The 336,203-nt window shown below is 70.9% G+C and carries 301 protein-coding genes, 8 tRNA genes and 6 pseudogenes; 169 read left to right on the forward strand and 146 right to left on the reverse strand.

Annotated elements, in window-relative coordinates; all coding sequences use genetic code 11:
• A partial coding sequence (gene wecB, locus ACFO0C_RS29485; RefSeq protein ID WP_378069982.1) for a non-hydrolyzing UDP-N-acetylglucosamine 2-epimerase occupies positions 1-1,181 on the forward strand: 1,181 nt, incomplete at its 5' end.
• Positions 1,178-1,903, forward strand: coding sequence for an HAD family hydrolase (locus tag ACFO0C_RS29490; RefSeq protein WP_378069983.1), 726 nt, complete (start codon positions 1,178-1,180; stop codon positions 1,901-1,903). The genes wecB and ACFO0C_RS29490, both read left to right, overlap by 4 nt.
• Positions 1,904-1,924: 21 nt before the next feature.
• On the opposite strand, the gene ACFO0C_RS29495 is transcribed toward ACFO0C_RS29490, so the two are convergent.
• Positions 1,925-2,755, reverse strand: coding sequence for a PaaX family transcriptional regulator (locus ACFO0C_RS29495; protein ID WP_378069984.1), 831 nt, complete (start codon positions 2,753-2,755; stop codon positions 1,925-1,927).
• A gap of 79 nt (positions 2,756-2,834) precedes the next feature.
• On the opposite strand from ACFO0C_RS29495, the gene ACFO0C_RS29500 reads away from it, so the two are divergent.
• The 5 genes from ACFO0C_RS29500 to ACFO0C_RS29520 are packed head-to-tail and all read left to right on the forward strand — an operon-like array spanning position 2,835 to position 7,267.
• Entirely contained in the window at positions 2,835-3,995 is a 1,161-nt protein-coding gene (locus ACFO0C_RS29500; protein WP_378069985.1) for an ABC transporter substrate-binding protein, read from the forward strand.
• Complete coding sequence (locus tag ACFO0C_RS29505) at positions 3,992-4,783, forward strand: ABC transporter ATP-binding protein (protein WP_378069986.1); 792 nt, start codon at positions 3,992-3,994, stop codon at positions 4,781-4,783. Before ACFO0C_RS29500 ends, ACFO0C_RS29505 begins: the two co-directional genes overlap by 4 nt.
• Complete coding sequence (locus ACFO0C_RS29510; protein ID WP_378069987.1) at positions 4,780-5,457, forward strand: ABC transporter ATP-binding protein; 678 nt, start codon at positions 4,780-4,782, stop codon at positions 5,455-5,457. Before ACFO0C_RS29505 ends, ACFO0C_RS29510 begins: the two co-directional genes overlap by 4 nt.
• Entirely contained in the window at positions 5,454-6,314 is an 861-nt protein-coding gene (locus tag ACFO0C_RS29515) for a branched-chain amino acid ABC transporter permease (RefSeq protein WP_378069988.1), read from the forward strand. The genes ACFO0C_RS29510 and ACFO0C_RS29515 overlap by 4 nt, the downstream gene beginning before the upstream one ends.
• Positions 6,311-7,267, forward strand: coding sequence for a branched-chain amino acid ABC transporter permease (locus ACFO0C_RS29520; protein WP_378069989.1), 957 nt, complete (start codon positions 6,311-6,313; stop codon positions 7,265-7,267). The genes ACFO0C_RS29515 and ACFO0C_RS29520 overlap by 4 nt, the downstream gene beginning before the upstream one ends.
• An 837-nt stretch (positions 7,268-8,104) precedes the next feature.
• On the opposite strand, the gene ACFO0C_RS29525 is transcribed toward ACFO0C_RS29520, so the two are convergent.
• Together ACFO0C_RS29525 and ACFO0C_RS29530 are read right to left on the reverse strand one after the other, a co-directional pair.
• A complete protein-coding gene (locus ACFO0C_RS29525) occupies positions 8,105-8,965 on the reverse strand; it encodes an alpha/beta fold hydrolase (protein ID WP_378069990.1) in 861 nt (286 codons plus the stop codon).
• A 48-nt stretch (positions 8,966-9,013) separates the two neighbouring features.
• A complete protein-coding gene (locus tag ACFO0C_RS29530) occupies positions 9,014-9,838 on the reverse strand; it encodes a rhamnogalacturonan acetylesterase (RefSeq protein ID WP_378069991.1) in 825 nt (274 codons plus the stop codon).
• A gap of 163 nt (positions 9,839-10,001) precedes the next feature.
• Between ACFO0C_RS29530 and ACFO0C_RS29535 the strand changes: the two genes are divergently transcribed.
• The 6 genes from ACFO0C_RS29535 (at position 10,002) to ACFO0C_RS29560 (ending at position 17,307) form a co-directional block, all read left to right on the forward strand.
• The gene (locus ACFO0C_RS29535) at positions 10,002-11,054 is read left to right on the forward strand and encodes a hypothetical protein (RefSeq protein WP_378069992.1); all 1,053 of its coding nucleotides are present in this window, start codon (positions 10,002-10,004) and stop codon (positions 11,052-11,054) included.
• A 704-nt stretch (positions 11,055-11,758) separates the two neighbouring features.
• Positions 11,759-13,303 (forward strand): hypothetical protein, encoded by a 1,545-nt coding sequence (locus ACFO0C_RS29540; protein WP_378069993.1) that lies wholly within the window; start codon positions 11,759-11,761, stop codon positions 13,301-13,303.
• Between the two features lie 61 nt (positions 13,304-13,364).
• Positions 13,365-14,693: a hypothetical protein gene (locus ACFO0C_RS29545; RefSeq protein ID WP_378069994.1), complete on the forward strand. Its 1,329-nt coding sequence runs from the start codon at positions 13,365-13,367 to the stop codon at positions 14,691-14,693.
• Positions 14,694-14,766: 73 nt separating this feature from the next.
• Complete coding sequence (locus tag ACFO0C_RS29550; RefSeq protein ID WP_378069995.1) at positions 14,767-15,315, forward strand: ArsR/SmtB family transcription factor; 549 nt, start codon at positions 14,767-14,769, stop codon at positions 15,313-15,315.
• A complete protein-coding gene (locus ACFO0C_RS29555) occupies positions 15,312-16,565 on the forward strand; it encodes an MFS transporter (protein WP_378069996.1) in 1,254 nt (417 codons plus the stop codon). Before ACFO0C_RS29550 ends, ACFO0C_RS29555 begins: the two co-directional genes overlap by 4 nt.
• 136 nt (positions 16,566-16,701) lie before the next feature.
• Complete coding sequence (locus ACFO0C_RS29560) at positions 16,702-17,307, forward strand: DUF4232 domain-containing protein (protein WP_378069997.1); 606 nt, start codon at positions 16,702-16,704, stop codon at positions 17,305-17,307.
• A gap of 67 nt (positions 17,308-17,374) precedes the next feature.
• Here ACFO0C_RS29560 and ACFO0C_RS29565 read toward each other — a convergent pair whose 3' ends face one another.
• Positions 17,375-17,881: a hypothetical protein gene (locus ACFO0C_RS29565; RefSeq protein ID WP_378069998.1), complete on the reverse strand. Its 507-nt coding sequence runs from the start codon at positions 17,879-17,881 to the stop codon at positions 17,375-17,377.
• Positions 17,882-18,008: 127 nt separating this feature from the next.
• On the opposite strand from ACFO0C_RS29565, the gene lexA reads away from it, so the two are divergent.
• Complete coding sequence (gene lexA, locus ACFO0C_RS29570; RefSeq protein ID WP_378069999.1) at positions 18,009-18,659, forward strand: transcriptional repressor LexA; 651 nt, start codon at positions 18,009-18,011, stop codon at positions 18,657-18,659.
• 134 nt (positions 18,660-18,793) lie between these two features.
• Here lexA and ACFO0C_RS29575 read toward each other — a convergent pair whose 3' ends face one another.
• Positions 18,794-19,699, reverse strand: a complete 906-nt coding sequence (locus ACFO0C_RS29575; protein WP_378070000.1) for a hypothetical protein — start codon at positions 19,697-19,699, stop codon at positions 18,794-18,796.
• 32 nt (positions 19,700-19,731) lie between these two features.
• A complete protein-coding gene (locus ACFO0C_RS29580; RefSeq protein WP_378070486.1) occupies positions 19,732-21,255 on the reverse strand; it encodes a diguanylate cyclase domain-containing protein in 1,524 nt (507 codons plus the stop codon).
• A gap of 185 nt (positions 21,256-21,440) precedes the next feature.
• On the opposite strand from ACFO0C_RS29580, the gene ACFO0C_RS29585 reads away from it, so the two are divergent.
• Positions 21,441-21,737, forward strand: a complete 297-nt coding sequence (locus ACFO0C_RS29585) for a hypothetical protein (RefSeq protein WP_378070001.1) — start codon at positions 21,441-21,443, stop codon at positions 21,735-21,737.
• Here ACFO0C_RS29585 and ACFO0C_RS29590 read toward each other — a convergent pair.
• Entirely contained in the window at positions 21,710-23,692 is a 1,983-nt protein-coding gene (locus ACFO0C_RS29590) for a putative bifunctional diguanylate cyclase/phosphodiesterase (protein ID WP_378070002.1), read from the reverse strand. The two genes, ACFO0C_RS29585 and ACFO0C_RS29590, sit on opposite strands and share 28 nt — an antisense overlap.
• Before the next feature lie 114 nt (positions 23,693-23,806).
• Between ACFO0C_RS29590 and ACFO0C_RS29595 the strand changes: the two genes are divergently transcribed.
• The 3 genes from ACFO0C_RS29595 (at position 23,807) to ACFO0C_RS29605 (ending at position 27,369) form a co-directional block, all read left to right on the forward strand.
• Positions 23,807-24,958, forward strand: a complete 1,152-nt coding sequence (locus tag ACFO0C_RS29595; RefSeq protein WP_378070003.1) for a branched-chain amino acid ABC transporter substrate-binding protein — start codon at positions 23,807-23,809, stop codon at positions 24,956-24,958.
• A 129-nt stretch (positions 24,959-25,087) separates the two neighbouring features.
• Positions 25,088-26,116: a pectinesterase family protein gene (locus tag ACFO0C_RS29600; protein WP_378070004.1), complete on the forward strand. Its 1,029-nt coding sequence runs from the start codon at positions 25,088-25,090 to the stop codon at positions 26,114-26,116.
• A gap of 71 nt (positions 26,117-26,187) precedes the next feature.
• Positions 26,188-27,369 carry a hypothetical protein gene (locus ACFO0C_RS29605; RefSeq protein ID WP_378070005.1) on the forward strand — a complete coding sequence of 394 codons (1,182 nt, stop codon included), beginning with the start codon at positions 26,188-26,190 and terminating at the stop codon, positions 27,367-27,369.
• Between the two features lie 38 nt (positions 27,370-27,407).
• On the opposite strand, the gene ACFO0C_RS29610 is transcribed toward ACFO0C_RS29605, so the two are convergent.
• The gene (locus ACFO0C_RS29610; RefSeq protein ID WP_378070006.1) at positions 27,408-28,064 is read right to left on the reverse strand and encodes a PaaI family thioesterase; all 657 of its coding nucleotides are present in this window, start codon (positions 28,062-28,064) and stop codon (positions 27,408-27,410) included.
• A gap of 110 nt (positions 28,065-28,174) precedes the next feature.
• Here ACFO0C_RS29610 and kstD point away from each other — a divergent pair, with 110 nt between their 5' ends.
• Positions 28,175-29,815 carry a 3-oxosteroid 1-dehydrogenase gene (gene kstD, locus ACFO0C_RS29615; protein WP_378070007.1) on the forward strand — a complete coding sequence of 547 codons (1,641 nt, stop codon included), beginning with the start codon at positions 28,175-28,177 and terminating at the stop codon, positions 29,813-29,815.
• Between the two features lie 28 nt (positions 29,816-29,843).
• Complete coding sequence (locus ACFO0C_RS29620) at positions 29,844-30,275, forward strand: type II toxin-antitoxin system Rv0910 family toxin (protein ID WP_378070008.1); 432 nt, start codon at positions 29,844-29,846, stop codon at positions 30,273-30,275.
• Between the two features lie 44 nt (positions 30,276-30,319).
• Here ACFO0C_RS29620 and kstR read toward each other — a convergent pair whose 3' ends face one another.
• On the reverse strand, positions 30,320-30,967 hold the full coding sequence (kstR, locus tag ACFO0C_RS29625) for a cholesterol catabolism transcriptional regulator KstR (protein ID WP_378070009.1): 648 nt from the start codon (positions 30,965-30,967) through the stop codon (positions 30,320-30,322).
• A 94-nt stretch (positions 30,968-31,061) separates the two neighbouring features.
• On the opposite strand from kstR, the gene ACFO0C_RS29630 reads away from it, so the two are divergent.
• The 6 genes and pseudogenes from ACFO0C_RS29630 to ACFO0C_RS29655 all read left to right on the forward strand — a co-directional run bounded on the left by ACFO0C_RS29630 (position 31,062) and on the right by ACFO0C_RS29655 (position 36,181).
• Positions 31,062-32,102 (forward strand): acyl-CoA dehydrogenase family protein, encoded by a 1,041-nt coding sequence (locus ACFO0C_RS29630; RefSeq protein WP_378070487.1) that lies wholly within the window; start codon positions 31,062-31,064, stop codon positions 32,100-32,102.
• Positions 32,087-33,229: an acyl-CoA dehydrogenase family protein gene (locus tag ACFO0C_RS29635; protein WP_378070010.1), complete on the forward strand. Its 1,143-nt coding sequence runs from the start codon at positions 32,087-32,089 to the stop codon at positions 33,227-33,229. Before ACFO0C_RS29630 ends, ACFO0C_RS29635 begins: the two co-directional genes overlap by 16 nt.
• 7 nt (positions 33,230-33,236) lie before the next feature.
• Positions 33,237-34,079, forward strand: a pseudogene (locus tag ACFO0C_RS29640) (bifunctional MaoC family dehydratase N-terminal/OB-fold nucleic acid binding domain-containing protein); the annotation flags it as partial.
• Positions 34,080-34,085: 6 nt separating this feature from the next.
• Complete coding sequence (locus ACFO0C_RS29645) at positions 34,086-34,481, forward strand: acyl dehydratase (protein WP_378070488.1); 396 nt, start codon at positions 34,086-34,088, stop codon at positions 34,479-34,481.
• A complete protein-coding gene (locus ACFO0C_RS29650) occupies positions 34,478-35,617 on the forward strand; it encodes a lipid-transfer protein (protein WP_378070011.1) in 1,140 nt (379 codons plus the stop codon). The genes ACFO0C_RS29645 and ACFO0C_RS29650 overlap by 4 nt, the downstream gene beginning before the upstream one ends.
• A gap of 3 nt (positions 35,618-35,620) precedes the next feature.
• Positions 35,621-36,181: a hypothetical protein gene (locus ACFO0C_RS29655; RefSeq protein ID WP_378070012.1), complete on the forward strand. Its 561-nt coding sequence runs from the start codon at positions 35,621-35,623 to the stop codon at positions 36,179-36,181.
• 6 nt (positions 36,182-36,187) lie between these two features.
• On the opposite strand, the gene ACFO0C_RS29660 is transcribed toward ACFO0C_RS29655, so the two are convergent.
• From ACFO0C_RS29660 to ACFO0C_RS29680, 5 genes are all read right to left on the reverse strand, one after another.
• Entirely contained in the window at positions 36,188-37,696 is a 1,509-nt protein-coding gene (locus tag ACFO0C_RS29660; RefSeq protein ID WP_378070013.1) for a flotillin family protein, read from the reverse strand.
• Positions 37,697-38,221 carry an NfeD family protein gene (locus tag ACFO0C_RS29665; protein ID WP_378070014.1) on the reverse strand — a complete coding sequence of 175 codons (525 nt, stop codon included), beginning with the start codon at positions 38,219-38,221 and terminating at the stop codon, positions 37,697-37,699.
• A gap of 75 nt (positions 38,222-38,296) precedes the next feature.
• A complete protein-coding gene (locus ACFO0C_RS29670; RefSeq protein WP_378070015.1) occupies positions 38,297-39,277 on the reverse strand; it encodes a glutamate ABC transporter substrate-binding protein in 981 nt (326 codons plus the stop codon).
• Between the two features lie 92 nt (positions 39,278-39,369).
• The gene (locus ACFO0C_RS29675; protein ID WP_378070016.1) at positions 39,370-40,674 is read right to left on the reverse strand and encodes a hypothetical protein; all 1,305 of its coding nucleotides are present in this window, start codon (positions 40,672-40,674) and stop codon (positions 39,370-39,372) included.
• A 90-nt stretch (positions 40,675-40,764) separates the two neighbouring features.
• The gene (locus ACFO0C_RS29680; RefSeq protein ID WP_378070017.1) at positions 40,765-42,339 is read right to left on the reverse strand and encodes an FAD-dependent oxidoreductase; all 1,575 of its coding nucleotides are present in this window, start codon (positions 42,337-42,339) and stop codon (positions 40,765-40,767) included.
• A 51-nt stretch (positions 42,340-42,390) separates the two neighbouring features.
• On the opposite strand from ACFO0C_RS29680, the pseudogene ACFO0C_RS29685 reads away from it, so the two are divergent.
• From ACFO0C_RS29685 to dmpG, 4 genes and pseudogenes are all read left to right on the forward strand, one after another.
• A pseudogene (locus tag ACFO0C_RS29685) lies at positions 42,391-44,067 on the forward strand (FAD-binding protein); the annotation flags it as partial.
• A gap of 488 nt (positions 44,068-44,555) precedes the next feature.
• Entirely contained in the window at positions 44,556-45,362 is an 807-nt protein-coding gene (locus tag ACFO0C_RS29690; RefSeq protein WP_378070018.1) for a 2-keto-4-pentenoate hydratase, read from the forward strand.
• Positions 45,359-46,237, forward strand: a complete 879-nt coding sequence (locus ACFO0C_RS29695) for an acetaldehyde dehydrogenase (acetylating) (protein ID WP_378070019.1) — start codon at positions 45,359-45,361, stop codon at positions 46,235-46,237. The genes ACFO0C_RS29690 and ACFO0C_RS29695 overlap by 4 nt, the downstream gene beginning before the upstream one ends.
• A complete protein-coding gene (gene dmpG, locus ACFO0C_RS29700; protein WP_378070020.1) occupies positions 46,215-47,219 on the forward strand; it encodes a 4-hydroxy-2-oxovalerate aldolase in 1,005 nt (334 codons plus the stop codon). Before ACFO0C_RS29695 ends, dmpG begins: the two co-directional genes overlap by 23 nt.
• Here dmpG and ACFO0C_RS29705 read toward each other — a convergent pair.
• From ACFO0C_RS29705 to ACFO0C_RS29720, 4 genes are all read right to left on the reverse strand, one after another.
• The gene (locus tag ACFO0C_RS29705; RefSeq protein ID WP_378070021.1) at positions 47,188-48,468 is read right to left on the reverse strand and encodes a hypothetical protein; all 1,281 of its coding nucleotides are present in this window, start codon (positions 48,466-48,468) and stop codon (positions 47,188-47,190) included. The two genes, dmpG and ACFO0C_RS29705, sit on opposite strands and share 32 nt — an antisense overlap.
• A 61-nt stretch (positions 48,469-48,529) precedes the next feature.
• Positions 48,530-49,453, reverse strand: coding sequence for a 2Fe-2S iron-sulfur cluster-binding protein (locus tag ACFO0C_RS29710; protein ID WP_378070022.1), 924 nt, complete (start codon positions 49,451-49,453; stop codon positions 48,530-48,532).
• Positions 49,453-49,674 carry a hypothetical protein gene (locus ACFO0C_RS29715; RefSeq protein ID WP_378070489.1) on the reverse strand — a complete coding sequence of 74 codons (222 nt, stop codon included), beginning with the start codon at positions 49,672-49,674 and terminating at the stop codon, positions 49,453-49,455. Before ACFO0C_RS29715 ends, ACFO0C_RS29710 begins: the two co-directional genes overlap by 1 nt.
• 161 nt (positions 49,675-49,835) lie before the next feature.
• On the reverse strand, positions 49,836-50,963 hold the full coding sequence (locus tag ACFO0C_RS29720; RefSeq protein WP_378070023.1) for a Rieske 2Fe-2S domain-containing protein: 1,128 nt from the start codon (positions 50,961-50,963) through the stop codon (positions 49,836-49,838).
• 81 nt (positions 50,964-51,044) lie between these two features.
• On the opposite strand from ACFO0C_RS29720, the gene hsaA reads away from it, so the two are divergent.
• The 5 genes from hsaA (at position 51,045) to ACFO0C_RS29745 (ending at position 55,719) form a co-directional block, all read left to right on the forward strand.
• Complete coding sequence (hsaA, locus tag ACFO0C_RS29725) at positions 51,045-52,211, forward strand: 3-hydroxy-9,10-secoandrosta-1,3,5(10)-triene-9,17-dione monooxygenase oxygenase subunit (protein ID WP_378070024.1); 1,167 nt, start codon at positions 51,045-51,047, stop codon at positions 52,209-52,211.
• Positions 52,212-52,302: 91 nt separating this feature from the next.
• The gene (hsaD, locus tag ACFO0C_RS29730) at positions 52,303-53,100 is read left to right on the forward strand and encodes a 4,5:9,10-diseco-3-hydroxy-5,9,17-trioxoandrosta-1(10),2-diene-4-oate hydrolase (RefSeq protein ID WP_378070025.1); all 798 of its coding nucleotides are present in this window, start codon (positions 52,303-52,305) and stop codon (positions 53,098-53,100) included.
• 62 nt (positions 53,101-53,162) lie between these two features.
• On the forward strand, positions 53,163-54,071 hold the full coding sequence (gene hsaC, locus ACFO0C_RS29735) for an iron-dependent extradiol dioxygenase HsaC (protein ID WP_378070026.1): 909 nt from the start codon (positions 53,163-53,165) through the stop codon (positions 54,069-54,071).
• 14 nt (positions 54,072-54,085) lie between these two features.
• Positions 54,086-54,634 (forward strand): 3-hydroxy-9,10-secoandrosta-1,3,5(10)-triene-9,17-dione monooxygenase reductase subunit, encoded by a 549-nt coding sequence (hsaB, locus tag ACFO0C_RS29740; protein WP_378070027.1) that lies wholly within the window; start codon positions 54,086-54,088, stop codon positions 54,632-54,634.
• A gap of 503 nt (positions 54,635-55,137) precedes the next feature.
• Entirely contained in the window at positions 55,138-55,719 is a 582-nt protein-coding gene (locus ACFO0C_RS29745) for a Uma2 family endonuclease (RefSeq protein WP_378070028.1), read from the forward strand.
• Between the two features lie 3 nt (positions 55,720-55,722).
• On the opposite strand, the gene ACFO0C_RS29750 is transcribed toward ACFO0C_RS29745, so the two are convergent.
• The 6 genes and pseudogenes from ACFO0C_RS29750 to ACFO0C_RS29775 all read right to left on the reverse strand — a co-directional run bounded on the left by ACFO0C_RS29750 (position 55,723) and on the right by ACFO0C_RS29775 (position 63,304).
• Positions 55,723-57,765 (reverse strand): serine/threonine-protein kinase, encoded by a 2,043-nt coding sequence (locus tag ACFO0C_RS29750; protein ID WP_378070029.1) that lies wholly within the window; start codon positions 57,763-57,765, stop codon positions 55,723-55,725.
• A 9-nt stretch (positions 57,766-57,774) separates the two neighbouring features.
• On the reverse strand, positions 57,775-58,725 hold the full coding sequence (locus ACFO0C_RS29755; protein ID WP_378070030.1) for an acyl-CoA dehydrogenase family protein: 951 nt from the start codon (positions 58,723-58,725) through the stop codon (positions 57,775-57,777).
• 193 nt (positions 58,726-58,918) lie between these two features.
• Positions 58,919-59,869 (reverse strand): annotated as a pseudogene (locus ACFO0C_RS29760) (acyl-CoA dehydrogenase family protein); the annotation flags it as partial.
• Complete coding sequence (locus ACFO0C_RS29765; RefSeq protein ID WP_378070031.1) at positions 59,866-60,978, reverse strand: acyl-CoA dehydrogenase family protein; 1,113 nt, start codon at positions 60,976-60,978, stop codon at positions 59,866-59,868. The pseudogene ACFO0C_RS29760 and the gene ACFO0C_RS29765, both read right to left, overlap by 4 nt.
• Positions 60,975-61,814, reverse strand: coding sequence for an enoyl-CoA hydratase (locus ACFO0C_RS29770; protein WP_378070032.1), 840 nt, complete (start codon positions 61,812-61,814; stop codon positions 60,975-60,977). The genes ACFO0C_RS29765 and ACFO0C_RS29770 overlap by 4 nt, the downstream gene beginning before the upstream one ends.
• A complete protein-coding gene (locus ACFO0C_RS29775; protein ID WP_378070033.1) occupies positions 61,811-63,304 on the reverse strand; it encodes a FadD3 family acyl-CoA ligase in 1,494 nt (497 codons plus the stop codon). The genes ACFO0C_RS29770 and ACFO0C_RS29775 overlap by 4 nt, the downstream gene beginning before the upstream one ends.
• Positions 63,305-63,346: 42 nt before the next feature.
• Between ACFO0C_RS29775 and ACFO0C_RS29780 the strand changes: the two genes are divergently transcribed.
• From ACFO0C_RS29780 to ACFO0C_RS29790, 3 genes are all read left to right on the forward strand, one after another.
• Positions 63,347-64,522, forward strand: coding sequence for an acyl-CoA dehydrogenase family protein (locus tag ACFO0C_RS29780; protein WP_378070034.1), 1,176 nt, complete (start codon positions 63,347-63,349; stop codon positions 64,520-64,522).
• Entirely contained in the window at positions 64,519-65,325 is an 807-nt protein-coding gene (locus ACFO0C_RS29785; RefSeq protein WP_378070035.1) for an SDR family oxidoreductase, read from the forward strand. The genes ACFO0C_RS29780 and ACFO0C_RS29785 overlap by 4 nt, the downstream gene beginning before the upstream one ends.
• A gap of 77 nt (positions 65,326-65,402) precedes the next feature.
• On the forward strand, positions 65,403-66,422 hold the full coding sequence (locus ACFO0C_RS29790; RefSeq protein ID WP_378070036.1) for a DUF3068 domain-containing protein: 1,020 nt from the start codon (positions 65,403-65,405) through the stop codon (positions 66,420-66,422).
• An 84-nt stretch (positions 66,423-66,506) separates the two neighbouring features.
• Here ACFO0C_RS29790 and ACFO0C_RS29795 read toward each other — a convergent pair whose 3' ends face one another.
• Both ACFO0C_RS29795 and ACFO0C_RS29800 read right to left on the reverse strand, forming a co-directional pair.
• On the reverse strand, positions 66,507-66,674 hold the full coding sequence (locus ACFO0C_RS29795; RefSeq protein WP_378070037.1) for a hypothetical protein: 168 nt from the start codon (positions 66,672-66,674) through the stop codon (positions 66,507-66,509).
• An 11-nt stretch (positions 66,675-66,685) separates the two neighbouring features.
• Complete coding sequence (locus ACFO0C_RS29800) at positions 66,686-67,786, reverse strand: steroid 3-ketoacyl-CoA thiolase (protein WP_378070038.1); 1,101 nt, start codon at positions 67,784-67,786, stop codon at positions 66,686-66,688.
• Positions 67,787-67,881: 95 nt separating this feature from the next.
• Between ACFO0C_RS29800 and ACFO0C_RS29805 the strand changes: the two genes are divergently transcribed.
• Positions 67,882-69,102 carry a cytochrome P450 gene (locus ACFO0C_RS29805; RefSeq protein ID WP_378070039.1) on the forward strand — a complete coding sequence of 407 codons (1,221 nt, stop codon included), beginning with the start codon at positions 67,882-67,884 and terminating at the stop codon, positions 69,100-69,102.
• 98 nt (positions 69,103-69,200) lie between these two features.
• On the opposite strand, the gene ACFO0C_RS29810 is transcribed toward ACFO0C_RS29805, so the two are convergent.
• Genes ACFO0C_RS29810 through ACFO0C_RS29820 form a run of 3 tightly spaced genes read right to left on the reverse strand, consistent with a single transcriptional unit; the run spans position 69,201 to position 71,484 of the window.
• Complete coding sequence (locus ACFO0C_RS29810; protein WP_378070040.1) at positions 69,201-69,773, reverse strand: HDIG domain-containing metalloprotein; 573 nt, start codon at positions 69,771-69,773, stop codon at positions 69,201-69,203.
• Positions 69,774-69,778: 5 nt separating this feature from the next.
• Positions 69,779-70,993, reverse strand: a complete 1,215-nt coding sequence (locus ACFO0C_RS29815; RefSeq protein ID WP_378070041.1) for an MFS transporter — start codon at positions 70,991-70,993, stop codon at positions 69,779-69,781.
• Positions 70,984-71,484, reverse strand: a complete 501-nt coding sequence (locus tag ACFO0C_RS29820) for a MarR family winged helix-turn-helix transcriptional regulator (RefSeq protein WP_378070042.1) — start codon at positions 71,482-71,484, stop codon at positions 70,984-70,986. Before ACFO0C_RS29820 ends, ACFO0C_RS29815 begins: the two co-directional genes overlap by 10 nt.
• Before the next feature lie 117 nt (positions 71,485-71,601).
• Here ACFO0C_RS29820 and ACFO0C_RS29825 point away from each other — a divergent pair, with 117 nt between their 5' ends.
• Entirely contained in the window at positions 71,602-72,015 is a 414-nt protein-coding gene (locus ACFO0C_RS29825; protein ID WP_378070043.1) for a hypothetical protein, read from the forward strand.
• A gap of 47 nt (positions 72,016-72,062) precedes the next feature.
• Here the strand turns inward: ACFO0C_RS29825 and ACFO0C_RS29830 are convergent, their stop codons facing one another.
• The 5 genes from ACFO0C_RS29830 to ACFO0C_RS29850 all read right to left on the reverse strand — a co-directional run bounded on the left by ACFO0C_RS29830 (position 72,063) and on the right by ACFO0C_RS29850 (position 78,730).
• Positions 72,063-73,874 carry a cellulose-binding protein gene (locus ACFO0C_RS29830; protein WP_378070044.1) on the reverse strand — a complete coding sequence of 604 codons (1,812 nt, stop codon included), beginning with the start codon at positions 73,872-73,874 and terminating at the stop codon, positions 72,063-72,065.
• 197 nt (positions 73,875-74,071) lie between these two features.
• Positions 74,072-75,646, reverse strand: a complete 1,575-nt coding sequence (locus tag ACFO0C_RS29835; RefSeq protein WP_378070045.1) for a GMC family oxidoreductase N-terminal domain-containing protein — start codon at positions 75,644-75,646, stop codon at positions 74,072-74,074.
• Positions 75,643-76,797: a thiolase domain-containing protein gene (locus ACFO0C_RS29840; protein ID WP_378070490.1), complete on the reverse strand. Its 1,155-nt coding sequence runs from the start codon at positions 76,795-76,797 to the stop codon at positions 75,643-75,645. Before ACFO0C_RS29840 ends, ACFO0C_RS29835 begins: the two co-directional genes overlap by 4 nt.
• 2 nt (positions 76,798-76,799) lie before the next feature.
• Positions 76,800-77,792: a lipid-transfer protein gene (locus ACFO0C_RS29845; protein WP_378070046.1), complete on the reverse strand. Its 993-nt coding sequence runs from the start codon at positions 77,790-77,792 to the stop codon at positions 76,800-76,802.
• Complete coding sequence (locus tag ACFO0C_RS29850; RefSeq protein ID WP_378070047.1) at positions 77,789-78,730, reverse strand: Zn-ribbon domain-containing OB-fold protein; 942 nt, start codon at positions 78,728-78,730, stop codon at positions 77,789-77,791. Before ACFO0C_RS29850 ends, ACFO0C_RS29845 begins: the two co-directional genes overlap by 4 nt.
• Before the next feature lie 90 nt (positions 78,731-78,820).
• Between ACFO0C_RS29850 and ACFO0C_RS29855 the strand changes: the two genes are divergently transcribed.
• Positions 78,821-80,368: an acyl-CoA synthetase gene (locus tag ACFO0C_RS29855; protein ID WP_378070048.1), complete on the forward strand. Its 1,548-nt coding sequence runs from the start codon at positions 78,821-78,823 to the stop codon at positions 80,366-80,368.
• A 69-nt stretch (positions 80,369-80,437) separates the two neighbouring features.
• A complete protein-coding gene (locus ACFO0C_RS29860; RefSeq protein WP_378070049.1) occupies positions 80,438-81,118 on the forward strand; it encodes a M23 family metallopeptidase in 681 nt (226 codons plus the stop codon).
• Between the two features lie 57 nt (positions 81,119-81,175).
• Here the strand turns inward: ACFO0C_RS29860 and ACFO0C_RS29865 are convergent.
• Positions 81,176-81,958 (reverse strand): annotated as a pseudogene (locus ACFO0C_RS29865) (crotonase/enoyl-CoA hydratase family protein); the annotation flags it as partial.
• 59 nt (positions 81,959-82,017) lie between these two features.
• Between ACFO0C_RS29865 and ACFO0C_RS29870 the strand changes: the two are divergent.
• Together ACFO0C_RS29870 and ACFO0C_RS29875 are read left to right on the forward strand one after the other, a co-directional pair.
• Positions 82,018-83,598: an acyl-CoA synthetase gene (locus ACFO0C_RS29870; protein WP_378070050.1), complete on the forward strand. Its 1,581-nt coding sequence runs from the start codon at positions 82,018-82,020 to the stop codon at positions 83,596-83,598.
• Positions 83,588-84,673, forward strand: coding sequence for an NAD(P)H-dependent flavin oxidoreductase (locus tag ACFO0C_RS29875; RefSeq protein WP_378070051.1), 1,086 nt, complete (start codon positions 83,588-83,590; stop codon positions 84,671-84,673). The genes ACFO0C_RS29870 and ACFO0C_RS29875 overlap by 11 nt, the downstream gene beginning before the upstream one ends.
• A gap of 69 nt (positions 84,674-84,742) precedes the next feature.
• On the opposite strand, the gene ACFO0C_RS29880 is transcribed toward ACFO0C_RS29875, so the two are convergent.
• Positions 84,743-85,315: a TIGR03086 family metal-binding protein gene (locus ACFO0C_RS29880; RefSeq protein ID WP_378070052.1), complete on the reverse strand. Its 573-nt coding sequence runs from the start codon at positions 85,313-85,315 to the stop codon at positions 84,743-84,745.
• A 95-nt stretch (positions 85,316-85,410) separates the two neighbouring features.
• Between ACFO0C_RS29880 and ACFO0C_RS29885 the strand changes: the two genes are divergently transcribed.
• Positions 85,411-85,980, forward strand: a complete 570-nt coding sequence (locus tag ACFO0C_RS29885) for a hypothetical protein (RefSeq protein ID WP_378070053.1) — start codon at positions 85,411-85,413, stop codon at positions 85,978-85,980.
• Here the strand turns inward: ACFO0C_RS29885 and ACFO0C_RS29890 are convergent.
• From ACFO0C_RS29890 to ACFO0C_RS29910, 5 genes are all read right to left on the reverse strand, one after another.
• Entirely contained in the window at positions 85,966-87,855 is a 1,890-nt protein-coding gene (locus ACFO0C_RS29890) for an ABC transporter ATP-binding protein (protein WP_378070054.1), read from the reverse strand. The genes ACFO0C_RS29885 and ACFO0C_RS29890 overlap by 15 nt on opposite strands.
• 441 nt (positions 87,856-88,296) lie before the next feature.
• The gene (locus ACFO0C_RS29895) at positions 88,297-89,274 is read right to left on the reverse strand and encodes a polysaccharide deacetylase family protein (protein WP_378070055.1); all 978 of its coding nucleotides are present in this window, start codon (positions 89,272-89,274) and stop codon (positions 88,297-88,299) included.
• Between the two features lie 334 nt (positions 89,275-89,608).
• The gene (locus ACFO0C_RS29900; protein ID WP_378070056.1) at positions 89,609-90,730 is read right to left on the reverse strand and encodes a sulfotransferase family protein; all 1,122 of its coding nucleotides are present in this window, start codon (positions 90,728-90,730) and stop codon (positions 89,609-89,611) included.
• Positions 90,727-91,488 (reverse strand): SDR family oxidoreductase, encoded by a 762-nt coding sequence (locus tag ACFO0C_RS29905; RefSeq protein WP_378070057.1) that lies wholly within the window; start codon positions 91,486-91,488, stop codon positions 90,727-90,729. The genes ACFO0C_RS29900 and ACFO0C_RS29905 overlap by 4 nt, the downstream gene beginning before the upstream one ends.
• Positions 91,489-91,492: 4 nt before the next feature.
• Positions 91,493-92,623, reverse strand: a complete 1,131-nt coding sequence (locus ACFO0C_RS29910) for a hypothetical protein (RefSeq protein WP_378070058.1) — start codon at positions 92,621-92,623, stop codon at positions 91,493-91,495.
• Between the two features lie 80 nt (positions 92,624-92,703).
• On the opposite strand from ACFO0C_RS29910, the gene ACFO0C_RS29915 reads away from it, so the two are divergent.
• Positions 92,704-93,675, forward strand: coding sequence for an alcohol dehydrogenase catalytic domain-containing protein (locus ACFO0C_RS29915; protein WP_378070059.1), 972 nt, complete (start codon positions 92,704-92,706; stop codon positions 93,673-93,675).
• 1 nt (position 93,676) lies between these two features.
• Here the strand turns inward: ACFO0C_RS29915 and ACFO0C_RS29920 are convergent, their stop codons facing one another.
• Positions 93,677-94,708, reverse strand: a complete 1,032-nt coding sequence (locus tag ACFO0C_RS29920) for a hypothetical protein (protein WP_378070060.1) — start codon at positions 94,706-94,708, stop codon at positions 93,677-93,679.
• Between the two features lie 97 nt (positions 94,709-94,805).
• Here ACFO0C_RS29920 and ACFO0C_RS29925 point away from each other — a divergent pair, with 97 nt between their 5' ends.
• On the forward strand, positions 94,806-96,263 hold the full coding sequence (locus tag ACFO0C_RS29925) for a diguanylate cyclase domain-containing protein (protein WP_378070061.1): 1,458 nt from the start codon (positions 94,806-94,808) through the stop codon (positions 96,261-96,263).
• A gap of 702 nt (positions 96,264-96,965) precedes the next feature.
• On the opposite strand, the gene ACFO0C_RS29930 is transcribed toward ACFO0C_RS29925, so the two are convergent.
• The gene (locus ACFO0C_RS29930) at positions 96,966-98,342 is read right to left on the reverse strand and encodes a GGDEF domain-containing protein (RefSeq protein WP_378070062.1); all 1,377 of its coding nucleotides are present in this window, start codon (positions 98,340-98,342) and stop codon (positions 96,966-96,968) included.
• On the opposite strand from ACFO0C_RS29930, the gene ACFO0C_RS29935 reads away from it, so the two are divergent.
• Together ACFO0C_RS29935 and ACFO0C_RS29940 are read left to right on the forward strand one after the other, a co-directional pair.
• Positions 98,313-98,531 carry a hypothetical protein gene (locus ACFO0C_RS29935; protein ID WP_378070063.1) on the forward strand — a complete coding sequence of 73 codons (219 nt, stop codon included), beginning with the start codon at positions 98,313-98,315 and terminating at the stop codon, positions 98,529-98,531. The two genes, ACFO0C_RS29930 and ACFO0C_RS29935, sit on opposite strands and share 30 nt — an antisense overlap.
• Before the next feature lie 93 nt (positions 98,532-98,624).
• The gene (locus ACFO0C_RS29940) at positions 98,625-100,139 is read left to right on the forward strand and encodes a S8 family serine peptidase (protein ID WP_378070064.1); all 1,515 of its coding nucleotides are present in this window, start codon (positions 98,625-98,627) and stop codon (positions 100,137-100,139) included.
• 133 nt (positions 100,140-100,272) lie between these two features.
• On the opposite strand, the gene ACFO0C_RS29945 is transcribed toward ACFO0C_RS29940, so the two are convergent.
• The 4 genes from ACFO0C_RS29945 to ACFO0C_RS29960 are packed head-to-tail and all read right to left on the reverse strand — an operon-like array spanning position 100,273 to position 103,583.
• Entirely contained in the window at positions 100,273-100,827 is a 555-nt protein-coding gene (locus tag ACFO0C_RS29945; RefSeq protein ID WP_378070065.1) for a hypothetical protein, read from the reverse strand.
• Positions 100,824-101,693, reverse strand: coding sequence for a TIGR03619 family F420-dependent LLM class oxidoreductase (locus ACFO0C_RS29950; protein ID WP_378070066.1), 870 nt, complete (start codon positions 101,691-101,693; stop codon positions 100,824-100,826). The genes ACFO0C_RS29945 and ACFO0C_RS29950 overlap by 4 nt, the downstream gene beginning before the upstream one ends.
• A complete protein-coding gene (locus ACFO0C_RS29955; RefSeq protein WP_378070067.1) occupies positions 101,690-102,439 on the reverse strand; it encodes an acyl-CoA dehydrogenase family protein in 750 nt (249 codons plus the stop codon). Before ACFO0C_RS29955 ends, ACFO0C_RS29950 begins: the two co-directional genes overlap by 4 nt.
• A 10-nt stretch (positions 102,440-102,449) precedes the next feature.
• Positions 102,450-103,583: an acyl-CoA dehydrogenase family protein gene (locus ACFO0C_RS29960; RefSeq protein WP_378070068.1), complete on the reverse strand. Its 1,134-nt coding sequence runs from the start codon at positions 103,581-103,583 to the stop codon at positions 102,450-102,452.
• Between the two features lie 63 nt (positions 103,584-103,646).
• Between ACFO0C_RS29960 and ACFO0C_RS29965 the strand changes: the two genes are divergently transcribed.
• The gene (locus ACFO0C_RS29965) at positions 103,647-104,840 is read left to right on the forward strand and encodes an acetyl-CoA C-acetyltransferase (protein ID WP_378070069.1); all 1,194 of its coding nucleotides are present in this window, start codon (positions 103,647-103,649) and stop codon (positions 104,838-104,840) included.
• On the opposite strand, the gene ACFO0C_RS29970 is transcribed toward ACFO0C_RS29965, so the two are convergent.
• From ACFO0C_RS29970 to ACFO0C_RS29985, 4 genes are all read right to left on the reverse strand, one after another.
• Positions 104,824-105,873: an NAD(P)H-dependent flavin oxidoreductase gene (locus ACFO0C_RS29970; protein ID WP_378070070.1), complete on the reverse strand. Its 1,050-nt coding sequence runs from the start codon at positions 105,871-105,873 to the stop codon at positions 104,824-104,826. The genes ACFO0C_RS29965 and ACFO0C_RS29970 overlap by 17 nt on opposite strands.
• Positions 105,870-106,562 carry a CoA-transferase subunit beta gene (locus tag ACFO0C_RS29975; RefSeq protein WP_378070071.1) on the reverse strand — a complete coding sequence of 231 codons (693 nt, stop codon included), beginning with the start codon at positions 106,560-106,562 and terminating at the stop codon, positions 105,870-105,872. Before ACFO0C_RS29975 ends, ACFO0C_RS29970 begins: the two co-directional genes overlap by 4 nt.
• A complete protein-coding gene (locus ACFO0C_RS29980) occupies positions 106,559-107,380 on the reverse strand; it encodes a CoA transferase subunit A (protein WP_378070072.1) in 822 nt (273 codons plus the stop codon). The genes ACFO0C_RS29975 and ACFO0C_RS29980 overlap by 4 nt, the downstream gene beginning before the upstream one ends.
• A gap of 63 nt (positions 107,381-107,443) precedes the next feature.
• Positions 107,444-108,181 (reverse strand): enoyl-CoA hydratase family protein, encoded by a 738-nt coding sequence (locus tag ACFO0C_RS29985; RefSeq protein WP_378070073.1) that lies wholly within the window; start codon positions 108,179-108,181, stop codon positions 107,444-107,446.
• Between the two features lie 49 nt (positions 108,182-108,230).
• On the opposite strand from ACFO0C_RS29985, the gene ACFO0C_RS29990 reads away from it, so the two are divergent.
• The 4 genes from ACFO0C_RS29990 (at position 108,231) to ACFO0C_RS30005 (ending at position 112,481) form a co-directional block, all read left to right on the forward strand.
• Positions 108,231-109,106, forward strand: coding sequence for an SDR family oxidoreductase (locus ACFO0C_RS29990; RefSeq protein WP_378070074.1), 876 nt, complete (start codon positions 108,231-108,233; stop codon positions 109,104-109,106).
• A gap of 33 nt (positions 109,107-109,139) precedes the next feature.
• On the forward strand, positions 109,140-110,648 hold the full coding sequence (locus ACFO0C_RS29995) for an aldehyde dehydrogenase family protein (protein WP_378070075.1): 1,509 nt from the start codon (positions 109,140-109,142) through the stop codon (positions 110,646-110,648).
• Between the two features lie 114 nt (positions 110,649-110,762).
• A complete protein-coding gene (locus ACFO0C_RS30000) occupies positions 110,763-111,791 on the forward strand; it encodes an MBL fold metallo-hydrolase (RefSeq protein WP_378070076.1) in 1,029 nt (342 codons plus the stop codon).
• A 126-nt stretch (positions 111,792-111,917) separates the two neighbouring features.
• A complete protein-coding gene (locus ACFO0C_RS30005) occupies positions 111,918-112,481 on the forward strand; it encodes a Uma2 family endonuclease (protein ID WP_378070077.1) in 564 nt (187 codons plus the stop codon).
• An 18-nt stretch (positions 112,482-112,499) separates the two neighbouring features.
• Here ACFO0C_RS30005 and ACFO0C_RS30010 read toward each other — a convergent pair whose 3' ends face one another.
• The 5 genes from ACFO0C_RS30010 to ACFO0C_RS30030 are packed head-to-tail and all read right to left on the reverse strand — an operon-like array spanning position 112,500 to position 115,898.
• Positions 112,500-113,099, reverse strand: a complete 600-nt coding sequence (locus ACFO0C_RS30010) for a TetR/AcrR family transcriptional regulator (RefSeq protein WP_378070078.1) — start codon at positions 113,097-113,099, stop codon at positions 112,500-112,502.
• Between the two features lie 58 nt (positions 113,100-113,157).
• Positions 113,158-113,610 carry a pyridoxamine 5'-phosphate oxidase family protein gene (locus ACFO0C_RS30015; RefSeq protein ID WP_378070079.1) on the reverse strand — a complete coding sequence of 151 codons (453 nt, stop codon included), beginning with the start codon at positions 113,608-113,610 and terminating at the stop codon, positions 113,158-113,160.
• Positions 113,607-114,518, reverse strand: a complete 912-nt coding sequence (locus tag ACFO0C_RS30020; RefSeq protein ID WP_378070080.1) for an SDR family NAD(P)-dependent oxidoreductase — start codon at positions 114,516-114,518, stop codon at positions 113,607-113,609. The genes ACFO0C_RS30015 and ACFO0C_RS30020 overlap by 4 nt, the downstream gene beginning before the upstream one ends.
• Position 114,519: 1 nt before the next feature.
• Complete coding sequence (locus tag ACFO0C_RS30025; RefSeq protein WP_378070081.1) at positions 114,520-115,281, reverse strand: glucose 1-dehydrogenase; 762 nt, start codon at positions 115,279-115,281, stop codon at positions 114,520-114,522.
• Positions 115,282-115,310: 29 nt separating this feature from the next.
• Positions 115,311-115,898 carry a TetR/AcrR family transcriptional regulator gene (locus ACFO0C_RS30030; RefSeq protein WP_378070082.1) on the reverse strand — a complete coding sequence of 196 codons (588 nt, stop codon included), beginning with the start codon at positions 115,896-115,898 and terminating at the stop codon, positions 115,311-115,313.
• A 90-nt stretch (positions 115,899-115,988) separates the two neighbouring features.
• On the opposite strand from ACFO0C_RS30030, the gene ACFO0C_RS30035 reads away from it, so the two are divergent.
• The 3 genes from ACFO0C_RS30035 to ACFO0C_RS30045 are packed head-to-tail and all read left to right on the forward strand — an operon-like array spanning position 115,989 to position 121,409.
• Positions 115,989-117,068: a Zn-dependent alcohol dehydrogenase gene (locus ACFO0C_RS30035; RefSeq protein ID WP_378070083.1), complete on the forward strand. Its 1,080-nt coding sequence runs from the start codon at positions 115,989-115,991 to the stop codon at positions 117,066-117,068.
• 2 nt (positions 117,069-117,070) lie between these two features.
• Positions 117,071-118,108: an LLM class F420-dependent oxidoreductase gene (locus tag ACFO0C_RS30040; protein WP_378070084.1), complete on the forward strand. Its 1,038-nt coding sequence runs from the start codon at positions 117,071-117,073 to the stop codon at positions 118,106-118,108.
• Positions 118,109-118,115: 7 nt separating this feature from the next.
• The gene (locus ACFO0C_RS30045) at positions 118,116-121,409 is read left to right on the forward strand and encodes an NACHT domain-containing protein (protein WP_378070085.1); all 3,294 of its coding nucleotides are present in this window, start codon (positions 118,116-118,118) and stop codon (positions 121,407-121,409) included.
• Between the two features lie 69 nt (positions 121,410-121,478).
• Here ACFO0C_RS30045 and ACFO0C_RS30050 read toward each other — a convergent pair whose 3' ends face one another.
• Together ACFO0C_RS30050 and ACFO0C_RS30055 are read right to left on the reverse strand one after the other, a co-directional pair.
• Positions 121,479-122,426, reverse strand: a complete 948-nt coding sequence (locus ACFO0C_RS30050) for a pectate lyase family protein (protein ID WP_378070086.1) — start codon at positions 122,424-122,426, stop codon at positions 121,479-121,481.
• Between the two features lie 246 nt (positions 122,427-122,672).
• Positions 122,673-124,151: a hypothetical protein gene (locus ACFO0C_RS30055; RefSeq protein ID WP_378070087.1), complete on the reverse strand. Its 1,479-nt coding sequence runs from the start codon at positions 124,149-124,151 to the stop codon at positions 122,673-122,675.
• Between the two features lie 211 nt (positions 124,152-124,362).
• On the opposite strand from ACFO0C_RS30055, the gene ACFO0C_RS30060 reads away from it, so the two are divergent.
• Together ACFO0C_RS30060 and ACFO0C_RS30065 are read left to right on the forward strand one after the other, a co-directional pair.
• The gene (locus ACFO0C_RS30060; protein ID WP_378070088.1) at positions 124,363-125,697 is read left to right on the forward strand and encodes a TrkH family potassium uptake protein; all 1,335 of its coding nucleotides are present in this window, start codon (positions 124,363-124,365) and stop codon (positions 125,695-125,697) included.
• Complete coding sequence (locus ACFO0C_RS30065; protein ID WP_378070089.1) at positions 125,690-126,361, forward strand: potassium channel family protein; 672 nt, start codon at positions 125,690-125,692, stop codon at positions 126,359-126,361. Before ACFO0C_RS30060 ends, ACFO0C_RS30065 begins: the two co-directional genes overlap by 8 nt.
• A gap of 2 nt (positions 126,362-126,363) precedes the next feature.
• On the opposite strand, the gene ACFO0C_RS30070 is transcribed toward ACFO0C_RS30065, so the two are convergent.
• The gene (locus ACFO0C_RS30070) at positions 126,364-126,966 is read right to left on the reverse strand and encodes a hypothetical protein (protein ID WP_378070090.1); all 603 of its coding nucleotides are present in this window, start codon (positions 126,964-126,966) and stop codon (positions 126,364-126,366) included.
• A gap of 97 nt (positions 126,967-127,063) precedes the next feature.
• Here ACFO0C_RS30070 and ACFO0C_RS30075 point away from each other — a divergent pair, with 97 nt between their 5' ends.
• Positions 127,064-130,414, forward strand: coding sequence for an AfsR/SARP family transcriptional regulator (locus tag ACFO0C_RS30075; protein WP_378070091.1), 3,351 nt, complete (start codon positions 127,064-127,066; stop codon positions 130,412-130,414).
• Here ACFO0C_RS30075 and ACFO0C_RS30080 read toward each other — a convergent pair.
• The 4 genes from ACFO0C_RS30080 to ACFO0C_RS30095 all read right to left on the reverse strand — a co-directional run bounded on the left by ACFO0C_RS30080 (position 130,400) and on the right by ACFO0C_RS30095 (position 137,132).
• Positions 130,400-131,206 carry an ABC transporter permease gene (locus ACFO0C_RS30080; protein WP_378070092.1) on the reverse strand — a complete coding sequence of 269 codons (807 nt, stop codon included), beginning with the start codon at positions 131,204-131,206 and terminating at the stop codon, positions 130,400-130,402. The genes ACFO0C_RS30075 and ACFO0C_RS30080 overlap by 15 nt on opposite strands.
• Positions 131,203-132,180 (reverse strand): ATP-binding cassette domain-containing protein, encoded by a 978-nt coding sequence (locus ACFO0C_RS30085; protein ID WP_378070093.1) that lies wholly within the window; start codon positions 132,178-132,180, stop codon positions 131,203-131,205. Before ACFO0C_RS30085 ends, ACFO0C_RS30080 begins: the two co-directional genes overlap by 4 nt.
• 72 nt (positions 132,181-132,252) lie before the next feature.
• Positions 132,253-135,564: a TIR domain-containing protein gene (locus tag ACFO0C_RS30090; protein ID WP_378070094.1), complete on the reverse strand. Its 3,312-nt coding sequence runs from the start codon at positions 135,562-135,564 to the stop codon at positions 132,253-132,255.
• A gap of 218 nt (positions 135,565-135,782) precedes the next feature.
• Positions 135,783-137,132 (reverse strand): cation:dicarboxylate symporter family transporter, encoded by a 1,350-nt coding sequence (locus ACFO0C_RS30095; protein WP_378070095.1) that lies wholly within the window; start codon positions 137,130-137,132, stop codon positions 135,783-135,785.
• 83 nt (positions 137,133-137,215) lie between these two features.
• Between ACFO0C_RS30095 and ACFO0C_RS30100 the strand changes: the two genes are divergently transcribed.
• From ACFO0C_RS30100 to ACFO0C_RS30110, 3 genes are read left to right on the forward strand one after another with little or no spacing between them, the layout of a single operon-like run.
• Positions 137,216-138,769: a sensor histidine kinase gene (locus ACFO0C_RS30100; protein ID WP_378070096.1), complete on the forward strand. Its 1,554-nt coding sequence runs from the start codon at positions 137,216-137,218 to the stop codon at positions 138,767-138,769.
• A complete protein-coding gene (locus ACFO0C_RS30105) occupies positions 138,766-139,476 on the forward strand; it encodes a response regulator (protein ID WP_378070097.1) in 711 nt (236 codons plus the stop codon). The genes ACFO0C_RS30100 and ACFO0C_RS30105 overlap by 4 nt, the downstream gene beginning before the upstream one ends.
• Entirely contained in the window at positions 139,473-140,888 is a 1,416-nt protein-coding gene (locus ACFO0C_RS30110; RefSeq protein WP_378070098.1) for a glucose-6-phosphate dehydrogenase, read from the forward strand. The genes ACFO0C_RS30105 and ACFO0C_RS30110 overlap by 4 nt, the downstream gene beginning before the upstream one ends.
• Here ACFO0C_RS30110 and ACFO0C_RS30115 read toward each other — a convergent pair.
• Complete coding sequence (locus ACFO0C_RS30115; protein WP_378070099.1) at positions 140,866-141,621, reverse strand: class I SAM-dependent methyltransferase; 756 nt, start codon at positions 141,619-141,621, stop codon at positions 140,866-140,868. The two genes, ACFO0C_RS30110 and ACFO0C_RS30115, sit on opposite strands and share 23 nt — an antisense overlap.
• Before the next feature lie 46 nt (positions 141,622-141,667).
• Here ACFO0C_RS30115 and ACFO0C_RS30120 point away from each other — a divergent pair, with 46 nt between their 5' ends.
• Positions 141,668-142,252, forward strand: a complete 585-nt coding sequence (locus tag ACFO0C_RS30120) for a TetR/AcrR family transcriptional regulator (RefSeq protein ID WP_378070100.1) — start codon at positions 141,668-141,670, stop codon at positions 142,250-142,252.
• On the opposite strand, the gene ACFO0C_RS30125 is transcribed toward ACFO0C_RS30120, so the two are convergent.
• Complete coding sequence (locus ACFO0C_RS30125) at positions 142,227-142,586, reverse strand: DUF2784 domain-containing protein (RefSeq protein ID WP_378070101.1); 360 nt, start codon at positions 142,584-142,586, stop codon at positions 142,227-142,229. The genes ACFO0C_RS30120 and ACFO0C_RS30125 overlap by 26 nt on opposite strands.
• A gap of 281 nt (positions 142,587-142,867) precedes the next feature.
• Between ACFO0C_RS30125 and ACFO0C_RS30130 the strand changes: the two genes are divergently transcribed.
• From ACFO0C_RS30130 to ACFO0C_RS30170, 9 genes are all read left to right on the forward strand, one after another.
• A tRNA-Arg gene (locus ACFO0C_RS30130) sits at positions 142,868-142,940 on the forward strand.
• A 9-nt stretch (positions 142,941-142,949) separates the two neighbouring features.
• Positions 142,950-143,022, forward strand: a tRNA-Leu gene (locus ACFO0C_RS30135).
• A 13-nt stretch (positions 143,023-143,035) separates the two neighbouring features.
• Positions 143,036-143,109, forward strand: a tRNA-Leu gene (locus tag ACFO0C_RS30140).
• A 5-nt stretch (positions 143,110-143,114) separates the two neighbouring features.
• Positions 143,115-143,187, forward strand: a tRNA-Ala gene (locus tag ACFO0C_RS30145).
• A 14-nt stretch (positions 143,188-143,201) separates the two neighbouring features.
• Positions 143,202-143,293, forward strand: a tRNA-Ser gene (locus ACFO0C_RS30150).
• A gap of 4 nt (positions 143,294-143,297) precedes the next feature.
• Positions 143,298-143,371 (forward strand) — tRNA-Met (locus tag ACFO0C_RS30155).
• Positions 143,372-143,383: 12 nt separating this feature from the next.
• Positions 143,384-143,458: transfer RNA gene (locus ACFO0C_RS30160), tRNA-Pro, on the forward strand.
• Between the two features lie 15 nt (positions 143,459-143,473).
• A tRNA-Lys gene (locus tag ACFO0C_RS30165) sits at positions 143,474-143,546 on the forward strand.
• Between the two features lie 207 nt (positions 143,547-143,753).
• Entirely contained in the window at positions 143,754-144,341 is a 588-nt protein-coding gene (locus ACFO0C_RS30170; RefSeq protein WP_378070102.1) for a dihydrofolate reductase family protein, read from the forward strand.
• Here the strand turns inward: ACFO0C_RS30170 and ACFO0C_RS30175 are convergent.
• Together ACFO0C_RS30175 and ACFO0C_RS30180 are read right to left on the reverse strand one after the other, a co-directional pair.
• Positions 144,319-144,885 (reverse strand): NUDIX domain-containing protein, encoded by a 567-nt coding sequence (locus tag ACFO0C_RS30175; RefSeq protein ID WP_378070103.1) that lies wholly within the window; start codon positions 144,883-144,885, stop codon positions 144,319-144,321. The genes ACFO0C_RS30170 and ACFO0C_RS30175 overlap by 23 nt on opposite strands.
• A 51-nt stretch (positions 144,886-144,936) precedes the next feature.
• Positions 144,937-146,517 carry an MFS transporter gene (locus ACFO0C_RS30180; RefSeq protein WP_378070104.1) on the reverse strand — a complete coding sequence of 527 codons (1,581 nt, stop codon included), beginning with the start codon at positions 146,515-146,517 and terminating at the stop codon, positions 144,937-144,939.
• A gap of 72 nt (positions 146,518-146,589) precedes the next feature.
• Here ACFO0C_RS30180 and ACFO0C_RS30185 point away from each other — a divergent pair, with 72 nt between their 5' ends.
• The gene (locus ACFO0C_RS30185; protein WP_378070105.1) at positions 146,590-147,441 is read left to right on the forward strand and encodes a GNAT family N-acetyltransferase; all 852 of its coding nucleotides are present in this window, start codon (positions 146,590-146,592) and stop codon (positions 147,439-147,441) included.
• A gap of 64 nt (positions 147,442-147,505) precedes the next feature.
• Here ACFO0C_RS30185 and ACFO0C_RS30190 read toward each other — a convergent pair whose 3' ends face one another.
• The gene (locus ACFO0C_RS30190; RefSeq protein ID WP_378070106.1) at positions 147,506-149,356 is read right to left on the reverse strand and encodes an elongation factor G; all 1,851 of its coding nucleotides are present in this window, start codon (positions 149,354-149,356) and stop codon (positions 147,506-147,508) included.
• A gap of 264 nt (positions 149,357-149,620) precedes the next feature.
• Between ACFO0C_RS30190 and ACFO0C_RS30195 the strand changes: the two genes are divergently transcribed.
• From ACFO0C_RS30195 to ACFO0C_RS30205, 3 genes are all read left to right on the forward strand, one after another.
• Entirely contained in the window at positions 149,621-150,208 is a 588-nt protein-coding gene (locus ACFO0C_RS30195; RefSeq protein WP_378070107.1) for a CPBP family intramembrane glutamic endopeptidase, read from the forward strand.
• 58 nt (positions 150,209-150,266) lie between these two features.
• A complete protein-coding gene (locus tag ACFO0C_RS30200; protein WP_378070108.1) occupies positions 150,267-151,841 on the forward strand; it encodes a DHA2 family efflux MFS transporter permease subunit in 1,575 nt (524 codons plus the stop codon).
• Positions 151,842-151,911: 70 nt separating this feature from the next.
• The gene (locus ACFO0C_RS30205) at positions 151,912-152,613 is read left to right on the forward strand and encodes a phosphotransferase (protein ID WP_378070109.1); all 702 of its coding nucleotides are present in this window, start codon (positions 151,912-151,914) and stop codon (positions 152,611-152,613) included.
• Positions 152,614-152,718: 105 nt separating this feature from the next.
• Here ACFO0C_RS30205 and ACFO0C_RS30210 read toward each other — a convergent pair whose 3' ends face one another.
• From ACFO0C_RS30210 to ACFO0C_RS30220, 3 genes are all read right to left on the reverse strand, one after another.
• The gene (locus ACFO0C_RS30210; protein WP_378070110.1) at positions 152,719-153,951 is read right to left on the reverse strand and encodes a vWA domain-containing protein; all 1,233 of its coding nucleotides are present in this window, start codon (positions 153,949-153,951) and stop codon (positions 152,719-152,721) included.
• A complete protein-coding gene (locus tag ACFO0C_RS30215; RefSeq protein ID WP_378070111.1) occupies positions 153,948-155,132 on the reverse strand; it encodes an AAA family ATPase in 1,185 nt (394 codons plus the stop codon). Before ACFO0C_RS30215 ends, ACFO0C_RS30210 begins: the two co-directional genes overlap by 4 nt.
• Before the next feature lie 392 nt (positions 155,133-155,524).
• A complete protein-coding gene (locus tag ACFO0C_RS30220; protein ID WP_378070502.1) occupies positions 155,525-155,923 on the reverse strand; it encodes a hypothetical protein in 399 nt (132 codons plus the stop codon).
• Positions 155,924-155,935: 12 nt separating this feature from the next.
• Here ACFO0C_RS30220 and ACFO0C_RS30225 point away from each other — a divergent pair, with 12 nt between their 5' ends.
• On the forward strand, positions 155,936-156,418 hold the full coding sequence (locus ACFO0C_RS30225) for a hypothetical protein (protein WP_378070503.1): 483 nt from the start codon (positions 155,936-155,938) through the stop codon (positions 156,416-156,418).
• Between the two features lie 483 nt (positions 156,419-156,901).
• Here the strand turns inward: ACFO0C_RS30225 and ACFO0C_RS30230 are convergent.
• Positions 156,902-157,435, reverse strand: a pseudogene (locus ACFO0C_RS30230) (hypothetical protein); the annotation flags it as partial.
• A 1,712-nt stretch (positions 157,436-159,147) separates the two neighbouring features.
• Here ACFO0C_RS30230 and ACFO0C_RS30235 point away from each other — a divergent pair.
• Together ACFO0C_RS30235 and ACFO0C_RS30240 are read left to right on the forward strand one after the other, a co-directional pair.
• A complete protein-coding gene (locus ACFO0C_RS30235; protein ID WP_378070112.1) occupies positions 159,148-159,753 on the forward strand; it encodes a response regulator transcription factor in 606 nt (201 codons plus the stop codon).
• Positions 159,754-159,784: 31 nt separating this feature from the next.
• On the forward strand, positions 159,785-160,408 hold the full coding sequence (locus ACFO0C_RS30240; protein WP_378070113.1) for a VanZ family protein: 624 nt from the start codon (positions 159,785-159,787) through the stop codon (positions 160,406-160,408).
• 289 nt (positions 160,409-160,697) lie between these two features.
• On the opposite strand, the pseudogene ACFO0C_RS30245 reads toward ACFO0C_RS30240, so the two are convergent.
• A pseudogene (locus ACFO0C_RS30245) lies at positions 160,698-161,468 on the reverse strand (glycosyltransferase); the annotation flags it as partial.
• Between the two features lie 400 nt (positions 161,469-161,868).
• On the opposite strand from ACFO0C_RS30245, the gene ACFO0C_RS30250 reads away from it, so the two are divergent.
• The 7 genes from ACFO0C_RS30250 to ACFO0C_RS30280 all read left to right on the forward strand — a co-directional run bounded on the left by ACFO0C_RS30250 (position 161,869) and on the right by ACFO0C_RS30280 (position 170,100).
• Positions 161,869-163,824, forward strand: a complete 1,956-nt coding sequence (locus ACFO0C_RS30250) for an SDR family NAD(P)-dependent oxidoreductase (protein ID WP_378070114.1) — start codon at positions 161,869-161,871, stop codon at positions 163,822-163,824.
• Between the two features lie 53 nt (positions 163,825-163,877).
• The gene (locus tag ACFO0C_RS30255) at positions 163,878-165,134 is read left to right on the forward strand and encodes a nucleotide sugar dehydrogenase (RefSeq protein WP_378070115.1); all 1,257 of its coding nucleotides are present in this window, start codon (positions 163,878-163,880) and stop codon (positions 165,132-165,134) included.
• Between the two features lie 14 nt (positions 165,135-165,148).
• Positions 165,149-165,808, forward strand: coding sequence for a sugar transferase (locus tag ACFO0C_RS30260; RefSeq protein ID WP_378070116.1), 660 nt, complete (start codon positions 165,149-165,151; stop codon positions 165,806-165,808).
• Positions 165,798-166,844: a hypothetical protein gene (locus ACFO0C_RS30265; protein ID WP_378070117.1), complete on the forward strand. Its 1,047-nt coding sequence runs from the start codon at positions 165,798-165,800 to the stop codon at positions 166,842-166,844. Before ACFO0C_RS30260 ends, ACFO0C_RS30265 begins: the two co-directional genes overlap by 11 nt.
• A 72-nt stretch (positions 166,845-166,916) precedes the next feature.
• On the forward strand, positions 166,917-168,131 hold the full coding sequence (locus tag ACFO0C_RS30270; RefSeq protein WP_378070118.1) for a hypothetical protein: 1,215 nt from the start codon (positions 166,917-166,919) through the stop codon (positions 168,129-168,131).
• 336 nt (positions 168,132-168,467) lie between these two features.
• Positions 168,468-169,220 carry a DUF6193 family natural product biosynthesis protein gene (locus ACFO0C_RS30275; protein ID WP_378070119.1) on the forward strand — a complete coding sequence of 251 codons (753 nt, stop codon included), beginning with the start codon at positions 168,468-168,470 and terminating at the stop codon, positions 169,218-169,220.
• A gap of 460 nt (positions 169,221-169,680) precedes the next feature.
• Positions 169,681-170,100, forward strand: coding sequence for a hypothetical protein (locus ACFO0C_RS30280; RefSeq protein WP_378070120.1), 420 nt, complete (start codon positions 169,681-169,683; stop codon positions 170,098-170,100).
• A gap of 977 nt (positions 170,101-171,077) precedes the next feature.
• Here the strand turns inward: ACFO0C_RS30280 and ACFO0C_RS30285 are convergent.
• Positions 171,078-171,878, reverse strand: coding sequence for a dioxygenase family protein (locus ACFO0C_RS30285; protein WP_378070121.1), 801 nt, complete (start codon positions 171,876-171,878; stop codon positions 171,078-171,080).
• Between the two features lie 161 nt (positions 171,879-172,039).
• Entirely contained in the window at positions 172,040-173,044 is a 1,005-nt protein-coding gene (locus tag ACFO0C_RS30290) for an oxidoreductase (protein WP_378070122.1), read from the reverse strand.
• 62 nt (positions 173,045-173,106) lie between these two features.
• Here ACFO0C_RS30290 and ACFO0C_RS30295 point away from each other — a divergent pair, with 62 nt between their 5' ends.
• On the forward strand, positions 173,107-173,445 hold the full coding sequence (locus ACFO0C_RS30295; protein ID WP_378070123.1) for a MerR family transcriptional regulator: 339 nt from the start codon (positions 173,107-173,109) through the stop codon (positions 173,443-173,445).
• On the opposite strand, the gene ACFO0C_RS30300 is transcribed toward ACFO0C_RS30295, so the two are convergent.
• Genes ACFO0C_RS30300 through ACFO0C_RS30345 form a run of 10 tightly spaced genes read right to left on the reverse strand, consistent with a single transcriptional unit; the run spans position 173,436 to position 185,002 of the window.
• Positions 173,436-174,461, reverse strand: coding sequence for a GNAT family N-acetyltransferase (locus ACFO0C_RS30300; protein ID WP_378070124.1), 1,026 nt, complete (start codon positions 174,459-174,461; stop codon positions 173,436-173,438). The genes ACFO0C_RS30295 and ACFO0C_RS30300 overlap by 10 nt on opposite strands.
• Before the next feature lie 21 nt (positions 174,462-174,482).
• Positions 174,483-175,715 (reverse strand): FAD-dependent monooxygenase, encoded by a 1,233-nt coding sequence (locus ACFO0C_RS30305; RefSeq protein ID WP_378070125.1) that lies wholly within the window; start codon positions 175,713-175,715, stop codon positions 174,483-174,485.
• 9 nt (positions 175,716-175,724) lie between these two features.
• A complete protein-coding gene (locus tag ACFO0C_RS30310) occupies positions 175,725-176,735 on the reverse strand; it encodes a GNAT family N-acetyltransferase (protein ID WP_378070126.1) in 1,011 nt (336 codons plus the stop codon).
• A gap of 21 nt (positions 176,736-176,756) precedes the next feature.
• Positions 176,757-177,890 (reverse strand): hypothetical protein, encoded by a 1,134-nt coding sequence (locus ACFO0C_RS30315; protein WP_378070127.1) that lies wholly within the window; start codon positions 177,888-177,890, stop codon positions 176,757-176,759.
• Positions 177,887-179,080: an O-antigen ligase family protein gene (locus tag ACFO0C_RS30320; protein ID WP_378070128.1), complete on the reverse strand. Its 1,194-nt coding sequence runs from the start codon at positions 179,078-179,080 to the stop codon at positions 177,887-177,889. The genes ACFO0C_RS30315 and ACFO0C_RS30320 overlap by 4 nt, the downstream gene beginning before the upstream one ends.
• Positions 179,077-180,342, reverse strand: a complete 1,266-nt coding sequence (locus ACFO0C_RS30325; RefSeq protein WP_378070129.1) for a lipopolysaccharide biosynthesis protein — start codon at positions 180,340-180,342, stop codon at positions 179,077-179,079. The genes ACFO0C_RS30320 and ACFO0C_RS30325 overlap by 4 nt, the downstream gene beginning before the upstream one ends.
• Positions 180,335-181,882, reverse strand: coding sequence for a polysaccharide biosynthesis tyrosine autokinase (locus ACFO0C_RS30330; RefSeq protein ID WP_378070130.1), 1,548 nt, complete (start codon positions 181,880-181,882; stop codon positions 180,335-180,337). The genes ACFO0C_RS30325 and ACFO0C_RS30330 overlap by 8 nt, the downstream gene beginning before the upstream one ends.
• A gap of 12 nt (positions 181,883-181,894) precedes the next feature.
• Positions 181,895-183,121, reverse strand: a complete 1,227-nt coding sequence (locus ACFO0C_RS30335) for a glycosyltransferase family 4 protein (RefSeq protein ID WP_378070131.1) — start codon at positions 183,119-183,121, stop codon at positions 181,895-181,897.
• A 5-nt stretch (positions 183,122-183,126) separates the two neighbouring features.
• Complete coding sequence (locus ACFO0C_RS30340; protein WP_378070132.1) at positions 183,127-184,245, reverse strand: DegT/DnrJ/EryC1/StrS family aminotransferase; 1,119 nt, start codon at positions 184,243-184,245, stop codon at positions 183,127-183,129.
• The gene (locus ACFO0C_RS30345; RefSeq protein WP_378070133.1) at positions 184,238-185,002 is read right to left on the reverse strand and encodes a polysaccharide deacetylase family protein; all 765 of its coding nucleotides are present in this window, start codon (positions 185,000-185,002) and stop codon (positions 184,238-184,240) included. The genes ACFO0C_RS30340 and ACFO0C_RS30345 overlap by 8 nt, the downstream gene beginning before the upstream one ends.
• Positions 185,003-185,231: 229 nt before the next feature.
• Here ACFO0C_RS30345 and ACFO0C_RS30350 point away from each other — a divergent pair, with 229 nt between their 5' ends.
• The 3 genes from ACFO0C_RS30350 (at position 185,232) to ACFO0C_RS30360 (ending at position 190,073) form a co-directional block, all read left to right on the forward strand.
• The gene (locus ACFO0C_RS30350; protein WP_378070134.1) at positions 185,232-186,239 is read left to right on the forward strand and encodes a lipid II:glycine glycyltransferase FemX; all 1,008 of its coding nucleotides are present in this window, start codon (positions 185,232-185,234) and stop codon (positions 186,237-186,239) included.
• 188 nt (positions 186,240-186,427) lie between these two features.
• Positions 186,428-189,202 (forward strand): S8 family serine peptidase, encoded by a 2,775-nt coding sequence (locus ACFO0C_RS30355; RefSeq protein ID WP_378070135.1) that lies wholly within the window; start codon positions 186,428-186,430, stop codon positions 189,200-189,202.
• 118 nt (positions 189,203-189,320) lie between these two features.
• Entirely contained in the window at positions 189,321-190,073 is a 753-nt protein-coding gene (locus ACFO0C_RS30360) for an ATP-binding protein (protein ID WP_378070136.1), read from the forward strand.
• On the opposite strand, the gene ACFO0C_RS30365 is transcribed toward ACFO0C_RS30360, so the two are convergent.
• The 3 genes from ACFO0C_RS30365 to ACFO0C_RS49055 are packed head-to-tail and all read right to left on the reverse strand — an operon-like array spanning position 190,063 to position 192,249.
• Positions 190,063-191,085 (reverse strand): LuxR C-terminal-related transcriptional regulator, encoded by a 1,023-nt coding sequence (locus ACFO0C_RS30365; RefSeq protein ID WP_378070137.1) that lies wholly within the window; start codon positions 191,083-191,085, stop codon positions 190,063-190,065. The two genes, ACFO0C_RS30360 and ACFO0C_RS30365, sit on opposite strands and share 11 nt — an antisense overlap.
• Before the next feature lie 58 nt (positions 191,086-191,143).
• On the reverse strand, positions 191,144-191,488 hold the full coding sequence (locus tag ACFO0C_RS30370) for an STAS domain-containing protein (protein WP_378070138.1): 345 nt from the start codon (positions 191,486-191,488) through the stop codon (positions 191,144-191,146).
• Between the two features lie 41 nt (positions 191,489-191,529).
• Complete coding sequence (locus ACFO0C_RS49055; RefSeq protein ID WP_449191346.1) at positions 191,530-192,249, reverse strand: DUF7134 domain-containing protein; 720 nt, start codon at positions 192,247-192,249, stop codon at positions 191,530-191,532.
• Positions 192,250-192,454: 205 nt separating this feature from the next.
• Here ACFO0C_RS49055 and ACFO0C_RS30380 point away from each other — a divergent pair, with 205 nt between their 5' ends.
• Positions 192,455-192,664 (forward strand): hypothetical protein, encoded by a 210-nt coding sequence (locus tag ACFO0C_RS30380; RefSeq protein ID WP_378070140.1) that lies wholly within the window; start codon positions 192,455-192,457, stop codon positions 192,662-192,664.
• 4 nt (positions 192,665-192,668) lie between these two features.
• Here ACFO0C_RS30380 and ACFO0C_RS30385 read toward each other — a convergent pair whose 3' ends face one another.
• Positions 192,669-193,331 carry an NADPH-dependent F420 reductase gene (locus ACFO0C_RS30385; RefSeq protein ID WP_378070141.1) on the reverse strand — a complete coding sequence of 221 codons (663 nt, stop codon included), beginning with the start codon at positions 193,329-193,331 and terminating at the stop codon, positions 192,669-192,671.
• 128 nt (positions 193,332-193,459) lie between these two features.
• Between ACFO0C_RS30385 and ACFO0C_RS30390 the strand changes: the two genes are divergently transcribed.
• Positions 193,460-193,684: a zinc-ribbon domain-containing protein gene (locus ACFO0C_RS30390; protein ID WP_378070142.1), complete on the forward strand. Its 225-nt coding sequence runs from the start codon at positions 193,460-193,462 to the stop codon at positions 193,682-193,684.
• Between the two features lie 22 nt (positions 193,685-193,706).
• Here the strand turns inward: ACFO0C_RS30390 and glpK (ACFO0C_RS30395) are convergent, their stop codons facing one another.
• Positions 193,707-195,203, reverse strand: a complete 1,497-nt coding sequence (glpK, locus tag ACFO0C_RS30395) for a glycerol kinase GlpK (RefSeq protein ID WP_378070143.1) — start codon at positions 195,201-195,203, stop codon at positions 193,707-193,709.
• Positions 195,200-195,952 (reverse strand): IclR family transcriptional regulator, encoded by a 753-nt coding sequence (locus ACFO0C_RS30400; protein WP_378070144.1) that lies wholly within the window; start codon positions 195,950-195,952, stop codon positions 195,200-195,202. The genes glpK (ACFO0C_RS30395) and ACFO0C_RS30400 overlap by 4 nt, the downstream gene beginning before the upstream one ends.
• A 121-nt stretch (positions 195,953-196,073) precedes the next feature.
• Here ACFO0C_RS30400 and ACFO0C_RS30405 point away from each other — a divergent pair, with 121 nt between their 5' ends.
• From ACFO0C_RS30405 to ACFO0C_RS30420, 4 genes are all read left to right on the forward strand, one after another.
• Positions 196,074-196,928, forward strand: coding sequence for an MIP/aquaporin family protein (locus ACFO0C_RS30405; RefSeq protein ID WP_378070145.1), 855 nt, complete (start codon positions 196,074-196,076; stop codon positions 196,926-196,928).
• Entirely contained in the window at positions 196,921-198,423 is a 1,503-nt protein-coding gene (gene glpK, locus ACFO0C_RS30410) for a glycerol kinase GlpK (protein WP_378070146.1), read from the forward strand. Before ACFO0C_RS30405 ends, glpK (ACFO0C_RS30410) begins: the two co-directional genes overlap by 8 nt.
• The gene (locus ACFO0C_RS30415) at positions 198,420-200,123 is read left to right on the forward strand and encodes a glycerol-3-phosphate dehydrogenase/oxidase (RefSeq protein ID WP_378070491.1); all 1,704 of its coding nucleotides are present in this window, start codon (positions 198,420-198,422) and stop codon (positions 200,121-200,123) included. The genes glpK (ACFO0C_RS30410) and ACFO0C_RS30415 overlap by 4 nt, the downstream gene beginning before the upstream one ends.
• A gap of 83 nt (positions 200,124-200,206) precedes the next feature.
• Positions 200,207-200,881 carry a hypothetical protein gene (locus tag ACFO0C_RS30420; protein WP_378070147.1) on the forward strand — a complete coding sequence of 225 codons (675 nt, stop codon included), beginning with the start codon at positions 200,207-200,209 and terminating at the stop codon, positions 200,879-200,881.
• A gap of 58 nt (positions 200,882-200,939) precedes the next feature.
• On the opposite strand, the gene ACFO0C_RS30425 is transcribed toward ACFO0C_RS30420, so the two are convergent.
• The 6 genes from ACFO0C_RS30425 to ACFO0C_RS30450 form a co-directional block, all read right to left on the reverse strand.
• Positions 200,940-201,275, reverse strand: coding sequence for a hypothetical protein (locus ACFO0C_RS30425; RefSeq protein WP_378070148.1), 336 nt, complete (start codon positions 201,273-201,275; stop codon positions 200,940-200,942).
• A 124-nt stretch (positions 201,276-201,399) separates the two neighbouring features.
• Positions 201,400-203,631, reverse strand: coding sequence for a carbohydrate-binding module family 20 domain-containing protein (locus ACFO0C_RS30430; protein ID WP_378070149.1), 2,232 nt, complete (start codon positions 203,629-203,631; stop codon positions 201,400-201,402).
• A gap of 164 nt (positions 203,632-203,795) precedes the next feature.
• Positions 203,796-204,644 carry a CDP-alcohol phosphatidyltransferase family protein gene (locus ACFO0C_RS30435; RefSeq protein WP_378070150.1) on the reverse strand — a complete coding sequence of 283 codons (849 nt, stop codon included), beginning with the start codon at positions 204,642-204,644 and terminating at the stop codon, positions 203,796-203,798.
• Between the two features lie 98 nt (positions 204,645-204,742).
• Positions 204,743-205,273, reverse strand: coding sequence for a hypothetical protein (locus ACFO0C_RS30440; RefSeq protein WP_378070151.1), 531 nt, complete (start codon positions 205,271-205,273; stop codon positions 204,743-204,745).
• Positions 205,270-205,962 (reverse strand): hypothetical protein, encoded by a 693-nt coding sequence (locus ACFO0C_RS30445; protein WP_378070152.1) that lies wholly within the window; start codon positions 205,960-205,962, stop codon positions 205,270-205,272. Before ACFO0C_RS30445 ends, ACFO0C_RS30440 begins: the two co-directional genes overlap by 4 nt.
• Positions 205,963-206,051: 89 nt before the next feature.
• Positions 206,052-206,750, reverse strand: a complete 699-nt coding sequence (locus ACFO0C_RS30450) for an ABC transporter ATP-binding protein (RefSeq protein WP_378070153.1) — start codon at positions 206,748-206,750, stop codon at positions 206,052-206,054.
• A gap of 297 nt (positions 206,751-207,047) precedes the next feature.
• Here ACFO0C_RS30450 and ACFO0C_RS30455 point away from each other — a divergent pair, with 297 nt between their 5' ends.
• On the forward strand, positions 207,048-207,896 hold the full coding sequence (locus ACFO0C_RS30455) for a sensor histidine kinase (RefSeq protein ID WP_378070154.1): 849 nt from the start codon (positions 207,048-207,050) through the stop codon (positions 207,894-207,896).
• Between the two features lie 11 nt (positions 207,897-207,907).
• On the opposite strand, the gene ACFO0C_RS30460 is transcribed toward ACFO0C_RS30455, so the two are convergent.
• Positions 207,908-208,102 carry a hypothetical protein gene (locus ACFO0C_RS30460; RefSeq protein WP_378070504.1) on the reverse strand — a complete coding sequence of 65 codons (195 nt, stop codon included), beginning with the start codon at positions 208,100-208,102 and terminating at the stop codon, positions 207,908-207,910.
• On the opposite strand from ACFO0C_RS30460, the gene ACFO0C_RS30465 reads away from it, so the two are divergent.
• Positions 208,070-208,690 carry a response regulator gene (locus ACFO0C_RS30465; RefSeq protein WP_378070492.1) on the forward strand — a complete coding sequence of 207 codons (621 nt, stop codon included), beginning with the start codon at positions 208,070-208,072 and terminating at the stop codon, positions 208,688-208,690. The genes ACFO0C_RS30460 and ACFO0C_RS30465 overlap by 33 nt on opposite strands.
• A 16-nt stretch (positions 208,691-208,706) precedes the next feature.
• Here the strand turns inward: ACFO0C_RS30465 and ACFO0C_RS30470 are convergent, their stop codons facing one another.
• Positions 208,707-209,342 carry a DUF4360 domain-containing protein gene (locus ACFO0C_RS30470; RefSeq protein ID WP_378070155.1) on the reverse strand — a complete coding sequence of 212 codons (636 nt, stop codon included), beginning with the start codon at positions 209,340-209,342 and terminating at the stop codon, positions 208,707-208,709.
• 282 nt (positions 209,343-209,624) lie between these two features.
• On the opposite strand from ACFO0C_RS30470, the gene ACFO0C_RS30475 reads away from it, so the two are divergent.
• The 4 genes from ACFO0C_RS30475 to tuf all read left to right on the forward strand — a co-directional run bounded on the left by ACFO0C_RS30475 (position 209,625) and on the right by tuf (position 213,381).
• Positions 209,625-209,972 (forward strand): nuclear transport factor 2 family protein, encoded by a 348-nt coding sequence (locus ACFO0C_RS30475; RefSeq protein ID WP_378070156.1) that lies wholly within the window; start codon positions 209,625-209,627, stop codon positions 209,970-209,972.
• An 89-nt stretch (positions 209,973-210,061) separates the two neighbouring features.
• Positions 210,062-210,745, forward strand: a complete 684-nt coding sequence (locus ACFO0C_RS30480) for a redoxin domain-containing protein (RefSeq protein WP_378070157.1) — start codon at positions 210,062-210,064, stop codon at positions 210,743-210,745.
• A 32-nt stretch (positions 210,746-210,777) separates the two neighbouring features.
• Positions 210,778-211,929, forward strand: coding sequence for an alpha/beta hydrolase-fold protein (locus ACFO0C_RS30485; RefSeq protein WP_378070158.1), 1,152 nt, complete (start codon positions 210,778-210,780; stop codon positions 211,927-211,929).
• A gap of 261 nt (positions 211,930-212,190) precedes the next feature.
• Positions 212,191-213,381, forward strand: a complete 1,191-nt coding sequence (tuf, locus tag ACFO0C_RS30490; protein ID WP_378070159.1) for an elongation factor Tu — start codon at positions 212,191-212,193, stop codon at positions 213,379-213,381.
• 31 nt (positions 213,382-213,412) lie between these two features.
• Here tuf and ACFO0C_RS30495 read toward each other — a convergent pair whose 3' ends face one another.
• Positions 213,413-213,889: a hypothetical protein gene (locus ACFO0C_RS30495; RefSeq protein ID WP_378070160.1), complete on the reverse strand. Its 477-nt coding sequence runs from the start codon at positions 213,887-213,889 to the stop codon at positions 213,413-213,415.
• 127 nt (positions 213,890-214,016) lie between these two features.
• Between ACFO0C_RS30495 and ACFO0C_RS30500 the strand changes: the two genes are divergently transcribed.
• Complete coding sequence (locus ACFO0C_RS30500; RefSeq protein ID WP_378070161.1) at positions 214,017-216,353, forward strand: ATP-binding protein; 2,337 nt, start codon at positions 214,017-214,019, stop codon at positions 216,351-216,353.
• A gap of 56 nt (positions 216,354-216,409) precedes the next feature.
• Here the strand turns inward: ACFO0C_RS30500 and ACFO0C_RS30505 are convergent, their stop codons facing one another.
• The 3 genes from ACFO0C_RS30505 to ACFO0C_RS30515 are packed head-to-tail and all read right to left on the reverse strand — an operon-like array spanning position 216,410 to position 219,799.
• Positions 216,410-218,614, reverse strand: coding sequence for a heavy metal translocating P-type ATPase (locus ACFO0C_RS30505; protein ID WP_378070162.1), 2,205 nt, complete (start codon positions 218,612-218,614; stop codon positions 216,410-216,412).
• 11 nt (positions 218,615-218,625) lie between these two features.
• Entirely contained in the window at positions 218,626-219,546 is a 921-nt protein-coding gene (locus tag ACFO0C_RS30510; protein ID WP_378070163.1) for a hypothetical protein, read from the reverse strand.
• A 40-nt stretch (positions 219,547-219,586) separates the two neighbouring features.
• Positions 219,587-219,799: a heavy-metal-associated domain-containing protein gene (locus ACFO0C_RS30515; protein ID WP_378070164.1), complete on the reverse strand. Its 213-nt coding sequence runs from the start codon at positions 219,797-219,799 to the stop codon at positions 219,587-219,589.
• Between the two features lie 84 nt (positions 219,800-219,883).
• Here ACFO0C_RS30515 and ACFO0C_RS30520 point away from each other — a divergent pair, with 84 nt between their 5' ends.
• From ACFO0C_RS30520 to ACFO0C_RS30530, 3 genes are read left to right on the forward strand one after another with little or no spacing between them, the layout of a single operon-like run.
• Positions 219,884-220,180: a metal-sensitive transcriptional regulator gene (locus tag ACFO0C_RS30520; RefSeq protein ID WP_106325209.1), complete on the forward strand. Its 297-nt coding sequence runs from the start codon at positions 219,884-219,886 to the stop codon at positions 220,178-220,180.
• 52 nt (positions 220,181-220,232) lie between these two features.
• On the forward strand, positions 220,233-221,081 hold the full coding sequence (locus tag ACFO0C_RS30525) for an alpha/beta fold hydrolase (RefSeq protein ID WP_378070165.1): 849 nt from the start codon (positions 220,233-220,235) through the stop codon (positions 221,079-221,081).
• Positions 221,078-222,007: an aminoglycoside phosphotransferase family protein gene (locus ACFO0C_RS30530; protein WP_378070166.1), complete on the forward strand. Its 930-nt coding sequence runs from the start codon at positions 221,078-221,080 to the stop codon at positions 222,005-222,007. The genes ACFO0C_RS30525 and ACFO0C_RS30530 overlap by 4 nt, the downstream gene beginning before the upstream one ends.
• Before the next feature lie 28 nt (positions 222,008-222,035).
• Here ACFO0C_RS30530 and ACFO0C_RS30535 read toward each other — a convergent pair whose 3' ends face one another.
• Complete coding sequence (locus ACFO0C_RS30535) at positions 222,036-225,119, reverse strand: NB-ARC domain-containing protein (RefSeq protein WP_378070167.1); 3,084 nt, start codon at positions 225,117-225,119, stop codon at positions 222,036-222,038.
• 144 nt (positions 225,120-225,263) lie between these two features.
• On the opposite strand from ACFO0C_RS30535, the gene ACFO0C_RS30540 reads away from it, so the two are divergent.
• Entirely contained in the window at positions 225,264-225,395 is a 132-nt protein-coding gene (locus tag ACFO0C_RS30540; RefSeq protein WP_378070168.1) for a hypothetical protein, read from the forward strand.
• Between the two features lie 4 nt (positions 225,396-225,399).
• Here ACFO0C_RS30540 and ACFO0C_RS30545 read toward each other — a convergent pair whose 3' ends face one another.
• Complete coding sequence (locus ACFO0C_RS30545) at positions 225,400-226,452, reverse strand: XdhC family protein (RefSeq protein WP_378070169.1); 1,053 nt, start codon at positions 226,450-226,452, stop codon at positions 225,400-225,402.
• A gap of 126 nt (positions 226,453-226,578) precedes the next feature.
• Here ACFO0C_RS30545 and ACFO0C_RS30550 point away from each other — a divergent pair, with 126 nt between their 5' ends.
• The 8 genes from ACFO0C_RS30550 to ACFO0C_RS30585 all read left to right on the forward strand — a co-directional run bounded on the left by ACFO0C_RS30550 (position 226,579) and on the right by ACFO0C_RS30585 (position 235,535).
• On the forward strand, positions 226,579-227,448 hold the full coding sequence (locus ACFO0C_RS30550) for an FAD binding domain-containing protein (protein ID WP_378070170.1): 870 nt from the start codon (positions 226,579-226,581) through the stop codon (positions 227,446-227,448).
• 2 nt (positions 227,449-227,450) lie between these two features.
• Complete coding sequence (locus ACFO0C_RS30555; protein WP_378070171.1) at positions 227,451-227,945, forward strand: (2Fe-2S)-binding protein; 495 nt, start codon at positions 227,451-227,453, stop codon at positions 227,943-227,945.
• Positions 227,942-230,344 (forward strand): aerobic carbon-monoxide dehydrogenase large subunit, encoded by a 2,403-nt coding sequence (locus ACFO0C_RS30560; RefSeq protein WP_378070172.1) that lies wholly within the window; start codon positions 227,942-227,944, stop codon positions 230,342-230,344. The genes ACFO0C_RS30555 and ACFO0C_RS30560 overlap by 4 nt, the downstream gene beginning before the upstream one ends.
• A 16-nt stretch (positions 230,345-230,360) precedes the next feature.
• Positions 230,361-231,446, forward strand: coding sequence for an XdhC family protein (locus ACFO0C_RS30565; RefSeq protein WP_378070173.1), 1,086 nt, complete (start codon positions 230,361-230,363; stop codon positions 231,444-231,446).
• Positions 231,447-231,619: 173 nt separating this feature from the next.
• Positions 231,620-232,192, forward strand: coding sequence for a nucleotidyltransferase family protein (locus tag ACFO0C_RS30570; protein WP_378070174.1), 573 nt, complete (start codon positions 231,620-231,622; stop codon positions 232,190-232,192).
• The gene (locus tag ACFO0C_RS30575) at positions 232,179-233,030 is read left to right on the forward strand and encodes an AAA family ATPase (protein ID WP_378070175.1); all 852 of its coding nucleotides are present in this window, start codon (positions 232,179-232,181) and stop codon (positions 233,028-233,030) included. Before ACFO0C_RS30570 ends, ACFO0C_RS30575 begins: the two co-directional genes overlap by 14 nt.
• Positions 233,027-234,307: an SRPBCC family protein gene (locus tag ACFO0C_RS30580; RefSeq protein WP_378070176.1), complete on the forward strand. Its 1,281-nt coding sequence runs from the start codon at positions 233,027-233,029 to the stop codon at positions 234,305-234,307. Before ACFO0C_RS30575 ends, ACFO0C_RS30580 begins: the two co-directional genes overlap by 4 nt.
• Positions 234,294-235,535, forward strand: a complete 1,242-nt coding sequence (locus ACFO0C_RS30585; RefSeq protein ID WP_378070177.1) for a vWA domain-containing protein — start codon at positions 234,294-234,296, stop codon at positions 235,533-235,535. The genes ACFO0C_RS30580 and ACFO0C_RS30585 overlap by 14 nt, the downstream gene beginning before the upstream one ends.
• Before the next feature lie 433 nt (positions 235,536-235,968).
• Here ACFO0C_RS30585 and ACFO0C_RS30590 read toward each other — a convergent pair whose 3' ends face one another.
• On the reverse strand, positions 235,969-237,084 hold the full coding sequence (locus ACFO0C_RS30590; protein ID WP_378070178.1) for an epoxide hydrolase family protein: 1,116 nt from the start codon (positions 237,082-237,084) through the stop codon (positions 235,969-235,971).
• Between the two features lie 117 nt (positions 237,085-237,201).
• Between ACFO0C_RS30590 and ACFO0C_RS30595 the strand changes: the two genes are divergently transcribed.
• A complete protein-coding gene (locus tag ACFO0C_RS30595) occupies positions 237,202-237,816 on the forward strand; it encodes a TetR/AcrR family transcriptional regulator (protein WP_378070179.1) in 615 nt (204 codons plus the stop codon).
• A gap of 4 nt (positions 237,817-237,820) precedes the next feature.
• On the opposite strand, the gene ACFO0C_RS30600 is transcribed toward ACFO0C_RS30595, so the two are convergent.
• On the reverse strand, positions 237,821-238,777 hold the full coding sequence (locus ACFO0C_RS30600) for a LysR family transcriptional regulator (RefSeq protein ID WP_378070180.1): 957 nt from the start codon (positions 238,775-238,777) through the stop codon (positions 237,821-237,823).
• 142 nt (positions 238,778-238,919) lie between these two features.
• Here ACFO0C_RS30600 and ACFO0C_RS30605 point away from each other — a divergent pair, with 142 nt between their 5' ends.
• On the forward strand, positions 238,920-239,687 hold the full coding sequence (locus ACFO0C_RS30605; protein WP_378070181.1) for an alpha/beta fold hydrolase: 768 nt from the start codon (positions 238,920-238,922) through the stop codon (positions 239,685-239,687).
• Between the two features lie 851 nt (positions 239,688-240,538).
• Here the strand turns inward: ACFO0C_RS30605 and ACFO0C_RS30615 are convergent.
• Positions 240,539-241,855 carry an MFS transporter gene (locus ACFO0C_RS30615; protein WP_378070182.1) on the reverse strand — a complete coding sequence of 439 codons (1,317 nt, stop codon included), beginning with the start codon at positions 241,853-241,855 and terminating at the stop codon, positions 240,539-240,541.
• 239 nt (positions 241,856-242,094) lie between these two features.
• Here ACFO0C_RS30615 and ACFO0C_RS30620 point away from each other — a divergent pair, with 239 nt between their 5' ends.
• The gene (locus ACFO0C_RS30620) at positions 242,095-242,787 is read left to right on the forward strand and encodes a GntR family transcriptional regulator (protein ID WP_378070183.1); all 693 of its coding nucleotides are present in this window, start codon (positions 242,095-242,097) and stop codon (positions 242,785-242,787) included.
• On the opposite strand, the gene ACFO0C_RS30625 is transcribed toward ACFO0C_RS30620, so the two are convergent.
• From ACFO0C_RS30625 to ACFO0C_RS30640, 4 genes are read right to left on the reverse strand one after another with little or no spacing between them, the layout of a single operon-like run.
• The gene (locus tag ACFO0C_RS30625; protein WP_378070184.1) at positions 242,784-243,731 is read right to left on the reverse strand and encodes a VOC family protein; all 948 of its coding nucleotides are present in this window, start codon (positions 243,729-243,731) and stop codon (positions 242,784-242,786) included. The two genes, ACFO0C_RS30620 and ACFO0C_RS30625, sit on opposite strands and share 4 nt — an antisense overlap.
• Positions 243,724-244,776 (reverse strand): 4-oxalomesaconate tautomerase, encoded by a 1,053-nt coding sequence (locus tag ACFO0C_RS30630; protein WP_378070185.1) that lies wholly within the window; start codon positions 244,774-244,776, stop codon positions 243,724-243,726. Before ACFO0C_RS30630 ends, ACFO0C_RS30625 begins: the two co-directional genes overlap by 8 nt.
• The gene (locus ACFO0C_RS30635) at positions 244,773-245,462 is read right to left on the reverse strand and encodes a 4-carboxy-4-hydroxy-2-oxoadipate aldolase/oxaloacetate decarboxylase (protein WP_378070186.1); all 690 of its coding nucleotides are present in this window, start codon (positions 245,460-245,462) and stop codon (positions 244,773-244,775) included. Before ACFO0C_RS30635 ends, ACFO0C_RS30630 begins: the two co-directional genes overlap by 4 nt.
• Positions 245,459-246,184, reverse strand: a complete 726-nt coding sequence (locus ACFO0C_RS30640; protein WP_378070187.1) for a PIG-L deacetylase family protein — start codon at positions 246,182-246,184, stop codon at positions 245,459-245,461. The genes ACFO0C_RS30635 and ACFO0C_RS30640 overlap by 4 nt, the downstream gene beginning before the upstream one ends.
• A 270-nt stretch (positions 246,185-246,454) precedes the next feature.
• Here ACFO0C_RS30640 and ACFO0C_RS30645 point away from each other — a divergent pair, with 270 nt between their 5' ends.
• Positions 246,455-247,345: an NAD(P)-dependent oxidoreductase gene (locus tag ACFO0C_RS30645; RefSeq protein WP_378070188.1), complete on the forward strand. Its 891-nt coding sequence runs from the start codon at positions 246,455-246,457 to the stop codon at positions 247,343-247,345.
• Between the two features lie 216 nt (positions 247,346-247,561).
• On the opposite strand, the gene ACFO0C_RS30650 is transcribed toward ACFO0C_RS30645, so the two are convergent.
• From ACFO0C_RS30650 to ACFO0C_RS30660, 3 genes are read right to left on the reverse strand one after another with little or no spacing between them, the layout of a single operon-like run.
• Positions 247,562-248,635 (reverse strand): amidoligase family protein, encoded by a 1,074-nt coding sequence (locus tag ACFO0C_RS30650; protein ID WP_378070189.1) that lies wholly within the window; start codon positions 248,633-248,635, stop codon positions 247,562-247,564.
• Positions 248,632-249,468 (reverse strand): hypothetical protein, encoded by an 837-nt coding sequence (locus ACFO0C_RS30655; protein ID WP_378070190.1) that lies wholly within the window; start codon positions 249,466-249,468, stop codon positions 248,632-248,634. Before ACFO0C_RS30655 ends, ACFO0C_RS30650 begins: the two co-directional genes overlap by 4 nt.
• A complete protein-coding gene (locus ACFO0C_RS30660) occupies positions 249,465-249,983 on the reverse strand; it encodes a SigE family RNA polymerase sigma factor (protein WP_378070191.1) in 519 nt (172 codons plus the stop codon). Before ACFO0C_RS30660 ends, ACFO0C_RS30655 begins: the two co-directional genes overlap by 4 nt.
• Before the next feature lie 215 nt (positions 249,984-250,198).
• Between ACFO0C_RS30660 and ACFO0C_RS30665 the strand changes: the two genes are divergently transcribed.
• Positions 250,199-250,885 (forward strand): PilZ domain-containing protein, encoded by a 687-nt coding sequence (locus ACFO0C_RS30665; protein WP_378070192.1) that lies wholly within the window; start codon positions 250,199-250,201, stop codon positions 250,883-250,885.
• An 86-nt stretch (positions 250,886-250,971) separates the two neighbouring features.
• Here ACFO0C_RS30665 and ACFO0C_RS30670 read toward each other — a convergent pair whose 3' ends face one another.
• On the reverse strand, positions 250,972-251,340 hold the full coding sequence (locus tag ACFO0C_RS30670) for a spore germination protein GerW family protein (RefSeq protein WP_378070193.1): 369 nt from the start codon (positions 251,338-251,340) through the stop codon (positions 250,972-250,974).
• Between the two features lie 136 nt (positions 251,341-251,476).
• Positions 251,477-252,538 carry a LacI family DNA-binding transcriptional regulator gene (locus ACFO0C_RS30675; protein WP_378070194.1) on the reverse strand — a complete coding sequence of 354 codons (1,062 nt, stop codon included), beginning with the start codon at positions 252,536-252,538 and terminating at the stop codon, positions 251,477-251,479.
• Between the two features lie 100 nt (positions 252,539-252,638).
• On the opposite strand from ACFO0C_RS30675, the gene ACFO0C_RS30680 reads away from it, so the two are divergent.
• The 4 genes from ACFO0C_RS30680 to ACFO0C_RS30695 are packed head-to-tail and all read left to right on the forward strand — an operon-like array spanning position 252,639 to position 257,717.
• Entirely contained in the window at positions 252,639-253,505 is an 867-nt protein-coding gene (locus ACFO0C_RS30680; RefSeq protein ID WP_378070195.1) for a carbohydrate ABC transporter permease, read from the forward strand.
• Positions 253,502-254,371, forward strand: coding sequence for a carbohydrate ABC transporter permease (locus ACFO0C_RS30685; RefSeq protein WP_378070196.1), 870 nt, complete (start codon positions 253,502-253,504; stop codon positions 254,369-254,371). The genes ACFO0C_RS30680 and ACFO0C_RS30685 overlap by 4 nt, the downstream gene beginning before the upstream one ends.
• Before the next feature lie 17 nt (positions 254,372-254,388).
• Positions 254,389-255,729, forward strand: a complete 1,341-nt coding sequence (locus ACFO0C_RS30690; RefSeq protein WP_378070197.1) for an ABC transporter substrate-binding protein — start codon at positions 254,389-254,391, stop codon at positions 255,727-255,729.
• Positions 255,726-257,717 (forward strand): beta-galactosidase, encoded by a 1,992-nt coding sequence (locus tag ACFO0C_RS30695; RefSeq protein ID WP_378070198.1) that lies wholly within the window; start codon positions 255,726-255,728, stop codon positions 257,715-257,717. Before ACFO0C_RS30690 ends, ACFO0C_RS30695 begins: the two co-directional genes overlap by 4 nt.
• A 51-nt stretch (positions 257,718-257,768) precedes the next feature.
• Here ACFO0C_RS30695 and ACFO0C_RS30700 read toward each other — a convergent pair whose 3' ends face one another.
• Positions 257,769-258,692, reverse strand: a complete 924-nt coding sequence (locus ACFO0C_RS30700) for an AbfB domain-containing protein (RefSeq protein WP_378070199.1) — start codon at positions 258,690-258,692, stop codon at positions 257,769-257,771.
• A gap of 170 nt (positions 258,693-258,862) precedes the next feature.
• Here ACFO0C_RS30700 and ACFO0C_RS30705 point away from each other — a divergent pair, with 170 nt between their 5' ends.
• Together ACFO0C_RS30705 and ACFO0C_RS30710 are read left to right on the forward strand one after the other, a co-directional pair.
• On the forward strand, positions 258,863-259,939 hold the full coding sequence (locus ACFO0C_RS30705; RefSeq protein ID WP_378070200.1) for a hypothetical protein: 1,077 nt from the start codon (positions 258,863-258,865) through the stop codon (positions 259,937-259,939).
• Entirely contained in the window at positions 259,936-260,550 is a 615-nt protein-coding gene (locus ACFO0C_RS30710) for a class I SAM-dependent methyltransferase (protein ID WP_378070201.1), read from the forward strand. The genes ACFO0C_RS30705 and ACFO0C_RS30710 overlap by 4 nt, the downstream gene beginning before the upstream one ends.
• Here ACFO0C_RS30710 and ACFO0C_RS30715 read toward each other — a convergent pair.
• On the reverse strand, positions 260,533-261,720 hold the full coding sequence (locus ACFO0C_RS30715) for a YncE family protein (protein WP_378070202.1): 1,188 nt from the start codon (positions 261,718-261,720) through the stop codon (positions 260,533-260,535). The two genes, ACFO0C_RS30710 and ACFO0C_RS30715, sit on opposite strands and share 18 nt — an antisense overlap.
• Positions 261,721-261,840: 120 nt before the next feature.
• Here ACFO0C_RS30715 and ACFO0C_RS30720 point away from each other — a divergent pair, with 120 nt between their 5' ends.
• From ACFO0C_RS30720 to ACFO0C_RS30730, 3 genes are read left to right on the forward strand one after another with little or no spacing between them, the layout of a single operon-like run.
• Positions 261,841-262,416, forward strand: coding sequence for an RNA polymerase sigma factor (locus ACFO0C_RS30720; protein WP_378070203.1), 576 nt, complete (start codon positions 261,841-261,843; stop codon positions 262,414-262,416).
• Positions 262,409-263,116, forward strand: a complete 708-nt coding sequence (locus ACFO0C_RS30725; RefSeq protein WP_378070204.1) for a hypothetical protein — start codon at positions 262,409-262,411, stop codon at positions 263,114-263,116. Before ACFO0C_RS30720 ends, ACFO0C_RS30725 begins: the two co-directional genes overlap by 8 nt.
• Positions 263,117-263,155: 39 nt before the next feature.
• Positions 263,156-264,157 carry a glycoside hydrolase family 6 protein gene (locus ACFO0C_RS30730; RefSeq protein WP_378070205.1) on the forward strand — a complete coding sequence of 334 codons (1,002 nt, stop codon included), beginning with the start codon at positions 263,156-263,158 and terminating at the stop codon, positions 264,155-264,157.
• A 21-nt stretch (positions 264,158-264,178) separates the two neighbouring features.
• On the opposite strand, the gene ACFO0C_RS30735 is transcribed toward ACFO0C_RS30730, so the two are convergent.
• The gene (locus ACFO0C_RS30735; RefSeq protein ID WP_378070206.1) at positions 264,179-266,128 is read right to left on the reverse strand and encodes a galactose oxidase-like domain-containing protein; all 1,950 of its coding nucleotides are present in this window, start codon (positions 266,126-266,128) and stop codon (positions 264,179-264,181) included.
• Complete coding sequence (locus ACFO0C_RS30740) at positions 266,125-267,864, reverse strand: glycosyltransferase family 2 protein (RefSeq protein ID WP_378070207.1); 1,740 nt, start codon at positions 267,862-267,864, stop codon at positions 266,125-266,127. Before ACFO0C_RS30740 ends, ACFO0C_RS30735 begins: the two co-directional genes overlap by 4 nt.
• Before the next feature lie 192 nt (positions 267,865-268,056).
• Here ACFO0C_RS30740 and ACFO0C_RS30745 point away from each other — a divergent pair, with 192 nt between their 5' ends.
• The 6 genes from ACFO0C_RS30745 (at position 268,057) to ACFO0C_RS30770 (ending at position 273,093) form a co-directional block, all read left to right on the forward strand.
• Positions 268,057-268,320: a hypothetical protein gene (locus ACFO0C_RS30745; RefSeq protein ID WP_378070208.1), complete on the forward strand. Its 264-nt coding sequence runs from the start codon at positions 268,057-268,059 to the stop codon at positions 268,318-268,320.
• A 135-nt stretch (positions 268,321-268,455) separates the two neighbouring features.
• On the forward strand, positions 268,456-269,421 hold the full coding sequence (locus ACFO0C_RS30750) for an alpha/beta hydrolase (protein WP_378070209.1): 966 nt from the start codon (positions 268,456-268,458) through the stop codon (positions 269,419-269,421).
• Between the two features lie 146 nt (positions 269,422-269,567).
• On the forward strand, positions 269,568-270,479 hold the full coding sequence (locus ACFO0C_RS30755; protein WP_449191347.1) for an ABC transporter ATP-binding protein: 912 nt from the start codon (positions 269,568-269,570) through the stop codon (positions 270,477-270,479).
• Between the two features lie 16 nt (positions 270,480-270,495).
• A complete protein-coding gene (locus ACFO0C_RS30760; protein WP_378070210.1) occupies positions 270,496-271,263 on the forward strand; it encodes an ABC transporter permease in 768 nt (255 codons plus the stop codon).
• 26 nt (positions 271,264-271,289) lie between these two features.
• On the forward strand, positions 271,290-272,414 hold the full coding sequence (locus ACFO0C_RS30765; protein WP_378070211.1) for a sensor histidine kinase: 1,125 nt from the start codon (positions 271,290-271,292) through the stop codon (positions 272,412-272,414).
• Between the two features lie 70 nt (positions 272,415-272,484).
• Positions 272,485-273,093, forward strand: coding sequence for a response regulator (locus ACFO0C_RS30770; protein WP_378070212.1), 609 nt, complete (start codon positions 272,485-272,487; stop codon positions 273,091-273,093).
• 29 nt (positions 273,094-273,122) lie between these two features.
• On the opposite strand, the gene ACFO0C_RS30775 is transcribed toward ACFO0C_RS30770, so the two are convergent.
• Positions 273,123-273,749, reverse strand: coding sequence for an isochorismatase family protein (locus ACFO0C_RS30775; protein ID WP_378070213.1), 627 nt, complete (start codon positions 273,747-273,749; stop codon positions 273,123-273,125).
• Between the two features lie 79 nt (positions 273,750-273,828).
• Positions 273,829-275,022, reverse strand: a complete 1,194-nt coding sequence (locus ACFO0C_RS30780; RefSeq protein WP_378070214.1) for a CaiB/BaiF CoA transferase family protein — start codon at positions 275,020-275,022, stop codon at positions 273,829-273,831.
• Positions 275,023-275,059: 37 nt separating this feature from the next.
• On the opposite strand from ACFO0C_RS30780, the gene ACFO0C_RS30785 reads away from it, so the two are divergent.
• The 3 genes from ACFO0C_RS30785 to ACFO0C_RS30795 are packed head-to-tail and all read left to right on the forward strand — an operon-like array spanning position 275,060 to position 278,371.
• On the forward strand, positions 275,060-275,971 hold the full coding sequence (locus ACFO0C_RS30785; protein ID WP_378070215.1) for a hydroxymethylglutaryl-CoA lyase: 912 nt from the start codon (positions 275,060-275,062) through the stop codon (positions 275,969-275,971).
• Positions 275,972-276,011: 40 nt separating this feature from the next.
• Positions 276,012-277,502: an AMP-binding protein gene (locus ACFO0C_RS30790; RefSeq protein ID WP_378070216.1), complete on the forward strand. Its 1,491-nt coding sequence runs from the start codon at positions 276,012-276,014 to the stop codon at positions 277,500-277,502.
• Positions 277,499-278,371, forward strand: a complete 873-nt coding sequence (locus tag ACFO0C_RS30795) for a DUF4437 domain-containing protein (RefSeq protein ID WP_378070217.1) — start codon at positions 277,499-277,501, stop codon at positions 278,369-278,371. The genes ACFO0C_RS30790 and ACFO0C_RS30795 overlap by 4 nt, the downstream gene beginning before the upstream one ends.
• Positions 278,372-278,493: 122 nt before the next feature.
• On the opposite strand, the gene ACFO0C_RS30800 is transcribed toward ACFO0C_RS30795, so the two are convergent.
• Complete coding sequence (locus ACFO0C_RS30800) at positions 278,494-280,068, reverse strand: methyl-accepting chemotaxis protein (protein ID WP_378070218.1); 1,575 nt, start codon at positions 280,066-280,068, stop codon at positions 278,494-278,496.
• 76 nt (positions 280,069-280,144) lie between these two features.
• Here ACFO0C_RS30800 and ACFO0C_RS30805 point away from each other — a divergent pair, with 76 nt between their 5' ends.
• Positions 280,145-282,109 carry an acyl-CoA dehydrogenase family protein gene (locus ACFO0C_RS30805; protein ID WP_378070219.1) on the forward strand — a complete coding sequence of 655 codons (1,965 nt, stop codon included), beginning with the start codon at positions 280,145-280,147 and terminating at the stop codon, positions 282,107-282,109.
• Positions 282,110-282,142: 33 nt separating this feature from the next.
• On the opposite strand, the gene ACFO0C_RS30810 is transcribed toward ACFO0C_RS30805, so the two are convergent.
• Positions 282,143-282,712, reverse strand: coding sequence for a hypothetical protein (locus ACFO0C_RS30810; protein WP_378070220.1), 570 nt, complete (start codon positions 282,710-282,712; stop codon positions 282,143-282,145).
• 85 nt (positions 282,713-282,797) lie between these two features.
• Here ACFO0C_RS30810 and ACFO0C_RS30815 point away from each other — a divergent pair, with 85 nt between their 5' ends.
• From ACFO0C_RS30815 to ACFO0C_RS30825, 3 genes are read left to right on the forward strand one after another with little or no spacing between them, the layout of a single operon-like run.
• Positions 282,798-283,922, forward strand: coding sequence for an NHL domain-containing protein (locus tag ACFO0C_RS30815; RefSeq protein WP_378070221.1), 1,125 nt, complete (start codon positions 282,798-282,800; stop codon positions 283,920-283,922).
• Between the two features lie 19 nt (positions 283,923-283,941).
• Positions 283,942-284,358 (forward strand): hypothetical protein, encoded by a 417-nt coding sequence (locus ACFO0C_RS30820; RefSeq protein WP_378070222.1) that lies wholly within the window; start codon positions 283,942-283,944, stop codon positions 284,356-284,358.
• A 17-nt stretch (positions 284,359-284,375) separates the two neighbouring features.
• On the forward strand, positions 284,376-285,425 hold the full coding sequence (locus tag ACFO0C_RS30825; RefSeq protein ID WP_378070223.1) for a hypothetical protein: 1,050 nt from the start codon (positions 284,376-284,378) through the stop codon (positions 285,423-285,425).
• 25 nt (positions 285,426-285,450) lie between these two features.
• On the opposite strand, the gene ACFO0C_RS30830 is transcribed toward ACFO0C_RS30825, so the two are convergent.
• Positions 285,451-286,884, reverse strand: coding sequence for a dihydroorotase (locus tag ACFO0C_RS30830; protein ID WP_378070224.1), 1,434 nt, complete (start codon positions 286,882-286,884; stop codon positions 285,451-285,453).
• Between the two features lie 80 nt (positions 286,885-286,964).
• Between ACFO0C_RS30830 and ACFO0C_RS30835 the strand changes: the two genes are divergently transcribed.
• The 10 genes from ACFO0C_RS30835 to ACFO0C_RS30880 all read left to right on the forward strand — a co-directional run bounded on the left by ACFO0C_RS30835 (position 286,965) and on the right by ACFO0C_RS30880 (position 300,053).
• Positions 286,965-288,155: a CaiB/BaiF CoA transferase family protein gene (locus ACFO0C_RS30835; RefSeq protein WP_378070225.1), complete on the forward strand. Its 1,191-nt coding sequence runs from the start codon at positions 286,965-286,967 to the stop codon at positions 288,153-288,155.
• A 3-nt stretch (positions 288,156-288,158) separates the two neighbouring features.
• Positions 288,159-289,010 (forward strand): cyclase family protein, encoded by an 852-nt coding sequence (locus ACFO0C_RS30840; protein WP_378070226.1) that lies wholly within the window; start codon positions 288,159-288,161, stop codon positions 289,008-289,010.
• Positions 289,003-290,385, forward strand: a complete 1,383-nt coding sequence (locus ACFO0C_RS30845; protein WP_378070227.1) for an MmgE/PrpD family protein — start codon at positions 289,003-289,005, stop codon at positions 290,383-290,385. Before ACFO0C_RS30840 ends, ACFO0C_RS30845 begins: the two co-directional genes overlap by 8 nt.
• A gap of 228 nt (positions 290,386-290,613) precedes the next feature.
• Positions 290,614-292,260 (forward strand): hypothetical protein, encoded by a 1,647-nt coding sequence (locus ACFO0C_RS30850; RefSeq protein ID WP_378070228.1) that lies wholly within the window; start codon positions 290,614-290,616, stop codon positions 292,258-292,260.
• A 78-nt stretch (positions 292,261-292,338) separates the two neighbouring features.
• The gene (locus ACFO0C_RS30855; RefSeq protein ID WP_378070229.1) at positions 292,339-293,310 is read left to right on the forward strand and encodes a WxL protein peptidoglycan domain-containing protein; all 972 of its coding nucleotides are present in this window, start codon (positions 292,339-292,341) and stop codon (positions 293,308-293,310) included.
• Positions 293,307-294,401, forward strand: coding sequence for a hypothetical protein (locus ACFO0C_RS30860; protein WP_378070230.1), 1,095 nt, complete (start codon positions 293,307-293,309; stop codon positions 294,399-294,401). The genes ACFO0C_RS30855 and ACFO0C_RS30860 overlap by 4 nt, the downstream gene beginning before the upstream one ends.
• Positions 294,398-295,744, forward strand: a complete 1,347-nt coding sequence (locus tag ACFO0C_RS30865; protein WP_378070231.1) for an ABC transporter substrate-binding protein — start codon at positions 294,398-294,400, stop codon at positions 295,742-295,744. Before ACFO0C_RS30860 ends, ACFO0C_RS30865 begins: the two co-directional genes overlap by 4 nt.
• A complete protein-coding gene (locus ACFO0C_RS30870; RefSeq protein WP_378070232.1) occupies positions 295,734-296,477 on the forward strand; it encodes an ABC transporter ATP-binding protein in 744 nt (247 codons plus the stop codon). Before ACFO0C_RS30865 ends, ACFO0C_RS30870 begins: the two co-directional genes overlap by 11 nt.
• Positions 296,474-299,395 carry an ABC transporter permease subunit gene (locus ACFO0C_RS30875; protein ID WP_378070233.1) on the forward strand — a complete coding sequence of 974 codons (2,922 nt, stop codon included), beginning with the start codon at positions 296,474-296,476 and terminating at the stop codon, positions 299,393-299,395. Before ACFO0C_RS30870 ends, ACFO0C_RS30875 begins: the two co-directional genes overlap by 4 nt.
• A gap of 16 nt (positions 299,396-299,411) precedes the next feature.
• Complete coding sequence (locus ACFO0C_RS30880) at positions 299,412-300,053, forward strand: neocarzinostatin apoprotein domain-containing protein (protein WP_378070234.1); 642 nt, start codon at positions 299,412-299,414, stop codon at positions 300,051-300,053.
• Positions 300,054-300,180: 127 nt separating this feature from the next.
• Here the strand turns inward: ACFO0C_RS30880 and ACFO0C_RS30885 are convergent, their stop codons facing one another.
• The 11 genes from ACFO0C_RS30885 to ACFO0C_RS30935 form a co-directional block, all read right to left on the reverse strand.
• Positions 300,181-300,918, reverse strand: a complete 738-nt coding sequence (locus tag ACFO0C_RS30885; RefSeq protein WP_378070235.1) for a hypothetical protein — start codon at positions 300,916-300,918, stop codon at positions 300,181-300,183.
• A 137-nt stretch (positions 300,919-301,055) separates the two neighbouring features.
• Positions 301,056-301,772, reverse strand: a complete 717-nt coding sequence (locus tag ACFO0C_RS30890) for a hypothetical protein (RefSeq protein ID WP_378070236.1) — start codon at positions 301,770-301,772, stop codon at positions 301,056-301,058.
• A 72-nt stretch (positions 301,773-301,844) separates the two neighbouring features.
• Entirely contained in the window at positions 301,845-302,588 is a 744-nt protein-coding gene (locus tag ACFO0C_RS30895; protein WP_378070237.1) for a maleate cis-trans isomerase family protein, read from the reverse strand.
• On the reverse strand, positions 302,585-303,226 hold the full coding sequence (locus ACFO0C_RS30900) for a hypothetical protein (RefSeq protein WP_378070238.1): 642 nt from the start codon (positions 303,224-303,226) through the stop codon (positions 302,585-302,587). The genes ACFO0C_RS30895 and ACFO0C_RS30900 overlap by 4 nt, the downstream gene beginning before the upstream one ends.
• On the reverse strand, positions 303,226-303,981 hold the full coding sequence (locus ACFO0C_RS30905) for an SDR family oxidoreductase (RefSeq protein ID WP_378070239.1): 756 nt from the start codon (positions 303,979-303,981) through the stop codon (positions 303,226-303,228). Before ACFO0C_RS30905 ends, ACFO0C_RS30900 begins: the two co-directional genes overlap by 1 nt.
• Complete coding sequence (locus ACFO0C_RS30910) at positions 303,978-304,898, reverse strand: hypothetical protein (protein ID WP_378070240.1); 921 nt, start codon at positions 304,896-304,898, stop codon at positions 303,978-303,980. Before ACFO0C_RS30910 ends, ACFO0C_RS30905 begins: the two co-directional genes overlap by 4 nt.
• Positions 304,891-305,577, reverse strand: a complete 687-nt coding sequence (locus ACFO0C_RS30915) for a hypothetical protein (RefSeq protein WP_378070241.1) — start codon at positions 305,575-305,577, stop codon at positions 304,891-304,893. Before ACFO0C_RS30915 ends, ACFO0C_RS30910 begins: the two co-directional genes overlap by 8 nt.
• Positions 305,574-306,770: an aromatic ring-hydroxylating dioxygenase subunit alpha gene (locus ACFO0C_RS30920; protein WP_378070242.1), complete on the reverse strand. Its 1,197-nt coding sequence runs from the start codon at positions 306,768-306,770 to the stop codon at positions 305,574-305,576. Before ACFO0C_RS30920 ends, ACFO0C_RS30915 begins: the two co-directional genes overlap by 4 nt.
• A gap of 5 nt (positions 306,771-306,775) precedes the next feature.
• Positions 306,776-307,735, reverse strand: a complete 960-nt coding sequence (locus ACFO0C_RS30925) for an alpha/beta hydrolase family protein (protein WP_378070243.1) — start codon at positions 307,733-307,735, stop codon at positions 306,776-306,778.
• Entirely contained in the window at positions 307,732-308,544 is an 813-nt protein-coding gene (locus ACFO0C_RS30930) for an oxidoreductase (RefSeq protein ID WP_378070244.1), read from the reverse strand. The genes ACFO0C_RS30925 and ACFO0C_RS30930 overlap by 4 nt, the downstream gene beginning before the upstream one ends.
• A gap of 53 nt (positions 308,545-308,597) precedes the next feature.
• A complete protein-coding gene (locus tag ACFO0C_RS30935; protein WP_378070245.1) occupies positions 308,598-310,175 on the reverse strand; it encodes a nitrilase-related carbon-nitrogen hydrolase in 1,578 nt (525 codons plus the stop codon).
• A 101-nt stretch (positions 310,176-310,276) separates the two neighbouring features.
• On the opposite strand from ACFO0C_RS30935, the gene ACFO0C_RS30940 reads away from it, so the two are divergent.
• Positions 310,277-310,561 carry a Dabb family protein gene (locus ACFO0C_RS30940; protein ID WP_378070246.1) on the forward strand — a complete coding sequence of 95 codons (285 nt, stop codon included), beginning with the start codon at positions 310,277-310,279 and terminating at the stop codon, positions 310,559-310,561.
• 47 nt (positions 310,562-310,608) lie between these two features.
• On the opposite strand, the gene ACFO0C_RS30945 is transcribed toward ACFO0C_RS30940, so the two are convergent.
• The 7 genes from ACFO0C_RS30945 to ACFO0C_RS30975 form a co-directional block, all read right to left on the reverse strand.
• Complete coding sequence (locus tag ACFO0C_RS30945) at positions 310,609-311,376, reverse strand: hypothetical protein (protein ID WP_378070247.1); 768 nt, start codon at positions 311,374-311,376, stop codon at positions 310,609-310,611.
• A 102-nt stretch (positions 311,377-311,478) separates the two neighbouring features.
• Positions 311,479-312,915: an aldehyde dehydrogenase family protein gene (locus ACFO0C_RS30950; RefSeq protein WP_378070248.1), complete on the reverse strand. Its 1,437-nt coding sequence runs from the start codon at positions 312,913-312,915 to the stop codon at positions 311,479-311,481.
• Between the two features lie 144 nt (positions 312,916-313,059).
• Complete coding sequence (locus ACFO0C_RS30955) at positions 313,060-314,214, reverse strand: FAD-dependent oxidoreductase (protein WP_378070249.1); 1,155 nt, start codon at positions 314,212-314,214, stop codon at positions 313,060-313,062.
• Positions 314,211-315,083 (reverse strand): isocitrate lyase/PEP mutase family protein, encoded by an 873-nt coding sequence (locus tag ACFO0C_RS30960; RefSeq protein ID WP_378070250.1) that lies wholly within the window; start codon positions 315,081-315,083, stop codon positions 314,211-314,213. The genes ACFO0C_RS30955 and ACFO0C_RS30960 overlap by 4 nt, the downstream gene beginning before the upstream one ends.
• The gene (locus ACFO0C_RS30965) at positions 315,080-316,510 is read right to left on the reverse strand and encodes an aldehyde dehydrogenase family protein (RefSeq protein WP_378070251.1); all 1,431 of its coding nucleotides are present in this window, start codon (positions 316,508-316,510) and stop codon (positions 315,080-315,082) included. The genes ACFO0C_RS30960 and ACFO0C_RS30965 overlap by 4 nt, the downstream gene beginning before the upstream one ends.
• Positions 316,507-317,793, reverse strand: a complete 1,287-nt coding sequence (locus ACFO0C_RS30970; RefSeq protein ID WP_378070252.1) for an acyl-CoA dehydrogenase family protein — start codon at positions 317,791-317,793, stop codon at positions 316,507-316,509. Before ACFO0C_RS30970 ends, ACFO0C_RS30965 begins: the two co-directional genes overlap by 4 nt.
• A gap of 4 nt (positions 317,794-317,797) precedes the next feature.
• On the reverse strand, positions 317,798-318,748 hold the full coding sequence (locus ACFO0C_RS30975) for a flavin reductase (protein WP_378070253.1): 951 nt from the start codon (positions 318,746-318,748) through the stop codon (positions 317,798-317,800).
• Between the two features lie 202 nt (positions 318,749-318,950).
• On the opposite strand from ACFO0C_RS30975, the gene ACFO0C_RS30980 reads away from it, so the two are divergent.
• A complete protein-coding gene (locus ACFO0C_RS30980; protein WP_378070254.1) occupies positions 318,951-319,766 on the forward strand; it encodes an IclR family transcriptional regulator in 816 nt (271 codons plus the stop codon).
• Here the strand turns inward: ACFO0C_RS30980 and ACFO0C_RS30985 are convergent.
• Positions 319,763-320,461, reverse strand: coding sequence for a hypothetical protein (locus tag ACFO0C_RS30985; RefSeq protein ID WP_378070255.1), 699 nt, complete (start codon positions 320,459-320,461; stop codon positions 319,763-319,765). The genes ACFO0C_RS30980 and ACFO0C_RS30985 overlap by 4 nt on opposite strands.
• Positions 320,462-320,514: 53 nt before the next feature.
• Here ACFO0C_RS30985 and ACFO0C_RS30990 point away from each other — a divergent pair, with 53 nt between their 5' ends.
• From ACFO0C_RS30990 to ACFO0C_RS31050, 13 genes are all read left to right on the forward strand, one after another.
• Positions 320,515-320,979 (forward strand): MaoC family dehydratase, encoded by a 465-nt coding sequence (locus ACFO0C_RS30990; protein WP_378070256.1) that lies wholly within the window; start codon positions 320,515-320,517, stop codon positions 320,977-320,979.
• Entirely contained in the window at positions 320,979-322,049 is a 1,071-nt protein-coding gene (locus ACFO0C_RS30995; RefSeq protein ID WP_378070257.1) for an LLM class flavin-dependent oxidoreductase, read from the forward strand. Before ACFO0C_RS30990 ends, ACFO0C_RS30995 begins: the two co-directional genes overlap by 1 nt.
• Positions 322,046-323,245, forward strand: coding sequence for a CaiB/BaiF CoA transferase family protein (locus ACFO0C_RS31000; RefSeq protein WP_378070258.1), 1,200 nt, complete (start codon positions 322,046-322,048; stop codon positions 323,243-323,245). Before ACFO0C_RS30995 ends, ACFO0C_RS31000 begins: the two co-directional genes overlap by 4 nt.
• A 125-nt stretch (positions 323,246-323,370) precedes the next feature.
• Positions 323,371-324,741, forward strand: a complete 1,371-nt coding sequence (locus tag ACFO0C_RS31005) for an MmgE/PrpD family protein (RefSeq protein WP_378070259.1) — start codon at positions 323,371-323,373, stop codon at positions 324,739-324,741.
• Positions 324,738-325,703, forward strand: coding sequence for a RidA family protein (locus ACFO0C_RS31010; protein ID WP_378070260.1), 966 nt, complete (start codon positions 324,738-324,740; stop codon positions 325,701-325,703). Before ACFO0C_RS31005 ends, ACFO0C_RS31010 begins: the two co-directional genes overlap by 4 nt.
• On the forward strand, positions 325,700-326,158 hold the full coding sequence (locus tag ACFO0C_RS31015; protein ID WP_378070261.1) for an FAS1-like dehydratase domain-containing protein: 459 nt from the start codon (positions 325,700-325,702) through the stop codon (positions 326,156-326,158). Before ACFO0C_RS31010 ends, ACFO0C_RS31015 begins: the two co-directional genes overlap by 4 nt.
• Positions 326,145-326,525 carry a MaoC/PaaZ C-terminal domain-containing protein gene (locus ACFO0C_RS31020; protein ID WP_378070262.1) on the forward strand — a complete coding sequence of 127 codons (381 nt, stop codon included), beginning with the start codon at positions 326,145-326,147 and terminating at the stop codon, positions 326,523-326,525. The genes ACFO0C_RS31015 and ACFO0C_RS31020 overlap by 14 nt, the downstream gene beginning before the upstream one ends.
• Positions 326,522-327,637 carry a thiolase C-terminal domain-containing protein gene (locus ACFO0C_RS31025; RefSeq protein ID WP_378070263.1) on the forward strand — a complete coding sequence of 372 codons (1,116 nt, stop codon included), beginning with the start codon at positions 326,522-326,524 and terminating at the stop codon, positions 327,635-327,637. Before ACFO0C_RS31020 ends, ACFO0C_RS31025 begins: the two co-directional genes overlap by 4 nt.
• Complete coding sequence (locus tag ACFO0C_RS31030) at positions 327,634-327,921, forward strand: Zn-ribbon domain-containing OB-fold protein (RefSeq protein ID WP_378070264.1); 288 nt, start codon at positions 327,634-327,636, stop codon at positions 327,919-327,921. The genes ACFO0C_RS31025 and ACFO0C_RS31030 overlap by 4 nt, the downstream gene beginning before the upstream one ends.
• Positions 327,922-327,923: 2 nt before the next feature.
• Positions 327,924-329,087: an acyl-CoA dehydrogenase family protein gene (locus tag ACFO0C_RS31035; RefSeq protein ID WP_378070265.1), complete on the forward strand. Its 1,164-nt coding sequence runs from the start codon at positions 327,924-327,926 to the stop codon at positions 329,085-329,087.
• Entirely contained in the window at positions 329,084-329,896 is an 813-nt protein-coding gene (locus tag ACFO0C_RS31040; protein ID WP_378070266.1) for an HpcH/HpaI aldolase/citrate lyase family protein, read from the forward strand. Before ACFO0C_RS31035 ends, ACFO0C_RS31040 begins: the two co-directional genes overlap by 4 nt.
• A 90-nt stretch (positions 329,897-329,986) precedes the next feature.
• Positions 329,987-333,259, forward strand: coding sequence for an NACHT domain-containing protein (locus tag ACFO0C_RS31045; protein WP_378070494.1), 3,273 nt, complete (start codon positions 329,987-329,989; stop codon positions 333,257-333,259).
• A gap of 14 nt (positions 333,260-333,273) precedes the next feature.
• Positions 333,274-333,906 (forward strand): DUF2461 domain-containing protein, encoded by a 633-nt coding sequence (locus tag ACFO0C_RS31050; protein WP_378070267.1) that lies wholly within the window; start codon positions 333,274-333,276, stop codon positions 333,904-333,906.
• Positions 333,907-334,103: 197 nt separating this feature from the next.
• Here ACFO0C_RS31050 and ACFO0C_RS31055 read toward each other — a convergent pair whose 3' ends face one another.
• Positions 334,104-334,997 (reverse strand): serine hydrolase domain-containing protein, encoded by an 894-nt coding sequence (locus tag ACFO0C_RS31055; RefSeq protein ID WP_378070268.1) that lies wholly within the window; start codon positions 334,995-334,997, stop codon positions 334,104-334,106.
• A gap of 250 nt (positions 334,998-335,247) precedes the next feature.
• Between ACFO0C_RS31055 and ACFO0C_RS31060 the strand changes: the two genes are divergently transcribed.
• A complete protein-coding gene (locus tag ACFO0C_RS31060) occupies positions 335,248-336,174 on the forward strand; it encodes a DUF3500 domain-containing protein (protein ID WP_378070269.1) in 927 nt (308 codons plus the stop codon).
• The last annotated feature ends 29 nt before the right edge of the window (positions 336,175-336,203 follow it).

Below are 336,203 nucleotides of genomic sequence, written 5' to 3' on the forward strand. Positions count from 1 at the left end.
CCGGCGACGTGCACGGCGGGTCGGTCGCCCGGCGCCGGGTGCTGGTGCCGTTCGGTACCCGGCCCGAGGTCATCAAACTCGCCCCGGTCGTCGACGCGCTGCGCACGGCCGGGCACCGGGTCACCGCGGTCGACACCGGCCAGCATCAGGACGCGGCGATGAGCGGCGACGTCCAGCGCAGCCTGGGACTCGAACCCGACGTGCGGCTGGCCCGGCCGGACGGCCTCGGCGGACTCGTGACAGCGGCCCTCGGCGTGGTCGCGGCACACCCGTCAGACCTGGTCATGGCACTCGGCGACACGCACACCGTGCCCGCCTGGGCGCTGGCCGCCCGCAACGCCGGGATCCCGTTCGCCCATCTGGAGGCGGGGCTGCGCAGCTTCAACCCGCGCAGCGCCGAGGAGGTCAACCGGCGGGTGGCGGCGGCCACCGCCCAGCTCCACTTCGCACCGACGGAACGGGCCGCCTCGTTCCTGCGCGACGAAGGCGTACCCGGCGAGCGGATCTTCGTGGTCGGCAACCCCGTCGTCGACACCCTCCGGATCCGGGGCGTGTCACCCGTACCCCCGGAGGCCCGTCGTGGGGTCCTGGTGACCGCCCACCGTGCGTCGAACGTCGACGCCGCCGACCGTCTCGCCCGCCTGGTCGACGTGGTCGGCCGGCTCGCCGCGATCGGGCCGGTCCGCTTCCCGGTCCACCCACGCACCCGCGCCCGCCTGATCGAATTCGGTCTCGCTGATCGCCTGGCCGCCCTGCCCGGCGTGACCTGCGAAGACCCGCTGCCCTACGACGACCTGCTGACCGCCCTGGCCCACGCCCGCGTCGTGGTGACCGATTCCGGCGGGCTCCAGGAGGAGGCCGCCTACCTGGGCGTCCCGGTCGTGGTGCTGCGCCGCTCGACCCCACGCTGGGAGGGCGTCGAAGCTGGGACCGCCATCCTCACCGGCCTGACCAGCGATGCCGAGACCGACCGGGCGGTGGCCGCCGCCCATTTCCTGGCCACGCCATCCGAGCTCGCCCGGGTCGCCACGCTGCCCTGCCCCTACGGAGACGGTCGGACCGGCTCCCGGGTAGCCGCCATCCTGACCGATCCTGCCCTCGACGAACTCTTGACTCTCGACGAGCCTGACTACACCGACGGCACCCTGCCCTGGACGAACCCGCTCGTCGCCGCCGCATGAACACCGACCGCACGGAGATCGACCGCATGGACCTGATCGAGAAGCCGCCGCTGGCTGTCGTCATCGACCTCGACGACACCCTGTTCCCGCAGTGCAGCTACCTCTACGGCGCATCCCGGGCGGTCGGCCGGGCCGGTGCCGGGGCCGGACTCGACCAGGTCCGGCTGAGCCGCGCGGTCCGCCGCCAGCTGGTGGCCGGTTCCGATCGGGGCGGCACGATCGACCGTGCGCTGGCGGCCTACGGCATCGCCCCCGATCCGGCCGCCGACCTGATCCCGGTGCTGGTGGCGGCGTTCACCACCTACCGGCCGCGCCGGCTGCCGTGCTATCCGGGCGCGGTGGAGGCGCTGATCGCGATCAGTTCCCGCTTCCCGGTGGCATGCCTGACCGACGGCAACCCGGACATCCAGCGGGCCAAACTGGCCGCGACCGGTCTCACCGAGGCCTTCACCACGATCGTCATCACCGACGAACTAGGCGGCCGCACGCTGCGCAAACCCCACCCCGAGGGCCTGCGCCAGGCCGCCGAGACGCTCGGCGTCCACCCGTCCGACCTGGTGATGATCGGCGACCGCCCGGCCAAGGACATGGCGGTCGCCGCGGCCCTGGGCGCCCGCTCCATCCGAGTCCGAACCGGCGAGTACGCCGACGCCCCCGACGACCCGGCCCCGACAGCACACGCCCCCGACCTCCCCGCAGCCGCCGCCCTCCTCGGCCTCTGATCAGTCCCGGACATCGGTCGTTCATTGTGGGGTGCTGGGGCGCGTCGGCCGTACCTCATCGGGTTGTAGATCCAGGAAGGTCGCGGCCAGCGAGTGCGCCGGCGACAGTGAGGCGGCCTCCAGATCGCGGAAGAGGCCCTGCGCCCGCGCCGCGGGCCAGTCGGCCGGCAGGTGTTCGACCGGCAGGCGTGGGTCGCGGCGGATCGCGTCGAGCCATTCGGCGATCAGGCTCAGGCGTGCCGCGAGCGGGTCGCGGAACGGTGACGTGCCCTCCCAGCGGCCGAGAAAACCCTGGTAGCGGAGGGCGAGCGCGTCCAGATCGTAGGCGTCGCGCACCATCGCGCCGATGTCCGTGAGTTCGGCGGCCCGGGCGTGGAAGACACGGGCGTGGGCCGACAGTCCGAGCCCGGTGACTATCGACTGGGCCGGCCGGGTGCCAGGCGCGATCCACAGCCCGCCCTGTAGTGGCCCGAACCCGGACCATGCCAGCTGGGACCGCAGATCGTGCCGCTGGCGCTGCCATGACTCGGGCAGGGAGAAGCAGAGCAGGGTCCACGTCCCGTCCCAGTCGTCGTTGACGGCACCGGTCTCCCAGATGCGGGACCGTCCGTCGTGGAGGATTGCCGCGGTCCGGTCGGTGAGCCCGAAATACATCTTCCGGCCGTGCCGCTGCCGGCGCAGCAGGCCCCGGTTGACCATGCGGGACAGCGTGGACCGGGTGGCGTGGGAGGAGACGCCGAGCCGTCCGAGCACGTCGATGGCGCTGCCGGAGAACACGCACACGCCCCGGTCCAGGACGAAGTCGCCGAGGAGCATGAGCATCAGGGTCTGCGGGGGGACAAGAGGCGGCATGCGCTAGATGTTAGGCACTTTCTTGACGGCCGTCGAAGACAGAGCCTAACTTCGATGAACCTCACCGAGGAGGTTCCTCATGCGCAGACTCGGGCCGCTCCTCCTGGCCCTCGCCCTCGTCCTGACCGCCTGCGGCAACGAGACAGCCGACGGTGACGACCCGATCCGGGTCGGCCAGATCGTCTCGCTCACCGGCAACTACTCACCGCTCGGCACCGAGAACCAGAAGTCCGTGGCCCTGGCCGTGGAGAAGATCAACGCCGCCGGAGGCATCGGGGGCCGGCGGATCGAACTGTCCGTCCGCGACGACAAGAGCCTGCCCGACCAGGCGGTTCTGGCGTTCAACGAGCTGAAGGACGACTCCGACGCCATCATCGGGTCGCCGTTCAGCAACTCGGCGCTCGCCACGATCCCGCTCGTGGACCGGGAGGAGATCCCGTACGTCTCCCTCACCCCGGCCGACGAGCAGGTCAACCCCGTCCACCCGTATGTCTTCGTCGTCCCCGCGCTCGCCGGCACCTACGCCGAGGCCGCCCTGCAGTACTTCCAGAGCACGAAGATCACCAGAGTCGCCCTGGCCTACGACACCAAGAGCAGCTACGCCGTCGCCGGGGCCAAGGGCTTGCAGGCCAAGGCCGCACAGTACGGCGTGACGGTGAACCCGATCGAGGAGTTCCAGACCACCGCCACCGAGTTCGGCGCCGTCCTCACCCACGTCCGCTCCTCGGACGCGCAGGCCCTGATGGTCTGGGCCACCGGGGCACCGGCGGTCGCGCTCACCAAGCAGTACGCCGCCTCCGGCCTCACCGTCCCACTGGTCCTGACCGGCGCCCAGGCCAGCAAGCTGTTCCTGGAGCCGGCAGGCCCGGCCGCCGAGGGCGCGGTCATCGCGAGCTCGGTCGGCGTCATCGGCGAGTACCTCCCGGCCGGTGAGCTGAAAACCGCCGTCGATGAGTTGACCAGCGCGTTCACCGCGAAATACGGCTACCCGCCACCGCAGTTCGCGCAGGACGGCTACAGCGGTGTCAAACTCCTGGCCGCCGCGATCTCCAAGGCCGGCGGCACCGACCGGGCGAAGGTCCGCGACGCGCTCGAAGGCCTCACCCTGACCACCCCGAACGGCACCTACACCTACTCCGCGACCGACCACTCCGGCCTGACCACCGACTTCATCGCGATCACCACGGTCGAGGGCGGGAAGTTCACACCCACCGACTTCACCAAGGGCCGGCTGAAGTGACCGTCGAACTGGCCGTCGACACCGTCTCCCGCGCGTTCGGCGGCGTCTACGCCGTCCGCGACGTGAGCCTGACGGTGCCCCGGGGCGAGCTGCGCGCCGTGATCGGACCCAACGGCGCCGGCAAGTCCACACTGTTCGCCCTGATCGGCGGCCAGCTCGCGGTCGACGGCGGCACGGTGGCACTCGACGGCATCCGCGTCGAGCGCCTCCCCGCCCACCGGCGGGGGATCGGCGTCGTCTTCCAGTCGGCCCGCATCTTCCACGGCATGACCGCCGCCGAGAACGTCATGGTCGGCGCACACGCCGTCACCCGCGCCGGGTTCCTCGCCGCCGCCCTGCGCCTGCCACGCCACCACCGCGACGAACGCCGCATCCGCGAACGTGCCCTGACCTGCCTGGACCGCACCGGCATCGCCGACTGGGCCGACCGGCCCGCCGAGGAACTCCCACTCGGCCAGCAACGATCCCTCCAACTGGCCCGCGCCCTCTGCGGCGACCCCCGCCTGCTCCTGCTCGACGAACCGGCCTCCGGCCTCCGCGCCGCCGAACGCGAACACCTCGCCACCCTGATCACCGGCCTCCGCGCCGAAGGCCTCACGATCCTGCTGGTCGAGCACGACGTCGCCTTCGTCATGCGCCTCGCCGACCGGATCACCGTCCTCGACCTCGGCCGCGTCATCGCCGACGGCACCCCGGCCGAGGTGAGGGCAAACCCCGAGGTCAAAACCGCATATTTGGGGGTACGGCCGGACGACCTCGCCGAACACGCAAAAGGCGTCGTCGAATGACCGGTGCTGTCGACATCGGCAACCTGACCGTCCGGTATGCGGGCGCCACCGCCCTCGACGACGTCAGCCTGTCCGTCGCCGAGAACGAGATGACCGCCCTGATCGGCGCCAACGGTGCCGGCAAGTCGACACTGGTCAAAGCCCTCGCCGGCCTGATCCGCCCCGACCAGGGGACGATCACCGTGCGGGGCCGGCTCGCGCACGTGCCGGAGGGCCGCGAGATGTTCCCGGACATGACCGTCGACGACAACCTGCGCCTCGGCGGCTGGCGCACCCGCAACCGGAACACGGCACCCGTCTACGACCTGCTCCCCGACCTGGCCGCCATCCGCTCCCGCAGGGCCGGCAGCCTCTCCGGCGGCCAGCAGCAGATGGTCGCGATCGGCCGGGCCCTGATGGCCGACCCGGACGTGCTGGTCATCGACGAACTGAGCCTCGGCCTGGCCCCGATGATCGTCACCGCCCTGGTCGACCACTTACGCACCCTGCACGCCACCCGGGAACTGGCCGTTCTCCTGATCGAGCAGAACGCCCGGCTCGCCCTCGACCTGTGCCACCACGCCTACGTCCTGGAGTCCGGCCGGATCGCCCTGCACGGTCCCGCCGCCGCCCTGGCCCGGGACCCCCGGGTGACCGCCGCCTACCTGGGCGGCCACGTGACGGTGAACCCGTGAGCGACCTCATCGGATACCTGCTGACCGGCCTCGGCATCGGATCGGGTTTCGCGCTCGTCGCCAGCGGGCTAGTCGCCATCTACCGGGTGACCCGGGTCGTCAACTTCGCGCAGGGCGGGTTCGCGGTCCTCGCCGCCCTGCTCACGTCCACCCTGCTCGGCGCGGGACTCCCGCACGGCGTGGCCGAGCTCGGTGGCGTGGCCCTCGGCGCGCTCGCCGGACTGATCGTCGGCGTGGTGGCGATCGGCCGCCCCGGCACCAGCCCCGGAACCTCGCTGATCGTCACTCTCGGGCTGGGCGTTCTGGCGTACGCCATCGAGGTCTTGATCTGGGGCGACCAGCCCCGCTCCTTCCCGGGCGTGCCCGGGGTGGCCGAGGTCGGAGACGCCCGCATTCCCGCCCACTACCTGCTGATCATCGCCGTGACCGGCCCCGTCTTCGCGCTGATGGCCTGGTTCTTCGCCCGCACCGACCTGGGCCGGGCCCTGACCGCGTGCGCCTCCAACCGGTACGCCGCCCGGGTCGTCGGCATCGACGTCCGCCGGATGGGCCTGCTCGCGTTCGCCATCGGCGGCGCCCTCGGCGGGCTGGCCGGCGTCCTCACCACCCCGGTCCAGCAGGTCACGTTCGACAGCGACGTCACCCTGATCGTCAACGGCTTCGCCGCGGCCGTCCTCGGCGGCCTCACCCGCCCGATGATCGCCCTGGCCGGTGGCCTGCTGCTCGGTGTCACCCAGACGGTCGTCGCGGGTTACGGCGGCGGCGCCTACCAGATGGAGGTCGCCCTGGTGCTGATGCTCACCGTCATGATCATCCAGGCGGCCCGCACCGGCCCGGTCCCGGACGTGGCCCGATGAACCGCTACCGCTGGCTGCTCCTCGGGGTCGCGGCCGGCACGCTGGCCCTGCCACCGCTCCTGCCGGAACGCCATCTCGCGACGTTCGTGCTGCTCCTGCTGGCGGCCACGGTCACCGTCGGCGTCTCTCTCCTGATGGGGTACGCGGGACAGGTCTCCCTCGGACAGGCGTCCTTCTACGCGATCGGCGCGTACGCGGCGGCACTGCCCGCGGTCCACGGCGTGCCACCGCTGCTCGGACTGGCCCTGGCACCGCTGGCCGCGGCCGTCGCGGCGGTGCTCCTCGGCGCCCCGCTGCTGCGGCTGCGCGGTCACCATCTCGCGTTCGCGACACTGGCCGTCCAGCTGATCCTGCTGTCGTTGCTGGCACAGGCCGACTGGGCGGGCGGCGCCATCGGGCTCCAGGGCATTCCACGGCTCACGATCCTCGGCGTCGAGTTCCGCGATCTCGGTTACGCGTACGCCGCCTGGCTCGTCCTGGCCCTCGCCCTGCTGATCGCGCGCAACGTCGTCGACTCCCGCCCCGGCCGCGCCCTCCGAGCCGCCGCGACCAGCGAGACAGCGGCCGCGGCCAGCGGCGTCGCGGTCGGCCGGCACCGCCTGGCCGTCTTCACCCTGTCCGCCGCGATGGCCGGCCTGGCCGGTGGCGTGTACGCCTTCTACCTGGGCTATCTGTCCCCGGGTTCGTTCCCGGTGCTGCTGTCCATCGAGTTCGTGGTGATGGCCGTGGTCGGCGGCCTGGGCACGATCGCGGGCCCGGTCGTCGGCGCCACCGTGATCATCCTGCTGGTCCAGCTCCTGAACACCCTCGGCACACAGCCCGGGATGCCGGACTACGCCCCGAGCGTCCTCTCCTACGCCGTCTACGCCCTGCTCCTGATCATCTGCGTCCTGTACCTGCCCCGAGGCCTCGTCCCCGCCCTCCGCTCCCGCACACCACCCCACCCCCGCTGAACCCTGCCCGCCCCACCCGCGCCGCCGCCCCACCCGCGCCGCCGCCCCACCCGCGCCGCCGCCCCACCCGCGCCGCCGCCCCACCCGCGCCGCCGTCCCGCAGCGCCGCCGTCCCGCCGCCCTGCCCGCTCCGCTGTCCTGCCGTCCCGCGTGCGCTGGCGTGCCCGGCTCGCGATCCGCCGGAGAGTTCCGGTCCGGACGCAGCCAGGAGGCCATGCCTCATCACTTCGCGCGGCAACCGCCAGCGTCGCTGCCAGCCCGGCCGATCTTGACCGCTTGACCACCGGAGGCGGTGGCAAATCGGTCAAGATTCGAGCGGTCGGGGTCAATGCGCGGACCTTCCTGTCCGCGCTTTCCGGGCCGTCGTTTTCGGCCCGCGTTCCTTACGCGCCGCCACTTCTCGGGCCCGCGTTCCTTCTGGGCCGCCGCTTCTCAGGTTCCCGGTCCTTTCGGACCGGCGCTTCTTCGCGCCCTTTTCTTTCCGGCCGCCACTCCTTCCGGCCTCCACTCCTTGCCGCCGCAGCGGCGATGGGAGCACACAGAACGAGAGCGTGCGACCTGAACATCGCGATGGCGACGATGAACGAGCACGATGAGCCGATCGTGGACGCTCGTCCTCGTCATAACGGCGACAAAAGTCCACGATCGACGAACCTGTGCGCTCATCCACGCTCCCGCGAGGAGCAGCCGACCCACGTTGCGCCGACCACCGCGACGGCAACAGGGCGGCGGGGTGACCGTGCCTGCCGGCCCTGACGCCGAAAGATCTCCAGCACACCTCGCCCCGCCGGCTTCGAGCTCTGCCGACGTCGAGGCCACGGCGGCCGCGTCCCGGGGTCAGCCCTCCAGAACCTGGCGGAGCATGGCGGCGAACGGGCCGGGATCGCCGTGCTGGCCGTACTCGCCGCCCAGGAACCCCGCGTGGTTGCTGGGAAAGACGACGGGCGAGAGGCCCAGCCGCTCAGCGACACCCCGTCCGCTGCGATGGGCCAGCTCATCCTCCGACTCAGCCCCGACCGCGACGACGATCCGGGTGGGTGCGGCCCGCAGCGCGTCGAAGTCGGGCTCGTAGAGGCAGCAGGTCACCAGGTTCTGCCCGAGCAGTGGGTCGTTGCGGGAGCCGTCGTCCTCCCCGGGCAGGCCGAACGACGCCGGGTCCGGACCGGGTTCATCGGCGAAACCGGACGGGACCGGCCCTTTCAACGAGACGATCTGGATGAACTTGACCATCGCCGGCCCGAGACCGGACCGCTCGTACAGACTGCGGATGCCGTGCACCGCGGCCTCGGCCTCCTTGTGGTCGGGCGTGAACCGGACCGCCGGCGGCTCGTGGGCGACGAGCGTCCGGACCAGCCCGGGGTGGGCCGCGACCAGGGCGAGCGAGTTGACCGCTCCGCCGCTGCTGGCGAACAGATCGACCGGTCCACCGACCGCTTCGATGACCTGGCGTATATCGTCGGCGTGCTGCTCGGGAGTGCTCTCGAGGGCCGGGTCGGTGCGCTCGCTGCGCCCCGTACCCCGTGGGTCGTAGGTGATCACCGCCCGGTCGCCGAAGTGGCCGGCCAGGGTGACGAAGCCCCTCGCATCCATCGGCGAGCCGATCAGCATCAGGGGCGGCTCGCCGGACGGCGTCGACGGCTGGCGCACGTCATAGGTGATGACGGCGCCGGAAGCGTCCAGGGCGTGGGTCGCGGTCATGCTGCGACCCTAACCCGGGGCGCGGGGCCCGGCGGGCCCCGCGCGGTTTCAGCTCTCCGCCGGGCGGGTCGCCGGCCAGGTCAGAACATCATCGGGGATCGAGGTACGCCGCAGCGCGCGCCCGTTCCGGCCCGGGATGGCCCGGCCGTGCGCGACCACGAGCCGCGCCACCTCGATCGCCCCGTGCGCCTGGAAGTGCGTGTTGTCCTGCACCCCGTCCGGATAGTTGGGGGACTCCCCGGCGTCCAGCCACAGGAACTCGTCCTTGGTAGCCTCCGGCCCGAGCGCACCCCACCGCTCGAACGACAGCGCGGTCAGGTCGACCAGCGGCGTCCGGGTCTCCTCGGCGAGGGCCCGCATCGAGTCCGGGTACTCGCCGTGCGACAGATAGGGCGTGCCGTCCGCGGTGAACCGTCGCCGCTCGACCGGCGTGACGAGGACCGGCCGCGCCTTGGCGGCACGAGCCCCGTCCAGGTAGAGCCGCAGATAGTCCTGGAAGGTGGTCCACGGCAGGGTCCCGCGGGCCGGGTCGGTGGTCTTCTCGTCGTTGTGGCCGAAGGAAACGAGTAGCACGTCTCCGGGCCGGATCGCGGCGAGGATCCGGTCGAGGCGGCCCAGGTCGGCGAAGCTCTTGGAGCTCGCTCCGGACAGCGCTTCGTTGACCACCCGGACGTGGCGGTGGAGGAAGACATGGAGGGCCTGCCCCCAGCCGGCCCGGGGATGGTCGGCGACCGCGTAGGTGGCGGCGGTCGAGTCCCCGGCGACGAAGACGGTGGGCCGGGGCCCGGCCAGGGCGGGGTCGGCGAGGGTGAGTGCGCCCGCGATCGTGCCGCCGACACCCGCGCGGAGCAACGTTCTCCGTTGAATCTGCATGACGACACATTGAATCAAGCAACATCGATGCAGGCAAGCGCTTTCCTGCTGGTGAAACCCGATCAATCGGATGTCGATGGAGAGTGTGCACGATGGAGTCCGGGTCATGTCGTACCCGCGTTGTAAGTTACGGTCGCCGGTACCGAGCAGAGGAGTGGTTATCGTGACGACATCCGTGGACCGGGTGCAGCCCACCGAGGCCGCGGCGCCGTTCACCGCCCGCGAGCGCTGGGTGCTGCTGATCGCGAGTGCCTGGCTCGTCATCGGGTTGCAGCTCGATGCCTATGCCCACGCCACCACGCCCGAGCTGGAGACCTTCTGGACCCCGTGGCACGGCGTGCTCTACTCCGGTATCGCCGCCTCCGGGTTCACCCTGCTCTGGATCATGCGGTCCCGGCTGCCCGGCATCCCCACCTATCGCTCGGTGCTCGCCCTGCCCAACGCCCTGCGCCTCCCGCTGGCGGGCATGGCGTTCCTGCTGGTCGGCGGCGGCGTCGACACGCTGTGGCACAACATCTGGGGCATCGAGCGCGACATGGAGATCTTCGTCAGTCCCAGCCACGAGTTCATCATCCTCGGCATGGCCCTGGTCGCCATGGGCCCGACGTTGATGCTGGCCGCCGACCCGGGCGACCGTCTCACCGTCGGCGGCGGCTTCCTGGTCGGCATCTCCACCCTGTTCGCGGTCCTGCCGGTGCACATCTACTCTCTGCACGCCTCGGCGATCGGTTTCCGCCACCTGGGCAGCGGCCGAGAGCCGGTCCCGATCTTCTCGCCCGACGCGCAGCTGGTCCACGGCTACGTCTTCAGCACGATCCTGCTGCTCCTGCCGTTCATCGTGATCGGCCGCCGATGGCCCCTGCCACTGGGCCTGCCGTCCACCCTGGTCGCGATCATCGCCGTGCTGATGCACCTGATGTTCGACTCCCAGGACGAGTGGTGGCCGGCCTTGACGCTGGCCGCGGCCGCCTTCGCCATCGAAGCGTTGTGGCGCCTGCTCACCCCGCTGCTGACGATTCCAAGCAACGGTCGCTGGCTCCTGTTCGGCCTGCTCACACCCCCGTTCGCCTGGGGCGCGGTCCTGATGGTCGGCAAGATCCAGGAGGGCAGCACAGGCTTCAACATCCACATGGTGACAGGCTTGCTGACCTTGACCGCCATGACCGGCGCCGCCACGGTGCTGGTCGCCCGCAGCGTCCAGCACCTCCCCAGGTGACCAACCCGTCCTCGCCCCCTTTCGCCGTGCCGACCACCCTGACTCCGTCAGCACCTGCCCAGGTGACCGGCCCTTTAGCGAACGCTCTCGCCGTGCCGACCTCCCCGACTTCATCACCATCACCAACCGCGGCGATTCCGGCGGGCCCGCTGTTCCCGGCCGCCGCGATGGTCTCTCCGGCCGTCTCGTTTCCGGCGGGCTCGGTGTTTCCGACGGCCGCGGTCGGCCATGCGGGTTCGAAGGTTCCGGCGGTTTCGGTGGTCTCACTGGCTGATCCCGCGGACCGCGGTGATCTCACGGACCGCGGTGATCTCATGGACCGCGGTGATCTCACGGACCGCGGTGATCTCACGGACTGCGGTGATCCCACCGACCACGGCGATTCCGGCGTGCCCGATGATTCCCGCCGTCGCGATGGGCCCAGCAATTTCAGCCGCTCCGCTGGCCGTCGCGGGTCCGGCGGCCGGAGTGGCCCCGGTGGTTTGGGCGGCCGGAGTGGCCGCGGTGCTTCAGGCAGCGGTAGTGTGCCCGGCGGTTTCGGTAGTTGCGGCGGCGACGGTGGCGCGGGCAGCGGAGGCGGTTTCGGTGAATCCGGTGGCCGTGCCGGCTCTGATGGCGTCGGTGGTTTCGTTGACTTCGATGAGATCGGCGCTCCGGTGATCTCGGCGGCCGTTTCCCGCTGGGCCGTGCGGCTTGTGTCGGCGTTGCTCACGATAGCCGCGACGCTCGCCGTCACCGGCGGCCCGGCGGCGGCGCACGCGGGCGGGCTGACGGCCACCGACGCGCGGGGGCGGGTCGTCTCGGTGACACCCGCGGTTCCCGGACTGGAGATCACCGCGATCGAGTCCGGCGCACGGTTGCGGCTGCGCAACGGCACTCCCGACCCGGTGACGATCAAACCCGGCGGCGGTACGGCCACCCCCTCCACGATCCCCCCAGGCGCCGAGTTGACCTGGATCGACGAACGCTCCACCCCGGACGGCCGGTCGGTGGCCGCGGGCGAGACGGTCGAGTGGACCGTTCCCCTGGATATGGGCGGGACCGAGGTGGTCGTGACCGGAGTCCTGGTCGGCGAGCAGAGCCCGACGGCCGCAATCTGGTGGCTGGCCTCCGTCCTGACCGGCGCGACGATCATCCTGCTGGCCCGCCGCACCCGCCGGGCAGACCGCCTGCTGGCCACCGCCGGAACCCTCGCCGCCACCGCCTCGATCATCCACGTGACCGGTTCCACCCTGGCCGTCGAGTCGGCCCCGCCGGCCGGCACGTTCCTGAACGCGGCCGGCATCAACCTCCTCGCCTGGCCCTTGATCATCGGCGGTGCGGTGACCACGTTCCGGGGCCGGGCGGCAGGTGTCCTGGCCGTGTGTGGGGGAGCGGCCCTGACCGCGGTCTTCGTCCTGCCCGACGTCACATCGTTCCACCGGGCGGTCCTCCCGTTCGAGGGGCCGGCCGCACTCGAACGCATCCTGGTAGTCCTGGCCCTCGGCCTGGGCATCGGAGTAGCGGTGGCCGGCGCCGGAGTCCTCCGAGACCTGGCACAGAAGGCCACTCCCGACACACCCACAACCGCCGACACACCCACAACCACCGACACCCCCGCGGCTGACCCCGCCACCAGCGCCGACGCCCGATCCGCCGGGGAACCCAGCAACACCGTCGCCCACACCCAGCCACCCGTCGCCCGCACGCTTCCCTGTGCCGAGCCGCCTGTCGCCCGCGCGGTGCCCGGCGCCGAGCCAGTCGCGGACCGCGTGGTCATCCACGCGGAGAAGCCCGCAGCCCTCAGCGAGGATCCAACCTCCGATCGCGCCGAGCCCGACTCCGGCGGCAGGAACAGCGACGGTGGCAGGAACACCAACGGCGGCGCGAACGGCGGCGGTGGCGGGAACACCGACGCTGACGGCGACGGTGGCGGCGGGAACACCGACGGCGGCGGCGACGGTGGCGGCGGGAACACCGACGGCGGCGGGAACGGTGACGGCGACGGTGGCGGGAACGGCGGCGGCGGAAACGGCTGCGGGACCACCAAAGGTGGCGGGAACGGCGGCGGTGGCGGGAACGGTGACGGCGACGGTGGCGGGAACGGCGGCGGCGGAAATGGCTGCGGGACCACCAAAGGTGGCAGGAACGGCGGCTGTGGCGGGAACACCGACGGTGGCGGTGGGGGAAACGGCGGCGGGAACACCAAAGGTGGCGGCGATGGGGGAGTGGCTGTGATGGAGCAGCCACCCACGGCGGATCGGGCGTGACCGGCCGGAGAGCGACGAGCGGCTCACGGCGTACCACATCGGGTTGGGAAGAAGGAAGACCGTGACCGGACCGCTGGCGCCCCTCGCGCATGGGGTGGGCAGCGCCGAAGGGCTGCCGCTGCCGCTCGACCTGGTGTTGCAGGCCGGCGCCGCGACCGTGGTGATGTCGTTTTTGATCGCCGCATTCTGGTGGCGAACACCGCGACTGAAACCGTCCGAACCGCGCCGTCCCGGTATGGCCAGATGGCTGCGATACCCGGTTCTGCTGCTCGTTCTCTATGTCACCGGCCTGGCGCTAGCCGGACCGCGCGACGGGAACCCGGCAGCTCACGCGCTGTTCGTCTGGCTGTGGGTGGGACTGATTCCGATCAGTGTGATCTTCGGTCCGGTGTGGCGGGCGGTCAATCCGCTGCGGACGATCTTCACTCTGCTGGGGTTGCCGCCGCGTGGGCTGCGCCCGCTTCCTGCCGACCGAAAGGGATCATCCTGGCCTGCGGCAGCCTTCCTGCTGGCGTTCGTCTGGTTCGAACTGCTGGCGCCGCACCGCGGCGATCCGGTCGCGGTCGGCCTCTGGATCCTGGCGTACGGCCTGGCCCAGATGATCCTCGCGCTCCTGCGTGGCGAGGAGTGGTTCGCCCGCGGGGATTGTTTCGAGGTCTACTCCGACCTGGCCGGCCGCCTGAGCCCGCTGCGCCACCGGCCGCCGCTCTCCGGCCTGGCCGTCACCGAGACGCCGTCCGCGCCTTCGCCTGTGCCTCCGCCCGCGCCTTCGCTCGCATCTCCGAAGAGCAAAAGCCCAGCCACGACTCCGAAGGGCAAAAGCCCAGCCACGACTCCGAAGAGCAAAGGCCCAGCCACGACCTCGATCCGGCCACCACTCCCAGCGGCGGGCATCACGGGTTTCATCGCCGTCTGGTGGGGCTCGACCGTCTTCGACAGCGCTGCGGCTTCCCCACTCTGGACTCGCACAGCCGGGGGCGCCCCCGTACTGCTCGGAACAGCGGCCCTGGCCCTCCTCTGCACCCTGATCTTCCTGGCCGTCCGCCGAACAGCGGGCCACGACGACCTCTCCCTGGTCCCGATCGCGGTCGGCTACACCCTGGCCCACTACCTGTCCCTGCTGATCATCGAGGCCCCACAGGGATTCCTGCTGCTCATCGGCGCCCCGACCACCGCCTGGACCCCGGACCTCGCACCCACCGCGATCACCACCGCCCAGATAGCCCTGATCCTGATCGGACACGCACTGGGCGTGATAGTCGCGCACGATCGTTCACTGGCGGCGACACCGCAGCGGCCCACCCTGGCGGTCCTGGCCGACGAGCTCCCGATGGTCCTCTTCATGATCGCCTGCACGTGGACGGGCTTGTTCCTGCTCTTCGTCCGCTAGGCAGGCACCACCGACTGACTTCTCATTGACAATCATCTTGAGAAGATTCCTTTGCATAGATATCTTCTCATCCATGCGTCGCAACCTGACGGACATCGACTCACTGAAGGCCCTGGCCCACCCTCTGAGGCAGCAGATGTTCACCCACCTCAACCGCTTCGGCCCCGCCACCTCCGCCGACCTCGCCGCCAGTTTCGAGGCCGACCGCGGTGCCACCAGCTACCACCTGCGCCAACTCGAACGGTTCGGCTTCATCGAGGAGGACACCGACCGCTCCGCCGGCCGCCGCCGCTACTGGAAGGCGATCCCCCTCGACCTGCGCCTGCCCTACGGTGCCGAGGACCCGGAGATCGCCGCGGCCGCGGACGCGATCGGCCGCGGCTGGATGGAGCAGGCCCAGCGCGACCTGCACACCTACCTGGCCGACCGGGAGGCGTTCGGCGCTTTCGGCGAGGCCGCCATGCACTCGTTCAGCACCACCACCCTGACCGCCGACGAGTTGTCCCGATTCGCCGAGGAGTACGTCGCCTTCATCAGCCGCTGGCACCGGTACCCGGAAGAGGCCTCCGACGGAGCCCGCCCGATCACCGTGCTGTTCAACGCGTTCCCCACGCCGTCATGACCCCGCTCTGGCGCAACCGCGACTTCACCCTGCTCTGGAGCGGCCAGGTCCTCTCCAGCCTGGGCGCCGCGATCAGCAGCACGGCCACCCCGCTGCTGGTGCTGGCAACCACCGGTTCCCCACTGGACGCCGGGCTGGTCGGCGCGGCCGGCACCCTGCCGCACCTGATCGCGAACCTGCCGGCCGGCCCGCTCGTCGACCGCTGGAACCGCCGTCTCATCCTCCTGATCAGCGAACTCGTCGCCGCCGTGGCGGTGCTGAGCGTCCCGTTGGCGATCTGGTCCGGCCTGTTCAGCGTCGCCCAGTTGTGCGTGGTCGCCTTCGTGCAGGGACTGTGTTTCGTCTTCTTCGGACTGGCCCAGGACGCGGCCCTGCCGATGGTCGTCCCACCGGCACAGCTGGCGACCGCGATCGCCGCGAACGAGGCCCGCAGCCGCGGCGCGACACTGGCCGGCCCGCCGATCGGTGGCTTCCTGTTCGGACTGGACCGGGCCGCCCCGTTCCTCGTCGACGGCATCTCCTACCTGATCGCCGCCGTAGGGCTCCTCTTCCTCCGCCGTGACCTGCAGAAACCCGCCGAAGGTCCACCCGAGTCCCTGTGGCGGGCCGCCGTCACCGGCTTGCAGTACGTCTGGCAGGACTCCCTGATCCGCGTGTCGATCCTGCTCATCGCGGTCAGCAACCTGGTCTTCCAGGCGCTGATCCTGGTCCTGGTGGTGCTGGCCGGCGAACAGGGCGGCACAGCGTCGGACATCGGCCTGATGCTCGGCATCTACAGCGCCGGTGGTCTGCTGGGCGCGTTCGTTGCGGGCCGTCTGCACCGGATGGTGTCGTTCCGCACGGTGCTGGTGGGCATCAACTGGGTCTGGGCCGCCCTGCTCCCGTTGTTCCTGCTCACGACGGCCCCGTGGCAGATCGGCGTGATCGGCGCGCTGACCGCGTTCGTCGGCCCACTCTGGAACGTGGTGATCTTCACCTACGCCGGCGTCGCGGTTCCCAACGAACTCCTCGGCCGCGTCATGAGCGCCGCAGGCACTCTGACCTGGGGCGTCATGCCGATCGCCTCCCTTGCGGCAGGCCTCATGCTGACCTGGTCCGGCCCGACAGGTTCGTTGTGGTCCCTCTCCGCGATCATGCTCACCGCCGCGATCGCCGCAACCCTTTCCCCTTCGGTACGCCGTGCGCCGCCCCTGGACCACGCAAAAGGCGTCGACCCCGTCCCCACGGAGAAAGCCGAAGTCCCACAGTGATCACCGCTCCCCGCCCGGCTCCGAATCCGGTGATCGTCCCGCCGCCGGTGACCGATTCCGGTACTCGATACCGGCTTCGTGCCACCCGTCGCGCCGCCACAGCCGGTGGCCGCGCACCTCCGGAAGAGTAGCCGCCATGACACGGAACAGCCCGCGCTCCAGCGCCCTCCGCGCGCTCATGGCACTCACCCCGGCCCTGCTCGTCACGGGCATCGCCGTGGCGCTCGTCGGCGGCGGCCGGGCCAGCGAGGCCGCCGCGGGCGCGATGCCGACGGCGCAGTCCTCGGAGACGCCCGCGGGCGCCGTGTCCGCCACCGTTCCGAGCCCGGCCTGCCTCACCGACGACCTGGCCGGAACGGTCACCGGCCAGCCCGGTGGCGCCGCCCGGGAGGCGACGCTGAGCCTGACGAACACCGCGGACCACACGTGCGAGATCCACGGCTGGGCCGACGTTGCCCTGGTGACCCCACCCGGCGACGTGGTCCGGGTACCCACCCGCAAACTCGGCACCGCCGGCCCGGCGATCATCCTGGCCCCGGGCGCCGCCACCGAGTCCCGCCTCCAGTGGGACACCTGCACCGCCTCCGGGAAGGGTTGTGGCGTAGGGGTGACCTTCCAGTACATCGCCGACCCGGACTCCACCGGAGTGGCCGCCGACCTGGCCGACCTCCCCGAAGCCGACAACGAGGGCATCACCGTGAAGTCCCTCCGCATCTACCCTCTCCAGCCCGCCACCACCTGAGCCCGCGGCCGTGTGGGCAGCGACAGCGGCAGGGGCGGTCGCCACGATGGACACGACTCGGGCGGTGTCAGACGATGGCGGGACCGAAGGTGTCGGACATGGCGGCGACCCCGAGGCACAGCAGCGGCCCCGGGAAACTGTCGTCGACGTCGGTGAGGTCGTGCCACTGCTGAACCACCGGGTCCAGGGAGTGCCGGTGCAGCGACCGCAGTCCCGGATCGGGTACCTGGTGACCGGCGGTGCGGAGCATTCCAGCCACCGTGTCGAGCAGCCGCCGGACCGCGGCCGCGATGTTCCCGGGTGCCGCCTCCGGGCCGGGTAACCCGTGTTCGGTCACCCAGGCGGCGAGTTCGGGACCGGACACGACATGGTCGGCGACGCGGGTCCCGTAGGTCCGGCCGTACACGACCAGCGACGTCGTCTGCACGAGCACCTGGTGCACCGGGACCCGCCGGGGCAGGGCGATCACCGGATGTGTCGGTGCGAGCAGGATCGCGGCGCGCCGGGTCGCGGCCAGCCAGTAACCGTTGTCACCCGCCGCGACCTGGTCGGCGTACTCCCAGATGGTCGGCATCGGATGATCTTGGCGAGTCCCGGGCGGCCGGGCATCGGTCGTCGGGCCGGGCCTGGTGTCCCCCGAACGTGCGGGTTTCCGGTCACGATTAGTACATCTGATCTAATCATGGGGTATTGTGCGGGCCATGAGCATCGACAGCGGTGCAGATTCCCGTCCGCGCCTGACTGCCCGCCAGCTGCGCATCCTCGCAGTGATCGAGGATTCGGTCCGCGCGCGTGGCTACCCACCGACGGTCCGGGAGATCGGCGCAGCCGTCGGTCTCGTCTCCCCATCGTCCGTTTCCTACCAGCTCGGCGTCCTCGAGAGGCATGGCCTGATCCGCCGCCAGCCCAACAACTCCCGTGCCGTCGAGCTGTGCCGGCCACCGGCCGCCGACGGCGATCGCCGGCCGGATCTCGGCCGGGTGGTGACGATTCCCCTGCTGGGTGCGATCGCCGCGGGTGCGCCGATCCTGGCCGAGGAGCACGTCGAGGACCATTTGACCGTCTCGGCCGCGATGGTCGGCGGGGGCACGCTGTTCGCCCTCGACGTCAAGGGCGACTCGATGATCGACGCCGCGATCTGCGACGGTGATGTCGTCGTGATCCGCCAGCAGCCGGTCGCCGAGAACGGTGAGATCGTCGCCGCCCTGATCGGCGACGAGGCCACGGTCAAGGTCTTCCGCCGCCGCGACGGCCACACCGAGCTGCTCCCACGCAACCCGGCCTACCAGCCGATCCCCGCCGATGACGCCACCATCCTGGGCAAGGTCGTCTGCGTCCTCCGCCGCCTCTGACCACCCGACCCACCGGGACCGGCATGCGGCGTGGAGCACGTCAGGTGACGGCGGGCGTGCTGCTGCGGGGCGGGTGGGGGTGCGGGACGGGCGGGAAGGCTGGCGGGTGCGCCGGGTGGCCGTACCGGGAAAGGTCAGGAAGGCCACGCGCTGTGGAGCGAACCGACGCAGCCGGACGCCGGGCGGATCTCGATGCCGGAGGCGTCTGCCGTCACCGACGGGATGGCGGCGACCCGGCGGATGTCCTCGAGGCAGGCTTCGAAGGCGGGCCGGAAGGCCGCCGGATCGCTACCGGAACCCGCGGCCGGGGACGGTGCGGGGGCGGCGAAACGGGCCTCGACCGACTCCCAGGTGAACTGGCGTGCGTCGTCGAGATGCATGCCGATGTGGGTCAGCCACGCATAGACGTCGAGCGCCGTGCACGACTTCCGGCTCAGGGCCCGGACGACCTCGCTGTCGAGCGGCACCCACCGCAGCGCCGACTTGGCGAATTCGGCGTCCAGGGTGATGGCCGGCGGGTGTTCGGCGGACGAGTCGAGGAGGCCGCGGCCGTGGCGTCCGCGGGTGGAGACGAGGGTTCCGGTGGCGCCGGGGTGTTCGCCGATCCAGCCGTGGCGGAGGGTGCGCTGGAGCTGGCCCTGGAGTTCGGTGAACCAGCCGCCGCGGACGGTCTGTTCGGAGAGTGAGCCCAGGCCGGCCAGGAAACCGTAGATCCGGTGCGGGTGCAGGGTGATCGTGCGGGTGCGGCAGCGGAACGTCTCGGTGCACAGGAACATCACCAGGTGGCGGCCGAGGAGTCCGAAGGGGATGCCGGCGTAGCGGCTGAATTCGCCGTCGCCGAGGCCGGAACGCCAGCTGCCGATTCCGGGCCGGTAGTGCAGTTCGACGTCGCCGGGATCGGTGACCGGCAGGACCAGGTCGGCGTGCGCCGGTGGGTAGAGGATCGTCTCACCGGCGGGCCGCGTGCAGCCGTGGTGGCCGTCCGCCGCGTCGACGGTGATGTGCACGGCGACGTCGCCGTGCCGGAACGAGAGACTCACGACGACAGCAACGACTGATCATGAAGAATGTGTCAGGCCGCCAGCATGCTGTGGTCGTACCGCATCCACGTGCCTTTGCCCTCGTGTTTGGCCGCGTACATCGCCGTGTCGGCGGCGTGCAGCAGGGTCCGCAGGTCGTCGTCCTCTTCGGAGCTGGCCACGCCGATGCTGGCGTTCGCGCAGACCGGAGCCCCGTCGATCATGATGGGTTCGGTCAGTGCCTGCAGGATGCGCTGGGCGGTGCGTTCGGCGTCGCGGGAGTCGCAGTCGCGCAGCAGTACCGCGAACTCGTCGCCGCCGAGCCGGGCCGGCAGGTCGCCGACCCGGACCGAGGCGCGCATCTTCTCGGCCACCCCGGCGAGCAGGGCGTCGCCGGCGGCGTGCCCGAGCGTGTCGTTGACGCCCTTGAAGCCGTCGAGGTCGATGAGCAGCACCGACACGCTGCCGGGTTCCGCTTCGGCGAGGGTGGCGTCGACCTCCTCGCGGAAGTGGGTGCGGTTGGCGAGTCCGGTGAGGTCGTCGAAGAGTGCCTGCCGCCGTAGCCGGGTCTCGTGTTCGCGCAACTCGGTGAGGGTGGTGTCGAGCTGGGCGATGAGCTTCTTGTTGTCGTGGAAGGCGAGGAGTTGCCGGGCCACGACGAGGCCGACGATCACGCCGAGGCCGCCGACGGTGCCCCACAGGCGGGCGTCCTTGTCCTCGTTCTGCGAGAGCATCACGATCATGACGGAGAAGACGACCAGGATCGAGCCGTACGGCAGGAGGCTGTACGGTTTGCGGCGCCGGGACCCGAACGCGTACTGATCGAACTGCGCGATGATCTCCTGGACCCGTGGGCCGACGGCGATGAACAGCGACGGCAGGAACCGGATGGCGTAGGCGTAGGCCGGCAGCGATCCCTCGGCCTCGGGCGCGGCGAACAGGCCGGCCGCATTGACGACGGCCGCGACGATCAGTGGGACGGCCGCGTGCCGGTGCATCGGCGCGTTGCCGCTGAGGATCATCTTGACCGCGGCGAAGGCGGAGGTGAGCACGACCGCGGCACCGAACAGTGCGCCGACCAGGTTGGTCTCGCGGTCCTCCGAGTTGATCGCGAAGCACCAGGCCACGACCGCGCCGCCGACCAGGACGGTGGCCGAGTCGAGCCAGAAGGCGAGGCGTTCCTTGCCGCTGCGCCCGGCGTGCGGATGGATCAGCATGCCGATCACGATGAGGCTGAGGCCGATCCCGAAACAGGCCGACTGGACGGTGCCGCCCGCGGTCGACCACTGGTCGCGTTCCCAGTAGGAGGTGACGGTCTGGACGGTGTCACCGATGGTGAACAACGTCCCGGCGATAGCCATGAACCGCCAGAATCGCCGGATGGCACCGGTGGCTATCCGGAAGACCCGCCATGAGGAATAGGCGAGGAGCGCGTCCAGCGGGACCTGGAAGGTCCAGAAGACGTTGACCTGGGTGTCCGGGTGACCGTGAAGGATGAAGAACAGTGCGGTCCCCAGTAGGGTCCACGCCGAGGCCACGGCGAGCACCGGGTCGTGCCGTATCGATCCGCTCCCCATCACTCAGGGACTATCGGCGTCCCGTGCCCGGGTCTGAGGAAATCGACAGGCGACAGCGGGCGTCGCTCACCGTCGGGTGATCTTCGTCCTCGATTACGCCCCGTGGTCTTGACATGGTTGCCCGCCCTCCGCCACTGTGCCTCACTGACCTGCTGTTTTCCGTCACCGGGAAGGAGTTGCCGCACATGGAGCTGCATCCGGACGATCACGAAGAGTTACTGAAAGGTGGCTCGGTTCTCGAGGAGTGGCGCCGTAGTGACCACGCCTTCGAGGTGGCCGAGGAGCTGATGCGGATGCACGGCGGCACGGTCCCGATGAGCGACCTGCTGTGGCTGGGCGCCGAGTCGTTCCTGCCCCGCCCGTGGAAGGCCGGCCGCGCCCCCGAGCCGATCGAGGCCGCTGTCGAGGTCTACAACCGCTGGCGCAGGCTGGAGCAGCTGCGGCTGAAGCGCCGTCAGAGGGCCGGCGAGGACGCGGTGTAGCCGAGCGCCGCCGCGGCCGTCGTCTCGGCGGTCCAGCAGGCGTGCGGGAGATCGCCGACCGGAACGGCGGGCGCCAGGGCGTAGCCCTGGGCGTAGTCACAGCCCATCTCGCACAGCTGGAGCAGCGCCGCCGGGTTCTCCACGCCCTCGGCCACCACTTCGAGCCCGAGGTTGTGCCCGAGGTCGATCGAGGTGCGGACCATCACCTCGTCCGGCGTGCCGGGGGTGAGGTTCCCGACGAAGATCGGGTCGATCTTGAGCTCGTCGGCCGGCACGTCCCGCAGCTGCAGCAACGAGCTGAACCCGGTGCCGAAGTCGTCGACCGACACCGTGACGCCGCTGCCGCTGATCCGGCGCAGGGTGTCCAGTGCGGTCCCGGAGTCGGCCATGATGCCGGTCTCGGTCAGTTCCAGGCGGAGCATCTCCGGTGGCAGCCCGGCCGCGCCGATCATCGCGAGCACGATCTCGGCGAAGTTCTCGTCAGCCAGTGCGCCCGGTGACACGTTGAACGACACCCGGCCCCGCCAGCCGGAGGCCAGCCAGCTCGCCGCCTCGCGGGCGACCACGGCCAGCAGGTGATAGGTGAGCGCGACCTCCACGCCGCCGCGCTCGGCCACCGGCAGCAGGGCGTCCGGCATGATCAGCCCGCGTTCCGGGTGGTGCCAGCGGACCAGCGCCTCGACGCCGGTGACCCGGCAGTCCCGCAGGCGCAGCTGCGGCTGGTAGTAGAGCTGCAGCCGGCCCTCCGGATCGCCGGTCTCCAGCAGGACCCGCAGGTCGGCGAGGACTTGCAGCCGGTCGTCCGGCTGTTCGGCGTCGGTGCCCGGGTCGTACACCGTGACGCCGCCGCCGTGCCGTTTCGCCCGGTACATCGCGGCGTCGGCGTGCCGGAACAGCTCGTCGGGGTCGCCGGGACCGTCGGCCGGGCTGAGCGCGACGCCGAGGCTGCCGCTGATCGCCGCCGGCCGGTCGTCGAGGACGAAGTCCCGGTTGAGTTCGGCGACGAGCCGGTCGGCCAGGGTGGTCGCCTCGGCCAGGCCGGTCACCCGGGGCAGCAGGACCGCGAACTCGTCGCCACCGAGCCGGGCCACCACCTGCGGGGCGTGGACGTGCCCGGACAGCCGCCGTCCGGCCTCGATCAGGACCTGGTCGCCGGCGTGGTGGCCGATCGTGTCGTTGACGGCCTTGAACCCGTCCAGGTCGATCACCATCAGCGCGACCTGCCCGTCCCCGCCGCGGGCCAGGGCCTTCTTCAGGTCCCGCTGGAAGAGCGCCCGGTTCGGCAGCCCGGTCAGCGCGTCGTGCAGGGCCTGACGACGGCTGTCGGCGGCCTGGGCGACGAGCCGGCGCTGGTAGCCGAGCACCATCCGCATGATCATCGCAACCAGTGTCAGGCCCACGCCGAAACCGATCGAGGTGCCGACCAGCAGCCGTCCCTGCGTCTGCCCGAGCGCGGTGACCTGCTGCTGGGCGTACTCGTGGTAGGCCCGTGACACCTCGTCCACGTCGTTCTGCAGCAGGTAGAACGCCGGCGTCACCTGGAGCCGGTCGAACGCCATGAAGTCCGGGTCGCTGTCCGCGACCTTCGCGATCAGGTCGTCGGCCAGCTCGTGATACGCGTGTTGCCCGGCAAGCAGACGCTTCGCGTCCTCCCGGGCGCGATCACCGGAGGTGGCGATGATGTCGGTGAGGTTCCGCTCCGCCTCGGCCGCGATCTGATCGAATCTTCCGCGTACGGCCACCGACGGCTCGACCTGGTAGTGCCGCAGGTTCACCTCCTGCATGGCGACGGCGATCCGTGCCTCGGTGAACTTCATGTCCACGATCAGGGCGTCGCTCTGCAGGTCGGTCGCGCGAGTGGTGTTGATCGTGCCCTGGAGCACGTAACCGGCGAGCGCCAGCAGGACCACGGCCAGCGCCGCCGTCATCAGCAGGCTGCGACCCCGGCCACGCATGCGCCCCAACACACCCTGTTTGTCGGCAGCCGGATCACGTGTTCAAGGAAACCGGTTCAGGTTTGCCGCGTACCCGTCGATCGGGACCGGTGAGACCACCGATCGGAGTCGCTCGTGCCTGGCCCCAGAGTCACCGCCGCCCTGACCGCCGTCCTCCTGCTGGCCGGGTTGTCCGCCTGCGGCGAGGAGGAGGACGCCCCGCAGACGGCCACGTCCGCGGTGGCCGACCCCATCCGGATCGGCGGTCTCATGCCGATCAGCGGCCGCAACAGCTATTCCGGTGAGGCGATGCTGCACGCCGCCGAACTCGCGGTGAGCGAGACCAACGCCGCCGGCGGGGTGCTCGGCCGGCAGGTGGAGCTGGTCGCCGAGGACGACGCCTGCGATCCCGGAACGGCGGTCACCGCGGCCCAGGCCGTGATCAAGAAGGACATCGCGGCTTTCGTCGGCGGCTACTGCAGCAGCGCCATGGTGCCCACCCTGAAGATCTTCAACGACGCCGGCATCCCGATGATCATCGCGCTGGCCAACTCGACGGACCTGCTCGAACCCGGCTACGACACGGTGTTCCTGATCTGCGGCACGGTCGGTGCCGAGGCCGAGTTCGCCGTCGACTGGATGAAGAAGATCGGCGGGAAACGGCTGTCGGTGGTCCACGACGGCACCAGCTTCCCGGTCACCCTGGCCGACTCCACGGTCGCGCGGGCGCAGAAGACCGGCGCGCTCAAGGTGGTGAGCGAGCTGAAACTGAGCCAGGGCGCCGCCGACTACCGCCGGACCGCGCTCTCGATCATCGCCGGCAAGGCCGACGTCGTCTACTACACCGGCTACTACGGTGAGGCCAACCAGCTGATCAAGGACCTGCGAGCCGAGGGCTACGCCGGCAAGGTCGTCGTCGGGGACGGCGCCACCGACGGGCCGCTGCTCGCCGACCTCTCCGCGACCGAGAGCCGCGACGTGTACGGGACCGCGATGCTCGTTCCCGAGTTCATGCCCGAGTTGCGGGACTGGTCGCGGCGGTACGAGGCCGTCTACGGCACGGCGCCCGGGCCGTCGACCGCCGAGTCCTACGATGCCGTGATGCTGGCGATCGACGCGATCAAGCGGGCCGGCAGCACCGACCGCCAGGCCATCCGGACCGCCCTGACCAACTCCGACTACCTCGGGCTGTCCGGGAAGGTGGTCTTCAAGGACGACGGCACCCGGACCGTCCCGAAGTTCCTCCTGCTCAAGGCGGAGGGCAAGAAGTTCGTCCTGGAGTCGTAGCGGGCTGCCCGCAAGATTTCGTTGACGTTACTCGATGCCTGGCCTACGGTGGCGAGGAAAGCGCTTTCCCCCAGCGCAATCCCCATCGGTAGGTAGGAGAGTGGTATGCGTAGGCGTACCTTCCTTGGCATGTCCTCCGGCCTCGGCATCGTGGCCACCGGCATGGTGTCCGCACCGGCCTCGGCCGGCTGGCGGCGCCCGGATCTGACCGTCGCCGCCGACGGCAGCGGCGACCACAGCGGGATCCAGGCCGCGATCGACGCCGCACCCGCCGGGGCGACCGAGCAGTTCGTCATCGGGGTCCGCCCCGGCACCTACCTCGGCCAGGTGATCGTCCCGTCGAGCAAGCCGCTGATCGAGCTGCGCGGCCTGGGCCGCCGCCCGCAGGACGTGGTGATCGCCGACGACCGGGCCAACGGCACCGCCAAGCCGGGCGGCGGCACCTGGGGCACCTCGGGCAGCGCGTCGGTGACCGTGGACGGTGCCGGTTTCCGGGCCTCGAACCTGACCTTCGCCAACCTGTTCGACGAGGCGGCGCACCCGGAGATCACCAACCGGCAGGCGGTCGCCGTGCTGACCCGCGCCGACCGGCTCGTCTTCGAGCGGGTGCGCTTCCTCGCCAATCAGGACACCCTCTACGTCAACAGCAGCGCCGCCGGCGTGATCGCCCGGGTCTACCTGCGCGACTGCTACGTGGAGGGCGACGTCGACTTCATCTTCGGGCGGGCCACCGCGGTGTTCGACCGCTGCCGTATCCATTCGCTGAACCGGGGGACCACCCCGAACGGGTACGTCACCGCCCCGAGCACCGACATCACCAACCCGCACGGGTTGCTCTTCGACCACTGCCGGTTCACCTCCGACGCCCCGGCCGGGACGGTCTTCCTCGGCCGCCCGTGGCATCCGAGCAACGACCCGAACGCGATCGGCCAGACGGTCATCCGCCAGTCGTGGATCGGCACCCACATCCCCGATGTCGCCTGGAGCGACTTCGGCACCTGGCCGTGGGAGGAGGCCCGGTTCGCCGAGTACCGCAACTACGGCCCCGGCGCCCTGGTCTCGGAGAACCGTCCACAACTGACCGACGAGCAGGCCGCATCCAGCACCCTCGAGGCGTTCCTGCGCGGTTCGGACGGGTGGCGGCCGGACGGCTGTTAGAAAGCGGACCCAGACGCCCGTGCGGGTGACGACGGGAGGCCGGGGCCGGGAGGGCCACATATTCTCGGCCCGTGCCGGTCTCTCGTAAACGCAAGAAGTCCAGGTCCGCCACCGCCGTCCGGGCCGAGCGCCGTCGTGCGCACACCCGGCAGGTCCGGATGGCGCAGACGGTGCGGGAGGTCGCCGCGAGCTGGGCGGAGGGCCAGGCCCAGCGGATCGGGCTGGCCCGGCCGTACGCCGTGGAGCTCGCCGCACAGCTGACGGCGTCACCGAAGAACGGCACCGCACTCGAGGACGAACTGTGCGAGCGGCTCGGCCCGCTGCTGGCGGACCTCGGCGACCGGCCCGTCGAGGAGTACGTGGGGCCCGACCACCTGGTCGCGGCGCTGGCCGACGCGCTGATCGAGGCCGGTGACGACGAGCCGAGCCGCCGGGTCCTGGCCGCGCTGGCCGCGATCCTGCCGTCGCAGCTGGTGGACCGGACCGGTGTGGAGCCGCCCGGCCCGATTCTGGCCGGCGAGGTCCGCTGGACCCGGGACCGCTACGGCAGCCGTTTCGCCGTGGCCGCTCCGTTCGCGACGCCGGAGGGCCCGATCCGCTGGTACCTGTGGGACGTCGACGCCTGCGCCTTCGCCCCGCTGACCGTGCACGCCGGCTTCTACGCCTCGCCGGAGGAGGCGCTGGCCGCCTGGCAGGTCGGGGCCGGTGCGTTCGCGGCCGGCGGCACGTCGTGGCGCCGGGTCGACGACTCGGGCCTGCTGGCCGACCTGCTCCCGGCGCCGGAGGAGGTCGCGGCGCTGGGCGGGGAGTCAGCCGGGCAGTTCACCGAGTACCACCGTTCCCGCCGGCTGGCCGAGGTGCTGCGGGACCTGCCGCCGGTGCTGAAGCTGGACGTGCCGGAGACCGCGCTCGACCTGGGCCCGGACCGGTTCGTGACGTGGTGGCGCAAGCGTGCCGAAGGCCCCGAGCCGGCCGACCTGGAGGCGCTGGCCGCGGACATGTTCGACTCCTGGCCCGCGCTCGCCCCCGCGCTGTTCGACACCTGCTCACCGCACCGGGTGGAGTCGGTGTCGCATCAGATCCGCGACGAGTACCGCGAGGACGCCGACGAGTTGCTCGCACTCCTGCCGGCCTGGGTGGCGTGGCTGTCCGAGCGCACCGGCCTGCCGCCGGAACTACGTCAACGGGCCCTGGCCCGGGTCGGCGGCGCGACGGTGCACGACGACAACCTCATGCGGCTGGTCGCCGAGTAGGCGGCTGGTTGCCGAGTAGGCGGCTGGTTGCCGAGGGGTCAGCGGTCGCTGCCCGTGACCGGCCCGAACAGCCGTTGCGCCTGCTCGGCCAGCAGCGCCACGAACTTGCCGGTCGCCCGGACCAGGATCGTGCCGGGATCGTCCACGGTGGCGATGGTGCCGGTCGCGGTGACCACCCGGTTCTCCACGGTGACCACCTGGGCGGTCAGTCGCAGCGGGGTGTAGAGCGGCACCGGCTGCCGATAGCCGGTGTCGAGCTGCACCGTCATGCCGGGCCGGCCCGAGACGGTGACCGCGTACCCCAGCATCTGGTCGAGAAGCATCGCGCTGACGCCGCCGTGCGCGAAACTCGGCGGCCCCTCGAAGGCCCGGCCCAGCGAGCACGTGCCGACCGCGACGTCGCCCTCCCGGTGGATCTCCAGCGGCGGGGCGAAGGCGCTGCCCAGCCCGGTGACCGGGTTGTAGAGGCGCACCCCGCCGAGCAGGTCGTCGGCGGCCGCGGTCTCGAAGCGGCCCCGCACCCGCTCGCCGAGGGGTGCCGCCGCCTGCCGGATCAGCTCGGCCGCCCGGAGCAGTTCCGCGGTGGGCGCCTCGGTCGCCGTCGCCTGTTCGATCAGCAGGCGCAGCGCGTCGCCCAGGCCGGTGATGGCCTCCCGGCGGTGCTGCAGACCATGGCCGTTCTCGATCTCGCTCACAGCAACAGGCTGCTATACGCGGCGGCATCGGACCTAGTGAATCTCATCACACTGCTATAACCTGTTCTAGTTATTGCGGAGGGGTAAACGACACGGCGGATGGGGATGCCATGGCGGTCACCGTGGAGTACGACGTGGTCGTGGTGGGTGCCGGCGCCGCCGGCATGACGGCCGCGCTGACGACGGCCCGCTCCGGGCTGAACACGGTTCTCATCGAAAAAGCGTCTGTCTACGGTGGATCCGCGGCCCGCTCGGGCTCCGGGATCTGGGTGCCCAACAACGACGTGCTGCTCGCCGCCGGGGTCCCCGACACCTACGCCAAGGCCGACACCTACCTGGCCGCCGTGGTCGGGCCCGAGGTCCCCGCGGCGCGCCGGCAGGCCTTCCTCACGTACGGCCCACGCGCCATCACCTACCTCCAGAAGTGGACGCCGCTGCGGTTCGCGTGGATGGAGGGCTATCCCGACTACTATCCCGAGCTGTCCGGCGGCATGCCCAACGGCCGCTCGATCGAGCCGCGCGCCCTGGACGCCAACATCCTCGGTGACGAGCTGGCCCACCTCAACGGCCCCTACCAGGCCAGCCCGGCCGGGACCGTGGTCTACACGGTCGACTACAAATGGCTGTCCCTCGTCGCCCGCCACCCGCGCGGCCTGGCCGTGGCCACCGAGATCGTCTGGCGTTACCTCCAGGCCGCCGCCCAGGGGCAGAAGCCGATCACCATGGGCCAGGCGCTCGCCGGTGGCCTGCGGGCCGGGCTGATCGCGGCCGGCGTGCCGGTCTGGCTGGACACCCCGCTGCTCGACCTGCACGTGGAGAACGGCCGGGTGGCCGGAGTGCTGGCCCGTCACGACGGCGCCGAGACCCTGGTCCGGGCCCGCCGCGCGGTGGTGATCGCCAGCGGCGGCTTCGAGCACAACGAGCGGATGCGCAAGCAGTACCAGGCCGAGCCGATCGGGGTCGACTGGACGATCGGTGCCGACTCCAACACCGGCGACGGCATCGAGGCGGGGGAGCGGGCCGGCGCCGCCCTCGGCCTGATGGACGACGCGTGGTGGGGGCCGATGATCCCGCTGCCCGGCGAACCGTGGTTCTGCCTGTCCGAGCGGACGCTGCCCGGCACCGTCTTCGTCAACCAGGCCGGCAGGCGGTTCGTCAACGAGGCCGCGCCCTACAGCGACGTCGTGCACACCATGTACGCCAAGGGCCACGTCCCCTGCTGGATGATCACCGACCAGGACTACCGCAACCGGTACCTGTTCAAGGATCTGTCCCCGATGCTGCCCTACCCCGACGACTGGTACTCGTCGGGCGCCCTGGTCAAGGACTGGACCCTTGCCGGGCTGGCCGCGAAGATCGGCGTGCCGGCGGCGGCCCTGAGCGCCACGATCAGCCGGTTCAACGGGCAGGCCCGGGCCGGCCGGGACCCGGACTTCCGACGTGGCGACAGTGCCTACGACGCCTACTTCGCCGACCCGACGAACCTGCCGAGCCCCTGCCTCGCGCCGATCTGGCTGCCGCCGTACTACGCCTTCAAGATCGTCCCCGGTGACCTGGGCACCAAGGGTGGCCTCGTCACCGACGCCCGCGCCCGCGTCGTGCGGCCGGACGGCACGGTGATCGCCGGGCTCTACGCGGCCGGCAACGCCAGCTCCGCCGTCATGGGCCACAGCTACGCCGGTGCCGGATCGACCCTCGGACCGGCGATGACCTTCGGCCACCTGGCCGGCCTCGACATCGCCGGCCTCTGACCGTCCCCGTTCAACAGGAGGAGTCATCATGCCCAAGGTGAGCGTCTCGGCGAACTCAGCGGCCGAGCCCGACAAGGTGTGGCAGGTCATCACCGACCTGCCCCGGACCCCCGAGTGGAACAGCATGCACCAGGGATTCACCGGTGACCTGCCGGCCGCGGTGACCGAGGGGGCCACGTACAAGCAGAAGGTCAAGCTGATGGGCATGCCCGCCGAGATGGCCTGGAAGGTCGTCACCGCGGACGCCCCCCGCCACTTCGAGACCGCCGGCGACGGCCCGATGGGCGTCAAGGCCAAGAATCGCTTCCTCATCGAACCCGACGGCACCGGCTCGAAGATCACCTACGAGATGGAGTTCGCCGGACCGGCCCTGAACGGGCCGATGGCCGCCATGCTGGAGAAGCAGGCCGGCCCCGCCGCCAAGCAGGCCCTGGAGAAGCTGAACGCCCTGGTTGCCTGACCCCCGGCGAATCGCGTGGCGGCCCCGGGCCGCCACGCGATTGATCAGTGCAGCAGCAGGCGGGTGGCCAGCTCCAGGTGGTTGACCACGTCGTTGGCCGAGGCCCGGCGGGTCACCCAGGCCACCAGGTTGGACAGCCACACGTCGCCGATCACGCGCGCCTTGGCCCGGTCGTCGGCCGTCGGCTCGACGTCGTCGCCCTCGTGCATCGCGCGGGTGAACATCTCCTCCATCAGCCGCGCCACCGCGTTGACCTCGGCGGACGCCGACGGGTCGGCGAACATGAAGGCCCGCGTCATGGCCTCGGCCAGCAGCGGTTCCCGCTGCATGGCCCGCGTCATCCGGCCGAGGACGAAGATCATGCGGTCGTACGGCGTATCGCCCGGAATGGGTTTGCGCCCGAGCTTCTCCTGGATCGACTCGAACTCGGACGCGAGCGCCGACACGAGCAGGTGGATCTTCGACGGGAAGTAGCGGTAGAGCGTGCCCAGGGCGACCCCGGCCCGCTCCGCGACGGTGCGCATCTGCACCGCGTCATAGCCGCCCTTGGACGCCAGCGCCAGCGTCGCCTCGAGGATCCGCCGGCGTCGGTCGCGCTGCGCCGCCGAACCCTGCTCGACCTCAGCGCCCGCGAGAGCGCTGCGCGTGGTGGTACTCGTTCTCGCTGCTGCAGTGCCCGTTTTGACAGCCATGGTCGCCCCTTCCCGGTGAATCAAGCCTAGCAACGTCGCGTTGCGTCTCTGTGTCGCCCGGTGGTGGCGAGCGCAAACTGAAACATGTTCTAATCTGCTCATGGATTTCCGGCTGGACGAGACGCAGGAGGCGATCGCCCGTCTGGCGGCCGAGGTGCTCGACGGATCGGACAAACCGTGGGCCGCCCTGGGCCAGGCCGGGCTCCTCACCCTCGCCGTCCCGGAGCGTCTCGGCGGGGCCGGGCTCGGCGCGCTGGAGACGACCCTGGTGCTGACCGAGATCGGCCGGCGCGCGATCGACGTCCCGGCGCTGCACCACCTCGCCCTCGGCGTGCTCACCGTCGCGCGCTGGGGCAGCGAGACCCAGCAGGACGAGCTGCTGACCGGCCGCACCCTCGGCGCCGCCGTCGCCGAGCCCGGCGACCCGCTGCCGGCCGCACCCCGCACCACCGTCGCCCCAGACGGGACCGTCACCGGGGTGAAGACCGGCGTGACCGGTGCGGACCGTCTGCTGGTGACGGTCGCCGGCCCGGCCGTCGTGATCGTCGACCCGGCCGCCCCGGGCGCCACCCTGGCCGACGGCATCCTGTACCTGAACCGCGCCCCGGCCGAGCCCCTGGGCGGCGAAGCACCCGGCGCGGCGGTGAGCGGCGCGGCGGCGGGCGGCGCCGCCTCAACGGGTGCGGACTGCCACGCCGACCTGCACCGGCACGCGATCGCCGGTGCCTGTGCGCTCGGTGACGGTGCTCTCGCCGGGGCCCTCGCGCTCACTGCCGGCCATGTGCGGACGCGGGAGCAGTTCGGGAAGCCGCTGGCCACCTTCCAGGCCGTCGCGCAGCAGGTCGCCGACGTCTACGTGGCCTCCCGCACCCTGCATCTGGCCGTGACCAGCGCGGTCTGGCGGCTCGGCACCGACCGCGACGCCGACGACGACCTCGACATCGCCGCGCAGTGGCTGACCGCCGAGGCCCCGCCGGCCGCCCGCACCTGTCACCACCTGCACGGCGGCCTCGGGCTGTCGGCCGACTACCCGTTGCACCGGCACACCGCGCTGATCCGGGACCTGGTCCGGTTCCTCGGCGGCGGCGAGCACCGGCTGACCGTCCTGGGGGAGCGCCTGTGTTCATCGAACTGACCGCCGATCAGCGGCGGCTGCGGGACGAGCTCCGGTCGTACCTCCGCATGATCCTGACGCCCGCGGAGCGAGGCGTGCTGCTGCGGGAGAGACATGGCGCCGCCTTCCGCGACCTGGTGGCCCGCCTCGGCCGCGACGGGTGGCTGGGGCTGGGATTCCCCGAGGAGTACGGCGGACGCGGCCTCGGCCCGGCCGAGCAGCAGATCTTCGTGAACGAGGCGGCCCGTGCCGACGTGCCGCTGCCCGCCGTGACGCTGCAGACGGTCGCGCCGACACTGCTGGCGCACGGGTCCGAGGACCAGCGCCGCGAGTTCCTGCCCCGGATCCTGGCCGGTGAGCTGCACTTCGCGATCGGCTACACCGAACCGGAAGCCGGCACCGATCTCGCCGCGCTGCGGACCCGGGCGGTGCGGCGCGGCGACGAGTACGTGGTCGACGGGCAGAAGACGTTCACCACCGGCGCCCACGAGGCCGACTTCCTGTGGCTGGCCTGCCGGACCGACCCGTCGGCACAGCGGCACCGCGGGCTGTCGATCCTGATCGTGGACACGGGCGATCCGGGGTACTCGTGGACGCCGATCATCACCTGCGACGGGACCCATCACGTCAACGCGACCTATCTCAGCGGGGTTCGGGTGCCGGTCGCGCGGCGGGTCGGCGGCGAGGGCGACGGGTGGCGGCTCATCACCACCCAGCTGAACCACGAGCGCGTGATGCTCGGTCCGGCCGGGCGGATGGGGGCCCTGTTCGATCGGGTGCGCGATTGGGCGTACGCCGCCGGGGTCGAGAAGAACGCGGACGTCCGCCGCGCCCTGGCCCGCACGCACGCCGCACGCCGCGTGAACGAGCTGCTCAACTGGCAGGTCGCCGGGGACGCGCCGAGCCCCGCGGACGCCTCGGCGACGAAGGTCTTCTCGTCCGAGCGGCTGCTGCGGCTCGGGCAGGAACTGTCCGAGGTGGTCGCCCGTCACGGTGATCCGGGTGATCCGGCGACGGCGGAACTGCTCGACTGGCTCGACGTGCACGAGCGGCGTGACCTGGTCCTGACGTTCGGCGGCGGCGTCAACGAGATCCAGCGGGAGATCATCGCGAGCGCGGGCCTGGGCCTGCCGAGAGTGCCGAGGTAGGTAGCGGATGATCACGGAAGAGGCCCGGCGGCTGATCGATGCGGGGGAGACGGCGCCGAAGCCGGGGCGGGATCCGGTCAACCTGCCGATGATCCGGTCCTGGCTGGAGGCGATGGGGGACGCGAATCCGGTCTACGAGAGCGAGTCGATCGCGCCGCCCGCGATGATCCAGGTCTGGACGATGCGCGGTCTGACTCCGACGTCACTCGACGACCCACTCCAAGCAGTGTCTGATTTATGCGAAAAATCAGGATTTGGTGCGGTGGTGGCCACGGACTCCGACCAGACGTATCACCGCTGTCTCCGGGTCGGAGAACAGGTTACCGTCCGCAGCCGCCTCGAGTCGGTGACCGGCCCCAAGCGGACAGCGCTGGGCGAAGGCTGGTTCATCACCACCGCGACCCGGTGGCTGGTCGGGGACGAGACAGTCGCTGAGATGAAATTTCGGATATTACGGTACCGGCCGGAGCCGCGAGCCGAAACGCCCCGCCCCGAGCCGATCCGCCCGGTGATCACCGCCGACAGCGCCTTCTTCTGGGACGGCATCACCGCCGGAGAACTGCGCCTGCAACGCTGCGGCGAATGCGGACGACTGCGCCACCCACCCGGCCCGGCCTGCCCTGCCTGCGGTTCCTTCAAGCAGGAGCACATCGTCTCGCCGGGGGTCGGCACGTTGCACAGTTACACCGTCCATCATCATCCGGCGATACCCGGGAGGCGGGCCCCGTACATCATCGGGCTGGTCGATCTTGCCGAAGGCGTCCGGATGGTCGCCGAATACCGCGGCCCGCGACCGGAGATCGGCGACCCGGTCCGCGTCGGCTTCGACGGCGGCCTGCCGGTCTGGCGCCCCGACGTGCCCACCCTCGGCCCGTGGGAACTGCACGTCACCCCCACTCTGATCGTCAGCACGGCACTGGCGACCCGCGACTTCCAGAACGTCCACCACGACCGCGACGCCGCCGTCCGCCTCGGCGGCACCGACATCTTCGTCAACATCCTGACCACCACCGGCCTGGTCCAGCGCTTCGTCACCGACCGTCTCGGCCCGGCGATCAAGATCAAAGGCATCAGGATCCGATTGGGTACGCCGTGCCTCGCCTACGACACCCTGACCTTCACCGGCCAGGTGTTCGGCGAACGGGTCGACGTGACCGGCCGGACCGCGAACGGTGTGCACGTCACCGGATCCGTGGAGCTGGGGCCGCTCGACGGCGCGCGCCTCTCCGGGAACGGCGCGGTGGCCTCGTGACCGCCGCGATCGCCGGGATCGGGGCCACCGAGTTCTCCAAGGATTCCGGCCGCAGCGAGCTCCGCCTCGCCGTCGAGGCCATCCGGGCCGCCCTCGACGACGCCGGCCTGCGCCCCGCCGACGTCTCCGGGCTGGTCACCTTCACGATGGACAACAACAGCGAGATCGCCGTCGCGCGGGAGCTCGGCATCCGCGAGCTGACGTTCCTGACCCGGATCGGGTACGGCGGAGGCGCCGCGTGCGCGGTCGTGCAACAGGCGGTCCTCGCCGTCGACGCGGGCCTCGCCGACGTGGTGGTCTGCTACCGCGCCCTCAACGAGCGCTCCGGCCGCCGTTTCGGTCAGGCCCACGCGTCCCCCGACCCCGACACGGCCTGGCACGCGCCGATGGGCCTGGCCACCCCGGCCGCGCAGGTCGCCATGGTGGCCCAGCGCTACCTGCACGACTCGGGCGCGAGCCCCGACGACTTCGGCCGGGTGTCGGTCGCGGCCCGCCGGCATGCCGCGACCAACCCGCACGCGTGGTTCCACGGCCGCCCGATCACCCTCGACGACCACCGCGCGTCCCGGTGGATCGCCGAACCGTTGCGGCTGCTCGACTGCTGTCAGGAGAGCGACGGCGCGGTCGCCGTGGTCGTCACGTCGCTGGAGCGGGCCCGTGATCTGGCCCGGCCGCCCGCGGTGGTGGCCGCGTCGGCGCAGGGGAGCGGGCCGGGTCAGTATGTGATGACCAGCTACTACCGCCCGCAGATGGGTGCCCTGCCGGAGATGGGGGTGGTGGCCCGGCAGCTGTGGCAGCGCTCCGGCTACCGGCCTGACGACATCCGGACCGCCGTGTTGTACGACCACTTCACCCCGTACGTCCTCCTGCAGTTGGAGGAGCTGGGTTTCTGTGGCCGGGGTGAGGCCCGGCACCTGATCGCCGACGGCGGGATCGAGCTCGGCGGGCGGCTGCCGGTGAACCCGCACGGCGGGCAGCTGGGGGAGGCCTACATCCACGGCATGAACGGCGTCACCGAGGCGGTCCGGCAGATCCGCGGCACCGCGGCCAATCAGGTGCCCGGTGACGGCCCGGTGCTGGTCACCGCGGGAACCGGCGTTCCGACGAGCGGACTGGTCCTCGCCCCTAGTCTATGATTCATGAGGTTTGTCCTATTTATGGCGCTGATCCTGCTCGCCGGCTGCACCTCCCACGAGGCCGAGCCGGCTCCCACTCCGTCAGCGTCATCGACATCCGCGTTGCCGGAGGCGGAAGGGCCGGCCGGCAACCTGGCGAGCGCCGGCAAGGACGCCGACTGGGACACCTTCGTCCTGCCGTGCGAGGACAAGACGAAGGAACCGACCATCCAGCAGGTGGTGACCGCCGACATCACCGGAGACGGCATCGCCGACGCGCTCGTAGTCCGTGCCTGCGACAACTCGACAGTCGAGGTCTTCGACGGCTCGTCCCCGGCGCGGCGGCCCTGGCGGATCGATCAGCCACTGCTCAGCAGCCCGACAGCCGAGCTGCGCCGCCCGTGGGTCACCGGACTGGAGGTGGCGTCACGGGAGATCATCATCAAGGCCAACGGGCACGCCATCGACGACCACGGCACCTGCCGGAAGGACCGGCTCACGTTCGCCTTCACCCTCGTCGGCACCGACTTCACCCAGCTCCGGCTGGAGAACGACCCGGCCGGCAAGTGTCTGCCGGCCGGGTGACCGGACTCAGTCCTTCGTCTTGCCCTCGACGACCGGGTGCTCGCCGTTGACCTTGGTGCCGCCCAGCCGGGCCAGCAGCCCGGTCAGGTCGATACCGGTCAGGTCGGTGCCGATCTGCAGACCCTGCGCCACGTTGCCGGCCACCGACTTGGTCAGCGACGTCGCGCCGTCGGTCGAGATGACGGTCAGCTTGTCGACGTTGCCGAGCGGGGCACTGGCCGCCTCGACGACCTGCGGCAGCACCTTCACCAGCAGGTCGATGACGGCCGCGTCGCCGTACGCCGCGAACGCCTCGGCCTTCCTGGCCATCGCCTCCGCCTCGGCCTGGCCCTTCGCGAGGATCGCCGCGGCCTCGGCCGAGCCCTCCCGCTCGATCGCCTCGGCGATGGCGGTACGGCGCCGCTGCTCCGCCTCACCCTCCTTGGCGCCCTCGATCGCGTGCGCCTCGGCCAGCGCGGCACGCCGGGCCCGCTCGCCCTCACCGGTCAGACGGGCCTGCTCGGCCTGCGCCTGCGCGCCGGCGATGGTGGCCTGCCGCTGTGCGTCGGCGTGCAGAACCGCGGCGCTACGGGCCGCCTCGGCCTCCTGCTCCACCCGGTACCGGGCCGCGTCCGCCGGCTTGCGCACCTCGGTGTCCAGCTGACGCTGCTTGAGTTCGGCGTTCTGCTCGGCCACCTTCTGCTGCTCGGCCAGGATCTTCTGGTCCCGCTCGGCCTGCGCCAGCGGACCGGCCGCCGCCGACTGGGCCTTCGCCGCGTCGATCTCGGCCTGGATCCCGGCCTGCTTCAGCGCCAGGTTCCGGTTCGCCTCGGCGATCGCCTCCTCGGCCAGCAGCCGCTCCTGCTCGGCGGCCTGCCGTGCCCGGGCCTCGGCGATGGCCGCGTCCTTGAGCACACGTGCCGCCTCCGGACGGCCCAGATCCTGCAGGTACGACCCCTCGGCCAGGATGTCCTGCAGCTGGAACGTGTCGAGCACCAGACCCTGGTTGGTCATCGAGTGCTCGGCCTCCTCCGCGACCGCGCTGGCGAACGCCGCCCGGTCCCGGATGATCTCCTCGATGGTGAGCCGGCCGACGATCGACCGCAGCGCGCCGGCCAGGACCTCCCGGGTGAAGTCCTCGATCTCCGACTGCTGGTGCAGGAACCGCTGGGCGGCCGCGCGGATCGCGTCCTCGGTGCCGCCGACCTTCACGATCGCCACACCGTGCAGCTCGGCGCGGATGCCCTGCTTGGACACCGCGCCCTTGATGCCGACGTCGATCCGCCGGCTCGACAGGTCCAGCGACTGGAGCTTCTGCACGACCGGCAGCACGAACACCGACGCACCCATGACGACCTTCTGCCCCGACATGTCGGTGCTGCTGCTGCCGTCCAGACCCTGGGTCGTCTTGCCCTTGCGGCCGGTGATGATGAACGCCTCGTTCGGCCCGGCCACCTTGATCCGCGAGAGGACGAAAACGACGAGCAGCACGACCAGCAGCACGCCGCCACCGATCGCGATCAACAATCCAGACATTCAGACCTTCCCGGTTTCTTCCACTACGACACTGGTATCGCTGGGTGCCTCGATCACGAAGATCTGTGCCCCGGCGGGGATGGCCCGGTCGGCGCGCGCGTTGAGTTTCACCGGCTGTCCGCCCAGCCGGATCCGCACCTCGCCGTAACCCGAACCGGCCGGCACCGGCGTGACGACCACGCCGATCGAACCGACCAGATGCTGCCTCTGCGGTGTCGCGTCGGTGCGCATGTTCCGCGCCGCACGCGACAGGCGCCACGCGATCCAGGCGGCGGGCACGGCGGCCAGCGCGCCGACAGCCGCCGCGGCGACGATCATTGCGGGGGTACGGGCGGCGAGCAGCTCGGCCGCGGCGGCACCGGCGAACCCGAACGCCCCGATGAAACCGGCCGCCACCTCGGTCGACACCGGCCCGCCCGCCTCCGGATGGCCGAGGTGCAGGAGCTCGCCGCCGATCAGCGCCAGAGCCAGGACCGCCACGGCCACGCCACCGATCACCAGGAACACCACGGTCGCGGTCAGCACGTCACCCTCTTCAGTTCCGGGCCGGTCATCGACCGGCTGCGTCAGGGTAGACCAGGCGGTCTACCAGCGCTGTCGTCAATCCCGGTAGACCGGTGCCGGTGGATTCGCCGGGCCCAGCCGTTCCTTCAGCCAGGTGTCGTAGATGCGCGTCCAGGTGCCGTCGGACCGCATCCGCTCCAGCACCCCGTTGACGAACCGGGCCATGTCGTCGTGCCCTCTGGGGATGCCGATCCCGGCCGGCTCGTCGGACACCGGCTTCCCGGTCACCTCGGTCGTCGGGTCCTGTGCGGCCAGTCCGGCGAGCAGGATGTCGATCGTCGACACCGCGTCCACCTGCCCCTGCTGGAGCAGCACCAGGCAGTCCAGGGTGCTGTCGGTGCTCACCGGGACCAGCCGGTACGGCTGCTCGGCGATCGTCACGATGCTGGTGCTGCCCCGGGTCGCGCACACCTTCTTCCCGGCCAGGTCGGGGAAGTCCTTCACCCCGTCGGCCTTGCGCACGAGCAGCCGCTGGCGGGACGGGATGTACTCGCTGGAGAACAGGACCTGCTCCCAGCGCTCACAGGTCATCGACATGGTCCGGATGACCAGGTCGACCTGCTTCTGCTGCAGCATCGGGATCCGCTCCGCCGTGGTGATCGCCCGGAACTGCACCTTCGTGGGGTCGCCGAAGATCGCCCGCGCGATCTCCCGCGCGAAGTCGATCTCGAAGCCGACCAGCTCACCCGTCCCCGGATCACGGAACCCGAAGAGGTACGCGTTCTGGTCGATACCGACGACCAGCCGGCCGCGCTGCGCGATCTCCGCCATCGTGCTCTTCCCGGGCATCGCCCCCGGTTTCGGCATCGACGCCGGCGGCCGCAGGCTGGCCCGTGGATTGCAGGTCGGCGCCGCCGCGGGGGTCGGGATCTCGGCCGGGTCCTGCACGTTCAGCGGCCGCGGCACCACTGCCGTCGCGCGCGCCGCCACCGGCCGGGGCTGCTCGTCGGGCGTGCCGCACCCGGCGGCGACCGTCACGACCAGGAGCAGCGCAGCGGCGACCGTCGTCTTCGTCATGGTCCTCGTCCTCACCGGTACTCCGCGATCCGCGGCCTTCATCGGTACTCCGCGATCCGCGGCCTTCATCGGAACTGCCCGGTCGGCGGCCTTCATCGGTACTCCCCGATCCGGGGACGGAAACCCAGTCCGACGGCGACCACCAGCCCGGCGGTGAGCAGCACGAATCCCGCCGTCAGCCCGGTCAGTGCGCCCGCCGCGCCCTCGGCCTGCTCGTCCAGCTCCCGGTTGTTGGCGGTCAGCGCTTCGCTCAGCGCTTTGTCCAGCCGCGTGAACGCCGCCGGCAGCGCCTCCTCACCGGTGGCCGTCGCCAGCTCGACCGCCTTGTTCCAGTCGCCGCCGTTGTCCGCCTCCCGCACCGCGAGATGCAGCGCGCGCCAGCGGTTCGCCTCGTCCCGGGCCTGCGTGATGGCGGGCCGGTCGACGTCGTCGGCCATCGCCAGTGCCTCCTGCAGCAGCCCGCCCTTGCCGTCGAAACCGATCAGCTCGTCCAGCTGGGCGGTGAACTGCTTGTCGAACGTGGCACCGCCGCCGCGGGCGACCAGCGTCAGCGACTCGTTGGCCCGCGCCTGCAGCGCCGCGCGCCCGGCGTTGGCCAGCACCGCCACCTGCTCCGCCGGGCTGCCCTGCCCGGTGACGAGCCGCCCGGTCGAGGAGTTGATCGCGGTCGCCGACCAGAGCAGTGCCGACACCGCGACCAGGCTCGCCGCCACCAGGCCCACGTTGAACGTGCGCCGGCTCCGGCGGGCCACCAGCATCTGCGCGGCGACCAGGGCCCCGGCCAGCAGCAGCGCGAACAGCACGGTCAGCCAGGGCAGGCCGTCGGCCGCCTCCTGCTCGCCGACCAGCCGCTGATGGGTGCTGTCGAACACCCCGGCGGCGGCCGGCAGGATCGTCTGCTGCATCAGCCCCGACGCCTCCCGCAGGTAGGCGCCACCCAGCGGGACACCGAGCCGCTGGTTCGAGCGGGCCGTCTCGACCAGTCCGGTGTAGACCGGCAGCTGCTCGGCGACCACCCGCAGCCGGGCCGTCTCGTCGTCGTCGGCGTCCCGCAGCGCGATCGTCAGCGCCGCACTGGCCTGCGCGAGGTCGTCCAGGAACCGGCCCCGCAACTCGGCCGACTCACCGCCGGTGGACAGGAAGGCGGTCGCGGCCGTGGCGTCGGCGTCGGCCAGCGATCGGTACAGGGTCTGCGCGTCGACACTGATCGGTGCCTTGACCTCGGAGATGTCGGTGAGCAGCGTGTCGCGTTGCCGCACATCGGCCACCGCCGCCGTGCCGGTGGCCAGCGCCAGCACCACCAGCCCGGCGGCGACCAGCCAGTAGAGACGCGGCGTGGGCAATCGGCCGCTGGTCAGTGGTGCCGAACGTCTTGCGGGCGCGAGTTGGGTCGGCACACACACTCCCCGGTGATCCATGTGGGACGGCCACGATACGGCGACACCGCCACGGTAGGGAACCGCGTCCACACCCCCGGTGTTCTCCCACTAGGCGGCCAGGTCCAGGGCCGCCAGGTAGCCGAACGTCATCGCCGGGCCCAGGGTCGCGCCCGCCCCGGCGTAGCCGCGGCCCATCACCGAGGCGCTCGTGTTGCCGGCCGCGTACAGGCCCGGGATCGGTGTGCCGTCGTCGCGCAGCACCCGGGCCCGCTCGTCGGTGCGCAACCCACCCTTGGTCCCCAGATCGCCCGGTACCAGGGAGAACGCCAGGAACGGCGGCTTCAGCAGCGGGCCCAGGCACGGGTTCGGACGCTGCCGCGGGTCGCCGTAGTACCTGTCGTACGCCGAGTCGCCCCGCCCGAAGTCCTCGTCCCGCCCGCTCGCCGCGAACCCGTTGAACCGCCGCACCGTCCCGTGCAGCGCCCCGGCCGGCACGCCGATCCGCCCGGCCAGCTCGTCGAGGGTGCCGGCCCGGTGCGCGATCCCGGCGTCGAACCAGCGCCGGGGCAGCGGGGCCCGCGGCGCCCGCCCGGCGAACAGGTACCGGTCCCGGTAGGAGCGATCGGTCACCAGCCAGGCCGGCAGATGCGTGCCCGACCCGGTGCGCCCCAGCATGGTGTGCACCACGTCGACGTAGGGGGCGGCCTCGTTGACGAACCGCCGCCCGGTCCCGTCGACGACCAGGCTGCCTGGCAGATTGCGCTCGGCCAGGCAGAAATACGCCCCACCGGTCAGCGGTAGCGACGGCCCCCACCACGCCTCGTCCATCAGATCCAGGGCCGCGCCCAGCCGTTGCCCCTCCTCGATGCCCAGACCGGTGTTGCCGGCCGCTCCGACCGTCCACGCGGTACCGAGGTCCTGGTACGCACGGCGCATCCGCTCGTTGTGGTCGAACCCGCCGCACGCCAGCACCACCCCGCGCCGCGCCCGGAACAGGCACTCCGCGGTGACGACACCGGTGGCCCGGCCGTCGGTGACGTGCAGGGCGGTCATCGGCGTGCCCAACCGGACCGGCACCCCCGCCGACCGCAACCCGGCCCGCAGCCCGGCGGCCAGCGCCTGCCCCATCGTGAGCCGCCGCCCCCGGAACCGGCCCGCCGCCAGCCTGGCCGCGGTCAGCGCCGACCGCGGGTGCCGCAGCCCGAGCGACAGCCACCGGTAGTCGACGGCGGTCACCGCCATCCCGTTCGGTGCCGCGCGATAGGGCGGGGCGAGCCGGTCGAGGTCCTCGGCGACCCGGCGGACGTCCAGCGGGCGCGGCTCCAGCGTGCGGCCCTCGGCCAGCCCGCCCGGGGCCTCCGGGTGGTAGTCGGGATAGCCCGGCACCCGGGCGAACTCCAGCGGGGTGTGCCCGGTGACGAACGACAGCACCGCCGGGCCGTGCGCCAGCAGCGCATCCCGCCGATCAGCGGGCACCTCATCACCTGCAACGTGTTTCAGGTAAGTGGCCGCCTCCGGTCCAGGGAGCCACAGTCCTCCGCCGGAGCGGGCGGTCGAGCCGCCGTACACCTCGGCACCGTCCAGCACGACAACACTGAGATCGTGGTGCGCGGCGGTGAGCGCGGCGGTCATCCCGGCCGCGCCGCTCCCCACCACGACGACGTCGAATTCCTCTTCGCGCATCACTAGAACAGGTTATAGTTATCCGGTCGTCGACGCCATCCGGAGGCCCGCATGATCGTCGTGGTGGTGGGCTTCGGGGCGGCCGGCGCCTGTGCCGCCATCGAGGCCGCCGAGTCCGGCTCCGAGGTCCTGGTCGTCGACCGGTTCACCGGCGGCGGCGCCACCGCGATCTCGGGCGGCATCGTCTACGCCGGCGGTGGCACCCGGCAGCAGCGGGCCGCGGGCGTCTCCGACTCGCCCTCGTCGATGTACGACTACCTTCGCCACGAGACCCGCGACGCCGTCTCGCCGGCCACCCTCCGCCGCTTCTGCGACGGGTCCGCCGACATGCTGGCCTGGCTCGAGGACCACGGCGTGCCGTTCGACGCGAGCCTGTGCCCGTACAAGACGTCCTACCCGACCGATCGTCACTACCTGTATCAGTCAGGCAGCGAACACGCCTATCCGGCACCCGCCCCACGAGGGCACCGCACCCACGCCTCCGGCACCTCCGGCGGCACCTTCCACGCCCGCCTCGCGGCCGCCGCCCGATCGCGACGAGTCCGTTTCCTCACCCAGACCCGGGCCGTCACCCTTCTGACCTCTTCAAACCCCTCCGGTGGTACGGCTGGAGCCCCCCGATCGCACCATTCCGAGCCGGCTCCTGACGCCTCGGTGGCCGGGGTGCTCTGCCGGACCCTTCGCGAGGCGCCGGGGTGGGCCCGGCTCGCGCATCGGTGGTTGCACCGGTGGTCGGTGAAGCCGGGCGTGTATGTGCCGGGATTCGGGCGGGCGCTGCACCGGGCGGTCACCTGGATCGAGGGCAGGTATGGGCGGGAGCTGCGGATCCACGCGGACGCGGTGATCCTGGCGGCGGGTGGGTTCGTCTTCGACCGGGCGATGATGCGGGAGCACGCGCCCGGCTATCGCGGGTTGCGCCTGGGGACGCCCGGTGACGACGGTTCGGGTATCCGCCTCGGTACCGCGGTCGGGGCCGGAACCCGTCATCTGGACCGGGTCACGCTGTGGCGGTTCCTCACCCCGCCGTCGGCACTGCTCGGCGGTGTCCTCGTCGACCGGGACGGACGGCGGATCTGCGACGAGTCCCGCTACGGCGCGGCGATCGGTGACGCCGTCCACGCCTGCCCGGACGGCAGGGCCTGGCTGCTCCTGGACGCGACCGTGCTCCGCGAGGCGTGGCACCAGTTGCCGTCGCAGACACTCTGGTTCCAGCGGTGGCAGACCTGGTGGCTCTTCACCGCTCGCCGCACCTCGGCTCCGACCCTGGCGAAACTGGCCCGCCGTGCCGGCATCGACGAGACCACCCTCACCGCGACCGTCACCGCCAACAATGCGGCCGCCGTTCAGGCAGCCGGTGCTCGGGCGGTCGAGGCTCGGGCGGTCGAGGCTCGGGCGGTCGAGGCTCGGTCGGCTGACGCTCGTGCGGGCGCCGCCGGTGCCGGCCCGGATCCGGTCGGCAAGCCGGCGGAGCTGGTGCGGCCGTTGATCACGGCGCCGTTCTCGCTCTTGGACGTCTCGTTGCGAGCTGTCCCCGCGCCGATGCTCACCCTGGGCGGCCTGACCGTCGACGAGGAGACCGGCCAGGTGCTACGGCCGTCGGGAGCGCCGATCCCCGGCCTCTACGCGGCGGGCCGGACGGCCGTCGGTGTCTGCTCGGCGTCGTATGTCAGCGGCCTCTCCCTGGCCGACTGCGTCTTCTCCGGCCGCCGAGCCGGTCACCACGCATCCGGGTCCGCGTCAGCGGGCGCGGAATCCGGCCCGCCTTCCTCCGCGAGCGGCCCTCCTTCCGTCAGCGGCCCTTCCTCCGCCAGTGGTCCTTCCTCTGTCAGTGGTCCTTCCTCTGTCAGTGGTCCTTCCTCTGTCAGTGGTCCTTCCTCTGTCAGTGGTCCTTCCTCCGCCAACAGCCCCTCCCCTTCACCGGCTCTTCCCGCCTTCAGTGGTCCTTCACCCTCCAGCGGTCATTCCCCGCTCGGTGGCCCTTCCCCCTTCGGCCGCCCTTCACCCTCCAGCGGTCATTCCCCGCTCGGTGGCCCTTCCCCCTTAGACCGCCCTTCCACCTCCAGCCACCCTTTCCCCTCCAGCGGCCATTCCCCGCTCGGTGGCCCTTCCCCCTTCGACCGCCCTTCCCCCTTCGACCGCCCTTCCCCTTCCGACCGCTCTTCCCCCTCCAACCGCGCCGATTCGGCTGACGACGGCGATGAGCTGGGAGAAACCTCGTGATTGACGAAACTGAACTGCGACTTCTCGCGGACCGCCTGCGGGATGCGGAACGGGATCGGGTGCCGATCGCCCCGCTCGTTCAGGACCATCCGAAACTGACCGCGAGCGACGCCTACGAGATTCAGCTGCACAACATCCGGCGGCGGAGCGCCGCTGTCGTGGGGCACAAAGTAGGGCTCTCGTCGAAAGCCATGCAGGAGATGATGGGCGTCGACGAGCCGGACTACGGGCACCTGCTCGCCGACATGCGCCTTTCCGAGGACGAGGCGGTCGACGCCTCCCGGTTCTGCTATCCGCGGGTGGAGATCGAGGTGGCGTTTCTGCTCGGGGACGATCTGCCCGGGGAAGGGTGCACCGAGGAGGACGTTCTCGCGGCCACCGCAGCGTTCGCCCCGTCGATCGAACTGATCGACAGCCGGATCGCCGACTGGCGGATCAGCCTCGCCGACACGATCGCCGACAACGCCTCTTCCGCGGGATTCGTGGTGGGTGCTCAGCGCGTACCCCCGGATGGGGTTGACCCTCGGGGTATCGCCGCGGTCCTGCGGCGCGGGACCGAGACGGTGGCGTCCGGCCGATCGGATGCCGTGCTCGGGAATCCGGTCACCGCTGTCGCCTGGCTGGCGCGAACCGTCGCGAGGTTCGGTGTCCGGTTGAAGGCCGGGCACCTGATTCTGCCGGGGGCGTGCGCGCGTGCCGTCGACGCGCGGCCGGGCGACGCATTCGTCGCGGAATTCAGCGGACTCGGCGACGTCCGATTGACATTCGCCAATGCAATTGAGGCCGGGGAGGGGCGGGAATGACACTCAGCGCGGCGATCGTCGGGTCGGGCAACATCGGAACCGATCTGATGTACAAATTGCTGCGGTCGCCGGTGATCGAGCCGCGATGGATGGTCGGCATCGATCCGGAGAGCGCCGGGCTGCGGCGGGCGGCCGAGGCCGGGCTCGCGGTCAGCAGCGCCGGGGTGGACTGGCTGCTGCGTCAGGATCCGGTGCCTGACCTGGTGTTCGAGGCGACGTCGGCGGGGGTGCACCGGGCGAACGCGCCACGCTATGCCGAGGCCGGGATCCGCGCGATCGACCTGACACCGGCGGCGGTCGGGCCCGCCGTGGTGCCGGAGGTCAACCTCGGCGAGCATCGGGACGCGCCGAACCTGAACCTGATCACCTGCGGTGGACAGGCGACGATTCCGATGGTGCACGCGGTGTCGCGGGTGACGCCGGTCAGCTACGCGGAGATCGTGGCCACCGTGGCGTCACGCTCCGCCGGGCCCGGGACCAGGGCGAACATCGACGAGTTCACCCGCACCACGAGCCGCGGGCTGGAAACCATCGGCGGGGCGGCGCGGGGCAAGGCGATCATCGTGCTCAACCCGGCCGATCCGCCGCTGATCATGCGCGACACGATCTTCTGCGCGGTGACACCGGACGCGGACCAGGCGGCGATCGCCAAGTCCGTCGTGGACCTCGTCGCCCGGGTCGCCGCCTACGTGCCCGGCTATCGGCTGCTGGACGAACCACAGTTCGACCCGGTCGGTGACCAGGTGCGGGTGGGGATCTTCGTCGAGGTCGAGGGGGCCGGCGACTTCATGCCGGGATACGCCGGAAATCTGGACATCATGACGGCCGCGGCGACAAGGGTAGGTGAGGAACTTGCTCGATCTCAGGATCACTGACTCGTCGCTGCGGGACGGGTCGCATGCGAAACGGCACCAGTTCACCGTCGCCGAGGTGACCGCGATCGTCGCCGCCCTCGACGACGCGGGCGTCCCCGTCATCGAGGTCACCCACGGTGACGGGCTGGGCGGGTCGTCGTTCACCTACGGGTTCAGCCGCACCCCCGAACAGGAGCTCATCACCGCGGCCGTCGCCACCGCCACCCGCGCGAAGATCGCCTTCCTGATGCTGCCCGGCGTCGGGGTCCTCGACGACATCCGGGCCGCGGCCGGCAACGGCGCCACCGTCTGCCGGATCGCCACCCACTGCACCGAGGCCGACATCGCGGTCCAGCACTTCGGGATCGCCCGTGACCTGGGGCTGGAGACCGTCGGATTCCTGATGATGGCGCACTCGATTCCACCGGAGCGGCTGGCCGAGCAGGCCCGGATCATGGCGGACGCCGGTTGCCAGTGCGTCTATGTGGTCGACTCGGCCGGGGCGCTCGTCCTCGACCAGGTCGGTGACCGGGTCGCCGCCCTCGTCGCCGAGCTGGGTGCGGATGCGCAGGTCGGGTTCCACGGGCACGAGAACCTGGGGCTCGGCGTCGCGAACTCGATCCTGGCCTACCGGGCCGGGGCGAAACAGATCGACGGCAGCACCCGGCGATTCGGGGCCGGTGCCGGGAACACACCGGTCGAAGCGTTCGTCGGCGTCTGCGACAAGCTGGGCATCCGGACCGGCGTCGACTTCTTCAAGATCGTCGATGCGGCAGAGGACGTGGTACGCCCGGCGATGGCCGACGAGTGCAGGCTGGATCGGATGGCACTGATCATGGGGTACGCCGGGGTCTACTCCAGCTTCCTCATGCACGCTTACGCGCAGGCCGAGCGGTACGGGGTGTCGGGCGCGGAGATCCTGGTCAAGGCGGGGGAGCGGCGTCTCGTCGGCGGCCAGGAGGACCAGTTGATCACGATCGCCAGGGAGTTGAGCCAGGGCTGATGTGGATCCAGGGGGCAGGCGGGCTCTCCACGAACTCGAACCGCCCGTCGCCCTCCTCGCCCTCCTCGCCCTCCTCGTCCTCGTCGCCCTCCTCGTCCTCGTCGGCCGGTGGTGGCGCGGGTTCGGTGGACTCGATGAAGGCGATGACACTTTCCGCAGTGGTCGCAGTGGTCGCAGTGGTCGCAGTGGTCGCAGTGGTCGCAGTGGTCGCAGTGGTCGCAGTGGTCGCAGTGGTCGCGGTGGTCGTGGTGGCTTTTCTGTTCGCGTTCGTCGCCGCGTTCGCCGCGACCAGGAGCAGGCCGTCGGCTGAGGCGACGGCCAGTTCGCCGGTCGCCGTGATCGTCAGTGCCGTGATCGTCGCGGTGATCGACGGGTGTTCCAGGAGAGCGCCGGCGTCGACGTCGTATGCGACGAGGCTTCCGGCGGGCGTGCCGATCCACAGCACCCCGGGCTCGGCACCGAACGTGATGTTCGGGAAGGACCAGGAAGGATCGGGATCCGGATACGGTTCGCCCAGCCCGAGACCCGCGACCTGCCGCAACGACGGGAACGCGAAGACCACGACGAAGTTCTCGTAGGCCCCGCCACGGATCGCGAGATACCGGCCGTCCGCGCTGAAGACCGGCGTCTCGTAGCAGTCACAGGCCAGCGACAGGCCACGCCGCAACTGCCGCATCACCGCCGGTGACCCGTCGGTGACCGTGGCGAAGTAGACATGTGTCTCCGCCTGGTCGCTGCTCATCGTGGTCACCAGCCGACCGGCCGGATGCACCGTGACACCGGTGTCCCAGCCCGGCCCGGTGGCGGTCTCCCCGGTGGCGAGGTCGAGCGCGATCGAACGCTGCCAGTCGTGTTCCCAGCCCGGGGCCGGTGACAGCCACAGCGTCCGGCCGCCGGGGCTGAACGCCACCTGCCGGAACCCGATGGTGGGCTGCACGGTCTCCAGCGTCTCGATTCCGTCCGGTGTCCAGCGGACGAGATCGTCGGCGCCGGCCACCACGAGCTGTGGTTCCTCCGGGTGCCAGGCGGCGCCGGGTGTCCGGCTGTCGCGGTCCGAGCGGTAGTCGCCGTCGTCGTAGGGCACGGCACCGCCACCGATCAGCCCGATCTCCCCGAGTTGCCCGCCCTCGTGCCGCCAGACCCGGATCGCCGGACGATCCGGCTCCAGCCCGGCGATCAGGGGCAGCCGCGGATGACAGATCAGCCGTTCCGCGGCGAACCCGGTCCGTGTCCGCGCCACGATGTTCACGAACACACCGTATCGGCGCGGATCAGCCGGGCGTGCCGCCAGCGTGGACCCGATGCTCGAATCAGTAATAGGTGACCGAGACGTTTTCGGTCACCGGAATCGCCTGGCAGGCCAGGATGTAACCCTCCGCAAAGTCCTCCTCCTCCAGGATCTCGTTGTTGACCAGGGTGACCTCGCCGCTGACCAGCCGAACCGCACACGCTCCGCATTGGCCCTGCCGGCACGAGTACGGCGGATTGAGCCCCGCGTCGATGATCACGTCGAGGAGTCGTCTGCCCGGCGCCCAGGGCAGCACGTGGGTCTGCCCGTCGATCGCCACCTCGGCGACGGCCGCACGGCTGTCGGCCGGCTCGACCTCGAATCGTTCCACCCGGATCCGGGAGGCCGGCACCCCCGCCGATTGCAATGCCTTCTCGGCGACGGCGACGAATGCTTCCGGTCCGCAGACGAAGGCCTCTCTCCGCACGTACGGCGTGAGCAGCTCCTTGAGTGAATCAGCGGTGGGAATGCCCCGCTCACTGTCGAGCCAGTGAATGACCGGCAGCATGCCGTCGAGCCGTTCCCCGAAGATGACGGAATCGGCGTCACGATTGGCGTAGAGAAGAACGGGATCGCCCCGCATCGCCTTGACGATCCCCATGACCGGCGTGATTCCCGAGCCCGCGGCCAGAAGCAACAGATCGTCGTCGAGGGAGTCGGGGGTGAACCGTCCGGACGGCCCGGCCATCTCGATCGTGTCGCCGGGCCGGACGTGATCGCAGATCCAGTTGGAGACCTGACCGCCCGGCACGCGTTTCACCGTCACCGTGGGGGAATCGTCGACGCCCGGCGCGCTGGACAGCGAATAGCATCGCGCCCCGGCCGGGGTGCGCACCGTCAGGTACTGGCCGGGCAGGTAGTCGAATGTGGTGTCGAGAACCAGGGAACACGCGTCCGCGGTCTCCGGGATCACCGCGGCGATCCGGATCGGGCGGAAATCCGGCATCAGCTCACCTCCAGACGACCCTCGCGAACCGCCCGGTCGATGCTCGTCCGCAGCTCGGGGCAGGTCGGCACGAGCGCGGTCGGCCGGCCGGCGGCCGCCTCGGCGAGCCGGTCGCACGCCGGCCCGGACCACTGCACGCTGGTCTGCATCGCACTGCGTTTCCCGGCCCGGACCGGAAGCCCGCACGCCTCGCACCGCACCTCGGCGAGCCCCCCGGCCAGATACTCCTGCCGCTCACTGCCCGCGCCGCCATCGCGGCTGGCTCCGTCGCGATCGCGGCTGGCTCCGTCGCGATCGCTGTCGGCGCCGGCAGCGTCGCGGGCGGGGAGGGGGCCGTCGCGGGCGGGGAGAGGGCCGTTGGTGACGTCGCGGCCGGTGACCGTCATGAGGCTGCGGCCCGGGCCTGGTTGGCGGCGACCTCGGCCTCCCACGTCTCGACCGCCCGCGTCGTGTCCACCTCGAACTCGTAGCGCGCCACCATGTCCTCGGTGATGTCCTCGACGTCGACGTAGAACTGCTCATACCACCGGCGGAGCTGATAGACCGGCCCGTCCTCGGCGCAGAGCAGCGGGTTGTCGATGCGCGTCTTGTTCTTCCAGATCTCCACGTCCTGCAGGAACCCGACGCCGATGCCCTTGGCGAACTTGGCCGCCGCCCGGCCCGCCTGCTCGGTGCTGAGACCCGGCAGTCGCTTCATGGTCAGGCCCCACTGGAGAACGAACGAATTCGGGCTGACCGGGTAGTGGCAGTTGATCAGCACCGACTCGATGTTGACGCCGTGCCAGTCGTTGTACAGGTAATCGATCATGTAGGCCGGACCGTAGTAGGCCGCCTCCGACCGCAGCGTGGCGTCACCGGACTGGGTGGCCGAGGCCGGCACGTCCGGGCGCGGCCGGGTCTGCAGGAACTGCGCCGCCACATGCCCCTCCATCACGTTCTTGAAGAACGTCGGGAAGGCGAAGTGGATGTAGAAGAAGTGCGCCATGTCGACGACGTTGTCGATGATCTCCCGGCAGTTGGCGCCCTCGATGAGCACCGAATCCCAGGTCCAGTCGCTCCACTCGTCGGAGAACGCACCCTCGATGCGGGGGATCGCCACCTCCGGTGGGGGCGGATTGCCCTGCGGGTCGTGCCAGACGAACAACTGCCTGTTCTGCTCACAGGTCGTCCATGACCGGGTGCGTGCCCGCATCGGGATCCGGTGCGCGTAGGGCACCTCGACACAGCGGCCCTCCCCGTTCCACCGCCAGTCGTGGAACGGACAGGCGATGGTGTCACCCTTGATCGTGCCCTGGGTGAGGTCGCCGCCCATGTGCCGGCAGTAGCCGTCCAGCACGTTCAGCTTTCCGGACGAGTCGGCGAACACCACGAGCTTCGTGCCGAACGCCTGGATCGCGTGTGGCTGCCCGTCGCGGAACGTGTCGGCGAGCCCCAGGCAGTGCCACCCCCGGGCGAACCTCGCCGGTGGACTCCCGGCATCTATGGTGCGCGGTTGCTGGCTGATGCTCATGTCCCACTCCTGGTCCCTAGGTAGAACGTGTTCTAGTATAGGGGTCGCTCGACACGCGGCCAACCAGCCTGGAGGGTTCTCATGGAAGCGGTCCTCGCCGGAGTTCGAGAACTGTTACCTGTTCTGCGAGAGCGCGCTCAGGAGACCGAGGATCGGCGCGCGCTCGCCCCGGAAACGGTCAAGGCGCTGGCCGAGACCGGCTTCTTCCGCCTCCTGCAACCCACCCGTTTCGGCGGCCACGAGGCGCACCCGCTCGACTTCCTGACCGCGGTCCGTGACATCGCCTCGGCCTGCGGCTCGACCGGTTGGGTGGCCTCGGTCATCGGGGTGCACAACTGGCAGCTCGGACTTTTCCCCGACCGGGCCCAGCAGGACGTCTGGGGCGCCGATCCGGGCACCCGGATGTCCTCGTCCTACGCGCCGACCGGGAAGATCACCCGGGTCGACGGTGGTTACCGTGTCAACGGTCGCTGGAGCTTCTCCTCCGGCTGCGACCACGCCACCTGGGTGCTGCTCGGCGGCATCGTCCCACCCGGCGACGACGGCACCCCCGCCGACTTCTGCACCTTCCTGCTGCCGGCCTCGGATTACCTCATCGAGGACGTCTGGAACACCGTCGGCCTGCGCGGCACCGGCAGCAACGACATAGTCGTCGACAACGCCTTCGTCCCGGCGCACCGTGCGCTCAGCTTCAACGACACCGCCCGCTGCGTCTGCCCCGGTCAGGAGCAGAACCCGGGACCGCTCTACCGCATCCCCTATGCGTCGATCTTCACCTACGCCATCACCACGCCGATCATCGGCATGGCGACCGGGGCGTACCGCGCCCACGTCGACTACACCCGCGAACGGGTGCGGGCCGCTTACGTCGGGGTCAAAGCGGCCGAGGACCCGCACTCGCAGGTGCGCGTCGCCGAGGCCGCGGCCGACATCGACTCCGCCTGGTACGCGGTGCAGGCCAACATGCGCGAACTCATGGACCTCACCACCGCCGGGACGAAGCTGCCGATGCCGTTGCGCCTGCGGGTACGCCGCGACCAGGTCCGCGGGACCGCGCTGGCGATCCGCGCCGTCGACCGCCTCTTCGAGAACTCCGGTGGCCGGGCACTCGCCGTCGGCACCCCGATCCAGCGTTTCTGGCGTGACGCCCACTCCGGCCGGGTGCACGCGATCAACGACCCGGAACGAGCCCTGTCCATGTACGGCCGAGGCGAATTCGGCCTGCCGCTCAACGACGCGATGGTCTAGCCATGCCCGACTGCACCGAGCGGCAGTCACCCGCACCGTCCGGCGGACGTCGCGGGCGAGGGCCGGGAGGGCCTGGCCAAGGAGGTAACGCATGACACTGGCTTTCCACCGCGAGGGCGCCGGGTCACCGGTGGTCCTGCTGCACGGGGGCGGCCCCGGGGCGTCGGCCATGAGCAATTTCGGCCGCACTGTCCCCGTGCTCGCCGGGCACTTCGACATCCTCGCCGTCGACCAGCCCGGATACGGCGGCTCACTGGGTGACCCGATCACCGGGCAGTACTTCACCCACGCCGCCACCGAACTCGCCGCGCTCCTCGACAAACTCGGCATCGACAAGGTCGACCTGGTCGGGAACTCGCTCGGCGGCGGGACAGCCGTCCGTTTCGCCCTGATGCACCCCGCACGCGCCCGCCGGCTGCTCCTGATGGGACCCGGCGGACTGTCACTGAACGTCTTCTCCGCGGACCCGACCGAAGGGGTCAAACGCCTCGGCGCGTTCGCCCGGGACCCCAGCCGGGAAAGACTGGGAGCCTTCCTCCGGACCCTGGTGTTCGATCCGTCGCTGATCTCCGACGATCTGATCGAGGAACGTTTCCGGGCCGCGGTCGACCCGGCCGCCATGCGCGCCATGCGCGAGATGGGTGCCTCCTTCAGCAACCCGGCGACATACGAGGAAGGGATGCTCTGGCGCGAGGCCCACCGCCTGCGCCACGAGACCCTGCTCGTCTGGGGCCGCGAGGACCGGGTCAACCCGCTCGACGGCGCGCTGGTCGCCCTCAAGGTCCTGCGGAACGCGCGCCTGCATGTCTTCGGTGGCTGTGGCCACTGGGCCCACCTGGAGAAATTCGACGAGTTCAACCGCTTGGCCATCGACTTCCTCACCCCCTGAACCCTTCACCTCCTCTATCGCGCCCGCCCCGATTCCTGGTTCTGTGAGAGGGGACACCACTCGTGAGCAACCTCATCCGATCCCTCGGCTATCTGCGCGTCGAAGCCACGGACCTGCCCGCCTGGCGTGACTTCGGCGTCAAGGTGCTCGGCATGACCGAGGGCCGCGGCCCCGACCCGCAGGCCGTCTATCTGCGCATGGACGAGCTGCCGGCCCGCATCGTGGTGGTGCCCGGCGAGAAGGACCGGCTCGCCGCCTCCGGCTGGGAACTCGCCGACCCGGCCGCCCTCACCCGGCTCGTCGGCGTCCTCGACGAGGCCGGTATCGCCGTCAAACCGGCCGGTGCCGACGAACTCGCCGACCGTCGCGTCTCCCACCTGATCAGCGTCGACGACCCGGCCGGCAACCGTCTCGAGTTCTTCTGTGGTGCCGCCCTCGACAGCCGGCCGTCGCTCAGCTCGTACGGCACCCGGTTCGTCACCGGGATCCAGGGCATGGGGCATGTCGTCCTGCCGGTCCGCGACGACACCGCCTCGCTGCGGTTCTGGAGCGAGGTCCTCGGGTTCCGGCTGCGCGACTCGATGCGCCTCGTCCCCGAGCACCTCGGGCTGCCGCCGGGCGACAGGCCCCTGTGGATGCGGTTCCTCGGCTGCGGACCGCGCCACCACAGCGTCGCCCTCGCCCCGATTCCGGCGCCCACCGGACTCGTACACCTGATGATCGAAACCGAGACCCTCGACGACGTCGGCCGGGCCATCGACCGGTGCGGCCGCAACAAGGCCCCGATGATCTCCACCCTGGGCCGGCACGCCAACGACGAGATGGTCTCCTTCTACGTCCGCACACCGAGCGGATTCGACATCGAGTACGGCTACGGCGGCCTCACCGTCGACGACGACACCTGGGTCGCCCGCCAGACCACCGCGCACAGCGTCTGGGGCCACCGCTTCTCCGGTGGCGGCGGCCATTGACCACCCACCCGTCCGTGCCGGTGTCGCCGGCCGCCGGATTCCGGAGGGTCTTCGGCCACTTCGGAACCGGCGTCACCGTCATCACCACCGCCGACGCCGACGGGCCGGCCGGATTCGCCTGCCAGGCGTTCGCGCCGCTCTCCCTCGATCCGCCGCTGGTGCTGTTCTGCCCGCAGAACGGCTCGGCCACGTGGCGCCGGATCCGGGCTGCCGGAGCCTTCTGCGTCAACATCCTGGCCGCCGACCAGCGTGACGTCTCACGGCTCTTCGGCACCCGCGGCGCGGACCGGTTCGCCGCCCTCGGCTGGGTGCCGGCGCCGTCCGGGTCGCCGGTCCTCGACGGCGTCCTGACCTGGGCCGACTGTCTGGTGGAGGCGGTGCATCCGGGCGGCGACCACGCGATCGTCACCGGCCGGGTCACCACGCTGGGGCCGTGCCGCGACGTGACGCCGCTGCTCTTCCACCGCAGCCGTTACACCACGACCACACCGACCTCGCCGTACGAGCCACCCGAGGTCGTCGACACCCTCCTGTCCTGGCCGCGCCACACCGACTGGATGTAGTCAGTGGGCGCCCGAAGTAGCGGGTCCGGGCAGTCGATCGCCCCCAGCGCGGTGACTGCCGCCCTTCACCAGGTCGCCCCGCCGGATCTTGACCATTTTTCCACCGTTTCCGGTGGTCAGCCGGTCAAGATCGGCCAAGAGCAACCCGGCAGACGTCGACGGTCACCGCACCGGTAAGGCATCCCATGACCTCGGGTTATGGGGAGACGGCGATCGTGTGCACCGACCCACGCTGCCGTCGGCCTTGACCGGCATGGCACCGCGCCGGCGGCATGGCGCCGCGCCGGCGGGGTGGCGCCGCGCCGGCGGGGTGGCGCCGGCCAATTGGTCTTCACCCGCGCCCCGCCACTCACGCCGAACATGTTCTGGTGACATCTTGCTTAGTGAATACTTGCTTCAGGACTATAGTCATGGGCGAGGCCCGTTGGGTCGATCGCCGCTGAGGAGGTATCCGCGTGGGTAAGCTGCGGGAACGGGAATTCGTCCGCAGAGGAGGTCGGTCCATGAGCGCTGAGTCAGCGTTCCAGTGGCACCGGCCGCCAGCGGAGGGGTTCACCGCCGATGATCTCGATCGGATCCCTGATCTCCCGTCACATGCCGAGCTCATCGACGGGAGTCTCATCCTCGTGAGCTCGCAGAAGCGATTCCACATGAGGGTCTTACGCCTTCTCGAGAACGCCCTGATCAGCTGCGCGCCGCGAGACCGGTTCCGGGTGAGCCGTGAGATGTCGGTCGTGCTCGGGCCGAAGCAGCGGCCGGAGCCCGATCTCATTGTCATCCATGCGGATGCTGAGGTCGACGACGACGCGACGTGGTATCCCGCTGAGGCCGTCGTGCTCGCGGTGGAGGTGATGTCGCCCGAGTCGGAGATCCGCGACCGGAAGCGCAAGCCGGAGCTCTATGCCGAGGCGGGCATCCCGTACTTCTGGCGGGTGGAGAACCGCGAGGGCAAGGCGGTCGTCTACGCCTACGAGCTCGACCCGGCAGTCCGTGCCTACACGCCGCTCACGATCTTTCGGGGTCGGGTGCAGCTACCGGATCCGTTCGTCATCGACATCGACCTCACCGAGATCGAGCGGATGTGACGGTCAGTTGCAGTGGGAGAAGTCGCTCTCGTAGGACAATCCGCCGATCGAGCCGCCCCACTTGACGCACGTCTGCGGGGCCGCGGCGCTGACCGGACCGGCGTAGTACTGGAACGAGCCCTTGTCGGTGACCTGCCCGCTGCCCTGGACCTCCAGCGTGGCTGACATCGAGGTCTTCACATCGAGGGTGTTCTCCTTGATGGTGACCACGCAGTTCTTTCCGCCGGACGCCCGGTAGAGCAGGTAGATCGTGCCGCGCAGCACCCCGGCCGACGTCTCCAGATTCTTCGAGTTGATCACCTGGTATCCGCTGCCGCAGAGGTTGACCGGATCGTTGTGAGGGTTGGTCACCGGGTCGGTGGCCGACGGGTCGTCGGTCTCGTCCGGGTCGGTCGTCGCGGTGGCGGTCGGCTGGCCGGTGGTGTCCGGGCCGGTCACCGGGACCTCGCCGGCGGGAGGGGTGGTCTCGGTCGCGGAGCCGCCCTTCGTCTTGCCGGGGCGGGCGGTGACCTGGCCGCGCGGTTTGCCGGTCGAGGCGTCCTGCTGGAGCTGGTCGCTCTGCGGGCCGCTGTCCTGCGATTCGATCACCGGCTCGGTCTTGTCCGCCTGGTTGCCCAGGATGATCCCGACGCCCGCGAGCAGAGCCACGACAGCGACCGCCGCGAGCGCCACGGTGCTGTTGCGCCGCCGCACCGACGAGGTCGCGGTGACGTCACCCGGCGCGTTCGCACGAGCCCCACCCGGCGACCCACCGGCGAATCCGTGCCCGACCGCGCCGCCCGGCGCCGTGCCCGCGGCGAATCCGTGCCCGACCGCGCCGCCCGGCGCCGTGCCCGCGGCGAATCCGTGCCCGACCGCGCCGCCTGACGCCGTGCCCGCGGCGAATCCGTGCCCGACCGCGCCGCCTGACGCCGTGCCCGCGGCGAATCCGTGCCCGACCGATGCCGAGCCGGGTGTGAAACCGCCCCGGTTCATTCCGGCGGAACCGGAACCGGAAGCGGAGGCTGATCCCGGTGCGAAGCCGTGCGGCGGCCCGCCGGCGAATGTTCCAGCCGGTCCAGCACCGGCCGGATGCGATCCGGTGGGGGAACCGCCGGGGAACGACCCGCCGGTGGGGGAACCGCCGGGGAACGACCCGCCGGGCGCGGCACCGACGCCAGGGCGGCCGGTTGCCCCAGTCATCCCCGCCGCCGGACCCGACGCCCGACCGGACAAGGGCCGCCCGGGCGGGGAGACCGCGGCCGCCGCCAACGCCGCGGCGCTGGGGAAACGATGCACCGGGTCCTTGGCCAGGGCCCGCATCACCACCGCCGCCACCGGCCCCGGGACGTCGGGCGGAAGGACCGGCGGCTGCCCGTGTACGAGCTGGGCGAGAACGGCGAGCGGATTGTCACCGACATACGGCGGCCGCCCGGTGAGGCAGCTGAACGCCACGGCACCGACGGCGTACACGTCGGTGGCGGCGGTGACGGGACGGCCCTCCGCCTGTTCCGGGGCCATGTAGTGGGCGCTCCCGAGAACCACGTTGGTGCTGGTGATCCCGGTGACCCCGACCGACCGCGCGACACCGAAGTCGACGAGGACGATGGCGCCGGCCGGCCGTACCAGAAGATTGCTGGGTTTGACGTCGCGGTGAATGATGCCGGCCTCGTGGGCGGCCTGGAGGGCCGAAGCGACCTGCGCGATCATCGTCATCGTGTCGGCGGGGGAGAGCCGGCCGGCCTGCTGGATCCGTTTGGACAGCGGGGTGCCCTCGATGTACTCCATCACCAGGAAGTCGAGCCGGTGCGCGCCGACCTGCGCGTTCTCACCGTAGTCGTAGACCTGCACGATCCCGGGGTGCCGCAGCGCCGCCATCATCCGGGCCTCGGAGCGGAACCGCGTGATGAAGTCCGCATCGGACATCAGCGCCGGGAGCAGCACCTTCACCGCGATGTCGCGTTGCAGCAGGAGGTCCTCGCCGCGCCACACCTCGCCCATCCCGCCGGCCGCGATCCGCTGGGTCAGCCGATAGCGGCCGTTGAGCACGTCACCCGGAGATAGCACCGGGCCATGTTAGTAGGGAGACGGCACCACCGTGGGCGTGAGTCGTGCGACATGGGATTCCGGCGAACCGAACATCTGCGCGGTCGCCCAGGCCCGCCGGAGGTATCGGTGGGCGTCGTGTTCCCAGGTGATCGCGATGCCGCCGTGCATCTGCATCATCTCGGCGGCGACCGCCCGTACCGTCTCGGAGCAGGTCACCTTCGCCACGGCGGCGAGCAGCGGGGCGTCGGCCGTGCCGTCGGCGACGGCCTGGACGGCTGCCTCGCACGCGGACCGGGCGGCCTGCACCCGGATGTAGGCTTCGGCCAGCCGATGCTGCAGCACCTGGAACGACCCGATCGGCCGTCCGAACTGGTGCCGCTGCTGGACGTAGCCGACGGTCAGTTCGAGGGCGCGTCCGGCGGTGCCGAGCTGTTCGGCGGCGAGCGTGGCGCAGGCCAGGGGGAGCAGGTCGGGTGCCGTCCCGGTGAGCCGTCGCCCCGCCGCCCGGTCGAGTCGCAGTGTTCCGACCTGCCGGGTCAGGTCGAGCGATCCTCCGACGTCGATGCCGGTGTTCACCTCGTGGACGCCGTCGTCCGTGACGGCCAGCACGGTGTCGGCCGCCGTGACGTCCCGGAAGAGGGCCGGGCCGTCCCTGAGGAAGGCCACGGTGACGGTCCGCTCACCGGTGCAGATCGCCGGCAGCAGCCGCTCCCGGGCCTCGTCGTCGTCGAGCCCGAGCAGGGTGTGCACGGCCAGCACGGTCCCCAGCATCGGTGCCGGGCTCAGCACCCGCCCGAGTTCCTCCAGCACGACGGCCGCCTCGGTGAGCCCGGCACCGGATCCGCCGAGTTCCTCCGGCACGGTCAGCCCGGCGACACCGATCTCCTTGCACAGCCTCCCCCACATCCCGGGCGCCGCGGTCTGCCCGTCGAGCAGCCCACGCACCGCCTCCCGCAGGGCCTCGAGCTCGTCAAACATCAAGATCAAACCCTTCCTTCCCGGTACGGGCCACCGCCGGCCCCACCGCACCGGCCCGGTCCCGTGGCCACACCGCGGCGCCGTCCCGGTGCGGGACCGAAACGCGACCGCCGGGCTGAGGCGGTGGGTCACCATCGTGACGACGCAGGACAGGAGCATCCGGATCGTGGAATTCGTCCATGAACCCGGCGAGGATCCGCCGGCGGTGGTATCCCGGGGTGCCCCAGGACAGATGCAGCGCCCGCACCCGGACCAGGTACCGGCCCAGGTCGTGCTCGCGGGTGTATCCGATCGCGCCGTGCACCTGCAGCGCCGTCCGTGCCGCCCGGAGCGCCGCCTCCCCGCACGCCACCTTGGCCGCCGACACGTCCCGTCCCGCGTCGGTCAGCCCGGCCACCGGACGGGCCATGGCCACCGCCGCCGCGTGGAGCAGGGGCCGGGCGAAGGCGAGTTCCACGGCGACGTCGGCGAGCTGGTGCCGGACGGCCTGGAACGATCCGATCGGGCGGCCGAACTGGGTGCGGGTGCGGGCATGCTCGACGGCCATGGCCAGCAGCGCGTGCCCGGCCCCGAGCAGCTGGGCCGCGCAGGCCAGCGCTCCGAGGTCGAGTGCCCGCGTGATCGGGCCGCCGGTCTCCACCACCTCACCGGCCCGCACGGCCGCGAGCCGCCGGGCCGGATCGATCGTGCGGTGCACCCGTCCGGGCTGTCCGATGCGTACCGTGTCGTGCTGGACGACCAGGATCAGGTCGGCGCTGTCCCCGTCGGCGGCGTGCGGCAGCCACGGGGGCGCGACCACCGAGGCGATGATCCGGCCGTCGGCGAGCTCCGGGAGCCATCGTCCGGAGGCGAGCAGGACCGGCGCCGCCGCGACGGACTCGGCGACCGGCCCGGGCAGGGCGTGCCGTCCGAGCACCTCGCACGCGACGACCAGGTCGTCGGCTCCGGCGCCGAGCCCACCGAATCGTTCCGGCACGAGCAGTCCGGTCACTCCCGCGTCGGCGAGCGACTCCCACAGCCGCCGTCCCGGCCCGGTGTCCCCGTCCGCCCAGGCCGCCGACACCGCGGCCGTGTCGGCTCTGGTCAGCAGCGTGTCGAGGACCTCGGCGAAACGCCGCTGCTCGTCCGACGGCGCGAGTCTCATCGGGGGAGCCCGAGTTCACGCTGCGCGAGGATGTCCCGCTGGATCTCGTTGGTGCCGGCGTAGATCGGCCCGGCGAGTGAGAACAGGTAGCCGGCGGTCCAGCCGGGGTCGATCTCCGCGAGTGGCCCGAGCACGTCGAACGCGGACTCGTGCAGTTCGACGTCCAGCACGGACCAGAACAGCTTGGTGGCGCTCGGCGCGACCGGTTCGTCCAGTGACGCGTACGCCTGCATCCGGTAGGCCCGCGCCCGGATCCACGCGTCGACGACCCGATCGGCGTCGGGCGACGACGGGGAGCCGGGACCGTTGCCGCCGACGGTGAGCCGGGCCAGCCGCGCCGCCGCCGCCGTGAACCGGCCCGGACCGCGCAGCGTCAGCCCCCGCTCGTGCCCGGCCGTGCTCATCGCGACCCGCCACCCGTCCCCGGGCGCCCCGATCACGTCGTCGTCCGGCACGAACACGTCGTCGAGGAAGATCTCCGCGAACCCGGCCGTCCCGTCGAGCTGCCGGATCGGCCGCACCGTGACTCCGGGGGCCCGCAGGTCGAACATCAGATAGGTGAGCCCGCGGTGGCGTTCCCCGGCCGAACCGCGGAACAGCCCGAACGCCCGGTCGGCGACGACGGCCCGCGAACTCCACGTCTTCTGCCCGGACAGCCGCCATCCGCCGTCCACCGGAACCGCCCGCGACCGGATGGCCGCCAGATCGCTACCGGCCGACGGCTCCGACCAGGCCTGCGCCCACACCTGCTCACCGCGCGCCATCGGCGGCAGGATCCGCGCGCACTGCTCGGCGGTCCCGTGCGCGAGCAGCGTCGGGGCCAGCAGGAACAGCCCGTTCTGGCCGATCCGCACCGGTGCCCCGGCGGCGAAGTACTCCTCGTCGAACAGCAGCGCGTGCAGCGGCGGCGCGGCCTGCCCGCCGTACTCGACGGGCCACGACACGGCCGCCAGCCCGGCGCCGGCCAGTTTCGCCTCCCATTCGCGGTGCGCGTCGCTGCCGGCCGGGGTGTCCGGCGACGGCAGCGGCTCCCGGGGAACGTTCGTGGCGAGCCACCGGCGCACGGAATCGCGGAACGCGACCGCCGGCGGATCCAGGTCGAGGTTCACCGGGCCGCCCGCTTCATGGCGGCGGCGTCGAGCCCGGCCAGCGGATCCGCGCTGACTTCGGCGTTGTGCGAGTGCGCGACGTGATGCAGACCGAACACGCTGTCCATGCCGGCGCGCATGCCCATCTGGTCCTCGCAGAGGTTCACCGCCCGTTTGGCGAGCGCCAGCCCGAACGGCGGCATCTCGGCGATCCGCGCGGCCAGTGCGAGGGTCTCGGTCTCCAGCGCGGGGCCCGGCACGATCCGGTTGACCATCCCAGTCTCGTACGCCCTCCGCGCCCCGAACCGGTCCCCGGTGAACAGCACCTCCCGGGCGAAGCGCGGCCCGAGCACCCAGGGGTGGGCGAAGTACTCGACGCCGGGGATCCCCATCCGCAGCACCGGATCGGCGAAGAACGCGTCCTCGGCCGCCACGATCAGGTCGCACACCCACGCGAGCATCAGCCCACCGGCCACGCAGGCGCCCTGCACCATGGCCACCGACGGTTTCGGGATCTCCCGCCAGCGCCGGCACATGCCCAGGTAGACCTCCATCTCCCGGGCGTACCGCCGATCGGCCCCGGATCTGGACGTGTGATCCCACCAGGTGACCGCCCGCCGCGGGAACGACGTGTCCGCGTCCCGCCCGGGGGTGCCGATGTCGTGTCCCGCCGAGAAGTGGTCCCCGGCCCCGGCCAGCACGATCACGCGCACCTCGTCGTCGTCGACGGCCCGGGTGAAGGCGTCGTCGAGCGCGTAGGTCATCGCCGAGTTCTGGGCGTTGCGGTAGCGGGGCCGGTTCATGGTGACGAGTGCGACCGGCCCGCGCCGCTCGTAGAGGACGATGTCGTCGCTCATGCTTCCTCCCGGAGCAGGTATTTGAGGACCTTGCCGCTCGCGTTGTGCGGCAGTTCGGCGCGGACCTCGACCGAGCGGGGCGCCTTGTACCCGGCGAGCCGTTCCCGGCACCAGGCGATCACCGCGTCCGGGTCGAGCTCGTGCCCGGGGCGGGCCACCACGTACGCCCGCCCGACCTCGCCGAGCCGTTCGTCCGGCACCCCGACGACGGCCGCCTCGGCGACACCGGACAGCCCGGCGAGCGCCCGCTCCACCTCGGCCGGGTAGACGTTGAAGCCGCCGCAGATGTACATGTCCTTGAGCCGGTCGGTGATCGTCAGGTTCTCCCGCTCGTCGAAACGGCCCACGTCGCCGGTGTGCAGCCAGCCGTCCGGGTCGATCGCCGCCGCGGTGGCCGCCGGGTCGTCGAGGTAGCCGAGCATCAGGTTCGGCCCGCGCAGCAGCACCTCGCCGTCCTTCTCGGCGATCCGCACCTCGAACCCGGCCGCCGCCCGGCCACTGGTGTGCGCCACGGTCCGGGTGTCGTCGCCGGGCCGGCACATCGTCGCGACCACGGCCTCGGTCAGCCCGTACGCCGTGAGGACCGTCGCGAACCCCAGCTCGTCACGGATCCGGTCGACCAGCACCGGCGGCACGGTCGCGGCGCCGGTGACGGCCAGCCGCAGCGAACCCAGCGATCGGCCGGCCCGTCCCGGATGGTCGAGCAGGCCGATGTAGAGCGTCGGCGGGCCGGGCAGCACGGTGATGTGCTCGTGCTCGATCAGGTCGATGGTCCGCGGCACGTCGAACACCGCCTGCGGCACGATCGTCGCGCCGCTGGTCAGGCATGCGAGCAGGCCGGCCTTGAGCCCGAAACTGTTGAAGAACGGGTTGACCACCAGATAGCGGTCGCGGACCGTCACGCCACCGATGTCACTCCACGCCCGGGCCACCCCCAGTGACTGCCGGTGCGCGCTCATCACGCCCTTGCTGATCCCGGTGGTCCCGGAGGTGAAGAGGATGTCACTGAGGTCGTCCGGGCGTACCGCCGAAGATCGCTCTGACGCCGCCTCCGCGGCAGTCTCGCCGGCCCGGTCGAGGAAGGCGTCCCAGTGCGGCAGCGGCAGCACGAACGGCGGCAGCGCCGACGCCGGCAGCGACGCCAGACGGTCGGCCCCGAGGAACGGCCCGGTCACGATCAGGCCCTTCGCGTCACTGCGGGTGATGATGTCGGCCGCCTCGACGCCGGTGAACCGGGTGTTGATCGGCACCAGCGTGGCACCCGCGCAGAGGACGCCGAGCGCGGACAGCACCCAGCGGGCACTGTTCGGCGCCCACAGTGCGACCCGGTCACCGGGCTCGATGCCGGACGCGATGAGCGCGCGCGCCACGGTCTGCGCCTCGTCGTGCAGTTCGGCGAAGTTCCACCGGCGCTGATACGGATCGACCAGGGCGGGCTCTCTGCCGAACTCGGATGCCGCGTGCGCCACCGCCGCCGGAACGGTCTCCATCGGACCTCCAAGGCTTTACCAAGCAAGTGCTTGGTCGGTAGCGTGAGCCTACGCGTGATCGGGGAGGCGACGCCAGTGACCGACGACGATGCATTCCGGCGGGAGATCCGAGAGTGGCTGGCGGCCGAGCTCACCGACGAGGTGCGCGGCGCCGGCGGCGTCGGCCGGGAGAACGAGGCCTTCGAGCAGCGGCTCGCCTTCACCCGGCGGCTCGCCGCCGCCGGATGGAGCACGCTGGCCTGGCCGGCGGCGCACGGTGGGCGGGGCGCGTCACTCGCCCAGCAGGTGATCTTCCATGAGGAGTACGCGAGAGCCGGCGCCCCCAGCCGGGTGGACCACATCGGCACCACCATGGTCGGTCCGACACTGATCGACCTCGGGACGCCCGCGCAGCAGCGCCGCTTCCTGCCCGCGCTCGCCTCGGTCCGCGAGCTGTGGTGCCAGGGCTACTCCGAGCCCGGCGCCGGCTCCGACCTGGCCGGCGTCACCACCCGTGCCCGGCTCGACGGCGACCGGTGGGTGATCACCGGGCAGAAGGTGTGGACGTCCCTGGCCCACGTGGCCGACTGGTGTTTCGTCCTCGCCCGTACCGCGCCCGCCCCGGCCGGCGGCCCCCGTTCGGCCGGGCTGTCCTACCTGCTCGTGCCGATGCGGCAGCCCGGCGTCACGGTCCGCCCGATCCGGCAGCTCACCGGCGACAGCGAGTTCAACGAGGTGTTCCTCGACGACGCGGTCACCGAGGCGGAGCTGGTCGTCGGCGAGCCCGGCCAGGGGTGGAAGGTCGCGATGGCCACCCTCGCCTACGAGCGCGGCGCGGCCACGGTCGGCCAGCAGATCGGCTTCCAGCGGGACCTCGACGACCTGGTGGCGGTCGCCCGCACCACCGGCGCGACGGCCGACCCGGCCCTGCGCGAGCGGCTCACCCGGGCCTGGATCGACCTGACCGTGCTGCGCACGCACACGCTGCGGGTGCTGCGCGACCCGCAGCCGGCCGCCTCCTCGGTGATCAAACTGCTCTGGACCCGGTGGCGGCAGGGCCTCGGCGAGCTGGCCGTGGACGTGCTCGCCCGCGGTGACGCCGACCCGGCCGCGGTGGCGCGCTGGCAGACGTATTTCCTGTTCAGCCGGGCCGACACGATCTACGGCGGGTCCAACGAGATCCAGCGGGGCATCGTCGCCGAGCGGGTGCTCGGGTTGCCCCGCCAGGCCCGCGGATGACCGGCTCTTTCACCGGCCCCCTGACCGGCGCCTTGACCGGCCCGGCCGGCCGCGGCCTCCTCGCCGGCAAGGTCGTCGTCGTCACGGCGGCGGCCGGGGCCGGGATCGGGTCGGCGGTGGCCCGGCGCTGCCTCGACGAGGGCGCCCGCGTGGTGCTCGGCGACAGCCACGAACGGCGGCTCGGCGAGACCCGTGACCTGCTGTCGTCGGCCTATCCGGGGCGGGTGTGGGCGGTGCCGTGCGACGTCACCGACGAGGCCGCGGTCCGGCGTCTGATCGGCGGGGCCGTCACCCGTTACGGCCGCCTCGACGTCCTGGTCAACAACGCCGGCCTGGGTGGGAACCGGCCGGTCACCGAGCTCGACGACGAGGAGTGGCACCTGGTCCTCGACGTGACGCTGACCGGCACGTTCCGGTGCACCCGGGCCGCGCTGCGCCAGATGATCGCGCAGGGCGGGGGAGGGGCGATCGTCAACAACGCCTCGGTGCTGGGGTGGCGCGCGCAGGCCGGTCAGGCCCACTACGCGGCGGCGAAGGCCGGGGTCATGGCGTTCACCCGCTGCACCGCGCTGGACGTGGCCGCACACGGGATCCGGGTCAACGCGGTCGCCCCGAGCCTGGCCGCGCACCCGTTCCTGGCGAAGGTGATGAGCCAGGACGAGCTGGACGGGCTGGCGCGACGGGAGGCGTTCGGCCGGGCCGCCGAGCCGTGGGAGGTGGCGACCGTGGTGGCCTTCCTCGCCAGTGACTACGCGTCCTATCTGACCGGTGAGGTCATCTCGGTGAGCAGCCAGCATCCGTAACTCTTTCCATCGAAGTTACGGGGCAGTAGATTGTAACGCGTTCTAGTTTCTGGAAGGGGCGCTACCAGGAGGACGCGATGCGGCGGATCACCGGCGCGACACTGTTCGGTCTCGGCATACTCTGCCTGCTCTTCGCGATGGCCCTGGTCTGGGTCATCGTGCCGTCCCAGCGGAAGGTCCCGCTCGATCTGGTGCCCCCTGACGTCGTGGTGGAAACCGCGAACGCGTCGTTCGTGCAGGCCAAGACCCTGCCGAACGGCACGCCCCAGGTGGTCGTGGAGAGTGCCGGCCTGCGCTCGATCACCGGCATCAAACCCGACTTCGCGGCGGCCGCCGGCCTCGATGGCGAGACCCTGGTCTGGAACGTGTATCACTCCACCCGGCGGATCGACACCAACGAGATGATCAACAGTGCCGAGAGCCGGGTCGCGCTCGATCGCGCCACCGGCGAGGCGGTCCCGTGGGAGGGGCAGTGCCACGTCGAGGAGCCGGTGCCCTGCGCCCCGGGCAACGTGTCCTTCTCCGGTCACCTCTACCTGTTCCCGTTCGGCACCGAGAAGACCACCTACCAGTACTGGGACTCCACCCTGGGCAAGGCGCTCCCGCTGGAGTACCAGGCCGAGGAGGACTACAACAACCTGCCCACCTACCGCTTCCAGCAGGTCGTGCCGGAGCAGCAGGCCCACATGAACCCGGACAGCCTCGGCGCGCTGCTCGCGTTCCTGGCCCCCGGCGCCACCAGCGGGACCATCTCCTACCGGGCCACCCGTACCCTCTGGATCGAGCCGCAGACCGGCGCCATCGTCGGCTACCGCGAGCAGCAGCACCGCGAGCTGGTGCCGGACGCCGGCCCGCCGGTGGTCATCTTCGACGCCGACCTGCAGTACGACCAGGCCACCCTGGACGCGGTCGGCAAGCAGGCCGCGGACGGGCGGGCCCAGCTGATGCTGATGGGCGTGTACGTGCCGATCGGGCTCGCGGTCCTCGGCCTGGTGCTGATCGTCGTCGGGCTGCTGCTGGCCCGGGGCGGTTCGAGCCCGCGCGGAGGACACCGGGCGGCCGACGTGACCCAGCCACTGCCCACGCCGGTGCGGTAGGCGTCGTCGCCAAAGGCGCGTGAGCCGTCGCTCACGCGCCTTTCCGTGCGCCGTTTCCCATTCTGGGGTACGGCCTCAGCCCGACTATCGGGTGCCGTAGAACTCGGGCGGCGTCAGCGGGTCGTTGTCGCTGACGTTGCTGGCGACCTCGCTCGCGCTGGGGTTGAGCGCCGCCATCACCGCGGTGACGCCGATGGCGGCCAGCACGGCCGCGAGGACCGCGCTGAGCAGGAGGAATCTGAACGGGACCACTGTCGGCTCCTCTACAGGCGTTCGATGATCGTCGCGGTTGACATCGCTCCGCCGGCGCACATCGTGATCAGTGCCGTCGTCGCGTCGGACCGTTCCAGTTCGTGCAGTGCGGTGGTCAGCAGGCGTGCACCGGTGCTGCCGACCGGGTGGCCGAGGGCGAGTGCCCCGCCGTTGACGTTGACCCGGTCCGGGTCGGCGCGGTGCACGGCCAGCCAGGACAGGACCACGCTCGCGAACGCCTCGTTCACCTCGCAGCGGTCCAGGTCGTCGATCTTCATGCCGGCCCGGGCCAGCACCCGGTCGGTGGCCGCGATCGGCCCGTCCAGGTGGTAGTAGGGTTCGGCCCCGACCAGGCACTGTGCCACGATCCGGGCGCGGGGCCGCAGACCGAGCGCGTGGGCCCGGTCGGCGTCCATCAGCAGGACCGCGGCCGCCCCGTCGGAGATCTGCGACGACGTGCCGGCGGTGTGCCGCCCGTCCGGCAGCACCGTCCGCAAGCCGGACAGCCCTTCGAACGTGGTCTCCCGTAGCCCCTGGTCGCGGGTGACGTCGCCGACCCGGACGATCTCGCGGTCGAACCGGCCCTCGGCCCACGCCCGGGCCGCGTTGGCCTGGGACCGCACCCCGAACCGGTCGAGGTCGGCGCGGGTCAGGCCGCGCCGGTCGGCGATCCGCTCGGCCGCCACATACTGGTTGGGCAGGTCGATGCTCCACGAGTCGGGCCGGGGCAGGCCGGCGTCGCCGAGGTTGGCGCGCAGTGGCACCCGGCTCATCGCCTCGACCCCGCAGGCCACGCCGACGGTGATGGTGTCGGTGGCGATCAGGCCGGCGATCAGGTGTGCGGCCTGCTGCGCCGACCCGCACTGGGCGTCGATCGTGGTGCAGCCGGTGCTGTGCGGCAGCCCGGCGTGCAGCCAGGCGGTCCGGGTGATGTTGTTCGACTGCTCGCCGCCCTGGGTGACGCAGCCGCCGATGGCCTGCTCGACCTCGTCGTGCACCGCCATCCGGCTCAGCACCGTGCCCAGCAGCTCGGCCGGGTGCAGGCCGGACAGCCATCCGCCCCGTTTGCCGATCGGGGTCCGCGCCGCATCGACGATCACCGGTGTCCCCACCGCGACCTCCAAATAGAACGTGTTCTCGAATCAACCTACCAAAGGTCCAAGGCAACGTGTTTGAATCGGTAGAACTTGTTGCTGTAGGAGGAGCTGTGGCCGAGCCGCGCACCCGCATCGACCCCACCGATCCGGACATCTACCTGCAGGGCATCCCGCACGCCGAGTTCGCCGAGATGCGCCGCGACAACCCGGTCTGCTGGATCCCGCAGGCGCGTGGCAGTGCCGGGTTCGACGACGAGGGCTACTGGGCGGTGACCCGGCACGCCGACGTGATGGCCGTGTCCCGCAACAGTGAGACCTTCTCCAGCCGGGAGAACACGGCGATCGCCCGGTTCCAGCCGGACATGACCCGCGAGGGTATCGAGATGCAGCAGGCCATCCTGCTCAACATGGACCCGCCACAGCACACCGCGCAGCGGGCCATCGTGTCACGCGGGTTCACGCCGCGCGCCATCAACAGCCTGCGGTCGGCGTTGCAGGCCCGGGCGTCGCAGATCGTCGGGTCGGTCGGCCACGAGAGCGGCGACTTCGTCACCGACATCGCCTGCGAGCTGCCGCTGCAGGCCATCGCCGAGCTGCTCGGCGTGCCGCAGGAGGATCGCGGCAACGTCTTCGAGTGGTCCAATTCGATGATCGGGTACGACGACCCCGAGTTCAGTGGCGCCGACCCGATGGAGTCCGCGATGGGCCTGCTCGGGTATGCGATGCAGATGGCCGACGAACGGCAGACCTGCCCACGCGACGACATCGTCACCACTCTGGTCAAGGCCGAGATCGCCGGCGAGCACCTGTCGGTCGACGAGTTCGGCTTCTTCGTGCTGATGCTCGCCGTGGCCGGCAACGAGACGACCCGTAACGCCATCTCGCACGGTATGCACGCGCTGCTGTCGAACCCGGACCAGTGGGAGCTGTTCAAACAGACCCGCCCGCGGACCGCCGTCGACGAGTTCGTCCGCTGGGGCAGTCCGATCAACGTCTTCCAGCGGACCACCACCCACGACACGGTTCTGGCCGGGGTGCCGCTGCCCAAGGGTCAGCGGGTCGCGATGTTCTACGGCTCGGCCAACTACGACGAGACCGTCTTCACCGATCCGCACACCTTCGACATCACCCGCAGTCCCAACCCGCACCTGGGGTTCGGCGGCAGCGGTGCGCACTTCTGCCTCGGCGCCAACCTGGCCCGCCTGGAGATCGACCTGATCTTCAACGCCATCGCCGACCACATGCCCGGCATCGCGCTGGCCGGGCCGGCGCAGAGGCTGCGCTCAGGGTGGATCAACGGGATAAAACACCTCCCGGTCCGCTATCGCTGACCTGGCGTGCGGCGCTGCCGGCCTCGTCCGGCAGGCGGCGACCGGCTTGAAGCTGCGGTCGGCCGAGGGCGGACGGGCGGGCGGGGCGGCCCGGCGCCTCAGGTGATCGGGTGGCCGAACTCGGCGGCCAGCGCCTCCAGGTCCGGCTCGCCGAATCGCTCCACCAGCGACGCGAACCGCTTCACCTTCTCCTCGCCGAATCGGCCGACCCGTGCCGAGAACGTCGCCGCCGTGAGGAACCGTGGCGGCGTGCTCTTGCTGTGGAACTTGTCAGCGAACATGACCAGGTCCTCCTCACCGGTCTCGGCGAGGAAGTCGCAGTCCGGCAGCGGGAGCTGCTGGTGCAGCACGTCGTCGCGGGTGATGCCGACACCGGTGTGGTGCGAGCAGAACCGGCGCAGCGGCTCCGGCAGACCGGCCTCGCCGAGCATCTCGTAACCGAGCAGCCCGTGCCGCACGTAGTGGTCCCCGGGCGCGAGCCGATGAACGCCGATGTCGTGCAGCAGGCACCCGGCCCGCACCAGCGCCATGTCGAGATCGGCGGTGCCGGTGGCCTGCTCGGCGATCCGGCAGACGATCCGGCAGTGGGTCCACACCAGCTCGAAGGCCTCCGGCGTGGGGGCGAACCGCTCGTGCAGCGCCCGGATCTCGAGGTCAGTGGGAATACGCATCAGCCCTACCGTATATCGGGCCTGCGCAGCTCGGGCGTGCGGGCCGCGATCGCCGCCACCGCCGCGACGCAGAGCAGACCGCCGCTGACCAGGGCGATCGTGGCCGAGCTGCCGGCCGCGACCAGGCCTCCGCGCATGTTGCCGACGTCCGGCCCGGCCTGCCCGACGATCTGTTCGGCGGCGGCCGCCCGGCCCAGGAAGGCGTCCGGCGTGTTCCGCTGGACGACAGTGCTGCGGGCCACGACGGCGACCGTGTCGGCGGCCCCGGCCACCGCGAGCAGGGCCAGCCCGGCCCACGGGCTTGCCACCAACCCGAACAGGGCCAGCGCGACACCCCAGGTCAGCGAGCCGGCGACCATCATCGCGCCGGGCCGGGGCGAGCGGGTGAACGTGCCGGACAGCGCCGACGCCAGCACCCCGCCGACCGCGATCGCGGTCAGGAACAGGCCGAGCGTCCGCGGGTCGTCACCGAACCGCTCCGCGTTGACGGCCGGGAACAGGCTGATCGGCATGGCCAGCACGGTGGCGGCCAGATCGGTGAGCAGCGCGCCCCGGACGGGCCGGTTCGCGCCCAGGAACCGCAGGCCGGCCAGCACCCCGGTCCGGCCGGGAGCGGAGGCGGCCGGCATCGGTGGCAACCGGATCGCCGTCCACAGGGCCACCCCGAACGTGACCGTGTGGATCAGGAAGCAGCCACCGGCCCCGGCCCACCCGATGACCATCCCGCCGAGGGCCGGGCCGACCAGCATCGCGGCCTGGAACGCGATCCGGTTCAGCGCCAGCCCCGCCCCGAGCTGCTCGGCCGGCAGGAGCCGGGACAGGAAGGTGCGCGAGGCCGGCCCGCCACCGGCGACGAAGAGGGACTGCGCCGCCACCAGGGCCAGGACCAGTGGCGCCGAGCCGCCGGTGAACGCCTGCACGGTCAGGAGCACCGCACAGACCGCCTGCCCGGCCTTGGTGGCCAGGTAGAACCGCCGCCGGTCGACCCGGTCGACGAGCGCGCCGGCGAACAGTCCGAGGACGATGATCGGCAGCGCCTGGGCGAGGCCCGCAGCACCGGTCCAGATCGTGCTGCGCGTCGACTCCCACACCTGGTAGAGCACCGCGACCAGGGCCATCTGCCCACCCAGCCCGGAGAGCAGCCCGCCGATCCACAGCCGCCGGAAGTCGGCCGAGGTCCGTAGCGGCGCCACGTCGAGCAGCGCCCGGCTCACCCCCACGCCGGGTCCCCGGCCAGCCGCTCGGTGATGCGCGCGTGCAGGCTCCGCCGCTCCAGCGCGGCCTCGATGTCGCGGACCACCCGGCTCAACGGGTAGGGAATCTCGGCCTCGATCTCGGCGATCGCCGCCTCGGTGGCCCGCCATTCGGCGGCCAGCCGGCTCACCACGGCCTCGGCCTGGGCGGTCAGCTCGACCTTTCTGGTGCGGGCGTCGACCCCCGCGACGGTACGGACCCAGCCGCCCGCCCGCATCGCCGAAACCTTCTGGCTCATCCCGGAGTGGGTGATCTGCACCGACTCGGCCAGCTCGGTGATCGTCATCGGTCCACGGTGGTGCAGCCGGAGCAGCTCCATCACCCAGCTCGGTTTGAGCCCGTCGATCCGCGCGTCGGCGTAGACCCGCGCGATCTCGGCATCCATCGCCGCCTGGAGCAGCCGCCACGGCCGCCAGACGCTCTCCTCGGTCGGATCGGCCAGCCAGTCATCGGTCACGCGCCGACTGTAACAGCACTTATATAAGTGCTGTTGTTTCCTCGCGTGTAAGTGAGACCCGCACGTCTGGCGTAATACCGGTGTGGGACGACAACGGGCGGAGTTCGCCGCCTACAGGTGGCGGCCTGGACCTTCGACGCCCGCCAGGACGACACCGTCGTCTTCGCCGTCCGGCAGCTGGCCGACGCCGCCGATCTGAGCGCCACCCTGCGGAAGGCGGGTGTCCCGGCCCTCGTCGAGTTCATCCGGGTCCCCCGGGAGCAGAAGGTCCTGGGCTGCCGGGACGCGCAGCACGGTCTGCCGGGCCTCTACGACGTCATGCCCAACAGCCACGTGCCGGCGAAGCCCGACGAGAACACGTACGCCGTCCGCCGTGACCTGATGCCGTCCGGATCCACCCTGCACTTCGTCATCTTCGAGCAGATCAACCAGGACACCGGTGAGCCCGGCCGCAGCGTGATGACCAGCCTGGTCGACGGTGATCCGGTGCCGTGCCGGCTCTTCCCGCCGGACTACACGATGCCGGATTGAGAAAGCAGTGGGGCGCCCACCGCGGTGAGCGCCCCACTGCGAACCGGTCAGAGGGTGACGGCGACCCCGCCGATGGTGACGGCGAGCCTGCCGTCGGAGGCGAACGACCAGGCCAGCGCCCCGCTGTACGAGGAGCAGCGCGACCCGTTCGTCCCGGACCAGAACTGGTTGGTGGAGTCCGAGTTGCCGATGATCCGGTCGTTGGTGCCACTGGAGTAGCGGCACGACGTGTTGGAGCGGAAGACGCTCGTACCGGCGTCGAAGTTGAAGTTGCGCTCGGTGTTGTCGATGCTCAGGTTGTTGGAGATGGCCAGCGAGCCCGGGTTGCTGTTGTAGGTGAACCCGTGCTTGCCGTTCTTGTAGGCGATGGTCCGCCGCACGATGTGGTTGACCGGGATGTCCTCGCCGCCGAGCTTGAAACCGTTGCGGTCACCGTTGCCGGCCGTCGAGCCGTCGCTGAGCGTGCCGTTGTTGTAGGCGAGCGAGTCCTCGATCGTCACCACGCCGATCGCGCCGGTGTCGGTCTTGGTGTACAGGTCCCAGCCGTCGTCGATGTTGTTGTGCGACACCGCGTACCGGAACACGTTGCCCGCGCCGACCGTCAGCTTGGCCGCGAAACCGTCCGCGTCCTCACCGTCGGAGTCGGCGTTGTCGTGCGACTCCGCGCTGAGGATCAGGTTGTTCGCCGGCCACTGCGCGTTCGGGGTGTCCGAGGCGATCCGGGACAGCTGGAGACCGGTGTCCCGGTTGTAGCGGGTGATCGTCCGCTCCAGCACGTTGTTGCTGCCACCGACGAAGATGCCGTTGTCGCCGGCCCGTTCCACGGTCAGCCCGTAGACCTTCCAGTAGTTGCCGTTGACGGCGAGACCGCGGTTGGCCGGGTCCTCGGTCTGTGCCGAGAAGTTCAGCACCGGCTTCTCACCGTTGTAGGCGGCGATCGTCTTCAGCGCGCCGGACGACCCGTTGTTGCCGGCCGGGATGGTCACCGTCGACGAGTGCGCGTAGGTGCCGCCGCGCAGGTAGATCGTGCCGCCGGCGGTGATCCTGGTGATCGCCGAGGTCAGCGTGGTGGGCGCGGAGATCGTGCCGGCCGCGCTGTCGGTGCCGCCGGGAGCCACGTAGAGGGCGCTCGACGACGGCGGAGGGCTGGAGGAAGCGGAGGGCGAGGGCGAGGAGGAGGGGGAAGAGGAGGGCGAGGTGGTCGGCGAGGAGGTGGGGGTGGTCACTCCGCCGTCGTCGACCACGACGTCGTCGAAACGGCCGGCCGCGTACTCGGTGAGCAGCCCGATCCGCCCGGCCGTGATGGTGCTGTCGGTCGCCGACCCGACGCTGGTCCCGTTGACCGAGCCGCTGATCGTGGTCCCGCTGAACGACAGCTTCAACGTGTAGTACGTGCTCGTCGAGATGGTCTGGCTGAGACTGCCGAGGACCGTCACGGCGCTGCCGTTCATGGTCTCCAGCTGAACCTTGTTGGCGCCGGTCAGCGACAGCCGGTACATCTTCGTGGAGCCGGCGGCGCGTCCGGTCAGCGCCACCACACCGGCGGTCGATCCGAAAGCCGTCGCCTTGACCCGGGCCTGCACCGAGTAGTTCGTCCAGGACGTGGTTCCGGCGAACTGCCGGGCCCGTTCACTGCCGGTGTCCGACTGCTGGAGGGCTTGCGTTCCATCGCTCACCACCGACCAGGTGCCGCCCGATTTCGACCATCCACTGGTGCTGCCGGATTCGAAGTCCGCACTGAACAGGGTGGCTGCCTCGGCCGTACCGATGGAGAGGAAGAGGCCGGCCGCCACCAGGCCGGAGAGGCCGGCGGCGCCGAGTGATCGGCGCAGCGTGCGGCCCCGCAGAAGGGGTGACATGGGGGATGGACTCCTTGTCGCAAATGGATCCGCCGGACACGCGGCACCCGCCGCGGATCGCATTTACGAACCGCGGCACAATGCAGCGTTGGGGATGGTCCGGCGGACTGCCAAGGGAACTATTCCGAGATGGAATCTGCCACCGGCCATATATGCGAGTCAACGGAATCCATTTGCAGGTTTGTTGCAGAAATGGGTCAGGCGAGTGACGCGAGGAAAAGGTCCAGGCAGCGCTCGGCGTTGGCGGTGATGGTGATCGCCGGGTTGGCCAGGCAGGCGGTCCCGGGCAGGAGCGCGCCGTCCACACAGAACAGATTCTGATATCCGGCGACTTTTCCGCCGAAGTCGGTGGCTTTCCCCATGACCAGGCCGCCCAGCGGGTGGTACGTGTTCCGCGAGCCCAGTCCCATCCCGGTGCCCCGGTCGTAGGACGGCAGCCCGGTCAGCAGCGAGCCCTTCGAGCCCTCGGTGGCCCACCACAGCCGGGTCGCCAGGTCGCGGCCGGCCTTGTCCGACGACGTCTCCATCTCCGCGTACGGCCAGTAGACCTTCCCGGTCCCGGTGGCCGCGTCGTACCGGATCTCCCCGCGCTCGGGAGCCAGACTGGTGATCAGGTGTGCCGAGGTGCCCGGCAGCCACGACGGGACCGGTGCCGCCTCCCAGGCCATCGCCGCCTTGGCGTACGGGTTCGAGTCGTCGTAGAAGCGCACGTTGCCCGGCCCGCCCTGTGCCGTGCCGACGGTCTTGCGCAGGTTGAGCCGGGCCACCAGGAAGTCTCCGTTGTTTCCCCAGCCCTTGCCGATCTCGGTGCTGACCAGCCGGGGCAAGGCGCCCTTGGCGCGTGACTTGAGCAGCAGCGACGTGCTGCCCAGCGATCCGGCCGCCAGGAACACGTAGTCGGCGGCGAACACCGGCGTGGACAGCACGCTCCCGGTGTCGTCGATCTGCTTGCAGGCCACCTCGAAGGTCGACGTCCCGGACACCTCACGGATCTCGGTGACCTCGTGCAGCGGCAGGATGCGGGCGTTCCCGGTCGCGACCGCCCACTTCAGGTAGGTCTTGTCGACACTGTTCTTGGCGCCGGAGTTGCTGCCGAACGGTCCTTCGCCGATGGTGTGGCAGGCCGGGACCCGCCCGGCGAGCTCGTCCCGGATGACGTCCCAGTTCACCCCGAACGGCACCGGCACCGGCGTCTTGCCGAACTCGCTGATGTACTGCAGCCACGAGCGCGCCCCCACGTACGCCGCATGGTTCTGGATGTCCGCGGGGATCGTGGCGGTGCCGATGTTCTGCCGGGCGCGCGGCCAGTAGGTGTTCTCGAACTCGGTGTACGACAGCTGCGACGGATAGGCGCTCTCCCAGTCGGCGCGGCGCGGCTGCGGCATGAACATGCCGATGACCAGCGATCCGCCGCCCACCCCGGACCCGCACATCACCTGGATGCCGTCGCCTACGTGCTTCTGGATGAGCCCGGCCCCGCGGGTGATGGTCTTGCTGACGTCCAACCCGAGCGGCGGGTTGTCGGCGAACCAGGCGCAGCGCCAGTCCGGGTTGCTGATCGTGCAGAATGTGGTGCCGCCGGCGTTGAGGTCCCAGCGCCGTCCGCGTTCGAGAACGGTCACGCTCATGCCGGCCTGGGCGAGACGCCAGGCCGCGACCGCGCCCCCGAAGCCGCTGCCGATCACGATCGCGGTCCTGGCCTGTACGTCGAGGGAGCCCACCGCCGGGGTGAACGCCGCCAGGGAGCTTGCGAGCAGGGTTCGACGTTTCATTGAGGATTCCTCCCGACCACCCACATGGAGAAGAACTGAGATCCGCCCCCGTAGGCGTGGCCGAGCGCCGTCGACGCCCCCGCCACCTGGTGTTCGCCGGCCCGGCCCATCACCTGCATGGCGGCCTCGGCGAACCTCAGGAGCCCGGAGGCGCCGATCGGGTTCGAGCAGAGGACGCCACCGCTGGGGTTGATCGGCAGGGCGCCGCCGAGCGCGGTTTCACCCGATTCAACAAGTTTCCAGCCTTGCCCTTGTCCGACAAATCCGACGTTTTCTAGCCACATGGGCTCGAACCATGAAAAAGGCACGTAAAGCTCTGCGACATCCACCTCTTCCAGCGGATCCTTGATGCCGGCCGCGGCCCAGAGAGCGGCCGCCGCGGTGGCGCCCGCTCGCGGATTCACGTGGTCCTTGCCGGAGTAGAAGGTCGGCTCGGTCTGCATCGACGTCGCGCGGATCCATGCCACCTGACGATCCGAGGCCGACGCGGCCGCCTCATCGCCGATGACGATCGCGCAGGCGCCGTCGGAGGAGGGGCACGTCTCGTCGTACCGGATCGGGTCCCACAACATGGTGGACGCCTGCACCGAGTCCAGCGTGATCTCCGGTTGCCGCAGGTGGGCGTAGGGATTGAGCGCCCCGTTGCGCCGATCCTTGACCGCCACCAGCGCGCCGATGTGACCCGGAGCGCCGGCTCGGCGAATGTAGGAACGGATGTGCGGGGCGAAATAGCCACCCGCTCCGGCCGTGATCGGTGCCGAGAACGGCGGCTGGATCGACAGCGCCCACATCGCGTTCGACTCCGACTGCTTCTCGAACGCCACCGCCAGCACCCGCCGATGCGCTCCGGCCCGGACCAGGCTCGTCGCGACGATCGCCGTGGCCCCGCCCACCGACCCGGCGGTGTGCACCCGGAGCAGCGGTTTCCCGGCCGCTCCGAGGGACGACGCGAGGAACAGCTCGGGCATCATCACGCCTTCGAACAGGTCCGGCGCCTTCCCGAGGACCACCGCGTCGATCTCGTCCCATCCGACCCCCGCATCGGCCAGCGCCCGGTCGATCGCCTCCCGGCACAACCCTGCCATCGACACGTCGGTCCGCCGTGTCCGGTGATGCGTCTGCCCGGTCCCGAGAACCGCCGCCCTCCGCACGCTCATGACCCACCCCTCAGCACGCAGACCAGGTTCTGTTGCAGCAACGGCCCGGCCGTCGCATGGGCGGCCGCCACCGACGCCCGCCCCGACATGACCTCCCCGGCCGCCGCGCCGATCCGCGACAGCCCGGCCGAGAACATCGCGTTGCTCCCGAACGCCACGCTCCGCACGCTCTCCGGCAGCCCCAGCGCCCGGCGGAGCAGCAGCTCCTGATGCGTGAACGGGGCATGCAGCGCCGCCACCTCGACACCGTCCAGCCCGCCGGCGTCCACCGCGGCGGCCGACGCGGACGGCACGGCGGTCAGGTCCCGCTCCCCGAACCCCTGCGGATCGACGCGATGCCCGATGCCCGAGATCCACGCGGCGCGCCTCCCGCCGACCCGTCCGGCCGCGGCGAGGACGACGGCCGAGGCACCATCCGCGACGCGCGCGACGTCGTGCTCCCGCAAAGGCACACGGAGGTACGGCCGATCGAGCAACGCCTCCACGGAAGAGGCCTCCTCGCGCGCGACCGCGACCGCGGCCATGTCCCGTTCACCGAAGAGCCCGGCGTCGATCCCGAGCCGTGCCTGCAGGGCGCCGACACTGATCGCGTCCGGCCACAGCGGCGCCACCGTGTACGGGTCGAGCTGCAGGGCGAGCACCCGCGCCAGCTCGCCGGCGGTCCCCTTGCCGAACCCGTAGACCAGCGCCGTCGACGCCTCCCCGGCCAGGATCTTGATGTACGCCTCGTACAGCGCCCACGCCGCGTCCATCTCCACATGCGACTCGGCGATCGGCGGTACCGCCCCGATCGCGTCGACCGCGTTGACGAACGAGAACGCCCGCCCGGCCAGATAGTCCGACGACCCCGAGCACCAGAAGTCGACGTCCCGCCGCTCCAGCCCGGCCCGGGCCAGCGCCGCCTCGAAGACCGGCACGAGCGTCTCCACCCCGCTGGTCGTGACGCTGACGTCCGAGCTGGCGAAACCGATGACCGCGACGTCGTTCACAGGTGCTCCGCAAAGGTCTCGTAGGGTGCGTCGGCTTCCCCGCTCGGCTCGAAGTGGTCGATGTTCTCCGGCGTCGTCGACCAGTCGGCCCGGTCCCGCCAGATCGCCGCCACCCGTAGTCCCATCCGCACGCCGGCCGCAGGAACGCCGAGGATCAGATGCGGGATCGGGATGTCGGCCCCGTCGAGCAACACCTGTGCCACCACGTAGGGCGGGGTCAGTCGCTGCCCCGCGAACGGCACGTTGACCACGCAGAACGTCGTCACCGTGCCCCGGTCGGCCACCTCGACCTCGTCGACGGTGGCCACCCCGCAGGCCGGGCACACCCGCGGCGGCACGTAGACCTTGCGACAGGCGGGGCAGCGGCGGCCGACTATCCGGCCGTCGGCCAGCGCGCGCAGATAACCGGTCTCCTCCGCCGACGTGCTGTGCCGGTAGTGCAGGCGGATCGGCGTGGTCATGATCGTGACGGGCTCCGTCTCCACGGCCGTTCCCGCGGCCTCCGCGGTTCCCGGCTCGAAGCACTCGATGTCACGGATGTGGCCGGTCGGCGAGGCCGCCCAGCGGATCCGCACCCGCATGCCGGTGCTCATCGCCTCCGGTGTGCCCGCGTCGACCGCGTGCAGCAGGGGAGTGTCCGCCCCGTCGAGCCGGATCAGCGCCCACCCGAACGGCCGGTCCAGCGGCTGACCCTCCAGCGGCCGTTCGATCCACGTCCAGCCGACCACGGTGCCGGTGGGCGAGACCTCGACGAGGTCGGTGACCGGCTCGTGGGTGACCGGGTCGTACTCCAGCGGCGGCACGTGCACCAGCCCGTCCGAGGTGCGCGCGCCCAGCACCCGGTGCTCGCGCAGCCCCGCCATGAACCGGCCCAGGACCGGCCCGAGCGAGCGGGTGTAGTCGAAGGCGATGGTCAGCGGCGCCGACAGGGTATCCACGCCAGTGAGTGAAACACGTTATAACTTTGCGCGGCAAGGACGCCGTGGTAGTGGCTTTTGCATTGATGGAACGAGTTATAGAGTCTCGACATGACCGGCATCGGGACATGGACCATCGCCGCGGAGAACCCACAACACACGGCCATCGTGGAGCCGGGCGGCCGCACCCTCGGCTACGGCGAGCTGGCCACCGAGTCCGACCGGATCGCGCGCGGGCTGCGCGCCGCCGGGCTCGGTGCCGGCGACACCATCGCCCTGCTGCTGCCGAACGGCGCCGACATCCTCGTCACCTACTTCGCGGCCGTCCAGATCGGGCTGCACGTCGTCCCGATGAACTGGCATCTCACCGCCGCCGAGCTGGGCTACATCCTGCGCGACAGCGGTGCCACGGCCTTCGTCACGCACCCACGGTTCGCCGACACGGCCCGCGCCGCCGCCGACGACGCCGGCCTTCCGGCCGAGAGCCGCTGGGCGGCCGGGCACCTGCCGGGTTTCCGTCCGCTCGACACTCTCGGTTCCGGCGGTTCCGGGAGACCCGATGGGCGTACGACGGGAGCCCTCATGGTCTACACGTCCGGCACGTCCGGCCGTCCCAAAGGTGTGCGGCGCCCGCTGCTCGGCCTCGACCCGGACCAGGTGCCGCCGGTGTCACTGTGGTTCTTCGGCTTGTTCGGCCTGCGCCCGTTCGACAACCACGTGCATCTGTGCTGCTCACCGCTCTATCACACGGCCGTGATGAACTTCGCCGTCATCTCGATCCAGTTCGGGCACACGGTCGTCGTGATGGACCACTGGGACGCCGGCTCTTTCCTGCGCCTGGTCCAGCAGCACCGGGTCACGCACAGCCACATGGTCCCCACCCAGTTCCGCCGCCTGCTCGCCCTGCCCGTCCCGGTGCGCACCACCTTCGACGTGTCCTCGATGCGCGCGATGATCCACGGCGCCGCACCGTGTCCACAACCGGTCAAACGGGAGATGCTCGACTGGTTCGGCCCGGTGGTCGTGGAGTACTACGCGGCCTCCGAGGGTGGCGGCGCCCTGATCACCGCGGCCGAGTGGCTGGAGCGGCCCGGCTCGGTCGGCCGACCCTGGCCCGGCTCCCGGATCCGGGTGCTCGACGACGACGGCAAGGACTGCGCGCCCGGCGAACCCGGCACCGTCTACCTGCAGATGGGCGACGCCACCTTCGAGTACCACGGTGACGCCGAGAAGACCCGCGCGTCCTGGCGGGACCGCATGTTCACGGTCGGCGACATCGGCTACCTCGACGACGACGGCTACCTGTTCCTGTGCGACCGGGCCAGCGACGTGATCATCACCGGCGGTGTGAACGTCTACCCCGCCGAGATCGAGAACGAGCTGATCGTGCACCCGGCGGTCGCCGACGCGGCGGTCTTCGGCATCCCGCACGACGAGTGGGGCGAGGAGATCAAGGCCGTCGTGCAGCCCGCTCCCGGTGTCACACCGGGCGACGCCCTCACCACCGAGCTCCAGGCGTTCCTGTCCGGCCGGCTGGCCCGTTTCAAGCTGCCCCGCACCATCGACTACGTCGGTGCCCTGCCCCGTGACCCCAACGGCAAGCTCTACAAACGGCACCTGCGCGACCCGTACTGGTCGGGCCGCGACCGCGCCATCTGAAGCGGGCCGGGATGTGACGGGGCGGGCTCGGGACTGCGGGATCGATGTATCCACGCCTATGGTGGCGCGATGAAAATCCATCCCTACCTGGCCGGGCTCACCGCTCTCGCCTGCTTGGCCGGTTGTTCCGGCGAGCCGGTGGCGGCGCCCGCGGCCCAGCAGCAGGCCCCGGCCGCTGCCGTGGCCGCGCCGGCCGAGCAAGCGGTGACGGCGGACGTGGAGCTGGTCGCGGCGGCGACCAAGGTCAAGTACGTCTTCCCGGTCAAGGCGAAGAACGCGTCGTATCACAAGACCCACTCCGGCTACCCGGCGACGGACATCTTCGCCGCCTGCGGCAAGCCGTTCGTGGCCACCACCAGCGGGGTCGTGCTCGAGGTCAGCCGGGTCGACAAGTACAAGAAGGGCAAGCCGGACGGCCCGTACAACGGTGGCAAGTTCGTCTCGATCCTCGGTGACGACGGTGTGCGTTACTACGGCTCGCACCTGAGCTCGCTGACCACCGGCATCAAGAAGGGCGTCCGCGTCAAGGCGGGCCAGCAGCTCGGCAAGGTCGGCAAGACCGGCAACTCCAGCGGGGTCTGCCACCTGCACTACGGCATCTCCCCGGCGTGCAAGAAGACCGGCGACTGGAAGGTCCGCCGCGGCGTCGTGTGGCCCGCCTCCTACCTCACCTCGTGGCGCAAGGGCAACCAGAAGAGCCCGGTCAAAGCGGTGAAGGCGTGGAACGCCAAGCACAACTGCAAGGCTTGATCCACCCCTGCTCCCGTGTGCCGGAGTCGATCGGCGCACGGGAGCCCGGTCGTACCGTCAAAGGCCTTTGAACTCGGGTTTTCTCTTCTCGATGAATGCTCGGGGGCCCTCTTTGGCGTCGTCGGACGTGAAGACCTCCATGCCGATGCGGGATTCGATGCCGAAGGCGTCGTTCTCGGCGAGACCCTCGGTTTCGCGGATGGTGCGCAGGATCGCCTGGACGGCGAGGGGGCCGTTCGCGGCGATGACGCCGGCGATCTCCAAGGCTTTCGTGAGGGCCTGACCGTCGGGGACGAGATGTCCGATCAAGCCCATGGCGAGAGCTTCCGGCGCGGTGATGTGGCGGCCGGTGAGCAGCAGGTCGGCGGCGACGGTGTAGGGGAGCTGGCGCGGCAGGCGGACCGCCGAGCCGCCGAGCGGGAACAGGCCCCAGCGCGCCTCGGAGACGCCGAACCGCGCGCTCTCGCCGGCGATCCGCACGTCGGTGGCCTGCAGGATCTCGGTGCCACCGGCGACGGCCGGGCCCTCGACCGCGGCGATCAGCGGTTTCGTCAGACGGCGGCCCTTGAGCAGCGCGTCGATGCGGGACAGGTCCACGCCGCCGTTGCGGAAGCCGTCGCCCGGATGGTCGCCGGTCATGGCACGCAGATCGGCGCCCGCGCAGAACGCGCCGCCCGCGCCGGTGAGGATCGCGACCCGGATGTCCGGGTCGGTGTCGACCCGGTCCCACGCGTCGCGCATCACGGCCATCATCTCGGCGGAGAGGGCGTTGCGGACCCGGGGCCGGTTCATCGTGACGATCAGGATCGGTCCGCGCTGTTCGACGAGAGCGTCCACCCGGTTCTCCTCCTTCTGTACAACCCTTGCCCCGGAACGATAACAGGTTCTACTTTGCGTTGATGGCGGCCAATATTGCGGACCTTTTCGAGCACGCGGTCGACGCCTTCGGTGATCGCGTCGCGGTGGCCTGCGGCGAGCGTGAGATCACCTACGCGGAGCTGGAGGAGACCTCCAACCGATTGGCCCATTTCCTGCAAAGTCGAGGAGTGGGCAAGGGCGCCCACGTCGGGCTGTACGCGGGCAACTCGATCGAGGCCGTGGTGGCCATGATCGCCGTGTACAAGCTCCGCGCCGTGGTCGTCAACGTCAACTATCGTTACGTCGAGAACGAGTTGCAGTATCTGTTCTCGGACGCGTCCCTTGTCGCGCTGATCCACGACCGGCGGTTCTCGCCCCGGGTCCAGGCGGTGGCGACCGATATGCGGGCGATCGTGGCCCTGCCGGACGATTCCTTACTGGACATCCCGGACATCTCCTATGCCGAGGCACTGGCGGCCGGATCATCCAAACGCGACTTCGAGGAGCGGTCCGGCGACGACATCTACCTCCTCTACACCGGCGGCACCACCGGCTACCCCAAGGGCGTGATCTGGCGGCACGAGGACGTCTGGCGGGTCCTCGGCGGCGGCATCGACTTCATGACCGGCGTCCCCCTCGAAGACGAGTGGGCGCAGAGCACCCGCGAGGGCATGCCGCCGATGACCCGGTTCTGCCTGGCCCCGCTGATCCACGGCAACGCGCAGTGGGCCGCCCTGGCCGCCCTCTTCGCCGGCGACACCGTCGTCTTCCTGCCGCAGTTCGACGCCGACGAGGTGTGGCGCACCATCGAACGCCGCAAGGTCAACGTGGTCGTCCTGATCGGCGACGCGATGGCCCGGCCGATCATCGAGGCCTACCTGGCCGGCAGCTACGACGGATCGTCGCTGGTGGCGATCTCGTCCAGTGCGGCGCTGTTCTCCCCGTCGGTCAAACGGCAGTACCTTCGGGCGCTGCCGGACACCATGGTCACCGACGCGGTCGGATCGTCGGAGACCGGATTCGCCGGGATCGGGATCGTCGCCGACGTCGACGGCGGCGCGGTCGACGGTCCCCGCGTCATGCCCGGCCCGGACACCATCGTCATCGACGAGTACGGCCGTCGCGCCGGCCCCGGAGTGATCGGCCGGCTGGCCCGCGGCGGACACGTGCCACTCGGCTACTACAAGGACCCGGACAAGACGGCGGCCCTGCTCACCGAGGTCGACGGCGTCCGCTACGCGATACCGGGCGACCTGGCCCGGCTCGAGGACGACGGCACGATCACCCTGCTCGGCCGGGGCAACACGTGCATCAACACCGGTGGCGAGAAGGTCTTCCCGGAAGAGGTCGAAGGTGCTCTCAAAGCACATCCCGACGTGTTCGACGCCCTGGTCATCGGGGCCACCGACGACCGGCTCGGCCAGCGGGTCGTCGCCCTCGTCCAGCCGCGCCCCGGTACCGAACTGGACCTCGCGGAACTGGACACCCACGTACGTCAACGGATCGCCGGCTACAAGGCGCCCCGCGGCGTGTGGCTCGTCGACCGGATCAACCGCACGATCAGCGGCAAGGCCGACTACCGCTGGGCCCACTCCTACGTGAAGGACAACGATGCGGACTGACCTCTGCGAAGTGCTCGGCGTCGACCACCCGATCGTCGGGTTCAGCCCGTCCGAGCACGTCGTCGCGGCCATCAGCCGGGCCGGTGGGCTCGGTGTGCTCGGCTGCGTACGGTTCAACGACGCGGCCGAACTCGACACCGTCCTCACCTGGCTCGACGAGAACACCGGCGGACGGCCGTACGGCGTCGACGTGGTCATGCCCAGCCACGAACCCACCGAAGGCGCCGCCGCCGACCTCGACCAGCTGATCCCTCCCGGACATCGCGACTTCGTCGAACGCACCCTGCTCCGGCTCGGCGTGCCGCCGCTCCCGGCCGCGTCGAGCCGGCCCGGCGTCCTCGGCTGGCTGCACTCGGTCGCCCGCAGCCACGTCGAGGTCGCCCTCAACCACCCGGTCAGACTGATCGCCAACGCGCTCGGGCCACCACCGGCCGACGTCATCGCGCAGGCCCACGACCGGGGGCTGCTCGTCGCCGCGCTGGCCGGGCGGGCCGACCATGCGCGCAGCCACGTCGCCGGTGGGGTCGACATCGTCGTCGCCCAGGGTTACGAGGCCGGCGGCCACACCGGGGAGATCGGCGGGATGGTGCTCGTCCCCGAGGTCGTCGACGCCGTCGACGTGCCGGTCCTCGCGGCCGGGGGCATCGGCAGCGGCCGGCAGATCGCGGCCGCTCTCGCTCTCGGCGCCCGCGGGGTGTGGATGGGCTCGGTCTGGCTCGGCACCAGCGAATACCACAGCAGCCCCGGCCTGCGGGAGGCGTTGCTGCGGGCCACGTCCAGTGACACGGTCCGCAGCCGCATCTACTCCGGTAAACCCGCGCGGCTGCTTCGCAACCGGTGGACCGCCGCGTGGTCCGCCGAGGGCGCACCGGCCGCGCTGCCGATGCCGTTGCAGAACCTGCTGGTCTCCGAGGCGCACGACCGCCTGATGGCCTCCGACGACCCGACGGTGGTGCCGATGCCGGTCGGCCAGATCGTCGGCCGGATGAACGAGGTCCGCCCGGTCGCCGAGGTCCTCGCCGACCTGGTCACCGAGGCCGACGAGACACTGACGAGGATCCACAAACTCCTCTAGCGGTACGGACGGCCCGCTCGGCTCGCGGGTGGGCCGCCCGCGGCACCCCGGCCCGGTATCGGACGGATGTCAGGCGGCGGACCAGTGCGGGTCCCGGCCGATGAACCCGATCAGCCGGGTCTGCGGGTCGGCGTCGGCGGGCACCGGAACCACCGGACCGAACTGCCCGGAGGCGCGCAGCATGTCGTCCATCGGCTCCATGCCGGACAGCAGGGCCGCACACATCTCCCGCTCCAGACTCTCGTCCTGACCGGTGGCGCGGGCCAGATCCCAGGTGTGCATGAACACGTCGGTCGTATAGAAACGGTCGATCGCCTGGTCGAGCGGGATGTCACCGATGTGCGGGTTGCTGAGCGTGCGTCCGGCGGTGGCCGGGTCGTCGAGCAGGTCCTGCACGGCGGCGGCGTGCACCCGCCACGCCTGGACGGGGTCGGCGCCGGCCCCCGGCCCGGCGGGCAGGGTCACCCCGGCACCCGACAGGAACCCGGGGAGCCACTCGACGAGGTGACCGACCACATCCCGGGCGGTCCAGCCGGCGACCGGAGCGGGTGCGTCCCAGTCCTTGGCGCCCTCGACGCGGGCGGTGAACCCGGCGGCGATCTGGCGGTGACGTTCGGCGGCAGACAGGTCGGCCAGCGACATCGGCGGCATCCTTCCGTAGCGTCCCAATCTTTCAACTGCTTAGTTTAAAGCATGGACGGCGGTTCCGTGTCGGCGGCGGTGCGTAAAATACGGACATGTCGACTATTCGGCGCTCACTGGTCATCGCTGCCGCGCTCCTGCTGGCCGGCGCGGGGATCCAGCCGGCCTCGGCCGGCGCCGCCATCCCCGACGAGGCCCTGCTGCAGGCGGCCGACCTGGGCGGCGTCACACCCCACGCCACCGACGAGGACGACTGGCCGCAACTGCGCCCGCCCCGGCCCTGCGGCGCCACCGTGCCGACGGCGATTACCGACCGCGCCGTCGCCGCGGTCATCGACGTCGACCGGTCACCCGAGGCGATCATGGAGTACCTCGCGCTGCACCGTGACCCCGATCGCTACCTGCGCAAACTCAAGAAGGCCCTGCGCAACTGCCCGGACTGGAGCCTGGAGAGCAGCCGGCCGGACGGCCTGACCCTGCGGTGGACCCAGCGGTGGGAGCACGTCGGGGAACAGGTCACCCACCACACGTACGTCGCCGTCGGGCACACCGGCCGGGCCGTCGTCGTGGTCGCGGACTCCGGATGGGAGACCTCCAGCGGCGACCCGGCCGTCGCGGAACGGCTGCTGACCAGCGCCGTCCGTCGAGCGTCAGTTCTGCGATGACAGCAGCGGCGCCGGAGTCTCACTGAACTGGGTGCGGTGCAACTCCTCATACCGCCCACCGGCCGCGAGCAGCTCGGTGTGGGTGCCGCGCTCCACGACCCGGCCCTCCTCGACGACCAGGATCTGATCGGCCGCCCGGACCGTCGACAGCCGGTGCGCGATCACCACGGCGGTCCGGCCGTTCAGTGCCTCACCGAGAGCGGCCTGCACCGCCTGCTCGGACGTCGAGTCCAGATGGGCGGTCGCCTCGTCGAGCACGACCACCCGCGGCCGCGCCAGCAGCAGGCGGGCGATCGTGAGCCGCTGCCGTTCCCCGCCGGACAGCCGGTAGCCGCGTTCACCGACGACGGTGTCCAGCCCGTCCGGCAGCGCCTCGATCAGATCGGCGACGTGGGCGCGGCGCAGCACCTCCCACAGCTCGTCCTCGGTGGCGTCCGGCCGCGCCAGCAGCAGGTTCGCCCGCACCGACTCGTGGAACAGGTGCCCGTCCTGGGTGACCATGCCGAGCGTCTGCCGCAACGACACGGCACTCAGGTCCCGGACGTCGATCCCGCCGATCCGCACGGCACCCGCACCCGCGTCGTAGAGCCGGGGCAGCAGACTCGCCATCGTCGACTTGCCGGCCCCCGACGATCCGACGAGCGCCACCATCTGCCCCGGCTCCGCGGTGAACGACACACCGTGCAGCACCTCCTCACCCCCGCGCGTGTCCAGCGTCGCCACCTCCTCCAGCGACGCGAGCGACACCTTGTCGGCGGCCGGATAGGCGAACCGCACGTCCTCGAACTCCACCGACACCGGCCCCTCCGGCACCGGCCGGGCCTGCGGCTTCTCCTCGATCAGCGGTTTCAGGTCGAGGACCTCGAACACCCGCTCGAAGCTGACGAGCGCACTCATCACCTCCACCCGGGCGCTGGCCAGCGACGTCAGCGGCGCGTACAGCCGGGTCAGCAGGATCGCCAGCGCCACCACCGCGCCCGGGTCGAGCCGCCCCTGCAGCGCGTAGAACCCACCCAGCCCGTAGACCAGCGCGATCGCCACCGCCGACACGCTCGTCAGCGCGGTCAGGAACGTCCACTGCGCCATCGCCGTACGCACGCCGATGTCACGCACCCGGCGGGCCCGTGCCGCGAACTCGGCTGATTCGGCGGCCGGGTTCCCGTACAGCTTCACCAGCGTCGCGCCCGGAGCCGAGAACCGCTCGGTCATCTGCGTGTTCATCGCCGCGTCGTGCTCCGCCGCCTCCCGCTGCAGCCCGGCGAGCCGGCCACCCATCCGCCGCGCCGGCAGCACGAACACCGGCAGCAGCAACAACGCCAGCCCGGTGATCTGCCACGAGATCCCGACCATCACGATCAGGGTCAGCGCCAGCGCCACCACGTTGCCGACCACACCGGACAGCGTGTCACTGAACGCCCGCTGCGCCCCGATCACATCGTTGTTGAGCCGGCTGACCAGGGCACCCGTCCGCGTCCGGGTGAAGAACGCCACCGGCATCCGCTGCACGTGGTCGAACACGCGGGTCCGTAACTCCAGGATCAGGCCCTCACCGATCCGCGCCGACAGCCACCGCTGCACCAGCCCCAGCCCGGCCTCGGTCAGCGCGATCACCGCGATCGCCACCGCGAGTGTGACCACGAGCCGAACTTCCTTGGCCTCGACGATCGCGTCGACGACCTGACCGGCCAGCACGGGAGTGGCCACCGCGAGAAAGGCGGTGACCACGCTGAGCGTCAGGAACGCCGCGAGTATCCGGCGTTGTGGCCGTGCCAGCGCGAGAATGCGCCGCAGGGTGGCCCGGCTGAACGGCCGCTTCTCATCCTGCCGGTTCATGGCATGCCACATCGAGTTCCAGGCAGCGACTTCCATACTCATAGCCCCGAAGGTGCCACCTGACCTCAGGTTCAGGTCAACCCCTTTCCCGGGGTACGCCCACACCTCCCACGCCCACACCCCCGCGACATGGCGCCATGCCGCGCGGTTGAGGGGATTCCGGGATCGGCGACATCGGCGCGGGTGGTCGATCAACATGAACCGGACACTGGGGCTGAAGGGTCGTCTTGCTTCGCCAGGCTGAGCGACATCTCCCCGTATCCCAAGGTCATGGGATGCCTGCTGGTGCGGTGACCGTCGACGCCTGCCGGGTCGGCCTCGGCCGATCTTGACCGGCTCACCACCGGTAGCGGTGGCAAAACGGTCAAGATCCGGCGCGTGGCCGTCCGAAACCGCTACCGCCCGGGGCGGCTGGGCCGGCCGGAGATGGGGCGGCGCGGCGGCTGGGGAGCCGCCGCGCCGCTGGTGGGGAACGGGACAGGGTCAGGTGGTCGCGGTGCAGGAGGCCGTGGGCCAGTTCCAGTTGCCGTTGGGCTGGACGGTCAGGCCGAAGTTGTTGCCGCTGCCGTTGGGCCGGGCGACCATCTGCTGTGCGGACGGCCAGGTCGCCGTCGTGTTCCAGGTGTTGATGACCTTGGCGGGAGACGGCAGGTTGAGGGTCACGGTCCAGTTGCTGGAACCGGTGACGGCCACGTTGAGGTTGTAACGGTCGCCCCACGACTGTCCGGCGGAGAGCGTTGCGGTGCAGGTAGCGCTCCCGCCGCCACCGCCTCCTCCGCCCGAGCCGTCGGGGGCGACCGCCCGTCCTGTGGCCGGTGAGATCATTCCGGCGCACAGGCCGCGTGATGCCAGGCCCTGGGCGATGCGCGGGATGGCGGCGACCGTGTTGGCCGGCCAGTCGTGCATCAGGATGACCTGACCGTTGGTGAGGCGTCCGGCGGCGGCGACGATGGCGTCGGTGCTGGCGTTGTTCCAGTCGGCGGAGTCGACGTCCCAGATGATCTCGGTGAGCCCGTATTTCTGCTCGACCGATCGCAGTGTCGCGTTGGTCTCGCCGTAGGGCGGCCGGAACAGTTTGGGGGTGCCGCCGCCGGCCGCGGCAATCGCGGACTGGGTGCGGGAGATCTCCGAGTCCATGCCGGCCTGGCTGAGCTGGGTCATGTGCGGATGGGTGTAGCTGTGGTTGGCGACCCACATGCCGGCGTCGACCTGCGCTTTGACCAGCGCGGCGTTGGCTGCCGCGTACTGGCCCTGGTTGAACATGGTGGCCCGGAGGCCGTTGTTGCGCAGTGCCGTCAGCAGGTTGCGGGTGTTGCCCGCCGACGGCCCGTCGTCGAACGTCAGGCCGACGTATCCGTTGCAGGCGGCGGCCCGCGACGGCTTCGCGGCGGGGTCGGCGAGCACGAATCCGACGGCGGCGACTCCGGCGGTCAGCGCGACGGCCATGACGCGTTTCCACATGATGGGGCTCCTCACTGCGCCGCGGGGGAGGCGGTGCCGTGTGCGGGGGACGGGACGGGTGGCATGGCGCTTCTGGCGGGGAATCCAGGTGGGGCGCCGGGGGATGAGAGCGAATCGATGACCGGCTATCCCTCTCGCCAGCGAGTATTAGGTCGCCCGCTTCCCGCTGTCAACAACTTCCGGAAACATTCCGGAATTAAATAAGTTCGACGCGCATCGAGGATGCTCCCGTTCACCCAGCTAGAAAACGTTTCAACGAAGGCTGTGGTCAGTAGGGTGCGGTGATCTTCGCGAATGTATCGGAGTTTGATTCCGAAACTTCCGGAAGCCGGGATCAGGCCTGGAAAGCGTGATCCACTGCCGCGGGCGTCAGTCCGTACGTGGCCGGGTCGTAGGTGTGCGCCGGCTGCGGCGTACCACCCCGGATCGCCGCGAGGACCGCGGACCGGGCCGTGCCGGACAACCGTGACCCCAGCCTCTCGTAGATCATGTCGATCGTGCCCATCGGGTCCCTGACCAGGTCGGCGTGCCGCACGTCGATGAACCGCGCCGGGTCGTGGCGGCCGCGGTCGGCGCGGAAGCGCCGCAGCCCGCGTGACCACAGCGAGAGTTGCGCCGTCCCGACGACCGGCCCGGTGAAGACCGTCGACCAGCCGGCCGACGCCCGCTCGTTGAGGCTGCACACCGACGCGATCACGGTCCGGGGGTCACGGTGCGTCTGGATCACGGTGGCGTCCGGATAGGCCGCGAACAGGGCGTCCAGCGCGAACAGGTGACTCGGGTTCTTCAGCACCCACCGGCGATCCCGATCGTGCAGACCGATGAGCTGGAGATTGCGGCGGTGCCGGGCGTAGGCGGGCGTCCAGTCGTGCGCGTCGAGCCACGCAGAATAGCCCGGAATGTACGCCGTGCACTCGAACGACACCGACGTCATCGACTGGCACAGCAGTCGCCAGCACTCCTCGACCTGTTCGGGTCCCATGTGGTGGACGCCGTCCAGGCCGATGTCCCGGTAGGCCTCCCGCAGGGCGAGAAAGACCGGGTGCGACTCCCAGTCGGCGCGCGGCGGGCGCGGCTGCGGGATCTCGGTGAGCCACAGCTCCGGACCCTGGTGCGCGGGGTCGGCGGTGAGCAGCCGGTGCAGCGCGGTGGTGCCGGTGCGCGGCAGTCCGGTGACGAACACCGGCCGTTCGATCGCGACGCCGGCATGCTGCGGAAACTCCCGCCACGCGGCCTCGGCGAGCAGGCGCGAGACCAGAGCGCCGCGCAACAGGCCGCGAGTCCGCTTACTGCCCGCCGGGGTCAGGCCCGCTTCCTGGGCGTACGACCGGAGCAGCACCCGGAGCCCGCCGGCGTAATCGTCACCGCCCCCGAAGTCGTCCAGCCCGGTGAGCCGGCTCGCCGACGCGTGCAGGTCGTCGAAGCTGCCGACATCGGTCCGGGCGGTGGTGGTCAATGGTGGAACTCCCCGCAGTTCACGTCGAGGCAGGCACCGGTGATGCCCCGTGCCAGGTCGGAACCGAGGAACAGGACGGCGTCGGCGATCTCGTCCGGTTCGGGCAGCCGCCGCAGGTCGGTGGTGGCGGCGACCTCGTCGTAGATCTGCCGCGCCGGCACCCCGCGCTGCACCGCCTGGAACTCGAACCAGCCACGCAACTGGTCGGCCCAGATCCAGCCCGGGGCGACCGAGTTCACCCGTACCCCTTTGGGTCCGAGTTCGCTCGCGAGATTCTGGGTCGCCGCGAGAAGCGCGGCCTTGGTCAGCTTGTAGGGCCCGAACGGCCGCCGCGAGTGCCGCAGCACCGCCGAGTTGACCACCACGATCGCGCCCCGCGATGCGATCAGAGCCGGCGTGACATGCCTGATCGTGCGCAGCGCGGCGAGCACGTTGACCTCGAACGACGTCCCCACCTCGGCGAGATCGACTTTGCCGAGACTCTGCATCGGCGGCATCGCGAACGCGTTGTGCACGAGCACGTCGATGCGCCCGAACCGCTCCACGGCGGCCTCGGCCAGCCTGCGCACGGCCGCGTCGTCGGTCAGATCGGTGGGCACCGCGAGCCCGCCGGTCTTCCCGGCGAGATCATTCAAGATCTCCGGGGTACGGGCGGCGAGCACCACCGAGGCGCCCTGTCCGGCGGCCCGGACCGCGACCGATGCGCCGAGCCCCGGCCCCACCCCGGCGACGATGACCACCTTGCCGTCGAGCAGCATCGGCTCAGCCCAGCATCCGGGTCGCGACCGCGGCCTGTCGTGCGGCGATCCGCTCCCGCCACGCCTCCGGCCCGATCCGCTTGTGATGCGGCAGCAGTTTCGGCAGGTCGTCGACGGCCACGATGTCGACCTTCGGCCCGTCGTCGGCGGTCAGTTCCCGGGAGAGCCGCTGCCAGCGCAACTGCACGTAACCGCGGCGGTGCCCGGTGCGCTCCAGCCAGTTCGCGACGCCCGGGTTCCGTTCGCTGATCACGTAGCGGATCATGCCGTCCGGGTCGATCTGTGCCTGGTCACGCGTGAGGCTGGTCTGGTGGTTGATGTAGTCCAGCGACACGTACCACATGCTGCCGAGCTGAATGCCCTGGTAGGGCGCGTCGCTGACCGGCACCGTGACGACCATCGCCTGGTCGTCGTCGAGGTCGTAGTGCCCGACCGACGAGAACTGCGTGGTCAGCCCGCCTGGGGTGGACCGCGGCGGGGTCAGCGTGTTGACCGGCAGCCCGAGGTAGAACCGCTCGGCGAAGGCGAGGAACGTGCGCAAGCGGCTGATCAGGATCTTTCCGGCCACGCCGTACCGCTTGGTCAGCGCATCCAGCGTGGGGGGAGGTGGGGCCGCACCGGTCCGGTCCGCACGCTGGATGCGCAGCACGCCGGGCCGCTCGCCGGCCCAGTCACTGAAGACCTCCCGGACCACCAGCATCCCGGCGCCCTTGAGGCCGGGGCCGAGGAACATCCGGTACGAGCCGTCCGGCCCGATCTCGATCTCCCGGTCGTCGAAGGCGGCCAGACTGCCCGGCACCTGGATCGGCGAGTAGTCGCCGTCGAGAATCTGGAAACTCAGGTCCACGGTGCTGCCGCGCTCGCCGGTGATCACGTACTCGGCGTCGTCGCGCAGCCAGGCGTGGAAGTACAGGGTGTCCGGGTTGTCCAGGCCCATCTTCGTGTAGGGGCCGGTCGACCGTACGAAATAGGGGAAGTCTCTCTGATAGGCCCAGGCCATCTGCACCGATGCGCGGATGCTGCCGGCCAGATAGTCGTAGCCCTCGACGAGATCGAGCTCGTCACGCACGTGCGGGGCACCGGTGATGACCCGCTCGGCCTCCTGGATCGCTTCCGCGAACGGTGTGGTGAGCACGCCTCGACGATAGAACTCGTTCTAGTTTCCGGTCAATCTCTCCTTGACCCAGTGCGATAACACGTTCCACTCTTGAGGGCGTGCTGGCTTATCGGATGACGGAGTGGGGCGCACCCCCGCGGCTGGTCGAGGTGCCGGACCCGGTGCCCCGGCCGGGCGAGACACTGGTGCGGGTCGCCGGGTGCGGGCTGTGCCGCTCCGACCTGACCATGCGGCACATCCCGGCCGCCGCCGGCGCGCAACTCGGCTGGTCGATGCCGTTCACCCTCGGCCACGAGGTCGCCGGCTGGATCGACGGCACCGGCGAGCCGGTCGCCCTGGTCTCGCCGACCTCCTGCGGCACCTGCCGGTACTGCGTGCGGGGCCGGGACAGCGGCTGCCCGAACGGGCGGGCCGGGCGGGGCTACGGCCGCGACGGCGGGCTCGCGTCCCACGTCCTGGTCAGCGACCGCCGCGCGCTGCTGCCCCTCGGCGACCTGGACCCGCGGCACGCCGGGCCGCTGACCGACGCCGGAGCGACCGCCTACCACGCTGTCCGGCGGGCACTGCCCAGGATCCCCGCGGGCGGTACGGTCGTGGTGATCGGCGCCGGAGGGCTCGGAGCGTTCGCCGTCCAGTTCGTGCGCGTGCTGACCGCCGCCCACATCGTCGCCGTCGACCCGCTGCCGGCACGGCTCTCCTACGCCGCGGAACTCGGCGCCCACCGCTGCGTCCCGGCGGTGCCCGCCGAAGCCGACGTGGTCCTCGACTTCGTCGGCACCGACGAAACCATCACCGCCGGCATCGCCGCGGTCCGGACCGGCGGCGCGTACGGCCTGATCGGCTCGGCCGGCGGCAGACTCCGCGGGCCGTGGTTCTCCACGCTGCCCCGCGACGGCGACGTGTTCACCTTCCAGGGCTCGTCGATCGCCGACGCCCAGGAGGTGATCGCCCTGGCCGGGGCCGGCCTGATCCGCAACCAGGTGGAGGAGTTCGGTTTCGGCGAGATCGACCGGGCCTACGCCAAACTGGCCTCCGGCTCCCTCACCGGCCGCGCCGTCATCGTTCTCTGAGCTACACGCCGCCGACGCCGTTGGCCCACCAGAAGCTCTTCAGGTAGCCGTACTCCATGTCACCCCAGAACCAGCCCCACTCGTCGAACCGGCTGACGTACTGGCCGAGCTCGTCGAAGACCACCTTCGCCTCCTTCTTCCGGCCGATCAGGCTGTAGTAGACCGCCATCCACTGCCGGACCTTCGACAGCTGCTCCGACGTCGGCGGCGCCGACCGGAACTTGGCGATCCACCCGTCGCAGTCACGCTGCACGTCGGCCCGGGCGAAGTACCTGCGGACCGCCTTCTGCGACTCCTTGCTCCGGTCGTCCCAGGCGAACTCGCGCATCGCGTACTCGAAATGCGCGAACAACGGCAACAGTGTCGTCCGGTGCCCGGGCGGCGCCGCCTCGGCCGCGGCGTGCGCGACGGCGAACATGCGCTCGTGCGAGCCGTACCACTTCTGGCAGGTCAGCATGACCGCCACCTCATGCATGGCGAAATTGTGCGGGTCACGGCTCCGCGCCTCGGCGTAATACTCGTTGAGCCGCCCGGCACGGGCGGAGAAACACGACCCCATGAGCTGGATCATCGGGGCCGGGTCGCGCGGATCGGCCAGGTCCAGCGCGCGCCTGCTCGCTTCCGCCGCCTTCTCCGACAGGATGTGGAAACTGGCGAACTGCTCCGCCGACGTGTTCGCCGCCGACTCGGCACCACGGGCCTCACCCGCCCGGCCGCCCAGCACCGACGCCCAGATCAGGGCGGCCGACGGATCCGACGGCTCGGCCCGCATCCAGGCGTCGAACCAGGTGTCGTCGTCGGCGGCCAGGCCGGCGAAGACCCCGAGCCGGTAGCCACGCAGAGCCCAGTCCGTACCGGCCGCCTCGATCGCCTGTTTCGCCCCCCGCCAGTCGCCGTCCCGCAGCAGCCGCGCCCGCGCCTCCCGCAACACCGCGTCCTTGATCATCAGGTCTTCGTCGGCGTCGAACTCAGGGGTCGGCGGCATGGGCCCGCCGACGATGCTGCGGAAGATGTAACGGGCGACGAAGAACATCGCAAGATCGTACGGTCGACCGCACCCGTCCTGATACCCGGTTCGCAACCGTGCCCCGGCACGCTGGGGCCAACACCCGGTCGCGACGGAGGCGGACATGCCGATGCTTCTCGTGGTGCTCGGCGCCACCATGGTCGTCGGGCACTTCGGCGTGCTCCGTGCCCTCCCGGCCGGCTCACAGACCGCCACCGACTTCAGCGTCACCGTCCTCATCGCGTCCGCGCTGCTCGCCGCGATCGCCGCGGTGATCACCGCCCGCCGCAGCGAAGGCCGCTCCCGGCTGGCCTGGGCGGTGCTGGCCGTCGGCATGACCGGCTGGGCCTTCGGCGAGTCGATCTGGGCCTACTACGTCTCCATCCGCCAGATCACCGCCCCGTTCCCGAACATCGGCGACTTCGGGTTCCTGCTCATCGTCCCGTGCACGGTCACCGCCCTGATCGCCTTCCTCGGCGTCCGCCGCGGCCTGCTCCGGGTCGTCCTCGACGGGCTCGTCATCGCCGGCTCCCTGCTCTTCCTGAGCTGGGTCTTCGTCCTCGAATCCGTCTACCGCGCCGGCAACCTCACCCCGCTCGCCAAAGCCGTGTCGGCCGCCTACCCACTCGGTGACGTGCTGATCGGGGCGGTCGCGCTCATCCTGCTGCCGCACGCCGAACCGGGCCGCCGCCGCAGCGCCGCGCTCATCGTCGCCGGCGCGATCTCGTTCAGCACCGCCGACCTCGGGTTCGCCTACCTCAACCAGCACAGCTCCTACACCTGCGGCAGCATCATCGACACCGGCTGGGTCGCCGGGTTCGTGCTCCTCGGCCTGGCCGCGGTCATGGCACCGTCGCAGCGGCCCGGCGCGTCGGCGCCCGCGCTGCCGGTGCTCCTCTGGCTGCCGTACTTCCCGCTGGCCCTGGCGATCCTCGCCGCCATCGACCGGGTCGGCTCCGGCGACCACCTCGACACCTTCTCCGCAGCCGTCCTCGGCACCGTCGTCCTGCTCGTCCTCGCCCGCCAGCTGGTCGCCCTGCGCGACAACTCGGCACTCAGCCGCGACCTGCACCGCGTCGTCTCCGAACTGCGCGAACGCGAGGAACAACTGCGGCACCTCGCCTACCACGACCCGCTGACCGGCGCCGCCAACCGCGCCCTGTTCCACCAGCACGCCGAGGGCCGCCGGACCGGCTCGCTCACCGTGCTCTACCTGGACCTGGACGGTTTCAAGCCGGTCAACGACAGGTTCGGGCACGCGGCCGGCGACGCCCTGCTCGTCGAGGTCGTCACCCGGCTGCGCGCCGAGACCCGGGCCGTCGACCTGGTGGCCCGGATCGGCGGCGACGAGTTCGCCGTCCTGCTCGGCCCGGACGCCGGCCTGGACGACACCGAACGGCTCCGTCAGCGGCTCACGGCCCGCATCGGCGAGCCGTTCGACATCGGCGGCGAACCCGTCACCGTCGGCGTCAGCATCGGCGTCGCCGCCCGCGACACCGACGACGACACCGAGAGCGTCCTGCGCCGGGCCGACGCCGCGATGTACGCGGTGAAAGCGCGCGGAAAGGCTGCGGCGGTCTGACCGACGTGGCGTCTCTCATCCGGAGCGGGCCGCGGTCCGGGTCCGGTTCGGCGGCCGTTGCCGGCGGCGGTTCTGTATTCGCGAGCCGTCGCCGACCGGAAACCGGCCCTGACTGTGGACACCGACGAGGGCCGTCTGAAGCACCCGTTGCCAGATCGGGTGCGCGTGTCGTCCTTCGATAGGGCGCCGGGCGCACCCAACGCCGGGCCGGGTGCGCGTGTCGTCCTTCGACAGGGCGTCAGGCGCACCCGTTTCAGATCGGGTGCGTGTGCCGTCCTTTGACAGGGCGCCGGGCGCACCCAACGCCGGGCCGGGTGCGCGTGTCGTCCTTCGACAGGGCGTCAGGCGCACCCGTTTCAGATCGGGTGCGCGTGCCGTCCTTTGACAGGGCGCCGGGCGCACCCAACGCCGGGCCGGGTGCGTGTGCCGTCCTTTGACAGGGCGTCAGAGGTACCCGTTATCGGGTCTGGGTGCGATCACCGCCCCCAGGAGGGCGGTGACGGCACCCGCATCCGGCTCCGGGTGCCGACAGGACACTCCCACCGAGAAGTCATTCGCATACCAGGCCATCCACCTCACCCCGACCAGCGACAACCGCGACCGGACCGCCGGTTTCACCGCCCCGCGTGATCAACCCGCGGCGGTGAACACTCGGAGCGCTCATCCGGCGCGGATGAGGCGCCTGGGCGGCGGGTCGCGAATTCAGCTGACGACCCGGTCGCGACCCTCACGTTTCGCGGTGTAGAGCCGGCGGTCGGCCTCGGCCAGCAACTGTGCCTGGTCACGGGTGGCCTGGCCGGTGACCACAGCGCCCACACTGATCGTCACCGGGAGGACCCCGGTGACCGGCTGCCAGCGGTGGCCGGCGATCCGGCGGCGGACACCGTCGAGGCGCTCGAACACCTCGGCGGCCGCCACCCCGGGCAGCACCATCAGGAACTCCTCGCCACCCATCCGGGCCACGAAACCGTCGGCGGCGAGGCGGTCCTGCTCGTCGGCCAGAAGTTCGGCGACGGCGATCAGCACCCGGTCACCGGTGTCGTGCGACAGCGTGTCGTTGATCCGTTTGAAATGGTCGATGTCGATGACGGACAGGACCACCGGACGGCCCTCCGCGGCGGCGCCGGCCAGTGCCTGCGGCAGGTTCTCGTCGACGAAACGTCGGTTCCACAGACCGGTCAGCGGGTCACGGCGGGCCTGTTCCCGATAGCGTTCGGCGTCCCGGCGGGCCTCCGCGGTCTCCAGCATCGCCTGCCGGGCCCGGGCCTTCGCCTCCTGCTGGGCCGAGCGCAACTGCTCACTCGCGGAGTGGAAACGCTTGTACTCGTCGAACGCGGCACGATGGTCACCGGCCGCCGCGTACAACTCGGCCTGCTCGGCCATCGCCCGTACCCCCACCGAGTTGAGCTGATGCTCGGCACACAACTCCCGGCAGTGGTCCAGGCTCGCCTGAGCCCGGTCCAGGGCGTCGCGGTGCCGCTGGGCGAGCGCCAGAGTCAACGCGGCCTCGGCGGCGTCGTGCGCCTCGAACCAGGGCGGCGCCTCCCACACATTCTGCAGGATGCGTTCGGCCTCCTCGTACCGGCCCGCGCTGATGTGGATGTTCGCGACCGTGTCACGTTCGATGATCAGCAGGTCCCGGCCGATGGCCCGGGCGGCGTGATACATCCGCTCGACCGCGGCCAGCGCGGTCCCGGCATTACCGGCCTCCAGTTCGGTGTACGCCAGATTGTTCAGCACCAGCAGCTGCCGGGTCCGGTCGCCGATGTCGGTGGCGATCCGCTCCGCCTGCTGATAACGGTCACGTGCCGCGTCGGTGGAACCGTTCTCGGCCAGCGAGTTCGCCAGCCGGACCAGATGGATCACCCGCAGGCCACCCGGCGCGTCGTCGTCGAGCAGATCCACCGCGTTCAGCGCGTGTTCCAGACTGGCCGCGTGATCACCGAGATAGTGGAAGGTCAGCGCCAGATGGAAGTGGCTGCGGGCGAGCAGCGGCCGGCTGTCATGGCGCTCCGCCCAGCGGTGCGTGGCCAGGAAGACCCGGGCCGCATGATCGACGTCACCCTGGCGGCGGCGCATGTCGGCATGGACCAGCCGGGCCCGGTGACCCAGCACGACATCACCCAGCCGCTGCGCCTCGTCCACCGCGGCGGCCGCACGCGCCAGAAGCGCCGAGACGTCGTGTCCCTCATGATTCTCGAGGTCGTCGACTTCGGCGGCGAGGTCCAGGATCACTGCCGCCACATCGGCGTGACCGGCCGGAACTGAAGAAAACCGATTCGGAAGGAAACCTCAAGATCGATCCGGCCGGGCCGATGACTCGCCACCGTACGGCAACCGGAACGCTACGGAGGACGCGCGATGAAGCGTACGAGACATGCTCTGCGAACCGCGGTGGCGGTGGCACTGCCGCTCGCCCTGGTCGGGGGCAGTGCGCTGACCGTGCCCGGGCCGCCGCCGGAACCGCAGGGCCGAGCCTGGAGCGGACGCTGGCTGACCACCACCGGATCCACGGCAGGCACCACCCTCAAGGACGTCCGGTCGATCATCGGTGCGGACACCGGGACCGCGGCCGGGCTCACCGGCGCCGGGGTGGGCGTGGCGCTGCTCGACACCGGGGTCGCGCCGGTCGCCGGACTGCCCGCCGCGAAGATCGTCAACGGGCCGGACCTGTCGTTCGAATCGCAGGCCGACAACCTGCGCTACCTCGACTCGTACGGCCACGGCACCCACATGGCCGGCATCATCGTCGGCAACGACACCGCCTCCGGAAGCAAAGGCATCGCCCCGGGCGCGCAGCTCACCTCACTGAAGCTCGGCACCGCCAACGGTGCCGTCGACGTGTCGCAGGTCATCGCGGCGATCGACTGGGTGGTGGAGCACCGCAACGACGACCCGGCCAACCCGATCCGCGTACTGAACCTCTCCTACGGCAGCGGTGGCAACCCGTCCGCCGCCAGCGACCCACTGCAGTACTCGGTCGAGCGGGCCTGGAAGGCCGGCATCGTCGTGGTCGCGGCCGCCGGCAACGACGGCAACGCCGAGACCCTGCTGGCCAACCCGGCCACCGACCCGTACGTGATAGCGGTCGGCGCCACCGCCACCAAGGGAACCGTCACCACCGCCGACGACGACCTGTCCACGTTCACCAACACCGGCACCGCGGGCAAACCACTCGACGTGCTCGCACCCGGCGAGTCGATCCTGTCACTGCGGGACCCCGGTTCGAGCATCGACGACGCCTACCCGGCGGCGCGCAGCGGAACCACGCTGTTCCGCGGCAGCGGCACCTCCCAGGCGGCGGCCGTGACGTCGGCGGCGGTCGCGCTGCTGCTCCAGGCCCGGCCGTCGCTCACCCCGGACCAGGTCAAGGACCTGCTCAAACGGGGTACGGCGCTGACCACGGGCAAAGCCGGGACGATGAAGCTGCGTCAGATCAACGTGAACACGGCACTCGGCCTGACCCCGGCGCCGGGCGGGCAGACCTACCCCCTGTCGGGCGGTGACGGCCGGCTCGACGACGCCCGCGGCGACAGCCGGGTGGTCAGCAACAACGTCGCGCTGACCGGTGAGTTCACCGTCTTCGGCCCGTTCCACAGCGCGAACTGGGCGGCCATGTCGGCGGCCGGGCGCTCCTGGATCGGCGGCACGTGGATGGGCGCCCCGATCGCCGGCGACGGCTGGACCGGCACGTCGTTCGCGTCGAGGACCTGGGGTTCGGCCGTCTGGCAGGCGATCCCGTGGAGCGGCAGCCGCGCCTGGACCGACCCGAGCTGGAGTGGGCGGGCGTGGAGCGGCCGTGCCTGGTCGGCCGACGAGTGGACGGGCGCCCGCTACGCCTCCACTGAGGACTGGAGCACAGCCCTCTGGGGCTGACAAACCACCCCGAAACCTGACAAAAATTCTGAGGTCCGGCTGGACCGGCTCGGCCGGACCTCAGACACGTCAAGCGGCACCGTTCACCTGCCTGAGGTCCGGCTGGCCGTGCGCGGGGGCGGTGGGAGCGGCCTCAGGTGCGGTTGCCCGGCCACGGGGCGCGTACCAGATCAAGGGTTATGAAGGTGTCCGGCGGACGTGTCGCCGGGGCAGGACCGTCGTGGATCTCCCAGCTGTCGCCGGTCAGTTCGGTCGCGACCGCCGACCAGAAGTCCTCGACGCCGGGGTTGTACCGCTGGAAACCGATCACCCAGCGGCCCGGAACCATCCGGATCACCTCGAGCGCGGCGATCCGGCCGACGCCGGTCCGGCGCAGGCCGCGGACCACGAAGAACGCGGAGATGGTACGGCCACCGCCGGGATCCGCGCCGGTGAGGACGAATCCCCCGGTTCGCCCCGCGGCGGTGATCAGCCAGCCGCGGGCCTCCGGGTCGGCTCCGGCCAGGAAGAGATCGACGGTCCGGTCGTTGAAGGAGCCGTCGTCGTTCGGCACGTGCCCGTAGGACTCGGACAGGTCGTGCCGGAACAGCTGTCCGAGATTGGTCAGCACAGCACGGTCGGCCCGGCCGACTGGGTGCAGCTCGACCGGCCGGGATTCCGGGCGTGGCGGGGCAGCGGGTGAAGTCACCCGGCCGAGGCTAGCGGGCCGACGAACCGGTCCGCGAAACGCCGCAGGGCGTCGCATTTCTCCTGGAGGGTCGCGTCGAACCGGCGCCAGGGGACGACGATCGCGTCGGTGACGCCGATGTCGGCCTGCTGCCGGAACCCGTCGAGGCCGGGACGGTCGATGCAGACCGCCTGGACCTCGAACGGCAGATGATCACGGCCGTACTCGGCGCGGAGCTCGGCCAGCCGGGTGATCGTGGTGCGCAGGTCGTCGAAACCGATCATCGCCGAGGACCAGCCGTCGCCGATCCGCGCGGCCCGGCGCAGCGCAGGCTCCGAGTGCCCGCCGACGTAGAACGGCACGGGTTCGGCCGGCGCGGGGCTCATCTGTAGTTTCTCGAACGAGAAATGCCGGCCGTGGAACGACACCATGCCACCGGCCAGAATCCTTTTGATGATTTCGATGGACTCGTCGGCGCGGGCCCCGCGATCCTTGAAGGGTTGCCCGCACCAGTGTGATTCCTCCGGCGACCAGCCGAGTCCCACGCCGAGCCCGAAACGGTTCCCGGTGAGCGCCGCGACCGTGCCGATCTGCCGCGCGAGCAGCAGCGGGTTCCGTGGATCCAGTTTGAGGACCTGGGTGTAGAAACGGATCGTCGACGTGACGGCGCCCATCGCACCGGCCGCCACCATCGGATCCGGCCACGGGGTGTCGGCATTCCAGAATCGGCTGCCGTCGGGTGTGTAGGGGTAGGCGGCGGAGACGTGTTCGGAATAGAACAACGAGTCCGGCAGGGCGATCGAGGCGAAACCACATTCCTCAGCGGTACGGGCGAGAGCGGTCAGCTGTTCGAGCGGACTCAGCGCGATCCCCAGCGTGAATTTCATGAGAGCACCTCGGCCAGGTCGAGAAGTTGGGCGGTGGCGCCACCGAGCAGGAACTCGTGTTTCTCGGCGGCCAGGAAGTAACGGTGCAGCGGATGGTCCATGTCGATGCCGACACCGCCGTGCACGTGGACGGCCGTGTGCAGCACCCGGTGCCCGGCCTCGGCGGCCCAGAACCCGGCGGTCGCGACCTCGGCCGGCTCGGGCCGGGACACCGCCTGCCACAACGCCAGCCGCAGCGCCTCCACGTCGATCCACGCGTCGGCCAGCCGCTGGGAGACGGCCTGGAACGAGCCGATCGGGCGCTCGAACTGGATGCGGGTGCTGGCGTACTCGGCGGTCATCTCCAGGGCGCGTTCGACGACGCCGAGTTGCTGGGCGGCGATGCCCACCGTTGTCCTCGCGGCGGTCGGCAGGCCGGTGACGTGTTCCGCGGTCAGGATCGACTCGCCGCGTCCTGCGGGTACCGCCAACGTCTCGACCTGCTCGTCGGTGCCGAGTTCGGCGATCGTCGTGGCGGCCACCACGATCGACGTCAGGTACGGGACGTCGGCCGCGTGCCGGCCCAGCTCGATCAGGATCGCGCACTGCTCGACCAGGCCGTAGCCGTCGCCGCCGGCCCGTTTCGGCAGGGCCGCCGCGAGGATTCCGGCTTCGGCGAGTGCCGGCCACAACGGGCGCCCCGACGACGCCAGGTCACGGGTCAGGCCGACGAGTTCGACCGCTTCGGTGCTGAGCTCGAAATCCATGAACGGCTCCTCAACGCCGGATCGGGAGGCCGAGCGCGCCGGCCGCGATGATGTCGCGCTGCACCTCGTTCGTGCCGCCGCCGAAGGTCAGGATCAGCGAGGACCGGTACATCCGCTCGATCCGGCCGGACAGCACCGCACCCGGTTCGCCTTCGCGGATCGTCGCGGCCGGGCCGATGATCTCCATGAGCAGGCGGTACGCCTCGATCGCCAGCTCGGTGCCGTAGACCTTGCCGGCCGACGCCCGGGGTGCCGCCGGGGTGCCGTCGGTGATGCAGGCCCGCCAGTTGAACAGTTTCAGCGCCTCGGTCTTCGCGTGGACACGGGCCAGGTGCAGGCGGACCCACTCGTGGTCGATCCGCCCGGTGGTCACCGCCCAGTCGCGGACCTCGCGCAGCGCCCGTTGCAGTGGGGCGGCCGAGGTCAGGGCGACCCGCTCGTGGTTGAGCTGGTCGGTGATCAGGCGCCAGCCCTGGTTCTCCTCGCCGACCAGTGCCGACACCGGAACCCGCACGTCGTCGTAGTAGGTGGCGCTGGTCGACGGCCCGGCGACGGTCCGCACCGGGGTCCAGGAGAAACCTGGTGCGTCGGTCGGGACCATGATGATCGACAGGCCCTTGTGTCTCGGTGCGCCAGGATCGGTGCGGCAGGCCAGCCAGACGTAGTCGGCGTACTGGATCAGGCTCGTCCACATCTTCTGGCCGTTGATCACGTAGTGGTCGCCGTCGCGGACCGCCCGCGTCGTCAGGGCGGCCAGGTCGGTGCCGGCGCCCGGTTCCGAGTAGCCGATCGAGAAGTGCACCTCGCCGGCCTCGATCCGGGGGACCAGCTGCTCCTTCTGCGCGGCGGTGCCGTGCCGGGTGATCGTCGGCCCGACCGTGTAAAGGGTCAGGAACGGCACCGGCACACCGGCCAGTGCCGCCTCGTCGGCGAAGATCAATTGCTCCAGGCGGGAGCGGCCGCCGATCGTCAGCCAGCCGTCGCGGCCCAACTGCCGGACCACTTCACGGTACGCGGTGCCGGTCCCGTATTCGCCGTCGCCACTGGTCAGGCCGTCTCGGAGGGCCGGCGTCATCAGTGCGGCGAAGTAGTCCCGCAGCGAGGCCCGCAGCTTCTCCTGCTCGGGCGTGTATCCGACGTGCATGGGCCACCCCGATCCCGGTAAGTTAGAACACGTTCTACTCGCTGCGACGGGAGGGCGTCAACAATGGAGGCATATCTGGTCGGTGCGGTGCGTACCCCGGTCGGCCGTCGTGGGGGGTTGCTCGCCGGGGTTCATCCGGCGGACCTGGGGGCCGCGGTGATCAGGTCAGTCCTGGGTGGCGTCGATCCGGGGGCGGTCGACGACGTGATCCTCGGGTGCGTCGACACATTGGGGCCGCAATCGGGGGACATCGCCCGGACGGCTTGGCTCGCGGCCGGATTTCCGGAACACGTTCCCGGCGTCACCGTGGATCGGCAGTGCGGGTCGTCGCAGCAGGCGGTGCATTTCGCGGCGCAGGCGGTGATGAGCGGGACGGCGGACCTGATCATCGCCGGGGGAGTGCAGAACATGAGCCAGGTCCCGATCGGCAGCGCGATGGCTCCGGTGGGGCCCTATGTGGGCAGTGCCGGGTGGGCCGCGAGGTACAGCGATCAGGAGATCTCGCAGTTCCGGAGTGCCGACGAGATCGCGGCCCGCTGGTCTCTCGATCGCGAAGACCTGGAGAGTTTCGCACTCTTAAGTCACGAAAAATCGGTCAAAGCGATCGGCAGCGGCCTCTTCACGCGAGAGATCATCAGCGGAGGCGCGGGAGGCGCGGGAGGGTCGGGAGGGTCGGGAGGGCTGGGAAGCGCGGGCGCGGGTGGTTCGGGCTTCTGGGGCGGCGTTGACGAGTGTCCGCGACGGGACACCAGTGCCGAGCGGATCGCCGCGCTGAAACCGCTCCGGGAGGGTGGGGTCACCACCGCGGCGATGGCCAGCCAGATCGCGGACGGGGCCGCCGCGCTCCTGGTCGCGAGTGAGCGGGCGGTCCGGGAGCACGGGCTGCGGCCGCGAGCGCGCGTCCACCACCTCTCCGCGCGCGGTGACGATCCGGTTCTGATGCTCACCGCGCCGATCCCGGCGACCGCCCACGCGCTCCGCAAGACCGGGCTGGGCATCGACGACATCGATCGTTTCGAGGTGAACGAGGCGTTCGCCAGTGTCGTCCTGGCGTGGCTGAAGGAGACCGGCGCCGACCCCGGACGGGTCAACGTGAACGGTGGAGCGATCGCCCTCGGGCACCCGCTCGGCGCGACCGGTGCCCGGCTGATGGTCAGCATGCTGCACGAACTCGAACGGTGCGGCGGACGATACGGCCTGCAGACCATGTGTGAGGGCGGCGGCCAGGCCAACGTGACGATCATCGAACGGCTGTGAGCCGCCCCCATCCGTCATCCGCCTCTTTCATGATCCGCGCGATCAGCTCGGCGCACGACGGCAGGTCGTCGATCACCCCGGCGACCTGCCCGGCCGACATCACGCCGAACTCCGGCCGGCCCTCCACCATCGCCGTCCGCAACAGCACCGGCGTCCCCGCGGCCATCAGCGTCTGCGCCCAGGTCAGCTCCCGCCCGTGCCGCGCCTGCCGCCCGGCGCGCACCAGTTGCGGCCAGGTCATCCCGGCGAGACGCCGGAACGCGACGGCATGCCGGGCCGACCTGAGCAGCGCGGTCACCCTCCCCGATCTTTCCAACCCTTGGATGTACGGCGTCCGCAGCACCCGATGGGGCACCCCGTCCACGCGCGTGGTGACGACGGTGCCGGTCACGTCCGCATCGAGGTAGAGCCTTTTCACCCGCGCCCCGACCGGGCTGTCCGTGGTGAGCAGGAACCGCGTGCCCATGGCCACCCCGGCCGCCCCGTAGGCGAGAGCCGCGAGCAGCCCCCGCCCGTCGAAGAACCCACCGGCTGCCACCACCGGGATGTCCACGGCGTCGACCACCTGCGGCAGCAGCAGCGTCGTCGGGACCGGTCCGGTGTGCCCGCCGCCCTCGCCGCCCTGCACCAGTACGGCGTCGACACCCCAGGCCGCGACCTTCTCGGCGTGCCGGCGTGCACCCACCGACGGCATGGTCAGCACCCCGCCGTCGGCGCATCGGCGGATCAGGTCACGGTCCGGCGCGAGGGCGAACGAGGCGAGCCTCACCCGTTCGCGGATCAGCAGGTCGATGCGTCGGGTGGCGTCGGGCGCGTCCGACCGTACATTGACGCCGAAGGGATTTGTGGTCCTGCTCTTGATCTCCTTGATCGTGGCTTCGAGCTCGTCGAGGGTCATCGTCGCGGAGGCCACGATGCCGAAACCGCCGGCCTCGGCCACCGCCGAGACCAGGCCGGCACCGGCGACGTAGCCCATGCCGGTCTGCACGATCGGGTGCCGGCAGCCGAGCAGTTCGGTCAGCGCCGTCCTCACCGGACCTCCCGCTCGCGCAGGCCGTCCGGGTCGAGATGCTCGCGGAGGAGCCGCAGCTCGTCCCCGGTCGGTTCGCGGGTCTCCGGCACCTGATCGGGAACGGTCAGGGCGAACCCGGTCGCCGCGACCACCTCGCCGACGTGGACCCCCGGGTGCACCGAACGCAGCCGCATCGACCGGTCCGGGGTGGCGAAGTCGAGGACCGCGAGGTTCGTGACGACCAGGCGGATCCCGTGCGCGCCGCGATCGTGCCCGACACCGGAGACCATGTCGACGTGCTCGACGAACACCCGTGGCGAATGCCGGGGCACCCAGTAGCTGACCGGGTGGTTGACCGTGTTGCCGGGAGCGCCGCGCACGCACAGCAGCTGCGAGGTCGGCCGTTCCCACGGGCCGACGCAGGAGATGTTCTGGTTGCCGAAGCGGTCCAGCTGGCTCGCGCCCATCATGACGTGCCGGGTGCCGGCCGCGACGACCGCGAAGACCCGGCGGTACGGCAGCCAGCCCTCCGCCCGCCCGTCCCGCATCAGGGTCGCCTCACCGTCGGTGACCAGCAGGTCCGGGGCGAAGGTGAGCTGCGCCAGGCGGGCACCCAGCCCCGGGATCAGCCCGGCCGAACTCGCCAGCACCGCGCCGTCCCCCCGCCACGCCTCGGCGCACGCCACCACACACGTCTCCGCCCTGGTCACCGTTTCACCGCCCGCTGGTAGTCGTCCTCGTCGCCGTCGAGATAGCGGGCGCGGAACGTGTCGAAATCGGTCGTCGCGTATTCCTTCTGGAACGCCTCGTCACGCCCGTAGTCGGGGACGCAGCTGGTGAAGTGCGCCCCGTTCGGCGTCTCGGTCACGCCGTCGACCATGGACCGGTTGACCAGCAGGCCCTGCGGTGGTCCGTCCTGCTGGAGTTCCCCGGTGCCGACCAGGCGCTCGCAGGAGAGGAACCGCTTCTTCGCGGCCAGGCAGAACAGGTCGTCGAAGTACGGGTCGGGGCCGAGATAGCGTCCGTTGCCCCGGTCGTCGGCCCGGTTCAGGTGGATGAACGCGACGTCGAGTTCCAGGGCCGGCATCGCGACCAGCTCGGTGGCGTCGGCGTAGGGGGAGCGGATCGTCCGCAGCCCCGGATTGACGCGCATGACGTCGGAGCCGAGGCCCGCCCGGATCGGCAGGAACGGCAGCCGGTTCGCGGCGGCCAGCAGGCCCCAGTAGAGCATCCCCTCGTCGTATTCGGTCAGCTCGACGGTGCCGGCGCTACGGGCCGCGCGGAAGTGCGGTTCGAGCGGGATGCTGTCCAGGGAGACGAAACCGGTGACGATCCGGCGTACGCAACCCGCGGCCACCAGCAGACCCACGTCCGGCCCGCCGTAACTGACGAGTGTCAGGTCCCGGCGGCCGGCCCTCAGTAGTGCCCGGACCATCGCCATCGGTTTGCGCCGTGAACCCCAGCCGCCGATCCCGACCGTCATCCCGTCCCGGACCTCAGCGACCGCGTCCTCGATGCTGACTCTCATGTCTGGCCCTCCACTTCATCGGCCGTCCACTTCATCGGCCGTCCATCTCATCGGCCGTCCATCTCATCGGCCGTCCACGAACCTCTGGCGGGCCCGGTCGCCGGCACCGTTCAGGTTGAGCTCGAAGGTGAAGCCCTGTTCGAACCGGTAGGAGCGCTTCACATCAATCGGGTCGATCCCGTTCAGGGACTCCTTCGCCCGGCGGATGACCAGCGGATCCTTCGCCGCGATCTCCTCCGCCACCCGGTGCGCGGCCCGTCGCAGCCCGGCGGCCGGCACCACCTCCAGCACGGTCCCGAACCGGTGCAGCTCCCACGCGGTCACCGGCCGGCAGGTGTAGACCATCGTCCGCATCAGCTGGTGCGGAACCAGCCGGGCCAGATGCGTCGCCGCCCCGAGTGCACCCCGGTCCACCTCGGGCAGCCCGAACGTCGCGTCGTCGGCTGCCACCACCAGATCGGCGTTGCCGGCCAGGCCCACCCCGCCACCCAGGCAGAAGCCGTTGACCGCGGCGATCACCGGAACCGGGCAGTCGTAGACGGCCGCGAACGCCGCGGCGCAGCCCCGGTTGGCGGCCAGCAGGGCGTCGTGCCCCGGCGTCCGCTGCATCTCCTTGATGTCCACGCCCGCGCAGAACCCACGCCCCTCGGCCGCCAGCACCACGACCCTGGTCCGTTCATCGGCTCCGGCCGCGGCGACCGCGTCAGCGAGAGCGTGCCAGCCGGCCGCAGGCAGTGCGTTGACCGGCGGAAAATCGACGATCACCTCGGCGACCGTGCCTCTGTGCAGCTCAATCCCCACGGCGGCCAGGCTAACCTAGCGCTTGCTTGGGTGGCTAGCATCGATCGTCATGGACCCTCTCGACTTCACCGGCCGCACGGTGGTCGTCACCGGCGGCACCCGGGGCATCGGCGCGGCCATCGCCGCCGCCTTCCACGCCGCCGGAGCCGACGTCCTGACCTGCGGCCGCACCCCGCCGCACCCGCTTCCACCGGCCGGGTCCCCGCCGGCCGGGCTCACGGTCGCCTCCCTGCCTCCCGATCCCTCGGCGTCCTCCGCGCTCGTTCCGGAGTCGGCCCTTTCGGCGCTGGAGTTCTTTCAGGCGGATGTGCGTGATCCGGATCAGGCCACGGCCCTGGTCAAAACCGCGGTCGATCGCTTCGGGCGTGTCGACGTGGTGATCAACAACGCCGGCGGCAGCCCGGAGGTGCCCGCGGGCGACGCGTCTCCCCGCCTGCACGCGAAGATCATCGAACTCAACCTCATCGCGCCGTTGCATGTCGCGCAGGCGGCCAACGCGGTCATGCGGGACCAGGAGACCGGCGGCGTCATCCTCATGATCGGCAGTGTCAGTGGCACCCGCCCTTCGCCCGGAACCGCCGCCTACGGCGCGGCCAAGGCGGGCCTCCACCATCTCGCCACCAGCCTGGCTGCCGAGTGGGCGCCGAAAGTGCGGGTGAACACCCTGGTCGTCGGCCCGGTCGAGGCATCGGCGCCTCCCGTGCCGGACGGGACCGGCTCGGGTGGCCGGGCGGCGTCGACGGTGGCCCGGACCGTGCCGATGGGGCGGGCGGCCCGCGCCGGTGAGGTCGCCGGTGCCTGCCTGCTGCTCGCGTCGCCTCTCGCCGGCTACATCAGCGGGGCCTCTCTCGCCGTGCACGGTGGCGGCGAGTGGCCGGCGTATCTGGCGGACCTCCGGGACACGGCGTACCGTGCCGGGAAGTAGAACCTGTTTCAATTCTTGCGCCCGGAGGTCGGTATGGTGCTCTCGATCAAGGCCAAACGCGACGAGGTCGGCCTGGCCGGCGGAGAACTGCTGATCGCCGGCGACTGGCGCCCCTCCGCCGACGGCGGCACCTGGAGCCACCTGCACCCGGCGACCGCCGAGGAGGTGGGCACGTTCGCCATCGCCACGGCGTCCGACGTGGACGCGGCGGTACGCGCTGCCCGCACCGCGTTCGACGAAGGCACGTGGCCCCGTACCCGGGCGAAGGAAAGAATCAAGGTCCTGCGTCGCATCGCCGACGCCATCCGGGAGAACGCCGCGGAGCTGCAGACACTGGTCGCCCTCGACAACGGTGTGCCGGTCAGCTTCGGCGAGACGTATGCGATGTCCGTCGAGTGTGTCGCCGACATCTTCGACCACCACGCCGGATGGGTCGACAAGCTCGCCGGTGAGACGTTGCCCGGCTATCAGGGCGGCGACCACATGGTGCTCACGCTGCGCGAACCGGTCGGTGTGGTGGCCGCGATCGTCGCGTGGAACGGCCCGCTGCTGCTGACCGCCCAGAAGGTCGCCCCCGCTCTGGCCGCCGGGTGCACCGTGGTGCTGAAGCCGTCCGAGTACGCGACGTTCTCCGCGTTGCGCCTGGCCCGGATCATGGAGGAGGCCGGTCTGCCGCCGGGCGTCCTCAACGTGGTCACCGGCCCCGGCGACACCACCGGCGACGCCCTGATCAACCACCCGCAGGTCGACAAGATCAGCTTCACCGGCAGCCGCGCCGTCGGCCGCAAGGTCCTGGCCGCCGCCGCCGGCGGCGTCAAGCGAACCAGCCTGGAGCTGGGTGGCAAGAGCCCGTCACTGGTCTTCCCCGACGCCGACGTGTACGCCGCGGCCGCCACCACGATGGGCACGGTCACGATGGGCCTCTCCGGCCAGGCCTGCGTCGCGCACACCCGGGCGCTGGTGCACCGCGACGTCTACGACGAGTTCCTGGCGATCGCCGAGGCGATGGCCGCGCTGGTCACCTACGGCGACCCGTTCCACCCGGAGACGACCGCGTCCCCGCTCATCAACGAACGCCAGCTGAACCGGGTCCTCGGCTACATCGAGTCCGGCCGGGCCGAGGGCGCCCGCCTGGTGACCGGCGGCGGCCGCCCCGACGGCGAACTGGCGGCCGGCAACTTCGTCCAGCCCACCCTGTTCGCCGACGTCGCCAACGACACCACGATCGCCCGCGAGGAGATCTTCGGCCCGGTGCTGGCGGTGGTCCCGTTCACCGAGGAGGACGAGGCACTGCGCCTGGCCAACGACACGACCTACGGCCTGGCGGCGACGGTGTGGACGTCCGACGTGAAGCGGGCCTTCCGCCTGACGAAGTCCCTGCGAGCCGGAACGGTCGGCGTCAACGGTTACCAGCTGGAGCCGCACGTGGCTTTCGGCGGGTACGGCCAGTCGGGCCTGAACCGGGAGGGCGGCCGAACGTCGATCGAGGCCTACACGGAGCTGAAGACGGTCCTGATCCCCACCACCGAGGAGATGATGTAGGCCCGCGGGACCCCTCAGCTCCGGTGCCGGCCCGCCGATGGTCATTGCTGGACGGCGGTCGTTCAGGATATGGTTCCTTTCCTAGACGGGTTCCGTCTAGGAAAGGGGTTCGGGATGAGCGTGCAGCGGGAAGCCTGGCGGGCCAAGGTCCTGCCACCGGTGGAGAAGCTGGCCGGTGGGCTGGTGTCGGTCCCGGTGCCGATTCCGAACAATCCGTTGCGGTACACGCTCAGCTACCTGGTCCCGGGCGACGACGGCCTCGTCGTCGTCGACCCCGGGTGGGAGAGTGATACCGGCTGGGCGGCCCTGACCGCCGGGCTCGCCGCCGTCGGGGCGACCGCCGCCGACGTGACCGGTGTCGTGCTCACCCACGTGCACCCGGACCACCACGGGCTGACCGCGCGGCTCCGGGACGCCTCCGGCGCCTGGGTGGCGATGCATCCGGCCGAGCACGCGACGATGCTGCGGGACCGGGAGACCGCGCCGAGTGTGGCGCTGGCCGGCTGGATGCGGGACCTGCACGTTCCGCAGGAGGAGATCGCCGGGCTGATCGGGCGGTTCGGCGCGTCGGTGGACCAGCACTTCGCCCCGCTCGCCGACGCGGACGTGATGCTGAACGACGGTGATCTCGTGCCGCTGGCGGGGCGGCGGCTGCGGGCCGTCTGGACGCCCGGTCACACACCGGGTCACCTCTGCCTGTTCGAGCCGGACGCGCAGGTGCTGCTCACCGGCGATCACGTGCTCCCGCGGATCAGCCCCAACATCGGCTTGCAGCTCAGTGGTGAGGACCCGCTCGGGCTCTACCTGGAGTCGCTGGGGAAGGTGTCGGCCTACGACGGGTGCGAGGCGCTGCCGGGACACGAGTACCGGTTCCGGGGCATCGCGGCCCGCGCGGCCGAACTCGGCGAACATCACCGCGAGCGGTGCCGGGAGATCCTGGCGACAGTGGAGCGGCTGGGCGCGGCCACGATCTGGCAGGTGGCGTCGGAGCTGACATGGTCACGGCCATGGGACGAGATCGGCCCGATGCTGGTCGGCGCGGTCGCCGAGACCGCCGCCCACGTCGAGCTGCTGATCCGCACCGGCGACCTGACCCGCGACGGCGAGCACCTACGCGCCGGAGCCCTGGCCGGAGGCCGCTGAACGGCGCCGGATGATGGAGGGGTCCCAACGCGGGGCGAAGAATGTCCGCTTCGACGACTCCGCCCGTGCTCGTCCCACTCGGGTACGTGGCAGAATTGGCGCGTCATCGGTCTGGAGGTGTTGTCGATGAGTGTGACGCTGTTGGAGTATCCGGGTCCGTGGAACGAGGAACAGTACTTCGCGCTCGGTGAGACGCCGAACCGGATCGAGTTGATCGACGGGGGACTGTGGGTGAGCCCGGCACCGAGCAAACCTCATCAGGACATCTCCTTTCTCCTGATGGCCGGCATTCGCCCAGCGGTTCGGGCCGTCGGCCTGCGTGCGTACGAGGCTGCCAACGTCCGGCTCGGCACCGACCGGATCGTCATTCCTGACCTGGTGGTGGCCGACACGGATCCCAAGGGCGGCGTGATCGAGGCGTCCGAGGTCGCCTTGATCTGCGAGATCGTCTCACCGAGCAACGCCGCGAACGACCGGCTCCTCAAGATGCAGTTCTACGCTGCTGCCCGGATCGGCTGGTATCTGCTGGTCGAGCCGGACCTCACTGATTTCGAGTCGGTGGCCCTGCGCCTGTTCCGTCTTGAGGGCCAGCACTACGTCGAGCACGCCATGGTGCCGTTCGGCGCCACCCTGACTCTCGAGGTCCCGTTCTGCTGCGAGATCGACACCAGAACCCTTCTCGACTGGTAGTGCCGCCTCCCCACGAGTTCAGGGGGCGGTGACCGAGGCCAGGACGAAGTCGACCAGCTCTTCGGCGTAGCGGTCGGCGTTCGCCGCCACCTTGGCCCGGGAGCGGGACGGTGTGGTCAAGGCGTGATTGAGGGCGCCGCCACTGATCGTGTTGAGCAGCAGGGTGACGCTGATGTCCGGGCGTAGCTGGCCCCGGTCGATGCCGCGATGGACGATGGCCCGGGCCGCCGTCGCCTGGGACTGCAGGAAACGGTCCAGGTGTTCCTGACCGGCCGGGATGCTCTCCACCTCCAGCATCAGTCGCAGGACCGCGCCGCCCGACTCGTCCAGGAAGGCGTGCAGCACCTGGCGGGCCAGGGCGACCAGGTCGTCGCGCAGGCTGCCGGTGTCGATGTCGCGGACCCCGGACAGGCGGGAGGCGAACACCGCCACCAGCAACGCTTCCTTGTTGGGCCAGCGCAGGTAGATGGACGCCTTGCCGACACCGGCCCGGCGGGCGACGGCGTCGACCGAGAAACGGGCCCAGCCCTCGCCGCCGAAGACCTCGGCCGCGGCCCGGGTGATCCGTTCGTCGACCTCGGGATCGCGGGGACGGCCCACCGTCGCACCGACTGACATGCGCCCTCCCACCAGGCTCCGGCCGGCGGTCAGTCTATGCGCCCGCGGACCCCGATGGTCACGCCAGCAGCTTGCGATGGTCCCAGCTGGTGATCCGGGCCGGGTCGACCAGGTAGGCGGTGCGTTTGGGGGCGGCGTGGGCGACGTACGCGTCGAGGGCGTCGTCCGGGATGTCCGGCATCCGGGCCGCGATCAGCCGCCCGACCCCGGTGACGCCGGGCAGGTCGGCGATCACCGTCACGGTGCCGCTGATCTGGGCGCCGCGCAGTTCGAAGTAGCCCTCGCCGTCCTCGACCAGGCAGGTCAGACGCGGGTCGCGGGCCAGGTTGCGGGCCTTCTGCGAGGCCCGGTAGGTCCAGAACGCGATCCGGCCTCCGGCCGCCGCGAAGAACATGGTCACCAGATGCGGCGTGCCGTCCGGGTTGATCGTCGCGATCTGGATCTTCCGCTGGTACGCCAGAAGCGCCCCCACCTCGTCGTCGGTCATGGCGACGGTGTCCCGCTGTTTCACGATCCCTCCCCGAACGTCGACGCGGCCAGGGGCAGCGTCTCCTCGCAGACGAACCCGGGCCGGGGCGGGCCGTCGGCGAACTCGGTGCTCAGGGCCGCGTCCAGTTCGGCGGACGTCCACTGCCCGGTCGTCGCGTGGAAGACGGCCCGCACCGTGGGCGGCCCGAGCACCGCCACGACGTCGCCGTGCACCACGAACACCTCGCCGGTGATCCGGTCGCCGGACGGCCCGGCCAGGTGCACGACCAGCGGCGCAACCCGTTCCGGGGCCATCGGGTCGGGGCCGTCCGGAGCAGCGCCCATGAGCCGGCCGGTCATGGAGGTTCTTGCGCGCGGACAGATGGCGTTCGCCCGTACCCCATGTTTGAGACAACCGCGAGCGGTCGCGAGGGTGAGTGCGACGATCCCCCCTTTGGCCGCCGCGTAGTTGGGCTGGCCGGCCGAGCCGAGCAGGAACGCCTCGGACGCGGTGTTGACGATCCGGGCGTAGCCCGGCAGGCCGGTCGCCTTGGCGCGGTCCCGCCAGTACGCGGTGGCGAACCGGGTGGTCACGAAGTGGCCGCGCAGGTGGACGCGGACGACGGTGTCCCATTCCGTTTCGGACATCGAGAAGATCATCCGGTCGCGCAGCACGCCCGCGTTGTTGACCAGCACGTCCAGCCCGCCGAACGTGTCGACAGCGGTCTTGACCAGCGCCTCCCCGGTCGCCCAGTCGGCCACGTCGCCGGGGCAGGTGACCGCCTCGCCGCCGGCGGCCCGGATCTGCTCGGCCACCTCGTCGAGGGCGTCGCCGGGCAGGTCGTTGAGGACCATCCGGGCGCCGGCCGCCGCCAGCGCGCGGGCCTCTGCGGCGCCCAGCCCGGCGCCGGCCCCGGTGACGACGGCGACGCGGCCGTCGAGCGCGGCCATCTCAGTACCCCGGGCCGCTGAGCAGGCCGCCGTCGGCGAGGAACTCGGCGCCGGTGGTGTAGGACGCTTCGTCGGAGGCGAGGAAGGCGACGAGCCGGGAGATCTCCACCGGTTCGGCGAAGCGGGCGATCGGCAGGCCCTTGAGGAAACCGCTGCCGTCCACGCCGGTCATCGTCTGTGCGGCGGCCATCGCCATCGACGTCATCACGCCGCCGGGGTGCACCGAGTTGACCCGGATGCCGAGTGGTCCCAGCTCCTGCGCGGCCGACCTGGTCAGGCCGCGGACGCCGAACTTGCTGGCACTGTAGGCGGACAGGCCGGCCGCTCCGGCGAAGCCCTCGATCGACGAGATGTTCACGATCGAGCCGCCGCCGGCGTCGATCATCGCCGGGACGGCCTGCCGGATCCCGAGCCACGTGCCGACCAGGTTGACCTCGATGACCTGCCGGAACTCGGCCGGGTCCATCTCGGTGACCGGCGCGTGCCGCAGGATGCCGGCGTTGTTGACGAGCACGTCCAGCTTTCCGAACGCGTCGACCGTCGCGTCGACCGCCGCTGTCCAGTCGTCGGCGCTCGTCACGTCGTGATGCACGTACCGGCAGAGGTCGTCGCCGAGTTTGCCGGCGACCCAGCGTCCCTTCTCGTCGAGCACGTCGCCGATCACGACGCGTGCCCCCTCGGCGGCGAAGTGCCGGGCGTGGGCCTTGCCCATGCCGCGCGCCCCGCCGGTGATCAGTGCAACCTTGCCGTCAAGCCGCCCCATCCGAACCTCCCAAGCGCTTGCTTGGGAGGCTACGCCCGGATGCCGTCGAACAGAAGGCGGAGAAGTCCGTCGATGATCTGGTCGGTGCTCCACGTCGCCGACGAGCGCCACGACGTGGGCAGCCAGAGGATGTCGCGGAGCAGCCGGTACGTCAGCCGGGTGTCCAGGTCGGCCCGGAACTGCCCGCTCTGCCTACCGCGCTCGAGCAGCTCGATCCAGGTCTGCTCGATCTCCTTCATGGCCGTGCGCAGGTAGGCGAACCGAGGCTGCCCGCTGAAGTAGTTCCAGTCGTTCTGCAGCATCGTGAGCGCGGCCCGGTGCCGGCTCAGGTTGGCGGTGCTGGACCGTACGATCTGCTCGATCGCCGTCCGCGGGTCGGTGGTGTCCCGGACCGCCTCGCGGTAACCGGCGAGGACGTCCTCCAGGAAGGCGCTGAGGATCTCGTCGCCGATCGACTCCTTGGAGTCGAAGTGGTGGTAGAGGCTGCCGGACAGGATCCCGGCGGCGTCGGCGATCTCCCGCACCGTCGTCGCCCGGAAGCCCTTCTCGGCGAAGAGATCACCGGCCAGCCGGACGAGGTGCGCGCGCCGCTCGGACGGGCTCTTGGATTGCGTCACCGGCCGATTATCGCCCTTGACCGAACGCTTGCTTGGTACCAGGCTCGTCGTTAGCGTAGAACGCGTTCTCATTTTCGAGGGGGTGCCGGGATGCGAGCGGCGGTGCTGCACACGATCGGGGACGAGAAACTCGACCTCCGCGACGACGTGACGGTCCTCGGCCCCGGGCCGGGTGAGGTGCGCCTGCGGGTCCGTGCCGCGGGTGTCTGCCACTCCGACCTGTCCGCGCTGCGGGGCGGCCTGCCCCAGCCGGTGCCCGCGGTCCTCGGCCACGAGGCGGCCGGCGACGTGATCGAGGTCGGTGACGGCGTCGACGACCTGGCTCCCGGCGACCGTGTCGCGGTCAACTGGCTGCCCGCCTGCGGTGTCTGCACGCACTGCCGGCGCGGCGAGGCCTACCTGTGCATGACCCACGTGATGGCCGGCTACGTGATACCCCGGTTCACCGCCGGTGACCTGGAGATCTTCGGGATGGCCGGGTGCGGCTCGTTCGCCGAGGAGATGGTGGTGCCCCGGGCCGGCGCCGTGAAGATCGACGACGACGTGCCGTACGAGGTGGCCGCCCTGGTCGGCTGCGGCGTCACCACCGGTGTCGGCGCGGTGATCAACACGGCGCGGGTGCGGCCCGGTGACAGCGTCGTGGTGATCGGCTGCGGCGGCGTCGGCATCGCCGCGATCCAGGGCGCCCGCCTGGCCGGGGCCGCGCAGATCATGGCGGTCGACACGGTTCCCGCCCGGCACGAGGCGGCCCGCCGCTTCGGCGCCACCCACACCGCCACCCCCGACGAGCTCGGCGATCTGCAGGGCGAGGTGGTGCCGGAGGGCTTCGACCACGCCTTCGACGTGGTGGCCGTGCCACAGACGCTGCGCACCGCGTGGACCGCCACCCGGCGCGGCGGCCAGGTCATCGTGGTCGGTGCGGGCCGGGCCGAGGACCAGGTCGAGTTCAGCCCGTTCGAGCTGCTCTTCGAGGGCAAGACGATCGTCCCCTCGCTGTACGGCTCGGCCGAACCACACCGTGACTTCCCGCGCCTGCTGGCCCTGTGGCGGGCCGGTCGCCTCGACATCGAGGGCATGATCAGCCGCCGCCTGCGCCTCGACCAGGTCGGCGACGGCCTGGCCGCGCTCGGCAGCGGCGACGTGATCCGCCAAGTGATCATCAACGACTGATCATGCGGCTCGGGATTCAGCTCGGCTACAGCGGTGAGGGCTTCGCCGCGGCCGTCGACGAGGTCGTCGAGTTCGAACAGGCCGGCGCCGACCTGGTGGTGGTCCCGGAGGCGTACAGCTTCGACGCCGTCAGCCAACTGGGTTACCTCGCCGCCCGAACGCGGACGATGGATCTGGCGTCCGGTGTGATGCAGCTCTACACTCGCACTCCTACGCTGACCGCGATGACCGCCGCCGGACTCGACTACGTGTCCGGCGGCCGGTTCAACCTCGGCCTCGGCGCGTCCGGACCCCAGGTCATCGAGGGCTTCCACGGCGTCCGCTACGACGCTCCGGTCGCCCGCACCCGCGAGATCGTCGAGATCTGCCGCCGCGTCTGGCGCCGCGAGACCCTCACCGTCGACGGCCCCCACTACCGGATCCCGCTCCCGGGTGACTACGCCAAACCCCTCAAGATCATTAATCATCCGGTACGGCCACGCGTCCCGATCCTGCTGGCCGCCATGGGCCCCCGGAACGTGGCCCTGGCCGCCGAGATCGCCGAGGGCTGGCAGGCCCTCTGGCTCGACCCGCGATCGTCCGACCGGATCTTCGGCGAGTCACTGGCCGACGGACGGTCCCGGCGCGACCCCGCACTCGGGCCGCTGGAGATCAGCGTGCCCGTACCGTTCGCCATCGGCGACCCGGACCCGGCCCTGCTCGACCGGCACCGCGCCCAGCTCGCCCTCTACCTCGGCGGCATGGGCGCCCGCGGCCGCAACTTCTCCAACGACCTGGTCCGCCGCTACGGGTACGCCGAGGAGGCCACCCGCATCCAGGACCTCTACCTGTCCGGCCGGCGCGCCGAGGCCGTCGCCGCCGTCCCCGCGGACCTGGTCACCGCGACGTCCCTGACCGGCCGCCCCGACGACGTCCGCCGCGGCCTCGACGCCCTCGCCGCCGCCGGCGTCACCACCCTGCTGGCGTCCCCGCTGGCCGCCACCCGCGCCGAACGGGTCAAACAGATAGCCGAACTCCGCGCGCTCCTGCCGTCCATATAGTGGGGTCGTGGCCCAGGGTCTGACCTATGTCGATGCCGTCAAACTTCTCGGCGGCTCCGGGCCGCTCATGAAGGCCGCCGACAACCTGCTGGGCGGTGCCCTCGCCGTCGCCACGGCGGGCGGCAGCGAGGCTGCCATCAGCCTCTTCGACGCCAAGACCGAGGTGATCCGGCTCGGGCATCTGGTGGCCGAGAAGATCACCGATGTCGTACGGGGACAGGGCCGCTACGACCGCAGCCGGCGACTGCACGCCGCACACGGTGTCCTGGCCGTCGCGTCATTCTTCGCATCGCTGGACGACTGCCTCGACGCCGCCGGACTCGCGAACCCCGGCTTCACCCGCGACGACCAGCTCCTGTTCCTCACCGCCGCCCGCACCGACGGCTCCTGGCAGTCCCGCCTGCTCGACGCCGACATCCCCGCGCCGGGCCCGGACCTCACCGGCGACCGTCTCCTCGACGACCTCACCGAGTGGTTCGCCGACTCCGGCCGGCGGATGGCCACCCACCTGATGCTCCTGGCGGTCTGGGAGGCCGCCGACGAACGGGCCCGCCGCGCCGTCGACGTCGCCCTGGCCGAACGGCTGCCGGAGCTCGCCGCCGAACGCTACGAGGAGACCGTCCGCCGTCTCACCCAGGACGTGCCCGAGTTCGGCATCTGGCTGTCCCGTCTCGAGTCCCGCGCCGTGTCCCGCGGACTGGAGGGCCTGGAGACGGCCCTGCTCAAGGCCACCTCGCACCGCGACCCGGACCGTCACCGGGACGCGCTGGCCCGCATCTACCGGGCCGAACTCGACGAGCCCATCCTCGGCGGCGACGCCGGCGACCTGACCATGCCGAGCCTGGCCGCCGCCTACCTGGACCCACGGTTCCGGGTGAAACCGGGCGGCCCCGGCCTGCGCCCCGCCGACGAGGACTGGTGGACCGAGGCCGGCGTCCGCACCGACTTCGACACGTTCCTCGCCACCTACCTGACCACTCCGCAGGCGGCCGCCGTACCGCTGGTGCTGCTCGGCCAGCCCGGCGGCGGCAAGTCGTCGCTGACCAGGATCCTCGCGGCCCGGCTCCCGGCCGCCGACTACCTGGTGGTCCGGGTGGCGCTGCGCGAGGTCCGGGCCGAGGCGACCATCCAGGACCAGATCGAGCAGGCGCTGCGCGGGGCCATCGGCGAGACCGTGGCCTGGGCCGACCTGGCCGCGTCGGCGGACGCCTCGATGCCGGTGATCCTGCTCGACGGACTCGACGAACTGTTGCAGGCGACCGGGGTGCACCAGTCCGACTACCTGGAGCGGGTGGCCGAGTTCCAGCGGCGTGAGTCCCGCCTCGGCCGTCCCGCAGCGGTCGTCGTGACCAGCCGGGTCGCGGTCGCCGACCGGGCCCGTATCCCCGCCGGCGGTCTGGTCGCGCGCCTCGAACCGTTCGACGAACCGCAGGTCGACCGCTGGCTGGACCTCTGGAACACGGCCAACGCACGGTACTGGTCCGGGACCGGGCGGCGGCCGCTCACCCGCGAGGTGGTCCTGCGTTTCCCCGACCTGGCCGTCCAGCCGCTGCTGCTGCTCATGCTGGCGCTCTACGACGCCGGGGCGAACGCCCTCCAGGATGCCGAGGACCTCGGCACCGGCGAACTCTACGAGCGCCTCCTGCACGACTTCGCCGAACGCGAGGTCCGCCGCGTCCACGGCACCCACCTGCCCGAACCCGAGCGGCAGGACCTGGTCCGCGACGAACTGGAACGACTGTCGGTGGTGGCGTTCGCGATGTTCCACCGGCTGCGTCTGTGGGCGACCACCGACGAACTCGACAAGGATCTGACCGGCCTCGGCCTGCGGGCGTCGGCCACGCCGAGCACCGAGGGATTCCAGCGCGCTTTCAGCGCGGGAGAGGAGATGGTCGGCCGGTTCTTCTTCATCCAGCGCGCCCGGGCGGTCCAGGACGACAGGACCAGGCAGACGTACGAGTTCTTGCACGCCACCTTCGGCGAATATCTGGTGGCGCGTCTCGTGGCCCAAGCGGTCGGCCAGGGTGTGGCCCTGTCCCGCGCCCGAACCGGCCGCCTCGGACACGTCGAGGACGACACCCTGCTCCGCGACCTGCTCGGTTTCACACCGTTGTGCGCCCGCAGCACGATCGTCCCGTTCCTGCGCAGATTGCTGCCCGCCGACTCCCGATCGTGGCTCCTGGAGAAGCTGCGCGTCGCCGTGACCAGGCCGACCCACACCCCACGCGACTACCAGCCCGTCGACAAACGCATCGACCACTGGATGGCCACCTACTCTTTCAACCTGACCCTGCTGGTCCTGTCCTGCGGCGGCCAGGTCCGTGCCTCCGACCTCTATCTCCACGCCGAAGATCCGGCGAAGTGGTTGCGCGACACGGCTCTGCAATGGAGGGCGGCAATCCCCGGCGGCATGCTCCTCGACGGCCTGACCTCGGTCCAGGTGACCCGCACGTGGGCCGACGACGAACGTCGCGACCTGGCCCTGGAGTTCGCCGACGAGCCCATCGCGACAGCCGTCGATCCGCGCTGGTCGAACCAGTTCGGCCCGAGCTGGAAGTTCCCGAACTCGGGAGTCGCTGACGGCTTCAGCGACAACTTTCCGCTGACTCAGGCCTTGACCCTCATGGACCTTTCCGGTGCCTTCAGTGATGACGTCCTGCGCCACACCGTTGATCCGATTCTGAGCGGTCTGTCGTGGACGTCTATGGCCACCTTCATCGAGCACGAATCCGGCGATGCCGAGTCGATTGCGCAGAGTCTCGTCCGGCTGGCTGTCGCTCCCGCCTCGGACGACTTGTCGGGACTCTATTTCCGTGCGACTACGGCGATCACGCGGGCCGGATACTCGGTTCACAGCAATCCCTCCTCCGTCGAGTGGACGAAGATCATCCTTCGGTCGCTGGAGAGGGACGCGAAGCGCCTGCCGTCTGCTGACGTGTGTCGAATAATCGACCTTGTCGACAGTGCGGAGGCTCCTCTCGACGATGAGTGCTTCGTGCTCATGCTGCTGGCCCTTGCCGCTGGTTGGCCTGCCGCAGGGGACGCCTATCTCGAGCGTCTCGCCCGCATCATCGACGCGGTCGTGGGTTTGGACGTCTCACTCTCGCCGGAGGACTGCCTCCGGTTGTTGACCGGCCTGCCGGTACCGCTGCCGCTGCCACTCGGCAACCTGCTGGAAATGATCGTGGACGGCATGGGAACCCCGGATTGCCTGGAGCGTCTTCGATCGGATCCCGACTTCGCGGTCCGCATTCGCGCCGGGCTGGCGCGCTTCGACGGTTACCTCGACCCGGTGGACTGACCCGGTGGCGCCCTCCCCCCTCCCCCGGAGAGAGGGGAAGGGGGGAGGGCGCCGTGATGGGGGACGGGGTTACACGCTGATGCGGCCGGCGCCGGCGTTCGCGGTCACGATGGACTTCACGTTGGCGGCGGCGTCGGGGGTGTAGGAGTACGGGATCGAGGCCACGGAACCGCCGGTCTGGCCGCTTCCCGAGTTGACCAGCAGGTTGTTGCGGGCCACCAGCGTTCCCGGGCCGGAGGAGGCTTCGCCCAGGTGGAACGGGTCGCTGACGTTCTCGAACGAGTTGGACTCGACGAGGACTCCGGCGCCTTCGGTGCTGGCTACGCCGTACCCGGAATTGCTGTTGTAGTAGTTGTTGTAGACGTGCACCGGGTTGCCGAAACGGACCCGCGGGTGCCGCTGGGTCGAGGCGTCGAACCAGTTGTGGTGGTAGGTGACGCGCAGGTGGCCGACGTCCTGGCTCGCGTTGCTGTCGCTGTGGCCGAGCAGCATGGATTTGTCGTGGTTGAATACCCGGTTCCATGAGACGGTGATGAAATCGGAGCCGCGTTTGATGTCGACGGCCCCGTCGTATCCGTTGCTGAAACTGTTGTGGTCGATCCAGATGTTGGTGGCCGATTCCTGGACGTTGACGGCGTCGTCGTTCCAGTTCCGGAAGGCCAGATTGCGGATGATCACATTGCGGTCGCCGTTGATGTTGAAACCGCAGCCGACGATCGCCGCACCGGAGTTGCCGATGATCGTCTTGTTGGACCGGACCCGCAGCATGCCCGAGCACGAGATGGTGCCGGAGACGCGGATGGTGGCCGCCGACGTGGACGCGAGTGCCGTGGTGAGCGCGGATGCGCTGGTCACGGTCGTGGTGGCAGCGCTGCCCCCGCCGGTGGTGCCACCGTTCTGGGTGGCCCAGCCGACGAGGTCGGTGATCGCCGCGGCGGCCGGCGTGGGCACGGCGAGCGCGGCGCCGATGAGGGCGAGGGGGACGGCGCCCTGCATGAGCCGATGAATTCGGCGCATTTCCTGCTCCTTTTCAGGTAGCGAGAAATCCGCGAGAGGGGCGCGAACGCGGGGACGTTCGTATTGGGCGCCCGTCACGGATCTGGGGGATTTGGGGAGCGCTCCCGAGCCCCAGAAAAGCACAGCATCGGTGGGATGTGAAGACAAATCCGTTTGCAGGATTTCTGCAACAAGGAGGGGACAAGCGCAGGAACGCCCCGGCTCGTCCGATCGGGGACGACCCGGGGCGTTCGTGAAGTCAGCCGGTCAGCGTGGCGTCAGGGTCACCGCGACCTGCCCGGTTCCGCGCTTGCGGTCGGCCTTCGGGACGGCGCTGCGGATCGCCCCGGTGGTGCCGCGGAGCGTGTCCAGGATCGCCTTGGCCGAGCGGCTGCCCTCCGGCATGTACTTCTCGTAGATCGTGTTCAGGCACTCGCTGGTGAACATGGCGACGGTCGGCCCGGTGGTGCGCAGAGCGGCGAGCACGTCCTGGTCGGATCCGGCCGCGTTGGAGGTGCGCTCCAGCACGCAGGCGCTGAACTCGAACAGGTCGGCGACGCCGCGCCCGGCACCGGTCAGGCCGGCGGCCCGCAGCAGGCTCTGCACGGCCGGGGCGTCGACCGCACCGGCGGCGAGGGCCTCGCGGGTCGCGGCGCCGTGCTCGGTGTGGGCGAGCAGCAGCGCCTCGGCGGTCCGCGGGCGCAGCGCCTGGCTGTTGGGCAGCATCAGGTCGAGCTGGCGCAGCCCGGCGTCGAGCGCGACCACCGACCAGTCGAGGCGGCCGGTGAGGCGGACCGGTGTACGGCTGCCGGGCTGGAGCTCCAGGGTGACGGTCTGCCCGCCGCCGACCGCGACGGCGCCGGTCAGATAGGTGAGCAGGGTGTCGCGGATGCCGTCGAGCGCGTCCGGGCTGTCGGCGGTGACCAGGGTGTCGACGACCGGGCGGACCCGGCCGTCGGCGGGCAGGTCGAGGAGGACCGGGAACGGGAGCCGGTTGCGGACCAGGATCTGCTGGGAGCCGGTGCCGGCGAGCACGCAGGCGTCGAAACGGCCTTTCGGGGTGGAGACGACGTTGACCGAGACGTTCGTGGCCCGCGGCTCGCAGACCAGATCCTCCGGCTCGCCGGTGAGGTGCTCGACGGCGTCGGCCAGGGAGGCGATGGCGGCGGCCCGCGCGTACGCCCAGAAGCCCCGGTTGGTGCCCTCCTTGATCGGCAGCACCACGCCGGCGTCGGTGGTGATCGAGTCGCCGACCGCGTCGGTCGTGAGCCGCCAGGTGCCGAGGACGTAGCTGTCGAAGAGGATGGTGTCGCCGGCGACCGCCCGCTCGACCGCGTCGGTGACGGTGCCGGTCAGGGGCACCCAGCCACCGAGGTCGGCGGACCAGCCGAAGACGTTGAGCATCTCGGGGCGCACACCGTCGGGCAGCTCGCCGTAGTCGATGGCGATCCGGCCCCTGGTGAGGTCACCTTCCACATCGATGGTCACCATGTCACCGACGGTGATGATGCCGGGTGGGGCGGGGCGGTCGGCGGGCAGCGGCTCGACCCCGAAGCGGACGCGTATGTCACCGCGGCCACCGCCGTCGGGCACGCTGAAGCGGACGAGACCGTCCAACGCGGACTTGGAGTCGCCACCGGCTTCCACGAGCCTGGAGTCGGGCACACCGATGGGCCCGCATGCCGCGAGTCCGGCACCGAGAGCGGTGACCAGAATGCCCGCAAGCATCCCCCGTACGAATTTCATGTTGTCCTCCCCGGCGGAGGAGGATAACCGGCGAATGTGAAATCCGGTCACCGACCGCAACGTGTCGACCGTCGCACTCCCCGGCTCGGGCGGCGGCGGTCGTACCCGCATCGTAGCGTCGCCGTCGAGGCCCGGTCCGTCCCTCGGCGCCCGAACCAGCCGATCGGGCCCTCGACCTGCACGAGCGCACATCGGGTGATATGACTCATCGGTGCGATCACCATGGCGGCATCCGGCCCGTGTCGTGCCGCTGGCGTTCCTCGCCCTGATCGCGGTCGGCACCGGGCTGATGATGCTGCCGGCGGCCCGCGCCGAGCCCGGCCACGCGCCGTTCGTCACCGCACTGTTCACCGCCACGTCGGCGGTCTGCGTCGCGGGTATGGCCGTGGTCGACACGCCCGGCTACTGGTCGACGTTCGGGCACGTGCTGCTCACCGTGCTCACCCAGATCGGCGGGTTCGGCATCATGGCGCTGGCGACGCTGCTCAGCCTGCTGGTCTCGCGCCGGCTCGGCCTGCGCGGGCGGCTGCTGGCCCAGGCCGAGAGTTCCGGGTTGTCCGGTGGCAACACGGCAGCCGTGCTGACCCGGGTGGCCCTGGTGATGCTGGTCGGCGAGAGCCTGATCGCGGTGATCCTCACCCTGCGGTTCTGGCTGACCTACGACTACCCGTTCGGCCGGGCGCTGTGGGAGGCGGTCTTCCACTCGGTGCAGGCGTTCAACAACGCCGGGTTCGCGCTCTACTCCGACAGTCTCGTCGGGTTCGTCACGGATCCGTGGATCTGCCTGTCCCTGGCGTTCGGGGTGATGGCCGGGTCGATCGGCTTCCCGGTCCTGTTCGAGCTCGCGCGCGAGTGGCGTACCCCCGGAGCCTGGTCGACCCACACCTTCCTGACGGTGACCGGCAGCCTGTTGCTGACGGCCGTCGGTTTTCTGGTCTTCCTGGTGTTCGAGTGGCGCAACCCGGGCACGCTCGGCGGGCTGAGCACGCCGGGCAAGGTGCTGGCCGCGTTCACGCAGGACGTGATGACCCGGTCCGGCGGCTTCAACAGTGTCGACCTGGGCCGGCTCAACAGCGAGACGATCGCCGTCACCAACGGGCTGATGTTCATCGGCGGTGGAAGTGCCAGCACCGCCGGCGGCATCAAGCTGACCACGTTCATGCTGCTCGGCTACGTGATCTGGGCGGAGATCCGCGGCGAACCGGACGTGGTGATCCGCAAACGCCGGATCGCCGAGGAGACCCAGCGGCAGGCCGTCACCGTCGCCCTGATGGGTGTCGCCCTGGTCGCCACCGGTACCGTGGCCCTGGACGCGCTGACCGAGGACGTGCCGTTCGACCGGGCGCTGTTCGAGGTCACCTCGGCCTTCGCGACGGTCGGCCTGAGCACCGGCATCACCCCGAGCCTGCCGCCGTCCGCGCAGGCCGTCCTGGTCCTGTTGATGTATGTGGGCCGCGTCGGCACCATCGCGGTCGGCACCGCGATCGCGCTGAACACGCAACGCCGGCACTACCGCTACCCGGAGGAGAGACCCCTCGTTGGCTGACCAGAAGCTGCCCGAAGGCTCCCACGTCGCGGTCATCGGCCTCGGCCGGTTCGGTGGGGCCGTCGCCGAGTCGCTGCTCGAACTCGGCTACGAGGTGCTCGGCATCGACTCCGATCCGCGGATCGTGCAGGACTGGTCGGACCGCCTCACCCAGGTCGCCGAGGCCGACTCCACCGACGACGAGGCGCTGCGCCAGCTGGGCGTCCACGAGTTCGGGCGGGCCGTCGTCGCGATCGGCACCAACCTGGAGACCAGCGTCCTGACCGTGCTGACCCTGACCGAGATGGGCGTCCCGGAGATCTGGGCCAAGGCGACGAGCGTCAAACACGGCAAGATCCTCTCCTCGGTCGGTGCCGACCACGTCGTCTTCCCCGAGTCGGAGATGGGCGAGCGGGTCGGGCACCTGATCTCCGGGCGGATGCTCGACTACATCGAGTTCGACGACGGCTTCGCCATCGCCAAGGTCCGGGCGCCGCGCGGCGCCGCCGGCCGGACCCTCGCCCAGCTGGCCCTACGCACCAAGTGGGGCGTCACCGTGGTCGGCACCAAACGGCCCGGCGAGGATTTCGTGTACGCACGGCCCGAGACCGTCGTCCCCGAGGGCGCGGTCCTGATCGTCGCCGGCGACACCGCCAAGGTCGAGGCCTACGCCGCCGAGAACTGACGTCACCCGGCCCCGGCCAGCCGCTGTGCCCCGGCGCTGACGAACGCCAGGAAATCGGCCTGGTCGGTCTCGTCGCCCCCGGCCATCTCGAAGACCGCCAGCAGATCGCCGTCGGCCACCGCGGCGACGGCGGCCTCGGTCCGTGTGCCGTCGGTGGCGACCTTCACCTCCCGGAACCCGGCGGCCGCGTCACCCAGGACGGGCAGGGTGAGTGCGGTGAGCGTGCGGGTGAAGGTGTCATCCTTCTCCTCCGGGCAACGGGTGAGCGTCGCCTGTGCGGCCGCCACGAAGGCCCGCGCGTTGAAGGAGCCCGGCGCGGCGACACCCATGGCGACGCCGGTGTCGTCCGCCTCCGTGAAGGACCGCATCACCACCGTGGTCTCGGGCTCGTCCTCCGGACCCGGGTCGTCGGCGCACAGGCTCCGGCCACGCGGGACGGGCAGCTGGACGTCCTGCGTGTCCCCCACCCGGTAGCCGGCCGGCGCCCCGGCCTCGGTGAGCAGGAGTTCCCGCAGTTCAGCGAGGGGCGGTGGGGTGGCCACGGCGGGACCGGCCGGCACCGTGACGGCGGCGGTCACGGCGACCGCCAGGAAGATCGTTCGCATGCCGCCGACGCTAGAGGCGGTCCCGGCCGACCGGGGTGTGATCGCCTCAGGACCGCCCGATTTGGGGCGGGTGGACGCGGCGCGGGAGGATCGTCACGTGAGTGCGGACGGGGACCGGCTGAGCGTCGGGCTGCTCGGCGAGCTGCGGGTGTCGCGCGGCGACGTCGTCCTGCCGATAACCGGGGCCCGGCTGCGGGGGCTGCTGGCCCGGCTCGCCGTGGCCGGTGGGCGCCCGGTCGCGCCGGGGCTGCTCGCCGAGGCGCTCTGGGCGCGGGAGCAGCCGGCCGATCCGGCCAACGCGCTGCAGTCGCTGGTCTCCCGGCTCCGGCGGCTGCTCGGCGGTGGCGACACGATCGTCCAGTCCGAGAGCGGCTACCGGCTCGCGGTCGGGCCCGGCGATGTCGACGTCACCCGGTTCGAGCGGCTCGCCGCGACCGGGCGGGAGTGTCTGCGGGCCGGGGATCCGGCGGGTGCGGCCGGGCCGCTCGGTGCGGCCGTCGCGCTCACCGGAGGCGGCGGCTCGCCGGCGCTCACCGGCGACGACGGCCCGCTCGCCGAGGAGACCGCCGGCGTGGTGGGGAGCATCGCGCCCGAGCTGGCCGAGGTGGCGCCGGCCCAGGCCGTGCGGCTCGCCCAGGCCGTCGTCGAGGCGGTGGCCGATCTGGCCGAGGCGGAGATCGCGCTCGGGCTGGCCGAGCGGGCGGCCGGCCGGCTCTCCGGGCTGATCGCCGAGCATCCACTGAACGAGCGGCTCGCGGCGCTGCTCATCGACGCGCTGACCGCACAGGGGCGGCAGGCCGACGCCCTCGCCGTCTACGAGCGGGTGCGGGCGGCGCTCGGTGAGCAACTCGGCGCCGACCCGGGGGCGGCCCTGCGGGAGCGTCACCTTCACCTGTTGCGCGGGACGTCGCCTCTTTCGCCGCATCGGGACGTGCCGACCGTACCGCCGCGGGGTGAAAAAGACCCGCCGCCGACCAACCTGCCGGAAACACTGACCAGTTTCGTCGGCCGGGCCGACGACCTCGCCCGGATCGACATGCTGCTCGCCGCGGGGCGTCTGGTGACCGTGCTCGGGCCCGGCGGTGCCGGGAAGACGCGGCTCGCGGTGGAGGCCGCGCGGCGGCGGGCCGGAGCGTTCCGCGACGGTGTCTGGCTGGTCGATCTGGCGTCGGTGACCGAGACGGCGAAGGTCGGGGCCGCCGTGGTCGCGGCGGCCGGGCTGCGCGGGTCGGCCCTGTTCGAGACCGTCAACCGGGGGTGGGCCGACGGGCGCGGTGACGTCGACGTGCTCGCCGAGCGGCTGCACGGGCGGCAGATCCTGCTCGTCGTCGACAACTGCGAGCACCTGATCGACGCCGTCGCGCATCTGATCAGCGCGCTGCTCGTGCGCTGCCCGCAGCTGCGGGTGCTGGCCACCAGCCGGGAGCCGCTCGCCGTCGACGGTGAGTCGCTGGTGCCGCTGGGCCCGCTCGGGCTGCCCGCCGCGAACGCCGGAGCAGTCCACGCCGCGGAGGCGCCGGCGGTGCGGTTGTTCGCCGAGCGGGCCGCGGCGGTCCGGCCGGACTTCGCCGTCGGCGACGACACCGTCCGTGACGTGGTCCGGATCGTCCGCGGCCTGGACGGTCTGCCGCTCGCCCTGGAACTGGCCGCGGCCCGGCTGCGCACCCTCGGCCTGGCCGAGCTGGCCGACGGGCTGTCCGACCGGTTCCGGCTGCTGACCAGCGGAAACCGGACAGCCCAGCCCCGGCACCGGACGCTGCGCGCGGTGATCACCTGGAGCTGGAACCTGCTCGCCGACGACGAGCGCTCCCTCGCCGAGCGGATCGCCGTGCTGCCCGGCGGGGTGACCGCCTCGTCGGCCGCGGCGATCAGTGGCAGCGGAGCGACCGTCACCGACCTGCTCGCCGCACTGGTCGACCGGTCGCTGCTGCAGCTCGCGCCGGGCGGCCGCTACCGGATGCTGGAGACCATCCGGGAGTACGGCATCGAGCGCCTCGCCGAGCAGGGCACCCTCGGCGCGGTCCGGGATCTCGCCGCCCGGCACCTGGCCGCGCTGGTCACCGAGTACGACGCCCGGCTGCGCACGGCCGCCCAGGTGGAGGCGCTGCGCACGATGCGCGCCGAGTACGACAACATGCTCGCCGCGCTGCGCCACTTCTGCGACGTCGAGGATGCCCGGGCCGCCCTGTCGCTCGCCCTCGACCTGGGGTGGTATTGGCAGATGTTCGGCCGGCATGCGGACGCCGCCTACTGGCTGGCCGAGGCCCTGGCCGTGCCCGGCCAGGCCGACCCGGTGGCGATCGACAGCGCCGAGGCGATCCTCGTCCTCAACCGCACCGGCCACGAGCCGGGGCTGCTGACCGAGACCGCCGCCCAGCGCCGCGACCGGGTGCGGGGCCTCGCCGACCGGCTCGCCGCCCACCCGGAGCTGCCCGGCCCGGCCGGTGCGATCGCCGCGTTCATCCTCTACTTCGCCGGTGACAACGAGCTCGCCGAGCGGCGGGTCAACCGGCTGATCGACGGGCCGGACCGATGGCTGTCCGCGATGGCGCACATGATGCGCGCCCAGATCGCCGAGAACAACGGCGACGTCGAGCGGATGGGCCGGGACGCGGCTCTGGCCCTCGACGGGTTCCGGGCCCTCGGCGACCGGTGGGGGCAGGCCACCGTCCTGCCGCTGCGTGCCCTGATCAGGCAGTACGACGGCGACCTCGACGGGGCCCTCGATGACCTGCGGGCGGCCCGCGCGCTCGCCTTCGAGTTCGGATCACTCGACATCGCCGACGAGATCTTCATCGATCTGCGCTGGGCCGACCTGCACATGCGCCGCGGCGAACCGGACGAGGCACGGGCCGCCCTCGCACAGGCCAGGGGCCGGGCCGACCGTTCCGACTCCGGCGAGATGCGGCTGCTCGTCGACGCTCTCGAAGCCGGGATGATGATCTGGCTCGGCGACCTCGACCGGGCCACCGAGCTGATCGACCGGGCGTCCGCCGGGATGGGGATCGGTGGCGCCGAGCACGCCGACATGCGCCTGCTGCTCGGCGGCGACCACGGCTGCGCCATCGTCGGTGCCGTCCGGGCCTCCCTCGCGGTCCGGCTCGGTGACGGCGACACCGCTGAGAAAGCACTCGCCGTGGCCTATCCGGCGGCCGTGCAGACCCAGGACATGCCGATCCTGGCACTGGTCGCGGTGGCCGCCGCCGGGCTGACCGTGCAGCGTGGGCGGGCCCGGGAGGCGGCGGCGCTGCTCGGGGCGGCGGCCCGGCTGCGCGGGGCACACGACCACACCGCCCTCGACGTGATCACGGTGGCCACCCGGGCCCGGGCCGTCCTGGGGGAGGAGGGGTTCGGGGAGGCGTACGCCGTCGGCTGGAACCTGGAGACGGCGGCCGCGCAGAGCCTGATCGACCCCGCGCGGCTCGCCATCGGGTCAGGCCCTTCGTGAGTAGGCGCGCAGCGCCAGCGGTACGAAGACCACCAGCAGCCCGCCCATGACGAGCAGCGTCGTCGCCAGCGGCCCGGCGACCGGCCCGCCGATCAACAGCCCCCGGATCGCCTCGACCAGCGGCGTGATCGGGTTGACCGACACGAACGCCTGCAACCAGCCCGGCAGCGTGGCGGTCGGGACGAACACGTTCGAGCCGAACGTCAGCGGCAGCACCAGCAGGAACATCACGCCCTGCACCGCGCCCGAGGTGCGGACCATCATCCCCACCCACACCGAGATCCAGCAGAAGCACAGGCCGAACCCGACCGACAGCGCCACCGCGGCCACCGCCGGCAAGAACCCGGTCTCCACCCGGAAGCCCATGATCGTGCCGAAGACCAGCATCACCACGCACACACTGAGGTAGCGGACCACGTCGGCCAGCACCGCACCGACCAGCGGCGCCGCCCGGGATATCGGCAGTGACCGGAATCGGTCGAAGACGCCCTTCTCGATGTCGGCGTTCAGGTTCTGCCCGATCGCCACCCCACCCATCGCCAGCGACTGCGCGAGCATGCCCGGCAGCAGCAGCTGGAGGTACCCGTGGCGGTCACCGCCGGCGATCGCGCCACCGAACAGATAGGTGAACAGCAGCAGGAAGATCACCGGCTGGATCGTGACGTCGATCAGCGCCTCCGGCGTGCGTATCGTCTTGATCAGACTTCGTTTCGCCAGGGCCGCGCTGTGCCGGATCGTCCGGGTGAACCCCGCACCGGCCGGACGGGCCAGCGGCTGTGTCATCGTCGTCATACCAGCTCCTCAGCCTTGGTGCGCCCGGTCAGCGCGTGGAATACCTCGTCCAGACTGGGCAGGTGCAGCGCCAGCTCGGTCACCTCGACCCCTTCGCCGCGCAGCGCCGGGATCAGCTTGTCCAGCACCTCGTCGCCCGACACCGGCACCGACGCCGCGCCGGGCCGCGACCCGGCGGCCTCGTCCAGGCCCGCCGAGGTGCCGGGCGCGGCGACCAGGCCCAGCAGCCGCACCACGTCCGGCAGCCGGCCCGGGTCGGCAGGGCGCACCCGCAGCGTCTGGCCGCCGACCTTGCGCTTCAGCCCGTCCGGGGTGTCGTGCGCGATCACCTTGCCGTGATCGACGACCACGATCTCGTCGGCGAGCGCGTCCGCCTCCTCCAGGTACTGCGTGGTCAGCAGCACACTCGCGCCGCTCGCCACCTGGGTGCGGACCACACCCCACATGTCCTCGCGCTTCGCCGGATCCAGACCGGTCGTCGGCTCGTCCAGGAAGATCACCTCGGGGCGGCCGACCAGGCTCGCCGCGAGGTCCAGCCGGCGGCGCATACCGCCCGAATACGTCTTCGCCGGCCGCTGCGCGGCCTCCTTCAGGTCGAACCACGTCAGCAGTTCGTCGGCCCGGCGCCGCGCGTCCCTCCCGCTCAGATCCAGGAGACGACCGATCAACACCAGATTCTGTACGCCCGTCAGGTCCTCGTCCACGGAGGCGTACTGGCCGGTGAGCCCGACCTTGCGGCGTACCTCCTGCGGGTTCTTCAACACGTCGACCCCGGCCACGAACGCGGTGCCCTCGTCGGGCTTCAGCAGCGTCGCCAGCACCCGGACCGCGGTCGTCTTGCCCGCCCCGTTCGGTCCGAGCACCCCCAGTACGGTGCCGCGCCGCATCCGCAGGTCCACCCCGTCGAGAGCCTGCGTGCTCCCGAACCGTTTGCGCAGCCCCTCGGCGCGCACCACCAGATCTTCCGTTCCCATGCCGACGAGCCTGGCGGCCGTGCCTGGCACGGTGCGCACACCGGCCTGGCACGGCCCGCACAGACCGCTGTCTCAGCGGGGACAGGTCGGCTTGTACCCCGTCTCCGGGACGTAGGCCGCCCACTCCTCCGGTGTGAAGCCACCACCGGTGATGGCGCAGGCGGCCTCCGAGGGCGCCGCCCGCAGCGTGTTCAGGGCCGAGTAGTCCCAGAGGACGGCCCGTGTCCCGCTCCTGTCCGTGCCGCTGGTGACCAGCGTGTGCCCGTCCGGGTGGAAGTGCAGCGCCCGCGTCTTGAGGTCGGCGCGCTTCAGCCCACCGACACGCTGCGGGGTGGACGGCTCGGCCACGTCCCAGAGTGCCAGCACGGAATCCCTGGTACCGGTCGCGAGAGTGCGGCCGTCCGGGGTGAAGGCCACCGCCTCGATCGCCGCGGTGCTGCCGGTCAGGATCGCCTGCCGGCGGCGGATCGGACCGGCGACGTCCCACAGTGCCACCGTCTTGTCCGAGCTGCCGGTCGCGAGGGTCCGGCCGTCCGGGCTGAACGCCATGGACCCCACGAACGCGGAGTGCCCCTTGAGGTACCCGATCCGGACCGGGTTCGACCGGTCGGCCAGGCTCCACAGGCTGACCGTCTCGTCCTCGGCGGCGGCGACGGTGCGACCGTCGGGGCTGAAGGCGACGGACCCGAACGGTTCGTCGCCCGGCAGATCGGGAAGCCCGACCGGGTTCCGCGGGTCGGTGAGATCCCACAGTTTCAGGGTGGATCCCTCGAACACGGCGAGCGTCCGGCCGTCCGGACCGAACTCCAGGTGCGAGCCGAAGGGGCCGACGGGTACCTCGGCCAGAGGTGCCGGCGCGCTCGGATCACTGATATCGGTCAACGTCACGAAACTCTCCGACGCCCATTCGAAGGCGGCGACGATGTCACCGCTGGGGCTGACCGCCGCCGCATCGGCGGCGTCGGGGGCGACACGTACGGTGGCGCGCTCGACCGGACGGGAAGGCGTCGACAGGTCCCACACGGTCGCCGTCCCGTCGGTGTGCGCGGTGGTCAGGCGCCGGCCGTCCGTGCTGAGAGATGTCGTCAGGCCGGTCCGGGTCTCACCGGTGGCCCGGCCGAGGACCTTCGGTGCACCGTGCGCCTCGACGGTCCACAGGCTCATCGCGCCGCCGATGGGGACGGTGGCCAGGGTCCGGCCGTCCGGGCTGAACGTCATCGCCAGCGCGGTGCCGTCGTTGCTGTTCACATCGGTGAGGTGCGCCAGGGTGTTCGCGGACACGTCCCACAGGCGGGCCGTCCCCTCTTTGTCGCTGGTGGCCAGGGTCAGGCCGTCGCGGCTGAACGCCAGGTTGCCTGCGCGGACCGCCTGCGTGAGGAGCTTCTTCGGCTTGGCGGGGTCGTCCATGTTCCAGAGCGAGATGCTTCCGTCGGTGTCGTGGGTGGCCAGGAGGGGCCTCGTCGGGCTGAAATCGGCGGTCCGGACTCTGCCGTCCAGCGTGACCAGCGCGGTGGGACGGGTGCGATCAGTGATGTTCCAGACCGTCCCGGTGGTGCCGGCGACGCCGGGGGTCACGACGGTCCGGCTGTCGGAGCTGAACGTGAGCGGCATCCGGCTGCCCTGGATCTGGCTGAGCTGAACGGGATTCGCTTTGTCGGTCAGGTCCCAGAACGTCCACATGCCGTCGAAGTCGCTGACGGCGAGCGTCTGCCCGTCCGGGCTGAAGACGGGCCGGCCGGAGTCCGGCATGGGCACCGTGCTGATCGTGACCGGTTCGGCCGGATCGGAGACATCCAGGAGAACCGGCGAGAAGTCCCATCCGCCGATCACGGCGAGCGTCTTGCCGTCGGGGCTGAAGGTCAGGAGGTCGAAGACCGGGAAGTCGTCGAGCGTGACGAGGCGGACGGGCACGGCCGGGTCGGCCACGTTCCACAGCGACAGGGTGTAGTCGGCCCCGACGGTGGCGATGATGTGCTTCGCCCCGTACGTCATGGCCAGGACGTCGTCGATGGCACCGATCTTGCGGGTGGAGGCGACGAGGCTGGCGAGCTCGGCGCGCGACTCGGCGTCGGGCTGGATCTTCTCCGCGGCGATCCCGAGCCGGAGCGCCATCGCCGGGTCGCTGCCGATCGCCGCCGTGGCCCGGTTGAACAGCCGTCGTACGACCGCGATCCGCTTCTGCTCCGCGGCGTTCTCCTCCTGCCGGCGGGCCTCCTCGGCGGCCTCCTTCGCCTTCCGTTCGTTCTCCCGGGCGATGGCCTCCTGGCGGCGGGCCTCCGCCGCGGCCTCCTCGGCGATCCGTTGCTGTAGCCGCGCGTTGGCCCGCTGCCGCTCGGCCTCCGCGGTGGCCTCCTCGGCGAGGCGTTGTTGCTGCTCCACGATGAGCCGCTGGCGGTCCGTCTCCCGGGCCGCCTGGGCGGCCAGTTCGCGCTGCTCCCGGGCCACCTCCCGCTGCTGCTCGGCCAGCGCCCGCGACCGGTTCGCCAGCTGCTGCTGCTTACGCGCGATCTCCTGCTGGCGTCTCGCCTCGGCCGCCGCCTTCTCGGCCGCCTTCCGCTGCTCCCGCGCCTGCTGCTCCTGCGTCTTCGTCTCCGCGGCGGCGGCGTGTGCCCGGGCCTCCTGCGCGCGGGCGTTCTCCTGCTGGCGCCGGGCCTCCTCGGCGAACCGCCCGGCATTGCCACGCTCCTGCGCGGCGAGCTCCTGCTGCCGCTGGGCCTCGGCACTGAAGGAGGTGGCCCGGTCGGCGTTGCGTCCCGCGACGATGCCGGTCAGCGACGCCACCGCGGTCAGCAACGCCAGGGCCGCCACGGCGCCCCGGCGCAGCCGCCGGGACCGGCGATGCTGCCGGACGTCCTCGCCCTCCAGCTCGTCCTTGCTGAGGCCGTGCATCGGGGCGGCCAGCTGTGCGATCGCGTCGCGGAACCGCTCGTCCTTCAGGCTGAGGCTCGGGTCGTGCCGGGTCCAGCGCAGGTCGAGGTAGAGCGGCTCCTCGGCGAACACCCCGCGCAACGCGTCCGGCACGGCGGTCGAGTCCGCGGACAGGTCGCCGCGGTACGGGTCCCACCGCCACTCGCCGTCGGTCACCACGGGCAGGATCCGGTCCGCCGGTTTCGTCGCGATCCAGTGCTCGATCTCGCGGTTCACCCACGGCGACTGTGCCGCCTCCGGCGACGCGAGCAGCACGAACCAGTCCGAGCCGTCCAGCGCCTCCTGGATCGACGACCACAACGCCGGGGTCACCGACAGGCCGGTCTGGTCCCGGAAGATCCACAACGCGCGGCGGCGGTGCCATGGCTTCGCCAGGCGATGCAGACCATGCTGTACGGCCGGCGCCAACCGCCCGTCCGCGGCGTGGCTGTACGAGATGAAGCCATTGAAGGTCATGACGGGCCCCCGTATTCGATCGTCAGCGCCGACAGATTCTCCACGCAGGAGCCCTCAGGTGGAAATCGGCGCCCGGAAACGAGCGCCACCAGCACCCCGCGGCCCACCTGTCCGCCGGGCCCGGCCGCCTTGTATCGATGGTCCCGTATGAAAAGGGCCACCCCGTCGCGTCTGGGGAAGCGACGGGGTGGCGGCTCGGACGTTGCGGGAGGTTCCGGTCAGACGGCGGCCTGGGTGCCGGCCGGGGCGGCCGGGACGCCGTGGTCGTCGTCGAGCATGGTCTGCTCGTCGAACGGGTCGTCGCCGGCCAGCACCAGCTGGGCCCGCTCGCGGTCGAACTCGCTGGTCCAGACACCGATCAGGACGGTGGCGACCGCGTTGCCGGCGAAGTTGGTCAGGGCCCGCGCCTCCGACATGAAACGGTCGATGCCGACGATCAGGCCGACGCCGTCGACCAGGTCGGGGCGATGGCTCTGCAGGCCGCCGGCCAGGGTGGCCAGGCCCGCGCCGGTGACGCCGGCGGCACCCTTCGAGGCGATGATCATGAAGAGCAGCAGGGAGATCTGCTCACTGACCGACAGCGGGTCGCCCATCGCCTGGGCCACGAACAGCGATGCCATCGTCAGGTAGATGGCGGTGCCGTCGAGGTTGAAGGAGTAGCCGGTCGGCACGGTGATGCCGACGACCGGGCGGCTGACACCGACGTGCTCCATCTTGGCGATCAGGCGGGGCAGCGCCGACTCCGACGACGACGTCGACAGGATCAGCAGGAACTCGCGGCCCAGGTACTTCAGCAGGCTGAAGAGGTTGATCCGGGCGACCACCCAGAGCAGCGCGCCGAGCACCACGAACACGAACAGGGCGCAGGTGACGTAGAAGCCGAGCATGATCTGGGCGAGGCTGATCAGGGCGTCGGTGCCGGTCGCGCCGACGACGGCGGCGATCGCGCCGAACGCGCCGATCGGGGCGAGCCACATCAGCATCGCGAGGATGCGGAAGACGAGCCGCTGGAACAGGCCGATGGCCCGCAGCACCGGCGCCGACCGGTCGCCGAGGCTCTGCAGCGCGAAGCCGGCGAGCAGCGCGACGAGCAGGGTCTGCAGGACGTTGCCGGAGGCGAACGGGGAGAGCAGGCTGTCCGGGATGATGCCGAGCAGGAAGTCGGCGGTGCTCTTGGCCGGTTCGGTGCCGACCGCCTTCTGACCGGCCGCGGCGGTCGAGGCGTCCAGGTGCATGCTCGAACCGGGGTGGATGATGTTGCCGACGACCAGGCCGATGGCGAGGGCGACGGTCGACATGGTGAGGAAGTATCCGAGCGCCAGGCCACCGACCTTGCCGACCTTGGCCGCCTGACGGATCGAGCCGACGCCGAGGACGATCGTGCAGAAGATGACCGGCGCGATCATCATCTTGATCAGATCGACGAAACCGGTGCCTATGGGTTTGAGCTCGACGGCGGTGTCCGGCCAGAGCAGGCCGACGCCGATGCCGAGCAGGACGGCCGCGATGACCGCCAGGTACAGGTAGTGTGTGCGGTCGCGTTTGACCGGCGGGGTAGCGGTAGTCATGCCGAGAATGTGGCCTGGGTCTCAGCGGCTTTCACCGTTACGTTCATTCTGTTCACCCGAACGAAACGAATCGAGGCCCGGGTTTGGCACGACGGTGGAGCATCGCCCGGCAACTTTTCGCCCTTCAGGTGCTGGTGGTGACGCTGCTGGTGGCGATCGGGACGACCGGGGCGGTGCTGCTCGCCAGCCGGGACGCGCAGGCCACCGCGGAGGCCGAGGTGATCGCCGTGGCCGAGACGATGGCGAACTCTCCGGCGGTGGCGGCCGCGCTGCGGTCGGCCGACCCGGCGGCGGCGTTGCGGCCGTTCACCGAGGCCACCCGGCACGCCACCGACACCGACTTCATCGTGGTGATGGCCCCGGACCGCACCCGCTACAGCCATCCGACGGAGAGCCTGATCGGGCAGCCGTTCGCCGGTTCGGTGGACGAGGCGCTGCGTGGCGGCCGGGTCGTCGAGGAGTACCGGGGGAGTCTCGGAGACTCGGTCCGCACCGTCGTGCCGATCCGCGACCCGGGCAGCGGCACGATCATCGGGCTGGTCTCGGTCGGCATCAAGACCGACGAGATCAACCGCGAGCTGCTCGCCCAGCTGCCCGTCGTCGGCGTCGCCACCGGCATCGCGCTGCTGCTCGCCGCGGGCGGATCGTGGCTGCTCAGCCGCCGGCTCCGGCGGCAGACGCACGGGCTCGGCCCGGCCGAGATGACCCGCATGTACGAGTATTACGATGCCGTCCTGCACGCCGTCCGCGAAGGTCTCGTGGTCGTGGACCGGGACGGCCGGGTGACTCTGATCAACGACGAGGGCCGCCGCCTGCTGGGTGTCACCGGCGACGGTCCCGCCGACCTGCCACCCGAGGTGACCGGCCTGATCGCCGAGCGCCGCCCCACAGTGGACGAGCCGGTGCTGGTCGGTGACCGGGTGCTGGTGGCGAGCCGGCGGGAGACCCGGTTCGACGGGCGGGTCCTCGGCACAGTGCTGACCCTGCGTGACCACACGGAGCTGCGGGCGCTGACCGGGGAGCTGGATTCGGTCCGCGGGCTGACCGAGGCCCTCCGGGCCCAGGCGCACGAGGCCGCCAACCGCCTGCACACCGTGCTCACCATGGTCGAACTCGGACGTACCGACGAGGCGATCCAGCTCGCGACGGCCGAGCTGGCGGTCGCCCAGCAGCTCACCGATCAGGTGGTCGGCGCGGTCGAGGAGCCGGCCCTGGCGGCGCTGCTGCTCGGCAAGTCGGCACAGGCCGGTGAGCGCGGCGTGGAGCTGACGATCGACGGGGAGTCACGGCTCACCGGTTCGCTGCTGCGCGGCCGCGACCTGATCACCGTGGTCGGCAACCTGATCGACAACGCTCTGGAGGCGGTGGCCGACACACCGCTGCCGCGCCGGGTCGGTGTGCTGGTGCGTGAGGAGGGCGGCGAGGTGCTGGTCCGGGTGCGCGACAACGGTCCGGGTCTGAACCCGGACCAGGCGGCCAGCGCCTTCCGGCGCGGCTGGACGACCAAGGGCGCCGGGCACGGCATCGGTCTGTCGCTGGTCCGGCAGGTCGCGGAGAGGTACGGCGGAAGCTACGACATCCACCAGGCCCCCGAGGGCGGAGCCGTGATCAGTGTCCGGTTGCCGGTGCCGTCATGACCACCCGCGCGCCGATCCAGGTTCTGGTGGTCGACGACGAACCGCTGATCGCCGAGGCGCACCGGGCGTACACGGAGAAGGTCGAAGGTTTCGTGGTCGCCGGTGTGGCGCACACCGCGAGGGAGGCGATGACCCGGCTCCGCGCCCACCCGGTCGATCTGGTCCTGCTGGACCTGAACCTGCCGGACAAGCACGGCCTGGAGATCGCCCGGGCGCTGCGCGCGGCGGGCAGCGGTACCGACGTGCTGGCCGTGACCTCGAACCGGGACATCGCCATGATCCGTTCGGCGGTCGCTCTCGGGGTGACCCACTACCTGCTGAAACCGTTCACGTTCGCGGCGTTCCGGGACAAGCTCGACCGGTACGCCCAGTACCGCCGCCAGCTCGCCGAGTCGGCCGAGGTGGCCGCCCAGCACGAGGTCGACCGGGTGTTCGCGACCCTGCGCGGCGCCCCGCCGGACACCCTGCCCAAGGGGCTCGACCCGAAGACGTTCGACCTGATCCTGACCGCGCTGCGGTCCGTGGCCCCGGCCGGCCTGTCGGCGGCCGAGGTGGGCACGCGTACCGGCACGTCCCGGGTGACCGCCCGCCGCTACCTGGAGCACCTGGCCGACGCGGGCCGGGTGGTGCGCAGCCCACGCTACGGCGGGCCGGGCCGTCCCGAGGTCGAGTACCGCCCGGCCTCCGGGGGTACCCACGGTCCATGACGGACCAGACCCTGATCATTCTGGGCGCGAGCGGCGACCTGACCGCCCGGCTGCTGCTGCCGGGCCTCGGCGCGCTGCTCTCCGCCGGGCACGTGCCCGGCCTGACGCTGATCGGCGCGGCGATCGACGACTGGGACCACGAGCACTGGCGGCAGCGTGTCCACGAGGCGTTCGGGGTGCCCGGCGCGAAGGCCGCCGCCGAGTCGGCCGGCCAGGACACCCCGGTGACCGATTCCGCCCCGGCCGCCTCGGACGTCGCCGACCGGGCCCGCTGGGTGCGCACCGACGTGACGCACAGCGACGACCTGCGGCGGCTGCTCGACGACGCCGAGGCGCACGGACCGGTGGTGATCTTCTTCGCGCTGCCGCCCGCGGTCACCGCGAAGGCCTGCGAGGCGCTGCTCGACGTGGACCTGCCGCCCGGCACCCGCCTGGTGCTGGAGAAGCCGTTCGGCACCGGCAGCGCCTCCGCCGCCGAGCTGAACGCGCTGCTCAGCCGCCTGGTGCCGGAGGAGCGGGTGCACCGGGTCGACCACTTCCTCGGCAAGTCCACAGTGCTCAACATCCTCGGCCTGCGGTTCGCCAACCGGATCTTCGAGCCGGTCCTGGACTCCACGCACGTCGCCTCGGTGGAGATCGTCTTCGACGAGAACCTCGCTTTGGAGGGCCGTGCCGGCTACTACGACAAGGCCGGCGCGCTGGCCGACATGATCCAGAGCCACCTGCTGCAGATCCTCGCGCTGCTCACCATGGAGGCGCCGTTCACGCTGGCCGCCGCCGAGTTCCGGGACCGCAAGGCCGACGTGCTGCGCGCCACCCGTCTGTGGGGCGAACCGGCGACCAGCAGCCTGCGCGCCCGCTACACCGCCGGTGACCTGGACGGACGGAAGCTGCCCGACTACGCCGACGAGCCCGGCGTGGACCCGTCGCGCGGCACCGAGACGCTCGCCGAGATCGTCCTGGCCGTCGACACGTGGCGCTGGGCGGGCGTGCCGTTCCGGCTGCGCTCGGGCAAGGCGGTCGGCGACAGCCGCAAGGAGGCAGTGATCACCTTCAAGCGGCCGCCGCGCGTCCCGGACGGCCTGCACGGCTGTGACCAGCCCGATCGGCTGCGCATCGGCTTCGGCCCGGACCACCTGGCCATCGACTTCAACATCAACGGCCCGGGTGATCCGTTCGAGCTCGACGCGGTCACGCTGGAGGCCGATTTCGGTCAGGGCGATCTCCCGCCGTACGGCGAGGTGCTGCGCGGTGTCTTCCAGGACGACCCGACCCTGTCGGTACGGGCGGACACCGCCGAGCAGTGCTGGCGCATCGTCGAGCCGGTCATCGAGGCCTGGCGCTCCGGCGCGGTGCCCCTGCACGGGTACCCGGCCGGGTCGAGCGGCCCTACCCTGCCGTTACCGTCGTGACGACGACTGTCGTGTAGGGCATGGTGAACCGTTCGGCGACCACCTCACCCAGGCCGGCCAGCAGGGCGGTCAGCTCCGCCGGCGGCAGCAGCGCGTGGCCGCCGGCGGTCGGCACCTGATCGAGCCACTCCTCGCGGGTGTACTCGTGCTCCCACGCGAACCGCCACACCTCCGGCGTCGCGAACTCCGGGCCGATGCCGGCGACGGTCTTCTCGGCGACCGTCGCGTAGGGGTCGGCCACCGCCATGGGGTTGAACGGCAGGCTGGGGGCGGTCCTCCGGTAGACCTCGCCGACCGCTGCCGCCAGCCCGGGCGGCGGCTGGAAGGCGTTCCAGAACAGCGCCAGCCGGCCGCCCGCGCGCAGCGCTCGCGCCGCGTTCGCCGAGCCCGCGGCCGGGTCCACCCAGTGCCAGGTCTGCCCTGCGACGACCGTGTCGAACGTGCGCCCGGCCGGCTCCCACTCCTCGAACCGGGACTCCTCCACGGTGAAGCCGTGCCGGCGCGCGACCTCGGCCATCCGCGGATCGGGCTCGACACCGAGCACGTCGCAGCCGGCGTCGCGCAGCGCCGCCGCCACGATGCCGGTGCCGATGCCGACGTCGAGCACCGCGCGGCCGGACTCGGCGAGACGGTTGATCAGGGCGGCCGGGTAGCGCGGCCGGGTGCGGTCGTAGCGCTCGGCGTCGAGGCCGAACGACTCGGCGATCCTGCGGTGATCCGGTGAAGTGGGCATGCGCCCACTTTAAATGGGCGCTTGCCCACTCGGCTAGATTTCTTTCGTGCCGACCGGTGTGGCCCTGCGTGACGTGCGGGAACAACTCTTCGACGCCGCCGACCGGATCCTGCTGAGATCCGGTCCCGAGGCGCTCACCAGCCGTGCCGTCACCATCGGAGCCGGCTGCGCCAAGGGTGTCCTGCACCGGCACTTCACCGACTTCGACGACTTCCTCGCGGCGTACGTACTGGACCGCTCCACCCGGATGGACGCACGGGTCGCCGCCCTGCGCGCCGGCACGGGATCCGTCACCGACGCCGTGGCCGAGGCGCTGACCTCGCTGTTCGGGTCGGTCGCGGTCGCCATCGTCGCGCTCGTGACGTTCCGCGACGGGCTGCGTGCCCGCCTCCGGGAGACCTGGCCGGCCGGGGTCCCGGTGCTCACCGAGGCCGCCGAGTCGTTCGCCGCCTACCTGGAGGACGAGCGGGTCCTCGGCCGGATCGCCGCCACCGCCGACACCGCCACCCTCGGTGCCATCCTGATCGGCACCGGGCACCTGCTCTTCGCCGACCGCACCGGCCCGTCGCCCGCACCGGCGGACGTGCGCCGCACGGTCGCGGCGATCATCCCCGTCGTCGTCGCCACCTGATCACCACACCGGTGTAGGAGACCGCGACCACCACGGCGATCAGCAGCCGCACCTCGTCCAGGTAGCGCTCCGGGTACATCACCCCGGTCAGGTACGTGTCGATGAAACCGCGCTCCAGACCGGACTGCCCGGCGCGCTCCCGGGCCCAGTCCTCCACATGGGTCAGTGGGCAGTTCAGTGCGAACACGACGATGCACAGGCCCCACGCGGCGGCCGCCAGATGCAGCCAGATCACCCGCGGCCAGCGCCAGGCCAGGAAACCGCCGGTCACCACGAACGCGATGAACAGGAAGTGCACGACCATCGTGGCCTCGGCCAGAACCCGGTAAATCATGTTCCACATCCTGCTCGATTAATTCGTTGGACGGGTGCCACGGGGGCGCCTATGTTGGTCCTCGACACCGACCCAGCCGGGACGCGAAACACAGAGAGGGGGAGACGATGCCCGCCAAGCTGAAGGCCATGCCGAGTCTTCCCGTCCGGGGTCTCCGTCGACTTCTGGGCCGGTGGCGCAGCTAGCGAGCAGCTAGCCTCCCTGCGCCGCCCTTCCTCACCGGAACCGGGCGGCGTTTCTTTTTGGCCTTTCTTTGACAATTCCACAGCGGACGACAACAGGTCCCCGTAGCTCAGCGGAAAGAGCACCGGATTACGGATCCGGGTGTCGGGAGTTCGAATCTCTCCGGGGACGCGTCATTTTGCCCTCGTGGCCCAACGGCAGAGGCACCAGACCGAGGATCTGGACGGTGCGCGTTCGAATCGCGCCGAGGGCACGCAGGAGATCAGGCCCGGGTAGCCCAACTGGCAGAGGCGCCGCATTCAGGGTGCGGAGGATGGGGGTTCGAATCCCTCTCCGGGTACGCAAGGGCTCGTAGCTCATCAGGTAGAGCGTCCGTCTTGCAAGCGGAAGGTGGCCGGTTCGAGTCCGGCCGGGTCCACGGAGTGACACAGTGGAGAGCTGGCCGAGTGGCCGAAGGCGCCGGATTGCTAATCCGGAGCAGGGGTAATACACCCTTGCCGGGAGTTCGAATCTCCCGCTCTCCGCTTCGTCGCCGTAGCTCAGGGGCCGAGAGCGCCGCCCTCATAAGGCGGAGGACGGTGGTTCGAAACCACCCGGCGACACGTTTTGATCATCGGGTCGTGGCGCAGCTTGGTCAGCGCGCTCGCTTTGGGAGCGAGAGGACGCGGGTTCGAATCCCGCCGGCCCGACTGGTTCCACCACACGCGCCGCTAGCTCAGCTGGTAGAGCAGCCGCCTCTTAAGCGGCGGGTCCGGGGTTCGAGCCCCCGGCGGCGCACTCACGAAGATACCGCCCCGGCTCAGGGGAGAAGTAGGTCGTCCGCTGTGGAATGGGCCGGCGGTGGTCGTACAACCGCAAAGGAGTTATTGGCGCGAAGGCCTGCGCACCGAGGCCTCACCTGGGCGAATGCGCAGATGAATGGCTTGCGTGAACCGCTTCGGAGGAGAAACCTGCGGGGTAGGGATGCGCGTGAGGAGGCCTGCCATGGGCAGAGTCGTCGCTGCTATGTCCATGTCGCTGGACGGGTTCGTCGCGGATGAGTACGACGGTGTCGCCGAGCTTTTCGGGTGGTATCAGAACGGCGAGGTCGAGGTTCCGGGCGCCGATCCGCGCTGGGTCTTCCATGTCACGCCGGCGAGCGAGGGATATCTGCGGCCGGCCCTGACGAGTGCCGGCGCGCTGATCTGCGGGCGGCGGCTCTTCGAGAACACCGACGGGTGGGGCGGGCGGCATCCGGCCGGCTGCCCGGTATTCGTGGTGAGTCATTCGGTGCCCGGCGGCTGGCCGCGGGAGGATTCCGAGACGTCGTTCTACACCGATCCGATCGCGGCACTGGAGGCCGCGCAGAAAACGGCGGGGGAGCGGGTGGTGTCGGTTTCCACGCCCACCCTGACCCAGCAGTACCTGGACGCCGGACTGCTCGACGAGATCACCGTTTCGCTGGTGCCGGTGCTGCTCGGCACCGGCACCAGTTTCTTCGGCGATCAGGTGGTGGCGCCGATCCGGCTCAGCGATCCGCGGGTGATCGAGGGACGGGGCGTCACCCATCTCACCTATCGCGTTCTGCGTTAGGCAGTTTCTTCAGGAAACGGAGCAGGTGCGGGTCGAACAGGGCCGGGTCGGCCTTGAGGATCTCGTCGCGGCTCCACCAGCGGACGCTGTGGAACTCGCCGGTGTCCGGCTGGAGCCGCTGGTCGCGGGGGATCTCGACGGTGTACCAGAGACTCACGTCGATGTGGCCGGAGTCCATGCCCACGGTCTCGGTCACCGTCAGGAACAGCGGCGTCGCCGAGATCGGGCCGGTGACACCGAGCTCCTCCTCGATCTCGCGGGTCGCCGTCACGAACGGGTCCTCGTCGACCTCGACGTGCCCGCCCGGCGGTAGCCACAGGCCGGCGTTGACGTGCTCGACGAGCAGCAGACTGCCGTCGGCCGGGTCCACCGGCACCACGTACGACACCAGGTGCCGCGACGGCTCGGCCGGCTTGACCCGGCGGAACACGTCGTCGGTGCTCCGCAGCCAGCCGAGGGCGTGACCGCGGTGTTCGCCTTCGAGATTGTCGACCGGTTCCAGCCTGGTCACCACGTCGTGCACTGCCGCCACCGTTGAACGCATGCCGGAATGATGTCATCCGTATGTGCCAGCGACGTGACGATCCGTGCCGGATCAGCCGAGCAGATTGTCGCCGCCCTCGGACGGCCGCGGATCCGGCAGCCGGGCCATCCGGAACGCGTTGAGCAGCCCGAGCAGCCCGGCGAGCAGCGGCAGGAGCAGCGCCGCCTGGAGGGCGATCGGGCGGGCCTCCGTGTTGATGCGGAGCATCTCGTCGCGTACCTCGGTGGGCTGGCCCGCCAGGAGCGCCGTCAGGTGCTCGTCGGACATCACCTCGGCGTCCCGCTCCAGAGCGGCCGCGACCTGCTGCTGCTGGCCCGGGTCGAGGACGGTGCTCTGCTCGGCCCGATCGGTGAACGACACCGCCAGGGTGGCCAGCATGATCGCCCCGGCCGCGGCGAGACCGAACGACAGGCCGAACGAGCCGCCGGCCGAGTTGACCGCGGCCGCCTCACTGACCCGCTCCTCCTCGATCGGCGAGAGCGTGTAGTTGTTCAGCTGGGACACCAGCATGCCGAGCCCGGACCCGGCGACGGCCAGCGGGAGCACCAGCTGCCAGCCGAAACCGGACTGCGGCACCAGCGGTACGAGCGCCAGCGTGCCGGCGGTCAGCAGGGCGAAGCCGGTGCGGATGATGTTCGCCGGGCGCCACCGTCCGGCGGTGCGGCCGGCCAGCAGGGCCACCGCGAACATGCTCAGCGACAGCGGGGCCAGCGACAGCCCCGCCTCCAGCGCGTTGTAGCCGAGCACCATCTGGAGGTAGATCGGCAGGGCGATCATCAGGCCACCCAGCGCGGTCTGCTGGAGCATCTGCCCGGAGATGCCGGCCCGGAACAGGCCCGACCGGAAGATGCCGGGATCGAGCAGCGCCGGACGCCCGGTCCTCTTGCGGCGGCGCAGCCACCAGGCGAGCCCGGCCAGACCGGCGACACCGAGCAGCAGCAGCGCGGCGACCGCGCCGCCGCCCTCCTCCCAGACCAGGATGCCGAGAACGATGCCGCCCATGCCGGCGACCGACAGGATCGCGCCGACCACGTCGATGTGCCGTGGGCCGGTGTATTCGACGTTGCGGACCAGGCCGATGCCGGACAGCACCCCGGCGATGATCACGACCTCCAGCGCGAACCCGACCCGCCACGACAGGAACGTGGTGATGAAACCGCCGAGCAGCGGGCCCACCGCGGCGGCGATCGCGGCCGCGGCACCGACCATGGCGTAGACACGGCGCTGCTCGGCGCCCTCGAAGTTGCCGTGGATCAGCGACTGCATCGACGGCAGCAGCAGGGACGCGCCGATGCCGCCGATCAGCGCCCAGCAGATCACGATCGGCAGCAGGGTGTCGGCCACCGTCATGGCCAGGGCGCCGACCGCGTAGCCGAGCAGGCCCAGCACGTACGCCCGCTTGCGCCCGATGAGATCGCCGACCTTGCCACCGATCAGGATGAACGCGGCCGAGACCAGCGCCTCCAGAGCGATCGCCGACTGAACCCCGCTGGCCGTGGTGTTCAGATCACGGACCACCGCCGAGATCGACACGTTCATCAGGGAGGTGTCGACGACCAGCACGAACATGGCCATCGACAGCAGGACTGCCAGCCTCGTCCGGTTCCCCGTCGGTTTCGCGTCCTGAGCCATGGGAAGCAGCGTGTCGACCGCACCGGGTGGGGACATCCCCCGGCACGGATGAGATGGAGAACAATGCCTCGCATGATTTCACGCGTCATCGCGCTCACCGACCCGTCCACCGGCAACCCTGTCTGGATCGCCGAGGGCGACGACGGGCGGCCACTGGGGACCGCGTACGTCTACGCCCTCGCCGGCGGCGGTGCCGGCGAACTGCGGATCACCGTGCACCCGGCCGAACGCCGCAGCGGTGTCGGCGCCCGCCTGCTGCGCGAGGCCGTCGGGTCCGCCACCGAGCGCGGGCTGACCGCCCTGCTCGGGCAGCCGGTCCGGGAGGGCTCCGAAGGGGAGGCGTTCTGCGCGGCGGCGGGGCTGCGGCGGGTGCTGGCACTGACGTACACCCGCCTGGCCCTCGCCGACTGGGACGGCCGCGAGGTGCCGGCGCCGGAGGGCTATCGGATCGTCCACTGGACGGGCCGGGTCTCCGGCGAACTGGCCGAGACGTTCGCGCGGTCCCGCAAGGCGATGGACGACATGCCGATGGACGACGCCGCCTGGACCCCCGACGAGTGGGACGTGGAGCGGCTGCACCGGGTCGCCGACGTCGTGGCCAACCGCGGCGAGACCCTGCTGACCACGGCGGCGATCGGTTCGGACGGCGAGATCGCCGGGTTCACCGAGGTCGTCGTGGCCGGTGACGGGACCGGGGACGGCCAGCACTACGGGACCGGGGTCCTGCCGGAACACCGGGGCCACGGGCTGGCCCGGTGGCTCAAGGCGGCGCAGATCGACGAGGTGCGCTCCCGGTTCCCCGAGCTGGACGGGCTGCTCGCCGACACCGCCGACAGCAACACCGCGATGCGGCGGGTCAACGACTCGCTCGGCTACCTCCCCACCCACCGCAGCCTGCTCTACCAGGTCGACATCAAGGAGTGACGGTGCGACAGCGCCGACGGCCACCGGGGCGGGCCCGGGATCGACCCCGGGCCCACCCCGTCACTCACGCCGCCGGGCGGTAACCGGCCGGCCGGCTGGTGAACGTGCCCCGGCCGTGCGTGCGGCTGCGCAACCGGGTCGCGTAGCCGAACAGCTCGGCCAGCGGCACCGTGGCGGTCACCGTGCGCACCGACGAGTCGGTCACCTGGGCACGGCGTGCGGCCAGGTCACCGAGCACCGCGCCGATCGTCTCGGCCGGCGCGCTGACCGTCACCTCGGCCACCGGTTCGAGCAGCGTGAGCGTGCAGGCCTGGAGCGCCTGGCGCAGCCCGAACCGGCCCGCCGCCCGGAACGCCGTCTCCGACGAGTCCTTCACGTGTGTCTGCCCGTCGGTCAGCGTCACCCGCAGCCCCACCACCGGATGTTCACCGTCGCCGAGGGCTTCCCGGCAGCCGGCCTCGACCGCGCGGGCGAACTCGGCCGGCACCCGGCCACCGGTCACCGTCGAGGTGAACGTGAAGCCGGTGCCGTCGGCCGGTGTGACGTCCAGGACGACGTGCGCGAACTGGCCCGCGCCGCCGTCCTGCTTGACGTGCCGGTAGACCACGCCGGTGACACCGCCGGTCACCGCCTGCCGGTAGGCGACCTGCGGACGGCCGGTGGTCAGCGTCAGGCCGGTCGCCTGCCGCAGTTTCTCCACGGCCACCTCCAGATGCAGTTCACCCAGGCCGGACAGCAGGGTCTGACCGGTTTCGGCGTCCGTGCGTACCGTCAGGGAAGGGTCCTCCGCGGCCAGCGCCGCGAGAGCGCCCGGCAGACGTTGCGCCTCGGATCGCGTGCGTGCCTCCACTGCGACCGAGACCAGCGGCTCGGTCACCCGCGGCGCCTCCAGCACCACCGGGTTCGCCCTGGTGGAGAGGGTGGCGCCGGTGCGGGCGGCCTTCAACCCGGTGACGGCGACGATGTCGCCGGCGACCGCTCGGTCGATGTCGGTGTGCCGGTCGGCCTGGACCCGGAGGATGCGGGAGATCCTTTCGGTACGGCCGTCGCGCGCGTCCCACAGGACATCCCCCTTCGTGATCGTGCCGTCGTAGACGCGCAGGTAGGAGAGCCGGTCGCGTTTCTTGAACACGAGCGCGACCGGGTCCTTCATCTCGTCGCCGGAGGGTGCGGGCAGGTAGTCGACGATGGCGTCGAGCAACTGTTCGACACCGATGCTCCGGTGCGCGGAGCCACACAGCACGGCGACTGCCTGTCCGTTTCCGACCAGGTCGGTTATCGCTTTCCGGAGTGTCGAGTCGGACATGTCGCCCAGCTCCTCCAGCGCACCGGGGTGCAACTCGGCGACGGCCTCCTCCAGCGCCCTCCGGGCCTCGGCGACGGACGGCGGCGGCTGGTCGACCAGGTCGATCACGCCGGTGAGGTCGCCCTCCCGGCCGATCGGGACCTGCACCACCAGCGGAACCACCTCGAGCCGGTCCCGGATCGAGGCGACCGCGGCGTCCAGGTCCGCCCCGGCCCGGTCGAGCTTGTTCACGAACGCGATGCGGGGCACGCCGTACCGGTCGGCGGTCCGCCACACCGTCTCGGACTGCGGCTCGACACCGGCGACACCGTCGAAGACGGCGACCGCCCCGTCCAGGACGCGCAGCGACCGCTCCACCTCGTCGGAGAAGTCGACGTGGCCCGGTGTGTCGATCAGGTTGATCCTCGTGCCGGCCCAGTCACAGGTCACGGCCGCGGCGAAGATGGTGATGCCACGGTCGCGTTCCTGCGGGTCGAAGTCGGTGACGGTGTTGCCGTCGTCGACCCGGCCGGTCCGGTGGGTCATACCGGTGGCGAAGAGGATCCGTTCGGTGAGGGTGGTCTTGCCGGCGTCGACGTGCGCGAGGATGCCGATGTTTCGGACATGCATGATCGTGGGTTCTCTCGAGTCTGATCGGAAGGCGGACCGCGCCCTTTACAGGCAGAGACCAGCCCCGGTGGCGCAGCCGGAGCCGGCCACACCAGACACGAGGATCAGCTCGAAACGCGACACGGGGATGACGACGGCGGTGCGGTAGCGCATGGCCGTGTCTCCTCTCCGGTCGCGGTGATGGCGCAACGGTACGAGAGACCGGCAGGGGCGTCGACCGATTAATGTGACGGTCATGCCGATCGACATCGATCTCCGCGGCCGGTGACCGTCGCCGTCGTCCTGCTGATCATGGCGGCGGTCCGCGTCTGGAACCACCACGGGCCGTCCCGCTCCCAGCCGTTCGCCGGGCCGCTCGCGGCGATCCTGCTGGTCGTGGTCTCCGGGGTCACCCTCTCCTGGTGCGGCTGGGAGTACGCGGTGGCCGCCGCACTCGCGATGGCCGCGGTCTACGGGATCCTGCTGCTCATCCCGGCCGGGCGCGAGGCCCTGGCGGCCCGTTCCTACGATCACCCGGTTCGCCGGGCCCTGATCGGGGTGCCCCTCTCGACGGTGATCTTCGAGGAGGTGGCCTTCCGCGGGGTGCTGTGGGGACTGATCGCCGACGAGCACGGGGTGGGCTGGGCGACCGTGATCACCGCTGTGCTCTTCGGGCTCTGGCATCTTCCGGACAGAGGAGAAGTGGCGTTCACCACCCTGGCGGGGGTTCTTCTCAGCTTTCTCCGGGCCGCCTCGGGTGGTGTCCTGGCGCCGTTCGTCCTCCACTGGACCGCCAATGGCCTGGGAATACTCGCCTCGGCATGGGTGCGTAGATCGGCTCCGGAAGAATCCGGCGACCCCGATAAATCCTGAGAACCGTGTCGTACCCCGTCACTAAGCTCCGGAATGCCGTCCTACCTGTGGAGATGTTGTGAGCAGTCAGACCTCGGCGCCGGCGAAACTGGACGGCGCCGTTCTCAAGGTCGCCGGGGTTGTGGTCCTCGGCGCCATCATGTCGATCCTCGACGTCACCGTGGTCAGCGTCGCGCTGCCGACCTTCATGGAAGAGTTCGACGCGACGTATGCGGATGTCGCCTGGACCATGACCGGTTACACCCTCGCCCTCGCCACGGTCATCCCGCTGACCGGCTGGGCCGCCGACCGATTCGGCACCAAGCGGCTCTACATGACCGCGCTGCTGCTGTTCACCCTCGGCTCGGTGCTCTGCGCCACCGCCGACAACATCGGGCAGCTCGTCGCCTACCGGGTCCTGCAGGGCCTCGGCGGTGGCATGCTGATGCCGCTCGGCATGACGATCATGACGAAGGCGGCCGGCCCTGAGCGCATCGGCCGGCTCATGGCGGTCCTCGGCATCCCGATGCTGCTCGGCCCGATCAGCGGCCCCATCCTCGGTGGCTGGCTCATCGACTCGTACAGCTGGCACTGGATCTTCCTGATCAACCTGCCGATCGGTGTCGGCGCGCTGATCTACGCCCAGATCGTCCTGCCGAAGGACACCCCCGAGCCGTCCGAGTCGTTCGACTTCATCGGCATGCTGATGCTGTCGCCCGGTCTCGCCCTCTTCCTCTACGGCGTCTCCACGCTGCCCGAGGAGCAGACCATCTCCGCCACCAAGGTGTGGGTGCCGATGCTCGCCGGCGCCCTGCTGGTGATCGGGTTCATCTTCTACTCGTTCAAGCCGAAGCACCCGCTGCTCGACCTGCGGCTGCTGCGCAACCGCAACCTGACCGTCGCGTCGATCACCCTCGCGGTGTTCACCGTCGCGTTCATGGGTGCCGGTCTGCTCTTCCCGAGCTACTTCCTGCAGATCCACGGCGAGTCGACGCTGCACGCCGGCCTGCTGATGGCCCCGCAGGGCATCGGCGCCATGGTCACCATGCCGATCGCCGGCATGCTCGCCGACAAGATCCCGGTCGGCCGGACCGTCCCGTTCGCGCTGCTCCTGATCGCGGCCGGCTTCTTCGCGTTCACCCAGGTCGGGACCGACACGTCGTATGTACTGCTGTGCGGCTCGCTGTTCGTGATGGGTCTCGGCATGGGCGGCACGATGATGCCGATCATGACGTCGGCGCTGCGCACGCTGACCAACCACGAGGTGGCCCGCGGGTCGACGCTGCTCAACATCCTGCAGCAGATCGCCGGTTCGGTCGGTGGCGCGGTCATGTCGGTGATCCTGACCTCGGAGCTGAACGACTCGACCCCGGTCACCTTCCCCGACCCGGCGACCGGTCAGCCGGTCGCCACCACCGAGGCGCAGCTGGCCATCGGCGCCCAGATGAACCCGGAGATGGCGGCCGCCTTCCCCGACAAGAGCCTGCTGGAGCGGGGTCTGGAGTTCGCGGCCGACTCGTTCGCGACGACGTTCACCGTCGCCTTCGTCCTGACGCTGCTGACCCTGATCCCGGCGCTGTTCCTGCCGCGCAAGCGCGAGGAGTCGCACCTGCTCGACGAGGAGAAGGGCGCCACCCCGGTCATCCTGCACTGATCGGTGTCATCCACGAGGCCGTCCGGTCGTCCACCGGGCGGCCTCGTGCCGTATCGGTACGGTGACGGGCATGGATCTTCTCGGTTCCGGGCGTGAGGCGGACGTCTATGCGATCGACGCGGACCGGGTGCTGCGGCGCTATCGGCGCGGCGACGACGCCACCGGGGAGGCCGAGCTGATGGCCTACCTGGCCGGGCACGGCTATCCGGTGCCGCGGGTCCACTCGGCGGACGGTGCGGACATGATCCTCGACCGGATCGACGGGCGCACCATGACCGAGGCGTTCGCCGCCGGGGAGCTCGACGTCGACACCGGCGCCGCGATCCTGGTCGACCTCCACGAACACCTGCACCGGCTGCCGTCCCGCTCCGGCCGGGACCGGATCCTGCACCGCGACCTGCACCCGGAGAACGTCATGCTGACCGACGGCGGGCCTGTCGTGATCGACTGGCACAACGCGGCCGAGGGCCGGCCCGAGGTCGACGTGTGTCTCACCGCGATCATCATGGCCCAGGTCGCGGCTGAGCCCGGTCACCCGCACGCGGCGGCGGCCGGCGCGTTCCTCGGCGCGTTCCTCGGCGCCTTCCTGAGCGGGGCCGGCGACTCGCTGAGCAGGGCCGGCGGCCCTCTGAGCAAGGCCGGCGGTCGACCGCTCGCCGGCCTCGACGAGGCGCTGGACATCCGGCGGGCCGATCCGGCGCTCACCGCCGCCGAAGCCGCCGGCCTCGCCGCCACCGTCACCCCGCTGATCTACGGCGCGCTGCGTTCGTGAGCCGTCGCTCAGCCACCGTCCGGCAGGCGGACGAGCAGCGTGAGCGACGGCTCACGGTCCTGCACCGTCAGGACCGCCCCCCGTTTGAGCGGCCCTGACGGCGGGTCAGCCGAGCGTCACCACCCGCGCCCAGGCGGGCGGCAGGTCGAGCTCGTAGTCCGGATCGTTCTCGTCGACGTCCCGCGGCCGGGGGAACAGGCCGATCACGGTGCGGCACGGCGGGCTGCGCCGCGGCCACGGGGTCTGCCCATCGGTCAGGACCACGATCACGTCCGGGGCCGGCCGGGCGGACAGCGCCTTCACGAAACCCTCGCGCATGTCGGTGCCGCCGCCACCGAGCAGCGGAATCCCCTCGGACTCGCAGATCCCCGCGGTCACGTGCGCGGCCGCGTCACAGGAGACGACCCGCACCAGGTCACGACGGCCACCGACGGCCCGGGTGATCCCGGCGACCTCGAGCAGCGCGGTGCCGAGTTCGGTGTCACTGACCGAACCGGACGTGTCGATCACGACGCTGACCTGGGGCGGACGGCGGCGCAGACTCGGCAGGATCACCCCGGGCAGGCTCGACGACCGGCGGGACGGGCGGTGGTGGACGTAGTCCTCACCGACCCCCGGCGCGGACACCGCCGACCGGACCGCGTTGCCGAGCAACCGCCGCCACGGCTGCGGCGGGTGCATCACCTTCTCCGCCCAGCGCTGCCACCCACCCGGGGCGTCACCACGGCCGATCAGACCCTGCGCCACCCGGTAGCGGACCAGCGCCCGTTCCTGCGCGTCCAGGCCGTGCGCGCCGTCCGGGCCCAGCTCCCACCGCCGGTCCGACCCGTCGGCGCCGCCGCCGCAGTCCAGCCACGCCAGCTGCCGGAAGTACGGGCCGATCGCGATCATCGGCAGGTACTCCTCCATGAGCTTGCCGGGTTCCAGTTCCAGCAGCTCGGGGCCGATCGCATCGGCGGGGCGGGGGAGGCCGTCCCCGTACACGTCGTCGTTGATCTCGAAGTCGGCGGCGATGTTCATCCGCAGCCGGTCGCCGGGGCCGGTCAGATCCTTGTCGGCGGCCAGGCGCTCACCCCGGCCGTGGTGGTCGCGCAGCAGGTGGGACACCTCGTGCACCCAGACCCCGGCGAGTTCGTCGACCGGGGTGGCGGCCACGAAAGCGGGAGAGACGTAGCAGCGCCAGTACCGGTCGACAGCCATCGTCGGGACCGTCCACGACAGGACCGGTTTCAGCGCGTACAACGCCGTGGCCAGGTACGGTCGTGCCTCTGCGGCGAACAGCCGGGCGGCGTACAACCTCTCCGTCTCCTCCCGGGTGAAGACCGTCCGCGTCGTCATCGGGCCGCCGCGACGCGTTTGCGCAGCGTCATCACCGGGGCCAGGCGTTCCATCTCGGCCGGGACCGGCCAGGCGTCGCGCCGCAGCGAGGCCAGTGTCGACGCCGGTACCACCACCAGGTCCGGCGCGCCGGTCTCCAGCGCCCGCACCAGGACCGCCCAGGCGGCGTCCCAGCGGGACCGTTCCGGCCGTTTGCGGACCGCCTCGACCACGCCGTCGAGGGTCGCCTGCCGCAGGTCGCCGCGGTCCGGCAGGTCGGCGGCGGCCGGATCGGCGAGCAGCGTCTCCGGGTCGGGCAGGTCGAGCCGGTCGACGAACGCCAGCAACTCCAGCCCCGGGCCGTCGCCGACCGTCCCGCGGACCAGCATCGACAGCACCTCCCGGGACACACCGGCCGCCGTGGCGAACGCGACCAGCCGCAACGCCATGTCCCAGCTGCGCGGCGACGGCCACGGCCCACCGCGGCGGGCCTCACTGTCCGGCAGACGGTGCACCAGGGTGGGCCGCGCCTCCAGGAACCCGCACACCGCCCGCCGGGCCCGGGCCACCGCCGACACCAGCAGATCCGGGTCCAGCCGGGGCAGTACCGCCCGCGGCCACGTCCCACCCAGGCCACGGACGACGACGTCGTGCTCGTACGTCCATTGCAGGTGCACGAACCGGTTGGCCAGAGGCGGGCTCAGCTCCCATCCGTCGGCGGCCGACGAACGCGGGTTCGCGGCAGCCACGATCCGCACCCCCGGCGGCAGGCGCAGCGCACCGACCCGGCGTTCCAGCACCACCCGCAGCAGGGCGGCCTGCACCGCGGGCGGGGCCGTCGACAGTTCGTCCAGGAACAGCAGGCCCTCACCGGCACGAACCAGCTGAACCGCCCAGTCCGGCGGCGCCATCGGCACCCCCTGCGTCGCCGGATCGTCGCCGACGACCGGCAGCCCGGCGAAGTCCGACGGCTCGTGAACGCTCGCGATCACCGTGGTCAGCGGCAGTCCCAGACCGTCGGCGAGCTGGTTGAGGGTGGCGGTCTTGCCGATGCCGGGCTCACCCCAGAGCAGCACCGGCAGGTCCGCGGCGACGGCGAGAGTGAGGGCTTCCAGCTGGTTGTCCGGCCGCGACTCGGTGCCGGTCGCGGTGAGCAGGGCGATCAGGTCGTCGGCGACGGGAAGATTCCGGTCGGAGAGCATCACATCAACCACCTTCAAAGATTCGGGGGTACGGGCGGACGCGCGCTCGGGCAGCGGCGCGTTTTCGGTGTCGTCCCGCTCGGCGCGGGAACGCCCGACGGGTCGGCCCGGCACCAACCGCGTCGGTGGGTCGGTCCGGGACCGGCTGTGTCGGTGGGTCGGTCCGGGACCGGCTGTGTCGGTGGGTCGGTCCGGGACCGGCTGTGTCGGTGGGTCGGTCCGGGACCGGCTGTGTCGGTGGGTCGGGGTCGGTTGCCGGCCGCGTCGGCGGGTCGGCTTCATGTGTTCGCCGTGTGGGCGGTCCGGCTTCGTGTGCTCGCCGCGTCGGCGGGCCGGCTTCATCTGCTCGCCGCATCGGCGGTCCGGCTTCATCTGCTCGCCGCATCGGCGGGTCAGTGGATGACGGCTGCCCTCTTCGGGAGCCGGTGATGGCGGCCGCGCCGGCCGGCGCGCTCCTTGCGGGGCAGGATCGGGGTGGTCGTGCCGCCCAGGGCCAGCCCGGCCCGGTAGAGACCGTGACCGACCCGGCCCTCCTGGGCGTCCGCGAAGGCGTCGCGTAGTTCGCCCTCCGGCTCGATGTCCGGGCCGAGGAGGTCGGTGACCAGCGCGGTCGCACCCGCCAGATCGCCGTGGTCCAGGCGGGTGCGCACCTCGTCCAGACAGTCCGGATGCCGGGTGGCGGCGTCGATCGCCCGCAGGCAGGGGAGCGGCGGCCCACCGAGGACCGCGAGCATCTCCTCCCGGCGCAGCTCGGCGTCGTCGTGGTCGAGCGGCGTGAGCCGACCGTCCACCAGTGCCAGCCGATGGATCTCCCCGCAGCACGCGACCGTCCGAACCTCGTCCTGCCCGCCCCCACCAGCGCGGTCCGGCCCGCCCCCACCAGCGCGGTCCTGCCCGCCCCCACCAGCGCGGTCCTGCCCGCCCCCACCAGCGCGGTCCGGCCCGACCTCGCGGCGGTCCGGCCCGACCTCGCGGTCTCCCGCGTCCCCGAGCTCGCCTTCGCAGTCTCCCTGGGGCGTGAGCTCGCCTTCGTGTTCTTCCTGGGGCGTGAGCTCGCCTTCGTGGTCTTCCTGGGGCGTGAACCCGCCTTCGTGGTCTCCCCGCGCCGTGAACCCGCCTTCGCGGTCTTCCTGGGGTGTGAACTTTCCTTCCCGGTCTTCCTGGGGCGTGAGCCCGCCAACGCGGTCTCGTGTGGCGGCGGCCCTCAGGTCCGGTGCGGGTGTGACGGCGCCGGCCACGATGGAGCCGGCGGGTACCCGGGAACCGGCGAGGCCGGCGGCCGGTGACGGCGTCAGGGCTTCCGCGACCAGCGGATGCAGCAGCGATCCGGTGATCATCCCGGCGTGCAGGAGCTCCAGGTCGGGCAGGATCCACGTGGCCGCGAAGGGAAGAACCGCACCCCCGCCCCGCATGCCGGCGCCGTGATCCCCGGACAGGAGCAGCCGCCGCCCGTTCCCGAGCCGCACCGCGACCGCCCCGTCGTAGCCATCCGCCAGCCGCAGGATCTCCGCCTCCGCCTCCCACCGGTGCACGGCATACCCGCATCCCGCCGGCACATCACCCATCCAGGATGGACGGGCGAGGGGTCGCCGGCCGCGATGAAGTCCGGGCTCGGTGGAGGGTTCGGCGGCGGGTTGCCGGTCGCGAGCAAGTCCTGGCTCGGTGGAGGGTTCGGCGAGGGGTCGCCGGCCGCGATGAAGGCCCGGCTCGGGGGAGGGCCCGGCGGCGGGTTGCCGGCCGCGAGCAAGTCCCGGCTCGGGGGCGGGATCGGCGAGGGATGGGTCGCCGCAGCGTTCTCGCAGTTCATGGGCTCGATCGGCGGCCCACAAATGTGGATGGAGGTCGAGCCGGAACCGCCGGTCCGGCCGTGGCCGGGGATGCGGCCCGGTGTCCGGCACGTCCGGATCCCACAGCGCCAGGCTGATCCGCTGCCCGGCGTCCGCCCAGCTCGGCGCGGTCCGTGCGACGAGATGGACCGGCCCGGGATACCGGACCAGTGACATGGTCAGCCCGGGCCGCAACAGTCCGTCCGAGACGGTTCGCGGTAGGTGCCATCGCAGCAGGTCAGGGGCGAGACGCCGCAGGTCGGACCGAACCCGCGCGGTGAACTCCCGACCGTATCGGGACGTCACAGTACGCAGGTCTAGATCCACATCGACGTGCGCGGCGGCACATGCTCCGACCCAGTCGCCGACGTCACGGCGAGCGGTGGCGACAACGATCATCGAGGCCGGCACGGCGAACTCCCGCACGCGCCGCCAACTGAGAAGACGGGCCCGCCCGTCCGCGATCAAGGAGCGCATCAGCACTCACCTTGCGCGGACGAGACCCCCGTTCCACAACCGAAGGTATTCATTGCCGGGCAGACTACATCTTCAACCCAACCCCGCCAACCCGACTTCTCTGGTACGGCCACTCCTCCCCAACCACACCCACACCGTCCCGCCCGTCCCCCGCAACGGGGGCACCCCCTCAAGACCGAACCGCGCCCGCCGGGCCGAATACGCCCCTCACCGCCAGACCACCACCCGTAACCCACCCACCACCTGTCGCTCACCCGCCTGCTCACCCTGCCTGTTCACCTGCCTGTTCACCTGCCCGCTCGGCTGCCGCGCGCCCGCCGCGCGCCCGCCGTGTGCCCCGGTGGACCTGCTGGGTGTGATCATCGCCCTCCGGTGGGCGGGTGCCGTATCCAGGATCCCGTCGGGTGTGATCACCGCCCTGGTGAGCGGCAGCCGCGCCCGAGGCACCGTCGGGTGTGGTCGCCGCCCCCCATCCGGGCGGTGACCGCGCCCAGAGGCTGTCCGGGTGGAGTTGTCGTGCCGGCCGGGGCGCCGGGCGCGCCCGTGTACCTCGCTGGGTGTGATCATCGCCCTCCGGCGGGCGGGTGCCGTATCCAGGATCCCGTCGGGTGCGATCACCGCCCTGGTGAGCGGCAGCCGCGCCCGAGGCACCGTCGGGTGTGGTCACCGCCCCCAACCGGGCGGTGACCGCACCCAGAGGCTGTCCGGGCGGAGTTGTTGTTCCAGCCGGGGCGCCGGGCGCGCCCGTGTACCTCGCTGGGTGTGATCGTCGCCCCCCGGCTGGGCGGTGACCGCGCCCAGGGGCTGTCCGGGTGGAGTTGTCGTGTCGGCCGGGGCGCCGGGCGCGCCTGTGCATCTCGCTGGGTGTGTTCGCCGCCCTGGGTGGGCGGTGGTCGTGCCCGGAGGTTTGTTGGGTGCGGTTACTGCTCTGGGGTGGGCGGTGTTCGGGCCCGGAGGGTGTGCTGGGTGTGTTCGCAGTCCTGGGTGGGCGGTGGTCGTGCCCGGAGGTTTGTTGGGTGCGGTTACTGCTCTGGGGTGGGCGGCGTTCGCGCCCGGAGGGTGTGCTGGGTGTGTTCGGCGCCCTGGTCGGGAGGGGCGGACCCGCCGTGGGGATGGGCGGGACGGGGTGGTGTGGTTGGGGTGCGGCGGGCGGCGTACCAAATGGGCGAAATGCCGTGGAGCCGTGGACCGTGAGCGTGTCACCCGGGGGAGGGAATGGGTGGTCCTTTTCGGTCGAGTGAGGTTCTCTCGCTTTTGGATGCGATCATGAATGATGTGGATAACGGTTCGGCCGCGGACGGGGAACCGTTATCACTTTCAGGTGATCGGAATGGCGAAAATCGATCAGAACGCTGTACGTTTGGTCCAGAAATAGTGGGACATCGCCTGGGTTTCCCACGGGTAACTGATCGATGTCCTGGTCATTTCGTCTCCCTGATTCGTTGATCCGGCATACCTGCATCGTTCGATCGGCTATGGGCAGGTGCGCAGCGTGCTCCGGCCGGTTACGTTAAGTGTGTGCCCAGTGGTGATCTCCATTGGCACGAAATGCCTGTGAACTGGGAGGACGACCGTTTTCCCGGATCAATGGAAGATCTGTCGACCCGAGGTCCACTGAATGGACACGGGGCGCTAGAAAGGTATGTGCATCCAGCGTTCCTGACAGGTCGACAACCGGCCGGCGCCGGGCGTCCATCGACGAGGGTGGTGTGATGATCCGGGTCGTTGTGGTGAGAGATGAGGGATATTTCGGTGTCCCGGTGCGAGCGTTCCTCGAGACCGAACCGGACATGCATTACGTCGACACCCTGCCGTTGGGTGGTGATCTCGCGCAGCGGGCCGCGCAATTGTGGCCGGCCGTCGTCGTGATCGACACGCAGTACATGGTGAGCCAGGTCCTGCCGGTCGCCGACCAGCTGCACACCGCGATCCCGTCGTGCTCGATGCTGCTGCTCTGCGATCCGTCGAAACGGGGCATGCTGCCGCCCCGCCGGTGGAACGGCGGGCTGAACTTCCTGATCAAGGACACGTCACCGGCGATGCTGGCGGACACCGTGCGGCGGCTGGCCCGTGGCGAGCGGGTGGTGTCGCCGATGCTGCAGGCCGCCTCGCTCAACACCGACCGGGGCCTGAGCACGCGTGAGCTGGAGGTGCTCGGCCTGGCCGCCGAGGGCGAGTCGGTGAAAGAGATCGCCGGTCGTCTCTATCTGTCCGGCGGAACGGTGCGGAATTACCTTTCCGCGATCATTTCCAAGACCGGCGCGCGCAATAGGCTCGACGCGATCCGTATCGCCCGGAAGGAGGGATGGCTCCGTTGACGGTCACGTACCGCAGGTAGCGTGGGAACGGATGCCAACCCACCAATACGACATCCCGGCGCTGCCCGTTCTGCTGCCCCTGGGTCTCGCCCTGATGCTCGCCGTCGTGCTGTTCCTGCGCCTGCGGGGGCTGCTGACCCCGGCGCGGGTGGCGCTCGGCTGGTTCGCCGGGTGGTATGCGGTGGCGGTGCTCGGTGCCACGCTGCTGCCGATGCATCTGGCGTGGGGCGGCGACTACGACCCCGACCAGTACCGGTTCATCTTCATCCCGCTGCTGGAGATGCGGCCGCTCGACTTCGTGCTCAACACGATCATGACGCTCCCGCTGGCCGGTCTGCTGTTCCTGCTGTTCGGGATCCGCGAGGAGCGCCGGCTGGTGCGGATCGGGTTCCTGGTCAGCCTGGCGATCGAGACGACCCAGCTGGTGATGCTCTTCACTCTGGACGGCAACCGGTGGGCCGACGTGAACGACCTGACGTCGAACACGCTCGGCACCTGGCTGGGCTATCTGGCGTTCCGCCGGCTCATGCGTTTCGAACACTTCCGCCGGGCAGTGGGAAGCTGTGCTTTCGCCCGAAACGCCCGAAACGCCCGAAGCGACCAAGAAGGCCGGAACGGCCGAGACGGCCGCGAGACCCCGGCAGCGACCCGATGAACCGCCGGGCCGGGCGCGTCGACACCTGCTCGTAGAGCTCCCCGACCGCGTCCGCCAGGTGGCCGGCCTCGTACCGTACCCCCGCCGATCTTGCCGGAAGCCTGGCGCCGTGCCGCTCGGCCAGGCACAGCACCTCGGCACGCAGGGCTCGGGGCAGCGACTCGCGATCCTGGGAGAGCCGGTGGGTGCCGGGGATCGGGGCCCGGGCGGCGGCCCGCTCCTCCAGTGGCACGCACGAGCCGTAGACGGCCGGCAGCCCGGCGGCCACCGCCTCCAGGGTGGCCAGGCCGAACGTCGACTGATCGGGGGAGGCGAAGACGTCGATGGCGCAGAGCGTCTCGCGCGGGTGGGTGACCGCGCCGGCGAACCGGACCCGGCCGGCGACGCCCTCGATCTCGGCGAGCCGTTCCAGGTCGGCACGGGCCGGTCCGTCGCCGGCCAGCAGCAGCATCGCGTCCGGCACCTCGGCGACGGCCCTGATCAGCAGGTCGAGCCGCTTGTCCGGGGCGAGCCGGCCGACGCTGCCGATGACCGGCCGGTCCGGGGCGATGCCGAGCCGGGCGCGGGAGGCGGCCCGCAGGATCGGGTCGAAGCGGAACTCGGCCGGGTCGATGGCCGCCGGGATCGCGGCGATCCGGCTCTCCGGGACGCCCCGGTCGCGCAGCCGTCCGGCGATCGCCGGGGACGGGGCGATGGTGACCTGGCCGAGGCGCTCGCTCACCCGGTAGAGGGCGGAGGACGGATCGTCCAGGTGGTGCGCGGTGGCCACCACGTGCGGCACACCGGCCAGCCGGGCGGCGATCCGGCCCTGTACGCAGGCCCGGTGCATGTGGGTGTGCACGAGGTCGTAACGGCCGTCGCGCATGAGCCGCCGCAGTCTCCGGACGGCCGTCGGGTCGTGGTCGCGGCCGCTCGGTATCCGGTGCACCGGCACGGTGGGAGAATCGGCGGCGCCGAGTGTGACGATCTCGCTGTCGTACGGCATCCGGCGCACCAGCAACCGCAATTGGCTCCCGGCTCCACCCGGTTCCAGCGTGCTGATGACGTGCAGCACCCTCATCCTTTGTCCCCCGGTCGCATTCTCGACAGAACGCTTGCGACATCCGCCTTGAAGACGCTGCCGGAAAGTGCGTCGCAACGGAAGTCGCAGATGTCACGCCTAAGGTGAGAGCTATTCACCGTCGATATGACATCATCCGCCGAATGGTCATGCCGGCCTGCCCGTACGTATCGCGGAAAAATGCCGATCAACGAAGGTGAGATTTACTCACGTAGCGTATGACAATTGCTACTGTAAACCGCCCCCCGTTGACTGCAACTCTAATTTTGCTAAAGGGAGTCGCGGCCGCATTTCACGTCCGGAAATGCATTTGTGCCGGCTCGCTTTTCCTTGTGTGCGCGAAGTTCGCGCAACGAAGGATCCGCGGCCGGCCGTGCCGGCATCGTACGAGGGGGAATCCATGCAGGTACGGCGACGAGCGTCCGGCGACACGAGCGCCGACGCGACTCCCGGCGACTGGCGTGGACCGGGCCCATACCCGGTTCCGTGGTACCGCCGAACCCTGCCCGGCCGCGCCGCCCGCGCGGCCGTCGACGCGGTGGCCCTGGCCGCCGCGCTGCTGATCGCGACGTTGCTGCGCCACGACGGCCACGTCGGTGAAGTCGACTTCGTCGGTCTCGTGGTGCTGGCCGCGGTCGCCGCGGTCGTGCACACCGCGGCCGGTATCCACTTCGGCCTCTACACCGGGCGCTGGGCGTACGGCTGCTTCGAGGAGATCGCCGCCCTGGTGCGGACCGCCGTCGTCACCATACCGGCGGTCTTCGTCCTGGACACCGTCCTCGGCCGTCTCGTGCCGCGGTCGGCGATCATCGCGGCCGGGCTGTTCACGCTGGTCCTGACGGCGGGCGTGCGCTACATGGTCCGCTCGCTGCAGGACAGCCGCCTGCGCCCGTCGCCGGAGCACGGCGGCCGGGTCGTGGTGATGGGCGCCGGTGAGGGCGCGACCCAGGTGATCCGGGCGATGCTGCGCAGCCCGCGCAGCCGGTACGTCCCGGTCGCGCTGCTCGACGACGACCCGGCCAAACGCAGCTTCCGGGTGATGGGCGTGCCGGTCTGCGGCACCCGGGACGACATGGCCGACGTGGTCCGCCGGTTCAAGGCCGACGCCGTGGTCATCGCGATCCCGAGTGCCAGCGCCGACCTGATCCGGTCGCTGACCGAGCTGGCCCAGCCGCTCAACGTGGACCTCAAGGTTGTCCCGCCGGTGGTGGAGCTGTTCGGCCGTACCGTCCGGGTCGAGGACATCCGCCCGGTCAGTCACGAGGACCTGCTCGGCCGCCGCGAGGTCGGTATCGACCTGGCCGCCGTCGCCGGCTACCTGCAGGGCCGCCGGGTGCTGGTCACCGGTGCGGGCGGCTCGATCGGCTCCGAGCTGTGCCGGCAGCTGGCCCGGTTCAACCCGGCGCGGCTGGTCATGCTCGACCGCGACGAGTCGGGGTTGCACGCCGTACAACTCTCGATCGATGGTCGTGGGCAGCTGGACGACCGCAACCTGGTCGTCGCCGACATCCGTGACCAGCAGCGTCTCGACGAGGTCTTCGCCGAGCACAAGCCGCACGTCGTCTTCCACGCCGCGGCCCTCAAGCACCTGCCGCTGCTGGAGATGCACCCGTCCGAGGCGCTCAAGACGAACATCATCGGCACGTACCAGATCCTGCAGACCGCGATGCGCCACAACGTGGACCGCCTCGTCAACATCTCCACCGACAAGGCCGCGGATCCGTGCAGTGTCCTCGGCTATTCCAAGCGCATCACCGAACGCCTGACCGCGGCCGCCGACGCCGCCGCGACCGGCACCTACTGCAGTGTGCGGTTCGGCAACGTGCTCGGCTCCCGCGGCTCGGTGCTGACCGCGTTCGCCGCCCAGGTCGAGGCGGGTGGCCCGATCACCGTCACCCATCCGGATGTGACCCGCTACTTCATGACCGTCCAGGAGGCGGTGCGGCTGGTCATCCAGGCCGGCGCGCTGGAGAGCAAGGGTGAGGTGCTGGTCCTCGACATGGGTGAGCCGGTTCGCATCGCCGACGTCGCCAAGCGCATCGCCGACGCCGCCGACCAGCACATCCAGATCGTCTACACCGGGCTGCGGCCGGCCGAGAAGCTCGCCGAGGTCCTGCTCGGGCCGAACGAGACCGACCACCGGCCCAACCATCCGCTCATCTCGCAGGCGCCCGTGCCGCCGCTGGACGGGGCGGTGCTCTCCCTGCTGGACCCGTCGTCGCCGCGGGAGGACCTGATCGCGGTCCTGCACTGGCTGTCGGAGAGCCCCGCCCTCCCCAAATCCCCGCACCCCGTCTTCGCCGGCAAACAGCGCCGTGCCGAGTCGGCCGCCGTCCCGCCCGGCCTGCGTTCATGAACCGCCGGCGCAAGGCCCGGAAACCTCGCAAACCCACGAAGGAGAACACACCCATGCGGGTCGTCATCGCCGGTCAGGGCTACGTGGGACTGCCTCTCGCGGTCCGTGCCGCCGAGGTCGGGCACACCGTCGTCGGCTTCGACGTCGACGACGAGCGGATCAAACGGCTCGCCGCCGGTGAGTCCTACGTCGACGACATCTCCTCGGCGCACCTCCAGCGGGTCCTCGCGTCCGGCTCGTTCCACCCGTCGTCGGACCCGCGTGCCTGCGCCGGCTTCGACGTCGCCGTGATCGCGGTGCCGACCCCGCTGCGCGACGGCAGCCCCGACCTCAGCTACATCGAGGACTCGGCCCGGACCCTGGCCCGCTACCTGCGGCCCGGCGCGACCGTCGCCCTGGAGTCGACCACCTACCCCGGCACCACGACCGAGCTGGTCGCGCCGTTGCTGGAGGAGGGCTCCGGCCTGATCGCCGGTGTCGACTTCCACCTCGGCTACAGCCCCGAGCGCATCGACCCGGGCAACCGGGAGTGGAACCTGGTCACCACCCCGAAGGTGGTCTCCGGCATCAACCCGGCGTCGCTGGCCATGGTCCAGGCGTTCTACGCGTCGGTGGTGGAGAAGACCGTGCCGGTCTCCGACCCCAAGGTCGCCGAGCTGGCCAAACTGCTCGAGAACACCTTCCGGCACGTCAACATCGCCCTGGTCAACGAACTCGCGGTGTACGCGCACGACCTCGGCATCGACGTCTGGGAGGCGATCGGCGCCGCCAGCTCCAAGCCGTTCGGGTACATGCGGTTCGTACCGGGCCCCGGCGTCGGCGGTCACTGCCTGCCGATCGACCCGTCCTACCTGTCGTGGCGGGTGCAGCGGACCCTCGGCCAGAGTTTCCGCTTCGTCGAGCTCGCCAACGACATCAACAACCACATGCCCGACTACGTCGCCCGCCGGTTGGTGTCCGCTCTCAACAAGCGGCGCAAGGCGGTCAACGGCTCACGGGTCCTGCTGCTCGGCCTCGCCTACAAGAAGAACAGCGGCGACGCCCGGGAGTCGCCGGCCCGCCGGGTCGCGTCGCTGCTGCTGGACATGGGCGCCGAGGTCCGGGCCGCCGACCCGCACGTGGTCGAGGACGCACACGTCGACAGCCGGGTCGAGATGGTCCCGCTGACCGCCGACCAGATCGCCGCCGCCGACGCCGTGGTGCTGCTCGCCGACCACGACGACTTCGACCTCGACCTGGTCGTCGAACACGCGCCCTACGTGCTGGACACCCGGCACCGCCTCACCGGCCCCACCGTCGAGTCGCTGTAAGGGAAGAGGTAACCGTGCGCCTGATCTGGAACGGTCTCCAACGGCTGACCGCCCTTCTCATGCTCCTCCTGCTCGCCCCGGTGATCCTGGCGGTCGCCGCCTGGATCCGGATCGCCGACGGCCGGGGCGTCCTCTTCGTCCAGGACCGGGCCGGCAAGGACGGCGTCCCCTTCCGGATGCTGAAGTTCCGCTCGATGGTCCACAACTCGGTCGCGATGAGCGCCAAGCTCGGCATCGACGACCCGTTCGGGCTGATCGAGAACGACCCGCGGATCACCCGCTGCGGCCGGTTCCTGCGACGGACCAGCCTCGACGAACTGCCCCAGCTGATCAACGTGGTGCGCGGCCAGATGAACCTGGTCGGCCCCCGCCCGGACGTCCTGCCGCAGGTCGCCCGCTACTCGCCGGAGGACGCCCGCCGTCTCGAGGTGCGACCCGGCATCACCGGCTGGGCGCAGGTCAACGGCCGCGACGACATCGACTGGGACCAGCGGTTCGTCCTGGACCGCTGGTACGTCGACAACTGGTCGCCGGCCCTCGACCTGAAGATCGTGTGGCGGACCGCGATCACGCTGAACCGCGGCGAACCGCCGGTCCACGTCGACCGGATCAACATCGCCCGTCAGCAGCCCGCCGCCTCCCGCGCCGATGAGGAAGTCAGCCGTGCCGCCTGAGATCGGCTCGGAGTTCCACTGGGACCCGGCCGCCCTGCTCGACCCCGAGCGGGGCGGTCTGCCCCGGTGGCTCCCGGAACGGCACGAACTGTTCGCCACCGGATGCGGCGCGCTCAGCACCCTGCTGCGCACGCTCCCCCCGGCCGGGCGCCTGCACGTGCCCAGCTACTTCTGCATGGGCGTCGCCGAGTTCCTCGCCCGGCAGATCCCGATCACCTGGTACCGGCACCTGCCGAACGAGGGCCCCCGCTGGGAGACGCTGCGGGCCGCCGACGGCGACATCGTCCTCGCGCAGAACCTCTTCGGCCGCGAGGAGGGCACCGCCTGGCACAACTGGACCCGGGCCCACCCCCGCGTCACCGTGATCGAGGACCACTCGCACGACCCGTTCAGCGACTGGGCGCGCACCAGCACCGCCGCCTACGCGGTCGCCTCGCTGCGCAAGACGCTACCCCTACCCGACGGCGGCCTGCTCTGGTCACCGTCCGGGCACGACCTGCCGCGACCCTCCGGGACCGGGTCGCGGCCGGCCGGCCTCAAATTCGCGGCGATGCTGCTCAAATCCGCCTGGCTCGACGGCCGCCCGATCCCCAAGGACCGCTTCCGCGCCCTGCAACAGCAGGGCGAACAGGAAATCCTCGGCAGTGCGGCGGAGACGTCCGCGATCACCGCGGCGGTGCTGCCCTTCCTGAATGCGGAGGGGATACGGTCGTCGAGCGCTCGGAATGCGCAAGAGGTGGCCACGGCGCTCGCTGGTCATGCGCTGGGTGCCGGAGGTTTCCGGGTGCAACTCGTGCTCGCCTCCGAGAAGGAACGGGACGCTCTGCTGGCGTACCTCGCAGGGGTCGGGATCTTCGCCCCGGTGCACTGGCGGCAGGACCGTGCGGGCTTCTGGAGCGGCGACGAGGAGGCCGCCGACCTGGCGGACCGGATGCTGACGCTGCCGGTCGACCACCGCTGCGGCCCGGCCGATCTCCAGCGCATCGTGGAGACGATCGAAGGATTCGCTCGCATGGATCTTTCTGGAGCAATATGATCCGAGAGTGACTTGCCGGTCCACATTGAGTGATCATGCAAGGCGTGATCAAGGGGGTGTGCCATGACCTCCATGAGCTGGTTCGCACTGGGGATGGCCGTCTTCGGCGCCTTCAGTTACGCGACCGGGTCGATCCTGCAGGCGATCGGCGCCAAACGCAGCCACAGCACGGCCAGCACCCTCGGTCATCCGCTCTACCTGATCGGCATCGTCTTCGACATCGTCGCCTGGATCGGCGCGATCGTCGCCCTCCAGCACCTGGCGGTCTACGTCGTCGAGTCCGTCCTGGCCGGCTCGCTGGCGGTCACCGCCGTCGCCGCCTGGCTGTTCCTCGGCTCCCGTCTGCGCCGCCGCGACGTCGTCGCCATCGTCTGCACCACCTGCGCCCTCGGCGTCCTCGCCCTCTCCGCCGGCCAGCAGCACGAGATGCTGCCGTCCACCCAGGTCCGCGTCGGGCTGGTGTCCGCGTTGGTCCTGCTCTGGATCCTCGGTTACGGCGCGACGAGGACCGGCCGCCCCGGCCTGATCGCCATGATCGGCGGTTTCTCCCTCGGCGGCGCCGCCATCTCCGGCCGCGCCCTCCAGTTCCCCGAGGAGGAGATGCGCCAGTTCACCACCGGTGCCGTCGCCGTCGTCACCGAGCCGGTCACCTGGACGATGATCGCCTTCGCCCTGACCGGCATGCTGCTCTACGCCAGCGCCCTCCAGGGCGGCGAGGTCGGCCGGGTCACCGCCGTCCACTGGACCGGCGAGGTGGTCCTCCCGTCGATCATCGCCCTGACCCTGATCGGCGACACCGTCCGTCCCGGCTGGGAGCTGCCGGCCCTGGCCGCCGGCCTGGTGACGGTCGGCGCCGCGATAGTCCTGGCCTCGGCCCCAGCGGCGGTGGCCCCCGCCGGCGACACATCGGTGCCCGCCACCGCCGGCTACCCCGGTGCCGTCGTCGTCCCGCCACCCCGGGCCGGCGCCCTGCTCCCCGCCGAGGCCTGGCGCCTCGCCATTCCCGCCGAGGCGTATTGGCCGGCGCTGCAGCCCCCGCTGGTCCGCGGTTACGGCAACTTCATGTGGTGGGGCGCCGCGTCAGCCCCCCAGCCGTTGTGGATCCCACCGGACCGCACACTGTCCGCGCCCGGCGCGATCCCGGCGTGGGCGGGCCCCCAGCTCCCGGAGTCCCGCACCACCACGGCTGCCGGCGCCCAGCCGATCCTGCGCCGCGCCCGCCGCTTGACGACCCCACGCCACGCCGCCCTCCCCCCGGGCCGCCGCTCCAACCGTCCCGCGGCCTGATCGCCTGGCGTTGCGCGGCCTGATCTTCTTTCGGGCGGCCGCTCCAGTCGTTGCGCGGCCTGATCTCTGGCGTTGTGCGGCCTGATCTTCTTTCGGGCGGCCGCTCCAGTCGTTGCGCGGCCTGATCGCCTGGCGTTGTGCGGTCTGATCTTCTTTCGGGCGGCCGCTCCAGTCGTTGCGCGGCCCTGATCGCCGGGCATTTCGCGGCTTGACCCTCCGGCGTTCCGCGGCCCGAACTGTCGTCGGGCCGTCGCTCCAGCCCTTCCGGGTTTCTGCTCTCCGGCGGTTCCGTGTTCTGCTTTCGGTTTTTCGCGGATGTCCGGCTAGCGTGGTTCGATGCAGCGACATTCACATCATCCGGACGCGACGGCGGCCGGCGACGTCCGGGTGGCGCTGCAGAACGCTTTCGACACGCTCGGTGTCCCGCTGGAGGCCCTGCACTCATCGTCGCCGGGGTGGGCCCGGACCCACGCGAGGGCCGTGGCCGGTGATCGCGAGGCGCAAGTCCACATGAGCCCCGGCGCACGAGCCTTCTCGATCGGCTTCTGGACCTCCGGATTCAATCTGGCCGCCGGCTCGACCCCAGACCTTGCCCAGGCCGCCGCGGCGATCAGCATGTTCCTGAACGGGGCCGGCCTCCGGCAGATCCACGAAGCCTGGCCCTTCATGACCTACAGCGACTTCGCCGAAGCCCTCGAACGAAGTGAAGCCGACGCGATCGACTTCTGGTGGCGCCGCTTCCTCACCCGGCCACGCCCACCCGACCGGCGCGGCGACCTGCACGACTTCCTGGTGGAGGCCGAGGCCGAACCCCGCCTGCGAGCCCTGTTCCCCTTCACCAGCCACGCCGACCTGGGCCTCCGCCGTCTGGTCCGCTCCACTCCGAACACGGCCCTGGCCTGGGTGCGCCCGTTGGGCGACGGTCGATACCTGATAGCCGGCCCGGACCGGCGCCAGCTCTACACACCTGGCCCGACGCCCAAGAACATCTGGGGCGAGGACCCGGAGCCTGGTGCGCTGGGCCCGGCAGCCGCGCGGGAGAGCGTCGCCTTGACGCTGGCCGTCATGGACAACAGCACGCAGCACTAGCCGGCCCACACCCCACCACGTTCCGCCGCATCATCCCGCGCCGTCTCCCGCGCGGGCTTCCGCGTCGGCTTCCGCGCGGGCTTCCGCGTCGGCTTCCGCGCGGGCTTCCGCGTCGGCTTCCGCGCGGGCTTCCGCGTCGGCTTCCGCGCGGGCTTCCGCGCCGTCTCCCGCGCCGTCTCCCGCGCCGTCTCCCGCGCCGTCTCCCGCGCCGGTTTCCGCCTGCCCTTCTTTGCAGACCGCCCTGCACGGCTGCCTGCCTCGCCCGTGCCCGTCTGCTGTTCCGCGCGTCGGTTCTGTCCCGTTAGGCGTGGCTTCGACCGATGGGCGGCGGGTGATGGCCGGGTGGTCGTCGGTGGGAAGTGCGAGGTGCCAACTTGTGGCCGGATCCGCTGGAACCGGTCGGGCGAACCCACCGCCGCAGTAGCATCGGTGGCACCCGAATGCCACGGTGGTGGTCGATGTGAGTCTTTACTGGTGGTCGATCGAAATTCTGGACGGGCCACAGTCGTCCGCCGTCCGATGGCGGGACGTGCATCAGGAGACCATCGTGTCCGCAGCGGTCTCGTTCGGTGCGCGGGAGTGGCAATGGCACGTCTTCGGATGGGGTGTCCTCTTCGAGGTCGCCTTCGAGTCCGACGAGACGTGGCCGGAGTTCCGCTCGTTGCCCGCGGTTCGCGCGGTGCTCGACGCGGTTCCCGATCCGGTCAACGGCCTGCTGATCTATCCCGGTCGCGGCGGTAGTGCCGGCCGTCTCCAGCCCCGGCGCCCACGACCGACTTCCGGAGCAGGCGCCGTCCCGCTCCCTCGCGAGGAGATGCCCAGCCGGGTCACCCTGGCCACCGCCGAGCCGGCCCCGACCACCGCAGGCGTCACGGTCTGACCGCTGACCGGCCTTCCGGTGAGTGATCCGTCCTCGGGCTGGCCATACGTCGGGCATCATTGGCTGCCGGCCCCGCCATCGGCCGCCCCCGGTACACGGTGCCGTGCGGCCGCCGTGGTGCGTGGTGTCGTTCGGCCGCTGTGGTGCGTGGTGTCGTTCGGGCGCCGCGGTGCGTGGTGTCGTTCGGCCGGCAAGGTGTGCGCGGCTTCTATGATCCGTGGGCAGGCTGCGTTGGTCAGCGCGCACGTTGGCTGATCGGGTGCTCCGGTCGTCGTGATAGCGCCGCGCGCTCAAGGGATTTCGGGAATCGGCAACACCACCACTCGGGTGGTCAATATCAACCCGAAAAGGACGTATGGATTCGAGTAGCCGGCCACCTCCGTCGGGTTGCGTGACACTTCCCGATACCCGAGGTCATCGGATGCCTCGCTGATGCGGTGACCACCGACGTTGCGGGACTTACTTCGGCCGATCTTGACCGGCTTACCACCGGAAGGGGTGGTCGATCGGGCAAGATCCGGCAGGGTGGCCCGGGTGAACGTTCGTGGTCAGTGCGCTGGGTGCGATCGGCTGCCATGCGGATCCGATTCGCGGACGTCCGCCGATCGGCCCCACGGATCTCGCAGACGGTCGCCAACGGCATCGATCTACTCGCATCGGCCCGCGAAGCCGCGTATCGATAACCGTGGTGGGTGTTGGGAGGTGGCAAGGAGCGAAGGGCGCGGAAGAGAGACGGAGGGTGGGAGGGAGGCGGGGCGGGCGGGACGCCGGGCGGAAGGGAGAGCGGGACGCCGGGCGGAAGGGAGAGCGGGACGCCGGGCGGAAGGGAGAGCGGGACGCCGGGCGGAAGGGAGAGCGGGACGCCGGGCGGAAGGGAGGGCGAGGCGCCCGGGGGGAGAGCGAGGCGCCGGGCGGGAGAGGGGTGAACGGCCGCCGCCGAGAGAGGAGGAGGGCGACGGCCGTTCGGTTGGGGGGCCCTACGGAACGGTGATCGTCAGGTTGGCCACGTAGCCGGCCGAGACGGAACCGGTCACCGTGGCCATCTGTGTTGCCGCCAGGTCGTCGCCGAACACCATGTCGCTGGCGAGTGTGATGCGGCTCAGGTTGGTGACGCTCTGGGAGTAGCCGGTGGCGCTGGCGTAGACGGTCCGGGAGATCGACTCGGGCAGCGCGATCTGTGACGTCTTCTTGATCAGCCCGGAGGCGCTGGTGGCGGCGGCCAGCGACGAGTAGACCTCGAAGTGGATGTGCGGCCACCGGCCCGAGTAGCAACCGGGGTAGATGCTGGTGAACGTCACCGTGCCGGACGAGTTGGTCACCTGGATGCCGCGCAGGTAGTTCTGGTTGGTGACGCCGGACGAGTAGAGCGAGTACCGTCCGGCCCGGTCGCAGTGCCACGCGTAGATCGCCGCGCCGACCGTCGGTGTGCAGGCCGAGTTGAGCACGGTCAGCGAGAACTGCAGCGGAACGCCGGGTGCGGTGGTCGTCGATGTGCCGAACGACGACCGGATGTCACTGCGCACGATTCCGGAGAGCACGCGTACGTTGGGCCCGTTGGAGCCGTCCGCCGGGTAGGGTCCGGCGGTCTCCGAGTCGACCTCGGCCGCGCAGGCCGCGAGTGCCGGGTCGGCCGAGCCGCCGATCAGCGCGCCACCGGCGACGGCCAGTGCACCGGCGCCGCCGACCGCGGTGAGCATGCGCCGCCGGGTCATCACCGGAAGGTCGTAGGCGAGCCCCTTGTCGTGCACCTCGCGCACGAACGCTTCGTTGTCCTGCATGGGTTTCCTCCTGCCGTTGGGGGAGACCGCAGCAAAACATCGAAGTCTATGAATGACCTGTGGTTGATCTCCACGCCGTCATACCGGCTGGGTCATCCCAGGCCCGGCTGGTCGTCACCGCTGTCCCAGCGGCCTTGAGACAGCGGTGACGACCAGCCGGTTCAGAAGTAGACGTCCTCGTGTGACTTCTGGTAGCCACGGATCCCGTCGAGGCGGCCGGTGGTGACCGCGTGGGCCCAGGACGGGTTGGCCAGCAGGATGCGGCCGGCGGCCACCAGGTCGTACTCGCCGCCGGTCAGGCCGTCGAGCAGGCGCGGGAGTTCGTGGAGATCGCCGGTCAGGCCGACCGAGCCGACGGTGATCGACGGCAGGCCGGTCAGTTTCCGGGCCCAGCCGGCCAGGTTCAGCGGTGATTCGGGGAACGCCGGGTCACCGAAGCGCCGCTGCGAGGCGTGCAGGACGTCGGCGCCCGCGTCGGCCAGCGGTGTCAGCAACGACTCCAGCTCCCGCGGCGACCCGGCGATGCGTGCGTCGTAGTCCCGCTCCTTGAACTGGGAGAACCGTACGATCAAGGGGGTTGTCGGGGGGATCGCGGCCCGGACCGCGCGGACCACCTCGGCCGGGAAGGCGCTGCGGTCGGCGCCGTAGGCGTCGGTGCGACGGTTGGTGACCGGCCACAGGAACTCGTCGAGCAGATAGCCGTGCGCCGCGTGGATCTCCACCGCGTCGAACCCGGCGCGGACCGCCACCCGCGCCGACTCGGCGAACGCGCCCACGATGGTGTCGATATCGGTCACCGACATGGTCGACGGTGTCCACGCCGCGATTCCGTCGGCCGCCCTCCGCTCGCTGCCCAGGTGCCACAGCTGGGCGGCGATCCGCCCGCCGGCGGCGTGAACGGCGGCGGTCACCTGCCGCCACCCGTCCTCAGCGGGCCCGGCGGTCATCCGCGGCACGGTCGTCTCGTGGCTCGCGCTCGGGTGCCCGACGAGCGTGCCCTCGGTGACGATCAGGCCGATGCCGCCCGCCGCCCGTCGCGCGTAGTAGCCGGCGACCTCGGCCGTCGGCACCCCGCCGGGCGAACGGAAACGGGTCATCGGGGCCATGACCAGGCGGTTCGCGAGCTTCAGGGCACCGACGGCGAAGGGGCTTGCCAGAGGATTCATGGACGGACGTTAAGACTTGACACCGATGTAAGGTTCAAGGCGATGTGAGCGGGGAGACACACATGCGGATCGGCGACCTCAGCGCCGCGACCGGCGCCAGCGCACGGTCCCTGCGCTACTACGAAGATCAAGGGCTTCTGCAGAGCAACAGGGGTACGGGCGGACAACGCCACTATCCAGTAGGTGCGATCGACCGCGTCACGCTCATCAGGAGCCTGCTCGCCGCCGGCCTGTCGACGGCGACGATCCGTGACGTGCTGCCGTGCGTGGCCGACGAGACGATCCGCACGCCGTGGCTGGCCGACCGTCTCACCGGCGAGTTGCGCCGCATCGAGTCACAGATGGCCGACCTGCGCCGCACCCACGACATCCTGGCCGACCTGGTGGACCGCTACCGGTAGGGCGGGAAGCGCCCCGCCATCATCGCCTCCGTCGGCAGGCCGCACAGTTTCTCCACCGCCACCATGTCGGTGATCACCCGCCACGTGTGGAAGTCCTGCCGGCCGGCCGCGAATGCCGCCTTGTACCGGAACAGCGAGTCGTCCGAGCCGCCCACCCCGCCCCCGATGTGGTGGATCAGATGGCCGTGGTCGCGGCCCCACAGCCGTACCTCGTGGTAGAGCAGTTTGTCGGCCCACCAGATCTGGCCGTCCCGGGTGGACTGCAGGTGGGTCTGCATGATCCCCCGGTGGGCGAAGAACAGGTTCCCGCCGAGCACCTCCCCACTCCGCACGGCCACCGCCAGATGGGCCTGTTCCGGCAGGGCCGCCCGCAGGTGGTGGAAGTGGTCGAGGCCGAAGAAGTAGAAGTCGGTGGCCCCGACCCGCCGCATCGTCGCGTGATAGGTCGCCACCCACTCGTCGAGCAGATCCCAGTCGTCGACGACGATCCGTACCCCGGCCCGTTTCGCCTTGTTGATCTGGTTGCGGTGGGTGCGGTGGGTGTCCTGCCACAGTTGCTCGGGCGTGAGTGTGAGATCGGCCGACACCGTCTCACCGTGGTGCACCACCGCCCCGGCCCCGGGAAGTGCCGCGGCGAGGACCGCAATCGGCGCCGGGAGCAGCGGGTGCAGCCGGGTGAAGACACTGATCACGTCATGGGTGCGCAGCAGCGCCGCCATGTGCCGGACGGCGCGGGCCCAGAAGCCGGTGTCCGACGGCGGGACGTCACTGACCGGACCCGGGTAGCCGTAGGGCGAGACCGCATCACGCAGCCCGGTGCCGGGGACCGTTCGCAGCACCAGTGGCAGCAGCAGTACCTGGCCCATCTCGTCGTAGCGGAACGCCACAGGTGTGCCCCCGGACAGTCTCGCGTCGAGAGTCACGTACCCGGGAAGGTGGTAGACGTCGTGGTGGACGCGCCGTAACGCGTCCACCCACGCCGGGTCGCCGGGTTCCAGCAGGGCGCCTTCGGCCATCGGGTCATCCCTTCACAGTCGTCACGCGGTGTTGGGCAGGATCGCGTGCCCGGTCGTCACCTGGCCGGCGTCGTTCCGGCGGCGGGCCCGGCTCCAGCGGCGGGCGCTCAGCGTCCACCGCAGCACGGTGCGGGGGATCGCCGTCTGCGTCGCCATGTGCAGCAGGTACCGCCAGGTCGGATACTCGCCGCGGCGGTTCGACAGGGCGTAGGAGAAGCGGCTGGCCGGCAGGTGGGCGTACTCGGGCATCTTCTCGAACCAGGCACTGCTCGCCCGCGCCGCACGCTGCAGCGGGGCCATCGCCGCCTTGCGGCGGTGTTCGTAACGCTCCAGGGCCACCGGCAGATCGTCGCCGGACGCGACGGCGTCCGCCAGGGCCATCGCGTCCTGCATGGCCAGTTTGGTGCCGGAGCCGATCGCGAAGTGGGTGGTGTGCGCCGAGTCGCCCATCAGCACCACGTTGCCGTGGTCCCAGCGCTGCGCGGTCACCCGGCGGAAGCTCTGCCAGCCGGTACGTCCCACCTCGGCCCGATGGTCGATGAGCCCCGCACCGTCCAGATGGGACGCGAAGATCTGCCGCAGCCGCTCGGTCCCGGCGTGCGCGTCGAGGGTGTCGAACCCCAGGCCGGACCAGGTCTGCGGGGTGCACTCGACGATGAACGTGCTGGTCTCGTCGTCGAACGGGTAGGCGTGGAACCAGACCCAGCCGGCCGGTGTCTCCTCGAACCCGAAGGTGAACGTGTCGAACACCTTCGGCGTGCCCAGCCAGATGTACTTGTTGCGGGCCACCTCGACCTCGGCGCCGAAGTGCTCGGAGTGCGCCTCCCGGATCTTGCTGCGCGCCCCGTCGCAGGCCACCACCAGGTCGGACGGCGGCAGGTCGGCGGCGTCGGTCAGCTCGCCGGACCAGGTGATGGTCACGCCCAGCTCGACGGCCCGCTCGGAGAGGATCTCCAGCAGCTTGTGGCGGCCCAGGCTGAAGCCGTACCCGGGCAGGTGGCTCGTGGGTTTTCCGGTGGCCCGGACCTCGTACTCGTCCCACTTGTACGCGGCCTGCCAGATCCGTTCGGCGCTGACCGGGTCGTACCGGAACAGGTCGTCGAGCAGGTCGTCCCAGAACACCACCCCCCAGCCCCAGGTGACGCCGGCCGGGTTGCGTTCCAGCACGGTGATCTCGTGGTCCGGGTTCGCGAGCTTCGCCAGGGTCGCGAAGTACAGTCCGGCGGGCCCTCCGCCGACACAGGTGATCCGCATGACGGGCTCCTATCGGTAGGCCGGGAAGGTGGTGGTCAGGTCGGCCGGATCGGCGTCCGGGCGGCGTTCGCGGACCAGCCGCTCGTAGGCGTCCGGGTCGGCGACCACCCGCCAGGTGTGGAAGGCGTTCCGGCTGGGCGAGAACCCGGCCTTGTACGAGAAGAGCGAGTCGTTCGCGCCGCCCTTGCCGCCGCCCAGGTGGAACACCTTGTCGCCGCGGGACCTGCACCAGCGGCGCACCGAGTCGTAGAGCAGCTCGTCGGCGTACCGTTTCGGGGCCCGCCGGGTCGACGACACGTAACCGGTGGCGATCCCGTCGTAGGAGAAGAACGTGTTGCCCCCGACGACCTCGCCGTCCTCCAGTGCGACGACCAGGTGCATCCGGTCGCCGACCGCGTCGTGCAGCGCCGTGAGGTGCTCACGGGTGAAGAAGTAGTACGAGGTGGCACCGACCCGCCGCATGTTGTCGTGGTAGACCTCGACCCACTCGCCGAGCCGGTCCCAGTCGTCGAACACGATCTCGGTGCCGGCCCGTTTGGCCCGGTTGATGTGGTTGCGATGGTCGGCGCGGGTCTGCTTCCACATCTCGTCCTCGGAGACGGTCAGGTCCATCGACACGGTCTCGCCGTGATACACGAGCGTGCCGTGCGAGCCGAGGACCGGCGCGTCCAGCAGGGGGTGCAGCCGGATGAAAGCCGACACGATCCCGGCGTCACGCAGGGTGTCGACCAGGGCGGTGCAGGCCGTCTCCCAGAAGAGCCGGTCCCTCGTCGAGCCGACCGGGCCCGGGTAGCCGTACGGCGAGATCGCGTCCTTGAGGTCCGTGCCCGGGATCTCCCGCAGGATGAGCGGAATCAGCACCCGCCGCCCGTGGTGTTCGTAGTGGAACGCGGCGGGGACGCCGCCGTAGAGCCGGGCGTCGAGCACGACGTAGTCCGGCACGTGGTACATGTCGTGGCCGACGTGCTGGAGCGTCTCCTTCCACTCGCGTGCCTCCGGTTCCAGCAGCGATGCCGTCATCTCAGATGTCCCTTCCGGTGCTCAGGCCCGCAGCAGACGGGCGTTGAGCGCCATGTTCGCGGCGAACTGATCGTTCACCACCTGGTGTTTCTCCAGCCGTAGTTGCACGGCCGGGTCGTAGCGGCCCAGCTTCACGAAGCCGTCGGACCACCAGCCGTTGTCGGTGCCGGTCCCGTCCACATAGGCGTGATATGTCGTCCCGCCCGGCCAGATCACCTTGGTGAGCAGGGCCGAGAACGCCGCCATGTCGGCCGCCGACCATCCCTGACCGCGGTCGCGGGCCTCGGCCACGTAGGTGACGACCGCGTTGCCGTGCCCGACGTCCTGGCCGGGCCGTTTCGTCGAGTCCCACACGTCGTTCCAGAACCAGGCGGTCGGCTCGGCCGGGTTGCGCCGCAACTGCTGGCGCAACCGGGTGCTGATCTGGTCGACGACGGTGTTGCAGCGGGCCTTGCGGGCCTGGTCGGCGGTGAGGTGGGCGATGTTCATCGCGATCAGCGCCCAGTGCGAGGCCATGTGGGTGCGCTCGCGGTAGATGTAGCTGTCGGTCCCGCGGGTGTACCACTTGTCGAAGACGTTGGTCTCGGCGAAGGCGAGCAGCCGCCGGTAGCGGGCCTGGTATCCGGTGTCGGTCAGGCCCTTCATGGCCACGAGCAGGTTGGTGCCGTACCGCCACAGGTACGACTCGTAGAGCGGCACCTCGTCACCGCCGCCACCGGCCCGGCTCGACCCCCAGCCCTGGAACCGGTCGGAGAACGAGCTCCTCGCCAGCGACGTCGACGGGGCCGCGGCGGCGACCACGTTCTCCATCCAGATCAGGCCGCGGTCGAGGAAACGCCGCTGGCCGGTGGCCCGGTACATCGCGGTGCACGCGTCGACGTCGTACGCCAGGTCGTAGTGGTCCCGGCTGTCCTTGGAGCGGCTCAGCGGCGTGGCGTTGCCGTACGCGAAGTCCCAGCTCTTCATGAAGACGCCGGTCCAGTGGGCGACCGGCTTGGTCTTCGCCGCCTCCTCGACGGACGGCGGGGGGGCCGGCATAGGTTCCCGCAGTTCGGGGACGTCCTCGCCGCCGGCACCGCGGACCAGGTGCAGCCCGGTCGCGCCGGCCGCCAGCGCCCCGCCGAGCCCGGCGGCCAGGATCGTGCGCCGTCTCATCGGGCCATCACCGGCACCGGTGCCGTAGCGCGGGCCGGCACCAGCGCCGACGCCGCCGCCAGCGCCGCGAACATCCAGGCCAGCCGGGAGTCGTAGTAGTCGCCGGAGAACAGGCCGGACAGCGCCACGAAGACGGTCGCCGCCACGGCCAGGCCGGTCAGCTGGGGCCGGGCACCGCCGCCACGCACGATCCGGGTCCACAGCACGATCGAGACGGTGAGCAGGCCGAGACCGGCCGTCCCGCCCTCGGCCGCTACCGCGAGCACATAGTTGTGCGGGTACTCGACGGCCTGGTTGACGCCGATCAGACCGTAGAAGCCGTCGAGCCCGGAGCCCGCGACCGGATAGTCGATGAACATGTCGGCGGCGGCCATCCAGATGTCGGTCCGCCCGGAGAGATATTGTTCCTGCACGGTCTGTTCAACGAACCGTTCCTGGAACAGGTCGGTGAACTCCGGTGGGGCGAGTGCCCAGATGGCGCCCACCGCGACCACCGCCACCAGGCCCGCCGCGGCGATCGCCCCGCCGCGCAGCCGGTGCCGCAGCTTGAGCAGCGCGGCGAAACCGACGACACCACCGGCGACGAGCGTGCCCCGCGACCCGGACAGCACCGTGGCCAGCAGGAAGAGCGGGATCACCAGCAGCGGCAGGATCCGGCCGGTCAGCATGAACAGGGCGACCGCGCTGATCACGCCGAGCACCTCGATCCGGGCGAACACGTTGGGCCCGCCGCCGAACGCCGAGTAGCGGCCCTGCTCGCCCGGCCCGCTGATGAAGATCGCGGCCAGCGCGTAGACGATCGCGGTCACGAAGAAGAGCTGGAACGTGAACCGGGTGACGGTCTCCGGGTCGCTCAGCGAATACCGGTAGAAGGCCAGCACCAGCACACCCAGCAGCACCAGGTCCAGGGTCTGCGGGCCGATCCGGGCGGCAGGCGGCGCCCACAGCGCCGAGGCGATCTGGAAGAGGAAGAACAGCAGAGCCGCGAGGAGCCAGCCCTCCCTGCCGACCTTCTTCCAAGAAGGCCCGGCAGAACAAGCGAGACCGAGGAACACCAGCGCCACCAGCAGGCCGATCACCCGCAGGTCCACCCACGCCAGGTCGAGCAGCCCGGCCCGGTCCAGGGTGTACCGGCCACCGATCGCGACGAGGACCAGCAGCAGGCCGGGCGCCAGGAAGGCCTTGTTCACCGTCGGCCCACGATCCGGCTCGCCGCGATCGCGAAGACCAGGCAGGCACCGTAACCGGCGAGCGAGCCGTAGGCGGCACCGAGGATGCCGAGGCGGGGGATCAGCAGCAGGTAGGCGGCGAAACTCACCACGAACCCGGCGATCTCGGCCGCCGACACCAGCCCGCCGTGCCCCTTGGCGATCAGCAGGCCGAGGCTGATCCGGGAGACGGCGTACAGACCGGCCGCCGCCACCAGCGGCAGCACGATCACCTTGGCGTCCGCGTACTCGTGACCGAACAGCGGCTCGATCAGCAGATACAGGCCGCCGGCCACCAGCGGGACGACCACCAGCACGTAGACGGCCGCGGCCAGCACGATCGGTGCCGCCTTGAGACCGCCCTCGTTGTGCGAGGCCCGCCACCTACCCAGACGCGAGTCGGCGTACGCCCGGATCGGCCACGCCAGCAGCTCGGTCATGGTCGCCACCGACGTGTAGTGGCCGAGTGCCGCGGTCGACGCCAGCGCCGGGATGACCAGCCGGTCCACCCGCAGCATCGCCATGTTCGACAGCGCCGCCGGGAACAGCGCCAGCCCCTCCCGGCGTACCTGCCGGTTCTGCTCCGGCAGGACCGGCCCGGCACCGGCGATCACCGGCAGCCGCAGCCAGATCACGAGGTAGACGACGGTCGGCGTGGCCCCGGCGATCAGGTAGGCCAGGAACCACCACTCCGGGTGACTGGCATGGCCGACATAGAGCCCGACCAGCATGCTGAACAGCAGCAGCGCCTCGATCACCCGGGCCAGCAGGAAGTCCCGGACCCGTCCGACCGCGATGGCGATCGACCGGGTGGCGAGGCTGGTCGCCTCGATCAGGGCGAACCAGGCGAGCATCGCGACGATCAGCGGGCCCGGCGTCAGCCGCGCGGGCGCGGCCACCTGCCAGATCACCGCACCACCGAGAAACAGCAGGCACGGTACGGCGAGCAGCCGCCCGTAGGCACGAACAGCGGGAGCGGGCGCCACATTGTGGTAGGCCGCCACGAAACTGCGCTCGGTGCCCAGCAGCAGCAACTGGGTGGCCAGGTAGACCACCTGCAGCAGCAGCGCGACCTCACCCCGGTTGGCCGGGCTCAACGACCGGACCATCAGGATGTTCGCCGCCATCGCCACCGCACCGGTCAGCACCTGCGACGCGAGCAGCTGGACGGACGGTTCCCGCAGCACCTTCCCGGCGAGGGCGACCGGGCCGGCCGCTGGGCTCCCGATCCGTAGATCACTCACGGCGCTGTTGCTCCTCGTCGGCGTCGTCGTCGGCGCCGCTGCGCTGGGCCGGCACTTCCGGGGACTGCTCGTTCTCCATGTCCGGGTCGGAGTCCGAGTCGGCGACCCGGGCCCGGCCCCGGGCGGTGCCGACCACCGGCAGCGACACGAACGTGTCGTCCAGGCGCGGCGACTGGGTCGGGTCCAGCCCGAAGACCAGGTCGGGGCTGTCCATGCCGGTGTTCACGTCGGCCGGGCCGTGCCAGGAGCCGGTCTCCGGCAGCTTGCGCGGCAGCGCGTTCAGCACCGCGCCGGCCACCTTCGCGCCGACCCGCTGGAGCAGGTCGATCGACTTCTCCACATCCGCGGTACGGGTCCGCCCGGCCCGGACGACGAGCAGCGCACCATCGGTGACCTGCCCTATCACCGTCGCGTCGGCGACACCCTGCAACGCCGGGCCGTCCACCAGCACGATGTCGTAGCGTTCGGTGAGCGTGCGGACGGTCGCGCCCAGACGCGGCGAGGCGAGCAGCTCACCCGGGTCGGGCGCGTTCTCGCCGGCCGGCAGCACGGTCACCCGGCCACCGAGCGAGTCCTGCAGCACGTCCGGCATCCGGGCCGTGCCGGCCAGCACCTCGGCCAGGCCGGGCGCGCTGTCCAGCGACAGGTACCGCCCGATTCCCGGCGTGCGCATGTTGGCGTCGACGAGCACCACCCGGGCCCCGGTCTCGGCCATCGCTATGGCCAGCCCGCAGGTCACGGCGGTGGTGCCCTCCTTGCGGCTCGCGCCGGTCAGCAGCAGCGACCGGCCCCGGACGGGTGCCGTCGCGGCCGGTTGCTCGGCCAGCACCGGCAGCAGGCTGCGCAGCCGGCGGAAGGCCTCGGCGAGCGCCTGATCCGGGTGACCGGACCGGGAGCGGCCGCCGAGCGAGATCGTCCCGACCGCGTCGAGGCCGAGGCGCCGCAGGTCGTCCTCCTCACCGACGGTGCCGCCGGTGGCCTCCTTGACGGCGATCGCCGCCGCCCCCAGCAGCAGGCCCAGCACCGCGGCGAACCCCGCGTTGCGAGCCAGGTCGTCCGGTTCCTCGACGGTGACCGCGTCCTGCACGATCGACACCTGGGTACCGGGACCGGCGTCCGGGTCGGCCGGGGTACCGATCTGCCGCGCCAGGCCGACGAGCACCGACGCGGCGGTGGTGACGATCTGCTCGCTGCGGTCGGCGTCCTGGTCGGTCGCCGCGATCTCCAGCAGGTCGGTGCCCTCCCGGATCTGCGCGGACAGGCTCTTCTGGACCTGCTCGACGGTGATCCCCGGACCCATCCGGTCGACCACCGCCTGTCCCACCCGCGGGCCGGTCAGCAACGCGATGTACGAGTTGAGCCGTCGCGCCCCCGAGTCGGGGTCGGCGTTGCCCGAACTGACGTACAGGACCATCGACGACTTGTGGCCCGGCGCGCCGGCCAGGGTCAGCCCGGTCGCGATGCCGGCGGCGACCAGCACCGGCACCAGCAGCCAGTGCCATCGGCGCCGGCAGGCCCGGACGTACGCACGCAGTTCCACGGTTCCCCCGAATCAGGTGTTGGCGGGTTCGAGCTGTGCCGACCGGTTGAGCACGGCCTCGAACTTCTCGAAGAGCAGGTCCCGGGAGAACTGCTCCACGGCCAGCCGGTGGGCGGCGTCCCGGGCCCGTTTCAGCCACAGCTCGTCGCGCAGGTGCCGGGCCAGCTCGGCCCCGGCGCTCTCGGTGTCGACCGGGTCCAGCACCAGGCCGGCCCCGGTCTCGCGGAGCAGGTCGGCCTGCCAGCCGCCGTAGTTGATGGCGATCGGCCGGGACGCGGCGAGAGCGTCGAAGAACTTGTTCGCCGAGTTGTCCCAGAGCCCGCGGACCGGGCGGACCGTGCTGCTGGACATGGTGGCCGCGCCGAGGATCACCGGCAGTCGCGACTTGGGCACCTTCTCCCACATGTGCACGACCCGGCCGAGCAGGCCCAGCTCGGCGGCGAGCGCCTTCGTCGGCTCCCACTCCTTACCGTGGCCGACGATCAGGAACCGCAGGTCCGGGTCCACCTTGGTGGCCGTGTGCATGGCCCGGACCAGGTACTCCACGCCGTTGACCACACCCAGGGCTCCGGTGTAGACGATCAGTGGGCGGTCACCCAGCCAGTCGTTCTCCGCGCGGAACCGCCGTACCTCCTCCGGGTCGACCCGGAACAGATCCAGGTCGGCGGCGTTCGGGATGACCGTGGTCGGGGTGCCCGGCCGGCGGGCGGTGACACCGGCGGCCATGCCGGGGGAGAGGGCGACCACCTCGGCGGCGTTGCGGTAGGCGAAGTGCGCCAGCCCGCCGGCCAGTCTCCGGGCGATCGGGTTGCGCAGTGCGCCCAGCTCGATCGGCACCTCGGGCCACAGGTCGCGCACCTCGAACACGAACGGCACCCGGCGCAGCTTCGCGGCGATCACGCCGGGCACCGCCACGGTCAGCGGTGTGCTGGTGGCGAAGACCAGGTCGGCGCGCAGCTTCGCCGCCTTCGCGGCGGCCAGGACCATGAACTCGGCGAAGGCCCGCAGGCGGCGGGCATAGGACATGTTGTTGTTGTACGGAACCTTGAACCAGTGGACCGTGACGCCGTCCTCGACGGTCGTGGTCCAGCCGATCTGCCGTGCGCCCGGGGTGATGTCGGTGGTGATCACGTCGACCGTGTGCCCGCGCGCCACCAGCCGGCGGGCCTGCTCGTAGGAGCGGATCCCGCCGGCCATCTGCGGATTGCAGTAGTACTGGTGGATGTAGACGATGTGCATGCGTCTCAGCCCTCCCGAACCGCGTCGACGACGCGTCTCCGGTCGTCGTCGGTCAGAGCGGAGCCGCTGGGCAGGCACACCCCGCGGCGGAACAGGTCGGCGCACACCTCACCGCCCCGTGTCACGCAGTCCTGGAAGACCGGCTGGAGGTGCATCGGCTTCCAGGCCGGGCGGGCCTCGATGTTGCGCCCGTTCAGCGCGGCCAGCAGCCGGTCCCGGTGCTCCGCGCTGTCGGCGAGCACACAGGTCAGCCAGTGGTTGGGGGTGCCGTACCCGGCGATCGGCATGAAGGTCAGGCCGGGCAGCTCGGCGCGGTAGAACTCGGAGGTCGCCCGGCGGGCGGCGATCATCTGGTCCAGCCGCTGCACCTGGCCCCGGCCGACCGCGGCGAGCAGGTTGCTGAGCCGGTAGTTGTAGCCGACGGCCCGGTGCTCGTAGTGCGCGACCGGCTCGCGGGCCTGGGTGGACAGGTGCCGGGCCTGCTTGGCGACCCGGCTGTCGTCGGTGACGAGCATCCCGCCGCCCCCGGTGGTGATGATCTTGTTGCCGTTGAAGGAGAGCACCCCGGCCAGCCCGAACGACCCGGCCGCCGCTCCCCGATAGGTCGCGCCGAGGGCTTCGGCGGCATCCTCGATCAGGGGTACGCCGTACCGGTCGCACGCCTCCAGGAGCGGGTCGTAGTCGGCGCACTGGCCGTACATGTCGACAGCGATCACCGCCCGGGGCAGGCTCCCGCGGGCGGCCCGGGCCCGCAGTTCCTCGGCGACCAGGGCCGGGTCCACGTTCCAGCTGTCCGGTGTGGAGTCCACGAACACCGGCCGCGCCCCGAGGTAGACGACGGCGTTGGCGGTCGCGGCGAACGTGAACGACGGCACCAGCACGGTGTCGCCGCGCCGCACCCCGGCCGCGATCAGGGCCAGGTGCAGTGCCGCGGTGCCGCTGCTCAGCGCCACCGCGTGCCGCACGCCGACCCGCTGCGCGACCTGCTCCTCGAAGGCGTCCAGGTCGGGGCCGACCGGGGCCACCCAGTTCGAGTCGAAGGCGTCCAGCAGGAGCCCCCGCTCCAGGTCGGTGACGTCGGGCGGGGACAGGTAGATGCGGGTGTCGGTACGGATGTCAGTCATGGACGCGTGTCCTCACGGCCAGGATCGGCCAGGCCGGGTGCAGACCCTGCCGGCGGATACACATCGGGGAGTCGCCGGCGTGCATGGCCGGGCGCAGGGTGCTGGAGAAGCTGCGGTAGCCGGCCCTGCGGGCGACGGCCACGTCACGTTCGCGGTAGTCGACGGACGGGTGGCCGTACGGCGCGGCGAAGTCCCGGACCTCCACGCCGAGCTCCTCCTCGATCTCCCGCTTCGAGTCGACCAGCTCGCGGGCCGCGGTCTCGTCGTCCTGGTCGGACAGCCGGTGATGGGTGACCGTGTGCGAGCCGAAGTCGAACCCGGACGCCGCCAGGCCGCGGCAGTCGTCCCAGGTCAGGTTGCCCGGCTGCCCGACCATCCCGGAGGTCAGGAAGAACATCGCCGGAACCTTCATCTCCAGCAGGACCGGCGCGGCCACGTCACGCCAGGTCAGGTGGGCGTCGTCGAAGGAGAGACAGAAGACCGGGCCGGTCAGTGGCTGCTCGCCGGCCAGGATGCGCATCGCCTCGTCCCAGGCGACCATCGGGCCGATCCGCTGGAGGGCACGCAGGTGACGGCGCAGGTCCTCGGCGTACTCGGCGGGGACGTCGTGGTAGAAGGGGAAATAGAGGCCGGGTGCGCTCGGAAGGCGGCGCCGCAGTCCGGCCGGGGCCAGGATCCGTCCCTGCAGCCGGGGCTTCGCCCGCAGGCGACTGCGCAGCCCCAGCTCGTTCAGGCGTCGTCTGATCGCCGTCTGCATGCGATCGGCACCCTCCCGCTCGTTCGACAGGTCGCGGCCACGGGGCGTCGCCCCGCGGCTCTCCACCCACCTTCGCAAATGGATCCCGGGGTCCGTCAGTAGCAATTGTCATAAGGAACGCGAGTAATATTCGCGTCAATTAGGAATAGCCCGATCGGCTCCTTGCGGAATGGACTTATGGTTGACCATCATCAGGCTCGCCGCACCATAATTCGATCGGGGACCCCTCATGTTGCGACTGCACCGGGTGCAGCCTGACGCCGCCCTCTGGGCAGACCGGGCGGCCTACCCGGATCGGCTGATCTTCCACACTCCCGAGTGGCTCCGTTTCGTCGCCGAGTGCCAGCGCGCCGAGCCGCTGCTCGCCACGGTCACCGACGGCGGTCAGCCGGTCGGCCACTTCACCGGGCTCATGAGCAGGCGATACGGCATGCGCATCCTGGGTAGCCCGATGGCCGGGTGGACCACCTCCTACCTCGGATTCCTCCTGCGCGACGGTGTCTCCCGCCGGTCCGCGCTGGGTGCCCTCATGCCGTTCGCGTTCGGTGAGGCCGGCGCCGCCCATCTGGAGATCCGGGACCGGGGCTGCACCCCCGCCGATCTGACCGGTCTCGGGCTGCGCTGGGACGAGGCGCCCACCGCGGTGATCGATTTGAATCCGGGGGAGGACGCGTTGTTCGGCGCGATGGCGAGCGCCTGCCGCAGAAACATCCGCAAGGCCGAGAAGTCGGGCGTCGTCGTCGAGGAGGCGGACGCCGATCCCGCATTCGCCGACGAATTCTACGATCAATTGCGCGACGTATTCGCCAAACAGAATCTGGTACCCACCTATTCGGTGGAAAGGGTTCGGTCGTTGATCCGTCACCTCGGTCCCTCCGGACGGGTGCTGCTGCTGCGTGCCCGTGACCCGGAAGGGCGGAGTATCGCCACCGCGATCCTCCCGTGGTACCACCGGGCGATGTACTTCTGGGGCGGCGCCAGCTACCGCTCCGGGCAGCATCTGCGTCCCAACGAGACGCTCATCTGGTATGCGCTGCGGTGGGCCCGGGCGCGTGGCGTCACCGAGTTCGACTTCGTGGGTGGCAACGCCTACAAGGAGAAATACGGCACCACCGAGGTCGTCGTGCCGTGGGCGCGCCGGTCCCGGTCGCCGCTCGTCGCCCACCTCCGTGACGCGGCGAAACAGGGTTTCGCCCTGAAACAGCGCACCGTGGCGCGCCTCACCGCCGCCCGTTGAGCGTGGCGCGGGAAACCCACGCATCATCTTTCTGAAACATGTTGAAAGAACTGCAAGAACTTGCAGTCGATCACCGGAATCAATAGTGTCCGAAACCGTGGTCCGGCCGGCCATGCCCACGGCGATCTCCGTTCCCGGCGGAGTGCGCCGCGGCATTCGATGTATCGAAGGCGACCCCGGAGGAAGACATGACACACGACCGGAGCGGCCCGGCCCCGAGAAGACCACGGAGGTGGCGGGCCGGAACGGGCCTGGCCACCCTCACGCTCGCACTGTCCACATTGTCCGGTGTGCCGGCCGCGGCGGCGCAGCCTCCCGACCCGAGGATCGACGACGCGGTGACCGCCGCCGTCAAGGGTGGGAAGCAGACGTCGTTCTGGGTGCTGCTGCGCGGCGAGACCGACCTCACCCCGGCCGCGAAGGCGACGGGCAAGGCCCGTGCCAAGGCCGTCCACCAGGCCGCCCGCGACGGCGCCGCCCGCCGGCAGAAGGGCCTGACGAAGCTTCTGACCAGCCGCAAGGCCGACTTCGACACGTACTGGATCGCCGACACGATCCGGGTCACCGGCGACGCGGCCCTGCTCGCCGAGATCGCTGCCCGGCCCGAGGTGAAGGCCGTCCTGCCGGACACCCCGGTCACCCTGCCGGCCCCGGCGGCCGGCGCGGTGCAGGCGGCCGTCGACGCCGTCGAGTGGAACGTCGACCGGATCGGCGCACCCCGCGTCTGGAGTGAGGACGACGTCCGCGGCCAGGGCATCGTGGTCGCGAACATCGACACCGGCGTCCAGTTCGACCACCCGGCGCTGGCCGCGAACTACCGGGGCCGGCAGGCCGACGGCACGGTCACGCACGACTACCACTGGTTCGACCCGACCGGCATCTGCACCGGTGGGATCCCGTGCGACAACAACGGCCACGGCACCCACACGATGGGCACGATGGCCGGATCCGGCGGCATCGGCGTGGCCCCCGGCGCGACCTGGATCGCCGCGAAGGGCTGCGAGACCAACTCGTGCTCGGTCGGCGCGCTGCTCGCGGCCGGCCAGTGGATCGTCGCGCCGACCGACCGCAACGGCCGGAACCCGCGCCCCGACCTGGCGCCGGACATCGTCAACAACTCCTGGGGCGGCGGAGCGGGCTTCGACCCGTGGTACTCCGACGTGATCCGCTCCTGGCTGGCGGCCGGTATCTTCCCGGCCTTCTCCAACGGCAACGCGGGGCCGGGCTGTGACACGTCCGGGACGCCCGGGTCGTACACCGGCACCTACGCGTCCGGCGCGACCGACGTCAACGACGTGATCGCCCCGTTCTCCAGCCGCGGCTCCGGCCAGGACGGCGGCGTCAAACCCGACCTGTCGGCGCCGGGCGTGGACGTGCGGTCCAGCGTTCCGGGCGGCGGGTACGCCTCCTACAGCGGCACCTCGATGGCCTCGCCGCACACCGCGGCGGCGGTCGCGCTGATCTGGTCGGCGGCGCCGTCACTGCGCCGGGACATCGCCGCGACCAGGACGATCCTCGACGAGACGGCGATCGACACGAACGACACCACCTGCGGTGGCACGGCGACCGACAACAATGTGTACGGGCAGGGCCGGCTCGACGTGTACGCCGCGGTCCGTCTGGCGGCGAGCCCGTCCGGCAGCCTCTCCGGGATCGTGCGGGCGGGGGGCGTACCCCTCGGTGGTGTGCCCGTGCAGGTGAGCGGGCCCGCGTCGCGGACGGTGACCAGCGACGGCGACGGCGCCTATCGTTTCGGCCGCCTGCCGGCCGGTGCCTACCGGATCCGGGTGGCGGTGTTCGGTTACGACACGTTCGAGCAGGATGTGACGATCACCGCCGGCGACGCCTCGGTGGTCGACCCGGCACTGACCGCGGGACCCTCCGGAGTCGTGTCCGGCGTGGTCAGCGGGGCCGGACTGCCGCTCTCCGGAGCGGTCGTCGCCCTCACCGGGACCCCGGTCACGGTCACCACCGGTGCTGACGGGCGTTTCAGTCTGGCCGCACCGGCCGGCGGTTACGAACTCACGGTCCGCCCGCTCGGCGCCTGCTTCGCCGCCGAGACCCGATCACTGACGGTCAGCGGCGATCTCACCCTCGACCTCGCGTTGCGGCAGATCGCCGACGGGTACGGCTACCGCTGCACCCCCGCCACCGAGGACTACCGCCCCGGCACCGACCGTCTGCCGATCACCGGCGACGACGCGGTCACCGAGGTCGCCCTGCCGTTCCCGGTGACCCACTACGGCACCGCCCGCACCCGCGCCTGGATCAGTACCAACGGCGTGATCGGGTTCGGCGCGGCGAACGCGTTCTACCAGAACACCACGCTGCCGGACCCGACCGAGCCGAACGACGCGCTCTACGCCCTCTGGGACGACCTGGTCGTCGACGATCAGGCCGGCGTCTGGACGGCGTCCACCGCGGACACGTTCGTGGTGGAGTGGCGTGACGTGCGGTTCTTCGGTTACGGCGGCCGGATCTCGGTCAGCGCGATCCTGCACGCCGACGGCACCGTCACCTACCGGTACCGGGGGCTGTCCGGTGAGCGGTCGGCCGGCCTCGGCGCCACCGTCGGCGTGGAGAGCCCGGCGGGGACGGCCGGTCTCGCCTACTCGGTGAACGCCGCCTCGATCACCGAGGGCCTGGGCGTCACCTTCCGGCCCGGCCCGCCCCGGATCGCCGCGACCTTCAACGTCACCGCCGAGACCTGGTGGGGACAGCAGACACTGGTCGTCGGGAACCTGCCCGAACTGGGCGGATGGGACCCGGCCCGGGCGGTCGCGCTGGACGCCGCCGGCTATCCGGTGTGGTCGGGCAGCGTGAGTCTGCCGCCGAACACGGCCGTCGAGTTCAAATACCTCAAGCGGGACCCGGACGGGACGATCACCTGGGAACCGGGCGCCAACCGCACCACGATCACACCGCCGACCGGGCAGTACATCACCCACGACACGTTCCGATGAGGACCGGCATGGCACGACCCGTCCGCCACCGGTCGTGCCATGCCCCTATCAGGGCGATTGGCGTGTGACCGCAGGCCCCGATAGTTTCCTGGAAAGCTTCCGGAATTGGGGCGAGGAGATGTCCGGCCCATCGGTCACTGCCGTTGTCGACGACGAGAGCTGGGTCGTCGAGTTCACCGTGCGCGGAAGCTGGGAGCGGACCCTCTGGCTGACCGCCTTCGGCCTGCTCAACAAGTGCATGTCGCACCATCCGGCCGGACTGCTGCTCGACCTGCGCCACCTGCACGACCCGGGCGCGATCAGCGCGCCGCTGTGGCTCACCGCCGCCACCCACGGCGAGCGGATGGAACCGGCCGTCCGGATCGCGGCCTGCCTGCCCGACCGCACCGACCTGTCGGCCCGCCTCAGCAGCGTCATCGCCAGCCGCCTCGTCCCCGCCTTCCCGACCGTCCGGCTGGCCCGCTCCTTCCTGACCAGCACCCGGCCGCGGATGGACCAGGTCCGGCTGCACCTGCCGCCGGACCCGGCGGCCGCCGCCCGGGCCCGGCACATGGTGACCGCCGCCTGCGAGGAGTGGGGGATGGATCCACTCGTCACCCGGGCCCGGCTGGTCGTCTCCGAACTGGTCGTCAACGCGGCCGAGCACGCCGGCACCCCGATCGACGTGCTGATCTCGCGTCGCGACGCCGGCAACCTGCTGCACCTGGCCGTGGTCGACGGCTCCCCGGTGCTCCCGTCGATCCGGCTGGAGATGGAGAACCCGCTGACCGAGCGGGGGTACGGGCTGCGCATCGTCGACGCGGCGGTCAACGGATGGGGCGCCCTGCCCACCCGGGCCGGCAAGATCGTGTGGGCGCTTCTCAGATCCTGAGGAAACCGGCGGGCACGTAGAGGCCCTGACGGTCGGCACGGACCGCCGCGGCGGTCCGCGACTCGGCCCCCAGCTTCGCCATGATGTGCTCCAGATGCCCCACCGCGGTCCGCGCCGTGATGTGCAGGGCGCTGGCGATCGCCGCGTTGCTGCGGCCCTCCACCAGCAGACCGAGGACCTGGAGTTCGCGGGGCGTCAGGCCGTACGTCTCCGGCGGTGGCCCGAACAGCACCATGGCCCGATGGTGGCCGGGCGGCTCCGGCGGGCAGGCCAGCGCCGTCACCTGGAGAAGCGTGCCGTGCCCGGGCGGATACTCACCCGGCACCAGGAACCGCGCCCACGTCCGCCCCGGCGTCAGCAGGCTCCCGACCAGGGTCAGCACCGCCGGCTCCACGCCGAGCGCCCGGGCACCCGGCATCCCCGGCAGTTCCTCGGCCCGCCCGGCCCGGGTCAGCACCACCCCGGCCCGGGCGTCCTGGACCATCCCGGCCAGCGTCGTCAGCGTGCGCAGCGGATCCACCACGTGCGCCAGCAGCGGCGTCAGCATGACCAGCAGGTCCAGGGCCTCGTCGCTGAGCGGCTCGGCCGACTCGGTGTGCGCGCCGAGCAGCCCCAGATAGCGGCCGTCCGCCGTGACCAGCGGGATCGACACCCCCTCGGCCAGCCCCGCCGGCATGAAGAAGTCGACCCACACCGGCAGCTCCACCACCGGCACCGGCGAGTCGAACACCCGGATCGGACGGCGGCCCTGATGCATGCCGACCCGCATCACGTCGGCCATGAACGCCGGGCTGGCCAGGTGCCGGCGCAGCCGTGCCGGGTGGCCGGGGGTGGCCACCGGCTCCTGCACCCAGCGCTCCGGATCGAGCAGGCTGAGCCAGGCCGCATCGTGACGCAGCACCGGACGCAGCGCCTCGATCAGCGCTTCCGCCCGCTGCCCGACTCCGGACGACATCGCCGCGATCCTGAGGATCTCGGCCGTGATCCGCCCACTACCGGGAGGAAGGCCCACCCGTCCATCATGGGCCGTCCCGCCCCGAAACGGACAGGCACCCCGCGAGGGAAGCCGATCAGCCCGTGAACGTGGCCGCTCCCGCCCGATGGCCCAGGAACGTCGTGAGACCGCAGAGGCGCAGGATCATGTCGACCGACGGGTGTGCCGCGACGATGCACACGCGCCCCGCCCCCGCGGTCATCTCCAGCGTGTTCAGCGCCCGCAGCCCGGCATGATCGCAGAACTCGACGCCGGACAGATCCAGCCGGATCAGCTCCAGGCCGCCGCCGACCAGCCGGCCCAACGTCCGCAACATCGGCGCGGCGGTCCGGATGTCCAGCTCACCGGCGACCGTGGCCAGCAGTTCACCGGACCCGGTCCGCTCCACGGTGACGGTGAGGTCCTCCTGTTGGTCGTGCACACACCCTCCCCCACCCCGTTCGTTTGCCGCTGCCCGCGACGCTACCCAGAGCGACCGGCCGGCGACATCGGAAGAAACTCCCACCCGATACGGGTCAGTCGGCGTGCCCGAGCGCTATCAGGACGAGGTGGACTCGGTCCCGGGCGTCGAGCTTCTCCAGCAGATGAGCCACATGTGACTCGACCGTCGCCTCGGTCACGTGCAGCCGGTCCGCGATCTCCGCGTTGGTCCGGCCCTCGGCGATCTAGGCGCACCCGCTCCTCGGCGGCCGCAGCCCGGACCCGCTCCCGCGCCTCCCGCTCCGCGTGCATCCGCTGCTGCCGGAACCAGGCACCCAGCACGAAAACCGGCACCACGAAGATCGTCCAGATCCACGACCGGGCCAGGCCGTCCTCCGGGTCGAGGACCGTCGTCGCCGCGACGGCCGCCGCACCCACCGGCAGGACGGTGTACGCCCACGGCCGCGACCCGTACCGCCCGCAGGCGAACGCCGCCACCGCGAACAGGGCGGTCCCGGCCATCGCGTCCGGGAACACCCCCAGCGGCGACTGCCCGGTCAGCGCCATCGCGACCAGCAGGAACACGACCGTCGAAGCGTGCCGCCGGACGAGCAGCGCGGCGCAGCAGACGACGACGAGGGTGAGCGCCACGGCAGTGTCGGTGGGTGGCCCGAACGTGCCCCGCGCCGCCTCCACCAGCCCGAGGGCGACGACGCCGGCGGGCACCATCCAGTCGCCGGGCGCCGGCCGGAGCGGAGGCACGCGCCCAGCGTAGGACCGGGGGAGGGCGCACCGCTTCCGCCGACGGGATGACACCGGCGTCACACCACGGGCGGAGCGGCCCGTCCGTGGGCCGGTGACCCGGACGCCCCGGACCCGGCCGTCGCCACCGCCGACACCCGCTGGTTCCTCGCTCTGTCCGCGGTGACCACCGGGCTGCTCGTCGGCGGCGGCGGCGCTGGCCGCGGTGACCGGGCAGCCCGGGTGCCGCCTGCTGGCCGCCGGGGTCGGGCCGGCCCTCGGGTACCTCGGCGTGGTCTCCCTGGTCCTGCCGGACGCGATCGGCGGCTGGGGCCGGGCCGGCGGTGCTCTCGGCTGCGCCGCCGGCCTGACCTACCTCGCCGTCGCCGTCCCGTGGCGGCGTCTGCGCCCCGCTCCCGTGCCGGGCGCGGTCTGACCGGTCAGGCCTTGTCGACGAGGTCGCGGACGGCCTGCGCGCTCGCCGGACTGCCCGCGACATCGCCGTAGGCGCCGTACGCCGTCACATAGACCGGCGTGTCCCGCTGGGTGCGCCGGTTCTCGGCGAGCGGCCCGATGTCGACCGCGTCGTAGCCGATGCCGTCGAGGAACTCGGTGACCGCCTGCTTGGCGGCCGCGTCGTCCCCGGCGATCGGCAGCGCCGACCGGTCCGCCGCCCCCGACGGCCGGGCCAGCGACCCCAGGTGTTCGAACCAGATGTTGTTGAAGGCCTTCACCACGTGTGCGTCGGCGAAGTGGGCCTGCACCAGCTCACCGGTCGTGGTCGAGCCGTCCTCCAGCTCGGGGAGGACGCCGTCCCGGTCCGGGTAGTAGTTGTTCGTGTCGATGAGGACCTTCCCGGCCAGCGGCGCGGCCGGGATGTCCCGGTAGGCGCGCAGCGGCACGGTCAGCACCACGATGTCGGCGGCCGCGGCGGCCTCGGCCGGTGTCGCCGCCCGGGCCCGCGGACCCAGCTCGCCGACCAGTTCCTGCAACGTCTCCGGCCCGCGGGAGTTGCTCAGCACCACGTCGTGCCCGGCCGCCACGGCCAGTCGCGCCACGGTGCCGCCGATGTTCCCGCTGCCGATGAGTCCGATCGTCGTCATGTCTGTCGCGAACTCCGGCTCCGGCCGCCCGATTCCGGCGAACACCGTTTTCGTGACGGTCGGCACGTATCGCTTGCCCGGGGGTAAGAGGATGGGATACGCACGTCGGCGAGCTGAGGAGTAGTCCGTTGTTCCTGTTGTTCGGAATACGAAGCAAAGACCATCCGGCCGGTACGCGGGTGACCAACTGCGAGATCTGCGGCTGGCAGGCCCCTCAGCACCTGCTGCGCCGGACCACGCGGTTCACCCTGTTCTTCATCCCGCTCTTCCCGGTCAAGCCGGCTTCCTACTACGTGGTGTGCGGCCACTGCCAGGGCTTCCGCAAGGCCGACCCGAGGTTGATCGCCGCCTAGGCTCCGGCGAGCGGGGCGGGTGTCAGGCCGGCTGGATCCAGTCGAAGGTGCGTTCGACGGCTCGGCGCCAGTTGGCGTATTCGACGTCGCGGAGGCGGGGGTCCATGGCCGGCATCCACTGGCCGGCGATGTGCCAGTTGCCGCGCAGACCGTCCAGGTCGGGCCAGTAACCGACGGCCAGGCCGGCCGCGTACGCCGCGCCCAGTGACACCGTCTCCACGGCGAGCGGGCGGACCAGCGGCACGTCCAGGACGTCGGCGATCATCTGCATGAGCAGGTTGTCGGCGGTCATCCCGCCGTCGACCTTGAGCGTGGTCAGGGTGAGGCCGGAGTTGGCGTTCATCGCGTCGACCACCTCGCGGGTCTGCCAGGCGGTCGCCTCCAGCACCGCGCGGGCCAGGTGCCCCTTGGTGATGTACGAGGTCAGGCCCACGATCACGCCACGGGCCTCGCTGCGCCAGTGGGGTGCGTAGAGCCCGGAGAACGCCGGCACGATGTAACAGCCGCCGTTGTCGGCGACGGTCCGGGCCAGGGTCTCGATCTCCGGCGCGCTGGAGATCAGCTCCAGCTGGTCGCGGAACCACTGCACCAGCGAGCCGGTGATCGCGATCGACCCCTCCAGCGCGTAGACGGCCGGGGCGCCGGCGATCTGGTAGGCGACCGTGCTGAGCAGCCCGTTCTCCGCGCGGATCAGGTCGGTGCCGGTGTTCAGCAGCAGAAAACTGCCGGTGCCGTAGGTGCACTTCGCCTCGCCCGGTGTGAAACACGTCTGCCCGAACAGGGCCGCCTGCTGGTCGCCGAGCGCGGCACCGATCCGTACCCCCGGGAAGCCTTCCGACGCGGTGCCGAAGCCGCCGATGGACGGCCGCACCGCGGGCAGCATCGCGCGGGGGATGCCGAAGAAGTCCAGCGCCCGCGGTGACCAGTCGAGGGACCGGACGTCGAGGAGCATGGTGCGGCTGGCGTTGGTGACGTCGGTGACGTGCTGGGTGCGCCCGGTCAGGTTCCAGATCAGCCAGGTCTCCATGGTGCCGCAGAGGACCTCGCCGCGTTCGGCGCGTTCCCGCAGGCCGGGCGTGTGGTCGAGCATCCACCGCAGCCGTGGCCCGGAGAAGTACGTCGCCAGCGGCAAGCCGGATATCTCGGAGATCTCCGAGGCGGCGGGTGTGGCGGTGAGCGTGTGGACGAGCGCATCCGTCCGGGTGTCCTGCCAGATTATCGCCCGCCCGATCGGCGCCCCGGAGACCCGATCCCAGATGACCGTCGTCTCCCGCTGGTTGGCGATGCCGACCGCGGCCACCTGGTCGAGACGGATCCCCGCGCGGGAGAGCACCCTCGGCGCGAGGCGTTCCACGTTGCGCCAGATCTCCATGGCGTCGTGCTCCACCCATCCCGGCCTGGGGAAATACTGCTTGTGCTCCTGCTGGGCCAGCGACACCAGCTGCCCGCGCCGGTCGAAGACGATGCACCGGGTGGAGGTGGTGCCCTGGTCGATCGCGACCACATAAGAGTCGGTCATCGGGTTGCCCCCAGGTCGCGGGAGATGGCGCGGGCGGCGTCGCGGACGAAGCCGACCAGGTGGGGCCGCGGCCGGTAGCGGCTGTCGCAGACCCGGTCGACCGGGCCGGAGATGCCGATCGCGCCGACCACCAGGCCCCCGTAGCCACGGATCGGCGCGGCCACGGCTGCCTGGCCGAGCAGGAATTCCTCGACCTCGCTCGCCCAGCCGCCGTCGCGTACCCCCTCCAATGCCGTGGTGAGCGCCCGCGGATCGGTGAGGGTGAGCCGGGTGAAGGTCTCGAGGCCGGGAACCGGTCCGCCGGGCCGGTAGGCCAGCAGCACCTTGCCGAGGGCGGTGGCGTGCAGCGGCAGCAGTGCGCCCACGTCGAGGGTCTGGAACGTGTCGTCCGGCCGGAACACGTGGTGCACGACGAGGACCCGGCCTTCGAGGACGGTGCCGATCCGGACCGCCTCCCCGCTGCGGGCGGCGAGCGGGTCGGCCCAGTTGATCGACCGGGACCGCAGTTCGTTGATGTCGAGGTAGCTGGTGCCGAGGTGGAGCAGGGCCCCGCCGAGCTGGTACTGGCCGGAGACCCGGTCCTGCTCGACGAACCCGACCAGCTGCAGGGTGCGCAGGATGCCGTGGGTGGTGCCCTTCGCCAGATCCAGCGTGCGGGCGATCTCGGTGAGGCCGAGACGGCCCGGGCCACCGGCGAGCGTCCGCAGGATCGCGGCCGCTCGCTCGATGGACTGCACCGTCCCGGGCATGTTTCGGACTCTATGCCACTGTGTGACGACTCGCCGTAATTGATGTTCGACAATGCCGACCGGTGTTCATTGCCCCCCTCCCGACCCGTTCATAGCGTCCGGAGCATCGATTGGAGGGAGCATGGCTACTCGACTCAAGACACCTGGACTCGTCGGTGAGCTCGCGGCGGAGTTCGCCGGCACGATGATCCTGATCCTGTTCGGCGTGGGGGTGGTGGCGCAGGTCGCCGCGGCCGGCATCGGGGACCACGACAGCATCGCCTGGGCCTGGGGCCTGGGTGTGACCCTCGGCGTGTACGTCGCGGCCCGGGTCAGCGGCGCGCATCTCAACCCGGCGGTGACCATCGCGCTCGCCGTCTTCAAGGGCTTCTCCTGGCGGAAGGTGGCCCCCTACTCGCTGGCGCAGACTCTCGGGGCGTTCGTCGCGGCGCTCATCGTGCGCTGGAACTACACCGAGGTCCTGCACGCGGCCGACCCCGGCCTGACGATCAAGACCCAGGGCGTCTTCTCCACGCTTCCCGGCAACGGGACGCTTCCGGTCAGCGAATGGGGCGCTTTCCGGGACCAGATCATCGGTACGGCCATCCTGCTCTTCGTCATCCTGGCGCTGACCGACATGGCCAACACCGCACCGGCCGCCAATCTGGGCCCGGTCGTGATCGGCCTGCTCGTGGTCGCGATCGGTATGGCCTGGGGCACGAACGCCGGCTACGCGATCAACCCGGCCCGTGACTTCGGCCCGCGACTCGCCAGTTTCCTGACCGGCTACGGGGGCGCTTTCCGCGACCAGACAGGGTATCTCTACTTCTGGATCCCGATAGTCGGGCCGATCATCGGCGGCGTCGTCGGCGCGGGGCTGTACCAGATTTTGATCGGACGTTTCCTTCCGTCGGACGCCCCGCAGGAGCCGGGCGAGATTCCGACCCCGCGTGACGGAAACCTGAGTGACGAGAATGTGGAGGCGACCCGTGGCTGACTTCGTGGGCGCAGTGGACCAGGGCACCACCAGCACGCGGTTCATGATCTTCGACCATGGCGGCAACGAGGTGGCCCGGCACCAGCTGGAGCACGAGCAGATCCTGCCGCAGGCCGGCTGGGTCGAGCACAACCCGATCGAGATCTGGGACCGGACCGTCACCGTCGTGCGGACGGCGATGCAGAAGGCCAACCTGAGTGCGAGCGACCTGGCCGCGGTCGGGATCACCAACCAGCGGGAGACCACGGTGGTGTGGGACCGGCACACCGGGCGGCCCTACTACAACGCGATCGTGTGGCAGGACACCCGTACCGATCGCATCGCCTCTGCCCTTGATCGTGATGGTCGTGGCGATGTGATCAGGCGCAAGGCGGGGCTGCCGCCGGCCACCTACTTCTCCGGCGGCAAGATCCAGTGGATTCTGGAGAACGTCGACGGCGTGCGCGAGGCCGCCGAGCGCGGTGACGCGATCTTCGGCAACACCGACAGCTGGCTGTTGTGGAACATCACCGGCAATCACGTCACCGACGTGACCAACGCCAGCCGCACCATGCTGATGAACCTGGAGACCCTCGACTGGGACGACGAGCTGCTGTCGTTCTTCAACATCCCGCGGCAGATGCTCCCGGAGATCCGGCCGTCGTCCGACCCGACCGGTTTCGGCGTCGCGCGGGTCCCCGGCCCGCTCGGCGGCGAGGTGCCGATCACCGGTGACCTGGGCGACCAGCAGGCGGCCACCGTCGGGCAGGTCTGCTTCAGCCCCGGCGAGGCCAAGAACACCTACGGCACCGGCAACTTCATGCTCCTGAACACCGGCACCAACCTGGTCCGCTCGGAGCACGGCCTGCTCACCACGGTCTGCTACAAGTTCGGCGACGCCGCCCCGGTCTACGCCCTGGAGGGCTCGATCGCGGTCACCGGCTCGGCCGTCCAGTGGCTGCGCGACCAGCTGCACATCATCAACTCGGCGGGCGAGAGCGAATCGCTCGCGGCGCAGGTCCCGGACAGCGGCGGTGTCTACTTCGTCCCGGCGTTCTCCGGCCTGTTCGCGCCCTACTGGCGGTCGGACGCCCGGGGCGCGATCGTCGGCCTGTCCCGCTTCAACACCGACGCGCACATCGCCCGGGCCACCCTGGAGGCGATCTGCTACCAGACGCGGGACGTGGTCGACGCGATGGCCCAGGACTCCGGCGTCACCCTGGACGTGCTGAAGGTCGACGGCGGCATCACGGTCAACAACCTCTGCATGCAGATCCAGGCCGACGTGCTCGGCGTACCGGTCAGCCGCCCGGTCGTCGCGGAGACCACCGCCCTGGGTGCCGCCTACGCGGCCGGTCTCGCGGTCGGCTTCTGGAAGAACACCGACGAGCTGCGGGAGAACTGGAACGAGTCGCAGCGCTGGCAGCCGGACTGGTCGCAGGAACAGCGCGACCACGGCTACGGGAAGTGGAAGAAGGCGGTGCAGCGGACCCTCGACTGGGTGGACGTGGACTGATCATGACTGCTCTTTCACCTGCCAACCGGGACGCGGCCCTCGAAGCCCTGTCGGCGACCGAGGTCGACGTGCTGGTGATCGGTGGGGGAGTGGTGGGGGCGGGGTGCGCGCTCGACGCGGTCACACGGGGACTGACCGTGGGGCTCGTCGAGGCGCGCGACCTCGCCTCCGGCACGTCCAGCCGGTCCAGCAAACTCATCCACGGCGGTCTCCGCTACCTGGAGATGCTGGATTTCGGGCTGGTGCGCGAGGCGCTGCGGGAGCGGGGGCTCATCCTGCAGCGGCTCGCCCCGCACCTGGCCCGTCCGGTCCGGTTCCTCTACCCGCTCAAGCATCGCGGCTGGGAGCGGCTCTACGCGGGGGCCGGCGTCACCCTCTACGACACGATGGCGCTGTCCGGAGCGCTGCCCCGGCACCGGCATCTCACCCGCCGCGGCGCGCTGCGGGCCTGCCCCGCGCTGCGCAAGGAGTCGCTGGTCGGGGCCTTGCAGTACTACGACGCGCAGGTCGACGACGCCCGGCACACGATGTTCCTGGCAAGGACCGCGGCGTCCTTCGGGGCCCACGTCGCGACGCGGGCCGAGGTGGCCGGTTTCCTCCGTGAGGGCGAGAGGGTCACCGGGGTACGGGTACACGACCTCGAACACGACAGGACGCTGGAGATCCGCGCCCACCAGGTGATCAACGCGACCGGGGTGTGGACCGACGACACCCAGTCCCTGGTCGGTGAGCGGGGCCAGTTCCACGTCCGCGCGTCCAAGGGCATCCACCTGGTCGTCCCGCGCGACCGGATCCACTCGTCGACCGGCCTGATCCTGCGGACCGAGCGCAGCGTGCTGTTCGTGATCCCCTGGGGCCGGCACTGGATCGTCGGCACCACCGACACCGACTGGTCGCTGGACAAGGCGCATCCGGCGGCGTCCGCGAAGGACATCGACTACCTGCTCACCGAGGTCAACAAGGTGCTCGGCCGGCCGTTGGAGCGGGCCGACGTGGAGGGCGTCTACGCCGGTCTGCGGCCGCTGCTGTCCGGCGAGTCGGAGTCGACCTCGCAGCTGTCCCGGGAGCATTCGGTCAGCAGCCCGGTCCCGGGGCTGGTGGTGGTGGCCGGGGGCAAGTACACGACGTACCGGGTGATGGCCCGGGACGCCGTCGACGCCTGCGTGCACAGCCTGGCCCGTAACGTGCCGCGGTCGGTCACCGACCGGGTGCCGCTGCTCGGCGCGGACGGCTACCCGGCACTGTGGAACCGCCGCGGCATCCTGGCCGCCGAGTCGGGTCTGCACGTGGCCCGGGTCGAGCACCTGCTCGGCCGGTACGGCTCACTCGTCCACGAGCTGCTCGACCTGATCCGGGCGGATCCCGACCTGGGCCGGCCGATCGAGGGCGCCGACGACTACCTGCGGGCCGAGTTCGTCTACGCGGCCGCCGCCGAGGGCGCCCGTCACCTGGTCGACGTGCTGGCCCGGCGGACCCGGATCTCGATCGAGACGTTCGACCGGGGTGTGGTGGCCGCACCGCACGCCGCCGAGCTGATGGGCCGGGTCCTCGGCTGGACCCCTTCGCAGCGCGAACGCGAGGTGGAGAACTACCGCCTGCGGGTGGAGGCCGAGCGGGCCTCCCAGGAGCAGCAGGACGACGAGACGGCCGACGCCGCCCGGCTCGGGGCGCCGGACGTGGTGCCGGTGCGGATCATCTGACGTTTGGGGGTTGTCTCAACCGTGGACCGGCAGGGCCGATCACTGAGGGCGCAAGCGTGATCCCTACCACGGATGGGCCCGAGATGACGACTCAGTACGACCCCACCACCCCCTACCCGCAGCAGCCCCCGATGGGCGCCTACCCGCCGCCGCAGGGTGGTTACCCGTCGGTGCCGCAGCAGTTCAAGGTGCCGGGAGTCGGGCCGGTCATCGCGTTCACCGCGATCTTCGGGGTCTTCGGGGCGATCTCGGCGGCCCGCCGCTCCGGCAAGGCCAAGCGGGCCGGGTTCCCGACCAACAAGTACTGGGTCACGTTCGGCATCACGCTCGCGGTGGTGTGGGCGGTCGGCGGCATCATCGGGGCCATCTCCTCGATCGGTGCCGCCAAGAGCACCACCCCGCCGGTCACCGCCGCGGCCGCGACCGTGGCCCCGACCACCCCGTCGGCGGTGCCCACCACCGAGGCGGCGGCCGTGCCGGCGACCGACGTCGTCGCCACCGAGGCGCCGGTCGAGGAGGTCGAGCTGGCCGACGACGCGTACACCGCGGCGTGGCTGCAGGACGAGATCGTCGCCAACGGTGACTTCAAGTCGGCCGACGGCGAGCCGTCCGAGGTCGCCTCGGCCACCTGCTCGGCCCTCGACATCGACGAGATGGGCGTCGGCTCGTACCAGTGCGTCATCGACTTCACCTCGGGCCAGCGGCAGAGCCAGAACATCAACCTGGACGACTCCGGCGCCTGGGTGACCGTCGCCTGATCATCTTCTGACACCGCGGGGTGGTGGCTCAGCCGAGCCGCCACCCCGTCGTCGTGTCTCAGGCCAGCAGGCGCCGGATCGGCTGGGCCGGCTCGCCGAGCCAGTCGGCGAGATGGCCGAGCGGGCCGGCGAGTGCCTGGCCGGCGTGGTCGAGGGCGCCGGAGCCGGCCAGCGCGAGGGTCAGCCGCTCCAGCGAGCCGGCGATCCGCTCCCGGTCGGGGTCCGCTTCGAGCAGCGCGATCTCGGCGACGCCGAGCTCGCGGTGCGCCACGGTGGTGGTCTCGTCGGGCAGGGGGAGGACGTCGAGGACCTGGCGGATCCGGTGCAGCTCGGCCACCAGCCAGCCGGTCGCCTCGTTCGTCGTCCCGGCCTGCTGTTCCGTAGCGTTCGACATCATTCTCCTGGTTTGTCCGGAGGATCAGGTTTCCGCCGATTCTATGAAGTACCCGTCCGGAGGGTGCGGAAACGTGAAAGCGGCCGTCCCCTCAGGGGGACGGCCGCCGTGGTGCTTCGTCAGATCACTTCCAGGTGTCGCTCACCGTGTAGGTGGCGGCGGTGCCGGTCGTGTAGGAGCGGTTGCTGCCGGACTCCCAGGTGACGTTCCCGGAGGCGTCCTTCTTGATGTACTTGTAGCTGAAGGTCGTGCTCTGCGGGACGACCACCGGCTTCGACCACGTCGGGTAGTTCGCCGACGAGAGCGGGATGGCGTTGGTGGTGTTCCAGGCGCCCAGCGCGTCGATCGAGCCGACCACATAGACGTTGGTGCCGGTCGTGGTGGTCGCCGTCTCGTTGAAGGTGACCGCGGTGGCACTGGCGTTCGCCACGTTCCAGCTGTTGGTGTAGGTGATCGCCGCGCTGCCGGTGCTCACCGCCCGGTTGGCGTTGCTCTCCCAGGTGACGTTCCCGGAGGCGTCCTTCTTGATGTACTTGTACTCGAAGCTGGAGTTGCCCGGGACCGTGATCGTGGACGACCAGATCGGGTACCCGGCGGCCGACAGCTTGATCGCGTTCGCGGTGTTCCAGCTGCCCAGGCCTGAGTTCGAGCCGACCACGTAGACGTCGGTGCCGGTCGAGGTGGTCGCGTAGACGTTGAAGGTCGCCTGGACCGTACCGGCGCTGGTGGTGACGCTCGGTGACGGGGTCGGGGAGCTGGAGGCGCTCGCCGACGGTGACGGGCTGCTGCTGGTGGACGAAGCCGAAGGCGAGGCCGTGGGCGACGTGCCGCCGCCGGACCTGGCGTTGACGTCGAGCGCGACCGCGCTGCCGGCCGGGATGGTGACCGACGCGGTGCCGCCGGAGACGGTGATCGCGGTGCCGTTGCAGCCGGTGGAGCTGGCGCCGCCGGTGATCCGGTCACAGTAGGTGCCGTCGGCCAGGCCGGTGGTGTACGTGGCCGTCGACGCGCTGGACGAGTTGTTCAGGCCGAACCAGCCCAGTGAGCCGCGGCTGAAACCGATCACGTTGCCGCTGGTGGTGGTCCAGTTCGACGCCGTGGTGACCGACTGGGTGGCGTTGCGCCAGCCGACCATGCCCTTGACGCCGGTGGACTGGGTGAGGCACTGCCATGCGCTGTTGGAGCAGTTGGTGTCGGTGACGAAACCGCTGGAGTCGGCCGGCGGCGACTGGCCGGTGCTCGACGTGGAGAACGTGAATCCGTCGTAGACGAACGGCTGCCCGTACGGGTAGGCCAGCAGGAAGTAGTTGGCCAGCGTGTACTTGGTGCCGTCCTGGTAGCGCAGCGTGGTGCCGTCGCGCTCCAGGTCGTGGTTGGTCACCATGGCCGCGGTCTGCGCGCTCGTCGCGTCCAGGCTCCACGACGGGATCGTCGACAGGTTGCCCAGCGTCCCGTTGTTGAACTGGGTCTTCAGGCCCATCGCGTAGGAGAAGCCCAGCACGTCACCGTTGGAGGTGAACGCCGACGGCAGCAGCTCGCTGTTCGACGCGCCGGTGAAGATCTCCTGCGCGATGTACGGCTTCACGCCCTCGGCCGTGGTGTTGTTCAGTTTCGCGATGATCGCCGCGAAGTCGGCCTTGGCGACGTGCTTGGCCGCGTCCACGCGGAAGCCGTCGACCCCGAGCCCGACCAGGTCGTTCAGATAGGTCGCGATCTTCGTCTGGACGCCGCTGTCCTGCGTCTTCAGGTCCGACAGCGACAGCAGCATGCAGTTCTGGACCTCGGAGACGTTGTTCCAGTCGTCGATCACCGCGTCGTCGTCGGAACAGTAGCCGTCGTTCGCGTGGTGGAAGTCGCTGTAGCCGTACGGCACGGCCGGGTAGGTGTAGCCGGACGGGCTGAACGTCGAGCCGCCGTACGTCGTGGTCAGGGTGTTGTTGGCGCCGGCCATGTGGTTGACCACGGCGTCCACATAGACCCGGACACCGGCGTTGTGGCAGGCCGTGACCATGCTGGAGAACTGCGCCCGGGTGCCGAACCGGCTGGTCAGGTTGTAGGAGACCGGCTGGTAGATCTCCCACCAGGGGTGCACGCCGGAGTCGCTGGTGGCCAGGCTGACCGACTCGGCCGGCGGGGCGACCTGGACCGCGCCGTAACCAGCCGGGCCGAGGTGGTTGGTGCAGGCCGCGGAGACCGAGTTCCAGTTCCACGACCACAGGTTCGCGGTGACATCGCTGCTGTTCAGCGTGACGGCGGCCGACGCGCTGCCGGCGAGGGACACGGCGGCGATGCCGGAGGCCAGGGCGGCAAGAGAGGTGACAGCTCCGACGAGGAGTCTGCGAGATCGCTGTCTCATGGGGGTGCCTTCTTCTGCGGGGGCGAGAGCGAAGGGGAACGGGGGTTGCAAGTTCTTGCAAGCAATTTCAGGAAGTTACCAAGCTGTGTCGCGTTGGTAAAGAGGTAGATGCCTATGAAAAGAAGCCCCGGCGGAGACCCGCCGGGGCTTCGGTGTGCTGGCTGTCAGAGTGCGGCCAGTCTCCTGTGGAACGTCCTGGTAGTGGTCCAGAGCTTGTAGACCAGCAGGGACTCGAAGGCCAGCAGCAGCACGCCGGACGCGATCGTCACCGGGATGATCTGATTGATCACCGGGCCGACGATGAAGACGAACATCATGAACTCGATGCCGCTGAACAGGTGCACGCGGATGCGCTGCCGTAGCAAGAAGTTGCGAACTTGCAGAAAGAGGCCGAACCGCTTGCGGAAGTCACCGTGGACGTCGACCCGCGCCTTCTCCGCGTCCTCCGGGGCCACCACCTCGTCGTCGGTCTCCTCGACGTAGTCGGTGGCGACGATCCCGGTCGCCTCCAGCAGCTTCTCCTTCATGCTCAGCTTGACCTTCTGCATCTGCAGCGCGTTCAGATAGCGGAACATGTCGAGGAAGATCACCAGGGTGGCCAGCCACAGGTAGACAGTCTCGCCGGTCAGGTTCCACTGCCCGCCGAACAACGCCAGCGAGCAAGTGACCACCCGCAGCCGGTCGAAGACGTAGTCCAGCCAGCTGCCGAAGATCGACCCCGTCCCGTTCAGCCGGGCGATCTTGCCGTCCATGCAGTCGAGCACGAAAGCCAGATGAAAGAGCAGGGCACCGGCCAGCAACCAGGTGTACTCACCCTGCCAGAAACACGCCGCCGCACCCAGGCCGACGACGAAGGCCGACAGCGAGAGGAAGTTCGGGGTCGCCCACTTCCACGGCGCCACCAGCCGGACCAGCGGCCCGGCCAGTGGATCGACCAGCCACACCGTCCACCAGGCGTCCCGGCGTTTATAGGTGCGCTCGCGGACTTCCGCGAGCGAGGGGCGCTGCGCCATCGCTATTACTCCTCGAGTTGTACAGCGCGGGGGAGTGCAGGTGAATGACACATGCACAGAAGGGGCCCCCGCCCTGACCGGCATTCAACACCGAACCGTCAAGCGTCGCGACATCGGACCACCACCAATGCTGTCACCATCATCGCGGCCGGCCAGACCGGTCCGGGCGGCAGCGCGACCCGCGGCAGGTGGGCGACGATCAACGGCACGACGATTTCGTACGCCGTGAGCAGTATCGCCGTGGCGCCGACCGGATGCCGCACGATCGTCGCCACCCCCGCCGCCAGCAGCAGATCCAGCAGCAGACGCCCGGTCGCGCCCGGCTCGCCGGCCAGCAGGGCCACCACCAGCACCGCGGGACCGGCCGCGATCGTGACCGCCGCGAACTTCGCCGTCACCAGCACCGACCGCCGCGGGACGGCCAGCAGAGCCGACCTGATCTGCCCGCCGCCCTGGTACTCGTGGCCGGCCGCCAGCACCCCCAGGACCAGCACCCCCACCTGGGCGTACGGCAGGGGCGAGCCGATCTGCCCCAGTATCGCGGTGATCGCGCAGGTCATAGCCACCGTCAGCCCGATCGACGGGAGCGTGACCAGCTTGAGTACCTCCGCCCCGACGATGCGGATCACGCGGCACGCCGGCCGAACAGCCACGCGCCCAGCGCCAGCAGCGCGCCCACCCAGGCGATCATCACCAGCCCGGCGGTCACCGGGGCGATCCGCACGTCACCGACCTCGTTCAGGAACATGTGCGCCCCGACGATGTCCGGCAGGTAGGCGGCCAGCGGCGTCACCTTCGTCAGCAGATACGACACCGACACGACCGAGATGTTCACGATCAGCACGGTCAGCGTGACGATCCCGTTCCGGAAGATCAGGGTCAGGGCGTACGCCAGCAGGCCCATCAGCACCCAGTAGAGGACGGCGGCCGCGGCCCGGCCCGGCGAGGGCGACGGAACCAGATCGCCGAGCACCATCCGGCTCAGCGCCAGCGTCGCCACCGCGGTGACCGCACCCTGCACCGCCACGACCAGGCTCAACGCCGCCGCCTTGGCCGCGACGAGCCGCCCGCGCCGGGGCATCGCCGCCAGCGTGGCCTGCAGCTGCCGCGCCCCCGGCGCATCCTCACCGGTCGAGGTGAACTCACTGCTGACCACCACCACGCCGAGGATCAGAGCCCCGAGAAGCCCGATCCCGAGTGGTTGGAACGCGGCATCCGACGGATCCGAGTGGAATCCCTCCTCGATGGCCCTCCGGGTGCCGCCCGCGCTGAGCAGTGCCAGAATCGGCGCCGCGATCAGCCCCAGTAAGAGCCCCACCCAGGCCGTCGGAAGGCTGACGATCTTCACCAGTTCGGCCCGGACCCACCGTCCCGCCGTGCCTTCCTCGTCCCTTCTGTCCCGTCGGCTCACCACGACGGCCCCTCGGCGGTGGCGGTGGTGCGGGCCAGGAAGGCGTCCTCCAGCGTCGGGTGGTCGCCGACGACCTCGGCCAGCGTCCCGTCCGCCACCACCACGCCGTGGTCGATGATCACCACGTCGTCGGCGGTCTCGGCCAGTTCACCCATCAGATGGCTGGACAGCAGCACCGTCCGGCCCTGGGCGGCGCTGTCCCGCAGGAACGCCCGCATCCACCGGATCCCGGCCGGATCCAGCCCGTTCACCGGCTCGTCCAGGATCAGCACCGGTGGATCACCGAGCAGCGCCGCCGCCAGTCCCAGCCGCCGGCTCATCCCCAGGGAGAACCGTCCCGCCCGTTTGCCGGCCTCCGCGGTCAGACCGACCACCTCCAGCACCTCGTCGACACGGCTCCGTGGCAGCCCGTTACTCAGCGCCATCCAGCGCAGATGCGCCCGCGCCGTCCGCGAACGGTGCGCCCCGCTGCCGTCCAGCAGCGCCCCGGCCACGGTCAGCGGCCGGTCCAGTTCGGCATACCGCCGCCCGTCGATCAAGGCACGCCCCGCCTGCGGCCGATCGAGCCCGAGCAGCACCCGAAGCGTCGACGTCTTCCCGGCCCCGTTGGACCCGAGAAACCCGGTGACCCGCCCCGGCCGGGCCACGAAACTCACCTCGTGCAGAACCCGGGCCCGCCCTCGAACCCGGCTCACACCCTCAATCGTGATCATGCCTATCAGCCAACCGCCCAGGTCCCGTCCCCACATCCGACCCAGATCCGGCTTCCGAACCCCGCCTGCAACCCAGGTCCGACCACCCGCCCCCGACCGGCCGGGTCCTCGCCGGCCCAATCGCGCCCCGCTCGCCCTCCGGGCTGGTTCGCTACCGGGCAGGCCGGCTCGCTCGCCCGGTGGGCGTCTTCGCTCGTCCACCGGGTCGGTGACAGGGGTGAGGCCGGCCGCGGATCTCGGAGGGCCTACGACCCTGGTCTGAGATCTACAGTCGCTGTGGTGAACTCGTTCGAACGGCCGACCTGGAGCAGTAGGGCGGTTCCGGTCGTGCTGGTGGTCGTCGCTGTCCTGATCATGGCGATGTGCACGGTCGGGGCCGAGGGGCCGGCGGCACGGGTCATCCCGGTGCTGATCGGCGGCGGTGCGGCGGCGGCCGCGGCTTGGGCGGTGCGTCGATGGCGGGCCGACCGTGCCGAGTACGAGCGCCGCCTGACCGCGTGGGCCGCCACCGAGGCGGTACTGGCCGAGCGCCTGCGGATCGCCCGTGACCTGCATGATCTGGTCTCGCACGGGCTGGGGTCGATCACCGTCCGGGCGGCGGCCACCCGCTACGAACCCGGACCGGAGGAGATGCGGTCGGCGCTGGACGACATCGAGGCGACCAGCCGGGAGACCACTGCCGAACTGCGCCGGATGCTGACCGTACTCCGGGATCCCGCCTCGCCGGAGCCGCGTGCGCCGATGGAAGGCCTCGAAGCGCTGCCGGAGATCGTCCACGGCGCGCGGTCGGCCGGACTTCGGGTGAGTCTCACCGGCGGCGATCTCGGGGAGGTCTCCCCGGGGGTGCAGGTGGCGGTCTGCCGGACGGTCCGGGAGGGGCTCGCCAACACGGCCCGGCACGCGGGGCCCACCGACGTCGCCGTGCGGGTTCGCAGGGACGGCCCGCACGTGGTGGTCAGTGTCTCCGACTCCGGTCCGGCGGAGGGCTGGCGGCCCGATCCGGGAGCGGGCCACGGCCTGGCCGGCCTCCGTGAACGGGTGACCAGCCTGGACGGCACCCTGACCACCGAGCACGTCGAGGGCGGCTTCCACCTGGTCGCCCGCATTCCCGACGACGTCCGCCGATGAAGCGGCGACTCTCAGGCCTCCAGCAGCCAAGGGGTGTGGGTGCGAGGTCTCGTGAGGGAAGGTGGGGCGGGGTGGGGGAGCGCGGTAGCGGCGCAGCCGGGGGCGGGGAGGGTGTGATTGTGGGCGGGGTGGCCGTACCGCTGAGGGTTCTGCTCGTTGATGATCAGCCGCTGCTGCGGCGCAGTCTCGCGGTCGTCATCGGACATCAGCCTGATCTTGAAGTTGTCGGTCAGGCCGGTGACGGTGCGGAGGCGGTGGTCCGGGCCCGGGCCACCCGGCCGGATGTGGTGTTGATGGATGTGCGGATGCCGGGGCTGGACGGGCTGGAGGCGACCCGGCGGATCTGTGCGGATCCGGCGCTGGCCGGGACCCGGGTTCTGGTGTTGAGCATGTTCGAACTGGATGAATATGTGTATGAAGCGCTGCAAGCCGGCGCGTCCGGGTTTCTGTTGAAGGATGCCGAGCCGGAGGATCTGGTCGACGCGGTGCGGCGGACGTGCCGGGGTGAGTCGCTGTTCGCGCCGTCGATTCTGACTCGGCTGGTCGCCCACTACGTGGCCGCGCCCCGGCCGGAACGTCCGGCCGGGGCGCTGCGACGGCTCACTCCGCGTGAGGTGGAGGTCCTCGCGCTGATCGGAAACGGTCTCGCCAATGACGAGATCGCTGCCGCCCTGGTGATCTCGGTGAAGACGGTGAAGACGCACATCACGCATCTGCTCGCGAAATTGTCTGCCCGCGATCGCGCTCAGCTGGTGATCGCCGCCTTCAATGCGGGCCTGGTACGCCCGCGATGAGGGTGCGGACCCGCGATCAGTGCGGGCATTCCATCCAGGCGACCCGGAAGATCGTGTCGAGGTTGAGGTCGGACGAGTCCATGGTGATGAAACTGGTCGTGTTCTTGTTCGACGAGCCGCGGTTGACCTTGAGCTCGGTTTTGATGTTCAGATAACGCGAGGAACCGCACGGCAGCCACGTGACCGCCTCGACCCCGACCTCGTCGGTGACCTGCCACGTGTCGTCCATGAATCCGTTGAACTGGTACTTGCTGACGCCGGTCTGCGACATGCCCTGGAAGTAGTAGAAAGCCGTCTCGTTGGCGTAGGCGCCCTGCTCCAGCCGGGCGTATCCGCGGTAGTCGGCGCGGGCGATGCCGTAGGTGTATCCGGTCGGGATCCGCACGTTGAGCATGAGCTGGCACTGCTTGCGGAAGTCGGTCGGGCCCGACTCCGGCCCGACCTGGGCGACGAACTTGCTGTACGACACGGTGAACGCCTTGTTGTCCGGCGACACCTCGACGCTGGCGCTGCCCGCGGGACAGCCGTTCCCGTTGGCCGACACGACGGAGATGGTCATGTCGTCGTCGGGCGGTGCGACGGTATGCATTCCGGTGACGGGCGCGCCGAGGGTCGACAGCATCATGGCTCCGGCGGCGATCGTGTTCAACATCGGGTGTCTCCTAATTGTCCGGCGGAATGGGGTACGGAAATGCGCGCCGCGGGCCTGTCCCGGCCCGGCACATGCGCTTGAAGAAACGTACGATTCAGCCGTTGGGCGGCGCAGGAGATAACCCGAGGGAAACGCCCACCGGTGGGGGCCGGAACGGGTAAATTGCCCGTCCGGGCGCACGCGGCCCGGCCATCTGGGCAGAATTTCGCAAACCCGGCACGGATCGATCGGATCAATGCTAGGAACCTCGACAGCGGACCGTGCCGATGCCACCGTGAGGGCATGACTGACATCGACCCCGCTGAAGAGAACAAGAGACGTTTCCTCGATGCGTTCGGCCGTTTCGCGGCCGGGGAGATCGAGGTGCTCCGCGAGATCATCCGGGAGGACTTCGTCTCGCACACCGTCGGCGCCCCGCCCGGACGGGACGCCTGGATCGAGTTCATCGTCAACTCGCCGATCGCCACCGCACAGATCGAGATCCAGCACGTCATCGCGGACGATGAGTTCGTGGTGGCGCACTACACGCTGATCCCGGCCGAGGGGCCGAACGAGGACGTGGTCGACATCTGGCGTTTCGAGGACGGCCTGATCGTCGAGCACTGGGACGTGAGCCGCCCGGTCGCCTGAGGGTGACGGGCTCGATCAGGGCCCGTCACCCATATCTCCTATGTGTTTGATAGGTTATGCTGGTCGCATCCTTGACGACAGGAGACATGATGACGACCGTGCATGACCTGCGACGGGTCGACGACGACGCGTTCCGGCGGCTTCTCGACCGCAACGCCATCTGGAAGCGGATGGTGACGGTGGGCGACCGGCTGCCGATCCAGCCGGTCTACGAGGTCGACCTCGGCCCGATCCACCTCGACCGGCTCCTCGACACCGGCCCTCTCGTGCTGGTCTTCATCCGCTATGCCGGGTCGCCCTGGTGCGAGGACCTGCTCCGGTCCTACGCCACCGGCCTGGAGCCGGCCCTCACCGCACTCGGCGCCCACCTGGTCGCGGTCAGCCCGCAGGCACCCGGGCGCCTGGCCGCCCTCAAGCACCGCGACGGCCTGCCGTTCCTGGTCGCCTCCGACCCGCGGCACGTGCTCGTCGACGCCCTCCGGATCGGCTTCTCCAGCCCCGGCGCCGACAAGCCGCTCGGCACCGGCCGCTCGGTGCTGCCGTTCGCCTCGGTGGTCGTCGCCGACAGGTCCGGTCTGGTCCGCTTCGCCGACGTCCGCCCCAACTGGCTCGACCCGCTCCCGGCGGCCCGGGTGGTCGAAGCGGTCCGTGCACTCGGAGGCGACGCGGGCCGCACATTCGGAGGCGAAGCGGTTCGCGCACCCGGCAGTGGCGCGGTTCGCGCACCCGGCAGTGGCGCGGTTCGCGCACCCGGCGGCGCATCGACGTCTTGACATGTCCCCGGCCTGCTGAAACGCTCGCCGGGGTGGGAATCATCGATCGCCTCAGGACCGATCCGGGTCTCTGGAAAGAGATCACCGCCGACGGCACCCCCGTGGTCGAGCCGTGGGACGACGACCATGTCCTGGTCACCTTCCTGTGGCGGGGCGAGGCCACCGGCACCCGTGTCTGCTGGGGTGTCTGGGCCGACCTGACCCGCCTGCCCGGCACCGACATCTGGCACGTGTCCCGGGTGATGCCGGCCGACACCCGCACGGTCTACTACCTGGCCCACGGCGACGGCGACGCGATGCCCCGGGACCTGTCCGGCGCCGGGGCCGCGCACATCGACCCGGGCAACCCGCGGCGGCAGCACTTCCCGGCCGATCCGCTGGACCCGACCGACCACGACGTCTGGGCCTCGGTGCTGGAGTTGCCGGCCGCCCCGCCGGAGCCGTGGACCGGCAGCCGTCCCGGCGTCACCCCGGGCACGCGGGAGACGCACACCCTGCACAGCGCGGCGCTCGGTGGTGACCGGCACATCGTCCTGCACCGGCCGGCCGGTGTGCCCGCCACCGGGCTGCCGTCCCTCGTCGTCTTCGACGGCCACAACTCCCGTGAGGTGCTGCGCGTCCCGGAGACCCTGGACAACCTGGTCGCGGCCGGGCGGATCCCGGCGTGCACGGCGATCTTCGTGCACCTGCCGGACGCCACCCGGGACGACGAGCTCGGCGCCGTCCCGGCACTGCGTGACTTCATCGCGTCCGAGGTGATGCCGTTCGCCCGTACCACCTGGGGAACGCCGGACACCGGAGGCCGCAACGTGGTCGCCGGCGCCTCCCGCGGTGGTCTCGCCGCCGCCTACCTCGCGCTCGAACTGCCGGAGCTCTTCGGCGCGGCGATCTGCCAGTCGGGCAGCTTCTGGTGGGGGCCCGACGGCGAGCCGGAGTGGCTCACCCGTCAGGTCACCGCCAGACCGCCCGTCGACGTGCGCTTCTACCTGGACGTCGGTGCCGCGGAGACGACACCCGGCCCGAACGGGCTGACCCAGATCGACGTCAACCGGCGGATGCGCGACGCCCTGCTGGCCCGCGGCTACGACCTGCACTACGCCGAGTACGCGGGGTCCCACGACTACGTCAACTGGCGGCGTACCTTCGCTGACGGGCTGCTCGCGGTGCGACGGCCGGCAGGGTGAAGGTGAAGACGAAATTCGGTCGCCTGATCCGGGGCGGGGCCCTACTGTGCTGTTCATGTTCACGCCCGGTTCGCAGCTGCCCCTCGCGGTGGCTCCCGTGTGCGTGCTTCCCGGCGCTGATACCCGAGTCTGACCCTTCCCCACCGGCAGCAGAACCCCGGGGAAGGGTGGCTGTTCCCTGCCCGGGTTCTGACGCGTCCCGCCTGGCGACGGGAGGTGTACCACCTGTAATGCCTTGCATCCAGTGAGGACTGAATCCCGATGGCGAAGAGCCAGTTCATCCGTACGAAGCCGCACCTCAACATCGGCACGATGGGTCACGTCGACCACGGCAAGACGACCCTGACCGCCGCGATCACCAAGGTCCTCGCCGACCGCGACCCGGCCTCCAACCGGTACGTCGCGTTCGAGGGGATCGACAAGGCCCCGGAGGAGGCCGCCCGCGGCATCACCATCACGATCGCGCACGTCGAGTACGAGACCGCGTCCCGTCACTACGCCCACGTCGACATGCCGGGGCACGCCGACTACGTGAAGAACATGATCACGGGGGCGGCGCAGGTGGACGGTGCGATCCTCGTGGTGTCCGCCCAGGACGGGTCGATGCCGCAGACGCGGGAGCACGTCCTGCTGGCGCAGCGGGTCGGTGTGCCGTACCTCGTGGTGGCCCTCAACAAGAGCGACATGGCCGACGACCCGGAGCTGCTGGACCTGGTCGAGCTGGAGGTCCGTGAGCTGCTGTCGGCCTACGGGTTCCCCGGCGACGAGGTGCCGGTGGTCCGGGTCAGCGCGCTCAAGGCGCTCGAGGGCGACCCGCGCTGGGTCGGCTCGATCGTCGAGCTGCTCGACGCGGTCGACACCTACGTGCCGATCCCGCCGCGCGAGCTGGGCGAGCCGTTCCTGATGCCGATCGAGAACGTGCTGTCGATCAGCGGCCGCGGGACCGTCGTCACCGGCAAGGTCGAGCGTGGTGAGCTGCGCGCCGGCGAGCCGGTCGAGGTCGTCGGTCTCGGGCCGACGTTCGCCAGCGTGGCGACCGGTCTGGAGACGTTCGGCAAGGTGCTGGAGTCGGCGCAGGCCGGCGACAACGCCGCCGTCCTGCTCCGCGGGGTCAAGCGCGAGCAGGTGCAGCGGGGCCAGGTCCTTGCCGCGCCTTCCAGCGTGCGGCCGCACCGGGTCTTCACGGCGCGGCTGTACGCGCTGACGAGCGCCGAGGGCGGCCGGCACACGCCGTTCGCCACCGACTATCGGCCGCAGTTCTACTTCCACACGACCGACGTGTCGGGCGGGATGGACCTGGGCGGTCTCGACCTGGTGATGCCCGGCGACACCCTGGACGAGGTGACGGTGACCCTGGGCAAGCCGATCGCGCTGGAGGCGGGCATGGGCTTCGCCGTCCGTGAGGGCAACCGCACGGTCGCCGCCGGCACGGTCACCGCCGTCCTGGACTGACGACGGGCACGACCGGCACGGGATCCCGGCTTCAGCGGGTCGCGTGCCGGTCCAGCCCGGTCCGTACCGCGCGCATCGCGAGGAACAGGTCCGATTTGATCCGCGCCACCGGGACGCCCCGGTCGGCGGCGAGGTCCTCCAGGGAGGCGCCGCCGTAGAGGGTCCGCACGATGAGCTCCCGGTGTGCGGGCGTGAGGTTCCGCATCGCCGCGACGATCCTGGTGGCGGGCGCCGTGGTCCGGTCACGGTGCCGGGCCGGGGCGCGCCGTTCCGCGTCGCGGAGCACGTCGCGGGCGGCCAGCATCAGCCACGGCCGGATCCCGGAGGCGAGCCGAGGATGGCGTCCGGGTTCGCGGGCGGCCCGGAACAGCGTCTCCTCGACGATCGCGCCGGCGGTCACCTCGTCTCCGCCGGTGTTCCGGAGCACGTAGGCGCGCAGCGCGGGCAGGTGCGGGTCGACCATCCGCTCGAACGCCTCCGTCGTCCGGTCGGCGGCGTGGCGGCCCATGCCGGGCTCCTTTCCGATCGGGGACGCGTGCAGCCGCCCATGGTGCTCGACCGGGCCCGCCGGGAACACGGGGAAACTACCCGGATCACTACGCGGATCCGGCCGCCCGACCCACTACCGTGCCTCTATGGGTACCGCCACGTCCGCGCGCGGCACCGGCAACCTCCCCGCGGAGCTGACCAGCTTCGTCGGCCGGCGGCAGGAGGTGACCGGGATCCGGCGCATGCTGTCCACCAGCCGGCTGGTCACCCTGACCGGTCCCGGCGGAGTCGGCAAGACCCGGCTCGCCCAGCGGGTCGGCGCGGGTCTGCACCGCGCCTTCGCCGACGGGGTCTGGTTCATCGGGCTCGCCGAGCTGCGCGACCCGGACCTGGTCGCGGTCACCGTCGGCGAGACGCTGGGGCTGCACGAGGACATGACCGGTCTGGACCCGGCCGGGCTCGCGCGTTTCCTGGCCGATCGGCGGATGCTGCTGATCCTGGACAACTGCGAGCACCTGGTCGCCGCCTGCGCCGAACTGGCCGAGACGCTGCTGCGGTCCTGCCCCGAGCTGCGTGTCCTGGCCACCAGCCGGGAGGCGCTACGCGTCGACGGCGAGGCCGTCCTGACCGTGGAGCCGCTGTCGGTGCCCGGTCCCGCCGAGGCCTGCAACCCGGCCGACCTGTACCGGTACGAATCGGCGGGGCTCTTCGTCGACCGGGCCACCGCGGTCGTGCCCGATTTCCGGGTCACCGAGGACAACTGCGCCACGATCGTACGGCTGTGCCGGGCTCTGGAGGGCGTGCCGCTGGCGATCGAGCTGGCCGTGGCCCGGCTTCGGGTGCTCTCCCTGGAGCAGATCCTGGCCCGGCTGACCGACCGGTACCGCCTGCTCACCACCGGCGCCCGGACCGCGCCACCACGTCAGCAGACCTTGCGCGCGCTCATCGACTGGAGCTGGGACCTCTGCGACGACGCCGAGCGCATCCTGTGGTCACGGGTGTCGGTCTTCTCCGGCGGTTTCGAGCTCGACGCGGTCGAGGCGGTCTGCGCCGACGACCGGCTGCCGGTCGAGACGGTCCTCGACGTGCTCGGCTCACTGGTGGAGAAATCGGTGCTGATCCGGGCCGGGAACGGCACCGCCCGCTACCGGATCCTGGAGGTGACCCGCGAGTACGGCGCCGCCGGACTGGCCGCCGCGGGCGAACGGGAGGAGATGGCCCGGCGGCACTGCCGGTGGTTCGCCGACCTGGCCGCGCACGCCGACCGGATCTGGGTCGGCCCGCAGCAGACCGCCGTGATGGAACGGCTGCGCCACGAGCGCGCCAACCTGCGGGTGGCCCTGGAGCACGCGACCACGCAGGGCCCGCCGGAGACCGCGCTGCGGTTCGCCGCCGACCTGCAGAACCACTGGTTCGTCCGGGGCTACTTCTCGGAGGGCCGGCACTGGCTCGACCGGGCCCTGGCGATGCCGGCGCCCCGCCACTGGACGCGGGTGAAGGCGCTGCGGGTCGCCGCGTGGATCGCCGGCATCCAGGGCGACGCCGACCGGGCCCGGCCGCTGCTGGCCGAGGCGGTGGAACTGGCCGGCACGCTGCCCGAGTCGCCCGAGCGGGCGTACCTGCCGCTGATCGAGGGCGTCTTCCAGCTGTGGCCCGGCGACTACGAGCGGGCGCTGCCGCTGCTGGAGCGGGCCCTCGCCGCGTTCCGGGAGCTGAGCATCCGCAACGGCGAACTGTGGACACTCATCGTCCTCGGCCTGTGCCGCGGTCTCGCCGGCGAGCCGTCCAGCGGCTACCCGGACCTGATCGCCGCGAAGGATCTGGGCGCGGCCACCGGTGAGGTGTGGTGGCAGTCGTTCGGCCTGTGGGCGCTGAGCGTGCTGCGCTGGCGCGACGGCGACCACGCGGGCGCCACCGCGGCGGCCAAGGAGTGCCTGGCGATCGGCGAGGCGGTCGACGGCGAGCAGTTCGCCGTCGGGCTGGGGGTGGAGTCGCTGGCCTGGATCGCCGCCCGCGAGCACCGGGATCAGCGTGCCGCGACGCTGCTCGGCGTCTCCCGGCGGATGTGGCAGGAGATGCACACGTCGCTGGCGCCGTTCCGGGTGCTGCAGAGCTGGCACGACGAGGTCGTGGAGCAGGTGCGGTCGCGGCTCGGCCCGGACGCGTTCTCGGCGGCGATCCGGCGAGGCTCCGGGCTCTCCACCGCGGAGGCGATCACGATCGCGGTGGAGAGGCAGCCGCGGGCGCCGGAACCGGAGCCGGAGACCGGCGGTCACGCCGGTCTCCGGCTGACCAGACGGGAGCGCGAGGTCGCCGCGCTGATCGCCGAAGGGCTGAGCAACCGGGAGATCGCGGCCCGCCTGGTGGTGGCGCAGCGCACCGCCGAGGGTCATGTGGAGAACCTGCTGAGCAAGCTCGGGTTCACCTCGCGGACCCAGGTGGCCGGCTGGCTGGCCGGGCAGCGGAACCCACCGACGGACTGAGCCGGCCAGACCGCCGGCCGTCGCCGGCGGCGGTAACGGCCCGCCGATGAGGTGTCTCAGCGACGACCGGCGGTCCCGGCGGGCTGGAAGCGGCGCAGGCGCAGGCTGTTGGCGACCACGAAGACCGACGAGAACGCCATCGCGGCCCCGGCGATCATCGGGTTGAGCAGCCCGGCCGCGGCCAGCGGCAACGCCGCCACGTTGTAGGCGAACGCCCAGAACAGGTTGCTCTTGATGATCCGCAACGTCCGCCGGGACAGCCGGATCGCGTCCACGGCGGCGGTCAGGTCGCCCCGCACCAGGGTCAGGTCGGACGCCTCGATCGCCACGTCGGTACCGGTGCCCATGGCCAGTCCCAGATCGGCCTGGGCCAGCGCGGCCGCGTCGTTCACCCCGTCGCCGACCATCGCGACCACCCGGCCCTGCTCCTGGAGCCGTTTCACCTCGGCCACCTTGTCCGCCGGCAGCACACCGGCGATCACCTCGTCGATGCCGGCCTCGGCGGCGACGGCCCGGGCCACGGTCTCGTTGTCGCCGGTCAGCAGGATCGGGGTCAGGCCGAGCCGCCGCAGACCGGCCACGGCGCCGGCGCTCGTCGGCCGGACCGTGTCGGCGACGGACAGGACACCCCGGGCCACGCCGTCCCAGCCGGAGACGATCGCGGTCCGCCCGGCCCGCTCCGCGGCGGCGGCGGCGTCACGCACCGGGGCCGGGATGTCCAGGCCCTCACGTTCGAGCAGGGACAGCCGGCCCGCTGTGACGTGGTGGGTGGAGACGGTTCCCCGTACACCCAGGCCCTCGAAGCTGGTGAAATCGGCGACCGGGAGATGATCGCCCACCGAGGCGGCGATCGCGTGAGCGATCGGGTGTTCCGACGCGGCCTCCAGGGACGCGGTGAGCCGCAGCAGCTCGTCGTCACCGGCCGGGAAGACCTCGACCAGCGTCATCGCCCCGGACGTCACCGTTCCGGTCTTGTCGAGGAGCACGGTGTCCACGCGGCGGGTGGACTCGAGCGCCTCCGGACCCTTGATCAGGATGCCGAGCTGCGCGCCGCGGCCCGTCCCGACCAGCAGCGCGGTCGGAGTGGCCAGCCCGAGAGCGCACGGGCAGGCGATGATCAGCACGGCGACCGCGGCGGTGAACGCGGCCGTCCAGCCCGCGCCGGAGCCCCACCACCAGCCGAGGGTCGCGACCGCGAGAGCGATCACGATCGGCACGAAGACGCCGGAGATCCGGTCGGCGAGCCGTTGCACCTCGGCCTTGCCGGTCTGTGCCTGCTCGACGAGCCGGGCCATCTGCGCGAGTTGCGTGTCGGCGCCGACCCGGGTGGCGCGGACCACCAGCCGGCCGCCCGCGTTGACCGTGCCGCCGGTGACGTCGCCGCCCGGCCCGACCTCGACCGGGACGCTCTCGCCGGTCAGCAGCGAACGGTCGACCGCCGACGAGCCGTCCTCGACCACACCGTCGGTGGCGATCTTCTCGCCCGGCCGGACCACGAACCGGTCGCCCACGGCCAGCTGCTCGACCGGAACCCGCAGCTCCTGACCGTCCCGCAGGACGGCGACGTCCTTGGCCCCGATCTCCAGCAGCGCCCGCAGCGCGTCACCTGCCCGGCGCTTGGACCGGGTCTCGAAGTAGCGCCCGGCCAGGATGAACGTGGTCACCCCGGCGGCCGCCTCCAGATAGATGGCGCCGGAGCCGTCGGTGCGGCTGATGTCGAGGGTGAACGGATGCGTCATGCCTGGCTCGCCGGCCGTGCCGAGGAACAGCGCCCACAGCGACCAGCCGAATGCCGCGATCGTGCCGAGCGACACCAGCGTGTCCATGGTGGCGGCGCCGTGCCGCAGGTTGATCGCGGCGGCCCGGTGGAACGGCCAGCCGCCGTAGACGACGACCGGCGCGGCCAGGGTCAATGACGCCCACTGCCAGTAGGTGAACTGCCAGGCCGGCACCATGGCGAGCAGGACGACGGGGACGCTGAGCGCGATGGCGACCCACAGCCGGATGTCGCGCGGCGCCTCGGCGACCTCTGCCTTCTCGGGGAGCCGGGCGGTGTAACCGGTCTTCTCGACGGTGGCGATCAGGTCGGCCGCCGTCACCCCGGCGCCGACCGTGGCCGTCGCCTTCTCGGTGGCGTAGTTGACGGTCGCGGTCACGCCGTCCATGCGGTTGAGTTTCTTCTCGATCCGCGCGGCGCAGGACGCACAGGTCATCCCGCCGATCTCCAGCTCGATCTGCGTGGGAGCGGTCTGCAAGGTCATGGCGGTCGTCCTCAGTCGTGCGTGTGGCCGTCGGCGCCGTGCGAGGCGGAGGCGCCGGGTGCCGGGCCGGTCGGCGCCGGAGGCTGCGTGACCCCGGCGGTGGTGGCGGTGAACTCGGCGGTGCGCACCGTCCCACCGTGCTGGAAGTCCAGGTGGAGACGGTAGACCCCGGCCGACGGGACCTCCGCCGCGAAAGCGAGCGCGGTCTCGCTGGTCGGGTGGACGTGCAGGTAGGCGAGATCGCCCTCGCGGAGCACCACGAGATGCCCGAGCGCGCCGAGATAGGGCTCCAGGTCGGTGACCGGCTTCCCGTCGCGGCTCACCGTGAACCCGAGCGCGCCGCTCTCCAGGTCGCCGCCGAGCGCGACCGTGTAACCGTCGACCTCGGCGGTCGTCGCCGCCGGCGGCAACGTCACCGGCTGATAGTCGCCGGGCGCCGGCACGTCGACCCCGAGGGTCAGCGACGACGCCGCCGCGGCGGGCTGGAAGTCGGCCAGCACCCGATACTGCCCGGGGGTGTCCACCCGCAGCGGGATCTCCCACGTGCCGTCACCACTGATCGTCGGATGCACATGCCGGTATCCGGACATGTCCCGCCGGACCAGGATCAGATGCAGGTCCTTGTCATGGTTCTCGGTGTACTCGGTCACCGGCTCGCCGTCCGGCCCGAGCACCCGGAACGCGAACCGCTGGGCCGCACCGGTCGACAGCCGCGTGGTCACCGGGCTCAGCCGGTAGCCGTCCTGCGCGATCTGCAGCCCACCCGGCACCCGCTCCGGCGCCGCCGCGTCGGGCGAGGCGTGCGCCGCACCGTGCGGGGACGCCGGCGTGGGCGTCTGGTCCGGGCCGATCACGCGACCCGCGCCTGCTGCCACGCCGAAGATCAAGATCAGCCCGATGGCGTACGCCGAAAGCCGGCCCGTGGTGTTCATGAGGCGTCCTCCCGCGCGGCCGGAGAGGCGTCGGGCGCTGTCACGAGGCGTCACCCAGCGCGTAACCCGCCTCGTCGACGGCGGCCGCCACGGCCTCCCGCCCGACCGGCGCCGCCGAGCTGAAGGTGACCGTGCCCGCGGTCAGGTCGACGGTGACATCGCTGACGCCCGGGATCGCGGAGACCTCGGCGGTGACCGAGTCGGCGCAGTGTCCGCAGGTCATGCCGGTGACGGGGTAGGTGGTGGTCTGCATGGCGGTGTTCCTTCCGTTCGGTGTCCCCTCCACCATACACATACCCGGTAGGGGTACCCGGCAGGCGGTTGTAGCATGGACGACATGACCAACCCGGCCCCGACCCGCGGCTACACGGCGACCAAGGACAACCTCCAGTCACGGCTGCGCCGAATCGAGGGCCAGGTGCGTGGCATCGAGCGCATGGTCGACGAGGACCGCTACTGCATCGACATCCTCACCCAGATCTCCGCCATCCAGGCCGCCCTCGACAAGGTGGCGCTCGGCCTGATGGACGGCCACGCCCGCCACTGCATGCACGAGGGCGCCAAGGAGGGCCGCGCCGACGAGATGGCCTCCGAGCTGATGGCCGCGGTGGGCCGGCTGATGAAGCGCGGGTGATCTGGGCCACGCACTCTTGTCCGGCCGGTGCGGCGCACCGAAGAGTGCGGGCATGTCGCAGTCCGCACCACTCGTCCTCGTGTCGTCCGCCATGGGCATCGGCTCCCGCTACTACCGGCCGCTGATCGAGGCGTTCGAGGCCCGCGGCTGGTCGGCCCGGGCGCTGCCGCGGCGCGGGTTCGAGCCCGATCAGCCGCCCGCCTCCCGTGCGCACGACTGGTCCTACGGCGACGAGATCGAGGTCATCGCCGAGGCGGTCGCCGCCGCCCGCGCCGAGTCACCGGACCGTCCGGTGATCCTGCTCGGGCACAGTCTCGGCGCGCAGCTCTCCGCCGGGCACCAGCTCAACCACCCGCCCGCGGACGGCCTGGTCTCGGTCGGCGGCAGCCTGCCCCACCACCGGGACTTCCCCCTCGCCGGGCTGCCACTCGTGATCCAGGCCGGCGTGATCATCCCGGCGCTGACCGCGCTCTTCGGCTTCCTGCCGAAACCCGCCTTCGGTGGTCCCGGCGCCCGCACCCAGATGCGCGAGTGGGCCCGGATGGCCCTGACCGGCCGCACCCCGTTCCCGTCCCCGGTGCCCCCGCGCGCCCCGGGCGGGTCCGGTGCCGCGTCACCGGTCCGGGCGCCGATCGAGGCCCCGGCGCTGGTCGTGGCCCTGGAGGGCGACCGGCTCGCCCCGGAGCGGCCGGTCCGCAGCTTCGCCACCCGGTTCTTCGCGCCGGGTGCGGCGACGGTCTGGCGTTACCGGCACGCCGACGTGCCCGCCGGGGCCAGCAACGACCACATCGGCTGGGCCCGCAAGCCGGAGCCGGTCGTCGACCGCATCGTCACCTGGTGGACCGCGACCGCCGGGACGAGGTTTGACGAGGTGCCCGCTCCGGACACCATGCGGGGATGACCTTCGCGGACGGGCGCGCCGGGATCGACGCGGCGCTGGTGAGACGGCTGATCGAGGCACAGTTCCCACGATGGGCCGGGCTCCCGGTGACGCCGGTCGAGGTGGACGGGTGGGACAACCGCACCTACCGGCTCGGCGACGACCTGACCGTCCGGCTGCCCACGGCGCCCGGTTACGTGCCGGCCGTCGCCAAGGAGAACACCTGGCTGCCCCGGCTGGCGCCGCAGCTGCCGGTCCCGATCCCGTCGATCGTGGCGGCCGGCGAGCCGGGGGAGGGCTACCCGTTCCCGTGGTCGGTGCGCGGCTGGCTGCCGGGTGAGACCGCGTCGCGTGCCACGATCGCCGACCGGACGCGGTTCGCCGAGGCCGTCGCCGGTTTCCTCCGGGCGCTGCGACGATGCGACACGACGGACGCCCCGGCGGCCGGCGACCACAGCTGGCACCGCGGCAGCCCGCCGGTCTTCTACGACGATGAGACCCGGCACTGCCTGCGGCTGCTGGAGGGCCGGATCGACACCGCCCGGGTGGCCGCGGTGTGGGGTGCCGCGCTCGTCCTGGAGCACCGCGGCGACCCGGTGTGGTTCCACGGCGACATCGCGACCGGAAACCTGCTGGTCGCCGACGGGGAGCTGGCCGCCGTCCTCGACTTCGGCACGTCCGGCGTCGGCGATCCGGCGTGTGACCTGGTGATCGCCTGGACCCTGTTCACCGGCCGGGACCGTGCGGCGTTCCGGCAGGCGGCCGACCAGGACGAGGGAACCTGGGCGCGGGCCCGCGGCTGGGCGCTGTGGAAGGCGATGCTGATCCTCGTCGACACGATCGACCGGGACGACCGGGCCGGAGCCGCCGAGCAGGAACGCGTGATCAGCGAGGTCCTCGACGACCACGACCGCTTCGGCCCGTGGTCCGGAGCCTCGGCCGGCTGATCAGGCACGTGTCAGCCTTGGCGGAGCGCTAACTCAATTCGGCGAGAGTCTCATGGACGGCCGTGACGCACGATCCGTCCGGGCAGTTATGGGCGATGAGCAGGGGCACCAAAGCTTCGAGTTCGGATCGCGTTTCGGCTAGCCCGGTCAGGTCGAGCCGATACCGTGTCTCGGCGATCCGATGCCGGGAGATCAGGACGTCATGGCTCTCCGGGCCGAGTACCGACAACTCGGCCGCCAGACATTCCTCCAGCCGTGGCAACGCGTCCACCAGCCGATTCATGCGCAGTAGCGACATGGCATGGCACCAGATGCTGGACCGGGCGTTCGGAGCCTCCGCGCCCACGAGTTGGGTGAGCGTGGTCGACACGAGCCGCAGATCGGCTTCCGCCTCGTCGTGGCGATGGAGCCTGCCGAGCACGTGGGCGCGACAGTGTCGATAGGAGAGTGCGACCGAATCGAGGTCGTCGCTTTGGAGGGCCACTACGGCAGACAGTTCCACCTCCGCGTCGGCCAGCCGTCCCGCGGCAGTCAGGTCGTCCCCGTACTGATGCCGCAGCGCCAGTACGAAGGGGTCGGCCTCCCCGAGGTCACGGTGGCGGTCCAGAAGGCCGGCGAGATGCTCGAGGACCTCCTCCAACTTGCGTTGAGCCCGAAGATTGGCGGCGAGACCCATAGCGAGATGCCTGTATTCGGTCGAGTCCCAGTCCGCGTTGGCGGTCAGTTCCTCGAACATCGCCCGGTACTCTGACTCCGCCTCCACGAAGCGCGCGTCCTGTTCCAGCGCACGGGCCATCTGCTGCCGACTTGCTACCGGGAGCGAGGTGCCACGGAGGAAATCACCCGTGCCATAGACGGCGGAGACGGATTTGTACTCTGCCTCGCCCTCGGATTCGTGCCCGCGGGCGACCATTTGCGATGCCAGCCGACCCCGGTACAAGATCGTAAGATGGTCGGCGGACCCGCGCTCGCGATCGCAGTCCTGGACCATCCGTCGCATTGCAGCTTCGGCATCATCCTCTAGGCCGAGTTTCTGCAAAGCGTGAACCCACATGCGCCGCGACAGCAACGTGTAGAGATTTGCTGGCCCCAGGACCCTCGTCCGCCGTTCGGCGACCAGCCGTAGCTCGCGCTCGGCGAGTTCGGGCTCGGCAAATGCCAGTAGAGCGTTCGCCCAGTCATGATTAGTGATAAGGGCATCGGGATGGTCCGGCCCCACCGAGAGCAACTGGCGGTCGAAGATCTCGCGGTAGATCTCGGCCTGCTCCGGCCAGCTGAGTTCCTGATCCAGCAGCACCTCACGGTGGCGGATCGCCAGGCGAGCCGGGTGATCGGCTGGCAGGGAGGCTGCCTTGCCGGACAGCACCCGCAGCAGGTTGCGCACATCTCTCGACCGGTTGGCGAACAGAAGGTAGGCGAAGCAGCGCAGGCCGGCGGACAGCAGTTGAGCCGTCGTGGCCGGGTCGTCTGAGGGCATCCGCTCCAGCGCAGCCTGGATATGCGGTGCCATTAGTCGCCACCAGTCCCAGTTCGGTACTTCTTCGGGCTCCGGGCGGGTGGCTGCCTCCAAGACCTGCGCAGCAGCCTTCCACACTGCGGCACGCTCAGCCCGTGTCTGGGTGCGCACTCGGGCAGCGGTCGTCTCCAGCACCAGACGATGTCCAGCTACACAAGGCAGCGGCGATGCCGGGAAGCCCGCTGGCGCCGTAGTGAGAGCACCGCTTTCGGCGAGATTGAGCTGATGTACGTCGACGAGCGCCTCCAGCCCGCGCCCTAAATCGTCCAGCGACACCGAGCCTGGGAAAAGTCCACTGCCGTCGATGGTCTCCGGTTCGATCAGGTCAATCGGGAACGGGTTCGGGGCGAAACAGGACATGAGGCGCATCAGTCCCCTGGACGCGCTGATGCCCTGCGCATCCAACAGATCGAGGCTCATCTCCCAGGTGCGCCCGACCAAGCCGCGGTGCAGGCGCTCGAGGTCGGTGTGGTCGGCGCCGTTGCGGCGCGCCTCGTCAAGAAAGTCCGGCCCAATTCGTTCCAGTTCCTGGATGTAGGAATCAAAGGTCCTGATATGTAAATTTCGGGCCCCCGACCGGTGGCGTAGTAGCCCTCGGCCGCTGCGTGCCAGATAGCCGCCGGCAGCCACCAGCGCCAGGGGCAGGCCGCCGAGAAGCGCAGCGAGCGCAACAGCCTCCTCCCTGCTGCCTGCACGACTCGCGAAATCCATCAGGATATCGGCAGCCGGGTCGATGGTGAGCACATCGACGAGATGCCGTGCCGGCGCGTTACCCCAGACGTCCGGGCTCCCGACACGGCTGGTGACCACTGTCATCCCGCTCGGGCTGTCGCGGATCCAGCCGGTGCCGTCACCGGGCGTGCCGCCGGCGACCGAGAGCAGACCGGGCTCGTCGGCGTTGTCGATCACCAGCAACCAACGCCGCCCCGCTTCGTCGAGGTGGCGCCAGACGAGGTCCGGCGCGTTTCCGGTGCCCGACCACGCATCCTCGATCTCCTCCTCGGAGATGCCGAGCTCGGCGGCGATCACTCGCATGCCGCCCAGCATCCGGTCTCGCTGCTGAGCGGAGAGCCAGAAGACGAGATGACCTGCCCTGTGCCCACGCCTGGCCAGTTCCAGTGCGACTGTGGTTTTCCCACATCCTCCCAATCCATGCAGCACATGGATACCGGGCTTGGGCTTGACGAGCTGTTCGCTCAGGTGATCGAGAAGGCTGTCGCGGCCACGAACATATGGCGGCAGGTCTCCGGTCGGCGGGCGTACCGATCGCATCGCGGGGACAGGTGGTGGCACGGCTCCCGGGGGTGGGTCCTGCCGCCACTTGCGCTCGGCCTCTTTCGCCTCCTCGACCAGCTTGAACCAGCCGGTGCTCACCTGCTGATCGAGCACCTTGAGCAAGGCCTTGACCGTCTGCCAGCTTGGTGTGTGGGTGCCGCTGAGCGCCTCGGAAACGGTGGAGGGTGACCTCCGCGCGGCGGCCGCCACCTCACGGAGCGAGGAGTAGCCCGACCTGGCGGTGCATTCCCGGAGTTTCTCGGCCAGCAGCCGCATCTGGCGAGGCGCCCTCGGGTCGATGGGTGCCAGTTCCCGCGTCATGATCGCCCCTCCGTGTTCGCGAACGGAAATTGACGGTCCAGCGATGCGCGTGTAACGCGGCTGCTGTTCGGCGAACGTTCGCGATCGCCTCCGAACAGTCTGTCCTATCTCTACAACGGTGGCATCGGACCGAACGAGGAGGACGTGACGATGACTCTGTTGGAGACGGCAATCCAATTGCTTACCGGTGTGAACCTGCTGATCACCTCGGTGGTGGCGGTATGCGCCCTGGTGCGCCGCCGCAAGCGCGACAACCCTGATGATTCGGCCGAGTAGCGGATCAGATGGGGCCGTGGATCGGGGCGGTCAGGCCGGTGAGCGGGGCGCCCGAGCCGCCCCAGGACTGGGCGACGATCTCGGCGGCGATCGCCACCGCCGTCTCCTCCGGGGTGCGGGCGCCCAGGTCCAGGCCGATCGGGGCGCGCAGCCGGGCCAGCGCCTCCTCGCCGACCCCCGCCTCGCGGAGCCGCCGGATCCGGTCGTCGCAGGTGCGGCGGCTGCCCATCGCGCCGATGTAGCGGGCCGGCGTGTGCAGGGCCACCTGGAGCAGCGGGATGTCGAACTTCGGGTCGTGGGTGAGCACGCACAGTACGGTGCGCTCGTCCACGGCCGTCGACGACAGATAGCGGTGCGGCCACTCGACGACGACCTCGTCGGCCTCCGGGAACCGGGCCGCGGTGGCGAACACGGCACGCGCGTCGCAGACGGTCACCTGGTAGCCGAGGAACTTCCCGATCCGGGCGACCGCGGCCGCGAAGTCGATCGCCCCGAACACGATCATGCGGGCGGGGGAGGCCCAGGACTGGACGAACACCTCCCGCTCGCAGGCGGTCACGATGGCGCTGCGGCCGTGGGCGAGCATCCCGCGGGCCTGCTCTCCGGCGATCCGGTCCAGCTCCTCGTCGCCGAGCGTGCCCTCGATCCGGTCCGGCCAGACGACCAGCTGGGAGTCGGGCAGCGACACCGTGGCGACCGGGCGGCCGGCGGCGACCGCGGCCAGCAACTCGTCGAGCGAGGTCAGCGCGACATCCGGCTGGATCATCACCTCGATGGTTCCACCGCAGGTCAGACCCACCTCGAATGCGTCGCCGTCGCTCACCCCGTACGTATGCGTCTGCGCCTTCTGAAAGGAGATGACCTCCTGCGCCGCCGCGTAGACCGCGCCCTCGACGCAGCCCCCGGAGACGCTGCCGATGACCTCGCCGTGCTCGTTGACGGCCATGGCCGCGCCCGGCTGCCGGGGCGCCGACCGCCAGGTGTGCACCACCGTCGCCACGGCGAAGGCGGTGCCGGCGGCGCGCCAGGCCAGCAGGCCGTCCACGATCTCGCGCATTCCAGCACCATCCGTGATCGCCCACCGGTCGTCAACGGTGAGTTAAGACATCCCTTAGGTCGCTGTTGACATTGGATCCCGACGGCGGGAGGGTCTGCGCGACTTCACGGGAGGTGCAGGGTGCAGGTGCCGGCTCCGTTCGAGTACGAACGTGCCACAAGCGTGGATCAAGCCATCGGACTGTTGGAGCGTCTGGGCAGCTCAGCACGGCTGGTGGCCGGGGGCCACAGCCTGCTGCCGATGATGAAGCTCCGGCTCGCCAATTTCGAATATCTCATCGACATCAACGATCTGCACGCCGAGCTCGGCTACATCAGGCTCAGCGACGACGAGGTGCGGATCGGGGCCATGACCCGGCATCGGGAACTTCTCGATTCGGACGTCCTGGCCGGAGTGTTCCCGATCTTCCGGGACGCCGAGAAGGTGATCGCCGACCCGATCGTCCGCAACCGCGGCACGCTGGGCGGATCGCTCTGCCAGGCGGACCCGTCGGAGGACCTCTCGGCGGTGTGCACGACCCTCGACGCCAGCTGCGTCATCCGGGGCCCGGGCGGGTCCGAGCGGGTCGTCACCATGGAGGAGTTCCACGTCGGGCCGTACGAGACGGCCGTCGAGGACAACGAGATCCTCACCGAGATCCGGATCCCCCGGAAGAGCTTCCCGGCCGGGAGCGCGTACGCCAAGGTCGAGCGCCGGGCCGGTGACTGGGCCGTGGTGTCCGCCGGCGCCGCGGTCTGGCTCGACCAGGGACGGATCGTCGACGCCCGGGTGGGCCTGGCCGCGGTCGGCCCCAACACCACCGGTATCCCGGAGATCTCGGCGGCGCTGCGCGGGCACGAGCCCGACGAGAGCCTCTACGAGCTGGCCGGGGCGATCGCGGCGCGCAGCTGCGACCCGTCGACCGACACCCGCGGCAGCGCGGACTACAAGCGCCACCTGGCGGACGAGCTGACCCGGCGCACGCTTCGCAGGGCCGTGGAACGGGCGAGGAGCTGACCATGCAGGTCACCATGACGGTGAACGGGACCGAGTACACCCGTGAGATCGAAGGCCGCATGCTGCTCGTGCACTTCCTGCGCGACGTGCTCGGCCTGACCGGCACCCACTGGGGCTGCGACACCAGCAACTGCGGCGTCTGCGTGGTGTGGCTGGACGGCGAACCCGTCAAGTCGTGCACCGTGCTGGCCGCCATGGCGGGGGGACACGAGGTCCGTACCGTCGAGGGTCTCGCCAACGGCGCGGAACTGGACCCGATCCAGGAGGGCTTCCGGCAGTGTCACGGCCTGCAGTGCGGCTTCTGCACGCCGGGCATGCTGATGACCTGCCGGGCGCTGCTCGACAAGAACCCGGACCCGACCGAGGGCGAGATCCGCGAGGCCATCTCCGGCCAGATCTGCCGCTGTACGGGCTACTCCTCGATCATCCGCTCGGTCCGCTGGGCGGCCGTGCACGAGGCTTCCGCTGTCGCTACCGAAGAGGCGGTACGGGCATGACCACCGTCCACGAGCCCTCGCAGGCGAAACTCACCGAGTTCGAGGACAACGACCAGAAGCCGGTCGGGTTCGGCCGGATGCTGCGCAAGGAGGACGCGCGCCTGCTCCGTGGCCGTGGCCGGTTCGTCGACGACGTCCAGCTGCCGGGCATGCTGCACCTGGCGATCCTGCGGTCGCCGTTCGCGCACGCGAACATCGTCAGCATCGACACCAGCGCGGCCGAGGCGTCGCCCGGTGTGAAGGCGGTCGTCACCGGCGAGACGCTCAAAGGCCTCGGCCTGGCCTGGATGCCGACCCTCTCCAACGACGTGCAGGCCGTGCTCGCCACCGACCGGGTCCGGTTCCAGGGCCAGGAGGTCGCGTTCGTCGTCGCCGAGGACCGCTACCAGGCCCGGGACGCGCTCGAACTGATCGACGTCGAGTACGACGTCCTCGAACCGGTCGTCGACGTCCGCAAGGCGCTGTCCCCGGACGCCCCGGTCATCCGCACCGACCTGGAGGGCAAGACCGACAACCACGTCTTCGACTGGGAGACCGGTGACGAGGAGGAGACCAACCGGGTCTTCGCCTCGGCGGACGTGATCGTCAAGGAGGACATCGTCTACCCGCGGGTGCACCCCGCGCCGATGGAGACGTGCGGCTCGGTCGCCGACTTCGACCCGGTCGAGGGCAAACTGCGGCTCTGGTCCACCACCCAGGCCCCGCACGCGCACCGCACCCTCTACGCCATCGTCGCCGGCCTGCCCGAGCACAAGATCCAGGTGATCGCGCCGGACATCGGCGGCGGCTTCGGCAACAAGGTGCCGATCTACCCCGGTTACGTCCACAGCATCGTCGGCTCCATCGTCACCGGAAAACCGGTGAAGTGGATGGAGGACCGGTCGGAGAACCTGATCAGCACCGGCTTCGCGCGTGACTACATCATGCGCGCGGAGATCGCCGCGACGAGCGAGGGCAAGATCCTCGCCATCCGTACGAACGTGCTGGCCGACCACGGCGCCTTCAACGGCACGGCCGCCCCGGTGAAGTACCCGGCCGGCTTCTTCGGCGTCTTCACCGGCAGTTACGACCTGCAGGCGGCGCACTGCAAGATGACCGCCGTCTACACCAACAAGGCGCCCGGCGGTGTCGCGTACGCCTGCTCGTTCCGGATCACCGAGGCCGTCTACCTGGTCGAGCGGATCGTCGACGCGCTCGCCTACGAACTGCGGATGGACCCGGCCGAGCTGCGGCTGAAGAACTTCATCCAGCCCGAGCAGTTCCCGTACACCACCAAGACCGGCTGGGTGTACGACTCCGGTGACTACGAGCCCACCATGCGCCTCGCCATGGAGATGGCCGGCTACGAGGAACTGCGCAAGGAGCAGGAACTCAAACGGGCCAAGGGCGAGCTGATGGGCATCGGCATCGCGTTCTTCACCGAGGCGGTCGGCGCCGGCCCGCGCAAGAACATGGACATCCTCGGCCTGGGCATGGCCGACGGCTGCGAACTGCGGGTCCACCCGACCGGCAAGGCCGTCGTGCGGCTCTCGGTGAAGACCCAGGGACAGGGCCATGAGACGACGTTCGCGCAGATCATCGCCGAGGAGCTGGGCATTCCGCCGGCCGACATCGACGTTCTGCACGGCGACACCGACAACACGCCGTTCGGTCTGGGTACCTACGGGAGCCGGTCCACACCGGTCTCCGGTGCGGCTGCCGCTCTGGTGGCCCGAAAGGTGCGCGACAAGGCGAAACTGATCGCCTCGGCGATGCTGGAGGTGTCGGTCGCCGACCTCGACTGGGTCAAGGGCGCATTCCAGGTCAAGGGTGACCCGGGCCGCTCGGTGACGATCCAGGAGATCGCGTTCCGGGCACACGGCGCGGGCGACCTGCCGGACGGCGTCGAGGGCGGTCTGGAGGCGCAGATCTGCTACAACCCGTCGAACCTGACCTACCCGCACGGGGCGTACATCTGCGTCGTCGACATCGACCCCGGCACCGCCGAGGTCAAGGTCCGCCGGTTCATCGCGGTCGACGACTGCGGCACCCGGATCAACCCGATGATCATCGAGGGGCAGGTGCACGGCGGTCTCACCGACGGCGTCGGCATGGCCCTGATGGAGATGATCTCCTTCGACGAGGACGGCAACTGCCTCGGCGCCTCGCTGATGGACTACCTGATCCCGACCGCCCTGGAGGTGCCCGACTGGGAGACCGGCTACACGGTCACCCCGTCGCCGCACCACCCGATCGGCGCCAAGGGCATCGGCGAGTCCGCGACCGTCGGCTCCCCGCCGGCGATCGTCAACGCGGTCGTCGACGCGCTCAAGCCGTTCGGGATCCGGCACGCCGACATGCCGCTCACCCCCAGCCGGGTGTGGGACGCGATGCGCGGCCAGGCCACCCCGCCGATCTGAGCCCTGGGAGTACGAGATGACGACGAGCACCGCCGAGCGGGCGGCCGAACTGACCGCCGCGCGCCGGCCCTTCGTGCACGCCACCGTGGTCCGGGCGCAGGAACCCACCTCCGCCCGGGCCGGCGACGACGCGGTGATCCTCGCCGACGGGTCCATCGAGGGCTTCGTCGGCGGGGTCTGCGCGGAGACGTCGGTGCGGGCCGCCGCCATGGAGACGCTGCGGGACGGCAACTCCATGCTGCTGCGGGTGCTGCCCGAGGAGTCGGCCGGGTTCCCGGAGACGCCCGGCGCGCTCGTCGTCGTCAACCCCTGCCACTCCGGCGGGGCGATCGAGATCTTCCTCCGGCCGGTGCTGCCCCGGCCGCTGGTGGTGGTGGCGGGGGAGAGCCCGATCAGCCGGGCCGTCGCCGAACTCGCCGGGTTCCTCGACTTCGAGGTGACGCACTCCTACGAGGGAGTCACCGTGGTCGTCGTGGCCGGGCTGGGCCGCGACGAGGAACGAGCCATCCGGGCCGCCCTCGACGCCGGCATCGGCCTGATCGCGCTGGTCGCCAGCCACACCCGCTCGGCGATCCTGCTCGACGCCATGGACCTGTCCGTGGACGAGCGCGCGCGGATACGTCCGCATGCCGGGATCGACATCGGTGCCCGTACCCCCAAGGAAATCGCTCTGTCGGTCCTGGCGGAGATCGTCCGGGAGATGCGGACGTCGTCTCTGCGGGCCGCCCCCGCGTTCCCGGCGCCCGTCGCGTTCCCGGCGCCCGCCGCGTTCCCGGCGCTCGCCGCGGCTCCGGCGCTCGCCGCGGCTCCGGCGCTCGCCCCGGCCCCGGCCCCGGCCCCGGCCCCGGCGCAGGCCACCGGCTCGTCGCACGCCGAGGCCGCCGCCTTCGCCAAGGCCGAACCAGAGTTCGTGGCCGGCCCGACCCTGCCCGTCGGGCCGGCCACGTTCATCGTCGAGACGCCCGCCGACACCGCGATCGACCCGATCTGCGGCATGACCGTCGTCATCGGAGCCGACACCCACCACGCGGTCGTCGACGGCGAGGACTTCTGGTACTGCTGCCCCGGCTGCCTCAAGAAGCACACCCGCGGTCGGTCATGACTGTGCTGACTGGTCATGCCTTCCCGGCCCTTGTTTCGTTGTGGTGCGGTCGGTCATGACTGTGCTGACTGGTCATGCCTTCCCGGCCCTTGCTTCGCTGCGGTGCGGTCAGTCATGACAGTGCTGACTGGTCATGCCTTCCCGGCCCTTGCTTCGCTGCGGTGCGGTCAGTCATGACAGTGACCGGGCTGGTGCTGGCCGCCGGCGGTTCGCGGCGGCTCGGCGCGGCCAAGCAGCTGCTCCCGTTCCGCGGCCGCACCCTGCTCGACGCCACGCTCGACATGGCCCGGTCCTGCCACCTCGACGATCTGGTGGTCACCCTCGGCGGTTCGGCCGCGGAGATCCGCGACACGGTCGACCTCTCCGGCGTACGGGTGATCGAGAACCCGTCCTTCGCCGACGGATGCGGATCGTCGATCCGTTCGGCGATCCCGCACATCGACACCGACCGTGTGGTCCTGCTCCTCGGTGACCAGCCGATGGTGTCGCCGTTCGACGTCCGGCGGGTGGCCCTGGTAGACGCCCCGATCGGTGTCTGTCGTTACGCCGACGGGCTCGGCCACCCGTTCCTCTTCCGCCGCCCGGTGTACGACGACCTGTCCACCCTGCACGGCGACAAGGCGGTGTGGAAACTGCTGCACTCCGGGAAACACCCGGTCACCGAGATCGCCACGGCCGGTACCGTGCCGGTCGACGTGGACACCCAGGAAGACTACGAGCGGCTACTTGCGAATGAAGAATCCTGAAGAGGTCGTCCAGCGCCTGGACGCCGTCGACTACCTGGCCGATGAAGGCCTCGCCATGGCCGTCTTCCTGGCCCTGCGCCTCGGCAAGCCGCTGCTCCTGGAGGGTGAGCCCGGAGTCGGCAAGACCGCCGCCGCGAAAGCCCTGGCCCAGGCCTTGGACACACCGTTCCTCCGCCTCCAGTGTTACGAGGGTTTGACCGCCGGCGAGGCCCTCTACGAGTGGAACTATCAGCGCCAGCTCCTGCACATCCGGCTCGGCCGGTCCACCGACGACGCCTCCCTCTTCACCGAGGACTTCCTGCTGGAACGGCCGATCCTGCGCGCGGTCCGGCACGACGGGCCGACCCCGCCGGTGCTGCTGATCGACGAGATCGACCGGGCCGACGACGAGTTCGAGGCGCTGCTCTTCGAGTTCCTCGGCGAAGCCTCCGTCACCGTTCCCGAACTGGGCACCTTCGCCGCGATCCGCCCGCCGATCGTGGTGCTCACCTCCAACCGCAGCCGTGACCTGCACGACGCGCTGCGCCGCCGGTGCCTCTACCACTGGATCGAGTTCCCACCGCCGGCCCAGGCCGCCGCGATCGTGCGCCGGGCCGTGCCGGGCGCGTCGGCCCCGCTCATCCGGGACGCCACCGAGTTCATCGGCCGGGTCCGCCGGCTCGACCTGGACAAGGCACCCGGCCTGGCCGAGACCATCGACTGGGTCTCCGCGCTGGCCGCGCTCGGTGTCACCGAACTCGTCGCCGGCGACACCCTGCGCACCCTCGGCACCATCGCCAAGACCCCCGACGACCGGATCACGGTTGCCGGGGCCGTAACCCAGGAGAGCCCCCAATGAAGATCACCAACGAGTTCACCGTTCAGATCCCGATCGACCAGGCGTGGAAGGTCCTCACCGACCTCGAGGGCATCGCGCCGTGCATGCCCGGCGCCCAGCTCACCGGTGTGGAGGGCGACGTCTACAAGGGCAAGGTGAAGGTCAAGGTGGGCCCGGTGATCTCCGAGTTCTCCGGAACCGCCCAGTTCACCGCCAAGGACGACACCACCTACCAGGCCGTCATCGACGCGAAGGGCCGCGACGCACGCTCGGCCGGCAACGCCTCGGCCACGGTGAGCGCCGCCCTGACCGCCGAGACCCCCACCAGCACGAAGGTCTCCGTCGACACCGACCTGAAGATCAGCGGCAAGCTGGCCCAGTTCGGCAGCGGCATGATCAAGGAGGTCTCGTCGAAGCTGCTGGCCCAGTTCGTGGCCAACCTGGAGAAGAAACTCGCCACCGACCCGGCCCTCCCCCCGACCCTCCCCACCTCCCTCCCCGCGACCCTTTCCGCCGCGTCGCCGACGCACCTCTCACCCGTTTCGGCTGAGGCCAGCGCCGCCCTCGCCGCCCCTGTCGCCCCCGCCGCCCCTGCCGCCCCCGCCGCCCTCGCCGACCCGGCTGCGCCTGCTTCCGCCAGCGCGGTGGCCACCGCTCCGGACGCCGCGGTGGCGCTCGGCGAGGTGGCGCCCGCCGCTCCGGAGGTCGACGACGCCGCGGCCCCGGCAATCGCGCCTGACCCGTCCGCCGGCGAGGTCCCGCCGTCCGCCGGCCGTCTGGAGACGGCCGAGGGCACCCCCGACCCGATCGCGCCGCTCCGCACCCCGGAAGCCGACCTCTCTGCCGCCTCCACCGCATTCGCGTCCGAGGCCGCCTCCGCTGCTGTTGCTCCTTCCGCCGCCTCCACCGCTTCCGCGTCCGAGGCCGCCTCTGCCGCTGTTGCTCCTTCCGCCGTCCCCACCGCATTCGCGTCCGAGGCCGCCTCTGCCGCTGTTGCTCCTTCCGCCGCCTCCACCGCTTCCGCGTCCGAGGCCGCCTCTGCCGCTGCTGCTCCTTCCGCCGTCCCCACCGCATCCGCCTCTGAATCCACCTCTGCTGCCGCTGTCCCCCCTTCCACCGCGCCAGCCTCACCGGCCGCTGTTGCTACCCCCGCTGAGCGGGTCCTTCAGACCGAGGAGGCGGAGGCGATCGATCTGCTCGCAGTCGCCGGCGGTTCCATCTACAAGCGCGTCATCCCGGTCGCGATCGGTGCCGCTGCGGTCGCCGCCGTGATCATCTGGTTCGTTGCCCGCGGCTGAACCCGCGCCGGTCCTGCTGCGCGGCACGGACCGGGCCGCGTTCGCCGTGGCGTTCGTGGCCCGTCTGCGCCGCGCCGGCCTCCGGGTCGGCATCACCGAGACCGACGACCTGGTCCGGGCACTCGCCGCAAGCCCACCGACGTCCCGGACCGCCCTCTACTGGACGGCGCGGGTGTCGCTGGTCCGCCGTCACGGTGACCTCGCCACCTTCGACCGCGTCTTCACCTCGGTGTTCGACGACACCCCGCCTCTCCCGTTGAGCCGCTCGGCCGTACCTCCGAAGAGGCGCGACGACACCGTGCACGTCGCCGTGCCTGGAACCGGCGGTGAGGCCGCGACCGGAGGCGAAGGCCTGCCCTGGGCGACCCTGCCCGCCGCGGTGGCCGCCGGCGACGAGTCCGGTGACGATGGCCTCGACCTGCCCGAACTCCGGCCCAGCGCCTTCGTGGCCCTGGCCGGCGTCCCGTTCGAGGAACTCGACCAGGCCCAGATCGAGGCGTTCGGAACGGCGTTGCGGGCGGCCCTCACACATTGGCCGCACCGACGGGGCCGCCGTCACCGCGCCGACCCGTCCGGCCGCCGGGTGGCCCTCCGCGCCACCATCGCTCGGGCGCGCCACACCGGCTGGGAGGCGATCACCGTGGTCCGCGAACGCCCGGTCCCGAGACCTCGGCGTGTCGTGATGCTCTGCGATGTCAGCGAGTCGATGCGCGCCCAGGCCACCGCCTACCTCCACCTGATGCGGGCGTTCGCCACGGTCGCCGACGCCGAGGTGTTCGCTTTCGCCACCCGGTTGACCCGCCTGACCGTGCCACTGCGGCACACCTCCGCCAGGGAGGCCATCGACCAGGCAGGCGCCGCGGTCGACGACCGCTTCGGCGGAACCCGGATCGCCGCCAACATCGCGGCGCTCCTCGACTCCCATCACGGCGACACCGTCCGCGGCGGTGTCGTCATCGTCGCGTCCGACGGCTGGGACAGCGATCCACCGGAGGCGATGACCGCCGCGATGGCCCGGTTGCGGCGCCGCGCATACCGCGTCCTCTGGTTGAATCCCCGTGCCGGAGCCGCCGGATGGGCCCCGAAGGTCGGCGGCATGGCCGCGGCCCTGCCGTTCTGCGACCGATTGTTGCCCGCCGCGACCCCGGCCGATCTCATCGCAGCCGTCCACCATGTCCGTGACATGGCCCAGACCTGCTCCGCACACAGGCCGTCGACCAACTCGTGAGTCTGCCGGCCGGGGCGACAGAGACCGGAGGGATCGTCGTGTCCGATAGTCATGATCGGCTCGCTTTCCGCCAACCCGGCGAACGCTTGTGACCAACGCCGGCCGGACCTGGTGTCCGATGCGTTGTCCGGGCTGAGGAGATCGACGCTGTACCGGGGGACTGAGGTCGCACCGCGGAGTCCAGAAACAGCTCGATCTCCGCGGCCCGGCGGACGAGTCGTTGTTGCCGCTGGTGGCGAAGACGTCTGCCGAGTGCCGCCAAGACCAGTCAAGGCGCCCTCCTGTGTGCTCAGCCGCTGGACCGAGATCGATGCCGACCCGGCCGACAACCAGGCGGAGGGCCCGATTCCGGAGAATGGCATGGGTTTGCAGCCCGGGGTCGTACGCAGCCATGTCGCCTTCTCCGTGTCGGTGGATGCGGTGCGATCCGCGGTCAGAGTGATCCGAAGAAGTCGCGCACGTCGTCGCTGAAGAGCTTGGGCTGCTCGGCCGGCAGGAAATTGCCGCCGGCCGGCAACTCGGTCCAGTGGGTGACCGTTGTGTCGCGCTCGGCGAAGCGCCGGATCGTCACATCGGTGACGCCGAGCGCGACGCCCAGCGGAACCGTGGACCGCGGTTTCGGCGCCCAGGCGGACGGGTCGTGCGCCATCTCCCAGTAGAGGTTGGCCGAGGACCCGGCCGTCCCGGTGAACCAGTACAGACTGACATTGGTCAGCAGCAGGTCCCGGTCGACGGCGTCCTCCGGCAACGCGGCGGCCGGGTCGGTCCACTCCTGGAATTTCTCCACGATCCAGGCGAGCTGGCCCACGGGTGAGTCGTGCAGCCCGAACGCCAGGGTCTGCGGCCTGGTCGACTGGATGGCGTTGAAGCCCATCTTGTCGTCACGGAACTCCTGGAGGCGGCCCAGGCGGGCCTCCTCGGACCCGGTGAGATCCGCGAAGTCGGCCGGGTCGTCGGAGGGGAAGGTGATGTGCCCGTTGACGTGCACGCCGATCACTCTGCCGGGCTCCTGCCGGCCCATCTCGACGGCGGTTGCGGCGCCCCCGCCCGTGCCCTGAACCCCATACCTCTCGTAGCCCAGCCGGGCCATGACCTCGTGGAACGCCGCAGCCGTCCGCGCTGTCGTCCAGCCGGGTGAGGTGAGCGGACCGGAGAAGCCGACGCCCGGGTTGCTCATCAGCACGAGGTGGAAGTGCTCGCGCAGCGCCTCGACCACCGGCAGGTAGACGGCGAACGACGCGGGCCAGTCGTGGGTGATCAGCAACGGGGTCGCCGACGGATCGACGGAGCGCACGTGGGCGAAGTGCAGGGTCTGCCCGTCGACCTCGGTGAGGAACTGGGGCAGCGCGTTGAGCCGGGCCTCGGCCGCCCGCCAATCGAACTCGTCCGCCCAGTAGGCGGCCAGGCCACGCAGGTAGTCGACGGGCACACCGCGCTGCCAGCCCTGGCCCGGGATCTCCGGTGTCCAGCGGGTGCGGCTCAACCTGTCGCGGAGGTCCTGGAGATCGATGTCGGAGATCTCGATGCGGAAGGGGCGGATCTCGGTCATGCCGGTGCCTCTCATTCTCGGGCCTCGCGATCGGAACGGAATGATTCGTTCCGCTGCCAACGTAGCAGACTTCCGGATCGAGCGGAACAGAGCATTCCGGTCCGCTATAGTCGTGGCATGACGAACCCGACGTCCGGCCGGGCCCGCCAGGCCGCGCGCAACGACGTGACGATCCTGGCGGCGGCCAAAGAGGTCTTCCTGGCCGACAAGCGCGCACCCGTTGCCGCGGTCGCCGACCGTGCCGGCGTCGGCATCAGTGCTCTCTATCGTCGCTATGCGGGCAAGGAGATGCTGCTCCGCAAGCTCTGTCACGACGGGTTGCTGACCTTCATCGAGGAGGCCGAGCGCGCCGCCGCCACGCCCGACGACTGGGAGGCCTTCGCGTCGTTCGTGCAGGGCGTCGTCGAGGCCGACGTGCACTCGCTCACCGTGCATCTGGCCGGCACGTTCACCCCGACCGACGAGATGAGCGCCGACGCCGTCCGGGCCGACGCGCTGGCCACCAGACTCTTCGAGCGCGCCCGACCACAGATGCGTGCCGAGGCCGTCCCCGCAGACCTGACGATGCTGTTGGAGATGTGCGCCGCGGTGCGCGTGCCCGACCCGGTCCGCACGACGTCGCTGCGTCGCCGCTATCTGGCGATGCTGCTCGACGGGTTACGTGCGGGTGCGGCCCTGCCCGGTCCGGCGCCGACGTCGATCGAGATCAACTGGCGCTGGTTGTCGACCTGACGAGTCAACTCCAGAGGGTGACGTGAATAGATGGTTTGAAACGGGCCACATTGACCCCGCTGCCCCGCATCATCGCCTGGATCGCCCGTGGTGTGGAGGCGAAGCGAGCCAGTTCGGCGGCCGCCGACGGCTTGCCCGACTCGGCGAGCGTCAGCGAGTGCCACACCTCTTCGAGTGCCGCGTGGGGTCCGCAGAACTGCACGAGGTGCCCCTTGCGGACCTCCGGCGCGACGGTGAAGGACAACGCCGCCGCCACCCCGCGCCCACGTTTGGCCTCCTCGATGGCGGCCGCATGGCTCTGGAAGATCTGCTGCCGGTCGTCCGGCACCCCGAGCCGCCGCAGCAGCGTCGGGATGGCGCCCCTGTCGGCTGCCGCCGACGGGCCGAGCAGCCACGTCTGGTCGCGCAACTGTCGCAGTGTCGGCTGGGTCCCGGCGAGCGGATGGTCCGGCCCGGCCACGACGACGACCTTGTAATACATCGCGGGCCGGCACCGCACCGCCGGGTCGGGGAGCACCGGCGGTGGCCCGATCGCGATGTCGATGCTCCGCTCGATGAGCGCTTCCACGAAAGAGCCCGGGTTGCGCACGCTCAACTCGACGTCCAGGTCGGCGGCCCGGCTGGCGAAAAGCTCGATCAGCCCGGGTGCGGCGTGCTCGGCGAAAAGCGAGGACGCCCCGACCCGGAGCAGCCGGCGTCCCTGCCCGGCGGCGCTCACCTCGAGCACCGTGATGTCCTGCAACCCGAGGAGCTCGGTGGCCCGGCTGGCGAGCCGCAGTCCGCCGGGGGTGAAACTCAAACCGTTCGCTGTCCGGGAGAAGAGTTGGTCGCCGAGTTCCTTGCGGAGTTGTCCGATGTGCAGCGAAACGGCGGACTCGGACACCTCGAGTTGCGCGGCCGCCTGCTTCACCGAGCCGCATCGGACGACGGCGGAATAGGCGCGCAACTGTGTGGGGGTCACAGCCCGCAATGTATCGCGATCAACATCGGTAATGCCCCCCGCGTCGCACATGGTGACCACACCGGCGATCTCACCGATACCGCGGGGTGGTTCCGCACATACGCTGTCGTGCGCCCGAGCCGAAATGGAGAGGATTCCGCCGATGCCGACCTTCGAGGCCACCGACGGTGTGGAGATCTATTGGGAGCAATGGGAGGGAGACTCCGACCTGCCACCGGTGCTCCTGCACCACGGTTTCATCGCCAACGGCCAGACCAACTGGGTTCTTCCCGGCATCGTCGCGGCCCTGACCGCTACAGGCCGGCGGGTCATCGCCATCGACGCCCGCGGCCACGGCCGCTCCGGCAAGCCCCATGATCCGGCCGTCTACGGCGAGACCCGGATGGCCCAGGACGTCGTCACCCTCCTCGACCTGCTGAGGGTCGAGCAGGTCGATGTGGCGGGCTACTCGATGGGCGCGATCGTCTCCCTCATCCTCGCCACCCGTGACCCGCGCCTGCGCCGTCTCGTGATCGGTGGTGTCGGTTCCGCGGTCGTCGAGCTCGGCGGCGTCGACACCCGGGTCATCCCGGCCGAGGCGTTCCGCGAGGCCTTCCACACCGACGACCCGTCGACGATCACACATCCGGCCGCAGCGGGTTTCCGCGCGTTCGTCGACGCGGTCGGCGGCGACCGGGCGGCACTGGCGGCCCAGGCCGCGGCGATCCACGCCAGCCCCATTCCGCTGGACACGATCGCGGTGCCAACCCTGCTGATCACCGGCCGGGACGACGTCCTGGCCACCCGCCCCGAGCTCCTCGCCAAAGCCATTCCCAACGCACAGCTGAGTGTCATCGACGGAGATCACCTGGGCGCCGTCCGGCAGCCGGCTTTCACCACCGAACTCTTGACCTTCCTGAACACCCGCTGACCCGTCCCGTCGCCGAGGTCCGTCAACCCGGCGGTCCGCTTCATGCCTCAGGTCCTCTCTGAAACGGCCAGGCCCGCCGCCAACCACCCCGTCTCGTCAGCGACGACGCGAAGTCTCACCGGGGCCGCGCTCCAGCACGGCCCCGGTGAGCTGGCGGCCTTTCCCGCACTGCTCAGCGTGACTGCCGGGTGATGTGCTCCAGCGTGACTGCCGGGGTTTGCAGGCTGTTCCGGCACTGCGCTCCGGCATGGGCGCCGAGCCAACTGTCTGCTTCGAAGTGGGGGAGACGGGAGGATGGGGAGAAGGAAGGCGGGACGGCGGCAGGTCGGCAGGGTGGGACGGCGGCAGGTCGGCAAGGCGGGACGGGCGACGATGACCGTCCACGATCGTTGATCGTGATCGCCCATCCTCGCCATGGCGACTACCAGCGCACGAGCGGCGATCGGGTGCAGTGGTCCAGGCTGCCGCCGCTCCTGACCGGCACGGCGCTGGCTGATGACCGCCGCGGCCCGCGATCACGGGAGTGTGATTGCGGGCCGCGGCTACGGGAGTGTGATTGCGGGCCGCGGCTACGGGAGTGTGATTGCGGGCCGCGGCTACGGGAGTGTGATTGCGGGCCGCGGCTACGGGAGTGTGATTGCGGGCCGCGGTTACGGGAGTGTGATTGCGGGTCGCGGTCACGGGAGTGTGATTGCGGGTCGCGGTCACGGGAGTGTGATTGCGGGTCGCGGTCACGGGAGTGTGATTGCGGGTCGCGGTCACGGGATTGTGATTGCGGGTCGCGGTCACGGGATTGTGATTGCGGGCCGCGGTCACGGGATGGGGAGTGGCGCGCCTACGGGGAGGGGTCCTCAGTGGCCGGCGCCGACCAGTGAGGGGGTGGGTTCGGCCGACCGCTCCTGGCTGCGGAGGCCGGCCAGGGACACGAAGACCACGGCGAAGACGGCCGCGCCCGCGAAGACGGTGAAACCCCAGCCCTGATTGCCGCCGGCCATCAGCTGACCGCCCAGCCACGGTCCGAGGACGGCGCCGAAGCGGCCCATCCCGGCGGTGGAGCCGACCGCTGTGGCCCGGGCGGCGGTGTCGTACCGGGAGGTGACGGCGGCGTACACCATGGTCTGCGCGCTGAACAGGAAGACGCCGGCCAGGAAGACGACCGCGTACGTGACGGCGAGCGGGGTGCGGATGCCGAGCAGGTAGACGCCGGCGGCGGTGAGGGTGAACCAGATCGCGGCCACCCGGACGGCGCCGAAACGGTCGGCGAAGCGGCCGGCGACTAGCATGCCGACGATGCCGCCCAGGTTGATCACGATGAGGAAGGAGAGCGCCGAGCCGAGGTCGTAGCCTTCGGCGCGCATCATCGTCGGCAGCCACGTGTTGACGCCGTAGACCAGCAGCAGGCCGCCGAACGAGGCCAGCCAGAAGAACAGGGTCGGCTGCCAGAGCCCGCCCCGGAACAGGGCGGGGACACCACCGGACGCCGCGGGGGCCGTGGTGGACGGCAGTTCGACCCCGTGGTCGGACGCGATGCGGCGGGCCTCGTCGGTGCGCCCGCGGGCGATCAGGAAGCTCAGCGACTCCGGCAGGTAGCGCAGCACCAGTGGCACGGCGATGAACAGCGGCAGTACGCCGATCCAGAAGGCGGACCGCCAGCCGTACGAGTCGAGCAGCCACAGCCCGAGCGTCGCGGCGAGGATGCCGCCGGCCTGGTGTGCCGTCATCAACGACCCGATCAGCAGGTTACGCCGCTTCGCCGGTGCGAACTCGGCGACCATCGTGAGGGCGATCGGGAGCAGCCCGCCGAGGCCGAGTCCGGCGATGAACCGCCCGAGCCCGAAGACGGTCAGGGACGGCGCGGCCGCGCAGATGCCGGACGCGATCGAGAAGAGCGCCGTACTCGCGATGATCATCTTTTTGCGGCCGATCCGGTCGGTCAGCGGGCCGGAGCCGAGGGCGCCGAGCAGCATGCCGAACGTGGCGTAGCTGCCCAGGCTGCCGGCCGCCTCCTTGGTCAGGCCGAGTGCCGGGTCGTCGAGCATGCCGGGCAGGACGGCGCCGTAGATGAACAGGTCGACTCCGTCGAAGAGGACGACCAGCCAGCAGATCGCCACGACGAGGCCGGCGAGGCGGCCGCTGCGTGTGCCGCCGGTGACGGACGTGGAGGACATCGTTGTTCCCTCTTTCCCCAGGGATGGTGTGCTGCGTCACCGGATCGTGCTCGTTGTCACCATGATTGTCAACAATCAGTTTCAGATAGATGAGCAGCTCATGTCTGTGCGCTTGCCATGAGTAATGCTTCGTCGACAATCCTGTGGCCATGAGTGCGGCCGCCGGAAGATCTTGGCGCCGGGGACGGGGCGCCACGCGGTATCGTTTCCGCACCGGGAAGGCCTGACGACGGGATCACATGTCTGCCGAGAAGAACCTCACCAGCGTGCGGCGGGCACGGGACACGGGCGAGGGCAAGACGACCACGCGCGATGAGCTGCGCACGGCGATCCTCTCCGGGGAGTACATGCCGGGCGAGCGGCTGGTCGAGGCGCAGCTGATCGAGCGGTTCGGGGTGAGCCGGTTCAACATCCGGCTGGCCCTGCAGGACCTCTCCGGTGAGGGCCTCGTCGAGATCCAGCGCAACCGGGGCGCCCACGTCCGCAAGATCTCGCTGGCCGAGACGATCGAGATCACCCAGGTCCGCATGGTCCTGGAGGGGCTGGTGGCGGCGCAGGCGGCCGAGCGGGTGACCGAGGCGCAGGCCAGCGAGCTCGACGAGATCGGCCTGCTGATGCGCCGGGCCGTCGAGTCCGGCGAGTTCCGCCGTTACAGCGACCTCAACCAGCGTCTGCACGGCCTGATCCGGACCATCGCCGGCCATGCCACGGCGGATCGGCTGATCGGCACGCTGCGCGCCCAGCTGGCCCGGCACCAGTTCATGTTGTCCCTGCTACCGGGCCGGCCGCAGACGTCACTGCCGCAGCACGAGCTGATCATCACGGCGATCCGTGAGCGTGACCCGGCCCGCGCCGAGACGGCGATGCGCGAGCACATCGCCAGCGTCATCGAGGTGCTGCGTTCCCTGGAGGAGAACGGAGGGCACCCCTAGAGAGGGGGTGTGCCGTGGGTGTGGAACGACTCGATCGTCTTCAGGCCCCACGCCTGACCCTTCGCGCGCTCGGCCTCGGTCCAGGTGATCACCTCGTGGTCGGGGGCGAGCAGCAGACGGGCGCCGGCGTTGCAGAGTTCGATGCGGTTGCCGCCGGGCTCCCACACGTACAGGAAGAAGGTCTGTTGAATGGCGTGTTTGTGCGGGCCGGTCTCGATGTGCACGCCGGCCTCCAGGAACACGTCGGCGGCCCGGAGGATGTCCTCGCGGGTGTCGGTCGCGAACGCGACATGGTGCAGACGCCCCTCGGACCCGGTCCAGTCCCGCGTGTAGACGAGGTCGTACGACTTGTCGGTGAACGTGTACCAGACCGCCGCCTTCGTCCCGTCGTCGAGCACGATCTGCTCGCTGGCCCGCCCGGTCAGAGCCCCGGCCAGGAACTCCTCGTTGCGCGGCACGTCCCGGGCGAGATAGTTGACGTGATCGAGCCGCCGCACGTTGGTGCCGCGGCCGGGGAACCGCGCCGCCTGGTTCTTCAGTGACGGGCGGGTCGCGTCCGACGCCACATAGCGGCTGGTCTCGTAGTAGAGGCCGAACGGGTGCCCGTCGGGGTCGGTGAATTGGAAGACCGGACCGTACCCCGGCTCGTCCTTGCTCCACCCCTGCCCGAGGCCGGCGGCCTCGATGTCGCGGACCCGCCGCTCCAGGGCCTCCGGGCTGCGGGCCCGCAGCCAGGTCCGGCCGATGCCGGACGTGCCGGCGGCGGTGACCTTGACGGTGAAACGCTCGTAGTCGTCCCACGCGTGCAGGTAGGCGCTGTCGCCGCGGCGCTCGACGACCTCCATCGCCATCTGGTCGGTGAAGAACCGGACGGTGTCGTCGAGGACGGGCGTCAGGAGCTCCACCGCGGACACGTGCGCGATGTCGCGGATCTTCTCAGCCATGGACGATGGCTCCTTCCGTGTTGCGACGCGGGTGGACCCGACCCTCCAGGATCAGGCGGGCGGTGCTGACGATCGCCGAACGGCCCGCTTCGACGTCGATGACCACGTCGGTGAAGCCGGTCGGATGCTCCAGCCGGATCGTCCCGGCGGCGCCGGTGTGCGCGACGCTGCCGGGCATGGCCGCCGCGGTGCCGACGGTCACGGCGGCGAGGACGCCGATGGAGGCATGGACGCGATGCGGGATGAACATCCGCGTCGCGAGCGACCCACCCTTCGCCGGGGGCGAGACGAGACACATTTTCGGTACGGTCGTCGTGCTCACATCTCCGAGGTGCATCGCGGCGCCCGCGAGTATCCGCAGCTGCTCCACCCGCCGGCAGAGTCGCGCGTCCGCCTCCAGCTCGGCCGGGGTCTCCCGCCCCGTGACACCGAGCGACCTCGCGGTCATCAGCACGACCGGCATCCCGTTGTCGATCAGCGTGGCCGGCACCCCGTCCAGGTCGTCGAGCACCCGCCCGGTCGGCAGCAGTGCCGGCGCGACCGACCCGGCCGTGTCCCGGAACTCCACCTCGATCCGCGCCGCCGTCCCCGGCACCCCGCTGAGCGCGGTGTCCCCGGCGTAGGTGACGTGCCCGTCCGGAGTGGGGACGGACACGACCGCCAGCGCTCCGGTGTTGACCATCCGCACCCGTACCGGTGTGACGTCACCGGTGACCGGCACCAGGCCGCGCTCGATCGCGAACGGACCCACCCCGGCCAGGATGTTCCCGCACGGCTGCTCGGCGCTGACCCGCGGCTGGTCCACCTGCACCTGCAGGAACAGGTAGTCCACGTCGGCCGCCCGGTCGCCTGACCGCGTCACCACGGCGACCTTGCTGGTCAGCGGGTGCCCGCCGCCGATCCCGTCGATCTGCCGCGGATCCGGCGACCCCATCACCGACAGCAGCAGGGCGTCGCGTTCCGCCGTGTCGGCCGGCAGGTCCTCGCCGAGGAAGTACGCCCCCTTGGACGTGCCGCCCCGCATGATCACGACCGGGATGCTCACGGCTCGTCCACGTAGACGACACCCAGCTCGGCCAGGAGCGGCCGCAACCGGTACATGTCCAGTCCCAGCTCCCCGGTGGCCAGGCGGGCCCGTTTCGAGGCCTCGCCGGCGATCCGGTCCCGGGCCGCCTCCAGCACGTCCGCGGCCCGCTCGTGCGGAACCACCACGACACCGTCGTCGTCGGCCACGATCGCGTCACCGGGACGGATCACCTGGCCGCCGACCACGATCGCGACGTTGACCGAGCCGGGGCTGGCCTTGACCGTGCCCTGGGTGCTGACCGCCCGCGACCACACCGGGAAACCCATCTCCCGCAGCTCGGTCACATCGCGCACCCCGGCGTCGAGGACCACCCCGATCGCGCCGTGCGCCCGCAGCGAGGTGGCCAGCAGATCACCCAGCATCCCGTCGGTCGACGGTGACGTGGTCGTCACGACCACCACGTCACCGGGCCGGACCTGCTCCACCGCCGCGTGGATCATCAGGTTGTCACCCGGGTGGCAGGAGACGGTCACCGCGCTCCCGGCGATCCGTGCCCCCGCCTGGATCGGCGTGAGCGCGGGGGAGACCGCCCCGCGCCGCCCGTCCGCCTCGTGCACCGCCGACGCCCCCGCCTCGGCCAGGCCGGTCAGCACCTCGGCCGGCACCCGCTTCGACGTCCGGACCACCACGTGCCGGGCCGTCACGACAGCTCCCGGGTGACCTGCGGGTAGAGCCGCTGGTACGCCTCGGCATACGTGTCGTTGGGCAGGCCCAGGTTGGGGCCCGAGTTGCGGGACGCCTGCAGGCCGCGCCGGCTGCCCAGCTCGGTGTAGTAGGTGTGCAGGTGCTTCTGTGCGGCGAGGATCCGCATCGCCTCGCGCTTCACCTCCCAGACCCCGGTGATGTCGAGCAGCACATCCGGCACGAAACCACACTGCTCCGGCTGGTGCGGCTCGAAGCTGAAGACCGGGGGCGCGCCGATCACCTCGCCCGGCCCCTCGACACCGGGCGCCTGCGCCAGGATGCGGGCCTTGAGGGCGATGGCGTGCGCGAACGCGTGATCACCGTTGTACGGATCGGCGGCCGCGTGGGTCAGCACCACACCCGGCTGCACCTCCCGGTAGAGGTCGATCAGGCCCTGAAGCAGCGCCGGGGTCTCCACCAGCGGGTAGTCGTCGGCGTCGAAGAACCGGATCTCGGCTCCCAGCACCTTCGCCGCCTGCTCGGCCTCGGCCCGCCGGTGGTCCTTGACCTGCTGCAGCGTGTAGCCCTTGCGCCAGAGCGAGGCCGACTCGCCGCGCTCGCCGAAGCTCATGCAGCCGATCACCACACGCTGACCGCGGGACGCCGCCAGGGCGATGGCACCGCCGGCGCGCCAGACGAAGTCGCCGGGGTGGGCGGTGAGTACCAGGGTCGAATCGGTCATCGCGGTTCCCATCCGATTACCAGCATTATTGTCAACAATCCGCGCGACGGACGAGTGTCGAGGGCGCGGCTGATGAGCCGAGCCTAGGCCAAGCACCTCGTTGAAACAATTGTTGACAATCCTGTCGCTGGGTGGGAAGACTCGTGTCACTCGGCTCGCCGGGACCCACCGGCCCCGCTGAGGTACTACAAACGGATTATCGCCGCGCCCGGCCCGGACGGTTCACGCCGACAACGTGCCGAGGCTCACGCAACGTCTGGAGGTCCCCGCATGACCGTTCCCGCCACCCGCGGCCCAGACGATCCCGCCACCCCCGCCCCGGCCGGAGCCGGTTCCGGAGCGGATCCCCGTCCCGTCTCGGACGGGTCCGCCGGTGCGGCGGGTGACCGGCCGGTCATCGCGGTCCTCGGCCTGGGGGAGGCCGGCAGCCTGATCGCCGCCGACCTGGTGGCCGCGGGCGCGATCGTGCGGGGCCACGACCCCGAGGTCGCGGCGCCGGCCGGAGTGCTGGCCGCCGACAGCGACGCCGCCGCGGTCGACGGCGCGGCGATCGTGCTCAGCGTCAACAGTGCCGCCGACGCGACGGACGCGTTGCGTGATGCACTGCCGGCGCTCGCCACCGGGGCGATCTGGGCCGATCTCAACACCGCGACGCCGGGTCTGAAAGACCGTCTTGCGGTGCTCGGCGGGCAGACGGCACGGGTGGTCGACGTCGCCTTGATGTCGCCCGTCCCGGGTCGTGGGCTCCGCACACCGATGACCGCCAGCGGCCCGGCCGCCGCCGAGCTGGCCGCCGTGCTCGGCCGATTCGGCGCGTCGGTGGAGGTCCTGGACGGTCCGGTCGGTGCGGCAGCCACCCGCAAACTGCTGCGCAGCGTCTTCTACAAGGGCATGGCCGCCGCCGTCACCGAGGCGCTGGAGGCCGCCCGGGCCGCCGGCCTGGAGGAATGGCTGAGCGGCAACATCCGCGACGAACTCGTCCGCAGCAACGCCGACACGCTGGACCGCCTGGTCGACGGCTCCCGCCGCCACGCCGTCCGCCGCCGCGAGGAGATGGCCGCCGCCACCGAGCTGCTCACCGACCTGGGCATCCCACCGCGCATCGCGCCGGCCGCCCGCGACGTCCTCGAGGCCCTGGCCCGGCAGCAGACGGCCTCCTGACTCCCCGGCAGGGCGGGCCCGCCTGCCCCGCCCTGCCGGGCCCGCATCGCCTGCCCGCCTGCGCAACCCCTGCCGGGTCCGCGGAACGCGGGCACGAATGACGCGCGGGAGTGCGAGCGGGACGGCGTGGCGGGTTGGCCGGGAGGCGGGCAACCCGCCCGGCGGTCGCGGCCGGGCCCGGGCGGGTCGTCTGCCCCGCGGTGTAGGCCGGTACTCCTACTGGCCGTACCCCTCGAGGTCGTTGAGGCTCTCGGCGGCGAGTTCCAGCAAGGTCTCCGTCGCGGATCCGGGGTTCGCCGGCGGGGTGATCGGTGCCGGGCCGGTGCAGCGGGCCAGCAGCAGGTCGACCAGCGCGGCCCGGTTGATGATCTCGTCAGCGTCGATGGCGCCCGGCAGGATGCGGATCTCGACCGTGTCGCGGATCGGGGTGTCGGTCAGGACCTGCGTCAGGTTGACGTCGAAGAACTTGGTGAGACCGCCGTCGGACGCCGCTTTGCGCAGTTCGTCGGTCGTCGGTGTGCCGTCGGCCGCGAGAACCAGCGGGGCGGGCAGCGGCGCGAGCCGGCGACAGGCCGGGTTGGTGGCCAGCAGCTCCCGCAGCGCCTCGCGGTAGTGGGCGAACAACCGCACCACGTTGGCCAGCGCGGCCGGATCGCGGAACGGAGCGCCGTCGACATGCAGATGCACGGCCGCCTCACGCGGAACCGTGAACCCGAGTTCGCGCGCCGGAACGAGCAGCTCGGCCAGCGCGGTGTGATGATCGGCGGCGATCGGCGGCGTCACGATCTCGCAGGGCCGTTCCCGCTCGCCGCCGGCCGGGGAGGCCAGGGCCACCGTCGCGCCGGACGGATCGTCGAGCCGGAAGATCCGGCCGTGCTGCTGGACCTCGGCGCCCCACAGCCGGGCCGCCGGCGCCAGCACCTCCGGCAGACGAGCGCCCGGATCGCACTGGACCGCGAGCAGGCGCAGCAGCCGGGTGTCGTCGGTGAGGACCCGGTACCAGCCGGGAATCGCCGGCGACCGCGGATCGAGCCCGTGCAGCAGGGTGACGTCGTCGACGAGCGTGCAGAGCAGTTCACCGCCCGGCCGCCGCACCTCGAAACCCTGCGTGAGGTGCAGGAAACGTCCCAGGCCGGGAACCAGGGACGGTTCGCTGTCGTGGTGCCATACCGGCCGGACGCTGCCCCCACAGCGCCCGGCCAGATCCATGGCGAGGGTGCGCCGGCTGACCCCCGGAGGGGCCATCAGCTCGATCTCGAAGCCGATCCGCCGGCGCAGTCCCGGGGTCACGGCTCGATCGGCAGCTTCTCGCCGGCCTGGAGCCGCCGCCCGGCCTCGACCTTCACCTCGTACGTGTCGTCCATCTTCCAGAGTTTCGCCAGCTTCTCGGCGTCCGCACCGTCGTAGCCGGCTTCCCAGTAGATGTTCGCCAGGCGGGCCTTCTTGCCCTCCTCGATCTGCTTCTGGTCCGGCTCGACACCGCCCGGCAGCGTCTGACCGGCGAGCAGGCGCTTGCCGGCTTCGGCCTTGGCGTCGCCCTCGTCGACCTTCCACAGCTTGGCGAGCACGACCGCGTCGTCCCAGTCGTAGCCGCGCAGGAAGAACTCGTCGACCTGCTTGGACCACTCGGGGTCGACCGGCTCCTCGGTCGAGGGCGTGTCGGTGTTCGGCTTCGCGGTCACCGGCAGGGTCTCCCCGGCCAGCAGCTTCTGCCCGGCGACCGCCTTGACCTGGGCGATCTGGTCGTCCGTGAGGTTCCACAGCCGGGCCAGCTCGACCGCGTTGTCATAGCCGAAACCGGCCTCGAAGTAGGCGGCGAGTCCCACCTTGACCTCGTCCTCGGTCAGGGTGGTGGACGGGTCGATCGATGCGATCGGTGCGGCGACCTCGAAGGCCGGTGCGACGTTCGCCGACGGCGCCGCCGGCAGGATCGCCGGGAGCTGGGTGATGCCCGCGATCAGGCCGGCGCTGAGCGCCACCCCACCCGCGGCCTGCACTCCGAACCGGCGCCACCTGTATTTCTTCGCCAGCTCCTCGACGCGGGCGTAAACCGCTGCGGGGTCCGGCGTCTCGGTCTCGTGCTTGGTGAAGGCTTCGCGCAGCCGGTCTCCGTGCTCGTTCACGACCTCTCCTCGGCGTGGACTCGTTGCTCCGACTGCTGATCGAGCCGGAGAATCTGCAGTGCCCTCGACGCGTGGCTCCGCACCGTGGCGGGCGCACACCCCAGCAGGTCGGCGATCGCGTCGTCGTCCAGCTGCTCGTAGTAACGCAGCACCAGCACCGCCCGCTGCTTGCGCCCGAGGGCGGACAGCCGGTGCCAGAGCGCGTCGGCCTCGACCACACCGTCCGCGTGGTCGCGGACCCCGCCGCGGGCGTCGTCGAGCTCGATCAACCGTTCCCCGGCCGCGTGGATGTGCCGCACCGCCCAGCTGCGCCGCCATGACAGGTACTCGTTGAGCACCATGCGCCGCACGTACGCCTCCGGTGAGTCGGCGTCACTGATGCGTTTCCAGCGGACCTGGGCGCGCGCCAGCACCTCCTGCACGACGTCCTGCCCGAGATCACGGTCGCCGGTGAGGACGACCGCATAACGGAGCAGGCTCGGTAGGCGGGCCAACGCGAATTGCTCGAAGGTCACACCTCATCGACGCATCCCGGCCGCGATCTGTGCAGTCGGTTCCAGGAATTTTTTCCGGCGGATCGCCGCATCCACCAACCCCCCGCCCCTGACGACCGACCCGGGAGGGCCGTCACACGTGGTGGTCCTTCCGGGATGTTCACGTACGGCTCCGGGCTGCCGATGAGGAAGGCCGACCCGTCCAGCAGTGAGCGGGTATCCCGGAGAGGTGAATGATGAGCAACGGTGCAGCCGGAGTGATGTCGGTACCAGGCGCTGGAGGATTGGCCGGTGTCGAGCTCCCCGCCATCGGCGACCCGGTCTTCCTGGTCCTCGGCGACGGCGTGAACCTCCGCTCGAAACTGGAGTCGATCGACGGGGACACGTTCAGTGTGGCCGCGCCGCTGGAGACGACCGGACTCGCGATGTTCGAGCCCGGTCAGGAGTTCGAGGTCTTCTGGGTGCCACCGCGGACCCGCGTGGTGCTCCCCTGCCGCCTCGTCGTGGTGTCCGGTAGCGCCCCGCTCCGCTGGATCCTCACCCCGTCGGGCGCGCCCCGGCACGACAACCGACGCGAGTTCGTCCGTGGCGGCGCCGGTGCCGTGGTCCGCCTCGAAGCCGAGGTCAGCGGCCAGCCCGCCGAAGGCGTCCTGCTGGACATCAGCGAAGGCGGCCTCCGCTGCTGGATCGACGAGGCGACCTCCCTCACCCAGGGGGACCGGGTCGAGGCGACGGTGTGGCTCGGCACGGCCGAAGCCAAACTCAGCGGCATCGTCCACAACGTGCGCGACGCCCCGCACGGCGACCCCGGCCAGCACCTGATCCTCACCTTCGACACGAAGGAGGAACTGGCCCGCACCATCCGCCAGTACATCCTGGCCTGGGAGATCGGCGAGCGTCGCCGCAACAAGCGGACCTCCTGACCGCTCCGCTCACCAGGACGCCGAGTCCGGGCCTGATCGTGGCCCGGACTCGTCCGGAGGTTGCCGCGGCCCGGGCCCGGGTGGTGTCAGCGGTGCCGGCGGCGGAGTACCGAACCGGCGACGAGCAGGGCGACGACGCCCAGGATCTGGCCGCCGGCGATGATCTGGTTGACGTTCAGCGCCGGGCGCCACAGGACGTCGCCGTTGCGGATGACGTAGACGCCGGCGGGACGGGCGGAGAAGCCGAAACCGGCTCCGGAGCCCTCGCCTTCGACCTGGTCGCTGTCCGCGGGAGTGCCACTTCCCGCTCCTGCCCCGCCGCCTCCGCGGATGACGGCCACCGGTACGACGGTGACTCCGTCTCGTTCGATGGGTTCACCGAAGACACGGCCGGCCGTGGTCATGCCCGTGCGGGCCCGGTCGAGGATCTCGGTGGCGCTGAGTTTCGACGGCATGAAAGTAGCCTTTCGTGTCGGGAGTCTCCACCCAGGGTCCGCCAAGCGGTCGATCGCCGCAGTACCGATCCCGGCGATGCCCGGCTCTGCGGCCTCGACGGTTGTCCGCCGCCCGCAACAGCCGCCGCCAGGTTCCCTACCCCCCGACCGGCCCCGTGCTTCCGCGAATCACCAGCCGGGTGGGCACCAGATCCGTCCCCGCCCCGGCCGGCTCGTCATGGATCTGGCGCAGCAGCGCGTGCACACACCGCCGTCCCACCTCGGCGAAGTCCTGGTGAACGGTGGTCAGCGGCGGCAGATACGATCCCGCGTCCGCGATGTCGTCGAACCCGACCACGCTGACATCGGCGGGCACGCGGCGGCCACGCTCGTGGAGGGCACGGAGCACCCCGAGGGCCATCTGATCGTTGGCGGCGAAGATCGCCGTACAGGACGGGTCGGCCGCGAGGCGCAGGCCGGCGTGGTAGCCGGAGTCGGCCGACCAGTCGCCGCGCTCGGGGTCGGGAACCGGGCGCCCGGCCTTCTCGAGGACGCCGCGCCAGGCTCCGGCCCGCCGCTCGGCGGCGTAGGACTCGGCGGGGCCGGCGACATGCCAGACGGTACGGTGCCCGAGCTCGAGAAGATGCCGGACCGCCTGCTGTGCCCCGTCGGCCTGGTCGGTGTCGACGACGGGGTAGCGTTCGCCGGCGTCGGAGTCGACGACGACCACGTGGACGCCGGGCGGGATGGCGACGGCGGACGCGTCGAGCAGGTGCACCTCGATGATGAGGATGACCCCGTCGACGGCGAGCTCGCCCATTCTTGTGAACGCTCCCATGACGTTGTCCTGGGTGGCGGCGCCGACCGGGATGAGGGTTATCGCGTAGCCCTCGGCGGCGGCGTGGGTGGCGATCGCCTCGACGGTGCGGCTGTTGCCGGTCGACGACAGCCCGAACAGGATGACGCCGATCGTGTTGAACCGCCCGTACCGCAGCGAGCGGGCCGCGCTGTTGGGTCGGTAGCCGAGCTCGCTCATGGCGGCGAGCACCTGCTCACGGGTGGTTTCGATGACGCCGGCGGAGCCGTTGGCGACACGCGACACGGTCTGTGAGGAGACGCCGGCGAGGCGCGCCACGTCGGCCATGGAGACGCGCTGTTTGCGACGGCCGCCGGGGACGTCCGAGGAGGCGCGGAGCCGGGGCGGTTCGATGGTGATCATCTCCTTGACCGTGATTTGTGGCCCGTGCCACTATACGGCAGTCATGTTTACGTAAACATGACGCTCATGTTTACGTAAACAACCTCGGGAGGGGGCAGGCGTGACCCGTCGTTCATGGATCGGGTGGCAGTTCACCGGTCCGTTCCTCGCGGTCTTCGGGCTGGTCTTCCTGGCACCTATCGCGTATTCGGCATATCTCAGTGTCTTCCGCACCAAACTGGTCGGCGGCACCTCCTTCGTCGGCTTGGAGAACTACACCAAGGCTCTCAGCGATCCGCAGTTCTGGGAGGCACTCACCAGAGTCGGGCTCTTCCTGCTGATCCAGGTCCCGATCATGCTCGGCCTGGCACTGCTGGTGGCACTCGCGATCGACAGCGGACGGCTCTACGGGGCCGCCTTCTTCCGGGTCGCGATCTTCCTGCCGTACGCCGTGCCGTCGGTGGTCGCCACCCTGATGGCCGGGTTCCTCTACGGGATCCGGTTCGGTCTGGTCGGCACCATCAACGAGACGTTCGGCCTGAACCTGCCCGACCCGCTCGGGCCGACCTGGATCCTCACCACCATCGGCAACATCGTGACCTGGGAGTACGTCGGCTACAACATGCTGATCCTGTACTCCGGGCTGAAGGTGATCGACGCGACGCTCTACGAGGCGGCGGCGATCGACGGGGCGAGCGAGTTCCGGATCATCCGGGCGATCAAGCTGCCGGCGCTGCGCGGACCGCTGGTGGTGGCCACGATCTTCTCGATCGTCGGCAGCTTCCAGCTCTTCAACGAGCCGCAGGTGCTGGACAGCCTGGCGCCGAACTCGATCACCACCTACTTCACCCCGAACATCTACGCCTACCAGCTCTCCTTCGCCGGGCAGCAGGTCAACTACTCGGCGACGGTCGCGCTCCTGCTCGGTGTCTCGACGATGATCATCGCCTACATCTTCCAGCTGCGGGCCATGCGGGAGTCGCGATGACGGTCACGACCATCAAGAAGAAGAAGCCACAGCGCAGCCCGCTTCTCACCCTGCTCACCGGCGTGGTGCTGATCTACGCGATCCTCCCGCTGGTCTGGCTGGTGCTCAGTTCGACGAAGACCCAGGACGACCTGCTCGGCAGCTTCGGGCTCTGGTTCGGCGGCGAGTTCGCGCTGTTCCAGAACATCGCCGACACGTTCGCGTACCAGGACGGGATCTTCGGCCGTTGGGTGCTCAACACGGTCTTCTATGTGGTGGCGGGTGCCGGTGGGGCGACCCTGCTGGCCGCGCTGGCCGGCTACGGGCTGGCCAAGTTCGATTTCAAGGGTCGCCGCGCGGTGTTCGCCGTGGTGCTGGGCGGGATCGCGGTGCCGCCCACCGCGCTGGCCGTGCCGACGTTCCTGATGTTCGCCAAGATGGGGCTCACCGACACCCCGTGGGCGGTGATCATCCCGTCGCTGGTGTCGCCGTTCGGCCTCTACCTGATGTGGACGTACTCCACCGAGGCCGTACCGACCGAGATCCTCGAATCGGCGCGGTGCGACGGCGCCGGTGAGTTCCGGATCTTCTTCAAGATCGCCCTGCCGCTGCTCGCGCCCGGACTGGTCACGGTGCTGTTGTTCAACCTGGTCATGGTCTGGAACAGCTTCTTCATGCCGCTGATCATGTTGAAGAACGTCAATCTGTATCCGCTCACCCTCGGTCTCTACTCCTGGAACCGGCAGGCCACCACGGTCGGCGGCGACGTCGTCTACGACCTGGTGATCACCGGATCGCTGCTCACCATCGTCCCCCTGACCGTGGCCTTCCTGCTGCTCCAGCGTTACTGGCAGTCGGGTCTGGCCGCGGGCAGCGTCAAGCAATAACGGAAGGGATTGCGTCAATGTCGATCACCCGCCGGCGCGCGCTCATCGGTGCCGCCATGTCGATAACACTGCTGGCCACCGGCTGTTCGAGCTCGGACGAGGGCACGGACGGCACGGCCGCTCCGACCAGCGTCTCCGAGGCCGACATCAAGGCCGCGCTGGACGCCGGAGGCACCATCAACGTGTGGGCGTGGGACACCACGATCACCAAGGTCGCCGCCGACTTCCAGACCAAATACCCCAAGGTCAAGGTCAACCTCACCAACGCGGGTACGGGCAACGACCAGTACACGGCCCTGCAGAACGCGATCACGGCCGGCACCGGTGTGCCCGACGTCGCGCAGATCGAGTACTACGCGCTCCCGCAGTTCGCCCTGGCCAAGTCGGTCGCCGACCTGAACACGTACGGCGCCGCCTCGCTAGACGGCACGTTCACCCCGGGTACCTGGAACGCGGTCCACGCCGGCGACAAGATCTACGGCTTCCCGATCGACTCCGGGCCGATGGCGCTCTTCTACAACAAGGAGGTGTTCGACAAGCACCAGATCGCGGTGCCGACCACCTGGGAGGAGTACGCGGCCGCGGCCGAGAAGCTGCACACCGCCGACCCGAAGGCGTACATCACCAGCGACTCCGGTGACGCCGGTTTCACCACCAGCCTCATCTGGCAGGCGGGCGGGAAGCCGTACCAGGTCAACGGCACTGACGTCGCGGTCAACTTCGGTGACGCGGGCAGCCAGAAGTTCGCCACGCAGTGGCAGAAGCTGATCGACAAGAAGCTGCTCTCGCCGGTGCCGGGCTGGACCGACGAGTGGTACAAGGGTCTCGGCGACGGCACCATCGCCACCCTGGTCACCGGCGCGTGGATGCCGAGCAACCTGGAGAAGGGCGCCGCGCCGGCGAACGGCAAGTGGCGGGTCGCGCCGATGCCGCAGTGGGAGGCCGGCGGCAAGGCCACCGCGGAGAACGGCGGCAGCTCGCTCGCCATCCCGGAGAAGGGCGCCAGCAAGACCCTGGCGTACGCGTTCCTCAAGTACGCCGCGGTCGAGGAGGGCGCGAAGAGCCGCGTCGCCGAGGGTGCCTTCCCGGCCACCACCGCCGAACTGAACGCTCCGGAGTTCCAGAGCAAGGAGTTCCCGTACTTCGGTGGCCAGAAGGTCAACGAGGTTCTCGCCGCGTCCGCCGGTCAGGTCGTCACCGGCTGGTCGTACCTGCCCTTCCAGGTCTACGCCAACAGCATCTACGGCGACACCGTCGGCAAGGCGTACATCGGCCAGAGCAGCCTGACCGACGGTCTGAAGGCCTGGCAGGACGCATCGATCAAGTACGGCACGGAACAGGGCTTCACAGTTAAATGACACAAAGCAACGAGACGACCCGGCGCTGGCTTCGCCGCGCCGGGTCGGCGCGTCTGGAATTCGGCGCGGACTACAACCCCGATCAATGGCCCCGCGAGGTCTGGGACGATGACGTACGGGCCATGCGGGCCGCCGGCGTCACCGTGGTCAGCCTCGCCATCTTCAGCTGGGCCCGGCTCGAGCCCCGCGACGGTGTGTACGACTTCGCCTGGCTCGACGAGGTGATGGACCTGCTGCACGCCGGCGGGATCAGCGTCGACCTGGCCACCGCCACCGCCTCCCCGCCGCCCTGGCTGACCCGTAGCCACCCGGAGATCCTGCCGGTCACGCGGACCGGTGAGACCCTGTGGCCGGGCGCCCGCCAGCACTGGCGGCCCACCTCGCCGGTCTTCCGGGAGTACGCCCTCCGGCTGGTCCGTGAGCTGGCGAACCGCTACGCCGACCATCCGGCGCTGGTCGCCTGGCACGTCAACAACGAGCTGGGCTGCCACAACGTCTACGACTTCTCCGACGACGCGGCGGCCGCCTTCCGCATCTGGCTGCGGGCGCGCTACGGCACCGTCGAAGCGCTCAACCACGCCTGGGGCACCGCCTTCTGGTCCCAGCGTTACGACGACTTCGAGGAGGTCCTGCCGCCGCGGCTGGCCGCCTCGCACCCGAACCCGACGCAGCAGCTGGACTTCAAGCGGTTCTCCTCGGACGCGCTGAAGGACCACCTGTGCGCCGAGCGGGACCTGCTCCGCGAGATCACCCCCGACGTGCCGGTCACCACGAACTTCATGGTGATGGGCGAGACGAAGGGGATGAACTTCGCCGACTGGGCCGCCGAGATCGACTTCGTGTCCAACGACCACTACGTGCTGCCCGGCCCGCAGGCCCGCGACGAGCTCTCCTTCTCGGCCAACCTGACCGGCAACATCGCCGGTGGCCGGCCCTGGTTCCTGATGGAGCACTCGACGAGCGCGGTCAACTGGCAGCCGGTCAACGTCGCCAAGAAGGCGGGCGAGCTGGAGCGGGACTCCCTCACGCACGTGGCGCACGGCGCCGACGCGGTCTGCTTCTTCCAGTGGCGGCAGTCGCGGGCCGGCGCCGAGAAGTACCACTCGGCGATGCTGCCGCACGCCGGCACCGACAGCGACCTCTTCCGGGACGTGGCCCGGCTGGGGGAGCGGCTGCGCGAGCTGGCGCCCATCGCCGGCTCACATCGTGGCCGTGCCGCCGTCGGCATCGTCTTCGACTGGGAGTCGTGGTGGGTGTCCGAGCACGACTCGCACCCGACCGAGCGGCTCCGCTACCGGCAGGAGGCGCTGGACTGGTACACGGCGCTGCTCGACGCCGGCATCCGCGTGGACGTGCTGCCGGTGGGCGGGCCGCTGGAGGAGTACCGGGTACTGATCGCCCCGATCCTGCACGTCGTCCCGGCCGCGCTGGCCGACCGGCTGCGCGACTGGGTGACCGCCGGCGGGCACCTGGTCACCACCTACTTCTCCGCGGTCGTCGACGAGAACGACCACATCTGGCTGGGCGGCTACCCGGGGGCGCTGCGCGACCTGCTGGGCATCCGGATCGAGGAGTTCGGGCCGCTGCTCGACCACGAGAGCGTCGAGCTGGACAACGGCACCACCGGGACGATCTGGACCGACCGGATCGACGTGACCGGCGACGACGTCGAAGTGCTGGCCCGGTACAAGACCGGGGATCAGGCGGAACGTGCGGCGGTCACCCGGCGGCGGGCCGGTGCCGGGTCGGCGGCGTACATCTCCACCCGTCTCGGTCCGGAGGGGATCGGCACGCTGCTGCCCGGTCTGCTCGGCCCGGCCGGGGTGAGCGGCGAGCTGCCCGCCGAGCTGGGCGGCCGGGTCGAACTGGCGGTCCGCGGCGACCACTGGTTCCTGATCAACCGGACCGACGAGCCGGTGGACCTCGGCGCCCTGCCGGGCGCCGGGATCCTCCCGGCCCGTGGTGTGACCGTCATCAGGAGGAGCTAGATCAGCGGTGGTGCCTGACCGACCCCGGCCGGATGGGCCGGCCGGGGTCGGTCAGAGCGCGCTCCGCGGCTCGAAGGCGGTCGCCCTCGACGCGGTGGTCTCGACGATCCTCAGCCAGTCGTCGTCGGCGACCATGTGGTACCGCGGGTAATTGATGGATCGGAGCGCCAGTGCGGCGCCCCCACGAATCGTCACCGGACAGAAAGTGGCGTCCTGACGGAATAGCGCGGAGCCGTCGTTCCTGTCTAGCCGTATTTCGAAATTTCGATGACGAAGATAATACCCGGGAAAGTTTACAGATTCGAGTGACACGCAGCTGCCGTCGCCGAGTCCGGTGCGCACCCGGAAGCCCGAGTCGGCGCGTTCCCCGGCGCTGCTGGACGCGCTGATCGCGTCCAGCCGGCCCCGGTAGTTGCGGTGCCGGACCCGGTGGCCGGGCTGGTCGGCCGCCTCCAGCCCGATGGTCGACCCGACGCTCAGGCGGACCGGCGGGGGGGTGGTGGGCCGCGTCGTCGTGGGTGGTTTCGTGGTGGTTCGCGTCGCCACCGGCGAGGTCTTCGACGGCGCCGTCCATCGCCGGCTGTGTGTGGCCGGCGGTGTCGTGTCGGTGGGTGACGGCTGCACGCTGACCGGCACGTCTTCCGAGCCCAGGGGTGGTGGGAAGAGGGGCTGCGGGTCGCCCGGCGCGGCCGGGTAGTTGAACTCCGCGGCCACCGGCTCGGGGCTCCGCGAGGCGTCGAGGACGACGGCTATCGCCGCGGTCGCCGCGCACGCGAGACAGAGGGCGGCGGCGAGGATGAGGCGTGGCCTCGTCGCCGACTCGCCGCGGAGGCGGGGGAAGGAATCGCGGGGGTGGGGGGAATCGGCGTAGGGGTGTGCGGTGGGCCGGGTCAGCCCGGCGGGACCGCCGCCAGGTGAATAGGGCGGAATCCAGCCGCCGACCCGCAGACCGTTACGGGCGTCGTCTTCCGGCATCAATTTCGCTTCCGTGGGGGATCGTTCACACAGAATCGCTTAAGGATTCGATAAGGATCTACACGGTCGGGGCATCTGAGGGCAAGAGGTAACGATGTCCCAATTTGTTGGGAGCGCTCCTATCGAACCGAACGGGCCTCACATCCGTACCACCGGCGTGGAGTCCTGCCGTGCGCTTCGAGGAGAGCTACGTGGACAGTCCTGCCGTTCCTGACACCGACAGCCAGGCCGAGAACGAGCCAGCGGTCATCGAGCTGGTCATCACCAGCCCCTCCGACGCCCGGCCGAGCCTGCCCGACATCTCCGAGTTCTGGCCCGACGCGCCGCACCGGGCCGGGCCGCCGGCCGACCACTACGAGCCGGAGGGGTCCGAGCCCGTCCGCACCGAGCCGGCGTGGATGCCCCGTGGCAACCAGCGGCCCACCGTCGAGCTGCGGCTCGCCGAGACCCGGACCCGCCGCGCCTCCCGCAAGCCGATCGTGGTCCTGGTCGCCGCGATCCTGGCGGCCGGTGGGCTCGCCTACTACGCGACCCGTCCCACCGAGCCGACCGCCGGTCCGGTCCTGACCGTCCCGCCGGCCACCGCGCCCGCCGAGACCCCGGCCGATCAGCCTCCGGTCGCGATCGAGACCAGCGCACCCGTCGGCGAGGCGCCGGACCGGGCGACCTTCGAGCTGGCCGACGGCACCACCGCCCTCGACGTACGGATCGGCGACACCGGCGACGACTGGTTCCAGGTGACCAGCCCGGTCGGCAGCGGCATCAGCACCCGGACCGAGGTGCGCGACGGCACCGTGCGGGTCTTCGTCGACGACGGCGCCGACCCCGGCACCGCCGAGGTCAACGTGGTGCTCAGCCCGGACGTCACCTGGTCGGTGCTGATGCTCGGCGGCGTGCGTACCGCGTCGATCGATCTCACCGGTGCGGCCGTCGGCCGGGTCGACCTCGTCGGTGGCGCGGCCGAGATCGACCTCGCGCTGCCCCGCCAGGACGCGGTCGTGCCGGTCTCGATGACCGGAGGTGTCCGGGACTGGCGGGTCAGCACCGGTGGCCGGGCCCCGGTCGAGGCCGTCCTGGAACGCGGCGCCGGTGTGGTCGACCTCTACGGCGACCGGAAGCAGGGCGTCAACAGGGGCAGCCGGTTCACGGCCGGCGGTGGCGACGGCGGCGTCGAGATCGTCGCGGAGAACGGCGTCGGCACCCTGATCGTGGCCGAGGGCGGGGACGGGGGCACAATCGCCGAGTGACACGAGCAGCTGGCGACGCGGCCCCACCCGAGACCTCGGTCTCCCTGGACCACTTCATCGGGCTCTACGAGGCCAAGGACGACCCGTGGGACGTGGCCACCAAGTGGCACGACCTGCGCAAGTTCGCGGTCACCGTGGCCAGTCTGCCCCGCGAGCGGTACCGGCGCTGCTACGAGCCGGGCGCCTCGATCGGCACGCTCAGCCGGATGCTCGCCGGGCGCTGCGACGAGGTGCTCACCACCGACAGCGTCCCCGAGGCCGTCGAGCTGGCCCGGCAGAACACCGCGGACCTGCCGAACGTGCGGGTCGAGCGGGCCGAGCTGCCGGCCGACCTGCCCGACGGTGTCTTCGATCTGGTGGTCATCGGCGACCTGCTCTACTACCTGTCCGGCGCCGACCTGACGGCCACCCTCGACGGCCTGGTCCAGCGCCTCGAGCCGGGCGGTGACCTGGTCGCGGTGCACTTCCGTGACCGGCGGACCGGCGGCAGCTACGACGGCTTCAACGCGCATGCCGCCCTCCTCGTCACCGCCGGCCTGGAGCACGTCGTGCACCACGAGGACGAGTGGTTCCTCCTCGACGTGATGCGGCGGTCAGACGACGTGGCGTAAGGCGGTGAGGCCGGCGGCGGCCACCTCACCGGAGCGGGTACCGGTGCCGGCGTCCAGCCAGGTCACCCGGCCGGTCCCACCGGCGTAGAGGCGCCTGCCGTCCCGGCTCAGGGCCAGCCCGCGGACCGGCTCCGGCAACTCCCAGCGGCCCGTCCGCCGCCCGGAGGCCCGGTCCAGCACGGTGACACCGCCGGCACCGACCAGGATCCGGCCGTCGGTGGTCAGCGCCAGCGCGGCCTGCGACCCCGCGACCGGTGGCACGTCGACGACCCGCTCGATCGCCAGCGACGACGGGCTCGCGTAGGCCAGCTTCCCCGAGTTCAGGTCGGCCACGAACAGGGTGCGCCCATCCGCGGCCAGGGCGTGCCCGGCGGCCGGTCCCTCGCCGAACGGATGGGGCAGATCGAGGCAGTACGCCCACCGCTCGATCAGGTGCAGCACGTGCACGAACGCGTGTGCGCCGCCCGGCCGCCCGGACAGCAGATCGCGGGTGTGCCGGTGACCGGGCTGGTGGGTGTAGAGCGTGAACAGCATGGTCCGGTCGGCCGACAGCACCGCCTGCCGCCCGTCACCGCGCATCTCCTCCTCGGCGCCCGGCGGCACCGGGGTCTTGTCCCGCGTGTTGAGCGGCTGCACCTCCCCGGTCGCCAGGTCGAGCAGCCGGACCCGGTAGTGGTCGGGCGCGGCCGCCGGCAGCCACTCCAGCACGAACAGGCCGGTGCCGTCGGAGGTGAACGCGTCCGGCTCGATCACCCCGGCCAGGTCCCGCTCGGTCTGCCCGCCCGGGGCGGTGATCAGGAGTCTGGTCCGGGTGCGCGCGGCGGGCCGGCCGGAGGCCCCCGTCCGGCTCAGCGCGCACACCCGGCCGTCGGAGGAGACGACCCGCGGGATCCAGCCGTCGGCCAGTGCCGTGTTACCCAGGGCCGTCCCGCTCGCCGGGTCGACCCGGTCCAGGGTTCCGGGCCGGGCCGCGTACAGGTACGAGCCGTCGAAGGTGGCCGCGGCCGCGCCGAGTACCTGCTCCCCGGCCGGCGCCAGGCGGAGCAGCCCCCGGTCCGACTCGGCGAGCAGCACGTCGGGAGCGATGGCGGCGGGTTTCGCGGTCTCCCGGCAGCCGGCCAGGACGAGCGCGGATCCGGCGAGCATCAGAACGTTGCGGCGGGTCGTCATGCACAGGTGACACCGCCCACCGGTATCGGGTTCCCGGCAGGCTCCCTCCGCTGTCTCACGCCGCCGGAGACAGCGGTGGGAGTCAGCGGGAACCGATCTCGGGTGGGCGGTGTCTCTAGGGTGTCGGCGGAGGGGGCGGACATCGACATCGACGAGGCGGCCGCGGTGGCCCGGGCCAGGGCCGGTGACCTGGACGCGTACGAGGTCCTGGTCGTGCGGTTCACCGTGCCCGCGCAACGGGCGGCCATGCTGCTCGGTGCCGGGGCGGACGTGGACGACGTGGTGCAGGAGGCGTTCGTGAAGGCGTACCGGCAGTTGGGCCGGTTCCGGGGCGAGGCCGGGTTCAAGGCGTGGCTGCTGGCGATCGTGGCCAACGAGACCCGCAATCTGGTGCGGTCCCGGCGCCGCCGCGAGGGGCTGTGGCTGCGGGCCGCGGTGCGCGAGGACCCGCTGCGGTTCGAACCCGACCCGGCCGAGTCGGCGATGGCCCGCGAACGGCGCCGGCTGCTCGTCGAGCAGTTGCGCTCGCTCGACGACCGGGATCGTGAGGTGCTGCTCTGCCGCTACCTGCTCGACCTGTCCGAGGCCGAGACCGCGGTCACGCTCGGGCTGCCGAAGGGGACGGTGAAGTCACGGACCGCGCGGGCGCTGGCGCGACTGCGGGACCGGCTGCCGCAGGGGGTGACCGGTGCCTGAGCCCGAGGACCTGGTCGCCGAGTTGCGTGAGCTGGGGGACCGTCTGGCCGTACCCCCCGAGGTTGATCTGAGGACGACGGTGCGGGAGCGCCTCGCGGCGCCCGGCCGGAAGCCGCGCCGCGTCCGGGTGTGGGTGGCGGCCGCGGTGGCCGCGCTGATCGCGGCGGTCGCGGTGGTGGCGCCGGCGAGGGCCGCGGTGGTCGAGGTGGTCGGTGACCTTCTGCGCGTCGCCGGTGTGGAGGTACGCCGTGAGCCGCCCCGGCAGGCCCTCCCCGTCACCCCGAGCGCGCTGCCGTCGGCGACCGCCTCGGCCGCCTTTCCCGTGGGGGTCCCGTCGATGCTGGGCGAACCGGACGAGGTGCAGCGATCAGATCCGGACACCTACGGGCACCCGCGCGTGGTCACGCTGATCTACCGCGGTGGCACCGTGCGGCTGGACGAGTTCGACGGGCGGCTCGACACCACGTTCTTCAAGACCGCACCGGACGCGCGGTTCGTGGAGGTCGAGGGGAGTGCCGGCGCGGCCTGGCTGCCGGGCCCGCATCCGGTGACCTATGTGGGCCGCGACGGCGTGCCGCGGACCGCGACCGCACGCCTGGCCGGGCCGACGCTGATCTGGGCGACGGACACGGTCACCTACCGGTTGGAGGGAATTCCGACACTCGAAGAGGCGATTGCGGTGGCACGGTCGGTGCGCTGACCCACGATCGGGTATGCGCGGTCGGTACCGTTCGTCCGGATGAGAAATCTTCCTGCGCTCTGCTGCCTGGCGACCGTGGTCGCTCTCGGCGGCTGCACCTCCGGGCCCTCCGACCCCGCGCCGACCCCGCCGGTCCAGCCGTCGGCGACCGGCTCCGCCGGGTTCTACGTGGAGTCGAACGCGCCGGCCGTCCGGCAGGTGGAGGCCTGGAAGGCGCAGGGGCGCGACGCGGACGCGGAGGCGCTGCGGCGGATCGCCGACTCGCCGAACGCGGTCTGGTTCGCCGACGGCAAACCCGGCTACCAGGACCGGGTGCGGCGGCTGATCACCGCGGCCACGGCGGCCGGGCGGACACCGGTGGTGGTGCCCTACTGGGTGCCGGAAAGGGACTGCGGCGGCCACTCCGGCGGTGGCGCGCCGGACGCCGCCACCTACCGGACGTGGATCGGCGAGCTGGCGGCGATCGTCCGCACCGCGCCGGCGATCGTCGTGCTCGAACCGGACGCGGTCCCGCACGTGATCGACGCCTGCGTCGACGGGCCGGCCGCGCGGGAGCGGCTCACCCTGCTCGGCGAGGCGATCCGGGCGTTCAAGCAGGGGCCCGCGGTCAAGGTCTACCTGGACGCCGGCAACCCCGGCTGGATCAAGGACGTCGACCGGGTGGCCTCGACCCTGCTGGAGGCCGGGGTGGGCGACGCCGACGGGTTCAGTCTCAACGTGGCCAACTTCGAGACGACCGAGGACAACGTGGCGTACGGCACCGCCGTCTCCGACCGTCTCGGAGGCAAGCCGTTCGTCATCGACACCAGCCGCAACGGCAACGGACCGGCACCGGTCGACGGGCGCAACTCCGACGGGCACTGGTGCAACCCGCCGGGGCGGGCGCTCGGGCCGGCACCGACCGCACGGACCGGGACGCCCCGGGTCGACGCCTTCCTGTGGGTGAAACGGCCGGGGGAGTCCGACGGGGCGTGCCTGCCGGACGCCCCGCCGGCCGGTCAGTGGTGGCCCGAGTACGCACTCGGGCTCGCCACCAACTGAGGGCTCGCCACCAGCTGACCGCTACAGCACCCGGACCCAGCGGGCCGGGGACGGCACACCCTTGTCGTCGGTCAGGAACAGCATGTACCAGCCGGACGGGACCAGGCCGGCCCCGGCGGGGATCTGCACTGTCACACCGCCGGGGGTACGGCGTACGCCCAGCTCGATCGACCGCTGATCGACATCGGTCCCGTGGGTGACGGCGCTCGGCCGGACCAGTCGTGCCCCGGTGATCCGGCCGGCGTCGGCCGTCGCGTAGGCGGCACTGCGCCCCCGCTTCACCGTCCGCGGCCCGCCGCCGAGCGCCGGCCGATCGCCCTGGAACAGGTAGGGCGGGCTGTAGATTTCGATCCGCTGCTCGAAGCTGCCGGGGTTCTCGCCGGTGGTGTCGTAGATCGGGTCGCTGCCCATGGTGACCACCCGCCCGTCCGGCAGCAGCAGCGCCTCGGAGTGGTAGTTGCGGCCCACCGTGGGCGCGGCCGCCTCGTGGAACACCTCGCGCCGCGGGTCGTAGAGGTGCGCGGTCAGCAGGTCACTGCGGTTCTCCCCCTGGTAGGGCCCGCCCCGGTAGCCGGACGAGCCACCCGTGGTGAACACGGTGTCGTCGGGCAGGACCACGGTGTTGAGGTACCGGGTCGGCGCCGGCAGGTCCGGTCCGCGCCGGTAGCGGGGTTCGGCGTCGTCCAGGTCGGCGATCGCGGTCCGGGAGGTGGAGACCGGCGAGTCACCGACCTCACCACCACCCATGATCATCACCTTCTGGTCCTGGGCCGGCGGCAGCATCACCGAGGCGCTGGTCTCGGTCATCCCCGGATCGTCGAGGCCCGGGACGATCTGGAACTTGTTCTTCTCGACATCCCACAGCCCGGGCGTACGGCCCTCGGTATCGGAACCGTAGCCGGCGTTCGAGCCGGAGAAGAAGAGCCGCTCGTCCTGGGTGAGGAACAGCGCCGGATAGGTGGGGAAGACCCGCTGCAGCTCGGGTGCGGCCACCCACTTTCGCTGCGCCACCTTGTAGCGCTCGTTGACACCGGGCAGCATCCGGCCGAACTCGTCCAGCCCGGACACCGCCATGACGTCGCCGTTCGGCATCGTCGACAGGGTCGGGTACCAGCGGTGCCGCACCATGTCGCCGGTGCGCACGTAGCGCTCGCTGACCGGGTCGAACTCGTAGGACGTGTTGTCCCCGCCGTACTCCTGCTTCTCGCGGGTGATCTTGTCGGCGATGCCGTAGAGGTTGTTCGCGTCGGCGCCGGTCAGGCCGTCGATCGCGTACTGGGCGGGTTCCGTGACGATCGGGGCGTCGCCCGCCTCGGCGGCGTCCACCCACACCTCGGCCTCGCCGGCGTGCACCATCGTCTTCCCGCCGTGCGACATCTTGGCGGCCGCCGGGACGATCACCTCGGCCCGGGTCAGGTAGGCCCGGCCGTCCTTGCCGAGCAGCCGGGTGCCCTTGGCGAACGTGCGCGCCCCGTTGTCCGGCGACTCGTTCTTGATCTTCATGACGCCGGCGGCGTTCCGGATGTCCGCCTCCAGCACCTCGTACGACTTGGTGCCGCCCGCGACCAGCAGGTTCCCGTTGGGCAGGAACGTGTGCCCGCCACAGAACAGGTCGGTCGGTGTCGGGATGTTCTTGAACGCGTCGGTGCGCGGGTCCCACAGGATCGTCCGGAACGTGCCGGCCTCGAAGTTCTCCCGGTTGTTACCGGACCCGGCGACGATCAGGACCTTCCCGGTGCGCAGCAGCGCGGCGTGGATCGCGTTGATCCGGAACTTGGCCGGGACGTCCAGCAGCGACCAGTGGCCGAACTGCTGCTTGTAGGACGGCCGGTTGATGCTGAACTCGTGGAACCGCTCGGCGGCGAACACCACGATCGGCCGGTTCACCACGGCGACGCCCGCCATCAGGGGCAGCGTCACCGCCATCGTGAACAGCCTGCGTGCCAGGGTGGGACGTCGTCGCGCAGTCATGCGGCGATCTCGATCATCACGGATTCCTTGTCGTCTTCGGTGACGGTCTGGATGGGAGTGCGGCCGAGCGTCTGCAACGCCCAGATCGCCGGCGGGGTCAGGCAGAGGGCCAGATTGAGCGAGGGCCACAACCACATGAACCCGTGCGCGTGGCCGGTCACCGCGGCCACGGCCAGCAGGACGGCGAAGAAGGCCGCCCACCGCAGATGGGTACGGAAGGTGAGCAGCCGGTCAGGGCTGGCCGAGTCACCCTTCGGCGTCACCACGAAGCCGGCCCGCCTGCGGAGCAGGGCCTGCACGAACGAGGTGACGTAGATCGGCGCGCACAGCGTGGACAGCAGCATGCCGGTCAGACCGGACGATCCGGCCTCCTCGTGCGGGCTGACGTTGTGCCGCCGGTTCCACAGGTAGAGGCCGACCTGGAAGAGGGCGGCGTCCACGTAGAGCATCAGCCACACCTGCTGCGGGACCTGCACACCCTTGACGCCCAGCACCACGTGCAGGGCGGCGGTGGCCGCGCCGAGCAGCCAGGCGACCGCGGTCAGCGGGTAGTAGGCCATGAGTAGCGAATAGTGCAGGGTGCGCAGCACACCGAGCCGCCGGACCATCCGGGCGAACCCGGCCACGAACACCTCGTCGGTGCCACGTGACCAGCGGTGCTGCTGGCTGAAGTAGTCGGTCCACGACGACGGTCCCTCGCCGACGGCCAGCACGTCCGGTGTGTAGACCGAGCTCCACCGGTTGCCGGTCTCCGGATTGCGGGCGGCGTGCTGGGCGAGACTGGTCGCCATGTCCTCGGTGATCGAGTCCTGGAGACCGCCGATCTGCCGGAGTGCCGCGATGCGGACCGCGTTGTTGGTGCCGACCAGCATCGGGATGCCGAGCCGGTTGCCGGCCCGCTGCAGCAGCGAGTGGAACAGGTACTGCTGTGACTCGGCCCAGCGGGTGATCACGTTGTCGTAGTTGCCGTAGATCTGCGGGCCGATCACGAAGGCCACGTCCGGGTCACGGAACCAGCCGAGCAGCCGCTCGCAGAAGTTCGGCAGCGGCACGTGGTCCGGGTCGACCGAGACGAACACGTCGTACCGTTCGCCGTGCCGGTCCATCCACGAGTTGTAGTTGCCGTGCTTGGTCTTCGCCTTGAACGGCCCGGACGCGGTGTTCCACGCCGGGGCGCCCTTGCGGGTGAAGTGGTAGGCGCCCACCCGGCGGCACATGGCCCGGACCTCGGGATCGTCGCCCTCGTCGAGCAGCCACACGTCGAACCGGCCGGGATGCCGGATCCGCATGGCGGCGCGCAGCGTGTTCTCGACCATCTCGATCGGCTCCTTGCCGGGCACGATCGTGGTCAGGAACGCCACCCGCAGCCGCTCGTCCGGCGGCACCGGCACCGGATCCCGGGCCTGGAGAGTGGCCAGGCACAGGGTCACCACGTTGACCAGACGGAAGAGCTCGATCAGCGCGATCGCCACGATCATGAACGCGGTGGCGAGGAACAGCCCGGTCTGCATCCGCCGGTCGGGGAGTTCGACCGAGGAGAGCAGCCACCCGAAGAAGGTGGCCTCGAAGGCGAACGCGAAGACCGCGATCAGCACCGACCGGATCGGCCGGCGACGGGACAGTGGACGCAACCGGACCCGGTAGTCGTCGCCTTCCGGGACGGGTTCGGCGTCACCGGCGAGCCGGCTGAAGCCGTGGTAATCCGGCAGACGGGATACAGCACTCTTTCCGGGCACCAAGGCAAGATAGCGAGAATTCGTAAAATCCGGGCATACGTCGTACCTCGTTCGTGTCGTGTCATAGCGGTCTGAGGCCCGGAACTTCGTTGCGGTCAGTGACAGAAATCGTCGAACCGACACGCCCTGTGATCCGTTCTCTCTGTCAGGTGGGGCACGAACGCCCCGCGATGACCCGACAAGGCGGTGGCGATGCTGATCCTGTCCCTGCTCATCCTGGTCCTGGCCGCCGCCTGCGTGCTCGCGGTGCGTGGGGTGCGTGCGGACGCGTCTGCCGAGGCGGAGTCGCCGGCCATCCCCGAGGCTCTCTTCGCCCCGGAGAGTCTCGAAGGTGTGCTCTGCGCTCAGCTCATGGACGGGGAGATCACCCGGCGGCAGTACGTGCGTTCGATGGCCGGCATCGCCGCGCGTGACGAGGAGCGTCACCCGCTCACTGTGCCGGGATACGACGACTGACCCCTGTTTGCAGTGAAAAGCCCGGCTCCCTGGGGAGCCGGGCTTTTTCGTGTCCTCGCCTTGACAGAGCGACATCGATGAATGCTAATGGAAACACTGTTTCGGAGAGTGTTACGGCTGACCACTGGAGGTCCCGTGTCCCTGTCCCTGCGCCGCGTCGTCGCGGCGCTCGTGTTGTCCACAGCAGTCCTCGCCGTCACCCCGGCCACCGCGCAGGCCGCCACCGCCGAGGTCGACGGCGACATCACCGTCCTGTGCGGCACGTCCACCTACACCCAGGACGCCGACTGGTTCTTCCCCGACACCACCAGCCCGAAGGCCCTGGTCTTCCTCCAGCACGGCTTCTCCCGCTCGAACAGCAACGTCGCCGCGCTGGCCCGCAAATATCAGGCAGCGGGCTTCCTGGTCTTCACCCCGACCCTGCCGTCGACCAACTCCAGCGGCTGCACGGTCAGCAACCAGGGCGACAACACCGCGTTCCTGAACAACGTGACGGCCTGGATCGGCGAGGCCACCACCTCGACGAAGCAGCTCGCCACCAGCTACGCGGCGGCCGCCACCACGGCCGGGCGGTCCGGCAGCACCCTGCCTGCCAAGTACGTGCTGGCCGGGCACTCGGCCGGTGGCGACGCCGTCACCTACATGGCGAACCGGCTGCGCACCACGTTCCCGGCCGCTTTCGCGAACCTGAAATATCTGCAGCTGCTCGACCCGGTGAAGTCGCCGTCGGGCACCAACATGGCGGACGCCCTGACCGGGCTGGCCGGCACCTCGCTGCCGATCACCGCGATCTCGTCGCCGCCGTACTCGTCCAACGGCAACGCCAGCGGCACCGTCGAGCTGGTCAACCGGATCGACCGTCCGTTCCTCGGGGTGCGGCTGGTCACCGGTTCGCACTGCGACGCCGAGGGCGCCACCACCAACTGGCTCTGCACCCTGCTCGGCGGCACCTCGAAGGCGGCGAACGTCACCGCGCTGCAGACCTTCGCCATCAACTGGGCGCTGGACGCCGTGGCCGGCACGACCACCGCGACCTACTACCCGGGTGGCACCTACTACCAGGGCCTGCTCACCAGCAACACGATCCTGACCCTCAGCTGACCTCGGCGGGAGCCGGCGGCCGCACGGTCGCCGGCCCCCGTCCGTGAACCAGCGCCACCCCGGCCCGCGGGCCCATGACGTTTGTCATGGACGGACCGTGACGGACGGCGGGGGAGCGGTGACCGATCGACGGCGACGATTTCCCCATGACGCTCACCGCTTCAAGCGATACCGCGGCCGCCGGCACGGGGCAGCCGGCCGTGGATCTGGACGGCGTGGTCAAGAGATTCGGCACGGTCACCGCCGTGGACGGAATCGACCTGCGCATCCGCCCCGGAGAGGTGGTCGCCCTGCTCGGCCCGAACGGTGCCGGCAAGACGACGACGGTCGACATGCTGCTCGGGCTGTCCCAGCCGACCAGCGGGACCGCGAGGATCTACGGGCTGCCGCCGCAGGACGCGGTCGCGCTCGGCCGGATCTCCGCGGTCATGCAGACCGGAGGACTGCTCAAGGACTACACCGTCGAGGAGACGGTCCGGCTCACCGCAGTGCTGTTCGGCAAACCGCGTCCGGCGGTCACCGCGGCACTGAAACGGGCCGGGATCGCCGACATCGGCGGCCGGCTCGTCGGTAGGTGCTCGGGTGGCCAGCAGCAGCGGCTGCGGTTCGCCATGGCCCTGCTGCCCGACCCGGACCTGCTCATCCTGGACGAGCCGACGACCGGCATGGACGTCGGCGGGCGGCGCGAGTTCTGGGACGCGATCCGTGAGGACGCGGCCGGCGGCCGGACCATCATCTTCGCCACCCACTACCTGGAGGAGGCCGACGCGTACGCGGACCGCATCGTCCTCGTGCGCCGCGGCAAGATCGTGGCCGACGGCACCGCGGCCGAGGTGAAAGCCCTCGCCGCAGGTCGTACCGTCCGCGCCACCATGGCCGGGGCCGCACTCGTCGACTGGAACCGGGTGCCCGGTGTCGAGTCGTCCGAGGTGCGCGGCGACACCGTCCACCTGTCCGGGCGTGACTCCGACGCGATCGCCCGCCACCTGCTCACCCGACCGACGCCCGCGATCTGGAGATCACCTCCCGCAACCTCGAGGACGCGTTCCTCGCCCTGACCGCGGAGGATGCCGCATGACCACCACGACCCTGCCCCGCCTCGGCGGCTTCAGTCCCGGGATGATCGCCCTCGAACTGCGGCGCCTGATGCGCAACAAACGCACGGTCATCTTCACGCTGGTCATGCCGGCCGCGTTCTTCCTGCTCTTCGGCAGCAGCGCCGACTACCGGACCGAGCGCGTCGGCGACGGCAACGTCACCGCCTACGTGCTGGCCAGCATGGCCGTCTACGGCGCGATGCTGGCGACCACCTCGGGTGGCGCCATGGTGTCGATCGAGCGGGCCGCCGGATGGAGCCGGCAGCTGCGGCTCACCCCGCTCAAGCCGGCGGCGTACGTCGCCGTCAAGATCGTCATCGCGATGGTGATCGGCGCGGTCTCGGTCGTCGTCGTCAACCTGACCGGCGCGTTCGCCGGAGCCGACATGCCGGTCGGCGCCTGGATCGGCTGCGCCCTGCTGTCCTGGGCGTGCGCGCTCGTCTTCGCCGCGTTCGGGCTGTTCATGGGCTACCTGCTGCCCAGTGAGAACGTGATGCAGATCCTCGGGCCGGTGCTCGCCATCCTGTCCTTCGCCGGTGGCCTGTTCGTCCCGGCCGACCAGCTCGGCAGCACCTTCGCCACGATCGCGAAGTTCACCCCGGTCTACGGCGTCGGCGAACTGGCCCGCTACCCGCTCACCCACAGCGGCAACGTGTGGCAGGCCGTCCTCAACGTCGCCGTCTGGACGGCGCTCTTCTCGGCCGGCGCGATGTGGCGGTTCCGCCGCGACACCGCACGGGTCTGAGACCCGCCGCCGGTACGGTGCGGAACATGACACCGTCAGTACCCGGCCCGCCCGGCCGTGGCTTCCGCCACGGCTGGGTGTTAGCCGCGATCTGGCTGTTCTACCTCGGGGAGAACCTGACCGCCATCCTCGGCCGGCCGCCCGGCCCGTGGCGCGACATCGGCCTGGCCGCCCTGGCCCTGTTCATGATCGCGTTCCTGGTGCTCACCGCGACGGTCCCCCGGGCCGGCGGGCCGCACCCCGGCCGGTGGGCCACCGTGCGCGTCTGGGCCGGGCTGCTGCTCCTGTCCGGTCTCGCCGCGCTGCAGGCGCCCGCCGGTCAGTACCACACGCTCGTCTGCGTGGTCTACATCGCGGCGTGCGCGGTGATGGGGCTGCCACTACGGCAGGGCATCCCGGTGGCGATCAGCCTCGCCGTCGCCGTCGATCTGGCCATCAGGTTCGTGCCCGGCTGGGGCGCCGGCGGCCAGGGATACGCCCTCGCAGTCCTCTTCGCCGGGGCCGCCACCGGTGGCATCCGGCTGGCCTCCGACCGGCAGATCCGCCTCATCCACGCCCAGCAGGAGATCGCCGACCTCGCCGTCACCGGCGAACGCGCCCGCATCGCCACCGAACTGCACGACATCCTCGGCCACTCGCTGACCGTCGTCGCCGTCAAAGCCGAACTCGCCCAGCGCCTCCTCGACGTCGATCTCGACCGGGCCCGCCGCGAACTCAGCGACCTCGAATCCCTGGCCCGCGACGCCCTCGCCGACGTCCGCGCCACCGCCCTCAACGTGCGCGGCATCTCCCTGCCCGGCGAGATCGCCGCCGCCCAGGCCGCCCTCGACGCGGCCAACGTGCGAGCTGACCTGCCCGGCGCCGCCGACGACGTCCCCACCCGCAACCGCGAACTGTTCGCCTGGACCATCCGCGAAGCCGTCACCAACATCGTCCGCCACAGCCGGGCCCGGCACGCGACAGTGCTGCTGCGCCCGGACAGCGTCGAGATCGTCGACGACGGCCAGGGCTGTGCGCCCGGTTCCGGCACCGATGCCGGCCAGGGCCTGGCCGGGCTGCGCAGGCGGGCCGACCAGGTGGGCGCCCGGCTCACCGCCGGAAGCCGTCCGGGAGAGCCGGGCTTCCGGGTACGGATGGAGGCACCCTCATGACCGGTTCGCCGCTGTCCGGGTCTTCGGATGGCCATCTCATGATCAGCTCGCCGTGCCCGGGGGTCTCCGCATGATCAGGTTGCTGCTCGCCGATGACCAGGCGCTGGTCCGCGGGGCCATGGCCGCCCTGCTCGACCTCGAGACCGATCTGACCGTCGTCGCCGAGGTCGGCCGCGGTGACGAGGTCGTCGCCGCGGCCCGCGACCACGCCGTCGACGTGGCCCTCCTCGACGTGCAGATGCCCGGCCTCGACGGCATCTCGGCCGCCCGGCTGCTAGCCGAGGCGCTGCCCCGCTGCAAGGTGCTGATGGTGACGACGTTCGGCCGGGCCGGCTACCTGCGTCAGGCGATGGCCGCCGGTGCCGGTGGATTCGTCGTCAAGGACACCCCGGCCCGCCAGCTCGCCGATGCCGTCCGCCGCGTCCACCAGGGCCTCCGCGTCGTCGACCCGGCCCTGGCCGCGCAGAGCCTCGCCCACGGCGACTCCCCGCTCACCGACCGCGAGTCCGACGTCCTGCGCGCCGCGCGCGACGGCGGGACGGTCGCCGACATCTCCCGCGAACTGCACCTCTCCGACGGCACCGTCCGCAACCACCTGTCGTCGGCGATCGGCAAGACCGGAGCCCGCACCCGCGCCGAAGCCGTCCGCCTGGCCGTCGACAACGGCTGGCTGATCTGACACCGAAACACCGGCCAGCTGGGTTTGATCTAGCGGTTCAAGCTGGTCAGGGCTTCGGGGAGGGTGATCACGTCGGCGTATTTCGCGTCCAGGTCGAAGAGGTTGTGGTCGTGGGGGCCGCCGTCGCGGTCGGCGCAGGCGTCGCGGACCACGATCGGGCGGAAACCGTGCTGGAGGGCGTCCAGGGCCGAGGCACGGACGCAACCCGACGTGGAGTAGCCGCCGATCACCAGGGTGTCGATCGAGTGGGAGGCCAGCCAGGCGGCCAGTGACGTGCCGGCGAAGGCGCTCGCGTAGTGCTTGATCACGACCTGTTCGCCGGGGGCGGGGTGCAGCGGCGGGGCGAAGCCTCCGAGTGGATTGCCGGCGGCGAAGACCTTGAGCGCGGGGACCTTCGCGGCGAACAGCGGGGCCTCCGAGCAGGACTCGTCGGCGAAGCGGACCGCTGTCCAGATGACCGGGACCCCGGCGGCACGGGCGGCGCCGGCGAGTTCGGCCATGCGGTCGGCGGCGGCCTGGCCGGTACGCAGGAACAGCGGCGAGCCCGGATCGGTGTAGGCCAGTGCCGGGTCGATCAGGAGCACCGCGGGTCGGGCGCCCCAGCCGAGACGCCTGGCGAATCCGGCGCTCGCGTAGTCGTCGGCGAGATCGGCCATCAGTTCTCCTCGTGGACCTGGGAACGGCCGGGCCGTCCGCAGAGAAGGGGCAGGGGTGATGCGGACGGCCCGGCCGGGCTCAGATGATTCCGCGGGTACGGAGGCCGGCCTGCTCGTCGGGGGAGAGGCCGAGCAGACCCTGGTAGATCTCGTCGTTGTGGGAGCCGAGCGCCGGGCCCGCCCACTTCACCTCGCCGGGGGTGCCGGACAGTTTCGGGGCCACGTTCTGCATCGGGACGGGGCCCAGCTCGGGATGGTCGACGGTGATCACTGCCTCGCGGGCCTGGACGTGCGGGTCGGCGATGATGTCCTCGGCCGTGTAGATGCCGCCGGCCGGGACTCCGGACTCGTGCAGCATCGCCAGCAGCTTCGCCGACGGGATGCCGCGGGTCCAGGCGGCGATGATGTCGTCGAGCTCGGCCTGGTTCTCGCCGCGGGCGCCGTGGGTGGCGTACCGCGGGTCGGCCGGCAGGTCGGGGCGGTCCATCACGTCGGCGAGACGGCGGAACACGGTGTCCTGGTTGGCGGCGATCAGCACGTCGGAGCCGTCGGCGGTCGGGTAGACGTTGCTCGGTGCGACGTTCGGCAGGATCGGGCCGGTGCGCTCACGGCGGTAGCCGGCGATGCCCCACTCGGGGATCAGCGACTCCATCATGGCCAGCACGGCCTCGTAGATCGCCGAGTCGACGACCTGGCCACGGCCGGTGCGCTCGCGGGCGTGCAGGGCGGCGAGGGTGCCGAACGCGGCATACGTGGCGGCGAGCGAGTCACCGATCGAGATGCCGGAGCGGGACGGTGCCCGGTCGGCCTCACCGGTCACATACCGCAGACCGCCCATGGCCTCGCCGATCGAGCCGAACCCGGCTCGCGGGGAGTAGGGGCCGGTCTGTCCGTAACCGGTCACCCGTACCAGGATGAGCCTGGGGTTGATCCTGGAAAGCTCCTCGTAGGAGAGCCCCCAGCGCTCCAGGGTGCCGGGCCGGAAGTTCTCCAGGAGGATGTCGGCCTTCTCGACCAGGCGGCGGACCAGGGCCTGGCCCTCCCCGGTGCGGAGGTTGCAGGTGACCGATTTCTTGTTGCGGGCCACCACCGGCCACCACAGGGACTGGCCGTGCGGTTTCTCCCGGCCCCACTGGCGCATCGGGTCGCCCTTGCCGGGGTCCTCCAGCTTGATCACTTCGGCCCCGAAGTCGCCGAGGAGCTGCCCGCAGAAGGGGCCGGCGAGCAGGGTTCCGGTTTCCAGGACGCGAATGTCAGACAGTGGCGCGGTCACGTCGCCACCCTATACTCGGGAAACGACGTTTCGCTAGATGGAACAAAGGGGTGTCGGCGTGGAGATCGTCGAGGTCGGGCCGCGGGACGGGCTGCAGAACGAGAAGCGGGTGCTGCCCACGTCCGTCAAGGTCGACTACGTGTCGCGGGCCGTCGCGGCCGGGTTGCGGCGGATCGAGGTGGCCGCTTTCGCCCGGCCCGACCGGGTGCCGCAGATGGCCGACGCGGAGGAGGTCCTGCGGTCGGTGCCGCGGTCGCCAGGTGTCCGATATGTCGCGCTGGTGCTGAACGGGCGCGGCCTGGACCGGGCGCTCGCGCTCGAAGCCGCACGGCCGGACGAGATCAACTATGTAGTTGTCGCCAGCGACGAGTTTTCCCGGCGCAACCAGGGGATGTCTACGGCGGCTTCGCTGGCGGCGTTCCGCGACGTGGCAGCCCGCGCGCGCGATGCCGGATTTTTCGTGACTTTGACGGTCGCGGCGGCGTTCGGATGTCCGTTCAGCGGGCCGGTTTCGCCGGATTTCGTGCGGACGGTCGTCGAGGACGCCGGCCCACTGGATGAGATCTGCCTGGCCGACACCATCGGCGTCGGCGTGCCGGTCCAGGTTTCCGAGCTGGCGGCGGCGGTGCGGCCGGTCGCCGGGGGCGTTCCGCTGCGCGCTCACTTCCACAACACCCGCAACACGGGGTACGCCAACGCGATCGCCGCGGTCAGCGAGGGTTTCGTCGCGCTCGACGCCAGTCTGGGCGGGATCGGCGGCTGCCCGTTCGCGCCGGCGGCCACCGGGAACATCGCCACCGAGGACCTCGCCTACCTGCTGAACAGCTCGGCGCTGAAGACCGGCGTGGACGTGACGGCGGCCGCCGCCGTGGGCACGTGGATCGGCGGGCAGCTGGATCTGGACGCGGTTCCCGCCCAGTTGGGCCGAGCCGGAGACTTCACGCGTTAGGTCTTGCGTCGTCAATGGAAACGGTGTTTCCATTCAGCGTATGTTGCGGCCCGGTGGTGCTGATCTGACGATCGCTGGTGGTGTTCGCGAGTTCGGCCGGGCCACCCCGGACGTGGTCGCGGTGCGTGACGGCGATCGCGAGCTGAGATACGGCGCGCTCGACGAGCGGTCGTCGCGTCTCGCCTGCGCGCTGCTCGCGATGGGCTTCGCCCACGGCGACCGGGTGGCCCTGCTCTGCGGCAACCGGATGGAGTATCCAGAGATCGCGGCCGGCATCGCCAAGGCGGGACTCGTGCTGGTCCCGGTCAACCCGCGGCTGACCGCGCCCGAGGTCGAGTTCATCCTGGCGCACTCCGGCTCGCGGGCGCTGATCGCCGACCCGGCCCTGACCGGCGCGGTCCCCCCGGAGTTCCCCGGGCGGGTGGTGACGATCGGGCCGGAGTACGAGAAGTGGCTCGACGACGCGCGGGCGGTCGACCCGTGGATCGCTGTCGACGAGCGGGACCCGTTCTGCATCGCCTACACGGCCGGGACCACCGGCGACCCCAAGGGCGTGCTGATCTCGCACCGCTCCCGGTCGCTGACCTTCTACGCCACCGCGCTCGAATGGGGCATCGGCCCCGGCCGCCGGACCATCGCCGTCGCGCCGATGTACCACGGGGCCGGTTTCGCCTTCGCCTACGCGGCCGTCCACTGCGGAGCGACCGTCAGCATGCTGCGCTCGTTCAAACCGGACGCGCTGCTCGACATGATCCAGCGGGACGGCGCCCAGTCGGTCTTCCTGGTCCCGACGCACGCGCAGCTGATCCGGCAGGCCTTCGACCGGGTGCCGTCGCTGCCGGGGCTGGACACCCTCTACTTCAACGCGGCCGCCCTGCCCAAGGTGCTCAAGGAGTGGGTGTTCGAGGCGTTCCCCGGGGTGGGCGTGCACGAACTGTACGGCTCCACCGAGGCGGGCGTGATCAGCAACCTGCGCCCGCCGGACGCGCGCCGCAAGGCCGGGACCGTCGGTCACCCGTGGTTCGGCACACAGGTCCGGGTGGTGCGGCCGGACGGCACCCTCGCCGGGCCCGGGGAGCCCGGCGAGTTGTACAGCCGCTCGCCGTACCTGATGAACGGCTATCACGGGAACCCGGCCGCGACCGCCGCCTGCACCACCGAGGACGGCTTCCTGACCTCGGGCGACATCGTGATCCGGGACGAGGAGGGGTTCATCTCCATCGTCGACCGGGTGAAGGACGTGATCATCACCGGCGGCGTGAACGTCTATCCCCGTGACGTCGAGGAGGTGCTGCTCACCCACCCGGCGGTCGTCGAGTGCGCGGTCGTCGGCGAGCCGGACGAGCAGTGGGGTGAGCGGGTCGTCGCCTACTGGGCCGGCCGCACGCCCGTCGCCCCCGAGGTCCTCGAGTCCTTCCTGCGCGAGCGGCTGGCCGGATTCAAGGTCCCCAAGCAGTACCGCACCGTCCCGGCGCTGCCCCGCAACGCCGCCGGAAAGATCCTGAAACGCGAGCTGAGGAGTACGCCGTGAGGGCACATGTGGAGCTGATCCACGAGGACGACTACATCTTCCACACCGGTGAGCTGCCGTACGGCGAGGGGAAGATCCTGGAGCGGCGGCTCTCCACCGACGAGGAGGACGGCTCGTCCTCGCTGTCGCTGCACGCCACCGCCGATTGGGGGCGCAGCGCCGGCATCGTGCACGCCGACACCGAGTTCTACGTGGTCGAAGGGTCGATGACCTACGGCGGCCGGGAGCTCGGCGCCGGCGGCTACGTGCAGGTCCCCAAGGGCACGGCGATGGACTGGCTGAAGGTCCGCGAGGGGTCGCGGATCCTGCACTGGCGGGAGTACGGGGACTGCGGGTTCGACCCGTTCACTTCCTTGAACGAGGCCGCGAGCAAAGCTTCGCCGGAGTCCACCGAGGGCGTCACCGTGATGGACGCCGAGAAGATGGAGTGGACCGAGGCGCAGTCGGTCGGGCCGCTCACGCCGCTCTACATCAAGCTGCTGCACCGGGACCCGAAGACCGGCTTCTACACCCGGCTGATCCGGGCACCGAAGGGCTGGACCGACCACCGGCTCGCCCACCACCCCTGCTACGAGGAGTTCTACACCCTCGCCGGGAAGATGGCCTACAACTTCGGGGACATCGACGAGGGCACCTACTGCTTCCGGCCGGCCCGGGTCAAGCACGGCCACTTCGTCGCGGAGACCGAGATCGACTGGATCCTGCGGTCCGACGGCGAGCTGACCAACTGGTACACCACCGACGAGTGGGTCAAGTTCGGCGGGCACGCGGAGAACTACGACGAGCACGACGGCCACGTCCACCCGATCCTGTCGTCGCTGCCGGTGCGCTCCCGGTCCCGCGGCGAGTGGTCCGGCGACGGCATGTGACGAGGCGCCGGGGCCGGTCTTCGTCGGCCGGCCCCCACCGGATCAGCCCGGCGGTCGCGTTTCGGCCTTGCGCCGGGACTGCGCCGCGGTGTGGTCCGGGACTTGGGTAGCCGTACCGAATCCTAGATTTTGATCTTGAATCTGCCGACCACGTCGGTGAGGCTCGCGGCGAGGCCGGCCAGTTCGTCGGCGGCCTGACGGGTGGACGTCGCGCCGTTCGCGGTCTGCGCCGCGGTGGCCGCGACCTGCTCGATCGAGCGGTTGATGGAGTCCGCGCCGTGCGCCGCGTCGTCGAAGAGGCGGCTCAGTTCGTTGGTCGTGGCGGTCTGCTCCTCGACGGCGCCGGCGATGCTCGCCTGGTACTGGTTGATCTCGTTGATCACGTCGGCGATCCGGCCGATCGCCTCGATCGCGTTCGTGGTGTCGCCCTGGATCGCCTCGATGCGCTGGCCGATGTCCTCGGTGGCGCGGGCCGTGCTCTGCGCCAGATCCTTGACCTCGCTCGCCACCACCGCGAAGCCCTTGCCCGACTCGCCGGCCCTGGCCGCCTCGATCGTCGCGTTCAGGGCCAGCAGGTTCGTCTGCTCGGCGATGCTGGTGATCAGCTTGATCACGTTGCCGATCTCGTCGGTCGAGGTGGACAGTTTGGACATCGCGGCCGTGGTCTGCTGCGCCGTCTCCACGGCGCCCTGCGCGATCTGCGCGACCTGGCTGGTGTTGCCGGCGATCTCCCGGATCGCCGCGGTCATCTGCTCGGCGCCCTGCGCGGCCTCCCGTACCCGGTCGTTGACCAGCATGCTCGATTCGGAGACCGTGCCGGCCCGGCCGGACGCCTGCTCCGAGGAGGCGTTGACGTCGCCGCTGATCGCGGTGAGCCGCACCGAGGCGTCGCTGAGCGACTGCGCGTTGCCGGCGATGGTGCCGATCGCCTCGCGGATGTCGCCGACGGCCGCGTTCACCGCCTCGGACATCCGGCCGATCTCGTCGCGGCCGGTGACCGGCACGTGCACGGTGTAGTCGCGTTCGGCGACCCGGCGCAGCGCGGCGGCGGCGACGGCGAGCGGCCGCAGGATGCCGCGCCCGATCCACCAGCCGAACACGGCCAGCAGGACCAGGCCGGTGGCCAGCGCCAGGCCGACGATCCAGCGGACCTCGGTGACCAGCTTGTCCTGGTCGGCCGCGGCGGCCTCCGCCTTCGACTGGACCGACTCGATGACCGCGCCGAGCGCCTTCGAGAACGCGTCATAGACGTTGTAGACCGTCTCGCCGCCCTGGTAGAGCTGGGCCTTCGTCGCGGTGGCGGTCAGTGACCGCTGCAGCGCCGTCGACTGGTCGGTGTAGGAGCGCCACGACTTCTCCAGATCGTCGACCGCGGCCGCGTCGTCGGCGCCGAGCGGCATCGCCTGCAGCTCGGCCATCTGGGCGTCACCCTGCTTGATGTACGCGGTGTTGCCGTCGAGGAAGGTCTTGGTCTGGTCCGGGAAGGCAAGGTTCGCGTTGACCATGCCGTTGATCCGGCCCGCCATGCTGTCCAGCCGGGCCAGCGTCAAGGTCGCCTGACGGAACTGATCCTGGTCGGCCGAACTCGTCGCGAGCCGGCTGATGCCGGCCAGCGCCGTCGCGCCCAGTGCCGCCGCGAGCGCCACGCTCACCAGGATCAGGCTGCTGATCTTCCAGCGCACCGACCAATTGCCCATACCGCCTTCATCGGCCCATTGGGGAAATCACTGAGAGATGGGTTCAACCCTGGTTACTCGCGGGTAATATAGCTCCATGATCAATGGTCTCTCCGCCTCGCTCGCCGAGGTCCTCGACGGCCGGTGGGCGCACATCCGGCAGGCCGTGCGTGACGAGCTCGGCGCCGAGTTCGTCACCGTCCCGGGCGAAGCCGGCGACGAGGCCCGGGAGCGGGTCAGCCGGTTGATCCGGGAGCTGCCGACCGAGGTCGGGGTGGCCGCCGCGTTCCCGGCCGGCTACGGCGGCTCCGACGACCCCGGCGGCTCCACCGTCGCGGCCGAGATGCTCGCCCAGGTCGACCTGTCCCTGATGGTCAAAGCCGGCGTGCAGTGGGGGCTGTTCGGCGGGGCCGTCGTCGCGCTCGGGACCGCCCGGCACCACGACGCCTACCTGCGCGACATCATCTCGGCCGACCTGATGGGCTGCTTCGCGATGACCGAGACCGGTCACGGGTCGGATGTGCAGCGGCTGCGGACCACGTGCACCTTCCAGGACGGCCACTTCGTCCTGAACACGCCGCACGAGGCGGCCCGCAAGGACTACATCGGCAACGCCGCGCGCGACGGACGGATGGCGGTCGTGTTCGCCCAGCTCATCACCGGCGGCAAGTCGTACGGCGTGCACGCGTGGCTGGTCCCGATCCGGGACGCCGACGGCAACCCGATGCCCGGCGTCACCATCGGCGACGCCGGACCCAAGGCCGGGCTGCTCGGCGTCGACAACGGGCGGCTCTCCTTCGACCACGTGACCGTGCCGCGGGACATGCTCCTCGACCGGTACGGGCAGGTCGCCCCCGACGGCACCTACACCAGCACCATCGAGAACGACACCCGCCGCTTCTTCACCATGCTCGGCACCCTCGTCCGCGGCCGGGTGACCGTCGGCGCCGCCGCCTCCGCGGCCACCCGCAACGCGCTCACCATCGCCGTCCGCTACGGCGAGAGCCGCCGCCAGTTCACCGCACCCGGCGCCGACCGCGAGATCACCCTCAACGACTACCTGGCGCACCAGCGCAAACTCCTACCGGCGGTGGCGCGGGCGTACGCGTACGTCTTCGCCCAGGAGGAACTCGCCGTCACCATGTCCGAGGTGTTCGCCCTCACCGAACCCGACGAGCACCGGCAGCGCGAACTCGAATCCCGCGCCGCCGGCCTCAAGGCGATGCAGACGTGGAACGCGACCGCCACCATCCAGATGTGCCGCGAGGCGTGCGGCGGCGCCGGATACCTCGCCGAGAACCGGCTGCCCGGCCTCAAGGCCGACACCGACGTCTTCACCACCTTCGAGGGCGACAACACGGTGCTGCTCCAGCTCGTCGCCAAAGGGCTCCTCACCGGATACCGCGACGCCTTCGGTTCTCTCGACGGCTGGGGCCGCGCCACGTTCGTCGCCGAACAGGTCAGAGAGATGGTCCTGGAGCGTACGGCTGCCCGCTCCCTGATCCAGCGGCTCGTCTCCGCTGTGCCCGGCCGCGACGAGGAGATCGCCGTCACCGACCGCGGCTGGCACCTGGCCGTCTTCGAAGACCGCGAGAAACACCTGCTGGAAGGCGTGATCCGCCGCCTGCGCGGAGGCGCCGCCACCAAGAAGGACCGGCCGTTCGACATCTTCAACGACGTCCAGGACCACGTGCTCGCCACGGCGACCGCCCACATCGACCGGATCACCCTGGAAGCCTTCGTCGCCGGCATCGAGCGGGCCACCGACCCTGCGGCCCGGGAACTGCTGTCGAAGGTCTGCGACCTCTACGCGCTCACCACCATCGAGGCCGGCAAGGGCTGGTTCATGGAGCACGGGCGCCTGACCCCGGCCCGTTCCAAGGCCGTCACCGCCGTCGTCAACGACCTGCTGCGTGAGCTGCGGCCGCACATGCGGACGCTGGTCGACGCCTTCGCGATCCCGGACGAGTGGTTGAACGCGGCCATTTTGCGCGAGGAGCCGGCCCGCCAGGAGGCGATGGCCAAGGAGGACGACGCCGTCGGCGCTACCCTGGCCGGCTGAATCCGATCACCGGTGACGCGCCGCATCGGCGCGTCACCGGTGCCGGAGGCGTTCCTGCCAGGCGCGGGGAATGCCGAGATCGTAGTGTTCGGCCTTGAGCAGGATGAGTTCGTGTTCCCGGTCACGCATCAGATCGGCGAATGCAGCGACTGTCTCCCCGATGAATTCCCGCTCCCGCAATCGCCGCAGACGGTCCGGCTCGATGTGGATGCGCCAGTCGATCATTCCGATTGTCTGAATGTGCAGAGTTCCGGATGGTGATGAACCCTGGCAGTGCAGAGTTCGCAGTCCGTCCCGGTATCGCACGTGCCGTTCGTCGCCGGGGTTGCGGCGTTCCTGTTCCGCCTCGTCGATGGTCTGTGACTGCGCGCGCCGGAGAATCTCCCGCCGTTCTCTCTCCCAGCTCACCCAGGTGTTGGCTCCCAGGCCGGCCAGCTGCCTGCTCAGGCGAGGCTCGTCGTACCAGTCGTAGGTGTTTCTCTGGAATTCGATCTCCAATGCCAAATCGCCGGTGACGGTTGCCCGAATTTGATCATCCGGCGATTTTCCGGTCACGATCATGCCGCGGAGGAGATCGCCAAGATCGGCGTCGTGGGTATACATGTGTCAGCCTTCCGCCGGAGTGGCTTGATCACCGAACCGATTGACGACCGCCAACGTACGCGGTGGTGTGTGGTACACAAAACTCGTGACAGCGAATCGCGTTGCCGTCGGTATGGCGGCGTTGCTGTTCATTCTGGCTGTGCCGATGCCTGTCGCGGCGAAACAGAATGCCGGGTCTCTGGTCCTGGCGGCGGGTGGCGGTGGCGCGGGGTTCTCCGGTGACGGCGGGCCGGCCACATCCGCCCGGCTGAACAATCCCTACGGAGCGGCGGTCGCCCCGGACGGCACCCTCTACATAGCGGACACCGCGAACCATCGCGTCCGGGCTGTTTCTCCGGACGGCGTCATCGACACGGTCGCCGGCGACGGAACATCGGCAGGCGAGAGCGGCCCCGTTCCGGCGGGCACCGAAGGCACGGCGATCTCGCTCGCGCTGCCCGGTGAGCTCGCCGTCGGTAGCGACGGGACGTTGTTCATTGCGGACGGCCCCGGGCTCCGCGTGTACGAGCTGGCGCCGGACGGCACGATCTCACTGCGTCTGGACGCCTCCACCGGCCAGGGTGTCCTCGACCGGCCGATGCGCTTCCCGCGAGGGCTGGCGGTCGGCGGGGACGGCACTCTCTACGTGTCCGACCGGGAGAACGACCGTGTCGTCGCGATCACGACCGGCGGGGTGGTGCGCGTGGTCGCGGAGGTGTTCGCTCCGAACGGTCTCGCCGTCGACGGGCATGATGATCTGTGGGTCGCCGCGCAGGATCTGTACCGGGTGCGGGGCGACCAGATGCTGTCGATCATCAATCCGCAAGCCGATCGATGGACTGTCGGCGCGGGCGCCGATCAGCCGCCGCCCGACGACGCATTGGGCAATGTGCGCTCGGTGGCCGTCCGGGGAACCGAGGTCCACGTCGTGGACGACGTACGACACACGGTCCGCGGCCTGAGCGCCGACGGGACCGTCTTCACCGCCGCGGATCTGGAGCCGGCGGGCCTCGGCTCCGGTCCGTTCGATCTGGCGGCGGGCAAGTCGCTCTATCTCATCGACATGGTCGGCAGCCGGGTCTTCGTGGTGGACACCTCCCGGCCGTCGCTGCCCGGGACGCCGCAGCCGGATCCGGTGTGGCCCTGGTTCCTGGGAGGGGGCGTGGCCGTCGCCGCCCTGGTGGCTCTGGTCGTGGTGGTGCGGCGCCGGCCGTCGGCGCTCGCGAAGTGAGAGGAAACGGGGAGGGAAGATGGCGGAGATAGTAGGTGGGGATCTTTACCACCTGTGGACGGTGTCGGAGGTGCACCTCCCGCGCATTGCAAGCGTCTTCTACGGCGCCGGCGGGATCATGGGATTACCAAGGACCGATCTGTACATCCCGGCGACTGACAACGGGTCGCTGCTGCCGCCTGTCAGCGCGGTTGAGAACGCCTGGTATGCGTTCCGGTCGGAATTGCAGGGGCTGATGATCGAGATGGGAGATGTGGTCATGGACGCCGCGGAGGGCGTGCGTCACGCCACCGAGGTCTTCAACCGCGTCGACGCGGCCAACGGCAGGAGCATCCTCGACGCCTACATGGAGACGGACCATGATGCCGCGGACATCCCCTCCAACCCGCCGGTGCCGGGAGACCCGGACCGTCCCCGACGCCCCACCGCGTCCTGACGCTAGGGGGTATCGACATGGCATCGGCTGAGATCCTCGACGCCCCGGTTCCCGTGCGGCTCACCGGTGAGGCGTACGCCACGGCGGTGCGTCAGGGTGCCCGCCGGCTCAAGGAGGAGTTGATCCGCAAGACTCTCGAGGACGCCGACTCGTGGGCGAGAGCGGTCGCGACCCAGTGGGACGAGGAGCATCCTGGAGTCCCGCAGCGCCGGGGCATCACTGAGGAGGAGTTCAACCGCTATCAGGATCGGGTCCGGACCGAGGACTACGAGTGGGTAGTGCCCTACTTCGAACGCCATCTCGAGCCCGACCCGGTGCAGTTCGACGCGGTCATCCTGCTCCTCGGGCAGATCGAGGCGAAGTTCGGCGGGGATGCTCAGACATCGGGCGGCTGGACCGGGTCCAGCTCGGCGCTCGGTCGGATCAACGACGTCCGCGGCGAGATGGTGCACTGGGCCGGCGAGTTCCGGACGAACTTCATCAACAGCTTCGTCACCCCGCTGGAGAGCACCCTGCCGAACCACCGCGAGCTGGTCCGTCTGGCCGGTGACCAGATGAAGCTGACCAGGCTGATCTACATGCGGCGGCGTGAGGCGGTGCTCAAGCTGCTGGACCAGGCGATCAGGGCCACCCAGGCGGTCACCAGCAAGTCCTCCGTGGACGCGACCCTCAAGTGGGGAACGATCATCATGGTCGTCGTCGGGACCGTCATCGGTGCCTTCAATCCGGGAGTGGCGCTGTTGACGACGGGGGTGCTGCTGGAGGTCGGCGGGACCGTCGGCCAGGGTCTTCTGCCCGACCGGCCGGATGAGGAGAAGCTGCCGCTGGGCGCCCCGACCGCGTCCGAGGTCGCGATCAACGTGGCCACCGCGCTGGGGCAGATCAGCAGCGAGTTCGCGGAGGCGGAGAGGCAGGCCGCCAACGCGCTGTTCACGCTGACCCGGGCCGTCGAGGGGGAGCGGATGCGGGGCGGCACACCCGGAACGAATCCGTTCATCGTCCCGGCACCGGCCATCACCACCGCGACACGGGCCCAGATCATCGAGGATCTGCACCCCGCCCGGTGAGGCGGGCGGGGTGCGGACCCCGAGGTCAGCGGGCGATGAAGGTGCCCTGCGGGGTGCCGAGGACCTCGCCGTCGCGGTAGACCAGGTGGCCCCGGAGGATCGTGGCGACCGGCCAGCCGCGGACCTTGCGGCCCTCGAAGGGACAGTGGTCCTGGCCGGACAGCAGCAGGTCGGTGGTGACCTCCTGCTCCAGGTCGGGGTCGATGATCGTCAGGTCGGCGTCGTAACCGACCAGCAGGTTGCCCTTGCGGCCGTCCAGGCCGTAGGCGCGGGCCGGGTTCGCGGAGACCAGCTCGGCGACGCGGGCCGGGGAGAGACCTCGCTTGTGCATGCCCTCGCTGATCAGGATGGGGTAGAGCAGGGCGGTGCCGCCGAAACCGGGCAGGGCCGGCCACAACTCGTCGCCCTTCTCCTCCTCCAGGCAGCAGGCGTGGTCGGAGGCCACCCAGCCGACGGTGCCGTCGACGACTCCGGCCCACAGGGCCTCGGTGTCGGCCTGGGTCCGGATCGGCGGGTTCACCTTGCCGCCGAGACCGCCCTGCGCGTCGAGTTCGTCGTGGGTCAGGCACAGGTGGTGCAGGGTGACCTCGAAACGCATGTCGACCTCGGGCATCGCTGCGCGGGCCTCGCGGGCGGCGGCCAGGGCCTCGCCGGATGACAGGTGCAGCAGGTTGATGGCGCAGTCGGTGGCGCGGGCCAGCGTGGTGGCCTCACCGATGGCGACGCGTTCGGTCAGCGGCGGGCGGGCATCCGAGTACGCCTTCAGGGTCTGCGGGTCGCCGTTCTTCCGGACCCGGTCGATGAACAGGCGCATCAGCTCGGCCTGCTCGCAGTGCAGCGACAGGGACACCCGGCGGTCCGAGGCGCCGTTCGCCGCGGCGACGGCCTCCATCAGCTGGTAGAGGTGGCCCAGGTCGTACTCGTCGCTCATGGTGAAGGCCTTCGCGTCCCGGGAGTTCGCCGAGAGGTTGAAGCCCTTGTAGAACATGTAGTACTTGAAGCTGCTGACGCCGCTCCGCTCGACCAGTGACGACACCTCGCCGACCTGGGCGGTGTCCATCGGCGCCAGGTGGAAGCCGTAGTCGGTCCACGCGTGGCCGGCGACCGAGGAGAGCACCTCGGGGAAGATGTCGGCGTAGGCCCCGGTCTTGTTGAGGTAGTGCTGCCCGGTCCGGAAGTAGGACAGCACCGTCGTCGCGCCGCCGACCAGTGACGACCGGGTCTCCTCGGCCGCGTCGACCGACAGTGGGCGGTAGATGCCCAGGTGGAAGTGGGCGTCGACGGCGCCGGGGAAGACGAGCTTGCCGGTGGCGTCGACGACTGAGGAAGCCTCGTCCACAGGGATGTCAACCGCGATCGCGGCGACCTTGCCGTCCTTGGTGGCCAGATCGGCCCGGATCGTTCCCAGGTAGGGCACGACCAGGGTGCCTCCGCGTACCAGCAGATCGTAACGACTCATCAGGCGACCTCCGTGCGCACAGCTGTTTCGCACACAGTAACGAGGTTTCCCTTAATGGAACAGAGCGGTTAGGGTGTGGCATGCGCAGCCCCCTCGAGGGAGTACGCGTCATCGACGCGTCGACCCTGTTCGCCGGACCCCTGGCCGCGACGATCCTCGGCGATTACGGCGCCGACGTGACCAAGATCGAGCATCCGGCCAAGGGTGATCCGGCGCGCGGCCACGGCCCCTCGAAGGACGGCGTCCCGCTCTGGTGGACGATGCTGGGCCGCAACAAGCACACCGTAAATCTCAACCTAGGCAATGAAAAAGGCGCAGAAGTCCTGAAAAAGGCTCTAAAACGGACTGACGTGTTGATCGAGAACTTCCGTCCCGGGACCCTGGAGCGCTGGGGTCTGGCGCCGGAGACCCTCCATGAGATCAACCCGAAGTTGATCATCGCCCGGGTCACCACGTACGGACAATTCGGACCGTACAAGAACAGGCCCGGCTTCGGGACACTGGCCGAGGCGATGAGCGGCTTCGCCGCCATCACCGGCGACCCCGACGGCCCCCCGACACTCCCGCCTTTCGGTCTCGCCGACGGCATCGCCGCGATCACCACCGCCCAGGCGATCATGACGGCGTTGTACGACCGGGACGTCCACGACGAACCAGGGCAGGTCATCGACCTGGCCATCGTCGAGCCGATGCTCACCGTCCTCGGCATGCAGGCGATGGTCTACGACCAGCTGGGCCAGGTGCAACGCCGGACCGGTAACCGTTCGGTCAACAACGCCCCGCGCAACACCTACCGGACCGCGGACGGCCGCTGGCTGGCGATCTCGACGAGCGCCCAGGCCATCGCCGAGCGGGTGATGCGCCTGGTCGGCCGCCCGGAGCTGATCGACGAGCCGTGGTTCGCCACCGGTGTGGGCCGGGCCGCGCATGCCGACGTCCTGGACGAGGCGGTCGGCAGCTGGATCGCCGCGCGGGATGCGAAGACGGTGACCGACGAGTTCGAGAGGGCGCAGGCCGCGATCGGACCGGTCTACGACATCGCCGACGTCTTCACCGACCCGCAGTTCATCGCGCGCGACTCGGTGACGACCGCGCACGACCCGACGCTCGGGCCGGTGCGCATGCCCGGCCCGCTGTACCGCCTGTCGCAGACGCCCGGCTCGATCCGCTGGACCGGCCGGCCGCGCGGGGCGGACACCGACGATGTGCTCGCCGGCCTCGGCTACGACGAGGAGGAGCGGGAGAAACTGCGGTCCGAAGGAGTCATCTGACGTATGAAGGTTTTCGATCTGGCGCAGCCGATGCGCCGGGGTATGCCGCAGTCGCCGAACCATCCGGCGTACACACATTCGCTGGTCCGGCGCCATGGTGACATGGTGCGCGCGGGCGGCGGCTCGGCCGCCAACGACATCCTGGTGATGGGCACGCACGTCGGCACGCATGTCGACGCGCTGGCGCACGTCTCGCAGGACGGGCTGCTGCACGGCGGGGTGGTCGCCGCCGACGTCCAGTCGGACGCCGGGTTCGCCCGGCTCGGCATCGACGAGTTCGCGCCCTTCGTCGGCCGCGGCGTCCTTCTCGACGTGGCCAGGGTGCACGGCGTGGAGATCCTGCCGCCCGGCTACGAGGTGACGCCCGACGATCTCACGGCCGCCGCCGGCGACCTGACGATCAACCCCGGCGATGCGGTCCTCATCGGGACCGGCTGGTCACGGCGGTTCGGTGAGGGACAACCTTTTCTCGGTACGGCCGAAGGGGTCCCCGGTCCTGGTGAGGCGGCAGCGCGCTGGCTGGTGGAGCGCGGAGTCGCGGTGACCGGGGCGGAGACGATCGCCTACGAGCGGATCGCGCCGGGAGCCGGTCACGCGAGTCTGCCGGTGCACCGGATCCTGCTGGTGGAGGCCGGTGTCAACATCGTCGAGACGATGCTGCTGTCCGAGCTGGCGGATGCGGGAGTGACCGAGTTCCAGTTCATCCTCGCGCCGTTGAAGCTGGTCGGCGCGACCGGCTCACCGGTGCGCCCGCTGGCGGTGGTCCCCGGCATGACCGACTGCACCGAGCGGCAATCGGCCGCGCCGGACCGTGACGTCGCGGGCGAGGGCCGGGAAGGCATGCCCAATGACTGAGCCCGAGACGCTCGCGCGGATCCTGGGCGAGTTCGCGGCGAAGGTCGATCCTCCGGAGCAGGTGCGTGCGGACGTGCCCACCCGGATCCTCGACGTGCTCGGGAACAGCCTGGCGGCGTACGCCGAAAAAGACGCCGACGCCGCACCCGCGGCACTCGCCGCGATGAGACGCTGGGCCGGCGTGCCGGAGGCGACGGTGCTCGGCTACGGCGACCGGTTGCCGGCGCCGAACGCGGCGTTCGTCAACGGGGTGCTCGCCCATTCGCTGGACTACGACGACACGCACCTGCCGTCGGTGCTGCACCCGAGCGCGTCGGTGGTGCCGGCCGCCCTGGCCGCGGCCGAGGCGGGCGCGCCCGGTGACCTGATCGCGGCGATCGCGGCCGGTATCGAGGTGACCAACCGGCTCGGCATGGCCGGCTGCGACCCGGATTCCGGCGCGAACCTGTATTTCGAACGTGGCCAGCACGCCACGTCGATCTGCGGGACGATCGGTGCCGCGGTGGCCGTGGCCCGCCTCTACGACCTGGACGCGGCACGGATCGCCGACGCGATCGGGATCGCCGCGTCGATGGGCGCCGGCGTGCTGGAGGCCAACCGGACCGGTGGGTCGGTGAAACGTGCCCACTGCGGCTGGGCGGCGCACGGCGGCGTGGTCGCGGCGACGCTGGCGGCCGAGGGGCTGACCGGGCCGCCGACCGTGCTGGAGGGCCGCTTCGGCTTCTTCGCGTCGCACACCGGCCGGTTCACTCCGGAGGCCGTCACCGACGGTCTGGGGGAGCGGTGGGAATTGCTGCGGACGGTGTTCAAGCCGTACCCCTCGAATCATTTCACCCACGCCGGGATCGACTGTGCCCTGGCCCTGCGCGCCGCCGGCCTCGATCCGGACGATGTGGAGGTCGCCGAGCTCGGCGTCGCCGAGCCGGTGTTGCGGACGATCGCCGAGCCGGCCGCGGAGAAGGCCCGGCCGCGCAGCGGTTACCACGCGAAGTTCTCCGGTCCCTACACGCTCGCCGTGGCCCTGACCGGCGGCGGTGGGCTGGGTGTGGGCCTGGACGACTTCGCCGAGCTGGATCCGCGCCGGCTGGACCTGGCGGCGAAGGTGCGGATGTACGCCGATCCGGCGGCCACCGCGGCGTTCCCGCGCGCGTTCGCCGGTGTGCTGCGCGTGCGTACCAGGTCGGGCGCGGTTCTGGAGCATCGCGTGGACAGTTCGCGCGGTGGGCCGGGGCATCCGCTGAGGGCGGCCGAGGTGGACCGGAAGTTCACCGGTAACGCGGGTCGTGCGATATCGGTCGATGCGGTCGCCGCGTTGTCCGGGGCGGTGCGCGCGCTGGGCTCCGGCGGACCGGTTTCCGCGGTGTTTCCGGCCTGACGCGATCACCGGCAAAGTCAGGAAACGGCGTATCGCAGGGCGGGATAAGGCTGGTCGGTGGGTTGACATGAGTGTTGCGGACTGCGTTTATAGATCCCACGCAGAAAGAAAACGCCGTTTCCGCTAGGGAAACGGGAAGGAGACTGGATGCGTACCGCGCGCTAGAACATCGCCGCCGCTCGTGCGGCGGGGATGCACCCATCTGAGAGAGGGGACGCGGCACCAACCATGAAACCCACCGTTCGTAAGGTCCTGATCGCGGCGGCGGCCGCCCTGGCCGGCGTCATCGTCGTCCAGGCGCCCGCCGCCGCGTACGGGCCGACCGCCAACTCCCTCGGGTGCCGGATCTACTTCAGTGACGCCGGCACCGGCTCCTCCGCCAGTGTGTGGGACGACACGTTCACCCTGACCCAGACTCCGCCCTCGCCGAAGCCGGGACAGGCCGTGACCGTGTCGCTCACCGCGGCGGAGGGGTCCACCAACGGCCCGGTCGGGCTCACCGCCGGCACCGTGCCGGTGGTCGTGACGGTGGGGATCTCCGGATCCCAGACCGGCACGGTCACGCTCAACCAGGCCAACTACCCGTCCGGGACCGTCAACGCCTACGCCAAGCTCGGCGGCTTCACCGCCACCGGCACGTTCGTCGCCGGTGACGCCGGCACCCTGAACCTCACCGTCAAGCAGGTCAAGTTCGCCAACGCCACGGCGTCCACCTACTGCTCGGCGGCGGGCGACCGGGACCACAAGGCGAGCCCGGTGGACACCACCATCGTGCAGGCCGTCAACGTCTTCAACGGCGGGGCGACCATCACCTCGATCACCGGCCAGACCGCCGTCACGGCGGCCCGATCCGGTAACTCGATCAACTTCTCGGTCACCGGCATGGCTCCGAACGCGACACTCACGCCGTCGCTGCGGGACCTCGGCGGTGGCGGTACGGCGCAGGGCACCGGCTCGGGAACCACCGACGCCACCGGTGCCGGCACCGGCTCGCTGAGCGTTCCGGCCGGCGCCACCACCGGCGACCGGACCGTGGCGATCAGCGACGGCACCAACACCGTGCTCGTACCCGTCACGATCCTCGGCACGCCGGCGATCACCATCACGCCCACCAGCGGTGGCAGCGGCACTGTCGTCACCGTCAAGGGCACCAACTTCAACCCCGGCAGCACGGTCACGGTCGGCGGATACAAGGCGCTCACCGGAGCGCCGCCGCCTCCGGCCACCTCCGACGCGGCGGTCACCACCACCGCGACGGCGACCGGCGGCATCACCGCCTCGTTCAAGGTCAACGACCCCGCGACCGCCTGGATCGGCGCGTCGTCGGGGCAGCTCTTCGCGCTGGCCGCGTGGGTCGCCTCGGCGGACACCTGCCTCGCCGCGACGGGCAACGTCGACGGGGAGTGCGACCTCACCTACGAGCTGTCGCAGACGGTGACCGGTGGTGCTCTCGCGATGTCGCGCGGGCCGGGCTCCAGCGCCATCACGTTCGACGGGGTGACCCTGAACGGGACGGCGCAGACCGCCACCGCCGACCTGCCGGTGATCAACGTGACCGACTACCGCGGCAGCACCTTCGGGTGGGACCTGACGGCCGAGGTCACCGACTTCACCGGTGTGCCGGGCGGCACCATCCCGGCCGACTCGCTCACCTGGACGCCCGCCTGCGTCGCGCACTCCGGGGCCACCAACCTCGTGACCGCGACCGCCGGCGCCGCCGGGGAGAAGGTCAACGCCGGAACGCTCTGCAAGGGCCCGGAGAACACCGCCGGCACCGGTGGTTCCTTCGACGCCTCGGCCGAGCTGGCACTCGCGGTGCCCGGGCTGCAGCTCGCCGGCACCTACACGGCGACGCTCACGATCACGCTGAGCTGATCCGTTCCACGGGTGGGGGCGGCCGCCACCGTCCCCACCCTCCTCCCCCTTTGGACCGTTCCGCCTGGAGGGACGATCATGCGGATCGCCGCGGCCGCCCTGGCTCTGGCCACGTTGTTCCTCATCCCGGCCACCCCCGCGCAGGCCACCGGCAACGGCGAGTGGGCGGTCACGCCGACACCGGCGAAGAACCCCGGCCCCACCCCGCGCCTCTACTTCTTCCTGGACGCGAGCCCCGGCCAGACCGTCAAGGAGTCCGTCCGGGTCACCAACCTCGGCAAGGACCCGAAGTCGTTCGTCGTCTACGGGGCCGACGCCTACAACACCGTCAAGGACGGCGGGTTCGCGCTGCGCACCAAGGACCGCGCCCAGGTCGACCTCGGCGCCTGGGTCAGCTCGGTGGTCGGCAACGTGACCGTCCCGGCCGGGGCCAGCGCCGACATCCCGTTCACCATCACCGTCCCCACCCAGGCCACCCCGGGCGACCATGTCGGCGGCGTCGTCGCGATGGAGTCCGAGGCGAGTTCCACCGCCGAGGCCGGCGGCGCGACCGTGCGCATCCAGCGGGCCGTGGGCGCCCGCGTCTACCTGCGGGTCGCCGGCACCGTCGTGCCCGGCCTGTCGGTGTCGAACCTGGAGGTCGACATCGACTCGCCGCTGCTGCCGGTCCCGGCGCGCGGCGACTTCACCTACACGGTCGCCAACATCGGCAACGTCCACCTCATGCCGGAGGCGACGGTACGGGCCACCGGCCTCTTCGGACACCGGATCGAGGTGACCGGCTCGGCCCCCTCCAGCGACATGGTCCCCGGGGCCGAGGGGCAGTTCAGCATGCGAGCCGAGGGCGTCTGGCCGTTCGACGTGGTCACCACCTCGGTCGTGGTGAAAGCCGACGGCGGCGTCTACGCCCGCAAGAGCGCCCGCTCGTTCGTCTGGTCCTGGACCGGCGTGGCCCTGATCGTCCTGCTGGCCGGCGGGATCTGGTGGAGCGCCCGCCGCCGCCTCCGCGGCCGCGAGGCCCGGCCGCGGGGACTGGTGGCAGCCGGATGAGACGCACCGTCCTGCTGGCCGCGGTCACGCTGCTGGCGATCGTCACCTCCGGCGGCGCCGTCCGGGCCGGCGGTCTGGTCGCCCGGCTGTCGGTGAGCGAGGCCGGACCCGGCGAGCAGATCCGGGTCACCGGCGAGGGCTGGGAGCCGTCGCAGCTGCTCCAGTTCGTGACCTGCGGCGAGGGCGGCGTGACCGGCTCCGGCGCCTGCGACACCCGCGGCGCCCTGGCCACCCCGGTTCGTAAGGACGGCACCTTCGTCGTCGACCTGACCGTCGGCGAACCACCCAAGGCCTGCCCCTGCGTCATCCACGTCGCCGCCGTCCAGGGCGACGCCGACGCCGTGGTCAACCTGCCGATCACCCTCACCGGGCACACCGTCGGCCGGATCCCGCAGAGCGCCGACCCGGTCCGGCAGCTGATCGTGCAGGACGCGCGGCTCACCGGCGGCACCGCGGCCGCCTGGTTCGGTGCGCCCGACACCCTGACGCTGATCTACACGATCCGGAACCCGACCACGTCGACGCTGGTCAACGCGACAGCGCAGGCACGGCTCGGCGGGGGCGGCGACGACAACGTCTTCCACCGGGAGACCATCGCCGACCTCGGGCCGGGGCAGAGCCGCACCCTGCAGGTGCCGGTGGAGATCCCACTGGCCGCCTTCGGGCGGTACGTGGTCCAGGTCGACGTCAGCGGCCTCGCCCAGGCACGGCTCACGTATCAGGCGTACCCCTGGGGTCTGCTCGCCGTCAACCTGCTCGGCCTGCTGCTGATCCTCTGGGGTGTGTGGCGGCGGATCAGCCGCCGCGGCAACGAGCTGGCCTGGGCCGACCCCACCAGGACCATGCTGCCGTCGGTGGTCCGGCTCGGCAGCCTCGGCGCCTTCCTGGTCTTCGACGACGCGCCCGGCTCCCGCCGGCTGCGGCGGATGGCCGGCGCCCAGCTCAGCCTCGACCAGCTGCGCCACATGATCGGCCAGGACCGCGGGCCGGGCGGCGGCGACTCGGTGCTCGACCTCGACGCGCTCGGCCACGTGATGGCCCGGCGCTACCCGCAGAACATCACCCTCTTCGAGGAGGAGGAAGAGCGATGACATCGCCGTCGGTACTCCGTCGGATCGACTGGCCGCTGCTGGTCCGGGCCGGCGCCGTGCTGGTGGTCGCGGTCCTCGCGTACACCAGCTGCGGCACCCTGATGCCGGGCGCCTCCTCGGCGATCCCCACGTCCGGTGCCGGTCCCGGCGTCACCGACGACAGCGTCAAGGTCGTGTTCATCGGCACCGACCTGACCGCGACCGCGTCGATGACCGGGTTCAGGAACGCCGACGTCGGCAAACCCGAGGAGCAGGTCAAAGCCCTGGAGACGTACGTCAACGCGAACGGTGGCATCGCGGGGCGCAAGCTGGAGGCCGTCTATCGCGAGTACGAGGCGAGCAAGGACTCCCCGGCCACCGAGACGGCGCTGTGCAGCCAGATCACCCAGGACGACAAGGCGTTCGCGGTGGTGCTGACCGGCCAGCTGCAGTCCAACGCCCGGCCCTGCTACGCCCAGCGGCGCACCCTGATGCTCGACGCCACCCTGATCGCCGACGACCGGGCCACGTTCACCCAGCTCGACCCCTACCTGTGGACCGCGACCTACCCGGAGTACGACCGGTTCGCCACGTCGTTCCTGGCCGTCCTGATCCGGGAGAAGTTCTTCGAGGGGCGGACCGAGGCGGGCCTGATCGCCGCCGACACCCCGGCCAACAAGTCGATCTTCGACAAGCTGGTGGTCCCCTCCCTGCGGAAGATCGGGGTGACGGTCACCGTCTCGTGGATCGACACCACCAGCCTCGGCACCCTCAACAGCGGGCTCTCCCAGGCCGCGGTCAACCTGCGCGGCAAGAAGATCGACCGGGTGTTCTTCCTCGGCGGGGCCCGGATCGCGCCGTTCTTCATGACCAGCGCCAAGGCGCAGAGCTTCACCGCCACCTACGGCGTCTCCACCTTCGACAGCCCGATGTTCATGGTGAACAACCCGGGGACGGTGCCGCCGGAGTCGCTGACGGGCATGATCGGCGTCGGCTTCGCCCCGGCCGGTGACGTGCCGGACAGCCGGCTGGAGTTCCCGGCCACCGACGCCGAACGCAACTGCCTGGACATCTTCGGCAGGTCCGGCATCTCGTTCCCGAAACGGGAGAACGCCCGGGTCGCCTTCACCTACTGCGACGCCGCGCTCCTGCTCCAGAAGGCCGCCGCCGGACTGGGGCCGGACCTCAACGCCGCCGCCTGGGGGAAAGCCGCCCGGGAGCTGGAGTTCACCACGGCCGGCGGGTTCGGCGGGACGATCGGCGCCGACGGGTACGCCGCCGGCACCGCCTACCGGGTGCTGAAGTACGACACCGGCTGCTCCTGCTTCACCTACCAGGGCGAGGTGACTCCCCTTGGCGAGTGACGCGAGGGACGACGTCGTCCTGCGGGTCGACGGCCTGTCCGGCGGATACGGCGCGATCCAGGTGCTCTTCGGCATCGATCTGACCGTGCGCCGGGGCGAGACCGTCGCCCTCTGCGGCCCCAACGGGGTCGGCAAGTCCACCCTGGTCCGGATGGTCTCCGGACTGAACCGGCCGACCGCCGGAACCGTCGTGCTCAACGGCCGCGACATCACCGGGGTGCCCGGCGCCAGACGGGCGAAGCTCGGCATGTCCACGGTCATCGGGCAACAGGCGTTCGGATCCCTGTCGGTACGCGACAACCTGCGCATGCACTGCTATCCGGTGCCGGGTCACGAGGAGAAGCCGGACACCGCGGTCGACGGGGCCCTGGCCGTCTTCCCCCGGCTGCGGGCCCGCGCCGACCAGCCGGCGTCCACGCTCTCCGGCGGCGAACGGCAGATGCTGGTGCTCGCCAAGACCCTCATCCAGCGGCCGGACCTGCTGCTGATCGACGAGTTCTCGCTCGGCCTGGCCCCGGTCGTGGTCGGCGGCCTGCTCGAACTGATCCGGCGGCTCGCCGCGGTCGGCGTGGCGACGCTGCTGATCGAGCAGTCGGTGAACGTGGCGATGTCGGTCGCCGACCGGCTGCTCTTCATGGAGCACGGCACGATCATCGCCGAGCACACCCCCGCCGAGCTGCGCGCGTCCCCCGATCTGGCCCGCCGTCTGGTGCTCGGAGGTCACGCGCAATGACCCTGTGGGGATTCGACCTCGGGTTCGACCGGCTCACCGTCGGACTGTTCACCGGGCTCACCTACGGCCTGCTCGCCGTCGGCCTGGTGCTTGTCTACCGGTCCAGCCGGTTCGTCAACTTCGCGCACGGCGCCATCGGCGTGTTCGGCGCGGCCGTCCTCGCCCGGTTCGCCACCGGCATGCCGTACTGGCTGGCCTTCCCGATCGCCATCGCCGTCGCCGGTGGGCTCGCCGCGGCCACCGAGATCGGCATCGTCCGGCGCCTGCACCGGCGGCCGCGCGTCATCGGGATGATCGCCACCCTCGGCCTGTCCCAGTTCATCCTGGTCCTCGCGCTGCTCGTGTCCCGGGACAGCTTCTCCGGGACCACCTACCCGAAACCGCCGGGCCTGCCCGCCTTCAGCATCGGCACCACCGCCGTCGGCTCGTCGCTGACCGCGATGCTGCTGCTCACCCCGCTTCTGCTGGCCGCGCTCGCGTTCTTCCTGCGGCGCACCAAATACGGCATCGGCATCCGCGCCGCCGCCGACCACCCGGACGCCGCCACCGTCAACGGGGTGCCCGCGCCCCGGATGGCCACCCTGGCCTGGGCCGTCGCCGGCGGTATCGCGGCCTTCTCGGCCATCCTGCTCACCCCCACCCAGGGCGTCCAGTCGATCGAGTCGCTCGGCCCGCAGCTCCTGCTGCGTGGTCTGGCCGGTGCGGTCATCGCCCGGATGACGTCCCTGCCGATCGCGTTCGGCGCCTCCATCGGCGTCGGCGTCCTCGAACAGATCCTGCTCTCCCGCGAAGGCGCCGGATTCGTCGACGTCGTCCTCGGCCTGGCCATCCTGATCTCGCTGCTCCGCCAGCGGCAGGGCGGCCGCCGCGACGAGCAGTCCGCACCCTGGCCCCGCCAGGAACGCCGGGCTCCCACCACCGCCGCGAAGATCGGACTGACCCTGCTCGCGGTGTGCGGAATCGGACTCGCCTACGTGGTCAGCAATGCCACCGCGACGATCCTCACCACCATCTGCGGCTACACGCTGGTCGCACTCTCGGTGATCCTGGTGACCGGCATCGCCGGCGAACTCTCCCTCGGCCAGTTCGGCTTCGCCGGCATCGGCGCCGCCGTCTCCGTCCAGATCGCCGTGCTCACCGGCAACATGTTCCTCGGCGTCACCGCCGGATGCGCCGCCGGAGCCCTCGCGGCCGTCCTCGTCGGGATCCCCGCACTGCGGCTGCGCGGCGTCGCCCTCGGCGTCACCACGCTCGCGTTCGCCCTGGCCACGAGTGGGTGGCTACTGCGCCAGCCGTGGCTGCTCGGTGACGGACTGGACGTGCCCTACCCGGTGTGGCACGACTACACGGTCAGCGTCGCCACTGACTACTACCTGTTCGCGCTGCTGCTGCTCGGGCTCGGCTGGTGGGTCACCGCGCGCCTCAGCGGCGGCGGCTTCGGCCGCCTCCTGCTCGCGCTGCGCGACAACGAAGAGGCCGGCCGGGCACTCACGGTCACCGCCCCCCTGCGCAAACTCCAGGTGTACGCCGCCGCCGGCGCCCTCGCCGGACTCGGCGGTGTGGTGATCGGTTTCAGCCAGTCGCAGCTCAGTATCAACAACTTCCCGGCCGCCGCCAGCATCGACGTGGTGGCCGTCGCCGTGGTGGGTGGGCTGGCCCGCACCGGTGGGGCGCTACTCGGGTCGGCGCTGATCGTCGGGCTGCCGTTGCTGTACCCGCTGGGCATCCCGGGCCAGGCGGTGCTGACACTCGGATGGCTCCTGGTGGTCCTGCTGATGCCCGACGGCCTGGGCGGCTTCTTCTCCACCCAGGCCCCTCGCCTGTGGCGCCGGCTCCGTGCCGTCGTGGCCCGCCGATTCGCCGCCACACCGGCTCCGCCCGCCGCGGCCGCCCCTGCCGTCACCGCCGGCGCCGTCCTCGCCGCTGCTGCTGCGGCCCCCGCTGGCGCGGCCGCCCCCGCCCTCGCCGCTGCTGCCGCCGCCGCTCCCTCCGTCACCGGGGACGGGGTGGATGCGTCTTTCGCGGGGCAGAGCACGACGACCGTATCCCCGCATGGTCTTGATCTTGATCCTCGTCGCCTGTGGAACATCGGGCGGTTGCCGGCCGAACCGCTGGCGCCCGGGGAGTTCTTCGCGCCGTTGCTGGAGGTCAGCGGGATCCGGCGGTCGTTCGGTGGGGTGCGGGCCGTGCAGGATGCGACCTTCACCGTCACCGCGGGTGAGATCGTCGGCATCATCGGGCCGAACGGCGCGGGCAAGACGACGCTGTTCGAGATCCTCGCCGGTTTCACCGCGGCCGACGGCGGCGTAGTCCGCTATCAGGGGAAACCGGTCACCGCGTGGACGCCGGAGCGGCGGGCGAAGGCCGGTCTGGTGCGGTCGTTCCAGGATGCGCGGCTGTTCCCGGCGATGACCGTCCGTGAGAACGTGATGGTCGCCGCGGAATGCGGCAACCCCGCCCATCCCGGACTCGACGTGATCGGCGACGACCGGCCGGAGAGGGCGAAGGCCGCCCGCGCCGACGCCGCCCTCAGCGCGATGGGCCTGGGCTGGCTCGCCGACCGGCCCGTCGGGGAGCTCTCCACCGGCACCCGCCGCGTCGTCGAACTGTGCTGTCTGCTCACCCTGCGGCCCCGGCTGCTGCTGCTGGACGAGCCGTCTTCCGGGCTCACCCAGGCCGACGGCAGGGCGCTCGGCGACCTGATGCTGCGGGTCCGCGCGGAGCTCGGCACCACGATCCTCGTCATCGAGCACGATCTGCCGCTGCTGTCCCGGGTCGCCGACCGGCTGATCGCCATGGACGCCGGAACGGTGATCGCGCAGGGCCCGCCCGACGAGGTCCGTAACCATCCCGCGGTCGTCCTGTCCTACCTCGGCACCGACGAGGCTGCCGTGGCCCGGTCCGGAGACCTTTCCTGATATGGAGGTTCCATCGATGGTCCTTGACAATCTGCGCCGGCTGGCCGCCGCGGTCGCCGCCGGCCTGGTCACAGCCGGCGCCGTGCTGTTCGTGCAGCCGGCACCCGCCCTGGCCGCGGCGAAACTGCACGTCTCCAAGACCACCGGCATCGCCGACGGCGAGAAGATCACCGTCTACGGCACCGGGTTCACGCCGGGCCTCACCGATCTGGCGCTCGGCCAGTGCGTCAAGGACCCGGCGACCGCCACCGACTGCAACCTGACCGGCGGCGCCGAGTTCGTCTCCACCGACGCCTCCGGCAAGACGAAGACCCTCACCCTCACGATCCAGAAGTCGTTCAGCGGCAAGAGCTGCGACAACGGCTGTGTGGTGGCCGCGCAGCTGCTGCCGTCGAGCCACTCCGCCGACGAGGTGGCCGCCAACAAGGTCCAGGTCACGATCAAATTCGGTTCGGGTACGGCCACGAAGACCGCCACCGCGACGTCGACCAAGTCGTCGGCCGCCGCCGCCGCGGACGACTCGGATGCGCTGCCCAAGACCGGCCCCGGCCAGGAGTGGGCGACCGTCGTGCTGATCGGTAGTGCGCTGCTGCTGCCCGGAGCGGGTCTGCTGCTCCTGCTTCCGGCCCGCCGGCGCCGGATCGCCGGTTTCCGGTAGTCGCGTTCTCTCCCGCTGATCGACCCTCTCGGGCTCTCGGGCTCTTGCGGGAGAGGACGGTTCAGGGGTGTGGGGCCGGCTTGCGCGGGGCAGGGTCCCACACCCCCGATCCGTCAGCTGTGACGGGTCACTTGCTGAGGCTGGCCTGGTCGATGACCTGGTCCGCGGCGGGCGCCACGATGCCCTCGAAGGTCGCGCCGAACTCGCTGAAGGTGATGCCCTCACCGGTGATCGACGGGCCGATGCGCACCGGGTAGGCCTCACCGGTCGTCGCCACGAACACCTGCGAGTCGGCGTCGCTGCTGTCCTTCAGCGTGATCACGGCCTGCTCGCCGACCTTGGTGGCCTCGCCCTTGCTCAGGGTGCCGCCCGGCTTGAGCAGCTCGTTCACGTCGGCGGCGGCGAACAGCCCGCTGATCTGCTCGCCGGCCGGCACCAGCACCCACTTGCCGCCGGTCGCCGCGACCATGGTCTTGGCCTGCTCGGCGCCGGCGATCATCGCCCAGAAGCCCTCACTCGGCTTCATGTACTGCTTACCGCCGACCGCCAGCACCTCGACCGCGGCGTCCTTGCCCATCGACATGGTGCCGGCGAAGTCCTTGCCGGAGATCTTGAAGTCCAGCGACATGGTGTCGCCGTCGGTCGTCGCCGAACCCGCGAGGTGGAACGAGTTGGCCTTGGTGAGGGCTTCCTTGGCCTTGGCCAGGATCTCGTCGGCGGTCAGCGCGGCCACACCGTTGTCGGTCGCCTGCGCAGCCGTCGTCCCGCCCTTCGGCTCGGCGCTGTCGGAGCCGCCACAGCCGGACAGCAGCATGGTGGCGGTGGCCAGGGCAGCGAGGCCGGCCCGGAAGGCAATCTTGGTCATGGTCTTCCCTCATCACTGCGGCGCGGACTCCACGCCGCCCGGAAATCATCACTGAGCTGCGCGAATCTATCCACCCTCGGCAACGAAACGGTCACCTTCGTGCCGAGAACGCCGAGGTGTGACGCACCACCCACGGATCAGACCAGGAGCTCCTCGAGCGGGACCACGGCGGTGCGCGCCGGCGGCTCGATCGGCGGCAGGTCGCTGCCGAGTTCGGTGATCTCGGCCTCCGAGGTCGCGGTCGTCCAGCTCCGCGGGTACGGCTTGTCCGTGGTGGCGATGCCGGCCCACCACTTCGGGTCGGCGCTGGTGGTCAGGCCGATCCAGGTGTCGGCACCCTTGCCGGAGATCCTGCCCCGGGTCAGGGCGCCGGCCGGCCGGAGATCGGCGAGGAGCATCGGGACGTCGAAGAACCGCCGGATCATCCTCTCGTTGGCGCCCATCCGCACCCAGCGCCCGGCGGCTTTCCTCTTGACGGCCGCCACATGATCGGGGCCGACCAGGATCTCCCAGAAGCCGTCGCTCGGCAGCAGGTACGGGCCGTCGTCGAGGACCATGAACTTCGTCGGCCGGCCCCGGAGCGTGAACGTGCCGGCCGTGCGGCCGTTCACCGTGCGGAAGTGCCCTTCCGCCGTCGACCCGCCGAGGGTGCGGGACCCGTCGAAGACGTACGACCGGGCTTCCTGCAACGTCGTCCGTGCCTGCGCCAGGAGCTCCTGCTCGGCGTTCGCGGTAGCGCTCGGCGTCGCGACGGCCGGCGGGGCCGAGGGGCCGGGTCGCGGGCCGTCAGCGGCCTCACATCCGGCGAGCAGGAGGGCGGCGACCGCCAGAACGGCCCCACCCCGCAACGACACGACAGGCACGCTTCCCCCCATGGTGATCCTGATCAGTGGCACGACTCTAGCCGTGCCACTGACGAGGGTCGATCAGTACTCGCGGAGGAGGGAGCCCGCGCCGTACACCTTGTCCTTGATGCCGTTCTCGCGCAGCGCCATCCACCAGGTGGCGGCGTTGATGGCGATCACCGGCTTGCCCAGCCACCGCTCCGCCTCGTCGGCCAGGCGGACCATCGACAGGTTGGTGCCGCACTGCACGATCGCGTCGACGTCGGGGGCGTTGACCTGGAGGATCGCGGCCCGCAGCTCGTCCTCGGTGACGTGGGCGATCGACACGGCCGTCGGGCACTTCAGGCCCTCGATCGCGGTGACCTCGAAGCCGATCTCACCGAAGAAGCGGACCACGTTGGCGTCGCCGACCGGCTGGTACGGCGTGACGACCCCGATCCGCCGGGCGCCGTAGAGTTTCAGCGCCCGCTCGCACGCCTCGGCCCCGGTGGCCACCTCCAGGCCGGTGATCTCCTTGATCTGGGCGACGAACTCCCGGTTGCCCTCGACGCCGCCCCAGAACGTCTCGGCCGACATGCCCATGACCATGTAGTCGGGTTCGCACGTCAGCACCCGCTCGCACGCGGCACCGATCTCGCCGCGGATCTGCACCAGCAGGTTCTCGAAGTTGGCGTCGTCGGACAGGTCCTGGTTGCGGATGTGGATGCGGGAGAAGTGCGAGGTCACACCGGGTACGGCCATCGCGTAGAAGTCGGGTTCGACGATGGTGTTGGTGGACGGGGCGATGACGCCGAACTTGCGGCGCCAGCCGAGGGCGTCGGTCATGACGGAACTCCAACGGGTGCGGGGCGGGAAGCCCTGAGGGTGAGCCAGGCCGCGACCAGCAGGCAGCCCTGGGCCGCGGTGTTGATCGACTGCTCCAGCCACTGGAAGGCGACGGTGTGGTGCTCGTCGGAGGACCGCAGCGGCACCAGCCCCATCACGAGGACCAGCCCGAGCACGTAGAGGGAGACACCCCACCACTGCCGGTGGCGACCGGCGACGATCGCGCCGAGCACGCTGATCGCGGTGACGCCGAGGGTCGCCGCCACGAACAGCGGGTTGAGGCTGCCGGCCAGGACCGCACCGGCCACACAGAGCGCGAAGGTGAGCCCGAACGGCCAGAAGTGGGTGGCCTTCCCGCGCCGCACGGTGACGGCGAGAGCCCACGACAGCAGCGTGGCACCGGCCGCCATCAGCGGGAACAGCGACTGTTCGAGCAGCGTCCAGTCGCCGGCGCCGGCGGCGTACCCCAGTTTCCAGAGGCATTTGGCGATGCCGCCGGCGCCGATCAGGATGGCGCCGGCGAGGCCGGCCTTCTGGGCGGTCGCGGTCGGCGCGGTCCGGGCGAGGAGAGCGAAACCCACCGAGCCGAAGACGACCGGTACGAAGTCCTCGACCGCCAGGATGATCGGATAGTCCATCACGCGTCCCCGAAGAGGTCACGCTTGCGGAATCCGGCGGTGGCGAACCGGTAGGCCGCCTTCGGCCCGGTCAGCCAGGCGACCCGGCCGCCGTTCCGTGTCCCGGCGAGCACCCGGGCGGCCAGCCACGGGGTGACGGTCTCCACCCGGTCGGCCAGGATGTTGAAGATCTTCTTGGCCTTCTCCAGCTCGGCCGGGTCGTAGTCCTGCAGGAGCAGGTCGGTGACGACCATGCCGGGGGAGAGCAGCCCGACCTTGACCGGGGTGTCCTTGAGCTCCCTGGCCATCGCGAGGGTGGCGTAGGTGAGGGCCCGTTTGGTCGCGCCGTAGGGGGTCAGGCCGGGCACGATCTGCCCGTTGGAGCCGAGGCCCTCCATGTTCCAGAGCGCGCCGTGACCCTGGGCGAGCATCGCTTCGAGCACGACGGCGCTGGCGTGCAGCGTGCCTTCCAGGTTGAGTCCGACGACACGGGAGATCTCGGCGGCGTCCAGCTCCCACAGCGGCTTCCGTGAGTTGGACATCCCGGCATTGTTGACCCATATATCGACTTTTCCGAATTTGTCGACCGTGGCGTCCCAGAGCTTGCGGACATCTGCCCGATTCGTCACGTCGGCGGCGACAGCGAGAGCTCCCGGCGGGGCGTCCTCGGCGATGTCGCGGCCGCAGTAGGCGACCGAAGCACCCTGGGCGAGGAAGGCGTTGACCAGGCCCTGCCCGATCCCGCGCGTCCCGCCGGTCACCACCACGACCGTCACGAGGACCACTCCAGGAGACCGTGCAGCACCGAGTCGAGGTTGCCGCCGTGGAACAGCTCGTAGACCACGGCGAGCTGCTTCCCGGCCGACATCCCCGGTGCGGCGTCGATCGAGAACTCCCGCGCCTTCACCTTCCAGACGTCGGTGAAGTGCAGCGACTGGAACGACGCCCGGCCGAAACCGATCGCGTTGCCCCACGCCTCCGGCCCCTCGAAGAACAGCCGGTTGCCGTCCCGCCGGGTCTCGGTGGTGAACGTCCGGTCCAGGCCGGCGCCCTGCCAGGACACCGTGCGCCGGGTCCGCAGCAGGTCGATCGGTTCCAGGGCGATCGACGTCTCGACCGTGCCGCGCAGCTTCTGGTCGAAACCCCACAGCTCCAGCGTGCCGGTGAACGCGCCGGCCTCCTTGGTCGGCAGGATGTACGGCACCGGCCCGTTGCGGGTCTCGGCCTCGATCAGCCCGTCCACCAGGCCGGGTGTGCGCGTGTAGAGGCCGTTGAAGCAGCCGACCACCGCCCAGCCCTGGTAGAGCACCGACGAGTAGACCTGCGTCTCGGAGTCCGGCAGGACCTGGTTCCACGTGTTGAGGTCGACCTGCCAGCCGGGGCCGTAGTAGTGCGAGTCGACGAACGACCCGTACGGCTGCCCGGTCCCGAAGAAGTCCGGCCCGGTGTAGACCCGGTTCGCGTCGGAGTCGATCACCCCGAAGGAGAACGGTGCGCCCAGCCGGAACTGCCCGGCCAGTGGGCCACCCCCGATCAAACCCCCGTCCATCTTGTACGTGGTGACGCCGTCCACGTGATCCGACGACCGCCGGATCTCCTCGAACCCGCACCACGTCCCGTTGTGGTCGAACAGCGACGGCCGTCCGTGCCACTCCCCGGCGATGCGCTGCTGCCAGACGGACGGCTCAGTCATTGGTCACCAGGGCCAGGCGTACCGACTCGCTCTGTTCCTCGCCGAGCAGCCGGACCGTCTGCTTCCACACCGGGTCGATCTCCGGGCTGAACAGCAGCTCCCGGTGGGCGGCGTCGCGCTCGGCGGTGCCCTCGGCCTTTACGCCGCTCTCGACAAGGGCGGCCCAGTGGGTGAGGTAGGCGTCCACGGCGTCGCCGATGCCCGCAAAAGCCTCAGAAGTTGCCCGATTCACCAGCATCCAGGGCGACATCAGGGCGTATTGGCGGGGAGTCAGATGGGCCGGCGTCAGACCCTCTCTTTCCCGGACGGAGGCGTACAGCTCTGTCAGCGGCTCGTACACGCTGTCCAGGTAGGACAGCGAGGTGGCCAGATCGATCCGCGGGATCAGGTCGAGGTGGAACGCGTAGTTCTCCCCGTTGGCGACCGAGTCCAGCGTGAAGTGCGGAACCCCGGACTCCGGTGCGGTGAACGCGAAGATCATGTGGCTGTCCAGCCCGATCGGCGGGACGACGAGCGAGACGTTGACGACCTTCACGACCGGTCCGTCACCGCGCCACACCCGGATCCGGCCGACCGGGCCCATGGCGGAGGTCAGCTCACGGTCCTCGTCGAGCGAGACAGCGAAGCGGGCGAGGATCTTGTCGAGGGTGGTGTCGGAGAGGGCGGCGGGCAGGCTCACTTGGTTTCCTCTTCCTCTGAACCCATCAGGCGGGAGGCGGCGACGGTCGGGTGCTCGCCGCGGGCCTTGTGCACCCAGGCGCGGGCCAGTTCCGTGCTCTCCCGGCGCGCGGGCGACGGGATGACGGTCGCCGTCCGGCGAGGCACGTCACCGGTGATGAAGTCGTCCTCGTTGAGCAGCCAGCCCTTGTCGGCGAGCTCCTGGCGGCGACGGCGGTACTCGACGGCGATGATGTCGCTCTTGATGTGCAGCTCGGCGCCCAGGTCGAACGGCAGCAGCTCGGGCCGGACCTTGTTCACCACCGCGGCGTCCTCGTAGAAGATCCGCATGGTCCGGTTGATGGCGTCCTTGTTGGCCCACGTGCCGGTGAAGAACGTGCGCAGCGCGACCCACTTGACCAGCGTGGTCGTCTCGTCGATCGGGATGTTGGTGTCGTAGATGACCATGTCGCCGATCGGCAGCCGCACGTGCAGCTTGATCATGTTGGGCAGCATCCAGCCGGCCGACGTCGTGACCGGCGGCCGTTTCTTCAGGTCGTTGCCGACCAGCCGGCCGAACTTGCCCCACAGGCCGGACGGTTTCGGCGGGTGCAGGTCGACGGTCGCGAACGCCGACCACTCGTCCGGGTGCTCGACCTCGTAGTCGGGCACCTGCGGCATGTCCGGGTTCCCGAACCGGCCGGCGTGCACGAACGGCGCGTGCGCGATGTCGCAGCCGTTCTCCAGGATCCGCTCGTAGTTGGCCTTCCACAGGAACTCGCCGGTCACCGTGCGGAACTTGCCACCGTTCTCGACCAGGTCGTCGAACTCCGGCCACACGGGCATCGGCGGGCGCTCCTCCTCCGGAAGATCACCCATGAAGACCCACACGAAACCATACTTTTCTTGTACGGGGTACGAGTCGACCCGCGCCTTCTTCGGGATGCCCCGCCCCGGCAGGTTCGCCGGAATCTTGCTGCACGCACCGTCCGGCTCGTACTCCCACCCGTGGTACGGGCAGACGATCTTGTCGTCCTTGAGCCAGCCGCCGGACAGCGCCGCGCCCCGGTGCACGCACAGGTCGCTCAGCGCCACCACCCGGCCCTGCTTGGGCGTGCGATAGACGACGAGGTACTGCCCGAGCACCGTGATCCGCTCCGGCTTGGTGGTGACCTTGTCGGAGAACTCCACCGCGTACCAGAAGTTCTTGAGCATGGCTGTTACCTCCGCCGGATTCCGGCGATGTCGGGGTTCTGAAGAGCCTTGTCGAGCGCGTCGGATTCCGTTCCGCGCAGATGGGTGTCGAGGAACGCCGCGGTGACGTCCACGAGAGCGGCACGGGTGGCCGCGGGGTCGGTGGTGGCGTCGAGGTCGAGGAAGGCGCGGGCCGCGGTCTCGTCGACCGGGTGCACGATCCCGAAATGGTTGGCTCCGGCGAACGTGACCTGCACGTTCGCGCCGTCCGCGGTCGGCAGCGCCTCGTCGAAGGTCCGGCTGATCGGGTCCCTGCGGGTCGCGGCCTCCTCGCCGTACCGGTCCGCCGAGCCGTTGATCACGCCGTCGTTCTCACCGTTCATCAGCAGCACCGGGCAGTCCACCTGAGCCGGCAGCACCGTGCCGGCCGGCCAGCCCAGCATGGTCGCCACCATGGTGTGCGTGCCGTAGGCGGCGACCGCCTTGACCTCCGGGAAGAACCGGGCGCTCTGCAGGATGACGGTGCCGCCGGCGGAGTGCCCGATCAGCGCCACGTTGTCGAGGTCGAGCAGGCCCTCCACCGGGCCGGTGATCGTCCGCAGCGCGTCGATCACCACCGGCACCGACGGGGTGGTGGCCCGGGTCCCGTAGGCGTCCGGCTTCGCCGCGGCCAGTTCGACACCCGGCGTGATGCCCTTCAGCCCGCCGAACAGCTCACCCACCCAGTCGTAGGTGACGGCGACGTAGCCGCGCGACGCCAGCTCCACCGCCAGCCAGCGGTAGGCCTCCTGGCCCACGTTGACACCGGACACGATGATCGCCACCGGGTACGGCGCCCGGGACGGGTCGGCGGGGAAGACTCCGGAGAGCCGTTCCGCGTCCGAGCCGGTCGGCTTCGACGGATAGAAGACCCGCAGGTGGGCGGTGTCGAACGGTGCCTCGGCCCCGGGAACCGTGGCGGCCCACCAGACGCTGCGGACGGTCACGACCGTGCTCCGGCCCGCGGGAGCTGACGGTCGCCGCCCCACAACGCCCGGACCAGCTTGTCCGTGGTCTCCTGGCCGAAGAACCGGACGCCCATCACGTTCGCCGGGTCACGTTCGGCGATGTTGCGGCGGATCGTCTCGTCGGTCCGTGCCAGCGCCGCCTGCTCCTCGGCCGGCACCGGCTCGGCCTCGTCGACCCAGCGCAGCCAGCGGTCCACGTGTGCGTGTGCCCGCTGCGACACGATCTCCAGGTTGCGCTGCGACCGCTCGAACGAGTAGCAGTACGCGGTCGGCGACAGGCTGGCCCGGATGAACCCGGCCCGGCTCACGAAGTACTCGAACTCGGGATCGGCCCGCAGCTCCAGCCACTCCTCGTCGAGGCCGGCGTAGTACTTGTCGAAGTAGTCGGCGTCCTCGACCATGTTGGTCCGCGGCACCGAGTCGAGGTAGAACCATCCACCCGGCCACACCAGCAGCGCGATACCCAGGTGCGGCACCTTGACCTGCGGGCCGAGCCAGGCGGTCAGGTGCAGGTTGGCGAAGCTGGCGCCCGGGTTGCCGATCCACGAGTGGACCATCCAGTCGATCTCCGGACCGGCGTACGCCTCCAGCGATCCACCCGGCCCGTCCGGGTAGGTGCCGTAGGTCTGCAACTCCAGGGTCGACGGGTCGCGCCGCAGCTCGAACCGGGCGTCGATCTTCGCCTTGAGATCGGCGAGCAGCTGCCGGTAGTAGTTGAACGTGTCGTGCACGTCGATGACCGGCGAGTTGTCGACCATGTCCTCTACGTGCTGGATCGTCTCGGCCACTATGTGCACCCTTCGTTATCGGATCAAGGCGTAGTTGTCGGATCAGGGCGTGGTTATCGGATCAGGGCGTCGACCAGGCGCCAGGGGCGTCCGTCGACGAGGTCGGTGTTGCGGGAGACCTGACGGTTGGCGGCCTGTGCGGGAGCCACTTCGCCGGCACCGTAGGCCTCGCCGACCGGGATGTCGGTGCGGACCGGAGTGGAGATACGGCCGGTGAACGGCCCCTCCCACCTGGTCCACAGAGTGAAGTCGGGGGTCATCGCGAGGATCGCGGCGGGCTGGCCGAGCGGGGTGGCGACGACCAGGTTGAGACGGTTCTCGGCGGCGCGCTCGGGCAGGCCGAGAGCGAGCTCCCAGTCCTCCTGCGCGTCGTAGGGGACCGCGACCACGTCGGTGTCGAGCAGCGCGGCCAGCCGGAACGTCTCCGGGTACAGCGCGTCGTCGCCGGCGATCACCGCGAGGCGTCCCCACTCCAGGTCGACCGGGATCACCTCGGTGCCCGGCCCGCCGTGGATCCGCGGCTGCCGCCCGACGACGCCGTCCGCACCGATCACGACACCCTCGCCGTCGATCACGGTGACCACGTGCGCCCCGCTCCCGGCCAGCGCCGCCGCCACGTCCGCGGCCGCTGACCCGGAGGTCGCGGGCAGGACGATCAGCTGCGCGCCCTTCGCCACGGCGTCGCCGATCAGTGTGGTGTCCCGGAGGACGGCGACCGGCAGTGACGGTGCACCCGGCGGGCGCTGCCGGCCCACCGGTGCGGCGCCGATCGGGCCGTACAGCGATGGGCGGCGGGTCGCGAAGATGTCCGTACCGTCGGGGCGCAGTTTGCTGTCGGCCCGTGCGGGGTCGATGTCCGCGACGATCACGGCCTCGCCGGTGCGCGGGGCCTTGGCGACCACCGTCCCGTCCGGGGCGACGATCTGCGACTCGCCGGCCCCGTGCAGCCACTCCGGCGGCACCCCGAGCCGGGCGGCGATCGCCGGCAGCTCGTCCCGCGGCAGCAGCGGCCCGACCTTGTTGGCCGCGATCACCCACACCTTGTTCTCCGCGGCACGCACCGGGATGTGCAGGTCGGCCTCGTCGAGCGCGAAACTGTTCAGGCTGTTCAGCAGGACCTGGGCACCCCGGAGCGCGAGCCCGCGGGCCACCTCGTTGATCACGCCTTCCATGCAGGCGTACATCCCGATCCGGCCGAGCGGCGTGTCCACCACCGGCCCGACGGTCGCGCCGGGCTCCAGGAAGTCGTTCTCCGCGCCCATCAGGGTCTGCTTGTCGCAGGTCCCGACGATCTCGCCGGCCGGGTCGAACAGGAAGTTGGTCCCGCCGGTCGTCCCGTCCGGGTGGGCGTGCGTGAGGTTGATCTTGACCCAGATGCCGTGCCGGCGGGCGCGCTCGGCGATGGCGGTCAGGAACTCGTCGCCCGGCCGCGTCGCCCGCTCGTGCGCCTGGGCGCGCGACGCATACCAGGACAGGTGATTGCAGAACTCGGGCAGGACCACGAGCTGTGCTCGCTGCTCGGCCGCGGCGTCGATCACGCGCAGGCAGGCGGCGAGATTCTCGGCGACATCCTGGCCGGCCTCGATCTGGGCGGCGGCGACACGCACCACGTTTGGCACGGCGACGGGCATGCGGTTCCCCCTAGCGAAACGGCGTTTCCCAAAACTACACTCGGGTGCCGCATTGCAACAGGGGTTATCTCGATGGCAAAGATATTTTTGAGGAGCACAGGGTGCTGGTGCACGTCGTTCTGATGAAGTTTTCGGATGCCGGGGATGCTGCCGAGGCCAAGTTGCGCCTGGAGGCACTCGTCGGTGTCGTTCCGGAGATCCGCTCCCTCCGGGTCCACCTCGACGAGCTCTCCACCGAAGTGTCCTGGCACCTGCACCTCGCCACCACCCACCGAGACGCCGATGATCTCCGGGCCTACCAGGCACATCCGGCCCACCTCGAACTCGGCGCCTGGCTGCGCCCCCTCCTGGCGGCCCGCGCGGTCGTCGACTACACCGAGGCCTGACACGACGACGGGCCGGCCGCCGAAGCGACCGGCCCGTCGTCGGGACGTCAGCTGTTCAGGATCTCGTAGATCTTCTCTTCGCCCTCGTCGCTGCGATCCTTCGTGGCCGGTGCCGCCGGGGTGACCGCCTTGCCGTAGTCGGCGAACGCGATCCGGCACGTCCCGCCCGGAACCTGCGTGGTCAGCGTCGTCAACCGTCCCTCGGCGTCGACGCTCGCGGTGAACGGCACCGACCGGGCCGCGTCGCCCAGCGCGGTGATCTGCTCCGTCGTCAGCATCATCGGGTCCTCGGCCTTCGTGAGGTCCAGGGTGCCGGAGTACTTCCGGTTCCCGGCCCGGGTGACCCCCACCGCGTTCTCCAGGAGGTCACCGGCGCCGGCCGGGTCCGATCCGCCGCCGGTGCCGCCGATCCGGAACGACTCGACACGCTCCGGGTCGAACGCCACCCAGCCGTCCGGGAGCCCGAGCTGCCGCGCCACCTCGGCGGGTTCCAGGCCGATCCGGATCCACGCGTCCTCGCCGAGCAGCACGAGCCCCATGGTGACACTGCTGCCGGGCTGCGGACCGTCCATCGAGATCGTCATCCGGAAGGCCTCCGCGGCGCCGTCGAACACCCCGTCCGCCCGCGCGCAGGCGCCACCGCCGCCGATGGTGAACCGGTAGGCGGGTGCGCCCTCGCCCGGCACCGACCGGAGCAGTTCCTCCCCGGGCCCGAGCGCCGCGCCGGCGATGTCGGACTCCTCGATCGGCGGTTCCAGCCAGGTGCATCCACCCAGACAGAGCACCGCGGCTACCGCGGCGATCCCAAGCTTCATGACCGGCTCCCGGTTCCTTCGGTGGGGGACCGCGAACCGTGACCGGGACCGGGTGGCAGCCCTCTCTTCTGCACCCGGCCGGTCACGGTTCGCGGCGTCTTCTCAGCCCGGCGGGTACGCCGACGGCCCGCCCGCCACCGGCCCGGCACCGGGACGGAACGCGGCCGGGGCGTGGATCACGCAGGTCTGGACGTATTCGGCGAGCCCCTCGTGGGCGTACTCGCGGCCCCAGCCGGAGCGCTTCACCCCGCCGAACGGGGCCCGCAGGCTCATCCCGGTCCGGTTGTGGGTGTTGACGAAGGTGAACCCGGCCTCGAACCGCCGGGCGAACGCGAACGCCCGCTCCTCGTCGGCACTCCACACCGAGGCGCCGAGACCCAGTTCGCCGGCGTTGGCGGCGGCCAGGACCTCCTCCTCGGAGGTGTAACCGAGCACCGGGACGACCGGCGCGAACTGTTCGGCCACGACCAGCGGCGATCCCGGGTCCGGGGCGACGACCAGCGCCGGCGGCACGAAGTATCCGGTCTCCGGATCGCCCTCGAACCGGCCCAGGTCGCGCACGGTCCCGGCGCCGCGCAGGGCCAGGGCGGCGCGCTGGGCGGACGCCGAGATCACCGGGCCCATCGTCACGCCGTCGGCCAGTGGATCGCCGGTGACCAGGACCCGGGCGGCGGCGGCCAGGTACGCCTCGACGAACGCGTCCAGCCGGGACGCCGGGACGTAAAGGCGTTTCGCCGCCATGCAGACCTGGCCACTCGTCGCGAAACTCGCCATCACCAGCCGGTCGATCGCGTCGTCGTCGAACCGGGCGTCGTCCAGGAGGACCGCCGGGTCGTTGCCGCCCAGCTCCAGCACCGACGGGGTGAGCCGGTCCCCGGCCAGGGCGGCGACCGCCCGGCCACCCTCCGCGCCGCCGGTGAACGCCACCTTGCGGACCAGTTCGTGCCCGACCAGCGCCGCCCCCGTGCCGGCGCCGCCGTGCACGACCCGGACCGGTGCCTCGAACAGCGCGATCACCCGGGAGACGGTCAGCGGGGCGAGCGGTGACGGTTTGACGACGACGGCGTTCCCGGCGGCCAGGGCCGGTGCGAGCTTCAGCATGGTGAGGATGACCGGCGCGTTCCAGGGCGTGATCGCGGCGACCACCCCGTAGGGTCTGCGCTGTTCCACGATCCGGCCGAGAGCGTCGTCGACGATCCGGTCGGCGAACGCGGCGGGGGCGTGCTCGATCACCCATCGCAGGTAGCGGACCGCGAAACCGATCTCGCCACGGCAGTCGCCGACGACCTTGCCGGACTCGCGGGCGAGCAGGGTCGCCAGTTCCTCGGCGGCGTTCTCGATCGCGGTGGCGGCCCGGGTCAGCACCGCGAGCCGTTCGGGCAGCTCCCGGGCGGACCATTTCCGCTGCTCGGCGTCCGCTTCGCGGACGACCTCGGAGACCGCTGCCGCCGGCGTCCCGGCCACCACTCCGACGATTTCGGTGGTACGGGCGGGATTCTCCCGGGCGATGGCACCCGCCCCGCCGATCGGGGTGCTCACGACGACGCTCCCGGGTGTGCCCGCCCCACGGTCGGGGTGCTCATGACGAAATCCCCGGGCACGTGGCGGTGCCCGCTCGGCGGCGGGACGCGATGGCCGTACCCCCGCCGGGTTTGACGGAGAACCGGGGACCGGAGGCCGCGTTCATGCCGGGACCGGCCGCAAGGAGGCGATCATGGAGCTGCGCAGCAGCGACTGCCGGGCGAGCGCCGGATCGGCCGCGGTCGCGCGCAGACCGTCGAGATGCGCGGCGCGGGCGTCCGGGTCGGTGGCGCGGAGACGTTCGTAGTTCTGGTGGGAGACGCTCTGCACGTATTCGAGGGCGATCCGCCGCCGGTCGGTGGTGGCCGCCCAGACGGTGGCGTCGTCACCGGTGGCGAGGGCCGTGGCGTAGGCGACCGCGTCGTGGATGCCGGAGTTCATGCCGAGCCCGCCGAGCGGGTTGTTGACGTGTGCCGCGTCGCCGGCCAGCAGCACCCGCCCGGTCCGGAACGACGTGGCGACCCGCTGGTGGACGCGATACATGCTGGCGTGCGCGACCCGCCACGGCCGGCCCGGGTCGTGCACGCCGCGCAGCCGGGAGTCGAGCCGGGCGAACTCCTGCTCGTCCGGGGTCTCCACCGGCGTCGGCAGCAGCACGCGCCAGTGGTCCGGGGTACGCAGCAGCACGCACCACTCGACCGGGTCGAAGACGTAGTTGACCGAGGCCAGATCGTCCAGCCAGCCGGTGAGCTCCTCGTCGACCGACGCGACCAGGAAGCGTTCCGGATAGGTGATGCCGTCGAAGGTGACCCCGGTGGCCCGCCGGGTCGCCGAGTGCGCCCCGTCGGCCCCGATCAGCCAGTCACCGGTCTCCGCACGCCCGTCGGCGGCGGTCACGATGACGCCGTCCTCCTTCTGGCCGACGCCGGTCACGTGGAAACCGAACTCGATCGCGAAGCCTGGCATCTCGCGCAGGTGGGCGAGCAGGATCGGGGTGAGCTTCGACTGCTCGCACTGCAATCGGTACGGGAAGCGGGTGTCGTCGCCGAGAACCGCCAGGTCGAGCATCGCGACCAGACCCTCGGTGCGGTCCCGGTAGGCGAACGTCGGCGACAACAGCCCGCGTTCGTGCAGCTCGTCGCCGACACCCAGGTCGTCGAGCATCTCCAGGGTCGGCGGGTGGAAGGTGGAGGCGCGGGACTCGGCGGCCAGGTCGTCCCCGGACTCGAGGACGGTGACGGCGAAGCCGCGCCGGGCGAGGGCGAGGGCCGCGGTGAGCCCGACCGGCCCGGCGCCGGCGACGAGGATGTGGTTCACGTCTGCAATCTCCCGGGGACGTAGCGGGCGTCGAGGTCGAGGGCCTCGTCCTGACCGACGAGGGCGGTGAACGCGGCCCACGGCATGCGGTCGACGGGTTCGGCGGTGCCGCCGTCGGCGATGGCACGGTAGGTGAGCGAGGCCGCCCGCATGGCGGCGAGCAGCGCCGCCACCGGGTGCAGGACCAGGCGGACGCCGACTTCGGCGAGGTCGGCGTCGGTCAAGGAGGGCCGGGCGCCGCCGGCCTCACTGCGATTGATGACGAGGGGTACGCCCGGGAGCGCCGCGTGGACCAGCCGGAGCTCCGCCAGGTCGTCCACACCCTCCGGGAACACCGCGTCGGCACCGGCCTCGGCGTAGGCACGGCAGCGCACGATCGTCTCGTCGAGGCCGCGGACCGAGTACGCGTCGGTCCGGGCGATCACCACGATGTTCGGTGCCTGATCGGCCAGGGCGGTGATCTTCGCGGCCGCCTCGCCGATGTCGATGATCTCCTTGCCGGCCAGGTGCCCGCACCGTTTCGGGCTGGCCTGGTCCTCCAGGTGCAGTCCGGAGATGCCGGCCCGGGCGTACGCCAGAGCCGTCCACACCGCGTGCAGCGGATTGCCGTAGCCGGTGTCCGCGTCCGCGATCAGCGGGATGTCGCCGAGTGCCGGGACCAGGGCGGACGCCCGGTCGGCGATCTGCGTGCCGTGCACGAACCCGAGGTCCGGCCGGCCCAGCATGATCGCCGAGACGGCCGCCCCGGACAGGTGCACGGCCCGGTGCCCGGCCGCCACCGCGAGCGCCGCGGTGACCGGGTCGTAGACGCCGGGCACGTGGGTGACCCGGTCGGAGGCGAGGATCGCTCGCAATGCGGAAGCAGTCATGACCGGCTGTGTAGCGCGAAACCGTTCTCGACGCCAACCACACGCGGATTGGTGAAGAAGAGAAGTGTCTCCGCGGTGCCCTCCTCCGAGTAGCCGGAGATGCCCCACGCGGGTCGCGGGGTGAACAGGTGCAGGCTCATCACCGACGACCCGTTGACCTTGACCTCGCCGGCCCGGACCCGTCGCGCGACGGCCAGGGCGGCCTCCTCGTCGGTGCCGAAGACGTAGCCCTCCAGGCCGTAGCGGGTGCCGTTGGCCAGCGCGACCGCCTCGTCGACGGTCTCGTAGCCGTGCACCGCGGCAACCGGTCCGAAGATCTCCTCAGTGGTACGGGCGGGGTCGGCGCCGAGGACGAGCGAGGGGGCCAGGGTGTTGCCGGGGCCGGTCAGCGCGGCCTCCTCCACGACGCCGCCGAGCGCGTCGCGGGCTTTCACCACGGTCGCACGATGTCCGGAATGGATCAGCGGGCCGTAATCGGTCGTCTCGTCGGTGGGGTCACCGGTCGCCAACGTCGCGATCCTGGCCAGGACGGCGTCGGCGATCGCTCGCTCCCGGCCGGCCGGGACGATCAGGCGGCCCAGAGCGCGGCACCACTGGCCGTTCAGCGTGGTCAGCAGATCGGCCGCGGCGCGGGCGGCGACGGCCTCGTCGGCGTCCGGCAGCACGATCAGCGCGTTGTTGCCACCCAGCTCCAGCTGCACCGGCTTGATGTCGTAGGCGCACGCGGCCGCCACGGCCCGTCCACCGCCGAGTCCACCGGTGAACGACACCGCCCGGATCCGCGGGTCGGACACGATCCGCGAACCAACGTCGGCGCCACCGTGCAGCAGCTGGAACAGCGCCGGCGGGGCGCCCGCCGCACGGAGCACGGTGTCGATCACCCCGGCCAGCCGTTCGGTGCCGAACGGGGCGTACTCGCTGGGCTTGAGGACCGTCGGGCAGCCGGCGGCCAGCGCGTTGGCGACCTTGTGGGCGGCCATCGGGGCGGGCGCGTTCCACGGGACGAGGCAGGCGGCCGGGCCCCACGGGAGGCGCTCGACCAGGACCTCGCGGCCGTCCTCACGGACCGCCGTGGACGTCAGGATGCCGAGCCGGAGCTGGCTGGCGGCCAGGGCGAACGCGCCGGCCAGGATCATCCCGAGTGGGGTGGTCTGCCGGATCGGGACGCCGGTGGCCCGGGACTCCAGCGCGGTGATCTCCGGGGCGGCCGCGGCCATCGCGGCGGCGATCCGGTCCAGGACGTCGGCGCGCTCCTCGACCGGGGCGGTCCAGGCGCCCAGGGTGTCGGCGGCGGCCAGCGCCTCCTCGACGCGGGCCGGTGACGATCCCAGGGCGGGGCCGGTCACCTCGCCGGTGGCCGGGTTCTCCAGATCCACACCGACCGGGGTGGAGCAGGCTTCCCACGTACCGTCGACGAGGTCTTTCATGACGCCACGTTCGCGAACAGCTCGTTGGCCTTGTTGCTGGTGATCACCGAGGCGGCCTCCAGCCGGCCGCGCTCCGGCGGGAACGTCATGACCAGGCCCATCGACAGGTCACGCAGCGCGCGGCCGACCGTCCCGTTCATCGTCGCGCTCGACGTGCCGGACGCCTTCAGGGCGCCGATCGCCACGTCGAAGGCGGCCTGGCAGATGCTGCCCTTGGCGATGCGCCACTGCGCGTACACCTCGGACTTGGTGGCGATCGGCGGCTCGCACGTCTCCAGCAGCAGCTGGCGGCGCAGCCAGAGGTAGGCCCGCTCCAGGTTCTCCGTCATGTCGCCGATGATCACCTGGTGCATCGGGGATTCGGCGATGGAGCGTCCGGTGTCGGCGAACGTCTTGCGAGTGAGCCGGCCCAGCGTGTCGTCGTAGACGCCCTGCGCCGCGCCCACGTAGACCGCGGTGATGGCAAGCTGGTTGCCGACGAAGCTGCCCCGGCTGCACTGCAGCATCTTCACGAACGCGCCCGGAACCGTGAGCGAGTCCTCCTGCGGGATGAACACCCGGTCCAGCCTGATGCCGTGGTTGGCGCTGCCGCGCATGCCGAGCCCGTCCCAGAACGGCCGCTCGGTGACCCCGCCGGCGTCGCGCGGGACCAGGAACATGACCAGCCCGTCGGCCGTGTCGTGGCCGTCCAGCCGCGCGGTGACCAGGTAGTAGTCGGCGATCCCGGTGGCGCAGCCGAACGACTTCTCGCCGGTGATCTCCCAGCCCTGGACGCCGTCCCTCTCGGCGGCGACGGCGGTGGTGGCGATCGCGATGTTCGCGCTGCTCGACTTGACCGACTCGCTGGCGAAGTTGGCCAGCCAGGTGCCGCCGGACATCAGCCGCAGCACCTTCTCGGCGAACGCCTTCACCACCGGCACCTCGTCGTCGGCGAACAGCCCCGACTCGATCGCCTCCAGCGGCAGCAGGCCCCGCGACGCGGACGTGTTGTGGAAGAAGAAGGCCAGCGCCGTCGACGGGCAGGCGCTGCCCATCGCGTAGGTGGCGGCGGCCAGGTCGCGCAGGGTGCCGCCGAGACCGCCGTACTCCTCGGGGACGATCAGGCCCATCAGGCCGGCCTCGCGCAGCAGGTCGATGTGCTCACGCGGGAACGCGCCGTCGCGGTCGGCCTGGTCGGCCTTGGCGCGCAGCGCGGGCAGCACCTGCTCGACGAGGGCGGCGCGGGCCTTCTCCTCGACGGTCATGTCGTCGACGAGTTTCTCGCCGATGAGTCGGTCGGCCATGGCGTTACTCCCTGATCTGGACGAGGTCGGGCGGGCCGGCGACCTCGAGTTGGCGGGACAGGTGGAGCAGGTCGTCGAGGGGCAGACCGGACGAGCCGGATCCGGAGGCGACGACGTCGAAGTGGGACACCCCGCTCTTCATCGCGACGAGCGCGTTGACCAGGGCGAGCCGGTTGTCGCCGGAGAGCCGCACCCGCAGCACGGCCGGGCGGGCCCGGACGACGGCGTCCTGCAGCACCCGGCGGACCTGCAGTGGCGACGCCGGTGTCACCGGTGACTCGGCGAGGCCGATCTCGTCGCAGCCCAGCGCGGTGAGGGCGTCGACGGCGGCGAGGACCTCGCCGGCCCGGTCCGGGTCGAAGGCGTCGGGCACGTAGCCGACGACTGTGACGCCGGACTGCCGGGCCGCCCGGACCACCTCAGGTGACGGCGGGCTGTCGGCGGAGAACTCGAAACAGTCGCCGTCACCGTGCAGGCGCGCGGTGACGGTCTGCGGCAGCGGGTCGGCGAGCTGGACCCAGTTGCGCGAGTGGAACAGCAGCGGCGCGGTGACCCGCGGCAGCGCCGCCCCGGTCACCTCGCCGACGAAGATGGTGTGGTCGCCGCCCGGATAGGCGTGTGCGACGGTGCAGTCCAGCCAGGCCACCGCCTCGCTGAGGACGGGGCAGCCGTTGGGCGTGATGGTCCAGTCGAGACCGGCGAACCGGTCGGTGACGCTGCGGTCCTGCCCGGCGAAGCGGCGCCCGATGTGCGCCTGGTCCTTGCCCAGGAAACTGATCGCGAACTTGCCCGCGTCACCCAGGAGGGCGCGGCTGGGCAGATGGTTGCCGAGGCAGACCGAGACCATCGGCGGATCGAGGCTGACGGAGGAGAATGAACTGGCGGTCATCCCGTGCATGCCGTGCGGGCCGACCGTGGTCACCAGGCAGACGCCGCTCGGCCACTGTCCGAGCACGGATCGGAAGGTCGTGCTGTCGACCGGCACTCGTACACTCCGTTCCGGTGGGGCTGTTTCGCTCTAGGAAACGTCGTTACGCTGAACGTAACGACGTGCCGATGCCATGTCAACCGCGGAACGGTACGGCGTTCCGCTGTGCGAAATGGCAGGCTAGAGTTCGGCAAGGTTTGTTCCGTACCTGTTCCATGGGGGTTTCGCTGTGCCAACGCCTTCGTCTCCCGCGTCTGGCGAGGAAGAGAGCCAGTCGCGCTCCATCGCCGCCGTCGAGCGGGCCATGGACGTGCTGCTCTACTTCGGCCGCGCCGATCAGCCCGACCTCGGGGTGACCGAGATCGCCACCGCGCTCGGCCTGACGAAGGCCGCCGTGCACCGCATCCTCACCGCGCTGCGCAGCCGCGAGCTGATCACCGTCGACCCGGCCACCCGCCGATACGCCCTCGGTCACGCCGCCGTCGCGCTGGGCCGGGCCTACCTCGCCCGCACCGACGTGCGCGCGATGGCCGCGCCCGAGCTCAAGCACCTCTCCGAGCGCACCCACGAGACGGCGACGCTGTCGCTGCGCCGCGGTGACACCCGGCTCTACGTCGACCAGGTCGTCCCCGACCAGGAGCTGCGACTGGAGGTCAGCCTCGGCATCCCGTTCCCGCTCAACGCCGGCGCCTCGTCCAAGGCGTTCCTGGCGTTCCTGCCGGACTTCGAGGTGGACGCCTACGTCTCCCGGCACCCGCTCGAGGCGGTCACCGACAAGACCATCGTCGACCCGGCGAAACTGCGGAAGGACCTGGCCGCCATCCGCCGGCGGGGTTACGCGACGTCACTGGGGGAGCGCCAGGCCGGAGCGGCGTCGATCGCCGCCCCGATCTTCGACCACGACGCCCGGGTGGTCGCCGTGATCAGCCTGGCCGGGCCGGCGCTGCGGTTCAAGCCGGACACCGAGCAGGCCGTCGCCGACCTCCTCGCAGCGGCCGGCCGGATCTCGGCGCAGCTCGGCTACCAGCCCCGCAACGCGGCCTAGAGGTTCGCCAGGGGCTTGGCGACTCCGAGCAGCCCGGCGAGGAGCACCGAGCCCCAGATCACCCAGACGTAGGGGAGGCAGCCGTTGACACTGCTCTTCACCACGGCGTTGTCCTCGTCGCCGGCCGTGCCCGCCATCACCCTGCCGAAGAAGGCCGGCCCGAACGGCTTGAGCTGCCGCCGGATGCCGAGCCCGGCCGCGATCGCGCACGCATAGAGGACGACCTTGCCGCCCAACCACTTCGGGTTCGTGGTGACACCGAACGGCTCGGCGGCGACCAGGGTGAAGACGCCGGCAGCGAACATGCCGGCGACCACCGCGATCCGGATCGCCCAGTCGATCCGCTTGACCGTCGGGTGCGCGCCCGGCTCGTGGTGGTCGGTCCACATCAGCCACACCCAGACGAAGGCGCCGATCCAGGCCGGGACGAGCAGCCACCACGGCAGCAGGGGGATGCCCCAGACCGAGGCGCCGTGTGCGTCGAGCGACATCAGGGTCAGGCCGCTGGGGAGGAAGAGGATGAGGCAGATCTTCGGCCCGAGGTCCAGCCCGAGCATGATCTTCAGGGCGGTGTGGCGGGCGGCCGGGGTCAGCGAGGAGTCGATCACGTACCGGCTGGAGTAGAAGACCCCCAGGTCCCCGCCGAGCCAGAAGACCATGAGCACGATGTGCAGGTAGAGGAAGATCTCGAGCATGCGGCCAATGGAAACACCTTTTCACTGTGCGAAACAAGTGCTAGCTTCGCCGCATGCTCGGCCGCTATTACGAAGACTTCACCGTCGGTGACACGTACCATCACCCGCTCGGCCGCACCATCTCCGAGACGGACAACACGTGGTTCACGCTCCTGACGCTGAACACCAATCAGAGCCACTTCAACGCTGATTACGCGGCACGGACGCCGTACAAGCGACTGCTCGTCAACTCCACGCTCACGGTGGCCATCGTGACCGGCCTGTCGGTTCCCGACGTCAGCCAGCACGCCTTCGCCAACCTCGGCTGGGAGCAGATCACCATGCCCGCCCCGGTCTTCGTCGGCGACACCATCTACGCCAAGTCGATCGTCCTCGACCTGCGTGAGTCGAAGTCGCGGCCGTACGCCGGGATCGTCAAGGTCTTCACCACCGGCTTCAACCAGGACGGCGTCGACGTCATCACCTGGACCCGCACGATGCTCACCTACAAACGCGGCCACGGGCCAGGGGCGGCGTAATGCGCCTCGACGTGCAGCCGTGGGGCGAGACGATGGCCGAGCTGGTCACCGCCGCCCGGGCCGCCGAGTCGGCCGGCGCCGGCGTCGTCTGGGCGCCCGAGCTGCACCGCAACGCCTTCACCACCGCCGCCGCCCTGGCCGCGGCGACAGGTCAGGATCTCGGCGTCGGTACGGGCATCGCGCTCGCCTTCGCCCGCAGCCCGATGCTGACCGCCCTCGCCGCCGCCGACCTCGACGAACTCTCCGGGGGACGGTTCCGGCTCGGCCTGGGCACCGGTGTGGCCCGCCTCAACCAGGACTGGCACGGCGCCGAGTTCGCCCGCCCGGTGTCCCGGCTGCGCGACACCGTCGCCATCATCCGGGCCGTGCTGGCCGGCGGCGACCCGATCGTCCACGACGGTGTCCGGTCGATCCGGGTCCGCGGATGGCGCCGGCCGTACCCGCCGGTCCGCGCCCGCATCCCGATCTACCTGGCCGGGGTGGGCCCCTCCATGGTCGCGCTGGCCGGTGAGGTCGCCGACGGGTGGATCGCCCACGAGCTGTGCCCGCCGTCCGACCTGCGCGACCGGATCCGGCCGGCGCTGGAGGCCGGCCGCGCCCGCGTCCGCCCTGACCCGGGCACCGGCGGTGACGGCATCCGGCCTGTCCGGGACTCCGGCCGCGGCCCGGCGGGTGTGCGGCCTTTCGATGTGGTCGCCGCGGCCTGCTGCTCGGTCGACCCCGATCCGGCCGTCGCCCGCCGCCGCGCCGCCAACGTCGTCGGCTTCTACGCCTCGGTCCGCTCCTACGCCGACACCTTCGGCGCCGCCGGGTTCGGTGCGGTCTGCGCCGCCGCGAACACCGCCCTGCGCGCCGGCCGGCCCGCCGACGACCTCGGCGACCTGATCCCCGACGAGATGGTCGACGCGTACACGATCGCCGGCACCGCCCAGGAGTGTCTCGCCCGGCTGAAGGAGTACGACGGGCTGGCCGACGCGATCAAACTCTCCCCGCCCTCCTACGGTCTGCCGGCCGGCGAGGTGCGGCATGCCCAGGACCGCCTGCTCGACCTCGTGGGGAGTGTGCAATGAGGCCACTTGAGGACATCCGGATCGTCGCCGTCGAGCAGTACGGCGCCGGCCCGTTCGGCTCGGTGCACCTGGCCGACCTCGGCGCCGACGTCATCAAGATCGAGGAGCCGGGCACCGGCGGCGACGTCGGCCGTTACGTGCCGCCGTACGCCGACGGCGAGGACTCGCTGTTCTTCGAGACGTTCAACCGCGGCAAGCGCTCGCTGTCGCTGGACCTCTCCACGGCATCCGGCCGGGAGGTCTTCGAGGACGTGGTCCGCCACTCCGACGCCGTGTACTCCAACCTGCGCGGCGACGTCCCCGGCAAGATTGGCATAACGTACGACCAGCTGAAACACATCAATCCGAGCATCGTGTGCTGCTCGCTGACCGGTTTCGGGATGACCGGCCCGCGTGCCGCGCAGCCCGGCTACGACTACATCCTGCAGGGCCTCGCCGGCTGGATGGACCTGACCGGCGAACCGGGCGGACCACCGGCCAAGTCGGGCCTGTCCCTCGTCGACTACTCCGGCGGTTTCGTCGCCGCGATCGCCCTGCTCGCCGGGGTGCACGCGGCCCGCCGCGACGGCCACGGCATGGACTGCGACCTGAGCCTCTTCGACACCGCGGTCGGCATGCTCACCTACCCGGCCGCCTGGCACCTGAACGCCGGGTTCGAACCGGCCCGCACCCGCTACTCCGCGCACCCGTCGCTGGTGCCGTTCCAGCTGTTCCCGTCGGCCGACGGGTGGGTGGTGGTCGGCTGCGCCAAGGAGAAGTTCTGGCAGCGGCTGGTGACGGTCCTCGGTGTGCCGGCGCTGACCGATCCGCGGTTCGCCACGTTCGCCGGCCGCCGCGTCCACGCCGGCGAGCTGCTGCCGCTGCTGGAGGAGACGTTCGCGACCCGGAACACCGCGGACTGGCTGGCCCTGCTAGAACCGGCCGGTGTCCCGTGCGGCCCGGTCAACGACGTCGCCGCGGCGCTGCGCGACCCGCACACGCTGGCCCGGGGCCTGATCGTCGAGACCGAGCACCCGCACTGGGGAACGGTCCGCCAGGTCGCCTCACCGGTCCGGGTCGGCACCGAACCCCCGGTCTACCGCCGCGCCCCGCGCCGGGGCGAGGACCTGCCCTATGTGGCCGGCCTGCTCGGCTACGACGACACCCAGCTGACCCGACTCCGTGAAGCGGGAGCCTTCGGTAAGGCCCCCGAATGAACCCCGGCGCCCTCAACGCTGACGCCGTCAACGCTGACGCCGTCAACATTGATTCGGTCAACATTGACGCCGTCAATGTTGACCGAATCAATGTTGATTCGAATCCGGGTGAACCTGCCGCTGTCGTGCTTGCGCGATGGGCTGCCCGGCTTGACCGGCGAGGGCTGCCGGATGCCGTCGTCCACGCCGCCCGGGAGCACCTGATCGACGCCGTGGGCTGTGCCGTCGCCGGTATCCGGCGCGGTGCCGCCGACCCCGCCCTCACCGTCGCCCGGGGGCTCGGCGGGCCGCCTGAGGCACGGCTGTTCACCGGGGAGCGGGTCGGTGCGGTGGCCGCGGCCTTCGGCAACGCCGTGGCCGTGCACGCCCTCGACTTCGACGACACGCATGCCGGTGGGCTGGTGCATGCGAGCGCGGTGACCGTACCCGTGGCGCTCGCCGTGGGAGAGCAGACCGGAGCCCGCGGCAGCGACATGATCACCGCCCTGGCCGCGGGTCTGGAGGTCGTCTGCCGTCTCGGCGCCGCGGCACCGCACGGATTCCACGCGCGGGGCCTGCACGCCACCTCGATGTGCGGGGTGATCGGCGCCGCCGTGACCGCCGGACTGCTGATCGGGCTCGACGAGACGAGGCTCGCCCACGCGATCGGCATCGCGGCCAGCGGGGCGAGTGGCCTGCTCGAGTTCCTGCACAGCCCGGCGAGCACGAAACAGCTGCATCCCGGCACCGCGGCGGCCAACGGCATCCTCGCCGCCCGCCTCGCCGCCGCCGGAGCCACCGGCCCGGCCGGAGCCCTCGACGGCGAGTACGGCCTGTTCCGCACCATGACCGGCCGTGCCCCCGACGCCACCGTCCTCCTTGGCGATCTGCCCGGTACCGCGCGTGCCGAGCCGCGGTCCGATCCGGACCTCACGTCACCACGCGGCGAGGGCGCACCGTCGCGTGCCGAGCCGTGGTCCGATCCGGACCGCCCGTCACCACGCGGGGGTGGGCGGTGGGAGGCGACCCGGATCGGGATCAAGCCGTACCCGGCCTGCCAGCTCACCCACGCCTCGATCGACGCGGCCGGCGAGTTCACCGGTTCGATGCCGTCGGCGCTGACCGTGACCCTGCACCCGGACGCCGTCCCGATCGTCGGTGGCCCGGAGAAGCGGCGGCCGCGCAGCGCCTACGAGGCGAAGTTCAGCGTCTACTGGTGCGTGGCCGCGATGATCGTCGACGGCTGGGTGGACCTCGACACCTTCGAGGACCTGGACCGCCCCGACGTCCTGGCGCTCGCCGCACGCATCACCGTGGAGACCGGCGCCGCCGGCGTGGTCGCCGCCGACGCGCCCGGCATCGTCGCCGCTGACGGCCGGGTCGCGCGCGTGGAGCGTTCGGCCGGCGGGGGAGTGCGTACCAAAGCCACAGCGAATCTCGGGCCCGGCGCCCCGGCTGTCTTCGCGGCCGACGGCCCGGTGGCCCTGCTCGATGCGATCGAAGGGTGCCTGAAGTGACCGCGTACCTGCCGGCGGTGCCCGGCTACCACCTCCTCGGCGTGGCCCCGGCCGACGTCGTCCACGTGACCGAGTACGTGACCGCCGCCGCCCTCGCCGACCCGGCGTTCCTGGACGCGGCCCGGTTCGCGGCGCTCGGCGGTCACCGGGTGCCGGTGTCGCGGGTCCCGGTGGAGGCGATCGCCGGCGACGACGCGCCGTACGCGGTCGCCGTCGTGACCCATCCCGGCGGCGGTGACCTGATCACCGACGGCGAGGACGTGCTCCGGGCGGCCGGTGGCATCGTCTTCCTGCCGAGCGTGCACACCACCGACGGCGACTTCCGTGACCAGTACCGCTGGTGCCTGGAACGGATCGCGGCCCTGCTGGCAAAGGCCGGACTGGACACGGGCGCCCTGGTCCGGACGGTCGACTACACGGCGACGGCGACGCGCGCCGAGTACCCGCGCTGCGGCCGACCGCGCAAGGAGCTGCTGGGTCCGGGCCCGGTGCACCCGGGCGCGGCCGGCATCCTGGTCGACGTCCCGGTGGCGCCCGGCGCGGCCGTCTCCCTGGACGCGGTGGCCGCGTACGGCCCGTTGACCGCGCTGAACCCGGGCTGGGCCCGCTACGACACGCTCACCTACAAGCCGGCGGTACGGGCCGGCGACAGCGTCTTCCTCGCCGGCTTCGGGGCGCTGGACCCGGTCAGCCAGCGGGCGATCCACGACGACGACCTGGCCGGGCAGGCCGCGTTCATCTACCGGAGCATCGAGACGGTGCTGGCCGAGGCCGGCGCGACCGGCGAGAACGTCGTCCACCTGGTCGAGTACCTGACGCCGGCGGCGGTCGCCGACTACCCGCGCACGGCCGCCCTGCGGGACCGGCACTTCCCGAACGCGGTCGTCACGTCGGTGGTCTGCTCGGCCCTGCTGCGGCCGGAGTTCCTGCTGGAGACGGTCCCGACGGCGGTGCTCCGATGACGCTGCTGACCGAAGCCCTCGAAGCCCGGATCGGCGAGGAGCGGGTCTACACCGCCCCGGAGCCACTGGGCCGGGCCGCGATCCGCTACTTCGCGCTGGCCACCGGCGACACCGACCCGTCGCACCTGGCCGGTGACGTCGCCCCGCCGACGCTGATCTGCGAGACGAACCAGTACGCGAACCTGCCCCGCGACGCCGACGGTTACGCCGGGCACGGCTGGCACCTGGAGGTCCCGGGCACCCGCCTGGTCCGGGGCGGCAACTCCTACCGCTTCGAGCGCCCGGTCGGCCCGGAGGACGTGATCACCGCCCGCTGGAGGCTCGCCGGCATGACCGAGCGGGTCACCGGATCCGGCAAGCGGATGCTGGTGGTGATCTCGGAGGCGACCTACACCGACCAGAACGACCGGCTCCTGGCCGTCAACGAGGAGACGCTGATCTATGTCGAGCGATGAGCTGACCTTCGAGCGCACCATCGAGCTGCCGGACATGATCGCCTACGCGGGAGCGACGTGGGACTGGCACCGGCTCCACTACGACATGTCGTATCTGCGGGAACGGGATCTGGACCGGCCGGTGGTCGACGGCCAGGTCTTCGGCGCCTACCTCGCGATCGCGCTCCGCGAGTGGTTCGGCCCCGACGCGATCATCACCGGGTTGAGTCTCCGCTTCAGGAACCTCGTCTTCGCCGGCGAGACCATCCGCTGCCTGGGCACGGTGACCAGCGAGGTGGACGGCCGGATCGAGGTGGACCTGCGCGTCGAGACCATCACCGGCCGGATCGCGGTGGCCCCGGCGAGCGCCACCGTCCACCTGCCATGACCGGCGTCGCCATCGTCGGCGCCGCCGAATGCGACCTCGGCCGGACCGGTAAGAGCATCCTGGAGCTGCAGACCCAGGCGGTCACCCGCGCCCTCGACGACGCCGGTCTCACCCTGGGTGATGTCGACGGTCTCGCCACCAATGGCATCTCCCGCTTCTCGGCCACCCAGCTCGCCGACTGGCTGGGCCTGCAACCGTCCTGGTGCGACTCGACGTTCGCCGGGGGAGCGGTCTTCGAGATGTACGTGGCCCGCGCCGCCCAGGCTATCGCCGCAGGTCAATGCCGCACCGTGGTGATCTCCTACGCCTCCGACCAGCGTTCGGCCCGCAACCGGAAGCTGGCCGCCACCTACGACGAGGGCACCCCGGAGGCCGACTGGGAGGCCCCGTACCGCCCGCTCTACCCGATCTCCTACTACGCGATGGTCGCTCAGCGTTACCTCCACGAGCACGGTCTGACCCGCGCGGACCTCGCGACGGTCGCGGTGGCGGCCCGGGCGAAGGCTCAGATCAACCCCAGGGCATGGACGTACGGCCAGGGGCCCCTGACCGTCGATGAGGTTCTGGACGCGCCCACGATCTCCTCCCCGCTCGGCAGACTGGACTGCTGCCTGGTCACCGACGGCGGCGGAGCGATCGTGATGACGTCCCTCGAGCGGGCCCGCGACCTGCCGAAACGCCCGGTGGAGGTACTCGGCTACGGTGAGGCGCTGACCCACACCGGCATGGCCACCGCCCCCGACCTGCTGCGTACCGGGGCGATCGACTCGGGCCGCCGCGCCTTCGCCCGGGCCGGCCTGACCCCGGCCGACGTCGACGTGGTGCAGCTCTACGACGCGTTCACCATCTCGGTGCCGCTCGGCCTGGAGGCGCTGGGTTTCGCCGCCCCGGGCGAGGGCCTGTCGGCGACCGTCCCGCACAACACCACCGGCGGCGGCCTGGCCTACTGCCATCCCGGCCAGTTCGGGGTGCTGCTGCTCGTCGAAGCGGTCCGCCAGCTGCGGGGCGAGTGCGGCGAACGTCAGGTGCCGGGCGCCGCCACGGCACTGGCCCACGGCACCGGCGGCATCTTCTCCAGCCACGCCACGGTGCTCCTGGGAGCCGGCCGATGATGCTTCAGCACTGCGTGACCTGCCGGACCGACCAGTTCTACCCGCGCCCGATCTGCGCCACCTGCGGCAGCCGCGAACTGGTCGACGTCGAACCGCTCGGCACCGGCACCGTCGACAGCTTCACCGTCGTGCACCGGGCCGACGAACCCTACGTGCTCGCCCGGGTCCGCCTCACCGAGGGCCCGATCGTGCTCACCCACCTGGTCGGTGTCACCGACCCGCAGTGTGACCAGCCCGTCCGGCTCGTTCCGGGCTCCGAGCCGGCCGTATTCACCACGGAGTGACGATGGACTTTGACCTCAACGACGAGCAGCGCCTGTTCCGCGACGTGCTGCGCGACTTCGTGGACCGCGAGATCCGCCCGGTCGCCAGCGAGTGGGAGGCCGCCGGCCGCTACCCCACCGAGATCGTCGAGACGATGCGCGACATGGGCCTGTTCGGCCTGACCGTCCCCGAGGAGTACGGCGGGCTCGGTGCCGACATGGTCAGCTTCGCCCTCACGTTCGAGGAGATCGCCAAGGGCTGGATGGGGGTGGCCGGCATCCTCGGCTCCCACTCGCTGTCCTGCTGGCTGATCGCGAAGCACGGCACGGACGAGCAGAAGTCGAAGTATCTGCCCGACCTGGCCAGCGGCAACCGGCGTACCGGAATCGCCCTGACCGAACCGGATGCCGGGACCGACCTGCAGGGAATCGCCACCGTGGCCCACCGCGACGGTGATTTCTATGTCCTGAACGGCCGGAAGACCTGGATCACCAACGCCCGCCACGCCGACCCGCTGCCGGTGCTCTGCAAGACCGACCCGACGGCGACGCCCGCGCACCGGGGCATGTCGGTGATCCTGGTCGAGGCCGGCACCCCCGGCTTCACCGTCGAGCGTGACCTGCCGAAACTCGGTTACCACGGCACCGAGTCGTGTGAGGTCCTGCTGGAGGACGTCCGTGTACCGGTGTCGCAGCTGCTCGGCGGTGTCGAGGGCCGCGGCATGCAGCAGGTCCTGTCCGGCCTGGAGACCGGCCGGATCAACGTGGCGGCCCGCGCCCTCGGCATCGCCCAGGCCGCCTACGACGAGGCCCTCAGATACGCCGGGCAGCGCAAGGCCTTCGGCAAGCCGATCGGCGACTTCCAGGCCGTCCAGCTGAAGATCGCCGAGATGGCCGCGCAGGTGCAGGCGGCCCGGCTGCTCGTCTACTGGGCGGCGTCCCGCTCCGACGGCGGCCACCGGGTCGACATGGAAGCCGGCATGGCCAAGGCGTTCGCGTCCGAGGCGGCCGTGTTCTGCGCTCTCAACTCGATGCAGGTGCACGGCGGCTACGGCTACTCGAAGGAGTTCGTGGTCGAGCGCCTCTACCGGGACGCGCCGCTCATGATGATCGGCGAGGGCACCAACGACATCCAGCGGGTCGTCATCGCCCGCGCGCTCCTGTCCGGCGCGGCGGCGATCGGATGAGATCGTTCCTCTACGTGCCCGGCAACCAGCCGACGATGCTCGCCTCGGCACTCAACCGGGGCGCTGACGCGCTGATCGTCGACCTGGAGGACGCGGTACCGCCGGCCGAGAAGGAGACCGCCCGCTACACGGTCGCCGAGTGGCTGCGCTGGCTGCCCGCGGACGCCCCGGTGTGGGTGCGGGTCAACTCCGGTGCGATGGGCCTCGACGACGCCCGCACGGTCATCGCGCCCGCTCTGCGCGGCCTGGTGGTGGCCAAGGCCTCGGCAGAGCAGGTGACGGCACTCGCCGGACTCCTCGACGAGCACGATCCGGCGGGGGCGGTCGGTCTCGTACCGCTGCTGGAAACCCCCCGGGCCATCCTCGACGCCGCCGCCATCGCCGCCGCGCCGCGTGTCACCCGCCTCCAGATCGGCGAAGCCGATCTCGCCGCCGAGCTGGGCGTGACCCCGGGAGATCAAGAGCTTCTGCTGGTACGGTCGACCGTCGTCCTGGCTTCGGCAGCGGCCGGAATCGCCCCGCCCGCAGCCGCCGTCTCCACGGATTTCCGCGACCTCGACGCGCTCCGCCGTTCCACCGAGGCACTCAAACGGCTCGGTTTCCGCGGCCGGGCCTGCATCCACCCGGCGCAGATCGGAATCGTCCACGAGGTCTTCACCCCCACCCCCGGCGAACTCGCCGACGCCCGCGACCTGATCGAACGCTTCGAGGCGGCCGGCGGCGGGGTGTGCCTCGACGCCCGCGGCCGGATGGTCGACCTGGCCGTGGTCCGGGAGGCCCGCAACGTCCTGGCGATGGACCCGCTGTAGCGCCGGCTGTCCGGCAGCCGACACCACGGACGGTGTCGCTGCTGGACACTACGCCGGGTCGTCCGCGCCTCGGAGGGATCGTCGTTGCCCGTGTTCCTGTTCGCCTTCGCCCCGCCGGCTCCGAGCCCGGACCCGTCCCCGGCGGGTGCGGCCGCCGACTCGGTGTGGCAGTCGCCCGAGGTCGTCGCGGCGTTCATCGCCGCCGTCATCGGGCTCATCGGGCTGGTCGCCGGCGTGATCCAGTGGAAGAAGAGCCAGGGAGCCCAGCGCCGGCTGGACCGGGAACGGGCCGACTACGAGGACCGGCTCGCCCGCGACCGGGCCGACGGTGAGGCCGACCGGCTGCGCCGGGAAGCGGCGGAGGAGGCCGAACGGTCCCGCCGGGAGACGACGGAGGCGGCCGCCGCCTACAAGGTGGAGCTCGTCTCCGAACTCAAGGCGCTCCGCGTGCTGGACATGGCCCGGCCACTCGACCTGCGGGCCCTCTACGTGCAGGTCCGGATCCGCGAGGACGAGTCCCGCCGGTACGTCGCCGACGAGGAGATCGAGGCACTGGCCGCCGGCCGCCCCGCCGAACTGCTCCGGGCCACCGCCGAACGCACCGTGGCCAAACACGCCGACGCGGTGGCGCCCGAAGAGGCGCTGTCGCGCTACCAGCGGGTCGTCATCGTCGGCGATCCCGGCGCCGGCAAGACGACGATGCTCAAACACCTCGCCTTCCGCATCGCCCGCGACGAGTCGAACACCCTGTCCGGCACCCCGATCTTCGTCGAGCTGCGCCGGTTCATCGACAGCGGGCTCGACGACATCCTCGAATTCGCGGTGCGTGAGTGCGTCCACCGTTACGGGTTCACCGGCGCCGGGGAGTACCTGCGGGAACGCCTCGACCAGGGCGACGTCACCCTGCTCCTGGACGGGCTCGACGAGGTCCTCGGCGGATCCGACGCCGAACAGGCCCGCGACGCCTACCGCAAGGTCGCCGCCGAGATCGAGCGGGTTTGCAGCCGTCACCCCCGGACGCCGATCGCGGTGACCTGCCGCCGGGCCGGGTTCAACGGAGGGCTGGACCGGTTCCAGGTCCTGGAGGTCCTCGACTTCACCTGGGAGCAGAGCCGACTGTTCCTCGGCAACTGGTTCACCGGCCGCGACCGCGAACTGCGCGACCTGGTGAGTTCCCTCGGCGGCAACGTGCGGATGAAGACACTCGCCGCCAACCCGCTGATCCTGTCGCTCATCGCCATCGTCTACGAGAACGACCTGGAAATCCCGGAACGCCGGTCCGAGCTCTACCACCGCTGCCTGGACGTGCTGCTGAAGGAATGGGACTCCCGGCGCGGGATCCGGCGGTACGCGCGTTTCACCACCGACCGCAAACGGGACCTGCTGGAGGAACTCGCCTGGCATTTCCACGTCCGGGGGCAGCGGTACTTCCCTGAACCGGAAGTCCTCGACATGATCCGCGACTTCCTGCCGACCATCGGCCTGGACGACGCGGATCCCGCGGAGATCCTGCGAGAGATCGCGGCCAACTACGGTCTGCTCCGGGAACAGGCGGCCGGCTGGTACGGCTTCTGGCACCTGACCATCCAGGAATATCTGGCGGCCGTCTGGGCCAACGAGCACTTCGCCGAGGCCCGTGATCACGTGCTCCGGTACCGGCACGATCCGTGGTGGGAGGAGGTCCTGCTGCTCCTGGCCGGCCGGATGTCGGACGCCACCGACCTGCTCCTCGGCATCGCCGGCAGCCCCGGCCGGCAGGCGGCGCCGCGGGTTCCGATCGTGGCCGGCGACGACATCCTCTGCCGTGACCTGCTGCTGCTCGGGCACTGCCTGCTCGCGGCCCCGCGCATCAAGATGGCCGGCCTCCGCGCCGGCATCGTCGACTCCCTGTGGGTGGCCTTCACCGAACGGGACGAGGGCTACGTCATCGAGGAGTCCAGCCGGATCCTCGTCGGCCTGAGCGCGAGCAGGGTGCGGGCCTTCTTCGGCGAGGAGACCACCGCCCTCAACTACCAGTGCAAGATCGCCATGGCCAGGGCCCTGGGCGAGTACGGGGAGGAGGCCACCGTCGTCGCGCTGGCCGACGAGGTCGCCCTCGACTCATGGACCATGATCCCGGAGTCCATCATCCGGGGAATGCACGACCGCGGAATCTCGGCCGCCCGGAGGATCGCCACCGAGGTGCTCGACTCGGCGATGGCGCCGGACCGGATCACGGCCCTGTCCAGCCTCCTGTGTGAATGCCTCAAGGTGCTGAGCGACACCGACGGGAAAGCGGCTGTCCGCTATGTCAGGGCGCTGACGCCGTACATCGTGGAGTTGAACGCCTCCAAGGATCTGAGGCGCAAGTTGCCGGCCGTGCAGATGCTCTCGGGAATCGCCTATGTGGCGATGCACCATGGTCATCGTGAATACCTGGACCTGTTGGACCGGTTCCTCGAGCGGGGAATCCCTCCCGTCGGCGAGGAGGACCCGTGGGTCGCGGTCGTCGCCCTCAACCGGCCGGGAGACGAGGCCGCGACCATCGACACCGTCCTCGCGCTGACGCCGTTCGTGACGCCGGAGGCGATCTCCCGGGTGACGGAATTCTGGACCGAGAGTCTCCAGGTCGCGGCGATCGACAGGTTCGTCACACTGGCCGGTCAGTCATGCTGGTGGATCTACAACCTCCTGGCGGGCCTCCCGGCCCGGCCGGAACTGCTACGGAAGGCCATCGACGAGCTGCATTTCGGCGACCCCGACAAGCGGGACGCCCTCGTGACCCTGCTCGCCCGCGGTGGCGACGGCCAGGCAAGCCGGGACCTGCGAGCCTCGTTCCGGCGGCAGTTCACCGCGGACTCGTTCAACGGGTATCTCCTCGTCCGGCAGGTGCACACCCTCGTCGACCTGGGCCTCACCGATTCCGTGCTGGCCGAGGTACGCGCGGCTCTGGCTCGCGCCGCATCGTCCGGCGATCTCGACGCCGTCGTCTTCGCACGATGGGCCGGCCTCGTTCCGCGAACGCAGCTCGACGCCATGGCCGGCCTGCTCTGGCCGATCTTCGAACGACTCGGTCCCGGGTTGCTGCGAACCGACCCGCGGCGATACGCCGAAACGATCCGTGTGATCACCTGCCGGGCGACCGCCGCTCGTGTCATGGCGCTGGAATTCCCGGACGGCCCCGATCTCGGATCGGTGGTGAGCGCCCTGGGCAACGTCGTGGACGCCGAGCTCCTCCCCACCTTCGTCGAATTCTGGAGGAGGCTGGATCTCGATCACGGTTTCTTCCGGGACGAGACGCTGACCCTCGTCCTGCTCCGGCTCAACCATCGGCTGTACGCGGACGGGCGCCTGGTGCCGGCTGTCGAGAGCGCGCCCGCCTGAGGCAGACTTTCCTGGTGACGTTCCGTGGCTGGCCGAGCGAGGCCCTCGAGTTCTACGAGGGTCTGACCGCCGACAACTCCAAGACCTACTGGACAACCCACCTGCCGGTCTACGAGAACCAGGTGAAGGCACCCGCCCTGGCCCTGCTCGCCGATCTCGAACCCGAGTTCGGCCCCGGCAAGATCTTCCGGCCCTACCGTGACGTCCGCTTCAGCAACGACAAGACCCCTTACAAGGACCACCTCGGCATCTGGCTGGAGTTCGGCGGTTACATCCAGCTGGGCCAGGACGGTCTGGCGGCCGGCTGCGGCATGTACCAGATGGCCCCCGACCAGCTCGAACGCTACCGCCGCACCATCGTCGACGACCACCTCGGCCCGTCGCTGGAGGCGCTGATCGCCGACATGGGGAAGTCCGGCGTCACGGTCCACGGGCACGGCACCCTGAAGACTGCCCCGCGCGGCTTCCCCAAGGACCACCCCCGCATCGAACTGCTGCGCCACAAGGGCCTGACCACCTGGCAGGAGTGGGAGCCGGCCCCGTGGATGGGCACCGGCGCGGCCCGCGACCGCATCATCGACTTCTTCCGGATCAGCCGCCCACTGCGTGCGTGGCTCGACCATCACGTCGGCCCATCCGCCCGATGACCCACCGCTGCCGGCCGCTTCACCGCGCGGCGCTGCCGGCCGCTTCACCGCGCGGCGCTGCCGGCCGCTTCACCGCCCCGGCGCCTTCACCCGCCCGGGCGCCGTCGGCCGCTCACCCGCCCGGGCGCCGTCGGCCGCTCACCCGCCCGGGCGCCGTCGGCCGCTTGCCCCGCCCCGGCGCCGTCGGCCTTCCTCCTCTAGTCGAGGCGGGCCAGGACCAGGTCGTGCAGCGCGGTCAGCTGGGCCGTCTCGTCCTCGGTGTGGGCGGTCACGGTGATCGCGGCGCGCCGCCCCTCGTCGATCAGCGCGATCTGCCCGTAGGCGCCGTGCATCCGGACGGCACCTCCCGGCTCCAGCCAGATGCCGAGACCGTAACCGTCGGTGTGCGCGTCGCCCTCCTTCATGTCGACCCGGTCGGTGGCCATGCGCCGTACAAAATCGGAAGGAATCACCTGCTCGCCCTCCCAGACACCGGATTGCAGCAGGAGACGCGCGAAGCGCGACAACTCGCCGGTCCGCAGGAAAAGGTCGCTCTCCGCGAACGGAAAACCCAGCGGACAACAATGCCAGGCCGGATTGTGCAGGTCGAGCGGCCGAAAAAGGCGAGGCAGCAGATAATCGCGAACATTCGCACCGGTCACCCGGGCGATCAGACGGCCGAGAGCATAAAAACCACTCCCGGTGTACGCGAAACGCCTCCCCGGCGGGGCGACGAGTGGCTCCGCGACGAACTCGTGCAGCAGATCAGCCGCGTCGACGCGCCGGTCGGCGAACCACTCGTGCCCGCTGCCACTGGTCATCGTCAGCAGATGGTGCACGGTGACGCTCTCGAACCCGTCGGCGGCGAGCGGCCGTAGCTCCGGAAAATGGTCGATCACCCGGTCGCCGAGACCGAGCCGGCCCTCGGACTCGGCGATCCCGACGGCGACGGCGGTGAACGTCTTCGACACCGAGTAGAGGTTGACTCGATCGTCGGACCGGAAGCGGTGCTCGACCGATGGCCGGCCCTCCCGGTGGACGTGGATCCCGTAGGTCCCGAGGCCCTGCTCCCGGTCGGCCCGGACGAAATCGGCAAGCAGATCGTCGGTCATGCCCAGACCCTATCGCGCCCCGAAAGATGATCGACAATTCTGTGAGAAAGCTGTCGGTATCCTTTGTGATTGACGATATAAGGCCTGTTAAGAAGCTTCTTGCGGTGTGGCAATGACATTGTCAATGATCTGCCGGACATCCGATGGGGTAGAAGGAGTTCCCTGTGATCCGACAAGGCCGATGGGCGGTCGGCGCCACCCTGGTCCTGACGCTCGCCGCGGGGGATGCACCAGCTCGGGCGACGAGACGGTGCCGGATCAGCCGGTCAAGTCCTACGACAAGACCGTCGCCGGTGTCGTGGAGGCGGCCGAGGCGTTTCTCGCCACCCTCGACGGCACCGAGAAGTCCAAGGTGGCCCTGGAGCTCACCGCGGAGAACGCGACCGCACGGTCCCACCTGCCGTGCGGCGGCACGTGCCGGTCCTGCATCAAGCTCGGCGGCTATTCCGGCGGCACGTACTTCCTCGCCTTCTTCGCCTTCCTCGCCTTCTTCGCCTTCTTCGCCTTCTTCGCCTTCCTCGCCTTCCTCGCCTTCCTCGCCTTCCTCGCCTTCCTCGGCACGCCGAGCACCAGTGGCGCCTGGCAGCTCCCCTTCGGAGGTCACCACCTCGCCGTCAACCTGTCGTACAAGTCCGGCCAGGTCACCGGCGCCTCGCCGTTCTTCATCGGCGTCGAACCGACCAGCTGGACCGACGACTCCGGCACCGCACACGCTCCACTGGAGAACATGAGGTCGGCGCTGCTCGCCATGAACGGCAGCCTCAGCGGCGCCGAACAGGCGAAGGCGAAACTGGAGCAGAGTTTCAGCGACGTCCTGGTCGGCCCGGGCGAGGACGGCAGATTCCCGGAGAAGAAGTCCGGCCTGGCAGTCAAGGACCTGACCGCCGGGCAGGAGAAGCTGGTCCTGGCCGCGATCGAGCCGTGGGTGGCCGGCGCCGACGACACGACCGCCGCGTCGCTGATGGCGACCTACGAGAGGGGACTCGGCGAGACCTACATCGCCTGGTCCGGCACGACCGGCCTGACCAGCCACGCCGACCACGTCCGCATCGACGGGCCGAGCGTCTGGGTCGAGTTCGTCTGCCAGAACGGCATCGTCATCCAGAACCAGATCCACCACCACACCGTCTACCGCGACCACACCCGAGACTACGGCGGCGAATTCACGTTCAGCTGACCCTGCTGATACCAGTAACAGCGGGGGGC

The organism is Actinoplanes subglobosus, assembly GCF_042650585.1.
In the GTDB taxonomy this organism is placed as follows: Bacteria; Actinomycetota; Actinomycetes; order Mycobacteriales; family Micromonosporaceae; genus Actinoplanes; species Actinoplanes subglobosus.

Bases quoted from the DNA above. Each gene is read 5' to 3' on its own strand.
- ACFO0C_RS29490 (WP_378069983.1), top strand. From the start codon at position 1,178: ATGAACACCGACCGCACGGAGATCGACCGCATGGACCTGATCGAGAAG.
- ACFO0C_RS29495 (WP_378069984.1), bottom strand. From the start codon at position 2,755: ATGCCGCCTCTTGTCCCCCCGCAGACCCTGATGCTCATGCTCCTCGGC.
- ACFO0C_RS29500 (WP_378069985.1), top strand. From the start codon at position 2,835: ATGCGCAGACTCGGGCCGCTCCTCCTGGCCCTCGCCCTCGTCCTGACC.
- ACFO0C_RS29510 (WP_378069987.1), top strand. From the start codon at position 4,780: ATGACCGGTGCTGTCGACATCGGCAACCTGACCGTCCGGTATGCGGGC.
- ACFO0C_RS29520 (WP_378069989.1), top strand. From the start codon at position 6,311: ATGAACCGCTACCGCTGGCTGCTCCTCGGGGTCGCGGCCGGCACGCTG.
- ACFO0C_RS29525 (WP_378069990.1), bottom strand. From the start codon at position 8,965: ATGACCGCGACCCACGCCCTGGACGCTTCCGGCGCCGTCATCACCTAT.
- ACFO0C_RS29530 (WP_378069991.1), bottom strand. From the start codon at position 9,838: ATGCAGATTCAACGGAGAACGTTGCTCCGCGCGGGTGTCGGCGGCACG.
- ACFO0C_RS29550 (WP_378069995.1), top strand. From the start codon at position 14,767: ATGCGTCGCAACCTGACGGACATCGACTCACTGAAGGCCCTGGCCCAC.
- ACFO0C_RS29555 (WP_378069996.1), top strand. From the start codon at position 15,312: ATGACCCCGCTCTGGCGCAACCGCGACTTCACCCTGCTCTGGAGCGGC.
- ACFO0C_RS29560 (WP_378069997.1), top strand. From the start codon at position 16,702: ATGACACGGAACAGCCCGCGCTCCAGCGCCCTCCGCGCGCTCATGGCA.
- ACFO0C_RS29565 (WP_378069998.1), bottom strand. From the start codon at position 17,881: ATGCCGACCATCTGGGAGTACGCCGACCAGGTCGCGGCGGGTGACAAC.
- lexA (WP_378069999.1), top strand. From the start codon at position 18,009: ATGAGCATCGACAGCGGTGCAGATTCCCGTCCGCGCCTGACTGCCCGC.
- ACFO0C_RS29580 (WP_378070486.1), bottom strand. From the start codon at position 21,255: ATGGGGAGCGGATCGATACGGCACGACCCGGTGCTCGCCGTGGCCTCG.
- ACFO0C_RS29585 (WP_378070001.1), top strand. From the start codon at position 21,441: ATGGAGCTGCATCCGGACGATCACGAAGAGTTACTGAAAGGTGGCTCG.
- ACFO0C_RS29590 (WP_378070002.1), bottom strand. From the start codon at position 23,692: ATGCGTGGCCGGGGTCGCAGCCTGCTGATGACGGCGGCGCTGGCCGTG.
- ACFO0C_RS29600 (WP_378070004.1), top strand. From the start codon at position 25,088: ATGTCCTCCGGCCTCGGCATCGTGGCCACCGGCATGGTGTCCGCACCG.
- kstD (WP_378070007.1), top strand. From the start codon at position 28,175: ATGGCGGTCACCGTGGAGTACGACGTGGTCGTGGTGGGTGCCGGCGCC.
- ACFO0C_RS29620 (WP_378070008.1), top strand. From the start codon at position 29,844: ATGCCCAAGGTGAGCGTCTCGGCGAACTCAGCGGCCGAGCCCGACAAG.
- kstR (WP_378070009.1), bottom strand. From the start codon at position 30,967: ATGGCTGTCAAAACGGGCACTGCAGCAGCGAGAACGAGTACCACCACG.
- ACFO0C_RS29655 (WP_378070012.1), top strand. From the start codon at position 35,621: ATGAGGTTTGTCCTATTTATGGCGCTGATCCTGCTCGCCGGCTGCACC.
- ACFO0C_RS29660 (WP_378070013.1), bottom strand. From the start codon at position 37,696: ATGTCTGGATTGTTGATCGCGATCGGTGGCGGCGTGCTGCTGGTCGTG.
- ACFO0C_RS29670 (WP_378070015.1), bottom strand. From the start codon at position 39,277: ATGACGAAGACGACGGTCGCCGCTGCGCTGCTCCTGGTCGTGACGGTC.
- ACFO0C_RS29680 (WP_378070017.1), bottom strand. From the start codon at position 42,339: ATGCGCGAAGAGGAATTCGACGTCGTCGTGGTGGGGAGCGGCGCGGCC.
- ACFO0C_RS29695 (WP_378070019.1), top strand. From the start codon at position 45,359: ATGACACTCAGCGCGGCGATCGTCGGGTCGGGCAACATCGGAACCGAT.
- ACFO0C_RS29710 (WP_378070022.1), bottom strand. From the start codon at position 49,453: ATGCCGGATTTCCGCCCGATCCGGATCGCCGCGGTGATCCCGGAGACC.
- ACFO0C_RS29720 (WP_378070023.1), bottom strand. From the start codon at position 50,963: ATGAGCATCAGCCAGCAACCGCGCACCATAGATGCCGGGAGTCCACCG.
- hsaA (WP_378070024.1), top strand. From the start codon at position 51,045: ATGGAAGCGGTCCTCGCCGGAGTTCGAGAACTGTTACCTGTTCTGCGA.
- hsaD (WP_378070025.1), top strand. From the start codon at position 52,303: ATGACACTGGCTTTCCACCGCGAGGGCGCCGGGTCACCGGTGGTCCTG.
- ACFO0C_RS29745 (WP_378070028.1), top strand. From the start codon at position 55,138: ATGAGCGCTGAGTCAGCGTTCCAGTGGCACCGGCCGCCAGCGGAGGGG.
- ACFO0C_RS29755 (WP_378070030.1), bottom strand. From the start codon at position 58,725: ATGTTTGACGAGCTCGAGGCCCTGCGGGAGGCGGTGCGTGGGCTGCTC.
- ACFO0C_RS29770 (WP_378070032.1), bottom strand. From the start codon at position 61,814: ATGAGCGACGACATCGTCCTCTACGAGCGGCGCGGGCCGGTCGCACTC.
- ACFO0C_RS29775 (WP_378070033.1), bottom strand. From the start codon at position 63,304: ATGGAGACCGTTCCGGCGGCGGTGGCGCACGCGGCATCCGAGTTCGGC.
- ACFO0C_RS29785 (WP_378070035.1), top strand. From the start codon at position 64,519: ATGACCGGCTCTTTCACCGGCCCCCTGACCGGCGCCTTGACCGGCCCG.
- ACFO0C_RS29790 (WP_378070036.1), top strand. From the start codon at position 65,403: ATGCGGCGGATCACCGGCGCGACACTGTTCGGTCTCGGCATACTCTGC.
- ACFO0C_RS29810 (WP_378070040.1), bottom strand. From the start codon at position 69,773: ATGCGTATTCCCACTGACCTCGAGATCCGGGCGCTGCACGAGCGGTTC.
- ACFO0C_RS29830 (WP_378070044.1), bottom strand. From the start codon at position 73,874: ATGTCACCCCTTCTGCGGGGCCGCACGCTGCGCCGATCACTCGGCGCC.
- ACFO0C_RS29835 (WP_378070045.1), bottom strand. From the start codon at position 75,646: ATGAAACGTCGAACCCTGCTCGCAAGCTCCCTGGCGGCGTTCACCCCG.
- ACFO0C_RS29855 (WP_378070048.1), top strand. From the start codon at position 78,821: ATGACCGGCATCGGGACATGGACCATCGCCGCGGAGAACCCACAACAC.
- ACFO0C_RS29860 (WP_378070049.1), top strand. From the start codon at position 80,438: ATGAAAATCCATCCCTACCTGGCCGGGCTCACCGCTCTCGCCTGCTTG.
- ACFO0C_RS29870 (WP_378070050.1), top strand. From the start codon at position 82,018: ATGGCGGCCAATATTGCGGACCTTTTCGAGCACGCGGTCGACGCCTTC.
- ACFO0C_RS29875 (WP_378070051.1), top strand. From the start codon at position 83,588: ATGCGGACTGACCTCTGCGAAGTGCTCGGCGTCGACCACCCGATCGTC.
- ACFO0C_RS29880 (WP_378070052.1), bottom strand. From the start codon at position 85,315: ATGTCGCTGGCCGACCTGTCTGCCGCCGAACGTCACCGCCAGATCGCC.
- ACFO0C_RS29885 (WP_378070053.1), top strand. From the start codon at position 85,411: ATGTCGACTATTCGGCGCTCACTGGTCATCGCTGCCGCGCTCCTGCTG.
- ACFO0C_RS29890 (WP_378070054.1), bottom strand. From the start codon at position 87,855: ATGAGTATGGAAGTCGCTGCCTGGAACTCGATGTGGCATGCCATGAAC.
- ACFO0C_RS29895 (WP_378070055.1), bottom strand. From the start codon at position 89,274: ATGTGGAAACGCGTCATGGCCGTCGCGCTGACCGCCGGAGTCGCCGCC.
- ACFO0C_RS29905 (WP_378070057.1), bottom strand. From the start codon at position 91,488: ATGCTGCTCGACGGCAAGGTGGTCATCGTCGCCGGGGTGGGGCCGGGG.
- ACFO0C_RS29920 (WP_378070060.1), bottom strand. From the start codon at position 94,708: ATGTTCTTCGTCGCCCGTTACATCTTCCGCAGCATCGTCGGCGGGCCC.
- ACFO0C_RS29925 (WP_378070061.1), top strand. From the start codon at position 94,806: ATGCCGATGCTTCTCGTGGTGCTCGGCGCCACCATGGTCGTCGGGCAC.
- ACFO0C_RS29935 (WP_378070063.1), top strand. From the start codon at position 98,313: ATGATCGACGTCACCCTGGCGGCGGCGCATGTCGGCATGGACCAGCCG.
- ACFO0C_RS29930 (WP_378070062.1), bottom strand. From the start codon at position 98,342: ATGCGCCGCCGCCAGGGTGACGTCGATCATGCGGCCCGGGTCTTCCTG.
- ACFO0C_RS29940 (WP_378070064.1), top strand. From the start codon at position 98,625: ATGAAGCGTACGAGACATGCTCTGCGAACCGCGGTGGCGGTGGCACTG.
- ACFO0C_RS29950 (WP_378070066.1), bottom strand. From the start codon at position 101,693: ATGAAATTCACGCTGGGGATCGCGCTGAGTCCGCTCGAACAGCTGACC.
- ACFO0C_RS29955 (WP_378070067.1), bottom strand. From the start codon at position 102,439: ATGGATTTCGAGCTCAGCACCGAAGCGGTCGAACTCGTCGGCCTGACC.
- ACFO0C_RS29960 (WP_378070068.1), bottom strand. From the start codon at position 103,583: ATGCACGTCGGATACACGCCCGAGCAGGAGAAGCTGCGGGCCTCGCTG.
- ACFO0C_RS29965 (WP_378070069.1), top strand. From the start codon at position 103,647: ATGGAGGCATATCTGGTCGGTGCGGTGCGTACCCCGGTCGGCCGTCGT.
- ACFO0C_RS29980 (WP_378070072.1), bottom strand. From the start codon at position 107,380: ATGAGAGTCAGCATCGAGGACGCGGTCGCTGAGGTCCGGGACGGGATG.
- ACFO0C_RS29990 (WP_378070074.1), top strand. From the start codon at position 108,231: ATGGACCCTCTCGACTTCACCGGCCGCACGGTGGTCGTCACCGGCGGC.
- ACFO0C_RS29995 (WP_378070075.1), top strand. From the start codon at position 109,140: ATGGTGCTCTCGATCAAGGCCAAACGCGACGAGGTCGGCCTGGCCGGC.
- ACFO0C_RS30000 (WP_378070076.1), top strand. From the start codon at position 110,763: ATGAGCGTGCAGCGGGAAGCCTGGCGGGCCAAGGTCCTGCCACCGGTG.
- ACFO0C_RS30005 (WP_378070077.1), top strand. From the start codon at position 111,918: ATGAGTGTGACGCTGTTGGAGTATCCGGGTCCGTGGAACGAGGAACAG.
- ACFO0C_RS30010 (WP_378070078.1), bottom strand. From the start codon at position 113,099: ATGTCAGTCGGTGCGACGGTGGGCCGTCCCCGCGATCCCGAGGTCGAC.
- ACFO0C_RS30020 (WP_378070080.1), bottom strand. From the start codon at position 114,518: ATGGCCGCGCTCGACGGCCGCGTCGCCGTCGTCACCGGGGCCGGCGCC.
- ACFO0C_RS30025 (WP_378070081.1), bottom strand. From the start codon at position 115,281: ATGGGGCGGCTTGACGGCAAGGTTGCACTGATCACCGGCGGGGCGCGC.
- ACFO0C_RS30035 (WP_378070083.1), top strand. From the start codon at position 115,989: ATGCGAGCGGCGGTGCTGCACACGATCGGGGACGAGAAACTCGACCTC.
- ACFO0C_RS30040 (WP_378070084.1), top strand. From the start codon at position 117,071: ATGCGGCTCGGGATTCAGCTCGGCTACAGCGGTGAGGGCTTCGCCGCG.
- ACFO0C_RS30050 (WP_378070086.1), bottom strand. From the start codon at position 122,426: ATGCGCCGAATTCATCGGCTCATGCAGGGCGCCGTCCCCCTCGCCCTC.
- ACFO0C_RS30055 (WP_378070087.1), bottom strand. From the start codon at position 124,151: ATGAAATTCGTACGGGGGATGCTTGCGGGCATTCTGGTCACCGCTCTC.
- ACFO0C_RS30070 (WP_378070090.1), bottom strand. From the start codon at position 126,966: ATGCGAACGATCTTCCTGGCGGTCGCCGTGACCGCCGCCGTCACGGTG.
- ACFO0C_RS30080 (WP_378070092.1), bottom strand. From the start codon at position 131,206: ATGACGACGATGACACAGCCGCTGGCCCGTCCGGCCGGTGCGGGGTTC.
- ACFO0C_RS30085 (WP_378070093.1), bottom strand. From the start codon at position 132,180: ATGGGAACGGAAGATCTGGTGGTGCGCGCCGAGGGGCTGCGCAAACGG.
- ACFO0C_RS30090 (WP_378070094.1), bottom strand. From the start codon at position 135,564: ATGACCTTCAATGGCTTCATCTCGTACAGCCACGCCGCGGACGGGCGG.
- ACFO0C_RS30095 (WP_378070095.1), bottom strand. From the start codon at position 137,132: ATGACTACCGCTACCCCGCCGGTCAAACGCGACCGCACACACTACCTG.
- ACFO0C_RS30105 (WP_378070097.1), top strand. From the start codon at position 138,766: ATGACCACCCGCGCGCCGATCCAGGTTCTGGTGGTCGACGACGAACCG.
- ACFO0C_RS30110 (WP_378070098.1), top strand. From the start codon at position 139,473: ATGACGGACCAGACCCTGATCATTCTGGGCGCGAGCGGCGACCTGACC.
- ACFO0C_RS30115 (WP_378070099.1), bottom strand. From the start codon at position 141,621: ATGCCCACTTCACCGGATCACCGCAGGATCGCCGAGTCGTTCGGCCTC.
- ACFO0C_RS30125 (WP_378070101.1), bottom strand. From the start codon at position 142,586: ATGATTTACCGGGTTCTGGCCGAGGCCACGATGGTCGTGCACTTCCTG.
- ACFO0C_RS30170 (WP_378070102.1), top strand. From the start codon at position 143,754: ATGGGCAGAGTCGTCGCTGCTATGTCCATGTCGCTGGACGGGTTCGTC.
- ACFO0C_RS30175 (WP_378070103.1), bottom strand. From the start codon at position 144,885: ATGCGTTCAACGGTGGCGGCAGTGCACGACGTGGTGACCAGGCTGGAA.
- ACFO0C_RS30180 (WP_378070104.1), bottom strand. From the start codon at position 146,517: ATGGCTCAGGACGCGAAACCGACGGGGAACCGGACGAGGCTGGCAGTC.
- ACFO0C_RS30185 (WP_378070105.1), top strand. From the start codon at position 146,590: ATGATTTCACGCGTCATCGCGCTCACCGACCCGTCCACCGGCAACCCT.
- ACFO0C_RS30190 (WP_378070106.1), bottom strand. From the start codon at position 149,356: ATGCATGTCCGAAACATCGGCATCCTCGCGCACGTCGACGCCGGCAAG.
- ACFO0C_RS30205 (WP_378070109.1), top strand. From the start codon at position 151,912: ATGGATCTTCTCGGTTCCGGGCGTGAGGCGGACGTCTATGCGATCGAC.
- ACFO0C_RS30210 (WP_378070110.1), bottom strand. From the start codon at position 153,951: ATGACGACGCGGACGGTCTTCACCCGGGAGGAGACGGAGAGGTTGTAC.
- ACFO0C_RS30215 (WP_378070111.1), bottom strand. From the start codon at position 155,132: ATGCTCTCCGACCGGAATCTTCCCGTCGCCGACGACCTGATCGCCCTG.
- ACFO0C_RS30225 (WP_378070503.1), top strand. From the start codon at position 155,936: ATGGATCTCCCCGCAGCACGCGACCGTCCGAACCTCGTCCTGCCCGCC.
- ACFO0C_RS30235 (WP_378070112.1), top strand. From the start codon at position 159,148: ATGATCCGGGTCGTTGTGGTGAGAGATGAGGGATATTTCGGTGTCCCG.
- ACFO0C_RS30240 (WP_378070113.1), top strand. From the start codon at position 159,785: ATGCCAACCCACCAATACGACATCCCGGCGCTGCCCGTTCTGCTGCCC.
- ACFO0C_RS30250 (WP_378070114.1), top strand. From the start codon at position 161,869: ATGCAGGTACGGCGACGAGCGTCCGGCGACACGAGCGCCGACGCGACT.
- ACFO0C_RS30255 (WP_378070115.1), top strand. From the start codon at position 163,878: ATGCGGGTCGTCATCGCCGGTCAGGGCTACGTGGGACTGCCTCTCGCG.
- ACFO0C_RS30270 (WP_378070118.1), top strand. From the start codon at position 166,917: ATGAGCTGGTTCGCACTGGGGATGGCCGTCTTCGGCGCCTTCAGTTAC.
- ACFO0C_RS30275 (WP_378070119.1), top strand. From the start codon at position 168,468: ATGCAGCGACATTCACATCATCCGGACGCGACGGCGGCCGGCGACGTC.
- ACFO0C_RS30285 (WP_378070121.1), bottom strand. From the start codon at position 171,878: ATGCAGGACAACGAAGCGTTCGTGCGCGAGGTGCACGACAAGGGGCTC.
- ACFO0C_RS30290 (WP_378070122.1), bottom strand. From the start codon at position 173,044: ATGAATCCTCTGGCAAGCCCCTTCGCCGTCGGTGCCCTGAAGCTCGCG.
- ACFO0C_RS30295 (WP_378070123.1), top strand. From the start codon at position 173,107: ATGCGGATCGGCGACCTCAGCGCCGCGACCGGCGCCAGCGCACGGTCC.
- ACFO0C_RS30300 (WP_378070124.1), bottom strand. From the start codon at position 174,461: ATGGCCGAAGGCGCCCTGCTGGAACCCGGCGACCCGGCGTGGGTGGAC.
- ACFO0C_RS30305 (WP_378070125.1), bottom strand. From the start codon at position 175,715: ATGCGGATCACCTGTGTCGGCGGAGGGCCCGCCGGACTGTACTTCGCG.
- ACFO0C_RS30310 (WP_378070126.1), bottom strand. From the start codon at position 176,735: ATGACGGCATCGCTGCTGGAACCGGAGGCACGCGAGTGGAAGGAGACG.
- ACFO0C_RS30315 (WP_378070127.1), bottom strand. From the start codon at position 177,890: ATGAGACGGCGCACGATCCTGGCCGCCGGGCTCGGCGGGGCGCTGGCG.
- ACFO0C_RS30335 (WP_378070131.1), bottom strand. From the start codon at position 183,121: ATGCACATCGTCTACATCCACCAGTACTACTGCAATCCGCAGATGGCC.
- ACFO0C_RS30340 (WP_378070132.1), bottom strand. From the start codon at position 184,245: ATGACTGACATCCGTACCGACACCCGCATCTACCTGTCCCCGCCCGAC.
- ACFO0C_RS30345 (WP_378070133.1), bottom strand. From the start codon at position 185,002: ATGCAGACGGCGATCAGACGACGCCTGAACGAGCTGGGGCTGCGCAGT.
- ACFO0C_RS30350 (WP_378070134.1), top strand. From the start codon at position 185,232: ATGTTGCGACTGCACCGGGTGCAGCCTGACGCCGCCCTCTGGGCAGAC.
- ACFO0C_RS30355 (WP_378070135.1), top strand. From the start codon at position 186,428: ATGACACACGACCGGAGCGGCCCGGCCCCGAGAAGACCACGGAGGTGG.
- ACFO0C_RS30360 (WP_378070136.1), top strand. From the start codon at position 189,321: ATGTCCGGCCCATCGGTCACTGCCGTTGTCGACGACGAGAGCTGGGTC.
- ACFO0C_RS30385 (WP_378070141.1), bottom strand. From the start codon at position 193,331: ATGACGACGATCGGACTCATCGGCAGCGGGAACATCGGCGGCACCGTG.
- glpK (WP_378070143.1), bottom strand. From the start codon at position 195,203: ATGACCGACTCTTATGTGGTCGCGATCGACCAGGGCACCACCTCCACC.
- ACFO0C_RS30400 (WP_378070144.1), bottom strand. From the start codon at position 195,952: ATGCCCGGGACGGTGCAGTCCATCGAGCGAGCGGCCGCGATCCTGCGG.
- ACFO0C_RS30405 (WP_378070145.1), top strand. From the start codon at position 196,074: ATGGCTACTCGACTCAAGACACCTGGACTCGTCGGTGAGCTCGCGGCG.
- ACFO0C_RS30420 (WP_378070147.1), top strand. From the start codon at position 200,207: ATGACGACTCAGTACGACCCCACCACCCCCTACCCGCAGCAGCCCCCG.
- ACFO0C_RS30425 (WP_378070148.1), bottom strand. From the start codon at position 201,275: ATGTCGAACGCTACGGAACAGCAGGCCGGGACGACGAACGAGGCGACC.
- ACFO0C_RS30430 (WP_378070149.1), bottom strand. From the start codon at position 203,631: ATGAGACAGCGATCTCGCAGACTCCTCGTCGGAGCTGTCACCTCTCTT.
- ACFO0C_RS30435 (WP_378070150.1), bottom strand. From the start codon at position 204,644: ATGGCGCAGCGCCCCTCGCTCGCGGAAGTCCGCGAGCGCACCTATAAA.
- ACFO0C_RS30460 (WP_378070504.1), bottom strand. From the start codon at position 208,102: ATGTCCGATGACGACCGCGAGACTGCGCCGCAGCAGCGGCTGATCATC.
- ACFO0C_RS30470 (WP_378070155.1), bottom strand. From the start codon at position 209,342: ATGTTGAACACGATCGCCGCCGGAGCCATGATGCTGTCGACCCTCGGC.
- ACFO0C_RS30475 (WP_378070156.1), top strand. From the start codon at position 209,625: ATGACTGACATCGACCCCGCTGAAGAGAACAAGAGACGTTTCCTCGAT.
- ACFO0C_RS30480 (WP_378070157.1), top strand. From the start codon at position 210,062: ATGACGACCGTGCATGACCTGCGACGGGTCGACGACGACGCGTTCCGG.
- tuf (WP_378070159.1), top strand. From the start codon at position 212,191: ATGGCGAAGAGCCAGTTCATCCGTACGAAGCCGCACCTCAACATCGGC.
- ACFO0C_RS30495 (WP_378070160.1), bottom strand. From the start codon at position 213,889: ATGGGCCGCCACGCCGCCGACCGGACGACGGAGGCGTTCGAGCGGATG.
- ACFO0C_RS30500 (WP_378070161.1), top strand. From the start codon at position 214,017: ATGGGTACCGCCACGTCCGCGCGCGGCACCGGCAACCTCCCCGCGGAG.
- ACFO0C_RS30505 (WP_378070162.1), bottom strand. From the start codon at position 218,614: ATGACCTTGCAGACCGCTCCCACGCAGATCGAGCTGGAGATCGGCGGG.
- ACFO0C_RS30510 (WP_378070163.1), bottom strand. From the start codon at position 219,546: ATGAACACCACGGGCCGGCTTTCGGCGTACGCCATCGGGCTGATCTTG.
- ACFO0C_RS30515 (WP_378070164.1), bottom strand. From the start codon at position 219,799: ATGCAGACCACCACCTACCCCGTCACCGGCATGACCTGCGGACACTGC.
- ACFO0C_RS30520 (WP_106325209.1), top strand. From the start codon at position 219,884: ATGACCAACCCGGCCCCGACCCGCGGCTACACGGCGACCAAGGACAAC.
- ACFO0C_RS30525 (WP_378070165.1), top strand. From the start codon at position 220,233: ATGTCGCAGTCCGCACCACTCGTCCTCGTGTCGTCCGCCATGGGCATC.
- ACFO0C_RS30530 (WP_378070166.1), top strand. From the start codon at position 221,078: ATGACCTTCGCGGACGGGCGCGCCGGGATCGACGCGGCGCTGGTGAGA.
- ACFO0C_RS30535 (WP_378070167.1), bottom strand. From the start codon at position 225,119: ATGACGCGGGAACTGGCACCCATCGACCCGAGGGCGCCTCGCCAGATG.
- ACFO0C_RS30545 (WP_378070169.1), bottom strand. From the start codon at position 226,452: ATGCGCGAGATCGTGGACGGCCTGCTGGCCTGGCGCGCCGCCGGCACC.
- ACFO0C_RS30555 (WP_378070171.1), top strand. From the start codon at position 227,451: ATGCAGGTCACCATGACGGTGAACGGGACCGAGTACACCCGTGAGATC.
- ACFO0C_RS30560 (WP_378070172.1), top strand. From the start codon at position 227,942: ATGACCACCGTCCACGAGCCCTCGCAGGCGAAACTCACCGAGTTCGAG.
- ACFO0C_RS30565 (WP_378070173.1), top strand. From the start codon at position 230,361: ATGACGACGAGCACCGCCGAGCGGGCGGCCGAACTGACCGCCGCGCGC.
- ACFO0C_RS30570 (WP_378070174.1), top strand. From the start codon at position 231,620: ATGACAGTGACCGGGCTGGTGCTGGCCGCCGGCGGTTCGCGGCGGCTC.
- ACFO0C_RS30575 (WP_378070175.1), top strand. From the start codon at position 232,179: ATGAAGAATCCTGAAGAGGTCGTCCAGCGCCTGGACGCCGTCGACTAC.
- ACFO0C_RS30580 (WP_378070176.1), top strand. From the start codon at position 233,027: ATGAAGATCACCAACGAGTTCACCGTTCAGATCCCGATCGACCAGGCG.
- ACFO0C_RS30590 (WP_378070178.1), bottom strand. From the start codon at position 237,084: ATGACCGAGATCCGCCCCTTCCGCATCGAGATCTCCGACATCGATCTC.
- ACFO0C_RS30595 (WP_378070179.1), top strand. From the start codon at position 237,202: ATGACGAACCCGACGTCCGGCCGGGCCCGCCAGGCCGCGCGCAACGAC.
- ACFO0C_RS30605 (WP_378070181.1), top strand. From the start codon at position 238,920: ATGCCGACCTTCGAGGCCACCGACGGTGTGGAGATCTATTGGGAGCAA.
- ACFO0C_RS30615 (WP_378070182.1), bottom strand. From the start codon at position 241,855: ATGTCCTCCACGTCCGTCACCGGCGGCACACGCAGCGGCCGCCTCGCC.
- ACFO0C_RS30620 (WP_378070183.1), top strand. From the start codon at position 242,095: ATGTCTGCCGAGAAGAACCTCACCAGCGTGCGGCGGGCACGGGACACG.
- ACFO0C_RS30625 (WP_378070184.1), bottom strand. From the start codon at position 243,731: ATGGCTGAGAAGATCCGCGACATCGCGCACGTGTCCGCGGTGGAGCTC.
- ACFO0C_RS30640 (WP_378070187.1), bottom strand. From the start codon at position 246,184: ATGACCGATTCGACCCTGGTACTCACCGCCCACCCCGGCGACTTCGTC.
- ACFO0C_RS30645 (WP_378070188.1), top strand. From the start codon at position 246,455: ATGACCGTTCCCGCCACCCGCGGCCCAGACGATCCCGCCACCCCCGCC.
- ACFO0C_RS30665 (WP_378070192.1), top strand. From the start codon at position 250,199: ATGAGCAACGGTGCAGCCGGAGTGATGTCGGTACCAGGCGCTGGAGGA.
- ACFO0C_RS30670 (WP_378070193.1), bottom strand. From the start codon at position 251,340: ATGCCGTCGAAACTCAGCGCCACCGAGATCCTCGACCGGGCCCGCACG.
- ACFO0C_RS30675 (WP_378070194.1), bottom strand. From the start codon at position 252,538: ATGATCACCATCGAACCGCCCCGGCTCCGCGCCTCCTCGGACGTCCCC.
- ACFO0C_RS30685 (WP_378070196.1), top strand. From the start codon at position 253,502: ATGACGGTCACGACCATCAAGAAGAAGAAGCCACAGCGCAGCCCGCTT.
- ACFO0C_RS30690 (WP_378070197.1), top strand. From the start codon at position 254,389: ATGTCGATCACCCGCCGGCGCGCGCTCATCGGTGCCGCCATGTCGATA.
- ACFO0C_RS30695 (WP_378070198.1), top strand. From the start codon at position 255,726: ATGACACAAAGCAACGAGACGACCCGGCGCTGGCTTCGCCGCGCCGGG.
- ACFO0C_RS30700 (WP_378070199.1), bottom strand. From the start codon at position 258,692: ATGCCGGAAGACGACGCCCGTAACGGTCTGCGGGTCGGCGGCTGGATT.
- ACFO0C_RS30715 (WP_378070202.1), bottom strand. From the start codon at position 261,720: ATGACGACCCGCCGCAACGTTCTGATGCTCGCCGGATCCGCGCTCGTC.
- ACFO0C_RS30730 (WP_378070205.1), top strand. From the start codon at position 263,156: ATGAGAAATCTTCCTGCGCTCTGCTGCCTGGCGACCGTGGTCGCTCTC.
- ACFO0C_RS30735 (WP_378070206.1), bottom strand. From the start codon at position 266,128: ATGACTGCGCGACGACGTCCCACCCTGGCACGCAGGCTGTTCACGATG.
- ACFO0C_RS30745 (WP_378070208.1), top strand. From the start codon at position 268,057: ATGCTGATCCTGTCCCTGCTCATCCTGGTCCTGGCCGCCGCCTGCGTG.
- ACFO0C_RS30755 (WP_449191347.1), top strand. From the start codon at position 269,568: ATGACGCTCACCGCTTCAAGCGATACCGCGGCCGCCGGCACGGGGCAG.
- ACFO0C_RS30760 (WP_378070210.1), top strand. From the start codon at position 270,496: ATGACCACCACGACCCTGCCCCGCCTCGGCGGCTTCAGTCCCGGGATG.
- ACFO0C_RS30765 (WP_378070211.1), top strand. From the start codon at position 271,290: ATGACACCGTCAGTACCCGGCCCGCCCGGCCGTGGCTTCCGCCACGGC.
- ACFO0C_RS30770 (WP_378070212.1), top strand. From the start codon at position 272,485: ATGATCAGGTTGCTGCTCGCCGATGACCAGGCGCTGGTCCGCGGGGCC.
- ACFO0C_RS30775 (WP_378070213.1), bottom strand. From the start codon at position 273,749: ATGGCCGATCTCGCCGACGACTACGCGAGCGCCGGATTCGCCAGGCGT.
- ACFO0C_RS30785 (WP_378070215.1), top strand. From the start codon at position 275,060: ATGGAACAAAGGGGTGTCGGCGTGGAGATCGTCGAGGTCGGGCCGCGG.
- ACFO0C_RS30790 (WP_378070216.1), top strand. From the start codon at position 276,012: ATGTTGCGGCCCGGTGGTGCTGATCTGACGATCGCTGGTGGTGTTCGC.
- ACFO0C_RS30800 (WP_378070218.1), bottom strand. From the start codon at position 280,068: ATGGGCAATTGGTCGGTGCGCTGGAAGATCAGCAGCCTGATCCTGGTG.
- ACFO0C_RS30805 (WP_378070219.1), top strand. From the start codon at position 280,145: ATGATCAATGGTCTCTCCGCCTCGCTCGCCGAGGTCCTCGACGGCCGG.
- ACFO0C_RS30810 (WP_378070220.1), bottom strand. From the start codon at position 282,712: ATGTATACCCACGACGCCGATCTTGGCGATCTCCTCCGCGGCATGATC.
- ACFO0C_RS30820 (WP_378070222.1), top strand. From the start codon at position 283,942: ATGGCGGAGATAGTAGGTGGGGATCTTTACCACCTGTGGACGGTGTCG.
- ACFO0C_RS30825 (WP_378070223.1), top strand. From the start codon at position 284,376: ATGGCATCGGCTGAGATCCTCGACGCCCCGGTTCCCGTGCGGCTCACC.
- ACFO0C_RS30830 (WP_378070224.1), bottom strand. From the start codon at position 286,884: ATGAGTCGTTACGATCTGCTGGTACGCGGAGGCACCCTGGTCGTGCCC.
- ACFO0C_RS30835 (WP_378070225.1), top strand. From the start codon at position 286,965: ATGCGCAGCCCCCTCGAGGGAGTACGCGTCATCGACGCGTCGACCCTG.
- ACFO0C_RS30840 (WP_378070226.1), top strand. From the start codon at position 288,159: ATGAAGGTTTTCGATCTGGCGCAGCCGATGCGCCGGGGTATGCCGCAG.
- ACFO0C_RS30845 (WP_378070227.1), top strand. From the start codon at position 289,003: ATGACTGAGCCCGAGACGCTCGCGCGGATCCTGGGCGAGTTCGCGGCG.
- ACFO0C_RS30850 (WP_378070228.1), top strand. From the start codon at position 290,614: ATGAAACCCACCGTTCGTAAGGTCCTGATCGCGGCGGCGGCCGCCCTG.
- ACFO0C_RS30855 (WP_378070229.1), top strand. From the start codon at position 292,339: ATGCGGATCGCCGCGGCCGCCCTGGCTCTGGCCACGTTGTTCCTCATC.
- ACFO0C_RS30860 (WP_378070230.1), top strand. From the start codon at position 293,307: ATGAGACGCACCGTCCTGCTGGCCGCGGTCACGCTGCTGGCGATCGTC.
- ACFO0C_RS30865 (WP_378070231.1), top strand. From the start codon at position 294,398: ATGACATCGCCGTCGGTACTCCGTCGGATCGACTGGCCGCTGCTGGTC.
- ACFO0C_RS30875 (WP_378070233.1), top strand. From the start codon at position 296,474: ATGACCCTGTGGGGATTCGACCTCGGGTTCGACCGGCTCACCGTCGGA.
- ACFO0C_RS30880 (WP_378070234.1), top strand. From the start codon at position 299,412: ATGGTCCTTGACAATCTGCGCCGGCTGGCCGCCGCGGTCGCCGCCGGC.
- ACFO0C_RS30885 (WP_378070235.1), bottom strand. From the start codon at position 300,918: ATGACCAAGATTGCCTTCCGGGCCGGCCTCGCTGCCCTGGCCACCGCC.
- ACFO0C_RS30895 (WP_378070237.1), bottom strand. From the start codon at position 302,588: ATGACCGACGCCCTCGGCTGGCGCCGCAAGTTCGGCGTCATCGCCCCG.
- ACFO0C_RS30900 (WP_378070238.1), bottom strand. From the start codon at position 303,226: ATGGACTATCCGATCATCCTGGCGGTCGAGGACTTCGTACCGGTCGTC.
- ACFO0C_RS30910 (WP_378070240.1), bottom strand. From the start codon at position 304,898: ATGACTGAGCCGTCCGTCTGGCAGCAGCGCATCGCCGGGGAGTGGCAC.
- ACFO0C_RS30920 (WP_378070242.1), bottom strand. From the start codon at position 306,770: ATGCTCAAGAACTTCTGGTACGCGGTGGAGTTCTCCGACAAGGTCACC.
- ACFO0C_RS30935 (WP_378070245.1), bottom strand. From the start codon at position 310,175: ATGCCCGTCGCCGTGCCAAACGTGGTGCGTGTCGCCGCCGCCCAGATC.
- ACFO0C_RS30945 (WP_378070247.1), bottom strand. From the start codon at position 311,376: ATGAAGCTTGGGATCGCCGCGGTAGCCGCGGTGCTCTGTCTGGGTGGA.
- ACFO0C_RS30960 (WP_378070250.1), bottom strand. From the start codon at position 315,083: ATGACTGCTTCCGCATTGCGAGCGATCCTCGCCTCCGACCGGGTCACC.
- ACFO0C_RS30965 (WP_378070251.1), bottom strand. From the start codon at position 316,510: ATGAAAGACCTCGTCGACGGTACGTGGGAAGCCTGCTCCACCCCGGTC.
- ACFO0C_RS30970 (WP_378070252.1), bottom strand. From the start codon at position 317,793: ATGGCCGACCGACTCATCGGCGAGAAACTCGTCGACGACATGACCGTC.
- ACFO0C_RS30985 (WP_378070255.1), bottom strand. From the start codon at position 320,461: ATGCTCGAGATCTTCCTCTACCTGCACATCGTGCTCATGGTCTTCTGG.
- ACFO0C_RS30990 (WP_378070256.1), top strand. From the start codon at position 320,515: ATGCTCGGCCGCTATTACGAAGACTTCACCGTCGGTGACACGTACCAT.
- ACFO0C_RS30995 (WP_378070257.1), top strand. From the start codon at position 320,979: ATGCGCCTCGACGTGCAGCCGTGGGGCGAGACGATGGCCGAGCTGGTC.
- ACFO0C_RS31000 (WP_378070258.1), top strand. From the start codon at position 322,046: ATGAGGCCACTTGAGGACATCCGGATCGTCGCCGTCGAGCAGTACGGC.
- ACFO0C_RS31015 (WP_378070261.1), top strand. From the start codon at position 325,700: ATGACGCTGCTGACCGAAGCCCTCGAAGCCCGGATCGGCGAGGAGCGG.
- ACFO0C_RS31020 (WP_378070262.1), top strand. From the start codon at position 326,145: ATGTCGAGCGATGAGCTGACCTTCGAGCGCACCATCGAGCTGCCGGAC.
- ACFO0C_RS31025 (WP_378070263.1), top strand. From the start codon at position 326,522: ATGACCGGCGTCGCCATCGTCGGCGCCGCCGAATGCGACCTCGGCCGG.
- ACFO0C_RS31030 (WP_378070264.1), top strand. From the start codon at position 327,634: ATGATGCTTCAGCACTGCGTGACCTGCCGGACCGACCAGTTCTACCCG.
- ACFO0C_RS31035 (WP_378070265.1), top strand. From the start codon at position 327,924: ATGGACTTTGACCTCAACGACGAGCAGCGCCTGTTCCGCGACGTGCTG.
- ACFO0C_RS31040 (WP_378070266.1), top strand. From the start codon at position 329,084: ATGAGATCGTTCCTCTACGTGCCCGGCAACCAGCCGACGATGCTCGCC.
- ACFO0C_RS31055 (WP_378070268.1), bottom strand. From the start codon at position 334,997: ATGACCGACGATCTGCTTGCCGATTTCGTCCGGGCCGACCGGGAGCAG.